This is a genomic window from Nonomuraea sp. MTCD27 (genome assembly GCF_041950495.1).
Taxonomy (GTDB): Bacteria; Actinomycetota; Actinomycetes; order Streptosporangiales; family Streptosporangiaceae; genus Nonomuraea.
This window is the reverse complement of record NZ_JBGNUW010000002.1, coordinates 55,280-503,908: the sequence shown is the minus strand read 5'-3', so window position 1 is coordinate 503,908 and position 448,629 is coordinate 55,280. Positions and strand designations below refer to the sequence as shown.

440 protein-coding genes, 1 tRNA gene, 1 pseudogene and 3 riboswitches (2 of these 445 only partly in view) are annotated in these 448,629 nt (G+C 71.9%); of the genes and pseudogenes, 180 read left to right on the top strand and 262 right to left on the bottom strand.

From position 1 onward, the window contains the following. Together ACBJ59_RS06855 and ACBJ59_RS06850 are read right to left on the bottom strand one after the other, a co-directional pair. Positions 1 to 99, bottom strand: partial view of an ABC transporter ATP-binding protein gene (locus ACBJ59_RS06855; RefSeq protein WP_375109298.1) — the 5' portion only. The gene continues 1,680 nt to the left of window position 1, outside the view; 99 of the gene's 1,779 nt are visible here — the first part of the coding sequence; it begins with the start codon at positions 97 to 99; its stop codon lies off the left edge, out of view. Then, complete coding sequence (locus ACBJ59_RS06850; RefSeq protein WP_375109525.1) at positions 96 to 1,880, bottom strand: ABC transporter ATP-binding protein; 1,785 nt, start codon at positions 1,878 to 1,880, stop codon at positions 96 to 98. Before ACBJ59_RS06850 ends, ACBJ59_RS06855 begins: the two co-directional genes overlap by 4 nt. Before the next feature lie 116 nt (positions 1,881 to 1,996). Between ACBJ59_RS06850 and ACBJ59_RS06845 the strand changes: the two genes are divergently transcribed. The 3 genes from ACBJ59_RS06845 (at position 1,997) to ACBJ59_RS06835 (ending at position 4,416) form a co-directional block, all read left to right on the top strand. Further along, positions 1,997 to 2,626, top strand: a complete 630-nt coding sequence (locus ACBJ59_RS06845) for a TIGR03085 family metal-binding protein (RefSeq protein WP_375109297.1) — start codon at positions 1,997 to 1,999, stop codon at positions 2,624 to 2,626. Positions 2,627 to 2,831: 205 nt separating this feature from the next. Next, on the top strand, positions 2,832 to 2,993 hold the full coding sequence (locus ACBJ59_RS06840) for a hypothetical protein (protein ID WP_168019289.1): 162 nt from the start codon (positions 2,832 to 2,834) through the stop codon (positions 2,991 to 2,993). Positions 2,994 to 3,054: 61 nt separating this feature from the next. Next, the gene (locus ACBJ59_RS06835; protein ID WP_375109296.1) at positions 3,055 to 4,416 is read left to right on the top strand and encodes a glutamine synthetase family protein; all 1,362 of its coding nucleotides are present in this window, start codon (positions 3,055 to 3,057) and stop codon (positions 4,414 to 4,416) included. A 4-nt stretch (positions 4,417 to 4,420) separates the two neighbouring features. On the opposite strand, the gene hisF is transcribed toward ACBJ59_RS06835, so the two are convergent. Genes hisF through hisD form a run of 9 tightly spaced genes read right to left on the bottom strand, consistent with a single transcriptional unit; the run spans position 4,421 to position 10,417 of the window. Next, entirely contained in the window at positions 4,421 to 5,182 is a 762-nt protein-coding gene (hisF, locus tag ACBJ59_RS06830) for an imidazole glycerol phosphate synthase subunit HisF (RefSeq protein WP_375109295.1), read from the bottom strand. Beyond that, complete coding sequence (locus ACBJ59_RS06825) at positions 5,179 to 5,589, bottom strand: Rid family hydrolase (protein WP_375109294.1); 411 nt, start codon at positions 5,587 to 5,589, stop codon at positions 5,179 to 5,181. The genes hisF and ACBJ59_RS06825 overlap by 4 nt, the downstream gene beginning before the upstream one ends. A 21-nt stretch (positions 5,590 to 5,610) precedes the next feature. Further along, positions 5,611 to 6,333 carry a bifunctional 1-(5-phosphoribosyl)-5-((5-phosphoribosylamino)methylideneamino)imidazole-4-carboxamide isomerase/phosphoribosylanthranilate isomerase PriA gene (gene priA / locus ACBJ59_RS06820; protein WP_375109293.1) on the bottom strand — a complete coding sequence of 241 codons (723 nt, stop codon included), beginning with the start codon at positions 6,331 to 6,333 and terminating at the stop codon, positions 5,611 to 5,613. Next, positions 6,334 to 6,663, bottom strand: a complete 330-nt coding sequence (locus tag ACBJ59_RS06815) for a hypothetical protein (protein WP_364118492.1) — start codon at positions 6,661 to 6,663, stop codon at positions 6,334 to 6,336. Further along, positions 6,660 to 7,298 carry an imidazole glycerol phosphate synthase subunit HisH gene (hisH, locus tag ACBJ59_RS06810; protein ID WP_364118490.1) on the bottom strand — a complete coding sequence of 213 codons (639 nt, stop codon included), beginning with the start codon at positions 7,296 to 7,298 and terminating at the stop codon, positions 6,660 to 6,662. The genes ACBJ59_RS06815 and hisH overlap by 4 nt, the downstream gene beginning before the upstream one ends. Continuing rightward, the gene (locus tag ACBJ59_RS06805; protein WP_364118488.1) at positions 7,292 to 7,447 is read right to left on the bottom strand and encodes a hypothetical protein; all 156 of its coding nucleotides are present in this window, start codon (positions 7,445 to 7,447) and stop codon (positions 7,292 to 7,294) included. The genes hisH and ACBJ59_RS06805 overlap by 7 nt, the downstream gene beginning before the upstream one ends. Continuing rightward, entirely contained in the window at positions 7,444 to 8,037 is a 594-nt protein-coding gene (hisB, locus tag ACBJ59_RS06800) for an imidazoleglycerol-phosphate dehydratase HisB (RefSeq protein ID WP_364118486.1), read from the bottom strand. The genes ACBJ59_RS06805 and hisB overlap by 4 nt, the downstream gene beginning before the upstream one ends. After that, positions 8,034 to 9,104: a histidinol-phosphate transaminase gene (locus tag ACBJ59_RS06795; protein ID WP_375109292.1), complete on the bottom strand. Its 1,071-nt coding sequence runs from the start codon at positions 9,102 to 9,104 to the stop codon at positions 8,034 to 8,036. Before ACBJ59_RS06795 ends, hisB begins: the two co-directional genes overlap by 4 nt. After that, on the bottom strand, positions 9,101 to 10,417 hold the full coding sequence (hisD, locus tag ACBJ59_RS06790; protein WP_375109291.1) for a histidinol dehydrogenase: 1,317 nt from the start codon (positions 10,415 to 10,417) through the stop codon (positions 9,101 to 9,103). Before hisD ends, ACBJ59_RS06795 begins: the two co-directional genes overlap by 4 nt. Positions 10,418 to 10,778: 361 nt before the next feature. Between hisD and ACBJ59_RS06785 the strand changes: the two genes are divergently transcribed. The 3 genes from ACBJ59_RS06785 (at position 10,779) to ACBJ59_RS06775 (ending at position 13,784) form a co-directional block, all read left to right on the top strand. After that, on the top strand, positions 10,779 to 10,973 hold the full coding sequence (locus ACBJ59_RS06785) for a hypothetical protein (protein WP_364118480.1): 195 nt from the start codon (positions 10,779 to 10,781) through the stop codon (positions 10,971 to 10,973). A gap of 48 nt (positions 10,974 to 11,021) precedes the next feature. Beyond that, complete coding sequence (gene ligD / locus ACBJ59_RS06780) at positions 11,022 to 12,032, top strand: non-homologous end-joining DNA ligase (RefSeq protein WP_375109290.1); 1,011 nt, start codon at positions 11,022 to 11,024, stop codon at positions 12,030 to 12,032. Between the two features lie 87 nt (positions 12,033 to 12,119). Then, positions 12,120 to 13,784, top strand: coding sequence for a trypsin-like peptidase domain-containing protein (locus ACBJ59_RS06775; protein ID WP_375109289.1), 1,665 nt, complete (start codon positions 12,120 to 12,122; stop codon positions 13,782 to 13,784). A gap of 3 nt (positions 13,785 to 13,787) precedes the next feature. Here the strand turns inward: ACBJ59_RS06775 and ACBJ59_RS06770 are convergent, their stop codons facing one another. Next, the gene (locus ACBJ59_RS06770) at positions 13,788 to 14,909 is read right to left on the bottom strand and encodes an MFS transporter (protein WP_375109288.1); all 1,122 of its coding nucleotides are present in this window, start codon (positions 14,907 to 14,909) and stop codon (positions 13,788 to 13,790) included. A gap of 54 nt (positions 14,910 to 14,963) precedes the next feature. Between ACBJ59_RS06770 and ACBJ59_RS06765 the strand changes: the two genes are divergently transcribed. Then, positions 14,964 to 15,719 carry a helix-turn-helix domain-containing protein gene (locus tag ACBJ59_RS06765; protein WP_375109287.1) on the top strand — a complete coding sequence of 252 codons (756 nt, stop codon included), beginning with the start codon at positions 14,964 to 14,966 and terminating at the stop codon, positions 15,717 to 15,719. A gap of 59 nt (positions 15,720 to 15,778) precedes the next feature. Beyond that, the gene (gene ybaK, locus ACBJ59_RS06760; RefSeq protein ID WP_375109524.1) at positions 15,779 to 16,234 is read left to right on the top strand and encodes a Cys-tRNA(Pro) deacylase; all 456 of its coding nucleotides are present in this window, start codon (positions 15,779 to 15,781) and stop codon (positions 16,232 to 16,234) included. Positions 16,235 to 16,254: 20 nt separating this feature from the next. Here the strand turns inward: ybaK and ACBJ59_RS06755 are convergent, their stop codons facing one another. Together ACBJ59_RS06755 and murA are read right to left on the bottom strand one after the other, a co-directional pair. Beyond that, complete coding sequence (locus tag ACBJ59_RS06755; protein WP_375109286.1) at positions 16,255 to 18,735, bottom strand: transglycosylase domain-containing protein; 2,481 nt, start codon at positions 18,733 to 18,735, stop codon at positions 16,255 to 16,257. 63 nt (positions 18,736 to 18,798) lie between these two features. Further along, the gene (murA, locus tag ACBJ59_RS06750; RefSeq protein WP_364118469.1) at positions 18,799 to 20,109 is read right to left on the bottom strand and encodes a UDP-N-acetylglucosamine 1-carboxyvinyltransferase; all 1,311 of its coding nucleotides are present in this window, start codon (positions 20,107 to 20,109) and stop codon (positions 18,799 to 18,801) included. A 120-nt stretch (positions 20,110 to 20,229) separates the two neighbouring features. On the opposite strand from murA, the gene ACBJ59_RS06745 reads away from it, so the two are divergent. Continuing rightward, positions 20,230 to 20,688: a hypothetical protein gene (locus tag ACBJ59_RS06745; RefSeq protein WP_375109285.1), complete on the top strand. Its 459-nt coding sequence runs from the start codon at positions 20,230 to 20,232 to the stop codon at positions 20,686 to 20,688. A gap of 3 nt (positions 20,689 to 20,691) precedes the next feature. Here the strand turns inward: ACBJ59_RS06745 and ACBJ59_RS06740 are convergent, their stop codons facing one another. Beyond that, complete coding sequence (locus tag ACBJ59_RS06740) at positions 20,692 to 22,074, bottom strand: amidase (protein WP_375109284.1); 1,383 nt, start codon at positions 22,072 to 22,074, stop codon at positions 20,692 to 20,694. A 38-nt stretch (positions 22,075 to 22,112) separates the two neighbouring features. Continuing rightward, complete coding sequence (gene dnaE / locus ACBJ59_RS06735; protein ID WP_375109283.1) at positions 22,113 to 25,640, bottom strand: DNA polymerase III subunit alpha; 3,528 nt, start codon at positions 25,638 to 25,640, stop codon at positions 22,113 to 22,115. 149 nt (positions 25,641 to 25,789) lie between these two features. Here dnaE and ACBJ59_RS06730 point away from each other — a divergent pair, with 149 nt between their 5' ends. Together ACBJ59_RS06730 and ACBJ59_RS06725 are read left to right on the top strand one after the other, a co-directional pair. Then, positions 25,790 to 27,145 carry an amino acid permease gene (locus ACBJ59_RS06730; protein WP_375109282.1) on the top strand — a complete coding sequence of 452 codons (1,356 nt, stop codon included), beginning with the start codon at positions 25,790 to 25,792 and terminating at the stop codon, positions 27,143 to 27,145. Between the two features lie 114 nt (positions 27,146 to 27,259). Then, complete coding sequence (locus ACBJ59_RS06725) at positions 27,260 to 28,288, top strand: SGNH/GDSL hydrolase family protein (RefSeq protein ID WP_375109281.1); 1,029 nt, start codon at positions 27,260 to 27,262, stop codon at positions 28,286 to 28,288. Between the two features lie 80 nt (positions 28,289 to 28,368). On the opposite strand, the gene ACBJ59_RS06720 is transcribed toward ACBJ59_RS06725, so the two are convergent. Next, positions 28,369 to 29,247 carry a chorismate mutase gene (locus ACBJ59_RS06720; protein ID WP_375109280.1) on the bottom strand — a complete coding sequence of 293 codons (879 nt, stop codon included), beginning with the start codon at positions 29,245 to 29,247 and terminating at the stop codon, positions 28,369 to 28,371. A gap of 285 nt (positions 29,248 to 29,532) precedes the next feature. Here ACBJ59_RS06720 and ACBJ59_RS06715 point away from each other — a divergent pair, with 285 nt between their 5' ends. Genes ACBJ59_RS06715 through ACBJ59_RS06690 form a run of 6 tightly spaced genes read left to right on the top strand, consistent with a single transcriptional unit; the run spans position 29,533 to position 36,232 of the window. Continuing rightward, positions 29,533 to 31,362 (top strand): protein kinase, encoded by a 1,830-nt coding sequence (locus ACBJ59_RS06715; protein ID WP_375109279.1) that lies wholly within the window; start codon positions 29,533 to 29,535, stop codon positions 31,360 to 31,362. Positions 31,363 to 31,372: 10 nt separating this feature from the next. Beyond that, positions 31,373 to 33,097, top strand: a complete 1,725-nt coding sequence (locus tag ACBJ59_RS06710; protein ID WP_375109278.1) for a protein kinase — start codon at positions 31,373 to 31,375, stop codon at positions 33,095 to 33,097. Beyond that, positions 33,094 to 33,936 carry an AraC family ligand binding domain-containing protein gene (locus ACBJ59_RS06705; protein ID WP_375109277.1) on the top strand — a complete coding sequence of 281 codons (843 nt, stop codon included), beginning with the start codon at positions 33,094 to 33,096 and terminating at the stop codon, positions 33,934 to 33,936. Before ACBJ59_RS06710 ends, ACBJ59_RS06705 begins: the two co-directional genes overlap by 4 nt. An 11-nt stretch (positions 33,937 to 33,947) precedes the next feature. Then, positions 33,948 to 34,610 carry an AzlC family ABC transporter permease gene (locus ACBJ59_RS06700; protein ID WP_375109276.1) on the top strand — a complete coding sequence of 221 codons (663 nt, stop codon included), beginning with the start codon at positions 33,948 to 33,950 and terminating at the stop codon, positions 34,608 to 34,610. After that, a complete protein-coding gene (locus ACBJ59_RS06695; protein WP_375109275.1) occupies positions 34,607 to 34,918 on the top strand; it encodes an AzlD domain-containing protein in 312 nt (103 codons plus the stop codon). The genes ACBJ59_RS06700 and ACBJ59_RS06695 overlap by 4 nt, the downstream gene beginning before the upstream one ends. A gap of 9 nt (positions 34,919 to 34,927) precedes the next feature. Continuing rightward, positions 34,928 to 36,232, top strand: a complete 1,305-nt coding sequence (locus tag ACBJ59_RS06690; RefSeq protein WP_375109274.1) for a serine/threonine-protein kinase — start codon at positions 34,928 to 34,930, stop codon at positions 36,230 to 36,232. A gap of 17 nt (positions 36,233 to 36,249) precedes the next feature. On the opposite strand, the gene ACBJ59_RS06685 is transcribed toward ACBJ59_RS06690, so the two are convergent. From ACBJ59_RS06685 to ACBJ59_RS06675, 3 genes are read right to left on the bottom strand one after another with little or no spacing between them, the layout of a single operon-like run. Next, positions 36,250 to 37,179, bottom strand: coding sequence for an RluA family pseudouridine synthase (locus ACBJ59_RS06685; RefSeq protein ID WP_375109273.1), 930 nt, complete (start codon positions 37,177 to 37,179; stop codon positions 36,250 to 36,252). Then, the gene (gene lspA, locus ACBJ59_RS06680) at positions 37,172 to 37,762 is read right to left on the bottom strand and encodes a signal peptidase II (RefSeq protein WP_375109272.1); all 591 of its coding nucleotides are present in this window, start codon (positions 37,760 to 37,762) and stop codon (positions 37,172 to 37,174) included. The genes ACBJ59_RS06685 and lspA overlap by 8 nt, the downstream gene beginning before the upstream one ends. Beyond that, entirely contained in the window at positions 37,726 to 38,115 is a 390-nt protein-coding gene (locus tag ACBJ59_RS06675) for a TraR/DksA family transcriptional regulator (RefSeq protein ID WP_375109271.1), read from the bottom strand. Before ACBJ59_RS06675 ends, lspA begins: the two co-directional genes overlap by 37 nt. Before the next feature lie 472 nt (positions 38,116 to 38,587). On the opposite strand from ACBJ59_RS06675, the gene ileS reads away from it, so the two are divergent. Continuing rightward, positions 38,588 to 41,734, top strand: coding sequence for an isoleucine--tRNA ligase (gene ileS / locus ACBJ59_RS06670; RefSeq protein WP_375109270.1), 3,147 nt, complete (start codon positions 38,588 to 38,590; stop codon positions 41,732 to 41,734). Positions 41,735 to 42,203: 469 nt separating this feature from the next. Here the strand turns inward: ileS and ACBJ59_RS06665 are convergent, their stop codons facing one another. The 18 genes from ACBJ59_RS06665 to mraZ all read right to left on the bottom strand — a co-directional run bounded on the left by ACBJ59_RS06665 (position 42,204) and on the right by mraZ (position 64,483). Continuing rightward, positions 42,204 to 42,686, bottom strand: coding sequence for a hypothetical protein (locus ACBJ59_RS06665; RefSeq protein WP_375109269.1), 483 nt, complete (start codon positions 42,684 to 42,686; stop codon positions 42,204 to 42,206). Between the two features lie 1,490 nt (positions 42,687 to 44,176). Next, a complete protein-coding gene (locus tag ACBJ59_RS06660; protein WP_364118442.1) occupies positions 44,177 to 45,052 on the bottom strand; it encodes a DivIVA domain-containing protein in 876 nt (291 codons plus the stop codon). Positions 45,053 to 45,157: 105 nt separating this feature from the next. Continuing rightward, positions 45,158 to 45,445 (bottom strand): YggT family protein, encoded by a 288-nt coding sequence (locus ACBJ59_RS06655; RefSeq protein WP_364118441.1) that lies wholly within the window; start codon positions 45,443 to 45,445, stop codon positions 45,158 to 45,160. Between the two features lie 80 nt (positions 45,446 to 45,525). Next, the gene (locus tag ACBJ59_RS06650; protein ID WP_364118439.1) at positions 45,526 to 46,026 is read right to left on the bottom strand and encodes a cell division protein SepF; all 501 of its coding nucleotides are present in this window, start codon (positions 46,024 to 46,026) and stop codon (positions 45,526 to 45,528) included. A gap of 138 nt (positions 46,027 to 46,164) precedes the next feature. Further along, positions 46,165 to 46,857, bottom strand: a complete 693-nt coding sequence (locus ACBJ59_RS06645; RefSeq protein WP_375109268.1) for a YggS family pyridoxal phosphate-dependent enzyme — start codon at positions 46,855 to 46,857, stop codon at positions 46,165 to 46,167. Between the two features lie 159 nt (positions 46,858 to 47,016). After that, positions 47,017 to 48,489: a cell division protein FtsZ gene (gene ftsZ / locus ACBJ59_RS06640; protein ID WP_375109267.1), complete on the bottom strand. Its 1,473-nt coding sequence runs from the start codon at positions 48,487 to 48,489 to the stop codon at positions 47,017 to 47,019. A gap of 335 nt (positions 48,490 to 48,824) precedes the next feature. Further along, entirely contained in the window at positions 48,825 to 49,493 is a 669-nt protein-coding gene (locus ACBJ59_RS06635; protein ID WP_375109266.1) for a cell division protein FtsQ/DivIB, read from the bottom strand. Between the two features lie 423 nt (positions 49,494 to 49,916). Next, complete coding sequence (gene murC, locus ACBJ59_RS06630) at positions 49,917 to 51,314, bottom strand: UDP-N-acetylmuramate--L-alanine ligase (protein ID WP_375109265.1); 1,398 nt, start codon at positions 51,312 to 51,314, stop codon at positions 49,917 to 49,919. Next, a complete protein-coding gene (gene murG, locus ACBJ59_RS06625) occupies positions 51,311 to 52,387 on the bottom strand; it encodes an undecaprenyldiphospho-muramoylpentapeptide beta-N-acetylglucosaminyltransferase (protein WP_364118429.1) in 1,077 nt (358 codons plus the stop codon). Before murG ends, murC begins: the two co-directional genes overlap by 4 nt. 12 nt (positions 52,388 to 52,399) lie before the next feature. Further along, the gene (gene ftsW, locus ACBJ59_RS06620) at positions 52,400 to 53,686 is read right to left on the bottom strand and encodes a putative lipid II flippase FtsW (protein WP_375109264.1); all 1,287 of its coding nucleotides are present in this window, start codon (positions 53,684 to 53,686) and stop codon (positions 52,400 to 52,402) included. Further along, the gene (gene murD / locus ACBJ59_RS06615) at positions 53,670 to 55,046 is read right to left on the bottom strand and encodes a UDP-N-acetylmuramoyl-L-alanine--D-glutamate ligase (protein WP_375109263.1); all 1,377 of its coding nucleotides are present in this window, start codon (positions 55,044 to 55,046) and stop codon (positions 53,670 to 53,672) included. The genes ftsW and murD overlap by 17 nt, the downstream gene beginning before the upstream one ends. Next, entirely contained in the window at positions 55,043 to 56,101 is a 1,059-nt protein-coding gene (gene mraY, locus ACBJ59_RS06610) for a phospho-N-acetylmuramoyl-pentapeptide-transferase (RefSeq protein ID WP_364118425.1), read from the bottom strand. Before mraY ends, murD begins: the two co-directional genes overlap by 4 nt. Then, positions 56,098 to 57,771: a UDP-N-acetylmuramoyl-tripeptide--D-alanyl-D-alanine ligase gene (murF, locus tag ACBJ59_RS06605; RefSeq protein WP_375109262.1), complete on the bottom strand. Its 1,674-nt coding sequence runs from the start codon at positions 57,769 to 57,771 to the stop codon at positions 56,098 to 56,100. The genes mraY and murF overlap by 4 nt, the downstream gene beginning before the upstream one ends. Beyond that, a complete protein-coding gene (locus ACBJ59_RS06600; RefSeq protein WP_375109261.1) occupies positions 57,771 to 59,300 on the bottom strand; it encodes a UDP-N-acetylmuramoyl-L-alanyl-D-glutamate--2,6-diaminopimelate ligase in 1,530 nt (509 codons plus the stop codon). Before ACBJ59_RS06600 ends, murF begins: the two co-directional genes overlap by 1 nt. Positions 59,301 to 59,340: 40 nt before the next feature. Next, a complete protein-coding gene (locus ACBJ59_RS06595; RefSeq protein WP_375109260.1) occupies positions 59,341 to 62,136 on the bottom strand; it encodes a penicillin-binding transpeptidase domain-containing protein in 2,796 nt (931 codons plus the stop codon). Then, positions 62,133 to 62,876 (bottom strand): hypothetical protein, encoded by a 744-nt coding sequence (locus ACBJ59_RS06590; protein WP_375109259.1) that lies wholly within the window; start codon positions 62,874 to 62,876, stop codon positions 62,133 to 62,135. Before ACBJ59_RS06590 ends, ACBJ59_RS06595 begins: the two co-directional genes overlap by 4 nt. Continuing rightward, the gene (gene rsmH / locus ACBJ59_RS06585) at positions 62,866 to 63,831 is read right to left on the bottom strand and encodes a 16S rRNA (cytosine(1402)-N(4))-methyltransferase RsmH (RefSeq protein ID WP_375109258.1); all 966 of its coding nucleotides are present in this window, start codon (positions 63,829 to 63,831) and stop codon (positions 62,866 to 62,868) included. The genes ACBJ59_RS06590 and rsmH overlap by 11 nt, the downstream gene beginning before the upstream one ends. A 220-nt stretch (positions 63,832 to 64,051) precedes the next feature. Next, positions 64,052 to 64,483, bottom strand: a complete 432-nt coding sequence (gene mraZ / locus ACBJ59_RS06580) for a division/cell wall cluster transcriptional repressor MraZ (RefSeq protein ID WP_138693897.1) — start codon at positions 64,481 to 64,483, stop codon at positions 64,052 to 64,054. A 396-nt stretch (positions 64,484 to 64,879) separates the two neighbouring features. On the opposite strand from mraZ, the gene ACBJ59_RS06575 reads away from it, so the two are divergent. The 3 genes from ACBJ59_RS06575 (at position 64,880) to ACBJ59_RS06565 (ending at position 69,700) form a co-directional block, all read left to right on the top strand. Next, the gene (locus ACBJ59_RS06575; protein ID WP_375109257.1) at positions 64,880 to 65,929 is read left to right on the top strand and encodes an AAA family ATPase; all 1,050 of its coding nucleotides are present in this window, start codon (positions 64,880 to 64,882) and stop codon (positions 65,927 to 65,929) included. Positions 65,930 to 66,017: 88 nt separating this feature from the next. Continuing rightward, on the top strand, positions 66,018 to 67,280 hold the full coding sequence (locus tag ACBJ59_RS06570) for a DUF58 domain-containing protein (RefSeq protein ID WP_375109256.1): 1,263 nt from the start codon (positions 66,018 to 66,020) through the stop codon (positions 67,278 to 67,280). After that, a complete protein-coding gene (locus ACBJ59_RS06565; RefSeq protein ID WP_375109255.1) occupies positions 67,277 to 69,700 on the top strand; it encodes a transglutaminaseTgpA domain-containing protein in 2,424 nt (807 codons plus the stop codon). Before ACBJ59_RS06570 ends, ACBJ59_RS06565 begins: the two co-directional genes overlap by 4 nt. A gap of 68 nt (positions 69,701 to 69,768) precedes the next feature. Here ACBJ59_RS06565 and ACBJ59_RS06560 read toward each other — a convergent pair whose 3' ends face one another. From ACBJ59_RS06560 to ACBJ59_RS06510, 11 genes are all read right to left on the bottom strand, one after another. Beyond that, positions 69,769 to 70,170, bottom strand: coding sequence for a DUF3040 domain-containing protein (locus tag ACBJ59_RS06560; protein WP_364118411.1), 402 nt, complete (start codon positions 70,168 to 70,170; stop codon positions 69,769 to 69,771). Positions 70,171 to 70,400: 230 nt separating this feature from the next. After that, positions 70,401 to 71,642, bottom strand: a complete 1,242-nt coding sequence (dinB, locus tag ACBJ59_RS06555; RefSeq protein WP_375109254.1) for a DNA polymerase IV — start codon at positions 71,640 to 71,642, stop codon at positions 70,401 to 70,403. A gap of 71 nt (positions 71,643 to 71,713) precedes the next feature. Next, entirely contained in the window at positions 71,714 to 72,433 is a 720-nt protein-coding gene (locus ACBJ59_RS06550) for a methyltransferase domain-containing protein (RefSeq protein WP_364118407.1), read from the bottom strand. Positions 72,434 to 72,534: 101 nt separating this feature from the next. After that, entirely contained in the window at positions 72,535 to 72,906 is a 372-nt protein-coding gene (locus tag ACBJ59_RS06545) for a hypothetical protein (protein WP_375109253.1), read from the bottom strand. Positions 72,907 to 73,076: 170 nt separating this feature from the next. After that, on the bottom strand, positions 73,077 to 73,487 hold the full coding sequence (nusB, locus tag ACBJ59_RS06540; protein WP_357728756.1) for a transcription antitermination factor NusB: 411 nt from the start codon (positions 73,485 to 73,487) through the stop codon (positions 73,077 to 73,079). 1 nt (position 73,488) lies between these two features. Then, positions 73,489 to 74,049 carry an elongation factor P gene (gene efp / locus ACBJ59_RS06535; protein ID WP_364118404.1) on the bottom strand — a complete coding sequence of 187 codons (561 nt, stop codon included), beginning with the start codon at positions 74,047 to 74,049 and terminating at the stop codon, positions 73,489 to 73,491. Positions 74,050 to 74,074: 25 nt separating this feature from the next. Then, entirely contained in the window at positions 74,075 to 75,112 is a 1,038-nt protein-coding gene (locus tag ACBJ59_RS06530) for a M24 family metallopeptidase (protein ID WP_375109252.1), read from the bottom strand. A 71-nt stretch (positions 75,113 to 75,183) separates the two neighbouring features. After that, on the bottom strand, positions 75,184 to 76,860 hold the full coding sequence (locus ACBJ59_RS06525; protein ID WP_375109251.1) for a serine/threonine-protein kinase: 1,677 nt from the start codon (positions 76,858 to 76,860) through the stop codon (positions 75,184 to 75,186). Positions 76,861 to 76,985: 125 nt separating this feature from the next. After that, positions 76,986 to 78,266: a dicarboxylate/amino acid:cation symporter gene (locus ACBJ59_RS06520; RefSeq protein WP_375109250.1), complete on the bottom strand. Its 1,281-nt coding sequence runs from the start codon at positions 78,264 to 78,266 to the stop codon at positions 76,986 to 76,988. A gap of 74 nt (positions 78,267 to 78,340) precedes the next feature. Next, on the bottom strand, positions 78,341 to 78,433 hold the full coding sequence (locus ACBJ59_RS06515; RefSeq protein ID WP_375109249.1) for a putative leader peptide: 93 nt from the start codon (positions 78,431 to 78,433) through the stop codon (positions 78,341 to 78,343). Between the two features lie 47 nt (positions 78,434 to 78,480). Further along, a complete protein-coding gene (locus ACBJ59_RS06510) occupies positions 78,481 to 79,524 on the bottom strand; it encodes an LLM class F420-dependent oxidoreductase (RefSeq protein WP_375109248.1) in 1,044 nt (347 codons plus the stop codon). Between the two features lie 92 nt (positions 79,525 to 79,616). Here ACBJ59_RS06510 and ACBJ59_RS06505 point away from each other — a divergent pair, with 92 nt between their 5' ends. Beyond that, positions 79,617 to 80,504 carry an endonuclease/exonuclease/phosphatase family protein gene (locus ACBJ59_RS06505; RefSeq protein ID WP_375109247.1) on the top strand — a complete coding sequence of 296 codons (888 nt, stop codon included), beginning with the start codon at positions 79,617 to 79,619 and terminating at the stop codon, positions 80,502 to 80,504. Here the strand turns inward: ACBJ59_RS06505 and ACBJ59_RS06500 are convergent. Genes ACBJ59_RS06500 through ACBJ59_RS06485 form a run of 4 tightly spaced genes read right to left on the bottom strand, consistent with a single transcriptional unit; the run spans position 80,490 to position 84,072 of the window. Next, entirely contained in the window at positions 80,490 to 81,056 is a 567-nt protein-coding gene (locus tag ACBJ59_RS06500; RefSeq protein ID WP_375109246.1) for an NTP transferase domain-containing protein, read from the bottom strand. The genes ACBJ59_RS06505 and ACBJ59_RS06500 overlap by 15 nt on opposite strands. Continuing rightward, positions 81,053 to 82,144 (bottom strand): XdhC family protein, encoded by a 1,092-nt coding sequence (locus tag ACBJ59_RS06495; protein WP_375109245.1) that lies wholly within the window; start codon positions 82,142 to 82,144, stop codon positions 81,053 to 81,055. Before ACBJ59_RS06495 ends, ACBJ59_RS06500 begins: the two co-directional genes overlap by 4 nt. Continuing rightward, entirely contained in the window at positions 82,137 to 83,213 is a 1,077-nt protein-coding gene (locus ACBJ59_RS06490) for a VWA domain-containing protein (protein ID WP_375109244.1), read from the bottom strand. Before ACBJ59_RS06490 ends, ACBJ59_RS06495 begins: the two co-directional genes overlap by 8 nt. After that, entirely contained in the window at positions 83,206 to 84,072 is an 867-nt protein-coding gene (locus ACBJ59_RS06485) for an AAA family ATPase (RefSeq protein ID WP_375109243.1), read from the bottom strand. The genes ACBJ59_RS06490 and ACBJ59_RS06485 overlap by 8 nt, the downstream gene beginning before the upstream one ends. A gap of 285 nt (positions 84,073 to 84,357) precedes the next feature. Between ACBJ59_RS06485 and ACBJ59_RS06480 the strand changes: the two genes are divergently transcribed. Then, the gene (locus tag ACBJ59_RS06480; protein WP_364118383.1) at positions 84,358 to 84,606 is read left to right on the top strand and encodes a hypothetical protein; all 249 of its coding nucleotides are present in this window, start codon (positions 84,358 to 84,360) and stop codon (positions 84,604 to 84,606) included. On the opposite strand, the gene ACBJ59_RS06475 is transcribed toward ACBJ59_RS06480, so the two are convergent. From ACBJ59_RS06475 to pyrR, 30 genes are all read right to left on the bottom strand, one after another. Next, on the bottom strand, positions 84,603 to 85,055 hold the full coding sequence (locus tag ACBJ59_RS06475; RefSeq protein WP_375109242.1) for a PH domain-containing protein: 453 nt from the start codon (positions 85,053 to 85,055) through the stop codon (positions 84,603 to 84,605). The two genes, ACBJ59_RS06480 and ACBJ59_RS06475, sit on opposite strands and share 4 nt — an antisense overlap. Positions 85,056 to 85,074: 19 nt before the next feature. Continuing rightward, positions 85,075 to 85,542: a 6,7-dimethyl-8-ribityllumazine synthase gene (ribH, locus tag ACBJ59_RS06470; protein ID WP_364134904.1), complete on the bottom strand. Its 468-nt coding sequence runs from the start codon at positions 85,540 to 85,542 to the stop codon at positions 85,075 to 85,077. Beyond that, entirely contained in the window at positions 85,539 to 86,756 is a 1,218-nt protein-coding gene (locus tag ACBJ59_RS06465) for a bifunctional 3,4-dihydroxy-2-butanone-4-phosphate synthase/GTP cyclohydrolase II (protein ID WP_375109241.1), read from the bottom strand. The genes ribH and ACBJ59_RS06465 overlap by 4 nt, the downstream gene beginning before the upstream one ends. Then, complete coding sequence (locus tag ACBJ59_RS06460; RefSeq protein WP_375109240.1) at positions 86,753 to 87,412, bottom strand: nicotinamide riboside transporter PnuC; 660 nt, start codon at positions 87,410 to 87,412, stop codon at positions 86,753 to 86,755. The genes ACBJ59_RS06465 and ACBJ59_RS06460 overlap by 4 nt, the downstream gene beginning before the upstream one ends. Then, entirely contained in the window at positions 87,409 to 87,999 is a 591-nt protein-coding gene (locus ACBJ59_RS06455) for a riboflavin synthase (RefSeq protein WP_375109239.1), read from the bottom strand. Before ACBJ59_RS06455 ends, ACBJ59_RS06460 begins: the two co-directional genes overlap by 4 nt. Next, positions 87,999 to 89,483: a bifunctional diaminohydroxyphosphoribosylaminopyrimidine deaminase/5-amino-6-(5-phosphoribosylamino)uracil reductase RibD gene (gene ribD / locus ACBJ59_RS06450; RefSeq protein WP_375109238.1), complete on the bottom strand. Its 1,485-nt coding sequence runs from the start codon at positions 89,481 to 89,483 to the stop codon at positions 87,999 to 88,001. The genes ACBJ59_RS06455 and ribD overlap by 1 nt, the downstream gene beginning before the upstream one ends. Positions 89,484 to 89,590: 107 nt before the next feature. Beyond that, a riboswitch (FMN riboswitch) is annotated at positions 89,591 to 89,721 on the bottom strand. A 77-nt stretch (positions 89,722 to 89,798) separates the two neighbouring features. Further along, the gene (locus ACBJ59_RS06445) at positions 89,799 to 90,560 is read right to left on the bottom strand and encodes an oxygenase MpaB family protein (protein ID WP_375109237.1); all 762 of its coding nucleotides are present in this window, start codon (positions 90,558 to 90,560) and stop codon (positions 89,799 to 89,801) included. Between the two features lie 83 nt (positions 90,561 to 90,643). Then, complete coding sequence (gene rpe, locus ACBJ59_RS06440; protein WP_375109236.1) at positions 90,644 to 91,306, bottom strand: ribulose-phosphate 3-epimerase; 663 nt, start codon at positions 91,304 to 91,306, stop codon at positions 90,644 to 90,646. 12 nt (positions 91,307 to 91,318) lie between these two features. Beyond that, positions 91,319 to 92,332, bottom strand: a complete 1,014-nt coding sequence (locus ACBJ59_RS06435) for a phosphatase PAP2 family protein (RefSeq protein WP_375109235.1) — start codon at positions 92,330 to 92,332, stop codon at positions 91,319 to 91,321. A gap of 186 nt (positions 92,333 to 92,518) precedes the next feature. Beyond that, positions 92,519 to 94,015, bottom strand: coding sequence for an RsmB/NOP family class I SAM-dependent RNA methyltransferase (locus ACBJ59_RS06430; RefSeq protein ID WP_375109234.1), 1,497 nt, complete (start codon positions 94,013 to 94,015; stop codon positions 92,519 to 92,521). A 16-nt stretch (positions 94,016 to 94,031) separates the two neighbouring features. Further along, positions 94,032 to 94,598 (bottom strand): PspA/IM30 family protein, encoded by a 567-nt coding sequence (locus ACBJ59_RS06425; RefSeq protein ID WP_375109233.1) that lies wholly within the window; start codon positions 94,596 to 94,598, stop codon positions 94,032 to 94,034. Beyond that, positions 94,595 to 95,521 carry a methionyl-tRNA formyltransferase gene (fmt, locus tag ACBJ59_RS06420; protein ID WP_375109232.1) on the bottom strand — a complete coding sequence of 309 codons (927 nt, stop codon included), beginning with the start codon at positions 95,519 to 95,521 and terminating at the stop codon, positions 94,595 to 94,597. Before fmt ends, ACBJ59_RS06425 begins: the two co-directional genes overlap by 4 nt. A gap of 4 nt (positions 95,522 to 95,525) precedes the next feature. Next, positions 95,526 to 96,074, bottom strand: a complete 549-nt coding sequence (gene def, locus ACBJ59_RS06415) for a peptide deformylase (protein WP_375109231.1) — start codon at positions 96,072 to 96,074, stop codon at positions 95,526 to 95,528. 69 nt (positions 96,075 to 96,143) lie between these two features. After that, on the bottom strand, positions 96,144 to 97,496 hold the full coding sequence (locus tag ACBJ59_RS06410) for a hypothetical protein (RefSeq protein ID WP_375109230.1): 1,353 nt from the start codon (positions 97,494 to 97,496) through the stop codon (positions 96,144 to 96,146). Between the two features lie 37 nt (positions 97,497 to 97,533). Beyond that, the gene (locus tag ACBJ59_RS06405; protein WP_375109229.1) at positions 97,534 to 99,003 is read right to left on the bottom strand and encodes a hypothetical protein; all 1,470 of its coding nucleotides are present in this window, start codon (positions 99,001 to 99,003) and stop codon (positions 97,534 to 97,536) included. A gap of 49 nt (positions 99,004 to 99,052) precedes the next feature. Then, positions 99,053 to 101,185: a primosomal protein N' gene (locus ACBJ59_RS06400; protein ID WP_375109228.1), complete on the bottom strand. Its 2,133-nt coding sequence runs from the start codon at positions 101,183 to 101,185 to the stop codon at positions 99,053 to 99,055. Between the two features lie 389 nt (positions 101,186 to 101,574). After that, entirely contained in the window at positions 101,575 to 102,768 is a 1,194-nt protein-coding gene (gene metK, locus ACBJ59_RS06395; protein ID WP_364134946.1) for a methionine adenosyltransferase, read from the bottom strand. Between the two features lie 128 nt (positions 102,769 to 102,896). After that, on the bottom strand, positions 102,897 to 103,259 hold the full coding sequence (locus ACBJ59_RS06390; RefSeq protein WP_375109227.1) for a hypothetical protein: 363 nt from the start codon (positions 103,257 to 103,259) through the stop codon (positions 102,897 to 102,899). A gap of 128 nt (positions 103,260 to 103,387) precedes the next feature. Continuing rightward, a complete protein-coding gene (coaBC, locus tag ACBJ59_RS06385) occupies positions 103,388 to 104,599 on the bottom strand; it encodes a bifunctional phosphopantothenoylcysteine decarboxylase/phosphopantothenate--cysteine ligase CoaBC (RefSeq protein ID WP_375109226.1) in 1,212 nt (403 codons plus the stop codon). A gap of 8 nt (positions 104,600 to 104,607) precedes the next feature. Continuing rightward, on the bottom strand, positions 104,608 to 104,877 hold the full coding sequence (gene rpoZ, locus ACBJ59_RS06380) for a DNA-directed RNA polymerase subunit omega (protein ID WP_043638590.1): 270 nt from the start codon (positions 104,875 to 104,877) through the stop codon (positions 104,608 to 104,610). Positions 104,878 to 104,882: 5 nt separating this feature from the next. Next, a complete protein-coding gene (gmk, locus tag ACBJ59_RS06375; protein WP_364134994.1) occupies positions 104,883 to 105,476 on the bottom strand; it encodes a guanylate kinase in 594 nt (197 codons plus the stop codon). Between the two features lie 115 nt (positions 105,477 to 105,591). Next, positions 105,592 to 105,915 (bottom strand): integration host factor, actinobacterial type, encoded by a 324-nt coding sequence (mihF, locus tag ACBJ59_RS06370; RefSeq protein ID WP_020541698.1) that lies wholly within the window; start codon positions 105,913 to 105,915, stop codon positions 105,592 to 105,594. Positions 105,916 to 106,442: 527 nt separating this feature from the next. Continuing rightward, complete coding sequence (pyrF, locus tag ACBJ59_RS06365; protein ID WP_375109225.1) at positions 106,443 to 107,135, bottom strand: orotidine-5'-phosphate decarboxylase; 693 nt, start codon at positions 107,133 to 107,135, stop codon at positions 106,443 to 106,445. A gap of 25 nt (positions 107,136 to 107,160) precedes the next feature. Further along, positions 107,161 to 108,138, bottom strand: a complete 978-nt coding sequence (locus ACBJ59_RS06360; RefSeq protein ID WP_364134958.1) for a dihydroorotate dehydrogenase — start codon at positions 108,136 to 108,138, stop codon at positions 107,161 to 107,163. Beyond that, complete coding sequence (locus ACBJ59_RS06355; RefSeq protein ID WP_375109523.1) at positions 108,128 to 108,994, bottom strand: dihydroorotate dehydrogenase electron transfer subunit; 867 nt, start codon at positions 108,992 to 108,994, stop codon at positions 108,128 to 108,130. The genes ACBJ59_RS06360 and ACBJ59_RS06355 overlap by 11 nt, the downstream gene beginning before the upstream one ends. 23 nt (positions 108,995 to 109,017) lie before the next feature. Next, on the bottom strand, positions 109,018 to 112,305 hold the full coding sequence (gene carB / locus ACBJ59_RS06350; RefSeq protein ID WP_364134963.1) for a carbamoyl-phosphate synthase large subunit: 3,288 nt from the start codon (positions 112,303 to 112,305) through the stop codon (positions 109,018 to 109,020). Continuing rightward, on the bottom strand, positions 112,292 to 113,398 hold the full coding sequence (gene carA / locus ACBJ59_RS06345; protein WP_375109224.1) for a glutamine-hydrolyzing carbamoyl-phosphate synthase small subunit: 1,107 nt from the start codon (positions 113,396 to 113,398) through the stop codon (positions 112,292 to 112,294). The genes carB and carA overlap by 14 nt, the downstream gene beginning before the upstream one ends. After that, positions 113,395 to 114,681 carry a dihydroorotase gene (locus tag ACBJ59_RS06340; protein ID WP_375109223.1) on the bottom strand — a complete coding sequence of 429 codons (1,287 nt, stop codon included), beginning with the start codon at positions 114,679 to 114,681 and terminating at the stop codon, positions 113,395 to 113,397. The genes carA and ACBJ59_RS06340 overlap by 4 nt, the downstream gene beginning before the upstream one ends. Beyond that, positions 114,678 to 115,595, bottom strand: coding sequence for an aspartate carbamoyltransferase catalytic subunit (locus ACBJ59_RS06335; RefSeq protein ID WP_375109222.1), 918 nt, complete (start codon positions 115,593 to 115,595; stop codon positions 114,678 to 114,680). Before ACBJ59_RS06335 ends, ACBJ59_RS06340 begins: the two co-directional genes overlap by 4 nt. Continuing rightward, positions 115,592 to 116,137 carry a bifunctional pyr operon transcriptional regulator/uracil phosphoribosyltransferase PyrR gene (pyrR, locus tag ACBJ59_RS06330; protein ID WP_364134974.1) on the bottom strand — a complete coding sequence of 182 codons (546 nt, stop codon included), beginning with the start codon at positions 116,135 to 116,137 and terminating at the stop codon, positions 115,592 to 115,594. The genes ACBJ59_RS06335 and pyrR overlap by 4 nt, the downstream gene beginning before the upstream one ends. Positions 116,138 to 116,411: 274 nt before the next feature. Between pyrR and ACBJ59_RS06325 the strand changes: the two genes are divergently transcribed. The 6 genes from ACBJ59_RS06325 (at position 116,412) to ACBJ59_RS06300 (ending at position 122,710) form a co-directional block, all read left to right on the top strand. Then, a complete protein-coding gene (locus ACBJ59_RS06325) occupies positions 116,412 to 117,656 on the top strand; it encodes an arginine deiminase (protein ID WP_375109221.1) in 1,245 nt (414 codons plus the stop codon). Between the two features lie 18 nt (positions 117,657 to 117,674). Beyond that, entirely contained in the window at positions 117,675 to 118,679 is a 1,005-nt protein-coding gene (argF, locus tag ACBJ59_RS06320; protein ID WP_375109522.1) for an ornithine carbamoyltransferase, read from the top strand. Further along, a complete protein-coding gene (gene arcC, locus ACBJ59_RS06315; RefSeq protein WP_375109220.1) occupies positions 118,680 to 119,615 on the top strand; it encodes a carbamate kinase in 936 nt (311 codons plus the stop codon). 10 nt (positions 119,616 to 119,625) lie between these two features. Further along, complete coding sequence (locus tag ACBJ59_RS06310) at positions 119,626 to 121,047, top strand: amino acid permease (protein WP_375109219.1); 1,422 nt, start codon at positions 119,626 to 119,628, stop codon at positions 121,045 to 121,047. Further along, positions 121,048 to 121,914 carry a universal stress protein gene (locus ACBJ59_RS06305; RefSeq protein WP_375109218.1) on the top strand — a complete coding sequence of 289 codons (867 nt, stop codon included), beginning with the start codon at positions 121,048 to 121,050 and terminating at the stop codon, positions 121,912 to 121,914. It begins immediately after the preceding gene. 301 nt (positions 121,915 to 122,215) lie between these two features. Further along, a complete protein-coding gene (locus ACBJ59_RS06300; RefSeq protein WP_026214021.1) occupies positions 122,216 to 122,710 on the top strand; it encodes a transcriptional regulator in 495 nt (164 codons plus the stop codon). Between the two features lie 563 nt (positions 122,711 to 123,273). On the opposite strand, the gene ACBJ59_RS06295 is transcribed toward ACBJ59_RS06300, so the two are convergent. From ACBJ59_RS06295 to ACBJ59_RS06285, 3 genes are all read right to left on the bottom strand, one after another. Continuing rightward, positions 123,274 to 123,720, bottom strand: coding sequence for an SAV_6107 family HEPN domain-containing protein (locus ACBJ59_RS06295; RefSeq protein WP_375109521.1), 447 nt, complete (start codon positions 123,718 to 123,720; stop codon positions 123,274 to 123,276). A 776-nt stretch (positions 123,721 to 124,496) separates the two neighbouring features. Continuing rightward, a complete protein-coding gene (locus ACBJ59_RS06290; RefSeq protein WP_364136727.1) occupies positions 124,497 to 124,688 on the bottom strand; it encodes a ferredoxin in 192 nt (63 codons plus the stop codon). A 6-nt stretch (positions 124,689 to 124,694) separates the two neighbouring features. Beyond that, positions 124,695 to 125,885, bottom strand: a complete 1,191-nt coding sequence (locus tag ACBJ59_RS06285; protein WP_375109217.1) for a cytochrome P450 — start codon at positions 125,883 to 125,885, stop codon at positions 124,695 to 124,697. A 96-nt stretch (positions 125,886 to 125,981) separates the two neighbouring features. On the opposite strand from ACBJ59_RS06285, the gene ACBJ59_RS06280 reads away from it, so the two are divergent. Beyond that, entirely contained in the window at positions 125,982 to 126,587 is a 606-nt protein-coding gene (locus ACBJ59_RS06280; protein WP_375109216.1) for a TetR/AcrR family transcriptional regulator, read from the top strand. A 111-nt stretch (positions 126,588 to 126,698) separates the two neighbouring features. After that, positions 126,699 to 127,232, top strand: coding sequence for a hypothetical protein (locus ACBJ59_RS06275; protein WP_375109215.1), 534 nt, complete (start codon positions 126,699 to 126,701; stop codon positions 127,230 to 127,232). Positions 127,233 to 127,243: 11 nt separating this feature from the next. On the opposite strand, the gene ACBJ59_RS06270 is transcribed toward ACBJ59_RS06275, so the two are convergent. Together ACBJ59_RS06270 and ACBJ59_RS06265 are read right to left on the bottom strand one after the other, a co-directional pair. Further along, the gene (locus ACBJ59_RS06270; RefSeq protein ID WP_375109214.1) at positions 127,244 to 128,917 is read right to left on the bottom strand and encodes a hypothetical protein; all 1,674 of its coding nucleotides are present in this window, start codon (positions 128,915 to 128,917) and stop codon (positions 127,244 to 127,246) included. Between the two features lie 88 nt (positions 128,918 to 129,005). Beyond that, complete coding sequence (locus ACBJ59_RS06265; RefSeq protein ID WP_375109213.1) at positions 129,006 to 129,836, bottom strand: L,D-transpeptidase family protein; 831 nt, start codon at positions 129,834 to 129,836, stop codon at positions 129,006 to 129,008. A gap of 98 nt (positions 129,837 to 129,934) precedes the next feature. Here ACBJ59_RS06265 and ACBJ59_RS06260 point away from each other — a divergent pair, with 98 nt between their 5' ends. Next, positions 129,935 to 130,411: a YbaK/EbsC family protein gene (locus ACBJ59_RS06260; RefSeq protein WP_375109212.1), complete on the top strand. Its 477-nt coding sequence runs from the start codon at positions 129,935 to 129,937 to the stop codon at positions 130,409 to 130,411. 10 nt (positions 130,412 to 130,421) lie between these two features. After that, positions 130,422 to 130,994 (top strand): GNAT family N-acetyltransferase, encoded by a 573-nt coding sequence (locus tag ACBJ59_RS06255; RefSeq protein WP_375109211.1) that lies wholly within the window; start codon positions 130,422 to 130,424, stop codon positions 130,992 to 130,994. Between the two features lie 152 nt (positions 130,995 to 131,146). Here the strand turns inward: ACBJ59_RS06255 and metF are convergent, their stop codons facing one another. Continuing rightward, a complete protein-coding gene (gene metF, locus ACBJ59_RS06250; protein WP_375109210.1) occupies positions 131,147 to 132,067 on the bottom strand; it encodes a methylenetetrahydrofolate reductase [NAD(P)H] in 921 nt (306 codons plus the stop codon). Between the two features lie 93 nt (positions 132,068 to 132,160). Between metF and ACBJ59_RS06245 the strand changes: the two genes are divergently transcribed. Beyond that, a complete protein-coding gene (locus tag ACBJ59_RS06245; RefSeq protein WP_375109208.1) occupies positions 132,161 to 133,228 on the top strand; it encodes a polyprenyl synthetase family protein in 1,068 nt (355 codons plus the stop codon). 570 nt (positions 133,229 to 133,798) lie between these two features. Here ACBJ59_RS06245 and thiE read toward each other — a convergent pair. The 3 genes from thiE to ACBJ59_RS06230 are packed head-to-tail and all read right to left on the bottom strand — an operon-like array spanning position 133,799 to position 135,983. Beyond that, positions 133,799 to 134,437, bottom strand: a complete 639-nt coding sequence (thiE, locus tag ACBJ59_RS06240; protein ID WP_375109207.1) for a thiamine phosphate synthase — start codon at positions 134,435 to 134,437, stop codon at positions 133,799 to 133,801. Continuing rightward, positions 134,415 to 134,789 (bottom strand): Rv2175c family DNA-binding protein, encoded by a 375-nt coding sequence (locus ACBJ59_RS06235; protein ID WP_364136707.1) that lies wholly within the window; start codon positions 134,787 to 134,789, stop codon positions 134,415 to 134,417. Before ACBJ59_RS06235 ends, thiE begins: the two co-directional genes overlap by 23 nt. Positions 134,790 to 134,819: 30 nt before the next feature. Continuing rightward, positions 134,820 to 135,983, bottom strand: a complete 1,164-nt coding sequence (locus ACBJ59_RS06230; RefSeq protein ID WP_375109206.1) for an NAD(P)/FAD-dependent oxidoreductase — start codon at positions 135,981 to 135,983, stop codon at positions 134,820 to 134,822. Between the two features lie 58 nt (positions 135,984 to 136,041). Continuing rightward, positions 136,042 to 136,158, top strand: a riboswitch (TPP riboswitch). On the opposite strand from ACBJ59_RS06230, the gene ACBJ59_RS06225 reads away from it, so the two are divergent. The 4 genes from ACBJ59_RS06225 to pknB all read left to right on the top strand — a co-directional run bounded on the left by ACBJ59_RS06225 (position 136,148) and on the right by pknB (position 140,338). Beyond that, the gene (locus ACBJ59_RS06225; protein ID WP_375109205.1) at positions 136,148 to 137,332 is read left to right on the top strand and encodes an FAD-dependent oxidoreductase; all 1,185 of its coding nucleotides are present in this window, start codon (positions 136,148 to 136,150) and stop codon (positions 137,330 to 137,332) included. It overlaps the preceding riboswitch by 11 nt. Continuing rightward, entirely contained in the window at positions 137,329 to 137,529 is a 201-nt protein-coding gene (gene thiS / locus ACBJ59_RS06220) for a sulfur carrier protein ThiS (RefSeq protein ID WP_375109204.1), read from the top strand. The genes ACBJ59_RS06225 and thiS overlap by 4 nt, the downstream gene beginning before the upstream one ends. Next, on the top strand, positions 137,522 to 138,277 hold the full coding sequence (locus ACBJ59_RS06215) for a thiazole synthase (protein WP_375109203.1): 756 nt from the start codon (positions 137,522 to 137,524) through the stop codon (positions 138,275 to 138,277). Before thiS ends, ACBJ59_RS06215 begins: the two co-directional genes overlap by 8 nt. 153 nt (positions 138,278 to 138,430) lie before the next feature. Continuing rightward, a complete protein-coding gene (pknB, locus tag ACBJ59_RS06210; protein WP_375109202.1) occupies positions 138,431 to 140,338 on the top strand; it encodes a Stk1 family PASTA domain-containing Ser/Thr kinase in 1,908 nt (635 codons plus the stop codon). Positions 140,339 to 140,377: 39 nt separating this feature from the next. Here the strand turns inward: pknB and alc are convergent, their stop codons facing one another. The 4 genes from alc to ACBJ59_RS06190 all read right to left on the bottom strand — a co-directional run bounded on the left by alc (position 140,378) and on the right by ACBJ59_RS06190 (position 145,208). Beyond that, complete coding sequence (alc, locus tag ACBJ59_RS06205; RefSeq protein WP_375109201.1) at positions 140,378 to 141,322, bottom strand: allantoicase; 945 nt, start codon at positions 141,320 to 141,322, stop codon at positions 140,378 to 140,380. Then, complete coding sequence (allB, locus tag ACBJ59_RS06200; RefSeq protein ID WP_375109200.1) at positions 141,323 to 142,645, bottom strand: allantoinase AllB; 1,323 nt, start codon at positions 142,643 to 142,645, stop codon at positions 141,323 to 141,325. It lies immediately after the preceding gene. Continuing rightward, complete coding sequence (locus ACBJ59_RS06195; protein WP_375109199.1) at positions 142,642 to 143,799, bottom strand: glycerate kinase; 1,158 nt, start codon at positions 143,797 to 143,799, stop codon at positions 142,642 to 142,644. The genes allB and ACBJ59_RS06195 overlap by 4 nt, the downstream gene beginning before the upstream one ends. A gap of 98 nt (positions 143,800 to 143,897) precedes the next feature. Further along, positions 143,898 to 145,208, bottom strand: coding sequence for a nucleobase:cation symporter-2 family protein (locus ACBJ59_RS06190; protein ID WP_375109198.1), 1,311 nt, complete (start codon positions 145,206 to 145,208; stop codon positions 143,898 to 143,900). Positions 145,209 to 145,361: 153 nt separating this feature from the next. Here ACBJ59_RS06190 and ACBJ59_RS06185 point away from each other — a divergent pair, with 153 nt between their 5' ends. Continuing rightward, a complete protein-coding gene (locus tag ACBJ59_RS06185; RefSeq protein WP_375109197.1) occupies positions 145,362 to 146,525 on the top strand; it encodes a winged helix DNA-binding domain-containing protein in 1,164 nt (387 codons plus the stop codon). On the opposite strand, the gene ACBJ59_RS06180 is transcribed toward ACBJ59_RS06185, so the two are convergent. From ACBJ59_RS06180 to ACBJ59_RS06145, 8 genes are all read right to left on the bottom strand, one after another. Continuing rightward, a complete protein-coding gene (locus ACBJ59_RS06180) occupies positions 146,520 to 146,732 on the bottom strand; it encodes an EF-hand domain-containing protein (RefSeq protein WP_364136688.1) in 213 nt (70 codons plus the stop codon). The genes ACBJ59_RS06185 and ACBJ59_RS06180 overlap by 6 nt on opposite strands. A 113-nt stretch (positions 146,733 to 146,845) precedes the next feature. Next, on the bottom strand, positions 146,846 to 148,249 hold the full coding sequence (locus ACBJ59_RS06175) for an 8-oxoguanine deaminase (RefSeq protein ID WP_375109196.1): 1,404 nt from the start codon (positions 148,247 to 148,249) through the stop codon (positions 146,846 to 146,848). Beyond that, positions 148,246 to 148,716 (bottom strand): (2Fe-2S)-binding protein, encoded by a 471-nt coding sequence (locus tag ACBJ59_RS06170; protein WP_375109195.1) that lies wholly within the window; start codon positions 148,714 to 148,716, stop codon positions 148,246 to 148,248. The genes ACBJ59_RS06175 and ACBJ59_RS06170 overlap by 4 nt, the downstream gene beginning before the upstream one ends. Beyond that, positions 148,716 to 149,576 carry an FAD binding domain-containing protein gene (locus ACBJ59_RS06165; protein WP_375109194.1) on the bottom strand — a complete coding sequence of 287 codons (861 nt, stop codon included), beginning with the start codon at positions 149,574 to 149,576 and terminating at the stop codon, positions 148,716 to 148,718. Before ACBJ59_RS06165 ends, ACBJ59_RS06170 begins: the two co-directional genes overlap by 1 nt. A gap of 4 nt (positions 149,577 to 149,580) precedes the next feature. Continuing rightward, positions 149,581 to 150,444 carry a factor-independent urate hydroxylase gene (pucL, locus tag ACBJ59_RS06160; protein ID WP_375109193.1) on the bottom strand — a complete coding sequence of 288 codons (864 nt, stop codon included), beginning with the start codon at positions 150,442 to 150,444 and terminating at the stop codon, positions 149,581 to 149,583. After that, on the bottom strand, positions 150,445 to 150,744 hold the full coding sequence (gene uraH / locus ACBJ59_RS06155; RefSeq protein ID WP_364136678.1) for a hydroxyisourate hydrolase: 300 nt from the start codon (positions 150,742 to 150,744) through the stop codon (positions 150,445 to 150,447). It lies immediately after the preceding gene. Next, positions 150,741 to 151,241: a 2-oxo-4-hydroxy-4-carboxy-5-ureidoimidazoline decarboxylase gene (gene uraD, locus ACBJ59_RS06150; protein ID WP_375109192.1), complete on the bottom strand. Its 501-nt coding sequence runs from the start codon at positions 151,239 to 151,241 to the stop codon at positions 150,741 to 150,743. The genes uraH and uraD overlap by 4 nt, the downstream gene beginning before the upstream one ends. A 95-nt stretch (positions 151,242 to 151,336) precedes the next feature. Continuing rightward, a complete protein-coding gene (locus tag ACBJ59_RS06145) occupies positions 151,337 to 152,281 on the bottom strand; it encodes an NADP-dependent oxidoreductase (RefSeq protein WP_375109191.1) in 945 nt (314 codons plus the stop codon). A gap of 183 nt (positions 152,282 to 152,464) precedes the next feature. Here ACBJ59_RS06145 and ACBJ59_RS06140 point away from each other — a divergent pair, with 183 nt between their 5' ends. Next, positions 152,465 to 153,304 (top strand): deoxyribonuclease IV, encoded by an 840-nt coding sequence (locus ACBJ59_RS06140; RefSeq protein WP_364136672.1) that lies wholly within the window; start codon positions 152,465 to 152,467, stop codon positions 153,302 to 153,304. 380 nt (positions 153,305 to 153,684) lie between these two features. On the opposite strand, the gene ACBJ59_RS06135 is transcribed toward ACBJ59_RS06140, so the two are convergent. The 5 genes from ACBJ59_RS06135 to ACBJ59_RS06115 all read right to left on the bottom strand — a co-directional run bounded on the left by ACBJ59_RS06135 (position 153,685) and on the right by ACBJ59_RS06115 (position 158,107). Next, a complete protein-coding gene (locus ACBJ59_RS06135; RefSeq protein ID WP_375109190.1) occupies positions 153,685 to 155,175 on the bottom strand; it encodes a cation acetate symporter in 1,491 nt (496 codons plus the stop codon). Beyond that, positions 155,172 to 155,465 carry a hypothetical protein gene (locus ACBJ59_RS06130; protein WP_375109189.1) on the bottom strand — a complete coding sequence of 98 codons (294 nt, stop codon included), beginning with the start codon at positions 155,463 to 155,465 and terminating at the stop codon, positions 155,172 to 155,174. The genes ACBJ59_RS06135 and ACBJ59_RS06130 overlap by 4 nt, the downstream gene beginning before the upstream one ends. A 13-nt stretch (positions 155,466 to 155,478) precedes the next feature. Next, entirely contained in the window at positions 155,479 to 156,219 is a 741-nt protein-coding gene (locus ACBJ59_RS06125) for a LytR/AlgR family response regulator transcription factor (RefSeq protein WP_375109188.1), read from the bottom strand. A gap of 66 nt (positions 156,220 to 156,285) precedes the next feature. Further along, entirely contained in the window at positions 156,286 to 157,458 is a 1,173-nt protein-coding gene (locus ACBJ59_RS06120; RefSeq protein WP_375109187.1) for a sensor histidine kinase, read from the bottom strand. A 52-nt stretch (positions 157,459 to 157,510) separates the two neighbouring features. Next, positions 157,511 to 158,107 carry a molybdopterin-dependent oxidoreductase gene (locus ACBJ59_RS06115; protein WP_375109186.1) on the bottom strand — a complete coding sequence of 199 codons (597 nt, stop codon included), beginning with the start codon at positions 158,105 to 158,107 and terminating at the stop codon, positions 157,511 to 157,513. 252 nt (positions 158,108 to 158,359) lie between these two features. On the opposite strand from ACBJ59_RS06115, the gene aroF reads away from it, so the two are divergent. Next, positions 158,360 to 159,391: a 3-deoxy-7-phosphoheptulonate synthase gene (gene aroF, locus ACBJ59_RS06110; RefSeq protein WP_375109185.1), complete on the top strand. Its 1,032-nt coding sequence runs from the start codon at positions 158,360 to 158,362 to the stop codon at positions 159,389 to 159,391. Between the two features lie 122 nt (positions 159,392 to 159,513). Further along, positions 159,514 to 159,801, top strand: coding sequence for a YiaA/YiaB family inner membrane protein (locus tag ACBJ59_RS06105; protein ID WP_375109184.1), 288 nt, complete (start codon positions 159,514 to 159,516; stop codon positions 159,799 to 159,801). Here the strand turns inward: ACBJ59_RS06105 and thiI are convergent. The 3 genes from thiI to macS form a co-directional block, all read right to left on the bottom strand. Continuing rightward, on the bottom strand, positions 159,798 to 160,994 hold the full coding sequence (gene thiI, locus ACBJ59_RS06100; protein WP_375109183.1) for a tRNA uracil 4-sulfurtransferase ThiI: 1,197 nt from the start codon (positions 160,992 to 160,994) through the stop codon (positions 159,798 to 159,800). The two genes, ACBJ59_RS06105 and thiI, sit on opposite strands and share 4 nt — an antisense overlap. 62 nt (positions 160,995 to 161,056) lie before the next feature. Then, positions 161,057 to 161,710: a response regulator gene (locus tag ACBJ59_RS06095; protein ID WP_375109182.1), complete on the bottom strand. Its 654-nt coding sequence runs from the start codon at positions 161,708 to 161,710 to the stop codon at positions 161,057 to 161,059. Between the two features lie 201 nt (positions 161,711 to 161,911). Continuing rightward, entirely contained in the window at positions 161,912 to 163,057 is a 1,146-nt protein-coding gene (macS, locus tag ACBJ59_RS06090) for a MacS family sensor histidine kinase (RefSeq protein ID WP_375109181.1), read from the bottom strand. 112 nt (positions 163,058 to 163,169) lie between these two features. Here macS and ACBJ59_RS06085 point away from each other — a divergent pair, with 112 nt between their 5' ends. After that, positions 163,170 to 164,021, top strand: a complete 852-nt coding sequence (locus ACBJ59_RS06085; protein WP_375109180.1) for an MHYT domain-containing protein — start codon at positions 163,170 to 163,172, stop codon at positions 164,019 to 164,021. Between the two features lie 120 nt (positions 164,022 to 164,141). Beyond that, positions 164,142 to 164,900: an MHYT domain-containing protein gene (locus ACBJ59_RS06080; protein ID WP_375109179.1), complete on the top strand. Its 759-nt coding sequence runs from the start codon at positions 164,142 to 164,144 to the stop codon at positions 164,898 to 164,900. Between the two features lie 136 nt (positions 164,901 to 165,036). Here the strand turns inward: ACBJ59_RS06080 and ACBJ59_RS06075 are convergent, their stop codons facing one another. Then, positions 165,037 to 166,062 (bottom strand): 6-phosphofructokinase, encoded by a 1,026-nt coding sequence (locus tag ACBJ59_RS06075; RefSeq protein ID WP_375109178.1) that lies wholly within the window; start codon positions 166,060 to 166,062, stop codon positions 165,037 to 165,039. A 130-nt stretch (positions 166,063 to 166,192) separates the two neighbouring features. Here ACBJ59_RS06075 and ACBJ59_RS06070 point away from each other — a divergent pair, with 130 nt between their 5' ends. After that, positions 166,193 to 167,662 (top strand): FGGY family carbohydrate kinase, encoded by a 1,470-nt coding sequence (locus tag ACBJ59_RS06070; protein WP_375109177.1) that lies wholly within the window; start codon positions 166,193 to 166,195, stop codon positions 167,660 to 167,662. On the opposite strand, the gene ACBJ59_RS06065 is transcribed toward ACBJ59_RS06070, so the two are convergent. Both ACBJ59_RS06065 and ACBJ59_RS06060 read right to left on the bottom strand, forming a co-directional pair. After that, positions 167,650 to 168,981, bottom strand: a complete 1,332-nt coding sequence (locus tag ACBJ59_RS06065) for a N,N-dimethylformamidase beta subunit family domain-containing protein (RefSeq protein WP_375109176.1) — start codon at positions 168,979 to 168,981, stop codon at positions 167,650 to 167,652. The two genes, ACBJ59_RS06070 and ACBJ59_RS06065, sit on opposite strands and share 13 nt — an antisense overlap. 52 nt (positions 168,982 to 169,033) lie before the next feature. Beyond that, entirely contained in the window at positions 169,034 to 169,936 is a 903-nt protein-coding gene (locus ACBJ59_RS06060; RefSeq protein ID WP_375109175.1) for a lactonase family protein, read from the bottom strand. A gap of 94 nt (positions 169,937 to 170,030) precedes the next feature. On the opposite strand from ACBJ59_RS06060, the gene ACBJ59_RS06055 reads away from it, so the two are divergent. Then, positions 170,031 to 170,879: a GNAT family N-acetyltransferase gene (locus tag ACBJ59_RS06055; protein WP_375109174.1), complete on the top strand. Its 849-nt coding sequence runs from the start codon at positions 170,031 to 170,033 to the stop codon at positions 170,877 to 170,879. A gap of 12 nt (positions 170,880 to 170,891) precedes the next feature. Here the strand turns inward: ACBJ59_RS06055 and ACBJ59_RS06050 are convergent, their stop codons facing one another. After that, positions 170,892 to 173,057, bottom strand: coding sequence for an MMPL family transporter (locus ACBJ59_RS06050; RefSeq protein ID WP_375109173.1), 2,166 nt, complete (start codon positions 173,055 to 173,057; stop codon positions 170,892 to 170,894). Between the two features lie 34 nt (positions 173,058 to 173,091). Further along, a complete protein-coding gene (locus tag ACBJ59_RS06045) occupies positions 173,092 to 173,898 on the bottom strand; it encodes an SDR family NAD(P)-dependent oxidoreductase (protein WP_375109172.1) in 807 nt (268 codons plus the stop codon). Between the two features lie 90 nt (positions 173,899 to 173,988). Here ACBJ59_RS06045 and ACBJ59_RS06040 point away from each other — a divergent pair, with 90 nt between their 5' ends. After that, positions 173,989 to 174,582 (top strand): TetR/AcrR family transcriptional regulator, encoded by a 594-nt coding sequence (locus ACBJ59_RS06040; protein ID WP_375109171.1) that lies wholly within the window; start codon positions 173,989 to 173,991, stop codon positions 174,580 to 174,582. A gap of 95 nt (positions 174,583 to 174,677) precedes the next feature. Here ACBJ59_RS06040 and ACBJ59_RS06035 read toward each other — a convergent pair whose 3' ends face one another. Further along, on the bottom strand, positions 174,678 to 175,700 hold the full coding sequence (locus ACBJ59_RS06035; RefSeq protein WP_375109170.1) for an alkaline phosphatase PhoX: 1,023 nt from the start codon (positions 175,698 to 175,700) through the stop codon (positions 174,678 to 174,680). Positions 175,701 to 176,098: 398 nt separating this feature from the next. Beyond that, positions 176,099 to 176,566 carry a Dps family protein gene (locus tag ACBJ59_RS06030; protein WP_375109169.1) on the bottom strand — a complete coding sequence of 156 codons (468 nt, stop codon included), beginning with the start codon at positions 176,564 to 176,566 and terminating at the stop codon, positions 176,099 to 176,101. 116 nt (positions 176,567 to 176,682) lie between these two features. Here ACBJ59_RS06030 and ACBJ59_RS06025 point away from each other — a divergent pair, with 116 nt between their 5' ends. Both ACBJ59_RS06025 and ACBJ59_RS06020 read left to right on the top strand, forming a co-directional pair. Further along, entirely contained in the window at positions 176,683 to 177,813 is a 1,131-nt protein-coding gene (locus ACBJ59_RS06025; protein ID WP_375109168.1) for a MerR family transcriptional regulator, read from the top strand. After that, positions 177,810 to 180,317, top strand: a complete 2,508-nt coding sequence (locus ACBJ59_RS06020) for a VIT domain-containing protein (protein ID WP_375109167.1) — start codon at positions 177,810 to 177,812, stop codon at positions 180,315 to 180,317. The genes ACBJ59_RS06025 and ACBJ59_RS06020 overlap by 4 nt, the downstream gene beginning before the upstream one ends. 73 nt (positions 180,318 to 180,390) lie before the next feature. Here the strand turns inward: ACBJ59_RS06020 and ACBJ59_RS06015 are convergent, their stop codons facing one another. Then, a complete protein-coding gene (locus ACBJ59_RS06015) occupies positions 180,391 to 180,654 on the bottom strand; it encodes a YciI family protein (protein WP_375109166.1) in 264 nt (87 codons plus the stop codon). Positions 180,655 to 180,726: 72 nt separating this feature from the next. Here ACBJ59_RS06015 and ACBJ59_RS06010 point away from each other — a divergent pair, with 72 nt between their 5' ends. The 3 genes from ACBJ59_RS06010 to mmuM all read left to right on the top strand — a co-directional run bounded on the left by ACBJ59_RS06010 (position 180,727) and on the right by mmuM (position 183,300). Continuing rightward, on the top strand, positions 180,727 to 181,497 hold the full coding sequence (locus ACBJ59_RS06010; RefSeq protein WP_375109165.1) for a Crp/Fnr family transcriptional regulator: 771 nt from the start codon (positions 180,727 to 180,729) through the stop codon (positions 181,495 to 181,497). A 109-nt stretch (positions 181,498 to 181,606) separates the two neighbouring features. Then, positions 181,607 to 182,437 carry a trehalose-phosphatase gene (otsB, locus tag ACBJ59_RS06005; RefSeq protein ID WP_375109164.1) on the top strand — a complete coding sequence of 277 codons (831 nt, stop codon included), beginning with the start codon at positions 181,607 to 181,609 and terminating at the stop codon, positions 182,435 to 182,437. Next, positions 182,434 to 183,300, top strand: coding sequence for a homocysteine S-methyltransferase (gene mmuM / locus ACBJ59_RS06000; protein WP_375109163.1), 867 nt, complete (start codon positions 182,434 to 182,436; stop codon positions 183,298 to 183,300). The genes otsB and mmuM overlap by 4 nt, the downstream gene beginning before the upstream one ends. A 111-nt stretch (positions 183,301 to 183,411) precedes the next feature. Here the strand turns inward: mmuM and ACBJ59_RS05995 are convergent, their stop codons facing one another. Further along, entirely contained in the window at positions 183,412 to 183,837 is a 426-nt protein-coding gene (locus tag ACBJ59_RS05995; RefSeq protein WP_375109162.1) for a DoxX family protein, read from the bottom strand. Between the two features lie 83 nt (positions 183,838 to 183,920). On the opposite strand from ACBJ59_RS05995, the gene ACBJ59_RS05990 reads away from it, so the two are divergent. After that, positions 183,921 to 184,382, top strand: a complete 462-nt coding sequence (locus tag ACBJ59_RS05990) for a MarR family winged helix-turn-helix transcriptional regulator (protein WP_375109161.1) — start codon at positions 183,921 to 183,923, stop codon at positions 184,380 to 184,382. Positions 184,383 to 184,425: 43 nt separating this feature from the next. Here ACBJ59_RS05990 and ACBJ59_RS05985 read toward each other — a convergent pair whose 3' ends face one another. Continuing rightward, positions 184,426 to 185,133 (bottom strand): lysophospholipid acyltransferase family protein, encoded by a 708-nt coding sequence (locus ACBJ59_RS05985; RefSeq protein ID WP_364135978.1) that lies wholly within the window; start codon positions 185,131 to 185,133, stop codon positions 184,426 to 184,428. 185 nt (positions 185,134 to 185,318) lie between these two features. On the opposite strand from ACBJ59_RS05985, the gene ACBJ59_RS05980 reads away from it, so the two are divergent. Together ACBJ59_RS05980 and ACBJ59_RS05975 are read left to right on the top strand one after the other, a co-directional pair. Beyond that, positions 185,319 to 186,077: an alpha/beta hydrolase gene (locus tag ACBJ59_RS05980; protein WP_375109160.1), complete on the top strand. Its 759-nt coding sequence runs from the start codon at positions 185,319 to 185,321 to the stop codon at positions 186,075 to 186,077. A gap of 46 nt (positions 186,078 to 186,123) precedes the next feature. After that, on the top strand, positions 186,124 to 186,603 hold the full coding sequence (locus ACBJ59_RS05975; protein ID WP_375109159.1) for a hypothetical protein: 480 nt from the start codon (positions 186,124 to 186,126) through the stop codon (positions 186,601 to 186,603). A 16-nt stretch (positions 186,604 to 186,619) separates the two neighbouring features. Here ACBJ59_RS05975 and ACBJ59_RS05970 read toward each other — a convergent pair whose 3' ends face one another. From ACBJ59_RS05970 to ACBJ59_RS05940, 7 genes are all read right to left on the bottom strand, one after another. Beyond that, positions 186,620 to 187,726: a hypothetical protein gene (locus ACBJ59_RS05970; RefSeq protein ID WP_375109158.1), complete on the bottom strand. Its 1,107-nt coding sequence runs from the start codon at positions 187,724 to 187,726 to the stop codon at positions 186,620 to 186,622. A 37-nt stretch (positions 187,727 to 187,763) separates the two neighbouring features. Further along, positions 187,764 to 188,459 carry an endonuclease/exonuclease/phosphatase family protein gene (locus ACBJ59_RS05965; RefSeq protein WP_375109157.1) on the bottom strand — a complete coding sequence of 232 codons (696 nt, stop codon included), beginning with the start codon at positions 188,457 to 188,459 and terminating at the stop codon, positions 187,764 to 187,766. Positions 188,460 to 188,474: 15 nt separating this feature from the next. Then, complete coding sequence (locus ACBJ59_RS05960) at positions 188,475 to 189,407, bottom strand: ROK family glucokinase (protein WP_375109156.1); 933 nt, start codon at positions 189,405 to 189,407, stop codon at positions 188,475 to 188,477. 14 nt (positions 189,408 to 189,421) lie between these two features. Further along, the gene (locus ACBJ59_RS05955) at positions 189,422 to 189,844 is read right to left on the bottom strand and encodes a DUF5304 family protein (RefSeq protein WP_375109155.1); all 423 of its coding nucleotides are present in this window, start codon (positions 189,842 to 189,844) and stop codon (positions 189,422 to 189,424) included. 43 nt (positions 189,845 to 189,887) lie between these two features. Then, positions 189,888 to 191,090: an ArsA family ATPase gene (locus ACBJ59_RS05950; RefSeq protein ID WP_375109154.1), complete on the bottom strand. Its 1,203-nt coding sequence runs from the start codon at positions 191,088 to 191,090 to the stop codon at positions 189,888 to 189,890. A gap of 1 nt (position 191,091) precedes the next feature. Then, complete coding sequence (locus ACBJ59_RS05945; protein ID WP_375109153.1) at positions 191,092 to 191,529, bottom strand: SRPBCC family protein; 438 nt, start codon at positions 191,527 to 191,529, stop codon at positions 191,092 to 191,094. A 146-nt stretch (positions 191,530 to 191,675) separates the two neighbouring features. Continuing rightward, positions 191,676 to 192,443, bottom strand: a complete 768-nt coding sequence (locus ACBJ59_RS05940) for a metallophosphoesterase (RefSeq protein WP_375109152.1) — start codon at positions 192,441 to 192,443, stop codon at positions 191,676 to 191,678. 126 nt (positions 192,444 to 192,569) lie between these two features. On the opposite strand from ACBJ59_RS05940, the gene ACBJ59_RS05935 reads away from it, so the two are divergent. After that, a complete protein-coding gene (locus ACBJ59_RS05935; protein WP_375109151.1) occupies positions 192,570 to 194,318 on the top strand; it encodes an AMP-dependent synthetase/ligase in 1,749 nt (582 codons plus the stop codon). On the opposite strand, the gene ACBJ59_RS05930 is transcribed toward ACBJ59_RS05935, so the two are convergent. Then, positions 194,303 to 196,141: an ABC transporter ATP-binding protein gene (locus ACBJ59_RS05930; protein WP_375109520.1), complete on the bottom strand. Its 1,839-nt coding sequence runs from the start codon at positions 196,139 to 196,141 to the stop codon at positions 194,303 to 194,305. The genes ACBJ59_RS05935 and ACBJ59_RS05930 overlap by 16 nt on opposite strands. Positions 196,142 to 196,213: 72 nt before the next feature. Continuing rightward, a pseudogene (locus ACBJ59_RS05925) lies at positions 196,214 to 196,693 on the bottom strand (DeoR/GlpR family DNA-binding transcription regulator); the annotation flags it as partial. Positions 196,694 to 196,944: 251 nt separating this feature from the next. Between ACBJ59_RS05925 and ACBJ59_RS05920 the strand changes: the two are divergent. Genes ACBJ59_RS05920 through ACBJ59_RS05910 form a run of 3 tightly spaced genes read left to right on the top strand, consistent with a single transcriptional unit; the run spans position 196,945 to position 200,014 of the window. Continuing rightward, the gene (locus ACBJ59_RS05920) at positions 196,945 to 198,228 is read left to right on the top strand and encodes an ABC transporter substrate-binding protein (protein ID WP_375109150.1); all 1,284 of its coding nucleotides are present in this window, start codon (positions 196,945 to 196,947) and stop codon (positions 198,226 to 198,228) included. Next, positions 198,228 to 199,100, top strand: coding sequence for a carbohydrate ABC transporter permease (locus ACBJ59_RS05915; RefSeq protein ID WP_375109149.1), 873 nt, complete (start codon positions 198,228 to 198,230; stop codon positions 199,098 to 199,100). The genes ACBJ59_RS05920 and ACBJ59_RS05915 overlap by 1 nt, the downstream gene beginning before the upstream one ends. Beyond that, positions 199,097 to 200,014, top strand: coding sequence for a carbohydrate ABC transporter permease (locus ACBJ59_RS05910; protein WP_375109148.1), 918 nt, complete (start codon positions 199,097 to 199,099; stop codon positions 200,012 to 200,014). The genes ACBJ59_RS05915 and ACBJ59_RS05910 overlap by 4 nt, the downstream gene beginning before the upstream one ends. Here the strand turns inward: ACBJ59_RS05910 and ACBJ59_RS05905 are convergent. From ACBJ59_RS05905 to ACBJ59_RS05880, 6 genes are all read right to left on the bottom strand, one after another. Then, complete coding sequence (locus ACBJ59_RS05905; protein ID WP_375109147.1) at positions 200,011 to 201,144, bottom strand: glycosyltransferase family 4 protein; 1,134 nt, start codon at positions 201,142 to 201,144, stop codon at positions 200,011 to 200,013. The two genes, ACBJ59_RS05910 and ACBJ59_RS05905, sit on opposite strands and share 4 nt — an antisense overlap. After that, the gene (locus tag ACBJ59_RS05900; RefSeq protein WP_375109146.1) at positions 201,111 to 202,745 is read right to left on the bottom strand and encodes a M48 family metallopeptidase; all 1,635 of its coding nucleotides are present in this window, start codon (positions 202,743 to 202,745) and stop codon (positions 201,111 to 201,113) included. Before ACBJ59_RS05900 ends, ACBJ59_RS05905 begins: the two co-directional genes overlap by 34 nt. Before the next feature lie 11 nt (positions 202,746 to 202,756). Further along, positions 202,757 to 203,620, bottom strand: coding sequence for a hypothetical protein (locus ACBJ59_RS05895; RefSeq protein ID WP_375109145.1), 864 nt, complete (start codon positions 203,618 to 203,620; stop codon positions 202,757 to 202,759). Positions 203,621 to 203,718: 98 nt separating this feature from the next. Next, positions 203,719 to 204,240, bottom strand: coding sequence for a C40 family peptidase (locus ACBJ59_RS05890; protein ID WP_375109144.1), 522 nt, complete (start codon positions 204,238 to 204,240; stop codon positions 203,719 to 203,721). A 73-nt stretch (positions 204,241 to 204,313) separates the two neighbouring features. Continuing rightward, positions 204,314 to 204,478: riboswitch (cyclic di-AMP (ydaO/yuaA leader) on the bottom strand. Between the two features lie 444 nt (positions 204,479 to 204,922). Beyond that, entirely contained in the window at positions 204,923 to 205,825 is a 903-nt protein-coding gene (locus tag ACBJ59_RS05885; protein WP_375109143.1) for an NlpC/P60 family protein, read from the bottom strand. Between the two features lie 157 nt (positions 205,826 to 205,982). Then, entirely contained in the window at positions 205,983 to 207,305 is a 1,323-nt protein-coding gene (locus ACBJ59_RS05880; RefSeq protein WP_375109142.1) for an NYN domain-containing protein, read from the bottom strand. A gap of 144 nt (positions 207,306 to 207,449) precedes the next feature. Here ACBJ59_RS05880 and ACBJ59_RS05875 point away from each other — a divergent pair, with 144 nt between their 5' ends. Continuing rightward, on the top strand, positions 207,450 to 208,526 hold the full coding sequence (locus ACBJ59_RS05875) for a phosphotransferase family protein (protein WP_375109141.1): 1,077 nt from the start codon (positions 207,450 to 207,452) through the stop codon (positions 208,524 to 208,526). Here ACBJ59_RS05875 and ACBJ59_RS05870 read toward each other — a convergent pair. Together ACBJ59_RS05870 and ACBJ59_RS05865 are read right to left on the bottom strand one after the other, a co-directional pair. Further along, positions 208,508 to 209,182 carry a response regulator gene (locus ACBJ59_RS05870; RefSeq protein WP_375109140.1) on the bottom strand — a complete coding sequence of 225 codons (675 nt, stop codon included), beginning with the start codon at positions 209,180 to 209,182 and terminating at the stop codon, positions 208,508 to 208,510. The genes ACBJ59_RS05875 and ACBJ59_RS05870 overlap by 19 nt on opposite strands. Beyond that, positions 209,179 to 210,423 (bottom strand): sensor histidine kinase, encoded by a 1,245-nt coding sequence (locus ACBJ59_RS05865; RefSeq protein ID WP_375109139.1) that lies wholly within the window; start codon positions 210,421 to 210,423, stop codon positions 209,179 to 209,181. The genes ACBJ59_RS05870 and ACBJ59_RS05865 overlap by 4 nt, the downstream gene beginning before the upstream one ends. Before the next feature lie 110 nt (positions 210,424 to 210,533). Between ACBJ59_RS05865 and ACBJ59_RS05860 the strand changes: the two genes are divergently transcribed. From ACBJ59_RS05860 to ACBJ59_RS05850, 3 genes are all read left to right on the top strand, one after another. Continuing rightward, positions 210,534 to 210,761 (top strand): hypothetical protein, encoded by a 228-nt coding sequence (locus ACBJ59_RS05860; RefSeq protein ID WP_375109138.1) that lies wholly within the window; start codon positions 210,534 to 210,536, stop codon positions 210,759 to 210,761. Then, complete coding sequence (locus ACBJ59_RS05855) at positions 210,758 to 211,249, top strand: PH domain-containing protein (protein WP_375109137.1); 492 nt, start codon at positions 210,758 to 210,760, stop codon at positions 211,247 to 211,249. The genes ACBJ59_RS05860 and ACBJ59_RS05855 overlap by 4 nt, the downstream gene beginning before the upstream one ends. A 191-nt stretch (positions 211,250 to 211,440) precedes the next feature. After that, positions 211,441 to 212,940 (top strand): PH domain-containing protein, encoded by a 1,500-nt coding sequence (locus tag ACBJ59_RS05850; RefSeq protein WP_375109136.1) that lies wholly within the window; start codon positions 211,441 to 211,443, stop codon positions 212,938 to 212,940. Between the two features lie 154 nt (positions 212,941 to 213,094). Here ACBJ59_RS05850 and ACBJ59_RS05845 read toward each other — a convergent pair whose 3' ends face one another. The 3 genes from ACBJ59_RS05845 to ACBJ59_RS05835 all read right to left on the bottom strand — a co-directional run bounded on the left by ACBJ59_RS05845 (position 213,095) and on the right by ACBJ59_RS05835 (position 217,702). Then, a complete protein-coding gene (locus tag ACBJ59_RS05845) occupies positions 213,095 to 214,663 on the bottom strand; it encodes a hypothetical protein (protein WP_375109135.1) in 1,569 nt (522 codons plus the stop codon). An 86-nt stretch (positions 214,664 to 214,749) separates the two neighbouring features. Next, positions 214,750 to 216,210 carry a serine/threonine-protein kinase gene (locus ACBJ59_RS05840; RefSeq protein WP_375109134.1) on the bottom strand — a complete coding sequence of 487 codons (1,461 nt, stop codon included), beginning with the start codon at positions 216,208 to 216,210 and terminating at the stop codon, positions 214,750 to 214,752. Continuing rightward, positions 216,200 to 217,702 (bottom strand): serine/threonine-protein kinase, encoded by a 1,503-nt coding sequence (locus ACBJ59_RS05835; RefSeq protein WP_375109133.1) that lies wholly within the window; start codon positions 217,700 to 217,702, stop codon positions 216,200 to 216,202. Before ACBJ59_RS05835 ends, ACBJ59_RS05840 begins: the two co-directional genes overlap by 11 nt. Positions 217,703 to 217,777: 75 nt before the next feature. On the opposite strand from ACBJ59_RS05835, the gene ACBJ59_RS05830 reads away from it, so the two are divergent. Continuing rightward, positions 217,778 to 219,502 (top strand): DEDD exonuclease domain-containing protein, encoded by a 1,725-nt coding sequence (locus ACBJ59_RS05830; protein ID WP_375109132.1) that lies wholly within the window; start codon positions 217,778 to 217,780, stop codon positions 219,500 to 219,502. A 17-nt stretch (positions 219,503 to 219,519) separates the two neighbouring features. Further along, entirely contained in the window at positions 219,520 to 219,807 is a 288-nt protein-coding gene (locus ACBJ59_RS05825) for an Lrp/AsnC ligand binding domain-containing protein (protein WP_364113453.1), read from the top strand. A gap of 264 nt (positions 219,808 to 220,071) precedes the next feature. Here ACBJ59_RS05825 and ACBJ59_RS05820 read toward each other — a convergent pair whose 3' ends face one another. The 4 genes from ACBJ59_RS05820 to ACBJ59_RS05805 are packed head-to-tail and all read right to left on the bottom strand — an operon-like array spanning position 220,072 to position 224,313. Continuing rightward, positions 220,072 to 221,730, bottom strand: coding sequence for a cytochrome bc complex cytochrome b subunit (locus ACBJ59_RS05820; protein ID WP_375109131.1), 1,659 nt, complete (start codon positions 221,728 to 221,730; stop codon positions 220,072 to 220,074). Then, positions 221,727 to 222,839, bottom strand: coding sequence for a Rieske 2Fe-2S domain-containing protein (locus ACBJ59_RS05815; RefSeq protein WP_375109130.1), 1,113 nt, complete (start codon positions 222,837 to 222,839; stop codon positions 221,727 to 221,729). The genes ACBJ59_RS05820 and ACBJ59_RS05815 overlap by 4 nt, the downstream gene beginning before the upstream one ends. After that, positions 222,836 to 223,645 carry a c-type cytochrome gene (locus ACBJ59_RS05810; RefSeq protein WP_375109129.1) on the bottom strand — a complete coding sequence of 270 codons (810 nt, stop codon included), beginning with the start codon at positions 223,643 to 223,645 and terminating at the stop codon, positions 222,836 to 222,838. The genes ACBJ59_RS05815 and ACBJ59_RS05810 overlap by 4 nt, the downstream gene beginning before the upstream one ends. 14 nt (positions 223,646 to 223,659) lie before the next feature. Further along, positions 223,660 to 224,313 carry a heme-copper oxidase subunit III gene (locus ACBJ59_RS05805; RefSeq protein ID WP_375109128.1) on the bottom strand — a complete coding sequence of 218 codons (654 nt, stop codon included), beginning with the start codon at positions 224,311 to 224,313 and terminating at the stop codon, positions 223,660 to 223,662. 179 nt (positions 224,314 to 224,492) lie between these two features. Between ACBJ59_RS05805 and ACBJ59_RS05800 the strand changes: the two genes are divergently transcribed. Together ACBJ59_RS05800 and trpD are read left to right on the top strand one after the other, a co-directional pair. Then, the gene (locus tag ACBJ59_RS05800) at positions 224,493 to 224,918 is read left to right on the top strand and encodes a hypothetical protein (RefSeq protein WP_375109127.1); all 426 of its coding nucleotides are present in this window, start codon (positions 224,493 to 224,495) and stop codon (positions 224,916 to 224,918) included. 6 nt (positions 224,919 to 224,924) lie between these two features. Further along, positions 224,925 to 225,971 (top strand): anthranilate phosphoribosyltransferase, encoded by a 1,047-nt coding sequence (trpD, locus tag ACBJ59_RS05795; protein WP_375109126.1) that lies wholly within the window; start codon positions 224,925 to 224,927, stop codon positions 225,969 to 225,971. Positions 225,972 to 226,321: 350 nt separating this feature from the next. On the opposite strand, the gene ACBJ59_RS05790 is transcribed toward trpD, so the two are convergent. The 4 genes from ACBJ59_RS05790 to ACBJ59_RS05775 form a co-directional block, all read right to left on the bottom strand. Next, a complete protein-coding gene (locus tag ACBJ59_RS05790; RefSeq protein WP_375109125.1) occupies positions 226,322 to 227,530 on the bottom strand; it encodes an Ig-like domain-containing protein in 1,209 nt (402 codons plus the stop codon). A gap of 142 nt (positions 227,531 to 227,672) precedes the next feature. Then, positions 227,673 to 228,086 carry a cytochrome c oxidase subunit 4 gene (locus ACBJ59_RS05785; RefSeq protein ID WP_364113469.1) on the bottom strand — a complete coding sequence of 138 codons (414 nt, stop codon included), beginning with the start codon at positions 228,084 to 228,086 and terminating at the stop codon, positions 227,673 to 227,675. Next, a complete protein-coding gene (gene ctaD, locus ACBJ59_RS05780; protein WP_364113471.1) occupies positions 228,086 to 229,750 on the bottom strand; it encodes a cytochrome c oxidase subunit I in 1,665 nt (554 codons plus the stop codon). Before ctaD ends, ACBJ59_RS05785 begins: the two co-directional genes overlap by 1 nt. Next, complete coding sequence (locus ACBJ59_RS05775) at positions 229,747 to 230,409, bottom strand: cytochrome c oxidase subunit II (RefSeq protein ID WP_375109124.1); 663 nt, start codon at positions 230,407 to 230,409, stop codon at positions 229,747 to 229,749. Before ACBJ59_RS05775 ends, ctaD begins: the two co-directional genes overlap by 4 nt. 322 nt (positions 230,410 to 230,731) lie before the next feature. Here ACBJ59_RS05775 and ACBJ59_RS05770 point away from each other — a divergent pair, with 322 nt between their 5' ends. The 3 genes from ACBJ59_RS05770 to ACBJ59_RS05760 all read left to right on the top strand — a co-directional run bounded on the left by ACBJ59_RS05770 (position 230,732) and on the right by ACBJ59_RS05760 (position 232,637). Further along, a complete protein-coding gene (locus ACBJ59_RS05770; protein WP_375109123.1) occupies positions 230,732 to 231,874 on the top strand; it encodes a cysteine desulfurase family protein in 1,143 nt (380 codons plus the stop codon). Next, entirely contained in the window at positions 231,871 to 232,116 is a 246-nt protein-coding gene (locus ACBJ59_RS05765) for a sulfurtransferase TusA family protein (protein WP_043638353.1), read from the top strand. The genes ACBJ59_RS05770 and ACBJ59_RS05765 overlap by 4 nt, the downstream gene beginning before the upstream one ends. Before the next feature lie 86 nt (positions 232,117 to 232,202). Then, positions 232,203 to 232,637 carry a CBS domain-containing protein gene (locus tag ACBJ59_RS05760; protein WP_375109122.1) on the top strand — a complete coding sequence of 145 codons (435 nt, stop codon included), beginning with the start codon at positions 232,203 to 232,205 and terminating at the stop codon, positions 232,635 to 232,637. Positions 232,638 to 232,661: 24 nt separating this feature from the next. On the opposite strand, the gene ACBJ59_RS05755 is transcribed toward ACBJ59_RS05760, so the two are convergent. Together ACBJ59_RS05755 and erpA are read right to left on the bottom strand one after the other, a co-directional pair. Continuing rightward, positions 232,662 to 233,648, bottom strand: coding sequence for a carbohydrate kinase family protein (locus tag ACBJ59_RS05755; RefSeq protein ID WP_375109121.1), 987 nt, complete (start codon positions 233,646 to 233,648; stop codon positions 232,662 to 232,664). Between the two features lie 107 nt (positions 233,649 to 233,755). Beyond that, positions 233,756 to 234,109 carry an iron-sulfur cluster insertion protein ErpA gene (erpA, locus tag ACBJ59_RS05750; protein ID WP_090930529.1) on the bottom strand — a complete coding sequence of 118 codons (354 nt, stop codon included), beginning with the start codon at positions 234,107 to 234,109 and terminating at the stop codon, positions 233,756 to 233,758. Between the two features lie 169 nt (positions 234,110 to 234,278). Between erpA and nadA the strand changes: the two genes are divergently transcribed. After that, on the top strand, positions 234,279 to 235,436 hold the full coding sequence (nadA, locus tag ACBJ59_RS05745) for a quinolinate synthase NadA (RefSeq protein WP_375109120.1): 1,158 nt from the start codon (positions 234,279 to 234,281) through the stop codon (positions 235,434 to 235,436). A 68-nt stretch (positions 235,437 to 235,504) separates the two neighbouring features. On the opposite strand, the gene ACBJ59_RS05740 is transcribed toward nadA, so the two are convergent. From ACBJ59_RS05740 to ACBJ59_RS05710, 7 genes are all read right to left on the bottom strand, one after another. Continuing rightward, positions 235,505 to 236,371: an alpha/beta fold hydrolase gene (locus ACBJ59_RS05740; RefSeq protein ID WP_375109119.1), complete on the bottom strand. Its 867-nt coding sequence runs from the start codon at positions 236,369 to 236,371 to the stop codon at positions 235,505 to 235,507. Between the two features lie 351 nt (positions 236,372 to 236,722). After that, positions 236,723 to 237,325, bottom strand: a complete 603-nt coding sequence (locus ACBJ59_RS05735) for an SIMPL domain-containing protein (protein ID WP_375109118.1) — start codon at positions 237,323 to 237,325, stop codon at positions 236,723 to 236,725. 179 nt (positions 237,326 to 237,504) lie between these two features. After that, entirely contained in the window at positions 237,505 to 238,968 is a 1,464-nt protein-coding gene (locus ACBJ59_RS05730; RefSeq protein WP_375109117.1) for an alpha/beta fold hydrolase, read from the bottom strand. Positions 238,969 to 239,015: 47 nt separating this feature from the next. Then, entirely contained in the window at positions 239,016 to 239,573 is a 558-nt protein-coding gene (locus ACBJ59_RS05725; RefSeq protein WP_364113491.1) for a hypothetical protein, read from the bottom strand. A gap of 2 nt (positions 239,574 to 239,575) precedes the next feature. Continuing rightward, positions 239,576 to 240,475, bottom strand: coding sequence for a zinc metalloprotease HtpX (gene htpX / locus ACBJ59_RS05720; protein WP_375109116.1), 900 nt, complete (start codon positions 240,473 to 240,475; stop codon positions 239,576 to 239,578). A gap of 4 nt (positions 240,476 to 240,479) precedes the next feature. Continuing rightward, positions 240,480 to 240,758, bottom strand: coding sequence for a hypothetical protein (locus ACBJ59_RS05715; protein ID WP_132519798.1), 279 nt, complete (start codon positions 240,756 to 240,758; stop codon positions 240,480 to 240,482). Next, a complete protein-coding gene (locus tag ACBJ59_RS05710) occupies positions 240,755 to 241,573 on the bottom strand; it encodes a PspA/IM30 family protein (protein ID WP_364113495.1) in 819 nt (272 codons plus the stop codon). Before ACBJ59_RS05710 ends, ACBJ59_RS05715 begins: the two co-directional genes overlap by 4 nt. A 153-nt stretch (positions 241,574 to 241,726) precedes the next feature. Here ACBJ59_RS05710 and ACBJ59_RS05705 point away from each other — a divergent pair, with 153 nt between their 5' ends. Continuing rightward, positions 241,727 to 242,311 carry a DUF3043 domain-containing protein gene (locus ACBJ59_RS05705; protein ID WP_364113497.1) on the top strand — a complete coding sequence of 195 codons (585 nt, stop codon included), beginning with the start codon at positions 241,727 to 241,729 and terminating at the stop codon, positions 242,309 to 242,311. Between the two features lie 31 nt (positions 242,312 to 242,342). On the opposite strand, the gene ACBJ59_RS05700 is transcribed toward ACBJ59_RS05705, so the two are convergent. Then, positions 242,343 to 243,350, bottom strand: a complete 1,008-nt coding sequence (locus tag ACBJ59_RS05700) for an SMI1/KNR4 family protein (protein WP_375109115.1) — start codon at positions 243,348 to 243,350, stop codon at positions 242,343 to 242,345. 57 nt (positions 243,351 to 243,407) lie between these two features. Here ACBJ59_RS05700 and ACBJ59_RS05695 point away from each other — a divergent pair, with 57 nt between their 5' ends. Next, complete coding sequence (locus tag ACBJ59_RS05695) at positions 243,408 to 244,406, top strand: aldo/keto reductase family protein (protein ID WP_375109114.1); 999 nt, start codon at positions 243,408 to 243,410, stop codon at positions 244,404 to 244,406. A gap of 66 nt (positions 244,407 to 244,472) precedes the next feature. On the opposite strand, the gene ACBJ59_RS05690 is transcribed toward ACBJ59_RS05695, so the two are convergent. Continuing rightward, positions 244,473 to 244,679: a hypothetical protein gene (locus ACBJ59_RS05690; protein ID WP_138693754.1), complete on the bottom strand. Its 207-nt coding sequence runs from the start codon at positions 244,677 to 244,679 to the stop codon at positions 244,473 to 244,475. 82 nt (positions 244,680 to 244,761) lie between these two features. Here ACBJ59_RS05690 and ACBJ59_RS05685 point away from each other — a divergent pair, with 82 nt between their 5' ends. Together ACBJ59_RS05685 and ACBJ59_RS05680 are read left to right on the top strand one after the other, a co-directional pair. Beyond that, complete coding sequence (locus tag ACBJ59_RS05685; protein ID WP_375109113.1) at positions 244,762 to 245,457, top strand: SCO2322 family protein; 696 nt, start codon at positions 244,762 to 244,764, stop codon at positions 245,455 to 245,457. Between the two features lie 445 nt (positions 245,458 to 245,902). Beyond that, positions 245,903 to 246,985 carry a bifunctional adenosylcobinamide kinase/adenosylcobinamide-phosphate guanylyltransferase gene (locus ACBJ59_RS05680; RefSeq protein ID WP_375109112.1) on the top strand — a complete coding sequence of 361 codons (1,083 nt, stop codon included), beginning with the start codon at positions 245,903 to 245,905 and terminating at the stop codon, positions 246,983 to 246,985. Between the two features lie 41 nt (positions 246,986 to 247,026). On the opposite strand, the gene ACBJ59_RS05675 is transcribed toward ACBJ59_RS05680, so the two are convergent. After that, positions 247,027 to 247,827: an ABC transporter ATP-binding protein gene (locus ACBJ59_RS05675; RefSeq protein WP_375109111.1), complete on the bottom strand. Its 801-nt coding sequence runs from the start codon at positions 247,825 to 247,827 to the stop codon at positions 247,027 to 247,029. 34 nt (positions 247,828 to 247,861) lie between these two features. On the opposite strand from ACBJ59_RS05675, the gene ACBJ59_RS05670 reads away from it, so the two are divergent. After that, a complete protein-coding gene (locus ACBJ59_RS05670; protein WP_375109110.1) occupies positions 247,862 to 248,800 on the top strand; it encodes an adenosylcobinamide-GDP ribazoletransferase in 939 nt (312 codons plus the stop codon). A gap of 45 nt (positions 248,801 to 248,845) precedes the next feature. Here the strand turns inward: ACBJ59_RS05670 and ACBJ59_RS05665 are convergent, their stop codons facing one another. From ACBJ59_RS05665 to ACBJ59_RS05655, 3 genes are read right to left on the bottom strand one after another with little or no spacing between them, the layout of a single operon-like run. Next, the gene (locus ACBJ59_RS05665) at positions 248,846 to 249,757 is read right to left on the bottom strand and encodes a lysostaphin resistance A-like protein (protein WP_375109109.1); all 912 of its coding nucleotides are present in this window, start codon (positions 249,755 to 249,757) and stop codon (positions 248,846 to 248,848) included. After that, complete coding sequence (locus ACBJ59_RS05660) at positions 249,754 to 250,722, bottom strand: hypothetical protein (protein WP_375109108.1); 969 nt, start codon at positions 250,720 to 250,722, stop codon at positions 249,754 to 249,756. The genes ACBJ59_RS05665 and ACBJ59_RS05660 overlap by 4 nt, the downstream gene beginning before the upstream one ends. Further along, on the bottom strand, positions 250,719 to 251,066 hold the full coding sequence (locus ACBJ59_RS05655) for a GntR family transcriptional regulator (protein WP_375109107.1): 348 nt from the start codon (positions 251,064 to 251,066) through the stop codon (positions 250,719 to 250,721). The genes ACBJ59_RS05660 and ACBJ59_RS05655 overlap by 4 nt, the downstream gene beginning before the upstream one ends. A 105-nt stretch (positions 251,067 to 251,171) precedes the next feature. On the opposite strand from ACBJ59_RS05655, the gene ACBJ59_RS05650 reads away from it, so the two are divergent. The 14 genes from ACBJ59_RS05650 to ACBJ59_RS05585 all read left to right on the top strand — a co-directional run bounded on the left by ACBJ59_RS05650 (position 251,172) and on the right by ACBJ59_RS05585 (position 266,482). Beyond that, positions 251,172 to 252,632 carry a leucyl aminopeptidase gene (locus tag ACBJ59_RS05650; protein WP_375109106.1) on the top strand — a complete coding sequence of 487 codons (1,461 nt, stop codon included), beginning with the start codon at positions 251,172 to 251,174 and terminating at the stop codon, positions 252,630 to 252,632. Between the two features lie 51 nt (positions 252,633 to 252,683). Further along, positions 252,684 to 254,048: a dihydrolipoyl dehydrogenase gene (gene lpdA, locus ACBJ59_RS05645; RefSeq protein ID WP_364113519.1), complete on the top strand. Its 1,365-nt coding sequence runs from the start codon at positions 252,684 to 252,686 to the stop codon at positions 254,046 to 254,048. 38 nt (positions 254,049 to 254,086) lie between these two features. Next, positions 254,087 to 255,568 (top strand): 2-oxoglutarate dehydrogenase, E2 component, dihydrolipoamide succinyltransferase, encoded by a 1,482-nt coding sequence (sucB, locus tag ACBJ59_RS05640; RefSeq protein ID WP_375109105.1) that lies wholly within the window; start codon positions 254,087 to 254,089, stop codon positions 255,566 to 255,568. Between the two features lie 87 nt (positions 255,569 to 255,655). Next, positions 255,656 to 256,549 carry a TIGR01777 family oxidoreductase gene (locus ACBJ59_RS05635; protein ID WP_375109104.1) on the top strand — a complete coding sequence of 298 codons (894 nt, stop codon included), beginning with the start codon at positions 255,656 to 255,658 and terminating at the stop codon, positions 256,547 to 256,549. 38 nt (positions 256,550 to 256,587) lie between these two features. Further along, a complete protein-coding gene (locus ACBJ59_RS05630; RefSeq protein ID WP_375109103.1) occupies positions 256,588 to 257,325 on the top strand; it encodes a Type 1 glutamine amidotransferase-like domain-containing protein in 738 nt (245 codons plus the stop codon). A 37-nt stretch (positions 257,326 to 257,362) separates the two neighbouring features. Continuing rightward, positions 257,363 to 258,070, top strand: a complete 708-nt coding sequence (gene lipB, locus ACBJ59_RS05625) for a lipoyl(octanoyl) transferase LipB (protein ID WP_375109102.1) — start codon at positions 257,363 to 257,365, stop codon at positions 258,068 to 258,070. Positions 258,071 to 258,188: 118 nt separating this feature from the next. Then, a complete protein-coding gene (locus tag ACBJ59_RS05620) occupies positions 258,189 to 259,172 on the top strand; it encodes a M48 family metallopeptidase (protein ID WP_375109101.1) in 984 nt (327 codons plus the stop codon). 42 nt (positions 259,173 to 259,214) lie between these two features. Beyond that, entirely contained in the window at positions 259,215 to 260,144 is a 930-nt protein-coding gene (gene lipA, locus ACBJ59_RS05615) for a lipoyl synthase (RefSeq protein WP_375109100.1), read from the top strand. A gap of 133 nt (positions 260,145 to 260,277) precedes the next feature. Continuing rightward, positions 260,278 to 261,240, top strand: a complete 963-nt coding sequence (locus ACBJ59_RS05610) for a helix-turn-helix domain-containing protein (RefSeq protein WP_375109099.1) — start codon at positions 260,278 to 260,280, stop codon at positions 261,238 to 261,240. 149 nt (positions 261,241 to 261,389) lie between these two features. Beyond that, positions 261,390 to 261,779, top strand: coding sequence for a VOC family protein (locus tag ACBJ59_RS05605; protein ID WP_375109098.1), 390 nt, complete (start codon positions 261,390 to 261,392; stop codon positions 261,777 to 261,779). Between the two features lie 20 nt (positions 261,780 to 261,799). Next, positions 261,800 to 262,579 carry an alpha/beta fold hydrolase gene (locus ACBJ59_RS05600; protein ID WP_375109097.1) on the top strand — a complete coding sequence of 260 codons (780 nt, stop codon included), beginning with the start codon at positions 261,800 to 261,802 and terminating at the stop codon, positions 262,577 to 262,579. Between the two features lie 66 nt (positions 262,580 to 262,645). Beyond that, positions 262,646 to 264,970: a glycoside hydrolase family 3 C-terminal domain-containing protein gene (locus tag ACBJ59_RS05595; RefSeq protein ID WP_375109096.1), complete on the top strand. Its 2,325-nt coding sequence runs from the start codon at positions 262,646 to 262,648 to the stop codon at positions 264,968 to 264,970. A 67-nt stretch (positions 264,971 to 265,037) separates the two neighbouring features. After that, the gene (locus tag ACBJ59_RS05590) at positions 265,038 to 265,718 is read left to right on the top strand and encodes a DUF4191 domain-containing protein (RefSeq protein WP_364113541.1); all 681 of its coding nucleotides are present in this window, start codon (positions 265,038 to 265,040) and stop codon (positions 265,716 to 265,718) included. After that, positions 265,718 to 266,482: a class I SAM-dependent methyltransferase gene (locus tag ACBJ59_RS05585; protein ID WP_364113543.1), complete on the top strand. Its 765-nt coding sequence runs from the start codon at positions 265,718 to 265,720 to the stop codon at positions 266,480 to 266,482. Before ACBJ59_RS05590 ends, ACBJ59_RS05585 begins: the two co-directional genes overlap by 1 nt. Here the strand turns inward: ACBJ59_RS05585 and ACBJ59_RS05580 are convergent. The 3 genes from ACBJ59_RS05580 to ACBJ59_RS05570 form a co-directional block, all read right to left on the bottom strand. Then, on the bottom strand, positions 266,463 to 267,401 hold the full coding sequence (locus ACBJ59_RS05580; protein ID WP_375109095.1) for a hypothetical protein: 939 nt from the start codon (positions 267,399 to 267,401) through the stop codon (positions 266,463 to 266,465). The genes ACBJ59_RS05585 and ACBJ59_RS05580 overlap by 20 nt on opposite strands. After that, positions 267,398 to 268,018: a TetR/AcrR family transcriptional regulator gene (locus ACBJ59_RS05575; RefSeq protein WP_375109094.1), complete on the bottom strand. Its 621-nt coding sequence runs from the start codon at positions 268,016 to 268,018 to the stop codon at positions 267,398 to 267,400. Before ACBJ59_RS05575 ends, ACBJ59_RS05580 begins: the two co-directional genes overlap by 4 nt. Positions 268,019 to 268,080: 62 nt before the next feature. After that, positions 268,081 to 268,542, bottom strand: a complete 462-nt coding sequence (locus ACBJ59_RS05570) for an RDD family protein (protein ID WP_364113549.1) — start codon at positions 268,540 to 268,542, stop codon at positions 268,081 to 268,083. A gap of 77 nt (positions 268,543 to 268,619) precedes the next feature. On the opposite strand from ACBJ59_RS05570, the gene ACBJ59_RS05565 reads away from it, so the two are divergent. Both ACBJ59_RS05565 and glnA read left to right on the top strand, forming a co-directional pair. After that, positions 268,620 to 269,690 (top strand): hypothetical protein, encoded by a 1,071-nt coding sequence (locus tag ACBJ59_RS05565; protein ID WP_375109093.1) that lies wholly within the window; start codon positions 268,620 to 268,622, stop codon positions 269,688 to 269,690. Positions 269,691 to 269,816: 126 nt separating this feature from the next. After that, positions 269,817 to 271,241: a type I glutamate--ammonia ligase gene (glnA, locus tag ACBJ59_RS05560; RefSeq protein WP_364113553.1), complete on the top strand. Its 1,425-nt coding sequence runs from the start codon at positions 269,817 to 269,819 to the stop codon at positions 271,239 to 271,241. Positions 271,242 to 271,346: 105 nt separating this feature from the next. On the opposite strand, the gene ACBJ59_RS05555 is transcribed toward glnA, so the two are convergent. Continuing rightward, positions 271,347 to 272,048, bottom strand: coding sequence for a B3/4 domain-containing protein (locus ACBJ59_RS05555; RefSeq protein WP_375109092.1), 702 nt, complete (start codon positions 272,046 to 272,048; stop codon positions 271,347 to 271,349). 5 nt (positions 272,049 to 272,053) lie between these two features. Next, the gene (locus ACBJ59_RS05550; RefSeq protein ID WP_375109091.1) at positions 272,054 to 273,355 is read right to left on the bottom strand and encodes an MFS transporter; all 1,302 of its coding nucleotides are present in this window, start codon (positions 273,353 to 273,355) and stop codon (positions 272,054 to 272,056) included. A gap of 109 nt (positions 273,356 to 273,464) precedes the next feature. Between ACBJ59_RS05550 and ACBJ59_RS05545 the strand changes: the two genes are divergently transcribed. Continuing rightward, positions 273,465 to 273,833, top strand: coding sequence for an Mth938-like domain-containing protein (locus tag ACBJ59_RS05545; RefSeq protein WP_375109090.1), 369 nt, complete (start codon positions 273,465 to 273,467; stop codon positions 273,831 to 273,833). Positions 273,834 to 273,884: 51 nt separating this feature from the next. After that, entirely contained in the window at positions 273,885 to 274,763 is an 879-nt protein-coding gene (locus ACBJ59_RS05540; protein ID WP_375109089.1) for a LysR family transcriptional regulator, read from the top strand. Positions 274,764 to 274,795: 32 nt separating this feature from the next. Here ACBJ59_RS05540 and ACBJ59_RS05535 read toward each other — a convergent pair whose 3' ends face one another. Both ACBJ59_RS05535 and ACBJ59_RS05530 read right to left on the bottom strand, forming a co-directional pair. Then, positions 274,796 to 275,323, bottom strand: a complete 528-nt coding sequence (locus ACBJ59_RS05535; protein ID WP_375109088.1) for a GNAT family N-acetyltransferase — start codon at positions 275,321 to 275,323, stop codon at positions 274,796 to 274,798. After that, complete coding sequence (locus tag ACBJ59_RS05530) at positions 275,323 to 275,748, bottom strand: nuclear transport factor 2 family protein (protein ID WP_375109087.1); 426 nt, start codon at positions 275,746 to 275,748, stop codon at positions 275,323 to 275,325. The genes ACBJ59_RS05535 and ACBJ59_RS05530 overlap by 1 nt, the downstream gene beginning before the upstream one ends. A gap of 85 nt (positions 275,749 to 275,833) precedes the next feature. On the opposite strand from ACBJ59_RS05530, the gene ACBJ59_RS05525 reads away from it, so the two are divergent. Next, on the top strand, positions 275,834 to 276,388 hold the full coding sequence (locus ACBJ59_RS05525) for a TetR/AcrR family transcriptional regulator (protein WP_375109086.1): 555 nt from the start codon (positions 275,834 to 275,836) through the stop codon (positions 276,386 to 276,388). A 29-nt stretch (positions 276,389 to 276,417) separates the two neighbouring features. On the opposite strand, the gene ACBJ59_RS05520 is transcribed toward ACBJ59_RS05525, so the two are convergent. Together ACBJ59_RS05520 and ACBJ59_RS05515 are read right to left on the bottom strand one after the other, a co-directional pair. Beyond that, positions 276,418 to 277,437 (bottom strand): hypothetical protein, encoded by a 1,020-nt coding sequence (locus ACBJ59_RS05520; RefSeq protein ID WP_375109085.1) that lies wholly within the window; start codon positions 277,435 to 277,437, stop codon positions 276,418 to 276,420. Positions 277,438 to 277,525: 88 nt separating this feature from the next. Further along, positions 277,526 to 280,447 (bottom strand): bifunctional [glutamine synthetase] adenylyltransferase/[glutamine synthetase]-adenylyl-L-tyrosine phosphorylase, encoded by a 2,922-nt coding sequence (locus ACBJ59_RS05515; RefSeq protein WP_375109084.1) that lies wholly within the window; start codon positions 280,445 to 280,447, stop codon positions 277,526 to 277,528. Between the two features lie 116 nt (positions 280,448 to 280,563). Here ACBJ59_RS05515 and ACBJ59_RS05510 point away from each other — a divergent pair, with 116 nt between their 5' ends. Then, positions 280,564 to 281,226: an HXXEE domain-containing protein gene (locus tag ACBJ59_RS05510; RefSeq protein WP_375109083.1), complete on the top strand. Its 663-nt coding sequence runs from the start codon at positions 280,564 to 280,566 to the stop codon at positions 281,224 to 281,226. On the opposite strand, the gene ACBJ59_RS05505 is transcribed toward ACBJ59_RS05510, so the two are convergent. Beyond that, positions 281,201 to 281,887, bottom strand: coding sequence for a type 1 glutamine amidotransferase (locus tag ACBJ59_RS05505; protein WP_375109082.1), 687 nt, complete (start codon positions 281,885 to 281,887; stop codon positions 281,201 to 281,203). The genes ACBJ59_RS05510 and ACBJ59_RS05505 overlap by 26 nt on opposite strands. Before the next feature lie 54 nt (positions 281,888 to 281,941). Between ACBJ59_RS05505 and ACBJ59_RS05500 the strand changes: the two genes are divergently transcribed. After that, positions 281,942 to 282,802, top strand: a complete 861-nt coding sequence (locus tag ACBJ59_RS05500; RefSeq protein WP_375109081.1) for an alpha/beta fold hydrolase — start codon at positions 281,942 to 281,944, stop codon at positions 282,800 to 282,802. Between the two features lie 57 nt (positions 282,803 to 282,859). On the opposite strand, the gene ACBJ59_RS05495 is transcribed toward ACBJ59_RS05500, so the two are convergent. Next, positions 282,860 to 283,573, bottom strand: coding sequence for a PaaI family thioesterase (locus ACBJ59_RS05495; RefSeq protein ID WP_375109080.1), 714 nt, complete (start codon positions 283,571 to 283,573; stop codon positions 282,860 to 282,862). A gap of 381 nt (positions 283,574 to 283,954) precedes the next feature. On the opposite strand from ACBJ59_RS05495, the gene ACBJ59_RS05490 reads away from it, so the two are divergent. The 3 genes from ACBJ59_RS05490 to ACBJ59_RS05480 all read left to right on the top strand — a co-directional run bounded on the left by ACBJ59_RS05490 (position 283,955) and on the right by ACBJ59_RS05480 (position 285,795). Further along, positions 283,955 to 284,680, top strand: coding sequence for a potassium channel family protein (locus tag ACBJ59_RS05490; protein WP_375109079.1), 726 nt, complete (start codon positions 283,955 to 283,957; stop codon positions 284,678 to 284,680). A 148-nt stretch (positions 284,681 to 284,828) separates the two neighbouring features. After that, the gene (locus ACBJ59_RS05485) at positions 284,829 to 285,428 is read left to right on the top strand and encodes an AAA family ATPase (RefSeq protein ID WP_375109078.1); all 600 of its coding nucleotides are present in this window, start codon (positions 284,829 to 284,831) and stop codon (positions 285,426 to 285,428) included. A 22-nt stretch (positions 285,429 to 285,450) separates the two neighbouring features. Then, the gene (locus tag ACBJ59_RS05480) at positions 285,451 to 285,795 is read left to right on the top strand and encodes a YciI family protein (RefSeq protein ID WP_375109077.1); all 345 of its coding nucleotides are present in this window, start codon (positions 285,451 to 285,453) and stop codon (positions 285,793 to 285,795) included. 51 nt (positions 285,796 to 285,846) lie between these two features. Here ACBJ59_RS05480 and ACBJ59_RS05475 read toward each other — a convergent pair whose 3' ends face one another. Continuing rightward, complete coding sequence (locus tag ACBJ59_RS05475; RefSeq protein WP_364113585.1) at positions 285,847 to 287,208, bottom strand: glutamine synthetase family protein; 1,362 nt, start codon at positions 287,206 to 287,208, stop codon at positions 285,847 to 285,849. Between the two features lie 154 nt (positions 287,209 to 287,362). Between ACBJ59_RS05475 and ACBJ59_RS05470 the strand changes: the two genes are divergently transcribed. Together ACBJ59_RS05470 and ACBJ59_RS05465 are read left to right on the top strand one after the other, a co-directional pair. Continuing rightward, a complete protein-coding gene (locus ACBJ59_RS05470; RefSeq protein ID WP_375109076.1) occupies positions 287,363 to 287,908 on the top strand; it encodes an EF-hand domain-containing protein in 546 nt (181 codons plus the stop codon). A 104-nt stretch (positions 287,909 to 288,012) separates the two neighbouring features. Continuing rightward, positions 288,013 to 288,987 (top strand): terpene synthase family protein, encoded by a 975-nt coding sequence (locus ACBJ59_RS05465; protein ID WP_375109075.1) that lies wholly within the window; start codon positions 288,013 to 288,015, stop codon positions 288,985 to 288,987. 39 nt (positions 288,988 to 289,026) lie between these two features. Here the strand turns inward: ACBJ59_RS05465 and ACBJ59_RS05460 are convergent, their stop codons facing one another. Continuing rightward, complete coding sequence (locus ACBJ59_RS05460) at positions 289,027 to 289,992, bottom strand: DUF5937 family protein (protein ID WP_375109074.1); 966 nt, start codon at positions 289,990 to 289,992, stop codon at positions 289,027 to 289,029. A gap of 58 nt (positions 289,993 to 290,050) precedes the next feature. Between ACBJ59_RS05460 and ACBJ59_RS05455 the strand changes: the two genes are divergently transcribed. The 4 genes from ACBJ59_RS05455 to ACBJ59_RS05440 all read left to right on the top strand — a co-directional run bounded on the left by ACBJ59_RS05455 (position 290,051) and on the right by ACBJ59_RS05440 (position 296,563). Continuing rightward, positions 290,051 to 291,283, top strand: a complete 1,233-nt coding sequence (locus tag ACBJ59_RS05455; RefSeq protein WP_375109073.1) for an MDR family MFS transporter — start codon at positions 290,051 to 290,053, stop codon at positions 291,281 to 291,283. Positions 291,284 to 291,376: 93 nt separating this feature from the next. Beyond that, positions 291,377 to 293,230, top strand: a complete 1,854-nt coding sequence (locus ACBJ59_RS05450; RefSeq protein ID WP_375109072.1) for an ATP-binding protein — start codon at positions 291,377 to 291,379, stop codon at positions 293,228 to 293,230. A 50-nt stretch (positions 293,231 to 293,280) separates the two neighbouring features. Next, positions 293,281 to 294,735, top strand: coding sequence for a BTAD domain-containing putative transcriptional regulator (locus ACBJ59_RS05445; protein ID WP_375109071.1), 1,455 nt, complete (start codon positions 293,281 to 293,283; stop codon positions 294,733 to 294,735). A 52-nt stretch (positions 294,736 to 294,787) separates the two neighbouring features. Then, on the top strand, positions 294,788 to 296,563 hold the full coding sequence (locus ACBJ59_RS05440) for an NAD+ synthase (protein ID WP_375109070.1): 1,776 nt from the start codon (positions 294,788 to 294,790) through the stop codon (positions 296,561 to 296,563). Between the two features lie 61 nt (positions 296,564 to 296,624). Here ACBJ59_RS05440 and ACBJ59_RS05435 read toward each other — a convergent pair whose 3' ends face one another. Then, a complete protein-coding gene (locus ACBJ59_RS05435) occupies positions 296,625 to 296,975 on the bottom strand; it encodes a DoxX family protein (protein ID WP_375109069.1) in 351 nt (116 codons plus the stop codon). 90 nt (positions 296,976 to 297,065) lie between these two features. Between ACBJ59_RS05435 and ACBJ59_RS05430 the strand changes: the two genes are divergently transcribed. The 5 genes from ACBJ59_RS05430 (at position 297,066) to ACBJ59_RS05410 (ending at position 301,287) form a co-directional block, all read left to right on the top strand. After that, a complete protein-coding gene (locus ACBJ59_RS05430; RefSeq protein WP_375109068.1) occupies positions 297,066 to 297,989 on the top strand; it encodes a LysR family transcriptional regulator in 924 nt (307 codons plus the stop codon). Positions 297,990 to 298,003: 14 nt separating this feature from the next. Next, positions 298,004 to 298,363: a metalloregulator ArsR/SmtB family transcription factor gene (locus tag ACBJ59_RS05425; protein ID WP_375109067.1), complete on the top strand. Its 360-nt coding sequence runs from the start codon at positions 298,004 to 298,006 to the stop codon at positions 298,361 to 298,363. Further along, the gene (locus tag ACBJ59_RS05420; protein ID WP_375109066.1) at positions 298,360 to 298,875 is read left to right on the top strand and encodes an SRPBCC family protein; all 516 of its coding nucleotides are present in this window, start codon (positions 298,360 to 298,362) and stop codon (positions 298,873 to 298,875) included. Before ACBJ59_RS05425 ends, ACBJ59_RS05420 begins: the two co-directional genes overlap by 4 nt. Positions 298,876 to 299,159: 284 nt before the next feature. Continuing rightward, positions 299,160 to 300,242: a DNA alkylation repair protein gene (locus ACBJ59_RS05415; protein WP_375109065.1), complete on the top strand. Its 1,083-nt coding sequence runs from the start codon at positions 299,160 to 299,162 to the stop codon at positions 300,240 to 300,242. 331 nt (positions 300,243 to 300,573) lie between these two features. Then, positions 300,574 to 301,287 (top strand): GNAT family N-acetyltransferase, encoded by a 714-nt coding sequence (locus ACBJ59_RS05410; RefSeq protein WP_375109064.1) that lies wholly within the window; start codon positions 300,574 to 300,576, stop codon positions 301,285 to 301,287. 179 nt (positions 301,288 to 301,466) lie between these two features. Here the strand turns inward: ACBJ59_RS05410 and ACBJ59_RS05405 are convergent, their stop codons facing one another. After that, on the bottom strand, positions 301,467 to 302,114 hold the full coding sequence (locus ACBJ59_RS05405) for an SDR family NAD(P)-dependent oxidoreductase (protein ID WP_375109063.1): 648 nt from the start codon (positions 302,112 to 302,114) through the stop codon (positions 301,467 to 301,469). Between the two features lie 74 nt (positions 302,115 to 302,188). Between ACBJ59_RS05405 and ACBJ59_RS05400 the strand changes: the two genes are divergently transcribed. Further along, entirely contained in the window at positions 302,189 to 302,551 is a 363-nt protein-coding gene (locus ACBJ59_RS05400; protein ID WP_375109062.1) for a MerR family transcriptional regulator, read from the top strand. A gap of 228 nt (positions 302,552 to 302,779) precedes the next feature. On the opposite strand, the gene ACBJ59_RS05395 is transcribed toward ACBJ59_RS05400, so the two are convergent. Both ACBJ59_RS05395 and ACBJ59_RS05390 read right to left on the bottom strand, forming a co-directional pair. After that, a complete protein-coding gene (locus ACBJ59_RS05395) occupies positions 302,780 to 303,586 on the bottom strand; it encodes a nuclear transport factor 2 family protein (protein ID WP_375109061.1) in 807 nt (268 codons plus the stop codon). 36 nt (positions 303,587 to 303,622) lie between these two features. After that, a complete protein-coding gene (locus ACBJ59_RS05390; RefSeq protein ID WP_375109060.1) occupies positions 303,623 to 304,669 on the bottom strand; it encodes a sigma-70 family RNA polymerase sigma factor in 1,047 nt (348 codons plus the stop codon). A gap of 203 nt (positions 304,670 to 304,872) precedes the next feature. Between ACBJ59_RS05390 and ACBJ59_RS05385 the strand changes: the two genes are divergently transcribed. Then, a complete protein-coding gene (locus ACBJ59_RS05385) occupies positions 304,873 to 305,817 on the top strand; it encodes a PP2C family protein-serine/threonine phosphatase (protein ID WP_375109059.1) in 945 nt (314 codons plus the stop codon). Positions 305,818 to 305,834: 17 nt separating this feature from the next. Here the strand turns inward: ACBJ59_RS05385 and ACBJ59_RS05380 are convergent, their stop codons facing one another. After that, complete coding sequence (locus tag ACBJ59_RS05380; protein ID WP_375109058.1) at positions 305,835 to 306,515, bottom strand: TetR/AcrR family transcriptional regulator; 681 nt, start codon at positions 306,513 to 306,515, stop codon at positions 305,835 to 305,837. 77 nt (positions 306,516 to 306,592) lie between these two features. Between ACBJ59_RS05380 and ACBJ59_RS05375 the strand changes: the two genes are divergently transcribed. Beyond that, positions 306,593 to 307,741: a hypothetical protein gene (locus tag ACBJ59_RS05375; protein ID WP_375109057.1), complete on the top strand. Its 1,149-nt coding sequence runs from the start codon at positions 306,593 to 306,595 to the stop codon at positions 307,739 to 307,741. On the opposite strand, the gene ACBJ59_RS05370 is transcribed toward ACBJ59_RS05375, so the two are convergent. Further along, a complete protein-coding gene (locus tag ACBJ59_RS05370; protein WP_375109056.1) occupies positions 307,715 to 308,482 on the bottom strand; it encodes a TetR/AcrR family transcriptional regulator in 768 nt (255 codons plus the stop codon). The two genes, ACBJ59_RS05375 and ACBJ59_RS05370, sit on opposite strands and share 27 nt — an antisense overlap. Before the next feature lie 53 nt (positions 308,483 to 308,535). Between ACBJ59_RS05370 and ACBJ59_RS05365 the strand changes: the two genes are divergently transcribed. Both ACBJ59_RS05365 and ACBJ59_RS05360 read left to right on the top strand, forming a co-directional pair. Beyond that, positions 308,536 to 309,486 carry an ATP-binding cassette domain-containing protein gene (locus ACBJ59_RS05365; RefSeq protein ID WP_375109055.1) on the top strand — a complete coding sequence of 317 codons (951 nt, stop codon included), beginning with the start codon at positions 308,536 to 308,538 and terminating at the stop codon, positions 309,484 to 309,486. Further along, complete coding sequence (locus ACBJ59_RS05360; protein WP_375109054.1) at positions 309,483 to 310,265, top strand: ABC transporter permease; 783 nt, start codon at positions 309,483 to 309,485, stop codon at positions 310,263 to 310,265. Before ACBJ59_RS05365 ends, ACBJ59_RS05360 begins: the two co-directional genes overlap by 4 nt. Positions 310,266 to 310,272: 7 nt before the next feature. On the opposite strand, the gene ACBJ59_RS05355 is transcribed toward ACBJ59_RS05360, so the two are convergent. The 6 genes from ACBJ59_RS05355 to ACBJ59_RS05330 form a co-directional block, all read right to left on the bottom strand. After that, positions 310,273 to 311,625, bottom strand: a complete 1,353-nt coding sequence (locus ACBJ59_RS05355; protein WP_375109053.1) for a hypothetical protein — start codon at positions 311,623 to 311,625, stop codon at positions 310,273 to 310,275. Then, positions 311,622 to 312,002, bottom strand: coding sequence for a hypothetical protein (locus ACBJ59_RS05350; RefSeq protein ID WP_375109052.1), 381 nt, complete (start codon positions 312,000 to 312,002; stop codon positions 311,622 to 311,624). The genes ACBJ59_RS05355 and ACBJ59_RS05350 overlap by 4 nt, the downstream gene beginning before the upstream one ends. Further along, positions 311,999 to 314,104 (bottom strand): right-handed parallel beta-helix repeat-containing protein, encoded by a 2,106-nt coding sequence (locus ACBJ59_RS05345; protein WP_375109051.1) that lies wholly within the window; start codon positions 314,102 to 314,104, stop codon positions 311,999 to 312,001. The genes ACBJ59_RS05350 and ACBJ59_RS05345 overlap by 4 nt, the downstream gene beginning before the upstream one ends. A 182-nt stretch (positions 314,105 to 314,286) precedes the next feature. Beyond that, positions 314,287 to 314,892 (bottom strand): TetR/AcrR family transcriptional regulator, encoded by a 606-nt coding sequence (locus tag ACBJ59_RS05340; RefSeq protein ID WP_375109050.1) that lies wholly within the window; start codon positions 314,890 to 314,892, stop codon positions 314,287 to 314,289. A 7-nt stretch (positions 314,893 to 314,899) separates the two neighbouring features. After that, a complete protein-coding gene (locus tag ACBJ59_RS05335; RefSeq protein ID WP_375109049.1) occupies positions 314,900 to 316,453 on the bottom strand; it encodes an MFS transporter in 1,554 nt (517 codons plus the stop codon). Positions 316,454 to 316,783: 330 nt separating this feature from the next. After that, positions 316,784 to 318,049 (bottom strand): MFS transporter, encoded by a 1,266-nt coding sequence (locus ACBJ59_RS05330; protein ID WP_375109048.1) that lies wholly within the window; start codon positions 318,047 to 318,049, stop codon positions 316,784 to 316,786. Between the two features lie 151 nt (positions 318,050 to 318,200). On the opposite strand from ACBJ59_RS05330, the gene panB reads away from it, so the two are divergent. After that, positions 318,201 to 319,031 (top strand): 3-methyl-2-oxobutanoate hydroxymethyltransferase, encoded by an 831-nt coding sequence (gene panB, locus ACBJ59_RS05325; RefSeq protein ID WP_375109047.1) that lies wholly within the window; start codon positions 318,201 to 318,203, stop codon positions 319,029 to 319,031. Between the two features lie 20 nt (positions 319,032 to 319,051). On the opposite strand, the gene ACBJ59_RS05320 is transcribed toward panB, so the two are convergent. Continuing rightward, complete coding sequence (locus ACBJ59_RS05320; RefSeq protein ID WP_375109519.1) at positions 319,052 to 319,978, bottom strand: threonine/serine dehydratase; 927 nt, start codon at positions 319,976 to 319,978, stop codon at positions 319,052 to 319,054. Positions 319,979 to 320,014: 36 nt separating this feature from the next. Continuing rightward, positions 320,015 to 321,208, bottom strand: coding sequence for a trans-sulfuration enzyme family protein (locus ACBJ59_RS05315; protein ID WP_375109046.1), 1,194 nt, complete (start codon positions 321,206 to 321,208; stop codon positions 320,015 to 320,017). Positions 321,209 to 321,268: 60 nt separating this feature from the next. Here ACBJ59_RS05315 and ACBJ59_RS05310 point away from each other — a divergent pair, with 60 nt between their 5' ends. Together ACBJ59_RS05310 and ACBJ59_RS05305 are read left to right on the top strand one after the other, a co-directional pair. Continuing rightward, entirely contained in the window at positions 321,269 to 322,690 is a 1,422-nt protein-coding gene (locus ACBJ59_RS05310) for a PLP-dependent aminotransferase family protein (RefSeq protein WP_375109045.1), read from the top strand. Between the two features lie 13 nt (positions 322,691 to 322,703). Continuing rightward, positions 322,704 to 323,390, top strand: a complete 687-nt coding sequence (locus ACBJ59_RS05305) for an alpha/beta hydrolase (RefSeq protein WP_375109044.1) — start codon at positions 322,704 to 322,706, stop codon at positions 323,388 to 323,390. A 103-nt stretch (positions 323,391 to 323,493) separates the two neighbouring features. On the opposite strand, the gene npdG is transcribed toward ACBJ59_RS05305, so the two are convergent. Then, positions 323,494 to 324,147 (bottom strand): NADPH-dependent F420 reductase, encoded by a 654-nt coding sequence (gene npdG, locus ACBJ59_RS05300; protein WP_375109043.1) that lies wholly within the window; start codon positions 324,145 to 324,147, stop codon positions 323,494 to 323,496. Positions 324,148 to 324,204: 57 nt separating this feature from the next. Then, complete coding sequence (locus tag ACBJ59_RS05295) at positions 324,205 to 325,347, bottom strand: lipase family protein (RefSeq protein ID WP_375109042.1); 1,143 nt, start codon at positions 325,345 to 325,347, stop codon at positions 324,205 to 324,207. Positions 325,348 to 325,516: 169 nt separating this feature from the next. Here ACBJ59_RS05295 and ACBJ59_RS05290 point away from each other — a divergent pair, with 169 nt between their 5' ends. Further along, positions 325,517 to 326,095 (top strand): hypothetical protein, encoded by a 579-nt coding sequence (locus ACBJ59_RS05290; RefSeq protein ID WP_375109041.1) that lies wholly within the window; start codon positions 325,517 to 325,519, stop codon positions 326,093 to 326,095. A gap of 19 nt (positions 326,096 to 326,114) precedes the next feature. Here the strand turns inward: ACBJ59_RS05290 and ACBJ59_RS05285 are convergent, their stop codons facing one another. Next, positions 326,115 to 327,062, bottom strand: a complete 948-nt coding sequence (locus tag ACBJ59_RS05285; protein WP_375109040.1) for a LysR family transcriptional regulator — start codon at positions 327,060 to 327,062, stop codon at positions 326,115 to 326,117. Positions 327,063 to 327,134: 72 nt separating this feature from the next. On the opposite strand from ACBJ59_RS05285, the gene ACBJ59_RS05280 reads away from it, so the two are divergent. Together ACBJ59_RS05280 and ACBJ59_RS05275 are read left to right on the top strand one after the other, a co-directional pair. Next, on the top strand, positions 327,135 to 327,389 hold the full coding sequence (locus tag ACBJ59_RS05280) for a hypothetical protein (RefSeq protein ID WP_375109039.1): 255 nt from the start codon (positions 327,135 to 327,137) through the stop codon (positions 327,387 to 327,389). Next, positions 327,386 to 328,033 (top strand): cyclase family protein, encoded by a 648-nt coding sequence (locus ACBJ59_RS05275; RefSeq protein WP_375109038.1) that lies wholly within the window; start codon positions 327,386 to 327,388, stop codon positions 328,031 to 328,033. The genes ACBJ59_RS05280 and ACBJ59_RS05275 overlap by 4 nt, the downstream gene beginning before the upstream one ends. A gap of 54 nt (positions 328,034 to 328,087) precedes the next feature. On the opposite strand, the gene ACBJ59_RS05270 is transcribed toward ACBJ59_RS05275, so the two are convergent. Beyond that, complete coding sequence (locus ACBJ59_RS05270) at positions 328,088 to 328,264, bottom strand: hypothetical protein (protein ID WP_364113667.1); 177 nt, start codon at positions 328,262 to 328,264, stop codon at positions 328,088 to 328,090. A 32-nt stretch (positions 328,265 to 328,296) separates the two neighbouring features. On the opposite strand from ACBJ59_RS05270, the gene map reads away from it, so the two are divergent. Beyond that, the gene (map, locus tag ACBJ59_RS05265) at positions 328,297 to 329,145 is read left to right on the top strand and encodes a type I methionyl aminopeptidase (protein ID WP_375109037.1); all 849 of its coding nucleotides are present in this window, start codon (positions 328,297 to 328,299) and stop codon (positions 329,143 to 329,145) included. A gap of 103 nt (positions 329,146 to 329,248) precedes the next feature. Here map and ACBJ59_RS05260 read toward each other — a convergent pair whose 3' ends face one another. From ACBJ59_RS05260 to ACBJ59_RS05245, 4 genes are all read right to left on the bottom strand, one after another. Next, positions 329,249 to 329,638: a sensor histidine kinase gene (locus ACBJ59_RS05260; protein ID WP_375109036.1), complete on the bottom strand. Its 390-nt coding sequence runs from the start codon at positions 329,636 to 329,638 to the stop codon at positions 329,249 to 329,251. A 210-nt stretch (positions 329,639 to 329,848) separates the two neighbouring features. Beyond that, entirely contained in the window at positions 329,849 to 331,825 is a 1,977-nt protein-coding gene (locus tag ACBJ59_RS05255) for a cytochrome c oxidase assembly protein (protein WP_375109035.1), read from the bottom strand. Next, positions 331,822 to 332,442 carry a copper resistance protein CopC gene (locus ACBJ59_RS05250; protein WP_375109034.1) on the bottom strand — a complete coding sequence of 207 codons (621 nt, stop codon included), beginning with the start codon at positions 332,440 to 332,442 and terminating at the stop codon, positions 331,822 to 331,824. Before ACBJ59_RS05250 ends, ACBJ59_RS05255 begins: the two co-directional genes overlap by 4 nt. 61 nt (positions 332,443 to 332,503) lie before the next feature. Continuing rightward, complete coding sequence (locus ACBJ59_RS05245; protein WP_375109033.1) at positions 332,504 to 333,787, bottom strand: helix-turn-helix domain-containing protein; 1,284 nt, start codon at positions 333,785 to 333,787, stop codon at positions 332,504 to 332,506. A 472-nt stretch (positions 333,788 to 334,259) separates the two neighbouring features. On the opposite strand from ACBJ59_RS05245, the gene ACBJ59_RS05240 reads away from it, so the two are divergent. Continuing rightward, on the top strand, positions 334,260 to 337,178 hold the full coding sequence (locus tag ACBJ59_RS05240) for a BTAD domain-containing putative transcriptional regulator (protein ID WP_375109032.1): 2,919 nt from the start codon (positions 334,260 to 334,262) through the stop codon (positions 337,176 to 337,178). Between the two features lie 3 nt (positions 337,179 to 337,181). Here the strand turns inward: ACBJ59_RS05240 and ACBJ59_RS05235 are convergent, their stop codons facing one another. After that, entirely contained in the window at positions 337,182 to 338,675 is a 1,494-nt protein-coding gene (locus ACBJ59_RS05235) for a helix-turn-helix domain-containing protein (RefSeq protein WP_375109031.1), read from the bottom strand. 95 nt (positions 338,676 to 338,770) lie between these two features. On the opposite strand from ACBJ59_RS05235, the gene ACBJ59_RS05230 reads away from it, so the two are divergent. Genes ACBJ59_RS05230 through ACBJ59_RS05220 form a run of 3 tightly spaced genes read left to right on the top strand, consistent with a single transcriptional unit; the run spans position 338,771 to position 342,625 of the window. Next, positions 338,771 to 340,942, top strand: a complete 2,172-nt coding sequence (locus ACBJ59_RS05230) for a molybdopterin cofactor-binding domain-containing protein (protein WP_375109030.1) — start codon at positions 338,771 to 338,773, stop codon at positions 340,940 to 340,942. Between the two features lie 9 nt (positions 340,943 to 340,951). Then, positions 340,952 to 341,206, top strand: coding sequence for an EF-hand domain-containing protein (locus tag ACBJ59_RS05225; RefSeq protein WP_375109029.1), 255 nt, complete (start codon positions 340,952 to 340,954; stop codon positions 341,204 to 341,206). A 39-nt stretch (positions 341,207 to 341,245) separates the two neighbouring features. After that, positions 341,246 to 342,625, top strand: a complete 1,380-nt coding sequence (locus ACBJ59_RS05220; protein ID WP_375109028.1) for an NCS2 family permease — start codon at positions 341,246 to 341,248, stop codon at positions 342,623 to 342,625. Here the strand turns inward: ACBJ59_RS05220 and ACBJ59_RS05215 are convergent. Next, positions 342,622 to 343,557, bottom strand: coding sequence for an excalibur calcium-binding domain-containing protein (locus tag ACBJ59_RS05215; protein WP_375109027.1), 936 nt, complete (start codon positions 343,555 to 343,557; stop codon positions 342,622 to 342,624). The two genes, ACBJ59_RS05220 and ACBJ59_RS05215, sit on opposite strands and share 4 nt — an antisense overlap. A 148-nt stretch (positions 343,558 to 343,705) precedes the next feature. On the opposite strand from ACBJ59_RS05215, the gene ald reads away from it, so the two are divergent. Then, entirely contained in the window at positions 343,706 to 344,821 is a 1,116-nt protein-coding gene (gene ald / locus ACBJ59_RS05210) for an alanine dehydrogenase (protein WP_364113691.1), read from the top strand. Between the two features lie 71 nt (positions 344,822 to 344,892). Then, entirely contained in the window at positions 344,893 to 345,408 is a 516-nt protein-coding gene (locus ACBJ59_RS05205) for an EF-hand domain-containing protein (protein ID WP_375109026.1), read from the top strand. A 79-nt stretch (positions 345,409 to 345,487) separates the two neighbouring features. On the opposite strand, the gene ACBJ59_RS05200 is transcribed toward ACBJ59_RS05205, so the two are convergent. Beyond that, entirely contained in the window at positions 345,488 to 346,198 is a 711-nt protein-coding gene (locus ACBJ59_RS05200; RefSeq protein WP_375109025.1) for a DUF3105 domain-containing protein, read from the bottom strand. A 133-nt stretch (positions 346,199 to 346,331) separates the two neighbouring features. Here ACBJ59_RS05200 and ACBJ59_RS05195 point away from each other — a divergent pair, with 133 nt between their 5' ends. Both ACBJ59_RS05195 and ACBJ59_RS05190 read left to right on the top strand, forming a co-directional pair. Continuing rightward, a complete protein-coding gene (locus tag ACBJ59_RS05195; RefSeq protein WP_375109024.1) occupies positions 346,332 to 346,970 on the top strand; it encodes a DUF305 domain-containing protein in 639 nt (212 codons plus the stop codon). A gap of 4 nt (positions 346,971 to 346,974) precedes the next feature. Further along, positions 346,975 to 348,384 (top strand): phytoene desaturase family protein, encoded by a 1,410-nt coding sequence (locus ACBJ59_RS05190; protein WP_375109023.1) that lies wholly within the window; start codon positions 346,975 to 346,977, stop codon positions 348,382 to 348,384. A 15-nt stretch (positions 348,385 to 348,399) separates the two neighbouring features. Here ACBJ59_RS05190 and ACBJ59_RS05185 read toward each other — a convergent pair whose 3' ends face one another. The 6 genes from ACBJ59_RS05185 to ACBJ59_RS05160 form a co-directional block, all read right to left on the bottom strand. Continuing rightward, on the bottom strand, positions 348,400 to 349,458 hold the full coding sequence (locus ACBJ59_RS05185; protein WP_375109022.1) for a threonine aldolase family protein: 1,059 nt from the start codon (positions 349,456 to 349,458) through the stop codon (positions 348,400 to 348,402). Beyond that, a complete protein-coding gene (locus ACBJ59_RS05180; RefSeq protein ID WP_375109021.1) occupies positions 349,455 to 350,084 on the bottom strand; it encodes an SDR family NAD(P)-dependent oxidoreductase in 630 nt (209 codons plus the stop codon). Before ACBJ59_RS05180 ends, ACBJ59_RS05185 begins: the two co-directional genes overlap by 4 nt. Continuing rightward, a complete protein-coding gene (locus ACBJ59_RS05175; RefSeq protein ID WP_375109020.1) occupies positions 350,081 to 352,165 on the bottom strand; it encodes a DUF6421 family protein in 2,085 nt (694 codons plus the stop codon). Before ACBJ59_RS05175 ends, ACBJ59_RS05180 begins: the two co-directional genes overlap by 4 nt. Before the next feature lie 89 nt (positions 352,166 to 352,254). Then, positions 352,255 to 352,908 (bottom strand): response regulator, encoded by a 654-nt coding sequence (locus ACBJ59_RS05170; protein WP_375109019.1) that lies wholly within the window; start codon positions 352,906 to 352,908, stop codon positions 352,255 to 352,257. Positions 352,909 to 352,989: 81 nt separating this feature from the next. Continuing rightward, positions 352,990 to 354,708 (bottom strand): serine/threonine protein kinase, encoded by a 1,719-nt coding sequence (locus tag ACBJ59_RS05165; protein ID WP_375109018.1) that lies wholly within the window; start codon positions 354,706 to 354,708, stop codon positions 352,990 to 352,992. Then, complete coding sequence (locus ACBJ59_RS05160) at positions 354,708 to 356,171, bottom strand: zinc ribbon domain-containing protein (protein WP_375109017.1); 1,464 nt, start codon at positions 356,169 to 356,171, stop codon at positions 354,708 to 354,710. The genes ACBJ59_RS05165 and ACBJ59_RS05160 overlap by 1 nt, the downstream gene beginning before the upstream one ends. A 103-nt stretch (positions 356,172 to 356,274) precedes the next feature. Here ACBJ59_RS05160 and ACBJ59_RS05155 point away from each other — a divergent pair, with 103 nt between their 5' ends. Further along, entirely contained in the window at positions 356,275 to 358,308 is a 2,034-nt protein-coding gene (locus ACBJ59_RS05155; protein WP_375109016.1) for a hydantoinase/oxoprolinase family protein, read from the top strand. Then, complete coding sequence (locus ACBJ59_RS05150) at positions 358,305 to 360,002, top strand: hydantoinase B/oxoprolinase family protein (protein WP_375109015.1); 1,698 nt, start codon at positions 358,305 to 358,307, stop codon at positions 360,000 to 360,002. Before ACBJ59_RS05155 ends, ACBJ59_RS05150 begins: the two co-directional genes overlap by 4 nt. On the opposite strand, the gene ACBJ59_RS05145 is transcribed toward ACBJ59_RS05150, so the two are convergent. The 10 genes from ACBJ59_RS05145 to ACBJ59_RS05100 all read right to left on the bottom strand — a co-directional run bounded on the left by ACBJ59_RS05145 (position 359,957) and on the right by ACBJ59_RS05100 (position 369,053). Then, entirely contained in the window at positions 359,957 to 360,541 is a 585-nt protein-coding gene (locus tag ACBJ59_RS05145; protein WP_375109014.1) for a Uma2 family endonuclease, read from the bottom strand. The two genes, ACBJ59_RS05150 and ACBJ59_RS05145, sit on opposite strands and share 46 nt — an antisense overlap. Positions 360,542 to 360,604: 63 nt before the next feature. Beyond that, on the bottom strand, positions 360,605 to 361,246 hold the full coding sequence (locus tag ACBJ59_RS05140) for an adenosylcobinamide amidohydrolase (RefSeq protein WP_375109013.1): 642 nt from the start codon (positions 361,244 to 361,246) through the stop codon (positions 360,605 to 360,607). After that, on the bottom strand, positions 361,243 to 362,016 hold the full coding sequence (locus ACBJ59_RS05135) for an ABC transporter ATP-binding protein (protein WP_375109012.1): 774 nt from the start codon (positions 362,014 to 362,016) through the stop codon (positions 361,243 to 361,245). The genes ACBJ59_RS05140 and ACBJ59_RS05135 overlap by 4 nt, the downstream gene beginning before the upstream one ends. Further along, entirely contained in the window at positions 362,013 to 363,047 is a 1,035-nt protein-coding gene (locus ACBJ59_RS05130) for a FecCD family ABC transporter permease (RefSeq protein ID WP_375109011.1), read from the bottom strand. Before ACBJ59_RS05130 ends, ACBJ59_RS05135 begins: the two co-directional genes overlap by 4 nt. A gap of 1 nt (position 363,048) precedes the next feature. Next, a complete protein-coding gene (locus tag ACBJ59_RS05125) occupies positions 363,049 to 363,993 on the bottom strand; it encodes an ABC transporter substrate-binding protein (protein ID WP_375109010.1) in 945 nt (314 codons plus the stop codon). A 230-nt stretch (positions 363,994 to 364,223) separates the two neighbouring features. Then, entirely contained in the window at positions 364,224 to 365,081 is an 858-nt protein-coding gene (locus ACBJ59_RS05120) for a Gfo/Idh/MocA family protein (protein ID WP_375109009.1), read from the bottom strand. A 249-nt stretch (positions 365,082 to 365,330) separates the two neighbouring features. Then, entirely contained in the window at positions 365,331 to 366,158 is an 828-nt protein-coding gene (locus ACBJ59_RS05115) for an SDR family NAD(P)-dependent oxidoreductase (protein WP_375109008.1), read from the bottom strand. After that, positions 366,155 to 367,348, bottom strand: a complete 1,194-nt coding sequence (locus ACBJ59_RS05110; protein ID WP_375109007.1) for a cytochrome P450 — start codon at positions 367,346 to 367,348, stop codon at positions 366,155 to 366,157. Before ACBJ59_RS05110 ends, ACBJ59_RS05115 begins: the two co-directional genes overlap by 4 nt. After that, positions 367,345 to 368,301, bottom strand: coding sequence for a phosphotriesterase (locus ACBJ59_RS05105; protein ID WP_375109006.1), 957 nt, complete (start codon positions 368,299 to 368,301; stop codon positions 367,345 to 367,347). The genes ACBJ59_RS05110 and ACBJ59_RS05105 overlap by 4 nt, the downstream gene beginning before the upstream one ends. Beyond that, positions 368,286 to 369,053, bottom strand: a complete 768-nt coding sequence (locus tag ACBJ59_RS05100; RefSeq protein ID WP_375109005.1) for a phytanoyl-CoA dioxygenase family protein — start codon at positions 369,051 to 369,053, stop codon at positions 368,286 to 368,288. The genes ACBJ59_RS05105 and ACBJ59_RS05100 overlap by 16 nt, the downstream gene beginning before the upstream one ends. Positions 369,054 to 369,153: 100 nt before the next feature. On the opposite strand from ACBJ59_RS05100, the gene ACBJ59_RS05095 reads away from it, so the two are divergent. From ACBJ59_RS05095 to ACBJ59_RS05085, 3 genes are read left to right on the top strand one after another with little or no spacing between them, the layout of a single operon-like run. Next, the gene (locus ACBJ59_RS05095) at positions 369,154 to 369,807 is read left to right on the top strand and encodes a hypothetical protein (RefSeq protein ID WP_375109004.1); all 654 of its coding nucleotides are present in this window, start codon (positions 369,154 to 369,156) and stop codon (positions 369,805 to 369,807) included. Between the two features lie 41 nt (positions 369,808 to 369,848). Then, entirely contained in the window at positions 369,849 to 370,757 is a 909-nt protein-coding gene (locus ACBJ59_RS05090; RefSeq protein WP_375109003.1) for a TIGR03621 family F420-dependent LLM class oxidoreductase, read from the top strand. Between the two features lie 38 nt (positions 370,758 to 370,795). Beyond that, positions 370,796 to 371,374 carry a histidine phosphatase family protein gene (locus ACBJ59_RS05085; RefSeq protein WP_375109002.1) on the top strand — a complete coding sequence of 193 codons (579 nt, stop codon included), beginning with the start codon at positions 370,796 to 370,798 and terminating at the stop codon, positions 371,372 to 371,374. A gap of 7 nt (positions 371,375 to 371,381) precedes the next feature. On the opposite strand, the gene ACBJ59_RS05080 is transcribed toward ACBJ59_RS05085, so the two are convergent. The 6 genes from ACBJ59_RS05080 to ACBJ59_RS05055 form a co-directional block, all read right to left on the bottom strand. Further along, the gene (locus ACBJ59_RS05080) at positions 371,382 to 371,657 is read right to left on the bottom strand and encodes a sigma factor (protein WP_375109001.1); all 276 of its coding nucleotides are present in this window, start codon (positions 371,655 to 371,657) and stop codon (positions 371,382 to 371,384) included. Continuing rightward, the gene (locus ACBJ59_RS05075) at positions 371,657 to 372,544 is read right to left on the bottom strand and encodes a maleylpyruvate isomerase family mycothiol-dependent enzyme (RefSeq protein WP_375109000.1); all 888 of its coding nucleotides are present in this window, start codon (positions 372,542 to 372,544) and stop codon (positions 371,657 to 371,659) included. Before ACBJ59_RS05075 ends, ACBJ59_RS05080 begins: the two co-directional genes overlap by 1 nt. Before the next feature lie 20 nt (positions 372,545 to 372,564). After that, a complete protein-coding gene (locus ACBJ59_RS05070; RefSeq protein ID WP_375108999.1) occupies positions 372,565 to 373,323 on the bottom strand; it encodes a hypothetical protein in 759 nt (252 codons plus the stop codon). 43 nt (positions 373,324 to 373,366) lie between these two features. Then, a complete protein-coding gene (locus ACBJ59_RS05065) occupies positions 373,367 to 373,624 on the bottom strand; it encodes a hypothetical protein (protein ID WP_138670670.1) in 258 nt (85 codons plus the stop codon). Positions 373,625 to 373,711: 87 nt separating this feature from the next. Next, positions 373,712 to 373,948 (bottom strand): DUF397 domain-containing protein, encoded by a 237-nt coding sequence (locus ACBJ59_RS05060; RefSeq protein WP_043632079.1) that lies wholly within the window; start codon positions 373,946 to 373,948, stop codon positions 373,712 to 373,714. Then, positions 373,949 to 374,770 carry a helix-turn-helix transcriptional regulator gene (locus ACBJ59_RS05055; protein WP_168010388.1) on the bottom strand — a complete coding sequence of 274 codons (822 nt, stop codon included), beginning with the start codon at positions 374,768 to 374,770 and terminating at the stop codon, positions 373,949 to 373,951. It lies immediately after the preceding gene. A 223-nt stretch (positions 374,771 to 374,993) separates the two neighbouring features. Here ACBJ59_RS05055 and ACBJ59_RS05050 point away from each other — a divergent pair, with 223 nt between their 5' ends. Together ACBJ59_RS05050 and ACBJ59_RS05045 are read left to right on the top strand one after the other, a co-directional pair. Then, entirely contained in the window at positions 374,994 to 375,497 is a 504-nt protein-coding gene (locus tag ACBJ59_RS05050; RefSeq protein ID WP_375108998.1) for an ATP-binding protein, read from the top strand. Positions 375,498 to 375,575: 78 nt separating this feature from the next. Further along, positions 375,576 to 377,996, top strand: coding sequence for a helicase-associated domain-containing protein (locus ACBJ59_RS05045; protein WP_375108997.1), 2,421 nt, complete (start codon positions 375,576 to 375,578; stop codon positions 377,994 to 377,996). A 9-nt stretch (positions 377,997 to 378,005) separates the two neighbouring features. On the opposite strand, the gene ACBJ59_RS05040 is transcribed toward ACBJ59_RS05045, so the two are convergent. Continuing rightward, on the bottom strand, positions 378,006 to 379,022 hold the full coding sequence (locus ACBJ59_RS05040) for an ABC transporter substrate-binding protein (protein ID WP_375108996.1): 1,017 nt from the start codon (positions 379,020 to 379,022) through the stop codon (positions 378,006 to 378,008). A gap of 104 nt (positions 379,023 to 379,126) precedes the next feature. Between ACBJ59_RS05040 and ACBJ59_RS05035 the strand changes: the two genes are divergently transcribed. From ACBJ59_RS05035 to ACBJ59_RS05025, 3 genes are read left to right on the top strand one after another with little or no spacing between them, the layout of a single operon-like run. Next, positions 379,127 to 380,188, top strand: a complete 1,062-nt coding sequence (locus ACBJ59_RS05035; protein ID WP_375109518.1) for a FecCD family ABC transporter permease — start codon at positions 379,127 to 379,129, stop codon at positions 380,186 to 380,188. Continuing rightward, complete coding sequence (locus ACBJ59_RS05030) at positions 380,185 to 381,192, top strand: FecCD family ABC transporter permease (protein WP_375108995.1); 1,008 nt, start codon at positions 380,185 to 380,187, stop codon at positions 381,190 to 381,192. The genes ACBJ59_RS05035 and ACBJ59_RS05030 overlap by 4 nt, the downstream gene beginning before the upstream one ends. Continuing rightward, complete coding sequence (locus ACBJ59_RS05025) at positions 381,192 to 381,998, top strand: ABC transporter ATP-binding protein (RefSeq protein ID WP_375108994.1); 807 nt, start codon at positions 381,192 to 381,194, stop codon at positions 381,996 to 381,998. Before ACBJ59_RS05030 ends, ACBJ59_RS05025 begins: the two co-directional genes overlap by 1 nt. Positions 381,999 to 382,013: 15 nt before the next feature. On the opposite strand, the gene ACBJ59_RS05020 is transcribed toward ACBJ59_RS05025, so the two are convergent. Further along, positions 382,014 to 382,622, bottom strand: a complete 609-nt coding sequence (locus ACBJ59_RS05020) for a TetR/AcrR family transcriptional regulator (RefSeq protein ID WP_375108993.1) — start codon at positions 382,620 to 382,622, stop codon at positions 382,014 to 382,016. Positions 382,623 to 382,746: 124 nt separating this feature from the next. Here ACBJ59_RS05020 and ACBJ59_RS05015 point away from each other — a divergent pair, with 124 nt between their 5' ends. Continuing rightward, positions 382,747 to 384,039, top strand: a complete 1,293-nt coding sequence (locus ACBJ59_RS05015) for an FAD-dependent oxidoreductase (RefSeq protein ID WP_375108992.1) — start codon at positions 382,747 to 382,749, stop codon at positions 384,037 to 384,039. On the opposite strand, the gene ACBJ59_RS05010 is transcribed toward ACBJ59_RS05015, so the two are convergent. Beyond that, positions 383,990 to 385,246: an ArgE/DapE family deacylase gene (locus ACBJ59_RS05010; RefSeq protein WP_375108991.1), complete on the bottom strand. Its 1,257-nt coding sequence runs from the start codon at positions 385,244 to 385,246 to the stop codon at positions 383,990 to 383,992. The two genes, ACBJ59_RS05015 and ACBJ59_RS05010, sit on opposite strands and share 50 nt — an antisense overlap. Before the next feature lie 63 nt (positions 385,247 to 385,309). Here ACBJ59_RS05010 and ACBJ59_RS05005 point away from each other — a divergent pair, with 63 nt between their 5' ends. Continuing rightward, positions 385,310 to 386,233: an endonuclease/exonuclease/phosphatase family protein gene (locus ACBJ59_RS05005; protein WP_375108990.1), complete on the top strand. Its 924-nt coding sequence runs from the start codon at positions 385,310 to 385,312 to the stop codon at positions 386,231 to 386,233. Here ACBJ59_RS05005 and ACBJ59_RS05000 read toward each other — a convergent pair. Further along, a complete protein-coding gene (locus ACBJ59_RS05000; RefSeq protein WP_375108989.1) occupies positions 386,220 to 386,834 on the bottom strand; it encodes a DUF1349 domain-containing protein in 615 nt (204 codons plus the stop codon). The genes ACBJ59_RS05005 and ACBJ59_RS05000 overlap by 14 nt on opposite strands. Before the next feature lie 85 nt (positions 386,835 to 386,919). Between ACBJ59_RS05000 and ACBJ59_RS04995 the strand changes: the two genes are divergently transcribed. After that, complete coding sequence (locus ACBJ59_RS04995) at positions 386,920 to 387,240, top strand: co-chaperone GroES (RefSeq protein ID WP_043632105.1); 321 nt, start codon at positions 386,920 to 386,922, stop codon at positions 387,238 to 387,240. Here the strand turns inward: ACBJ59_RS04995 and ACBJ59_RS04990 are convergent. Both ACBJ59_RS04990 and ACBJ59_RS04985 read right to left on the bottom strand, forming a co-directional pair. After that, complete coding sequence (locus tag ACBJ59_RS04990) at positions 387,235 to 388,182, bottom strand: hypothetical protein (RefSeq protein WP_375108988.1); 948 nt, start codon at positions 388,180 to 388,182, stop codon at positions 387,235 to 387,237. The genes ACBJ59_RS04995 and ACBJ59_RS04990 overlap by 6 nt on opposite strands. Before the next feature lie 76 nt (positions 388,183 to 388,258). Then, positions 388,259 to 388,714 carry a TIGR02611 family protein gene (locus tag ACBJ59_RS04985; protein WP_375108987.1) on the bottom strand — a complete coding sequence of 152 codons (456 nt, stop codon included), beginning with the start codon at positions 388,712 to 388,714 and terminating at the stop codon, positions 388,259 to 388,261. 149 nt (positions 388,715 to 388,863) lie between these two features. Between ACBJ59_RS04985 and ACBJ59_RS04980 the strand changes: the two genes are divergently transcribed. From ACBJ59_RS04980 to ACBJ59_RS04965, 4 genes are all read left to right on the top strand, one after another. Further along, the gene (locus ACBJ59_RS04980) at positions 388,864 to 389,772 is read left to right on the top strand and encodes an aryldialkylphosphatase (protein WP_375108986.1); all 909 of its coding nucleotides are present in this window, start codon (positions 388,864 to 388,866) and stop codon (positions 389,770 to 389,772) included. Between the two features lie 57 nt (positions 389,773 to 389,829). Continuing rightward, positions 389,830 to 390,219 carry a PPOX class F420-dependent oxidoreductase gene (locus tag ACBJ59_RS04975; RefSeq protein ID WP_375108985.1) on the top strand — a complete coding sequence of 130 codons (390 nt, stop codon included), beginning with the start codon at positions 389,830 to 389,832 and terminating at the stop codon, positions 390,217 to 390,219. Between the two features lie 44 nt (positions 390,220 to 390,263). Further along, positions 390,264 to 391,451, top strand: coding sequence for a sensor histidine kinase (locus ACBJ59_RS04970; RefSeq protein WP_375108984.1), 1,188 nt, complete (start codon positions 390,264 to 390,266; stop codon positions 391,449 to 391,451). Positions 391,452 to 391,579: 128 nt separating this feature from the next. Beyond that, positions 391,580 to 392,230 (top strand): response regulator, encoded by a 651-nt coding sequence (locus ACBJ59_RS04965; RefSeq protein WP_375109517.1) that lies wholly within the window; start codon positions 391,580 to 391,582, stop codon positions 392,228 to 392,230. Between the two features lie 13 nt (positions 392,231 to 392,243). Here the strand turns inward: ACBJ59_RS04965 and secY are convergent, their stop codons facing one another. Beyond that, positions 392,244 to 393,527, bottom strand: a complete 1,284-nt coding sequence (gene secY, locus ACBJ59_RS04960; protein WP_375108983.1) for a preprotein translocase subunit SecY — start codon at positions 393,525 to 393,527, stop codon at positions 392,244 to 392,246. A 100-nt stretch (positions 393,528 to 393,627) separates the two neighbouring features. On the opposite strand from secY, the gene ACBJ59_RS04955 reads away from it, so the two are divergent. Next, positions 393,628 to 394,227: an AAA family ATPase gene (locus tag ACBJ59_RS04955; protein WP_375108982.1), complete on the top strand. Its 600-nt coding sequence runs from the start codon at positions 393,628 to 393,630 to the stop codon at positions 394,225 to 394,227. Here the strand turns inward: ACBJ59_RS04955 and ACBJ59_RS04950 are convergent. After that, positions 394,169 to 394,780 carry a TetR/AcrR family transcriptional regulator gene (locus ACBJ59_RS04950; protein ID WP_375108981.1) on the bottom strand — a complete coding sequence of 204 codons (612 nt, stop codon included), beginning with the start codon at positions 394,778 to 394,780 and terminating at the stop codon, positions 394,169 to 394,171. The two genes, ACBJ59_RS04955 and ACBJ59_RS04950, sit on opposite strands and share 59 nt — an antisense overlap. A 51-nt stretch (positions 394,781 to 394,831) precedes the next feature. Between ACBJ59_RS04950 and ACBJ59_RS04945 the strand changes: the two genes are divergently transcribed. Next, entirely contained in the window at positions 394,832 to 397,051 is a 2,220-nt protein-coding gene (locus ACBJ59_RS04945) for an ATP-binding cassette domain-containing protein (RefSeq protein WP_375108980.1), read from the top strand. Here ACBJ59_RS04945 and ACBJ59_RS04940 read toward each other — a convergent pair. Continuing rightward, positions 397,014 to 397,793 (bottom strand): putative hydro-lyase, encoded by a 780-nt coding sequence (locus ACBJ59_RS04940; protein ID WP_375108979.1) that lies wholly within the window; start codon positions 397,791 to 397,793, stop codon positions 397,014 to 397,016. The two genes, ACBJ59_RS04945 and ACBJ59_RS04940, sit on opposite strands and share 38 nt — an antisense overlap. A gap of 58 nt (positions 397,794 to 397,851) precedes the next feature. On the opposite strand from ACBJ59_RS04940, the gene ACBJ59_RS04935 reads away from it, so the two are divergent. Further along, complete coding sequence (locus ACBJ59_RS04935; RefSeq protein WP_375108978.1) at positions 397,852 to 399,486, top strand: sodium:solute symporter family protein; 1,635 nt, start codon at positions 397,852 to 397,854, stop codon at positions 399,484 to 399,486. Beyond that, the gene (locus ACBJ59_RS04930) at positions 399,483 to 399,644 is read left to right on the top strand and encodes a hypothetical protein (protein WP_375108977.1); all 162 of its coding nucleotides are present in this window, start codon (positions 399,483 to 399,485) and stop codon (positions 399,642 to 399,644) included. The genes ACBJ59_RS04935 and ACBJ59_RS04930 overlap by 4 nt, the downstream gene beginning before the upstream one ends. A gap of 30 nt (positions 399,645 to 399,674) precedes the next feature. Here the strand turns inward: ACBJ59_RS04930 and ACBJ59_RS04925 are convergent, their stop codons facing one another. Further along, positions 399,675 to 400,085 (bottom strand): winged helix-turn-helix transcriptional regulator, encoded by a 411-nt coding sequence (locus ACBJ59_RS04925; protein WP_375108976.1) that lies wholly within the window; start codon positions 400,083 to 400,085, stop codon positions 399,675 to 399,677. A 58-nt stretch (positions 400,086 to 400,143) separates the two neighbouring features. Between ACBJ59_RS04925 and ACBJ59_RS04920 the strand changes: the two genes are divergently transcribed. The 4 genes from ACBJ59_RS04920 (at position 400,144) to ACBJ59_RS04905 (ending at position 404,441) form a co-directional block, all read left to right on the top strand. Beyond that, a complete protein-coding gene (locus ACBJ59_RS04920) occupies positions 400,144 to 401,097 on the top strand; it encodes an NADP-dependent oxidoreductase (protein WP_375108975.1) in 954 nt (317 codons plus the stop codon). A 67-nt stretch (positions 401,098 to 401,164) separates the two neighbouring features. After that, complete coding sequence (locus tag ACBJ59_RS04915) at positions 401,165 to 402,445, top strand: AAA family ATPase (protein WP_375108974.1); 1,281 nt, start codon at positions 401,165 to 401,167, stop codon at positions 402,443 to 402,445. After that, on the top strand, positions 402,442 to 403,599 hold the full coding sequence (locus ACBJ59_RS04910; RefSeq protein WP_375108973.1) for a VWA-like domain-containing protein: 1,158 nt from the start codon (positions 402,442 to 402,444) through the stop codon (positions 403,597 to 403,599). Before ACBJ59_RS04915 ends, ACBJ59_RS04910 begins: the two co-directional genes overlap by 4 nt. A gap of 131 nt (positions 403,600 to 403,730) precedes the next feature. Further along, on the top strand, positions 403,731 to 404,441 hold the full coding sequence (locus ACBJ59_RS04905; RefSeq protein ID WP_375108972.1) for a hypothetical protein: 711 nt from the start codon (positions 403,731 to 403,733) through the stop codon (positions 404,439 to 404,441). Positions 404,442 to 404,459: 18 nt separating this feature from the next. Here the strand turns inward: ACBJ59_RS04905 and ACBJ59_RS04900 are convergent, their stop codons facing one another. Continuing rightward, positions 404,460 to 404,696 carry a hypothetical protein gene (locus tag ACBJ59_RS04900; RefSeq protein WP_375108971.1) on the bottom strand — a complete coding sequence of 79 codons (237 nt, stop codon included), beginning with the start codon at positions 404,694 to 404,696 and terminating at the stop codon, positions 404,460 to 404,462. Continuing rightward, positions 404,693 to 404,920 (bottom strand): DUF6158 family protein, encoded by a 228-nt coding sequence (locus ACBJ59_RS04895; RefSeq protein WP_375108970.1) that lies wholly within the window; start codon positions 404,918 to 404,920, stop codon positions 404,693 to 404,695. Before ACBJ59_RS04895 ends, ACBJ59_RS04900 begins: the two co-directional genes overlap by 4 nt. Before the next feature lie 96 nt (positions 404,921 to 405,016). Between ACBJ59_RS04895 and ACBJ59_RS04890 the strand changes: the two genes are divergently transcribed. From ACBJ59_RS04890 to ACBJ59_RS04880, 3 genes are all read left to right on the top strand, one after another. Next, a complete protein-coding gene (locus ACBJ59_RS04890) occupies positions 405,017 to 405,949 on the top strand; it encodes a LysR family transcriptional regulator (RefSeq protein WP_375108969.1) in 933 nt (310 codons plus the stop codon). Positions 405,950 to 406,033: 84 nt separating this feature from the next. Further along, positions 406,034 to 407,476 carry a S1 family peptidase gene (locus tag ACBJ59_RS04885; RefSeq protein WP_375108968.1) on the top strand — a complete coding sequence of 481 codons (1,443 nt, stop codon included), beginning with the start codon at positions 406,034 to 406,036 and terminating at the stop codon, positions 407,474 to 407,476. A 636-nt stretch (positions 407,477 to 408,112) separates the two neighbouring features. Next, positions 408,113 to 408,186 (top strand) — tRNA-Ile (locus ACBJ59_RS04880). A gap of 442 nt (positions 408,187 to 408,628) precedes the next feature. Here the strand turns inward: ACBJ59_RS04880 and xerC are convergent. Both xerC and ACBJ59_RS04870 read right to left on the bottom strand, forming a co-directional pair. Then, complete coding sequence (gene xerC, locus ACBJ59_RS04875; protein ID WP_375108967.1) at positions 408,629 to 410,206, bottom strand: tyrosine recombinase XerC; 1,578 nt, start codon at positions 410,204 to 410,206, stop codon at positions 408,629 to 408,631. 1,586 nt (positions 410,207 to 411,792) lie between these two features. Next, positions 411,793 to 412,539, bottom strand: coding sequence for a hypothetical protein (locus ACBJ59_RS04870; RefSeq protein ID WP_375108966.1), 747 nt, complete (start codon positions 412,537 to 412,539; stop codon positions 411,793 to 411,795). 296 nt (positions 412,540 to 412,835) lie between these two features. On the opposite strand from ACBJ59_RS04870, the gene ACBJ59_RS04865 reads away from it, so the two are divergent. The 4 genes from ACBJ59_RS04865 (at position 412,836) to ACBJ59_RS04850 (ending at position 415,267) form a co-directional block, all read left to right on the top strand. After that, the gene (locus ACBJ59_RS04865; RefSeq protein ID WP_375108965.1) at positions 412,836 to 413,048 is read left to right on the top strand and encodes a hypothetical protein; all 213 of its coding nucleotides are present in this window, start codon (positions 412,836 to 412,838) and stop codon (positions 413,046 to 413,048) included. 411 nt (positions 413,049 to 413,459) lie between these two features. Continuing rightward, entirely contained in the window at positions 413,460 to 413,591 is a 132-nt protein-coding gene (locus ACBJ59_RS04860) for a thioredoxin family protein (protein WP_375108964.1), read from the top strand. 529 nt (positions 413,592 to 414,120) lie between these two features. Beyond that, positions 414,121 to 414,291: a hypothetical protein gene (locus ACBJ59_RS04855; RefSeq protein WP_375108963.1), complete on the top strand. Its 171-nt coding sequence runs from the start codon at positions 414,121 to 414,123 to the stop codon at positions 414,289 to 414,291. A 40-nt stretch (positions 414,292 to 414,331) separates the two neighbouring features. After that, positions 414,332 to 415,267, top strand: a complete 936-nt coding sequence (locus ACBJ59_RS04850) for an MBL fold metallo-hydrolase (protein ID WP_375108962.1) — start codon at positions 414,332 to 414,334, stop codon at positions 415,265 to 415,267. Between the two features lie 21 nt (positions 415,268 to 415,288). On the opposite strand, the gene ACBJ59_RS04845 is transcribed toward ACBJ59_RS04850, so the two are convergent. Continuing rightward, complete coding sequence (locus ACBJ59_RS04845; RefSeq protein ID WP_375108961.1) at positions 415,289 to 415,873, bottom strand: EF-hand domain-containing protein; 585 nt, start codon at positions 415,871 to 415,873, stop codon at positions 415,289 to 415,291. Positions 415,874 to 415,917: 44 nt separating this feature from the next. After that, positions 415,918 to 416,463 carry an EF-hand domain-containing protein gene (locus tag ACBJ59_RS04840; protein WP_375108960.1) on the bottom strand — a complete coding sequence of 182 codons (546 nt, stop codon included), beginning with the start codon at positions 416,461 to 416,463 and terminating at the stop codon, positions 415,918 to 415,920. A 173-nt stretch (positions 416,464 to 416,636) separates the two neighbouring features. Between ACBJ59_RS04840 and ACBJ59_RS04835 the strand changes: the two genes are divergently transcribed. The 4 genes from ACBJ59_RS04835 (at position 416,637) to ACBJ59_RS04820 (ending at position 422,007) form a co-directional block, all read left to right on the top strand. Then, entirely contained in the window at positions 416,637 to 417,293 is a 657-nt protein-coding gene (locus tag ACBJ59_RS04835; RefSeq protein WP_375108959.1) for a hypothetical protein, read from the top strand. A gap of 20 nt (positions 417,294 to 417,313) precedes the next feature. Beyond that, entirely contained in the window at positions 417,314 to 420,334 is a 3,021-nt protein-coding gene (locus ACBJ59_RS04830) for an amino acid adenylation domain-containing protein (protein ID WP_375108958.1), read from the top strand. A gap of 13 nt (positions 420,335 to 420,347) precedes the next feature. After that, the gene (locus ACBJ59_RS04825; protein WP_375108957.1) at positions 420,348 to 421,670 is read left to right on the top strand and encodes an FAD-dependent oxidoreductase; all 1,323 of its coding nucleotides are present in this window, start codon (positions 420,348 to 420,350) and stop codon (positions 421,668 to 421,670) included. Between the two features lie 136 nt (positions 421,671 to 421,806). Continuing rightward, complete coding sequence (locus tag ACBJ59_RS04820; RefSeq protein ID WP_375108956.1) at positions 421,807 to 422,007, top strand: CHAP domain-containing protein; 201 nt, start codon at positions 421,807 to 421,809, stop codon at positions 422,005 to 422,007. A 385-nt stretch (positions 422,008 to 422,392) separates the two neighbouring features. Here the strand turns inward: ACBJ59_RS04820 and ACBJ59_RS04815 are convergent, their stop codons facing one another. The 3 genes from ACBJ59_RS04815 to ACBJ59_RS04805 all read right to left on the bottom strand — a co-directional run bounded on the left by ACBJ59_RS04815 (position 422,393) and on the right by ACBJ59_RS04805 (position 426,084). Then, a complete protein-coding gene (locus ACBJ59_RS04815; protein ID WP_375108955.1) occupies positions 422,393 to 423,022 on the bottom strand; it encodes an ATP-binding protein in 630 nt (209 codons plus the stop codon). A 253-nt stretch (positions 423,023 to 423,275) separates the two neighbouring features. Then, entirely contained in the window at positions 423,276 to 424,463 is a 1,188-nt protein-coding gene (locus tag ACBJ59_RS04810) for a serine/threonine-protein kinase (protein WP_375108954.1), read from the bottom strand. Positions 424,464 to 424,698: 235 nt separating this feature from the next. Next, positions 424,699 to 426,084 carry a serine/threonine-protein kinase gene (locus tag ACBJ59_RS04805; protein ID WP_375108953.1) on the bottom strand — a complete coding sequence of 462 codons (1,386 nt, stop codon included), beginning with the start codon at positions 426,082 to 426,084 and terminating at the stop codon, positions 424,699 to 424,701. 267 nt (positions 426,085 to 426,351) lie between these two features. On the opposite strand from ACBJ59_RS04805, the gene ACBJ59_RS04800 reads away from it, so the two are divergent. Continuing rightward, positions 426,352 to 426,720: a DUF6401 family natural product biosynthesis protein gene (locus ACBJ59_RS04800; RefSeq protein ID WP_375108952.1), complete on the top strand. Its 369-nt coding sequence runs from the start codon at positions 426,352 to 426,354 to the stop codon at positions 426,718 to 426,720. Between the two features lie 259 nt (positions 426,721 to 426,979). Here ACBJ59_RS04800 and ACBJ59_RS04795 read toward each other — a convergent pair whose 3' ends face one another. From ACBJ59_RS04795 to ACBJ59_RS04765, 7 genes are all read right to left on the bottom strand, one after another. Continuing rightward, complete coding sequence (locus ACBJ59_RS04795) at positions 426,980 to 427,462, bottom strand: hypothetical protein (protein WP_375108951.1); 483 nt, start codon at positions 427,460 to 427,462, stop codon at positions 426,980 to 426,982. Positions 427,463 to 427,464: 2 nt separating this feature from the next. Further along, entirely contained in the window at positions 427,465 to 427,716 is a 252-nt protein-coding gene (locus tag ACBJ59_RS04790) for an NmrA family NAD(P)-binding protein (RefSeq protein WP_375108950.1), read from the bottom strand. A 202-nt stretch (positions 427,717 to 427,918) separates the two neighbouring features. Next, a complete protein-coding gene (locus ACBJ59_RS04785; RefSeq protein WP_375108949.1) occupies positions 427,919 to 428,566 on the bottom strand; it encodes a DUF4386 domain-containing protein in 648 nt (215 codons plus the stop codon). Further along, a complete protein-coding gene (locus tag ACBJ59_RS04780; RefSeq protein ID WP_375108948.1) occupies positions 428,563 to 429,300 on the bottom strand; it encodes a DUF4386 domain-containing protein in 738 nt (245 codons plus the stop codon). The genes ACBJ59_RS04785 and ACBJ59_RS04780 overlap by 4 nt, the downstream gene beginning before the upstream one ends. Positions 429,301 to 429,363: 63 nt before the next feature. Beyond that, positions 429,364 to 430,164 carry a DUF4386 domain-containing protein gene (locus tag ACBJ59_RS04775; RefSeq protein WP_375108947.1) on the bottom strand — a complete coding sequence of 267 codons (801 nt, stop codon included), beginning with the start codon at positions 430,162 to 430,164 and terminating at the stop codon, positions 429,364 to 429,366. A gap of 196 nt (positions 430,165 to 430,360) precedes the next feature. Next, the gene (locus tag ACBJ59_RS04770) at positions 430,361 to 430,702 is read right to left on the bottom strand and encodes an STAS domain-containing protein (RefSeq protein WP_375108946.1); all 342 of its coding nucleotides are present in this window, start codon (positions 430,700 to 430,702) and stop codon (positions 430,361 to 430,363) included. A gap of 125 nt (positions 430,703 to 430,827) precedes the next feature. Beyond that, on the bottom strand, positions 430,828 to 431,430 hold the full coding sequence (locus tag ACBJ59_RS04765) for a DUF5994 family protein (protein WP_375108945.1): 603 nt from the start codon (positions 431,428 to 431,430) through the stop codon (positions 430,828 to 430,830). 155 nt (positions 431,431 to 431,585) lie between these two features. On the opposite strand from ACBJ59_RS04765, the gene ACBJ59_RS04760 reads away from it, so the two are divergent. From ACBJ59_RS04760 to ACBJ59_RS04750, 3 genes are all read left to right on the top strand, one after another. Next, the gene (locus ACBJ59_RS04760) at positions 431,586 to 432,542 is read left to right on the top strand and encodes a tyrosine-type recombinase/integrase (RefSeq protein WP_375108944.1); all 957 of its coding nucleotides are present in this window, start codon (positions 431,586 to 431,588) and stop codon (positions 432,540 to 432,542) included. 305 nt (positions 432,543 to 432,847) lie between these two features. Next, positions 432,848 to 433,015, top strand: a complete 168-nt coding sequence (locus ACBJ59_RS04755; protein WP_375108943.1) for a hypothetical protein — start codon at positions 432,848 to 432,850, stop codon at positions 433,013 to 433,015. Positions 433,016 to 433,092: 77 nt separating this feature from the next. Further along, the gene (locus tag ACBJ59_RS04750) at positions 433,093 to 433,296 is read left to right on the top strand and encodes a hypothetical protein (protein WP_375108942.1); all 204 of its coding nucleotides are present in this window, start codon (positions 433,093 to 433,095) and stop codon (positions 433,294 to 433,296) included. Here ACBJ59_RS04750 and ACBJ59_RS04745 read toward each other — a convergent pair. Further along, on the bottom strand, positions 433,271 to 433,477 hold the full coding sequence (locus ACBJ59_RS04745) for a hypothetical protein (protein ID WP_375108941.1): 207 nt from the start codon (positions 433,475 to 433,477) through the stop codon (positions 433,271 to 433,273). The genes ACBJ59_RS04750 and ACBJ59_RS04745 overlap by 26 nt on opposite strands. Before the next feature lie 218 nt (positions 433,478 to 433,695). Here ACBJ59_RS04745 and ACBJ59_RS04740 point away from each other — a divergent pair, with 218 nt between their 5' ends. Further along, the gene (locus ACBJ59_RS04740) at positions 433,696 to 434,286 is read left to right on the top strand and encodes an ANTAR domain-containing protein (RefSeq protein ID WP_375108940.1); all 591 of its coding nucleotides are present in this window, start codon (positions 433,696 to 433,698) and stop codon (positions 434,284 to 434,286) included. Between the two features lie 31 nt (positions 434,287 to 434,317). Here the strand turns inward: ACBJ59_RS04740 and ACBJ59_RS04735 are convergent, their stop codons facing one another. Both ACBJ59_RS04735 and ACBJ59_RS04730 read right to left on the bottom strand, forming a co-directional pair. After that, positions 434,318 to 434,665 (bottom strand): hypothetical protein, encoded by a 348-nt coding sequence (locus tag ACBJ59_RS04735; RefSeq protein ID WP_375108939.1) that lies wholly within the window; start codon positions 434,663 to 434,665, stop codon positions 434,318 to 434,320. A 348-nt stretch (positions 434,666 to 435,013) separates the two neighbouring features. Further along, the gene (locus tag ACBJ59_RS04730) at positions 435,014 to 435,442 is read right to left on the bottom strand and encodes an STAS domain-containing protein (protein WP_375108938.1); all 429 of its coding nucleotides are present in this window, start codon (positions 435,440 to 435,442) and stop codon (positions 435,014 to 435,016) included. 733 nt (positions 435,443 to 436,175) lie between these two features. On the opposite strand from ACBJ59_RS04730, the gene ACBJ59_RS04725 reads away from it, so the two are divergent. Beyond that, positions 436,176 to 436,457, top strand: coding sequence for a MerR family transcriptional regulator (locus tag ACBJ59_RS04725; protein ID WP_375109516.1), 282 nt, complete (start codon positions 436,176 to 436,178; stop codon positions 436,455 to 436,457). A 117-nt stretch (positions 436,458 to 436,574) separates the two neighbouring features. Here the strand turns inward: ACBJ59_RS04725 and ACBJ59_RS04720 are convergent, their stop codons facing one another. Beyond that, entirely contained in the window at positions 436,575 to 436,994 is a 420-nt protein-coding gene (locus ACBJ59_RS04720) for an STAS domain-containing protein (RefSeq protein ID WP_375108937.1), read from the bottom strand. 327 nt (positions 436,995 to 437,321) lie between these two features. Here ACBJ59_RS04720 and ACBJ59_RS04715 point away from each other — a divergent pair, with 327 nt between their 5' ends. Next, complete coding sequence (locus ACBJ59_RS04715; protein WP_375108936.1) at positions 437,322 to 437,768, top strand: STAS domain-containing protein; 447 nt, start codon at positions 437,322 to 437,324, stop codon at positions 437,766 to 437,768. A 215-nt stretch (positions 437,769 to 437,983) separates the two neighbouring features. On the opposite strand, the gene ACBJ59_RS04710 is transcribed toward ACBJ59_RS04715, so the two are convergent. From ACBJ59_RS04710 to ACBJ59_RS04700, 3 genes are all read right to left on the bottom strand, one after another. Continuing rightward, positions 437,984 to 438,469 carry an STAS domain-containing protein gene (locus tag ACBJ59_RS04710; protein ID WP_375108935.1) on the bottom strand — a complete coding sequence of 162 codons (486 nt, stop codon included), beginning with the start codon at positions 438,467 to 438,469 and terminating at the stop codon, positions 437,984 to 437,986. A 1,033-nt stretch (positions 438,470 to 439,502) separates the two neighbouring features. Continuing rightward, positions 439,503 to 440,540 carry an integrase core domain-containing protein gene (locus ACBJ59_RS04705; RefSeq protein WP_375108934.1) on the bottom strand — a complete coding sequence of 346 codons (1,038 nt, stop codon included), beginning with the start codon at positions 440,538 to 440,540 and terminating at the stop codon, positions 439,503 to 439,505. 175 nt (positions 440,541 to 440,715) lie between these two features. Then, complete coding sequence (locus ACBJ59_RS04700) at positions 440,716 to 441,258, bottom strand: hypothetical protein (RefSeq protein WP_375108933.1); 543 nt, start codon at positions 441,256 to 441,258, stop codon at positions 440,716 to 440,718. A gap of 248 nt (positions 441,259 to 441,506) precedes the next feature. Between ACBJ59_RS04700 and ACBJ59_RS04695 the strand changes: the two genes are divergently transcribed. The 5 genes from ACBJ59_RS04695 (at position 441,507) to ACBJ59_RS04675 (ending at position 445,900) form a co-directional block, all read left to right on the top strand. Then, the gene (locus ACBJ59_RS04695) at positions 441,507 to 442,070 is read left to right on the top strand and encodes an STAS domain-containing protein (protein ID WP_375108932.1); all 564 of its coding nucleotides are present in this window, start codon (positions 441,507 to 441,509) and stop codon (positions 442,068 to 442,070) included. 967 nt (positions 442,071 to 443,037) lie between these two features. Further along, positions 443,038 to 444,012 carry an acyl-CoA desaturase gene (locus ACBJ59_RS04690; protein ID WP_375108931.1) on the top strand — a complete coding sequence of 325 codons (975 nt, stop codon included), beginning with the start codon at positions 443,038 to 443,040 and terminating at the stop codon, positions 444,010 to 444,012. Beyond that, positions 444,009 to 444,572, top strand: a complete 564-nt coding sequence (locus ACBJ59_RS04685; RefSeq protein WP_375108930.1) for a DUF5994 family protein — start codon at positions 444,009 to 444,011, stop codon at positions 444,570 to 444,572. Before ACBJ59_RS04690 ends, ACBJ59_RS04685 begins: the two co-directional genes overlap by 4 nt. 66 nt (positions 444,573 to 444,638) lie before the next feature. After that, positions 444,639 to 445,058 carry a hypothetical protein gene (locus ACBJ59_RS04680; protein WP_375108929.1) on the top strand — a complete coding sequence of 140 codons (420 nt, stop codon included), beginning with the start codon at positions 444,639 to 444,641 and terminating at the stop codon, positions 445,056 to 445,058. A gap of 461 nt (positions 445,059 to 445,519) precedes the next feature. Next, complete coding sequence (locus ACBJ59_RS04675) at positions 445,520 to 445,900, top strand: STAS domain-containing protein (protein ID WP_375108928.1); 381 nt, start codon at positions 445,520 to 445,522, stop codon at positions 445,898 to 445,900. A gap of 36 nt (positions 445,901 to 445,936) precedes the next feature. Here ACBJ59_RS04675 and ACBJ59_RS04670 read toward each other — a convergent pair whose 3' ends face one another. The 4 genes from ACBJ59_RS04670 to ACBJ59_RS04655 all read right to left on the bottom strand — a co-directional run bounded on the left by ACBJ59_RS04670 (position 445,937) and on the right by ACBJ59_RS04655 (position 448,393). Continuing rightward, complete coding sequence (locus tag ACBJ59_RS04670) at positions 445,937 to 446,161, bottom strand: hypothetical protein (protein ID WP_375108927.1); 225 nt, start codon at positions 446,159 to 446,161, stop codon at positions 445,937 to 445,939. An 81-nt stretch (positions 446,162 to 446,242) separates the two neighbouring features. Continuing rightward, positions 446,243 to 447,352, bottom strand: a complete 1,110-nt coding sequence (locus ACBJ59_RS04665) for an acyl-CoA desaturase (protein WP_375108926.1) — start codon at positions 447,350 to 447,352, stop codon at positions 446,243 to 446,245. After that, positions 447,349 to 447,672: an STAS domain-containing protein gene (locus ACBJ59_RS04660; protein ID WP_375108925.1), complete on the bottom strand. Its 324-nt coding sequence runs from the start codon at positions 447,670 to 447,672 to the stop codon at positions 447,349 to 447,351. Before ACBJ59_RS04660 ends, ACBJ59_RS04665 begins: the two co-directional genes overlap by 4 nt. A 190-nt stretch (positions 447,673 to 447,862) precedes the next feature. After that, positions 447,863 to 448,393 (bottom strand): DUF5994 family protein, encoded by a 531-nt coding sequence (locus ACBJ59_RS04655; protein ID WP_375108924.1) that lies wholly within the window; start codon positions 448,391 to 448,393, stop codon positions 447,863 to 447,865. Between the two features lie 233 nt (positions 448,394 to 448,626). Here ACBJ59_RS04655 and ACBJ59_RS04650 point away from each other — a divergent pair, with 233 nt between their 5' ends. Beyond that, on the top strand, positions 448,627 to 448,629 hold the 5' portion of the coding sequence (locus tag ACBJ59_RS04650) for a tyrosine-type recombinase/integrase (RefSeq protein WP_375108923.1). The gene runs 792 nt beyond the window's last position; 3 of the gene's 795 nt are visible here — the first part of the coding sequence; it begins with the start codon at positions 448,627 to 448,629; its stop codon lies off the right edge, out of view.

Sequence of the window (448,629 nt, the reverse complement as noted above, 5' to 3'; positions counted from 1 at the left end):
TGCCAGGCCCTTGCGGAACTCGGGAGTGAGCGAGAGCCCCTGGCGGATCGTGGCCATCGCGGAACGGTCCGAGTCGCGCCGGATGCTCTGCGCCGTCATGCGCTGACCTCTTCTTCCTCGATGGGGACGTCGATGGCGGCCCGCTCGGCCTCCTCGCGCTCGTAGGCGGTCACCAGGTTCCGGTAACCGGCGCAGCGCCGGATCAGCTCCTCGTGCGGCCCCCGGTCCACGACGCGGCCCCGGTCCAGGTAGACCACCTCGTCGGCCAGGGCGATCGTGGCCATCCGGTAGGCGACGACCACGACGGTGGACGCCTCGGCGGCGTCGCGCAGGCCGTACAGGATCTTGGCCTCGACCTGGGGGTCCACGCTGGAGGTGGCGTCGTCGAGGATGAGCAGGCGCGGGCGGCGCACGACCGCGCGGGCCAGGGCGATGCGCTGGCGCTGGCCGCCGGACAGGGAGGCGCCGCGCTCGCCGACGCGGGTGTCGATGCCGGAGGGAAGGCGGCCGACGAATCCGTCGGCCTGGGCCAGCCGCAGGGCCGCCCACACGTCCTCCTCGGCGGCGTCGGCGCCGAGCGCGACGTTGCCGCCCACGGTGTCGTCGAACAGGAACGTCTGCTGCGGCACCAGCGCCACCGACTCGGCCACCCCGCCGTAGGGCAGCTCCCGCAGGTCCACGCCGTCGAGCAGGACCCGGCCGGAGTCGGGGTCGACCAGGCGGACGAGGAGCTGGACGAGCGTGGACTTGCCGGAGCCGGTGGGCCCGACGAGGGCCACGGTGCGGCCGGCGGCCACCTCGAAGGTGACGTCGTGCAGGACCTCGGCCTCGCCGTAGGCGTAGGAGACGCCGGAGACCTCCAGCTTCGCGGGGCTGGTCGAGGTGAGGGCGGCGCTGCCGTACTCCATGGAGCCGGACGCCTCCAGCACGGCCTCGACCCGCTGCCACCCGACGACGCTGCGCGGCAGCTCGGCCAGCACCCAGCCCAGCGCCCTGATGGGGAAGGCCAGCAGAGTGAACAGGTAGGCGACCTGCACCAGGTCACCGGCGTCGATCGCGGTCGCCGTCAGGCGCACGGCGCCCACGGCCAGCACCGCGAGCACGCCGAGCGTGGGCAGCGCCTCCAGCATCGGGTCGAACAGCCCGCGCACCCGGCCGACGGCGATGTTGGCGTCGCGCAGCTCGTGGGCGCGGCGCCGGAACCGGTCGGTCTCCAGGTCCTCACGGCCGAGCGTCTTGACGACCAGCGCGCCGTCGAAGCTCTCGTGCGCGATCTCGCTGACCTCGGCGCGCAGTTGCTGCGCGCGGGTGGCGAGCGGGCTGAGCCTGCGCTGGTAGACGAGGTTGAGCACGGCGATGGCCGGGAAGATGAGGAAGCCCACCAGCGCGAGCACGAGGTCCGTGAACAGCATCGCGATCGCCGCGGTGAACAGCATGACGATCACGCCCACGGCCATCGGCAGCGGCGCGAGCGGCGCCCAGGCGGCCTCGGCGTCGGCGCTGGCGTTCGACAAGAGCTGCCCCGTCGGATGGCGGTGGTGCCACGACAGCGGCAGCCGGAGATACTGCTTGGTCACGTCCCGGCGCGACCTGGCCTGCATGCGGTACTGCATGACGCCGGCCAGGATGCGCCGCCCCGCCACGCCGAACGCCTTGAGCAGGGCCGTGCCGAGGATCAGCAGCACGCCCGTCCACATCGTGCCCGCCGTGACCTGTCCCGCGCCGAACGAGGTCAGCACCACGTTCTGCGTCGCCCAGCCCAGGGCCCAGGCTGAGGCGACGGTCATGCCGCCGTAGACGGCGCTGGCGAGAACGGCCAGCGCGAACACTGCCTTCTCCGTACGAATGGCCACCCCAAGGACACGAAGCCCTTGGCGCATCACGGCCGAGGTGACCTTGGTCGCCACTCGGTAGGTATCCTCTCAACTCTGACGTTTCTACGTATGTCACTATCACGCCTGATCATCCCGTTATTCCCACCGGTAGGGTTGAACACGTGACTCATGCTCGTGGCGAACGCGCCGCGCTCTGCGACCTGCTCGACCGGCTCGGCCCGGACGCGCCGACCCTGTGCACGGGCTGGACCACCTATGACCTGGCCGCCCACCTGGTCCTGCGCGAGCGCAGACCCGACGCGATGGGCGGCATCGCGCTCAAGCCCCTGGCCGGCTACACCGCCTCGGTGCAGAACGGCCTCAAGGCCCGCCACCCCTACCCCGAGCTGGTCGGCCTCGTCCGCAAGCCCGGCGGCGTCTACGGCCTGCTGCCCGCGCTCGACGAGGCCGTCAACACGCTGGAATACTTCGTGCACCACGAGGACGTCCGCCGCGCCCAGCCGTCGTGGGAGCCGCGCGAGCTGACCGACGACTTCGAGCGGCTCATCTGGAAGCGGGTCTCGGCCGGCGCCCGGCTCATGCTGCGCAGGTCGCCCGTGGGCGTGGTGCTGCACCGCCTGGGCGGGGGCGTGACGCTCGGCGGGCCCCGGGGCGGCTCGCGGGTGGAGGTCACCGGCAGGGCCGCCGAGCTGCTGATGTTCTGCTTCGGCCGGCAGCGGCACGCCAGGGTGGAGCTCACCGGCGAGCCGGAGGCCGTCAGCGCGTTGCGCGCGGCCACGCTCGGCGTCTAGCGGGACCCGCCCCCGCCATCCCCGCCGCCATCCGCGTGCGCGCCGGAAATCCCGGCGCGGCAGGCGCTCGCGAGCAATCTCATGCCCGTACCATGGCATGGGAAAGAAGCCCCCCGGTTAGGATCATGTACATCTTTCCCAAGATGCCTAGTGATCGCCCAGATCCGGGTATATACGGCTGGGAATGGACTGCAGGAGGCCCCCCATGCAGGTCAAGAAGGTGATCACCTACGTGGCTGTCGCGTTCGTGGTCTTCTACCTGTTCACCCGGCCGGCCCAAGCCGCCGCCGCGGTCAACGGTGTGTTCGACGGAATCCTTCAGGGAGCCAATCAGTTGGCCGTGTTCTTCTCAAGTGTTCTGACCTGACGGATGGTTCTGTCTGCGTCAGGTGCTTCCCCGCGCTGCCAGATCGTGTTACGCAGGCAGGATGAGAGATCGCCCCAGCGGCACCAAGATCAATCAGCTCGGTTCCGACGCGCGGCGCATCCTCGAGCGAGCTGAGCTCGAGGGCATCGAGCTGATCCGTTTTCTGTACGCCGACCACGGTGGCGTCATTCGTGGGAAGGCGGCGTCCCGGTCCCGGTTGGCCGAACGGCTCAGCACGGGCATCGGGCACACGGTGGCCATGATGGCGATGAACATGCTCGACCAGCTCCAGGACGTCGAGCACATGGGTCCGGTGGGCGAGGTACGCATCGTCCCCGACCCCGCCACGTACGTGCCGTTGCCCCACGCGCCCGGCGCGGCCGCGATGCTGTCGGACCTGTGCCGTCCCGACGGCACCCCGTGGGAGGCGTGCTCGCGGACGTTCCTCAAGAACGCGATCGCGGAGCTGAGGACCGAGGGTTACTCGGTGGTGGCCGCGTTCGAGCCGGAGTTCACGCTCGGCCGGCGGCTGCCCGACCCGTCCGGAGGGCCCGACCGGCTGGTGCCGCTCGACGACTCGCTCTGCTATGCCGGCACGGGCTTCGACACGGCCCACGACTACACGATCAAGCTGATCCGCGCCCTGGAGACGCAGGGCCTGCGCGTCGAGCACTACCACCCCGAGCTCGGCCCCGGCCAGCAGGAGCTGTCCGTGCGCCACGCGCCCGCCCTGCGCGCCGCCGACAACCACGTCATCTACCGCGAGACCGTGCGCGGCGTGGCCATGCGCATGCAGATGTGGGCCTCGCTGGCCCCCAAACCGCTGGCCGACCAGGCCGGCAACGGCGCCCACCTGCACCTGTCGCTGTGGAACGACACGCAGAACGTCTTCGCCGAGGAGAACGAGGTGCGCGACGGCTTCCTCGGCGGCCTGATCGCCCACCTGCCCGCCCTCACGGCATTGACCTGCGGCAGCGTCAACAGCTTCCGCCGCCTGGCACCCCGCACGTGGGCAAGCGCGTACGCGGTGTACGGCCCCGACAACCGCGAGGCCGCGATCCGCCTGTGCTCCCCGCTGGGCGAAAGCGGCGAGCCGAACCTGGAGCTGAAACCCTCCGACTCCTCGGCCAACCCCTACCTGTCGCTCGGCGCCGTCATCCACGCGGGCCTCGACGGGATCCGGCGCAAGCTCGACCCCGGCGAGGCCGTGGACGTCGACCCGGACACGCGGCCGGGCCGCTACCCCCGCCTGCCCGCCTCGCTGGACGAGGCGCTGGACGCGCTGGAGGCGGACGAGGTGCTTATGGAGGCGCTGGGGCCGCTGCGGCGCAGCGCGTACCTCGCCGTCAAGCGGTCCGAGGCGGCCGCGTTCGCCGCCAAGGACGTCCCCTACGAGCTCTTCCAGCACCTGCGGGTGTTCTGACGGGCTAGCGCACCGGGTGGCCCGCCATCCGGAGCGTGTCCTTGACCTCGGAGATCTTCAGCGTGCCGAAGTGGAACACGCTGGCCGCCAGGACGGCGTCGGCGCCCGCCGCCACCGCCGGAGGGAAGTCCTCCAGGCGGCCGGCACCGCCGCTGGCGATCACCGGCACGCGCACGGCCGCCCTGACCGCGCGCAGCATCTCCAGGTCGTAGCCGTCGAGCGTCCCGTCGCCGTCCATCGAGTTGAGCAGGATCTCGCCCACGCCGAGCTCCTCGCCCCGGGCCGCCCACTCCACCGCGTCGATCCCGGTGCCGCGCCGCCCGCCGTGGGTGGTCACCTCGAAGCCGCTCGGGGTGCCCGGTGCCCGCCGGGCGTCCACGGACAGCACGACGCACTGCGCGCCGAACCGCCTGGACGCCTCGGTGAGCAGCTCCGGCCGGGCGATGGCGGCCGTGTTGAGCGACACCTTGTCGGCTCCGGCGCGCAGCAGCCGGTCCACGTCCTCGACCGCGCGCACGCCACCGCCGACGGTGAGCGGGATGAACACCTGCTCGGCGGTCCTGCGCACCACGTCGAGCATGGTCTCCCGCTCGCCGGAGGACGCGGTGATGTCCAGGAAGGTCAGCTCGTCGGCGCCCTCCTCGTCATAGCGCCTGGCCAGCTCCACCGGGTCGCCCGCGTCGCGCAGGTTCTCGAAGTTGACGCCCTTGACCACACGCCCGGCGTCCACGTCGAGACAGGGGATCACTCTTACCGCTACGGTCATGCTCGCAGTGCCTCGATTTCGATCTCGACCAGCATTCTCGGGTCGACCAGCCCGGCCACCCGGACCCCGGTGCAGGCGGGGCGTACTTTGCAGAAGACCTCGTGGATGGCCCGCCCGACGGGGTCGAAGTGGCGCTGCTCCACCACGTAATAGCGGACCATGATGACGTCCTCCCTCGTCAGGCCGCCCATCAGGACGGCCTCGAGGGCGATGCCGATCGCGGTCAGGCTCTGCTGGTAGGCGTCGCCGACATGGCGCACCTCTCCGTCGACCGTGGCCGTGCAGCCGGACACGATCACGCGCTCGCCCGCCACCACGGCGCGGGCGTAGCCGTATTTCTCCTCCCAGATGCCGCCCGAAAACACCCTGTAGCCGGTGCTTTCCATACCGATGCTGCTGACGCTCATCTCGCCCCCTCCCGGCAAGAGCTACACGCGTACCGCGGCCAGCGCGTTTTCCAGTGTGAACGCGTGAGCGTACAGGGCCCTGCCCACGATGGCGCCTTCCAGTCCGTCCGGGACGAGGGAAGAGAGAGACAGCAGGTCATCGAGGCTGGAAACGCCGCCGCTGGCCACCACCGGCTTGTCGGTGCGGGCGCAGATCTGCCGGTAGAGGTCGAGGTTCGGGCCCTGCAGCATGCCGTCCTTGGTCACGTCGGTGACCACGTAGCGGGGGCAGCCGTCGGACTCGAGGCGGTCGAGGACCTCCCACAGGTCCCCGGAGTCCTGGGTCCAGCCGCGGGCGGCCAGCGTGGTGCCGCGCACGTCGAGCCCGACCGCGATCCGGTCACCGTGCTCGGCGATGATCTTCCGGCACCACTCGGGCCGCTCCAGCGCGGCGGTGCCGATGTTGACCCGGCGGCAGCCGGTGGCCAGGGCCGCGGCCAGGGAGTCGTCGTCGCGGATGCCGCCCGACAGCTCCACGTTGACGTCCAGCCGGCCGATCACGTCGGCGATCAGGTCGCGGTTGCCGCCCCGCCCGAACGCGGCGTCCAGATCGACGAGATGGATCCACTCGGCACCCGCCTCCTGCCAGGCCAGCGCGGCGGCCAGGGGCTCGCCGTAGCCGGTCTCGGTCCCGGCCTCGCCCTGCACCAGGCGTACGGCCTGACCGTCGGCGACATCCACGGCGGGCAGCAATACGAGCGACATTCAGATCCTCCGGTCGAAAGCGAGGGTCACGACAACGGGTGCGAGCAGCAGGGAGAAGACCAGGACGGCGAAGCTGAGCGGGAACGACCCCCAGATCAGCCAGACGATCACCTGGACGAGCAGGAAGCCGAGCGCCACCACGGCGTTCTGGGCGCGATGGCGGCGGGCGAGCAGGCCGCCCTGGCGGTAGAACCGCACCGGGCGCGGGACCACGCGGGCCACGACGGCGCGGCGGCGGGCCCGGCGGGCCTGCCGCTCCTCGTTGGCCCGGATCGCGCGCGCCCGCTCGGCCTCCCGCTCCGCCCTCCGGCGCGCGCGCTCCTTGCTCATAGGGTCTGAAGCCAGTTCTTCAGCAACGCGGCGCCGGCGTCGCCGGACTTCTCCGGGTGGAACTGGGTGGCCTTGAGCGGGCCGTTCTCCACGGCGGCCACGAACGGCACGCCGTGCTCGGCCCAGGTCACGATCGGCTCGGCGAACCCGTCACCGGTGCGCAGCTCCCACTCGCGCACCCCGTAGGAGTGCACGAAGTAGAAGCGGGTGGCCGCGTCGAGCCCGTCGAACAGCACGCTGCCCGCGGGTGCCTTGACCGTGTTCCACCCCATGTGGGGCAGCACCGGCGCGTCGAGCCGCTCGACCGTGCCCGGCCACTCGCCGCAGCCCTCGGTCTCCACGCCGTGCTCGACGCCCTTGGCGAAGAGGATCTGCATGCCGACGCAGATGCCCAGCACAGGGCGGCCGCCGGACAGGCGGCGGGCGACGATCCGGTCGCCCTGCACGGCCTTGAGGCCCTTCATGCACGCCTCGAACGCGCCCACGCCCGGCACGACCAGCCCGTCGCACTCCATCGCCGCGTCGAAGTCGGGCGTCACGGTCACCTCGGCGCCGGCCCTGGCCAGCGCGCGCTCGGCCGAACGCAGGTTTCCCGAGCCGTAGTCGAGCACCACGACGTTCTTCTTGCTCACCACCACAACACCCCCGCCGTGATCGCCATCGCCGCACCGAGCGCGCAGATGGCCGCACCGATCTTGATTCCCTGCCTGGCCAGGGAGAACACGCCGCCGATCAGGAACAGTCCGATGAACACCATCACGCCGGCGAGGAGGTTGTCGGTCATAGGACGCCCTTGGTGCTCGGCACGCCGGTGGCGCGCGGGTCGGGCTCCGACGCCTCGCGCAGGGCCCTGGCCAGCGCCTTGAACTGGGCCTCCACGATGTGGTGGGCGTTGCGGCCGTACGGGACGTGCACGTGCAGGCAGATCGCCGCCTGCGCGACGAACGACTCCAGGATGTGGCGGGTCATCGTCGTGTCGTATTCGGGGCCGATCATCGGCGCCATGCCCTCGGGCTCGTGGTGCACGAGGTAGGGGCGGCCGGACAGATCGACGGTGACCTGGGCGAGCGACTCGTCCAGCGGGCACGACGCGCTGCCGAACCTCCTGATGCCCGACTTGTCGCCCAGCGCCTCGCGGAACGCGGCGCCCAGCGCGAGCGCGGTGTCCTCGATCGTGTGGTGCGAGTCGATGTGCAGGTCGCCCTCGGTCTTGACCGTCAGGTCGAACAGCCCGTGCTTGCCGAGCTGGGCCAGCATGTGGTCGTAGAAGCCGACCCCGGTGGACACCTCCACCCGGCCGGTGCCGTCGAGGCCGACCTCCACCAGGACCGAGGTCTCCTTCGTGACACGCTCGACGCGACCTACGCGGCTCACAGGACTCCTTCCAGGGCGGCGCGGAAGGCCGCCATCTCCTCGCCGGTGCCGATCGACACACGCAGCCATTCTGGCGGGCCCACCTCGCGGATGAGCACCCCGCGCTCCAACATCCCCTCCCACACCTTGCGCCGGTCGGGGAACCGCCCGAACAGCACGAAGTTGGCGTCGGAGTCGGCCACCGCCAGGCCCTTGGCCCGCAGCCACGCCACCGTTTCGTCGCGCTCGCGCCGCAGCGCGTCGACCGAGCCGAGCAGCTCGGCGCGGTGCCGCAGCGCCACCCGCGCGGCCGTCTGGGTGATCGTGGACAGGTGGTACGGCAGCCGCACCAGCAGCAGCGCCTCCACCACGGCCGGGTGCGCGGCCAGGTAGCCCAGCCGGGTGCCCGCCATGGCGAACGCCTTGGACATCGTCCTGGAGACGATCAGCCTCGGGTGCGCGGGCAGCAGGGTCAGCGCCGACGGCGTGCCCTCGCGAGCGAACTCGGCGTAGGCCTCGTCCACCACGACCATGCCGGGCGCCGCGGCCAGGACCGCCTCGATGGTCGCCAGCGGCTGCGCGGTGCCGGTCGGGTTGTTCGGGGAGGTGATGAAGACGATGTCGGGGCGGTGCTCCTCGATCGCGGCGGTGACCTTGCCGGGGTCGAGCGAGAAGTCCTCCTCGCGGGCCGCCCTGACCCACTCCGTGCTGGTGCCGGTGGTGATGATCGGGTGCATGGAGTAGGACGGCTCGAACCCCATGGCGGTGCGGCCGTGGCCGCCGAACGCCTGCAGGATCTGCTGGAGCACCTCGTTGGAGCCGTTGGCGGCCCACACCTGGGCGGCCGACAGGCCGTGGCCGAGGTAGGCGGCCAGGTCGGCGCGCAGGTCGAGGGCGTCGCGGTCGGGGTAGCGGTTGAGCTCGCCGGCCCGCGCCCCGATCTCCCCGGCCAGGTCGGCGACCAGCTCGGGAGAGGGCGGGTAGGGGTTTTCGTTGGTGTTGAGCCGGACCGGGACGTCGATCTGGGGAGCGCCGTACGGCGTCTTGCCCCTCAGGTCGTCGCGGATGGGCAGGTCGTCCAGGTTCACTCGGTCTCCGTGGGCACTCGCCAGTCGAATCGGGCGCGGATCGCGGCACCGTGGGCGGGCAGGTCTTCGGCGTCGGCCAGGACCGACACGTGGGCCGCCGCGCCCGCGAGCGCCTCACGGGTGTAGTCGACGACGTGGATGCCGCGCAGGAACGACTGCACCGACAGGCCGCTGGAGTGGCAGGCGCACCCGCCCGTGGGCAGCACGTGGTTGGAGCCGGCGAGGTAGTCGCCGAGCGAGACCGGCGCGTAGGTGCCCACGAAGATCGCCCCGGCGTTGCGCACGCGCGCCGCGACGGCCGCCGCGTCGGCGGTGTGGATCTCCAGGTGCTCGGCGGCGTACGCGTCGACGACCTTGAGGCCGTCGTCGATCGAGCTCACCAGCACGATGCCCGACTGCCGGCCGCTCAGCGCCTCGGTGATGCGCTCGGAGTGCCGGGTGGCCGAGATCTGGCCGGGCAGCTCCTTCTCGACCGCGTCGGCCAGCTCGGCACTGGTGGTGACCAGCACCCCGGCGGCGATCGTGTCGTGCTCGGCCTGGCTGATCAGGTCGGCGGCGACGTGGACCGGGTCGGCCGTCTCGTCGGCCAGGATGGCGATCTCGGTCGGGCCCGCCTCGGAGTCGATGCCGATGCGGCCCTTGAGCAGCCGCTTGGCCGCCGCCACCCAGATGTTGCCGGGCCCGGTCACCATGGTGACCGGCGCGCACTCCTCGGTGCCGTAGGCGAACATGGCCACCGCCTGCGCACCGCCCACGGAGTAGACCTCCGCCACGCCGAGCAGCGCGCACGCGGCCAGGATCGTGGGGTGCGGCAGCCCGCCGAAGTCCTTCTGCGCCGGGCTGGCCACGGCCAGCGAGCCGACGCCGGCCTCCTGGGCCGGCACGACGTTCATCACCACGCTGGACGGGTAGACCGCGCGGCCGCCCGGGACGTAGAGGCCCACGCGATCGACCGGCACCCACCGCTCGGTCACGGTGCCGCCGGGCACCACCTGCGTGGTGACGTCGGCGCGGCGCTGGTCGCGGTGGACCAGCCTGGCCCGCCTGATCGACTCCTCCAGCGCGGCCCGGACCCTGGGGTCGAGCTCGCGCAGCGCCCGGTCCAGGGCCTCGGCGGGGACGCGGGCGGAGGCGATGTCGACACCGTCGAACCTGGCGGTCAGCTCCCGTACGGCTGCCGCCCCGCGATGGCGCACGTCGTCGCAGATGAGCCGCACCTTGTCCAGGGCGGCCTCGACGTCGAGCTCGGCGCGGGGCAGCACGTCGCGCAGGTCCTCGGGCAGGGAACCGCGCATGTCAATACGGGAAATCACCCTGACAGTCTACGGAGTCCGGGCCTCGAATCAGGTTCTGTCCATTATCCGGAACGAGTGACGGCCGCGGGGTGGCGCTCGCCGACGCGCACCCCGCGGCCGTCATCACCCCGGACCGGGCCTGCCGGGGCGGTGCCGTGGCCATCACGGGGGTACGGCCACGGCAGGGGAAAGCTTGGTTCTCTCCTCTGCCCGGGACCGGCTGCCGCTAACGCCCCCGGGTCAAGAAAAACTCGGGGTAACGCAAACCTAACGTTGAGTGGTTTTTGCCGTGGACACGTGTCGCCGGACGCCAAGCCCCGCCTGGGCGAGTGTTTTCGTATTACTTGTCCATTATGTCCGTTCCTTTTACCCTTACCGCATGGGACAGTGGCGCGGGCCCGACGGCATCCTGGTCGAGGCGATCATCCTGGACGATCGCCCGCTGCTGCGCGTCTCCCACCGGGTCAACGGCCGCACCTACCTGCGCGGCTACTGCGCCACCGTCGGCGAGCTCGGCGAACACGGCGTGGACCTGGCCCTGCTGGTGGAAGACAAGCCCCTTGACCATCTGTAGACCCCCTGCCGCCACTGTCGATCAGGCGGACGGGGTACGGCATGCACCATGGTGCGGCTGCCGGCCTATTCGCCGATGCTGGCCCAGCTGGGCACCCTGACCTCCGTCCAGGGTGCGGACTGGGCCGTGGAGATGAAATGGGACGGCGTGCGCGCCCTCGCCTACGTCGAGGACGGCGCCGTCCGCCTGATGTCGCGCAACGGCAAGGAGATCACCCCCGCCTACCCCGAGCTGCAGCTCATGGCCGGCGCCACCGGCGGGCACGCGGCCGTGCTCGACGGGGAGGTCGTGGCCTTCGACGAGGCCGGGCGGCCCAGCTTCGAGGCGCTGCAGCCCCGGATGCACCAGCGCAACCCGGCGGCCGTGGCGGAGCTGGTCAGGGCGGTGCCGGTGACGTTCATGGCCTTCGACCTCCTGCACCTCGACGGCGACAGCGTGATCTCGCGCCCCTACACCGAGCGCCGGGAGCTGCTGGAGGGCACGCTCACGCCCGGCTACCGGTGGGAGGTGCCCGTCTGGTTCGCCGACCACGCCTCGCGGGCGTTCGACTCCTCGCGACAGCTCGGGCTCGAAGGGGTCGTGTGCAAGCGCATGAGCTCGCCGTACCGGCCGGGCCGACGCAGCGGCGAGTGGACGAAGGTCAAGAACGTCAGGACCGTCGAGGTCGTGATCGGCGGGTGGAAACCGGGGGGCGGGCGCCGCTCGGGGATGATCGGCTCGCTGCTGCTCGGCGCGTACGACCCGCACGGCCGGCTGCGGTACGTCGGCCACGTCGGCACCGGGTTCACCGAGGCCATGCTGCGCGATCTGGGCGAGCGGCTGGCACCGCTGGAGCGGCGCGAGCCGGCCTTCGACGAGGAGGTGCCGCGCGAGCACTCCCGCGACGCGCACTGGGTGGAGCCCCGGGTGGTCGGCGAGGTGCAGTACGCCGAGGTCACCGGCGACGGGCGGCTGCGGCATCCCTCCTGGCGGGGGCTGCGGCCCGACCGCGATCCGGCCGAGGCCGGCACGGCGGAGATCCGGCCGCAGGAACACGAGGGCGACGCCGCGGCGGGCTGACCGCGACACGCCATCCCTGGCTACAGTTCGTAGACTTATGGTGACTTACAGTGACTGGGAGGTTTGTCGAGCTGCTCGGGGGATACTGTGCGGAAAACTCTGGCCACCACCCTCACCACGCTGGCGGGCGTCACGCTGGCGCTGCCCGCGGCGGCAGACCAGCCGCCGGCGGCCCCGGCCGCCCAGGCCGCTCCGGTGCCACCCGCCCAGGCCGCACCGGCCCCGTCCGTCCCGGCCGAGCAGCCCGCGCAGCCGATCAAGGCGCAGCAGCCCGCGCAACCGGCCCAACCGGCCCAACCGACCCAACCGGCGATCAGGGCGCACCAGCCCCAGCCCGCAAACCCGGTCAAGTCCGGCCGGCCCGCGCCCGTCGCCGCCGCCGTGCGGGGCCGTTCGACGTGGGGGGCCGAGGCGTCGCCGCTGATGCGCCCCGGGCGGGCCGTGCGCTACTGGACCGCGGGCAAGCAGGCCAAGGCCAAGGCCGCCGACCTGCCCCCGAGCCTGCCCGGCACGGCCGCGGCCGACGTCGTCCTGTCGGCCGAGCGGCGCAGCAGCGTGCCCTCGGCCAAGCGGATCACCCCCGGCGGGGACACCAACGGCTACGCCCGCATGCCCCGCCCGTACACGAGGGCGGCGCACAGCCGGATCAGCGGCCGCCTCTTCTTCGTCAACGCGGCCGGGCACGGCGACTCCTGCACCGCCTCCGTCGTACGCTCGGCGGCCAGGCTGCTCATCGTCACCGCCGCCCACTGCGTCTACGGCGTCCCCGAGGGCTCCACGACCGGCCGCTGGCACAGCAGCTTCGCGTTCGTCCCCGCCTACGACGGCCGGGCGGCCGGCGAGCGGCAGCGCGAGCCGTACGGGCGGTGGGGCGGCCGGCGCGCCTGGAAGCCCGACGGGTACACCGGGATGAACGGCGGCGACTGGAACTCGATCTACGACATCGCCCTCATCGAGGTCGGCCGGCGCAACCGCACCCTCCAGGAGGCCGTCGGCGCCTTCACCCCGGTCCTCAACCAGGGAGGCAAGCACACCATCGCCACCACGGGCTACCCGGGCCTGCTCGGCAGGAAGCCGTACGACGGAAGGGACCAGCTCTGGTGCCTGGGCAGGACCCGGCAGGCACAGGGGGTCACCGGCGACGAGACCATGCTCGCCGCCCGCGACGCCGACGCGGAGGCGACGGCGGGGCGGCTGGAGACGTACAACTGCCACCTGTACAAGGGCCACAGCGGCGGGCCGTGGGTCGTCAAGGGCACCGGAGACCTGGTCGGCGTGCTGTCGGCGGGCAAGGAGGACGGCGAGTCCGACGGCAACTCCGTCGCCAACGCGCTCAACCTCGAAGGCTACGGCGCGATCGTCAAGAAGGCCGACCCGCGCGGCGTGTACGACGCGCTGTCGGTCAAGCTGACGGGCCCGCGGCGCCCGGTCAGGCGCGGCGACCCCGCCACCGTCACGGCCACCGTCACCATGCGCGGCCTGATGGCCGCCGCCCAGGTGCCCGTCACGCTCACCCTGCCGTCCGGCGTGAACCTGGCCTCGGTCAGCGGCGCCACGTGCCGGAGCACCACCCGGGAGGCCGCCTGCACCATCGGCACCATCCACCCGGACCGGCCGGTCCGCATCACCGCCCGGGTGAACGTGACCAGGGACGCCGGCCACCCGCTGCCCATCGCCGCCCGCGTCGTCTCCACCCGCCTCGACCCGACCCAGCGCGACAACACCAGCACCCTGCGCCTCCCCGTCCGGTGACGCTCAGGCGGGCACCGGCGCCGGGTCCTTGATCGTGCGCGCCAGCAGCCAGGCCAGCACCGGGAACACGATCAGGCAGGCCAGCGCCGTCCGGAGCGAGGCGGCCTCCGCCACCGCGCCCACCAGTGGGCTGGCCAGGCCGCCCACGCTCACCGCCAGCCCCAGGGTCACGCCGCCGGCCGTGCCCACCCTGGTCGGCAGGAAGTCCTGGCCGAGCGTGACGTGCAGGGAGAAGGGCGCGTACAGGGCGATCGACGAGGCGGCGACGAACACGTACGCGGCGGGGCCGGGCACCAGCACCACGCCGGCGACCGCCGGGACGGCCAGCGCGTACGCCAGGCGCATCGTCGGCATCCGCCCCCGGCGCGCCGCCAGCCTGCCGCCCAGCACGGTGCCCACCGCCCCGCCCGCGAACAGCACGAACAGCGCCACGGCCCCGGCCGCCCCGCCGCCCATGTACAGGGCCACGAAGGCGCTCAGGCCGACGTACACCACGGAACGGAAGACGATCACCAGCGTCAGCCGGACGAACGACGGCCAGTCGTCCCGCCCGGAGACCGGCCCGGCGGCCCGCGCCGCCTGCCCGCCCCCGGCCAGGGCCCTGATCGCCGGCAGCGTCACCACCGCGCCCAGCACCGCCGGCAGCACCAGGAACGGCGAGGCACCCAGACCCCATCCCGCCAGCAGCGGCGTCACCAGCACGGGAGCCGTGGCGAAACCCAGCGTCCCGCCCAGGGAGAACCAGCTCATCCGCACGTGGCTGCCCTCGCTGGCGACCCTCGCCAGCCGGGCCGACTCCGGGTGGTACGCGGCCACGCCCAGCCCGGACAGGGCCACGGCCAGCCAGGTCAGCACGTACGAGTCCGCCACGCCACCGGCCGCCACCCCCACCCCGGCGACGACCATGCTCACCGGGATCAGCCACGGCATGCGCCACCTGTCGGTCAGCACGCCGAACAGCGGCTGCACGACCGACGACAGCAGCGTGGCGGCCAGCACGATGCCGGAGACGGCGACGTACCCGTAACCGCGCCCGGCCACCAGGAACGGCACGAGAGCGGGGACCGCGCCCTGGTAGAAGTCCACGGTGGCGTGACCGGCCGCGAGCATGGGGATCCTGTTCACGCTCCGATCATGTCCCGGCGACCGGCTGGCCCGCTTCCGATAAAATGCCAACTTATGACGGGAATCCGCCACCTGCCCGAAGCCCCGACCGGGCGGCGCTCCCTCGCCCCCGGCGCCGGCATCGACGCGCACCGGCACGACACCCACCAGATCGTGTACGCCTGCCGCGGCGTCCTGTCGGTCACCACGGACGCCGGCACCTGGGTGGCCCCCGCCAACCGGGCGATCTGGGTGCCGGCGGGGACCGTGCACGAGCACCGGGCCCACGGGGACACCGACGTGCGGCTGGTGGGGCTCACCGACAACCCGCTCGGGCTGGACCGGCCGGCGGTGCTCGCGGTCGGACCGCTCCTCCGCGAGCTGATCGTCGCCTACACCGGCACCCCTGCGAGCGGCGGCGGGAGACATTCCGACGGGGGCGAGCGGGGCCGGCTGCTGGGCGTGCTGCTCGACCAGCTGAAACGCGCCCCAGAGCAGCCGCTCCACCTGCCCACCGCCAGGGACCCGCGCCTGGCCGCCGTCTGCGCCGCCCTGCACCGCGACCCCGCCGACAACAGCACCCTGGCGCGGCTCGCCGCCCGGAGCGGGACCAGCGACCGCACGCTGGCCCGCCTGTTCCGGGCCGAGCTGGGCATGAGCTTCCCCCAGTGGCGCACCCAGCTCCGCCTCCACCACGCCCTCCTCCTGCTCGCCGACGACGTGCCGGTGACCGCCGTCGCGCACCGGTGCGGGTGGGCGTCGGCGAGCGCGTTCATCGACGTGTTCGGGAGGGCGTTCGGGTACACCCCCGGCCGGGCCTTTACATTGTAGATTCGCTACAATTGAGCCCCGTGAGCAAATCGAAAGGCAAGGGCGGCACTCCGGCCACCATGGCGCTGACCAACGCGAAGGCCGAGTTCACGCTCCACCCGTACGAGCACGACGCCTCCGCCCAGGCCTACGGCGAGGAGGCCGCGGACGCGCTCGGCGTGCCGTACGAACGGATCTTCAAGACGCTGGTCGCGGAGGTCGAGAGCGGGCTGGCGGTGGCGGTCGTGCCGGTCGCGGGCAAGCTCGACCTCAAGGCCCTGGCCAGTGCGCTCAACAGCAAGCGGGCCGCGATGGCCGACGCCGCGAAGGTGGAGCGGGTCACGGGCTACGTCGTCGGCGGCATCAGCCCGCTGGGCCAGCGCAAGCAGCTCCCGACCGTGGTCGACTCCTCGGCCCTCGACTTCGAGACGATCTACTTCTCGGCCGGGAAGCGCGGCCTGCAGATCGAGACCGCCCCCGACAACCTCATCACGCTCACCCGGGCGGTCACCGCCCCCATCGGCAAGGCCAGCTGACACCCGGCCGGCCGACGGGGTCAGTCAGGCCGCCCGAGCATGCCGGGGTAGTCGCGTCCCGGCCGGCCCGGACGCTCGCGCCCGGGCATCCCCGGAGGCTCCAGCCCACCGGGCCGCCCGTGGCCGGACATGCCGGGGTGACCCGGCCCGGGCACCCCGGGCCGTCCCTGGCCGGGCATGTCCGGCCGCCACTGGCCGAGCATGCCGGGATGCCCCGGCCCGTCGGCCGGCCCAGGCTCGGGACGCTCCTCCTCGGGACGGTCGTCCCGAGGCGCCCGCAGCAGCCGGTCGGCACGGCCCTCCTGCTGCCACTCGATCGACGGCGCCGTCGGGCTCTGCCCGAGCAGCCACTCGAAGAGCCGGCGGTGCCGCCGGAAGAACGGGTGGACGCCGCGCTTCTTGCGCTTCTCCTCGGCCAGGGCCTTCTCCAGCCCCGGCGTGTGACCGCCGCCGAAGCGCGACATGTCCGGCCCCGGGAACCCCTTCGGCTCCGTACGCCGCAACGCCGGCCCCATCGACTCCACCCAGATCGGCCCCGGCAGCGACGCCCCCTGCACCGACCCGTAGTACCGGTCCCCGATCTGCACCCCCTGCAGCGGGAACCGGTACGACCCCCGGATGTCCCCCACGCTGACCGCCGCCGCCAGGGCGGGCGTGTAGCCGGCGAACCAGGCCGAGGTGTAGCCGTTGTTGGTGCCCGTCTTGCCCGCCGCGGGCCGGCCGATGCCCTGCCCGTGCATGGTGCCCTTGTCGAAGACGCCCTTGAGCACGTGGTTGACCGCGTCCGCGACCGGCTTCTCGATGACCTGCTCGCACGCGGGCGGCACGTGCGTACGCCGCCCGTCCCTGCCCGTGATCTCCACGATGGCCAGCGGCCGGCAGTACAGTCCCCTGGCCGCGAACGCCGCGAACGAGGCGGCCACCGTCACCGGATCCATCTCGTTGACACCCAGCGTGAACGTCGGCACCTCCCGCAGCGGCGCCCCGTCCGCCCTGGTGACGCCGAGCGCCCTGGCCGTGCGCACCACGTTGCAGAGCCCGACCTTGCGCTCCAGCATCATGTAGAAGATGTTCACCGACTTCCAGGTGCCGGTCTCGATGCTGTGCGGCCCGCCCTCGCCCTCGCCGCTGGCGTTGAGCACCCGGGTGCCGGGGTCGTTGACGGACCGGCCCGCGCAGTTGCGGTAGCCCTGCGCGGGGCTCATCGCCCCCGGCGTCTGGAAGCCGTCGTTGAACCGCCAGCCCTGCTTCAGCGCGGTGGCCAGGGTGAACACCTTGAACGTCGAACCGGCCTGGAAGCCCTGCCCGCCCCCGTGGGCGACGTCGGCGGGCAGGTTGAAGGTGGTCTTGGGGCCGTTCTTGCGGTTGCCGGGGTTGCGGCCGAACCGCTTGCTGGCCGCCATCGCCTTGATCCGGCCGGTACGCGGCTCCACCATCGCCTCGGCGGCCACCTCGGTGTCCTCCGGCGAGACGTGCCGGCGGATGGCCCGGTCGGCGGCGCGCTGCGCGATGGGGTCGAGGCTCGTCCTGATCACCAGGCCGCCCCTGGCCATCCTGGCCCGCCGCTCGGCGGGGGTGTTGCCGAAGACGGGGTTCGACAGGAGCTCCTGCTTCACGTACAGGCAGTAGAACGGGTAGTCGCTCTGCTCGCACCCGCCGGGCTCCGGCCGGAGCCTGATGTTCAGCGGCGCCGCCTTGGCCTGCGCCGCCTCCTGCTGGGTGATCTGCTTGAGCCCGGCCATGCGGTCGAGCACGAGGTCGCGCCGGCCCTTCAGCCGCTCCCGGTGCGCCTGGCCGAGCGAGGGATCGGTCGAGTACGGCATCCGCACCGCCCCCGCCAGCGTGGCCGCCTGGGTCAGCGTCAGCCGGGAGGCCGAGGTGGAGAAGAAGCGCCTGGCCGCCGCCTCGACGCCGTGGGCCCCGGCGCCGAAGTAGGCGATGTTCAGGTAGCGCTCCAGGATCTCGTCCTTGCGGTACTTCTTCTCCAGCGCCAGCGCGAGCCGCAGCTCGCTGATCTTGCGGGCCAGGTTCGGGGCGCGGGCCCGGTCGCGCTCGGTGTCGCTGCGCGCGCTCTCCACCAGGATGTTCTTGACCAGCTGCTGGGTCAGCGACGAGCCGCCCTGCCGGATCCCGCCCGCCTGGGTGTTGGTGAGCAGCGCCCGGATCGTGCCCCTGACGTCGAGGCCGCCGTGCTCGTAGAAGCGGGCGTCCTCGATGGCCACGATGGCCCTGCGCATCACGGGCGCGACCGCGCCGAGCGGGACGGCCGTCCTGTTGGCCTCGTAGAACTGGGCGAACTGCCGGCCGTCCTTGTCCAGCAACCTGGTCACCTGCGCGAGCGGCTCCTCGCGCGGTGCGGGCGGCAGGTCGACGAAGGTGTTCGCGACACCCATGGCGGCGAGGCCGCCCCCGCTCACCAGGGGTGCGGCCAGTGCGGCCGCCAGCACCCCGCCGAGTGCCCCCGCCAATCCGAGCGCTCCGACGGATCTGAGTACGGTCACGTCAGATGGTGTGCGACGTCCAGGTCGACGGCAAACGCCCGTTTCCGACGTCTTTACCGATATTTACCGCTGCCTGCGGATGTTCAGACCCAGCGAGGCGAACTGCTCGAACGGCCGGTGGTAACCGCGTTCGATGTGGTGCACGCCGCGCAGCGTGGAGGGCCCGTCGGCCACCGCCGCCGCCAGCACGGCCGAGAACCCGGCCCGGATGTCGGGCAGCGTCACGTCGGCGCCCTTGAGCCTGGACACCCCGCGCACGACGGCCGAGTGGCGGGCGTTGGTGTCGTGGTAGCGGCAGGCGGGGCCGCCCAGGCACTGGTCGAACACCTCGATCTCGCAGCCCATCTTCTGCAGCGCGGGCACGTACACCAGGCGGTTCTCGAAGACCGTCTCGTGCAGCACCGACATGCCCTGGCTCTGCGTGAACAGCACCATCAGCGGCGTCTGCCAGTCCGTCATGAACCCGGGGTGCGTGTCGGTCTGCACGGCCGCCGCGCGCAGGCCCTCGGGGGGCGCGGTGGCGCACAGGTACTCGTCGTTGATGTCGAACTGGGCGCCCATCCTGGCCAGCGTGGTGATCGCGGTGACCAGGCGGTCCTGGGGGCAGCCGTGCACGCGTACCTCGCCCTGGGTGACCAGGCCCGCCGCCAGGTACGAGAACGCCTCGATGCGGTCGCCGGTCAGCCAGGTCTGGGCGCCGCGCAGCCGTTCGACGCCCTCGATGACGATCCTGCGGTCGGGCGAGAGCTCGATCCTGGCCCCCATCCGCTGCAGGAACAGCGCCAGCTCCACCACCTCGGGCTCCGTGGCCGCGTTCTTCAGCACGGTCTTGCCGTCGGCCAGCACCGCCGACATCAGCACCGTCTCCGTGGCGCCCACGCTCGGGTACGGCAGCTCGATCCGGGTGCCGTTGAGGCGTTTGGCCTTGGCGTAGATGCCGGCGTCGCCCACCTCCACCTCGGCGCCCATCGCGCGCAGGGCCTCCACGTGGAAGTTCACCGGCCGCCGCCCGATCGGGTCGCCGCCCACCAGCGGCACGAACGCCTCACCCGCCAGATGCAGCAGGGGGCCGAGCATGAGGATGGGGATGCGGTTCAGGCCGGTGAACGCGTCGGGGACCCGGGGCTCGATCTCCGGGCCCTGCTCGATCCTGATCTCCGTGCGGGAGATCTCGACGTTGATGCCGAGGGCCCGCAGCATGGCGGCGGTGATCTCGACCTCGCCCACCTCGGGGGCGTTGTGGATGCTGCTCTCGCCGTTGCCCAGCATGGCGGCGACCATGTGCTTGGACACGCCGTTCTTCGAGCCGCGCACTTCGACGTCGCCCCGGAGCGGACCGGAGGGTTCTATCTGCCAGACCTCTTCTGCAATCACGAAGCGAGCCTAACCGGGGGATACCATCGAGCTGATTCGGACGTACATGTGAGGGGGAGTGGCGTGACGAGGGAAGTACGCGCTTTTGCGGTATCTGTCCTCACTCTCGCCACTCTCGGAATGGCCGCCGGGCTGCTCTGGTCAGGGCTGACGCCGCGGGCGCCGTACCAGGTCACCGACCGGGGCACGGTGCTGGCCGACCCGACCACGCAGGCGCTGATCGCGGCCGACGGCTGGTTCGCGGTGATCACGGGCGGGCTGGGGCTGCTGTGCGGCGGCGTCGCCTGGTTCATCGGGCGGCGCTGGATGCTGCCGGTGCTGCTGGGGCTGTGCGCGGGCGGGATGCTGGCCTCGTTCCTGACGTTCTGGGTCGGGTCCACGTTCACCATCGGGGCGGTCACGGTGGAGGCGGCCGCCGTGCCGGGCGCGAAGATCGTCCCCGGCGCGCTGAAGCTGACCGCCTCCGGTGTGCTGGTGTCCTGGCCGCTGGTCGCCGTGGGGTTCTTCGGGCTGCTGGAAGGCATGCACGGCTACCGCGAGTCGCCGCTGCGGCAGCCGTACGGGATCGGACCCGAGTAGCCGCTAGAGCGGCGGCCTGCGCAGGCCGTGGCCGGTGGCCTCCTCGAACGCCCGCGCCACCCGCAGCACCCTCGCGTCCTCGAACGGCCTCCCGACGATCTGCACGCCCACCGGCAGGCCGTCGCCGGTGAACCCGGCCGGGACCGAGGCGGCGGGCGAGTGCAGGACGCTGATCCAGTAGGCCGAGCGCATCCAGGCCAGGTAGTCGGGCAGCCGCCGCCCGTTGATCTCGCTCACGTGAGGGTGCTCGACGGGGAACGGCGGCACCTGGCTGACCGGCGCGATCAGCACGTCGTAGGTGTCGAAGAAGGCGGCCATGCGCTGGTAGAGGCGGCTGCGCGCGACCTCGGCCCGGGCCAGGTCGGCGCCGGTGACCTTGCGGCCCTGCTCGACGTTCCAGGCGGTGTTGGGGCCGAGCCCGCTCTTGTCGCCGTGGGCGAGCAGGTAGTACCAGGCCCGGTAGGTCCTGAACGCGTCCTCGGCCCCGGTCAGGTCCAGCTCGACCTGCTCGACGCGGGCGCCGAGCCGCTCGAACACGGCCGGCGCGGTCGCCGTGACCGCCGCCGTCCTCGGGTCCACGGGCAGCCCGCCCAGGTCGGGGCTCCACGCCACGCGCAACCCCGCCACCCCCCGCTCGGGCTCCGGCGCGAAGACCTCCCTGATCGAGTACGGGGAGCGGCGGTCGAACCCGGCGATGGCCCCGAACATCAGCGTGACGTCCTCGACCGTCCTGGCCATGGGACCGGGGACGGCCAGGGTGAACCAGGCGGCGGTGTCGGAGGGGTCGGGGACGCGGCCGGGCGTGGGCCGCAGGCCGACGACGTTGCAGAAGGAGGCGGGGTTGCGCAGGGAGCCGCCCATGTCGGAGCCGTCGGCCAGCGGCACCATGCCGGTGGCCAGCGCGACGGCGGCGCCCCCGCTGCTGCCGCCGGCGGACTTGGACAGGTCGTAGGGGTTCCTGGTGGCGCCGAACACCTCGTTGACGGTGTGGGAGCCGGTGCCGAACTCCGGGGTGTTCGTCTTGCCCACGGTCACGGCGCCCGCCGCGCGCAGCCGCCGCACGATCAGGTCGTCCTCGTCGGGGACGTTGCCGGCGAAGAGCGGCGAGCCGTAGGTGGTGCGGATGCCGGCGGTGTCCACGAGGTCCTTGTGCGCGACCGGTACGCCGTGCAGCGGTCCGGCCCGCTCCCCGGACGACAGGGCCGCGTCGGCCGCCTTCGCCGCCTCGATCGCCCGCTCGGCGACGAGGGTGACGACCGCGTTGACGCGGGGATTGACCTCTTCGATGCGGTCGAGATGGGCCTGGAGGACCTCCACGGCGCTCACCTGCCGGGTCCTGATCAGCCGGGCCAGCTCGGTCGCGGTCAGGTAATGCAGTTCGCTCACGCTGCGATCCTGCCCCACGACCGCCGGGGAGGCGAGGGTCAGGCCCCCAGGCAGGCGGGGCCGAGGAGTTCTTTGAGGTCGCCCATGAGGGCCGGTGACGGTGTGACCCGCAGCCGGTCCCCCACGCGCAGCACAGTCGTCCTGGGCCCGTTGTGGACCTGCAGGTGCACCTCCGACGTGCCCGGGTGCGTGGCGAGGATCTCCTTCAGCCGGCCCACCACCGGCGGCGTGCAGCGGTTCAGCGGCAGGCTCACCAGCAGCGGCCCGCCGGACTCCTGGCTCAGGTCGGGCGCCGTGACCTCCATGGCGATGATCTTCGCCACGTCCTCGCGCTTGTCGATGCGCCCCTTGACGAACACGATCGCGTCCTCGGCCAGGATCGTCGAGCACAGCTGGTACGCCGACGGGAAGATCATCACCTCGATCGAGCCCTCGAGGTCCTCCAGCTGGGTCAGCACCCAGGTGTCGCCCTTCTTGGTGACCTTGCGCTGCACCCCGCTGAGGATGCCGCCCACGGTCACCACCTGCCCGTCGGCGCGGCTCTCGTCCTGCACCGCCGCGATCGAGCAGTCGGCCCCGGCCGCCAGGACGTGCTCGACGCCGAACAGCGGGTGGTCGGACACGTAGAGGCCGAGCATCTCGCGCTCGAACTGCAGCAGCGTGTTCTTGTCCCACTCGCCCACCGGGATCTGCACGTCGAAGGTCTGGTCCTCGCCGCCGTCGATCGCCCCGAACAGGGAGTCCTGGCCGATGGCCTCGTTCTTTTTGATGTCGATGATCGCGTCGACGGCCTGCTCGTGCACCATGACCAGGCCCTTGCGCACGTGGCCCAGCGAGTCGAACGCGCCCGCCTTGACCAGCGACTCGATCACGCGCTTGTTGCAGACGACGGCCGGCACCTTGCGCAGGAAGTCCTTGAAGTCGGTGAAGCGGCCCTTCTGCTTTCGCGCGGAGATGATGCCGCCGACGACGTTGCCGCCGACGTTGCGCACCGCCGACAGGCCGAAGCGGATGTCGGTGCCGCGCGGCGTGAAGTCGAAGTCGGAGTCGTTGACGTCCGGCGGGAACACCTTGATGCCCATGCGGCGGCACTCGTTGAGGTAGAGCGCGGACTTGTCCTTGTCGTCCTTCACCGAGGACAGCAGCGCGGCCATGTAGGCGGCCGGGTGGTTGGCCTTGAGGTAGGCGGTCCAGTAGGCGATGAGGCCGTAGGCGGCGGTGTGGGCCTTGTTGAAGGCGTAGTCGGAGAAGGGCAGCAGGATGTCCCACAGCGCCTTGACGGCGGCGTCGGGGTAGCCGTTGTCCTTCATGCCCTGCTCGAAGGAGGCGTACTGCTTGTCCAGCTCCGCCTTCTTCTTCTTGCCCATCGCGCGGCGCAAAAGGTCGGCGGCGCCCAGGGAGTAGCCGGCCACCCGCTGGGCGATGGCCATGACCTGCTCCTGGTAGATGATCAGGCCGTGGGTCGTCTCCAGGATGTCCTTGAGCGGCTCCTCCAGCGCGGGGTGGATCGGCGTGATCTCCTGCTGGCCGTTCTTGCGCAGCGCGTAGTTGGTGTGGGAGTTGGCGCCCATCGGGCCGGGGCGGTAGAGCGCGAGGGCGGCGGAGATGTCCTCGAAGTTGTCGGGGCGCATGAGGCGCAGCAGCGAGCGCATGCCGCCGCCGTCGAGCTGGAACACGCCCAGCGTGTCGCCCTTGGCCAGCAGCTCGTAGCTCTTGCGGTCGTCGAGCGGCAGCCCGAGCAGGTCGACCCGCTCACCCGTGGTCGCCTCGATCATCTTGAGGCAGTCGTCCATGATGGTGAGGTTGCGCAGGCCCAGGAAGTCCATCTTCAGCAGGCCGAGCGTCTCGCAGGTCGGATAGTCGAACTGCGTGATGATCGCGCCGTCGGAGTCGCGGCGCATGATCGGGACGTGGTCGGTCAGCACCTCGGCCGACATGATCACGCCCGCGGCGTGCACGCCGGTCTGCCGGATCAGGCCCTCCAGCCCCTTGCCGAGGTCCATCGTCGCCTTGACGTCGACGTCCTCCTCGTAGAGCCGGCGCAGCTCGCCGGCCTCGGCGTAGCGCGGGTGGTCCTTGTCGAAGATGCCCGCCAGCGGGATGTCCTTGCCCATGACGGCGGGCGGGAACGCCTTGGAGACCCGGTCGCCCAGCGCGTAGGGGTAGCCCAGGACGCGGCCCGCGTCCTTGATGGCGGCCTTCGCCTTGATCGTGCCGAACGTGGCGATCATGGCGACCTTGTCGGCGCCCCACTTCTCGGTCACGTAGCGGATCACGTCACCGCGCCTGCGCTCGTCGAAGTCGATGTCGACGTCGGGCATGGAGACGCGCTCGGGATTGAGGAACCGCTCGAAGATCAGGCCGTGCGCGATCGGGTCGAGGTCGGTGATGCCCATCGCGTACGCCACCAGCGACCCCGCCGCCGAGCCACGGCCGGGCCCGACCGGGATGCCGTTGGCCTTGGCCCACATGATGAAGTCGGCGACCACGAGGAAGTAGCTCGGGAAGCCCATCTGCTCGATGATCCCGATCTCGTACTCGGCCTGCTTGCGGTGCTGCTCGTCGTAGCCCTCCGGCCAGCGCCGGTCCATGCCCTCCCAGACCGTCCTGCGGAAGAACTCGCTCTCCGTCATGCCGTCGGGGATCGGGTAGGTCGGCATGAGGTTCTTGAACTCGAAGAACCCGGCCGGGTCGACCTTCTCGGCCACCAGCAGCGTGTTGCGGCAACCCTCGGCCCACAGGTCGGAGGAGTCGATCGCGCGCATCTCGTCGGCGGTCTTGATGTAGTAGCCGCTGCCGTCGAAGCGGAAGCGGTCGGGGTCGGACAACTGCTTGCCGGTCTGGATGCACAGCAGCGCGTCGTGGGAGGCGGCGTCGGACTCGTAGGTGTAGTGCGAGTCGTTGGTGACCAGCGGCGGGATGCCGAGCTCCCGGCTGATCCGGGTCAGCCCGTCGCGGACCCGGCGCTCGATGTCGAGGCCGTGATCCATGATCTCCAGGTAGAAGTTGTCCCTGCCGAAGATCTCCTGGTATTTCGCGGCGGCCTTGAGCGCCTCGTCGTACTGCCCGAGCCGCAGCCTCGTCTGCACCTCGCCCGACGGGCAGCCGGTGGTGGCCATGAGGCCGTCGGCGTGCTCGGCCAGGAGCTCGGCGTCCATGCGCGCCCACTTGCGCACGAAGCCCTCGGTGTAGGCGCGCGACGACAGCCGCATCAGGTTGTGCAGGCCCGTCTTGTCGCGCGCCCAGATCGTCATGTGGGTGTAGTAGCCACCCGCCGAGACGTCGTCCTTGCGCTGGTGCGGCTCGCCCCACAACACCGGCTTCTTGTTGTGGCGCAGCTCCGGCGCGACATAGGCCTCGATGCCGATGACCGGCTTGATGCCGGCGCCGGTGGCCTGCCTGAAGAAGTCGAAGGCGCCGTGCATGTTGCCGTGGTCTGTGATCGCGATGGCGGGCATGCCCAGCTCGCCGACCTGTTTGAACATCTGCCCGAGGCGCGCGGCCCCGTCGAGCATCGAGTATTCGGTGTGCACGTGCAGATGGACGAACGAGTCGCTGGACGACATTGAGCGGCGGCCTCCCGGTCCCAACGTGTGGTGCGATCCGACTTTAGTAGCCGCCACCGACAACCCGGGGCCGCCCGCGCGCCAGGAGCCGTCGCGATCACCGGCACCGATATCCTCGATGTCACCCAACGTCATCAAGGAGTCACTCGGTGCGCACGCAGACGGACGAGGGATACACGCACGCGCTGGGCAACCGGCAGGTCCAGATGATCGCCATCGGCGGGGCGATCGGCGTGGGCCTGTTCCTGGGCGCCGGGGGCCGGCTGGCCGCCGCCGGCCCCGCGCTCGTGCTCTCCTACGCCGCCGCCGGCGTGGCCGCCTTCTTCGTCATGCGGGCGCTCGGCGAGCTCGTGCTCTACCGTCCGGCCTCGGGCTCGTTCGTCGAGTACGCCGGGGAGTTCATCGGCCCGTGGGCCGCCTTCGCCAGCGGCTGGATGTACTGGATCAACTGGGCCTTCACCGGCATCGCCGAGCTGACGGCGATCGCCGCGTACATCACCTACTGGGCGCCCGCGTTCCCCGAGTGGCTCACCGCGCTGATCGCGCTCTGCTTCGTGATGACGGTCAACCTGCTGTCGGTGCGCCTGTTCGGCGAGCTGGAGTTCTGGTTCGCCATGCTCAAGGTCGTGGCGATCACCGTCTTCCTGGTCGTGGGGCTGGTGCTGGTGGTGTTCGCGGTCGGCGCCGCTGGCCCGCACAACCTGGTCTCCCACGGCGGGTTCTTCCCGACCGGGTTCCCGCTGGTGCTGATGAGCCTGCAGTCGGTGGTGTTCGCGTACGCGTCGATCGAGCTGGTCGGCATCACGGCGGGCGAGACGGCCCGGCCGCACGAGGTCATGCCGAAGGCCATCAACGGCGTGGTGTGGCGCATCGCGATCTTCTACGTCGGCTCGGTGGCGCTGCTGGCCATGGTCCTGCCCTGGACCGCCTACCGGGCGGACACCTCCCCGTTCGTGACGGTCTTCTCCGGGCTGGGCGTCCCGTGGGCGGCCGACGCCATGAACCTCGTCGTGATCACCGCCGCGCTCTCGTCCTGCAACTCGGGCCTGTACGCCACCGGCCGCATCCTGCGCTCGATGGCCATGAAGCAGGAGGCCCCCCGCTTCGCCGGCACCCTCAGCAGCCGGCACGTGCCGATCGGCGGCATCCTGTTCACCGCGATCATGTTCCTGGCGGGCGTCGCGCTGTTCTACTTCCTGCCCGAGCGGGCCTTCAACATCGCCACCGCCGTGGCCTCGCTCGGCGTGATCACCACCTGGGGCGTCCTGGTCTACTGCCAGACCCGCCTGCGCCGCACGGGCCACCGCTCGGCCTTCCCGATGCCCGGCTCCCCCTACACCAACTGGCTGACGCTCGCGTTCCTGGCGCTGGTGGTGCTGCTGATGCCGTTCGCCGACAAGGACCAGCGGGTGGCCTTCTACCTCATCCCGGCCCTGGTCGCCGGCATCGCCCTGGGCTGGCGGGTCATCGGCCGCCGGCGCGCCGCCGCCGGCGCGCAACCGTAGCGGCCCGGCCACGCCCGCGCCGATCATCGGCTGGGTAGTCTCGATGGCGCAGAAGGAGGAGCCGCCACCCGGGAGGTCACGCTGGACGAGGCTAGACGCAGGATCGTCCAGATCGTGGCGGCGGCCGTGGCCGGCGCCACGATCGCGGTGGCGGGCCTGCCCCTGGGCGTCTACCCCAAGCTGGCCTGCGCCGTGCTGGACGCGGGCTGCCCCACCGCCGGCGAGCCGTCCGGACGGCTGCCGCGGCCGGTCCGGCTGACGCCCGTGCAGGTGGCGCAGAGCGGCCGGTACGTCGCGCTGGGCGACTCCTACTCCTCGGGCGAGGGGGTCTACGAGCAGGACACCGCGCCGGTCAACGACGGGGCCGACCGCTGCCACCGGTCGACGGGCTCCTACGTGCCGCTGGTGGCGCGGGCCTACCGGTTCGGCGGCGGCACCGCCTTCTACGCCTGCAGCGGCGCCACCACGCGCGAGCTCCTGTCCGGCCAGCACGGCCAGCCGCCCCAGGTCACCCGCGTGGACTCCGCGGCGAGCCTGGTGACGCTGAGCATCGGGGGCAACGACGCCGGCTTCAGCAGGGTGCTGACGGGCTGCATCGTCAAGATCCCGTGGTCGTCGGCCTGCGTCGACCAGGACGCCGCCGTCGGCCGCCGCATCGAGGAGCTGAGCACGAGCATGCGCGAGGTCCTCAGGGAGCTGCGCGTGCGCGCCCCCGGCGCCCGCGTCATCGTGCTGGGCTACCCCCGGCCGTTCCCCGAGAACCCGGTGGGGAGCGTCGACAACCTGACCGTCGAGGACCAGCGCTGGCTCAACGGCGTGACGCGGCGGCTCAACGACACGGTGGGGTCGGTGGCGGCGGAGTTCGACCGGGGCCTGGCGGCGTTCGGCGCCCCGGGCAGCGTCGAGTACGTGGACGCCTACGAGGCGTTCGCGGGCCACGAGGTGGGGCGGCCGCAGCCGTTCCTGAACGGGCTGGCCATGGACATGGAGGAGCTGACGGTCAACGCGCGCAGCTATCACCCGACGGGCGACGGCTACCGCCGCTTCGCGGAGCTCATCACGAAGCAGATCGCCGCGGGCCCGGGCCGCCCGATGAACAACTTCCACCTGCCGGACGACCGGCCCCCCGCCGCGGGCCCCTGACGCCCACCGCCCCGCCCGGCTCACCGTCGCAGGCCCCTGACGCCTCCCGGACGCCCGGACTCCGGCCGCCGCCCTGACGCCTACCGCTCCGCCCGACTACCGCCCCGCCGCTCCTCGGCCAGGTGCAGGCCGGCCTCGATGACCGCGTTCATGATGGGCGAGAGCCTCGCCTCCCCCAGCGAGGGCGCCCGCACGGCCATCCTGGCGACGAGGGCGCGCTCCCTGGCCAGGTCGCGCCCGGCGAAGCCGCCCACCGGCTTGATCCGCTGCACGATGCCCGCCAGCACCGCCCGCCGCTCCAGCAGCGTGCCCAGGGCCGCGTCCACGCGGTCGATCGCCTGGCGGCACTCCGCCAGCGTGGTGGGCGCCTCGTTCCGGACGAGCGCGCCGACGAGGGTGACGGCCTCCTCGGCCACCCGCCGGTCGTCCGCCGGGACCGGCGTGCCCGCCGTGCCGATGATCAGGCCGTCGGCCCCGGCCGCGACGGCGGCGGCCGACAGCCCGAGGTCGCGCGAGACGTCCGCCAGCACCGGGCGCCCGGAGGCGGCCCTGGCCGCCCGCATGAGCCCCAGATCGGGCCGGTCCCCCTCGCACAGGATCACCCGCCCGTCCCCCTCGGCCGCGCAGTGGTCGGCCAGCCCCAGCCACTCCTCCATGGAGGCCGCGGCCCGCCGCTCCACCACCACCGGCAGCCCGAGCCCGGCCGCCGCCCGGACGAGGGGGATGTCGCGCGTCCACGACGCCCCCACCACCACGGCGTGCGCGTGCTCGGCGATCGCGGGCAGGTCGGCGGCCGAGGCCGGCTCCACGAGCGTGGCCCCCTCCCGCAGCGCCTCGAACGCGTCGGCCGGGCCGCGCCGCGCCCGCAGGCTCACCCGGCCGTCGATCAGCACGGCCGGCCCGTCGCCCACGAGCAGCTCGCCCACGGCCACCGCGCGCCGTTCCAAGGTCGATGACATCCCGACTCCCGTTCGGCCGGCTCCCGAGGCCGGCGGAAAACCAAAAAAGGCAGAGACGGGTGTCTCTGCCTCGTGCCGACTCCAGGTGGTCGCTATCCGACGACCGGCTCTCCCGGAGCCGGCTCGGTAAACGCGTAGCGACGACAAGTCATATCTGAACCCTACACCCCGGCTCCCACCTGCTGGGCTGCACTTCTCACATGCCGGACTGTCCTTCTGGCGAGTCGCCGTTGATCCCTCGCTATGGGAGTATTTCTTGGCCTAGAGGAGGGTTTGAGGCCGTTGATGTCGGATCGCAAGCAGGACGGACGCCGCATCGCCGGCCGCTACCAGCTGCAGGAACCCATCGGCAGGGGCGGAATGGGCATCGTCTGGCGAGCCCACGACGAGCTCCTTGACCGCACGGTCGCGGTCAAGGAGGTCAGATACGCCGCCGCCCTGGGCGAGGAAGTGCAGCTGCTGAACCGGCGGACGATGCGCGAGGCGAGGGCGGCGGCCAGGTTCGAGCATCCCAACGTGATCGTCGTGCACGACGTGATCGAGGAGGATGGCCGGCCCTGGATCGTCATGCAGCTCGTCCAGTCGCGCTCACTGGGGGCCGTGATCAAGCAGGACGGCCCGCTGCCGCCGAAGCGGGTGGCGGAGATCGGCCTGGCCGTGCTGGACGCGCTGCACCGCGCCCACGAGGCGGGCGTGCTGCACCGCGACGTCAAACCCGAGAACGTGCTGCTGGCCGACGACGGCCGGGTCGTGCTCACCGACTTCGGCATCGCCACGCTGGAGACCGAGACGCAGCTCACCGTGACGGGCCTGGCGGGCACGCCGGCGTTCATCGCGCCCGAGCGGCTCAAGGGCCTGCCCGCGCGGCGCGAGTCGGACCTGTGGTCGCTGGGCGCCACGCTCTACACGGCAGTGGAGGGCCGCTCGCCGCACGAGCGCGGGATGGCCCTGGCGACCATGCACGCCGTGCTCACCGACGAGCCCGACCCGGCGACGCACGCGGGGCCGCTCACCGACGTGATCAACGGGCTGCTGGTGAAGGAGCCGGTGCAGCGGCTGACGTACGAGGAGGCGCAGCGGATGCTGCGCAACGCCGTCGCGCAGACGAGCGCGCCACCGACGGCCCAGTTCCCCGCGGCCCAGTTCCCGGCGGCGCAGGAGCTGCACGTGCCCGCCCCGGCCAAGCCGAAGCGCCCGGAGGCCCAGCCGACGAAGCCCAAGCGCCCCGGTCCCGCCAAGGCCAGGCGCCCGTACGCCCCCGTCGAGGACGACACCCCGACCGATCCGAACCTCGCCCCGGCCGCGCCGGTGCCGGACATACCCGAGACCGGCGCGCGCGTCCCCCAGCCCTCGACCGTGGACCCGCGGCCTCCGACCGTGCCCACGGTGGAGGCCGGGCGGCCCGAGCAGCAGCGCCGGGCCGGGACGATCATCGCCGCGGCCGTCGCGGTCGTGCTGGTGGCGGGCGTGGGCGGCTACCTCGGCCTGCGCTCGGCCCCGGAGGAGAAGTCCTCGGACACGGACTCCCCGGGCACGGCGGCCGTCACCGCCACCCCGCCCTCCACGGCCCCCTCGACGGCCCCCTCGTCGACCACGTCGCCGAGCCCGAGCACGAGCGAGACCGCGAGTCCCAGCCCCAGCGCGACCCCCAAGGAGACGAAGGACCCGCTGCCGGCCGGGTGGAAGATGTACAAGGACAAGAAGCTCGGCTTCCAGATCGGGCTGCCCCCGAAGTGGGAGGTGTGGACGCGCAGCGGCCGGCAGGTCAGGTTCAAGGGACCGGGCGCGGCGTCCAACGCGTACGTCCTGATCGAGGAGGCGGCCAACCCGGGCACGGACCCGTACAAGGACTGGAAGAAGCAGGAGCCGTACCTCAAGAACAACTTCGGCGGCTACAAGAAGCTCGACATCAAGAAGGTCGACTACATGAAGGCCGCGGCGGACTGGGACTTCACCTGGAACACCAACACCGGGAAGACCCGCGTCCGCAACAGGGGTTTCGTCACCGACAACGGCCGGGCGTACGCGATCTACTGGCACACGCTCAACAGCCACTGGAAGGCCGACTACCACTTCTTCGAAGGCTTCTGCGCGACGTTCGTACCCGCCAAGTAGGCTGCGCTGCGTGCACGTCAGCAATCGTTATCGCCTCGTCGAGCCGCTCGGGCAGGGCGGCATGGGGGTGGTCTGGCGGGCCTACGACGAGCTGCTCGACCGTACGGTGGCGATCAAGGAGGTCCGCTACACCGGCGTCGGGGAGGCCCAGCGGGCCGAGCTCAACCGCCGGACCATCAGGGAGGCCCGGGCCGCGGGCCGCCTCGACCATCCCTCGGTGGTCGTCATCCACGACGTCGTGGAGGAGGACGGCCGCCCGTGGATCGTGATGCAGCTCGTCCGCTCGCGCTCGCTGGGGCAGGTGATCGGCGAGAGCGGGCCGCTGCGGGCCGGGCAGGTCGCGGTGATCGGCGGCCGGGTGCTGGACGCCCTGCGGGCCGCGCACGCCACGGGGGTGCTGCACCGTGACGTGAAGCCGGAGAACGTGCTGCTGGCCGACGACGGCCGGGTGGTGCTGACCGACTTCGGCATCGCCTCGCTGGAGGCCGAGGCGGGGCTCACGGCGTCCGGCAACCTGGTGGGCACGCCCGCGTACATGCCGCCCGAGCGCCTCAACGGCGAGCCCGCACGGCCGGAGTCGGACCTGTGGTCGCTGGGCGCGACGCTCTACGCGGCCGTCGAGGGCGAGCCGCCGTTCAAGCGCGACTCGTGGGCCGCGACGGTGGCGGCGGTGCTGCGCGACGAGCCGGAGCCGCCGGTGCGGGCCGGGGCGCTGGAGCCGGTCATCATGGGGCTGCTGCGCAGGAGCCCGGCCGCCCGGATGCCCGCCGAGGAGGCCGCGCGGCTGCTGTACGAGATCGCCTCCGCCCCACCGGCGGGCGGCCTGCCGTGGACGGGCGGCCCCAACCGGCCGCACCCCGGCCACGCGACCACCGGCCACCCGGCCACCGGCCACGCGACCACCGGCGGCGCGCTCGCAGGCGGCGGCGCATCCGGCGGCGCGCCCTCCCGCGGCGCGCTCTCCGGCGGCGCGTCCTCCGGCGGCGGGCCCTCCGGCGGAAGGCCGAGCCCGACGGTCCCCGGACGGCGGGGCGGGCGGCGGAAGGCGCTGTGGATCGGGCTGCCCGCGGCGGTGGCCGCCGTGGCGGTGCTGGGCACGGGCGGCGTGCTGCTGTCCGACCGGTGGACGGCCGCGCCCGCGACCCAGGGCCCCGAGACCCAGGGCCCCGAGACTAGGACCCCCGAGGCCCAGGACCCCGCGACCCCGACCCGGCAGGCCACGGCCGAGCCCGACGAGAGCCCGGCCCCGACACCCGGGCCCACCTCCACCGCCCGCCCCGTGCCCGCGGGCTGGCGGGCCTACCGAAGCTCCGCGGGCCGCTTCCAGATCGCCATGCCCGAGGGCTGGCAGGCCCGCAGGACCCCCGGCCGGGACAGCATCTCCATCAAGGCCCCCACCGGCCCGGGGGCGCTGATCGTGGAGTGGACGGTCCCCGACATCCCCTGGAAGGACCCGGTGCTGCACTGGATCGGGCTGGAGAAGGAGATCCGGGCGAAGGGCGAGTTCCAGGGGTACAAGCGCGTCGGCATCACCGCCACCGACTACCTCGGCCGCGACGCCGCCGACTGGGAGTTCGTCAGGATGCGCGGCGGCGTGCTGATCCACGTGGTCAACCGCGGCTTCCACACCGCCGACGGGCGCCCCTACGCCCTCTACTGGGAGACCACGCAGGCCCGGTGGCAGCGCGACCGGCACTACTTCGAGACGTTCGCCAAGACCTTCCGGCCGCTGTGAAGGAGCAGGCCCGGTTCTGGCGGCACCCGGCGGTGCCGGAGACGGACCTGCTCAAGGCCCGCTACGTCACCCACCGCTTCGCCAGGCACGCGCACGACGGCTACGCCATCGGGCTCATCGTCGAGGGCGTGGAGGAGTTCGACTACCGGGGCACGCTGCACCGGGCGGCGGCCGGCGAGATGGTGCTGGTCAACCCCGACTCCGCGCACACCGGGCAGGCGGGCGTGCCGGGCGGGTGGGCGTACCGCATGCTCTACCCGTCGGTCGACGCGCTGGCCGGGATCGCGGCCGAGCTCGGCGGGCCGTACGGCACGCCGCACTTCCCCGCGCAGGTGGTGCGCGACGAGCAGGTGGCGGCGCTGCTCGGGCGGGCGCACCGGGCGGCCGAGCGGGGCGACGCGCTGGCCGCCTCGACGCTGAGCCGCACGCTGTTCGCCCGGCTGCTGACCCGCCACGCCACGCCCAGGCCGGCCGCGATCGTGCCGGCCGAGGGCAGGCAGGCGGTACGCGAGGCGCTCGACCTGCTGCACGAGAGCCTCGTCGACCCGCCGACGCTGGACGGCCTGGCGGGCGCGGTGGGGGCCCGGCCGTTCGCGCTGCTGCGGGCGTTCAAGGCCGCGACGGGGATGCCGCCGCACGCGTACCTGACCTCGCTGCGGGTCCGCCAGGCGCGCCGCCTGCTGCGCTCCGGCGTGCCCCCGGCGCGGGTGGCGGCCGAGGTGGGCTTCACCGACCAGGCCCACCTGAACCGGCATTTCAAGCGCATCGTGGGCGTGCCACCGGCCGCCTACCAGCGGGCCGCAGGAACGTACAAGACGGGCGATTCCCCCGTCTCCTAACCTCGGGCGGCATGGAAGAGAAGACACACCGCTCCGCCGCCGTGCGGGACGGTCTCGGCGTCGGCCTGGCCGTGGGGCTGTCCGGGCTCGCCTTCGGCGCCGCGGCGATCACCGCGGGCCTGTCCGTGCCGCAGGCGTGCGTGCTGAGCCTGCTGGCGTTCACCGGCGCCTCGCAGTTCGCGCTGACCGGCGCGGTGGGCGCGGGCGGCGACCTGGCCGCCGCCGCCCTGGGAGGGCTGCTGCTCGGCGGCCGCAACACCCTGTACGGCCTGCGCCTGGCCGCCCTGCTCGAGGTACGCGGCCCCCGCAGGCTGCTGGCCGCCCACGGCGTCATCGACGAGACCACGGCCGTCGCGCTGGCCCAGCCCACCCCCCAGGCGGCCCGCACCGGCTTCGTGACCACGTTCGCCAGCCTCTACATCGCCTGGAACCTCACCACGCTGGCGGGCGCGTACGGCACCTCGTTCCTGGGCGACCCCGGCGTGCTGGGGCTGGACGTGGTGGGCCCGGTCGCGTTCCTGGCGATCCTGTGGCCCCGGCTGGCCGAGCGCGCCGAGCTGCGCCGGCTGGCCGCGATCGCGGCGGTGATCGCGCTGTGCGCCACCCCGTTCCTCCCGCCGGGCGTGCCGGTGCTGCTGTCGGCCGCGGCCGTCCTGGTGGTGCTGGCCCGATGACGCTGTGGTGGGCGGTCGCCGCCGTCTGCGCGGGCTGCTACGCGCTCAAGCTGGCCGGGCTCGCCGCGCCCCGGCGGGTGCTGGACCATCCGGTGGTGCGCAGGTTCGCGGAGCTGGTGCCGGTGGCGCTGCTGGCGGCGCTGGTCGCGGTGCAGCTGTTCACGGAGGACGGCGGGCTGCGCTTCGACCCGGCGCGTACGGCGGGCCTCGGGGCGGCGGTCGTGGCGCTGCTGCTGCGGGCACCGTTTCTGGTCGTTCTGGCCGCGGCGGCGGCCGTCACCGCGCTTGTCCGGATTCTTCTGGGGTAGTCGCCGTGCATGTCTGATTCAGCGGGGATTGTCGGTGGGCGATACCGGCTGCTCAAGACGATCGGCAAGGGCGGCATGGGCACCGTCTGGCACGCGCACGACGAGGTGCTCGGCCGGGACGTGGCCGTCAAGGAGATCCTGCCGCCTCCCGATTTGACGGGCGCCGAGCGCGAGGTGTTCGCCGTACGCACCTTCCGCGAGGCCAGGGCGGCGGGCCGGGTGGCGCACCCCGGCGTGGCCACCGTGTACGACGTCGTGGAGGAGCGCGGTCACCCCTGGATCGTCATGCAGCTCGTGCACTCCCGCACGCTGGGCGAGCAGATCCGCGACGACGGCCCCATGTCCCCCCTCGACGCGGCGAGCATCGGGCTGCAGCTCATGGAGGCGCTGCGCGCCGCGCACGCGGCCGGGGTGTTACACAGGGACGTCAAACCCGACAACGTGCTGCTCACCCCCGACGGCCGGGCGGTGCTCACCGACTTCGGCATCGCCACCACGGAGGACGAGGCGCCCGTCACGCGGACGGGCATCCTGGTCGGCACCCCCGCCTTCATGGCCCCCGAACGCGCGGCCGGCGGCCGGGCCAGGCCCGCCTCGGACCTGTGGTCGCTGGGCGTGACCCTCTACATGGCCGTCGAGGGCCACTCCCCCTTCCACCGCGACCACGCCCTGGCCACGCTGGGCGCGGTCATGCACGCCGAGCCGGAGCCGCTGGCGCGGGCGGGCGTGCTCGCGCCGGTGCTGCTGGGCCTGCTGCGCAAGAACCCGGCCGAGCGCATGTCGCTGGAGGAGGCCGAGCGGCGGCTGGCCGCGATCCTGGCCGGCGGCGCCCCCGAGCAGACGGGCCCGGTCACCGTGCCGGAGGTTACCCGGCGGCGCCGGCTGCCGGTGGCCGCGATAGCCGCGGGCGCGCTCGTCGTCGGGGTCGTCACGGGCGGGGCGGCCTGGTGGTCGCAGCGCGACCTGCCGCGCACCGCTCCGCCGAGCCGCGTGCCCGCCGTGGTGTCCACACCCGCGCCGGACACGCCCGCCCCCACCACCCCGCGGCCGACGTCCGAGGCCCCGGCGGTCCAGCCGGGCAGCACCCCGCCGCCCACCATGAGCGGGCCCAGGACACCGACGGCCGACCGGACCACCGGGAAGAAGAGCCCCACGCAGCAGCCCACACCCACCAAGACGCCGACCAAGACGCCGACCAAGAAGGACAAGAAGGAAGGGGACGGGACGCCCTCACGCTCCCCCGGCCAGGTCGAGGGGTCGGACAACGGCCGCGCGGCGGACGAGGGCAAGGAGAAGGCCGGCCGGCGGGGCTGAGGGAGCCGCCCGCCGTCTCAGGACTCCTCGCGCACGATGTCGAGTGCCTTCTGCAGGTCCTGGGGGTAGTCGGTGCTGAACGAGATCCACTCGCCGGTCGAGGGGTGCTCGAACCCGAGCGCCACCGCGTGCAGCCACTGCCGCGTGAGCCCCAGCCGGGCCGCCAGCGTGGGGTCGGCGCCGTACAGCAGGTCGCCGACGCAGGGGTGGCGCAGCGCGGACATGTGCACCCTGATCTGGTGCGTACGCCCGGTCTCCAGCTTGATGTCCAGCAGCGACGCCGCCCGGAACGCCTCCACCGTGTCGTAGTGCGTGACGGACGGCTTCCCGCCCGCGACCACGGCGAACCGGCCGTCCCCCGACGGGTGCCGGTCGATGGGCGCGTCCACCGTGCCCCGGAACGGGTCGGGATGCCCCTGCACCAGCGCGTGGTAGCGCTTGTCGACCGTGCGCTCCTTGAAGGCCCGCTTGAGCCACGAGTAGGCGTGCTCGCTCTTGGCCACGACCATCGCGCCCGTGGTGTTGGCGTCGAGCCGGTGCACGATGCCCTGCCGCTCGGCGGCGCCGCTGGTGGCGATGGTGTGGCCGGCCCCGAGCAGGCCGCCGATGACGGTCGGGCCGGTCCAGCCGACGGTCGGGTGCGCGGCCACGCCGATGGGCTTGTTGACCACGATGATGTCGTCGTCCTCGTACACGATGGTCATGCCCGGCACCGGCTCGGCCACCGGCATGGGCGTGGTGACCGGCGGCGGCATCGTCACGTCGAGCCACGCGCCGGCGTGCACCCGGTCGGACTTGGCCGGCTGGCGGCCGTCCACCAGCACCTCGCCCGCGACGATCAGCTCGGCCGCGCGCGTGCGGGAGAAGCCGAACAGCCGCGAGAGCGCGGCGTCGAGCCGCTCGCCCTCCAGCCCGTCGGGCACCGGCAGGCTGCGCTGCTCAGTCATTGTCGGCCACCTCCTTGGACCCGTCGATCTGCACGTTGCGCCAGGCCAGGATGACCGCCAGGATCCCGCCGCAGACGATCGCCGAGTCGGCGATGTTGAACACCGGGAAGTAGTCGATGACGGGGAAGTGCCCAGGGAGCACCTCGATGAAGTCCACGACGTGCCCCTGGAGCTGGGACGAGCGGCCGATCCCCGATGGGTAGCGCAGCAGCCTGTCGGTGAGGTTGCCCAGCGCCCCGCCCAGCAGCAGCCCGAGCGCGACCGCCCAGGAGCGGCTGCCGAGCTTGCGGGCCGTGCGCACGATGGCCACGACCACGCCGGCCGCGATGAACGTGAAGACGAACGTCATTCCGGTGCCGATGCTGAACGCGGCACCGGAATTGAAGATCACCCGGAACTGCAGGACGTCCGGGATGACGACCATCGGCGCCTCACCCTCCAGCGTGCGCAGCACCACCGTCTTGGTGACGAGGTCGGCCGCGTAGATCACGGCCGCCAGCACGACGAGGACGGCGAAGAGGCGCCGCCGAGGCTTGCCCCCCGAGCCTACCGGCGCTCCTCCTTCTGCTTGCAGGCCACGCACAGCGTCGCCCTCGGGAACGCCTGAAGGCGTTCCTTGCCGATCGGCTTGTGGCACGATTCGCACACTCCATAGGTCCCTGCGTCGATCCTGGCGATCGCACGTTCGTTCTGCGCGACCAGATCGCGCGCATTCAGGGTAAGCGCGATCTCGCGTTCGCGCTCGTACGTCTTGGCGCCGGCGTCCGCCTGGTCGTCGCCGGCTCCCTGGGTGACGTCTCCAGAGGCTATCTCCGACTCGTGGCGCATGATGTCCGCCTCGAGCTCGTCGATCTCCGTCTGGAGCCTGCCGCGTACCTCGGCCAGCTCCTCTTCCGACCACATCGACGGTGTAGCGGTCTGCGTGACTGCCGCCATGGCTGCCTCCATTGCTGATCAAGGCCGTAAAGGGTGCGGGCAGCTTAGGATCCTCATAACGGAACGGCAAACGACCCGCCGGACGGTTTACCTCCCCCGTACTATCCCGCCTCGCGCATTCAACTCCTCCCCAGCAGCGTCCATTCCCACAACTTTGCGCCGTTTACGTCTCGCGTACCGACAAGGCGTCGTGAGTACCCCGGACGCCACCGGGAAAACCTGGAAGCCTCGGGCCCCGCTCTGCGTTATGGTTTGAGACTGCAAGGCGTTGATGGGGCCCGACTGTGAGGGATATCACCCCGGAGCCGCCGGAAGAACGGCTCTCCCGAGCTCATTAGAACCGGCCGCAGACCAAATGGAGAGGGCCCCGCCCAGCGCGAGGCCAAGAAGGGTGGTACCGCGGAGCCGCCAGGCTTCGTCCCTTCACGCACACCAGCCAGCCGGCCGATCAAGCGTGGAGGTTCCGCCCGAAATGTCTTCCCCATCTTTCCGCTCTCTTCCCGCGCAGGTCGACCTGCCCGCGCTCGAGCGCGAGGTCCTCGACCGCTGGCGGGACGGGAAGATCTTCGAGCGGTCCGTGGAACAGAACTCCGGCAACCCGTCGTGGGTCTTCTACGAGGGCCCGCCGACCGCCAACGGCCTGCCGGGCGTCCACCACGTCGAGGCGCGCGTGTTCAAGGACCTGTTCCCCCGCTACAAGTCGATGCGCGGCTTCAGCGTGCCGCGCAAGGCGGGCTGGGACTGCCACGGCCTGCCCGTCGAGGTCGGCGTGGAGCGCGAGCTGGGCCTGTCCGGCAAGAAGGACATCGAGACGTACGGCATCGCCGAGTTCAACGCCAAGTGCCGTGAGTCGGTGCTGCGGCACGTGGACGCGTTCGAGCAGATGACCGAGCGGATGGGCTACTGGATCGACCTGTCCCAGGCCTACCGCACCATGGACCCGTCCTACATCGAGTCGGTGTGGTGGTCGCTCAAGGTCGTCTTCGACAAGGGGCTGCTGTTCCGCGACTTCCGGATCACCCCCTACTGCCCGCGCTGCGGCACCGGGCTGTCAGACCACGAGCTGGGCCAGCCGGGCGGCTACGAGACCGTCTCCAGCCCGTCGGTCTACGTCCGCATGCCCGCGACGACCGGCCCGCTCGCCGAGCTGGGCGCCGCGCTGCTGGTCTGGACGACCACGCCGTGGACGCTGGTCTCCAACACGGCCGTGGCCGTGCACCCGGACGTCACCTATGTCGCGGCCCGCACGGCCGACGGCGAGGTGCTGGTCGTGGCCGAGCCGCTGCTCTCGGTGCTCGGCGAGGACGTGACCGAGCTGGCCCGCTACACCGGCCGCGAGCTGGAGCACACCGCCTACACCCGGCCGTTCGACCTGGTCGACATCCCGGGCGCCCACTACGTGGTGCTCGGCGACTACGTCACCGTCGAGGACGGCACCGGCCTGGTCCACCAGGCGCCCGCCTTCGGCGCCGACGACCTGGCCGTCATCAAGAAGTACGACATGCCCGTCGTCAACCCGATCGGCCCCGACGGCCGCTTCCTCGACGACGTGCCCATGGTCGGCGGCCGGTTCTTCAAGGACGCCGACGAGGAGCTGACCGAGGACCTGCGGGCGCGCGGGCTGCTGTTCCGCGGCGGGCACCTCGAGCACAGCTACCCGCACTGCTGGCGCTGCCACACCGCGCTGCTCTACTACGCGCTCCCCTCCTGGTACATCCGCACCACCGCCGTCAAGGACCAGATGCTGGCCGAGAACGCCGGCACCAACTGGTACCCGGACACGATCAAGTGGGGCCGCTTCGGCGAGTGGCTGCGCAACAACGTCGACTGGTCGCTGTCGCGCTCGCGCTACTGGGGCACGCCGCTGCCGCTGTGGGTGTGCTCGGAGGACGAGTCCCACGTGACGTGCGTCGGGTCGCTGGAGGAGCTGGGCACCCTGGCGGGCCAGGACGTCTCGGCCCTCGACCCGCACCGCCCGTTCGTCGACGACGTCACCTTCGACTGCCCGACCTGCGGCGGCCAGGCCCGCCGCGTGCCCGACGTCATCGACGCCTGGTACGACTCGGGCTCCATGCCGTTCGCCCAGTGGGGAGAGCGCGGCAAGCCGGAGGGCGTCTACCCGGCGCAGTTCATCTGCGAGGCCACCGACCAGACGCGCGGCTGGTTCTACTCGCTGATGGCCGTCGGCACGCTCGTCTTCGGCCAGTCCTCCTACGAGAACGTGCTCTGCCTCGGCCTCATCCTGGCCGAGGACGGCCGCAAGATGAGCAAGCACCTGGGCAACATCCTCGAGCCGATCCCGCTGATGGACCAGCACGGCGCCGACGCGCTGCGCTGGTTCATGGCCTGCTCGGGCTCGCCGTGGGCGGCCCGCCGGGTGGGGCACAACACGCTCGAGGAGATCGTCCGCAAGGTCCTGCTGACGCTCTGGAACACCGCGTCGTTCTTCACCCTGTACGCCAACGCCGAGTCCTGGTCGCCGGCCAAGCTGTCCGAGGCCACCCCGCCCGGCCAGCGTGCGCTGATCGACCGCTGGGCGCTGGCCGAGCTGCACAGGACGGTCGCCGAGGTCACGGCGGCGCTCGACGAGTACGACACCCAGCGCGCCGGCCGCCGCCTGGCCGACTTCCTCGACGACCTGTCCAACTGGTACGTACGCCGCTCGCGCCGCCGCTTCTGGCAGGGCTCGGAGGACGCGTTCGCGACGCTGTACGAGTGCCTGGAGACCGTGATCCGGCTGATGGCGCCCATCACGCCGTTCCTCACCGACCACCTGTGGGACGTGCTGCGCGCGGCCGACGCGCCCTCCTCGGTGCACCTGGCCCCCTGGCCGGAGGTGCGCGAGGACCTGCTCAACCCGGCGCTGTCGGACCAGATGGCCCTGGTGCGCCGGCTGGTGGAGCTGGGCCGCTCGGCCCGGGCCTCGTCGGGCGTCAAGACCCGCCAGCCGCTGCGGCGCGCCCTGGTGGGGGCGCACGACTGGCCGTCGCTCCCCGGCGAGCTGCGCGGCCTGGTGGCGGAGGAGCTGAACGTCCATACCCTGGAGGACATGTCGGGTTTCAGCGCCGACCTCGTGTCCTACTCGGTCAAGCCCAACTTCCGGGCACTGGGCAAGCGGTTCGGCCCCCGTACCAAGCTGGTGGCGGCCGCGGTGGCCGCCGCCGACGCCACCCGCGTGGCCAGGGCCCTGCGCTCCGGCTCCACGGTCATGGTGGAGGCGGACGAGCTGGGCGAGATCATGCTCGGCCCCGACGAGGTGATCGTCAACGAGCAGCCCCGCTCCGGCTGGGCCGTGGAGACGGGCGCGATCGGCACGGGCACGGGCGAGACGGTGGCCCTGGACCTGGAGCTCACGGACGACCTGCGCCGCGCGGGCCTGCTCCGCGAGGTCATCCGGCTGGTCCAGGAGGCCCGCAAGTCGACCGGCCTGTCGATCACGGACCGCATCACCCTGTGGTGGACCAGCACGTCCCCCGACCTGGCCACGGCGCTCCGCTCGGAGGGTCGCGTGGTGTCGGAGGAGGTCCTGGCCACGACCCTCACGGAGGGCACGGCCGAGGACCTGCCGTCGCACACGGACGAGGACCTGGGCCTGACCTTCCAGCTCCGCCGCGCCTGACCCGGCCACGCCCGGGAGTTCACGAGGGCAACACGGCACACAAGGGGCGCGCCCGACCGGGCGCGCCCCCTTCGCCTGCCACCCCCCGCAGTCGCCCCCACCACATCACCCCCGCACCGCCCACCCGAACGCCGCACCCGCCAGCACCCCGCTCATCTCACAGCAGCGTTCACGGCACCACACAGCACCCCATCGACCGCAGCGCCACACAGCAGCGGATCCCGCGCCACACATCAGCAGGCCCAGCGCCACACGACAGCGGATCCCGCGCCACTACAACAGCGGGCCCAGCGTCGCACCGCAACGCGCTCCTTCGCGTCACCCAGCCAGCCCAGGCCCGCGCCCGCGCCCTCGGCCAGGCACCAAAACGGCCCCCAGCGTCACGCTGAAGGCCGTGTCAGGACAAACGGGACCGAGCCCCTGGATCCGGATCCGATGGGTGTCAGGAGCTCCTGCAGCCCCTCCTCAGTCAGCCGACCGTCTCGCGGTCGTGCTGGCACACCGAGCAACTGGTCAGCCCGGCCGCTTCCGCCGCGGCGAGCGTCATCGTCTCCACGCCGGTCTCACCGGCCCCCCGGATCAACGGGCAGGCGGTGCTGTGGTAGCGGCGAGTGCCGATGATGACCTTCACAGTCCCCGGCCGCTCACCCCTGCCGCCCCCGGCAGCCCCCTTGGCCCCGGCGGCGGACTCGTCACCGGTCTTACCCCCGGACGCCTCGGCCTTGGCCCCAGAGACCTGCCCCTTCCCGGACCCACCGGAAGCCGGCGGCCGGGACGCGCCCGAAGAGGGCCCGCCCTTGGACGACGAGCCGCTCCCCCCGGTTCCCGGCGCCTCGCCCTTGGCAGCCCCCGGCTTGGTGCCCGACGGTCTGGCCGGCGCCCCGGTGGGCAGCGGCCCCTTCGGCTTGGCCTCCGACTCGGCCGACGACGCGGGCCGCTCGTGCAGGATCACGGTCTCTCCCGCGGAGGACGACTCCTCACCCGGACGAGACGAACGCTCCGACGGCTTGGCAGCCGACCCCCCTGGCCGCCCAGGCGTCACGGACGCGGGCACCCGAGGCTGCGGCGCGGTAGCGGGCCCTGAGGAGTCATCGTCCTGCACAGCCGCGTCAGAGGACCGCCCGAGCGAGCCCCCACCCTGACCGGACCGATCACCGGACTGACCAGACCTGCCGCTGGAACCGGGCTTGTCCGGCCCGGCACCTGGCTGCCCCGGCTTGGCCGCAGGCTTGGCGCCACCGGGCTGCTCCGGCGTGGCGGCAGTCCGCCCGGGCTCGGCCCCAGGACGGCCGGACGTGCCGCTGCCCGGCTGACCCGGCTCGGCACCAGCCCGCCCAGCCCCGGAGCCGGGCCGCCCGGACGGCTCACGCTGCCCGGACTGCTCAGGCGCGCCACCGGACTGACCACCCGGCTGCGCGGCTTTCGTACCGGCTCGTCCGGGCTCGTCCGGTGTGTCACCGGAGGGCTGCGACGGCCGGGTCTCATCGGAAGAGGGCTCACCCGAGGAGGGCGCGCCCGACTCGGCCTTGCGCGCGAAGGGCGGCGGCCGGAAGTAAGAAGTCTGCTGATCCGCCTGCTCATCATCCGAATCAGATTCGGGGGCGGCGGAGGAGGATGCCCTGGCCTGGCTCGCGGGAGCGGCCGAGGGACCCGAGGGACGGCCGAACCACCCGGTGGCGCCTTCCTCGTGGGCGGCGGCAGGCTCCGGGCTGGGGGTGGAAGCCTTCGTGTCGGGCTTCGGCGGGGCGACCGGCGGACGTAGGTCGCGGGTCTCCGCGGAGTTTTCGGCTCGGCTCCCGACGGTGGGATCCGTGGCGAGAGCGGGGCCCGGGGCGACGACGGGATCGGGGTCGGCGGCAGGCGGCAGCTGCCGTCCGCCGAGCGCGGCGTCAGGCAGGCACGCCGTGCAGGGCGTGAAGCCCTCCTCGCGTGCCTCTTCGTACGTGAGCTCCTCGTGATCCCGGCCGATCAGCTGCCTGCACCCGGGGACGTGGTAACGCTTGCGTCCCGGGATCACCAGCACGATCGCATCCGGCGAGATGCCGCTCGCCGCCGGTCGGCGGGGGGCGGCGGCCGGGACGGTCGCCGTCCGCTGCGGAGGCTGCGGATGCGGCTGGGGTTGCACGTGCGGCTGCGGGTGCGGCTGGTGGGCCATGGGGCCGGTCTGGTTGTAAGGCGGAGCGGGCGGCATGAGCCCCTTCGGGGGGGTGGCCGGCGCAGCGGCCTGCCCACCTCCGGGAAAAAGCTCGTTCCGCCGCAGGAACGCCCCGATCACCAGGAACAGCGCGGACAGCACGCTGACCACGATGGACCACATGATCAGGAACGGCTTCGCCAGTACGAAGCCCGCGATCAGCAGAACCACTGCCGCGAGCACCAAACCAGCACTGATAAGGATCACAGGGGGCTCTTTCGAGTGACAGGTCCTAGTGACCCGCTACTTTACCGGCGGTCGTTGTGCGGACCGTCACCGCCGGGGAAGGCGCCCTGCGGAGCCTCGCCGCCGAACGGGTTGGGACCACCCGGAAGGGGCGGCTGGCCACCCTGCGGCACGGCGTGCGACATGGCGGGAGCCTGGCCCTGCGGACCGGACATCACCGGGAAGCCGCCGCTGCCCTCCGCGGAGACGTTGAGCTCGGCGAGCTGGTTCTCCAGGTAGAGCTTGAGCCTGCTGCGGTATTCGCGCTCGAAGCTGCGCAGCTCCTCGACCTTGCGCTCGAGCTCGTCGCGGGTCTGCACCAGCGAGCCCATCGCCTGGCGGTGGCGCTCCTGCGCGTCGCGCTCGAGCGTCTCAGCGCGGGCACGGGCGTCGCCGATGACCTGCTCGGCCTGGCGGCGGGCCTTGGTGAGGATCTCGTCGGCCTCGCGCCGGGCGCGGGTCACCGTCTCGTCCGCCTCCCGGCGGGCGTCGGCGATCGCCTGGTCGGCGGTCTGCTGGGCGAGGGCGAGCACGCGGGCCGCGGTGTCCATGTTGTCCTCGGCGGGAGGCATGCTCATGGCCACGGGGACCGGCTGCTGCTGCTGCATCGGCGGCGGCTCGGGGGCCCGCATGGGCTCCGGCTGCGGCGGCCCCATCATCTCGGGCTTGGGCTGCTCCTGGACCGGGGCGGAGGCCATGGGCATGTTCATGCCGCCCGGCACCTTCCCGCGCAGGCACTCGGCCAGCTTGGCGCGGAGCTCCTCGTTCTCTTGGATCAGGCGGTCGAGCTCAGCTTCCACCTCGTCGAGGAAGGCGTCGACCTCTTCCTCGTCGTAGCCCGGCCGCAGCCGGGTGGTACTGAACTGCTTGTTCCGCACATCAGCGGGCGTCAGCGGCATTTTTTGGTCTCCTTGGCGCGCTTGGAGTCTGTCCGGAGGACGGTAACCCGAATCACTTCAGCGCGGACACGAGTTGGATCACGACCGGCGCCACACCGGCCCGGCTCATCGCAGCGTTCCGGCGATCTGAATCAAGATCAGAACCACGATGAACAGGACAGTGAAGCTTAGGTCAAAGGCCACCGTACCCAACCGGAGCGGAGGAATGAAACGGCGGAGGAACTTGAGAGGTGGGTCAGTTGCGGTGTATGTGGCCTCGGCCACGACCAGCACGACGCCCGAAGGCCGCCACTGACGGGCGAAAGCCTGCACCGTCTCGAAGATCATCCTGCCGATGAGCAGCACCAGGTAGAGAGACAGGACAACGACCAAGATCCCACCGACGACGTCCACGGCCCGGCCGCGCCTCCACTTCTGATGTGCCCTCCCGGTCTCGGCGAGACCTGGTTGGGTCCGATAGGCATACAGAGACTCTAACTCTGGTTGAAGAATCCGCGTTCCGCGATTCGGGCCTTGTCCTCAGCGGTCACCTCGACATTGGCAGGGGACAACAGGAACACCTTGTTGGTAACACGTTCAATGCTGCCATGTAGGCCAAAGACCAGACCTGCCGCGAAATCGACGAGGCGCTTCGCGTCACTGTCAACCATCTCGGTCAGATTCATGATGACCGGGGTGCCGTCGCGGAAGTGCTCTCCGATCGTACGCGCCTCGTTGTACGTCCGGGGGTGGAGGGTCGTGATGCGGGCCAGATCGGTCGTGCGGCGTTCCAGGATCGTCGTGGTGGGCCTGGGCGCGGGGACCCCGGCTTCAGGCTCGTCGTCGCGGTCCTGGACCGCCACGGGCCGTTCCTCGCCGGTTCGCTGGACCTCGTCGTCGTAGGCGTACTCGTCCGTGTAGGTCTCGTACCTCTCGTAGCGGTCGTCCTCCACGAGACCGAGGTAGACCGCCATCTTGCGCATCGCGCCGGCCATCGCTAAGTCGTCCTCCTGCTCATGGTCGCACTCGCTCGGGCCCGTCGCCGTGTCCGAGGCGGTAGCCGTACCCCCCTGGAGCTCACCGCTGATCGACCTCTACTTGGTCATGGGCTTGAAGACCCACTTGAGGGGACATTACCTGACGAAGGGCTTGCGACGGCCGAGCAACGCCGTACCGACCCGCACGTGTGTCGCGCCGTAGGCGATGGCTTCCGTGAGGTCCTCGCTCATGCCCGCGGAGATCATCGTGGCACGTGGATGCTGCTCCTGGACGAGCCGCGCCAGATCCCGCAGCCGGGAGAAGGCCTTGGCCGGGTCCTCCCCCAGCGGCGCCACCGCCATGACGCCGCCCAGCCACACCCCGTCGGCCAGCGCCACCTCGTCCGCGAGCTCGAGCAGGTCGGCGGCGCGCGCGCCGCCCCTGGCGGGGTCGTCGTCGAGCGCGACCTGCAGCAGGCAGCCGACCCGGCGGCCCTGGCGGACCGCCTCCTTGCTGATGGCCTCCACCAGCCTGAGGCGGTCGACGGAGTGGACGACGTCGGCGTACCCGACGACGGAGCGGACCTTGTTGGTCTGCAGCTGACCGACGAAGTGCCAGGTCAGCGGCAGTCCGGCGAGCTCGTGGGCCTTGGGGGCGGCCTCCTGGTCGCGGTTCTCGCCGACGTCGCGCACGCCCAGCTCGGCCAGGATGCGCACGTCCTCGGCGGGCCGCGTCTTGGTGACGGCGATCAGCGTGACCTCGCCCCGGTCGCGCCCCACCGCGTGGCAGGCCTCGGCGATGCGCGCGTCGACCTCGGCGAGACCGGCCGCGATCTCGTCCCTTCTCACGTCCCTCTCCCCCTCACTACTGCCGATGTCCTCCATGCCCGCATACGACATGCTCACGTACGAAATGTCCGCATAAGACATGTCCCACGTACGACACTCCCGTCCGCACACGACGGCGCCGCTCCCGTTTCCCTGCGGGGAGCGGCGTCAGGCGAACTGCTACTTGAGGAAGTCGGGAACGTCGAGCTCCTCTTCCTGCTCCTCGAAGATCACCCGAGGACGTTTGGGCGGCTCCGACATGCGGGAGGTGATGGGCGTGGGCGGGTTGGCGGGCTCGGGCGCGGGCCGGGGGATCGAGACGGGGCCGGACGGCTCGTCGGCGGGCTCGCCGGCGTCCGTGCGGGAGTCGTGCACCGGCTCCACCGGGCGCACCGGCTCGGGCCGGGGCTCCGGACGCGACTCGGGACGGAACTCGGCGCGCGGCTCCGGACGCACCTCGGCCCGCGGCTCGGGGCGGGGCTCCGGACGCGGCTCGGGGCGGAAGTCGGCGCGCTGCTCGGACCTGAAGTCCGTACGGGGCTCCGGACGCACCTCAGGGCGCGGCTCAGGGCGCAACGTGGGCGGCTCGGACTTCACACTGGGGGACGCCATGCTCGGCCGTGGAGGCGACGCCGGAGGCGGCGCGGCGGCCTGGGCCGCGGCGGGCCGGCCCGCCGGACGGGTCACCGGCTTCTCCGTCGGCCCCGGCACGTCGTCGAAGCCCGCCGCGATCACCGTCACGCGCACCTCGTCGCCGAGCGCGTCGTCGATGACCGTACCGAAGATGATGTTGGCGTCGGGCGCGGCGGCCATGGACACGAGCTGGGCCGCCTCGTTGATCTCGAACAGGCCCAGGTCCGAGCCGCCCGCGATGGACAGCAGCACGCCGTGGGCGCCGTCGATGCTGGCCTCCAGCAGCGGGCTGGAGACCGCCATCTCGGCCGCCGCCACCGAGCGGTCGTCACCCCGGGCGTGGCCGATGCCCATGAGGGCGGAGCCGGCGCCCGACATGACCGACTTGACGTCGGCGAAGTCGAGGTTGATCAGACCGGGGGTGGTGATCAGGTCGGTGATGCCCTGGACACCGGAGAGCAGCACCTGGTCGGCCGCCTTGAACGCGTCGAGCACGCTCACCTGCCGGTCGGAGATCGACAGCAGCCGGTCGTTGGGGATCACGATCAGCGTGTCGACCTCGTCGCGCAGCGTCTCGATACCCGCCTCGGCCTGCGACGCCCTGCGTCGTCCCTCGAAGCTGAACGGCCTGGTCACAACACCTATCGTGAGCGCGCCGAGCGATCGGGCGATGTTCGCCACGACCGGCGCGCCGCCGGTGCCCGTGCCACCGCCCTCGCCCGCCGTGACGAAGACCATGTCGGCCCCCTTGAGGACCTCCTCGATCTCCTCACGGTGGTCCTCGGCCGCCTTCCGGCCGACATCGGGGTTGGCGCCCGCCCCCAGTCCGCGCGTGAGCTCGCGGCCCACGTCGAGTTTCACATCGGCGTCACTCATCAGCAGCGCCTGGGCGTCGGTGTTTATCGCGATGAACTCGACGCCCTTGAGTCCCTCCTCGATCATCCGGTTGACGGCGTTGACTCCGCCGCCGCCGATGCCGACGACCTTGATGACCGCGAGGTAGTTCTGCGGTGCTGCCACGACGAGGGGCCTTTCCGCTCGTTGACTTGCCATTTCGGTGCGGATTGTCTCCGCTTTTGTCAGTTCGGGTAACTCTCAACCTCAGGTTGAGATTTAGATTTATGTCAACCTGAGGATTGATACGGACAGTAGGAGTTACGCTCCAGGCGGGTCAACTAACCGCGCCGCAAGCACGTCCGGCGTGTCGCGGGCTGTCCGTTTCGCTCCGCAGTCACGCCTGGTCGCGGCCCTCCTCTGCCGAAAGTCCGGCTTACAGGCTCTCACGCCGCGAGCCCCGCCTCGCACAGGCTCGGCGATGCCCTTGCCCCTGAGTTGCCAGACCCTGACGATCACGATCACTTCAGCGTCACCACGTCGGGAGAACTGACGTCGTAGAGGGTGACCGCTCTTTCGCGTTTGAGCAGCGAGGTCAGGATGCGGCCTTTCTCCTCGGGCCGGTCGGTGCCGCCCCAGATGACGGTACGCCCGTCCGACAGAACGAGGGTGACGCCTTCGGCCGTCCCCGCGCGTACCTGCCTGACCCGGCCCGCCACCTCGCTCGGCAGCGCCTCGATGACCTTGAGCGCCGCCGTCATGGTGGGGTCGCCCGCGGCCGGACGGTCCACCTTGAGCAGCGGCAGCATCGGCGGCGCCGCGGACCTCACCTCGATCACCACGCCCTGCCCGTCGACGATCGCCATTTTGTCGCCCACCGGGACGGCGGCCACCGGCTCGCGCTCGACCACCTCGATCTTGAGCGTGCCCGGCCAGACCCGGTCCACCTTGGCGGTGGCGAGCTGCCGGATGCCCAGGACGCGGGTCTCGACGTCGGCGAGGTTCACGGTGGCCAGCGGGTGGAGGTCCGCCACGCCGGCCTGCTGCTTGATCCGCTCGCTCGGCACTGTGAGATTTCCCACGATCTCGATCGAGCGCACGCCCAGCACGGGCGAGAAGAACACCAGCCAGGCGGCCGTGCCCACCACTCCCGCCGTCAGCAGCACCAGGAACGCCGTGCGCGCCTTCATCACCCTCCCGCCCCGGCCGGCCCGCGGCCGATGTCGGCACCGAACCTACGCCGACGCGCGGCGTAACCCCGCGCGCCACGCCCAAACACCACCCCGCCGGGGTCGCCGGGAGAGCGGGCGGCCGCCCGCCGCCTCCCCGGCGCCGCACACCCCTCCGACCGCCCCGCCACCGACCCGGCGCCCCGCCGTCCCGTGCTCGCTCCGCCGCCGGGCGCCGGCGTCCCGTGCTCGCTCCGCCGCCCGGTGCCGGCGTCCATGATCGCTTCGCCACCCGGTGCTCGCCGTCGCCGACCGCCCCGGCGTCTCGCTCCGGCCGCACCGCCGTGTGCGTGCCCTGCCCCTCTCACTCCACGACCCCAGCCACGAACGGCGGGGCAGCCGCCGGGCAGCCATGCGGGTCGGGACGGCCAGGGCGGGGACGGTTCAGGCCAGGCGGGCGACGATCTGCGGCCCGAGCTCGGTGATGTCGCCCGCGCCCATCGTGAGCACGATGTCGCCGGGCCGCGCCCGCTCGGCCACCATGGCCGGCACCGCGGACCGGTCCGGCGCGTACGCCACCCGCTCCGCCGGCAACGGCACCTTCCCGGCCACCATCGCGCCGGACACCCCGGGCTCGGGATCCTCCCTGGCCCCGTAGACGTCGAGCACGATGGCCTCGTCGGCCAGCCCGAGCGCCGCCCCGAACTCGTCGGCGAAGAACCGGGTGCGCGAGTAGAGGTGCGGCTGGAAGATCGCGATGACCCGGCCGGTGCCGGAGTAGGAGGCCACCACGTCGCGGGCGGCCCGCAGGTCGGCGGTCAGCTCGGTCGGGTGGTGGGCGTAGCTGTCGAACACCGCGATGCCGCCGGCCTCGCCCTTGGCCTCGAAGCGCCGCTTGGCCCCGGTGAAGGCCCCCAGGCCCTCCCTGATCTCCTCGAACGGGAGCCCCAGCTCGTCGGCCACGGCGATCACCGCGGTGGCGTTGAGCGCGTTGTGAGCGCCGGGAACGGCCAGCCGCACCTCACCCCTGCCCTCGATGGAGAACACCGTGCCGAACCCGTCGGGCCTGACGTCGCCCACCCGGTAGTCCTCGCCCGTCAGGCCGTACGTCCTGACCCTGAGCCCCCGCTCCCTGGCCCGCCGCGCCACCTCCGCCGCGCCCGGGTCGTCGGCGCACGCGATGAGCAGCGAGCCGATCCGGTCGGCGAACCGGGCGAAGCTGTCGTGCACCGCCCGCGGGTCGCCGTAGTTGTCGAGGTGGTCGGCCTCGACGTTGGTCACCACGGCGATGTCGGGGGCGAGCATGAGGAAGGAGCCGTCGCTCTCGTCGGCCTCGGCCACGAAGACCCGCCCCTGCCCGTCGTCGGCGCCGAGCCCGGTGGTGACGAGCTGGCCGCCCACGCAGTAGGACGGGTCGGCGCCGCACTTCTGCAGCGCGACGGTGAGCATGGAGGTGGTCGTGGTCTTGCCGTGGGTGCCCGCGATGGCGACCGCGGTGCGCCCGGCCATGACGGAGGCCAGCGCGGCGGCCCGCGGGATGATCCGCAGCCCCTGCTTGAGCGCCTCGCCCAGCTCGGGGTTGGAGTCGCGGATGGCGGTCGAGACGACCACGGTGTCGACGTCTCTGATGTGCGAGGCGGCGTGGCCGATGTGCACGGTGGCGCCCAGCTCGCGCAGCTCGGTGATCTGGTCGGAGCTGCGCGCGTCGCTGCCCGAGACGCGTACGCCGCGCTTGAGCAGGATGCGGGCTATGCCCGACATGCCGGAGCCACCGATGCCGATGAAGTGCACCCGCCCCAACTCTTCCACGGTGACGGGGTCGACCAGCTTGACGAGACTCATCGGGCTATCTCCAACACTTTCCTGGCAAGCATGATATCGGCGTCCTTCCTCCCCAGTCTGGAGGCGGCCTCCGACATGACGGCGACCCGCTCTGGATCGCGGAGGATGGGCAGCACGTTGCGAATGATCCAATCAGGTGACAACTCGGCGTCGTCGACCACCAGGCCGCCGCCGCCGTGCACGATGCGCTCGGCGTTGATGCGCTGCTCGCCGTTGCCGTGCGGGAGCGGCACGTAGGCCCCGGGCAGGCCGACCGCGGTCAGCTCCGCGCAGGTCAGCGCGCCGCTGCGGCACAGGGCCAGGTCCGCGGCGGCGTAGGCGAGGTCCATGCGGTCGACGTAGGGCAGCAGGACGTATTGCGGGTCGCCCGGCGGCGGCTCGTGCTCGACCGTGTTCTTCGGGCCCAGCACGTGCAGCACCTGCACGCCGGCCCGGCGCAGCGCGGGCGCGGCGGCCAGCGCGGCCTGGTTGAGCGACCGGGCGCCCTGTGAGCCGCCGAACACCAGCAGCGTCGGCCGGTCGTTCTCCAGCCCGAACCAGGAGCGCGCCTTGTCGCCCATGGACAGCCGGTCGAGCGTGACGATCTCGCGGCGCAGCGGCGTGCCGATGAACTCCGCCTTGGGCAGCGCGCAATCGGGGAAGCCGCTGAACACGTGGTCGGTCAGCCGCGCGCCCAGCCGGTTGGCCAGCCCGGGGCGCGGATTGGCCTCGTGCACGACGATCGGCAGGCCGCGCCGCTTGGCCGCGAGGTAGGCGGGGGTCGCCACGTAGCCGCCGAAGCCGACCAGGATGTCGGCCTTGACCCGGTCGAGGATGCTCGCGGTCGCGTTGATCGCCCCGGCCAGCCGGCCCGGCACGGTCAGCAGGCTCGGAGTGATCGCCCTCGGCAGCGGCACGGCGGGCACCAGCTCCAGCTCGTAGCCCCTGGCGGGCACGAGCCGCGTCTCCAAGCCGCGCTCCGTGCCCACGCAGGTGATGCCGACGCTCCGGTCAAGATGACGCAGCGCGTCCGCAAGGGCGAGCGCGGGCTCGATGTGCCCGGCCGTCCCCCCACCGGCGAGGACCACCCTCATCTCGGTCACTCCCTAACGTGTCGCTCGGCCTCTGGTCATACCCCCCAGGCCAAGCCAGCTTAGGGCCCGGGCGGCCGGTCCGGGGCCACGAGCCGCCAAGGCCTCCCGCGCGCCGGGCTCGCGCTTGGCGAACGACAGCAGCATGCCGAGCGCGGCGAGCGTGGGCAGCAGCGAGGAGCCGCCGTACGAGACCAGGGGCAGCGGGATGCCGGTGATCGGCAGCACGCCGAGCACGGCCCCCATGTTGACGGTCGCCTGGCCCACGATCCACGCCACCATGGCGGCCGCGGCCAGCCTGATGAAGGGGTCGTTGACGCGTACGGCCACGCGCAGCCCCGCGTACCCCAGCAGCCCGAACAGCGCCACCACCATCAGCGTGCCCATCAGCCCGAGCTCCTCACCGAGGATGGCGAAGATGAAGTCGCTCTCCCCGTGCGGCAGCCAGCTCCACTTCTGCCGGCTGCTGCCCAGCCCGAGCCCGAACCAGCCGCCCGAGCCCATCGCGATCTGCCCCTGCACGGCCTGGTAGCCCGCCCCCTGCGCGTCGGCCCACGGGTCGAGGAAGGCGCCGATGCGCGCCATCCGGTACGGCTCCACCTTGATCATGATGACCGCCGCCAGCACCGCCAGCGACAGGATGCCGCCGAACAGCTTGACCGGCGCCCCCACCACCCACAGCAGCGCCAGGAAGATCATGAAGAGCACCAGCGTGGTGCCCAGGTCGCGGCCGAGCATGACCATGACGGCCAGGATCGCGGTGCCGGGCATGAGCGGGATCAGCATCTGCCGCCACTCGATGCGGCCCTGCCGCGCCCGCCTGGCCAGCAGGTCGGCCCCCCACAGCGCGAGCCCGAGCTTGGCCGGCTCGGACGGCTGGATGGTGAGCGGGCCGATGTAGATCCACCGCTGCGCGCCCAGCTCGGAGGAGCCGATGAACAGCACCATGACCAGCGCGATGATCGACAGCGCCATCATCGGGTAGCCGGCCCAGCGGAAGAACTTGACCGGCAGCCGGGAGCAGGCGTACATCACGGGCACGCCGATCGCGGCCGACAGCGACTGCTTGATGAACCAGGAGAACGGGCTGCCGGTCTTCTGCAACGCCTCGATGCTGGAGGCCGACAACACCATCATCAGCCCGAGCGCGAGCAGCAGCGCGCTGCACATGATGATCAGGTAGTAGGTGGTCAGCGGCTTGTCCAGCAGCTCCTTCAGCGTGCCGAGCTGCTCCCGCGCCCAGTGCGCCGGACTCTCCTGCGCGGCGGCCGGCCGCACCCGCTCCTCAGCGCTCGTGCTCACGTCGCGCCCTCAGCTCGCGTACGGCACGCGCGAAGGCCTCCCCCCGCGCCGGATAGTTGGCGAACATGTCCAGGGAGGCCCCCGCCGGGGAGAGCAGCACGGTGTCCCCTGGCGAGGCCAGCCGGGCGGCTTCGGTGACGACTCTTTCCATCGCACCAGTGTCCCGATCGGCGATGTCCACGAGCGGGACATTCGGCGCGTGTCGCGCAATGGCTTCGGCGATCCGCGCCCGGTCGGCGCCGAGCAGCACCGCGCCGCGCAATCTGGGGGCGGCCTGGCGCACCAGCTCGTCGACGTCGGCGCCCTTGAGCTGGCCGCCCGCCACCCACACCACCGACGGGTACGAGGCCAGCGCGGCGGCGGCCGCGTGGGGGTTGGTGGCCTTGGAGTCGTCGATGTAGTCGACCTCGCCGATCCGGTCCACGTGGGCCAGCCGGTGCGGGTCGGGCACGAAGTCGCGCAGCCCCTGGCGTACGGCCTCGGAGGGCACGCCGAGCGAGCGGGCCAGGGCGGCGGCGGCCAGCGCGTTGGCCACGTTGTGCGGGGCGAAGGGGCGCACGTCCTCCAGCGTCGCCAGTTCCTCGGCCGCCTCGACCGGGTCGGCCACGAAGGCGCGGTCCACCAGCAGGTCCTCCACCACGCCGATCTCGCCCCGCTTGGGCACGCGCAGCGTGAACCCGACCGCGCCGGGATAGGGCGCGGCCAGCCGGGTCGCCTCGGGGTCGTCGGCGTTGAAGATCACGGTTCCGGCGCGCTCGTAGATGTGGCCCTTGGCGGCGGCGTACTCCTCCATGGAGCCGTGCCAGTCGAGGTGGTCGGGCGCCAGGTTGAGGATCGCGGCGGCGTGCGGGGCCAGCGTGCCCGACCAGTGGAGCTGGAAGCTGGACAGCTCGACCGCCAGCACGTCGTACGGCTCCGCGACGGCCTGCACCACGGGCACGCCCACGTTCCCCACGGCCACGGCCTTGCGCCCGTCGGCCAGCAGGATCGAGGTGAGCATGCGCACGGCGGTGGTCTTGCCGTTGGTGCCGGTCAGCGCCAGCCACGGAGCCGCCTGCTCCGGCCGCAGCCGCCAGGCCAGCTCCACCTCGCCGACGACCTCGACCCCGGCCCGCAGCGCGGCGGCGATCAGCGGATGGTGCGGCGCCCACCCGGTGGTGACCAGCCGCGTCGCGCCCTCGGGCAGCACCATCTCCCCGAACCGGGTCTCGACGCCGACCCGGGCCAGCTCGGCCGCGGCGGCCAGCTGCCGCTCGCCCTCCACGGCCTCGACGACCACGACCCGCTCGCCGCGCCCGGCCAGCACCCGGGCCACGGCGGTGCCGGACACGCCGAGCCCGGCCACGCAGGTCGAACTCATCGGGGCATCCACTCGACGTAGAACAGCCCGAGCCCGAGCGCCGCGCACAACATCGCGATCAGCCAGAAGCGGACCACGATCGTGGTCTCCGCCCAGCCCTTGAGCTCGAAGTGGTGCTGCAGCGGCGCCATCCTGAAGACGCGTTTCCCGGTCATCTTGAAGGAGCCGACCTGGATGATGACCGACAGCGTGATGATCACGCACAGGCCGGCCAGGATGATCAGCAGGAGCTGCGTGCGCGTGGCGATCGCCAGCCCCGCCAGCACGCCGCCCAGGGCCAGCGAGCCGGTGTCGCCCATGAAGATCCGGGCGGGCGGGGCGTTCCACCACAGGAACCCGATCAGCGCCCCCAGCACGGCGGCGGCGACCACGGCCAGGTCGAGCGGATCACGCACCCAGTAGCAGTTGGGGCCGAGCTGGTCGATGCAGTTGTTGCGCAGCTGCCAGTTGCCGATCAGCACGTACGCGGCCAGCACGGTGCCGGTCGCGCCACTGGCCAGGCCGTCGAGGCCGTCGGTGAGGTTCACCGCGTTGGAGAACCCGACGATCATGATGAGCACCCAGATGGTGAACCCGACGATGCCGATCGAGGGGCCGAAGTCGCGCAGGAACGACACGCGGGTCTCGGCGGGGGTGATGCCGTACACGTTGGGCTGGCGGACCACCAGGACGGCGAAGACGGCGCCCACGATCAGCTGGCCGAGCGCCTTGGCGCCGCTGCGCAGGCCCAGGCTGCGCTGCTTGTAGATCTTGATGAAGTCGTCCAGGAACCCGACCGCGCCGAGCCCCGTCATCAGGAACAGCACCAGCATGCCCGACACGGTCGGCGGCGTGAGCATGGCCAGGTGGGAGGCGCCGTAGGCGAGCAGCGCGGCCAGCACGAACACGGTGCCGCCCATGGTGGGGGTGCCCCGCTTGGCGTGGTGGCCGCCCTGCTGCAGCTCCTCGCGGACCTCCTGGCCGTAACCGCGCCGCGAGAACAGCCGGATCGCCAGCGGGGTGCCCAGCATCGAGAGGATCAGGCCCACCGCGCCGGCGATGATGATGTTGGTCACTGGGGGGCACCTCCGAGCACCAGCTCGGCCGTCCGCTCCAGACCCATGGCCCTGGGCCCCTTGATCAGCACCGCGTCACCCGGCCGCAGCCACGCGGCCAGCTCGGCCGCCGCCGCCTCGGCATCGGGCACGTGCACGATACGGGTCGGCTGCCCGTAGTAGCCGCCGGGAGGCCCGCCCACGGGCGGCGCCGGCGGCCCCTGCCACCCCTGCCCGGGAACCGGCTGCGGCATGACGCCCGCGTCGGGCCCGTGCCACCCGGCGCCCTGCGGACCCGGCGCCGGGAGACCAGCAGTCTGGGGGCCAGCGGTCTGGGGGCCGGGGGCATGCGGGCCAGGCAACGGCTGCGCGGGCCCAGCGGGCGCCTGAGGCCCGGGAACCGGCGCTCCGGGCAGCGGGACCCCGCCCCCCTGCTGTACCCCGTGCTGGGCCCCCTGCTGGGCGGCCGCGTGGGCGCCCTCCAGCACCGGCCCGGCGTCCGGCCCGGCCACGATCAGCCCCGCCAGCCCCGCCCCGCCGGCCAGCCGGCCGAGCTCGGCGTTGAGCGCGGGACCGTCCTCGCCCAGCTCCCGCAGCGCCGCGATGACCGCGAAGCGCCGCCGCCCCTTCCCGAGCACCTCGAACGCCTCGAACGCCGCCCGCATGGAGTCGGGGTTGGCGTTGTAGGCGTCGTTGACCACCGTCACCCCGTCGGCCCGGTCCGTGACCTCCATCCGCCACCGGCTGCGCGGCGTGGCCTCCGACAGCTCCTCGGCGATGGTGGCCACCGGCAGGCCCAGCTCGTAACCGGCCGCCGCGGCGGCCAGCGCGTTCTCGACCGCGTGCGCGCCGTACAGCTGCAGCGACACGTGCGCGGCCCCGGACGGGGTGCGCAGCGTGAAGGAGGCGCGCCCGCGGGCGTCCACGACGACGCCCTCGGCCCGGATGGCGGCGGACTCGCCGCGCCCGAAGTAGGTGACCCGCGCGTCGGTGCGCGAGGCCATCCCCCGCACCAGCGGGTCGTCGGCGTTGAGCACGGCCACGCCGGAGCGCGGCAGCGCCTCCACCAGCTCGCCCTTGGCCTTGGCGATGGCCTCCTTGCCGCCGAACACGCCCAGGTGCGCGGTGCCGACGTTGAGCACCACGCCGATCTGCGGCGGCGCGATGCGGGTCAGGTCCTTGATGTGGCCGATGTTGCGCGCGGCCAGCTCCAGCACCATGAAGCGGGTGTCGAGGTCGGCCCGCAGCACGGTCAGCGGGTGGCCGAGCTCGTTGTTGAAGCTGCCGACGGGCGCGATGGTGGACCCGATCCGCCCGGTGAGCCGGGCCAGCAGGTCCTTGGTGCTGGTCTTGCCCGCGGAACCGGTCACGCCGATCACGGTGGCCTTGGACAGGGTGCGGGCCTGGGCGGCGGCCAGCTCAGCGAGCGCGGCCGCGGTGTCGGGAACGATCACCGCCGGCCCCTCGACCGGCCGGCTGGCCAGCACGGCGACGGCTCCGGCCCGGATGGCCTGCGCGGCGAAGTCGTGACCGTCGACCCGCGCGCCCCTGATGGCGACGAACAGGGATCCCGGTTCAACGGCCCGCGAGTCGATCACGACGGGTCCGCGCACCACCGCGCGGGGATCGGCCATGCCCGACAGGGCGCCCGAGGTTATCTCGGCGATCCTGGCCAGAGGCAACGGGATCATTAGTGCTTCCTGCTTTCCTTGCGTGCGTCGATCGCTCCGGCGACCACTTCGCGGTCGTCGAAGGGGATCACCTCGCCTGAAACGTACTGGCCCTGCTCGTGGCCTTTCCCGGCCACCACGACCACGTCGCCGCGCCCGGCCCGGGCGATCGCCAGGCCGATGGCGGCCGCGCGGTCGGGCTCAATGATCACATGAGCGCGGTCGTGCTGCGGAACGCGGAGCGCCCCCTCCATCATCGTCGCGAGGATGGCCAGCGGATCCTCCGAGCGCGGGTTGTCGCTCGTGAAGATCGCCACATCTGCCAGCTCAGCGGAGATTTCGCCCATAATAGGCCGTTTGCCCTTGTCGCGGTCGCCGCCGCAGCCGAGCACGATCGTCAGCGTCCCGGCCGTGACCGACCGCAGCGAGCGCAGCACCGACTCCACGGCGCCCGGCTTGTGCGAGTAGTCCACGACCGCCTGGAACTCGTCCTCGGCCGCCGTGACGCGCTGCATGCGCCCCGGCACGCCGGTCAGCGTGCCCACGCCGTGCACGGCCGTGTGCAGCGGCACCCCGGCCTCGACCAGCGTCACGATGGCACCGAGCGCGTTGGCGACGTTGAACGGGCCCGGCAGCGAGATCTGCGCGTCGGCCTCCACCCCGCCCGGCCCGACCACCCGGAACGCGCTGCCGTCGGCCCCGAGCCGGGCGTCCACCGCCCGCCACTCGGCCTCCGGGTCGCCCAGCGCCGAGAACGTGGTCATCGGCACCTTCGCCAGGCCGATCAGCTCGCGCCCGTAACGATCGTCGATGTTGGTCACGCCCTGGCGGCTCAGCTCCGGCTGGAACAGCTTCGCCTTGGTCGCGAAGTAGTCCTCGAAGTCCTTGTGGAAGTCGAGGTGGTCCTGGGAGAGGTTGGTGAACAGGGCGACGTCGTAGTAGACGCCGTCGATCCTGCCGAGCGCGAGCGCGTGGCTGGAGACCTCCATGGCGGCCGCGGTGACGCCCTCCTCGCGCATGAGCGCGAACAGGCCGTGCAGCTCCGAGGCCTCCGGCGTGGTGAGCGTCGGCTGGAAGCGCAGGTCTCCGGCGTGGATCTCGACACCGCCCACCAGGCCCGCCCGGTGCCCGGCGGCCCGCAGGCCCGCCTCGAGCATGAACGAGGTGGTGGACTTGCCGCTGGTGCCGGTGACGCCGAGGATCTGGATGTCGTGGGCCGGCTGGCCGTACACCCAGGAGGAGATCGGCCCGAGCAGGGCGCGCGGGTCGGGCACGATGAGCACGGGCAGGCCGGTGGCGACGGCCGCGTCGCGGCCGGCTCTGTCGGTGAGGACGGCCACGGCACCGCTCGCCATCGCGTCGGCGGCGAAGGTGGCGCCGTGGACCCGGTTGCCGGGCAGCGCGACGTACAGGTCTCCGCGCCTGACGTTACGGGAGTCGATGGTGACGCCGGTCAGGGCGGCGTGGGGCGACCGTGCCGTGCCTGAATCGGCGTCGAGCATGGTCGCGAGCCCGGTCAGCGGGCGAGGCGGGCTGGTCGTGGGACGCATAGACGACGGGGGACGCACGGCGAGAGCGTACCTTCCCTGGTCACTGTCCCGCGCGCACACGCACCGACGGCGCGGCGGAGCCTGTGGGAGGAATCTTCTTGCTCTTGATGGCGAACGTCATCACATCCTTGAACACGGGGGCCGCCAGTTGCCCGCCGAAGTGGCCGTTCTTCGGGTTCTGCAGCACCGAGAGCACCACCAGCCGCGGCTGGTCGGCCGGCGCGAACCCGACGAACGAGGCCGTGTAACCGTCGTAACGGCCGAGCTCGGCATCGTAGCGGTTGGCCGTGCCCGTCTTGCCCGCCACCCGGTATCCGTCGATGGCGGCGAGCTGGCCGGTGCCTTCCTCGCCCACCGCGCTCTCCAGCATCGTCGAGATCTCCCTGGCCGTCGTCTCACTCACCACTCTGGTCTGCTTACCTGCGGGAGCCGGAACGAACCTGCCGGTCGCGTCCGTCGTGCCCGCCACGATCTGCGGCTCTATCTTGACGCCGCCGTTGGCGATGGTCTGGTAGACGCTGGCCATCTGCAGCGCGGTCACCGAGACGCCCTGCCCGTAGGCGACCGTGCAGTTCTGGCTGCCGGACCACTTCCGGTAGTCGGGCAGCAGGCCGGCCTCGGCGCTGGGCACGCCGCCGCCCGGCGTGCTGCCGAAGCCGAACGCCTTCAGCATCCGGTGCAGCCGCTCGCTGCCGATCTCGCGCGCCGCCATGACCGTGGCCACGTTGCTGGACTGCGCCATGGCCTGCCGGAACGTCATCGACTCCACCTTGTGCGCGTGGGCGTCACGCAGCACCTGGTCGGCGCACCTGATCCGGTCGGGCACCTGGTAGACCGTGTCGGGCGTCACCGCGCGGGCCTCCAGCGCCGCGGCGGCGGTGATGACCTTGTTCGTGCTGCCGGGCTCGAAGACGTCGGCGGCGGCCTTGTTCACGTAGCTGGACTCCGGGGCCTTGCGCCAGTTGTTCAGGTCGAGCTCGGGGGCGTTGGCCATGGCCACGATCTGCGCCGTGCGCACGTCCATGACGATCACCGTGCCGCTGTCGGCCCCGGACTTCTGGACCTGCTCGCCGATCGACTTCTGGGCGGCCCACTGGATGTCGCGGTCGATCGTCAGGCGTACGTCCTGGCCGTCGACCGGCGCGGTGCGCTGGCTGCTGGTCATCGGGATGCGCTGGCCGTCGCGGCCGGTCTCGACGCGCTGCTCGCCGTCGCGGCCGGCCAGGAGCGAGTTCTTCGCCTGCTCCATGCCGCCCAGGCCCTTGCCCTCGTCGCCGACGAACCCGATGAGGCTGCCCGCCAGGTCGCCCGCCGGGTAGAGCCGGCGGTAGGTCTTCTTGGCCGACAGCGCGGGCACGCGGGCCTGCATGAGGCGGCTGGCCACGACGGGGTCCACGTCTCTGGCCAGCAGCTGGTAGTGGGTGCCCGTCCTGGCCAGCTTCGCGGCGATCTCCTGCTCGGTCTTGCCGAGCTGCTGGGCCAGGATCGCGGCCGCCTTCGCGCGTACGGAGGCGGGGACCTTGGTCGGGTCGATCGAGACCTCGCGGGCCTCCACGGTGACGGCCAGCTCGTGGCCGTTGGCGTCGGTGATCGAGCCGCGCTTGGCCGGGATCTCCTCGGTGTGCTGGCGCTGGTCGGCGGCCGCGGCCTCGTACACCTTGGAGTCGAGCCCCTGCATCTGGATCAGCCGTCCGGCGAAGATCGACAGGATGAAGGTCATGCCGATCAGGCCGATGTTGATGCGCCTGCGCGGGCTGCCCAGCCGCAGCACCAGCGGCGGCCTGGGCGGGCGCGGCGGCGTGGGGGGCCGGCGCGGCCCCCTGGGCGGCGGTACGTCCCCGCCGCGGCGCGCCGCCGTCCGCTCGCGGTCCCGCGCCGGCTCCTGCCGGGAGCCTCCCGCGGGCGGCCGGCCCGCAGGGGTACGGCGCGCGGGCCCCTCCTCCTGCCGGCTCCGCCGCCGGGGATCGTCGGCGCCGCCCCGTCCGCTGTCAGGGCGCTGCCTGCCGCCCCGCTCGGCCGCCTCGGCCCGATCGCGCGAACGCTCCTCACGCCCCTGCACGCGCCCTCTGAGCCGATCATCGTCCGCCCGCCCCTGGGAGCCCCGCCCCCTGAGCCGGTCGGCGTCGTCGCGCCCCTGGGACGCGCGCCCCCTCGGCCGCTCGTCCCCGTCACGCTCGGGATGGGCCCGGCCTCTCGGCCGGTCGCCCTCGTCACGCTCGGGGCGGGTGCGCCCGCGCAGGCGCTCGCTCTCGTCACGGGTACGCCGGCGGCCCCCGTCACCGTCCTCGCCGCGCGACCGCGCACCGGGCCGGTCGTCCCGCGAGCGGCCGCGAGCCCCGTCGTCGCGCGGCCGCGCCCGCGAACCGTCGTCCCGTGAGCGCCCGTCCTCGCGGGAGGCGTCGTCACGCGACCGGGAGCGCCCGTCGCCGCGGGTGCGCCCGCGCGGGCCCTCCCCGCTGTCACGCCCGCCGTCACGCCCGCTGTCACGCTCGCCGTCCCATGCCCGGTCGCCGTCGCCCTCCCGCTCGCCCCGGCGCGACCGCCCGCGGCCCTCGTCCCCGGGTTCCCGCGGGGGCCGGTCGCGCGAGTCGTCGCGCCCGAACGGCTCGTGCCCGAACGGCAGGTCGAGCGGATCGGGGGACGGGGGTCGCGGCCGGCGCGGCGGGTTCTCCGGCGACGCCGGGCGGCCCGCCCCCTCAGAACGGGCAGAGCCCCCTTGGCGCCCTGCCCGTCCCGGCCCGCCCGGCGTACGACGAGCGGCGCCTGGCCCTCCCTGAGAGCCGGCGCCGCCAGCGCCACGGCCGGGGCCCTGCCCCCTGCCGCCTGAGTCACTCACCGTTCCGTGTCCACCTGGCTGGCCTGGTCACCGGCACTGCTCCAGCTGTTGACGGTGTCCCAGTCGGTGTGCTGGCCCTGCTTCTCGGCCCGGTCGGCGATGACGCCCGGCTGCGTCTTGAGCTGATATTGCTGGTTGATCTTCTCGTTCTCCTGCTTCGCCACCGCGATCTCCTCGCGCAGCGTCGCGTCGGTGATGGCGTCCTGGGCGAGCATGGTGTTGAGCAGCAGCAGGCTGACCAGGCCGCCACAGAGCAGCCCGACGACGAGCAGCACGAACGGCGCCCGCTGCCGGCGCGCGGGACGGCGCCGCGACTCGGGACGGGCCGTCGTGGCCTCGGCCCGCGTACGCCCGCCGACCGGCCGCTTGCCCGGCGCCTCGGGACGCGTCCGCTCGACGACCGGCGCCTTGCCGGACGCGGCACGCGCCCGCTCGGCCACCGGCGCCTTGCCGCCGGCGGCGCGCACGCGCTCGGCGGCCGGCGCCCCGGCCTCACCCGCGCGCACGCGCTCGGTGGCGGGCGCCTTGGCGGCGGCGTCGGCGCGCACGCCGGCGGGCCGCCTGCCGGCGGCTTCGGCACGTTCCCGCTCGGCGGCCGATCGCTTGGCGTCGGCCTCGGGGCGCGCGTCAGGACGGGGACGCGGCTTGGGCTGGTGCGCCGTCGCCGACCGCCGCGTGCCCGTCTTGGGCACGGCGCGGCGAGCGGGCGTGCCCTTGCCGGTCTCCTGCTCAGTCGTCAACACGGATCCTCTCTGCCGCCCGTAGCCGGGCCGAGGCCGCCCGCGGGTTGCGGGCGAGCTCTTCATCGCTTGGGAGCTCTGCTCCCCTCGTCAGCAGGCGGAACCTCGGCTGGTGAGCCGGCAGCGGGACGGGCAGCCCGGGGGGGCTGGTGTCCCTGGTTCGCGCCGTGAGGGCCTGCTTGGTGAGCCGGTCCTCGAGTGAGTGGTAGGAGAGCACGACGACTCGCCCACCGAGCACCAGCGCGTCGAGTGCCGCGGGAAGAGCCGCCTCCAGGGCGGACAGCTCCGCGTTCACCTCGATGCGCAGGGCCTGAAAAGTCCTCTTGGCGGGGTTTCCCCCGGTGCGCCGGGTCGCGGCGGGGATCGCCTCGCGAACGATGTCCGCCAGCCGCTTAGTAGACGTTATTGGCTCTTTGGCCCGTTCTTTAGTGATCAGGCCCGCGACACGCGGGGCGAATCTCTCCTCGCCGTAATCCCGAAGGATGCGCGTCAGCTCCGCGGTGGGGTAGGTGTTGACCACCTGCTCCGCCGTCAGCTCCTGCGAGGTGTCCATGCGCATGTCGAGCGGCGCGTCATAGGAATAGGCGAACCCGCGCTCGGCCTCGTCGAGCTGCGGCGAGGACACCCCGAGGTCGAACAGCGCCCCGTCGATCGCGGTGTGCCCCGCGCGCTCGAGCACCTCCGCCAGATCGCCGGAGGAGGCGTGGACCAGCGTGGTCCGCTCCGCGTACGGGCTGAGCCTGCGGGTCGAGAAGTCGATCGCGAAAGGGTCGCGGTCGATCCCGATCAGGTGCAGCGCCGGATGGGCGGCGAGCAGGGCCTCCGAGTGACCGCCGAGGCCGAGGTTGGCGTCGACGACGACGGGAGCCGGCCCGGAGAGCGCGGGGCCGAGAAGCTCCAGAACGCGCTCGAGCATCACCGGAACGTGACCGCCCGTGCCATCGTTGTCCTGCATCTCCAACCCCCCTCTCGCGTCCTTGCTCGCGGATGACGCGTCATCGATCGATCGTCGGTCATTCCTGGGTCCCCACCCGGCGCCGCCCGGCCAGGTCCCCATCCGCACCCTCTTCGTGGACGCCCGCCATCTGACACCGGGGAAGGTGCATCAGCTGGCGGACAGTGGTTGCGGGTGGAGACCTCGCCGAACGACATCACCGACGGATCGACCGTGGTCACTACAAGATTCCTGGCAGCACCTCCTCCGACAGATCGGCGAACGCCTGCTCCTGTGCGCTGAGATAGGTGTCCCAGGCCTGTGCGTCCCAGATCTCCAGCCGGGTGTTGGCCCCGATGACGACGCAGTCACGTTCCAGACCCGCGTACTGACGAAGGGTCTGCGGGATCGTGATGCGTCCCTGCTTGTCTGGTTTCTCGTCGGACGCGCTGGCGAAGAAGACGCGGCTGTAGTCACGCACCGCCTTGGCGGTGACCGGGGCGGTGCTGAGAGCCTCGGTAATGCGCTGGAACTCCTCCACGGGAAAGACGTAGAGGCATCGCTCCTGGCCTTTGGTGATCACAAGACCCTCCGCCAGCTCCTCACGGTACTTAGCCGGCAGGAACAGCCGTCCCTTGTCGTCCAGACGCGGTTGATGGGTGCCGAGGAACATCGGCCCCACCTCCCGTGCCTCGTGAAGCGCTCAGCGCTGGTGCACCGGGCTCTCCACTGCGCACCACCATACTCCACTTCTCCCCACCGTCAACTGATTCGAACCGTCTTCATCATCGGTTTCCGTTGCGTTACCGCAGGTCAGAGCCATGGGGTGGGGTGGGGGGCGGTGAGCGGCCGGTCAACCCTCATGGGCGTGTCGAGGGTTCAAAAGGCCGCGGAAATAGGGGCGGCAGGGGTTGGGGTAGCCCGGCGTGGAGGAAAGTGGAGCGCTCGGCGCCCCCTCTGTCACCAGATTCGCACTGCTATGGGACAAGAACACCAACATCACCAGGGTTCCCTGGAATATCCACAAATGTCGCTGAAGAACCCGCAGCGTCGTAGGGTCGTACAGACAATGGAAAAGGAATGGCATGGCTCCCGCAATGGCACCGTACGGGACAGCCGTCGCACTTCTCATGGAGGCCTGGTGGCAGTAACCCATGACGTCCCTCCCCAGCTCGACGAGCTGGTCTCCACCGCCCACCGGATTCGGCAGGCCATCGAATCGGTGATCGAGGGCAAGAGCGACGCCGTCCGCCTCACTCTGACCGTCCTGCTCGCCGAAGGGCACCTCCTGATCGAGGACGTGCCCGGGGTCGGCAAGACGATGCTGGCCAAGGCACTCGCCCGCTCCATCGACTGCCCGGTCCGCCGGGTGCAGTTCACCCCCGACCTGTTGCCCAGCGACATCACCGGGGTGAGCGCGTACAACCAGCAGACCCGGGAATTCGAGTTCAAACCCGGACCGGTGTTCGCCAACATCGTGGTGGGTGACGAGATCAACCGTGCCTCCCCCAAGACGCAGTCCGCATTGCTGGAGTGCATGGAGGAGCATCAGGTGACCGTGGACGGGAGGACTTATCAGCTCGACGCCCCGTTCATGGTGATCGCCACCCAGAACCCCATCGAGATGGAGGGCACCTATCCGCTGCCGGAGGCGCAGCGCGACCGCTTCACCGCGCGGGTGGCGATGGGTTACCCGGAGCCGTCGGCCGAGCTGGAGATGCTCGACGTGCACGGGGGCACCTCCCCGCTCGACAAGCTGGAGCCGGTGGCGACGACGGCGGAGGTGCGCGCCCTGATCGAGGCCGTACGCGGCGTCTACGTCTCCCAGGCGGTCAAGAAGTACGCCATCGACCTGGTCGTGGCCACCCGCCACTCCCCCGACCTGCGGCTGGGCGCCTCCCCGAGGTCCACGCTGCAGCTCGTACGGGCCGCCAGGGCGCACGCGGCGCTGGCCGGTCGCGACTACGTCATCCCCGACGACCTGCAGGACCTGGCCATCCCCGTCCTGGCGCACCGGCTGCTGCCCAGCGTCGAGGCCCAGGGCCAGCGCCGCCTGCCCGAGCAGGTGGTGACCGATCTGGTCAGGCGCGTCCCGGTGCCGGAGACGCGGGGCCGTTGATGGATGCGCAGCGCAGCGAGGACCTCCGCCGACGGGGTGGGGTCGGGCAGGCACGGCCGGACGCGCGGCACATGTTGATCGAGGTGCGGTGAGGGCGGGGCTGCGGGCGCTGACCTCCAGGGGGAGGTCGTTCCTCGCGTCCGGGATCGCGGCGCTGCTGATGGCCCTCATCCTGGGCGAGAACGACCTGTTCAGGATCGGCGTCCTGGTGACGACGCTGCCGCTGCTGGCGGCCATGGTCGTGGCGCGGACCCGCTACCGGCTGAGCTGCGCCAGGCGGCTGGACCCGCCCAGGGCCGAGGTGGGCGGCGAGGCCACCGTGACCCTGCGGCTGGAGAACGTGACCAGGCTGCCCACCGGCCTGCTGCTCATCGAGGACACCGTGCCGTACGCGCTGGGCGTGCGGCCCAGGTTCGTGCTCGACCGGGTCGAGTCGCGCGGCGTGCGGGAGATCGACTACCGGGTGCGCTCGGACCTGCGCGGCCGCTACACCATCGGGCCGCTGTCCATCCGCATCGCCGACCCGTTCGGGCTGGTGGAGCTGACCCGCTCGTTCACGATCAGCGACACGCTGGTGGTGACGCCGCAGGTGGCGGCGCTGCCCCACGTACGGCTGTCGGGCGAGTGGACGGGCGGCGGCGACAGCCGTACCAGGAGCGTGGCCGCGGCCGGCGACGACGACGTGGCCCCGCGCGAATACCGGCAGGGCGACGACCTGCGGCGGGTTCACTGGCGTTCGACGGCCCGCCACGGCGAGCTGATGGTGCGCCGCGAGGAGCAGCAGTGGCAGAGCCGCGGCGCGCTCCTCCTCGACACCCGCAGGCACGCCCACCGCGGCGAGGGGCCGCGCTCGTCGTTCGAGGTGGCGGTCTCGGCCGCGGCCTCGATCGGGGTGCACCTCGCCCACGAGGGTCTCGGCCTGCGACTGGTGACCGACCAGGGCGCCGAGCATCTGACCGACACCGGCCTGAGCTACTCGCTGCTCGACACCCTCGCCGTGGTGCGGCACAGCCCGGCCCGCACCCTGGAGATGGGCGTGTCGGCGCTGCGCCAGGGCGGCGGTGACGGGCTGATCGTGGCGGTGCTCGGCGCGCTCGACGCGGAGGAGGCGAGGGAGCTGGCCCGGCTGCGGCACAGCGGCATCACCGGCGTGGCCGTCCTGCTCGACGTGAGCACGTGGGAGGGCGGCGACCGGGCGGCCGCGGAGGATCATCAGGCGGTGCAGACCGTCCTGGCCGGGTACGGCTGGCGCATCGTACGGCTGCCCGCGGGCACCTCGATCGCCTCGGTCTGGCAGGACGCCGCCAACCGCGGCAGGTACGCGGTCGGCCCCGCGGGAGGAGCGGCATGAGACTGACGATCGCCTCGGGAGTGGCCGCGTTCACCGCGGCCATCCTGCTCTACCCGCTCTTCCAGGGCGGGACCTGGTTCTGGACCTCGCTCGGCGCCGTGCTGGCCGTGGTCGCCGCGGGGCTGCTGAGTAGCCGGCTGACGCTGCCCGCGTGGGCGGCGCCGCTGCTGGGCGTGGCCGCGGCGTGGATCTACCTGACCGCGGCCTTCGCCGCCGACAAGGCGTGGGCGCTGCTGGTGCCGACGAAGGCGTCGGTGGTGGAGCTGGCCAGGCTGCTGGGCGTCGGCTGGGCCGACATCCAGCGGTTCGCGGCGCCCGTACCGGAGACGGAGGGCATCACGCTGCTGACCGCCGGCGGCGTGGCGCTCATCGCGATCGCCGTGGACCTGCTCGCCGCACGCGCGCGGCGGGCGGCGCTGGCCGGGCTGCCGCTGCTGGCACTGGCCACCGTCCCGGCGACGATCCTGGCCGACCCGATCAGCTGGCCGGCCTTCATCGTGGCCGCGCTCGGCTTCGTCGGCCTGCTGATCGCCGACGGGCGCGAGCGGGTGGGCCACTGGGGCCGGGCGGTGCTGGTGCGCCGCACCCGCGCGGCCACCTCCCCCGCGCCGGGCGGCTCGGCGGACACGCACGGCCTGCGGCTGTCGGGCAAGCGCATCGGGTTCGCCGCGATCGCGCTGGCCGTGCTGCTGCCGGCGGCGCTGCCCGCGATGGAGCCGGTGTCGTTCTTCACCTTCGGCGTGGGCGGCCGGGGCTCGGGGCCGGGCAACTCCATCAGCATCCCGAACCCGATCGCCAACCTGAAGGGCCAGCTGGAGCTGCCCGAGCGGCGGACGGTCCTGACCTACACCAACAACGACAACAAGCCCCGCTACCTGCGCATCTACGCGCTGGACACGTTCGACGGCCAGCAGTTCGGCATGACGCAGCCGAAGGGCGCGCCGCAGAACAGGACGGAGAACGGCCCGCTGCCCCCGCCGCCCGGCCTCGGCGCGGACGCGAAGGTCACCAACGTCGTCACGAACATCCAGATCAGCGACGAGATCGCGCGGCTGCGGTTCCTGCCGCTGCCGTACCCGCCCACGCAGATCCGGGTGGACGGCGACTGGCGGGCCGACGTGGACACGCTGATGGTCTTCTCCACCCGTGAGGAGGCCGCGGGCATCGAGTACCAGGTGGCCACGAGCGAGCCGGCGCCGACGGCGGACGACCTCGACTCCCTCGACTCCACGCAGGGGGCGCCGGACCAGCGCTTCCTCCAGGTGCCGGACAACCTGCCGCCCGACATCAGGGAGCTGGCGCTCAGGGAGACCGCGGACGCCACGACGACCTACGACGCGGCGCTGAAACTGCAGGAGTTCTTCACCCAGGACGGCCGCTTCACCTATGACCTGCGTACGCAGGGGCACAGCAACTCGGCGCTGCGGGACTTCCTGATCCGTGACCGGGTGGGCTACTGCGAGCAGTTCGCCGCGTCGATGGCGGTGCTGGCCAGGCTGGTGGGCATCCCGTCGCGGGTGGCGATCGGCTACACGGGCGGCACGCAGGTGGGCGACCGGTGGGAGGTCAGCACGAGCGACTCCCACTCCTGGCCGGAGCTGTACTTCGAGGGCGTGGGCTGGCTGCCGTTCGAGCCGACCCCGTCGGGGGCGGCCGGGCAGGGCAGCGCCCGGGTGCCGACGTACGCGCAGCCCAGGCCGGAGGCGACGCAGCGGGCCACGACGCCGACGCCCGGGGCGACCAGCAGCTCCTCCGCCGACGATCCGCAGGACCCGACGGCGCGCCGCAACCCGCGCGAGGTCGACCGCGAGGGCACGGTCGCGGCCGGCGGGCTGCCGCCGGACGACTCGATGCCGCTGATGGGCAAGCTCGGCATCGGGGCGGGGGCGCTGCTCCTCGTCCTGCTGATCCCCGCCGGGGTGCGGCTGGTCACCAGGAACCGGCGCGTACGCGGCCTCGGCTTCAAGGTGGCGCAGCCCTCCGACGAGCTGACGGCGAGAATGATGTCGAGCCGGGGCCACACTTCGGTGGCGGCCGCGTGGGCGGAGCTGGACGACGTGCTGTACGACTACGGCATGGCCCGGGAGCCGAGCGAGACCCCGCGGGCGCTGGCCGGGCGGCTGACCCAGCAGTACGAGTTCGACGCCGACTCGGCGGCGGCCATCGCGACCATCGCCTCGGCGGTCGAGCGGGTGCTGTTCGCCAGGGAGCCCGGGCGGATCGGGCCCATGAAAAAGGACCTGCGCAAGGTGCGGCAGGCCCTGGCGGCCACGGTGTCACGCGGAAGGCGGCTGCGCGCGGTGCTGCTGCCCCCGTCGACACTGCGGCGGCTGCGGGTCGTGGGCGAGCGGCTGCTCGACGGATTCGACCTGCTGGAGAACATCAGGTTGCGGCGGACGGCAGCCCAGAAGGGCTCCTGACCCCGACCGGCAGACCTGATCGTGCGGCCGTCCCCCCAGGGGGCGGCCGCACCTCTGTGTCTGCCGGGCTAGCGCTCGTCGTGACGACGGCGCCAGCGCTCTTCCATGCGTTCCATGAAACTGCCCCGGTTGCCCCGGCGGGCCTGCTTGCCCGGAGGAACGGCCGTGCCTGAGGCGGCGGTGGCGGCGTCACCGAACCCATTCATTTTTTTCCAGCTGGACAAGCCCCACAGACACGCGGCGAGCATGACCACGAAACCGCCGACGCCGAGCGGGATCAGACTCATGACCACGCCGACCATCATGATGACGACGCCGAGGGCAAAGCCGATGGAGGCCTTGACCAGGCGACGCTTGTAATGGCTGCGTGGGTCACTGATCCTTACGGTGTTGGCCCACTTCGGGTCCTCGGCGTAGAGGGCCTGCTCGATCTGGTCGAGCAAGCGCTGCTCGTGCTCAGAGAGCGGCACGGCGCCTCCCAAGGACGGCCCCAGGACGGGGAAGACGGCAACGGACGACACGGGGTGTCCGAACCTCGCGGTCGGTTATCCCCAGAATACGAGGCTGTAGACGTAGGCGAAAGCAAACGTCCAACGCAGACCAAACCGGAGGTGACGTCATGGCTCTATTGTGGCCCATCTCGCCCCCCTTCCCCCAAAATCCTGACACGGACGCCCCCACCAAGTATGGACATCGAACGTCATGTCTCTATTTCATCAAGCTTGCCACGTACGAGCGACGCCGGGAGCACCGCATCGGGCCCGAATCTCCGGATCGCCTTGTCCATGGCCTGCTCCGCCTCGCGCCACCCGGTCTCCCGCTCGCCGAGACTGAGCTGACGGGTGGCCTCGCCGGCCGGCCGCAGGTTCTCCATCCGCACCCCCACCAGGCGCAACCGCACCCGCTGGAGACCGGCCGCCTCGAACAGGTCGCAGGCGGTGGCGTAAATCACCTGGGCCACGTCGGTCGGCTCGCGCAGCGTGCGCGAGCGGTTGATCGTGGTGAAATCGGCTCGGCGTAGCTTCACACTTACAGTTCTTCCCACGTGACCGGCCTTACGCATCCGGGCGGCCACCCGCTCCGACAACCGCAGCAGCTCCCGCTTGATCGCCTCGGGATCGTCCACGTCCACCGCGAACGTCTCCTCGTTGCCGATGCTCTTGTCGGGCACGTGCGGGGTCACCGACCGCTCGTCGCGCCCCCAGGCCAGCCCCGCCAGATGGGCGCCCACGGCCTGCCCCAGCTCCCGCTGGAGCGTGCTGGGCGGCACTCTGGCGAGATCTCCCACCGTGCGGATGCCCAGGCGTACGAGGGATTCCTCGGTGCGCTCGCCGACGCCCCACAGGGCCGACACGGGCAGCGGGTGGAGGAACTCCACGACCTGGTCGGCGGGCACCACCAGCAGCCCGTCGGGCTTGCACTGCTTGGAGGCGAGTTTTGCGATGAATTTGCTGCTGGCCACGCCCACGGAGCAGGTGATGCCGTAGCGGTCGAGGACCTGCTCCCTGATCATGGCGGCCACGGCGGCGGGCGGGCCGAGCCGGCGTCTGGCCCCGCCGACGTCGAGGAAGGCCTCGTCGGAGGCGATGGGCTCCACGAGCGGGGTGATCGTGTGGAAGATCTCCATGACGCCCTTGGAGACCTCGGAGTATTTGCCGTGGCTGGGCGGGATGATCGTGGCCTGCGGGCAGAGCCTGCGGGCCCTGCTCATCGGCATCGCCGAGTGCACGCCCTGGGCCCTGGCCTCGTAGGTGGCGCTGAGCACGACGCCGCGCCCGGCGGGCGAGCCCACGATCACCGGACGGCCCCGCAGCTCGGGCCGCTCGAGCAGCTCGACGCTGGCGTAGAACGCGTCCATGTCGACATGGAGGATCGGGCAGCCGCTGTCATCGGCCCCGGTCCGCGGAGCGGGGCCGATGCCGGTGATCTGCTTGCGAGACACGCCGTCGATTCTATCCGAACAGACGTTCTATACCGAGGGGAGCGGTCATCGAATCTTCCCTTCCTGTGGCCTCAGGCCCGGTGTCCGAGCACGTGCAGCTGTGTCGCGATGTCGCGCAGCACCGGATGGGTCGCGGCGGCGTGCTCGAGGGCCACCAGCGCCTCCGCGGCGCCCGGCTCACCGTCCACGAGCCTGCTCGGCACCAGGTCGGCGAAGACCCGCACGCCGTGGATGGCGCCGACCGTGAACCCGGTCGCGGTCAGCAGCTCGACCAGCGTGTCGGCGGCGAACCGCCGGGGCGTGGGATCGCGGTCGCCCCAGCTCCCGCAGGGGTCGGCCAGCACGGCCCGGGCCTCGTCGAACTGCCCGGTCAGCGCCCGGTGGATGGCGCTGGCGACGGGGTTGGCGGCCAGCACGCTCACGGCGCCGCCTCTGCGCAGCAGGCCCGCGACCGCGGTCAGCGCGCTGATCGGGTCTTCCACGTATTCCAGCACGCTGTGGCACAGGACCAGGTCGGCGACGTCGCGGCTGAGCAGGTCGGCGAGGTCGGCGGCGTCGCCCTGGAGGCCGCGCACCCCCACGCCGCTCTCCTTGGCGCGCCGCTCCAGCGCGGCCAGCGAGTCGGGGCTCGGGTCGACGACGGTGACGGCGTGACCCAGCGCGGCCAGCGGCACGGCGAACCCGCCGGTGCCGCCACCGGCGTCGACGATGTCGAGTGACTCGCGGCCGGTGGCCGCAGTGCGCTCGGCCAGCATGGACCGCAACGCGTCCCAGACGACGGCGGTCCGCACCGCCGGGGTCCTCGTGACGCCTTCAGCACGCAACGTCGGCTCGCCTCCCTCTCCCTCGCGAACGCGCACCTCGCGAGCGGCTTTCCTGGACGGGGCCCAGCCTACGCCGTACGCGGGAGCTCCCGCTCCCCACCGGCGAGACCCGTTCCCCGCGCTCGGCCGTCGAAGCCGGCCGCCGGCCGCCCCGGCGCCCGTAACCGCCAGGCGCCGGCCGGCGGCTCGCCCATCTCCCCCGCGTCCGCCGCCCCGAACCGCACGAGCACGATGGCGTGGCCGTCGTGGCGGGGCGTGGTGCAGAACGCGGCCGGGCCGGCGGCGAGGAGCGCGTCCTTCTCCCCTTCAGTGGCCGGCGAGGGAGGCGACCGGCAGCACCAGCAGGTCGCCCTCCTGCCTGGCCCGGGGCGGGCGTGCCGTACATGGTCTTCTCGTGGCGGGGATACGGAAATGGCGCGTCGCGGCTGGTGACGCGCCATTTCCTCCGTACAGGCCGCGGGTGCGCGGCCACACGGTCAGGCCCCGCCGTAGCGGGTGATGTGACGCCTGACCGCGCGGCAGTACACGTCCCTCGCCTCGCGAGCCGTGCAGGCCGGCGTGGTTGGAACGTACCCCGAACGGGCGGGCCCGGCCCGCCGAAAAGGGGTGTCTAAAGGGTGAGGCTTGGCTTGAGTTGCTTGAAGCGGGCCAGCAGGCCGTTGACGAACTGGGGCGACTCGTCGGTCGAGAGCTCCCCCGCCAGGTGCACCCACTCGCTGATGACCACGCCCTCGGGCACGCCGGGCATCCACAGCAGCTCGTACGTGCCGCCGCGCAGCAGGTTGCGGTCGACCGCGGGCATCCGGTCGAGCGTCCAGCCCTCGGCGTAGGTGGTGATCAGCTCGTCGATGCGCGCGTGGTGCCTGGCGACGCCCTCGACGATGGTCGAGGTGTATTCGTTCACCGGCGGCTCCTGACGCTCCACGCGCTCAGCGAGGATCTTCAGCGGATCCTCGCTGCGCAGTTCGGCCTCGAAGAGAATGTCGAGCGCTCTCCTGCGTGCTTTGCCGCGTGCCGACACCTCAGGCCCGGCCGAGGTATTCGCCGCTGCGGGTGTCGACCTTGACCTTTTCGCCGGTGGTGATGAAGAGCGGGACCTTGATCTCGGCGCCGGTCTCCAGCGTGGCGGGCTTGGTGCCGCCGGTGGAGCGGTCGCCCTGCAGGCCGGGCTCGGTGTTGGAGATGGTCAGCTCGACGGCGGCGGGCAGGTCGACGTAGAGTGCGGAGCCCTCGTTGAACGCGACCGTGGCGAGGGTGTTCTCCAGCATGTAGCTGGCGGCGGTGCCGACGGTGCCGCTGGGCACGTTGACCATGTCGTAGGTCTCGGTGTCCATGAACACGAAGTCGTCGCCGTCCTTGTACGAATACTGCATCTCCCGCTTGTCGACGTTGGCCACCTCGACCTTGACGCCGGCGTTGAAGGTCTTGTCGACGACCTTTCCGGAGAGCACGTTCTTGAGTTTGGTGCGCACGAACGCGCCGCCCTTGCCCGGCTTGACGTGCTGGAACTCCACAACGGCCCACAGCTCCCCGCCGTCGAGCTTCAGCACCATGCCGTTCTTGAGGTCGTTGGTCGTCGCCACTCGTTCTCTCCCGCGTGTGGCCGCTCTAAAGGACGAGCAGCTCCTTGGTCGTCTTGGTGAAAAGTTCCGGCCCGCCCTCACGTGTCACGAGGGTGTCCTCGATGCGAACCCCACCCCGGCCCGGGAGGTAGACCCCGGGCTCGACGGTGATCGGAACTCGATCCTCTAGTCTACCGGTCCTGGCGGGGCCGAGGAACGGCTCCTCATGGATCTCCAGGCCGACACCGTGGCCCAGGCCGTGCCTGAAGTGACCGCCGTGGCCGGCGTTCTCGATGACGGAACGGGCCGCCGCGTCCACCTCTCCCGCCCCGGCCCCGGGGGTGAGCGCGTGCCGGCCGGCCCGCTGCGCCTCGGCGACGAGGTCGTACAGCTCGCGTTGCCAGGTTGCGGGCGGGCCGATACTGACCGTTCTGGTCATGTCGGCGTGGTAGCCCCGGTAGCGCGCGCCGAAGTCCATGGTCACCAGGTCGCCGGCGCGCAGCTCCCGCTCGGTGGGCACGTGGTGCGGGACGGCGCCGTTCTCGCCGGCGGCCACGATCGTGTCGAACGCGGGCCTGTCGGCGCCGAGCTCGGTCATGCGGTCCTCCAGGAGGCGGGCGAGGCCGCGCTCGGTGAGCCCAGGGGCGATCCGCGCGGAGACGTCGGCGAACGCCTGGTCGGTGATGGCGCAGGCGGTACGGATCCGCTCCAGCTCCCCGTCGTCCTTGACCGCCCGCAGCAGCTCGACCACCGGCCCCAGCGGGACGAGCCCCTCCCCCAGCTGGTGGTAGGTCGCCACGCTCATGCTCCCCGCCTCGATCCCGACGCCCGGCGCCGCCAGCCGGCCCGCCACGTCCGGCGCCTCGACGCACGGCACGTCCAGAGTGCGCGCCGCCTCGATGTAGCGGTTGTCGGTGGCCAGCAGCGCCGTCCCGTCGGCCCTGACCAGGACGGCCGCGTTCGAGCTGACCAGCCCGGTCAGGTACCGGACGTTGACGGTGGAGGTGACGAGCAGGGCGTGGACCTCCCGGCCGGGCAGCAGCCCGGCGAGCCGCGCCCGGCGGGCCGGGTAGTCGAAGGTCATTGGGACAATGTACGCGTCATGACCCATGCGTCACTATTGCCCGCCTCGTCCCATCGGGTCCCCGGCGGCCGCTACCCCTGCGGGAGCCGCCAGTCCCTGAGGAAGTCCGAGGCCGGCCCGGTCGGCTCCATCTCGCCCTTCTCCTGAGCCCTCAGCAGGTCGTCGTAGATACCGGCGATGTGGTTCAGCGTGGAGTCGACGTGGCCCTCCTGAAGCTTCCTGGCCGCCTTCCTGAGCTTCTCGCGGGCCTTGCCGGCCACTTCGGGGCTGATGCCGTTCATGCTCTGCTGGGCCATCAGCGCCTGGTCGAACTCCGCCAGCCACTTGCCGTACCCGCCGGCCGGGATCTCCCGGCCCAGCGTGGCCTTGGGCGGCGCCGTCCCGCGCAGGGAGGTCGGGTCCTCGCCCCCGAGCGTGGTCACGATGCCCGGGGAGGGCTCGCCGGTGGGGGTGGGGGTACTGGCGGGCGGGGTGCTGGCGGGCGGGGACGTGGTGGTGGGGACGGCGACGGGGGTGGGCAGCGCGACCGGCGGCTCCTCCCGCGCCCCCGCCCACAGCACCATGCCCACGGTCACGGCCGCGATGGCGGCGACGGCCGCGCCGAGCTGGATGACGAGCTTGCGGTTCGGGGCCGGGTCACGGCCGGGTTCGAGGTCGCCGGCCTGGTAGACCGCGGTGTCACCGGCCCGCGGCGGCCGGCCGGGGCCTCCGGCCGCGCCGACGTGGAAGACCTCGGTGGCCCCGTGCCCGCCGCCGGCACCTCCGGCACCCGCCCCCGTGAGCCCGGCGCCCGCGCCTGACGGCAGGGCGCTCTCGCGCAGGGAGACGCCGGTCACGGGCGGGCCCGCCGGACCGGCCGGACCGGCCGGACCGGCCGGACCGGCCGGACCGGCCGGGGCGGCCGGGGCGACCGGGGCGACCGGGGCGACCGGGGCGACCGGGGCGACCGGGGCGGCCTTCGGGCGGGCGATGGCGGCCAGGGCGCGCCGGATCGACTCCCCGCTGGCCGGCCGCTTCGCGGGATCCGCGGCGATCATGGCCAGCACCAGCCGATCCAGCTCGGCGGGCACCTCGGCCCTGATTGTGCTGGGCGGCGCGACGGGCTGTCCCGCGCGAGCCGGCTCGTCCTCGAGCTGCTGTGCGGGCGGCCGCCCGCACAGCAGCTCGTAGCAGACGCACCCGAGCGCGTACACGTCCCCGGGGGCCTGCGCCGCCTCCCCGGCGGCCCGCTCGGGCGCCTGGTACCGGCCGTTCCCCTGGGCCCGCTCGTCCATCCCGAACCCGACCACCTTGAGCACGCCGCTCGCGGCCAGCCGGAAGCTGTCCGGATCGACCTGGCCGTGCACGATCCCGGCCCGGTGGGCGGCGTCGAGCCCGGCCGCCGCCTGCCCGACCAGGTCGCACACTTCCACGATCTTCATGGGCCCGCGCGCGGCCAGCTCCTCGCCGAGGCTGAGCCCGGTGAGGTACTCCATCACCAGGAAAGGGGCGCCGTCGTGGTCGCCGACGTCCAGCACCATGGCCACGTTCGGATGGATGACCCTGGCCACGGCCTGGGCGTGCTGCCTGAGCACCTCCCGCGTGGCGGCACCGGCGGCCTTGGCGCCGAGCACCTTCACGGCCACGACCCAGTCGGCCCGCGTGTCGTACCCCCGCCACACCTCGCCCATCGGCCCGCTGCCGATGCGCTCGTCAAGCCGGTACCGGTCGGCGACCAAGGACGGCGTGCGCTCCGTAGCGTCGGACATATCCCCGCCAATTACTCGAACATCAGGATTTCCGACCCACCATAGGCCCCCACGGCACCTGACGCCCCACGATCGCCGGCGCACGGATGAGGGGGGCGGTCGGCCCGCCCCCCTCGCACGTCGGATCAGGCCGCCGCGGCCGCGGGCACGCGCGGGGCGGACGCCTCGTCGAGCGGCTGCGACGGCGCGTTGAAGACCGCCGTGTCCAGGCGGCCCTCCGAGCGCGCCACCAGCACCGGCACCACCATCTGGCCGGTCACGTTGGTCGCGGTGCGGATCATGTCGAGGATCGGGTCGATCGCCAGCAGCAGGCCGACGCCCTCAAGCGGCAGCCCCAGCGTGCTGAGCGTGAGCGTCAGCATGACCGTGGCGCCGGTCAGGCCCGCCGTGGCGGCCGAGCCGACCACCGAGACGAACGCGATCAGCAGGTAGTCACCCAGCCCGAGCGGCACCCCGAACACCTGGGCCACGAAGATCGCGGCCAGCGCCGGGTACACCGAGGCGCAGCCGTCCATCTTGGTCGTGGCCCCGAACGGCACGGCGAACGAGGCGTAGTCGCGGTCCACGCCGTTGCGCTCGATCGTGACCCGCTGCGTCAGCGGCAGCGTGCCGACCGACGAGCGCGAGACGAAGGCCAGCTCGATCGCGGGCCAGGCGTTGCGGAAGAACCGGACGGGGCTGACCTTGCCCCACACCGCCAGCACCGTCGGGTAGACGACCAGCAGCACCACGAAGCAGGCGGCGTAGACCCCGGCGCTGAACTTGGCCAGCGGCGCCAGCAGGTCCCACCCGTACGTGGACACCGCCTTGCCGATCAGCCCCGCCGTGCCGATGGGGGCCAGCCGGATGACCCACCACAGCGCCTTCTGCACCAGCTCCAGCACGGAACGGGCGAGGCTCAGGAACGGCTCGGCCTTCTCGCCGGCCGCCAGGGCCGCGGCGCCGAGCACGACTCCCAGGAAGACGATCTGGAGGACGTTCACCTCGGTGAAGGCGGTGACGACGTTGGTGGGCAGGATGCCGGTGACGAAGTCGAGCCAGGTGCCGGCGTTCTCGGGGGCCTTGGCGGCGCCGGTGTCGAGGGTGACGCCCCGGCCGGGGTCGATGAGCAGGCCGAGCCCGATCGCCAGGGACACCGAGACGAACGCGGTGACCAGGAACCACAGGAGCGTCTTGGTGGCCAGCCGGGCCGCGCCGTTGACGTTGCGCAGGTTGGCCACGCTGACCAGCACGGCGGTGAAGACCAGCGGCGGCACGGCGAGCTTGAGGAGCTGCACGAAGATCTGGCCGACCCGGGTCAGCGTCTCGGCCAGCCAGGTCACGTCCCAGACCTTGGCCACGAATCCGAGCGCCACGCCGATCGCCAGGCCCAGCAGCAACTGCAGGGAAAAGGAGAATCTCTTCACGGAGAGGGAAGCCTTCGAAACGAGGGCATGCCGGAGGCAGCCCGTGAGGGTATGGATGAACGCGGGCGGAGCGGTCAGCGACAGATCGATCCGTGCAACCGGCACAGATCGATGTGCAGCCGCTCGACGAGCCACACGAACACCAGGGAGAACCTCACGAGCTGCATCAACGGCCGTGAAAAGCGCGGCATTCCCCTATGAGGGGTGATTCACCTCACTGTCCGGCGATCTCCTTGATCGTCTCGATCAGCCGCACCCGCTCCTCGTGCGTCCTGCCCAGCGGCGTCACGTTGAGGGTGGTCACCCCCGACTCCTTCATGGCCTGGACGCGGTCGCGGACGAAGCCCTCGCTGCCGACCAGCGACATCTTCTCCAGCAGCTCGGCCGGGACCAGCGCGGCGGCCTCGTCCTTCTTGCCCTCGAGGTAGAGGTCCTGGATCCGCTCGGCCTCCTTCTCGTAGCCGTAGCGCCTGGCCAGGTCGTTGTAGAAGTTTCTGCCCTTGGCGCCCATGCCGCCGATGTAGAGGGCCGCCATCGGGCGGCCGAACTCCAGCAGCCCCGCCACGTCGTCGCCGATCGCCAGCGTCGCCTGGGCGATGACGTCCAGCTCGCCCAGCTCGGGGTCCCGCTTGGCCTTCCCGGCGGCCAGCGAGGCGCCCCAGACGTCGGCGGCCTTCTCGGGGACGTAGAAGATCGGCTCCCAGCCCTCGGCCAGCTCGGCGGTCAGCTCGACGTTCTTGGGGCCGATGGCGGCCACCACGACGGGGATGCGGGAGCGTACGGGACGGTTGATGATCTTCAGCGGCTTGCCCAGGCCGGTGCCCTGGCCGGGCGCGAGCGGCACCGTGTAGTGCCGGCCGTCGTACTGCACGCGCTCGCGCCGCCACACCTGGCGGCAGATCTCGATGATCTCCCTGGTACGCCCGAGCGGCGCGGTGAACGGCACCCCGTGGAAGCCCTCGATCACCTGCGGCCCCGAGGAGCCCAGCCCGAGCGTGAAGCGCCCGTCGGAGACGTAGTCGAGACCCGCGGCGGTCATGGCCAGCAGCGTCGGCGTGCGCGAGTAGATCGGCAGGATGCCCGAGGCGATCTCCAGCCGCTCGGTCTTGGCCGCGATGTAACCCATCTGGCTGACGGCGTCGAACGAGTACGCCTCGGCCACGAACACGATGTCGAGTCCGGCCTTCTCGTAGTCGGCCAGCTCGGCCACCGACTCCTTGAAGCCGCCCGAGTAGTTGAGTGCCATACCGATACGCATGCCGGGCTCCCATGAAACCGAATGATGTTCTGTCGCGACGGGAACATGTTATCGCGCCGGGCCGCCGGGCCCGAGCCGCTAGCCTGGCTCGGGTGCTGAGTCGCGTCGTCATCGTCGTGTCCGCCTTGGTGGCCGTGGCCCTGGCGGGGCACCGGCTGATCCCCGCGTTCGGCGGGTTCACGCCCGTCCTGGAGAGCCTGCTGCCCTGGATGGGCCTGGCCGTGCCGCTGCTGCTGGCCGCCGCCGCGCTGGCACGCTCCACGACGGCGGCCGCCGCGGCGCTGGCGCCGGGAGTGGTGTGGGCCGTGATGTTCGGCTCCACGCTGCTGCGCACGCCGCCGGGCGGCCCCAGCGACCTGGCCGTCGGCACGGTCAACGTGGGCGTGCGCAACAGCGCCTCCGGCGAGGCCGTGCGCGTGATCGCCAAGGACCTCGACGTCCTGGCGGCCCAGGAGCTGACCAGCGGCGGGCCCGCGGCCAAGCAGCTCAACAAGATGTTCAAATACCACTATCCGGTCAGCACGGTCGGCCTGTGGAGCCGCTACCCGATCAGCGAGACCAAGCCGCTCGACGTCGGCCTTGGCTGGCCGCGCGCCCTGCGCGCCGTGGTCAGCACCCCCAAGGGCAAGGTGACCGTCTACGTCATGCACCTGGCCTCGGCCAGGCCCGGCCAGACCAGCTCGCGCGACGCCTCGCTGGCCCACGCGCGCAGGCTCATCGACGCCGACCGCAGCAAGCGCATCCTGCTGCTCGGCGACCTCAACACCGCAACCACCGACCGCGGCATGCTTGGGCTGACCCCGCCGCTGACCGACGCCCAGAGCGCGGCCGGCGAGGGGTTCGGCTTCACCTGGCCCGCCGAGTTCCCGATCACCAGGCCCGACCACATCCTGTTCAGGGGCATGACGGCGACCAAGGCGGGGGTGGCCCCGGCGACCGGCAGCGACCACCGGGCCGCGATCGCTTCACTCCGGCTGTAGCCGGACCAGGTCCTCGGGCGTGTCGATGTCGGCGGGGTCGCCGTGCCCGTCGCACGGCACCTCGGTGACCAGCTCGGGATGCGCCTTCATGAACGGCCGCGCCCCGACGTCGCCTTCGGCCAGCCGGGCCACCGCGGCGAAGTGCTCACGGGCGATCAGCACGGGGTTCCTGCGCCGGCCGCCGTACGTCGCGACCGCCAGGCCGGCGCCCGAGCCGATCAGCTCGCGTACCGCGCCGGGGCGGATCAGCGGCTGGTCGACCAGCGCGACCACGACGGACTCCGCCTCCTGCGGCAACGCGGCCAGCCCGACGCGCAGGGAGGAGCCCATGCCGGCGGCCCAGTCCGGATTGCGTACGGTCACCGCCCCCCGCACCTGAACCGTGGCCGCGCCGAGCACGACCACCACCGGGTGGCAGCCGCCGTCCTCCAGCAGCCGCACGCCGCGGTCCACCAGCCGCTCGCCCTCGTACTCGACCAGCGCCTTCGGCCGGCCCAGCCGGGACCCCTGCCCCGCGGCCAGCAGCAGCCCGGCCACCTTGGAGGCCCTCACGGCGCCTCGTGGTGGATGCGGCCCTCCGTCGTGGACAGCGGGCGGCCGGAGCCGCCCCAGCGCAGCTGGATGAGCTCGGCGGCGATCGACACGGCCGTCTCCTCCGGGGTGCGCGCGCCGAGGTCGAGGCCGATGGGCGACCTGAGCCGGGCCAGCTCGTCCTCGGTGAGGCCGGACTCGCGCAGCCGCTCCAGACGGTCCTCGTGCGTACGGCGCGAGCCCATGGCGCCCACGTACCCGGCTCCGGTGCGCAGCGCCACCTCCAGCAGCGGCACGTCGAACTTGGGGTCGTGGGTCAGCACGCAGATCACCGTACGCTCGTCCACCGGCACGGAGGCCAGGTAGTCGTGGGGCCACTTGACCACGACCTCGTCGGCGTCGGGGAAGCGCTTGGCGGTGGCGAAGATCGGCCGCGCGTCGCACACCGTGACGTGGTAGCCGAGGAACTTGCCCACCCGGGCCACCGCCGCGGCGAAGTCGATCGCCCCGAACACCAGCATCCGCGGCGGCGGCGCGAACGAGTGCACGAACACCGCCAGGTCGTCCAGCCGCCGCTCCCCCTGGCCGCCGTAGCGCCTGATGCCGGTCAGTCCCTGGGCCAGCATGCCGCGGGCGTCGTCGTCCACGGCCTCGTCGAGGCGGTCGACGCCGAGGGTGCCCGTGGAGCGGTCCGGCCAGATGACGCGGCGGGCGCCGACCTGGCCGGGGCCGGAGATGACGGTGGCCACGGTGACCGGCTCGTGCGCGTCGATGGACGCCGCGACGTCTCCGAGCTCGGGGAAGGTCTCGATCGAGACGGGCTCGACGAGGATGTCGATGATGCCGCCGCAGGTGAGCCCGACGGCGAAGGCGTCGTCGTCGCTCACGCCGTACCGCTGCAGGACGGGCGCGTCGATGTCGGCGGCGAGCTCGAACACCGCGCCCTCGACGCACCCGCCGGACACGCTGCCGACCACCTCGTCGCCGCGCACCGCCATGGCCGCGCCCGGCGGCCTGGGGGCGCTGCTCCACGTGCCCACCACCGTGGCCAGCCCGAACCTGAGCCCGGAACGCCACCACTTCATGATCTCCGGCAGCACGTCACGCATGCGCGAGCCTTTCGCTGAGTTGCTCGTAGGCGGCCAGGCTGTGCCCGGCCACCAGGTCGTCGAGGTACGGCAGGGCGGCCCGCATACCGCCGGTGAGCGGCTGGTAGTCCTCGTATCCCTTGTGCGGGTTGACCCAGATCACTCGGTACGCCTGCCGGGCCAGCCTGGCCATCTGCGTGCCCAGCAGCTCCGGGTCACCACGTTCCCAACCGTCCGAGGCGATCACCGCGATCGCCCCCCTGGCGCTGTAACGGGCCAGGAACTCCTTCAGTTCCTCCCCCAGCCGGGTCCCGCCGCTCCAGTCGGGGATGGTTTTGGACGCCTCGTTCAGCGCGGTGCCGGGGTCGCGGTGGCGCAGCTCGGCGGTGATCGGGGTGAGCCTGGTGCCGACGGAGTAGACCTTGGTGGCCCGGGGCTCGCTCCTGACCAGGGCGTGGGCGAAGCGCAGCAGCGTCTCGGCATAAGGAGCCATCGACCCGCTGACGTCCACGAACAGCACGACCGGGCGCGGCCGGGTGGTGTGCCTGCGGTGGCGGAGCCGGGCCACCTCGCCCTTCCTGAGCGCGTCGCGGATGGTGCGCCGCTGGTCCAGGACGCCGCGGTGGGCGGATTCGTACCGGCGCGAGCGCCGCCGCGCCCGGCCGGCCCTGAGCATGGCCAGCATCCGGTGCACCTCGGCCCGCTCGGCCTCGCTCAGCCGGGCGACGTCCCGGTGCCGCAGCACCTCGATCCGGCTCGCGGTGGCCGGCGCCGTCGTGCCGTCGTCGTCCCCGGCCTCGCCGCCGGTGTCCTGCTCGGCCAGGTGGCGGGTGACGCTCGTGGTCGCCGCACGCGCCGGGGTCGCCCGCCGGCCGGCGAAGTAGGCGGCGAAGCACCGGTCGTACCGGGGCAGGTCGTCGGGCGTGGCGCACAGCGTCAGCCGCCCGGCCCAGTAGACCTCGCCGGAGTCGGTCACGTCGAGATGGTCGAGCGCCCTGAGCAGGTTCTGCGTCCGCTCGTGGTCGGCGGCGACACCCGCCGCGCGCAGCGTCCTGGCGAACCCGGTCATGGTGGCGGCCAACTCATCCATGGGTGAGCAGCCCGTTGCCGACCACGGCCGCGACGTCCTCGCGATATTTCAGCGCCGCGCCGAGCGTGGCGGCGGCCAGGCCGGGGTCGAGCTCCTTGGCCCCCAGCGTCAGCAGCGCCTCCGTCCAGTCCAGCGTCTCGGCCACGCCGGGCGGCTTGACCAGGTCGGCCTGCCGCAGCCGCTCGGCCGCCCGCGCCACCTGCATGGCCAGCGTCTCGGTGCACTCGGGCAGGCGCCGCAGCAGGATCGCGACCTCGCGGTCGAAGCCCGGGTGCTCCAGCCAGTGGTAGAGGCAGCGCCGCTTGAGCGCGTCGTGCACCTCGCGCGTGCGGTTGGAGGTCACCACGACCACCGGCGGCGTCCTGGCCTTGATGGTGCCCAGCTCGGGGATGGAGATCGTGAAGTCGGAGAGCACCTCGAGGAGGAACGCCTCGAACTCGTCGTCGGCCCGGTCGATCTCGTCCACCAGCAGCACGCTGGGCTGCGTCTCGATCGCCTTCAGCAGCGGCCTGGCGATCAGGAACCGCCGGTCGTAGATCTCCCCCTCCAGCCTGCTCACGTCGGTGACCCCGGCGGCCTCGGCGGCCTTGAGGTGGAGGAGCTGGCGGGCGAAGTCCCAGTCGTACAGGGCCTGGGCCGCGTCCAGCCCCTCGTAGCACTGCAGCCTGATGAGCGGCGCCTTCAGCAGCGCGGCCAGGGTCTTGGCCAGCTCGGTCTTCCCGACCCCGGCCTCCCCTTCGAGAAACAGCGGCCGCCCCATCCGCAACGCCAGGAAGGCGGCCGTGGCCAGCCCTTCGTCGGCCAGGTAGGCGTGCCGGTCGAGCAGCTCGATGAGCCGGTCCGGCGAGTCGATGTCCATTGCCCTGATTGTCCGCCGCAGCACGCCTTCAGGCTACGTCCACACCTCGCCTCCGCGATATTCACCCGGAGCGGCCGTCACGAACTGTAAGCTTACGCTCACCGAACGAGAGGACGAACAAGGCATGCCCCCACGCCTTGCCCGAGAAGAAGCTGATGCCCCGCCTCTTCTCCCACGGCTTCCTTCGCACACAGCTCCATGACCACGTCCGCCACCACCTGGAGGAATGATGACCGTGTACGCCGCCACGGCCACCACGACGGCCGAAGTCCTCGGCGAGAACTGATGTCCGCGCAGTTCAGCACGCCGGAGCCCTGGGACCGCTATCCCGTGTCCCCGGAAGCCCGGCAGCAGAGCAAGATCACCGCAGCGCGCCGGGCGATCGACGTCGCCCTGCAGTCACGCTTCCTCTGGATCAGCCGCGAGCAGCGCGAAGCCATCTCCGCCTGCGAGGACCTCGACATCCTGCAGGCATGGCTGATCCGCATCCTCACGGTCGACACGGTGGACGAGCTCTTCCCCGAGCCCGGCTAACCCTCGCGCGCCTCCCCGCGCTCCCGGATCAGGGCCCGCAGTTCGGCCGTGGCCCGGCGGGCGCGGGCCTTCTCCGAGCCCTGGATCCCCATGGCCCCGACGGTGTGCCCGTCGGAGAAGTCGATCCGCGGCCACGGGTCGCCCACCAGCAGCGTGACGTCCAGGATCTCCGGCCACGAGTAGCGGTGGGTGCGGACGGCGTTGACGACCGTGAGGCCCTTCTCGTCGGCCTCCACCCGCACCCGGCCCAGCAGATGCAGCACCCACGCCACCCCGCCCCCGAAGGCCACGATCGCCACCCGGTCGGCCAGCTGGAACGGCTGGGCGATGAAGATCGCCATCACCACCGCCCCCAGCACGATCAGCACGGCGAAGCCGTAGGCGACGAACCGTCCCCGGCGAGGGCGCCAGGTGACGGGCAGGGGCGGAGGGGACACGGGCTCTGACACGAGGGAAACCTACCGTAGGTCAGCCGAGGTCTCTCAGGAGGAGTGCGGTCTCGAGCGCGGCGATGGCCGACTCGTAACCCTTGTCCTCCTTGCTCCCTGGCAGACCCGAGCGGTCGAGTGCCTGGTCCATGGTCTCGCACGTGAGCACGCCGTTGCCGACCGGCGTCTCCTCGTCCAGCGAGATCCGGGTCAGGCCCGACGTCACCGAGTCGCAGACGTAGTCGAAATGCGCGGTGTCGCCGCGGATGACCGCGCCCAGGGCCACCACCGCGTCACAGCGGCGGGCCAGCGCCTGGGCGACCACCGGGATCTCCAGCGAGCCCGGCACCCGCACCACCGTCGCCGTGGCGCCGCTGTCGTCGCACGCCTGCACGGCCCGCGACACCAGCTGGTCGGTGATCTTGGCGTGCCAGCTGGCCGCCACGACCCCCACCGTCAGCCCCGACGCGTCCGGCGCCGCGACGCCCGGCCGTCCTTCCCCACTCATGACGCCTCCGAGATGTCGTGGCCCAGGCGATCGCGCTTGGCCTTGAGGTAACGCTCGTTGTACGGGTTCATGGCCACGGGCATCGCCTCGCGGCCGAGGACCTTGATGCCGTAGCCGTCCATGCCCTTGAGCTTGGCCGGGTTGTTGGTGAGCAGCCGCACCGACTTGACGCCGAGGTCGGCCAGGATCTGCCCCGCGTTGGAGAACTCCCGCGCGTCCACCGGCAGCCCCAGCTCCACGTTGGCGTCCACGGTGTCGCTGCCGTTGTCCTGCAGGCTGTACGCCTTCAGCTTGGCCAGCAGCCCGATCCCCCGGCCCTCGTGGCCGCGCAGGTAGACGATCACGCCGCGGCCCTCCTGCGCGACGGCCGCCATGGCGTGGTCGAGCTGCACCCCGCAGTCGCAGCGCAGCGAGCCGAACACGTCGCCGGTCAGACATTCGGAGTGGGCTCTGACCAGGATGTTCTCGCCTCCGGCCAGGTCGCCGAGGACCAGCGCGACGTGCTCGCCGCCGTCGAGCGCGCTGGCGTAGCCGTACGCCCGCCACATCCCGTACGCGTTCGGCAGCCGCGTCTCGGCGACCCTGGTGACCATGCTCTCGGCCCGCCGGCGGTAGTCGACGAGCTGCTCGATGGAGACCAGGGCCAGGTCGTGCTCGTCGGCGAAGCGGCGCAGCTCGGGCAGCCTGGCCATGGTGCCGTCGTCGTTGACCACCTCGGCCAGCGCGCCGGCCGCCGACAGCCCGGCCAGCCTGGCCAGGTCCACGGCCGCCTCGGTGTGGCCGCGCCGGGCCAGCACGCCGCCCTCGTGGTAGCGCAGCGGGAAGATGTGCCCCGGGCGGACGAGCTCGTTGGGCTCGGTGGCCGAGTCGGCCAGCGTGCGGATCGTCCTGGCCCGGTCGGCCGCCGAGATGCCCGTCGTAACGCCGTCGCGGGCGTCCACGGTGATCGTGTACGCCGTGCGCATGCGCTCCTTGTTGTGGAAGACCATGAGCGGCAGGCCGAGCCGGTCGAGCTCCTTGCCCTCCATCGCCACGCAGATCATGCCGCTGGTGTGCCGGATCGTGAACGTGCACAGCTCCGGCGTGGCCTTGGCCGCGGCGAAGATGAGGTCGCCCTCGTTCTCCCGGTTCTCGTCGTCGACCACCACCACGGGCTTGCCGGCGCGCATGTCCTCGATGGCGCGCTCGATCGGGTCGAGCTTGATGTCGCTCATTGCGCCACCGCCAGGCCGAGGGAGGAGGTGCGGTATTCGCGCAGCCACTTCACGAACCCGATGATGACCAGGACGAAGAAGATGCCGTAGACGTAGCCGGAGACCACCAGGCCCGAGCTGAACGCCAGCGGCACCCCGACCAGGTCCACGGCCACCCACACCATCCAGAAGTCCACCAGCGCCCTGCCCTGCGCCCACGTGGCCACCGCGCTGCCGACGAAGATGTAGGCGTCGGCGGCCACCAGGAACGCGCCCTTCGGCAGCGGCTCGTGAGCGCCCCACGACAGGCCGGTGACGTAGAACAGCACCCCGACCACGGCCGTGCCCACCAGCATGACGCCGATCAGCAGCGACCGCTCCCGCCACTGGGCGGGGCGCACGGCCAGCTGCTTGCCGTCCTGGGTGCCGCGCCGCCACGCCCACCACCCGTACACCGCCAGGGCCGCGAACAGCGCCTGCTTGAGCGCGTTCCCGGTGATGTGGGCGTTGATCGAGGCGACGAACAGCAGCACCGAGCCGGCGAGCTGCACCGGCCACGTCCACATCGACTTGCGCATGGCCAGCAGGACCGTCGACAGGGCGGCGATGTTGCCCACCAGGTCGGTCCAGAGCACGTGCGTGCCGAATATCTCAAATCCGGCGTTGGCCCAGTTCACTGCCTGACCACCAGCCTTTCAACGTACTTCGCGATCACGTCGACCTCGATGTTCACCACGTCGCCCACCTGGCGTTCGCCCATGGTGGTGAGCTTCAGCGTGGTCGGGATGAGACTCACGCCGAAGCTGTCGTCGTCAACCGTCGTGACCGTCAGGCTGATTCCGTCGATCGCGATCGAGCCCTTCTCCGCGACGTAGCGGCTCAGCGCCTCGGACAGCGAGAACCGCAGGTCGTCCCAGTTCTCGCCGGGGTCGCGCGACAGCAGGACGGCGGTGCCGTCCACGTGGCCCTGCACGATGTGACCGCCGAGGCGCTGGTCGGCGCGTACGGCCCGCTCCAGGTTCACCGCCGAGCCCTCGGAGAGGTCGCCCAGGGAGCTGCGGTCGAGCGACTCCCTGATCACATCGACCGTGAAGACGTCGCCCTTGACCTCCACGACCGTGAGGCACACGCCGTTGACCGCGATCGAGTCACCATGCTTGGCGTCGGAGGTGACGACCGGGCCGCGCACCGACAGCAGAGCGCCACCGCCCGCCTGGTCGATGGCCACCACTTCGCCCTTCTCCTCAATGATTCCGGTGAACATCACTTCTCCCTGCCTGGTTGTGTGGTGGGCCGGGCAATCAGCCGTACATCCGGCCCGATGGGGGAAATCTCGTCAAATTTCAGGTGATGGAGCTCGCCGATCGTCCGCACCCCGGCCGCGCCGAGCGCGGCCCGCCCGGACCCCAGCAACGCCGGCGCCAGGTACGCCACCACGCGATCGACCAGCCCCTGCTCGACGAACGCGCCCGCCAGCGTCGGGCCGCCCTCCAGGAACACGCTCACGACCCCTCGCGCCGCCAGCTCGCGGAGCAGGGCGTGCAGGTCGAGACCGCCGCCGTCGTGGCGGGGCAGGCGCAGGAGGTCGGCCTTGAGGTCGGTGTCGACGTCGTCGGCCACGGCGACGAGGGTGGGGGCTTGGTCGTCGAGGACCCGGGCGTCCTGGGGCGTCCTGGCGGACGGATCGACCACGACCCGCAGCGGCCCCCGCACCACCGCCCCCGGCGAACCGGAACTGCCACCGGTCACGCCGAACCCGGCGTCCGAGACCAAGCTGCCGCCCCCGGCACCCCAACGCCCCACCCCGGCGCCCTCGCGCCCCGCGCCGTCAAGCCGTGCGCCGTCAAGCCGAGCGCCGTCAAGCCGAGCGCCGTCAGGCCGAGCGCCGTCAGGCCCTGCGCCATCGGGTCCTGTGCCCGGGACGTCGCGCACTCCAGGCACGTCACCACGCGCAACCGCTACCGGGGCTTCGTCACCCGCTCCCGCTTCAAGAACGTGGCCGCCCGCACCCGTACTGCCGCGCACTCCGGGTGTGTCGCGGCCAGGAGCCGTGGGGCGGGCGTCGTACTCGGCGGCCGAACGGGCCACGAGGCCGGGGTTGTACGCAGAGCCCGGGCGGGCCGTGAGGTGGGGGTCGTCTGCCAGCACCGTGCCGATGCCGGCCACGATCGCGTCGGAGGCCGCCCGGAGCCGGTGCACGTCGGCCCTGGCCTCCGGCGAGGTGATCCACTTGCTGGTGCCGTCCTCGGCCGCCGACCTGCCGTCCAGCGTCGCGGCGAACTTCCAGGTCACGTGGGGTCGCCCGAGCCGCGCGTACGTCAGCCACTCCTCGTTGACCCGCTCCGCGGCCTCGGTGAGGACCCCGGACGTGACGGCGACGCCGTGGGCCCGCAGCCGCGCCGCACCGCCCGCCGCCTTCGGGTTGGGGTCGGGCACCGCGATCACCACGCGCGCCACCCCGGCCTCCAGCAGGGCACGGCTGCACGGCCCCGTCCGGCCGGTGTGGTCGCAGGGCTCGAGCGTCACGTAGGCGGTGCCGCCCCTGGCCCGCTCGCCGGCCTGCGCGAGCGCGACCACCTCGGCGTGCGGCCCGCCCGCGTACGCGTGGAAGCCCTCGCCCGCGACCCGCCCGTCGGCGTCGAGCACGACGCAGCCGACCACGGGGTTGGGGCTGGTGGTGCCATGTCCGTGTCCGGCCAGCTCGACGGCGCGCGCCATGTGGGCGGCGTCCTGCGCGGGTATCTCCACCCCGGGTCTCCTACTCGCCAGTAGCTCTAAGCCACGGCGGGCCCCGGGGGATTCGCCATGATGCACAGATGCACCACGGCAGGCGCCCGGCTGGGACACCGGACACCTCGCGCGCTTCCTCCCATCCGGACTTTAACCGTCGGTCCCGGAATTTCACCGAGTCAACCGGCCGATGGCATCGGCCGGGTCGCGGACTGTCACCGCCGGTTCGGACTTTCACCGACCCCGGAGCACGCTAGCTCTCTTTCGCTACCAGTTTGCCATGCCCCGAACCGAGCATGCGACCGCCCCTCCCAACTTGACCAAGCGCTCGCTTCAGGCGGCCATCAGCCGGTGCGCGCGACGGGCCGCCGGGCTGTAGCGGACATGCCCCGGGACCAGGCCGATCCCGGTGTGCAGGGTGCGCAGCGTCGCCGTGGCCCACAGGTCGCCGACCGGCGTGGCGGGCAGCCCGTACAGCCGTCTCGCCCAGCGCGGCAGCGTGGCGAACGCGAGAAGCGTCAGCGCCGGCATCGCGGGCTTGAGCGGGGTCAGCAGGCGCGGGAGCGGGGCGTTGAGCGACATGCGCAGCGGGTGGGCGGCCTCGGGGACGAAGCGCAGCCCCGGGCGTTCGGCGTCGATGTAGTCGCGCAGCTCGGCGACCGAGCCGGGCACATCATCGGGAGCCAGCCCGACCACCTCGGCCGCCCGCTGCCACTCCGCCACGAACGTGTCCGCCTCGTCGTCCGTCAGCCGCACTCCGGCGCGGCGGGCGACCGACAGGTACGAGTCCACCTCCCCCACGTGCACCCAGCGCAGCGCGTCGGGGTCGTCGAGGTGGAAGGTGACGCCGGTGTCGGGGTCGTGGGCGGTCAGCTTGGCGTGGATCTTGCGTACGCGGCGGCCGGCGCGCTCGACCTCGGCGTGCGTTCCGTAGGTGCGTACGCGTACGAACTCGGTGGTCCGGACGAACCGCGACCACGCCTCCTGCGGATCCATGAGCGCGGAGTTCTGCAGCACGCCGCGCATCGCCCTCGGATGCAGCCCCTGCATCAGCAACGCGCGGATGCCGCCCACCAGCAGGATCGGCTCGCCCATCACCCGCCACGTCACCGAACGGGGCCCAAAGATCCCATGGTCACCCATAAGTGAATAGTTACCCAGGTGATGGGGGGTTCATGTCAGGAAATGGCGTGATTGGCGGCGGCTCTGAGGGCGTCGATGGCGGCCACCGGATCGGAGGCCCCGTAGACGGCGCTGCCCGCCACGAACACGTCGGCCCCCGCCTCGGCGCAGCGCTCGATGGTGCCCGCGTCGACTCCCCCGTCGACCTGCAGCCAGATCCGCCCGCCGTGCCGCCCGATGAGCTCACGCGCCCGCCGGACCTTCGGCAGCACGACGTCGAGGAACTTCTGCCCGCCGAACCCCGGCTCCACGGTCATCAGCAGCAGCATGTCGACCTCGCCGAGCAGGTCTTCGTACGGCTCCACGGCCGTGGCGGGGTTGAGCGCGAGGCCGGCCCTGGCGCCGAGGGAGCGGATCTCCCGCAGCGTACGGATCGGCGCCTTGGCCGCCTCCGCGTGAATGGTGACGCTGCCCGCCCCGGCCTCCGCGTACTGCGGCGCCCAGCGGTCGGGGTCGGCGATCATGAGATGGCAGTCGAGCGGGGTGTCGGTCGCCTTGCGCAGCGCCTCCACCACGGGCAGCCCAAGGGTCAGGTTGGGCACGAAGTGGTAGTCCATGACGTCGACGTGCAGCCAGTCGGCGTTGGGCACGGCGGCGGCCTCGTCGGCGAGCCTGGCGAAGTCGGCGGCGAGGATGCTGGGCGAGATCTGTACGGCCATGATTCCCCAAGTCTAGTGATGATCCCGCCGCCGCATCGCCCGGGACGATTCGTGAACGGGCTGCGGCTGCTTCGCCCGGTCCATCAGCCCGAGCCGGATGAACAGCACGGGCGCGCCCACCTGCACCCAGAGTGCCAGCAGCGCGTACCCCGCGTACGTCGCCGCCGCCGTCTGGGGCAGCGCTTCGCGCTCGGCGTACCAGATGAGCACCGCCACCACCGTGCCGAGCGCCCAGCGGGCGGCACGCACGCCGAGCGGCCCGCCAGCGTCGAACCAGCCCAGCCGGTACATGACCGACGTCCCGGCCAGCGTGCCGAGCAGCACGCCCGACATGGTGACGATCGTGTCCAGGCTCTCCGGATCGATCGCGCCCGCCGAGCTCCAGCTCTGCGGCGGGGCCCAGCCGGCGTACGGTGCGTTGGCCAGCGCGGCGACCCCGAGCAGCGCGCCGGACAGCGCCACGGAGGCGGCGAGCTGCGCCCACAGGGCCTGCCGCCGCCACCAGGCCAGTGCGGGCCGCTCCAGCCTGCTCACCAGCCACAGCACGGCCACCCCGAGCAACACACCGGCCACCACGTCGGAGATGAAGTGCACCCCCAGGTACACCCGGCTCAGGCACACCAGCCCGACGAGCACCCCCGCCACCCACCACGCCCACGGCCTGCCCACCGCCACCGCCAGCCGCCCCAGGGCGGCGGTGCCGATCTGGGCATGCCCGGACGGGAGCCCGAAGGCTCCCTCGATGGAGAACGGGTGGATCCTCGCGTCGATCCAGTACGGCCTGGGCTGGTGGGCGGCGAACTTGCCGATCGCGTTCGTGGCGGCGGCCAGCAGGACGACGAAACCGAGACGCAGGCCGAGCGCCGGATTGACGCACCAGTAGAGGAGGGGCAGGCAGAGCAGGAAGAACGTGTCCGTGCCGAACACCGACACCAGCTCCAGCACGGGACGGACGGCATCGGGCCACCCCTGGAGCCAGACGATCGGCTCCAGCTCCGCCAGGTGAAGGTCATCCAGAAAGTCCACGCCGTCGATCGGACCACATGCACCGCCCCAAGTGCGACCCCGACCCAGACCAGACGCAGAACCAGAATCAGACCCAGAACCACGATCACGCCCAAGAGCACCGTCAGGCGGCCAGGCCCGCAATTCAAGCCAGGACCGCAGACCGCGATCAGGCCCCGCAGGCTCCCACGCCCCGCCGGCCCAGCGTCAGGGGCGTTTGCGGAGCAAGGCCAGGAACATGGCGTCGGTGCCGTGCCGGTGCGGCCAGAACTGGGCGTGCGGCCCGTCGCCGAGCTCGTCCACCTCGGGCAGGTAGTCGCGGGCATCGAGTTGCTCGAGGTCGTTCCTGCGCGCCATCAGATCGCCGACCACCACCCGCGTCTCGGCCAGGTGCGGAGAGCACGTGACGTAGGCCACGACGCCGCCGGGGCGCACGGCGTCCAGCGCCGTGTCGAGCAGGCGCCGCTGCAGCTTGCCCAGCTCGGCGATCCCGGCCGGATCGCGCCGCCAGCGCGCCTCGGGCCGCCGCCGCAGCGCGCCGAGCCCGGTGCAGGGCGCGTCGAGCATGACCCGGTCGAACACGCCCGGCCGCCAGGCAGGCTCGGTCCCGTCCACGGTGACCACCGACGCGTCCCTGGTGGTCTCCCAGACCAGCCGCGCCCGGTGATACTGAACGTCGGCGGCCACCAACCGCGCCCCACCCGGAAAAGCGTCGACAGCGGAAGCCCTCGCCGCTCCTTCCGGCGGTGCGGGCTCGGCGGTGCGGCGGCCGGCTTCGTGGTCAAGCGCGGCCAGGTCACCATGGACGGCGATGGCGTCCAGGAGCCCCGCCTTGCCGCCGGGCCCCGCGCACATGTCCAGCCACAGCTCGTCACCGTCCCCGTCGACCGGCACGCGGGTCAGGGCGAGCGCCACCAGCTGGCTGGCCTCGTCCTGAACGGCGGCACGTGTCTCGGCCACCGCCTCGATCTGCCCGGGATCGCCTTCGCGCAGGTATGCCGCGTACGGCGAGTAGCGGCCCGGCATGGCCCCCGAGTCCTCGAGCTCCTCCACCGAGCTGCGTCCCGGCCGCGCGACCAGCGTGACCAGCGGGCGGGCGTTGTCGGCGTCGAGCAGGTCGGCCAGCTCGCCCGGCCCGCCCAGGGCGTCGCGGAAGGCGGAGACGATCCACCGGGGGTGACCGTAGGCGACGGCGAGGTGCCCGACGGGGTCGTCGGCCGGGTCGGGCGCGACGATGGGCACCCATTCCTCGAGCGTCCTGGAGCCGATCTTGCGCAGCACCGCGTTGACGAACTTGGCGGCACCGGCACCGATGCGCAGGCGTACGAGATCGACGGTGGTGCCGACGGCCGCGTGCGGGGGCACGCGCATGCGCAGAAGCTGGTGGGCGCCGAGCCGCAGGGCGTCGCGCACGTCCGGGTCGGGCGCGCGGTCGCTGCACATCTCGATGATGGCGTCGTAGGTCCCGAGCCCGCGCAGCGTCCCGTACGCGAGCTCGGTCGCGAGCGCGGCATCGCGCCCCTTGATGCCACGCTCACGAAGGAGGCGCGGCAGAAGCAGGTTGGCGTACGCGTCGCGCTCGTCCACCGCCCGCACGACGTCGAAGGCCGCGTTGCGCGCGGGATCCCGCGCCGGTTTCCGCGGCCTCGGAGCACGGCCCTCGCCGCCTCTGCCGTTGGCCCCCTGGTGCCCCCTGGTCTTCATCCCCTCAAACTTTCACTCACGCCTTGGGTGGCAACCTGTCGAGCACATGACCGAGGAGCGCCTTGACGTCGACCATGCCGGTCTTGAGCTCGCTGACATCCGACTTCAGCTCCCTGACATCGGTCTTGAGCTCGCTGACATCTGTCTTGAGCACCGCGACGTCCGTCTTGAGCACCGCGACGTCCGTCTTGAGCACCGCGACGTCCGTCTTGAGCACCGCGACGTCCGTCTTGAGCTCGGCCACGTCGCCTTCGAGGACCGCGACCCGGCTGTCCAGGCCGTCGAATCGGCCGCTCAGGCCGTCGAACTTCTGACCGAGCTGCACGGTGAGCCCGAGAGCCTTGTCGGCCTTCTGCTCGATCCGGTCGACCTTGCCCTCCACCTTCGCCAGGCGGCGATCCATCCGCCGCACGTCGCCCTTGATGCCGCGACACTCGTCGCGCACATCGCAGAGCGTCAGCATGTAGGCGTCCTGGTCCTGGCGGAGGCTGTCCATCCGCTTCGAAAGAGCGAGCGCTTCGCTACTGGTGAGAGTCATGGCGTCGATATTACTGTCCGAAACAAGATCAACACGCTCAGTCACTTGAAGACCTCTTTACCCTCTGGGCGAACCCCGCGAGCCCACTCCCCGGCCCCCATCAACCGCTTGCCCTGCGGCTGCACCTCGCCCAGCTCCACCGCGTCGGTGGCCGTCCCGACCAGCACCGTCGTCTTCGTGGTGGCGATCTCCCCGGGTGCCAGGCGCTCACCCGGGACCATCCGCACCGGCCCCACCTTCACCCGCTGCCCCCGGAAGTCGGTCCAGGCCCCGGGGCCGGGCGTGCAGGCCCGGATCAGCCGGTCGACGTGCAGGGCGGGCTTGGTCCAGTCGACGCGGGCGTCCGCGACGGAGATCTTGGGGGCGATGGTGATGCCGTCGGCCGGTTGCGGCCGGGCCTCCAGGGTGCCGTCCTCGACACCGTCGAGGGTGGCGGCCAGCAGCCCGGCCCCCGAGATCGACAGCCGCTCCAGCAGCGATCCGCTCGTGTCGGAGGTGTGGATCTCCTCCGTCACCACGCCGTAGACGGGCCCGGCGTCCAACTCCTTGACGATCTGGAACGTCGTCGCCCCGCCGATCTCGTCGCCGTGCAGGATCGCATGCTGGACGGGGGCGGCCCCGCGCCAGGCGGGCAGGATGGAGAAGTGCAGGTTGATCCAGCCGTGCCGAGGCACGTCGAGGGCCGACTGCGGCAGCAGCGCACCGTAGGCCACCACCGGGCAGCAGTCGGGCTCCAGGGCGCGCAGCCGGTCGAGGAACTCCGGTTCGCCGGCCTTCTGCGGGCGCAGCACCTCGATGCCCGCCTCCTCCGCGAGCGCGGCCACCGGCGACGGGTGGACCTTGCGGCCCCGGCCGGACTGGGCGTCGGGACGGGTGACGACCGCCACGACGTCGTGCCGGGGGGAGTCGATCAGGGTGCGCAGCGACGGCAGAGCCGTCTCGGGTGTGCCCGCGAAGACCAGACGCATGCTCTCAGAGTGCCTTTCCACCGGTGGCGTGGGGCGAGACCTTGAACACGGGGGCGGCCAGGCCGCTCCACTCCGCCTCGCGCACGGCCTTCATGGCCAGCTTGCGCTGCTTGGGGTCCATCCGGTCGATGAACAGGACGCCGTCGAGGTGGTCGGTCTCGTGCTGGAAGCACCGGGCCATGAGGTCGGTGCCCTCCAGCGTGACCGGCTCGCCGTACATGTCGAAGCCCTTGGCCACGGCGCGGACGGCGCGCGGCGTCGGGAAGGACAGGCCGGGGAAGGACAGGCAGCCCTCCTCGCCCTCCTCGTCTAGCTCCGGCGAGAGGTCGAGGTCGGGGTTGATCAGGTGGCCGAGCTGGTCGTCCACGTAGTAGGTGAACACCCGCAGCCCGACGCCGATCTGCGGGGCCGCCAGGCCCGCGCCCGGGGCGTCCATCATCGTGTCGGTGAGGTCTTTGACCAGTTTGCGGAGCTCCTTGTCGAAGTCGACGACCGGGGCCGCCGGGGTGCGCAGCACCGGGTCTCCGAACAGCCGGATCGACTGGATCGCCAAGGGGGTCACTCCGTTTCTCAAGCGTGGATCAGCCAAGTTTAGTGTAGGTAGGGACCCCCCATCGGCCCGTCAGCGGCCGCGGCCCGCCGTGTGCGGCCGCGCGTGCTCCAGCGAGCGGGCCTTCATCGCGGCCTTGCGCGCCGCCTTGACCACGGCCTGGTCGTCGTGGGCGGTGGCGAGCATGTCGAGCACGGCGATCGTGTCGGGGTGGCCGACCGCGGGCATCTCCCCGACCAGCTTGATCAGGTCTTCGCCCGGCTCCGGCGTGTCGAGCCGGCCGGCGGCGGCGCCCGACAGGTGCATGAGCGCGGCCAGGGAGTCGACCGCGATCCAGGTGTGGTCCTCGGGGCTGAGCGTCGGGGCCTGGAGGTCGCGGATGTGCAGCCAGGAGGCGGCGTAGCGGCGCATGAGCGGGTCGTCGAGGGCCTGCCTGACGGGGGCCTCGGCCTCCGGGCCCAGCTCCTCCAGGATCGCGCCCACCGCGCCGCGCTGGCCGGCCGTGCCGGACGCGGCGATCTCGATCAGGTCGCGGGCGGCCGACTCGGGCGAGCGGCGCTCCAGCCACCCGGCCACGGCGCTCTGCGTGGCGGCGCCCTTGACCAGCGCCTCCACCAGCTCGGCCGCGGACAGGTCGGCGAACACCTCCACCTCCGCGGTGGTCGGCGCGTCGTGGCCCTCGCGCAGCAGGTCGCGGCGGACGGCCCAGACGCCGAGCGGGGTGAGCGCGGTGCGACCCGCGGCGGTCTGCTCGACCAGGCCGCAGTAGGTCAGCAGCGACAGCGCCTCGAGGAGCTCGGCGGGCAGCGCGGCGGCGATCTTGCGCATCTCGACGGGGCCGGGGGCGCAGGCGACCTCGTGGGACTGGAGGATGCCGCGGGCGAGGTTGGCGGTGGCGACGCCCGAACGTACGGAATAGATCGTGGCCAGCATCTCGGCCAGGTGGCCGTCCACCACGGCCGAGCCGGTCAGCCCCTCGTCGGCGCGGTCGAGCACGTCCATGACCACGCCGTCCCAGAACTCCAGCGTGGCCTCGACCGTGAGCCGCATCGACAGCGGCCCCCGGGAGGCCCGGCCGCCGAGGATCTGCAACAGCCCGGTGTTGACGGCGACGATCCAGATCAGGCGGAGCCGGGCGGCGGGCAGGCCGAGCTCCTCGGCCGCCGCCGCGGCGTCGGCGTCCGCCAGGTGTCCCTGAGGGGTCACCTGGCGGTTGCCCGTCCAGGTGCTGAGCCTGATGGCGTCGGCCACGAGAGGCACGGCGGGCACCGCCCTGGCGAGCTCCGCGTCGGGCGCCAGCAGGACCGGTGGGAACGTCAGCGCCTCATGCTCCACGGGAGTCTCCTCAGGGGGCCGTGGCGGCACGGCGGCCTGCTCATCGATCAGCTTGCGCAGCTCGGCGAGGTCGAAGACATTGTTTGCCACCCACGAAACTTACTGCACAGCGGTCACAGGAGCGTACTCAACGGATGGCTCGGGACCGGGCTTTGAACGCGGCCTTGCGCGCCGCCTTGGCGACCGTGCCGTCGGTGATGGAGCGTCCGAGCAGTTCGAGAACCTCTACCACGTCGGGGTGGTCGACCCGCCACATCTCCTCGATCATGTGGGCGGTCGGACCGGAGGCGGCCATGTTCTCGGCGAAGATCTCGGGGTCCTCCTCGGCCGCGGGCATGGCCAGGGCCAGCATGTCGACGCTGACCCAGAGCAGCTCGTCCTGGGTGAGCGGCGGCGCGGGCAGCCTCCTGGCGGCCAGCCAGTGGATGGCGTGCGGCCGCAGCTCGTCGTCCTCGAGGTAGGCGCGCACCTCGGGCTCGGCCTCGGCGCCGAGCCGGTCGACGATGGTGATGGCGATGCCACGGGCCACGGCGGGCGCGCCGGAGGCGGCGGCCAGCAGCTCGGCGGCGGCCTCGCCGGGCCCCCGGCCGGCCAGCCAACGGCTGATGTCGTCCTCGGCGAGCTCGGTCGGCACGCCTTCGAGCAGCCCCTCGATGAGCCCGCGCGCGTCGCCCTCGGCCAGGTCGGGGGCCTGGGGGGCGTCGACGCCCAGGGAGAGGTAGTGCTCGCGCAGCGCCCAGACGGCGGGCGGCGTGAGCTCCGCGGTGTCGCCGGTGACCCGGATCATGCCGCACCACTCCAGCCGCCCGAGCACGTCGACCAGGTCGATCTCGCCGTCGCCGGCGATCTCGCCGAGGTATTCGGCGATCACGGTGACGGGCACCCGCACCTGGAGGCGGTAGAGCATGTCGAACAGGTCGTAGAGGCCCTCGTCGAGCTCCGCGGAGCCGGTGATCGTGCCGCCGGTGTCCTCCTCGATCACGTGGGTTACGCGTGCCGCCCAGGCGGCCAGCGGGTCCTCCTCGCCGGGCAGCGGCTGCTCGGCCAGCATCGGCACGCTCTTCAGCGCGGCGCGCAGGTCGTCGGGCGCGGCCAGCCGTACGGCGGGCAGCGGGGTGCACCCGGGACAGTCGCAGGGCGCCTCGCCCAGGTCGGGCAGCTCGCCGGAGGGGATGGCGATCGACTGCTCGAGCGACTCGGGGCCGATGGAGCTGAACAGGCTCTTGGCCATGCCGAAGTTCGCCGGGTCGGCTAGGGCCTCGGGCATGCGGACCGCGATGTCGTCGAGCCGCTCGCGCATCCGCGTCACCGTGCCCTGGCTCACCCGGCCCGCCTCGCTGAGGTAGTCGACGAACGTGCGGGCGGCGGCGACGGTCTCCGGCGCGCTCTCCGGAGGGGCGATGACCTTGCGCGGGTAGATGGACAGCAGCAGCTCGTCGAAGGTCTCCGGAGTGAAATCACCCAGTTCGTTGACGTTGAGGTAGTCGCTGGCGTAGTCGCAGAGCAGGCGGACCTCGTCCGCGTCCACCTCGACTTCCCGCGCGCGGCCCCAAGCACGCAGGTCGTCGATGGCCCGGTTCACCCATTCGATCGACACAGGGGCACGCTAACGGCTGGCCCACGGATGAGCGAATCGGGGAAACGGTCTAAATCAGGTCGAGAGGGTCGACACTCACCCTCACGACATCTGGCGTCTTACGCGCCGCACGCACCCCACTGGCACCTTTGAGCGCGGCGGCCAGCGCCGCGCCGCCGGCCCGGCGTACCCGGATCATGGCGCGTTCCTGACCCGACTCGTCCACCGGTACGGGGCCGAGCACCTGGGCGTCGGGCGGGAGGCGTACCTCGTCGAGCATCTGCCTGACCGCGCTCGCGGCGCCGGTCAGCGTCGCCATCCGCACCGCGGGCGGGAACCCCAGCTCGGCGCGGTCGCCGAGCTCGCGCTCCGCGTGGGTGACCGGGTCCCACCTGAGCAGGGCCTGTACGGGGGGCAGCGCGGCGTCACCGAGCACCACCAGCTCGGCGGCGGGGCGGAGAAGGGCGGCGGCGTTCATCCACCGGCGTACCGTCTCCTCGGCCGCCCGCAGGTCCGCCCGGCCGAGCAGGGCCCACCCGTCCAGCAGCACGGCCGCCGCGTAGCCGCCCTCCGCCACCGGCTCGGCGCCCGGCGTGGCGACGACCAGCGCGCGGGTGGCGGGCACGGTGGCCAGGACGCCGTCGCGGCCGGAGGTGCGCACATGGGTGGCGGGGAAGGCGCGGCCGAGCTCCTCCGCCGTACGCCTGGCGCCGGTGACCACCGCGCGCAGCCGGGGGCTGCCGCAGGACGGGCACCGCCAGCCGGCGTCCACCCGGCCGCACCAGCGGCAGTAGGGGGCCGCGTGGCCGCCCCTGAGCGCGAGCGGCCCGTGGCACAGCAGCCGGCTCTCGTCCTGGCCGCTCAGCTGGGCCTCGGCCTGACCGCTCAGCTGGACCTCGGCCTGGCCGTCCGCCTCCGGGACCCGGGGGGCCGTCCGGGTGGGCGGCAGGACACAGCGGGCGGGGGTGCGGCAGTGCCCGCAGGCCAGGGCGGGCAGGTAGCCGCGCCTGGGCACCTGCACCAGCACCGGGCCGCTCTCCAGCCCGTGGCGCAGGGCCCGCCAGGCGATGCTGGGCAGGCGGGCCTGCCGGGCGGCCTGGTCCTTGGCCAGCTCGGCGTCCTCGCCGGCGGGGTGTACGCGGGGGGCCAGGCTCCTGATCGTCGTGCGGGCGGCCACGATGGGCCTGGCCCACCGGGTGGCGACGAGCTGGGTGGCCTCGGCGGTACGCGCGTAGCCGCCGATCAGCATCCCCGCGCCGGTCCGGTGGGCCCGCAGCCCCAGCACCTCGCGGGCGTGCGGGTAGGGGGCCAGGCGCTCGGCGTGCAGGTCGTCTCCGTCGTCCCAGATGGCCACCAGGCCGAGCCCGGAGACGGGGGCGAACATGGCGGCCCTGGTGCCGACAACGGCGCGCACCTGGCCTCTCAGCACCTTCAGCCACCGTCTGTACCGCTCCGCCGGGCCCAGGTCCGCCGTGAGCGCCACGTGCCTGCCGGGGCCGAGCAGCCGCCCGAACGCGGCGTCGGCCAGCGCGACGTCCTTGCCGTCGGGGACCACGACCACCGCTCCCCTGCCGCCGTCCAGCGTGGCGCGCACCGCCTCGGCCATGGCGTCCGCCCAACCGCCGCCGCCGGGCAGCGCCGACCACACGGCCCGGGGCGCGCGGCCGGCGCGCAGGGCGTCGAGGAAGGAAGGGCCGGTCGGGTACGCCGCCCAGGCGCTCGTGGCCGGTTCGGCAGGTTCGCCCGGCGGGTCCTCCTTGGGCGGCTCCGCCTCGGCCTTGGCGTGGCGGGGCGGGACGGCGAGGCGCAGCACGTCGGCCAGGGTGCCGGCGTAGCGGTCGGCGACCGCCCTGGCCAGGCCCACGATCTCCGGGGTCAGCACCTGCTCGGGCGACACCACGCGTTCGAGCGGGGTGAGCTTGCCCTCGTGGTCGCTCCCGGCCGCCCGCTCCAGCAGGAACCCGTCGACGAGCTTGCCCGCGAAGCGCACCCGCACGCGCACGCCCGGCTCGGCCGTCTCGTGCAGGGCGGCCGGGACCAGGTAGTCGAAGAGGCGGTCGAGGTGCGGCAGCGGGCTGTCCACGGCCACCCGCGCCACCGGATTGTCGGGGGCGGGGACGACGGCGCCCTTGGTGTCCTTCGACGACGTCGCGGGCCGCACGGCTTCGAGCGGCAGGAGGGCGTCGTCGGAGGAGTCGGTCACGCATAACGTCTACCAGACCCCCACGCCCGGCCACGCCCGCTGCCCGAGAGCCGCGCACCCGGCCTCCGGGCACCACACCCTCGGATCCGGAGTGCGGGCGTCACGGGACGGCACGCCTCCCGGCCGGCCCCGCTTTCCGCACGTCACCACGCCCGCCCCGCTGAGGTCCGTGGAGAGGGGCGGCCCGTGGGAGGGGACGGCGAGGTGGCGGGAGCGGCGGTGCACCGACCGGGCGCCGCCACGGCTTTCCAGCAGGGCGTCACCGCGGACACCCGCGAAGGCCATCCCCGGGGAACGCCGAAGCCGGCGCCGCCGCTCAGGTGGAGCATGGCGGCACCGGGCAGGTGAGCTCCCGGACCGGCCAGGTCGGGCCGGTCCGGGGGGAGCCGTCAGAGGCCGGCGGCGGTCCTGAGGGCCTCGGCGCGGTCGGTGGACTCCCAGGAGAAGCCCTCGCGGCCGAAGTGCCCGTAGGCGGCGGTCTCCGAGTAGATCGGGCGCAGCAGGTCGAGGTCGCGGATGATCGCGGCCGGGCGCAGGTCGAACACCTGCAGCACGGCGTCCTGGATCTTCTCCACCGCCAGCTTCTCGGTGCCGAAGCACTCCACGAACAGGCCGACCGGCTGGGCCTTGCCGATCGCGTACGCCACCTGGACCTCGCACCGGTCGGCGAGCCCGGCGGCGACGACGTTCTTGGCGACCCAGCGCATCGCGTAGGCGGCCGAGCGGTCGACCTTGGACGGGTCCTTGCCGGAGAAGGCGCCGCCACCGTGGCGGGCCATGCCGCCGTAGGTGTCGATGATGATCTTGCGGCCGGTGAGGCCGGCATCGCCCATCGGGCCGCCGATCTCGAAGCGGCCGGTCGGGTTGACCAGCAGGCGGTAGCCCTCGGTGTCGAGGTCGGGGTCGAGCTCCGCGAGCACGGGGTCGACCACGTGCTCCTTGATGTCGGGCGCCAGCATCTCCTTGAGGTCGATCTCGGCCGCGTGCTGCGTGGAGACGACCACGGTGTCGAGGCGGACGGGCGTGTCGCCGTCGTATTCGATCGTGACCTGCGTCTTGCCGTCGGGGCGGAGGTAGGGGACCTTGCCGGTCTTGCGCACCTCGGCCAGGCGCTGGGCCAGGCGGTGGGCCAGCGTGATCGGCAGCGGCATCAGCTCGGGGGTCTCGCGGCAGGCGTAGCCGAACATGAGGCCCTGGTCGCCGGCGCCCTGGCGGTCGAGCTCGTCGGCGTCGCCGCCGATGCGGTGCTCGTAGGCGTCGTCGACACCCTGGGCGATGTCGGGCGACTGCGCGCCGATGGACACCGACACGCCGCAGGAGGCGCCGTCGAAGCCCTTGTGGGAGGCGTCGTAGCCGATCTCCAGGATCTTCTCCCGGATGACGCCGGGGATGTCGACGTAGGTCTCGGTCGTGACCTCGCCTGCGACGTGGACCTGGCCGGTAGTGATCAGCGTCTCGACGGCGACCCGGCTCTTGGGGTCGTCCTTGAGCATGGCGTCGAGAATCGCGTCACTGATCTGGTCGGCGATCTTGTCCGGGTGGCCCTCGGTGACCGACTCGGAGGTGAACAGGCGACGTGACAACTCAGTGGCTCCTCATGCAGCGGCTGCTGACGTATGTAAGGCCCGGGGCAGATGGGCATGCCTGGGCCTCGCCGAAGTCTAGCCCTACCCGGTGCCCGGTCGCGAAACCGTCCACCATCTGGCTCCCATCACAGATCGGGCAGGGGGTCGGGTGGCAGCGTCTCCGGCGCGAAGATCTCCGCGTCGGCGGCCGACACCACCGCGGCGTACTCCTCATCGAACTCGAACACCATCGAGCCGAGCTCGAGTACGTGTCCAGTCAGGATGGGGCCGAGCCTGGTGTCGCGCGGGAACTCGGCGAACACCGACACCGGCCGATCGATCCTGAGCGTCCTGGTGGCCAGCACGGAAATGGCCGAGTCGGTGACGACGATCAGGAAGTTCCCCGTACCGGCCGGCCCCGCGGAGAACGCGGGGAAGACGTACTGGATCTCCCCTTGGTCGCCGAGCAATGTTCTACAACGATCCCTGACAGCAGAACCCACCGGCATTCCATCCCCCTTTGCCCCAAGTATCCGCAGGCGTCCGGGGGTGTTGCAACAGGTGATCGAGTAATTGGCTCTGCACGCTTTGTACGCGATACGGGTAGCGCGTCCCCTAAATGACCGTTTCGGGGGAATCAGTGGAGACGGGCGGCCACCAGGTCCCACACGGCGTCGGCCAGGTCCTCCTTGGGCCCGAACGGCACCTCCACCGGCTCGCCGCCCGCCACCAGCACGGTGGCCGCGTTGCCGGGGGTGCCGAACGCCAGCCCCTCCCCCACCTGGTTGACGACCAGCAGGTCGCAGCCCTTGCGCGCGAGCTTGGCCTGCCCGTTGGCGAGCACGTCGTGCGTCTCGGCCGCGAACCCGACGATCACCTGGGCCCGCGCCCCGCCGACGGCGCCGGCCGATCCGGCACGACGGCGCTCGCCCAGCTCGGCGAGGATGTCGGGGTTCTTGGTCAGCCGGATGGCCTCGGGCTCGCCATCCGTCTTCTTGATCTTGGCGTCATGGCGTGTCGCGGGCCGGAAGTCGGCCACCGCCGCGGCCATGACCACCACGTCGGCGCCGGCCGAGGCGGCCAGCACGGCCTCGCGCAGCTCGGCTGTGGACTCCACCCGCACCACCGTGGAACCGGCGGGGTCGGGGAGGGTGACGTTGGCGGCGAGCACCGTCACCTCGGCGCCGCGGGCGGCGGCCGTGCGGGCCAGGGCGTAGCCCTGCAGCCCGGAGGAGCGGTTGCCGATGTAGCGGACGGGGTCGATGGCCTCGCGGGTGCCCCCGGCGGAGACCACGACCTTGCGCCCGGCCAGGTCGCGGGGCCGGCCGCGCGACACGCGCAGGCAGACCTGGAAGATCTCGGCGGGGTCGGGCAGCCGCCCGGGGCCGGTGTCGGCGCCGGTGAGCCGGCCCACCGCCGGGTCGATCACGACGGCTCCCCGCTCGCGCAGCGTCGCGACGTTGGCGCGGGTGGCGGGGTGCTGCCACATCTCGGTGTGCATCGCGGGCGCGAACACGACCGGGCACGTGGCCGTCAGCAGCGTGTTGGTGAGCAGATCGCCCGCCATGCCGTGCGCCGCCCTGGCGAGCACGTCGGCGGTCGCCGGTGCCACCACGACGAGGTCGGCGCTCTTGCCGATCCGTACGTGGGGCACCTCGTGAACGTCGTCCCACACCTCCGCCGACACGGGGTTGCCCGACAGGGCGGCCCAGGTGGGCGCGCCCACGAACTTCAGGGCCTCGCGGGTCGGGGCGACCCGCACCTCGTGGCCGGACTCGGTGAAAAGGCGCAACAGCTCACACGCCTTGTACGCGGCGATGCCGCCGCTGACGCCCAGGACGACCTTCATCGAAGGGGTCAGACCGCGCCTTCGATGGGCTCGGCGTTGAGCAGGCCCTCGGAGACCTCGCGCAGCGCGATGGACAGTGGCTTCTCCTGAGCATGCGTCTCGACCAGTGGCCCGACGTATTCCAGCAGGCCCTCGCCGAGCTGGGAGTAGTAGGCGTTGATCTGGCGGGCGCGCTTGGCACCCATGATCACCAGGGAGTATTTGCTGTCGACGATGTCGAGCAGCGCGTCGATCGGCGGGTTGGTGATGCCCTCCGCGGCCGGGGTGGTGCCTGCCACGATTGTCAGACCTCTCGGTTGGTGGTTGTCGTGACCCCCTGAGGGTCAGTCATCAAGGCTATCAGCCGATGGCACACGTCTTGGACGCTCGTGTTCACCAGGGTGAGGTCGAACTCGCCCTCGGCGGCCATCTCGATCCGTCCGGCCTCCAGCCGGCGCGCGATGACCTCCTCCGGCTCGGTGCCGCGCCCGCGCAGCCGCTTCTCCAGCTCCTCCCACGTGGGCGGGGCCAGGAAGATCAGCAGCGCCTCCGGCATGCTCCGGCGTACCTGCCTGGCTCCCTCGAGGTCGATCTCGAGCAGGGTCGGCACGCCGTCGGCGAGCTTCTTCAGCACCGGCTCGCGCGGCGTGCCGTAGCGGTTGCCCGCGAACTCCGCCCACTCGAGCAGCTCGCCCGCCTCCACGAGGCGGTCGAACTCCTCTCCGTCGACGAAGAAGTAGTGGACCCCGTTGACCTCACCGGGCCGGGGCCTCCTGGTTGTCACCGAGACCGACAGCCACACCTCTGGGTGTGCCCGCCGGAGCTCGGCGACGACCGTGGACTTTCCGACGCCCGACGGCCCTGAAAGGACCGTCAGCCGCCTTTCGCTCAAGGGCAGGAAGCCGACCTCCGCTACCGATCCGACCGCCTCGTGGGCACTGACATCGCCGGACCAGGACCTGTCGGTCACTTCCTACCCCCCGTTGAACCTGCGATTTCGTGTGGAACAGAGATTAGCTCTCGTTGCCACCGAACTCGCGCTCGAGGGAGGCCCTCTGGTTCGCACCGAGACCCCGCACGCGGCGGGACTCGGCAATGGCAAGCCGCTCCATGAGCTGCTTGGCGCGGACCTTGCCCACGCCAGGGAGCGATTCCAACAAAGCCGACACCTTCATCTTGCCGATGACGTCGTCGGTCTGCCCATCCTTGAGCACCTCAGCCAGAGAAACCGCGCCATGCTTGAGCCGGTTCTTGACCTCGGCACGCTCTTTACGGGCCTTGGCAGCCTTCTCCAGGGCTGCGGCGCGCTGCTCAGGGGTCAGGGGAGGAAGAGCCACGCCGGGTCACCTCGAATTTCTGTCGATGTACTCGGACGGGAAGGGAAACTAGCTGGTCATCGCCCCCTAAGCAACGTCAAGAGCGGTTTCTCTCGCCACAAAATCCACTTCATCACTCTGCGTATTCGTAAAATCACATTCCGCTGATCAAATCGCCCTCACATCCGTCTTCGCGCGTCGGCTCGCGCCGATGTCGCGAAACGCAACGATGATCGCATTCCCGTCATCGGCCGATGTCCGAAACCCGCCCCGCACCAGGGCCGAAACCCGATGCGGCGATGGTGCGCGACCTCCCGCACGGATGCATTACGATCTTGTGAGCGGGGGTCTTCCGGGCGTGTCCTGCGCGTCCACTTCCGAGGGTCCGTCCTGTCACCGGGTGACCGTCTGGTGGGCGGGGCGACCGGAGGGGTTCGTGCGGCGGCGGTGACGTACGGCCACGGCCGGGTCCGCGCGGGCGCGGCAGTCCGGGCGGGCAGGTAAGCCGGGCGGGCGCGGACCGGAGGCGGCCGAGGTTCCCGAGGGCGTTACGAGGCGCGGCGGAGTGAGGCGGCGATGGCGGCGGCGGTCGCCCCCGGGTCCGGCGAGCCCGTGATGGGCCGCCCGATGACCAGCAGGTCCGCCCCGTCGGCCAGCGCCTGCTCCGGCGTGGCCACGCGCACCTGGTCCTGCGTGGCGGCTCCGGTGGGCCGCACACCGGGCGTGATGAGGGTGATCCCCTCCCCCACCTCGGCCCGCACGGCCGACACCTCGTTGGGCGAGCACACGAGCGCCGTGGCGCCCGCCTCGACCGACAGCGCCGCCAGGCGGCGTACAGCGTCCTCGGCGGGCCCGGCGAGCCCGATGCGGTCAAGGTCGGCCTCGGTCAGGGAGGTCAGGACGGTCACGGCGGCGATCTGGGTGTGCGGCGCGGCCTCCACGGCGGCCCTGATCATGGCTCGCCCGCCGGCGGCGTGCACGGTGAGGATCGAGGGCCGCAGCCGCGACACCGCGCGCGCCGCGCCGGCGACGGTGTTGGGGATGTCGTGCAGCTTGAGGTCGAGGAACACGCGCACGCCGCTGGCCCCCCGCACGGAGGCGATCACGTCGGGGCCGTAGCGCAGGTAGAGCTCCAGGCCGACCTTGACCGTGCTGACATGGGGCGTGACCAGGGCGGCCCACCGGGCGGCGGTCTCCAGGTCCGGGGCGTCGAGAGCGACGGCTATGGGCGCGGGGGTCAAGACGGGCTCTCCTGGGATTCGGGAGTCAAGGCGTGCTCTCCTCGGTATCGACCAACAGGTGCCGGGGGGCACTCCCCGGCGGGCGGTGCGCGAGGCCGACGGCGTCGGCCAGCCGCTGGAAGCCACGGGCCCTCAGGAGGTCCTCGAGCTCGCGTTCGATGCGCAGGCAGGCGTAGGGGTCGTGGAACAGCGCCGTGCCCACTCCGACCGCGCAGGCGCCCGCCAGGACGAGCTGGAAGGCGTCCCGGCCGGTCATCACGCCGCCGATGCCGATCAGGGGCACCCCGGGCAGCGCCGCGTGGACCTGCCAGACGCACCGTACGGCCAGCGGCAGGATGGCCGGCCCCGACAGCCCGCCGGTGACGGCGGCGAGCGAGGGCCGCAGCGCCTCGGTGTCGATGGCCATGCCGAGCGGATTGTTGATCATGGACAGCGCGTCGGCCCCGGCGTCCACGCAGGCCCGCGCGACGGAGACGATGTCGGCCACGTCGGGCGCAAGCTTGGCGACGACCGGCACGTCGTAGCGCATGATGGAGCGTACGGAGGCGATCACCTCGGCCGCCGCGCTGCCCTCGCGGGCGAAGACGCGGCCCCGGTCCTCCATGTTCGGGCAGGAGAGGTTGACCTCCAGCGCGGTCACCCCGGGCGCGTCGGCGAGCCTGCGGGCCAGCTCCGAATACTCGGCGACGGTGCCCCCGCCGATCGAGACGATGGTCTTGATGCCCCGCTGGGCCAGCCAGGGCAGCTCGCGCTCCAGGAACGCCTCGATGCCCGGCCCCTGCAGCCCGACGGCGTTGAGCATGCCGGAGGGCGTCTCCGCCATGCGCGGCGTGGGCCGGCCGGCGCGCGGCGCCATGGTGATCGAGCGGGTGGTCAGCGCGCCGAGGCGGTGGAGGTCGAAGAACTGGGCCAGCTCCCGTCCCGAGGCGGCGCAGCCGGCGGCGGTGGTGATGGGGTTGGCCAGTTCCACGTGCGCCAGGAACGTACGCATATCAACTGACATGTCGTGCACCGCCTCCGGGGGCGCCGAGCGCGTCGAACGGGATCGTTCCCACGTCCTCGAAGCGCACCCGCTCCCCCCGGAACACCGGCCCCTCCGCACACGCCCTGACCATCCTGGTCGCCCCGTCGTCCCCGATCACGGGCAGCACGCACGTCATGCACACGCCGATCCCGCAGGCCATCGACTCCTCGACCGCCACCTGCACCGGGATGTCGAACTCCATCGCCACCGCCGTCACCGCCCGCAGCGTCTCCATGGGCGCGCACGCGTAGACGGCGTCGGCGCGCGTGTCGGCGATCACCGAGGGCAGCGCGTCGGTGACCTTGCCGCGCAGCCCGAGCGAGCCGTCCTCGGTGGTCAGCGTGGTCGTCTGGGCCATCCTGCGGGCCCGCATCGCCCCGAACACCCGCTCCGCCCCGGTGCCGCCGAGCACGAAGTCGACCCGGCAGCCACGCGCCAGCAGCGCGTCGGCCAGCGGGAAGAGCACGGCGGAGCCGTAGTCGGAGCCGACCAGCACGCAGTTGACGGGGTCGCGCGGCAGCGGGAAGGGGCGCCCGAGCGGTCCGACCAGGTCGAGCGTGTCACGGGCGCGCCGGTCGGCCAGCCACGCGGTGCCCGGGCCGCGCACGGTGAAGACGAGCTCCACCGTGCCGCCGTAGTCGGACTTCACGTCGTGGATGGACAGCGCGCGGCGCGTCACCATCGACGTGTGCGCCCCGCCGACCGCCACGGAGACGAAGTGACCGGGGCGGTAACGCTCGGCGATGCCGGGCGCCACCACCGTCAGCGCATGATAGGCGTCGACCCGGCGCGTCGTGAGCACCGTGCCCGTCACCTGCACCGGTGTGCCGGCCAGTCGTCTTCACCTCCCGTGCGGGGTCAGCCCCGGAGTGCCTGTGCGTGCTCCTGGAGGGACCGCACGCCGACGTCGCCGCGTACGATCGCCTGGATGCCCGCGGCCGCCGCGGCGAGCCCGGCGACCGTGGTGATGCACGGGATGCCGCGCAGCACGGCGGCCGTGCGGATGTCGTAGCCGTCGAGCCGCGGCCCCGACTGCCCGGGGCTGCCGAAGGGCGTGTTGACGATCAGGTCGACCTCGCCGTCGAGAATGGCCTGCACGCTCGTGGGCTCACCTCCGGGACCCGTTCCCTCGCTGTGCTTTCGCACGATCTTGGCATGGACGCCGTTGCGGCGCAGCACCTCGGCGGTCCCCTCGGTGGCCAGGATCTCGAATCCGAGATCCGCCAGCGCCTTCACAGGAAAGATCATCGCACGCTTGTCCCTGTTGGCCACGGATACGAACGCGCGTCCCTTGGTCGGCAATTCGCCGTAGGCGCCCGCCTGGGACTTGGCGAAGGCGATCCCGAAGAACTCGTCAATGCCCATGACCTCGCCCGTGGAGCGCATCTCGGGCCCCAGGACGGTGTCCACGCCGCGGAAGCGGTTGAACGGCAGCACCGCCTCCTTGACCGCGATGGACGCGTCGAGGGGCAGCGTCCCGCCATCGCCGGTGGCGGGCAGCATGCCCTCCTCGCGCAGCGAGGCGATCGACGCGCCGAGCATCACCCTGGCCGCCGCCTTGGCCAGCGGCACCGCCGTGGCCTTGGACACGAACGGCACGGTACGGCTGGCGCGCGGGTTGGCCTCCAGGACGTACAGGACGCCGGCGGACATGGCGTACTGGACGTTCAGCAGCCCGCGCACGCCCACCCCGGCGGCGATGGCCTCCGTGGCGGCGCGGATGCGCTTGATGTCGTGGCTGCCGAGCGTGATGGGCGGCAGGGCGCACGCCGAGTCGCCGGAGTGGATCCCGGCCTCCTCGATGTGCTCCATGACGCCGCCCAGGTACAGCTCCTCGCCGTCGTAGAGGGCGTCCACGTCGATCTCGATGGCCTCGTCGAGGAACTTGTCCACCAGCACCGGGTGGCCGCCCTCCTGGGCCGCCATGTACGTGGTGAGCGTCTCGTCGTCGTACACGATGGCCATGCCGGCCCCGCCGAGCACGTACGAGGGGCGTACGAGGACGGGGTAGCCGATCTCCTCGGCGATCTCCAGCGCCTCGGACACGGTCAGCGCCGTGCCGTGCTTGGGCGCGGGCAGGCCCGCCTCGGCCAGCACCCGCCCGAACGCGCCGCGCTCCTCGGCCAGGTGGATGGACTCGGGCGAGGTGCCGACCACGGGCACGCCGGCGTCCTTGAGCGCCTGCGCCAGCCCGAGCGGCGTCTGCCCGCCGAGCTGCACGATCACGCCCGCCACCGGGCCGGTCTGCTGCTCGGCGTGGACGACCTCCAGGACGTCCTCCAGCGTGAGCGGCTCGAAGTAGAGCCGGTCGGAGGTGTCGTAGTCGGTCGAGACGGTCTCGGGGTTGCAGTTGACCATGACGGTCTCGAACCCGGCCCTGGACAGCTCGAACGAGGCGTGCACGCACGCGTAGTCGAACTCGATGCCCTGGCCGATGCGGTTGGGGCCGGAGCCGAGGATGATGACCTTCTGCCGCTCCCCGGTGGGGACCTCGTTCTCCTCGTCGTACGTCGAGTAGAGGTAGGGCGTCTTGGCGGCGAACTCGGCGGCGCAGGTGTCGACGGTGTTGTAGACCGGCCGCAGCCCGAGCGCGTGCCGCAGGTCGCGCACCCTGGCCTCGTCGATGCCGCGGATCTCGCCGATCTGCACGTCGCTGAACCCGAGGTGCTTGGCCCGCTCGAGCACCTCGGCGGTCAGCTCGGCCGCCTCGGCGACCGCGCCGGCCTCCTCGTGCAGCAGGAAGAGCTGGTCGATGAACCACGGGTCCACGTTCGTGGCCGCGAACAGCTCCTCGGGCGTGGCGCCGGCCCTGATGGCCTGCTGCATCGTGCGCAGCCGGCCGTCGTGCGGCGTGCGGCACGCCTCCAGCAGCTCGTCCTTGGGCCGGACGTCGCCCGCCCAGGTGAAGGACGAGTCCTTCTTCTCCATCGACCTCAGGGCCTTCTGCAGCGCCTCGGGGAAGGAGCGGCCGATGGCCATGGCCTCGCCCACCGACTTCATGTGCGTGGTGAGCGTCTGGTCGGCGCCCCGGAACTTCTCGAACGCGAAGCGCGGCACCTTCACCACGATGTAGTCGAGCGTCGGCTCGAAGGAGGCCGGGGTCTCCTTGGTGATGTCGTTGGGGATCTCGTCGAGCGTGTAGCCGATGGCCAGCTTGGCCGCGATCTTCGCAATCGGGAAGCCGGTGGCCTTGGACGCCAGGGCGGAGGACCTGGACACGCGCGGGTTCATCTCGATGACGATCATGCGCCCGGTGCTCGGGTCCACCGCGAACTGGATGTTGCAGCCGCCGGTGTCGACGCCGACCTCGCGGATGACCGCGATGGCGACGTCGCGCATGTTCTGGTATTCGCGGTCGGTCAGGGTCAGCGCGGGCGCGACGGTGACGCTGTCGCCGGTGTGGACGCCCATCGGGTCGATGTTCTCGATGGAGCAGACGATGACGACGTTGTCGGCCTTGTCGCGCATGACCTCCAGCTCGTACTCCTTCCAGCCGAGGATGGACTCCTCCAGGAGCACCTCGGTGGTCGGGGAGGCGTCGAGCCCGGCGCCGGCGATGCGCCGCAGGTCCTCCTCGTCGTAGGCGAAGCCGGAGCCGGCCCCGCCCATGGTGAACGAGGGCCGCACGACCACCGGGTAGCCCAGCTCGCCCGCGGCGGCCAGGCACTCCTCCATCGTGTGGCAGATGAGCGACCTGGCCGACTCGGCGTTGAGGCCGCGCTCGCGGGCGACCTTGGCGACGATCTCCTTGAACCGCTCGCGGTTCTCGCCGGCCTGGATGGCGTCGAAGTCGGCACCGATGAGCTCGACCTCGTACTTGTCCAGCACGCCCGACTCGTGCAGCGCGACCGCGGTGTTGAGCGCGGTCTGGCCGCCCAGCGTCGGTAGCAGCGCGTCGGGGCGCTCCTTGGCGATGATCTTCTCGACGAACTCGGGGGTGATCGGCTCGACGTAGGTGGCGTCGGCGAACTCCGGGTCCGTCATGATCGTCGCCGGGTTGCTGTTGACCAGGATCACCCGGAAGCCCTCGGCCCGCAGCACGCGGCACGCCTGGGTGCCCGAGTAGTCGAACTCGCACGCCTGTCCGATCACGATCGGCCCCGAGCCGATCACCAGGACGGACCTGATGTCATCACGCTTGGGCACGGCTCATGACCTCGCAAAACTCGTCGAAAAGGTAGGCGGCGTCGTGGGGGCCCGCGGCGGCCTCCGGGTGGTACTGGACGCTGAAGGCCCGCCCGTCGAGCAGGCGCAGGCCCTCCACGCAGCGGTCGTTGAGGTTGACGTGGCTGACCTCGGCCGGCCCGTACGGGGTCTCGAACGGCCCGTCGAGCGGCGCCTCCACGGCGAACCCGTGGTTGTGCGCCGAGATCTCCACCTTCCCGGTGCGCACGTCCTGGACCGGCTGGTTGACCCCCCGGTGCCCGTAACGCAGCTTGTACGTGGACAGCCCCAGGGCCCGCCCGAAGATCTGGTTGCCGAAGCAGATCCCGAAGAACGGGACCCTGGCCTCCAGGACCTTCCGCAGGGCGGTGACGTCCACGGTGGCCGGGTCGCCGGGCCCGTTGGACAGGAACACCCCGTCCGGCTCGACCGCCATGATCTGCTCGAACGTGGCGTCGGCGGGCAGCACGTGCACCTCGCAGCCGCGTTCGGCCATGCGGTGCGGCGTCATGCCCTTGATGCCCAGATCCACGGCCGCGACCGTGAAGCGCCTGGCGCCGACCGCGGGGACGACGTACGGCTCGGCCGTGCTGACCTCCGGCGCGAGGGCGGCGCCCTCCATGCGGGGCGCGTGGCGTACGCGCTCGACCAGCTCCTCGACCGGCTCGGCCGGGGCGCTGAAGATGCCGGCCCGCATGGCGCCGCGCTCGCGCAGGTGGCGGGTGAGCGCGCGGGTGCCGGGGATGGCGATGCCGACGACGCCCTGTTCCTTGAGGTAGTCGTCGAGCGAGCGGTTGGCCCGCCAGTTCGAGACCACCCTGGAGGGCTCGCGCACGACGTATCCGGCCACCCAGACGCGCCGCGACTCGGGGTCCTCGTCGTTGACGCCGGTGTTGCCGATGTGCGGCGCCGTCATGGCGACGATCTGCCGGTGGTAGGAGGGGTCCGTCAGGGTCTCCTGGTAGCCGGTCATGCCGGTGTTGAAGACCATCTCGCCGAACGTCTCACCTTCGGCGCCGTATGGAATCCCGTGGAAGACGCGGCCGTCTTCCAGGACGAGCACCGCTGTGTTCAAACCAGCTTCCCTTCGAGAACGGTCGGCCTGCCGCGCAGGAACGTGGCCACTACCCGGCCAGGCAGCGTCATCCCCTCGTAGGGGGTGTTCCTGCTCTTCGACGCGAAGGCGGCGGGGTCCACCTTGGTGCGTACGGACGGGTCGTAGAGCGTGATGTTGGCCGGAGCCCCCGCCTCCAGCGGCCGGCCGTGGCCGCCGAGGCGGCCGATGCGGGCGGGCACGACGGACATGCGCTGGGCGATGCCGGCCCAGTCGAGCAGGCCCGTCTCGACCATGGCCTCCTGGACCACGCTGAGCGCCGTCTCCAGGCCGACCATGCCCATGGCCGCGGCCGACCACTCGGTCTCCTTGTCCTCGACCGGGTGGGGCGCGTGGTCGGTGGCCACGATGTCGATCGTGCCGTCGGCCAGCGCGGCGCGCAGCGCCTCGACGTCGGCGCGGGTGCGCAGCGGCGGGTTGACCTTGTAGATCGGGTTGTACGCGCCGACCGGCGACTCCTCGACGAGGTCGTCGGTGAGCAGCAGGTGGTGCGGGGTGACCTCGGCGGTGATGTTCCAGCCCTTGGACTTGGCCCAGCGGATGATCTCGACCGAGCCGGCCGTGGAGACGTGGCAGACGTGCAGCCGGGAGCCGACGTGGGCGGCCAGGAGGCAGTCGCGGGCGATGATCGCCTCCTCCGCGACGGCCGGCCAGCCGGTCAGGCCGAGGCGGCCGGAGACCACGCCCTCGTTCATCTGGGCGCCGGAGGTGAGCCTGGGCTCCTGGGCGTGCTGGGCGATGACGCCGTCGAACGCCTTGACGTATTCCAGGGCGCGGCGCATGAGGACCGCGTCGTCCACGCACTTGCCGTCGTCGGAGAAGACGCGCACGCGGGCGGCCGAGTCGGCCATCGCGCCCAGCTCGGCGAGCTGCCTGCCCTCGAGCCCGACGGTGACCGCGCCGACCGGGTGGACGTCGCAGTGCGCGAACTCGCGCCCGAGCCGCCACACCTGCTCGACCACGCCGGCCGTGTCGGCGACGGGCGAGGTGTTGGCCATGGCGTGCACGGCGGTGTAGCCGCCGCGGGCGGCCGACTGGGTGCCGGTCTGCACGGTCTCGGCGTCCTCGCGGCCGGGCTCGCGCAGGTGGGTGTGCAGGTCGACGAGGCCGGGCAGCGCGATCGCGCCCGCGCCGTCGACGACCTCGGGCCCGTCGAGCCCGGGGCCGATCTCCGCGATCACCCCGTCGGCGATCCGGATGTCGGCCGGCTCCCCGCCCAGGATCCTGACATTTTTAATGATCATGCGATCTCTCCCCCGAGGAGCAGATACAGGACGGCCATGCGGATGGTCACCCCGTTGGCGACCTGTTCGACGATCGTGGACCGGGCCGAGTCGGCCACCTCGGCGGCGATCTCCATGCCCCGGTTCATCGGCCCGGGGTGCATGACGATCGCGTCGTCGGGCATCTTGGCGAACCGGTCGCGGTCGAGGCCGTACCGGCGGGAGTATTCGCGCTCGCTCGGGAAGTACGCGGCGTTCATCCGCTCCTTCTGCACCCGCAGCATCATCACCACGTCGGACTTGGGCAGCACGGCGTCGAGATCGTACGACACCTCGCACGGCCAGCTCCCGACGGAGACGGGCAGCAGCGTGGGCGGCGCGACCAGCGTGACCTCCGCCCCCAGCGTGTGCAGCAGCAGCACGTTGGAGCGGGCGACCCGGCTGTGCAGCACGTCGCCGACGATGGTGACCCGGCGCCCCTCCAGGCCGCCCAGGCGGCGGCGCATGGAGAAGGCGTCGAGCAGCGCCTGCGTGGGGTGCTCGTGGGTGCCGTCGCCGGCGTTGACGACGCTGCCGTGCACCCAGTTGGCCAGGCGGTGCGGCGCGCCGGAGGCGCTGTGGCGGATGACGACCGCGTCGGCGCCCATGGCCTCCAGGGTGAGCGCGGTGTCCTTGAGCGACTCGCCCTTGGACACGCTCGACCCCTTGGCGGAGAAGTTGATCACGTCGGCGGACAGCCGCTTGGCCGCCGCCTCGAACGAGATCCGCGTCCGGGTGGAGTCCTCGAAGAACAGGTTGACCACCGTGCGCCCGCGCAGCGTGGGCAGCTTCTTGATGGAACGTTCCGAGACCCTCGCCAGCTCCTCGGCGGTGTCGAGGATGAGCAGCGCGTCGTCCTTGGTCAGGTCTCCGGCGGAGATCAGGTGCCGGTTCACTTGGCGCCCCCCTTCATGAGCAGGACGGCGTCGCGGCCGTCGATCTCCTGCAGGTAGACCTTGACCTTCTCGCTCTTGGCGGTCGGCAGGTTCTTGCCGACGTAGTCGGCGCGGATGGGCAGCTCGCGGTGACCGCGGTCGACCAGCGTGGCGAGCTGTACGGCGGTGGGGCGGCCCAGGTCGTTGAGCGCGTCGAGCGCGGCCCGCACGGTGCGGCCGGAGTAGAGGACGTCGTCGACGAGCACCACGACCCTGCCGTCGATGCCGTCGGACGGCAGCTCGGTGCGGCCGAGCGGGCGGACGGGCCCGCGCCGCAGGTCGTCGCGGTACATCGTGATGTCGATCGAGCCGACGGGGATCTTGACGCCCTCGAACTGCTCGATGCGGTCGCCGAGCCGGCGGGCCAGCGTCGCGCCGCGGGTCGGGATGCCGAGGAGGACGACGTCGTCGGCGCCTTTGGTGCGCTCGAGGATCTCGTGCGCGATCCGGGTCAGCGCCCGATGGATGTCCGGGCCCTCTAGGACGGCCCTGGAATCGGACATGGCGAATCTCACCACCTTTCCCGCCTCACGGGACGGGTCTTAAAAGGGTGTTGGTCGGGACACACAGTACCAGGGGCTACCAGCTACAACGTGAGAGCCCCCGGTGAGGCCCGTACGCGGAGCAACGGTCCGGTAGCGGATTCAGCCGACGTCCTCGATCAGGTAATTTCCCGGGCCGCCGCCGTGTCAGCGCCCCGCGGCCGGGGCACGTCACCGGCGCGCGGGGGCGGTCGGGGCGCGTGACTTCCGCTCCCTGGAGGGGGATACAGCAGAGATGACTTTCCATGTCGATTCCGAGGTCGGGCGCCTGCGGCAGGTGCTGCTGCACAAGCCCGACCTGGCGCTGAAACGGCTGACCCCGACCAGCAAGGACGCGTTCCTGTTCGACGACGTGCTGTGGGTCCAGCGCGCGATCGAGGAGCACGAGGAGTTCCAGCAGGTGCTCACCGCCCGGGGCATCCGCGTCCACCTCCTGGCCGACCTGCTCAGGGAGACGATCGACATCCCCGAGGCCCGCAAGCACATCCTCGACGCGGTCATCGACGAGCGCTGGCTCGGCCCGGTCGCCCTCGACGACATCCGCAACACCCTCGACGGGATGGACTCCGCGACGCTGCAGGTCTACCTGACCGGCGGCATCACCAAGCGGGAGCTGATCGCGCTGGGCTGCGACCCCAAGGCGGTGACCTTCCACGCCACGGCCGACGACGACTTCATCCTGCCGCCGCTGCCCAACCACCTGTTCACGCGCGACACGTCGTGCTGGATCTACGACGGCGTGTCGATCAACGCCATGAAGAAGAAGGCCCGCATGCGGGAGACGGTCAACATGGAGGCCGTCTACATGTATCACCCGACCTTCGCCGGCGGCTTCAACCGGCCGGGGCAGGGCGGCTACCACTGCTGGATGCCCGGTCAGTCGGTGGCCCCGGCGACCATGGAGGGCGGCGACGTCCTGGTCATCGGCCGGGGCGCGGTGCTGGTCGGGATGAGCGAGCGCACCCAGCCGCAGGCGGTCGAGATGCTGGCGCAGCGGCTGTTCAGGGCCGGCTCCGCGCGGCGGATCGTGGCGCTCGACATGCCGAAGGCGCGGGCGTTCATGCATCTCGACACCGTGATGACGATGCTGGACGTCGGGGTGTTCACCAAGTACGCGGGCCTGGGCATGCTGCCGGCGTACACCATCGAGCCCGGCGCGACCTCCAAGGAGCTCGAGGTCACCGACCACCCGCCACAGGACATGCACAAGGCCATCGCGCACGCCCTCGACCTGCCGGACATCACGGTCCTGACACCCACCCAGGACGTGTACGCCGCCGAGCGGGAGCAGTGGGACGACGGCTGCAACGGGCTGGCGCTGGAGCCCGGCGTGGTCGTGGCCTACGAGCGCAACGCCACCACCAACAACCACCTGCGCGACAACGGCATCGAGGTGATCACGATCAGGGGCAGCGAGCTCGGCCGCGGGCGCGGCGGGCCGCGGTGCATGAGCTGCCCGCTCGAGCGTGACGCCGTCTAGGGGGACCGCTTTTCCATGATGGCCTTCAACCTGCGCAACCGCAGCTTCCTCAAGGAGCTCGACTTCACTCCGGGGGAGCTGGGCTTCCTGCTGCGGCTGTCGGCCGAGCTGAAAGCCGCCAAGTACGCCGGGACCGAGCGACAGCGGCTCCGGGGCAGGAACATCGCGCTGATCTTCGAGAAGACCTCCACGCGCACCCGCTGCGCCTTCGAGGTGGCCGCCCACGACCAGGGCGCGCACACGACGTACCTCGACCCGCTCGGCTCGCAGATCGGGCACAAGGAGTCGGTCGGCGACACCGCGCGGGTGCTGGGCCGGATGTTCGACGGCATCGAGTACCGCGGCAGCGAACAGGCCCACGTCGAGGAGCTGGCCGCGCTGTCGGGGGTGCCGGTGTGGAACGGCCTGACCGACGAGTGGCACCCCACGCAGATGCTGGCCGACATGCTGACCATGCGCGAGCACAGCGACCGGCCGCTGCGCGAGGTGTCCTACGCCTATCTCGGCGACGCGCGCAACAACATGGGCCACTCGCTGCTGGTGACGGGGGCCATGTTCGGCATGGACGTACGGCTCGTCGCGCCCAGGGCGCTGTGGCCGGACCCCGCCCGGGTGGTCGGGCCCGCCGAGGAGCTGGCCGCGGCCACCGGCGCCCGGATCACCGTCACCGACGACTTGAACAGGGGCGTGCGCGGGGTCGACTTCCTCTACACCGACGTGTGGGTGTCGATGGGCGAGCCCGCCGAGGTGTGGGACGAGCGGATCAAGCTGCTGCTGCCGTACCAGGTGAACGACGCCGTGGTGAGGGCCACCGGCAACCCGGCGGTGCGGTTCATGCACTGCCTGCCCGCCTTCCACGACCGGGAGACGGCGGTCGGGCGCGACATCTACGACAAGACCGGGCTCGACGCGCTGGAGGTGACCGAGAGCGTCTTCGAGTCGCCGCGCTCGATCGTCTTCGACCAGGCCGAGAACCGGCTGCACACGATCAAGGCCATCATGGTCGCGACCTTGGGGGACTGAATGCGGGTCATCGTGGCACTGGGCGGCAACGCGGTGCTCAGGCGCGGGCAGCGGCCGGACGCGGACGTCCAGCTGGCCAACGTGCGCACGGCCGTCAAGACGCTCGCCCGGCTCGCCGGCGAGCACGAGCTGGTCATCACCCACGGCAACGGCCCCCAGGTCGGCATGCTGGCCATGGAGAGCGCGGCCGACCCCAACCTGACCAGGCCGTACCCGTTCGACGCGCTCGGCGCGCAGACGCAGGGCCTGATCGGCTACTGGATGCAGCAGGCCCTGCAGAACGCGCTGCCCGGCAGGCAGGTGCTGACCATGGTGACGCAGACGCTGGTGTCGGCGGTCGACCCGGCCTTCGAGCACCCTGCCAAGTTCGTCGGCCAGGTCTACGAGCAGGAGGAGGCCGAGAAGCTGGCCGCCGAGCGCGGCTGGACGGTCGGGCAGGACGGCCGCCACTGGCGGCGTGTCGTCCCCTCCCCCGCGCCGCAGCGCGTGGTCGAGACCCGGCTGATCCGCCGGATGATGGGCGAGGGAGTGATCGTGGTGTGCGCGGGCGGCGGCGGCATCCCCGTCGTACGCGACGAGCGCGGCCGCCTCACCGGCGTGGAGGCCGTGATCGACAAGGACCTCACCACCTCGATGCTGGCCGAGGCCCTGGAGTGCGACGCGTTCCTGAGCCTGACCGACGTGCCGCGCGTCATGCGGGACTTCGGCACGCCGCAGCAGAGCGAGATCGGTCACACCACGCCGCACGAGCTGCGGGCCCTCGACTTCCCGGCGGGCTCGATGGGGCCGAAGGTGGAGGCGGCCTGCCGGTTCGTGGAGACGACCGGCGACATGGCGGCCATCGGGAAGCTGGACGAGGCCGAGCGCATACTCGGCGGCTCAGCGGGAACGATCGTCACGCCCAACGGCAGGTGGCCGCTGACGAGCACGCTTTAGGGGGTGCCGGATGACCATGGCCACTCGGCTCCTGCGTACCAAGCCGACCGAGCGCATCGTGGCGGAGGGCGGGCACGGCGAGGGCGGCGAGCTGCGGCGCACGATGTCGCTGTGGCAGCTCACGCTGTTCAGCGTCGGCGCCACGCTGGGCACGGGGATCTTCGTCATCCTCGGGCAGGCGGTGCCCAAGGCGGGGCCGGCCGTGGTGCTGGCGTTCGTGCTGGCGGCGATCACGGCGCTGTTCTCGGCGCTGTCGTACGCCGAGCTGGCCGGGACGATCCCGGTGTCCGGGTCGTCCTACTCCTACGCGTACGCGACGCTGGGCGAGCTCGTGGCCTGGATCTGCGGCTGGTGCCTCATGCTGGAGTACGCCGTGTCCGTGGCGGCGGTGGCCGTGGGCTGGGGCGAATACCTCAACTCGTTCCTGCGCTCCCTGTTCGGCTTCACGCTGCCCGAGGCGATCACCCGCTCCCCCGGCCAGGACGGCGGCGTCGTCAACGTCACCGCGATCGTCATCGTGGCGCTGGCCACGTGGCTGCTGCTGTACGGCGCCTCCGAGAGCGCCACCGCGAACGCGTTCTTCGTGCTCATCAAGATCGCGGTGCTGCTGTTCTTCTGCGTGGTGACGTTCACCGCCTTCCAGTCGGGCAACCTCGCGCCCTTCGCCCCCATGGGGGTGGCCGGCATCACGGCTGCGGCCTCGCAGGTCTTCTTCTCCTACATCGGCTTCGACGCCGCCTCCACGGCCGGTGAGGAGGCCAAGAACCCCAAGCGCGACCTGCCGCTGGCGATCATGCTGTCCCTGGCCATCGTGACGGCCGTCTACGTGCTGGTGGCCCTGGCCGCGGTCGGGGCCATGCCGTGGACATCGTTCGACCCGGGCCGCACCGAGGCCAGCCTGTCGTACATCGCCGACCTGGCCGTGGGCGCCACCTGGCCCGGCCTGATCGTCTCGTTCGGCGCGGTCATCGCGATCGCCAGCGTCGTGCTCACCGTCATCTACGGGCAGACCCGCATCCTGTTCGCGATGTCCCGCGACGGGCTCATCCCCCGCGTCTTCCAGAAGGTCAACCCCCGCCGCCAGGTGCCCGTGGCCAACACCCTCATCGTGGCCGCGTTCATCTCCGTGCTGGCCGGGCTGGTGCCGCTCGGGCAGCTCGCCGAGGCGACCAGCATCGGCACGCTGTTCGCCTTCGCCATCGTCAACGTCGGCGTGCTCGTCCTGCGCTACCGCAGCCCCGAGCTGCCGCGCAGCTTCCGCACGCCGCTGTTCCCGGCCACGCCGGTGCTCGGCGCGATCATGTGCGTGGTGGTCATGGCGGGGCTGGCCGGGGTGACCTGGCTGGCGTTCGGGCTGTGGATGCTCGTGGGCCTGATCTGCTACTTCCTGTACGGCTATGGCCATTCGCGGCTGAATGCCGAGGTGGGGTGAATGAAGCTCGACAACGTACTGGCCGGATACGTCCAGGGGAGCCGGGGCAGGGACGGGCTGGCGCTGGCCCTGCTGCTCAGGGACCAGGCGCACGCCCGCCTGACGGTGGCGACCGTCCAGCCGCCCGCCGCGTCCACGCCCGGGCCCGCCCGGGCCGAGGAGAGCGCGTGGCGCGCCTACCTGCGCGAGCAGTCCGAGGCGACGCTCGCGCAGGCCCGCGAGCTGGCCGGCGACGACGCCGAATACCTGACGCACACGCACCGGGGCAGCGGGCGCGGGCTGGTGGAGCTGGCGCGCAAGCGGGCCGCCGACGTCGTGGTGATCGGCTCGGCCCCGGGCGGCGGCAAGGGCCGCATCTCGGTGGGCAGCACGGCCGACCAGCTCCTGCACTCCTCCTCCGTCCCCGTCCTGCTCGCGCCGCGCGGCTACGCCGACGAACCGCCCGCGACGCTCGACCGCCTCACCGTCGCCTACCGCCGCGGGCCCGGCTGCGACGCCGCGGTCAAGGACGCGGCCCGGACGGCCGCGGCGCTCGACGTACCGCTGCGGCTCGTCACGCTGGTGATCAGCACGGGCCGGCGCGCGCGGATCGAGGAGGAGATGCTCGTACGCCTGCGCGACCAGGCCGCGGCCGACCTGCGTGCCGCGGCACGGGGTCAGCGCCGGCGCGCGCCCGTGGAGGTCGAGGTGCTGGAGGGCCGCAACGTGGCCCAGGCGCTCGGAACGACCTCGTGGCTGCCCGGCGAGATGATCATATGCGCTTCCAGCGACACCGGGCCACTCCGGCGGGTCTTCCTCGGGGACACCTCGATCAAGATCGTAAGGGCCTCGACCAGCCCTGTCATGATTCTCACCCGCCAGCCCTGACTCGCCGCGGTCCCTCGTCAAACTATGACGAAGTAGGGTTACCACTGGGACATGGGGGGCGTTTGTGGCGATCCCTACCGGACCGGATTCGGCATCTTTTTTCCAATCAGCTTGACCTTAGGCGTCCACCCCTTTACCGTCACTGTGCGTAACCACACCGCGCGGCGTTCTGGGGTAAACCCAGGGCCATGGCTACCGATGGTGCCGAGCCTGGCACCAGACCCCCCGGTGGCCCGGGCATACGCCGCAAGGGAGCACAATCTACTGAGAGCGATACATACGAGAGCCGGGGGGCCACACGATGCCGTCTGAGTACGCAAAGTCGCTGGGTGCACGACTCCGCGCCATCCGCACCCAGCAGGGGCTGTCCCTGCATGGAGTCGAAGAGAAGTCGCGTGGCAGGTGGAAAGCCGTAGTCGTGGGCTCTTATGAGCGCGGCGACCGAGCGGTGACCGTGCAGAAGCTTGCCGAGCTTGCCGACTTCTACGGGGTGCCCGTATCCGAGCTGCTGCCGGGCGGCGCCGCCCCCAGCCCGCTCGGGCCGACACCCAAGCTTGTGATCGACCTGGAGCGCCTGGCCACACTGCCGAAGGAGAAGGCGGGCGCCCTCGCCCGTTACGCCGCGACGATCCAGAGCCAGCGCGGCGACTACAACGGCAAGGTGCTGTCGATCCGCCAGGAGGACCTGCGCTCCCTGGCCGTGATCTACGACAAGTCGCCGAGCGAGCTGACCGAGGAGCTCATCAGCTGGGGCGTCCTCGACGCCGAGGCCCGCCGGGCCGTGGAGTCCTTCTGAGGCCTGTCCCCAGGCCGCACCACCGGCCTCGGTCCGCCCCTCCGGCGGGCCTGAGGTCGTCAGTTTGAGGTCGCCCGCTCGAACCGAGGGCCCGCCGCACACCGGCGGGCCCCTTGGCATTGAGGCCCCTTCCCGGCCGGGCCGCACGTGAGCAGGCGGGGCTCAACCGGACACGCGTGAGCAAGGCGACCTGCCGCCAGGCAGCACCCGACCGAGCAACCCTCGACCGTGGACGTGACCTGCGGCCGACCGGTCAAGCAGGGCCCGGCCACGCGGCGTGCGAGCACGCGGCCACGCACCGGACGACACCCGAGGCGGCGCGAACAGGCGGCATGCGGCCCAAGGCTCCGGAGCAAACGGCACGCGATCGAACGCGCGCGACCAGGCGCCTGCTGCCCAGCTGTCGTCCGCGACCAAGCGGTGCTCGACCTCGCAGCGCGCGAGCAGGCCGGTCCCGGCACGGCCGGCCCGTGAACTCAGGCGCGCCGCTGTGGGCCCGCGACCGAAGCGGCCTCCCATCCAGCGGCCTGCGAGCCAAGTGGGCGCGGGGCGGGGAGCCGTGGTCAGCCGGCCAGCGGCACGTCCACCGGGAGTTGGGGTTGGGACGGGACACCCAGGAGGGCCTCGACCGTCGAGACGAACGTCTCCGCCTCGGCCAGGATCTCGTCGGCGTCGGCCGCCGAGATCCGGCGCACCATGCCGGCCTCCGCGGCGGCGCGCTTGTCGGCGGTCTGAGCGAAGTAGGCGGCCCACTCCTCCAGGTGCGGCTCCGCCTCCGGCAGCAGCTCCCAGGCGCTGCGCAGCCGGCGTCGGCGCCCCTCCGTGGGACGGGGATGGGCGGCCAGGATCGCCGCCGCCGCTCGGAGAGCTGCCAGGTGAGCGGCCACATATCGGGATGCCGGGGTGCGAGCGCCGGTCGCCTCCGCCAGGCAGGAACGTGAGTCGGTCAGGTGTGCCCGAACCGCAGGCGACAGCCGGGGCCCGGGCGTGTCTCTAGGCCGTGGTGCCATCTTGCGCGCCTCCTTGGAGTCGTGGGCGGCGGCCGGCGTCTCCACCGGTGAAGCCAACAATCGCAGACGCCACCGACATTTCCGCCGGGCAGGCCGGACGAGGAGCTTCCCCTCTCCCCGTCCGGCCAGGACACGCCCACTCGTCTCCGCCGACGACGAGGACGCACCCTTCGCCCGTGGGCCTGGCCGCGGGGTATCGCTTGGGGAAGCGAACGGCCCGCGACCAGGTCCTGGTGACGTTGAGCCGCGAGCCTCACCGTCACTAGGTCGAACATAATTTCGATCACGCTCGGTGTCAACTGGTTCCACGAACATAGGTTCGATGACCATGGACGGAAAGGACCGACACGCGGCAAGGGACGCCCTGTTCGCAGGAGCGAGAGCCCACTCCTCCCGTTTGCAGGGGTGCAAGGTCCTGTGTGTCGCACCGCCTTGCGAATCGCAGGGGTCGGGGTCGGGGCATTGCGGGATGCAGGGACCGGGATCGGAAGCCTGGGGCCTCATAGGAGCCCGCCGAGTATCGCAGGAGCCCGCCAGGTGTCACAGAAGCCAGGTGGGTGTCACAGGGGCCCGCCGGTGACAGGGCCGGGTGGGTTCGCCGGAGAGACGTGTCGTGGGCCGCAGGGGGCGAGCGTCTCGCGGGTTCGCGGGATCGCGCGACGAACCGGCCGCCGCCCCACTTCGCCGGAGGCGGCGGATGAAAGGGCCGCCGCCGCGCGATCGGCGCGGCGGCGGCCGGGTGTCGTGTCAGGGGGGTGTCAAGGCAAAGGAGGGCGTCACGAGACCGAGATGGCCCCGGACGGGCAGAGGGTCACGGCGCGGCGGACGGCGTCCTCCAACTCCTGCGGCGGCACGTCCTGCAGGAGCACGACCGTGCCCTCGTCCTCGCTCTGGTCGAACACCTTCGGCACTGTCAGCGCGCACATGCCCGCGCCGATGCACACCGTTGTATCTGCCTTGATTTCCATGGCGACCTACCAAGTGACAGGGAGGCGGTGCACTCCATAGATGCTCATGTCCGAGCGCATCGGCACCTCCTCGGGCGTTACCGCCAAGCGTAGGCCAGGCAGGCGCCGCAGCAGCGCAGGGTAGGCGATGCGCATTTCGGCGCGGGCGAGCTGCTGGCCGAGGCACTGGTGGATGCCGTGGCCGAAGGTGAGGTGCCCGGTGACGGGTCGGGCGACGTCGAGCCGCTCGCCGTCGGCGAAGCGGGACTCGTCGCGGTTGGCGGCGGGCAGGTGGATGGTGACCGTCTCGCCGGCCTTGATCGTGGTGCCCTCGATCTCGACGTCCTCGACCGCCGTACGCAGCGGGCCGAGGTGGATGATCGTGAGGTAGCGCAGCAGCTCCTCGACGCCGTTGTCCACCACCGAGGGGTCGTCGCGCATGGCGGCGAGCTGGTCGGGGTTCGTGAGCAGCGCGTACGTCCCCAGCCCCAGCATGTTGGCCGTCGTCTCGTGCCCCGCGATCAGCAGCAGCATCGCGACCCCGGTGAGGTCCTGGTCGTCCAGTTCCCCGCTCTCGACGAGCCCGCTGAGCAGGTCGTCGGCCGGCTCCTCGCGCTTGCGCTCGATCAGCCCCGCCAGGTACGCCCAGATCCGCCCCATCGCGTCCAGCGCGTCGTCGGCCTTGGTCTCGAGGTTGACCAGGATCCTGGAGTCCTCCTGGAAGCGCGCACGATCCTCGTACGGCACCCCGAGCAGCTCGCAGATCACCAGCGAGGGGATCGGCAGCGCGAACGCCTCGACGAGGTCCACAGGGCCGCCCGCGGCCTCCATGGCGTCCAGGCAGGCGTTGGCGATCTCCTCGATCCTGGGTTCGAGCATCTTCATCCGGCGCACCGTGAACTGCCCGGTCAGCAGTTTGCGGAAGCGCGTGTGCTCGGGCGCGTCCATGCGCAGGAAGAACCCGGGCGGAACCTTGAACCGCCCCTTCTCGACCAGCTCCATCCTGGACGGGAGCGGCGGGTGCATCGTCTCCGGCCGGTTGCTGAAGTGCGGGCTCGCCAGCACCGCGCGGGCGGCCGCGTAGCCGGTCACGAGCCAGCCCAGGTGGCCGTCCGCGTACGTCATGCGGTGCATCGCGCCCTGTTGTCGCAGTCGCGTCACCTCCTCCGGCGGGTCGAACGGGCGCTGGCGGGCGGTGGGCAGGGTCAGTTCGGACATGTTCCGGCTCCTTTCCGAGCTCCTCCCCCAGAAAACCTCAATGGATGCAAAACTTCAATGGGTGAAAATCCTAAGCGCGTGCAGTATAGTTCCGGCATGGTGGGACTACGGGAGCGCAAGAAGCAGCGCACGCGCCAGGCGCTGATCGAGGCGGCGCTCCGGCTGTTCGAGGAGAAGGGCTTCGAGGAGACCACGCTCGCGGAGATCGCGGCGCGCGCCGAGGTGTCGACGCGCACGTTCTTCAGCTACTTCGTCAGCAAGGAGGACGTGGTCTTCTACGACTCCCAGTCCCGGCTGGACCTGGCCGTGGCGGCCCTGGCGGCGCGGAAGCCCGACGAGTCGGTGACCGACCTGCTGCTCAGGATCATCGACGTGAGCTTCGACCACGTGCTCGTGGCCCAGGACCTCACGTTCGAGGACGCGGCGCTGCGGGCGCGGCTCGTGCTGACCGAGCCGGCGCTGCAGGCGCGGGCGCTGCACCTGCTGTTCGACAGCCAGCTCAAGCTGGCCAGGGCGCTGCACGAGGCGTTCCCCGAGCGGCTGACGCTGGTGGAGTCGGCGGCGGCGGTGGGGGCGCTGATCGGGGCGGTCAAGGTGGCGGTCATCGCCAATCTGGAGCAGGACCACTCCCTGGAGGAGATCATCGGCACCGCGCGCCGCGCGGCCGACGTGGCGCTCGCCGGCCTGCGTTCCCTCGGGTAGGGCTCCCGCGCCCCCTCGGGTGGGTCGGGGGCGGGACGCGCGGCCGGCTCGCCCCGGATGGCGCATTTTTGAGAAGCTGTCCCCCGGAACGCGGAGCGGAGAGGAGCGCGGATGTCGGGGAGCGGTCGCGGACGGCCGGTCGATGTCGTCCTGCTGGCCCTGGGGCCGGTCCTGGTCGCCGCGTACGCGGGCACCGGTCACCTGGCCGTCCGTACGGCGGTGCGCGCGCAGATCGCGGGCCCCGAGTGGGAGGGCGGCTCGATCGACTCCTCCGGGATGACCTCGCTCGGCATCGACACCTGGCGGGTGACCTGGTGGACCGCGCTGGTCGTGGGCCTGGTGGCGGTGGCCTACACGGCCATCGGGACGCTGCTGCGGCGGGCGGGCCGGGGCCGCGCGCTCCTCCTGGTCGTCTCGGGCGTCCTCATCGTCCCCTACGCCCTGGGGGTCTTCGTCGCGATGAACAACCCCGTCAAGCTCCTGGCCCAGCTGTACGACTCCCCCGACTTCGCCGCCGGCCTGCCCCCGTGGCAGCCGTACATCTTCCTCCTCCTGCTCGCCGCCGGGCTGATCCAGGCCGTCGGGCTGCCGATGGCCTCCGCGAAGGGCAGGCGCGCCACCGTCGGCGAGCCGGCCCCCTCCTGAAGCGGCGGCGGTCACCGGCAGAGCGGGTTCGACCAGGTCGTCCAGCCCTGCCTGACGCCGCCCGCGCCGGTGGCGGCCCAGCCCAGCGGCGGCGGCCCGGCGTCCGGCGGGACGACGGCCGTGCACACGCCCCGGGGAGGCACCCCGTCGAAGCGTTCGATCTCGGTCCACCACACCCGGTACGACAGCGGCACCCACACGTTCCACTTCACCCCGGCCGCCACCGCCACCCGGCCGGGCGGCGGCGCGGGCAGCCAGTCCGGGCCCGGCGCGGGCGGGGCCGCGGGCGCCAGATGCGCGATGAACGCGACGTGGATCAGTGCCAGCACCCCCGTGACCAGCGGCCGGGCCCGGCGGGCGGTGAGCAGGGCCGCGCCCGCCAGGCAGGCCAGCAGGACGAGCGCGGCCAGGGAGGCGGCGACCAGGTCGAGCGAGTCGCGCGTCCCCGTGAGGAAGATCACCTCGGGGAAGTCGAACGCGATGAACGCGTGGCGCCGCAGCCGGTCCCCCGCGTACCAGGCGGCCACGCCGCCGGACACGGCCAGCAGCCCCGCCGCGGCGGGCGCGCTCCGCGCCACCGCGAGCCGCCCGCCGCGCAGCAGCACGAGCATGCCGGCCAGCGTCCAGGCCACGGCGACGCAGGCCAGGTAGCGGCCGTAGGCGTGGTTGCCGACGCGGTGCTCGTCCGGCAGGGCGGCCGAGGAGGCGTACGCGATGCCGAGGGTCACCAGCAGCAGCGCGCCCGCCAGGACGCGGTGCGGGAGGGGCGCGGCCCGCCGGGCCAGCAGGGCCGCCGCCCCCGCCAGCCCGACGCCCGCCAGGCCCCACGTGCCGGCGACGAGGTACCAGAGCTGCCCGGCCGCTCCCGACAGCGCCCACGCCTGCCCTTCCAGGCTCGTGAGCCTGGCCAGCAGCAGTCCCGACAGGTCACGGGGCCCGCCGGGGTACAGCGCGGCCTCCAGCGCCCCGTTGAGCGCCTGGCCCACCACCGCGCCGGCGACCGCCGAGGCCGACACCGCGATCGCCGCCCCGCGCGGCAGCCGCCGCAGCACCACGGCCACGACCACCAGGCACACCGCCAGGATCACCGTCCCCCGCAGGTGCACCGCCATCGCGTACGCCGCCAGCCCGCCCGCCGCGATCCCCGCCCCGGCCGAGCCGTACGCGACCAGGTCATGCACCGCCACCAGCCAGGCCAGCACGAGCACCGGCAGGATCGCGTCGGCCAGCGCGTACCCGGAGAAGACCAGCAGCCCGGGCGACAACCCGGCCGCGAAGGCCAGGACCAGCGCCGCCCGCCGGCCCAGGCGGAGCCGCCGCAGCAGCAGGTACGCCACCGGGTACGCGCCCGCCGCCGCCACCGCCCCGATCCCGGTCACCAGCCGGTACGCCGTCTCCGGGTCGGAGGTCAGCCAGAAGACCGGGACGAGCGGCAGCGCGTAGCCGGCCTGGTAGAACGTCGAGCCGGACAGGTCGGCCCCGGCACCGCCGGCCAGCCACCGGGCGGCGAGGAGGTAGCCGGTCTCGTCCGGGTTGGCCACGGGCCCGGCGTGATAGCGGTGCAACCACAGCCGCAGCGCCACCTGCGCGACCCATCCGGCGGCCAGCGGCCACCACACCCAGGACCGGCCACCGCTCCGGCGCACGGCCGGAGCGGGCGTCCCCACCATGAACGCGGTTGTCATGAGCTCCCTCCAAAGTCAGGAGGAAGCCCACCAGAACGGCGATAACCCGCCCGTCACCGAATCCGGTTATGCGGACGTTACGCCGGGCTCAGGGGCGCTTGAACTTGCCCCGCACGTGCACCGGCACGCCCTTGCCGAGCATCCCGGGCAGCACCTCGGCCACGTTCATCGGCATGCGCACGCACCCGTGGGAGGCCGGGTGGAGCGGCACGGACAGCGCCCCGTGGAACGCGATGCCGCCGTTGAAGAAGATCGGGTTGTAGAGCTCGCCCAGGTACGACTTGTGCCAGCCGCTCGTGCGCCACGTCGTCCGGTAGTTGCCGGTCGGGGTGCTGGCCGAGCCGCAGAACTGCTGCTCCTTGCCCTGCCAGGTGGTGGTCTCGCAGTAGGGGACGCCGCTGCCGGAGGAGATGTGGGTGATCAGCTCGACCTCACCGTCCACGTACATCACCATGACCTGCTTGGTCAGGTTGACCTCGGCGCGGGTCGGCTTGCCGTTCCTGACCAGGACCTTGGGCGCCTTCGGCGCCTCCAGGGCCTCCCAGGTCCGCTTCGCGACGGTGCTGCTCGGCCTGATGCCGTTGACCTTCTGGAACGCCCACACGGCCGCCAGCGTCGTGCCGCCGTACCGGCCGTCGACCTTGCCGGGCCGGTAGCCGAGCTCGATCAGCCGCTTCTGCAGCCAGGTGACGGACTTGCCCTTGGCGCCCAGTTTGAGGGTCTTGCGAGGGGCGGTGACCGCCGGCTCGGTGGTGGAGGGTGTGGCGGACGGGCCGCTCCGGCCGGCCGCCGAGGAGGTGGCGGCCGTGGCGCCGGGCGAGGCGTCGGTACGCCGCTCCGCCTGCGTGCCGCAACCCGAGACGACGACCGCGCAGGCCGTCAGGAGAGCAGCCACCCCGGGCAGCCGTCGAGCCACCACGCATACCACCTCTCACCGACTTAAAGAACAGATCAGAGGACCCTACACCACTCACCATGAATAGGTAATCAAGCCGTCAACCTGTTTAGAGTGTCTTCATGTCTGAGAAGTTGCCGGCGAATGCCGTCGTCGTTGAATCCGCGCTGCGCGAACTCGGGGCGAGCGGCGAGATCGTGGTCCTGCCGGAGAAGGCTCCGACGGCGGCCACCGCGGCGGCCCAGCTCGGGTGCGAGGTCGGCGCCATCGCCAACAGCCTGATCTTCGACGCGGACGGGGCCCCGCTGCTCGTACTGACCAGCGGCGCGCACCGCGTGGACGTGGAGCTCGTCGCACGTACGGCGGGCGTCCGGCGGGTACGCCGGGCGACGCCGGAGTTCGTCAGGGAGGCCACCGGCCAGCCCATCGGCGGCGTGGCCCCGGTCGGGCACCCCGCGCCCGTGCGCACCCTGGTGGACAACTGGCTGAGCAAGCACGAGGTGGTGTGGGCGGCGGGCGGGCATCCGCTGACGGTGTTCCCGACGACGTTCGACGAGCTCGTGCGGATCACCGGGGGCACCCCGGTGGACGTCGAGTAGTGTGCGACGGGTGATCGAGTTTCGCGGGGCCGGTCCGGCCGAGTTCACCGAGCGGCTGGAGACGGTGATCGAGATTTACACGGCGGCGATGGACCCACCCGTGGACCAGATCACCGGCCGCAAGACCATCATGCGAAATCATGGGACATATCCCCATTTTCAGTGTTATTTCGCTGAATTGCGTGATTCATCCCCCGAGTTGCCCGCCCCCGAACCCAGAGTCGTCGGTTTCGCGTACGGTTTCCGGGGCGCGCCCGGGCAATGGTGGCACGACGTCGTCCTCAGGGGCCTGGAGGATCAGCTCGGCCAGGAGGCCGCCAACGCCTGGCTCGGGTTCGCGTTCGAGCTGGCCGAGATCCACGTGCACCCCGACTACCAGGGCAAGGGCATCGGCCGCGCGATGATCAGGACGCTGTGCGCCGGCCGCCGCGAGCGGTCGGCCGTCCTGTCCACCCACGACCGGCCCACCGCCGCCCGCCACCTCTACGCCAGCATGGGCTTCACGGACCTGCTGACGAGGTTCGTCTTCCCGGGCGGCCACGAGGAATACGCCATCGCGGGCCGCCCCCTGCCGCTGACCTGAGTGTCACGCCTGATGAACCTGTGACCTGAGGGTTTGCCGTGGCATGACGCCGGGCAGACCTTAATCACGGAAAGTAACCGACCCTTTACCGATCCGGCCGCCGTCCGACACCCGCCCGGTCCCCCTGCGGGCGGGTGGCCGGACTGCCCGGCTCAGGCGGTCAGCGGGATGCGGTCGAGCCGCTGGAACACCTCGCGGGACGCGCTCGACCGGTTGAACGTGATGAAGTGGATGCCCGGCGCGCCCTCGTCGAGCAGCCGCTGGCACAGCTCGGCCCCGTGCTCGATGCCCAGCCGCCGCACCGCCGCCGGATCGTCCTTGACCGCCTCGAACCTGGCCGCCACGTCCGGCGGGAACGGCGCCCCCGACAGCTGCTCGGAGCGCGCGATCGTGCTCATCTGGGTGACCGGCATGATGCACGGGATGATCGGCGTCTCGCAGTCCCTGGCCGCCACCCGGTCACGCAGCCGCAGGTAGTCCTCCGCCTGGAAGAACATCTGGGTGATCGCGTAGTCGGCGCCCGCCTCGCACTTGCGGACGAAGTATTCGGTGTCGGACTCGATGGACGGCGAGCGGGGGTGCTTGTAGGGGAAGGCGGCCACGCCCACGCAGAAGTCGCCCGACTGCCTGATCAGGCGCACCAGCTCCTCGGCGTAGAGCACGCCCTCCGGGTGCTGCACCCACTCGGCCGTCGGGTCGCCCGGAGGGTCGCCGCGGACGGCCAGGATGTTGCGCACGCCGGCGTCGGCGAAGCGCCCCACGAGGTGGCGCAGCTCGCGGACGGAGTGGTTGACCGCGGTGAAATGCGCCACAGGCGTGAGCGTGGTGTCGTGGGCGATCCGCTCCACGATGTCGACCGTGCGGTCACGCGTGGAGCCGCCCGCGCCGTACGTCACCGAGACGAACGTCGGCCGCAGCGACTCCAGCTCCCTGATCGCCCGCCAGAGCTGCCGCTCGCCCTCGTCGGTCTTCGGGGGGAAGAACTCGAACGAGAACGACCGGCCACCCGCGGCGAGCATGTCGCGGACGGTGGGAACACGATCGGGCCGGATGGAGGGTCGACCAAGCGCCATGGCCCCAAGGCTACCGCTACATCTTCCGAGCCACCGGGCCAGACGGGACACCTGGCAATCCGATCGCGTACATCCGGCCACTAGTCTCATGACATGACCACTGACGCCGCCGGCATGGACACCTTGCGCACGCAGGTGGAGCGTGCCCTCGGAGAGTTCGTCGAACGGCAGCTGCCCCCCGGCGGCGACCCCGAGTTCGCCCCGCTGCGCACGGCGGCCGACGAGCTGCTGTCCGGCGGCAAGCGGCTGCGTCCGGCGTTCTGTTACTGGGGCTGGCGCGGCGCGGGCGGCACGGACGAGCCCGGCGTCTTCCGCGCCGCCGCCTCTCTTGAGCTGCTCCAGGCCAGCGCGCTGGTGCACGACGACGTGATGGACAAGAGCGACCTGCGCAGGGGCATGCCGTCCGCGCACCGCCGCTTCCAGGCGATGCACGAGAAGTCCGGCTGGTACGGCTCGGCGCAGCAGTTCGGCGAGGGCGCCGCGATCCTGCTGGGCAACCTGCTGCTGATCTGGTCGGGCGAGATGTGGCGGGCCAGCGGCCTGCCGCGCGAGTCGCTGGAGGCCGCCCAGCCGGTCCACGACCACATGCGCACCGAGCTGATGTGCGGGCAATACCTCGACCTGCTGGAGCAGGCGCACGGGGAGAACACGTTCGACTCGGCGCTGCGGGTGGCGCTGTACAAGAGCGGCAAATACTCGGTGGAGCAGCCGCTCAGGCTCGGCCTGGTGCTCGCCGCCCGGGAGCTCGCGCCGTGGATGGACGACCTGTGCACCGGCTACGGCAGGCGGGTCGGGATCGCGTTCCAGCTCCGCGACGACATCCTGGGGGTGTTCGGCGACCCGGCCCAGACGGGCAAGCCCGCGGGGGACGACCTGCGGGAGGGCAAGCGCACGATGCTGGTGGCCCGCACGCTCGCGGCCGCCTCCCCGGCGCAGGCCGCCACGGTGCGGCGGCTGCTGGGGGATCCGGCGCTGGACGAGCGCGGGGTGGCGTCACTGCGGCGGATCATCGACGACACGGGTGCGCTGCAGGAATGCGAGGACCTGATCGGCGACTACCTGGGGGAGGCGCTGGCGGCGCTCGACGCGGCCCCGGTCACCCCCGACTCCCGCGCCGCCCTCACCGACCTCGCCATCGCCGCCACCTCCCGCAAAACCTGACCACCCCGCTCCGCTGGCCACCGGGCCTGGACCCAACGCGCCGTAACGGGCCGACGGCCTCGCACCCCGAACACACCTCACGTACGCAGCGCACGGAGACGGCGCACAGGCCCGGGCACAGGCGGCGACCGGACAGGCCACGCTCGAAGGAGGCACGGCACCGCAGCGCGAAGGACGGGCGCGGGAAAGCGGCGCGCGAACACCGGCCGAGGCCCCGAGCCCGCCACCACATCTCCCGGACGTGACGCCCGGAAGGCGGCGCCCGAAGAACGGGCATGGAAGCAACGGGCACGGAAGCTAGGCGCGGCGGTGGGCGCGGAAGCCGGGCGCGGAAGCCGGGCGCGGAAGCCGGGCGCGGAAGCCGGGCGCGGCGGCGGCGCGTGAAAGCGCGCGGGCAAACGGCGATCGGGCAGGCCAGGACCGCGGAGCCGGGGCCGCCAGGACCGCGGAGCCGGGCCCGCGGAGCCGGAGCCGCCGGGACCGCGGAGCCGGGCCCGCGGAGCCGGAGCCGCCGGGACCGCGGAGCCGGGGCCGTTGGAGGCGCCCGCTGTCAGGGCGGGCGCCTCGGGGTCAGCGGGCCGACAGCCGCTTGGCGAACTCCGCCGCCGCGGCCCCGGGGTCGTCGGCGTCGGTGATCGCCCGGACCACCACCGCCCGGCGCACGCCGTACGACATCACCTCGTCGAGGTTGGCGAGGTCGATGCCGCCGATCCCGAACCACGGCCGCGACGTCCCCAGCGACGCCACATGCCTGAGCAGCGGCGGGCCGGGGGCCGGGCGGCCCGGCTTGGTGGGCGTGGGCCAGACGGGGCCGCAGCAGAAGTAGTCGACGCCCTCCTCCACGGCCGCGGCGGAAGCCTCGGCGGCGGAGTGGGTGGACCGTCCGATGACGATGTCGTCGCCGAGTATCTCTCGCGCGACCGTCACGGGAAGGTCGTCCTGCCCCAGGTGGAGCACGTCGGGCCGGGCGGCGTAGGCGATGTCCGCCCGGTCGTTGACGGCCAGCAGCTTGCCGTGCCGGTCGCAGGCGTCGCGGAAGATCTCGAGGAGCGCGAGTTCTTCGCGAGCCTCCAGGCCCTTCTCCCGCAGCTGGATGATGTCCACGCCCCCGGCCAGCACCGAATCGAGGAACTCTGCCAGGTCGCCGCGGTCGCGGCGGCCGTCTGTGCAGAGATAGAGGCGGGCCTCAGAAAGCGAGGGCTTGGGCACGCCGCTTGACCTCGGTATGACGGCCGGCCTTGATCGCCTCTATGGGCGATCCGGGCAGCGACTCGTCTGGGGTGAAGAGCCAGCGCAGCGACTCGACATCGTCGTAGCCGGCGTCCTGCAACACGGTCAGCGTGCCGGGCAGGCCCTTCATCACGTCCTTCCCATCGAGGAACACCGCGGGCACCTGTGGCCCGCCGCTCCCGCGGCGCACGCCGAGGAGCTTGTGGTCCTTGAGGAGCTGCTTGGCCCGCCCGATCGAAAGGTCAAGGCGCGAGGCCACTTCGGGGAGCGTGAGCCACTCGTCGACGAGCTGCTCGGTCTCCCGGTCGATCTGTGCAACAGAAAGCGTCACGAAACCACAACTACCACATGCCGTCCTTGCTCAAACAACACAATCCCGTAGGGGGACTTGTGGATCTACCAGGCGTTCCGCGTCGAGGCGGTGGCCCGCCTCGATGATCCGCCGCCCCTGTACGAGATCGCGCGGCCGGTCCACGGCGAGCACCGCGGCGAGGGTGTCGCCGGCGGTGAGCCAGACGGCCGACCACTTGCCCTCGGGCTCTCCTCGATAGACCAGCCGTTCCCCCGCGGGGTGGTGGCCGGAGTATTGCACCATGTGCCCGAACTGCTCGGACCAGAAGTATGGCACCGGATCGTACACGGCTTCCTCCCCCAGCAGTGTCGCGGCGGCGACCTCGGGGGCGTTGAGCGCGGTGTCCCAGTGTTCCACCCTGAGCCTGACCTGCCAGCGGCGCGACCACCAGGCGGCGCAGTCGCCCACGGCGACCGTGTTCGGGAGCGAGGCGCGCAGGTGCTCGTCGGTGACGACGCCGTTGTGGAGGTCGATGTCGGCGCCGGCCAGCCATTCGACCGCCGGGCGCACGCCGATGCCGGTGACGACCGCGTGGGCCTCGACGAACTCGCCGCCCACCAGCCGCACGCCACCCTCGTCCACGGAGTCGACCATGGTGCCGAGCCGCAGGTCGATGCCGTCGTACCAGCGCTCGGTGCGGGCCCCGATCTCGGTGCCGACGGCGGTCGCGAGCGGGGTCTCGGCGGACTCGATCACCGTCACCTCGCAGCCGGCGCGGCGGGCCGCCGTGGCCACCTCCGCGCCGATCCAGCCGGCGCCGACGATGGCGAGGCGGGCGCCGGGGACGAGCATGGCCCTGAGCTCGTGGGCGTCGTCGATGGTGCGCAGCACGTGCTGGGGGCCGTCGCCGGGCAGCCTGATCGGCTCGGCGCCGGTGGCGATGACCAGGCTGTCGTAGCCGATCTCGCCCTCGGTGGTCTCCACGACGCCCTCGCGCAGCGACTTGGCGCTGACGCCGGGCCAGAAGTCGACGCCCATGGACTCGAGGTCGGTCTCGACGTAGCTGGAGTCGGCGTCGCCGGCCAGGACGGCCTTGGACAGGGGCGGGCGGTCGTAGGGGCGGTGGCGCTCCTGGCCCACCAGGGTGATCCGGCCGTCGAACCCGCGCCCGCGCAGTGCCTCGACCGTACGCACTCCGGCCAGGCCCGCTCCCACCACCACGACATGCTTCACGTTGATGACCATAACGGGGGCGGTGCGTGGACGTCGCACCGAGGCCGTAGGCTGTGGACGTAAGACGCGCGGGAGTCCGGCCGTAACCGGGCTGAGAGGAAGGCTGCACCGGGCCTTCGACCGCAAGACACCTGATCCGGATCATGCCGGCGAAGGGAGCGCATGTGGACGTGATCGTGGGTGGCGGGGTCGTCGGGCTTTCCGTCGCCTGGCGGATGGCCCGTGAGGGGCGGCAGGTCACCGTGGTCGACCCGGCTCCGGGCACGGGTGCCTCGCACGCGGCGGCGGGGATGCTGGCCCCGGTCAGCGAGGTGACCTACACCGAGGCGCCGCTGCTGCGGCTGGGGATGGCCTCGCTGCGCCGCTGGCCCGCCTTCGCCGCCGAGCTCTCCGCCGACGCCGGCCTGGACGAAGCCGCCGGACCGGGCGCGGAGCAGGGGCCGAACCGGCCGGACGCGGGGCAGGGGCCGAACCGGCCCGGCGCGGGGCGAGGGCTGGATCTCCGGTCGGACGGGACGCTCGACGTGGCGTTCGGGGCCGACGACCTGGCGGCGCTGGACGAGCTGGCGGCGTTCATGGACAAGCTGGGCCTGCCGGTCGAGCGGCTGACCGGGCGGGAGTGCCGTCGGCTGGAGCCGATGCTGGCACCCTCCGTGCGCGGCGGGCTGCTGGCGGCCGGTGACGCCTGGGTCGACCCGCGCCGCGTGACGGCGGCGCTGCTGGCCGCCCTGGAACGGAGGGGCGTGCCGCTGGTCAGGGCCCGCGCGACGGGGCTGCTGCGCGAGGGCGGGCGCGAAGGTGGGGCGGTCACGGGCGTGCGCCTGGACGGCGACCCCGCCGAGCTGCGGGCCGAGCGGGTCGTCGTGGCGGCCGGGGCCTGGAGCGCCGAGCTGGCCGAGGTGCCGGTGCGGCCGGTCAAGGGGCAGATCATGCGGTTGCGCTCGCCGCAGCCGCTGCTCGGCCGGTGCGTACGCGGAACCGTGCACGGCTCGTACGTCTACCTGGTCCCCCGGGGCGACGGCGAGCTGGTGGTCGGGGCCACGCAGGAGGAGCTGGGATTCGACACCCGGGTGACCGCCGGCGGGCTCTACGAGCTGCTGCGGGACGCCAGGGAGCTGGTGCCGGGCGTCACCGAGCTGGAGGTCGCCGACGTGGTGGCGGGGCTGCGGCCGGGGACACCGGACAACCTGCCGGTCATCGGGCCGAGCGGGACACCGGGGCTGGCGTTCGCGACCGGGCACCACCGGGGCGGCGTGCTGCTGGCCCCGCTCACGACGGCCATCCTGCTGGGCGAGGAGAGCGAGCTGGCGGCCCTGTGCACGCCGGAGAGATTTCGGGAAATTTCATGATTGTTACCATCAACGGGGCCGCGCACAAGGTGGTCGACGGCATCACCGTGGCGCAGGCCGTACGCATATTGACCGCGGTCACCACCGGAGTGGCCGTGGCCGTGAACGACGAGGTGGTCACGCGCGGCGCCTGGGACTCGACGGCGCTGCGCGACCGTGACCGCGTGGAGGTTCTGACGGCGGTGCAAGGTGGATGATCTGATCATCGCCGGGGAGAAGTTCTCCTCCCGGCTCATCATGGGGACCGGCGGCGCGCCCTCGCTGGAGGTGCTCGACCAGGCGCTGGCGGCGTCGGGGACCGAGCTGACCACGGTGGCGATGCGGCGGCTCGACCCCGGCTCACGGGGCTCCGTGCTGGACGTGCTGCACAGGCGCGACATCAAGGTGCTGCCCAACACGGCCGGCTGCTTCACCGCGGGCGAGGCCGTGCTGACGGCCCGGATGGCCAGGGAGGCCCTGGGCACGAACTGGGTCAAGCTGGAGGTCATCGCCGACGAGCGGACGCTGCTGCCGGACCCGATCGAGACGTTCGACGCGGCCGAGCGGCTGGTGGCGGACGGGTTCGTGGTGCTGCCGTACATCGGGGACGACCCGGCGCTGGCCCGGCGGCTGGAGCAGGCCGGCTGCGCCGCCGTGATGCCCCTGGGGGCGCCGATCGGCTCGGGGCTGGGCATCCGCAACCCGCACAACATCGAGCTCATCGTGGAGGCCGCCGGCGTGCCGGTGATCCTCGACGCGGGCATCGGCACGGCGAGCGACGCCGCGCTGGCGATGGAGCTGGGCTGCGACGCCGTGCTGCTGGCCACGGCCGTCACCAGGGCGCAGCGGCCCGACCTCATGGCGGCGGCCATGAAGGGCGCCGTGGTCGCCGGGCGGCTGGCGCGGCAGGCGGGCCGCATCCCGCGCCGCCGCTACGCCGAGGCGTCCTCCCCGATGACGCCGTGACCCCGGAGGCGCCCGTGACCCCGGTGGCCGTCGTGACCTGGGAGGGGTCGTGTCCGCTTCGCCGGAAGCTGGGACGTTCCAACGGGAACGTCTCCGCATCGGTTTCGGGCGCCCGGGCCCTGCCAGTGGCAAAACGCCCGTAAACTCAGCGGGGTGGATACGACGACTGCGGACCCCCTGGTCGGGCGGCTCCTCGATGGGCGCTACCGCATCGAGAGCCGGATCGCCCGGGGCGGTATGGCGACCGTCTACCTCGCGCTGGACATCCGGCTCGACCGGACGGTGGCGCTGAAGGTCATGCACCGCTCGCTCGCCGAGGACCCGGCCTTCGTCAGGCGGTTCATCGGCGAGGCCAAGTCGGTGGCCAGCCTCTCCCATCCCAACGTGGTGCACGTCTTCGACCAGGGCACCGACAACGACGTCGTCTACCTGTCGATGGAATACGTCCCGGGCCGCACCCTGCGCGACATCCTGCGCGAGCGGGGCAGGCTGCCGGCCCGTGAGGCGCTCGAGATCATGATCCCGGTGCTCGCCGCCCTCGGCGCGGCCCACCAGGCCGGGTTGGTGCACCGCGACGTCAAGCCCGAAAACGTCCTGATGACCGACGACGGCCGGGTCAAGGTCGTCGACTTCGGCCTGGCCAGGGCGATCGAGGCGACCAACCAGACCCGTACCGGCGTGATGATCGGCACGATCGGCTACATGGCGCCGGAGCAGGTCACCACCGGCGCCGCCGACGTGCGCAGCGACGTCTACGCCGCGGGCATCATGCTGTTCGAGCTGGTGACCGGGCAGCAGCCGTACGACGGTGAGACGCCGATGTCGGTGGCCTACCGGCACGTCCACGACACCGTGCCGGCGCCGTCGTCGGTGGTGCCCGACGTGCCGCCGCTGATCGACACGCTGGTGGCGCACGCGACCGCCCGCGAGCCGCACGACCGGCCCGCCGACGCGACCGCGATGCTCGTGGCGGCGGTCGAGGCGCACCGGTTGCTGCCGCGCACGACCACACCGCCGGGCACGGGGCCGGTCTACGCGCACTCCCAGCCGCCGAGGGCCGGGAGCGCGTCGGCCGCCCGGTCGGTGCCGCTGGCCGCCCCCGCCCACACGCTGGTCCAGCCGCGGGCCGAGGTTCCGCGGCGGCGCGGGTTCCGGCCCAACTGGTTCCTGGTGGTGCTCGCCGCCGTGATGGTGGTGGCGGTCGGGCTGACGGGCTGGTATTTCGCGCAGCCCGAATACGTCACCGTGCCCAACCTGGTCGGCAAGAACCTGGCGGTGGCCCAGAAGAACCTCGCCGCGCTCGGCCTGAAGATGCGCGAGGCCGACGGCCATTATGACGAGAAGCTGGCCGAGGGCCTGATCCTGCGGTCCGACCCGGCGGCCGAATCCCAGCTGGAGAAGGGCTCCACGATCACGCTGGTGCCCTCGCTGGGCCCCGAGCGCATCGTGGTGCCCGACGTGTCGGCCATGACCGGCAACGAGGCCCGCGCCGCGATCGCCAAGGCGGGCCTGACGGTCGGCTCCGTCAAGCGCCTGGCCAACCAGGAGGTCGAGCGCGACAAGGTGATCCGCACCTCGCCGCAGGTGGGCGAGAAGGTCAAGAAGAACGCCTCGATCGACATCTACGTCAGCGCCGGGCTCGTCATGCCCGACGTCGGCGGCATGCCGAAGGACGAGGCCGCCGGCTACCTCGGGCAGCAGGGCTTCCAGGTGCAGGTCAACGAGGTCGATGACGACGCCGAGCCGTGCACGGTCATCGCCCAGTCCCCCAAGGCCAAGTCCGAGGTGGACAAGGGCGCGCCGGTCATGATCACGGTGGCGCGCTGCCAGACGGACTTCTGGCAGTGGTTCCGCGGCGACAACGAGGGCCGCGACGACCAGCAGTTCAGCCTGGTGCCCGGGGTGATCGGGAAGAACATCAACGACGCCAAGGCGGAGCTGGAGGCGCTGGGGTTCAAGGTCCGGGTGCAGCGGCTGGGCAACCGGGGCGTGGTGCAGTACCAGCGGCCGCTCCCGAACAGCGAGCGGCCGCCCGGCACCACGGTCTACCTCTGGCAGTGAGCCGGCGAGCGCCCCGGGGCTCCGGGGCGCTCGATGCCGTCAGGCGAGGTGGCCGTGCAGGCGGACGCGGGCCAGGCCGCCGTCCGGGTGGATGTCCACCCGCACGTGCGTCACCGGCTCCGCGTGGCCGAGGCGGAAGCGGTGCGGCGTGTCGGGCTGCAGGCGGGTCCTGGGCAGGAGCTCCACCTCGCGCTCCCCGTCCAGCCCCGTCAGCGACACCGCGCCGGGCGCGTTGAACAGCAGGTTCGTGGTGTCGATCTCGGCCAGCCGGACGATCCCGCGCCCGGCCAGCCGGATGACGAGCCAGTCGTTGCCCTCGCCCCGCCGCCGGGCCGTCTCCCAGCCCTCCGCCTGGTGCCGGGCCAGTCCCGGCGCGATGACGTTGTTGGGCGCGGAGTAGAACTCGTCGGAGCAGGCGGTGACCAGACCGCCGTTGGCGAGGGCGGCCAGGTCGAGGCCGAGGCCCTCGTAGAGGGACAGGTCGGGGCGCACCTCGCCGTGCACCCGCAGGCGGGCGACGCCGCCGTCGGGGTGGATGCTGAGCCGTACGTGCGTGTACCGGGACTCGTCGGCGACCTCGAAGTGGTGCTCGGCGTCCCCCTTGAGGTCGGACCTCGGCACGATCTCCGTCCACGGCGCCGCCAGCAGCTCGGCCGGTGACGGGTAGCCCGCCACGCAGGTGGCCGCCACGGACGCGTGGGGCGGGTAGTTGCCCTTGAACCAGGCGGTGTCGATCACCACGCCGCGGATCACCCCGGGCAGGCCGAGCCGTACGAGTGCCCAGTCGTGGCCGGCTTCGCGGCGGCGGCGGGTCTCCCACCCGTCGTACACCTGCCCCTTGTTGCCGAACGTCGCGGGCGAGAACTCCGGCCGGCCCGGCCGGATCAGGCTCTCCTTCTCGGCGAACGACTCGTCGCTGGCCGCCACGACGGACCCGCCGAGGGTGCGCAGGGCGAGGTCGGGCAGGGTCGTGAAGCGGATCATCTACTGCGCTCCCGGCAGGAATCGTCCGTGCGGCGTGCCGTCCACCGGGTGGCCGCGCAGCCAGGTGGTCAGGACGGCGCCCTTGAGGGTGCGGCCGTGGTAGGGGGTAACGGGGTTCTTGTGGTGGAGGCGGGCGGCGTCGATCAGGTTGTCGGCGCCGGGATCGAAGGCCACCAGATCGGCGTCGTTTCCGACCTTTATCCCGCCTTTTCCGGAGATGCCGGCCAGGGCGGCGGGGTTGGCCGACATCCAGCGGACCACGTCCCCCAGCCGGTGCCCCCGGCGCGCGGCCTCCGTCCAGACGGCTGGCAACCCGAGCTGGAGCGAGGCGATGCCACCCCACGCGGCGGCGAAGTCGGGCACCTTGAGCTCGGCCGTGGACGGCGAGTGGTCGGACACCACACAGCTCAGCACCCCCCGCGCGAGCCCGTCCCACAGCAGGTCGCGGTTGGCCTCGGAGCGGATCGGCGGGCAGCACTTGTACGCGGTCCCGCCCTCGGGCACCTGCTCGGCCGCCAGCGTCAGGTAGTGCGGGCAGGTCTCGGCCGAGACCGCCACGCCCCGGGCCTGGGCGGCCTCCAGGACGTCCAGGCAGGCGGCGCTGGAGACGTGCAGGACGTGCACCCGGCAGCCGGTCTCGGCGGCCAGCCGGACGACCCGCTCGACGGCGCTGCGCTCGGACTCCCCCGGCCGGGAGTCGAGGAACTCCCGGTAGGTCGGCCCGCCGGGCTCGGCCAGCAGCGCCGGGTCCTCGGCGTGCACGACCATCATCCCGCCGAACCCGGCGATCTCCTCCAGAGCCTCCCGCAGCTCGTCGTCGGCCAGCGGCGGGAACTCGTCCACGCCCGAGGGCGACATGAAGCACTTGAACCCGTAGACGCCGCGCTCGTGCAGGGGCGCGAGGTCCTTGACGTTGCCGGGCACCGCGCCGCCCCAGAAGCCGACGTCCACGTGGCACTGCCCCTCGGCGGCCCGCTGTTTGACCTCGAGCGCCCCGGCGGAGACGGTGGGCGGCAGGGAGTTGAGCGGCATGTCCAGGATCGTGGTGACGCCTCCCGCGGCGGCGGCCCGGGTTGCGGAGTCGAAGCCCTCCCAGTGGGTGCGGCCCGGCTCGTTGACGTGGACGTGCGTGTCGACCAGGCCCGGCAGGAGGGCCACGTCACGCAGGTCGATGTCCTCGGTGGCGGGGACCGGGGCGGCGTAGTCGTACAGGGCGGCGATCACCTCGCCCCGTACGGCCACGGCGACGGCCCGCTCGCCCTCCGGCGTGACGGTCCTGCGCGATCTGACGACGGTGTCGAACTCGGTGTCGAATCCGGTCATCCGGTCCCCTCCAGGAGGCGGTCGGCGGCGAGCCGGGAGGCCAGGCGTTCGAGCAGCGGGCCGGCCTCGGCCATGCAGCGGGCCGGGTCGGGCTCCAGGTCCGTCAGGGCGTAGGCGGCCTCGATGCCCGCGGCCTTCAGGTCGGCGTCGCTGAGCGTACGGCGCCCGCAGACGGCCACCACCGGCACGCCCGCCCTGGCGGCGGCCTGCGCCACGCCGACGGGCGCCTTGCCGCGCAGCGACTGCTCGTCCAGCGACCCCTCACCCGTGATCACCAGGCGCGCGCCCTGGACCAGCTCGCCGAACCCGAGCAGGTCGAGCAGGTAGTCGATGCCGGGCCGCAGCTCGGCGTGCAGGAACGCCAGCGCCGCGAACCCGACCCCGCCGGCCGCCCCCGCCCCCGGCGCTCCCGCCACGCCCATGGCACGCGGGACGTCGTCGTGCTCGACCGCCCCCATCAGCCCGTGCGTGGCCGTGGCCACGGCGGCCAGGCGGGACAGCGCGGCCTCCAGCGTCTTGACGTCGTCGGGTGTGGCGCCCTTCTGGGGCCCGTAGACGGCGGCGGCGCCGTGCGGGCCGAGCAGGGGGTTGTCCACGTCGCTGGCCACCACGAACTCGACGCCCGAGACGTCCAGGAAGCCCGACATGTCGATACGGGCCAGCGCCTGCAGCGCCGCCCCGCCCCGGGACAGCTCGGCGCCGCCGGCGTCCAGCAGGCGGGCGCCCAGGGCCTGCGCCATGCCCGCTCCCCCATCGGTGCACGCGCTGCCGCCCAGGCCCAGGACCACCCGCTCGGCGCCCCGGCGCACGGCGTCGGCGACCAGCTCGCCGGTGCCGTAACTGGTGGCGGTCAGGGGCTCGCGCCCGCCGGGCAGCCGGCGCAGCCCGGACGCCTCCGACAGCTCGACCACGGCGGTGCCGTTGGGGTGCCAGGCGTAGGAGGCGGGGATCCGCTCGCCGGTGGGGCCGGTGACCTCGATCGTGATCCGGCCGAATCCGGCCGCCACCGCCGCGTCGACGGTGCCGTCGCCCCCGTCGGCGACGGGCAGCTCGACCGTGGGCACGCCGAGCCCTGCCGACACCCGGGATGCCACCTCGGCCGCCGTCAGCGTCCCCTTGAACTTGTCGGGGGCGACCAGTACGTGCTGAACCACTACGAACTCCCACCTGATGATGAACAATGTCCTGACACGCCTTCCTGCCCGGTGCGAGCGGGCAGGAAGGCGTGACTCATCATCACATCCCGGCCCGCTCAGCTCGCGCGCTGGGCGGGGCGCAGGTGGTTGAAGACGAGGTTCAGGAGGATCACCAGCAGGCTGCCCGTGCTGATGCCGCTGTTGAGGATGGTCTGGGCCCAGTCGGGGAACTTGTCGTAGAAGTCCGGCACGCCGACCGGGATGGCGGCCACGCCGAGGGAGACCGCCACGATGACCAGGTTGTGGTTGCCCTCGAAGCTCACCTTCGCCAGCGTGCGGATGCCGGAGGCGGCCACGGTGCCGAACATGGCGATGCCCGCGCCGCCGAGCACCGGCTGCGGGATGGCCGCGATCACCGCGCCGAGCACGGGGATCAGGCCGAGCAGCACGAGGATGCCGCCGGCGGTGGCGACGACCCAGCGGCTGCGTACGCCGGTCAGCCCGACGAGCCCGACGTTCTGGGCGTAGGCGGTGTAGGGGAAGGTGTTGAACACGCCGCCCAGCGCGGTGGAGAACCCGTCGGCCCGCAACCCGTCGGCCAGCCGCCGCGGGGTGAGCTCCGAGCCGGTCATCTCGGCCACCGCCACGAAGTCGCCGGTCGTCTCGGTCATGGAGACGAGCATGACCACGCACATCGAGATGATCGCCGTGACCTGGAACGTGGGCATCCCGAACGCGAACGGCGTGCTGATCCCGAACAGGTCGGCCGAGCCGACGTTCGAGAAGTCCGTGAACCCGAGCGGGATCGCCACGAGCGTGCCCGCCACGATGCCGGCCAGCACGGCCACCCGGCCCAGGAATCCCTTGGACAGCCGGTAGATCGCGAGGATGAACAGCAGCACGGCCGCGGCCATGGCGATGTTGCGCGGTTCCCCGTACGACGGGCTGCCCGCGCCCCCGGCGGCCCAGCGGGCGGCGACCGGCAGCAGCGAGATCCCGATGATGGTGATGATGGTGCCGGTGACCAGCGGCGGGAAGAACCTGACGATCCGGGCGAAGTAGGGGGCGACGGCCACGACGAGCAGCCCCGACACGATGACCGCGCCGTAGATGGCCGGCAGGCCGCCCTGGGTGGTGCCGATCAGCACCATCGGGGTGACGGCCGCGAACGTGCAGCCCTGCATGATCGGCAGCCGGACCCCGAACCGCCACACCCCGACGCACTGGATGAGCGTGGCGATGCCGCTGATCAGCAGGTCGGCGTTGATCAGGTACGCGAGCTGGTCGGGAGGCAGGTCGAGCGCACCGCCCACGATGAGCGGCACCGCGACGGCGCCCGCGTACATCGCCAGCACGTGCTGCAGCCCGAGCGTGCCGAGCTGCGCGGCCGGCAGGCGGGCGTCGACCGGATGCACCTCACTCTTCATGAGTCACTCCAGGTTCAGGGGGTGACCTCAAGTGAAACAAGCGATCTCCCCGCGAACCTATGCACAAGCCCATCAACCGCTGCCCGCCGCACCTGTCGTCAGGTGTGTGATCCTCCAACTAGGCTCACTGCGGGAAAGGGGGCCTTTGTGCGGATGACGACGAGACAGCGGCAGGTGCGGCTGGCCCTGCGGCACCGGCTGGCGCGCAAGGCCGCCACGCCGGAGGAGGCGGCGGAGTCCGTGGTGGCGCTGCACGGCACCGACCCGGCGACGGTGTTCCTGTCGGCGGGCGCGCGCCTGGCGGCCCCCGGCCCGGAGCCGGTCGAGCGGGCCCTGTACGCCGACCGCACGCTGGTGCGGATGACCGGCATGCGGCGCACGGTCTTCGTGGTCCCGGCGGAGCTGGTGCCGGTCGTGCACCACTCCTCGATGCCGGCGATCGCCCGCAGGGAGCGCGCGTCCGTGCTGAAGGTGATCGCGTCGGGTGGCTGGGACGAGACCCGGCTCAAGGACGTCGAGGCGTCGGTGCTGCGGCTGCTGGCCGAGTCGGGCGACGCCACGGCGGCCGAGCTGGGGGCGCTGGAGCCGCGGCTGCGCGAGCGGTTCACGGTGGCGGTGGGCAAGCCGTACGAGGGCGTGGTGAGCCTGGGCTCGCGCCTGCTCGCCCTGATGGCGATGGACGGCCTCCTGGTACGGCGGGCCCGCGTGTCCGGCACGTGGGTCAGCGGCACGCACTACTGGGGCCTGGCCCCGGAGATGGCCGAGCTGGCCGCGCACGAGGCGCAGGCGGCGCTGGTGGCCCGGTGGCTGGCGGCGTTCGGCCCGGGCACGGAGGCGGACCTCAAGTGGTGGACCGGCTGGACGCTCAAGGACGTGCGCCGGGCCCTGGCCGCCACCGGCGCGGTGGCGGTGGAGCTGGACGAGGGCACGGGCTACGTGCTGCCGGACGACCTGCCTGACGAGCGGGAAGAGGTCGTGGCGCCCGAGCCGTGGGCGGCGCTGCTGCCCGCGCTCGACCCGACGCCGATGGGCTGGCAGGCCCGCGACTGGTACCTACCGCCGGAGCACCGGGCCGAGCTGTTCGACCGCAGCGGGAACGTGGGCCCCACCGTCTGGTGGGACGGCCGGGTGGTGGGCGGCTGGGCACAGCGGCCCGGCGGCGAGATCGTGTGGCGCGCCCTGCCGGGCGCGGACGTGGGTGCGGACGCGCGGGCCGCGATCGAGGCCGAGGTGGCCGGGCTGGCCTCCTGGCTGGGCGGGATCACGGTGACCCCCCGCTTCCGCACCCCGCTGGAACGCGCGCTGTCGGCCCTATGAGAGCGTCCGGATGAACTCCTCCAGCGAGTAGCGGCCGTCCTGGTCGGAGTCGGCCTCCTGGCTCATCGCCCCGAGCGCCTCCGCCGGGAGGTCGGGGAAGTGCCGCTTCAGCTCGGCCTCGCTGATGTAGCCGTCGCCGTCGGTGTCGATCGACGCGAAAGTGTTCCTGAGCTGCGCCAGCCGCTCGTCTGGGAGTTCCGCCGACACGGGACCGCCTTTCCTGCTCGTTTCGGACATTTACACCTTAGTGGCCCGGACACGATGGGTCCCATGACGAGTGACAGCAAGCCCGAGAGCGCCAGCGTGCGGCAGGGGTCCCGTCAGGTTCCGGCGTCGCCCTGATCCTGGTGGACCTCCTTGGCGGCGGTGATCCCGCGTTCCTCCGCGAGCCGCATCAGCCGCCGGTGCGCCGCGGCGCCCGCCCGCCCGGCCGCGTCCTGGGCGACGGTCCTTAACTCGCCGTCGGCCACCACCGTACGCCCCCCGACCAGCACCCTGGCCAGCGGCGGCACGGGCCCGAAGACGAGCGCGCACACCGGGTCGGCGACGGCGGCGGTGTACGGCCCGTCGACCCGCCACAGGGCGACGTCGGCCAGCTTGCCGGGCTCCAGCGACCCGAGCTCGCCCTCCCGGCCGAGGTTGCGGGCGCCGCCCAGCGTGGCCAGCTCCAGGGCCTGCCTGGCGGTGAGCGCCTCGGGGCCGTACCTGGCGCGCTGGAACAGCAGGGCCTGCCGCATCTCCCCGGCCAGCGCGGTCAGCTCGGAGGAGGCGTTGCCGTCCACGCCGAGCCCCACGTTCGCGCCGCGACGCAGCAGCTCCGACACGCGGGCGATCCCCGCGCCGAGGCGCCCGTTCGAGGAGGGGCAGTGCGCGGAGCCGGTGCCGGTGGCGGCCAGCTTGCCGATGTCGGCGTCGCTCAGGTGCACGGCGTGCGCGAACCACACGTCCGGGCCCAGCCAGCCCAGCTTCTCCATGTAGTCGACCGGGCGCAGCCCGAACTCCCGCAGGCAGTGCTCGTCCTCGTCGAGGGTCTCGGCGAGGTGGGTGTGCAGGCGTACGCCCTTGGCCCGGGCCAGGGCGGCGGACTCGGTCATCAGCTCGGCGCTGGCCGAGAACGGCGAGCACGGCGCGACCACCACGCGCAGCATGGAGGAGAACGAGGGGTCGTGATAGGCGTCCACGGCCTCGGCCGTGGCGGCCAGGATGTCGTCCAGCTCCTCGACCACGACGTCCGGCGGCAGCCCGCCCTTCGACTCCCCCCGGTCCATGGAGCCGCGCGCGGGGTGGAACCTGAGGCCCACCTCGCGGGCGGCCTCGATCTCGGCCGCGAGGAGGTCGCCCCGGCCCTTGGGGAAGACGTAGTGGTGGTCGCTGGAGGTGGTGCAGCCCGACAGCGCCAGCCAGCTCAGCCCGGCCTGGGCCGCGCCCTTGACCACCTCGGCGTCCATGGCCGCCCACACCCGGTAGAGCGCCACCAGCCACTCGAACAGCGTCGCGTCCTGCGCCAGCCCCTGCGAGGCCCACTGGTACAGGTGGTGGTGGGTGTTGACCAGGCCGGGGGTGGCCAGGCAGCCGGTGCCGTCGATGCGCGAGGCGCCGGGGACGGCGGGCGCGGGCCCGGCGCCGAGCTCGGCGATCCGGTCCCCATCGATCCTGATATATCCGGATTCGATCTCGGGGCCGGCGACAGGGGCGATGTACACGTTCTCGATGAGGACGCTCATCCGGCCGCCTTCCGGGAGGCGGCCAGGCGCACCGCGTCGAGGATCTTCTCGTAGCCGGTGCACCGGCACAGGTTGCCCGCCAGCGCCTCCCTGATCTCGGCGTCCGACGGCCGGGGCACGCGTTCGAGCAGGTGGTGGGCCTGCACCAGCAGCCCCGGCGTGCAGAAGCCGCACTGCACGGCCCCGCACTCGACGAACGCCTCCTGCACCGGGTCGAGCCGGTCGCCGTCGGCCAGCCCCTCCACGGTACGCACCCGCCGCCCCTCGGCCTGCCCGGCGGCCACCAGGCAGGCGCAGACCGGCAGGCCGTCGAGGTAGACCGTGCACGAGCCGCACTCGCCCTGCTCGCACGCGTTCTTGGAGCCGGGCAGGCCGAGGCGCTCGCGCAGCACGTACAGGAGGCTCTCGCCCTCCCAGACGTTCTCGGCGATCTCCTCGCGGCCGTTGACGGTGAAGGTGACGCGCATCAGGCGGCCCTCTTTTCCAGGTGGTCGTTCCAGGCCCAGGTGAGCGTGCGGCGGGCCATCACGCCGATGGCGTGCACGCGGTAGGCGGCGGTGCCGCGCACGTCGTCGATCGGCGCGGCGGCCCGCGCGCACAGCTCGCCGAAGCGCCGCAGCAGCGCGGGGTCGAGCGGCGCGTCCCAGTCGAGCTCGCGGGCCAGCAGGTCCTCGGCCTCCAGCGCCCGGCGCGGGGTGGGCGCGGCCGAGCCGATGCCGGTGCCGACCCGCCGCCCCCGGGGGTGCAGCGCGACCGCGAACGAGCACACCGCGATCACCATCGCGTTGCGCGTGCCGACCTTGGAGAAGTACTGGGGCCCGGTGGCGGGCGGCACGTGCACGGCCCTGATCAGCTCGTCCGGCTCCAGCGCGCTGCGCTTGACCCCGAGGTAGAACTCCGTGGCCGGGATCATCCGGACCCCGCGCTCGCGCGACTCCACCTCGACCACCGCTCCCGCCGCCAGCAGCGGCGGGTGGCTGTCGCCCGCGGGCGAGGCCGCGCCCAGGTTCCCGCCGACGGATCCGCGGTTGCGGATCTGCGGCGAGCCGACCGTGCGCGAGGCCTGGGCGAGCCCCGGCAGCGGCCCGCCGAGCTCCGCGACGACCGTCGCGTACGACACCCCGGCCCCGACCCGGCACAGGCCGCCCGCCATCGACCAGTCCCGCAGCTCGGCCACCCGGTTGAGGTCGAGCAGCGCCGGCGGCCTGCGCACGTCGAAGTTCAGCTCCACCATCACGTCGGTGCCGCCCTGGATGGGCACCGCCTCCGGCTGGTCCGCCTTGGCGGCCAGCGCCTCTTCCCACGTCGTGGGCCGCAAGAAGTCCATCTGCCTACTCCCAGGCGAATCCGGCGTCGGGCGCGTCCTCGCGCAGCACGCCGCCCTCGATGAGTCCGTAGGGGCGGTCGGCGGCGTGGAAGACCTCGTTGTCGTTGTCCAGGCCGAACGGGGTCAGGTCGACCGCGAAGTGGTGCTTGTTCGGCATGACCATCCTGACCTCGCAGATCTCGGGGCAGGTGGTGAGGGCGCGCTCGCCCATGGCGTACAGGGTCTGCTGGAGGGAGAGGCTGTGCGTGCCGGCGAACGCGTCGATCAGGGCCCGCCGGACCTCCTCGTACGACTTGGCGTAGGAGGAGGTGCCGTCGCCGGCGTGCCGCCAGCGGGCGGTGACGGCGGTGGCCAGGACGCGGTCGGTGGTGGGCGGGAGGGTGGTGTACTCGTCCACGATGTAGCCGTGGAACTCCGAGCCCGTCGAGTTCAGCACCACCAGGTCCTTGAGCCCGGACACGACCGTGTCGCGGCCGTCGCGGTCGTGGTGGACCACGCACGTGCGCACCTCGCCGCCGTCGCGCACGAACGAGTGCGGCCCGGCGCGGTTCCAGCCGTACTCCTCGATCTCCACCCTGGCGTGGTGGACGGTGGGCTGCGACTCGACGAAGTGCCTGGCCAGCCGGAGGGCGAACTCCTCGATCTGGCCCACGCCGTGCTTCCTGGCGAAGGCGTACACGGTGTTCTTCTGCGAGTCGGTCGGCAGCACGGCGGCGTTGTCGCCGGTCAGGTGGACGGCCTCCATGTCGCCGGACAGGGAGGTGCTGACGCTGACGTCCTTGACGTGGTGCACGGGGCCGTCCCTGACCACGTGGACGAGCCTGGTCTCCGCCTTGCCGTAGCGGTTGGCGCCGAGCCTGACGGTCATCTAGCTCCCTCGGTAGGTCGAGTAGGCGTACGGGCTGAGCAGCAGCGGCACGTGGTGGTGCTGCTCGGGGTCCGTCACGGTGAAGGTGACGACGACCTCGGGGTAGAAGGTCTCCGCCAGGTACGACCCGGTGTCGAAGACGACGCGGTGGACCCCGGCCCCCGGGTTCCAGCCCTTGATCCGGCCGTCGCCGTCGGTGTGCCCCTCGGCCACCACGCGGCCGTCGTGCTCGAGGCGTACGCGCAGGCCGGCGGCGGGGCGGCCGGTGACCGCGTCCAGCACGTGGGTGGAGAAGCTCATGTCCCCTCCTTCATGAGCTTGCCCAGCCGTAGCTTCGTGATGGCGGCCAGCTCGCCGCGGACGACCGCGCGCTCGCGCTCCTCGTCGTTGCCCAGCCGCTCCCGCAGCCGGGCCAGCATCTGGGCGCCGGTCAGCCCGGTGGCGCAGACGAGGTAGACGTGCCCGAACCGCTCCTCGTAGGCCCGGTTGCCCTCGGCCAGCTCCGCGCGCAGCCCGTCCTCCACCCCGGCCTGCTCCTGCCGGGACCAGGACGCCTCCCGGCCGTCCCCGCCGGGCCGCTCCCCGATCCTGGGGTGCGCCGCCAGCGCCTCCAGCACGTCGTCCCAGCCCAGCTCCAGCACGGCCGCACCGGCGGCGGCGAGGAGCCGGTCGAGGTCGCCGTACGGCCGCCCCGAGGCCATCTTCCCGGCGAAGGCGCGAGAGGCGCAGCAGGCGAGCAGTCCGGCCTCGGCCTCGGCCGGGGACCGGGCGTTGAAGGCGTCGAGCGTGTCGGGCATGTCAGAAGTACACACATGCGCTAGGTGCCCGGTCCATCCGCGAGAACTCCCAACTCGCGGCCCGGATGCCCGGAACTTTTCGTGTCATGCTCCAATCACATGGTGATGACGGTCTTGCCCCGGGCGTGCCCGGTGGCCAGGCCGGCCAGCGCGGCGGGCGTCCGCTCCAGCGGCACCTGGGCCTGCACGCGCACCCGCAGCCGCCCCGCGTCGATGAGGTCGGCCAGGTCCGAGAGCACCTGGGGGGTGAGCCGGTTGATCACGTTCACGCCGCGCAGCTCCCGGGCGGCCAGGGCGTCGGGGTCGAGCGCGTGCAGGACGCTGCAGATCACGCCGCCCGGGCGCAGCAGCTCCTCCAGGGGCCGGGTGGCGCCGGCCGGCGAGACGAGGTCCAGCACCGCGTCGATCCCCTCGGGGTGGGCCGCGCGCACCTGGTCGGCGACCGGTCCGGCGGTGTGGTCCACGGTCTCCGCCGCCCCGAGGGCGCGGACGAGGTCCTCGGCCCCGGGCGAGCTGGTGGCGATGACGCGGGCCCCGCGCAGGGCCGCGAGCTGGATCGCCGACTGGCCGACGCCGCCCGTCGCCCCGACGATCAGGACCGTCTGCCCCTCGTCCAGCCGGGCCGCCTCGACCAGGTCCCTGGCCGTCCCGGTGGCGGTGGGCACGGCGGCGGCCTGCTCGGGGATCATGCCCTTGGGCATGCGGGCCACCGGCCCGTCCTGGGCGACCACGCCGTACTCGGCGTAGCTGCCCAGGCCGCGCGGGGGGTCGGTGAAGCGGCCGTACACCTCGTCGCCGGGGCGGAAGCCGCTCACCTCCCGCCCCACCGCCGTCACGACCCCGGCACCGTCCTGGCCCATGATGAACGGGAACCTGGGCGACACCCGGTCCTTCATGGCCCCGCTGGCGATCTTGTGGTCGACCGGGTTGTAGGCGGCCGCGCGCAGGCGTACGAGCAGCTCGCCGGGCCGCGGCTCGGGCTCGGGCGCCTGGATGAGCTCGGGGTCGGCCCCGAAGTCGGAAATGGCGATGGCACGCATGGGCTCTCCCCCGTCTGGCCGAGCGTCTGGCCGCGCTTCCGGTCGCGCGTCTGCGGACGCGGTAGGGCGTTCCCCGCCCGCGTCCCCGCCAAGGCTCGCGGCCCGGCGTCTTGGAACAAGCTTTGTGCGCGCCGCGCGGGTCAGCGGGAAGTGTCCGCCGCTGCGCCTACACTGAGAGTCATCATGACCCTGAAATCCCTGATCGGCGGACACGTGTCCGTCACGGGCGGCCTGGCGACGGGCGGCCTGAAATACATGGCCGAGATCGGCGCCGAGATGATCCAGGTGTTCGTCACCAACCCGCGGGGCTGGGCGCTCACCGAGGGCAAACCCGACCAGGACGCCAAGCTGGCCGAGTCGGGCGTGGAGGCGTTCATCCACGTGCCCTATCTCGTCAACTTCGGCTCGCCCAGCCCGGAGACGCTGGCCAACTCCATCGCGATCGTGCGCCACACGCTGCGGCGCGGGGTGGAGACGGGCGCCAAGGGAGTCGTGGTCCACACCGGCTCGGCGGTGACGCAGTCGCGCGACGACGCGCTGCGGCAGGTGCGCGACAACCTGCTCCCCCTGCTGGAGGAGATCCCCGAGGGCGGCCCCGACCTGCTGCTGGAGCCGATGGCGGGCCAGGGCGCCATGTTGTGCGCCACCGTCCAGGACCTCGAGCCCTACCTGGCCGCGCTCGACTGGCACCCGCGGGCCTGCGTCTGCCTCGACACCTGTCACGCCTTCGCCGCCGGTCACGACCTGGCCGCCGAGGGCGGGGTGAAGGAGACGTTCGACGCCCTGCACGCGATCGCGCCCGGGCGGCTCAAGCTGATCCACGCCAACGACTCCAAGGACGTCTGCGGCGCGAAGAAGGACCGCCACGAGAACATCGGGGCCGGTCACATCGGCGCCCAGCCGTTCGCCGACCTCATGCGGCACCCGGCGGTGGCCGGGGTGCCGATCTGCATCGAGACGCCGGGCAAGGCGCCCAAGCACGCCGAGGACATCACCCTGCTGAAGAAGCTCCGCGACGGCTGACCCGGTGCCTGGCCGGCACCGCCCAGCCGGATAAAACCCCCACCATCGTTGACATCGTGATAGGGGCGCCTGCTCGCGCGATCCGGCCGCCCCCGAAGGCCGGATCGCGGGGCCTGGTCCAGCGGCCTCGCAGGCGCCCCTTCACGGATCCGGCGTGGCGGGCCCCACCCCCCGGTCAAGGGCCCGACAAGCCGCGGCGACCTGCGCGTCGCCGGTGAAGCCGGCGCATCAGACCTGTTGTGAGCCTTGCGGCTCGTCCCCCCCGATGCGCCGGAATGGCTTCCGATGCCGAAACACTACGGTTGCGATCTTGTGGGCGAAACCCTGTTTACGGACAGCTCGTCGAACGGTCAGTAGTCATCGTTATACGGAGAGTATGATCACGACCAGCGGTCGCCGTGCGTCGACGAACGGTAGGTCAGGGGGCCCGCAAGATGCTCGGGCAGATGCATCCTGACCATCATCCGGCCCACTTCCCGCGGGATGCGACCCGGTGTGACCAGGGAAATCACTACCATCGCGGCAAAGGCGACCGGCACGGCGACCAGGACGGGGCAGGAAGTCAGCGCGCCCATGTTCACGCCTGCCTGTCCACCGGCCACAAGCACGGCCGTCACGCCCCCACCGAGCGCGAACCCGGCCGCCACCCCCGCGTCCGTCAGCCGCCACCACCAGATCCCGAGCACGAGCAGCGGGCAGAACGTGGCGGCCGAGAGGCTGAAGCCGAGCAGCACCAGCGCCACCGTCGTCCCCGGGGCGGTGGCCGCCGTCAGGACGAACGCGCCCAGCAGCACCACCACCACGGCGACCCGGAACGCGCCCACCCCGGCCCGGCTCACGAACGTCGACACCGCGCCGCCCACGGCCACCAGCACGCCCCCGGCGGTGGCCAGGAAGGCCGCGAACGCCCCCGCGGCCAGCAGCCCCGTGAGCACGTCTCCCACGGCCCCAGGATGCATCCTGGCGGGCAGCAGGAGCACGATCTCGTCCGCCGCCGCGTCGCGGGCGTGCGCGTGCCCCATGACCCCGTAGAGCGGCGGCACGACGCAGAAGACGGCCAGCATGATCTGCGTGGCCACGATCGACCTCCGGGCCCCGCTCCCGTCCCTGTTGGTGTAGACCCGCACGATCACGTGCGGCAGCCCCATCGTGCCCAGCGCGCACGCCAGCAGCACGGCCAGCACCCCCGGCAGCGACGGGTCGCCCACCCCCGCCAGCCCCGCGCCCGCGTCCCGGTAGGCGCCCTCGAACCGGTCGAGGGGCCACGTCCCGGCCATCCAGCAGCACGCCACGCCGACCCCGAGGAACACGACCAGTTTCAGCAGGAACTGTGAGGCCTGCACGCTCGTCGCGCTCCCCTGCCCGCCGGCGAACGCCACCGCCAGCGCCGCCGCCGCGACGCCCGTCCACCCCAGCCACGGCGGCAGGCCGGTCAGCAGCCGCACCACCACCCCGGCGGCGTGGAGTTGGGCGACCAGGAAGGCCAGCCCGATGACGAGCGCGAAGCAGGTGGCGAAGCGGCGCAGCGGCGCCGAGCGCAGCCGCCATTCGGCGAAGTCGGGCAGCGTGTACGTCCCCGAGCGCCGCAGCGGCGCGACCACCAGGGCCAGGATGACGACGAACCCGGCGGCGGCCCCCGCCGGATACCACAACATCGGCGAGCCCCGGGTGGCGATGAGCCCGGCCGTGCCCAGGCAGGCGGCGGCCGAGGTGAACTCGGAGGAGATCGCGGCGCCGTTCCACCAGGGGTGAACCGCCCTGGCCGCCACGTAGAAGTCGGAGACGCCGCCGGCGCGGCGTGGTCGCGCGGCGCCCACCATGACGCCCAGAACCAGCACGAAGGCGATCCCGGTCAGCACCGCGACGGTCATCTCTCCAGCCGCTCCGCCCGTCTGAGCTGCAGCACGGCCAGACCCACCCACGCCCCCTGGACGGCCAGCGACAGCAACACCCAGGCCCAGGGGGCGGGCACCCACACCGCGATCACCGGAGCGCCCAGCAGCAGGGCGACGACGGCGGCCACGGTGCGCAGCGCCTGCCGTAACTGCAGGCCCACGATGGCGGGCACGTCGGTCACGCCCTCGTCGGGACCCGGCCGGCCGCGGTCCCGCCCGAGCGCGGCGGGCCGTCTCGACACGACGACGCGCCGCTCCGCCTTCACCGCTCCCCACCCCTCACGAGATCGCGCCCCGGTGCTGGCGTACGAGCTGCTCCCGCACCTGCCGGCTGTGCCGCCTGCTGACCTGCAGCGTCTCGGTGCCGACGGAGAGCGTGACCCGCCCGCCCTCGAACCTGAGCTCGCTGACGTGCCGGCCCGACACCAGCGTGCTGCGGTGGATGCGGATGAACCCGGCATCCGACCAGCGCCGCTCCAGCGCGGCCAGCGACATGCGCACGAGGTAGCTGCCGTCCACGGTGTGCAGGCGCACGTAGTCGCCCTTGGCCTCGGCGTACCAGACGGCCTGCTGCGGCACGAAGCGGGTGCGCCCGCCCAGCTCCACCGGGATCACGTCGTCCTGGCCGGGCTCGGGAGCGGGGCCGGTGGCCGCCTCCAGCCGGCGCACCGCCTCGGACAGCCGCTCGGCCCTGACGGGTTTGAGCAGGTAGTCGACCGCCTCCAGCTCGAACGCCTGCACCGCGCACTCCTCGTGCGCCGTGACGAAGACCAGCCTGGGCGGGCTGGGGAAGCCGCCGACCAGCCTGGCGAGGTCGAGACCGTCGAGCCCGGGCATCCGGATGTCGAGGAAGACGCCGTCGAGCCGCTCGCCCCCGCCGATCATCTGGACCATGTCCTGCAGGGCCGTGACCCCGTCGGCAGCGGTCGTGACGTGTTCGATTCGGTCGTCCTGGCGCAACAAGTAGGCGAGCTCTTCCAGAGCAGGCACTTCGTCGTCGACGGCCAGCACTCTCAGCATGTCCACCACGCTGTCGTATGAAAGCAGAGGTCACAAGAGACACGCCAGCATAGCGTAAGTATTTGACTACAACGAGCTAAGTTGTGTCTTGGGAACGCGCAGCCGCACCTTCGTGCCCGCGCCCAGCGCCGTCTCCACGACTAGCCCGTAGCCGTCGCCGTAGATCTGGCGCATGCGCAGGTCGACGTTCGCCAGCCCGATGCCGCTGCCCTCGCGGGCCGGGTCGTCGTCCAGCATGCGCCGGGCGCACTCGGGGTCCATGCCGGCGCCGTCGTCCTCGACCGTGATGTGCGCCTCCGGGCCCGCGTCGCGCACCACGACCCGCACCTCGCCGCCGCCGCCGCGACCGCGCATGCCGTGCTTGATGGCGTTCTCGACGAGCGGCTGCAGGCACAGGAACGGCACCGGCACCGGCAGCACCTCCGGGGCCACCTGCATGCTGAAGCGCAGCTTGTCGCCGAAGCGGGCGCGTTCGAGCAGCAGGTACCGGTCGACGCAGGTGAGCTCGTCGGCCAGGGTGGTGAAGTCGTGCGCGCGGCGCAGCGCGTACCGGGAGAAGTCGGCGAAGTCGAGCAGCAGCTCGCGGGCGCGCCTGGGGTTGGTCCGGACGAACGAGGCGATCGTGGTGAGCGCGTTGTAGACGAAGTGCGGCGAAATCTGCGCGCGCAGGGCGCGCATCTCGGCCTCCAGGGCGCGCCGCCGGGAGGCGTCGAGCTCGGCCAGCTCCAGCTGCCCGGAGACCCAGCGGCCGACCTCGGTGACGGTACGCACGAGCGCGGCGCTCACCTCGGCGTCGAAGGCCGCCAGCGTGCCCACGACCGTGCCGTCCACGGTCAGCGGCACCACGACCGCCCCGGAGGCCGGGCCCTGCGGCTTGCCCGGGTACACCTGCGCCCGCCCGGCGGCCAGCGTGGCCCGGGCGTAGGTGAGCACGTCGTCGGTGCACGGACCCTCCCAGGCCAGCGCGGCGTCCATCGAGGTGATCGCGACGGCGTCGGTGCCGAGCAGGGTGCGCAGATGCCGTACGGCCTTGCGCGCGGAGTCGCGGTCGAGCCCCGCGCGCAGGGCCGGGGCGGCCATCGCGGCGATGTGCAGCGCGGTGAACGTGGCGTCGTCCGCCCTGCCCTTCTCCGAGCCCCTCTCCGGCGATGCGGGACGGCGCCACGGAGCCCGGGCGACCCCGTAGCCCAGGAGGAGGAAAGTCAGAGAGGACAGCGCCACGCACGCGGTGGTCAGCATGCGGAAACCGTAGCCAAAACGGAGCGTGTCCGGGGGAAAACCCGGAGTGAATCTAGGGTGGCCCCTCGCCGGGTTCTTCCTGGTAGGAGTAGCGCTGCTCGCGCCAGGGGTCGGCCACGTTGTGGTAGCCGCGCTCCTCCCAGAAGCCCCGCCGGTCCTCCAGGAGATATTCGATGCCGCGCACCCACTTCACGCTCTTCCACGCGTAGAGGTGGGGCACCACGATCCGCAGCGGGAAGCCGCGGTCGGGGCTGAGCGGCTTCTCGTCGAGCTCCATGGCGAACAGCGTGCCGGCCGCCGCGAAGTCGGACATGCGCAGGTTGGCGCTGTAGCCGTATTCGGCCCAGATCATCACGTGCCGCACACCCGGGTCGGGCGGGGCGACCTCCATGATCGTGGCCGGGGTGACACCGCGCCACTCGTTGGCCATGAGCGAGAACTTGGTGACGCAGTGGAAGTCGGCCAGCCGGGTGGCGCGCGGCAGCCGCTCGAACTCGTTCCAGGAGAAACGGTGCTCCTCGCCCGAGGCGGTGGCGCCGAAGACACGGAAGTCCCAGCTCTCCGGCTTGAACGCGGGCACCCTTCCGTAGTGGATCACGGGCCGGCCGCGCGGGACGTACTGGCCTGGAGGCAGGCGCGACTCCTCCACGATCACTCCCCTCACCGGTCTCGCGTCTTGGGCCATCCTGCCATCGGATCGTCCGTGCCTCGGCAGCGGGTGTGGTGCGCTACGATTGGTGGCTATGCGCACCGCGTGGCTGTTTTGGTATGGCGACGGACCCGAGTCCGTTCGCCATCTGACGCTGCGCTAGCAGTCAGGCGAACGAAGGCCCCGGGTCCGAAAGGACCCGGGGCCTTCTCGCGTTTCCGGCGGGTTTTCGTAAGGAAGAGGAGACAGCACATGGTGATCGTGATGGGGCCCGAGGCCACCGCGGACGACCTCGCGTCGATCGTGTCCGTCGTCCAGGCGGCCGGGGTCGAGGCTTTCGTGAGCAAGGGCGTGCGGCGCACGATCGTCGGCCTGGTGGGCGACGTGACGCAGCTCGACGCGGCCGGCCTGCGCGGCATGCGCGGGGTGCGCGACGTCATGCGCGTGTCCACGCCGTACAAGCTGGTCAGCCGGGAGAACCATCCGGAACGTTCCACGGTCCACGTGGGCGGCGTGCCGATCGGTCCCGACACCGTGACGCTGATCGCGGGGCCGTGCGCGGTCGAGACGCACCAGCAGACGCTGGGCGCGGCCAGGATGGCCCAGGCGGCCGGGGCGGTGCTGCTGCGGGGCGGGGCCTACAAGCCGCGTACGTCCCCGTACGCGTTCCAGGGGCTGGGCGAGAAGGGGCTGCGCATCCTGGCCGACGTGCGCGAGGAGACGGGCCTGCCGATCGTGACGGAGGTCGTCGACGCGCAGGACGTGGAGCTGGTGGCCTCCTACGCCGACATGCTGCAGGTCGGCACGCGCAACATGCAGAACTTCGCGCTCCTGCAGGCGGTCGGCGCGGCCGGGCGGCCGGTGATGCTCAAGCGCGGCATGACCGCCACGATCGAGGAGTGGCTCATGGCCGCCGAGTACATCGCCCAGCGCGGCAACCTCGACATCGTGCTGTGCGAGCGGGGCGTCCGGACGTTCGAGACGGCGACCCGCAACACGCTCGACGTCTCGGCCGTGCCGGTGGCGCAGCGGCTGTCGCACCTGCCGGTGATCGTCGACCCGTCGCACTCGGGCGGGCGGCGCGACCTGGTGCTGCCGCTGACCCGCGCGGCCATCGCGGTGGGCGCCGACGGCGTGATCATCGACGTGCACCCGCAGCCCGAGCAGGCGCTCTGCGACGGCCCGCAGGCGCTGGTGGACGCGGATCTGGGCGAGCTGGCGCAGGTCATGACGGACTTCCCGGCGCTGCTCGGCAAGGCATCCGCCGCCACCGTGGCCGCCTGACCGTCACGCTGTCGCACCGTTCGCGGCCGGCCGCGCCACAAGCCACCCGCCGGCCGTACTCACGAGTAACTTGAGTACGAGACCCCATGTGCCGGGCCTCGCATCGGCAGCACGATGGCCACATGACGAAGCCCATCCAACCCACCCAGACCACCGCGTTCTACGTACAGGCGATCCTGTCGTTCGCCATCTCGCTGACCTCCGTGGTGCTCGCCCTGATCTACCTCCCCACCGAGGGGTGGATCAGGGCGTTCCTCGGGCTCGGCCTGCTGTACGTCGTCACCTCCACGGTCACCCTGTGCAAGGTCGTCCGCGACCGGCAGGAGCTCTCGGAGGTCAGCACCCGCGTCGACCAGGCCAGGCTGGACAAGCTGCTGGCCGAGCACGACCCCTTCAAGGTCGACGCCTAGAGGGTGTACTCCTGGATCGAGTCGGCGAGCTGCACACACAGCTCCTCCGCGTCGAGCCGCTTCTCGATCTGCTTCAGGTCCTCGATCTTGGCCCGGGTCTCGGCACGCTTGGGAGCCAGCAGCGAGCAGCAGTCCTCGTCGGGCAGCTCCGAGATCTCCAGCGTGCCGATGCGCCGGGCCTCGGCCATGATCTCGGTCTTGTCCCAGCCCACCAGGGGCCGCAGGATCGGCAGCTCGACGGCGTTGTCCTGGGCGGTGATGTTGGCCAGCGTCTGCGAGGACACCTGGCCGAGCGCGTCACCGGTGATCAGCGCCGAGGAGCGGATGCGGTGGGCGACCTCCTCGGCCGTCTTGAGCATGAGCCGCCGCTGCGCGATCACGGCCAGCCGGTCCTGCCCCGAGGTGCGGATCGACTGCTGCGCCTTGCCGAACGGCACCACCCACAGCCGCGACCGGCCCTGGAACCTGTCGAGCTTCCTGACCAGCGCGTACGCCTTGTAGATCGACTCGGACGTGGTGAACGGGATGCCGGAGAAGTGCAGGAAGTCGACGTGCAGCCCGCGCCGCATCATCCGGTATGCCGCCACCGGCGAGTCGATGCCGCCCGACATGAGCACCAGCGCCCGGCCGCTGCTGCCGACCGGCAGGCCGCCCTGGCCGGGGATGCCGCCGGTGAAGACGAACACCTCGTCCCTGTCGACCTCGATGAACACCGTCAGCTCGGGGTTCTTCAGATCGACCGGCAGGCCGTACTCGTCGTTGATCGCGCCGCCCACGAGCCGGTCGAGCTCGTTGGAGCGCAGGGGGAAGCGCTTGTCGCGGCGGCGGGAGCGGACCGCGAAGCGGGCGCCCCGCTTGGCCTCCTCACTCTCGCCGACCAGCTCCAGCCCGGCCTTCAGCACGGCGTCGGGGTCCTTGGCGACCCGCCACGCCCGGTGGATCCAGACCAGCCCCGGCACGTCGGCGACCCGCTGTGCCACGGCGTCGGCCTGCTCGGCGGTGCCGCCCTGGGGCAGGAAGATCGCGATCACGCCGTGCCGCTTGCGCACGTCGACCTTGATGTCGAGGCTCTGGAGCGCGTCGCGGATGTTGCTGATCAGGCGGCGTTCGAACAGCTCGCGGTTCTTGCCCTTGAGGACGATCTCGCCCAGCTTGAGCAGAACGCACGGCTCGCCCAGGGCGGACATCGTCATGGTGGAACCTCCGGGATGATGGGGAAAGGCGGCGTTGTTGGAAACGTCGCGACCCATCGAGTTTAGTCCGCGTCGAGCCCCCGCTCGATCGCATATCGCACCAGCTCCACCCGGTTGTGCAACTGGAGCTTGCCGAGCGTGTTCTGAACGTGGTTCTGCACCGTGCGGTGGGAGAGCACCAGCCGCTCGGCGATCTGCTTGTACGACAGCCCCTTGGCGACCAGCCTGAGCACCTCGGTCTCGCGCTCGGTCAGCCGCGGCCCCCGCTCTCCCGGCCCGCCGGGCTCCGGCTGCGCGGCCAGCCTGCGGTATTCGCCGAGCACCAGCCCGGCCAGGCCCGGGGTGAACACGGCGTCGCCGTCGGCGGTGCGGCGGACCGCGTCGAGGAACTCCTCCCGGCCGGCCGACTTCACCAGGTAGCCGGACGCGCCCGCCTTGACGGCCTGGAGCACGTCGTCCTGCTCGGCGCTGGCCGACAGCACCAGCACCCGGGGCGGCGGCTCCATCCCCGCCAGCCGGGCGGCGACCTCGGGGCCGGATATGTCAGGCAGCCGCAGATCCAGCACGACGACGTCCGGCAGCACCGCCGCGGCCACCCGCACCGCCTGCCGCCCTTCGCCCACGGCGGCGACGACCTCGTAACCGGCCTCCGCGAGGTCCCGGGCGACCCCGTCGCGCCACATGGGATGGTCGTCCACCACCATGACCCGCACCATGCCGCAACTCTAACGCCGCCCCGGCCCCCTGACCCGTGGTGCGCGTCCCCGATCAGACCAGGGCGGAGCCGCCCTACGCGCCCGCGTTCGGGCGAACGCGAGCAGGAGGCGACCGGGCCGCCGGCGCGGACAGCCGTGGGCCGGTCAGGCAAGCACCCGGCCACCCGAGGTAGCGGCGCCGGCGAACAGGGGGACGGCGGGTCAGGCGGGCAGGGTGATCTCGACCTCGGTGCCCTGGCCGGGGGTGCTCACGATGGATACCGTGCCGCCCAGCTCGCTCACCCGGCCGCGGATCGAGCGGGTCACCCCCATGCGCCCGGCCGCGGCCGCGGCCTCCAGGCGGCCCGGTGGGATGCCGGGGCCGTCGTCCCGGACGGTGACCGTCACCGTGCCGTCGGCCGACTCCGCCAGGACCCAGGCCCGTGCCCCCGCCCCGCAGTGGGCGCGCACGTTGTCCAGGGCCGCCCCCACCGCGGCCGCCGCGCCCTGGGCCGTCTCCGTGGGCAGGACGAGCGGCGTGGCCGGGGTCGCGACCGTCACCTCCCGGGAGCCGTCCGGGGAAGCGTACGGGGAGCCGTAGCGGGTGAGGAGGGTGCGCAGGTCGGTGGTGCCCCGGGGCGGCGGCGGACCGGCCGCGACGAGGTCGCGCAGCGCGGCCTCCTGCTCCCCCGCCAGGCGCCCCAGCTCGGCCGCCTCGCCGCCGATCTGCCGCCCGCGCCGCTGGACCAGCGCCAGAACCTGCAGGACCGAGTCGTGGAGGTCACGGGCCAGGCGCTCCCGCTCGCGCTGGGCGGCCTCCATCTCGGCGGCGCGCTGCTCCCTCTCGGCCGCGCGCTGCATGCGCTCCTCGGCCCGCCGGGCCAGCTGCGCCACGTGGCCGACCACGACTCCTGACAGGAACAGCAACACCGCGCCGTTGACGAGGATCGGCACCTCATCGGTACGCAGCCGCAACCACAGGTCCCCGGCCGCCACGACGGCCGCCGCCAGGGCCCCGGCGCGCCGCCCCCCGTGCACGGCCCAGGCGAGCACGGGCCCGGCCACCCAGGTCGCGGGCACGGGCATGGTGCCGGCCGCGCCCTGCTGGGCGCCCTCCACGTACGGGCTGGCCAGCAGGCAGGCCATCGTCACGAGCAGGTCGAGCGCCAGCAGCGGCCACCGGCGCAGCGCCTCGGCGGAGTAGGCGAACGTCGCCCCCGCCGTCCACAGCGCCATCACCCCGATGACCAGCCAGCCCAGCACCGGCTGCTCGTAGCCGCCGTGCTGGGCCATGAGCACGGCCGCGTACAGCAGCGACGCGGCGCGGAAGACCGCGATCGCGCGCCAGAACGGCCCCTCGATAGCCATGAGACCTTCTCATGTTTCCGACATGACACGTTGACAGATAGTTGCGATATCCATGCGAAAGGGACAACCGGGATGGCACAATCCGACAACCCCTAATGCAAGGAACCGATAGATGACCTCCGCCGTGAATCATTTCACCTACGGATTGCTCACGCCGTTGCTCGCATACGTGATGTCCTGCATCGGCTCGATGCTCGGGCTGCGGCTCACCGCGCAGGCGCACGCCTCGCGCGGCGGCGCCCGCGTGCGCTGGTTGCTGGGCGCGGCCATCTCGATCGGCGGCACGGGCATCTGGGTCATGCACTTCATCGCGATGATGGGCTTCGAGGTGGAGGGGACCCAGATCAAGTACGACGTCTGGCTCACCGTGGCCTCCGCGGTGGTGGCCATCGTGGTGGTCGGCACCGGCCTGTTCCTGGTCTCGTACGGCGGCGGCCGGGCCCTGTCGCTGCTCGGCGGCGGCCTGCTCACCGGGCTCGGCGTGGCCTCCATGCACTACCTCGGCATGTACGCGATGAACATGTCGGCCCACGTCTCCTACGACCGCGTCACCGTGGCGCTCTCCGTGGGCATCGCCGTGGTGGCCGCGACGGTGGCGCTGTGGTTCACGCTGCGGGTCAAGCGGCCCATCTGGATCACCGGCGCCGCCCTGGTCATGGGCGTGGCCGTGGCCGGCATGCACTACACCGGCATGTACGCCATGCACGTCACGGTCGACGCCGAGTCCGGCGTGGTCGCCGGCGCCGACGCGCTCGACTTCCTCGTCCCCCTCATGACCGTGATCAGCCTCATCACCCTGACCATGCTCCTGATGGTCATCCTGTCCCCCTCGGAGGAGGAACTCCACGAGGACGCGGAACTCGTGGCCAAGCTCGAACTGCGCCGTCGCACCACCCAGCAGCAACAACTCCGGTACCCCACGCCAATTCCGCGCCAACAGCCGATGCAGGCTCGCCGAAGGTAGTTGCGAAGGTTACGACTCCCTGTTCATACTCCCTTATCGGTGCGTAAGGGATGTGGGTGGGGCATGTCGCCGATCGATCATTTTTCTTTTGGGCTCTTGACGCCGTTATTCGCGTACATCATGTCCAGCGTGGGGTCCATGCTCGGGCTGCTGCTGACGTCGCGAGCACGGCTCATGGGCGGCCGTGAGGCCAAGTTCTGGCTCGTCGGCGCGGCTTTCGCGATCGGCGGCACGGGCATCTGGACGATGCACTTCATCGCCATGCTCGGCTTCTCCGTGTCGGGCTCGGTGATCCGGTACGACGTGCCGCTCACCGTGGCCTCGGCGCTCATCGCGGTCGCCGTGGTGGGGATGGGGCTGTTCCTCGCCGCGTACGGCGGTGAACGGCTGGGATACCTGCTCGGCGGCGGCGTCCTGACCGGCTGCGGCGTGGCGAGCATGCACTATCTCGGCATGGCCGCGATGAACATGTCCGGCCACGTCTCCTACGACCCGGTGGTCGTCACGCTGTCCGTGCTGATCGCGGTCGCGGCGGCCACGGTGGCGCTCTGGTTCACGCTGCGGGTCAGCGGCGCGCTCAGGATCGGCGGCGCGGCGCTGCTGATGGGCGTGGCGGTCTCGGGGATGCACTACACCGGGATGTACTCGATGTCGGTCGCGACGCACTCCGAGGCGGTGCCGGTGCCCGGCGCCAAGGCCATCGACTTCCTGCTGCCCCTCATCGTCGGCATCAGCTTGATCACGGTGGGGCTGCTGCTCACCGTCATCCTGTCGCCGTCGGAGAAGGAGCTGCGCAGCGAGGCGGAGTTCAGGGAGCGGCTGCGCGACCGCGACGAGGGCGCGCCGGAGGTGGATCTCTTCGGCACGCCCCGCGGTTGAGCTATGTACCAGGGGTACGGCTTGCGACGCGTAGTGGGCCGCCGACTCGCTGCGGCGCAAGCCGTACCCTGAGGGGGTTGTAGCGGTAACCCCGCTGCCCAGAAAGTACGGCCGCCCGCTTGCAAGCCGCTTTCAGTCAGCCGAAGAACACCTCGGCCTCGGAGTAACGCGACTCCGGCACGGTCTTCAGCTCGGCCGTGGCCTCGTCGAGCCCCACGCGCACGATGTCGGTGCCGCGCAGCGCGACCATCTTGCCGTAGTCGCCCTCGTGGATCGCGTCGATGGCCTGGAGCCCGAACCTGGTGGCCAGCACCCGGTCGTAGGAGGTCGGGGTGCCGCCGCGCTGGATGTGGCCGAGCACCGTGGTGCGGGCCTCCTTGCCGGTGCGCTTCTCGATCTCCTTGGCCAGCACCTCGCCGATGCCGCCCAGCCGTACGTGGCCGAACGCGTCGAGCTCGCCGGCCTGCAGCTCCATCTGGCCCTCGATCGGGTGCGCGCCCTCGGCGACCACGATGATCGGCGAGTAGCGCGTGCGGAAGCGCGACTCGACGTATTCGCAGACCCGGTCGATGTCGAACGGCTTCTCCGGGATGAGGATGACGTTGGCGCCGCCCGCCATGCCCGCGTGCAGGGCGATCCAGCCCGCGTGCCGGCCCATGACCTCGCAGATGAGCGCCCGGTGGTGGGACTCGGCGGTGGTGTGCAGGCGGTCGATGGCCTCGGTCGCGATGTTGACCGCGGTGTCGAAGCCGAAGGTGTAGTCGGTGCCCGACAGGTCGTTGTCAATGGTCTTGGGCACGCCCACGACGTTGACGCTGCGGTCGTAGAGCTGCTTGGCGACGCCCAGTGTGTCCTCACCGCCGATGGCGATCAGGGCGTCCACGCCGGTCGCCGACAGGTTCTCCCTGATCCGGTCGACCCCGCCCTCGATCTTGATGGGGTTGGTGCGGGACGAGCCCAGGATGGTCCCGCCGCGCGGCAGGATGCCCCGCACGGCCTGGATGTCGAGCGGCATCGTGTCGCCTTCGAGGGGGCCGCGCCAACCATCACGGAAGCCGACGAACTCATGACCGTAGACGCTCACCCCCTTACGCACCACTGCCCTGATCACGGCGTTGAGTCCGGGGCAATCGCCGCCGCCGGTCAGCACTCCAATACGCATGGCGGGTTCCTCCCGATGGGGGTCACGAACCAGTCCTTGATGACAGACTCGCATTGTGCCCGCCCTCACAGGCAGTGGTCTAGACCAAACGCCAGGCTTCGAAACTAAACCCTTACAGGGAGGAAATTTCGTGACTGTGTTGGCCATCGATGCCGGGACAACTGGGGTGACGGCGCTCGTTGTCTCGGAAAACGGGCAGATCGCGTCGAAGGGATACGAGGAATTCGCCCAGCACTTTCCCGAGCCGGGCCGGGTCGAGCACAATCCCGAGGACATCTGGCAGGCCACGCTGTCGGCCTGCGCCTCCGCCCTGCGCGGCACGGACACCACACCCACCTGCGTGGGCATCACCAACCAGCGCGAGACGGCGGTGCTGTGGGACCGGCGCACGCTGGCCGCGCCGCGCCGCGCCATCGTCTGGCAGGACCGCCGCACCGCCGCCATCTGCGGGCGGCTGCGCGAGGCGGGGCACGAGCCGCGCGTGTCGGAGCTGACCGGGCTGCGCCTCGACCCCTACTTCACCGCCACCAAGCTCACCTGGCTGGCCGAGCACGACCCGGGGACGTGGGCGGGCGTCGAGTCCGGAAATGTGGCCGTGGGGACGGTGGACTCGTACCTGATCGCCAGGCTGACGGCGGGCGCGCGGTACGTGACCGACCCGTCCAACGCCTCCCGCACGCTTCTGTACGGCCTGTCGTCCGGCGCCTGGGAGCCGGAGCTGTGCGAGCTGTTCGGGGTGCCCGAGGAGGCGCTGCCGGAGATCGTGCCCAACTACGGCCCGCTGGGGCGTACCGACCCGGCGGCCTTCCTCGGGCTGGAGCTGCCGATCACCGGAGTGGCGGGCGACCAGCAGGCGGCGCTGTTCGGGCAGACGTGCTTCGACGTGGGCGACGTGAAGTGCACCTACGGCACGGGCTCGTTCGTGCTGGCCAACCTCGGCGGGGAGATCGTCCGGTCGGACTCCGGGCTGCTGACCACCGTGGCCTGGCAGACGCCGTCCGGCGAGCGCACGTTCGCGCTGGAGGGGTCGATCTTCGTGACCGGGGCGGCGGTGCAGTGGCTGCGCGACGGGCTGGGGCTGATCGGCACGGCGCCGGAGTCGGAGGCCGTGGCGCGTACGGTGCCCGACAGCGGCGGGGTGGTGTTCGTGCCCGCGCTGACCGGGCTGGGGGCGCCGCACTGGGATCCCCGGGCGCGCGGGCTGATCACCGGCCTCACGCGCGGCACGACGCGGGCGCACCTGGTCAGGGCCACGCTGGAGGCGATCGCGTTCGAGGTGCGCGACGTGGTGGAGTCGATGACCGGCGGGTCGGTGCCGATGCTCAAGGCCGACGGCGGGGCCAGCGCCAACGACCTGCTCATGCAGTTCCAGGCCGACCAACTCGGCGCGGCGGTGGAGCGGCCGGCGATCCAGGAGACGACGGCGCTGGGCGCGGCGTTCCTGGCCGGGCTGGGCGCGGGCGTGTGGGCGTCGCGGGCCGAGCTGCGCAAGACGTGGCAGCTCGGCCGGCGCTTCGAGCCGGGCGAGCGCGACGACGCGGCGTACGAGCGCTGGCGGGCGGCCGTCCGGCTGGCCGTCGAGGGCGCTCACGGCTCCTGAACCGGCCCCTTCGCGAACCGGGTGAGCAGGTTGATCGTGGCGCGGCGGGTGAAGGCGGCGGCGGGCTCGGTGACCCCGTGGCCGCACCGCCTGCCGCGCAGCGCGCACACCCAGCGCATGGTGCCGGAGGCGAACACCCCGGCCCCGCTCGGCGCGACGTAATAGGTGCTGTGGGCGACGCTCGACCGGCCGCCGCACGAGAACGGCGACTCGGCCAGCACCTTGACGTTGTCCGGCGAGCCGCGCGACACGCGGTCGGTCTCCACGCCGACCATCCCGGGGAAGCGCCGCCCCTCGGTCCCGGCGAAGATCCAGTGGCCCGGCCGGCTCACCCGGTAGACGCCCTCCGCCGGGAAGCAGTCGTACATCTGACCCACCAGCGTGCTCTCCGGCTCCGACTCGCGCCACAGGTCGCAGACGCGCTCCTTGTCGCAGACGACCTTCCTGCCGTTCATGGCGATGCGCCAGTAGACGGCGTTGGCGCCGAGGAAGGCGAGGTTGGTGCCGTGGTCCCTGGCCTGGGTGACGACCTTGCGCATGCCGGGCGACCAGTACTCGTCGTGGCCGAGCGACACCACCGCCCGGGCGCCGTCCAGCGCGCCGGGCCGCAGGTCGAGGTTGGTCAGGTAGGCCAGCGGGACGCCGCTCTGCTCGGCCACCGCCAGGGCCTCCTTCTCGAAGTCGAGGAAGAGGCGGGCGCCGGTCCCGTCGTACGGGCGATCGAAGGTGACCGCGCGGGAGCGGCCGGCGAACCCGCCGGGGCCCTGGTAGAGGCTGCGGCCGCCCCACAGGTTGTACGCCTGCCAGGTGGTGACCGCGTTCACGATCACCACGCGGCCGGCGGTGGAGGCCGAGCGCACGGTGATCGGGACGTAGCGCTGGGCCCCGGTCGAGGCGTCGAGCCTGACGAGGTACGCGCCCTCGGGCCAGCCGGCCGTGTCCACGGTCAGCGACGGGGTCCAGTGGGCGGCGGTGACCGTGCCGTCCTGGACCCTCATCGGCGCCTGCCGCACCCCCTGGACCTGCGCGGACTCCCACACCCTGGCCGGGTTCGCGCCCATGCGGAAGGCGCGCGCGGAGAAGCGCGGGGCGGTCGTCGAGACGTGCAGCCGGAACCGCTCGCCCGGCAGGACGCTCACCCGGTCGGCGTAGCCCTCGATCTCGTGCTCGGCGCCCTGCCGGGTGATCCGCCAGGACTCCTGCACGTCCGCCTCGGGTGCGTGGGCCCGCGCGACGGGTGCGGTCACCGGGGGCGTGACGGGAGGCGGTCCGCCGCAGGCGGAGGCCAGCAGGACGAGAACGAGAAGGATCTTGCGCACGTGCCCATGGTCATGACCGGACTGCCCTGTGGGCCGTGACTTGGCGAACTCCTTACATGATCAGCACACAGGCCGGACTCTCCACCTCGTACGCCTCGCCGGCCGGCTCGGGGGCGCCGTCGCGCAGCGCGAGGACGGTCACGTCGTTCGAGTGCTGGTTGGCCACGTACATGCGCTCGCCGTCGACGGCGAAGTGCCTGGGCCAGTGGCCGCCGGAGGGCACCTCGGCCACCGGCGACAGGTCGGCGGCGCGCAGCACCGAGATCGTGTCGGGGCCGCGGTTGGCGACGTAGACGAAGTCGCCCTCGACCTGAAGGTGGGAGGGGTCGTTCGGGCCCTCGTGGCCGGAGGCGGGGACGACCGTGCGGCGCTCGCCCTCGATCAGGGTGACGGTGCCGTCGAGCTCGCCCGCCACGTAGAGGCGGCCGCCGGAGAAGGCGAAGTGGCGCGGGCCGGTGCCCGGGCTCATCCGGATCGGCTCCAGCGGGGTGCCGTCGAGGCGGTAGCGGCGGATCTCGTCGGTGCCGAGGTCGGAGACGTGCAGCAGGCCGTCGTGGAAGACGGCCTGGTGGGCGTGCGGGCCCTCCTGGCGCTCGGCGTTCGGGCCCGAGCCCTCGTGGCGCAGCACGATCGGCTCGCCAGCGAACGCGCCCCGCTCGTCGATCCGCTGGAGGAGGGCCGTGCCGTCGCCGTAGTTGGCCGCCGCGAGCAGGGTGCCCCCGGGGTCGACGGCGACGTGGCAGGGGCTGTGGCCCTCGCTGGGCCGCTCGTCCAGCGGGGCCAGCTCCGCCCCCACCTCGTACGCGGTGAGCCAGCCGCGTTCGAGCTCGCCCGCCGCGTACAGCACCGGGAGGGTGGGGTGGGCGGCCAGGAACGAGGGCGCCGCCACCCTGGTGAGGCCGCCGCCGATCGTGACGATGCCGGGGCCGTATCCGCCTATGCGCACGTGCTTCACAGCGGGGATCCTCCTATGGTTGACTATGGCAATGAGTTCGTTGACAGAAGCAAGGGTTTCTGAGGTCCGAGCCTTCAACCGGTTCTATACGAAGGTGATCGGCGCGCTCCAGGCGGGGATGCTCGATTCGCCGTACTCGCTGACCGAGGTGAGGGTGCTGTTCGAGCTGGCGCAGGCCGAGCGGATGGAGACCGGCGAGCTGCGCGGGCTGCTCGACCTGGACGCGGGCTACCTCAGCCGGATCCTGGCGCGCTTCGAGGGCGACGGGCTGATCGGCCGCGAGCGCTCCGCCTCCGACGCGCGCAAGCAGCTGGTGCGGCTCACCCCGGAGGGGGCCGAGGTCTTCGCCGGGCTCGACCGGCGCTCCGCCGAGGAGATCGGGCGGCTGCTGTCCGGGCTGCCGGAGGCGGACCAGGAGCGGCTGGTCACCGGCATGGCGACGATCAGGGCGCTGCTCGGCCCGGCGCGGGAGCGCGAGCCGTACGTGATCAGGCCCCCGCGCACGGGTGACCTGGGCTGGGTCGTCTACCGGCACGGCGTGCTCTACAGCGAGGAGTACGGCTGGGGCACGGAGTTCGAGCAGCTCGTCTCCAGGATCGTCGGCGAGCTGGACTTCTCGCGCGACGCCGGGTGGATCGCCGAGGTCGGCGGGGAGCGGGCCGGCTGCGTGTTCTGCGTGCGGCAGGACGACACCACGGCCAAGCTGCGGATGCTGCTGGTCGAGCCGTCCGCCCGGGGCCTGGGCATCGGGCGGCGGCTCGTGGACGAGTGCCTGCGGCACGCGCGCGCCGAGGGCTACAAGCGGATCACGCTGTGGACCCGCGACAGCCTGGTGAGCGCGCGGCGCATCTACCAGGCGGCCGAGTTCGAGCTGGAGTCGGAGGAGACGGGGACGGAGAACGGCGTCGAGGTCAAGGAGCAGGTGTGGTCGCGCGACCTCTGAGCCCGCCGCCGGTCACCGGCCCCTGGGCCACCAGTTGAGCGGGCCCGCCAGGCGCATCAGGCTCGGCACCAGCACCGCCCTGATCACCGTCGCGTCCACCAGCACGGCCACCGCCATGCCGATGCCCAGCATCTGCACGAACGCCACCTGCGCCGTGGCGTAGGCGGCGAACGTGAGCGCCAGGATCCCCCCGGCCGCGGTGATCAGCGGCGCCCCCCGCTGCAGCCCCGTGGCCACGGCCTGCTCCGTGTCGCCGGTCCGGTCGTACTCCTCCTTGATGCGGGAGAGCAGGAAGACCTCGTAGTCCATCGACAGGCCGTAGGCGACGCAGAGCATCAGGATCGGGATGCTCGGGTCGAGCGTGCCCGTGGGAGTGAAGCCGAGCAGGCCCGACAGGTTGCCGTCCTGGAAGATCCAGACGATGGCGCCGAACATGACGCCGAGGCTGAGGACGTTCAGGAGGGTCGCCTTGATCGGGATGATCAGGCTCCTGGTCATGAGGAACAGGACCACGAACGTCACCCCGAGCATGAGCGCCAGCACCAGCGGCAGCCGGTCCACGACGGAGGAGCGGTAGTCGGACAGCTCGGCCGGGTAGCCGCCGACCAGGACCTCGAAGGGGGGCTCGACCGCGCGTACGGCCTCGACCAGGCGTACGGGGTCGTCCGCCAGGGCCGCGGCCGACGGGACCACGGACAGCCAGGTGCCCTCGCCCCGGAACCTGCCGGTGTCCCCGTCGCCGACGCGGGCGCCCCCGGCGTACGAGCCGGCCGGCGAGTCCACCTGGGCGACGCCGGGCAGGCGGGACAGGGCCGTGGCGTACTGCCGGACGTCTCCCCCCGCCCCCGTGGAGACGAGCTGGATGGCGTCCGTCTCCTCGGCCGGGAAGGTCTGGCGGATGACCTCCTGGGTCTGCCGGGACGACGCCTCCGGGGGCAGGATGCGGTCGTCGGCCACGCCGAAGCGCAGGCCGAGGAAGGGCGAGGCGAGCACCAGCAGCAGGGCGGTGGCCAGCCCGCCGTACACCAGCGGGCGGCGCATCACCCGGGTGGCCAGGCCGTGCCAGAACCCGTCGGCGCGCTCGGGCCCGGCCCGCTTCGGCAGCCCCTTCGGCAACATTGTGCCGCCGATCGTGGCGAGCACGGCCGGCAGCACGATGACCGCCGCGACCAGGCCGCCCGCGACGACCGCGATGCCGGCGTAGGCGAACGAGCGCAGGAAGTCGAACGGCAGCACGAACAGCACCGCCAGGGACGAGGCCACGGTCAGGCCGCTGAACAGCACGGTCCTGCCCGCGTGCTCGACCGCCCCGGCGACCGCCGCCGCCCTGTCGGCGCCGTCGCGCGTCTCCTCGCGGAAGCGCTGGACGACGAACAGGCAGTAGTCGATGCCGAGGCCGAGGCCCATGGCCAGGGTCAGGTTGAGGGCGAAGGTGGAGATGTCGGCGAACGGCAGGACGCCGCTGAGCAGCGCGAGACCGACCACCATGGCGTACACCCCGGCCAGGATCGGCACCAGGGCCGCCATGGCGCGCCGCTGGTAGAGCCAGAGCAGCGCGAACGCCAGCGGGAAGATGACCAGCTCGGCCCGGACGAAGTCCTGCCGGGCCAGCGGGACGGTCTCGCGGAACACCTCCTCCCCTCCTCCGGCCCGCACCTGGAGCAGGTCCGTGCCCTTGGTGATCTCGGGGACGAGCCTGGGGAGCACCCGGGCGCGCACGTGGTCGGCGTCGCCCGGGATGCGCACCACGACGAGGGCGTGCCTGCCGTCCTCGCTGCGCAGGGTGGCGGGCTTGCCGCGGGTCCAGTAGGAGGCCGACTCGGCCACGCCCTCCTCGCGGCCGACGCGCGCGGTCAGGTCCCTGCCCGCCGCCTCCACCGCGGGGTCGTCCACGGTGCCGCTCCTGGCCGTCACCAGGAAGATCATGTCGGGGCTGCCCGTGTCGAACCGCTCGATCAGCTCGGCCTGCGCCCGGTCGGACTCCGAGCCCGGCGCCTCGAACCTGGCCAGCGACAGCCCCGACACCGCCCCCGCGGCCAGCACCCCGGTGCCGATCAGCAGGGCCAGGGCCAGGGAGAGGACGAGCCTGCGGCGGCGTACGAGGAGGAATCCGAGCCTGCGCAGCGGCGGCCCGCCGGTGGCCGCGCGGGCCGGGCGGGGACGCGTGTTCACCGCCATGCCGGCACCGCCCTCGCGCGCGCCGTCCCGGCGGTCATCGTTCGAGCCCCAGGGTCTCGCCGACCAGGCGCTCGAAGTCCTCCTGGGACGTCCGGCGGTGCAGGTCGTACAGGAACTCGGCGTCCTTGCCCACCAGCCGGTGGTAGGCCGCCTCGGGGGCCTCGACGGCCGCGGCGACGGCGTCGGCCACCTCCTGCGGGTCGCCCCGGCCGGCCAGGGAGCGGTCGAACGCCGACCAGAACCGGTCGTGGGCCGCGCGGTCGCGGTGGTCCTCGGTGAACGCCTCGGCCCAGCGGGCGCGGGCGCGGATGGAGGTGCCGTAGTTGCCGGGGGCGATCACGACGACGTGCAGCCCGTACGGGGCGAGCTCGAAGCGGAGCGCGGCCGACAGCGACTCCAGGGCGGCCTTGGCCGCCGAGTAGGCGCCCTCGAAGGGCACGCCGACCGAGCCGGCGATGGACGAGACGTTGACGATCACGCCGCCCGGCCTCATGCGGGGCGCGAGGGCGCGGATCAGGCGGACGGGGCCGAGGACGTTCACCTCGAACTGTGCGCGCAGCTCCTCGTCGGACAGGGTGACGACGGGGCCGCGCAGGATGTATCCGGCGTTGTTGACCAGCGCGTCGAGCTCGACAGGGGCGCCTGCGAAGGGTTCTGTGACGTCCAGCCGCCGCACCTCGAGGGGCAGGCCCTCGTCCGCGGCGGAGCGGCGCAGGCGCTCGGCGCCCTCCGACCGGGGGTCGCGGACGGTGGCGAGCACGCGGTCGCCCCTCCTGGCCAGCGTGAGCGCCGTCAGCAGGCCGAACCCGCTGCCGCACCCCGTTACGAGCACGGTTCTCATGGGGTCTCCCGGAAAGTCGGTAAACTACTCGTGTTTGCTTCCGGAACCAGAAATACAAGTAAATGCTCGTATTTGTCAACGAGGAGACCCATGGCTGAACGCACGGTCCGTCGGCAGGCGCGCGGCCTGAAGCGCATGGCCGAGATCCTCGACGCCGCCGAGCTGGTGATCGCCGAGGTCGGCTACCCGGACCTGACCACGAACCAGGTCGCCGCGCGGGCGGGGGTGTCGCCGGGGTCGCTGTACCAGTTCTTCAGGAACAAGGAGGAGATCCTGGACGGGCTCGTGGCCCGCTACACCGTCGACCGGCAGGAGTTCTGGGCCGCCCGGCTGGCCGCGGTCACGCCGGAGATCCCGCTGGAGGCGCTGGTGGGGCAGCTCGTGGACGAGAGCGTCAAGTTCAAGAGCGAGTCGCCGGCGTACTGGTCGCTGCTGTACGGGACGGCGACCGGCGACCAGTTCGCCGCGGCCTCGCAGCGGCTGCACGAGGACATCGCGCGGCAGCTCGCGGCCATGCTGCGGCGCCGCGCCCCCGAGCTGCCGGAGGAGCGCGCCCAGCTCATGGGGACCATGGGGCTGGCCATGGTGAAGGCGGTGATGCCGATGATCACCTCATCGCCGCCGGAGCGGTCGGCCGAGCTGGTGGACGAGCTCAAGCACATGCTGGTCCGCTACCTGGCCTGAGCCGCGGGGTCAGGCGTTCACGCGGGCCAGGTAGGTGCGTTCGCGCCGGTCAGGTAGGTGCGTTCACGCGAGCCAGGTAGGTGCGTTCACGTGGGTCAGGTGCGGAAGGGGCCCGCCACCTCGAACGTGTGGCCCTCCGTGCGGCCGCGCCGGGCCGAGAAGTAGAGGCGCCGGCCGTCCGGCGAGAACGCCAGCCCGGTCAGCTCGGCCCCGTCGTGGCCCTCGAGCCGCAGGAACGGGGTCACCGCCCGGTCCGGCGCGATGACGTCGATCTCCGGGCGCTCCCTGGCGACGTAGAGGTCGCCGGAGGGGGCGGCGGTGATGGCGCGCACGCCCTCGCAGAGGCGGTCGAGCGTCGAGGTCTGCGCGTCGTACGCCCACAGGCCGGTGTCGCCCTTGGTCGTGAAGTAGCACACCCCGCCGGCGTAGTGGCAGCCGTCGCCGCCGTCGAAGTGGCGGGCGCCCTCGACCTGGTGGCGGGCCTCCTTGAGCAGGGCGGCCGGCGAGGGCACCGCCTGCCAGTGGCCCGAGGCGCACAGCACCTCCAGCGTGCCCTCCGTCAGGTCGCCCCAGTCGCCCGGCCGGAATCGGTAGAAGCAGCCGTCGGGCTCGTCCTCGGTCATGTAGATCACCCGCCGCTCCGGGTCGCACGCGGCGGCCTCGTGCTTGAAGCGGCCCATGGACAGGCGGGGGCGCGCGGCGCGCGCGCCGTAGGGGTCGCACTCGAAGACGCGGCCCCGGTGGCCGAGCTCGCACGACAGCCAGGTGTGCCACGGCGTGGCCCCGCCCGCGCAGTTGAGGTCGGTGCCCGACAGGATGCGATAGGCGTCGCCGATGCTGCCGTCGGCCCGGAAGCGCAGCGCCGAGGCCCCGCCGAGCAGCGGGAGCTCGGAGTTGGACACGTAGATCCAGCCGGCGCCGTCGGGGAAGCAGGCGCCGCCGTCGGGCGCCGCGTGCCAGGTCAGGCCGGCCACCTTGTGGCCGGAACGGGCCACCACCCTGCCGGTGAACCCGTGGGGCAGCGCCAGCCCGCCCGGCCCGGGCAGGGCGAGCGGTCCATACGGGCTTACCCCGCCAGGCAAGAGCGGGCCCGTGCGGAGGAGAGTCTTGTGGGACATCGTGGGGCCTCCCTCTAGGTGCCACGCTAGTCGACCGCACCGACATGAATGGCAGGGACTCGCGACATCAAACTCTGCGCAAACCCCGGCGCCGCTCCGCCCGACCCTCCGCGGGCGGTGACGTTCCGTACGCCTGGCGGACGCACGCCAAGCGGCGACCGCCCACCCCGTGACGTTGCGTGACGGCGAAACCGCTTTCCCGGGCGGCGAGGAGACGTCCGGGACCGGGACATCTGCCTGCGGAACCGGGTCCCGGTGACAGCACCGTGGCGGAGCCGGGCACGTCCGGTCCGGCTGCGGGTGCCTGCCGCGGCACGCCGGATCCACAAGCGATGATCACCTCTTGCCTCGGCGCATGCGAAAGCCCGGGCCGTACGCCCGGGCTCTCCGCAGATCTGTCAGCGCTGGGCCTGGAACATCCAGTGCTGCTTGTCGATGTCCTGCGCCACCGCGATCAGCAGGTCCTGGCTGACGGGGTCGGGCTCGTCGGTGGCCTGGATGCGCTCGTACATGCGCTTGCTGATGCCGCCCAGGATGTCGGTGAAGGTCGCCACGACCTTGCCGTCCTCGATCCAGCCGCCCTCCGGCTGCGGGAGCTTGGTGGAGCGGGAGATCGTCGCGGAGCGGCCGTCCGGGTTGATCCCGAGGGCGACGGCGCGCTCGGCGATGGTGTCCATGTGCGTTCTGGCCAGCTCGGTCACCTCGTCGAGCTGGAGGTGGATCGGGCGGAAGTGGGAGCCGATGAGGTTCCAGTGGGCCTGCTTGGCGACCAGTGAGAGATCTATGAGGTCGACCAGGGCGCCCTGGAGAGCTTCAGCGACGGTGTTCCTGGCTTCGCCTGAGATGGGACCGGTGATCGTAGCCATGTCGTCATTCCTCCCCGACGGTCGGACTTTACACATTTAGAACGAAATCGGGCGCGTAGTTCTTCCGATCACCGGCGTCGTTGACAGTGTAATAGTGACAGTGTCATTGTGAGGGTATGAGCGAGACCTGGACGATCGGCGAGCTGGCCGAGCACGCGGGGCGCCTGCTGCGCGACGGCGCGCCGCCCCCTGCCAACGGCCGGGTCCGGGACGTGCCCGGGGAGCGGCTGATCCGGTGGTACACGACCATCGGGCTGGTGGACCCGCCGCTGACCCGGCGCGGCCGGATCGCGCGGTACGGGCGGCGGCACCTGCTGCAGCTGGTGGCCGTGAAGCGGTTGCAGGCGGCCGGCCGGTCGATCGCCGAGATCCAGGCGATGCTGGCCGGGGCGACGGACCGGATGCTGGAGACGGCGGCCCGGGTGGAGGGCACGCCGGTGCCGGACGCGGGCCAGGCGGGCGGTGCTGCCGGTGGACGTGCCGGTGGCGGTGGGCCGGGGTCGCGGGCGGGCTCGTTCGACGGGGAGACGGCGCGCGGGCGGTTCTGGGCCGAGCGGCCGGGTGCCGAGACCGCGCGCGCCCACGGAGCGGCACCGGACAACGTCCCGCCGAAGCCTGGAGCGGGCCGTGCTGAGGACGCCGGCGTGGCGCCCGGCCATCCGGCGGCTGCGGGCAACGGCAACACCCCCGGACCGGGGCCCGCAGCCGGTCGCCCGCAAGGCACACCCGCTGGACCGGAGCCCGCGGCGGACCACGCGCGAAACACACCCGCTGAGCCGCAGCCTCTGGCGGGAGATCCGAGAGGCGCAACCGCTGGGGCGCCGCCCGCGGCGGGCCACGGGAGGGGCGTGACCGCGCTGCCCGGCCGTCCGGCCGGACCCGGGGGCGCGTCCGACGAGAGTGCCGGGGCGGGCCCGCGCGGCGCGCATGCCGTGCGCGGTCGGCCGGCCGACGCGGGGCTCGGCACGGGTGTCGCGCCTGCCCGAGCGGGGGGCGGCGACACCGGTGGAGCCGGCGGGCCGACTCATTCCGGGGAAGCCGGCCGTGTAGCTGCCACTTCCGCGAAGTCGGGGGCCGGACATGGCGGTGTGGCGTCGCGGGCGAGCGTGGTCAGCGGGGTCAGGCTGGGAGACGGGGTGCGGCTGGTGCTGGACGCGGGCCGGGTTCCGTCCGAGGAGGACGTACAGGCGGTGCTGGCGGCGGCGGGGCCGTTGCTCGCGGTGCTCGAAGAGAGGGAGCTGACATGAAGATCACTTCGCTGGAGCCCGCACGGTGCCTGCCGGTGCCGGACGCCGGGATCGGCGCGCTGCTGACCGAACGCGGCAACCTGCCGCTGGAGAGCGTGGACGTGACCGCGGACATCTCCGGGCTCGTCGCCGGGGTCGAGGTCACGCAGGGGTTCAGGAACCCGTTCGACGTCACGCTGGAGGCCACGTACGTCTTCCCGCTGCCCGACCGGGCGGCCGTGACGGGGTTCCGGATGGAGGCCGACGACCGGGTGATCGAAGGCGTGCTGAAGGAGCGCGGGCAGGCCAGGGCGGACTACGACCAGGCGCTGCGCGAGGGCAGGCGGGCGGCGATCGCCGAGGAGGACCGGCCGGACGTGTTCACGATCAGGGTGGGGAACATCCTGCCCGGCGAGCGCGTCTCGGTCCGGCTGACCATGAGCCAGCCGCTGCCGTACGAGGACGGCGCGGCCACGTTCAGGTTCCCGCTGGTCGTGGCCCCGCGCTACATCCCCGGCAGCCCGGTCGACGGGCGGCCGGCCGGTGACGGCACGGCGCCCGACACCGACGCCGTCCCCGACGCCTCCCGGATCAGCCCGCCCGTCCTGCTGCCGGGCTTCCCCAACCCGGTGCGGCTCTCGCTGGCCGCCACCGTGGACGCCGCCGGTCTGGAGTTGCGCGAGCTGGCCTCCAGCCTGCACGTGGTGGAAGACGGTCATGAGGGACCCCCCAACGGACAGGCCCGCACCGTACGCCTGCGCCCCGGCGAGCGCCTCGACCGGGACTTCGTGCTGCGGCTGTCGTTCGACGCCTCCACGTCGTTGCAGCTCGACGGCCGGGGGACGTTCGCGCTCACCGTGCTGCCTCCGCCGCTGCAGGCCACCCGGGCTCCGCGCGACCTGGTGCTGCTGCTCGATCGTTCCGGCAGCATGAGCGGCTGGAAGATGGTCTGCGCCCGGCGGGCGGCGGCGCGCATCGTGGACACGCTGACGCCGCAGGACCGGTTCGCGGTGCTGGCCTTCGACTCGGTGGTGGAGCAGGCGTTCGAGGGGCTGGTGGAGGCCTCCGACCGCAACCGCTACCGGGCGGTCGAGCACCTGGCCCGGGTGGACGCCCGGGGCGGCACCGAGCTGCTCGAACCGCTGCGCCAGGCCATCGCCCTGCTGGGCGGCCAGGCCGGGCGGGAACGCGTCGTGGTGCTGGTCACCGACGGCCAGGTGGGCAACGAGGACCAGATCCTGGAGCAGGCGGGCGGCGCGCTGTCGGCCATGCGCGTGCACACGGTGGGCATCGACCGGGCCGTGAACGCCGGGTTCCTCGGCCGCCTGGCCGGGCTCGGCGCGGGCCGGTGCGAGCTGGTGGAGTCGGAGGACCGGCTCGACGCGGCCATGGAGCACATCCACCGCAGGATCGGCGCTCCCCTGGTCACCGACCTGTCGATCAAGGGTCTCGAGGTCGAGCCGGGCACGGTCACCCACCTCGGCTCGATCTTCCCGGGCGTGCCGCTGCGCGCGTACGGACGGCACCGCGAGGGCACCTCGGCCACCGTACGCGGGCTGGCGGAGGGGGCGCCGTGGGAGGAGCGGGTCGCCGGCGTGACGGTGGACAACCCGGCCATCCGCGCCGTCTGGGCCCGGGCCCACCTGCGGGAGCTGGAGGACCGGTACGCCATGGGCGAGCACGACCTGGAGACCCGGATCGTGCGTACGTCGCTCGAATACGGCGTGCTGTGCCGCTTCACCGCGTACGTGGCCATCGACACCAGGCAGGTCGCCGGCGAAGGGCCGGAGCACCGGGTCATCCAGCCGGTCGAGCCGCCGAGCGGCTGGGAGATGCCGCGGGCGGCGCCGATGGTGGGCGGCTTCGCGGCCAACGCGATGCTGGCCGCCGCCCCCATGAGCGTTTCCCGGATGTCCGGGCCCGGCCTCGACGTGGCGGACATGGAGCAGGGGTTCGTGGCCGGCGGGCCGCAGGCCGGCGGGTTCGGCGGGCCGGCGGGCCGGGGGCCGGGCGGGCCGGAGGCGGCCATGCCGAAGGGGCCGAAGCGTGCTCCGGCGGCGCCCGGTCGTGGGCGGTCCGGCATGTACGCGGGGCGGCCCACGCAGCGGCCGGAGTCGGTACGGCCGCAGCTGGTGGCCGAGCTCGACCGGCTGAGGGCTCTTCCGGTGCCGGATCCGGCGTACCTGGCGGATCTGGGCACGCGGCTGGCGGCGCTGGCGGCGTACCTCGGGGGGAACGAGGAGTTGGAGGCGCTGGCCCGGGAGCTGGAGGCGGCCGAGCGGCCGGGCGCGGCCGACGCCCGGGCGCTGCACGACCGCGCCGTCGAGGTGCTGACCGCGTTGGTCGGCGGCGGCTCACCGCCCCCGGGATCGGGATCGGGACCAATGCCGGGACCGGGGGCCGGGTCGGGACCGGGGGCGTTGCCGGGCTCCGGCGGCCCAGGGCCGATGCCGGGAGCGGGCTCCGGGCCGGGGGCCGGGACTTCCGGTGAGGGCCGGCGCGGCCCCTTCTGGAAGCGCGCCTGACCGGCTGGATCCCGCGTGCCGTTGCCGCGCGGGCGCGCCGCCTCCCCGGGGCGGCGCGCCCGCTCCGGGGAGGTCACATGATGGGCGTCCATTCCCGGAGCAGCACGATCTCGTAGCCGTTCACGGCCGTGTACGGGTCCTCCCGGAGGATCTGCCGGAGTTCGGCCTCGTCCGCCACCTCGTAGACGTGCAGCGCGCCGCTGTCGTCCGCCCAGGGCCCGGCGGTCACCAGGCGCCCCCGCTCCTGGAGCCGCCGCAGGTGTTCCCGGTGCGCGGGGCGGGCCGCGAGCCGCCGGGGGTCGCCGTCGAAGGCCAGTTGCAACACGTATCTCGCCATGCCCGCACGCTAGGGCCCGGCGGTCCCGGTGCTCAGCATCGCGGGGCACGGGGGTGGTGTATCAACGGATACATGGCGTACACACTGGCGGACCTGCCCATGTTCGAGGAGCTCGGGGAGGAGCGGCTGCGCGGGGCGGCGGCGGTGGCCCGGCTGCGGCGCTACGCGGCCGGGCAGGTGCTGTGCACCGAGGGGGATCCGGCCGATCACCTGATCGTGCTGCTGGCCGGGCGGGTGAAGGCGGGGAGGGTGAGCGCCGAGGGCAGGGAGGTGGTGCTCGCGGTGGAGGCCGCGCCGGTGGCGTTCGACAAGACGGCCCTCCTGGTGGACGGGCCGCACCGGGCCACGCGCACGGCCCTGACGGAGGTGGAGGTGGCCTACCTGCCGCGGGCCGCCGTGCTGGAGCTCGTGGACGCCGAGCCGTCGGTGGCGGCGCGGCTGCTGCGCACGCTGGCCGCCACGGTGCGGGACCTGGACGAGCGGCTGCTGGACGCGGCTGTGCGCGACGTGCCGTCGCGGGTGGCCGCCTGGCTGGTACGCCGCTGCGCCGCCGCCCGCGTACCGGACACGCCGCCGGACGGGCAGGTGGACGGGCCGCCGGGCGGGCACGCGGACGCCGGGCCGGTACCGCTGCACGGCGGGCACGCGGACGCCGGGCGGGTGCCGCTGCACGGCGGGCAGGCGGGGCTGGGGGCCGAGATCGGGGCGAGCAGGGTGAGCGTCAACCGTGCCCTTCGCCGGTTCGAGCGACGGGGGTTGATCGCGATCGGCTCCGGGGAGGTGGTGGTGCTGGACCGCCCGGCCCTCGCCCGCCTCGCCGCCGTTCCCGCGCCCTCCGCGTAGGCCCCATGCTCCCGTGATCGCCCAGCCCTCACGGGGTGCGCCGGGAGGCCGGTGCAATTACGTGCGGGTGTCTATCCGAGCCGGTCAGGCTGTTCTATCGTCACTGAGCATGGCGACCTCTCGCGCCCCTCTCCGCTTCGTCGAGGCGGTGTCCGCCACCGTCTCGGAGCACCGGAGGTCAGGTTTCTTCTTCGACTTCGACGGCACGATCGCCCCGATCATGCGAGATCCGGCCGCCGTGTTCCCGGTGGCCGGCGCGGTGGAGCGGTTGCGGGTGCTGGCGGGGCTCGTGAGCAGGGTCGCCGTCGTCTCGGCCCGGCCGGCCGCGTTCCTGTCCGACCGGTTCGCGGGCGCCCCCGAGGTGCGCGTGTTCGGCCTGTACGGCATGCAGACCGTCGTCGACGGCCGCGTACGCACCGACGCCGGCGCCCAGCCCTGGGCCCCCGTCATGGCCCGCCTGGTCGCCGACGCCGCCCGCGAGCTGCCCGGCGAGGTGCTGGTGGAGGACAAGGCGCTGCTGGTGGCGCTGCACTACCGGGCGGTCCCCGCGCTGCGCGGCGCGGTGGAGCGCTGGGCCTCCGACAAGGCGGCCGAGCTGGGACTGCGCGAGCAGTACGGGCGCATGGTCGTCGAGCTCAGGCCCCCGGTCGAGCTGGACAAGGGCACGGTCATCGAGCGCGAGACCGAGACGCTCACCCGCGCCTGGTACTTCGGCGACGACCTGTCCGACGGCCGGGCGTTCGACGCGCTGCGCGGCCGGGAGGAGCGGGACCCGGCGTTCCTGGGCGTCAGGGTAGCGGTGGCGAACGGGGAGACCGGCGACGAGCTGGCGCGCCGGGCGGACTTCACGGTCGAGTCCCCCGAGGACACGCCTGACCTGCTCGACCACGTCATCGGCGCGTTCCCGGGGCATCCGTCGGCTCGTACCCTGGATAAGTGACGACACTTGTCCTGGACGGAGGGCTGGCCACCCAGCTCGAGCGGCTCGGCGCCGATCTGCGCGACGACCTGTGGTCGGCGCGGCTGCTGCTGGCGGAGCCCGAGCTGATCCGCGCCGCCCACGCCGCCTTCTTCGCGGCGGGGGCCGACGTGGCCACCACCGCCAGCTATCAGGCCACGATCCCCGGCTTCGCGCGCCGCGGGCTGGACGTGGCCGAGGCCGAGCGGCTGATCCGGCTGTCGGTGGAGCTGGCCGGGCAGGCCCGGGACGAGGCCGGGCACGGGCTGGTGGCGGCCTCGGTGGGCCCGTACGGCGCCTACCTGGCCAACGGCGCCGAATACACCGGCGACTACGACCTCGACGAGGACGGCCTGTACGCCTGGCACCTGCCGCGCTGGGAGATCCTCGCCGCGGCCGGGGCCGACCTGCTGGCCTGCGAGACCCTCCCGTCCTACCCTGAGGCGCGGGCGCTGGCCCGGCTGCTGGCCGGCACGACCGGCGTGAAGGCGTGGGTGAGCTTCTCCTGCCGCGACGGCGAGCGGCTCAACGACGGCACGCCGATCCGCGAGGCCGCCGCCCTGTTCGCGGGGAACCCGAAGGTGGTGGCCGTCGGCGCGAACTGCACCGCGCCCCGCCACATCCCCGGGCTGATCTCGTGCCTGTCCGGCGGCCTGCCCGTGGTCGTCTACCCGAACTCGGGCGAGACGTGGGACGCCGCCGGCCGCCGCTGGCTGGGGCTGACCGATCCGGTGGAATACGGTCAGGCCGCCACGGAATGGCAGCGGGCGGGGGCGTCGCTGATCGGCGGCTGCTGCCGTACGACGCCCGAGCACATCAGGCAGATCCGCGCGCACCTGTCCTGAGCCACCGGCAGACCGGCAGGCGAACGGCCCCGCCGTGAGCACGGCGAGGCCGTTCGCAGAGGACCGCCGCGGGGTCCTCGATCGTCTGGACCGGCGGAACCGGGCGGCCGGTCAGGCGGTCGCGGGAACCGTGCCGCGCCGGCGGCCCAGCACGCGGTCGAGCGCGAGCGCGCCGCCGCCGGTGAACCCGACGGCCAGGCTGGCCGCGGCCAGCGCCAGGACGAACTCGTAGCCGCCCTCGCCGCTGAGGCCGTTGGCGCCGTGCACGAAGGCGATCGCGCCCAGCATGTCGAGGGCCAGCAGCGTGCCCACGATCGGCAGCGCCGCGCCCACGATCAGCGCCAGGCCGCCCACCACCTCAAGCGTGGCCACGGCCGGCGCGGCCACGCCGGCCAGCGGGATGCCGGCGGATTCGAAGAACTTGGTCGTGCCCGCGATCCCCATGGTCGCGAACTTCTGGTAGCCGTGCACCAGGAAGATCACCCCGATGGCGATCCTGGCGAGCAGCAGGACGACGGGACGCGCCTGGTCCACCATGCGGCCTCCTTGATTGTTGTTCAGATTTGAACGACAACTCTAGCAGTGAATGTTCAAATCTGAACGAGCCGTACACTGAGGCGGTGACGGACCCCCGATGGCTTGACGCGACGGAGATGGCGGCGTGGCGCGCCTTCCTGTCCACCTCCCACCTGCTCGAGCGGCGCATCGAGGAGCAGCTCAAGGCCGAGGCCGGGCTCACCCACCCGCAGTACGAGATCCTGGTGCGGCTCGCCGACACCCCGGGCCGCCAGATGCGCATGACCGAGCTGGCCAGGGGCGTGGTGGTGTCGAAGAGCGCGCTGACGTATCAGGTCGGCCAGCTCGAGAAGGCCGGCCTGGTGGAGCGCACGACGTGCCCGTCCGACGATCGCGGCGTGCTGGCGGTGCTCACGGAGGCGGGCCGGCGCTGCCTGGAGCGGGTGGCGCCGGGTCACCTGGAGGTCGTGCGGGCCTACCTGATCGACCGGCTCAGCCGCGAGGAGCTGCACGCGATGACGAGCGCCATGCGGAAGACGGAAGAGGCCTTACGGTCCTCCGTGTGAGCCGTCTCCGGCGGACGCACGGAGGTCACCCCCCAGGCCGCGGCTATCCCTTGGCCGCGGTGGCGCGTGCCGCGCGCTCCATCTCCACCCGGGCGCTGGCGGCGTATTTGTCGACGTATTCCTGCCCGGACAGCTCCATCAGCGCGTACATGATCTCGTCGGTCACCGCGCGCAGCACCAGCCGGTCGTCCTCCATCCCGTAGTAGCGGGAGAAGTCGAGCGGCTTGCCGAACTTCACGCCCGGCCGGATGCCGACCTTGGGCAGCGGGCGTCCCGGCGGCATCATCTCGTACGTGTTGACCATCGCCCACGGGATCACCGGCACCCGGGACTCCAGGGCGAGCCGGGCCACGCCGGTCTTGCCCTTGTAGAGGCGGCCGTCGGGCGAGCGGGTGCCCTCGGGGTAGATGCCCAGGATGTTGCCCTCGCGCAGGATGCGCAGCCCGGTGCGCAGGGCCGCCTCGCTCGCCTTGCCGCCCGAGCGGTCGATCGGCACGGTGCCGACCCCGCTGAAGAACAGCCGGGTGAAGAAGCCCTTGATGCCGCGCCCGGTGAAGTAGTCGGCCTTGCCCAGCGAGATCACCTTGCGGCGGATCTGCAGCGGGCCGAAGAAGTGATCGGCGAAGGACAGGTGGTTGCCGGCCAGGATCGCGGGGCCCTGCCTGGGCACGTTTTCCGCGCCCTCGGTCCACGGCCTGAACACGAGGTGGAGGAACGGCCCCAAGATGGCCTTGACCACCCAGTAGAACACCCTGGCACCTCTTCCCTGCGCCGCTTCGTCGGCGAGCATTGGCGAGCAACGTTGGCGAGCAGAGTCATCTTCCCATCTCGAAGGCCATGCTCCTACATCAGCTCTCGCACAAACACCCCGGAACATGCGACGATCGGGCCGTTCTGGAGGAAATCGCCGGAATGAAACAGCACAGAGGAGCTGTTATGCCGCTCATGCCAGGCGCGGATCCTTACCACCACGAAGCAGGCCAGGTCGGCGTGCTGCTGTGCCACGGGTTCACCGGCACGCCGCAATCGTTGCGACCGTGGGGTGAGTATCTGGCCGGGCACGGGATCAGCGTCTCGCTGCCCCGCCAGCCCGGACACGGCACCAGATGGCAGGAGATGAACAGGACGCGCTGGGAGGACTGGTACGCCGAGGTGGAGAAGGCGTTCGCCGACCTCCAGGGCCGCTGCGCGGAGGTGTTCGTGGCGGGGCTGTCGCTGGGCGGCTGCCTGGCGCTGCGGCTCGCCGAGGTGCACGGCACGGCCATCCGCGGCGTGGTGGTGGTCAACCCGTCGATCGCGAACGACGTTCCCCTGCTGAAGCTGGCTCCGTTGCTCAAATGGTTCGTGCCGTCGGTGCCCGGCGTCGCCAACGACGTCAAGAAACCCGGCGTGACCGAGCTGGCCTACACCCGCACCCCGGTGAAGGCCGCGGCCTCGCTGCCGGGGCTGTGGTCGCTGGTGCAGGCCGACCTGGCGAAGGTGACACAGCCGCTGCTGGTCTTCCACAGCGCGGAGGACCACGTGGTGAAGCCGACGAGTGTCGCGATCATCCGTGAGAAGGTCTCCCAGGCCACGATCGAGGAGCTTACCGATAGCTACCATGTTGCGACACTGGACAACGATGCCGACAGGATCTTTGCCGGGAGCCTCGACTTCATCCGGACACATGCCTCGGTACCCTTGCAGAGGGACTGATCGCACCCAGGGGGAAGTCGCGATCGCTGCGGAGAGGCCCATCTAGGTGACGCCCCAGAGTGACGAGGACGAGGTCTGGCGGCAGATCGTCGCGTCCTTCAACGACACAGCCGAGCACGACTCGGCCGACCAGCCCTGGCCGGACAGCGAGAACGTCCCCGCCGAGCCCACCCGCCGGGTCGTCAAACCTCCGGAGGAGGAACCCGGGGACCCCGGGGATCCCCGGGACCCTGGGGAGGACGACGACGAGCCGCGGGACGAGGGCGACGACGAGGAAGAGGGGCACTTCACGCCCCCGCCGCCGCCTCCCCTGCCCAAGCTGGACCTGACGACCAAGCTCGCGTGGGTGGCGCTGTTCGGCGGCCCCGCCTATCTGCTGGTCGCGGCGATGGCGAGCTGGCACATGGAGGGGTGGGCGCTGTTCACGGCCGTGGCGGCGTTCATCGGCGGGTTCGTGGCGCTGGTGGTGCGCATGGGCGACGGCCCGCCCAACGACTCCGGCTGGGACGACGGCGCCGTCCTGTAGGACGCGCCCGGCACTCCTACGACTTCTGCGTGGTCGTCCGGGGCGCGAACGACTCCACGACGTCGGTGTAGCGGTCGGCGGTGTCGACCGCGTGCCCGACCGCCCAGACCGTGCCCTTGCCCGCGAGATAGGTCACCGCCTGCAGGCGTACGCTGCTCCTGCCCTGCTTGACGGCGCCCCGGATGATCTCGCAGTCGCTCTTCTCGCAGCGCATCATGAACGGCTCCGCCGCCCGCGCGGGGTCGTAGCCGGTCATCCAGTAGCGGCCCTTGCCGTCGCCGGTCACGCCGTAGAGCCTGGCCTCGGAGCCGGGCAGCGACAGCTCGCGCCAGCGCTTGCCGTTCCAGGCCAGCGCCAGCGGGGTGATGTCGCCCGGCCCGCGGTAGACGCCGCCCACCGCCACCGCCCGCTTCGAGCTGTCCACCTGCACGTCGCGCAGGTAGCCGCCGGGGATGGCGGGCAGCGGCATGGACTTCCACGAGCCGCCGGAGCTGTGCACGATCAGCGGCTCGGTGCCGGTGTCGCCGACGGCGAACCCGCCCGCCACCGCGTAGAGCGCGCCCTTCTCCTTGGTCTCCTGCACGGTCCAGGAGTTGCCCTGGCCGGTGAGGATGAGCCCGTTCTTCTCGCGGCTGCCGACCGCCACGACCCGGCCGGACTTCGCGTCGACGCCGCCGAGCCAGTCTCCGGCCCGCAGCCCCTGCGGTCTGACCCGGTCGAACCCGGCCGCGTCGCCGTGCACGATGTACGGCAGCCCGTCGTGCCCGTCGCCGACCGCCCACACGTCGGAGGAGGAGGCGGCGGCCAGCCCGCGCAGATTGCCCGCGGCCGTGCCGTCGCGCACGCCCACCTCGGCCCACCTGCGGCCGTCCCAGTGGCGGATGGTGCCGCGGTTCTTCCAGACGTCCCAGATCTCCTGCTGACCCACCGCCCACACGTCGCTCGGGGAAACGGCGAGCACGTCGGAGAGCGAGCCGTCGGCCTGGAGGCGCACGCTGGTCGACTGCTGCCACGCCTCGGCGGCGGGCCGTGGATCGGCATGCGCGGCGGGCGTGACCTGCGTCAAGGCCACGGACGTCGCCAAGAACAAGGAGAGCGCACGCCGCTGAGAGCGACGGGTCATGAGGAAATGCTACGGGCTGGAGAGCCGGTCTTGCCCGTTAGTGCCCAACTCGCAACTCGGCGACAACGGGCAGGTGGTCGCTGGCCCCGGCCAGATCGGCGATCGGGGCGTCCACTCCCCCGCACGACACGACACGCGCCTCGCGCGCGGCGAACACCCCGTCGATGCGTACGGAGGGCCCGGCGGTCGGGAAGGTCGGCCCGTCGCCCTTGGGAGCCACCGCGTAGCAGTCGGCCAGCCGCCCGGCGAGATAGCGCCAGGCCGGCTGGTGCGCCTGCTCGTTGAGGTCGCCGGCGAGCACGATCGCCGCGCCGTACGCCGCCGCCACGCGCTCCATCAGCGCCACCGCCTCGGCGGCGTGGTGCACCCTGGCCGGGTCGTTGAGGTCGAGGTGGAGCGAGCCGACGGCCAGCCGCGCCCCCTCGGCCTGCACCACGGCGACGGCCAGCCCCCGCCGCTCCAGCCCGAGGAAGGCCCGCAGCCGGTGGCTCTCGGCGTGCAGCACGCGGGCCCGCCGGCCGGTGAGCACGGCCACGCCCCCGACCCGGCCGGGGGTGGCCACCGTCAGCCCGACGGCGGCGGCCAGGGCACGCCGCCTGGCCCGCCACCGGCCGAACCTGGGCGCCTCCTGCACGCACAGCACGTCGGCGCGCGCGGCACCGATGACCCTGGTCAGCGCGGGAACGCTGTCGCGCAGCCCGTGCAGGTTGTAGGTCGCGACCCTGATCGTCACGTGCGGGCGGCGGCTCTAGCGCTGCCTGGCCAGGTCCGCGGCGCCCACCACCCCGGCGGAGGCGCCCAGCTCCGCCAGCTTGATCTCGGCGAGCGGCCGGTGCCCGCGCCCGGTGATGCGCTCGGCGAAGGACTCTCTGGCCCGGTCGATGAACAGGTCGGCGGCCCGGGAGACGCCACCGCCGACGATGAAGCACCCGGGGTCGAGGATGGCGGCCAGGTCCGCCATGCCCTGGCCCAGCCAGTCGGCCAGGCTGCGGAAGGCGGCCAGCGAGGCGTCGTCGCCCAGCCGGGCGGCCTCGGTCACCTCCTCGCCCTCGATCGTGCCGCCGGCCAGCCCGAGCAGGATGCCCGCCCGCTCCGGCTCGGCCGCGGCGATCTCCCTGGCGTCCTTGACGAGGGCCTGGCCGCTGGCGTACTGCTCCCAGCAGCCGATGTTGCCGCACCCGCACTGCCGGCCTCCGGGCAGGACCTGCATGTGGCCCAGCTCGGCGCCCATGCCCCAGCGGCCCCGGTAGAGGGCGCCGTCGAAGACCAGGCCGCCGCCGATGCCGGTGCCGAGCGTCAGGCAGACCACGTGGGACTGGCCCCGGCCGGCCCCGAACCGGGTCTCGCCCCACGCCATGGCGTTGGCGTCGTTCTCGATCACGACCGGGAGGCCGACGAGGCCGCTGATCTTCTTCTGCAGCGGCTCCTCGCGCCAGGCGAGGTTGGGGGCGAAGCGCACCATCGACCGGGTCTCGTCCACGAACCCGGCCGCGCCGACCCCGACGGCCTCGATCTCTCTACCGTGCGACAGCTCGCGAACGACGTCGGCCACCGTCTCGGCCACCACCTCCGGGCGGTCGGCGGCGGTGGGCCTCAGTGTGTGTTCGACGATCTCGCCATTGTCGTCGACCACACCGGCGGCCACTTTCGTCCCGCCAATGTCGACACCGATCGTGAGCATTTGCGCCGTTCTCCCTATCCGAGATCTATGTGTTCCACATTGTCGCGGCGGCCGTCGTCGGTGTCGCGATCGCGGTCGTCGCGCGGCCTGCGGGGGGCGGCGGGCCTGCCCAACGCGTCGAGCGCGCCGCGGAACGCGGCGAACAGCTCACCGCCGGCGGCCACCAGGTGCCCGGTGACATCACCGCCGGACTCGCGCTGCGCCGCGATCGCCCGGCAGACCGGGCAGGCACGGCAGATGTACTCGTCGTGGGATTCGGACACGGCCTCTTCCCACACGTCCCGCTCCCTGCGGCCGCCGCCGGTGAAGGAGTTGAACATGGTCTTGCCGACCTGGCGGGTGGCCCGCCCCTGGATCGACTCGAACAGCTTGCGCGCCTCGTCGGCTACGGTGCCGATCGGGTCCCTGGCGGGATCCCTGTCATTGCTCTCGGTCATCTTGGCCCTCCCTGCGTTTGGGGTCGCTCATCCATTCAACTCATCAGGTCGCGGATTCGCTCCCCGAGTCGGACGGTAGCGCGGGCGGAACGCCGGCGGCACCGTCCGGGGACCACGTGACGCGGAGCACCCCGTCGCGCAGCACCGCCCCGCTGATCCTCCTGCGGGCCAGCGCCGCGGGCAGCGCCAGGATCCTCCGGTACGGGCCGGCGGTGACGATCAGCTCGTCGCCCTTGCGGGCCAGGTCGATGTCGTCGCGGTCGGCGCCGGGCAGGGCGAGCGCCACCTCGTCGGCGCTCATCCGCAGCGGCGGCTCGACGGAGTGGGCGGCGAACGGGTCGGACTCGCCGTACATCGCGGCACCCACCTCGGCCAGCGCGTCCTTGCCGACGGGCTCGGCGGGCAGGTAGGGGACGACGTGTATGGGCAGCGGCGCGAACGACTGCTCCGCCTCGGACAGCAGCCGCGACTGCGCCGCCACCCACTGGGCGCGCCACTCGTCGGCGCCCTCGGCCGGGAAGACCCGGTTGGCGATGACGGCGTCGACGCGGTAGCCGTACAGGTTGAGCGAGGTCAGGGTGCGCCTGGCCTCGGCGAGCACCACGGACTCGGGCGTGAGCACGAGCCGCACGGACGCGTGGTCGCCGGTGAGCAGCTCGCGCACCTCCATGAGGCCGCGGTGGAAGCGCTCCGCCGCGCTCATGACGTCCTCGCCGGGCGCGCTCACGTGGGCCACGCTGCGCACGAACGGGGAGACCAGCCGCACGATCTTGCGGCCGACCGGCATGAGCCGGGTGACGTGCCAGTCGAGCGCCTCGGGCAGGGCCAGCAGCCGCAGCGTCTCGGCGGTGGGGGCGCAGTCGACCACGATCACGTCCCAGCGGTCCTCGCGGGCGTGCTCGCGCAGCTCCAGCAGGGCGATGACCTCCTCGGCGCCCGGCAGGACGGTGATCTCCTCGGAGGTGATCTCGTCGAGGCCCAGATCGACCAGCACCCCCCGGGCGTAGCTCTGCAGCTCGCCCCAGTGGCGCTCCAGCGTCTTCTGCGTGTCCACCTGGTGCAGGTGCAGGCCCGGCGCGATCTCCCCGGGCTCGGCCCCGAGGGCGTCGGCCAGCGAGTGGGCCGTGTCGGTGGAGACGATGAGCGTCTTGAGGCCGCGACCGGCGGCCAGCGTGGCGGTCGCGGCGGCGGCCGTGGTCTTGCCGACGCCGCCCTTGCCGGTGAAGAGCAGGACCCGCGGGCTCAACTCAGCGGCCTTCGACGCGCTTCTTGAGGCCCTTGAGCGCGGTGTCCACGATCACCTTCTCGGCCTTGCGCTTGATCAGGCCGATCATGGGCACGCTGAGATCGACCGTGAGCTCGTACGTCACGTCGGTGCCACTGCCCGCGTCGGTGAGCCGGTAACTCCCCCGGAGGTCGGAGACCATCTTCCCCGGCTCGACCACCTGCCAGCTCACGCCGCCGTCGCCCTGCCAGGTGTAGCCGAGGGTGTAGGAGTCGCTGATCGGGCCGGCGTCCAGCACGAACCGCACCGTCCGCGCCCTGCCGTCCTCGTCGCTGGTGAGGACCTCGGCGCTCTTGACCTGCCCGGCCCACTCGGGGTAGCTCGGGAAGTCCGCGATGACCGCCATGACCTCGGCGCGCCCGGCGCCGATGGTGGTGCTCGAAGTGGTGCGATCAGCCATGCGACCACCGTAGTGCACAATCCGCTACTTGCGGCGGACCCCTGAACGGGGCCCACCGTAGTGCACAAACCGCTACTTGCGGCGGACCCCTGAACGGGGCCCACCGTAGTGCACAATCCGCTACTTGCGGCGGACCCCGGATGGCGTCACCACTCCAGGACGTAGGGGACGCCCCGGCCCCGGAAGTGGCCCACGTTCACGCACTCGGTACGCCCCACGCGGGCGCGGGCGTGCAGCGGGTTGTGGACGTGCCCGAACAGGGCGTACCGCGGCTGCGTACGCCTGATCGCCTCCAGCGTGGCCTGGCTGCCGCGCTCGAACCGCCGGGCCACCACGTCGTAGAGCAGCTGGGGCAGGGCGGGCGGGATGTGGCAGCACAGCACGTCCACCTCCCCGACGGCCTCGACCTTGGCGGCGTACTCCTCGTCGGTGAGCTCGTGCGGGGTGCGGTAGGGGGTCTTGAGCCCGCCGCCCACGAAGCCGAACCGCAGGCCGCCGATCTCCGCCACCTGCCCGTCCAGGACCTGGTGGCCGGGCCCGAGATAGTCGCTCCACAGCCGCGGGATGTCCACGTTGCCGTAGGTGAGGTAGGCCGGGGCCGGCATGGCGGCGAACAGGGCCGCGTACTGGGCGCGTACGTTCCGCTCGATGTGCTCGCGCGGATCGCCCTCGAGCGTCGCCCACAGCCGCGCCGACATGGCCCTGGCCTCGTCGAAGCGCTTGGCCGTGCGCAGCGCGATGAACTCCCTGGCGTTCTCGGCGCCGAACAGGTCGGCGAAGATGCCCTGCGCGTGGTCGTCGTAGTCGACGAACAGGATCAGGTCGCCCAGGCAGATCAGCGCGTCCGCCCCGTCGCCCGCCCGCGCCAGGGCGTCGGCTCTGCCGTGGACGTCGCTGACGACATGGACCCTCATGGGGAAAACTCTACGGGCGGCGGCTGCTAGCGTGAGGAATGCCCTTCATAACGCCTCAATGACGGAGCTACCGGCGCGTAACTTAAGGCGGTAACGTCCAGGCGGTCCCCGAAGAGGAGTTGATCCGTGCGCGAGTACAGCGTCCCCGTCCTGGTCGATGTGCCGGCTTCGGCCTGCCTGTCCGACACCGTCTTCCGGCGGGCCGAGCAGGAGCCCGGCGCGATCGTGATGCGCCGCAAGGTCGGCTCCGGCTGGCCCGTGGTCACCGCGGCCGAGTTCCGCGACCAGGTGGTGGAGGTGGCCAAGGGACTGATCGCGGCGGGCGTCGAACACGGTGACCGGGTCGCGCTCATGTCGCGCACCCGCTACGAGTGGACACTGGCCGACTACGCCATCTGGTCCGTCGGCGCGGTGACCGTGCCGATCTACGAGACGTCCTCGGTCGAGCAGGTCAGGTGGATCCTGCACGACAGCGACGCGAAGGCGGCGTTCGTCGAGCTGGACGCGCACGAGGAGACCGTCCGGGAGGCGGTGCCCGAGCTGAAGCCGATCTGGCGGCTGGAGGGCACGCTGGAGACGGGAGCGGTCTCCGCCTCCGACGTCGACGAGCGCAGGAAGCTCGTCTCCGCCTCCGACCTGGCCACGATCGTCTATACCTCCGGCACCACGGGCCGCCCCAAGGGCTGCCGGATCACCCACGACAACCTGCTGTTCACCGCGCTCAACGTGCTGCGGGGGCCGCTGGAGCCGCTGTTCGCCCGCAAGGACCCGGCCGCGCTGCTGTTCCTGCCGCTGGCGCACATCTTCGCGCGGATGATCCAGGTCGTGCTGATCGAGGCGGGCGCCGTCATGGCGCACACCCCCAACATGAAGAACGTCGCCCCCGACCTGCAGGACTTCAAGCCGACGTTCCTGCTGGGCGTGCCCCGGGTGTTCGAGAAGGTCTACAACGGCGCCGAGCAGAAGGCCATCGCCGGCGGCAAGGGCAAGATCTTCGCCCGCGCGGTGGACGTGGCGGTGGCCTGGAGCAAGGCCGAGAGCTCGGGGGGCGCGCCGCTCGGGCTGCGGCTGCAGCGGGCGGTGTTCGACAAGCTGGTCTACTCCAAGCTGCGCGCGGCAACCGGCGGCCGGCTCTCGGCGGCGGTGTGCGGCGGGTCGGCGCTGGGCGACCGGCTGGGCCACTTCTTCCGCGGCGTCGGCATCGAGGTCTTCGAGGGGTACGGGCTGACCGAGACCTCCGCCCCGTGCTCGGTCAACATGCCGGGCGCCAACAAGATCGGCACGGTCGGCAAGCCACTGCCCGGCGTCACGCTGCGCATCGGCGACGACGGCGAGATCCTGGCCAGGGGCAGGAACGTCTTCCCCGGCTACTGGCACAACGACTCCGCCACGGACGAGGTGATCGACTCCGAGGGCTGGTTCCACACGGGCGACGTCGGTGAGCTCGACGCGGACGGCTACCTGCGGATCACCGGGCGCAAGAAGGAGATCCTGGTGACGGCGGCGGGCAAGAACGTGGCGCCCGGCCCGCTGGAGGACGCGCTGCGGGCCCATCCGCTGATCTCCCAGGCCATGATCGTGGGCGACGGGCGGCCGTTCGTCGCGGCCCTGATCACGCTCGACCCGGAGGCCATGCCCGCCGGCTCGACCGTCGCGGACCTGCGCTCCGACCCGAAGGTGCGCGACGAGATCCAGGCGGCGGTGGACCGGGCGAACCTCTCGGTGTCCAAGGCCGAGCAGATCAAGAAGTTCGCCATCCTGGACGTGGACATCACCGAGGAGAGCGGGCACCTCACGCCCACGCTCAAGGTCAAGCGCAATCTCGTGATGCGGGACTTCGCCAAGGACATCGACGACCTCTACAGCGGCCACTGACCCGGCCGGGGGGTACGGGGCCCCTCCTGGTAGCCGCCGGCCTGGACGCGGAACAGTCGCGCGTACCGGCCGTCCGCTGCCATGAGCTGCTCGTGGCTGCCCAGCTCCGCGATCACGCCGTCCTCGAGGACCGCTATCACGTCCGCGTCCCGCACCGCGTCGAGCCGGTGGGAGATCAGCAGGCTGGTGCGGTCGGAGCGGTAGCGGCGCATGCGCAGTTGCACGTCATGCTCGGCCTCCGGGTCCAGGCCCGAGCTGGGCTCGTCGAGGATCATGAGGTCGGCGTGCTCGCGCAGGAACGCCCTGGCCAGCGCCACCCGCTGCCACTGCCCGCCCGAGAGCGTGACGCCGGTGCGCACCTTCTTGCCGGGCTTGAGCGTCAGGGCGAACAACCTGGTCAGCGCGGTGTCGTAGCCGTCCGGCAGGTCGCTGATCGCCTCGTCCACGCCCGCTTTGACGGCGGCGGCGCGGATGCGGTCGAGGTCGCCGATCGCGGTCAGGTCGCCCACGGCGATGTTGTCGCGGGCGCTGAAGTCGTAGGTCATGTGGTCCTGGAACACGGCGCCGAGCCTGGCGCGCAGCTCGGCCGGGTCCAGGTCGCGCAGGTCCACGCCGTCCCAGTGGATCGACCCGCGCACCGGGTCGTGGAAGCGGCACAGCAGCTTCGCGAGGGTGCTCTTGCCCGCGCCGTTAGGCCCCACCACCGCGACGGCCTGCCCGTACGGGATCGTCAGGGTGACCCCGCGCAGCACCCAGGGCAGGTCGTCGGCGTAGCGGAACCACACGTCGCGCAGCTCGACGCCGGTGGCGAGCGGGCGCGACGGGGCGGGTTCGGCGGCCACGGGGAGGTCGGGCTCGCTGTGCGCGATCTCCGCGTGGTGGCCGAACAGCAGGAGCCACTGATGCACGCCCGCGATGCCGTTCACCAGCGACGACAGCCCGGCCTGCAGCCCCGCCACCGCGGCGATGAACATCGACACGTCGCCGATCGTGAGCCCGCCGCTCCGGGCGGCGACGACCGCCCACACCAGGCCGCCCCCGGCGATGAGGACGCCGAGCAGTTCCAGGCCGACCTGGATGAACAGCTCGCCGCGGTCCATGTCCCGTTCGGCGGCGTTGGCGGTGGCGCGCTCGTCCAGCATGCGGCGGCGCATGAACGCCCCCAGGCCGAAGAGCCGGACTTCTTTGGCCGCCTCGACGCTGCTGAGGAGGTGGGAGTAGAAGAACTCGCGGCGCCGCACCGGCGTCATGTCCAGCATCACCCGCGCCCGCCGCCGGGCCAGGGCCAGCTGCGCGAGCAGCGCGGGGACCCCGGCGACCAGCACGATGCCGGCCATCATCGGGGAGATCACGATGACCGAGGTGATGAAGCCGCCGATCGTCAGGACCGTCCGCATCAGGTCGAAGGCGCTGCTGATCAAATGCCTGGCCATCTGGCCGCCGGTCGCGGCCAGGCGGAGCCGGTCGAGGAACGCCGGGCTCTCGTACGGGCCGAGGCCGACGAAGCGCTCCAGTGCGACGAACAGCCGGTCGAGGGCGCGCATCGAGACCTGCCTGCCCATCTCCGCCCCGAGGTACATCCCGAGTCGCGGCAGCGCGGCCATGGCCACGCCGACGAGCACCAGGGGCGGGAGCAGGACCGCCAGCTCGCTCAGCGGAGCCCCGCGGACCAGGTCGTCGATGACCAGCTTGGTGAACCAGGCGACCGCGACGGGGAGGGCGGCCTGGATCAGGGTGACGCTCGCGTAGCACACCGCCCGTACCGGGCCGGCGTGCCAGACTAAACCCGCTGCCTCGGCGACACTGCGCCGTATCGACCCCATGTCGCCACGGTAGGTCGCGTGGGAGCCTGCCGCGGGTGGGTCAGGGTGGGGCCGGGGTGGCGGTTTCCGGGGGTCGGCGATGAGGAGCTCGCCGACGTGACCGGCCAGCGCGTCCCTGACCGGCGGTGGCAGGCCGGCGTCGGAGACGAGTACGTCGGCCTCGGACAGCTCGGCGATGGTGCTGATGCCGACCGTGCCCCACTTGGTGTGGTCGGCGGGCACGACCAGGCGGGTGGCCGCCTCCACCAGGGCCCGGTCCGTATCGGCCTCCATCAGGTTGGGCACGGTGAAGCCGGCCCTGACGGTCATGCCGTGCACCCCGAGGAACAGCACGTCGACGTTGAGCCGGCGGATCGAGGCCACCGCCATCGGGCCGACCAGGGCGTCGGAGGGCGTGCGTACGCCGCCGGTCAGCACGACCGTCTGGTCGGGGCGGCCCGCGTGCCGGAAGACGTCGGCGACGCGCACCGGGTTCGTGACCACGGTGAGGCCGGGGACGGTGGTCAGGTGGTGGGCGAGGGTCCAGGTGGTGGTGCCGGCCGACAGGCCCACCCGCCGCGTACCTCGGCCAGCAGCCCGCGTTCGGGCGCTGCGGGGCGAGCATCGGCATCACCAGATCCCAACAGGTTCCGACACGTCCGCGTTCGCATCATGACATGACTCCGGCGCCACGGCTTCCGGCAAATCATCACGAAACCGGGCGTTGACAGTCCGAAATGTTGGCCCTTCGATGAAGGAAGGTGTGTGAACTCGGGGGAATCTGAAGGGTCCGGCTCGGAAGGGTCCGGCAAGGAGGAACCACGATGGACCGACGATCGCCGATCTCCCGCCGTAATCTCCTGCTCGGAAGCGCCGCCGCGTTCGGCGTTCCGGCCGTCCTGGCCGCGTGCGGCTCCGACTCCCCAGCGCCCGGGCAGCCGACCGGCGGCGGCCTGGGCACCGTCACGATCGGCTCGAACGCCTCCGACGAGATCCCGAAGAAGTCCCTGGACACCGTGGTGAAGGGCTTCACGCAGGCCACGACCCGGATCAACACGGTGGACCACAACACGTTCCAGGAGAACATCAACCGCTATCTCAGGGGCACGCCCGAGGACGTCTTCACCTGGTTCGCGGGCTACCGGATGCAGTTCTTCGCCGAGCAGGGGCTGGCCATCGACATCTCGGACGTGTGGCGGGAGATCGGCGCCGACTACACGCAGGCGTTCAAGGACCAGTCGACCGGCATCGACGGCAAGCAGTACTTCGTGCCGTTCACGTACTACCCGTGGGCGGTCTTCTACCGCAAGAGCGTCTGGCAGGAGAAGGGGTACGAGCCACCGGCCACGCTGGACGAGTTCACCGCGCTGGCCAGGAAGATGAAGACCGACGGGCTCATCCCGATCGCCTTCGCCGACAAGGACGGCTGGCCGGCGATGGGCACGTTCGACATCCTCAACATGCGGATGAACGGCTACGACTTCCACATCGCGCTCATGGGCGGCAAGGAGTCGTGGACGGATCCCCGGGTCAAGCAGGTCTTCGACACCTGGCGGGGGCTGATGGAGTTCCACCAGCCGGCCGCGCTGGGCCGTACGTGGCAGGAGGCCGGGCAGTCGCTGGCGCAGAAGAAGACCGGGATGTACCTGCTCGGGATGTTCGTCGCCCAGCAGTTCCCCGAGGCCGACCGCGACGACCTCGACTTCTTCACCTTCCCGGAGATCAACCCGACCTACGGCACCGACTCGATCGACGCCCCCATCGACGGGTACATGATCTCCGCCAAGGCCAAGAACGTGGAGGGCGCCAAGGCCCTGCTCAAGCACTTCGGCCAGGCCTCCTCGCAGAACATCGCCACCAGGCTGGACCCCGGCACGCTGGCCGCCAGCTCCAAGGCCGACACCTCCGGCTACAGCGCCCTGCAGAAGCGCGGCGCGGAGCTGGTGTCGAAGGCCACGCACATCGCCCAGTTCCTCGACCGTGACACGCGGCCGGACTTCGCCTCCACGGTGATGATCCCGTCGCTGCAGTCGTTCGTGAGCAAGCCCGACGAGATCGACTCGCTGCTGACGAGCATCGAGAAGCAGAAGGCCAACATCTTCCGCTGATGGCAGTCAAGACCCGCCGCTACTCCGCCCGGGACGTGACCGTCCTGGTCATCGGGCTGGGGATGGCCATCGCCGTCAACGTGAGCTTCATCTGGGGGCCCACGCTGGCCTCCATCGGGCTGTCCGGCACCGACTGGGGCGGCATCGGGCCCATCGACTGGGTGGGCGGGCAGAACTACCACGACCTGTCGGCCGAGTACCCGCCGTTCTGGTCGGCGGTCCGCAACAACGTGTTGTGGCTGGCCTTCCTCGGGCTGGTCGCGACGCCGTTCGGGCTGTTCTGCGCGGTGCTGCTGGACCGGCGGCTGCGGCTGTCGCGGGTCTACCAGAGCGCCCTGTACATGCCGGTCGTGCTGTCGCTGGCGGTGGTCGGCTTCATCGCGCAGCTCGTCTACTCCACCGACTACGGCGTGCTGAACGCGGTGACCGGGCTGAGCGTGGACTGGCTGGGCGACAGCTCGGTCAACATCTGGGTGGTCATGGTCGCGGCGGGCTGGCGGCACGTCGGCTACGTCATGATCATCTATCTGGCGGGGCTCAAGGCGGTCGATCCGGCGCTGAAGGAGGCGGCGGCCATCGACGGGGCCAGCGAGCGGCAGGCGTTCTTCCGGGTAGTGTTCCCGACGCTGCGGCCGGTCAACGTGATCGTGCTGGTCATCACGGTGATCGAGGCGCTGCGGGCGTTCGACATCGTCTATGCCATCAACAAGGGCAGGAACGGGCTGGAGCTGCTGTCGGTGCTGGTCACCGAGAACATCGTGGGCGAGGCCAGCAGGATCGGGTTCGGCTCGGCGATCGCGGTGATCCTGCTGGTGATCTCGATGGGGTTCATCATCACGTACCTGTCGCAGCTGTTCAGGGAGGAGCGATGACCCTCACCGCCCCGGCCCCCGCTCCCCCGGCCCAGGAGCGGCGCGCCCCCTCGCGGCGCCCGGTCCGGCCGCTGCGCGTCCTGCTGCACGCCTTCCTCGTGCTGGTGGGGCTGGGCTGGCTGCTGCCGCTGGTGCTGGCGGTGTACGCGTCGCTGCGGCCGTACGACGAGACCGCCCGCCTGGGGTACTTCTCGCTGCCGGAGAACCTCACGCTCGACTACTACGGAAAGGCGTGGAGCCAGGCCGAAATACCTCACTACTATCTGAACACGTTGATCATCGTCGTTCCCGGCGTGCTGATCACGTTGGCGCTGGCCTCGTTCACGGCCTTCGCGATCGCGCGGCTGCGCATCCCCGGGCGCAAGACGCTGCTCATCGTGTTCACCGCGGGCAACCTGCTGCCGCCGCAGGTCCTCATCACGCCGCTCTACACGCTCTACACGCTCGTCCCGCTGCCCGCCTGGCTGTCGGACTCGCAGTCGCTCTACGACTCCTACCTGGGGCTGATCCTCATCCACGTGGCGTTCCAGTTCGGCTTCTGCGTGTTCGTGATGGCGAACTTCATGCGCACGATCCCCGTGGAGATCACCGAGGCGGCGCTGGTGGACGGGGCCGGGGTGTGGACGCGTTACTGGCGGCTGACGCTGCCGCTGTGCCGTCCGGTGCTGGCGGCGCTGGCCACGCTGCAGTTCACCTGGATGTACAACGACTTCCTGTGGGCCCTGGTGCTGATGTCGTCGGGCGACAAGCTGCCCGTCACCTCGGCGCTGAACAACCTGCGCGGCCAGTTCTTCACCGACTACAACCTGCTGGCCGCCGGCTCGGTGCTGGTGGCGCTGCCGACGCTGATCGTCTTCCAGATGTTGCACAAGCAGTTCGTCGCCGGGCTCACGCTGGGGTCCACGAAGGGTTAGAGCAGCGCACGGAATCGGGCGGCCACCTGGTCCCACGCCCATTCGCGGGCGACCCAGTCGCGGCCGCCCGCGCCCATCTTGCGCGCCTTGTCGGGGTCGGTCAGCAGCTCGACGATGGCCTGCGCCACCTCGTCCGCGTCCTCCCCGTTCACCACCAGCCCCGTCTCGTCGGCCCGCACCGCGTCGGGCGCGCCGCCGGACGCGCCCGCCACCACCGGCAGCCCGGTCGCGGACGCCTCCAGGAACACGATCCCGAGCCCCTCCACGTCCACCCCTCCGAACCGGGTACGGCACGGCATCGCGAACACGTCCGCCGCCGCGTAGTAGCCGGGCAGGTCGGCCGCCGGCACCGTGCCGGTGAACCTGATCGACTCCCGCCCGGCCGCCAGCCGCTCCAGCCGCCCTCGGTACGGGCCGCCGCCCACCAGCAGCAGCACCGCCTCCGGCACCGCGCGCAGCACCTGGGGCCAGGCCCTGATGAGCTGGTCCTGGCCCTTGCGCGGCACCAGGCGCGACACGCACGCGACGACCGGCCGGCCCGGCAGTCCCAGCTCGGCCTTGGGCGCGCCGGGGTGGAACTGCCCGACGTCCACGCCGGGCGCGAGCCGTACGAGCTTGTCCGCGGGGATGGCGGCGGCCAGCCGCTGGCGCGTGTACTCCCCCAGGTACGTCACCACGTCGGCGTGCCGGCCGATCCTGCGCAGCACCGAGCGGAAGCCCGGCGCGCTCGCCCACGACGCCTCGTGGCCGTGGGTGAGCATCACCACCCTGCGCGCGCCCGCCCGGCGCAGGCGCGGCGCGAGCAGGCCGAGCGGCGCCGCCGCGCCGAACACCACGGTGTCCGCGCCGTGCTCGGCCACCAGCCCGGCCGCCGTCCGCGCGACGGCCGGGGTGGGCAGCATGAGCCGCGTCGGGTGCCGCACGATCCGGTACGGCTGGCGCCGGTCGAACTCCGCGCACCCCGGCCAGGCGGGGGCGTAGACGGCCACGCCGGGCGTGCGCAGCGCGAGCCCGTGCACGAACGACTGGATGCCGCCCGGTCGGGGCGGGAAGTCGTTCGTCACGAAGACCACTCTGGGCCCGGCCGCGGGGTCGGTCACGGTACGGGTACGCCGTTCAGCTCGGCCCATGAGCGGGCCATGGCGATGCGCTCGGGGCTGGAGGGATGGGAGGCATAGAGCACATATTCCACCGCATTAGGCGACAAGTCGGAAATATTGGTCACTGCCAGGCGTTTCTGCATGGCGATGAACGTGGCGGGATCCTTCGTCAGGTCGAGCGCGTGGACGTCGGCCCGGGCCTCGATGTGCCGGCTGACCACGTTCTGGAACGGGCCGACGAGCAGCGAGCCGACGGTTGCGAGCCCCACCAGCGCGCAGACCGCCCGCGGATCGGTGATCGAGGTGACACCGGTGCGCCGCCGGACCGGGGTGAAGACGAGGAACAGCGCGATCGCGCCCAGCCCGGCGCCCAGGCCGCCGATGAGCGTGCCGTGGAGCACGTCGTCGTACTTGGCGTGGCCCAGCTCGTGCGCCACGACCAGCTCGACCTCCGGCTGCGGGGCCCGGAGCAGCGTGTCGTAGACGACGATGCGGCGCGTGGCGCCGAAGCCGGACACGTACGCGTTGAGCGCCGTCGTCCTGCGCGAGGCGTCGGCCACCAGCACGTCCTCGACCGGCACGCCGTCCCGCTCGGCCATGTCGAGCAGCTTCGTCCGCAGCGCGCCCTGCGGCATGGAGGTGAAGTCGTTGAACATCGGCTCGAACACCACCGGGTACACGAACGACGCCACCACCGTCAGCGCGAACGCCCCCACCGCGGCGGGGATCCACCACCGCCGCACCTTGCGGGCCAGCGCCACCAGGGCCGTCAGCATCACGCAGAGCAGGAACACCTCCACGCCCAGGTTCTTCAGCCGGTCGCCCGCCCAGCCGGCCCAGTCCTGGGTGGACAGGCCGTAGTCGCGCATGATCGTCTCGAACCAGACGCCCAGCGGCCACCTGACCAGCTCGACGATCGCGGTGATGACCACGACGCCGAGGATCACCCGCAGCCACCAGGGGCCCTTGAGCCACCCCACCGCCCTGGCCCCGAGCGGGGTGGCGAGCAGGAGCCCGGCGAAGACGATCGTGAGCGCGAGCGACAGGTAGCTCGGCAGGCTCGTGGCCGCGTCGAACGCCTCCGCCCTGGCGATCTGGGCGGCGGTGAAGTCGCGGGCCGGATCGGGCGGCCCGCCGGTCAGCACGTGCCACGGAGTGGTGAAGGCGGTCACCGCCAGGATCACGACGCCGAGGAGCACCAGCGCGACGGCGGCCTGCCGCCTCAGCCCGCTCTCCCCGGCGGGCGGCCCTCCGTTCACGGGCGTCTCCCCACCGTCTCGTGTCCACGCTCGGGCTCCGGCTCGGGTCCGGGCCCCAGGCTCGCCCGGCACCGCCTCTCCGGCACCCTGGAGGACCGTCTCAGGAGCCGCCCCACGAGCCGCCCCACGAGCCGCCCCACGAGCCGCCCCACTGGCCGCCTCACCCGCCGCCTCACTGGCCAGTTCCCCGGCGGCCGCCCCGCCGCCGTGTCCGGCCGTCCCCGCCGCCGTGGCCGCACCCTCCGGCGGCCCGGCGCCCGGCTGCCCGGCGCCCGGCTGCCCGGCGGCCACGGCGGCCATCGCGCCGTCCGGTGCGCCGTCCGGGGGCTCGTCCTGCCGTGCCGCGTCGTCCTCGTCCTGCCGTTCGCTCATCTGCCTCCCCTTCACACGAGCTGATCCCGCACGTATTCGCGCCACCGTGCCGTCAGCGTGGCGACGGAGAGCCCCAGTGAGGCGAGTGCCCGGTCGAGGCCGGCCGCCTGAGCTTCACGGTAGAGCCTCACCAGGGTCCCTTCACCGAACCGGTCAGCCAGGAAGCGACACGCCAGCCAGGCCTCCTGGTAAGCCCGCGCCAGCCGGTCGGGGGCCCGCCCGTCGGCCGCGAAAGCCGCAGGTGCCGGCAAAGCGTTCGGCAGGCGCCCGGCGCGGACCTCGGCGGCCAGCTCGGCGGCGGCCGTCGCCACGGGGAGCCCGGCGTCGCGGTAGCCGACGTAGTCGGCGAAGCCCTCGTAGAGCCAGACGGGGAGGTGGTCGGTGCCGGCGGCGACGTGGGTGAGCTCGTGGGCGAGCACCACGTCCCTGCCGGTGGGATTGAGGGTGGCGAAGAGCTCGGGTACGACGATCACCCGCCCGCGGTCGGCCACCGCGGCCAGGCCGTCCAGCCGCTCCACGCCGGCCAGCCGGGCGGCCTCGCGGGCGGAGTCAGGGACGACGACCAGGGGGCGTACCGGCCTGCCGAGCACGGCCGAGACCCGCAGCCCGGCCCGATCGGCGAGCCGCGCCATCTCGTCGAGCGAGCCCGCGCCCTGACCGCCCTGGCCGACCCGACCCTGACCGACCTGACCGACATAGCTGACATGACCAACATGGGCGACGACAACGGACCGGCCGCCGCGCCGGACGACCGTGCGGCCGCCGGGCCACAGGTCGAGGATCCCCGAGGGGAGGACCGGGGGTTCGGGGCCACCGGCGAGGGCGAGGAGCAGCAGGCCGGCCACCGCGGCTCGTCGGCTCACCTGCTCGGACACGATGCCCGATCGTAGCCCCACCACATGAGTGCTCCCGCGGACGCGCGAGAGCCCCGCCCGAATCCAGGAAGGTCTCCAGGAATCCGGACGGGGCTTCTTCACATGCCGGGACGGACCGCGCCGACGAATGACGACTTACGCCATCCGCCCAGCTTGTCGATGCGCACCCGTTCGCCTGTCCGTGGCGAGTGGATCATCTTGCCCTTGCCGACGTACATGCCCACGTGGCCGAGCCCGCTGAAGAACATCAGGTCACCCGGCTGGAGGTTCCGCCAGGAGATCCTGCTCTTGATGCGGGCGAACTGGCTGCTCGCCACGCGCGGGAGCGTCACCCCGGCCCTCTTCCAGGCGAACTGGACGAGTCCGGAGCAGTCAAACGAACCAGGTCCTGTGCCACCGTAACGGTACGGGTCACCGATCTGATCCTTGGCCACGGCGACGGCCTTGCGGGCCTTCGCTTTCTGCCGAGCGATCCTGGCCGCCCGTCGCTGGGCTGCCGTGGCCGACGTCGACGTCTTGGCGGTGGTCTCCGCCTTCGCCGTCTCAGCGGCCGATTCGCTCGTCGTCGCCGCCTGAGCCGTTGGGGCAGGGAGGATCAGACCTCCGGCCGTCACGGTCATCGTGAGCGCTACGCCGCTCAGGGCAAGGCGGGACAGGCGGGGGTTCTGCAGGGAGGTAGACAGGATTTCTCCTTGTGTCTTCCACGAACGCCTACCGGGTTAGCTGACGGATTCGGGCCTGGAAGTCGCCCTACGGCGCGATGACGCGCCGATTCACCCCTGATCCCTGGGGAAACGTGGGATCGCTGGGTCCCCGGCTCCGTGCCTCCTGGCTGCACGGACTCGGCAGGTCGTCACCCCGATTGATTGCGATATGCAGATATCTGGGGATATCGGGGACGACCGGCGGATTCTTTTCTGTCTCGCATCGGGAGGGACCGATGCGGGTTCGCGGTGTCATGGCTTGTTCACCGCGACGACGCCAGAAGCTACGCCGAAAGGTCAAGGATCGGCAAAGCGGGAGTCAGGTTGTAAAGATCAGACAGCAGGGCCAGTAAGGAAGGAAACCCCTGCTGGAACACCAGGTTCCGTTATCCAAATGTGACCCTGCTCACACTTCTGACAGCCCGCGCTTGTCAGGCGTCGTTTGTCGCGTTTGTCACATTTTTCGCAGGAATTGACGGCCGTTTCGCGCCGTGGGAACGCTCCCGCCCCGGATCGCACGCCGGCAGACGCCACCTACTATGTGGCATCGTAGAAGCGGATGTGAGGCCGAAATCCGGTCGGGCGGGAGCCGAAAATGTTACGGGCGGACCGCGCCGACCAGGGAGCGGCCGTACGCGGAGAGCGCGACGACCTTCACGACGTCGCCCGTCTGCGGCGCGTGGACGATCTGCCCGTTGCCCGCGTAAATGCTGACGTGGCCCAGGCCCTCGCTGAAGATGAGGTCACCGGGCTGCAGGGAGTCGAGGTCCACCTTGCGGCTCGCGCCCCACGCCCACTGCTGCCACGTCGTACGCGGCAGCGTGACGCCGGCCGCCGCCCAGGCCGCCTGGGTCAGGCCCGAGCAGTCGTACCCGCGCGGCCCCGTCCCGCCGTAGATGTACGGCTTGCCCACCTGCGCGTACGCGAACCGCAGCACCGCCGCCGCGCTCCCCGAGGCCGGGCCCGTGTACTTGATGCCCGTGCTGTTCGGGTTGCCGGGGTTGTAGGCACCCAGCTTGTCCAGCAGCTTCTTCTGGTCGACGATCAGCTTGCGGATCTCCGAGCGCTCCTTCTCGACCGCGTCGCGCTCCTTGTCCGCCTCCTCGAGGGCCTCCTGCGCCTTGTCGCGCTCGACCTTCAGCCCGCGGTTCTCCCGGTCGAACGCCGCCAGCTTCTCCGCGCGCTCCTGCGCGAGCTGACCCGCGACGGCCAGCCCCGACAGCGTGCTCTGGGGGTCGTCCGAGGTCATGATCCCGGGCCAGGAGGTGACGTCCTCACCGAGCTGGTAGCTGTCGACGGCCATGCCGATCACCTGCGCGCGCAGGTCCGCGACCGTCTCCAGCTTGCGCTTGTAGCTGTCGTTCAGCTTGGTGAAGGTGCTCTTGGCCTTCTTGTAGCGCTCGTTCGCCGTGTTGAACCGGTCGACGACCTTGTCAGCCTTGTCGTTGAGCTTCTCGAGCTTGGCCTTGGCCTGGCCGAGAGTGGGTTTGGGATCAGCCATCGCCGCTCCCATCGGGCACATCACCAGCCCGAACGCGAGACCCGCGGCCACCGGCACCCGGCCAAACCTCACAGTGTCGCCTCCCAGGGATTACATCTGGGGCGAAATAGTACAGAAGTGGCGGGTGGGGTCTGCCCCAAACGCACCAATTCGTAATCTAGGCGCGGCCCAGTCTGCGCAGCAGCAGACCTGACGGAACCGGTCTGGCACCCATGCGCCTGACCGACTCGGCGACCTCGCGGTCCGACGACACCACGGCGATGGCCCGGCCGGGCGGCTCGGCGCGTACGAGCTGGCGGATGAGGTCGTCGGCGATCTCCCCCGGCGCGCTGAACAGCACCCGCACCCCGCGCGGCGCGACCACCTGCACGGGGACGTTGAGCTCCGCCCCGTCGAACACCACGGTGACCTCGACCCTGGTCTGCGCCACCAGCCCGCCCAGCGCGGTCATGAGCCGGTTGCGCTGGTCGGCGAGGGTGAGGGTGCCGTAGCCGGTCTTGGTGACGTTGTAGCCGTCGATGATCAGGTGCACCTGCGGCAGCGCCAGGAGCTGGTCGAGGAGCTGCGGGTCGTCGTCGGCCAGCGCACGCGCGGGCACCCCGCGCACGCCGGGACGCTCGCCGGTGACGGCCGCGACCGAGTCGGCGGGCCGGCTGATCGTGGTCGGCAGGGCCAGCTCGCGGCGCAGCCCGGCCGAGGCGTCCTGCAGCGCGTCGAGCAGCACCCGGACGCGCGCGTCCTCGATGCTCCGGCCCTCGCGGGCGGCCCGGCGCGAGGCCTCCAGCTGCTTCTCCACGTCGGCCAGCCGCTCGCGCAGCCGCCGCAGCTCGGACTCCCCGGCGCTGCCGGCGGCCGAGGCGGCCGTCTTGGCCTCCTCCGCCGCGTGCTCCATCTCCTCGGCCCGCCGCACCGCGGCCTTGGCCCGCTCGCGGGCTTCGTGCAGCTTGCGGCGCAGGTCGGAGTTCTCCGCGCGGGCCGCCTTGATCTGCTCGCGCAGCCGGTCGGCCTCCTCCTTGGCGGCGCTCTTCTGCGCGGCGAGCTGCTCGCGCAGCCGGGTGACCGCCTCCTCGCGCTCCGAGCCCTCGGCCGCCACCGCCGACTGCTCCAGGTCGGTGCGGGCGGCTTCGATCATCTCCGCCCAGCCCGGCGGCCGGGTGAGGTAGGCCGCCGCGGCCACGAGCACCGGGTCGGCGGCGGGCGGCACGTTGCCCTCGGCCAGCGAGGTGACGAGCTCCGGCCAGCCCGCCGCCACCGACTCGGCGACCAGCTCGCGGAACTTCTTGTCGTTCTCCAGCTGCGCCGCGATCGGCGCGCTGCCCAGCTTGGCGCGCTTGCGGGGGTCGAACTTGGCGATGCCGCGCAAGGGCGGCGGTATGGAGGTGGAGGGCATCGTCCCGAGGACTTGAGAGGCCAGATCGACCACATTGAGCCGCACCTGCTCGGGAAGCGGGCGAGACAGGCCTTCACCCGCTGAACTCATCCCACTTGTCCCTTCGTGACATGCCCTTTCAGACAAGGGTACGGCTGTTGCGTACCTGACCGTAACGGCCACTCCTGTATGGACAAGCGCTTGCTAGGCGGTATACGACTGTCGAAGGGCAGATGTCCAGGCGGGAGACCCACGGTGACCGAGCAGATGCGCACCTCCACACGTGACCTGGAAGAACTGCGTCGACGCGCCACCGCCTGGCTGCGCGGCCGGGTCGGCGGAGACGCCACGGTGTCTGAGATGTCCAGGCCCTCGGGCAACGGCCTGTCGAGCGAGACCCTCTTCTTCACCGCTACGTGGAGTGGGAGCTCCTCGCGCTGCGTGGCCAGGCTCGCACCTGCGCCGGAGGCCGTTCCGGTCTTCCCTTCCTACGATCTGCGGGCCCAGTTCGAGATGATGCGGCTGGCCAGGGAAAAAGCTGGGATCCCAGCGCCCCTGGCCCTCTGGTTCGAGCCTGACCCCGAGCCGCTGGGCACCCCGTTCTTCGTCATGGAGCAGGCGGAGGGCGAGGTGCCGCCGGACGTGATGCCGTACACGTTCGGGGGCTGGCTGCACGACGCCTCCCCCGAGGACCAGCGCGGGCTGCAGGACGCGAGCGTGGGGATCCTGGCGGCGCTGCACGAAAGCGCGTTCACGCCGCGGGAGCTGGCCCCGTTCGGGCCCGCCGGGCTGCGCGCGCACGTCGACGCGCAGCGCGCCTACTACGAATGGGCGCACGGCGCGCACCGCATCCCGGTGCTGGAGCGCGCGTTCGGCTGGCTGGAGGAGCACTGGCCGGAGAATCCCGGGCCCGACGTGCTCACCTGGGGTGACTCCCGGATCGGCAACATCATGTACCAGAAGTTCCGCCCGGTCGCGGTGCTCGACTGGGAGATGGCCGCCGTGGGGCCGCGCGAGCTGGACCTGTCCTGGATGATCTTCCTGCACCGGTTCTTCCAGGACCTCACGGTCGGTGCGGGCCTGCCCGGTATGCCCGGCTTCATGCGCCGCGAGGACGTCTGCCGCACCTACCGGGAGCTGACCGGCTACGAGCCGCGCGACCTGGACTTCTACGAGATGTACGCCGCCCTCCGCCACGGCGTCATCATGGCCAGGGTCTGGCAGCGCCGGATCCATTTCGGCGAGCAGCCCATGCCGGACGACCCCGACGACCTGGTGCTGCACCGGGCCACCATCGAGCAGCTGCTGGCCGGCTACGAGCCGGCGTCGTAGACGAGCAGCGCCACCTGGACGCGGTTGTTGAGGTGGAGCTTGGTGAGGATGCGTGAGACGTGCGCCTTGACCGTGGGCACGCTCATGTAGAGCTCGCGCCCGATCTCGGCGTTCGACTTGCCCTGCCCCACGGCGGTGGCCACCTCCCGCTCGCGCTCGCTGAGCCGCCGGAGCAGCTTCCTGGCCCGTTCGGTACGCTCCCCCGCCCCGCCGTCGGACACGTGCGTGATGAGCTGCCGCGTCACCGCCGGCGACAGGATCGGCTCCCCGGCGGCCACCTTCCTGATCGCCTGCACCAGGTCACCCGGCGCGATGTCCTTCAGCAGGAACCCGGCCGCCCCCGCCCGCAGCGCCCGCAGCACCTGGGCGTCGGCGTGGAACGTGGTCAGCACCACCACCTCGGGCGGCGCGGCCGTGCGGCGCAGCGTCTCGGTGGCGGTGAGCCCGTCGATGCCGGGCATGCGGATGTCCATCAACACCACGTCGGGCCGGTACCGGGTCACCAGGGGCGGCACCTCGGCCCCGTCGCCGGCCTCCGCGACGATCTCGATGTCGCCCGTGCCGCCGAGGATCATCGACAGCCCGGCCCGCACCATCGCGTCGTCGTCCACGATCAGCACCCTGATCGGGCCGCCCTCGGCCGTGGGAATGGTCACTGGTCTTCCTCCCGGGTGGTCTCCACCGGCCACGGCAGCCACGCGCGCACCACGAACTCGCCCTCCGGTGTCGCGCCGTGCTCCAGCCGGCCGCCCGCCAGCTCCGCCCGCTCCGTCAGGCCGATGAGCCCGGCGCCGGCCCCCGGGATGCGCGCGCCGTGGCGTGCCCACAGGCGGTTGCGCACCTCCACCGACAGCCCCCCGCCGCGCGTTCCCTCGACGGTGACGGTCACCGGCACCCCGCCCGCGTGCTTGCGCGCGTTGGTGAGCGCCTCCTGGACGATGCGGTAGAGGTTGCGGCCCGGCCCCTCCGGCGCCTCACCGGCCCGCAGGTCGAGCCGTACGTCCATGCCCGCCTGCCGGCACTCCTCGACCAGCGCCGGCAGGTTCGCCAGCGTGGGCTGCGGCCGGTCGGGCACCATGCCGCCCCCGTCGTCGTCCCCGTCGGAGGTCGAGTGGCGCAGCACGCCGATCACCTCGCGCAGGTCCTGCAGCGCCAGGTGGGCGTTGGTCCTGATGGCGCCGGCCGCCCTGGCGATCTCCGCGGGCGGCGCGTCCGGCCGGAACTCCAGCGCCCCCGCGTGCAGGCTGAGCATCGAGATGCGGTGCGCCAGCACGTCGTGCATCTCCCTGGCGATGCGCTCGCGTTCGAGCCGCTTGGCCTCCTCCGCGGCGGTGTCGGCGCGCTCGCGCAGCGACCAGACGAGCTGCCGCCTGGCCCTGATCACGATGCCCCACGCGAACACGGTCAGCACGATCGCCACGCCCAGCGCGGCCGCCCAGCCCCTGTCCAGGTCGCTCTGGGGCCGCAGGATCACGTAGGGGGCCAGCGTGATGAGGCTGAGCAGCGTGATCGGCCCGGAGACCTTGAACGGCCGGTGCACCGCCACCGTGAACAGCGCCACCACCGAGGCCCCGCCGACCAGCTCCAGGTAGGAGGACAGGACGGTCAGCACCACCGCGAGCCCGACCGGCCACCTGCGCCGCAGCCACACCGACGCGCACGCCAGCGCCCCCGTCACCTGCTCGACGGTGAGCAGCGGCTCGGGCTGTTGCTGCGTCTCGAGCTCGATCAGGGACAGGAACGTCAGGCCGCAGGCCATCAGGAACATGACGGTGTCGACGATCCAGTCGCGCGTCGAGCGCCGCACGCGCCGGCCCTCGCGGGCGTCACCGAGCAGCACGGACGGCAGCGCCCACCGGTATTCGTGGGCGGGACCGTCTCCCCGCAGTTCCGTCACGTTCATCGAGGTTAGGCCCTGCCGGCGGTACGGCGACAGCGACCAAAGTCGGTGTCGGCCGAGACCTACGGCCGACGCGGGCGGCCCGCGCGAGCGGCGAGGCTGATGGCATGCAAGCGGTGTTGACGGTGTTCGGCTGGCTGCTGCTCCTCCAGGGTGTGGGCGGCCTGGTGAACACCCTGCTCGGATGGTGGCGGTGGGCGCACGACCTGCTCGTGGTCAACCTCCTGCCGTTCTTGAAGGGATATGAGGTGTTCGCGGCCATCGTGATCGGCGTGCTCGGCTTCGTGCTGCTCGCCGTCGCCGAGTCGGTGAAGAGCACGGAGGGCGGGGAATGAGCGGGACCACGTTGCGCCCGCCGCGCAACCAGGCCGATCCGCGGGCGGTCCCGTGGTGGACGGTGCAGTGGCTGATCCTCATGGTGCCGGTGGCGGGGGCGGCGGTGGCGGCGTACTGGATCTTCACGGACCGGGCCGTCTGGCTGGGCGCCGTCGTGGCGGTGTTCGCGGCCGGGTGCCTGGTGCTGGCCGTGGTGGCGCCGCGGGCCTCGTACCGGGTGGAGCGCTGGGAGGTCACCGACCAGGCGGTCTACACGCGCAAGGGGTGGCTGACGCACACCTGGCGGGTGGCGCCGATGTCGCGGATCCAGCGGGTCGACACCGCGCGGGGGCCGGTGCAGCGGCTGTTCGGGCTGGCAGACGTCACGGTGACCACCGCCTCCTCGGCCGGGGCGATCAAGATCGAGGCCCTGGACCACGAGGTGGCGGCCGAGCTGGCCGAGCGCCTGACCGCGATCACCCAGGCCACGCCGGGGGACGCGACGTGAAGGCGGAGCGGGACACACCGGACGGCACGGTGACAGAGCACAGGACAGGGGCCGGGGCAGGAGCAGGGGCAGGAGCAGGGACAGGGGCTGAGACCGGGACATGGACAGGGGCTGAGGCAGGGGCCGGGACGGCGGGCGGGAGGCCGGCTGGGGGTGGGGCGGTGGCCGGGACGGCGGGCGGAGGTGCGGCCGTGACCGCGGGTGATGGGTGGCGGCGGCTGTCGGGGCGGAGCCTGTGGGCCTCGGCGGTCAAGTCGCTGGCGCTCGTGGCGGGCGCGACAGCGGGCCTGGTGCGCTTCCTGACCGGCCGCGACTGGCCGGTCGGCGGCGTGGTGGCGGTCTGCGCGGGTGCGGCGGTGCTGATCGTCGCCGCCGTGGTGGCGTACGACGTGCTCCGGCTGCGCGCCACCCGCTGGCGGCTCACCCCCGATCGCCTCGAACTGCGCTCGGGCATCACCACCCGCCAGCACCGCTCGTTCCCGCGCGACCGGGTGCGCAGCGTCGATCTGCGCGCCGATCCGGTGAACCGGGTGTTCGGCCTGACCGTGGTCAAGGTCGGCACGGGAGAGCACGCCGCCGACGGGTCCGAGCTCGCGCTGGACCCGCTGGACCGGCACGAGGCCGAGGCCCTGCGGCGGACCCTGCTGCGCCAGGAGACCGCCGAGGAGACCGGGGACGGGCCGCCGCTGGCGGAGCTGCGCTGGTCGTGGATCAGGTACGCGCCGCTGTCGGTGTGGACGTTCACGGGCGCGGCGGTGCTGCTCGGCGCGCTGTTCAAGGCGCTCGGCTCGTTCGGGGTCAAGAGCTTCGCCACCCGCCTGGCGACCGGCCTGTGGGAGTGGGTGGTGGCGCAGCCGCTGCTGGCGGTCCCGCTGCTGCTGGCGGCGAACCTGGCCGTCGGCGTCCTGGGCTCGGTCCTGCTGTTCGCCGAGGCGTGGGGCCGCTACCGCCTCGACCGCGAGCCCGGCCGGCTCCGGCTGCGCCGCGGCCTGCTGACCACCCGGTCCCTGACGCTGGAGGAGCGCCGGCTGCGCGGCGTGGAGCTCGGCGAACCCCTGCTGCTGCGGCTCGGCGGCGCGGCCAGGGTCACGACCATCGCCACCGGGCTGGGCAGGAAGCCCGACGACGAGACCGAGGACGCGGCCGCGCTCACCCCGCCGGTCCCCCGCGCCCTGGCCCTCCGGATCGCCGCCCGGGTCTCCGGCGCCGGGTTGCCCCCGCTGGTGCCGCACCCGCCGGCGGCCCGGCGCAGGCGGGTCGTCAGGGCCGTCGTGGCGGCGGCGGTGGCCGTCGCGGCGGCCGCGTGGCCGTGGCCCTGGGTGTGGGTGGGGAACTGGGTGTGGGTGGGGCCAGTGGTCGTGGCGGCGTACGGGCTGTGGCTCGCGGTGGCGAGCGCCGCGAGCCTCGGTCACGCGCTGGGGGCCCGCCACCTCGTCACCCGCAGGGGCGCCGTGGTCCGGCGGACGATCGCGCTCGACCGCCGGGGCATCGCGGGCTGGACGGTCACCGAATCGTTCTTCCAGCGGCGCTCCGGCCTGCTGACCGTCACCGCGACCACGGGCGCCGGAAGGGGTCACTACGAGGTGGTCGACGTGGGCCGCGGCGAGGGCCTGGAGCTGGCCGCGCGGGCCGTCCCCGGCCTGCTCGAACCGTTCCTGGCCCGGGAGAGGCAGCTCCGGGAAAAGCAATGAGCCGCGTGATCCCCCATGCGTTTGCCCATGCCCCTGTACTGGACAAACCTGATCGCGCGGCTCAGATTGCTTGCCTACTTAAAGGTATTTGTCCGACTTGCAGCCGGGTTGCAACCCCATTAACCGCCGTCAGTGCTCGCCAGTCAGGTACGCCCTAGCTCCCGGCGGGCTGCTTCGCCAGCGCCTCCAGGTACGCCCTGGACAGGGTGAGCGCGCCCGCCATCGCTTCCTTCTCGGACATGAGCTCGACCTTGGGCGAGTTGGTCTGCTCGTCCGCCGGCCGCTGGTGGCCGGAGTAGTCGACCCGGACGACCACCGAGCCCTTGCGCATGAGCACCGTGCCGCTGGAGGCCGAGACCGCGCCCTGCCTGGTCTGCACGAACTGCCGGTAGGCCTGGTCGCCCAGCCCCTTGACGTCGGCCAGCTTGCCCCAGGTGATGCCGCCCATGGAGGAGTCGGCGGTGAACTTGTCGCCGCCCTGTTCGCTCACGTAGTAGGCCTTGGCCGCGGGCTCGTCCACCGCGCCCGCCCGGTTGGTGAACCGGTGCACGGTGATCATCGCGCTGCGGATCTTCGTGACGCCCTCGCCGCCGGAGAGGTCCAGGTTGAGCCAGCGGCACTCGGTCTGCCGGTCGCTGCCGGCCTCGGTGCCGCGCGCCCGGGTGGTGGGCTCGGGCACCAGCCGCGTGGCCGTCGCGGTGACGGCCGCGCAGTCGGCGGGGAAGGAGGCCAGCACGGTGGGCGAGGGCGTCGGGCGGGCGCTCGGCGAGAGTGTCGGCGACGGCGACGGCGACTTCTCGGCCTTGGCCAGCACGTTCGGGTGCTGCGCCTGCCAGGCGGCCACGCCCTTGGCGAAGTGCGCGACCAGGCCGCTGACCTCGCGGATGGCGTTGGCCTCGGTGACCGCCTGCGTGGTCTCGTTGCTCAGGATCTGGGCGTCCTTGCGCTGCTGGCCCGCCTGGTATTTGACCTCGATCGTCATGTCGCCGACGCGGGCGTGGGCGGTGCCGTAGGCGTACCAGAGCAGCTTGCCGTCGCGGCGCCAGGTGTATTGGGCGAACGCGCCGTCGCCGACGCCCGGGATGTCCTTGATCGGGGAGATGTACTGCTTCTCGTCGGGGTCGAGGGACGGCTTGGCGGTCTCGCCGTATTTGCCGCCGCGGTATTCGACCTCGTACGAGTTCTGTGCCATCGCCCGCCCGGTCTTGGCCCCTTCGCCCTTGTGCTGCTCGACCCTGACGTCGATCTCCCGGCTGCGCCAGAACTCGCCGAACGAGATGCGCTGGTTCATCCAGTTGCAGGTGAAGTTGACCGTGTAGTCGCTGTCCCTGGACGACCTGGCCACGGTCGCGTCCGGCACCAGCCGGTCGGCCTCGTCCTTGGGCAGCATGGCGCACACGTCGGGGGCCGTCGCGGCGGCCTGGGGCTGCCGGGACGGCGACGTCTGGACCTGCGGGGGCGAGGTGACGCCGGAGATCTTGCCGTACAGGAAGTAGGCCCCCACGCCGCCCGCCGCGACCAGCACGACGAGGGCGGCGGCCAGCGTGGGCAGCACCCAGGCGGGCCGCCCCGGCCTCGGGGGCGGCGGCATGGGAGGGCCGGGGAGCGGGCCCATCGGAGGCCCCATGAAAGGCCCGGTGGACGGCATGCCCGGCGGCTGGAACTGCCTGCCTGGCACCTGGTGAGGGGTGGTGGGCGGCTCGTACTGGCTTCCGGGGTTCACTGGCGGGACTCCTGGGGTTGCCCTGACATGCGGGGAGACATGCTAGTCACGCCCCTTGCAAGGGGCTTGCAGCACCGTCCACGGCCTCATCGCGACAGCGCCGCCGAGACCAGGCGGGCCGCGGCGACGGCCGCCTCCTTGTCCGCCGGGGCGGTGGCCGCCGCGTCCTCACGGTGCCAGATCACCTCGCCCAGCAGATTACTCGTGCGGAAGAGCAGCGTGCTGTACGCGGTGCCGCTGTCGGTGGAGGTCAGGTAGTACTTGAAGGTGTTCTGGACGATCGCCGCCTCCCCCACCCCCGTGACGTCGGCGACCGCGCCGCGCTTCCAGCGCCGGTCACTGCCCTCCGCGGCGGCGCGGGTGGTCTTCTCGCTGGCGAAACGGCGCTGCGCCACCTCGGGGCCGCCGAGGTCGCCGGTGGGGCGATCCACCCAGGCCCGCACGACGAGCCGGCGGGCCGAGACGGTGCCCTCGCGGATGAGCCACTGGCACTCGCCGGGCCGGGTGAGGCTGCGCTCGGGGGCGCCCTTCATGAGCCGGGCGGCCTCGGCGCCGCTGAGCAGGGAGCAGGGGTCGGGCGCCGTGGCGTAGGCGCCGGTCTCCTGGTCGGGCCCGCCGAGGGCGGAGGCGGCGTACCAGCCGCCCCCGCCCAGCGCCACCACGGCGGCGAGCGCGGCGGGCAGCAGCCACCAGCGGCGGCGGGCGGCGGGGCGGTGGGGGCGGGGAGCCGTGTCGGGGTCGGTCAGCGGGATCAGCGCCTGGCGGATCTGCGCCGCGGTGGGGCGGGTCGCGGGGTCCTTGGCGAGCATGGCCATCAGCAGGCCGCCCAGGTCACGGCCGGCCCTGGCCGGGAACGGCGCCTGGTGCAGCAGCACCGCGGCCGCGACCGCGGCGGGCAGCTCCCGCTCGAAGGGCGCGCGGCCCTCCACCGCGGTGTACAGGCTGGCGCCCAGCGACCACAGGTCGGAGGCGGGGCCGGAGGGCTCCTCGTTGAGCCGCTCGGGGGCCATGTAGCCGGGCGAGCCCGCGCTGCCGTACCGGTCGCCCCGCCCGCCCATCGGCGCGGCGATGCCGAAGTCGGTGAGCATGGCCGAGCCGTCGCCGTCGAGCAGGATGTTGGCCGGCTTGACGTCCTGGTGCAGCATGCCGTGCGCGTGCGCCACCTCCAGTGCCGACAGCACGCGCAGCCCGATCGCGGCCACGGACGAGGGGGGCAGCGGCCCCCGCTCCTTGATCACCTTGTCCAGGGAGCGGCCGGTGACCAGGTCCATGATGATCCACGGCTGGTCGCCCTCGAGGACGACGTCGTGCACCAGCACGATGGCCGGGTCGCGCAGCCGGCCCGCCGACCTGGCCTCGTGGATGGCCCGGTCGGCGAACTCCGCCCGCTCGTACGGGCTCATCCCCTGCGGCACCCGCACCTGCTTGACGGCGACCTGCCGGTCGAGCGTCTCGTCGATCGCGCGCCACACCGTGCCCGCGCCGCCCTGCCCGAGCCGCTCGATCAGCCGGTAACGCCCGGCCAGCAGGTAGAGGTCACCGGGCATTGCGCAACGCCTGCTCGCTCGCCTGGGCGGCTCTCAGGGCCGCCTGCCTGACGTCCTCGTCGGTCGGCTTGTCGGCGAGCGTGGCGTATTCGACGCTCACCACCAGGTTGGCCAGCCGGTAGAAGACGTGGGCGGAGTGCACCCGGCCCGTGGATCCCTTCAGCTCGAAGCCGAACGCCTCCTCGCCGAGGCCGGTGATCTGGTGCACGGGGGTGCGCTTTGCCTTCCTGGAGGTCTTCACGCCGATCTCGGGCCAGGTCCAGTCGATGTCCTCGTATTTGGACCAGTAGCGCTTCTGGTTCTGGAAGAGCGCGCGGGCCGAGACGTCGGTCATGGACCACGGGTCGACGGTGTCGGAGTCCTTCTGCAACTGCAGGCCCACGCCGGTGCCCGGGACCGGCCAGCCGCACTTGGGGCCCACCTCGTCGGAGTCGGGCTGGGCCTTGGGCGGGCTCTGCGTGCGCAGCAGCCTGCCGACCTCCTGCTGCGGGATCAGCGTGCACACGTCCATCGGCACGGTGAACGCCGCCTGCGCCGCGCCGTCCTGCCGGTTCAGCAGCAGGAAGGCGGCCGCGCCCGCCGCGACGACCACGACCGTGCCGGCGGCGATCCAGAGCGCGGCCCGGCCGCGCCGCGTGACCGTGCCGGGCACGGTCACGTCGTGGCTGGCGGGCAGCCGGGGCGCGGGCCCGCCCGCGGCGACCTGCCTGAGCGCCTGGACGGCCACGGCCGGATCGGGACGGGCGGCGGGGTGCTGCGCCATCATGGCGGCCAGCAGCGGCCCGAGCGGGCCCGGCGCGACGGGCACCGGCTCCATCAGCGTGGCGCGCACCCGCTGGGCCACCGACCCCGCGTAGGCCGGCGCGCCCGTCACGGCGACGTAGAGGGTGGCGCCGAGCGACCACAGGTCGCTGGCCGGGCCGCCGGGCTGGCCGTCGAGCCGCTCGGGCGCGATGAAACCGGGCGAGCCGATCATCATCCCGTGCTCGGTGAGCGAGGCCTGCCCCTCCTGCCTGGCGATGCCGAAGTCGGTGAGCACCACCCGGCCGCTCTCGGTCAGGAAGACGTTGCCCGGCTTGACGTCGCGGTGCTGCAGCCCCTGGGCGTGGGCGACGCCCAGCGCCTCCAGGACGTCGGCGCCGATCCGCGCGGCGTGAGCGGGCGGCATGGGGCCGAACTCGCGTACGGTCTCGGCCAGCGTGCGGCCCCGCAGCAGCTCCATGACCAGCCACGGCCGGTCCTGCTCCACGACGACGTCGTGCAGCGCCACGATGCCGGGGTGGCGCAGCCGCGCGGTGGCCTGCGCCTCGCGCACGGCCCTGGTCACCGAGTCGGAGCGCTCTTTGGGCGACATGCCTTCGGGCAGCGTGAGCTCCTTGACCGCGACATCGCGATCAAGCATCTCGTCCCTGGCCAGCCACACCGTCCCCATGCCGCCCGCGCCCAGGGGGCGCAGCAGGGAGTAGCGGCCGGCAAGTCTTCCCGCGGACATAAAGGGAAGGGTAACTAAAGACCAAGAGGGGTGGTGACTCGTTCCTGTCGGTCCCCCTCTCTATGGTCTTGGTTCGTGGATCCGGTTCAAGGCACTCTCGACGAGCTCGGCACCCCGCTGAGCGACGTCACGTTCGTCGTGTTCGACCTCGAGACGACCGGCGGCGCGCCTGCCGAGGACGCCATCACCGAGATCGGCGCGGTCAAGGTGCGGGCGGGCGAGGTGCTCGGCGAGTTCTCCACGCTGGTCGATCCGGGAGGGCCGATACCGCCGTTCATCTCCGTGCTGACCGGCATCACCGACGCCATGGTCATGGCCGCGCCGAAGATCGAGTCGGTGCTGCCGAGCTTCCTCGAGTTCATCCGCGGGGCCACGCTGGTGGCCCACAACGCCGGCTTCGACACCCGCTTCGTCAAGGCCGCCTGCGCCGCGCTCGGCTATCCCCCGCCGGCCAACCCGGTCGTCGACACCGTCGACCTGGCCAGGCGCGTGCTGACCCGCGACGAGACGCCCAACGCCAAGCTGGCCACGCTGGCCAGGTTCTTCCGCAGCCCGGTCGAGCCGTGCCACCGCGCCCTGCAGGACGCCAGGGCCACCGTGGACGTGCTGCACGGGCTGATCGAGCGGGCCGGGTCCTTCCAGGTCCACACGCTGGAGGAGCTCAAGTCATTCGTCCGGGCCCCCACGCCGGAGCAGCAGCGCAAGCGCCATCTGGCCGAGTCCGTGCCCCACGCGCCCGGCGTCTACCTCTTCGAGGACGAGCGCGGAGAGGTCCTCTACATCGGCAAGAGCACCAACCTGCGCAACCGGGTGCGCTCCTACTTCACGGCCGGCGAGACCCGTCCGCGCATCCGGGAGATGATCGGCATCGCCGAGCGGGTGCGCCACATCGTCTGCTCGACCGCGCTGGAGGCGGAGGTGCGGGAGCTGCGCCTGATCGGCGGCGCCAAGCCGCGCTACAACCGCCGCTCCCGCTTCCCGGAGAAGATGGTGTGGCTCAAGCTCACCTCCGAGGTGTTCCCGCGCCTGTCGATCGTGCGCGAGCTCAAGGACGACGGCGCCACCTACCTGGGTCCCTTCAGCAGCGCCCGCCTGGCCGACGACGCCCGCATCGCCCTGCACGAGGCGGTCCCGCTGCGCCAGTGCACCCAGCCGGTCACGCTGCGCACCCGGCGGGCAGCCTGCGTGCTGCACGAGATGGGCCGCTGCGGCGCCCCGTGCGAGGGCCGGGAGAGCCCGGAGGAATACGCGCTGCACGTCGAGAGCGCGCGCCGCGCCATGACGCTCGACGCCTCGCCCGTCTTCACCGCCGTGTCGGCCCGCATGGAGCGGCTCTCGGTCGAGCAGCGCTACGAGGAGGCGTCCGTCGACCGTGACCGGCTGGCCGCGTTCGTCCGCACGGCGGCCCGCATGCAGCGCCTCAGCGCCATCACCCGCATCCCGCAGCTCGTCGCCGCCAGCCCGGCGTTCGGCGGCGGCTGGGACATCCACGTCGTCCGCTACGGGCGGCTGGCCGGGGCCGGGGTCATGCCGAAAGGCACCCATCCCACCGCTTTCGTGGCCTCGCTGACGGCCACCGCCGAGGTGGTGCTCCCCGGGCCCGGCCCGGTCCACGCCGCCAGCGCCGAGGAGACCGAGTGCATCCTGCGCTGGCTGGAGTCACCCGGGGTGCGGCTGGTGGAGGTGGACGGGGAGTGGAGCCTGCCCGCGCGGGGCGCAGCCCGCCACAAGGCGCGCATCGACCTCGCCTACCGCCATCTCGACCAGCGCCGCAATCGGGAGGGGCGACCTTTGGGGTGAAACGATAGAGTTGATGCATGGTCACGGCTATCGTCCACATCAATGCAGAGGTAGACCGGATCCCGGAGGTCGCCCAGACGATCGCCGAGATCGAGGGGGTCAGCGAGGTCTACTCCATCACCGGCGAATACGACCTGCTGGCCATGGTCAGGGTCGCCGCGTACGAGGAGATCGCCGAGGTCGTCCCGGGGCGGATCAACAAGGTGGCCGGGGTGCTCCACACCGAGACGCACATCGCCTTCCGCGCCTACTCCAGGCACGACCTGGACGCGGCCTTCTCGATCGGCTTCCCCGAGGCCGACTGACCGCCGCCACGAGGACCGGCCCTCCAGGGGGTCCGCTGCCGCATGCCCACGAACCGGGGCCTGCGCGGTGCGGCCTCGACACCCCGGCCCAGGCGGCACGCCTCGGGGCGCCCGCACCACCCGCGCCCCCATGCGAACAGGTCCCGTTGCGCCACCCCGTTCTCCGCCGCGCCGGACCGGCGGCGCCGTCCCACCACCCGGAACGCCGGACGGGCCCGGACGAGGAGATCCTCGTCCGGGCCCGTCCGGTTCGTGGCGTCAGGGTCAGTGACTGATGCTGCGGTCGTCGCCACCGGAGCCGATGGCGGCGTGCTCCTCCTCGTGCCCGTGCCCATGCCCGTCGTCCAGCGGGATCTTCTCCCCGCCGTACGCCTTCGACATGCGCCCGCGCAGCTTGCCGAGCGGGCCGCGCATGCCCTTCGGCGGGATGCCCGAGGTGTCCTCGTCCACCGGCAGCATCGGCACCGGCGTCTTGCCGCGCATGTGGGCCTCGATGTCCTCCGACGGAGGCGTGTGGACCTCGATGAACTCACCGTGCGGCAGCCGCTTGATCACGCCCGACTCCACGCCGTGCGAGATGACGGCCTGGTCGGACCGCTGCAGGCCGAGGCACATGCGGTAGGTGATCAGGTAGGCCAGCGCCGGGGCGACGAAGATCAGCACTCGACCGGCGTAGGTCGTGTGGTTGAGGCTGACGTGGAAGTTCGCCGCGATCTCGTCGTTGGCGCCGAGCAGCCACAGCACACCGTAGAACGTGATCGCCGACATGCCGATCGAGGTGCGGTGCGGGTTGTTGCGCGGACGGTCGGCGACGTGGTGCTCGCGGTTGTCGCCGGTCACCCAGCGTTCCAGGAACGGGTAGAGCGCCAGGCCCGTCATGATGATGCCCATCGGCACCAGCGCCGGGATGATGACGCTCAGCGGCAGCGTGCCCGCGTGGGACGTGCCGAAGAGGTTGATCTCCCACGGCGGCATGATGCGCAGCGCGCCTTCGAGGAAGCCCATGTAGAAGTCGGGCTGCGAACCGGCCGACACGTCCGCGGGCGTGTAGGGGCCGAACAGCCAGATCGGGTTGATCTGGGTGAACGTCGCCAGACCGCTGATCACGGCCAGCGTGAACAGGAAGTACGCGCCCGCCTTGGCCATGAAGGCCGGGTAGAACGGCGCGCCCACCACGTTCTTGTTGTCGCGGCCCTTGCCCGGCATCTGCGTGTGCTTCTGCACCCACATGAGCACCATGTGCGCCGAGATCAGCGCCAGCAGGATGCCCGGGATGAGCAGGATGTGCAGCGAGTAGAACCGGGAGATGACATCCTCACCCGGATATTCCCCGCCGAACAGGAAGAACGTGATGTACGTCCCCACCAGCGGCAGCGAGATCGCCACACCCTCGGTGATCCGCAGACCGGCGCCGGAGAGCAGGTCGTCGGGGAGGGAGTAGCCGGTCAGACCCTCGGCCAGCGCCAGCGTCAGCAGCAGCACGCCGATGATCCAGTTGAGCTCGCGCGGCTTGCGGTAGGCGCCGGTGAAGAACACGCGCAGCGCGTGCACCATCATGCCGGCAACGAAGAGCAGGGCCGCCCAGTGGTGCATCTGCCGCATGAGCAGACCACCACGGACGTCGAAGCTGAGCTCCAGCGACGATGCGTAGGCCTCGGACATCAGGACGCCCTTGAGCGGCGCGTACGAGCCGTCGTAGGCGATCTCCATCATGCTGGGCTTGAACCAGAGCGTCAGGAACGTACCGGTCAGCAGCAGGATGATGAAGGAGTAGAGCGCGATCTCGCCCAGCAGGAACGACCAGTGGTCCGGGAAGATCTTGCGCATGTTGCGCTTGAGGAAGTTGGCCCCGCCGAGGCGCTCGTCGAGGAAGTTCGACGGCCCGGCGATGGCCTTCGGCGTCGTCTTCAGCTCGTCACTCATGCCTGGCCTCCCTTCGACCTGGCCTCGGCCTCGGCGTCACCGCGTTCCCAGTAGCTGGGGCCGACCGGCACGTCGAAGTCACCCTGGGCGATGAGGTAACCCTCGGCGTCGACGGTGATCGGCAGCTGCGGCAGCGGCCGCGCGGCCGGGCCGAAGATGACCTTCGCACCGTCGGCGGCGTCGAACGTCGACTGGTGACACGGGCAGAGGATGTGGTGGGTGTTCTGCTCGTACAGGGCCGCGGGGCAGCCCACGTGGGTGCAGATCTTGGAGTACGCCACGATGCCGTCGTGCGTCCAGTTCTGCCGGACGCCGCTCTTGATCTCCTCCGGACGGAACTTGATCAGGATGAGCGTGGCCTTGGCCAGAGCGGTCAGGTCGTGCTGGTAGCCCTCGGGGACGACCGACAGGATGCCGCCGGGCGAGTTGAAGTCGGCCGCCCTGATGGGCTGGCCGGTGCCCTCGACGACGAGCCTGAGCGGCTTGCCCTCCTTGGTCTTCTCACCCCAGACCGTGTGCCGCAGCGTCTTGTTGAACTTGGCGCCGGGCATCTTGCTGTTGTCGAGGTCGCGCAGCAGCACCAGCGGCACCAGGCCGAGCGGCGCGGCCGCGAGCAGCAGCGTGCGGCGCAGCAGCTTGCGCTTGACGAAGCCGCTCTCGTTGGCGCCCTGGATGAACGTCTCCGACACGACCTCGCGGTCGTCCTCGTCGGAGGCCATCGCGTGGCGCTCCTGGACCAGGGAGTATTTCGGCATGATCTGGCGGACCCAGATCACGATGCCGACCGCCAGGCCGAGGATCGCCACCGTGAGCGAGCCGCCCAGCGCCAGGTTGGACGTGCCCGTCGCCTCGGGGCTGCCGACCTGGAACACGACGTAGGAGATGATGAACGCGATGGCGGCCAGGAAGGTGATCGTGAAGCAGAGCGCCACGATCTTCTCGGCCTTGCGGGCCTTGGTCTCGTCCTGGAGCGTGACGCCCGGGACGTCCTCTTCGGCTTCGGCCGCCTCGGCGGTGCCGAGCATCGAGGTGCCCGGCGCGGGGGTGCCGATGACGCGCTTGGGGACGCGGTCGTCCGGCTGCTCGATCTCGTGCTCGTTGTCTGTCATGACTTCTGTCGCTTCTTCGCGGTGATCCAGATGGCGGCGAGTGCGAGGGCCGCGATGCCCACCACCCACGCTACGAGACCTTCGGTGACCGGGCCAATGCGGCCGAGGCCGAAACCACCGGGGTCCTTCTGCTCACGGACCTGGGTGATGTAAGCGATCATGCTGCGCTTCTCTTCGGGCGTGATCGTCGAGTCGTTGAAGACCGGCATCGCCTGCGGCCCGGTGACCATCGCCTCGTAGATCTGCGTCGGCGTCGCCTCGTTGAGGTTGGGGGCGTACTTGCCCTGCGTGAGGGCGCCACCCGCGCCGACCCAGTTGTGGCACTGGATGCAGTTGGCGCGGAACAGCTCGCCGCCCTTGCCGGCGTCACCGAGCTTCGGGTCCACCTGCTCGTGGCCCGGCACCTGCGGGCCGCCGCCGAGCGACTGCACGTAGGCCGAGATCTGCCGCGTCGTCGTCTCGTTGACCCAGGGGGCCAGGGGCTTGCGCGGAGCCTGCGGCCCCGGCGCGCCGGCCGGCATGCGCCCGGTGCTCATCTGGAAGTCGACGGCCGCGGCGCCGACGCCGATGAGCGTGGGCGCCGTGGTGGTGCCCTGCGCGCTCATGCCATGGCAGCTCGAACAGTGCTGGACGAACAGGCTCTTGCCCTCGGCCACGTCATCGACCTTGCCCGCCGCCAATGCCGCGTCGGCGGGCTTACCCACCTGGACAAAGGCGGTGTATGCCATCCCGACCAGCGCCAACGCGAAAATCAGGACGGCGTATCTCGCGAGGGGATGCCGCCGCCAAGCGGTGATCCTAGTCACAGAGATCCCGTTCCTTAACGAATGATGTAGATGGTCGCGAAAAGACCGATCCAGACGACGTCTACGAAGTGCCAGTAGTAGGACACGACGATCGCGCTGGTGGCCTGCTCATGCGTGAAGCGCTTCGCGGCGTACGTGCGTCCCAGCATGAACAGGAACGCGATCAGGCCACCGGTCACGTGCAGGCCGTGGAAGCCCGTCGTCAGGTAGAACACCGAGGTGTAGGCGTTAGCGGACAAGGTCGCGCCCTCTGACGCCAGCTCCATGTACTCGTACAGCTGCCCGGCGACGAAGACCGCGCCCATGAGGAAGCTGACGATGTACCAGAAGCGGAGCTTGCCGACCTGCCCCTTCTCCGCGGCCCACACGCCCAGCTGGCACGTCACACTCGACAGGACCAGGATGATCGTGTTGACCGTCGCGAACGGGATGTTCAGGTGAGCGCCCTCGGCGAGCTCGAGGCCCGCCTTGTGCAGCGCGGGGCCCCATACGAGGCCCTGGCCCTCGCTCACCGACCGGATGGTGAAGTACATCGCGAACAGCGCCGCGAAGAACATGAGCTCAGAGGACAGCCAGACGATCGTGCCCACGCTGACCAAGTTGGGTCTGCGGTACGACTGTGCTGTCGTCGTCGAAGTTATTGCGGATGCTGTCGCCACGGGCAGCATTATTGCGGCTCCGGTGGTCGGTCCGGCGCACGACCCCCCGTTAGGAGGTACAAACCGGGAGCCAACCTGGGATAATCGACACAAAACACCCACCAGGCATGGTGGCCTGGGTCTGCACCCCGACGCACCGGTACGATCCCAGGTGACCATACCGTTTCGACTGATAGTGAGCGCGACCGATGTCCACTGGGAGCACCGACGAGAAGATGAAGGTCCTCGTCTACAGCGATGACGCCTCCACCAGGGCCGAGGTGAGCCAGGCCATCGGCAGGCGCCCCGCGGCCGACGTACCCCTCGTGGAGATCGTCGAGTGCGCCACCGAGCCCAAGGTCCACCAGTGGCTCGGCTCGGGCGAGATCGACGTGGCGGTCCTCGACGGCGAGACGCAGCCCGCGGGCGGCATGGGCGTCGCGCGCCAGGCCAAGGACGAGGTCTACGACTGCCCGCCCATCTGCCTGATCATCGCCAGGCGCGACGACCGCTGGCTGGCCGACTGGTCCAAGGCCGACGCCGTGGTGCCGCAGCCCCTGGAGCCCATGGTCCTGGCCGACACGGTGGCCGACCTGATGCGCCGTCGCTCCTCCACCCGCCTCAACGCTAAGTAGGTGCCCATGGACTCCCGGACGACCTGGCCCACCCTGCTTTCCGCTCTCCTGTCCGGAGAGCACCTCACATCCGACGAGTCGGCCTGGGCGATGCGGGAGATCATGTCCGGCGCCGCGACGCCCTCCCAGATCGCCGGCTTCGTGATCGCGCTGCGCGCCAAGGGCGAGACGGTGGCCGAGGTGGTGGGCCTGGCCCGCACCATGCTCGACCTGGCCACGCCGCTGAGCGTGGAGGGCCCCGTGGTCGACGTCGTCGGCACGGGCGGCGACCGGGCGCACACCGTCAACGTCTCCACGATGGCCGCCATCGTGGCCGCCGCCGCGGGCGCGCGCGTCGTCAAGCACGGCAACCGCGCCGCCTCGTCCTCCTGCGGCGCCGCCGACGTCCTCGAGCACCTGGGCATCCGGCTCGACCTCACGCCCGAGCAGACCGCGCAGGTGGCGCGCGAGGCGGGCATCGCCTTCTGCTTCGCGCCGGTCTACCACCCCGCGCTGCGCTTCGCCGGCCCCACGCGCAAGGAGATCGGGGTGCCCACGGTCTTCAACTTCCTGGGCCCGCTCACCAACCCGGCCCGCCCGGCCGCCCAGGCCATCGGCGTCTACGACGCCGCCATGCTGCCGGTGCTCGCGGGCGTCTTCGCCGAGCGCGGGGTCTCCGCCCTGGTCTTCCGCGGCGACGACGGCCTCGACGAGCTCACCATCGCCGCCACCTCGACCGTCTGGGTCGTCAAGGACGGCACGGCGACGCAGACCACCTTCGACCCGGCCGTGCTCGGCATCCCGCGCGCCGACGTGGGCGCGCTGCGGGGCGGGGACGTGGCGTTCAACGCCCAGGCGGTCCATGACCTGGTGCGGGGGAAGACGGGGCCGGTCCGCGACGCGGTGCTCCTCAACGCCGCCGCGGCCCTGGTGGCGCTCGACGGGCCGGGGGACGATCTGGACTCGGCCATGATCGACGGCTACGCCCGCGCGGTCCAGGCCGTCGACTCCGGCGCCGCCGCCGCGGTCCTGGACCGCTGGGTCGAAGCCAGCAGCTCCTTCCGCCCCGCCTGACCCCCACCCCACCCCGGACTCCCCGGGCCCACGCGGCCAACCCGCTGGGCCCGCCCGACCCACCCCGGGCCACGCACCACCCACCCGGGCCTGCCCGGCCATGGCCAAAGCGCCACGTCCCCGGGCCACCGCCTCGCCCGCCCCGTAACCCGTCGGTGCTCCCTCGTGGGCAGGGCACCTCAGCAGGCGGGCGCGCCTTGCCACGGGCCACGCGTCAGGGGCGCTCTTCCGGGCGTCGTCCCTCAGACAGACATCCGGGACGTTTCAGGCGTCCGCGTGGCGTGACCCCGCCGACGCGCCACCGAGCAACCGCCCACCACGGCCGGCGCAGGAGGCGAAGCCCCCGCCGGTCAGGGCAGGGTCGTGGTCGGGCCGGCCTTGAGCGCGCTCCACTTGAGCCACTGCTTCCAGGTCTCCTGCCAGTGCCCCCACCCGTTCGTGGGCTCCAGCTTCCGGGGCGACCCCGTGATGATGATCGGATCCCCGATCAACGTGTGCTTGATGAACCACGCCGCGTTGGCCGGGCTGATGTTCACGCACCCATGGCTGACGTTCGAGTTCCCCTGCGACCCCACCGACCACGGCGCGCTGTGCACGTACTCGCCGCTGTTGGAGATCCGCACGGTGTTGTACACGGTCAGCTGGTAGTACCCGGGCGAGCCCGGTCCGATGCCCGGCGAGGTCATCACCGTGACGGGCTCGCGCGACATGGCCAGATGGATGCCGGAGGTCGTGTAGTACTTCCACTGCCCGCCCTGCCCCGCGCTCATCGGCATGGTGCGGATCTTCTTCCCGTCCCGCCGGACCACCAGCACGTGCTCGTTGGTGCTGCCCTTGGTGATCTGCGAGCGGCCGATCTTGAAGTCGAGCCGTACGTCCCGCTTGCCGTACATGCCCGGCCCCCCGCGCACCCCCGCCAGCTTGGCCTCCACGCGCACCTTCGTGTGCGCCGGCCAGTACTTCTGCGGCCGGAAGTCCACGTGCTGGCTGTCGAACCAGTGCCAGGCCCCCTCCACCGGCTTGGAGCTGTGGATGCTGAGGTTGCGCTCGACGGCGACCCGGTCGGTCACCGGCTTGTCGAAGGCGATCATGACGGGCATGCCGACCCCGACGGTGAGGCCGGTGTCGTCCTTGTTCGGGGTGATGGTCTTGATGTCGAACGTCTGCTTGCCCTTGACCGTCCTGAACGTGCTGCGCGTCTCATTCTGCTTGCCCGCGGCGTCCACGGACACGGCGGTCACGGTGTAGTCGGTGCTCGGCCGGGCGGTGCCGACGCTGCGCCAGCGGGTGCCGTCGGAGCTCAGGACGCCTTTGAGCGGCCCCGACTTGCCGCCTTCCACCTGTACGCTCCTCAGCTTGCCCCCATGGGCCGAAACCACCACGGGCTGGTCCGTGGGCACGTTCGAGGTCTTGTCCGCCGGAGAGACCCCCACAGGGGCGCTGCGTGCCCCGCCCGCCATCGCGACCCCCTCGGGCTCCTCGGCCGGGCCGGCCGCCGAGCACGCCGTCAGCAGCGCCAAGGCCAGCAGGCCGGCCGATCCATACGCTCCGCGCCCCACGAGTACTCCCTCGCCCAAGATCCAACCACTTCTGCCTCCTTTATTACCCTGAGTGATCGAATCACCACATCCGCGCCCTGGTAAAGAACACCAAAAAGCGGGCGTCTCCCGTGAGGGAGAGCGCCCGCTCCAGGTGTGGGGCTCAGTGCGAGAAGTGACCCCGGTAGTACTGGAACACGAACCCGATCATGGCCATGATGATCAGGAACACACCGATCAGGAACATCCAGAAGCCGATCACGAACCCGGCGAAGGCGAAGGCCGCCGCCAGGCACAGGAACAGCGGCCACCAGCTGCTCGGGCTGAAGAACCCGATCTCGCCCGCGCCGTCGCTGATCTCGGCCTGCTTGTTGTCCTCCGGCTGCGCGCCGATGCGCCGCGCCGTGAACATCAGGTAGTAGCCCACCATGAACGCGAACCCGACCGAGATGGCCATGGCCGTGGTGCCGACCGGCTCACCCTGACCCGTCGCCGCCTTGGTCCAGAACCAGTAGGCGATGTCGACGCCGGCGAAGAACACGCCGCACAGCAGGAACAGCCAACCCTGGACCTTCATCAGGCCTCAACCTCCTGGGCGGACTTGGCGGAGACATGCGGATAGTGCAGGTCGAACGCGGGACGCTCCGACCGGATCCGCGGCAGCGAGGTGAAGTTGTGCCGCGGCGGCGGGCAGGAGGTCGCCCATTCGAGCGAGCCGCCGTAACCCCACGGGTCGTCCACGGTGACCTTGGGCGCGCTGCGCCAGGTCTTCCAGACGTTGTAGAAGAACGGCAGCGTCGAGGCGCCCAGGATGAACGCGCCCACCGACGAGAGCAGGTTGAGGTCGGTGAAGCCGTCGGCCGCGCTGTAGTCGGCGTAACGGCGCGGGAAGCCCGCCATGCCGAGCCAGTGCTGCACGAGGAACGTGGTGTGGAAGCCGATGAACAGCAGCCAGAAGTGCAGCTTGCCCAGCTTGTCGTCGAGCATCTTGCCGGTGAACTTGGGCCACCAGAAGTAGAAGCCCGCGAACATGGCGAACACGACGGTGCCGAAGACCACGTAGTGGAAGTGGGCCACGACGAAGTAGGTGTCGCTGATGTGGAAGTCGAGCGGCGGCGAGGCCAGGATGACACCCGTCAGACCGCCCAGCAGGAACGTGATCAGGAAGCCGACCGAGAACAACATCGGCGACTCGAAGCTCAGGTGCCCGCGCCACATCGTGCCGATCCAGTTGAAGAACTTCACGCCCGTCGGCACCGCGATGAGGAACGTCATGAACGAGAAGAACGGCAGCAGCACCTGCCCGGTCGGGAACATGTGGTGCGCCCAGACCGTGATGGACAGACCGGCGATCGAGATCGTGGCGCCGATGAGGCTGATGTAACCGAAGATCGGCTTGCGGCTGAAGACCGGGATGATCTCGGTGATGATCCCGAAGAACGGCAGCGCGATGATGTAGACCTCTGGATGGCCGAAGAACCAGAACAGGTGCTGCCAGAGCAGCGCGCCGCCGTTCTCGGAGGCGAAGATCTGGGTGCCCAGCTTGCGGTCGGCCTCCAGGGCCAGCAGCGCGGCGGCCAGCACGGGGAAGGCCATCAGCACGAGCATGCTGGTCAGCAGGATGTTCCAGGTGAACATCGGCATGCGGAACATGGTCATGCCCGGAGCGCGCATGCAGATGATCGTGGTGATGAAGTTGACCGCGCCGAGGATCGTACCGAGGCCCGACAGCGCCAGACCCATGATCCACAGGTCGCCGCCGATGCCCGGCGAGTTGATCGCGTTGGACAGCGGCGTGTACGCGAACCAGCCGAACGAGGCCGCGCCGCCCGGGGTGAAGAAGCCCGACACGGCGATGATGCTGCCGAACAGGTAGAGCCAGTAGCTGACCATGTTCAGGCGGGGGAAGGCCACGTCGGGGGCGCCGATCTGCAGCGGCATCAGCTCGTTGGCGAAGCCGGCGAACAGCGGCGTCGCGAACATCAGCAGCATGATCGTGCCGTGCATGGTGAACAGCTGGTTGAACTGCTCGTTGCTGGTGAACTGCAGCCCCGGCTGCGCCAGCTCGGCCCGCATGATCAGCGCCATGATGCCGCCGATCAGGAAGAAGGCGAACGACGTGATCAGGTACATGTGCCCGATGATCTTGTGATCAGTCGAGGACAACCACTTGGCGATGATCTGGCCCTTGGTGACGGGCCGGACCGTCGTGGTCCTGAGTGGCTCTTGGATGGCGGTCACTGGGCACTCCCCGCCTGGTGCGTCGCGATGTACTGGTCGAACTCTTGCTGTGAAACGAGCTTCACGGAGAACAGCATCCGGCTGTGGTCGACACCGCACAGCTCGGCGCAGCGGCCGGCGTAGGTGCCCGGCTTGTTCAGCGTGGTGATCTGGAACTTGCGGCCCGGGTTGCCCTCGGGGATGCCGGGGATGACGTCACGCTTGAACAGGAACTCCGGCACCCAGAACGAGTGGATGACGTCGTCGGTCGACAGATCGAACTCGACCTTCTTGTTCACCGGCAGGACCAGCTGGGGGCCCTGCTTGTAGTCGCTCACCGGAGTGCCGGCGACGGGCTGCAGCGTCTTCCCGTCGGTGGTCGTGGTGAAGCGCCAGCTCCACTGGAACGCCTCGACCTTGACCTTGACGGTCGCGTCGCCGTCCACCTTGGAGAGCACCTCGCTGTCACGGGCGGTGAAGTAGAAGAACACCGACACCATGACGAGCGGGATCAAGGTGTAGAGCATCTCGATCGGCAGGTTGTAGCGCACCTGCGGCGGGAGCTCGGCCTTGGCCCTGCGCTTGCGGTGGAACACGGCCGCCCACAGGATCAGGGCGATGACGACAGCGCCCGTGGCGAGTGCGGCGATCCAGGCCCCGTTCCACAGACTCTGGACCACGCCACCCTGCTCGGTGATGTGGTCGGGAAGAAGGCCGCGAGACCAGTCGGCCTCGGGGACGTCATTAGCACACGCCGTAGCAGTGGCCAGCAGCAACGCCAAAGCGGCGGCGCGCGGCACCCTGCGCCGGGCCAACGAACGCCGCGTCGTACGGCGAGTCGGACTCACGGATCGCCTACCCCACAGATGAAGCCCAAGAGTCTCTCCCTTGGGCGCTCGTATTTCTGTTTTCTGTATCAAGCACAGACTGACAAGCAGACACATTAGCGTGCAGGGGCCTCGCCCTACCGCGCGACCCCTCGATGGCGCCGGAAGTGGGACGATGAGTCTCGTGGCGTATTTCGACGCGGCTTCGAGCGAGCCGCTCCACCCCCAGGCACGCGAGGCGCTGCTGGCGGCGGTCGACGCCGGCTGGGCCGATCCCGCGAGACTCTACGGCCAGGCCCGCCGCGCGCACCTGCTGCTGGAACAGGCCCGCACGGAGGTGGCCGAGGCGCTCGGCGCGCGCCCCGACGAGGTGTCGTTCACCTCTTCGGGCACGCAGGCCGTGCATCTCGGCGTGCTCGGCACCCTACACGGCAGACGCAGGGCCGGACGCCACCTGGTGACCAGCGCGGTCGAGCACTCCAGCGTGCTGCACGCGGGCGCCGTCCACGAGCGCGAGGGCGGCACGGTCGAGACGGTGGGCGTGGGCCTGACCGGGCGCGTGGATCCCGATCGGTTCGCCGAGGCGGTCGCGCGGCCCGGCACGGCGCTGGCGTGCCTGCAGACGGCCAACCACGAGGTCGGCACGCTGCAGCCGGTCGCGGAGGCCGCCGCGGCCTGCCGGGCGCACGGCGTTCCGCTGCTGGTGGACGCGGCGCAGACGGCCGGCCGGATGCCGGTGCCGCCCGGCTGGTCGGTGCTGACGGCCAGCGCCCACAAATGGGGCGGACCGGCCGGTGTGGGCGTGCTGGTGGTGCGCAAGGGCACCCGGTTCCGCTCCTACCTGCCGGAGGACGAGCGGGAGCGGGGGCGGGTGCCGGGCTTCGAGAACGTGCCGGGCGTCGTCGCGGCGGCCGCGGCCCTGCGCGCGATGGCCGCGGAGGCCGAGCGGGAGCAGGCGAGGCTTTCCGGGCTCGTCGCCAGGATCAGGGAGACGGTCCCGAAGCTCGTCCCCGACGTGGAGGTCATCGGCGACCCCGTTGACCGGGCGCCGCACATCGTGACGTTTTCGTGCCTGTACGTTGACGGCGAGGCGCTGCTGACCGAGCTCGACAAGGCGGGATTCGCCGTATCGTCCGGAAGTTCGTGCACCGCTAGTACGCTTCGTCCATCGCACGTCCTGGAAGCGATGGGCGTGCTGACGCATGGGAATGTCAGGGTGTCGCTGCCCATGGGCGCCGCGGCGGACGAGGTCGACAGGTTCCTCGCCGTGCTGCCCGATCTGGTCCGCCGCATCCGTCAGGACGCAGGAGTCGCATGACCGAGGTTACTCAGCCGGCTTTGACGATCGACGCGCTCGGGAAGAAGTGCCCGATCCCGATCATCATGCTCGCCGAGCAGATCAACTACGTCCCTCTGAACGCCGTCGTGGCCGTGCTGGCCGACGATCCGGCGGCCTATACGGACGTGCCGGCGTGGTGCAGGCTGAAGTCTCATCGCCACGTCGGGTCGTACGAGCTGCCCGAGGGCGGCTGGGCGATCCACGTCAGGCGCAACTACTGATTTTCCGGCCCGTCCAAAATTCCCGATTCAGCTCCGCACACCGGGTAGGGGCTTTCCGTACGAGTCATCGACCTCAGGGGAAAGCCATGATCAGCGGACATCCGCACGAAACCGCCCGCGATGTCATGAGCGCGGGGGCGGAGTGCATCAGCGCGCACGAGACCCTCGACCGGGCGGCGCAGATGATGCGCAGGAGCAACGTGGGAGCGCTGCCCGTGTGCGGGCCCGACGACCGCGTGACCGGCATCATCACCGACCGCGACATCGTGATCAAGTGTGTCGCGGCCGGCCACGACCCGGCGCAGGTGACGGCCGGGGATCTGGCGATCGGGCTGGTATGGGTGCCGTCGGACGCCACCGTGGAGGACGCCCTGGCGCGCATGGAGGAGCACCAGATCAAGCGGCTTCCGGTGATGGACGAGGGCCGCATCGTCGGCATGATCAGCGAGGCCGACCTGGCCAGGCACCTGCCCGACGACCAGCTCGCCGAGTTCGTCCACCGCGTCTACGCCATGCGCTGACCTCCGGACGCGGCGTTTCAGGGCTCAGGGGTGGTAGCAGCGGACGTGCTCGGCGATCTCGGCGGCCGCCTCGGCGCCGTACGCGGCACTGAACCGCTCGAGGAAGGACGTCTGGCCGAGCTCGTACTCCTGGCCGCCCACGCGCTCGAGCACGTGCGTGGCGGTGAGGTTGCCGATCTGCCCGCACCGCTCCAGGGGCAGGCCCCAGGCCACACCGGACAGGAAGCCGGCGCGGAAGGCGTCACCGACGCCGGTGGGGTCGGCCTTGCCCCGCTCGGGCGCCGGGGCGACCTGGATGGACGGCTCGCCCTGGCGGTCGATGACGGCGCCCTTGGGGCCGAGCGTGGTGATCCGGACGCCGACCCGGCCGAGGATCTCCTCGTGGGACCAGCCGGTCTTCTGCTCGATCAGGCCCTTCTCGTAGTCGTTCGAGAACAGGTAGGCGGCGCCGTCGACGAGCTGGCGGATCTGCTCGTCCTCCATGCGGGCGAGCTGCTGGGAGATGTCCGCGGCGAACGGGATGCCGCGCTGGCGGCACTCGTCGGAGTGGCGCAGCATCGCGTCGGGGTCGTTGGGGCTGATCAGCACCAGGTCGAGCCCGCCCACACGGTCGGCGACGGGCTGCAGCTCGATGAGCCGCGCCTCGGCCATGGCGCCGGTGTAGAACGAGGCGATCTGGTTGTGGTGCTCGTCGGTGGTGCACAGGAAGCGGGCGGTGTGCTGGGTCTCCGAGATGTGCACGGAGCCGCAGTCGACGCCGTGGCGCTCCAGCCACGAGCGATAGTCGGCGAAGTCGTTGCCGACCGCGCCCACGAGTATCGGCTTGAGGCCGAGGCAGCCCATCCCGAAGGCGATGTTCGCGGCGCAGCCGCCGCGACGGATCTGGAGGTCATCGACCAGGAACGACAGTGACACCCGGTCGAGCTGCTCGGCGATGAGCTGATCGCCGAAGCTTCCAGGGAAGGTCATCAGGTGGTCTGTCGCGATGGAGCCGGTTACGGCGATGCGCACGGGGTTCTTCTTCCTCGTTGTCAGCAGGCCAATGGGCCCCACGAGGATACGCGAAGGTCCCGCACGCACAAAGGCGAGCGGGACCTGGCGACCACCGGCGACCCGGACTAGTTGAACGAGTCACCACAGGCGCACGAGCCCGTGGCGTTGGGGTTGTCGATGGTGAAGCCCTGCTTCTCGATCGTGTCGACGAAGTCGATCGAGGCACCCATGAGGTAAGGGGCGCTCATCCGGTCGGTGACCACACTCACGCCGCCGAAGTCCGACACGACGTCGCCGTCCATCGACCGGTCATCGAAGAAGAGCTGATAGCGCAGGCCGGAGCAACCTCCCGGCTGCACGGCGACCCGCAGCTGCAGACCCTCCTCGCCCTGCTGCTCCAGCAGGCTCTTGACCTTCGCGGCGGCCGCGTCAGTCAGGATCAGGCCCTGCGTCGTGGTCTCGCTGCTCTCAACCGTCATCTGCTGACTCCCTAACCCGGCTGTCTGTTTCCGACGTCCTACTAATGACGCTACCAACACCAGCGCGATGCCACACATTCCCGGGGTCCCCTCCTCTGGAACAACCCCCGGAATAACCACGTACGCCCATGTGTCATGATGAGTATCGTCACAACGACGATAAGGGGGTATGGCCATGGCCACCCAGACTGGGCTGCCGCTCTTCGTCCTCGGCCGGAACGCCGATCCGCACAGCGAGAAGGGGGTCGACTGCCCCGGCGAGCTGCCGCCGGCCTCCGACCCCGGCCTGGTGGAACGTGCCCGCAAGGCCAAGGAGGCGCTCGGCGACCGCCTGTTCGTGCTCGGTCATCACTACCAGCGCGACGAGGTCATCCAGTTCGCCGACGTGACGGGCGACTCGTTCAAGCTCGCCCAGCAGGCGGCCGCGCGGCCCGGGGCGGAGTTCATCGTCTTCTGCGGCGTGCACTTCATGGCCGAGTCGGCGGACATCCTGACCGGCGACGCCCAGAAGGTCGTCCTTCCCGACCTGGCGGCCGGGTGTTCGATGGCGGACATGGCCACGTTCGACCAGGTCGAGGAGTGCTGGGAGGCCCTGGAGGACGCCGGGCTGGCCGATCAGGTGATCCCGGTCACGTACATGAACTCCAGCGCCGACATCAAGGCGTTCTGCGGCCGGAACGGCGGCGCCGTGTGCACCTCCTCCAACGCCCGCCGCGCCCTGGACTGGGCGTTCGAGCAGGGCCAGAAGGTGCTCTTCCTGCCCGACCAGCACCTGGGCCGCAACACGGCGGTGCTGGAGATGGGCATGTCGCTGGAGGACTGCGTGGTGTGGAACCCGCACCGCCCCAACGGCGGCCTGACCCAGGAGGAGCTGGAGCGCGCCAGGATGATCCTGTGGCGCGGCCACTGCTCGGTGCACGGCCGCTTCACCGCCGAGTCCGTGGACGACGTACGCGAGCGCATCCCGGGCGTGAACGTCCTCGTGCACCCGGAGTGCCGCCACGAGGTCGTGCTCAAGGCCGACCACGTGGGCTCCACGGAGCACATCATCAAGACCCTGCAAGCGGCCCCCGCGGGTTCGAGCTGGGCGATCGGCACGGAGCTGAACCTGGTCAAGCGCCTGGCGCAGACCTTCCCGGACAAGAACATCTCGTTCCTCGACCGTACGGTCTGCTACTGCTCGACGATGAACCGGATCGACCTGCCGCACCTGGTGTGGGCGCTGGAGTCGCTGGTGCTGGGCGAGGTCGTCAACCAGATCACGGTGGACGAGGACACCACCCACTGGGCCAAGGTCGCCCTGGACCGCATGCTGGCCCTGCCTTAAGCCCTGCCCTGAGCTCTGCCTGAGCTCTGCCTGAGCTCTGCCTGAGCCCTGCCCTGAGCCCTGGCCGGTCAGCCCCGCGGTGCTTGTGTCGCGGGGCTGACCTGCGCCAGGAACGCGCTGACGGCCTCACGGAAGCCGTCCGGGTCCTCGGTCCAGGGCAGGTGCCCGGCGCCCGCCAGGACCACCCTGGTCACGCGCGGCAGGGCCCGCTCCAGCGAGTCGACCGCCCAGCGGGGCCGGATGTCGCGGTCGCCGTCCACGATCAGCACGGGCACCTCCAGCGTCGCGCACCGCGCCCGCAGCTCGGGGGAGCCCCATTCGCGGGCGTTCTCAGCGTTGATCGCGGCGTTGCACGCGAAGTTGACGCCCAGCCACGGGGTGGCCATGCGCTCGGCCTGTTCCAGCGCCCGGTCGCCGGTGAAGTCCGCCGACCACTGCAGCACGGAGAGCTCCCGGTCCTCGGCGGGCGTGCGCTCGCGGTTCTTGAGCTCCGCCCACCGCTCCAGGTGATCGCCCAGCCTGGCGCGCAGGTCACGAGAGTAGTCGTCGTGCCAGGGGGCGTCCGGGTCGATGCCGGTGCCGGCGACGTACACCAGGCCGCGTACGCGCCGGGGGTGGTCGAGCGCGTAGCGCAGGGCGAGCTGGGCGCCCCAGGAGTGGCCGAGCAGCACCATGCCGTCCAGCCCGAAATGACGCCGCACCGCGTCGAGGTCGGCGACCGACCGGCCCACCGAGTACGGCCCGCACCGCTGCGACCGCCCGCACCCCCGCTGGTCCCACCGATGCACGGCGGCGCCTCCGGCCAGCAGCGCGGCCACGTCATCCAGCGTGTCCCACAGCCCCGGTCCTCCGTGACAGAACACCACAGGGACACCCTGACCGGCCCGGCACGCCCACAACCGCACGCCGTCCTCGGTCACCACCGTCTCATCCACGCAGACCAGTCTGTCCCCCGCTGATCACCGAAGCCAAGCCCTCCCGCCGCGGTCGCACCACGCGCCTCTTGCCGTCTGCCCCACCCGGCCCCGGGCGCACCCGGGGCGCCCGCGACCGCTTCCCCGCGCCCGAGCGCGCCCCGCAGCCCCCCAGCGCCGCGAACCAGCGACCGCCCCTCACTTCGGCGGGGGTCCTTTGGGGAGGAAAGGACGCCGCGAGGGTCGCGTGGCAGGCTCGGGCGCACGGCGGGGAGGACGTGCGGGCAAAACGGCGGGGTGCGGACGTACCGGCGGGACGGCGAGAAGGGGACGTGCGGGCGGGACGACGGGGAGGGGGCGTGCGGGGCCGGGCTAGGCGAAGTCGTAGCCCAGGCGCACCCGGACCGTGAGCGCCTGCCGACCGGGCTGGACCGAGTTCCCGGACTCGGCGGCCATCAGGCTCGCGCGCATCGGCACCGGCGGCCCGAACCCGTGCTCCTCGGTCACCGACACCACCCGCCCCAGCGGCCGCCCGGCCAGCTCGGCGTACTGGGCCGCCTTGGCCGCGGCGTCCCTGAACGCCCTGACCCTGGCCTCGGCCTGGGCCGCCGCCTGGTCCGACAGCTCGAAGGCCACGCCGTTGAGCCTGGCCTCCTCCCCCACCCCGGCCACGGCGTCGATGACGCGGTCGGCCTGGCTCACGTCGCGGACCACGACCTCGACCCCCTGCGCCGCGCGGTAGGCGGCCACCTTGGGATAGGCCTCGTACTCGGGCCCCAGGGACAGCTCCACCGTGGTCACGTCCCGCGGCTCGATCCCCGCCTGGCCGAGCACCTGGGAGAGCCGGGCCGCGGCGGCACGTACGGCGGCGAACGACTCCGCGGCGGAGGCCCGGCGGACCTCGACGCCCGCGTGCAGCCGCAGGGTGTCGGGCTCGGCCAGGACGACGCCCTCGCCGGTCACGGTGATGTCCATGGCGCGTCCCCTCCGGTGGGTTCCCCTTGATCCTAGAACGTGCCGCCCGCGCCGCAAGGACCTACGGGGAGGCCCCGCCGAAGCGGAAGCCCATCCGGTCGAACTCGGCCTTCCCTGGCGCGGTCGCCGGCACCCTGCTGACCTGCCCGGCCAGGTCGACCACGACGGTGCCGCACGCGTTACGCCAAGGCCGACACCGCGTCGGCGACGGCCTGCGGGGCCCGGAGCGGGATCTGGCGCCCGGACCCCGGCAGGCGTACGTGCTCGGCGCCGAGCTCGTCCGCCAGCCGCTCCAGGCAGCCGTCCCCCCGCTCACCGGTCCGGCCCGCGCTGATCACGGTGACCGGCACGTCCGGGAACGGCTTCTCGGCCCGCAGCCGGTGCAGGTCGGCGGCCATGTCGCGGCGGGCCAGCCACTCCCCGGCCATCGCGGCGGGCACCTTGCCCATGCTGTAGACACCCGACGGGTCCGGCAGCCCGGTGAGCAGCCGGTGCGCGGCCGGCCCGGTCAGGCGGGCCAGGAAGGTCGCCCCCCACGTGCCGCCCAGCGCGGGCAGCCACCTGCCGGCGGCACCGGCGAACGGCAGCGGCCGACGCCCGCCCGCGCAGGCCGGGTCCACGAGGACGAGCCTGGCCAGGCACAGCGGGTGCAGCCGGGCGAACGCCTCCGCGTGCCAGCAGGCCACGCCGTGGGCGACGACGGTGACCTGCTCGGGGTGGGAGGGGGACAGCGCGGCCAGGCGGGCGACCTCGGCGTACAGGGTGGGCGGGGCGGGCGAGCGCGGGCTGAGGCCGAGCCCGGGGCGGTCGAAGCGGATGACCCGGCGGCTCCCGGCGAGCCGGTCGGCCACCGCGTCCCAGTGGAACCAGGCGCCCCCGTGCCCGGCCGTGATCAGCACCGCCGGCCCGTCGCCGGCCACGACGACGTGCGGTTTCCCGTAGCCGGCCGTCTGGTCGGCCGTCCCGGGCAGGACCCTGGCGCCGCCCACGCCGCCCATCCGGCCGGGCGCGACCCTCGGCTCCGCCTCGGCGTCCGGGTCGTCCCAGTCGGAGACGAGCAGGTGGAGCGCCACGTACACCAGCCAGACGGCGACCATCGTGAGCTGGGCGCGATGAGCCAGGCCCACCCCGTGCCCGGCGGCCAGCGCGACGGCGGTGAGCAGCGTGGCCGCCAGGCCGAGCCAGGTGAACAGCCACGACACCCACGACCGCCAGCGGGCGCTGAGCAGCACCATGGCGGCCAGCACGGCCACCGCGCCGAGCACCCCCGCCAGCGCGTGGACCAGGTGCCCGGACGACGTCTCCCGCCGCGCGCAGAGCGGATCGCTGAGCGCGGCGCAGTCCAGGGGGAACACCGCGGCCACGAAGGTCAGCAGCCCGAACGCGGCCAGCGCCAGCCAGCCCGGCCACTCGCGCGCCACCCTCGGCACGAGCGCCACGCCGAGCGCGCACGCCAGCCCAGACAGCGCGTCGCTGACCCGGAACAGGCGCGTCCACGGCTGGTCACGGGCGGCCAGCTCGCTGACGTAGCCGTCGGTCCTGTCCACCGCCGGCGTGGTGAACTGGCCGGTGATCCAGGCGCTGCCCAGAACCGCCGCCACGATGAACGCGCAAGCGGCGAGCACGAACAACCTTCGCTCCACGTGATCATTAGATCACTAGGGGCGATCATCGCCTATGAGCGCCCCGGTCAGAGCCCGGGAGCCCCCCAGACGGGGAACCAGCGGCTGAGATCCTTCTCCAGCGGCAGCTCGCCCTCCAGGGCGCCCCGGGCCTGCAGCTCGAGCGCGTTGTCGCGCCTCTGTCCTGGCATGGGGGCGAACGGGTAGAAGGTGCCGCGTTTGTACAGGTAGACCACGGCCAGCCGTCCTTCGTTCGGCCCCGTGAAGGACACCAGCGAGCACAGCAGCGAGGGCCCGAACCCGGCTCCCTCCAGCGAGGAGTTGACCGCGTGCAGCTCGGTGACCAGGTCGCTGAGCGCGTCGGGCGAGCGGCGCACCAGGAGCCAGGTGTAGCCGTAGCCGTCGTCGGACTCCTCGACGCGCTCGCCGAGCAGCGCTTTGACGTCGCGTTCGAGCGTGGCGAAGGCGCCGCCCTCGGCGGCCCTGAACGCCACGGAGCCGAGACCGGTGGGGACGAGCCCGGTCGCGGCCTGCAGCGTCACGGCCGCCGACGGCAGCGCGAACAACGCGTCGAGGTTGGGCTGCACCGGCTTCGACCTGCCGAGCAGCGCGTCGAGCCAGCCCATCGTCAGCCCCTTCCGAGTTGCCGCGAGATGTTCGCCAGCTGCTCCAGCCGCCGATCCAGCGACGGATGGGTGGAGAACAGGTTCGCCAGCGACTGCCCCCCGGCCAGCGCCGGGGCGAAGTAGAAGGCGTTGAACGGCTCCGCCTCGCGCAGGTCGCGGGTCGGGATCCTGGCCATGTCGCCGGTCACCTTGGTCAGCGCGCTGGCCAGGGCCGAGGGGCGCTGCGTGAGCAGGGCACCCGCCCGGTCGGCGGCCAGCTCCCGGTAGCGCGACAGGGCGCGGGTGAGCAGGAAGCTGACGGCGTACACGAGGACGGAGACCAGCAGGACGATCGCGCCGATCGGCACGCCGCCCTGGCCGCCGTTGCGGCGGCCGCCCAGCCCCGAGTAGAGCGCGAACCTGGTCATCAGCCCCGCCACGATCCCCAGGAACGAGGCGATCGTCATGACGGCCACGTCGCGGTGGGCGACGTGGGAGAGCTCGTGGGCGATCACGCCCTCGAGCTCCTGTGGCTCCAGGCGGCGCAGGATGCCGGTCGTCACGCAGACGACGGCCCGCTTCTGGTTGCGGCCGGTGGCGAACGCGTTGGGGACGTCGGAATCCGCGATCGCCACCCGTGGCTTGGGCATGTCGGCCATGGCGCACAACCGGTCGATCAGGCCGTGCAGCTCAGGGGCCTCCTGTGGGGAGACCTCCCGCCCGTGCATCGCGAACAGCGCGATGCGGTCGGACAGGAAGTACTGCACCAGCAGCAGGCCGCCTGCCAGCACCAGCACGGTCAGCGCCCGAACGCCCAGGGCGATCAGGACGCCGACGAACACCACGTAGAGGAGGCCGAGCAGGAACATCGTCACGACCATGCGGCTGGTCAGGCCGCGGTCGGACGCGAACCGCGTGCTCACGGGCTCAGCCCGGGATGAGGCCTTGGTCGCCCAGCATCTCCCGGACCTCCTCGATCGAGGCGTCCGCGGGGGGAAGGATCAGCTCTGACGGCTCAAGGCTGTCGTCGGGGAGCGCCTTGCCCACGTGGCGCACCTTGTCGAGCAACGCGTGCAGCTTGACGCGGAACGACTTTTCGTCGCCCGCGTCGATGGCCGCCTCGAGCTCGGTGTCCAGCTCGTTGAGGACCGAGATGTCGTCGGCGGAGATCTCCACCTGACCCTCGCCCATGATCCTGACAATCATGCGCCCTCCCCTGGCTGGCGCAGCTGCTGGGTGCCCCCCTGCTGCTGCGGCTGAGCCTGCGGCTGGGCCTGCTGCTGCGGCTGGCCCTGCTCGATGGCGCCCTTCGGCGCCGGACCCTGGCCCAGCTCGGCCTTCATCCTGGCCAGCTCCAGCTCGACGTCCATGCCGCCGCCCATGCGGTCGAGCTCGGCCTGGATGTCGTCGCCGCGGGTGCCGCTGTAGTCGTCGAGCGCGCCGCTGGCCAGCAGCTCGTCGATGGCGCCGGCACGGGCCTGCATCTGCGCCGTCTTGTCCTCGGCGCGCTGGATCGCCAGGCCGACGTCGCCCATCTCCTCGGAGATGCCGGAGAACGCCTCGTTGATGCGCGTCTGCGCCTCGGCGGCGGTGTAGGTCGCCTTGATGGTCTCCTTCTTCGTGCGGAAGGAGTCGACCTTGGCCTGCAGCCGCTGGGAAGCCGTGGTCAGCTTCTCCTCCTCGGCCTGCAGGTTGTCGTGCTGGACCTTGAGGTCGGCCATCTGCGTCTGCAGGTTCGAGCGGCGCTGGAGCGCCTCACGGGCCAGATCCTCACGTCCCACGGACAGCGCCTTGCGGCCCTGCTCCTCATAGCGCCGGGCCTGGTTCTCCAAGCCGGTTATCTGGAGCTCCACCCTCTTGCGAGAGGTGGCGACGTCGGCCACCCCCCTGCGCACCTTCTGCAGCAGCTCGAGCTGCCGCTGATAGGAGTAGTCAAGGGTCTCGCGCGGATCCTCCATCTTGTCCAGGGCCTTGTTGGCCTTGGACTTGAAGATCATCGAAAGTCTCTTCATCACGCTCATGCGCGTCGGCCGTCCCCTTCTAGGTCGTGCTGGTGTCAATCCCAATGCAGCGCAGCCGCCTTGGGATTACCCTACGCATAACGCACGGGGGCGTCACTAAGTTGCAGTCCAGGTAGGGTTGACGTCGTGTTGCGACGCCGTTCCCAGACCTCCGTGGACGACACCCCCGTCCCCGTTGACGATCCTAAGCCCCAGGGTAAAGGTCGTCCCACACCCAAGCGCCGGGATGCCGAAGGCAAACGACGCCAGTACGTCTCCGCGCCGAAGGACCGTAAAGAGGCCTATCGGCAGATGCGGGCGAAGCAGAACGCCGAGCGCCAGCGTGCCCGCGAGGGCATGCTCGCAGGTGACGAGCGGTATTTTCCCGTTCGTGACAAGGGCCCCGCGCGCAAGTTCGCGCGTGACTGGGTCGACTCGCGGCGGCTGCCGAGCCAGTATTTCCTGCCGTTCTCGCTACTGATCCTGCTGGCCACGTGGATTCCCTGGCCGATGGCGATCCGGGCCCAGGTGCTCGGCTACGTCGTCACGATCGGCTGGCCGATCATGATGATCGGCGTGGTCGTCACCTCGGTCTACGTGGCCTGGAAGGTGAAGAAGCTGGTGGCCGAGAAGCTGCCCGGCGAGAGCGTCAAGGGCGTGGGCTTCTACGCGGCGATGCGGGCGCTGCAGATCCGCAAGCTCCGCTTCCCGCCGCCCGCGGTCCTGCCCGGCGGAAAGCCGGTGCCGCCCAAGCGGTGACCTCCCCGGCCGGCGCGGCTCGCCACCGCTCTCACGACCGCTCCCAGCGCAGCACCCCGCGCTCCACCACGGGCCGCCGGCCCTCGACCGGGGTGCCGTGCTCCAGCGCGTCGGCCACGGCCCGCATGAGCGCGTAGTAGGACGGCATCCGGGGTGCCATGCCGCTGGACGAGTCGTCCCAGCCCACGGCACCTCCCACGGAGTCGACCACGGCGTAGGCCATGACGTCCGCACTGCGCCCCGGGTAGTACAGGAACGGGATCATCCGCCCGTTCCAGTACTCGACGGTCGGGTCGGGGCCGCGGTCGGTGCGTCCCCAGGAGCACAGCGCGCGCCAGGAGTCCCTGATCCGGCGCGTGCTGAGATTGACCGCGCCGTCGGGCCAGGAACCGAACCCGAACGCCCGCTTCCCGCTCGCACCGTTGTGGCGCAGCAGGGAGGCCCGCAGGTCGTCGGGGAAGTCCACACCCATCTGCGACTCGGCGACGGCGATCGTGCGCGCCTTGCCGGGCCCTCCCAGCGTCCGGTACGTGCGGGGCGCGTTCGCCTTCAGCCACCGCTCGACGCGCCTCCACTGCCGGTCCACGGCCCGCTTCACCCGCGGGTCGATCGGCCGCACGGTCACCGGGCGCGGCGCGGGCGAGCAACTCGGGTCGGGGATCTCGCTCGGCGCCGGGGTCGGCTCGGGAGTCGGCACCGGAGACGTCACGGGGGACGTCACAAGGGACGGCACGGGGGACGGCGCCGCGGGTGGGGCGCCGTGCTCGACCGCCGCCAGGGCCTCCGGCCGCAGTTCGCCGGCCTGCCGGTCCGCCCCGGCGGCCCGCTCGTGGGCGGGCACCAGCGCGGCCACCAGGGTGAGCGCCACGAGCACCGCGATCAACACCCAGGCTGCGACCATCCTCATGGACCGGGCCGGACGGGGGCCCGGCGCCGGGGGCGCGGGCTGCCTGGCGGGCATGCGGGCGCGACGGCGCAGCCTGACCGCGATCGCGGTCAGGATGGCCGCCGTCAGCGCCAGCCGTACGAGCTTCAGCACGTCGCGCACCCTATCCCGAAACGGATCACCCCATGCGTCGGGATTAAGGTCGGATGCATGGAATTCCGACACCTCGGTCGTAGCGGTCTCATCGTCAGTGAGATCAGCTACGGCAACTGGCTCACCCACGGCTCCCAGGTCGAGGAGGACGCCGCCAAGCAGTGTGTGCAGGCGGCACTCGACGAGGGCATCACCACGTTCGACACCGCTGACGTCTATGCGGGCACGAAGGCCGAGGAGGTGCTCGGCCGGGCGCTGAAGGGCGTGCGCAGGGAGTCGCTGGAGATCTTCACCAAGGTCTACTGGCCGACCGGTCCCGGCAAGAACGACCGCGGTCTGTCGCGCAAGCACATCACCGAGTCGATCAACGCCTCGCTGCGCCGCCTGCAGACCGACTATGTGGACCTCTACCAGGCGCACCGCTTCGACAACGAGACCCCGCTCGAGGAGACCCTCAAGACCTTCGACGACCTCGTACGCCAGGGCAAGGTCCTCTACGTCGGCGTCAGCGAGTGGAACGCCGACCAGATCGCCCGCGCTCTGAAGATCGCCGACGAGATGGGCTTCGACCGGATCGTGTCGAACCAGCCTCAGTACTCGATGTTGTGGCGCGTGATCGAGTCCGAGGTCGTCCCGTTGAGCGAGAAGGAGGGCGTGGGCCAGATCGTCTGGTCGCCCATCGGCCAGGGGGTGCTGACCGGCAAGTACGTGCCCGGCCAGCAGCCGCCGGAGGGCTCGCGGGCGACCGACAAGAGCGGCAGCGCCATGATCGCCCGGTTCATGAACGACGACGTGCTCGCCCGCGTACAGGAGCTCAAGCCGATCGCCGCCGACCTCGGGCTCAGCATGGCGCAGCTGGCGATCGCCTGGGTGCTGCAGAACCCGAACGTCTCCAGCGCCATCGTCGGGGCCACCCGGCCCGAGCAGGTCCGCGACAACGTGAAGGCGGCGGGCGTCAAGCTCGATGCCGACGTGATGAAGCGGATCGACGACGTGCTCGGGTCCGTCGTGGAGCGCGACCCGTCCAAGACCATGAGCCCGAGCACCCGCCCATAACCCCATCAACAACAAAAACCCCTTGAGCCGCAGCAGCGCTCAAGGGGTTTTTCAGTTATCCGGCACTCACTCCGGACGCAATGACAATCCCGCGTATTCCACGCGGTCCTCATCTAGCAAAGCGACCTGCTCAACACCGGATTCCAGCAGGTCACGCCAGTTTTCCCCGAGCCAGGACTCCGCGTCGGCCTGGCTCGGAAAAACCTCTCGCGGCAAAGGGCGATCTGTTACCTCACCACCATTTGCATTTTCATAACGCCACCGCCATGTCATGCCATACGCTCCTTTTCCGCGGGTTCGCCGGCGCACCCTCCGCAGGCACTGGAACCCTACTCCCGAGCTTGGAGGTCAATCGATGCTGCGCGCATGTCGTGTTGCGGCCGGGGTCGCCCTCGGGGCGGCCGCCTTCCTCTCTCTCCCCCATTCCGCCCTCGCCTCACCCTCCATCGCACCCGGCGAACCGGCGCCCGGGGCGGCCGATCCGCACGCCCCGCGGTCGTGGAGCGCGTGGCGCAGCGACGGGACGGCGTGGCTGTCCACCGCGCCGGGCGACACCCCGGAGGGCGGCTCGGTCATCGGCTGGCGCTTCTCGGTGGCGCCGGACGGCGCGGCGGGCGAGTCGCCGGGCGGGGACCTGCCGTCGTTCGAGGCGGTGTGCGGCAAGGAGACCGCGGCCGCCGGGCACAAGCGGGTGGTGGTGGCGGTGGACTTCGGCGACGGGGACGCCGACCCGTACCCCGGGGAGCAGCCGCCCGCTCAGGGGGTGCTGAAGTGCGTGGCGGGCGCCGAGGACGCCACCACGGCCCAGCTCCTCGCGTCGGCCGCCAGCGTACGCGTGGACGCCCAGGGCGGCGTGGTGTCCGTGGACGGCTACCCGGCCCGGCCGCAGACCGGCACGGACCTCCCGGCCCCGGCCGTAACCCCGGACGGCGGGGGCGGGCCGCCGATCATGCTGCTCGCGGGCGGGGCCGGCGCCCTGGCCCTGCTCGGCGCCGGCGCCGTCCTCGCCACCCGCCGCCGCACCCGCCCCACCACCCCAGCCAACCGCTGACCCCCGCCCCCGCGCACCACGACCCACCGCGCCGGCCTGGCACGTGGGCGGTGAGGCGGCGAGCGTGCCGCCCGTTGGCCACCGCCCGGCCCGGCCTGACGCACGGCCTCGTCCGTCAGCGGCCCGCCCGGCTGACGCCCCATGGGACCCGCGCGGGGGACGGCCCAAGGGCTCACCCGTCCGCACGGCTGACGTCTCACTGGGAATCGCCAGTCCGCCCCGCCCAACGCACGGCCGGAAGCCGCTCGCGCAAGACGACGCAGGACACCCTCGGCCAGGCTGCCGGCGCCTGGGGACGGCCGGGCGTCGCGGAGGCCGTGGAGGGGCTCTGCTGTGCGTGGGACCGGCGCAGGGCCGTGAGGGCCTCCTGCGCGTCCGGGCGGGCCTGAGGGGCGGTGGAGGGCCGGGTGGGGTGGGTCGCCGCCGAGTTTGTACGCTCGGCGCGGTGAAGGTCCTTCTCACCGGCACCGGGGGCGGCGCGGGCTGGCCGGAGCCCGGCTGCCGGTGCGCCTCGTGCGCCGGCCTGCCGCCCGGCCATCGCCGCCCGTTCGGCCTCGTCGTGGACGGCGTGGTCCCGTTCCCCTTCGTGAGCCTGCCGCGCGGGTACCGTGCCTGCGCCGACGGCCTGGGGCTGGTTTGCCCGGACGGCTCGCGGCTTCTCTGCCTGCCCCAGGGGCGGCCCGTGCCGCCGGACGGGCCCGCCAGGTACGACGTGGTGCTCATCGACCTGCTCGACCGGCCGGAGCGTCTCGGGGAGCTGCGGCGGGCGGGGCTGGCGGACGGCGCGACCCTGGTGGTGGCCGTGGGGCTGGATCACCGGATCCGGTCGGAGGAGGAGCTGGCCAGGCGGCTGCGGCTCTGGGGAGCGCTCGCCGTCCCCGACGGCACCGAGCTGGAGACCGGCACTGAGCGGACCCCGCAGGTTCCGCGGGAGAGCGCGACGCAGCTCCCGCAGGAGAAGGCGAAGCAGCCTTCGCAGGAGGGCGCGACGCGGGTTCCGCCGGCGCAGCGTGGCGGACGGGTGCTGCTGCTGGGCGGGTCCAGATCCGGGAAGTCGGCCGAGGCGGAGTTGCGGCTGGCGGCGGAGCCGCACGTGACCTACGTGGCCACCGGGCCCGGCGGCGCGGGCGACGGCGAGTGGGCGGCGCGGGTGCGGGCGCACCGGGAGCGGCGGCCCGCGCACTGGGTCACCGCCGAGACGACCGACCTGGCCGGGACGATCCGCACGGCCACCACGCCGCTGCTGATCGACGGGCTGGGGACCTGGCTGGCGGCGGTGTTCGACGAGCACGGCGCCTGGGAGGGCGATCGCGCGCCCGTCACGGCACGCTGCGACGAGCTGGTGGCAGTGTGGCGGCAGGCGTCACAGCCGATCGTGGCGGTGTCCGACGAGGTGGGGATGGGCGTGGTGCCCGCCACGGCGAGCGGGCGGGCGTTCAGGGACGCGCTCGGGCGGCTCAACGAACGGCTGGCCGCCGAGTCGGAGTATGTGGCGCTGGTGGTCGCCGGGCGCCTGCTGGAGCTGTGACCAGGGAGTCACCGGGCGCCTGCTGGAGCTGTGACCGGAGGTTACCGGCGGGCCGCTCTGGCGTACCAGCGGCCTTCCACGCGGTCCACGTTCAGGGAGCGGCCGAAGCAGTCGCTCAGGCGGGCCGAGGTGAGCACGTCCGCCACCGGGCCGGCGGCCAGCACCCTGGCGTCGCGCATGAGCATGGCGTGCGTGGTCGTGGCGGGCACCTCCTCCACGTGGTGCGTCACCGTCACGGTCGTGAGCACGGGCCTGGTGGTGGCGAGGTCCTCGACGGCGGTGATGAGGTCCTCGCGCGCGGGCAGGTCGAGCCCCGCGAACGGCTCGTCGAGCAGCAGCACCGCCGGGTCCGCCATGAGCGCCCTGGCCACCCGGATCCGGGCCCGCTCCCCCTGCGAGCAGACGCGGAACTTCCGGTCCGCCAGGTCCTTGCAGCCCAGGTCGGCCAGCAGCCGGTGGGCCCGCTCGCGCTCGGCGTCGCCGTACTTGTCCCACAGCGGAGCGCTCGTCCCCGTGTGCCCGGTCAGCACCACGGTGTGCGCGGTCGCGCCCTCCTCCTCCATCAGCTCCTCGTCGATCAGGTGCTGGCTGTCGGCGACCAGGCCGATGTGGCGGCGCAGCTCCCGCACGTCGACCCGGCCGAGCCGGTGGCCGAGCACCCTGACCGCTCCTTCGCTGGGGTGCCGTACGGCGGCCGCCAGCGACAGCAGGGTCGTCTTGCCCGCGCCGTTGGGCCCGAGGATCACCCAGTGGTCGCCGTAGTCCACCTGCCAATCGACGCCGTCCAGCAGCGATTTGCCGACAACCCGGACACCTACGCCTTCCAGTTCAACCACGTGCATCCCGCCACACTAGTGGGCCCTAGGATCGTCCGTTATGCGACTGATGGACGGGCTGAGGTTCGCTGTGGGCACGCTCTGCGCCTTCCCCGTTCGCGTCGAACGAGTGGATCGGCAGGTGGCGGGGCAGGCGATGGTGCTGGCCCCGGCCGTCGGGCTGGCGCTCGGCCTGGTCGCCGCGCTGCCGCTGCTGCTGCCCGCGCCGCCCCTGCTGGGAGCGGTGCTGGCGCTCGGGCTGCTGGCCCTGCTGACCCGCGGGCTGCATCTCGACGGGCTGGCCGATCTCGCGGACGGCCTGGGCAGCGGCAAGCCGCCGCCCCAGGCGCTCGACATCATGAAAAAGTCGGACATCGGGCCGTTCGGCGTGATGACGCTGGCGCTCACGCTGATCGTGCAGGTCGTGGCGCTCGCCGACGCGGGGTTCTGGGCGCTCGTGACGGCCTGCGTGGCGGGGCGGCTGGCGCTGACGTGGGCCTGCCGGTCCGGCGTGCCCGCCGCCCGCCCCGACGGGCTGGGCGCGATGGTCGCGGGCACGGTACGCCGTCCCGCCGCCTGGCTCGCCACCCTGGCCGCGCTGCTCGCCACAGCCGTGATCGGCCTGCTCCCCGCCCCCGGCACGGACCTGTGGGCCTGGGGCGGCGACGACTCCGCCGGCTGGGGCCGCGAGCTGTCCGTCACCTACGCCGAGCCCTTTCTCGCCGGCGCGTGCCCGCAGGCGGACGAGCCCGGCCTGCGCTACTACGACATGGATTCCGAGTACCCGATGGGCATGCTGTCGGCGAGCGTCGAGTGCGAAGCGGCGGCGTTCACGGGCCTGCTGGTGGCGCCGGTCGCGCTGCTGGCCGGGCTCGGCGCCGCGCTGCTGCTGCTCCGGCACGCCAGGCGCCGCCTCGGCGGGATCACCGGGGACGTGCTCGGCGCGCTCGTGGAGACCGCCGCGGCCGCCACGCTGGTGGTGTACGCGATCCTCTGCTGAGCCTCGCGGACGCGGCGGCCGGGGGCGCGGGCTCCGGCCGGGCGATCAGGCCACCGGTTCGGCGGACTCGGCCGGTCGGGGCTGCTGCGGGCGTACCGGGTAGAAGCGGAGCACGACCGCGCCCAGCACCGCCAGCAGCAGCCACCCCACCACGCCGGTGATCCCGGCCAGGAGCTCGTTCGGCGGGTCGGAGGCGTCGCCGAGCAGCAGCGCGACCGAGGCGATGGCGTTCAGCGAGGCGTGCGCCACCACCGCGGGCCACACGCTGCCCGTACGCAGCCGCAGCCACCCCAGCAGCACGCCGGCCAGTACGCAGAAGCCGATGAAGGCCAGCGCCGCCCAGGAGCCGAGCCTCGGGTAGTTGTAGCCGAGCAAGGTGAGCGGGGCGTGCCAGAGGCCCCAGACGAAGCCGGAGATGAGCAGCCCGGCGAGCACACCGTTGGTGGCCACGAGCCGCGGCACCAGCCACCCCCGCCAGCCCCACTCCTCCCCCAGCGCCGGGATGCCGTTCAGCACGGGTCCCGCCGCGACGCCGATCACGATCTGAAGCAGGGCGACCGTGCCGAGGTCAGCGGGCGCCTGCACGCCGCGGGCCTCCATCGCCTCCCGGTAGATGCTGAGCCCGTCGAGGTCCAGCGAGACCAGCCCCAGGGCGGCGCTGATCCCCATGGCCACGAACACCAGCAGCGGCACGCCGAGCCAGGCGGTCAGGACGAGCAGGCCGGTGCGCCCCTTGCGCTCCCCGAGCGTGAGGCCGGTCTCCCTGGCCCACTCGCGGAACGGCGTGCGCGAGACGGCCCACACACCGAGCACGCCGACGGCCGGCGTGAACATCAACAGCGTGCCCAGCGCCTGTGTCAGCGGCGAGCTCAGCCCGCCGCCGAGCCACAGGGGCAGCGCCGCCGCCCAGGACAGCCCGAAGGCCAGGACGATGAAGACGAGCAGGGGTCTTTTCATGACTGGACACGCTCCGCGATGAGGGCGTTGATGAGGGATGCGCCGCGCTCGGCGTCGTCGACGCTGATCGCCAGCTGACCGCCCGTACGGTAGCCGAGGACCAGGCATTCGCCGCCGCGCAGCATGATGGTGGCGCTCCCGGGCACGCCGCGGAAGCCCCAACCTCCGACGTCGCCCGGCACGCGCTCCTCCCGCCAGGCCGCGGCGATCCTGGACAGCGGGATCCTGCGTCTCGGCCGGCCGAGCGGGCCGAAGCCGATCGTGACCGCGTCGTCGCCGACCATGACGGTGGCGGACGCGGTCGCCAGCCCGGCCACGAGCACGATGACGGACGCGGACAGGGCGGCGGCCGGCACGCCCGAGGGGAGCAGCCCCGAGAGGGCGAGCACGGCCAGCACCGCGGTGGCGGCCAGTGCGGCGAAGGCGATGGCCGCCAGCCACCGGTTGACGACGCGGCTGACCCAGACCGCCCGCTGCCCCGGCCTGAGCCTGAACACGGGCGGCGCCTGGCTCCCGGCGGACGGCTGGTCGGGCGCGCCCCTGACCGCGTACGCGGCCAGGGCCCCGGTGGCGGCCATGGCGGCGAGCACCGCCGGGATGTGCCAGCCCGGCAGCAGGGCCTCCCGCCAGCTGGAGGCGTCGAGGTTGACGGCCAGCGTCGAGGCGGTCGTGCCGAGCAGCAGCACGCCCAGCCCGACCAGGCAGCCCCAGCACGTCATCCGCTGCGCCCGCCGCCCCTGCGCGCGCAGGCCGAGCACGAAGAAGACCAGCCACAGCACGGCCCAGAGAACCTCGGTGGCGAGCACGTGTCCCGTCAGGGAGTTCGACCCGTCGGGCACGGCGCCCGACGTCCCCCAGTGGGTGGCGAGGGGGTCGGGCAGCCGGTCGCGCAGCATCGAGGGGGCCAGGGCGAGCGCACCGGCCACGATCAGCCACCACGCGACGGCGACCACACGGGCTCTCATGTCAGTTCCTCCAGGATGGCGATGAGGTCGTCACGGCTGTAGCCGTGCTTCTTGGCCTCCTCCAGCAGCTCGCGCGCCCGCTGGGCGAGCAGGGCGCGGCCGTCGGCGCGGCCGGCCACGCTGACGCCGCGGCCGCGCCTGAACTCCAGCAGCCCCTCCTCGCGCAGGTCACGCAGCGCGCGCAGCACGGTGTTGGGGTTGATGCCCAGCGCCTCGGCCAGGTCGCGGGCCGGCGGCAGGCGGTCGCCCGGCCGGTACGCACCCTCTCCGATGGCACGGCGGATCGCGCCCGCCACCTGCTCGTGCAGGGGCCTGGCGTCGTTGAGATCGAGCGTCAGCAACATGGTGCTAATGACACTAGCACCATTCATCGCAGAACACTGACCGATGATTGGTAGGATGAACCCCTGTTTGTGAGTACGCAGAAACCGTGGATAGCATCGGTTTACGTGACCACTGTGCGGCTGAACTCAGCAGATCCAGTCTCCATCGACACCGACGCGTTGATTGTCGGCTTCGGGCCGGGCAACACCCCCGCGTCGGGCGCCGAGTCCCTGGAAGCCGCCTTCGGCGGCAGGCTCGCCGGCTCGCTCGACGCCGTCGGGTTCTCCGGCAAGGCCGGGGAGCTGGTGAAGCTGCCGACGTTCGGCGCGATCGCGGCCCCGCTGCTGGTCGCCGTGGGCCTGGGCGACTCCCCCGACCTCGAGGGCCTGCGCCGCGCCGCCGGCGCCGCCGTGCGTTCCCTGGCCGGCACCTCCCGCGCCGCGCTCGCCCTGCCCGCGGACACCGCCGAGCAGGCCGAGGCCGTCGCGCTCGGCGGGCTGCTCGGGGCGTACGCCTTCTCCCGTTACCGCACGAACGGCGAGCAGAAGGCGCCGGTCGCCGAGCTCACGGTGGTCTCCGGCGAGTCCGGGCCCGCGGCCGAGCGGGCGAGCGTGCTGGCCGAGTCGGTCGCCCTGGTCCGCGACCTCGTCAACACGCCTCCCTCCGACCTGTGGCCGGCCAAGTTCGCCGAGCTGGCCGAGCAGGCGGGCGGCAAGGCCGGGCTGAGCGTCGAGGTGCTGGACGACAAGCAGCTCAAGGACGGCGGCTACGGCGGCATCGTCGGCGTCGGCCAGGGCTCGGCCAACCCGCCGCGCCTGGTCCGCCTGGCCTACAGCCACCCGGAGGCCGGCAAGACGCTCGCGTTCGTGGGCAAGGGCATCACGTTCGACTCGGGCGGCCTGTCGCTCAAGCCGGCGGCGTCCATGGACTGGATGAAGTCCGACATGGGCGGCGCGGCCGCCGTGCTCGGCGCGATGATCGGCATCGCCCGGCTCGGCCTTCCGGTCAACGCCGTCGGCTACCTCTGCCTGGCCGAGAACCTGCCGAGCGGCACCGCCCAGCGCCCCTCCGACGTCATCCACAGCTACAGCGGCAAGACCGTCGAGGTGCTCGACACCGACGCCGAGGGCCGCCTGGTGCTCATGGACGGCATCGCGCGCGCGGCCGAGGACGGCCCCGACGTGATCGTCGACGTCGCCACCCTCACGGGCGCCCAGATCGTCGCGCTCGGCTGGCGCACCGCCGGCATCATGGCCAACGACGACGCCGTCAGGGAGCTGGTGGTCGAGGCCGCCGCCGCCGCCGGCGAGAGCGCGTGGGGCATGCCGCTTCCGGAGGAGCTGCGCAAGGGTCTCGACTCGCCGATCGCCGACATCGCCAACCTCCACCCCGAGCGCTGGGGCGGCATGCTGGCGGCGGGAATCTTCCTGAAGGAGTTCGTGCCCGACGGGGTGCGCTGGGCCCACATCGACATGGCCGGGCCCGCCTTCAACAAGGGCGAGCCGTACGGTTACACCCCGAAGGGCGGCACCGGCGCCATCACCCGGACCCTGATCGGACTCGCAGAGCGGCACGCGAGCATCTGAAACAAATGAAAAGATGACGGCATCACGAACACCCCGACAAGGAGCACTCCTGTGGCCTATGACATCGTCGTCCTAGGGGGCGGCAGCGGCGGTTACGCCTGCGCGCTTCGGGCGGCTGAGCTGGGCAAGTCGGTCGCCCTGATCGAAAAGGACAAGATCGGCGGCACCTGCCTCCACAGGGGATGCATCCCCACGAAGGCCCTGCTGCACTCCGCCGAGGTCGCCGACGAGACCCGCGAGAGCGAGTCCTTCGGCGTCAAGGCGCGTTTCGAGGGCATCGACGTCCAGGGCGTCCACGCCTTCAAGGACAAGATCGTCACTCGCGCCTGGAAGGGCGTGCAGGGCCTGCTGAAGGGCGCGGGCGTGACGATCGTCGAGGGCGAGGGCCGCCTCGTCGGCGCCAACCGGATCCAGGTCGGCTCCGAGGTCTACGAGGGCCGCAACATCGTCCTGGCCACGGGCTCGGCCCCCAAGTCGCTGCCCGGCCTGGAGATCGACGGCGAGCGCGTCATCACCAGCGAGCACACGCTCAGGATGGACCGCGTGCCCACCTCCGTGATCGTGCTCGGCGGCGGCGTGATCGGCGTCGAGCTGGCCAGCGTCTACCGCTCGTTCGGGGCGGAGGTCACGATCGTCGAGGCGCTGCCGCACCTGCTGCCGACCGAGGAGGAGTCCAGCTCCAAGCTGCTGGAGCGGGCCTTCCGCCGCCGCGGCATCAAATACGAGCTCGGCGTCTTCTTCGACAGCGCCAAGACCACCGAGACGGGTGTGGTCGTCACGCTGGCCAACGGCAAGACCCTCGACGCCGAGCTGCTGCTCGTCGCGGTCGGCCGCGGCGCGGTGTCGGCGGGCATGGGCTTCGAGGAGCAGGGCATCGCCATCGAGCGCGGCGCGGTCGTGGTCGACGAGCACTGCCGCACGTCCGTGCCCGGCGTCTACGCCATCGGCGACCTGATCCCCACCCTGCAGCTGGCGCACGCCGGGTTCGCGGAGGGCATCATGGTGGCCGAGCACATCGCCGGTCTCAACCCGCCGCCCATCGACTACGCCGGCGTGCCGCGCATCACCTACTCCGACCCCGAGGTGGCCTCGGTCGGGATCACCTCGGCGCAGGCGGCCGAGCGCGGCATCGAGGTCGTCGAGCAGGTCTACGACCTCGCGGGCAACCCCAAGAGCCAGATCCTCGGCACCTCGGGCGCCGTGAAGGTCATCGCCCAGAAGGACGGCCCCGTCGTCGGTGTCCACATGGTGGGCAGGCGCATCGGGGAGCTCGTCACCGAAGGCCAGCTGATCTACAACTGGGAGGCGCTGCCCGCAGAGGTCGCCCAGCTCATCCACGCACACCCGACGCAGTCCGAGGCAGTCGGTGAGGCGATGCTGGCCCTGGCCGGCAAGCCGCTGCACGTACACAACTAGTCCAGCCCTCGAGATCAGAACGCGAGAGAAGAATAACGATGCCGGTCTCCGTACAGATGCCCCAGCTCGGCGAGAGCGTGACCGAGGGCACGGTAACCCGTTGGCTGAAGAAGGAGGGCGAGCGCGTCGAGGCCGACGAGCCGCTCCTCGAGGTGTCGACCGACAAGGTCGACACCGAGATCCCGTCGCCGTCCGCGGGTGTCCTCACCAAGATCGTCGTGGCCGAGGACGAGACGGTCGAGGTCGGGGCCGAGCTCGCCATCATCGACGAGAACGCCCAGCCGGGCGCCGCCGCTCCGGCACCGGAGGCGGCCCCCGCGCCGGCTCCCGAGCCCGAGCCGGAGCCCGAGCCCGCCCCCGCGCCGGCTCCCCCGGCCTCCTCCATCCCGCAGCCCGCTCCGGCGCAGCCCGCCCCGGCTCCCGCTCCGGCCCCCGCGCCTGCCCCGGCCCCCGCGCCGCAGGCCGCTCCCCCGGCGCAGCCGTCGCCGATCGCCACCACCCCGGCCGCCGAGCCCACGCCGCTGCCGTCCTCGGGTGACAGCCCCTACGTGACGCCGCTGGTGCGCAAGCTCGCCAACGAGCACGGCGTCGACCTCGACAGCATCAACGGCACCGGCGTGGGCGGCCGGATCCGCAAGCAGGACGTCCTCGAGGCCGCCAAGGCGCAGCGCGAGAAGGCCGTCGCGGCCCAGCCCGCGGCCCCGGCTCCCGCCGCCGCCCCGGCCGCCGCTCCGGCTCCCGCCGCGCAGGCCGCCCCGGTCGCCGCGGCTCCCGAGCCGGTGGAGGTCGACACGACGCTGCGCGGCCGTACGGAGAAGATGACGCGCCTGCGCCAGACGATCGCCAAGCGCATGGTCGAGTCGCTGCAGACGGCGGCGCAGCTCACCTCGGTCGTCGAGGTCGACGTGACGAGGATCGCGCAGCTGCGGGCGCGGGCGAAGGACGACTTCCTGCGCCGCGAGGGCGTGAAGCTGACCTTCACCCCGTTCTTCGCGATGGCCACGGTCGAGGCGCTCAAGCAGCACCCGAAGCTGAACGCCACGATCAACAACGAGACCAACGAGGTCACGTACTTCGACGTGGAGAACCTCGGCATGGCGGTCGACACCGAGCGCGGCCTGCTCGCGGCGGTCGTCAAGAACGCCGGCGACCTCAACCTGGCCGGTCTCGCCCGCAAGATCACCGACCTCGCCGAGCGCACCCGCAACAACCAGGTGACGCCCGACGAGATCACCGGCGGCACGTTCACGCTGACCAACACGGGCAGCCGGGGCGCGCTGTTCGACACGCCGATCCTCAACCAGCCGCAGGTCGGCATGCTCGGCACGGGCGCCGTCGTGAAGCGGCCGGTGGTGATCGACACGCCTGAGGGCGAGGTCATCGCGGTGCGGTCGATGGTCTACCTGGCGCTGACCTACGACCACCGGCTGGTCGACGGGGCCGACGCGGCGCGCTTCCTGACGACGATCAAGCGTCGTCTGGAGGAGGGCCGGTTCGAGGCCCAGCTCGGTCTCGCGTAAGGCGGATCGCTGATCGGCCGGGCGGCTCCTCGACGGGGCCGCCCGGCCCTTCGCCTGTTCGGGGGCGGGGCGGCGTAGTGTGAGTACATGGCGATCATCGTGACGGGTGCGTCGGGGTTGCTCGGGACGGCGCTGGTGGCGGCGCTGCGGGGCGAGGGGCGGGAGGTCGTCCGGCTCGTCCGCCGCCCGCCGCGCGGGGACGACGAGGCGTTCTGGCAGCCCGAGGAGCAGGTCGTGGACCTGGCCCCGCTGGAGGGCGCCGAGGCGGTCGTGCACCTGGCCGGGGCGTCGATCGCGGACCGGCGCTGGACCCCGGCCTACAAGCGCGAGCTCGTCACCAGCCGGGTCCAGGGCACGCGGGTGCTGGTCGACGCCCTGCGGGGGCTCTCCAAGCCGCCCGAGGTGTTCCTGTCGGCCTCGGGGGTGGACTTCTACGGCGACACCGGCGACCGGGTGATCGACGAGAGCCAGGGCAAGGGCAGCGGTTTCCTGGCCGACATGTGCGAGCAGTGGGAAGGCGAGGCGGAGCGGGCCGGGGAGGCGGGCATCAGGACCGTGCGGTCGCGTACGGGGCTGGTGCTGACCCGGAGCGGCGGGGCGCTCGGCCGGATGTTGCCGATCTTCCGGATCGGGCTGGGGGCGCCGCTCGGGTCGGGGAAGCAGTACTGGTCGTGGATCAGCGTGGACGACTGGGTGGGCGCCGCCCTACATGTGTTGAAAAATCGGGACATCGTGGGGGCGGTCAATTTCACCTCCCCTACGCCCGTCACCAACGCCGAGTTCACCAGGACGCTCGGAAAGGCCCTGCGCAGGGGCACGATGCCGATCCCCGTGCCGGCGTTCGCGCTGGCCGCCGGGCTCGGCGAGATGGCCCGCGAGACGCTGCTGCCGGGCCACCGCATCATGCCCGCCAAGCTGACCGCCGGCGGCTATCGCTTCTCCCATACGAGTCTCGACGAGGCGCTGCGCGCCGTACTGTAGGGTGCCGTCCGTTCTTCAGCAGGTGGGAGAATCTTGACATGAGCCGGTCAGGACAGTCACACATCCTCGCCATCGGAGGCGGATCGTTCCGCCCCAGCAGGCGCCACAACAGCATCGAGGCCAGCCTCCTGTTGCGCTACGGGCTCGACCTCACCGGACAGGACCGGCCGAAGCTGGGGCTGGTGGCCACGGCGCTGGGCGACTCGTCCGACTGGGTGCTGAAGATGTACGGCGCCTTCGCGGGCTGGGACGTCGAGGTGAGCCATCTGACGGTCTTCCCGATGCCCAACGTCGCCGATCCGCGGGCCTGGATGCTCGAGCAGGACATGATCTACGTCAGCGGCGGCAGCGTGGCCAACCTGATGGCGTTGTGGCGGCTGCACGGGCTCGACGAGGCGTTCGAGGAGGCGTGGCGGTCCGGGGTGGTGCTGTCCGGGCAGAGCGCGGGCGCGCTGTGCTGGCACGTCGGGGGCAACACCGACTCCTTCGGGCCCGACCTGCGGGTGTGGGCCGAGGGGATGGCGCTGCTGCCCTACTCGTGCGGGGTGCACTACAACTCCGAGCCGCAGCGCCGGCCGCTGCTGCAGGAGTCGGTGGCCGCCGGCGAGCTGCCCGGCGGTTACGCCGCCGACGAGGGCGTCGGGCTGCACTACGTGGGCACCGAGTTCATCCAGGCGGTGAGCGTCGAGCCGGGCGCGCACGCCTACCGGCTGGAGAGCGAGGGTGCGGGAAGGGTAAAGGAGTTCAGGATCGAGCCACGTCTCCTGACCCCCTGATTACCCTTCAAGGGTGAGGGAACGGCACAATAGGCTCATGCGCCCCATCCACGGGGACGATCCCCACGCACTCGCCATCGTCCGCCTTGGTGTCGACGTTCCCTACGAGCAGGCCTGGTCGCTGCAGCGCTGGGTGCACGGCAAGCGGGCCGCCGGAGAGCTCACCGACACCGTCCTCGTCCTCGAGCACGCGCCCGTCTACACGGCGGGCAAGCGCACGGCCCCGCACGAGCGGCCGTCCGACGGCACCCCGGTCATCGACGTCGACCGGGGCGGGCGCCTGACCTGGCACGGCCCCGGGCAGCTCGTCGCCTATCCGATCGTGGCCGTCACCGACGTGGTGGCGTACGCCTGCCGCCTCGAGGAGACGATGATCCAGGTGTGCGCCGACTTCGGTGTCACGGCCCGGCGGGTGTCCGGCCGCGGCGGCGTGTGGGCCGCCGGCGACCCGGCGCTCGGCCTGCCCGACCGCCAGCTCGGCGCGGTCGGCCTGCGCGTCTCGCGCGGCGTGACCATGCACGGCTTCGCGCTCAACTGCGCCAACGACCCGCGCTGGTACAACCGCATCGCCCCGTGCGGCTTCCCCGACGTGGGCGTCTCGTCGCTGTCGGCGGAGACGGGCCGCCGCATCGTGGTCGAGGAGGTCATGCCGATCGCGGAGAAGCGGCTGGCGGAGGCGCTCGGCAAGGAGGCGTTCGAGCTCCACGAGGAGGACCTGCTCCGCGACAGCCCGCGCGGCCGTTGACGCGGGTGTCGACGCGGCCATTGACGGGGCCATTGACGGGGCCATTGACGGGGCCGGTAATCGAATCGGCATCCAACGGCAGCGGAATCGCGGAGATCCCGGGCTTACGATCGCCCGTGTGAAGCGCCTTTCCGCTCTCGTGCTCGCGCTCGTGGTCCACCTGCTGACGCTGGCCTTCGTGGTGCTGGGCGGGTGGATCATCATCCGGGCCCCCGGCTCGATCCTGTCGTGGCTCCTCGGCGCCGTGAGCCTGGCCATCGGCTGGGCGCTGCGGCCCAGCCTGGGCCGGTTGCCCGCCGACGCCGAGGTGCTCGACCGCGCCTCCGCCCCCGAGCTGTACGGGGCCGCGGACCGGGTGGCCGACCGAGTCGGCGTCAAGCGGCCCAGGAAGGTCGCGGTCGGCGACCTGGACCCGCACACCCGCTACGACCGGGTCGGCCTGGCGCGCACCCCCGTCCTGGTCGTCGGCCTGCCGCTGTGGCTGGCGCTGCCCCCCAAGCAGCGGGTGGCGGTGCTGGCCACGGCGTACGCGCGGCTGCCGACCGGCTCCGAGCGGGTGGTGAGCGAGGCCCTGGCCACGCTGGAGTCCTGGCGGGACGCCCTGCTGGGAGCGGCGGCGCCGCTGAAGGTCAGGGAGGAGGCGCAGACAACAATCGCGGCCTCGTCCCTGGGGGCGATGGACCACCCGGGCACCACGTACGAGGTGGCGGGCGCCTTCGGCCGCCTGGTCGGGCGGGTGCTGGGCGGCCCGGTGCTGCTGCTGCGCTACGTGCTGACCCGGCTGGCCCGGGCCGGTGAGAGCCGTACCCTGGCCAGGCAGCGGGCGCTGGCGGAGCGGGTGGCCACGGCGGAGGAGCTGGCCGAGCTGGAGGAGCTGGCGGCGGGCGGCTACCTGGCGCCGATGCAGGCGGCGGCGCTGCGCGGCGAGAGCGTGTCGTCGATCAGGCGCGACGCGCTGGCCAGATTCCAGCTCACCGACGACGGCGTGCTCCCCTCGCCCCCGCACTCCGAGCTGCTCGGCACCCGCGAGTCGGAGCGGATCGACGAGGAGTTGCAGGCCCACTACACCCGGGCGATCCGGGGTTTCGGGCTCATCTCCTGACCCTGGAACAGGCCGCTTCCCCAGGAGACGTAAGCTGAGAACGTGACCGTTGCTCCTGAAGGCCGCAAGCTCCTCCGCCTGGAGGTGCGTAACGCCGAAACCCCTATCGAGCGCAAGCCCCCGTGGATCAAGACCAAGCTGAGGACGGGCCCCGAATACACCGAGCTGAAATCGCTCGTGCGCCGGGAGGGCCTGCACACGGTCTGTGAAGAGGCGGGCTGTCCCAATATCTACGAGTGCTGGGAAGACCGCGAGGCGACCTTCCTCATCGGCGGCGACCAGTGCACGCGCCGCTGCGACTTCTGCCAGATCGACACCGGCAAGCCCAAGGAATACGACCGCGACGAGCCGCGCCGGGTGGCCGAGTCCGTCCAGCAGATGGGCCTGAAATACGCCACCGTGACCGGCGTGGCCCGCGACGACCTGCCCGACGGCGGCGCCTGGCTCTACGCCGAGACCGCGCGCCAGATCCACGCGCTGCTGCCCGACTGCGGCGTCGAGCTGCTGGTGCCCGACTTCAACGGCAACCGCGAGCAGCTGGAGGAGGTCTTCTCCAGCAAGCCCGAGGTGTTCGCGCACAACGTCGAGACGGTGCCGCGGATCTTCAAGCGCATCCGCCCGGCGTTCCGCTACGAGCGCTCGCTCGGCGTGATCACGATGGCCCGCGAGGCCGGGCTGGTCACCAAGTCCAACCTGATCCTGGGCATGGGCGAGACCCGCGAGGAGATCGTCGAGGCCATGCGCGACCTGCACGCGGCCGGCACCGACCTGCTGACGATCACCCAATACCTGCGGCCGACGCCGCGCCACCACCCGGTGGAGCGGTGGGTGAAGCCGGAGGAGTTCGTCGAGCTGCAGGCCGAGGCCGAGGCCATCGGGTTCGCCGGCGTGCTGTCCGGGCCGCTGGTGCGCTCGTCCTACCGGGCGGGCAAGCTCTACAAGCAGGCCATCGAGGCCCGCCAGACCGCCTGACCGGCAGATTTCAGCCCCGGGACGCCCGTCGTCCCGGGGCTGCTCCGTGCCGGGCCACTGCTTTGCCCGGTGCGCGGGGCCGGGCGGCGTGGCTACCATGGCAGCCCTGTCGACGAGGGGGAGCGACTCCGGCATGGCCGTTCTGATCCGCACCAGCGACTTACCCGCGAAGCGTCGCCACGAGGCGTGGCGCAGCATCGTGTGCGACACGCTCGGCCCCCTCGACCTGCGCATCGACCCCGACGCGCCGTTACGCGGCGAGATCGAGTTCGGCAAGCTCGGCGACGTGGGCGTCGGCCGGATCGACACCTCCACCCCCCACAGCGTGCACCGCACCTCGGGCCTGATCCGCCGCGAGAATCCCGGCCTCTACCGGGTGGTGCTCGCCCTGTCGGGCAGCCCCCGCCTGGCCCAGGACGGCCGCCAGACGCAGCTCAGCCGGGGCGAGTTCGCGATCTACGACTTCACCCGGCCCTACGAGCTGGCCTACGACTCGGCGGTGCGGCTCGCGGTGTTCAGCCTCCCGCACGACCAGCTCAGCGTGCCGATCGACGCGGTGGCGACGCTCGCCGCGCTGCCCATCGGGGCCGAGACGGGCGCCGCCGCGCTGGCCGTGCCGCTGCTGCGCCGGGTGGCCCTCGACCACGAGACCTACCGCCCCGGCAGCGCCGCGAGGTTGTCGACCGTGGTTACCGACCTGGTCAGCGCGGCCGTCGCCGAGCGCCTGGAGCTGACGCGGTCGCTGCCCGGCGACGCGCGGCAACGTACGCTGCTGCTGCAGGTGCACGCCTTCATCGAGCAGCACCTGGGCGAGCTCGACCTCGACCCCGCGACCATCGCGGCGGCGCACCACATCTCCGTGCGTTACCTGCACCGGCTGTTCGAGTCGGAGAACACGACGGTGGCCGCCTGGATCAGGCAGCGGCGGCTCGAACGGTGCCGCACGGACCTGCTGGCGGGCGGCACCGAGTCCGTCAGCGTCGTCGGGGCCCGCTGGGGGCTGCCCGACTCGGCGCATTTCAGCAGGTTGTTCCGGCGCGCGTACGGGATGCCGCCCGCCGAGTACCGCCGCGCCAACACGGTGCTGACACGGTGAGCTGACGCTGTGAACTGACACTGTGAACTGACACTGTGAACTGACACTGTGCGCTGAACGTCAATCCGCCTGGCGTCCAGATCCAAGACCGGCGGGCCCTTTCTCAGCAGACTGATGGTTGTCAGCGAATGAGAGAAGGGATCAGGAAAATGCAGCTCTTCGTCAACCTTCCGGTCAAGGACATCGAGCGGTCGAAGCAGTTCTTCACCGACCTCGGCTTCACCCTGTTCGGCATGGCCGACAACATGGCGTCGGTGGTCATCAGCGAGCAGACGCAGGTCATGCTGCTGGCCGAGGACGCGTTCGCCTCGTACATCACCAAGGAGATCGGCGACGCCGGCAAGAGCACCGAGGCGATCCTGGTGCTGGGGCTGGAGAACCCGGCGCAGGTGGACGAGCTGGTGGACAAGGCTCTGGCGGCCGGGGCCACGCCGGCGGGCGTCAAGCAGGAGGACGGCGGGTTCCGCTACCAGCGCGGCTTCGCCGACCTCGACGGGCACCACTGGGAGGCGCTGTGCCTGGTGCAGCCGGCCCAATGAGCTCGTGCCCGGAGGAGTCCGTGAAGTCGGCCGACGGCACCGTCATCGCCTTCGACCGGCGCGGTGAGGGTCCGGCGGTCGTGCTGGTCCAGGGAGCGTTCGCGGAGCGGCGGCAGCCCATGATGACCGCCATCGCGAGCGCCCTGGCCCGGTGGTTCACGGTGTTCAGCTACGACCGCAGGGGCCGGGGCGGCAGCGGGGACACGCCTCCGTACGCGGTGGAGCGGGAGATCGAGGACCTGGCCGCCGTCGTGGCGGCGGCGGGCGGGTCGGCGATGGTGTTCGGCGGCTCGTCGGGGGCGGCGCTGGCCCTGGAGGCGGCCGCCGTCCTCCCGGCGATCTCGAAGCTGGCCGTGTGGGAGCCGCCGTACCACGTGGACGAGAGCGCGCCCGCGCTCTCCCCGGGCTTCACGGCCGAGCTCGGCGCGCTGGTCGCGGCGGGCCGGCGGGCGGAGGTGGTGGAGCGGTTCATGGCGGCGGCCGGGGTGCCGCCGGAGGCCGTGGCCATGATGCGGGCCCAGCCGACCTGGGAACAGGCCGAGGCCGTCGCGCACACGCTGGTCTACGAGGCGGCCGTGCTGCGGGCCGGTGAGGAGCTGCCCGCGGCGCGGCTGGCCGCCATCGGGCAGCCGACGCTGGTGCTCAACGGGGCCGACAGCCCGGCGTGGATGGCGAAGGCGGGCGTGGCGGTGGCCGCGGCGGTGCCCGGGGCGGTGCTGCGGGTGCTGGAGGACCAGGCGCACAACGTGGCGCCGGAGGCGCTGGCGCCCGAGCTGCTGGAGTTCTTCGTGGCGGGGTGACGCTTTTCATTACGCAAAGGTCACAAACCTATCGAGCGCTCGGTTTCCTGGTGAACACTGTGGGGCGTGGACCTCGACGAACTGATCTCCCGGCTCGACCTCCCCACCAAGATCCGCCTGCTCACGGGGGCCGACATGTGGTCGCTGCCGCCGCTGCCCGAGATCGGGCTCGACGCGCTCGTGATGAGCGACGGGCCCATCGGCGTACGCGGCGGCCAGTGGCGCCCGGGCGACCCCTCGATCGCCCTGCCGAGCCCGACGGCGCTGGCCGCCACCTGGGACGTGGACCTGGTCAGGCGGGCCGGGCGGCTGCTGGCCCAGGAGGCGCGGCGCAAGGGCGTGCACGTCCTGCTCGCGCCCACGCTCAACCTGCACCGCTCGCCGCTCGGCGGCCGGCACTTCGAGTGCTTCTCCGAGGACCCGTTCCTCACGGGCGAGATCGGCGCCGCCTACGTCGAGGGCGTGCAGGAGGGCGGGGTCGCCACCACGCCCAAGCACTTCGTGGCCAACGACTCCGAGACCGACCGGTTCACCGTGGACGTCCTGGTGGCGGAGAAGACGCTGCGCGAGCTGTACCTGCGGCCGTTCGAGCGGGTGGTGGCGGCCGGGGCGTGGGGCCTCATGACCGCCTACAACGGCGTGAACGGCACCACCATGACCGAGCACGCGGACCTGGTGCACGGGGTGCTGAAGGGCGAGTGGGGGTTCGACGGGTGCGTCGTGTCCGACTGGACGGCGGTGCGCTCGACCGAGGCGGCCGCCCTCGGCGGCACGGACGTGGCCATGCCGGGGCCGAAGGGGCCCTGGGGAGGCCGGCTGGAGGCGGCCGTACGGGAGGGGCGAGTGCCGGAGTCGGCCGTGGACGATCGCGTACGCCGCGTCCTGCGCCTGGCCGAGCGGGTCGGCGCCCTGCGCGGCGCGCGGGAACGGCCCGTGGAGACGGCGGCCGTCGACGGGGTGGCGCTGGCCCGCGAGGTCGCCACCCGCGGCTCCACCCTGCTCACCAACGACGGCGTCCTGCCGCTCCGGGCCGATGCCACGATCGCGCTCATCGGGGCGGCCGCCCGGGAGGCGCGCGTCATGGGCGGCGGCAGCGCGCAGGTCTACCCCGGGCGCGTCGTCTCGCCGCTCGACGGGCTGGCCGGCCGGGCCGAGGTCCGGTACGCCGTGGGCACCGACCCGCGCATCCGCCTGGCACCGCTGCCCGGCCCCGTCACGGCGCTGTTCCTGGACGAGGCGGGCGAGGTGCTGTCCGAGCAGGCGCTGGCCGACGGCGAGGCGCGCTGGATGGGGCAGTTGCCGCCCGGCGTGGACGGCGAGCGGCTCAGGGCGGTCCGGCTGCGGGTGGCGTACCGGCCGGAGGTCTCCGGCGCGCACGAGCTGTCGGTGGCCGGCGTGGGCGCCTTCGACCTGACCGTGAACGGCGAGAGCGTCCTCGACGAGAGCATCGGCCTGGACGTCGGCGACCCGGCCGCGGCGTTCCTGGCGCCGCCCGAGCGCCGGGTGCGCGTGGCGATGGCGGCGGGCGGGACGTACGAGCTGGCCCTGACCCATCCGGCGAGCACGTTCGCCGGCATGACCTTCGTGTCCTTCACCCTCGGCCACGCCGACCCCGGCCCGGGCGAGGACGAGCTGATGGCCGAGGCCGTGCGCGTGGCCGGCGAGTGCGACGTGGCGGTGGTCGTGGCCGCCACCACGCCTGAGGTGGAGAGCGAGGGGTTCGACCGCGCGGACCTCGTCCTGCCGGGCCGGCAGGACGAGCTGATCCGGGCGGTGGCCACCGCCAACCCGCGGACGGTGGTCGTGGTCAACGCGGGCTCGCCGGTCGAGATGCCCTGGCTGGAGGAGGTGGCGGCGGTGCTGGTCACCTGGTTCCCGGGGCAGGAGGCGGGGGCGGCGCTGGCCGACGTCCTGTTCGGCGACGCCGAGCCGGGCGGGCGGCTGCCCACGACCTGGCACCGGCGGCTGGCGGACGCGCCGGTGACGTGCGTGACGCCGGTGGACGGGAAGCTGGCCTACGACGAGGGCGTCCGCATCGGATATCCGGCGTGCGAGGGGTTGTCGCCCGCGTTCTGGTTCGGGCACGGGCTGGGGTACACGACGTGGTCCTACGACTCGATCGCGGCCGAGGGCACCAGCGTGTCCGTGGCCGTCACCAACACCGGGACGCGCCCGGGGCGGGAGGTCGTGCAGATCTACGTCGAGGGCCGGCTGGCCGGGTTCGACGTGGTCGAGGCCGATCCGGGGCAGACCGTGATCACCACCGTGTTCCTCCCGGAGCGGGCCTTCCAGGTCTGGGAGAACGGCTGGCGTACGGTCGAGGGCGTGCACACGGTGCGGGCGGGCCGCAACGCGAGCGATCTTCCGCTGTCGGCAACGGTGAAGATGTAGTCACAACGGGAAAAACGACCGGGCCGCGTTTTCCATACTGCACCAGTTGGTTTGTATCCTTCTGAGCATGGCAAAGTCCGAGGATCCAGAGAAGCCGGGGCGCATCAAGCAGCTCCGCATGATCGCGCAGATCATCAAGCAGGCCAACCCCAAGGGAATGCCGATCGTCTTCCTCTCGGCGGTGGGCACGCTGGCTGTGGTCGTCGTGATCGGCCTGGTCACGGACTACCTGTGGTATTCGGTGTTCATCGGCGTGCTGGCCGCGTTCACCGTCGGGCTGGTGGTGTTCGGGCAGCTCGCGCAGCGGGCCCAATACTCGATCCTGCACGGCCAGACCGGCGCGGCGGCGGCCGTGCTGCAGGGCATGCGGGGCAACTGGCAGGTCACCCCGGCCATCGCGGTCAACCGTGACCAGGACCTGATCCACCTCGTGGTCGGCTACCCGGGCGTCGTGCTGGTGTCCGAGGGGCCGGGCAACCGGGTGGCGAAGATGCTGACGGCCGAGAAGAAGCGGATCGCGCGGGTGGTGCTGGGCGTCGAGATCTACGACGTGCAGTGCGGCGACGGCGAGGGGCAGGTGCCGCTCGGCAAGCTGCAGCGGCACATCATGAAGCTGCCGCGCAACCTGAAGAAGCCCTCGGTCAACGAGGTCAAGGACCGCCTGCGCTCGCTGCCGCGGAACATGCCGATGCCCAAGGGCCCGATGCCCAAGGGCGCCCGCATCCCGCGCGGCCCCAAGATGCGCTAGTGCTGTCGGCTTCGTCGCGGGCCAACCGCGGCTGGTGGGACGGCAACGCCGACGACTACCAGGTCGAGCACGGCGGGTTCCTGCGCGACAGCGGGTTCGTCTGGGGGCCCGAGGGCGTGGACGAGTCCGAGGCGCGCCTGCTCGGCGAGGTGGACGGCCGGCGGGTGCTGGAGATCGGCTGCGGTGCCGCCCAGTGCGCGCGGTGGCTGGTGACGCGGGGTGCGGAGGTGGTGGCGTTCGACATCTCGCACCGCCAGCTCCGCCACTCCCAGCGCATCGACCTGGAGACCGGCCTGCGCGTTCCCGTGGTGCAGGCCGACGCCGAGGTGCTGCCGTTCGCCGGCGGCTCCTTCGACGTGGCCTGCTCCGCGTACGGGGCGCTGCCGTTCGTGGCCGACCCCCTGGCCGTCTTCCGCGAGGTGCGCAGGGTGCTGCGGCCGGGCGGGCGGTTCGTGTTCTCGGTGAGCCATCCGATCCGGTGGGCGTTCCCCGACGATCCGGGGCCGCGGGGGCTGACCTCCGACCGGTCCTACTTCGACCGGTCCCCGTACGAGGAGCGCGACGAGCGGGGCGAGCTCACGTACGTCGAGCACCACCACACGATGGCCGACTGGGTGAACCTGCTGGCGGCCTCCGGCCTGACGATCACCGGGCTGCTGGAGCCCGAGTGGCCCGAGGGGCACGAGCGGGCGTGGGGCGGCTGGAGCCCGCTGCGCGGCCGCCACCTCCCCGGCACGGCCATCTTCAGCTGCGCGAATATCTAGCCGCCATGGCGTGGAAGACCTCCTTGGGCTCCCACGCCCTCTCGTCGAGCATCCTGACCACGCCGTACGCCCCGAGGTCGGCCCCGCCCGGCCGGTTGTAGGCCGCCCAGGTGAACCACAGCGCCGTCTCGACGCCCTCCCGCTCGAAGAGGTCGACCAGCTCTTCGAGGTAGCGGACCTGCTCACCCTCGTCACGCACCGCGCCGTCCGGCACGGACCAGGCCATGCCGCCCAGCTCGCCCGCCCCCGTGTACGCGCAGGTGCCGAACTCGGTGACCGCGACCGGCTTGCCGTGCTTGAAGTGGGCGCGCAGCTCCTCGGTGAAGGTGTCCTTGTTGTACGCCGCCCGGTAGGCGTCCGTGCCGACCAGGTCGAACGGGGCCCAGTCGACGTCCTCCCACGGCCCCGAGGCGTAGGTGATCCGGCCGCCGAACCGGGCCCTGGCCACCTCCGCCGCCTCGCCCAGGAAGTCGTTGAAGCGCCGCATCACGGGCCCCAGCGAGGTCCACCAGTCCAGGTCGGCCGTGCCCATCCGCGTCAGCCGGTCCATGTAGCCGTCGCCGGGGATGTAACCGGGGCAGAAGGCGCTGGTCTCGCAGCCGGTGACGAGGACGACCTCGGCGCCGGTCCGGCGGACGGCCTCGGCCCGTTCGGCGCAGTCGGCGTACAGGGAGAGGGTCTCCTCGGCCGGGACGTCCACCGGGAACGGCGCGAACCAGACCTCCAGGCCCGCCGCGGCGGCGTGCTCGGCGGCCACGCTCAGCCGCTCGGGGTCCCCGCCCGAGACCCGGACGACCCGGCAGTGCAGCTCGTCGGCGATGACCCGCATCTCGCGGGCGACGGTGCCGGCGTCGAACACCTTGCGCGACCTCTCATCGCCCGGCAGGAATCCCGTGTCGTAGTTGATGCCCTTTTTCACGATTTTTCCCCTTTTATCAATGAGAAGCCGTGTTCCAGGAGGTCGAAGGCCAGCTCGACCTCCTCCCCCAGCAGCCGTCCCGCCTCCTCCAGCGGCACCCCCGTGGAGAGCCGGTGGAAGAACGCCTCCTGCAGGGTCGTGACGGCGGCGGTGATCTGCGCGGCCATGATCTGGGGCGCGAGGCCGTGGCCCGGCATGGCCTCGGCGAGCGCGGTGGCCAGCTCGTAGCGCTGACCCATGTTCGTCTGGTGGACGCCCGCGAGCAGGGCCGGGCTGGCCGAGATCACCCGGACCCTGGTGATCATGCCCTCGACGTCCACCTCGCCCGTGTCCTGCCGGGCCATCCCCCGGTAGTGCTCGCGCAGGGCGTCGAGCGGCGACTGACCGGCCTCGCGCCCGGCCACGATCGCGGCCGTGTCGTCCTTGACGGCGTCGAGGACCAGGCACTCCTTGGACGGGAAGTAGTTGAACAGCGTGACCTTGGCGACCCCGGCCGCCTCGGCCACCTCGTTGACGGTCACGGCGTCGTAGCCGCGCTCGTCGAACAGCCGCAGCGCCACCTCGGAGATCCGCCGCCGGGTCTGCTCCTTCTTGCGCTCCCTGAGCCCCGCCATCATGCGGACAGCATAAACCGTACCGGGTACATTTTTGAACCCGGTACGGCTTTTTACCCGCTCAGCTACATCCGGACGACCATCGTGTTGGAGGCGCGGTCGTGCACCCCGCGATGGTCGCGGTCCCAGATCAGGGCGGGCACGGCCAGGGCGAGCAGCGCCGTACGCACCAGGACGGGCAGCAGCCGCGGGTCACCGCCGTCCATCGCGGCGACCCGGACGCCCATCAGCCGGTGCCCGAACGTCTGGCCCATGAACCCGACCAGGAGCAGGTACTGCAGCGCGAACACGACCACCGGCGCCCACGGCGACTCCGCCGGGTTCATCCGGAGCAGCAGCTGCACGACGACCCACGTGCAGATCATCCAGTCGATGACGAGCGCGCCGATCCGGCGCCCCCACCCGGCGATCGAACCGCTGCCCTCCTCGGGCAGCCCCAGGCGCTCTCCCGGGTATCCGAGATCGACCCCGGCGGATCTCACCCCACCCAGCCAGGTCTGCGTCCATCGAGGCTCGTTCCTGCTCATACCCTCAAAGGTAGCCGCTGCCAGGGCCGGTCCCGATTGTGACCCAACCGCGTCACAAGACGGACATCATGTACGCCATGCCACACGGGGATGACCTTGACCAGCGCTTCAACGAGCTGGTCGCGCAGATAGACGCCGACCAGCAGCGCAAGATGCGCGCGGCGGCGAAGAAGGGGGCCAGGCAGGCCCCGGAAGCCGTGTCCCGCCCCCCGCGCGAGACCCGTCCCGCCCGGACGCCGCGCCGGATCGGGCGGGCCTGGCTCGCCATGGCCGGGATCTCCTCGGTGATCGCGGCCGCCGGGGTCGTCATCACCCTCCGCCCCGACCTGCTCGCCGCCGCCGGCCCGGTGCCCGAGGAGACCATACCGGTGGCCGCGGCCCCCCTTCCGCCGGAGACCTCGGCCGCCACGGGTCCCGTGCCCGAGGAGACGCAGCCGGTGGCGACGGTGCCCGACGCCGCCAGGCCGTTCGAGGGCTCCAAGGCGGAGGGCTGGGCCGAGGGCGCCGCCGGTTTCGACATGCCCGAGGCCAAGGCGGTCGGCGGGCTGTCGAAGAAGGACGTGGCCAAGGGGATCGAGCGGACGCGCGAGCTGCTGACGGCGGCCCTGCTCGACCGCAAGACGATCCTGGGCGGCAAGCCGGCGGCGTTCATGGAGCTGCTCCACCCCGAGGAGCGCGCCTGGTTCCGCAAGGGCCTGACCCGCAAGGGCGACAAGACCACCCGCGGATGGGTGACGAGCTTCGCCCCCAAGACGGCCGAGCTGGTCAGCGACGTGATCAAGGTGCACGGCAGGACGAAGCTGTCGTCGTTCAAGAAGGACGGGCGCACCGGCGCGAAGCTGGAGACCAACTACATCGTCGTCTACGCGATCCAGCGGCCCGGCCAGGCGGAGACGCTGACGCGGCTCGTCAAGCACCAGCGCGGCTCGGCGCTGGTGTACCGCGAGGCGGGCGAGACGGTCGTCTGGATCCAGAAGTGGGGCGGCAGCACGACCCCGGCCCGGTGTGACGTGAATGACGGGTACATCCACCCCTTCTACGACGACTCCGTGCCCGACAAGGTGGGTGCGGAAGGAACGCCGACAGACCCGTACGAGCTGGATGAACCCGAGCTCAAGGGTGACTGCGCCGCCTCGAAGGGAACGTGAACAACGTTCGACACACCGCTGCGTCGGACTGACGCTGCGTAACACGTGCGAAACAATCGAGACACCATACGGAAACGGCCAAGCCCTAGCGTCGGCATGATGGCCAGTCCCCAGGGAGGTTCGAGAGTGTTCAACTCCGCCGACGACGTCCTGAAGTTCATCAGTGACGAAGGGGTGCAGTTCGTCGATGTCAGGTTCACCGACCTGCCGGGGACGACGCACCACTTCACCTTCCCGGTTGAGAACTTCAGCGCGAGCGTCTTCACCGACGGACTCATGTTCGACGGCTCGTCGATCCGCGGATTCCAAGCGATCCACGAGTCCGACATGCTCCTGCTGCCCGACCCGACCAGCGCCGTGGTGGACCCGTTCCGCCAGCACAAGACGCTCAATCTGAACTTCTTCGTGCACGACCCGCTGACCGGCGAGGCCTACAGCCGCGACCCGCGCAACGTGGCTCGCAAGGCAGAGGAATTCCTCAAGGGCACGGGCATCGCCGACACGGTCTACTTCGGCCCCGAGGCCGAGTTCTACATCTTCGACGACGTGCGCTTCGAGACGAAGCAGAACGCCGGCTACTACTACATCGACTCCATCGAGGGCGCCTGGAACACCGGCAAGGCGACCGAGGGCGGCAACCTGGGCTACAAGCCGCGCTACAAGGGCGGCTACTTCCCGGTCCCGCCGATGGACCACTTCACCGACCTGCGCTCGGAGATGGTGCGCAACCTCATCGAGTGCGGCGTCGAGGTCGAGATGCAGCACCACGAGGTCGGCACGGCCGGTCAGGCGGAGATCGACTTCAAGTTCGGCACGCTGCTCAAGACCGCCGACAACCTGATGCTGTACAAGTACATCATCAAGAGCACGGCCATGGAGTACGGCCACACGGTCACGTTCATGCCCAAGCCGATCTTCGGTGACAACGGCTCCGGCATGCACTGCCACCAGTCGCTGTGGAAGGACGGCTCGCCGCTCTTCTACGACGAGGTCGGCTACGCGGGCCTGTCCGACACGGCCCGCTACTACATCGGCGGCCTGCTCAAGCACGCGCCGTCGCTGCTGGCCTTCACCAACCCGACGGTCAACTCCTACCACCGCCTGGTGCCCGGCTACGAAGCCCCGGTCAACCTGGTCTACTCGCAGCGCAACCGCTCGGCCTGCGTGCGCATCCCGATCACGGGTTCCAACCCGAAGGCCAAGCGCATCGAGTTCCGCGTCCCGGACCCGTCGTGCAACCCGTACTTCGCGTTCGCGGCGATGCTGATGGCCGGCATCGACGGCATCCGCAACAAGATCGAGCCGCCGGAGCCGGTCGACAAGGACCTCTACGAGCTGCCGCCGGAGGAGGCCCGCCAGGTGCCGCAGGTGCCGGGCTCGCTGACCGACGTGCTCAACGCGCTGGAGGCGGACCACGACTACCTGCTCGAGGGCGGCGTGTTCACGCCTGACCTGATCGAGACGTGGATCGCGTACAAGCGGGAGAACGAGGTCGACCCGATCCGGCTGCGGCCGCACCCGCACGAGTTCGAGCTGTACTACGACTGTTAGGCCGCACGCGTGACGGCCCGGGATCCGGCTCTGCCGGTCCCGGGCCGTTTCCGTGTCCGCCCGATCGTCCGCCCCAACGTCCGCCCGATCATGCCCCGTGCGGGCTCACTCCCCCGTGAACTCGAAGCTCGGGGAGGACCGGGTCAGGATCGCGTGTTTCGGGGTGACCGGCCACAGGGCGTTCAGCTCGGCGGCGAGCGCGGACGTGAGGGACTCGATGTCCTTCCCGGCCGTGTCGTGCAGCGCCTCCGCGACGATCAGGACGTTCGCCGTCGTGTCGCGTACGGCCGAGAGGCCGCTCTGGCGGTTGGTCCAGCGGCGGGCGTGCGCCTGGCCCGCCGCGTCGGCGAAGATCACCTCCTTGGCGGGCGGGTGCTCCGTCTCGCCGGAGAAGGTGAGGTACGTCTCCTCGCCCGTGGCGTAGCCGACCTCCACGTAGCCCTCGATGCGGGAGACGTCGAAGACCGCGATCGGGACGGCGTAGGCGATGGAGACGGCGTTGCACAGGTCGATCAGGGGGTGGAGCCGGGGCAGCGCCCCCTCCTTCCTGAAGCGGCGCAGCAGGGACTCCGACGCGCATCTGTACTGGGTCGGCTTGAGGCCCATCCGGGAGAAGGCGCGGCGCCACGCCTGGATCTCCGGGAGCTCGCCCTCGGAGGCGGCCGCGAGGCGGGCGGCGGCGACCTCGCCGTAGGCGGCGATCCGGGCGTCCGGGACGGCGTCCGCCGTGATGCCCTCGGCGTGGAGCGCCGCCGGGACGAGCTCGGGGAAGTCTCTCCAGATGTCGTCCGAGTGCTGGAAACGCATGGCTCTCACTCCGCGAGGCGGCTTACGGATCTTCTCTGGAAGCCTATAGCGCCGTAGGCGGCGCAGGTCACCGCCGTGAGGACGGACGCGGTCAGGAGCGGGTCGGCGTGGGTGAGGCCGCCGAGGACGGCCACGCCCAGGGTCGCGCCGACCTGGCGGGAGGCGTTCAGTACGCCGCCGGCCGTCCCGGCGGTGCCGGGAGGCGCCCCCGCGATCATGCCCGCCATCAGGGCGGGGAAGCAGAACGACAGGCCGAGGCCCATCACGGCCAGCCACACCGGGAGGCCGCCGGCGAGTGCCGCCCCGGCCAGGCCCGCCGCGAGCAGGGCCAGGCCGGCCAGGATCGGGGGGCGGGCGCCGTGGCGGGCGACGATCCGGCCGGTGAGCACGGGGTTGACGACCATGGGCAGGGTGAGCGGGAGGAAGGCCAGGCCGGTCGCCATCGGGGAGAGGTGGCGGGTGTCCTGGAGGAGGAGGGTCAGGACGAACAGGGCGCCGGAGAAGGCGAAGTTCGCGACGGCGCCGGCGAGGAGCTCGGGCCAGGTGGCGGAGAGGAGGCCCGGGGGGATGGCCGCGCCGCGGTGGGGTTCGGCGGGCGGCTTCGAGCGGGCCGGCGTGGCGGTGCGGCGTTCGATGGTGATCAGGGACGCCAGGGCGATCAGGGACAGGGCCGCGGCCGGGAGGGAGGCGTCCGTCAGGGCCTCGGCCAGCAGGCCCAGGAAGGCGCACATCAGGCCCTGCGCGTACCAGTCGATCCGGCGTGTCCCGCGCGGCGAGCGGATCCGCGCCACGGCCAGCAGGCTGACGAGGGCGACGGGCGGGTTGATCAGGAAGACGGCGCGCCAGCCGTACAGGTCCACCAGCAGGCCGCCCAGCAGCGGGCCCGCCGCCAGGGCCGTGCCGGTGACGGAGGCCCACACGCCCGTCGCGCGGGCCCGGGCGGCCGGGGACGGGTACAGCTCGGCGATCAGCCCGAGCGAGCCGCCCAGGCACAGCGCGCCCGCCACGCCGAGCAGGGCGCGCAGCGCGACCAGCACCCCGAGGTGCGGGGCCGCCGCGCTCAGCAGCGAGAGCACCCCGAACGCCGCCACCCCGGCCTTGAACACCCTGGCCGCCCCGTACCGGTCGGCCACCGCTCCCCCGGTCAGCAGGGAGGCGGCGAAGGCGACGGTGTAGGCGTTCACGGCCCACTGCTGGCCGGCCACGGAGCCGCCGAGCGAGGCGCGCAGGTCCGGCAGGGCGATCGTGAGCACGGTCGTGTCCAGGAGCACGAGGAAGTAGGCGAGGGAGAAACCGGCAAGCTTCATGGGGTTCAGCCTGCGCAAACGCGATATGTCCACTCAACAGGCGCATCCGCACGGGGCATTCGGGAAAACCGTCGGCACCCGCGCCCGCGTCGCGACGTAGTCTCGCGCCATGGAGCATGAATCCCCGCTGATCACGCACGTCTCCTGGGGCCGGATGGTGGTCGAGGGCCTCGGCGAGGGCAAGGACTTCAAGCTCTACCCGGGCGGCGGGCGGCCCTGGGACTGGAACGAGACCGGCACCAGGCACAGGCCCGGCATCCAGCCCGCGGACGTGCGGGAGCTGCTCGACCACGGCAGCCAGGCGATCGTCCTGTCCCGGGGCATGGAGCTGGTCCTGGAGACGTGCCCCGAGACGCTGGAGCTGCTGAAGGGGAAGGGCGTGGAGGTGTACGTGGAGGAGACGACCGCCGCCGTCCAGCGGTACAACTCGCTCGCCGGGACCGTCCCGGTCGGCGGTCTGTTCCACTCCACCTGCTGACCGGGGGCACGCGCGGACGGCGCATCGTGGCGGAACCGTATGCTGGCGGGCGTGGAGCTGCGTCATGTGCGGGTGTTCGTGGCGGTCGCGCGGGCCGGGACCGTGGTGGGGGCCGCCAACGCCCTCGGGCTCGCCCCGGCGTCGGTCTCCGAGCAGGTGCGGCGGCTGGAAAGCGGTCTCGGGGTCGCGCTGTTCGAGCGGACCCCTCAGGGGATGGTGCTGACCGGCCACGGGCGCGCGCTGCTGGAGCGGGCGCAGGGGCTGCTGGACCACGCGGAGGACGTACGCAGGGCCGTCACCGGGCAGCGGCGGCGGGTCACGGTCGGCGCCCTCGAGACGCTGGCCGCCACCCGGCTGCCGGGCGTGGTGCGCCGCCTGGCGGAGCGCCGGCCCGACCTGGACGTGGACGTGCGCACGCTGGGCAGGAAGGAGCTGCTGGCCGAGGTCGCCGGCGGCGGGCTGGACGCGGCGCTGCTGCTCGACTCCGGGATGCGGGTCGGCACGCTCGGCTTCGCGGCCCCGCCGGGGCTGGACTTCCTCGACGTGGGCGAGGTCGCGCTGCGGCTGGTCGCGGCCCCCGGCGTCGCCGCCCCCGGCATGGGCCCGCGCCGGAACGGGAGGCCTGGAGCCGATGCCGGCACGCTGCTGGTGTCGCCGCCGGAGTGCTCGATCCGGATGGCGGTGGAGCGGATGTTCGGGGCAGAGGTGCCGCGGCGGGAGCTGACCAGCATCGCGACCGCCCGGGAGTGGGCCAGGCAGGGGCTCGGGAGGTCGCTGCTGCCGGACTTCGCGGTGGACGGCGACCTGGCGTCTGGGACGCTGGTGGCGCTCGACGACGGCTCCCCCGCGCCGACGCTGGCCCTCCGCCTGGTCTGGCTGCGCGGACGGGAGCCCGGCCTGCGCGATGTCCTGTACGCGATGAGCGCCTGACCCGGGAACCCCTTCCGGCGCTTGAGGCGGGCTTACGGGCGCTTGAGGCGGTAGACCACATGGCGCAGGATCGGGCTGTCGCGCGCCACCCACGGATGGTCGAAGTCCTCGGCCGCGTCGTGCGTCATCCCGAGCCGCTCCATCACCGCCCGGGACCGCGTGTTGCCGACGGCCGTCATGGAGATGATCTCGTCGAGGCCCGCCTCCTCGAACCCGTGGGTGAGGGCCCGCCGGGCCGCCTCCGTCGCGTACCCCTGGCCCCAGGCCGAGCGCGCCAGCCGCCACCCGATCTCCACCGCGGGCAGGAACGGCGCGTCGAACGTCTGCAGCACCAGCCCCGTGAACCCGATGAACCGGCCGCTCGCCCGCTCCTCCAGCGCCCACAGCCCGTAGCCGAACACCCCGAAGTCCCGCTCGATCCGGTCCACCATGGCGTCGCTCTGCCCGCGGGTGAGCCGGTTGGGGAAGTGGCGCATCACCTCCGGATCGGCGTTCAGCTCGGCGAAGGGGGCCCGGTCGGTGTCGCGCCACCGGCGCATGATCAGCCGCTCTGTCTCCATCAGGCCCACGATAGTGCGGCGACGAGATCGGGGAGGCGGCCGGTAGCGGCGGCCAGGGCAAGCGGGTCCTGGTATTCCCGCCAGTGCGCGATCTGGCCGCCGCGGACCCTGAGCACGCCGGCGAACGGGGCTGACACGCGCTGCCCGGTGCCGGGGAGGGTGGCGCCCAGCTCGTACTCGACAATGATCACGTCGGGGTCGGCGGTGTCGTGGACGACCAGTCCGTGCATCTCCAGCCGGAACGGCAGCGCGGCCCGCCCGGCGCGGGCGTACTCGAGGAACGCCTGCCGCCCCTCGAAGCGGCGCGGCGCGCCGGGCGGCGCGAACGGCGTCTCCACGACGACGTCCTCCGCCCACAGCTCCTCCGCCACCGGGTCGCCGGTCAGCTCCTGTCGCAGCCGGCCGAACACCTCGCGTGCGCTCATCGCTGACTCCCTTCTAAGATGAGTCTCCACTCACGATTGGAAACATAATGAGTCGCCACTCATCTTGTCAACGGGAGCCTCGCCGATGACCCAGCTGCGCGCCGACGCCCGGCGCAACCGCGAGCGCATCCTGGCCGCCGCCGAGGCCGTCTTCGCCGAGCGGGGCGCCTCCGCCTCGACGGAGGAGGTCGCCGCGCGGGCGGGGGTGGCGATCGGGACCGTGTTCCGGCACTTCCCCACCAAGAACGACCTGCTCGGCGCGATCGTCAAGGCGCTGCTCCACCGGCTGACCGAGGAGGCCGAGAGACAGGCCGGGGCGGGCGCCCCGGAAACGGCGCTGTTCTCCTTCTTCACGCACGTGGTGGAGGAGGCGGCGGCCCGCAGGACCGTGGCCGCGCTGCTGTCGGGCGGCGGGGTGGACGTACGCGTGGACAAGCCGCTATCGCAGCTCGAGGAGCCGGTCGGCACGCTGCTGCGCCGCGCCCAGGAGGCCGGCGCGGTCCGCGCGGACGTGCGGCCGGACGAGGTGATGGCCCTGCTCGCCGCCGCCTCCCAGGCCGCCCTGCTCGGCGGCTGGACCCCGGACCTGCGGGACCGCACGCTGCGGATCGTCTTCGAGGGGCTCGGAGCACGCGGCTGAGGAACGCCTTCGTACGCGGGCCGCCCGGGTCAGCGCCTCGGCCTGATCCCGGTGATGCGCCGGAACACGTCCCACCAGAACGGCGCCCCGAACAGCAGCGCCACGTACGTCAGCAGGAAGCCCGGCCAGTGGCTCGGCGTGCTGATCCGATACCACCACGTGCCGCCGTTCCAGTGGACGCTCGGGTCGCCCTGCTCCGGGATCGACACGCTGACCAGCGCCTGGTCCATCATCTTGACCAGGGCGGGCTGGCTGAGCACCTCCGTGACGCACGGCACCGGATCGCCGCCGGTGCAGCGCGCCTTGAGCTCGTCGTACGCGTCCGGCCCCGCCCCCGCCACGGCCGTCACCGAGGCGCGGAAGGCGTTGTCGCGCAGCAGCGTCTTGGCGTACTCCAGCCCGTCCATGGTGAACAGCAGCGTCACCCCGAGGCCGAGCACGGCGACGACCCACTTGACGTAGCGCCTGTAGAGCATGGACAGCCGCTGCATCTCCCCGTCGAACCAGGTCTCCACGCCCTGCCGGAACCGGTCGAGGTCGCGCTGCGCGGTCTCCCACACGCCCTTGAGGTGGCCGTACAGCGGGCTGTCGATCTTCTGCAGCTTGGCCAGGAACTGCTCGACGTCGCCGCCCTGCGCCGCCGCCAGCTCCATCACCGCCATCGCGAACCGCGCCGGCGGGATGTTCGCGATGCTCGTCTTTCCCCTCTTGGCGTGGTCGATCTCCCGGACCCGCTCGTAGAGCAGTTTGATCATGGAGTCGCCGGACTGCGTCTCGGGCTCCGGCATCCTGCCGGGCTCGGAGGGCGCGGGCAGGTCGTTGTGCCGGGGACGGGGGTCGCGCAGGAACGGCAGCACCCGGAACACGTCGAGCACCCCGGCCGGCAACCAGGAGCCGGTCTTCTTGTCGGCGCCGTCCATGGTGTCCCTGAGATAGGCCCACAGGAACTTGCTGCGGATGGCCAGCACGCGTACGAAAGCCTCGTTGAGCCCGCTCACCAGCAGCGACAGCAGCAGGAACGCCACCACCAGGCCGAGGGCCAGATCCACATAAACGGATAACACCGCGCATTGATACACCCACGGCGTGTGGCAGCGCAATGACGCACAGATCAGGCCCCTTGATCAGAGCCGTTGATCAGGCGCCGTAGAAGACGCGGTCCACCACCTTCCGGGCCCGGCGCGTCACCCGCCGGTAGTCGTCGAGGAAGTCCTCGGAGCCGTCCGGCGGGTAGCCGAGCGTCTGGGCGATCAGCTTGCGCTCGCCCGAGTCGCGCGGCACGTTGTCGCCCGGCCGCCCCTTCACCAGCATGAGCGCGTCCCGGATGCGCGAGGCGAAGCGCCACGCCTCGGCCAGCACCGCCTCGTCGGCCGGGGCGAGCAGCCCCTCGGCCACGGCCGCGCGCAGCGCGTCCAGCGTGCGGGTGGTGCGCAGGGACGGCAGCGTGCCGGCGAAGCGGAGCTGCAGGAGCTGCGCCACCCATTCCACGTCGGACAGCCCGCCCGGGCCGAGCTTGGTGTGCAGGGCGGGGTCGGCGCCGCGCGGCAGCCGTTCGGCCTCCATGCGGGCCTTGATCCGCCTGATCTCCCTGACCGCTTCGTCGCGCAGCCCGCCCGCCGGGTAGCGCAGCTCGTCGACCATGGACGTGAACTCCGCCCCCAGCGCCGCGTCCCCGGCCGAGAACCTGGCCCGCAGCAGCGCCTGGGCCTCCCACGGCGACGACCAGCGAGAGTAGTAGGCGCGGTAGGAGGCCAGCGTGCGCACCAGGGGCCCCTGGCGGCCTTCGGGCCGCAGGTCGGGGTCGATGATCAGGGGCGGGTCGGGGGCGGGCAGGGACAGCAGCCGGCGCAGCTCGTTGGCCACGGCGAAGGCCGCGTCGGTGGCCTCGCGCTCCGCCACCCCGGGCAGGGGCGAGTGGACGAACACGACGTCGGCGTCGCTGGCGTAGGAGCACTCCATGCCGCCGAGCCGGCCCATGGCGATGACCGCGAAGGAGGTGGTGCCGGCGGCCCTGCTGAGCGCGGCGTCGAGGGCCGCCTGCAGCGTCACGTCCGTGAGCTGCGACAGCGCGCTCCCGACGCCCTCGATGTCGATGAGCCCGGACAGGTCGGCCACCGCCGTGCGGAACAGCTCCTTGCGCCGCAGCGCCCGCACCGCCGCGACGGCGGTCTCGGGATCGCCGGCGTGCCGGGACACCGCGGCGGACGCCTCGCCGAGCAGCGACTCCGGGGAGCGTACGGCCAGCTCGGCGTCGGAGCCCAGCATGGCGACCGCGTCGGGGGCGTGCATGAGCAGGCCGGTGGCGTAGCGGCTGGTGCCCAGCACGCGGGCCATCCTGGCGGCCACGGCGGTCTCGTCGCGCAGCAGCCGCAGGTACCACGGCGTGCTGCCCAGCTTGTCGCTGACCTGCCGGAACCCGAGCAGCGCCGCGTCCGGGTCGGGCGTGTCGGCGAACCAGCCGAGCATCACCGGCAGCAGCGTGCGCTGGATGGCGGCCCGCCTGGACACCCCGGTGGCGAGGTTGGCGATGTGGCGGAGCGCGCCGGTGGGGTCGACGTAGCCGAGCGCTTCGAGCCGGTGGGCCGCGGCCGTGGTCGACAGCCGCGCCTCCGACTCGGGCAGCCGGGCCACGGCCTGCAGCAGCGGCCGGTAGAACAGCTTCTCGTGCAGCCGCCGCGCCTCCATCGCGTGCCGCCGCCACCGGGCCGTGAACTCCCCCACCGGGTCGGCCTGCATGCCCAGCGCCCGGCCCAGCCTGCGCAGGTCGGCCTCGTCGGTGGGCACGATGTGGGTGCGCCGCATCCGGTGCAGCTGCAGCAGGTGCTCGACCTGCCGCAGGAACGAGTACGCCTCCGCCAGCCCCCGCGAGTCGTCGCGCCCCACGTAGCCGCCCCGCGACAGCGCGGCCAGCGCCGGGAGCGTGGCCCGGCGGCGCAGCAGCGGATCGAGCCGGCCGTGCACGAGCTGCAGCAGTTGCACCGCGAACTCGATGTCGCGCAGCCCGCCGGGCCCCAGCTTGAGCTGCCGCTCGCCCTCGGCGCGCACGTGCGCCTCGACCCGGCGGCGCATGGCCTGCACGTCCTCGACGAAGTCGGGGCGGGTGGCCGCCGTCCAGACCATCTCGTTGACGGCCTCGACGTACGCGGCTCCCAGCTCCAGGTCGCCCGCCACGGGCCTGGCCTTGAGCAGCGCCTGGAACTCCCACGTCTTGGCCCAGCGCCGGTAGTAGGTGAGGTGGCTGGCCAGCGTACGCACCAGCGGCCCGGACCGGCCCTCGGGCCGCAGCCCGGCGTCCACCTCCCACAGCGAGCCCTCGGGGGTGGTGGCGGTGCAGGCCCGCATCATGGCCTGGGCCAGCCGGGTGGCCGCGCGCAGCGCCTTGGCCTCGTCGGCGCCCTCCCGCGGCTCGGCCACGAAGATCACGTCGACGTCGCTGATGTAGTTGAGCTCCCTGGCGCCGCACTTGCCCATGCCGATGACCGCGAGGCGGACCTCCTCGGCCTCGACCTCGGTGCGGGCGACGGCGAGCGCGGCCTCCAGCGCGGCGCCGGCCAGGTCGGACAGCTCGGCCGTGACCTCCTGCAGGGTGGCCTGGCCGGTGAGGTCGCGGGCGGCGAGGTGGGTCAGGCGGCCCCGGTAGGCCACGCGCAGCGCCACCAGGGCGTCGGGGGCCGTGGCGAGCGGCTCGCTCTCGTCCGGCTCGGCGCCGACGGCGCGCAGCAGCTCGGCCCTGGCCCCGCCGAGGCGCGGCTGGGCCAGGAGCGCGACCTGGCCGGGGTGGCGTACGAGGTGCTCGCCGAGGGCGGCGCTGACGCCCAGCACGGCCAGCAGCCCGCTCCTCAGGTGCTCGTCGGCGCGCAGGGCGTCGAGCACGGCGGGCTCGCGCTCGATCAGCCGGGTGAGGGAGGCCAGTGCCTGGTCGGGATCGGCCACGTCCACCAGTGATTCCAGGACGTCGTCGAGGTCGGCCTCCGACTGGCGGACGAGCTGGGCGGCCCGGGCGCCGTCGGCGAAGCCGAGCTTGGCGAGCCGCGCGGCGGTGGATTCGATCCTGGGCACCCCTCCATCTTGACAGCTCTCGCCCGCTTCGCCGTAGCATGAAACGCAACGTTGCGTTGCATTTTGCGGAGTGCTGTCCGGGGGTTCTTCGGGACGCACCTGCCGGGAGGGTGGGGATGATGGCGCGCACGCGTGGGGTGGCGGCGGCGTTGGCGGTTGTGCGCGGGGCGGTGAACTCCCGTCGAGCAGCGGGCTCCAGCGCGGTGGCGGGCGCGGGCGGGACGGCGGGGCCCGGGCGGGTGCCGACCGCCGTGGCGTGGGGGTTGCTGGGGGCGTGGGCGGTGCATGACGCCGAGGAGCTGGTGACCATGGCACGGTGGACCCGGGCGGCCCGGCCCCGGCTGGCGGAGCGCTTCCCGGGTGTGCCGTGGGAGCGGCTGGAGGTGTCGCAGGCGCACGTGAACGTGGCCATCGGGCTGATGGGCGGGGTCGTCGCGGTGGCGGCCGCGGCGGGGGCGCGTACGGGCGGGCGCAGTCCGGTGTTCCAGGCGGCGCTGGCCGGGTTCGGGGCGCACGGCGTGGTGCATCTGGCGCAGGCGGCGCTGGTGCGCGGCTACACGCCGGGCGTGGTGACCGCGCCCGTCGTGGTGATCCCGTACGCGGTGTGGGCGTGGCGGCGGCTGCGGCGGGCGGGGGTGCCGGTGCACACCGGGCGTTCAGGGCCGGTGGCGCTCCCCCTGGTCCTGGCGGGCGTGCACGCACTGGCACACGCCCTCGTCAGGAGGCGCCCGACCACGTCACCGCACGCCCTCGTCAGGAGGCGCGGGCAACGCTCCTGACCACGTCGGCGAACGCCTCCGCCACCGGGCGCCAGGTCGCGACCAGATCCCGTTCGGCGGCCTTGACCTCGGCGTTGAGCTCCTCGGCCGCGTCGAGGTCCGAGTCCGCCGTCCACGAGGCGAAGATCTCCGGCGTGGCCTCGGGGTGGAACTGCACCGCCCAGGCGGCCTCGCCGAGCCGGTAGGCCTGGTTGGCGTACTGGGAGCCGGTCATCAGCGGCACGGCGCCCTCGGGCAGACGCGTCATGGCGTCCTGGTGGTACTGGACGGCCACGGCCCGCCCGACGCCCGACAGCAGCCGGTCGGTGGCGGCGGCGGGCAGCGCGGTCACCTCGCGGGCGCCCACCTCCAGGCCGTTCGCGCCGCGCTCCACCGTGCCGCCGCAGGCCATGGTGAGCAGCTGCGCCCCCAGGCAGACGGCCAGCGTGGGGGTGGCGTCATCGACGGCCCGGCGCAGCAGGTCGCGGGTGGCGGGCTGCCAGGGGCTGCGCTCGTCCTCCCACGCGGCCGCCGCCCCACCCAGCACGATCAGCCCGTCCGCGGCCCGTACGGGGATCTCCTCCCCCACGTACGGCCGCACGACCTCGCAGGTCAGCCCGAGCCAGCCGGCGAGGTAGCCGAGCCCGGCCTCGGCCTCATGTTCGATGACGGTAATGCGCATATACGCAATTATCAGGCCTGTTCCCCACATTTCGGATACACCTAAGCTCCCTCCATGGATGTCGAATTCGATGAGGTCGGCGGGCAGCGGATCGTCACGTTCGGGACCGGGCCGCGCAAGATCATCGCAGTGCACGGGATCACGGCCTCGCTGATGGCCTGGGGCGCGGTGGGGCGGCGGCTGCCGGAGGGATGGTCGCTGGTCGCGATGGACCTGCGCGGGCGCGGGCACAGCGCGTCCCTGCCCGGTCCGTACGGGCTGCCGCGGCACGCCGAGGACGTGCTGCGCGTGGCCGAGCACGTCGGGGCGGGGCCGGACGCGGTGCTGACCGGGCACTCGATGGGCGCGTACGTGGCGGCTCTGGTGGGCGCGCGGCGCGGCTTCGCCCGGGTCGTGCTGGTGGACGGCGGGCTCCCGCTGCCCCCGCTGCCCGAGGGCATGGACGCGGACGCGGCGACGGAGGCCACGCTGGGGCCGGCGCTGGCGCGGTTGCGACAGACGTACCCCTCGGCCGAGGCCTACGTCGAGTTCTTCCAGGCCCATCCGGCCTTCGCCGGCCGCTGGAACGCCGACGTGGAGGCGTACGTGCGCTACGACCTGACCGGCCCCGAGGGCGCGCTGCGGTCGCGGGCCGTCGGGGAGGCGGTGCTGGAGGACGGGCGGTGGCTGCGCCTGGAATCGGCGCGGATCGCGGCCGCGCTGGAGGCGATCACCTCGCCGCTGCTCCTGCTCAGGGCGCCGCGCGGGCTGCTCGACCAGGAGACCGGCCTGCTGCCCGACGACCTGGCCCGGCCCTGGGCCGCCCGGCTGCCCGGGCTGCGGGACGAGGTGGTGCCGGACTGCAACCACTACACGATCCTGTTCGACGAGCGCTGCGTGGCCACCGTGGTGGACCGCCTCACCTCACCGGGCTGACCGGCGGGCGGAAAGACGAAGGCCCCCGAGGGTCTCGGGGGCCTCGCGTGACCGGTTCTAGCGTGGAGCGATCCAGGTGGCGCGGGCGGCGGCCACGAGCGTGCCGTCCGCCTCGTAGATGGCGCTCTGGCCGTACATCTTGCGGCCGTCGCGGCCGGTCGGGCGGGCCACCACGGAGTAGCGTCCGCCGGGGACGACGGTGCCGTGGATCTGCACGGCCAGCCGGCCGAGCAGGGCGCTCTCGCCCGGGCCGAAGTGGGCCCAGCCGGTGATGCAGTCGAGCACCGCGCCCACGATCGAGGCGGGCACGCCGTCCTCGCCGGCCACGGTGAACGGCACCCGCCAGCCCGCGGCCACGAGGTCCGTGCCCTCCACCGGGCCCGGGAAGATGCGCAGGCCGTCACCGGGCTCGCGCAGGCCGCACGCGAAGCACTCGGCGAACGGGTGGGCCTTCAGGCCGGCGAACCCGGCCTCGGCGCGGGCCGCGTCGTTGAACGGCACGAACCCCGGCCCCTCCAGGTCCTCGGCCACCGGGATGGCCTCGACCAGCAGCCGGTCGCCGTGGAAGAGGGACACGGAGTTGGCCACGTGCTCCAGCCGCAGCTCGGTCTCCAGAGGCGAAGGGGCGTGCAGCGTGACCTCGACGGCTGATCGACCACCGTTCAGAGCCTCCGCCATGGTCCCTGCGATCCAGCCGCCGTTGGCGACACCCACGGGCCCCCGGAAACGCTCGGGAACGGTCAACACGGTCTGCAGGGCAGCCGTCGTCATGCCACACCCTCCTATATCGCCACACAAGGCGAGAAGTCCGGAAATATCATAAAGAGAAGGCCGATTTTACTGGACTCCCGGTTTACCAAGATGCTGGGGGTCCTGTGGCGGCCACTCCGTACCACTCCACAACGCCTCGAAGGTGCCCGGAACTTCCCCACCCCGGGTACGACGACGCTACGCATCGGACATCGCACGGATGTGACTCGGGGGTCAGAAGCAACGAAAATCGGCCTCACTCCGAACCGCTCCGGGAGTGAGGCCGATCAAGGCGCTGCCTGTACCTTAACGGGGTTCTCCCGCTCCTCGCGACCAATCGCCTGATTCCGAACGTGACGGGGGGCACTCCGGACGTCGGGGCCCGTGCCGCACACTGTCCGCATGGACCGGCTGACCTCCTGGGAGCGGCGCACCAGCCTCGCGCTCCTCCTCATCGGCTGTGGCTTCTTACTCGGCTGGGCAGTCCCGGTGCTCGTCCCCGGCCTGTCCGCCCCCGCCCGCGAAGCGTTCTGGTACCTCCAGGTCGTCACGTGGGCCCTGTTCACCGCCGACTACCTCATCCGCGTCGCCCTGGCCCCGCGCCGCCTGCGCTTCGTCATCAGGAACATCCCCGCCCTCCTGGTCGTGCTCCTCCCGCTCCTGCGCCCGCTCTGGCTGCTGCGGGCGCTGCTCCTGCTGCACGTCATCGCCGAGCGCGTGCAGCTCCCGCTGCGCCTGCGCGCCGTGGTGTACGTCAGCGGCACCGCCCTCTTCCTCTCCGTCGTCGGCAGCATCGCCGTCCTCGACGTGGAACGCGGCAATCCGGACGGGAACATCAAGACGATCGGCGACGCCATGTGGTGGTCGCTCACCACGATGACGACGGTCGGGTACGGCGACCGCTTCCCCGTCACCTCGGAGGGGCGGCTGGTGGCCGCGGGGCTGATGCTCGCCGGGATCGCCCTGCTGGGCGTCATCACGGCGGCCATCGCCTCCTGGTTCGTCGAGCGGTTCGAGCGAACGGCGGCCCTGGAGCGCCGTACGGAGGCCGAGCTGTCCGAGATCGTCGCCGAGCTCGCCGCGCTGCGCAAGGCCGTGGGAGAGCTGACGGCACGGCTGGCCCCCTGAGCGGCCGGCCCCTCAGGGATGCGCTTTCCGTCCGGGGGTGCGCATCTTGGCCCGGCCTCGGAGAGGCTGGTAAGAGCGCGGCCTATGCTTGCGCAAGCAGGGACAAGACGGTGGATCATGCGGGGGTGGGCCTGTGCAGGGTGCGAGGTTGCGTTATCCGCCGGGGTCCCTGGTCATCCTGACCGGGCTCCCGGGCGCGGGCAAGACCACCCTGCTCGAACGCCTGTACGGCCTGCACGGCGCGGAGAGCCTGCCCGTCGTCGCGGGCACGGCGGTGGTGATCGACTCGTCGCAGTCCAGGCGGCACTGGCAGGGCAGGCTGACCTGGGCCCCGTACCCGGTGCGCCGCGCCGTGGTGTTCGTCACCCACGTGACCCGCATCCGGCAGGCCCTGACCCAGGGGCATGCGGTCGTGGCGCACAACCGGGGCTGCGCCCCGTACGTGCTGCGCGGCTTCGCCTGGCTGGCGCGCTGGCACAACGCGAGCTTCCACCTGCTCCTGCTGGACGCGCCGGCGGACGCGGCGCTGGCCGGGCAGGTGGCCAGGGGCCGGGTGGTGGCGCCCAGGACGTTCGCGCGCCACCAGCGCAGGTGGGAGAGCCTCCTGACGCGGGTCAAGGGCGGCGACCCGGCTCCGGCGACGGGCGCGCGCATCGTGGACCGCGCCGAGGCGGGCCTGCTCGAAGCCATCGTTTTCGATCCCGCCCGGGGTGTCGATCCGGGCCCGCGCCGTTCGTTCAGGAGGTGAGAGACTCACGGAAGGAGGGCTCATGAAGCAGTACGTGCTCACCATTTTCCAGCCCGACGGCCCGCCGCCTGGCCCGGAGATCCTGGACCCCGTCATGCGGGACCTGTACGCCCTCGAGGAGGAGATGAAGGCGGCCGGCGCGTGGGTCTTCTCCGGCGCGCTGCGACCGGTGGAGGAGGCCGCCGTGGTGCGGCTGCGCGAGGGCGAGGTGCTGGCCACCGACGGCCCGTACACCGAGGGCAAGGAGCACATCGGCGGCTTCACCGTCATCCAGGCGCCCGACCTGGACGCCGCGCTCGAATGGGCCCGCAAGATGGCCAGGGCGGTGGCCCTGCTCCCGATCGAGGTCCGCGAGTTCCACGGCTGACGGCACAGGGGGCCCCGCCGCGCGGCGGGGCCCCCTGGCAGCCGGAACGGCTCAGAGCACGGGCAGGTAGCGGCCGAGCTCGAACTCGGTGACGTGGCGGCGGTACTCGCGCCACTCGGACCGCTTGTTGCGCAGGAAGAAGTCGAAGACGTGCTCGCCCAGCGTCTCGGCCACCAGCTCGCTGCGCTCCATGACCTCGATGGCGTCGTTGAGCGAGCCGGGCAGCGGCTGGATGCCGAGGGCGCGCCGCTCGGCGCTGGTCAGCGTCCAGACGTTGTCCTCGGCCGCGGCGGGCAGCTCGTAGCTCTCCTCGATGCCCTTCAGCCCGGCCGCCAGGATCAGCGCGAAGGCCAGGTAGGGGTTGCACGCCGAGTCGAGCGAGCGGAACTCGATGCGCGTGGAGCCGCCCTTGTGCGGTTTGTACATCGGCACCCGGACCAGCGCGGAGCGGTTGTTGTGGCCCCAGCACACGTAGGAGGGCGCCTCGCCGCCCTGGCCGGCGATGGCCTCGGCGCCGCCCCAGAGCCGCTTGTAGGAGTTGACCCACTGGTTGGTGATGGCGGTGATCTCGGCGGCGTGCTTGAGCAGCCCGGCGATGAACGAGCGCCCGATCTTGGACAGCCGGTAGTCGGAGCCGGCCTCGTAGAAGGCGTTGCGGTCGCCCTCGAACAGCGACATGTGCGTGTGCATGCCGGAGCCCGGGTGCTCGGTGAACGGCTTGGGCATGAACGAGGCCCAGATGCCCTGCTCCAGCGCGACCTCCTTCATGACCAGGCGGAAGGTCATGATGTTGTCGGCCGTGGTGAGCGCGTCGGCGTAGCGCAGGTCGATCTCCTGCTGGCCGGGCGCGCCCTCGTGGTGGCTGAACTCGACCGAGATGCCCATCGACTCCAGCATCATGATCGCCTGGCGGCGGAAGTCGTGGCCGGAGCTGTGCGGGGTGTGGTCGAAGTAGCCGCCGGAGTCGATCGGCTCGGGCCGCTCGCCGGGCTCGGGCCGGTTCTTCAGCAGGAAGAACTCGATCTCCGGGTGGGTGTAGAACGTGAAGCCCATGTCGGCGCACTTGGCGAGCGTGCGCTTGAGCACCCAGCGCGGGTCGGCGTGGGACGGCGACCCGTCGGGCATGAGGATGTCGCAGAAGATGCGCGCCGCGCCCGGCGTCTCGCTGCGCCAGGGCAGAATCTGGAACGAGGCCGGGTCGGGCTTGGCGAGCATGTCCGACTCGTAGACGCGGGCGAAGCCCTCGATCGCCGAACCGTCGAACCCGATGCCTTCGGCGAAGGCCCCTTCGAGCTCTGCGGGCGCGATGGCCACGGACTTGAGGAAGCCGAGCACGTCAGTGAACCACAGCCGGATGAACCGGATGTCGCGTTCCTCGAGCGTGCGGAGCACGAACTCCTGCTGGCGGTCCACAGCATCCCCTCGTTAGACAGACAGTACAGGCTATATACCAGCATGCCGTGTCCGTGTTTCGCACACGTTACGGGGGGTGCCGGTGCGAGCCTCGCTGACAAAGGGCCCGCCCCGACTTACTGTGATCACGCAGTCAGTCTCGGGGGAGGCATTGGTGGCTATCGACCTGCTCAATCACAAGCTCGATCGGGCGTTCGACCACATCGACGCGAGCGGCAACGGCGTCGTCGAGCGTGAGGACCTGCTGGGGCTGGGCGCCCGCATCCTGGTGGGCTTCGGGGAGTCCCCCACCTCGGTCACCGGAGCGAGTCTCGTGGACAGCTTCGACGGCATCTGGTCCACCCTGTCGGAGGCGCTCGAACGCGACGGCGACTCCGGCATCGCGCGCCCGGACTTCCGGAGGGGGATGACGGAGGCGTTCGTCAAGGGCGACCGGTACGACCCGGTGTTCCGGCCGGCCACGGTGGCGGTGGCGGAGCTGTGCGACGGCGACGACGACGGGGAGATCGGGCCGGGCGAGTTCCGGACGATGTTGTGCGCGTTCGGGGTGGCCTACGACGACGTGGACGAGGCGTTCGACCGGCTGGACCGGGCGGGCAGGGGCGCGCTGACCGTGGACGAGCTGGTCCTGGCCGCCGCCGACTTCTACCGCAGCGACGACCCCAACGCCGCGGGCAACTGGCTTTTCGGACCCCTGTGAAGGTCCCAGTGAAGATGCCGGTGAAGACCCCAGTGAAGAGCTCGACGAAGAGCCCAGCGAAAAGCCCGGTGAAAAGCCCAGTGAGCAGCCCAGCAAGCAGCCCAGTGAGCACCACCGTGCTGGCCACGGTGCGCACCGCCCTGCGCTCGGCCCTGACGTCCCTGCTGCCGCTGCCGCGCAGGGGCGGCTCGGCCGCCCTGGCGCTGCTGCCGCTCACCGAGACGGTGCCCGCGATGGCGGCGCCGTGCCGGATGCACCCGGCCGTCTACGCGATCGAGGCCGCGGTCATCGACTGGGCCAGGAGGACCGGCCTGCGGGCCGATCCCGGCGTCGGCTACCACCGCATGGCGGGCCGGGCGTTCGCCGAGTTCGACGCGGCCGCGGCGGCGCTGTTCGCGCAGTGGCTGACCTGGCTGTTCCACCTGGACGACGAGCTGGACGAGCGGTCGGGCCCGCTGGACATCTTCCACGGCATGCTCAAGGGCTCGGCGCGTCACCCGCTGGAGGCGGCCTTCGCCGACCTGTGGCGGGTGACGAGCGTGCGGATGAGCGACCGGTGGCGGGCGAGGTTCGCGGTCGGGCTGCAGAGCCAGTACGACGCCTGCCGCACCGAGGCCGACAACCGGGCGGCGGGGCGGATGCCGACGCTGGAGGAGTACCCGGCGCTGCGCAGGGGCACGGTGGGGCCCTACCTGTACGACCTGGTCGAGCCGTGCCTGCGGGTGGAGGTGCCGGCCTGGGTGCACGAGTCGGAGCCCTGGCAGCTGCTGGTGAACGCCTGCAGCGACGTGACCGCCTGGTGCAACGACGTGGCCTCGCGGCCCAAGGAGCGCGGCGACGTGCACAACTTCGTGGTGCTGGCGATGCGCCAGCTCGGGCTGAGCGAGCGCGAGGCGACGGCCTGGGTGCTGGAGCGGATCGCCGGGCGCTGCCAGGACATGCGCAAGGCCGCCAGGCGGCTGCCGCTGGACGACCTGGAGCCGAAGACGGCCCGGGACGTCAGCAAGGTCGCCTGCGCGTACCTGGCGGCGCCGCGCGCCCACCTGGACTGGCTGCTGGAGTCGAAGCGCTACGCCTGAGACGTGGGCCCGAGACGCGACGGCCCGGAGCCGCGGGCGCTACGCCTGAGCGCCCGCGAGCATGTCCCCGGCGGGGGTGCGGCGGTAGACGACCTGCTTGCCGACCCGCATCCCCACCGCGAGCCCGCCGCCGCTGAGCACGCCGAGGTGCTGGCTGACCGCGCCGGGCGTGAGCGCCATGCGGGTGGCCAGCGCCGAGGTGGTGGCGGGCTCGGCGAGCGCGAGCAGGATCTGCGCCCGGCTCCTGCCGATCAGCGCGGCGAGCGCGCCGGGGGCGGGCGGCGGGCCCTGCTCCCACAGCGTGCCGACGCCCCGCACGGGGTAGACGAGCATCGACTGGTACGGCGCCGACATCACGGCCACGGCCGGCCAGTAGAACGCGCTCGGCACGAGCACGAGCCCGTCGCCGTGCAGCCCGCCCGTCGCGCACCAGGGCCGGTCGATGAGCAGCCGCTCCCCGGTCCACACCACGGCGGGGTCGAGGGCGGCGAACAGCTCGCGCGCCCCGCCCTGGGCGAGCTGCCGCGACCGGAGCAGCACGTCCCGTTCGAGCAGCGCGTACACGCGGGGCCAGAACTCGGCGAAGCACTCCCGCCAGTACGCCTCCAGCGCGTCCGCGACCCTGGCCACGCCGGCCGCCGGGTCGGCCATGAACCGCTCGATCACCGCCGGGTCCGTGCCCCGCACCAGCGCGGCCTCCTCCCGTGCCCGCCCGGGGTCGGTGCCCCTGACCCGGTCGAGCTCGGCGGCGAAGTCGGGCAGGGGCGTGTCGGGCGGCGGGGTGATGAAGTCGGCCAGGTAGCCGGCCGGCGGCACGAGCGCGAACACCTCGGCCAGGTCGAGCCCGGCCAGCCGGGGGCGTACGGCCTTGATCCAGGGCAGGTGGATCGACTGCCTGGCCGGCTGCTGGAGGGTGCGCAGGCTGGCCACCAGCTCCCACATCGGCGAGAACGCGAACCGGATGCGCGCCACGTCCTCCGGCCTCAGCACCCACGTGACGGACATGCTTTTAGTGTCGGCTAAATCGTTCGCGCCGGCAAAACGGAGATCTCACGCTTGTCGCGTGTCGAGCGCAACTGTCGAGAAGTCACCCTTCCTGCCGCCCTTCCTGAAGTCGAAGGTCGGCGGGCTGCCCCGCCCGTTCTGGGCGCTGTGGGGCGGCACCCTGGTGAACCGCCTGGGCACCATGGTCATGCCGTTCACCGGCGTCTACCTGACCCAGACCCGCGGCCTGTCGGTCAGCACCGCGGGCCTGGTGATGGGCGCGTTCGGGGCGGGCTCGCTGCTGTCGCAGTTCATCGCGGGCGTGCTCACGGACCGGATCGGGCGGCGGGCCACGCTGTCCGGGGGCATGCTGGCCACGGCCGCGGCCATGCTGGCGCTGGGCTACAGCACCTCGCTGCCGGCGATCCTGGCCTCGATGTTCGTGCTCGGCCTGGTGATCGACGTCTACCGGCCGGCCTCGAACGCGCTGGTCGCCGACCTGGTCTCGCCGGAGGAGCGGCCCCGGGCGTACGGGCTGCTGTTCTGGGGGATCAACCTCGGCTACGCGGTCGGCATGACGGCCGGCGGGTGGCTGGCCGGGCTCGGGTTCGTCTGGCTGTTCTGGATCGACGCGCTGTCGAGCGTGGTCTTCGCCGTGCTGGTGTGGCGGGCGGTGCCCGAGACCAGGCCGGCGGGCCGGCAGTCCGCGGGCGGTTTCGGGATGGTGCTGCGCGACCGGGTCATGGTCGGGTTCACGCTGGTCGCGCTGGGCAACGCGCTGGTCTACTCGCAGACGATGACCATGCTGCCGGTGGCGATGACCGGGGTGGTGAAGCTGTCGCCCGGGGAGTACGGGCTGGCCATGGCGCTGAACGGGGTGCTGATCGTCGTCGTGCAGCCGCTCGTGTCGGGCTGGCTGGGGCGCAGGGACCCGGCCCGTACGTTCGCGCTGGGGCTGGCCGTGATGGGGGCCGGATTCGCGATGACCGCGTTCGTCACGAACACGCTCGGGCTGACGGCCACGATCGCGGTGTGGACGGTGGGCGAGATCATCACGGCGGGCATCCCCGGCGCCGTCGTGGCCGCGCTGGCCCCGGCCGAGCTGCGGGGGCGCTACTCGGGGCTGTTCGGGTTCGCGTGGTCGCTGGCGGCGGTGCTGGCGCCGCTGATCGGCGGGCCGCTGCTGGAGCTGGGCACGCGGCCGCTGTGGTTCACGATCGGCGCGGTCGGGGCGGCCTCGGCGATCGGCATGCTGCTGCTCGGTCCCGCCATCAGACGCCGCGATGCGGAGCCGGCGCTCCAACCCTCCTGAGCAGGCATGACGCCGCGTTGAGAAAATTTTGATCGGACGGCGACAGGCGCCCGATAATTTCCACCCAGCCATGGGGTGGGAAGGACGGGTGGGATGCGCCGCGCAGGTCTGGCGCGAGGCGTGGCGATCGGCATGGCCACGCTCGCCGTCGTGTTCGAGCTCACCGACATCTGGGTGACGGCCCAGCTGCCGCAACCCTCGTGGACGCCGCTGCCCTTCGCGCCGGAGGACATGGCGGGCACCGCGTTCCCGGTCTTCGGCGCGATCCTCGTCCACAGCAGGCCGCGGCTGGTGATCGGCTGGCTGCTGTGCGCGGGCGGGCTGAGCGCCGCGGCCAACATCCTGTCCGCGAACCTGTTCCACCTCGTGTACGGCCACCCCGCCGCCGGCTGGCCGGTCGTCAACCTCTCGTGGCACGTCCTGCAGCTCACGCTCGGCGTGCTGCTCCCGCTCCTCTACCCGGTCGGCCGGCTGCTGTCCAGGCGCTGGCGCGGGGTGATCGTGCTGGCCGTCCTGGGCATGGCGCTCGACTGGGGCGCCGTGCTGAGCGGGCAGAAAACGTTTCGGGAGCCGGCCCACCTGATGGTGTCGGCGGCCATGGCGCTGGCGTTCGTCTCGCTCGTGGTGCGGTTCCGGCGCGGGGACGCGGTCGAGCGGCGGCAGCTGCTGTGGTTGCTGGTGACGCTGCCCGGGCTGCTGATCCCGTGGATGCTGGGCGACCCGGTCTGGTGGGTGGCGACGCTGTTCATCCCGCTGATCCCGGCGGCGATCGCGGTGGCGGTGCTGCGCTACCGGCTCTTCGGCATCGACACGCTGATCACCAGGGCGCTGATCGGCACCGGGCTGGCGATCGTGACCACCGGCGTGTACGTGGCGGTGAGCGCCGCCTCCAGCCTGTTCCTGGCCGAGGTGGACCGGGTCGCGGGGATCGCGGCGGCGGTGTTCGCGGGGGCGGCCTTCCAGCCGATGCGGCGCGGCATGCAGCGCGGCGTGGACCGGCTCCTGTACGGCAGCACCGGCGTCCCCGCCGCGCTGGCCGGCCGGCTGCGGCACCGGCTGCAGCACGCCGACCCCGTGCACGGCCTGCTGGCGACGCTGGACGTGCTGCGCGAGGGCCTGTCGGTGACCGGCGTGGCGGTCGAGCTGGACGGCACCACGACCACCTCGGGCTCCCTGGACGCGCCGGCCAGGGTGATCCCGCTCGTGTGGCACGGGGAGCCGGTCGGGCTGCTGCTGGTCGGGCCGACGGACCGGCGCAGGTTCGCGGCGGCGCACGACGAGCGGGTGATCGCGACGCTCACGCCGTACATCGCCGACGCGGCGCACGCCGTGCGCCTGACGGCCGCGCTCCAGCGCTCCCGCGAGCGGATCCTGACCGCGCGCGAGGAGGAGCGGCGGCGGCTGCGCCGCGACCTGCACGACGGGCTCGGCCAGTCGCTGACCGGCATGGCCATGTCGATCAACACGGCGCGGCTGGCCATGCGCAACGCGCCGGAGCGCGCCGAGCGGCTGCTGGCCGACCTGCGGGCCGGCATGGACGCGGTGAGCGGCGACATCAGGCAGCTCGTGTACGGCCTGCGCCCGCCCGCCCTCGACGAGCTGGGCCTGGCGGGGGCGGTGGAGGAGCTGGCCGGCACGCCGGTCGAGGTCTCCGGCGACCTCGGCGGGCTGCCCGCGGCGGTCGAGGTCGCCGCGTACCGGATCGTCCAGGAGGCGCTCACGAACGCCCGCAAGCACTCCGGCGCCGCCCGGATCGCGATCGCGCTGCGGCGCGAGACCTGCCTGCGGGTGACCGTCACCGACGACGGCGCCGGGATCCCCCCGGACGCGCGGGCGGGCGTCGGGCTGGCCTCGATGCGCGAGCGCGCCGCCGAGCTGGGCGGCACCTGCGTGGTAGGGGAGGCCGAAGGAGGGGGCACCGTTGTCGAGGCGGAGCTGCCGCTGTGAAATTTCGCCATATACCCGAGCTGCTTCTTCCCTCTACAGTTACGCCTGACATGCTGACCTTCACCGCGCTCGGACCGTTCCAAGCCTGGGCCGACGGCGCCCCACTCGACCTCGGCGGCCAGCGGCAGCGGGCGGTGCTCGCGCGCCTGCTCGTCGCCGGCGGCCGCGCCGTGCCCGTGAACACGCTCATCGACGAGCTCTGGCCGGGCAGCCCGCCCGCCCAGGCCCTGTCCACGATCCAGGGCTACGTCTCCCGCCTGCGCCGCGCGCTCGAACCCGGCCGCGCGCCCCGCGAGGAGGCCGGCGTGCTGGTCTCCGCGCCGCCGGGATACGCCCTGCGGGCCCGCACCGATCAGGTCGACGCCTGGCACTTCGAGAGCCTGGTGAAGTCCGACGGCGCGCCGGCGCAGGTGTGGGCGGCCATGGAGACCGCCCTCGGGCTGTGGCGGGGGCCGGCGCTGGCCGAGTTCGAGGAGCTGAGCTGGGCCGCGACCGAGGCGGGCCGGCTGGAGGAGCTGCGGCTGATCGCCGTCGAGCGGCGCGCCGACGCCGGGCTCGCGCTGGGCCGGGCGACGTCGCTGGTGGCGGACCTGGAGGCGCACGCGACGGCGTACCCGCTGCGGGAGGAGGCATGGCGGCTGCTGGCGCTCGCGCTCTACCGGATGGGCCGCCAGGGCGACGCGCTGGCGGCGCTGCGCAGGGCGCGCGCCGTGTGGCGCGACGAGCTGGGACTGGACCTGTCGGCCGGGCTCAGGCGCCTGGAGGGCGACATGCTGGCCCAGCGCCTGGAGGAGCCCCCGCCCCCGCCCCCGCTCATGCCCGGGCCTGGGCCCGGGGCCGCCGACCCGGGCGTGCTGCGCGTGCTGGTGGCCGATGACCAGGCCCTCGTGCGCGCCGGGCTGCGGGCCATGCTGGCGAGCGAGGACGGGGTGGCCCTGGCGGGCGAGGCGGCCAACGGCGAGGAGGCGATCGCGGGCGTCCGCGACACCCGGCCGGACGTGGTGCTGCTCGACATCCAGATGCCGCGCCTGGACGGGCTGGCCGCCGCCCGCCGGATCCTGGCCGGCGAACGGCCGCCGAAGGTCGTGATGATGACCACGTTCGGCAGCGACGAGAACCTGTACGCGGCGCTGCGGGCCGGGGTCAGCGGGTTCGTGCTGAAGACGTCGCCCCCCGAGCAGTTCCTGGCCGCGATCAGGGCCGCGGCGGCCGGGGACGCGCTCATCGACCCCGCGGTCACCACGCGGCTGATCTCGGCGTTCGCCGGGCGTACCGACCCCGACTCGCCCCCGGCGCTGGCCGGGCTCTCCGACGAGCGGCTGGACGTGCTCAAGCTCGTCGCGCGCGGCCTGACCAACCGCCAGATCGGGCAGACGCTGTCGCTGCCCGAGGAGGAGGTGAGCCTCATGGTCAAGTCGCTGCTGGAGCACCTCGGGCTGTTCGACCGGGCGCAGCTGGTGATGGCCGCGTACGAGTCGGGGCTGGTCACTCCCGGCGGGAAATGATCTGCTTTTCGTCGCTTTGACGATAAAAATCGTCCCGTACTAGGCTGTTCGCGTGGCACAACTGCGCATTGCCCTGGCCCAGACGAACCCGACCGTAGGCGACCTGAGCGCCAACGCGGACCGGCTGGTCGCGTGGACCCGCGACGCCGCCGAGCGCGACGCTCACCTGGTCGTCTTCACCGAGATGTTCCTCACCGGCTACCCGGTCGAGGACCTGGTGCTGCGGACGTCCTTCGTGGACGCCAGCATCAGGACTTTGGCGGAAGTCGCGCGCAGGCTGTCCCGGGAGGGCCTGGGCGACCTGCCGGTGGTGGTCGGCTACGTCGACCGCGCCGGGCTGGCGCCGCGGGTCGGGCAGCCGAAGGGCGCCCCGCTGGACGCCGCCGCGCTGCTCTACCGGGGCGAGGTGGTCACCCGCACGGCCAAGCACCACCTGCCGAACTACGGGGTGTTCGACGAATACCGCTATTTCGTCCGCGGTGACCGGCTGCCGGTCTTCCGGCTGCACGGGGTGGACGTGGCGATCGCGGTGTGCGAGGACCTCTGGCAGGAGGGCGGCCCCGTGTCCGTCGTGGGGCAGGCGGGGGCCGGGCTGCTGGTGGTGCCGAACGCCTCCCCGTACGAGAAGGAGAAGGACGACGTACGGCTGGAGCTGTGCGCGCGGCGCGCCCGGGAGGCCGGGTGCGCCCTCGTCTACGTCAACCAGGTCGGCGGGCAGGACGAGCTGGTCTTCGACGGCGACTCGATCGTGGTGGACGGCACGGGCGAGCTGGTGGCGCGGGCCGGCCAGTTCAAGGAGGAGCTCCTGGTCGTGGACCTGGACGGCCTGCCGGTCGCGGACTCGGAGCCGGGCACGTACCCGTACGACGCGGGCGACGGCTCCACGATCACGGTCGAGCGCCTGGTGCTGTCGGACGACCCGGTCGCGCCCTACCCGCCCGTGCCCGCCCCGATCGCGGAGCGGCTGGACCTGCACGGGGAGGTCTACTCGGCGCTGGTGCTCGCGGTGCGCGACTACGTGGCCAAGAACGGCTTCCAGTCGGTCATCCTCGGCCTTTCCGGCGGGATCGACTCGGCCCTGACCGCCACGATCGCCTCCGACGCCATCGGCCCCTCGCGCGTCAACGTGGTGCTCATGCCCTCCCGCTACTCCTCCGACCACTCGCTGGCCGACGCCGAGGAGCTGGTGCGGCGGCAGGGCGTCTCGTCGCGGGTGGCGCCGATCGCCGACATCGTCGACGCGTACGAGAAGGAGATCGAGCTGTCGGGCCTGGCCGCCGAGAACCTCCAGGCCAGGGTGCGCGGCATGATCCTCATGGGGCTGTCCAACGAGCACGGCCACCTGGTGCTGACGACCGGCAACAAGAGCGAGCTGGCCACGGGCTACTCCACCCTCTACGGCGACTCGGCGGGCGGCTTCGCCCCGATCAAGGACGTGCCGAAGACGATGGTGTGGGAGCTGTCCCGGTGGCGCAACGCCCACTCGGACCCCGGGTTCCTGCTCCAGGCCGAGCGGCCGATCCCGGAGAACTCGATCGTGAAGGAGCCGAGCGCCGAGCTGCGGCCGGACCAGCGCGACACCGACTCGCTGCCGCCGTACGAGGTGCTGGACCGGCTGCTGGACGACTACGTGGAGAAGGACATGGGCTCGCAGGAGCTCATCGCGGCCGGCCACGACCCGGCGCTGGTGACGCGGGTGATCCGCCTGGTGGACCTGGCCGAGTACAAGCGGCGCCAGTATCCCCCGGGTCCCAAGATCACCCCGAAGAACTTCGGCCGCGACCGCCGCCTGCCCATCACCAACCGCTGGCGCGAGACCACCACCTGACCCGCCCCGTCCCCGCTCCGTCCCCGCTCCGTCCCGTCCCCGCCCCGGCGGCCCCGGGCGGTCAGTGTGCGGCGGCGAGGGCGAGCGAGGCGCCCGCCAGCGCCAGGAATCCTCCGGGGAAGACGATGTTGCCGAACACCCGGGCGCGGACGTGCACGGCGACCGCGCCCAGGAAGAACAGCACGAGCCCCGTCGCCGCCGCGAGCCCCAGGATCCGGACGCCCAGGAGACCGAGCACGAGCCCGGCCGCCCCGGCGGCCTTCAGCGCGCCCAGCCACGGGACCCAGGACGGCGCGACGCCCACCTGATCCGCGTTGGCGAGAACGGCCTTCGCGCCCGCGAAGTCGGCGATCGCCGCCGCTGTGTTGGCCACGATCGTGACGGCGGTGACCACCACATATGCGGTGAACATACGAACGACCTCCGTTCGATCCGGCGTTCGCTCACCAGCTTTACCGAGTGGCACCCTGGCGTCCAATACCTGCATCTATAACCTGATGGCATGGATGTGGACACGCGGTTGCTGCGCTACTTCATCGCCGTGGCGGAGGAAGGCGGGCTCACCCGCGCCGCCCAGCGGCTTTACGTGTCGCAACCGGCTCTCACCAAGCAGATCAAGCAGCTGGAGGCCCAGCTCGGGGTGCTGCTCTTCACCCGGTCTCGGACCGGGATGGCCCTCACCGAGCCGGGCCGGGCGCTGGCCGAGCGGGCCCCCGAGCTGCTGGCCGCCTGGAACCGGGCGCTGCGCGAGACCCGGCACGCGGCCGACCGCGCGGCCCGCGTGCTGCGGGTCGGCTTCCTGGCCAGCGCCGCCAACGAGGCCACCCAGGAGATCGTGGCCGCCTTCGCGCTCCGCCGGCCGGGCTGGCGGGCCGACATGCGCCAGGCGTCGTGGTCGAACCCCACCGCCGGGCTCGCCGACGGGAGCGTGGACGTCGCGCTGCTCCGCGTACCGTTCCCCGGGCAGGACGGCCTGCGGGTGGAGGTGCTGTTCAGCGAGCCCCGCTGGATCGCCCTGCCCTCGTCGCACCCGCTCGCCACGCGGGACCTGATCCCCTTCAGCGAGCTGTGGGACGAGCCGTTCGTCGCGGCTCCGGAGGAGACGGGCCCGTGGCGGGACTTCTGGGTGGGCGCGGACGAGCGCGACGGCCGTCCTGTGCGCATCGGGGCCGTGGCCGACCAGCCGGACGAATGGCTCAGCGCGATAGCCAACGGCTACGGCGTCGCCCTGGCGCCCGAGTCCGCCGCCCGCTTCTACGCGCGGCCCGGCGTCACGTACCGGCCGGTGAGCGGCATCAGCCCGACCCGGGTGGGCGTCGCCTGGGACCCGGCCGACGACGCCGACCCGATCGTCCAGGACTTCGTCCGCTGCTGCCTCGACAGCCGTGTCTCCGCCGACCCCTCTGGCGAAACGCGTAACCAGTAGGTTACGCTTTCCGGGTGGACGAGGTGGCGGGTGCGATCGCGGATCCGGTGCGGCGGCACATTTTGGTGCTGCTCAGGGACGGGCGGCTGTCCGCCGGCGAGGTCGCCGAGCGCTTCGCGATCAGCCGGCCCGCCGTGAGCCGTCACCTGCGGGTGCTCAGGCAGAGCGGGCTGGTGCGCGCGGAGCTCGTCGGCAGGCAGCGCTTCTACACGCTCGACCCGGGGCCGTTCACCGAGCTCATCGCGTGGCTCACCCCGTTCGTCCGGCCCTCCGGGTGGGAGCACCATCTTGACGCGCTGGAAACAGAGGTCTACCGGACCCGCCGCGAGCGCCGTGACGCCGCCGCGGACAGCAGGAAGGAAGGCACCGCATGAGTCTCATCCCCACAGGCAGGTTGTTCCGTACGGACGGGGGCAGCGACCTCGTCCTCACCCGGACCTTCCGCGCACCCGCCGAGGACGTGTGGGCCAGCCTCACCGAGCCCGAGCGCACGGCCCGCTGGTTCGGGCCCTGGGAGGGCGACGCGGGGCCCGGGCGCACGATCAAGGTGCAGATGCTCTTCGAGGAGCAGACGCCCTGGTACGACATGCGCATCGACGCCTGCGACCCGCCGCGCCGGCTGGCGGTGTCGTCGCTGGACGAGCACGGGGCCTGGCACCTCGAGCTGCTGCTGTCGGAGGCTGGCGGCACGACGGAGCTGCGCTTCGTCCAGCACCTCGAGACCGAGGACGGCCTCGGCGAGATCGGCCCCGGCTGGGAGTACTACCTGGACCTGCTCGTGGCCTCCCGCGACGGCTCCCCCACGCCGGACTTCGACGACTACTACCCCTCGATGAAGGCGTACTTCACCGGCCTGACCGCCCAGGACGGCCCCGACAAGGCGTGACGAAGGGGGCGGCACGGATGCGACGAACGCACCCATGCCCCTCCCCCACCGGCACCCGTGCCCCACTCCCGCCGACACCCGTGCTCCACTCCCGCCTGCACCCGCGCCCCTCCCCCGCCGGCACCCGTGCTCTACTCCCGCCGCCACCCGCTCCGCGACGCAGGCGAGCGTCACGACCGGGCGGGCACCGCAGCCGGCGGGCGTCCCGACCGGTGGCGTTTCGACCGGCGGGCATCCAGACCAGCGGGCGGAAGATTGTCGGTGGCGGCTGGCACAGTTGGCGCGTGGCCCAACCCCTGAAAGAAATGATCAACGCCCGGTCCGTGTCGGTGCTGGCCGACGGGCTGGCCGCCGCCTGGGCGCCGTTCCCGCGGGACCGCTTCACCGCGCAGGCCCTGGGCGGGCTCGACGGGCTCGAGCTGAAGGCCCGGGTCGCCCACGTCGCCGCGGCCCTGCACGACGCGCTGCCCCTGCCCTACCCGCAGGCGGCCGAGCTGGTGCGCGAGTGCGCCTCGCGGGCGGCGCTGGACATGTGGAGCGGCTGGCCGGCCACCGAGCACACGGCCGTGCACGGGCTCGACCACCTGCACGCGGCGATGGACACGCTGGCCGTGCTCACGCCGTACGCGACGGGCGAGTTCGCCGTGCGCCCCTTCCTGGAGCACCACCGCGACGACGCCCTCAAGATCATGTACGGCTGGGCGGAGTCACCCGACGAGCACCTGCGCCGGCTGGCCTCCGAGGGTTCGCGCCCCCGGCTGCCGTGGGCCGGACGGGTGGGCTGGCTGATGGCCCCGGGCCCGACGCTGCCCCTGCTCGACCGGCTGCGCGACGACCCGAGCGAATACGTCCGCCGCTCGGTCGCCAACCACGTCAACGACCTGGCCAAAGACCATCCCGAGGTCGTGGTCGAGCTGCTGGCGCGGTGGCGCTCCGCCGGCGGCTCATACGTGGAGAAGGTGCTGCGCCACGCCGTGCGCGGGCTGCTGCGCTCCGGCCATCCGGAGGCGCTGACGCTGGTGGGCGCCACACCGGGCAGCGGCTCGGTCGACGCGCTGGCCCTGGAGGGCGACGTCGTGGCGGTGGGCGGAAAGCTGGCCTTCACGGTCACGGTGACGGCGGGGGCGGCGGGGCCGGTGCTGCTGAAATACGCGATCCGGCGGGCGGGCTCGCGCCGCGTGTTCCACCTGGGCCAGCGGGAGGCGGGCGGGGTCGGGGAGACGTTCACCGTACGCAAGAGCCATTCCTTCCGCCCGGTCACGACCCGCGACGAGCCGCCTGGCGCAAGGGAGCTCGACGTGATCGTCAACGGCAGAGTGGCCGCGAGCGTCCCGTTCACCCTGGTGCCCGAGGGGGCCGATTCGTGACGGCGAGATGACCCCGTGGCTGGAGGCGACGCCGTACGGCCGGGGGCGACTTCGTGACCCAGAAGGCCCCGTGCCTAGGGGCCCGCGACCCAGGAGGCCCCGCAACCCGGGGAGGGCCCGCGACCCAGGGGGCACGTGACCAGGGGGCCCCGCGGCCTAGGAGGCCCCATGGACCCGGGAGGCTCGTGACCCGGGACGGGCCCGCAACCCCAGGCGGCGACGCCGTGAGTCCTCACGGGAGGCGATGGCCGTGATCCTGGAAGCGGAAGCGTGATGGCAGGCGGGAGGCAACGTCATCAGTCCTGACGAAGGCGGAGACGGAGGTGGAGGCGTGACGGAGGCAGCCCGGGAGCCTCGGGACATCGACCTTCTCCGGGTAGAGCTGGGCGTCATCTGGCGCCTCGACGACCGTGGCCGACTGCCCGGGCCGGAGGACGTGGTGATCGGCGTGGCGGCCGACGGCCTGATCGTGGCCGTGGCCGACTCCGTGTCCGACACCCTCGCCGGGCGGCTGCTCGACCTCACCGCGGGAGGCACCCCGTCCCCCTTCGGCACGCCGCCGGACGTGCTCGAGGGCTGCCGGGCACTCCTGGGCGGTGAACGGGTGGCGGTGTCCGGCGGGCCGAGCTACCTGGTGAGGCCACCGGTGCGGTTCGACGTACCGGTGCGGGTGCTCAGGTCGGACGAGCCCGCGCACGTCCGGCTCGTACGCCCCTTACGGCCCGGCAACTGGGCCCCCGAGGAGTGGGAGTCGCTCTGCGACGGCGGCGAAGGCGCACCCTGGGCGATGATCGTCGAGGACGGGCAGGTGGCCGCGATCTGCCATACGGCCCGCTTGACCCCGGCCGGCGCAGAGGCGGGCACCTGGACGTCTCCCCGCTACCGAGGCCGCGGATACGCCGCCGCGACCACCGCCACCTGGGCCGACCTCCTGCCGGGCCTCCAGCTGTTCTACAGCACCAGCGCGGACAACCGCTCCTCACGGCGGGTTGCCGAGCGGCTCGGGCTGCGCGCACTCGGCTGGCTCTGGAAGCTCACCACCTGAACACCCGACCGCGCCCACACCGACGACGCTCAGCTTCCTCGCGCGGCTGTCCCTGACGGCCACACGCCCCCGTGCGTCCGGAGGACGCCTCAGGGGCCGGTGAGCTCACGGACCCGACCGACCACGCACGGGGCGGACCGACCACGCACAGGGCAGACCGACGCACGGGCCCGATCGGCTCAGGGGGCGGGGGCGGGGGCGGTGCCTGCGTGGAGGATCTCCTGCTCCCATCGTTCGCGTGGCTGGGTGTGCAGCCGCCAGTAGTGCCCGGCGATGTCGTCCGGGTCGAAGTCCGTGCCCGGCGCGACCGGCCCGGCGACGGTGACGCTGGCCACGTGGACGCCGGACGGCCCGTACTCCTCGTCCAGCATCGTCACCAGCGTCCGCACGCCCGCCTTGCCGAGGGAGAGGCTGACGTAACATGCCTTGGGTTCGGGCATGCCGCCGGTGACGATGAACGTACCGCTGCCGCGCCGCGCCATCGCGGGCGCCACGTGCGCGGCGGCGACGAGCGCGCCCACCACGTTGACCGCCCACGCGTCGAGCTGCGCCCGCGCACTCACCTCCCCCGGCGTGTCCGGGCGGATGATCGCGGCGTTGTAGACCACGACGTCCGGTGTGCCCAGCTCGCCCGCCGCCGCGTCGAGCGCGGCGCGCAGCTCGCCCTCGTCGGCGCAGTCGGCCCGGTACGAGAGCACCCCCTCCAGGCCGAGGTCGTTGCCGGTACGCGAGACGAGGGCCACCGCCAGGCCCTCCTTCGCGAACCGGCGGGCGACGGACCGGCCGATCCCCGGACCCGCCCCGATAATCACCGCTCCCGGCATCATCAGCTCCTTTCACGTTGTTGCGAGTGACAGTCGGACGGTAGGGCGTCACATCGATGTGAAGGTCAAGGGAGCGCATGAGAATCGGTGATCTGGCCCACGAGACCGGGGTGAGCAGGCGGCTGCTGCGCTACTACGAGGAGCAGGGGTTGCTGCGGCCCCGGCGGCTGCCCAACGGATATCGCGAGTACGATGACGCGGACGTGGCCGCCGTGCGCCACATCCGTACGATGCTCGCCGCCGGCCTGCCCACCGCCGTCATCGCGCGGCTGCTGCACTGCGTGCACGACGACGGCGAGCGCATGGTGCCGGCCGCCTGCCCCGGCATGGTCAGCAACCTGCGGCGGGAACGCCGGCGCATCGCCGAGACGATCGAGCAGCTCCAGGTCTCGCAGCAGGCCCTCGACACGATGCTCGCCACCGTCCTGGAACAGCGCTGACACCCGGCCCGGCGCGCGCCACCGGCGAACGTCCCCACGCGTCCACCTGGAGCTCCGGCAGACGTCCCCACGCGTCCACCGGGAGCTCCGGCGGGCGCCCCCACACGGCCATCGGAACCTCTGGCGGACTGTCCCCGCATGTCCACCCACCCGGAGGACGGCCTCGCGCCGCCCCGGGAGGACAGGGCCAAGCGCCGCCGGGTAAGCGCCCCGAAGATCAGCCCGGGGTCAGGGCCGTAGGTCGGTTCTCGCCTGGCCGGTGGCCGGGTCCTGCGGGACGGACCGGTGCTGGTGGATCATCAGCCACGCGCCGTCCCGCCGCTGGAACACCCTCGTCGCGCGCGACCAGCTCTCCTCCGACCCGTCGACGCGCACCAGGTCCAGCCCCCACGCCACCGCCATATCCTCCCGGACCATGACCTTCAGCTCGGGAACGTCCAGGGTGACGCCGGCGTCGCCGCCCGCGTCGAGGCCGCGGGCGCAGAACTCGCGCACCGCGTCCACGCCCACGTACTGGAGGGGCACCTCCTGCTCGTACGACACCACGTCGCCGGCGATGGTCGCCATCATGCCGTCGAGGTCGTGGGCGGCGGTGCACTCGTACCACCGCTGGTACACCTGCCGCACCTCCTGCTCGGCCGCCCCCGCGTCCGTGATCGGGAAGGAGTGGTGCTCGTGGGCCACGACCCACTGCCCGCCCTCCTTGCGCAGGCCGAACGTCAGCCGCAACCGTCGTGAAAGGTCATCAGCGGTGATGCCGCAGCGCAGCAGCGCGTACGCGAAGGCGACGTCGGCCCCCGCCGTGACCTCCAGCGACTCGATCTCGAACAACGCCCCCTGCGCCTGCCACCGCAAGAACGGCGGCCAGGTCTTCCGGTACGCCTCGATGCCCCGGACCCCCTCCTGGGGCGGCGGCACGTCGTACATGACGATGTCGTCGGCGTGCCCGGCGACGACCCCGGCCAGGTCGCACGCGTGCACGGCCTCGGCCCAGCGCTCGATCAGGGTGCGGATCTGCTGCTCATCGGTGTTCATGGTGGGTTCCCTCCGGATCGGATCATCCCGTCGGAACTACAACCCGCCCCGATCCGGAAACTCATCGCGCCCCAGCAGAATCGGCAGCCCGAACTCCGCGAAGTCCGCCGTCAGGAACGAGACCACCTCGGCGATCTCCGTACCGCGCAGGACGATCAGGTCCAGGCCGGTCGGCACGTAGCCGTCCCGTTCCTCGTCCCACATGTACGTCCCGAACGCCAGCTGCCCGTTCGCCCGCGCCGGCAGGAACCGCCACCGGTGCTTCAGCGGCGCCGCCAGCAGGAAGCCCCGGATGCCGGCGCGGCCCCGGTACCAGGCGGTCAGCGGCGGCATGGAGTATTTCGCGTCCTCGGCCAGCATGGCCACGATGGCGTCGACGTCCCCGGCCTCCCAGGCGGACATGTAGCGCCGGGCGAGCTCCCGCTGGGCCGCCTCGCCGAGCGCGCGCAGGGTCTGCTGCTGGGTGGCCTCGGGAAGCAGCCCCGCCACCTCCTTGCGGGCGCGCTGCAGGGCGCTGTTGACCGCCGCGACCGTGGTGTCGAGCAGGTCGGCGACCTCGCGGGCGGCGTACCCGAGGACGTCGCGCAGCAGCAGCACGGCGCGCTGCACGGCCGACAGGTGCTGCAGCGCCGCCACGAACGCCAGCTCCACGCTCTCCCGCGCCAGCACCCGCGCCTCCGGCTCGAGCCCGGCCGTCCAGCCCATCAGCCGATCGGGGTACGGCTCCAGCCAGGCCACCTCGGTGGCCGGCGCGCCACCGGGGCTGAGATCGGTGGGCAGCTCGCGGCGTCCCCGGCGCTCGATGAGGGTCAGCGACCGGTTCGTCGCGATCTTGTAGAGCCACGCCCGGATCGACCCCCGGTCCTCGAACCGCGCCAGACCCCGCCACGCCCGGTCCAGGGTCTCCTGCACGGCGTCCTCGGCATCGTGAACGGAGCCCAGCATCCGGTAGCAGTGGGCCCGCAGCTCGTCCCGCAACGGCCCGACCAGCCGCCCGAACGCCTCCTCGTCCCCGCCCCGCGCCGCGGCCAGCAACTCCGCCAGCCCCGCGCCGTCATCCTCCTCGGCCCAGGCCCGCCCCATCACCCACCCCATCCGTGTCGCGTGCCAAGCTACCGCGCCACCCACAACCCAGGCAGCGCCGCCCGGACGAGCAACACGCCGTCCCCAGTGACAGCCGAGGCGGGGGACGGCGACCAGCGGCCTCGGGGCTTCTGAGGCGTATAGCTGAGACTTCGTCCCGCTCGACGGAGAGACGGTGCCGGATCTGAGACGATCGTGGTGCCATGACGGAGATGACACATTGCGTCTCGTGCGGCGGCGGCGCCGTGGCCCCCGACGGCCGCTGCTGGGACTGCGGTCACGCGCAACCCGCCTTCCGCGCCCATCTGGAGCTGACAGTGGACGGTGGCGCCGCGGGGGTGAGCGATCGCGGCCTGCGCCGCGCGGTCAACGCGGACGCGATGGCGCTGACCAGGATGGGCGCATGGACGGTCGGCGTGGTCTGCGACGGTGTCTCCATGTCCCCCCGCTCTGAGCGCGCCGCCCAGGTGGCCGCCGAGGCGGGCGCGGCCGCGACGGCCGCGCGCCTGCGTGCGGGCGCGCTGCCGGAGACGGCTCTGACGGAGGGCGCACTCATGGCGGGCCGAGCGGTCGCCGCCCTGGCCGGGATCCGCACGGCCCACCCACCAACCGCCCCGGCCGCACCCGGGACGAGCAACGCGACCCTCCCCACTGGCCCGGCCACACGCCGGCCGACCAGCGCGGTCGCGCCCGCCGAAGCGATCACCTCGCTCGCGGCGGCGGAGCTCGGGGCGCCCGCCTGTACGTACGTTGCGGGCGTCGCCGGTCCGGAAGGCGTCTGGAGCTGCTGGGTGGGCGACAGCCGCGCGTACTGGCTGCCGGACGAGGGCACCGGCATGGCGTTGACCGAGGATGACACCGGCGAGCACGAGGCGCTGTCCGCCTGGCTGGGCGCCGACGCCGGCGCACCGGAGCCGCGCGTCCGCAGCTACCGTCCCTCAGCCCCGGGCCGCCTGCTGCTGTGCACCGACGGCCTCTGGCGCCACCTCCCCGACCCGGGCTCTCTGCGCGCCCACGCCGCCCCGGCGGGCGACCTCCTGAAGGCGGCGCGCGCACTCGTCGAGCACGCCATCGCCGCGGGCGGCCAGGACAACATCACCGCCCTGCTGATCCCCTTCCGGCCGACGGACGTGCCGCGGCGGCCCTGACCCGATCCCGACACGGGTCAGGCCGGTTCAGGTGGCAGGCGGGCTGCGATGCCGTCGAGGATGAGGTCGAGGCCGAGCAGGAACTGGCTGTCGAAGTCGCCGTTGTCCACCTGCGAGTGCCGGGCGAGCTCGGCCTCCCGCTCGTTCAGATGGCCCGCGACCCGGGCCCGGATCTCGGCGTCGGCCGCAGGGGTGCGGACGGTGGCCCACCAGGTGTTCTCGGAGGCGACGAAGCCGTTGACGTAGGAGGACAGGGTCCCTACGGCGGCGGTGAGCTCGGGGCCGGTCAGGCCGGCGCGGGCGAGGGCGGAGTAGAACAGGCGGGAGCGGGCCAGCGCGTTCGGGCCGAGCAGGGGCCGGGTGGCGGTGACTGCGGGGACCCAGGGGTGGCGGCGCATGACGGCCCGGCTCTGGGTGAGCTGCCCGACCAGGGTGCCGCGCCACGGGCCCGGCTCGCGCGGCTCCTCGATCTCGCCGATCACCTCGTCCAGCGCGAGGTCCAGGACGTCTTCCTTGCTCCGTACGTACTCGTACAGCGACATCGTGCCGGCCCGCAGGCGTGCGGCGAGGGCCCGCATGGAGAACCCGGGCACGCCCTCGGCGTCGAGGAGGCCGACGGCGGCCTCGACGATGCGCTCACGGGACAGCCGCGGCCGGCGCGGACGCCCGTCCTCGCGTAACCAGATCGACTCCGGCATCCCCGACGTCCTTCCGTGCACTGTACGGAAAACCGTACGGCTAGCTTAGGCGGCCCCGAAGGAACGGAGGAACTGTCATGGACTGGGAGCGGGACCACGCGATGCTGGCCCTGCGGATCGACCGCCTGGCGACCGGCGGCCTGTCCGGCACGATGCTCATCTACCGGGGCCCGGCGGAGTGGAGCGACCGGGTCGCGGCCGAGCCGCCCGCCGAGCCCGCCGCGCTGGCGGAGGAGGCCGAGCGGCTCATGGAGTGCGCCCCGGACCCCTACCTGGCCGCCCACGTACGGGCGATGCGCGCCGTGGCCGGCCATCTGGCCGGCGAGCGGCTGCCGCTCGCCGAGTACGGCAGGGAGTGCCTGGGCCTGGAGCCGCGGTGGGTGCCGGAGGAGGTGTTCGAGCAGGCGCACGCCGAATTGGACCGGGCCCTGCCGAGGACGCCCGGTTCGCTGGCCGAGCGGTTGCGGGCCTGGCAGGCGGCCCACACGCTGGAGCCGATCGAGCGGCTGCCCGAGCTGGTGGACAGGGCGGTCGCCGAGACGCGGCGCAGGACGAACGCGATCATCCCACTGCCGCCCGGCGAGGTGGTGGAGTGCCGGCTGGTGGAGGGCGTGGGGTTCCACGGGGCGGGCGCCTACGAGGGCGGGCTGAAGTCCACGATCCACATCAACAAGGAGATCCCGTTCAACCTGGCCGACCTGCTGTATCTCGTCGCCCACGAGGGACATCCGGGGCACATCGCCGAGTCGATGCTGAAGGAGGCACACCTCGGGGAGCGGCAGCGGGTGCGGTTCATGCTCTCGCCGTCGTTCGTGCTCAGCGAGGGGCTCGGGCTGCTCGCCGAGGAGCTGCTGTTCCCCGGGGACGAGGCACAGGTCTGGCTGAACGCGAACGTCCTGCCCGAGGCCGGGATCCGGCCGGACGGGAGCGACTTCGCGGCCGTTCATCATGCCAAGAACGTGCTGTGGGGCGTGTGGGGCAACGCGGCGTTCCTGGCGGCGGAGGGGCGCGGGGAGGCGGAGCTCGCCGCGTATCTCGGGAAGTGGTCGCTCTACGGTGACGGCGAGATCGCGGGCGCGCTCGGGCTGTTCAGGCCGTCGGCGATGCGCCCGTACATATTCGGTTATTTCCATGGATGGGAGCTGCTGCGGCCCTGGGTGACCGGCCCGGACCGGGTCCGCCGCCTGCTCATCGAGCAGCTACTCCCCGCCGACGTGACTCCCTGACGCGCGCCGCGCGATCAGCTGCTCGACGCCGTCGAGCAGCAGGTCGAGGCCGAAGCGGAAGTCCGCGTCGTCCGCCCAGGAGTCGGCACCGTGCATGACGCCCCCGCGCACGGCCGCCGAGAGGGCGGGGTAGGTCTCGGGGTCGAGCACCTCGGCCAGCACCTCGCCGTAGTCGAAGGGGCTGTCGATCCCGCTCTCGTCGAACTCGGCGAACCCCGTGCCCATGGTCTGGACGAGCGCCGCGTCGGTCAGCGCGTAGCCGGTCAGCGCGCTGGCCACGTTGATCTTCTCGCCGTCGTCGAGCCCCGTGCCGTCGAGCGCGGCCAGCGCGCGGTCCAGCCAGAGCAACCGCCGCGGCCCCAGGGGCGGGGCGAACCGGGTGATCACCAGCAGCCACGGGTGCCCGAGCACGAGGTCGCGCTGGGCCCGGGTCCACCGGCCGAGGTAGTCACGCCAGGGCAGGCCGCCCGGGTCCGGCGGGTGGGGCGCCACGTAGTCGGCCATCGAGGTCAGCAGGTCCTCCTTGCTGCCGACGTACCGGTACAGCGCCGTCGCCGCGACCCCCACCCGCGTGGCCACGCTGCCCATCGACACCCCGGCCAGCCCCTCGGAGTCGGCGATCTCGATGGCGGCGGCGGTGATCGTGGCCAGGTCGAGCCGCGGCCGCGGCCCCCTGCGCGACGCCGGCTCGCGCCCCCACATCCGTTGCAGCATGGGGGGAAGCCGCCGTTTCTGCGCCATCCACATCCTCCTCGGCTTGACTCGCTCCTAGGATTCTGCATTACCTTGAAACTATGAACGTCATACACAGTAGGCCATTCACAGATGCCATTGTCGCCCGGGGACTCACCAAGTCCTTCGGCGACACGCGGGTGCTGACCGGGATCGACCTGACCGTGCCCACCGGGTCGCTGCTGGCCGTACTCGGCCCGAACGGCTCGGGCAAGACCACGACCGTACGGATCCTGACCACGCTGCTCGCCCCCGACGGCGGCACCGCCATGGTGGCCGGGCACGACGTGACCCGGGAAGGCGTGGCGGTCCGCCGCGCCATCGGGCTGGCCGCGCAGCAGGCCACCGTGGACGCCCTGCTGACCGGGCGGGAGAATCTGGAGCTGTTCGCCGGCCTCTACCACCTGGGCCGCCGCCCCGCCCGGAAGCGGGCCGACGAACTGCTGGAGCGCTTCGACCTGGCCGCCGCCGCGAACCGGCGGGCCGGCACGTACTCGGGCGGCATGCGGCGCCGCCTGGACCTGGCGGCCAGCATGGTGTCGGCGCCGCCGATCCTGTTCCTCGACGAGCCCACGACCGGGCTCGACCCGCGCAGCCGGGCCGAGCTGTGGTCGGTGATCCGCGAGCTGCTCGGGTCCGGCACCACCATCCTGCTCACCACGCAGTACCTGGAGGAGGCCGACCACCTCGCCGACCGCGTCGTGGTCATCAACGGCGGCCGGGTCGTCGCCGACGACTCCCCCGCGGCGCTGAAGCGCCAGGTCGGCTCGGAACGCCTGGCGCTGCGCCTGGCACAGGCCGCCGACCTGCCCCGCGCGGGCGCCGCCCTGACCGGCTTCGGCGCGCACCTCGACGCCGAAGCAGGGGAGGTCACGCTGGCCGTCCAGGACCCCGACCACCTGCGCCGCACGCTGGAGGTGCTGCACGGGGCGGGCATCGCCGTCGAGCACGTGGAGCTGCGCACGCCCACCCTCGACGACGTCTTCTTCGAGCTCACGGCGGCCGCGGCATGAGCACCCCCATCACCGCCGCGGGCGACCTGAGCCGCCTGGTCGTCCGCGACCTGCGCCGCGAGCTGCGCGTCCTGGACGGCCTGATCGTGAACACGGCCCTGCCCGTGATGATCATGGTCCTCTTCGTGTACGTGTTCGGCGGCGCGATCACGACCGGCTCCAGCGGCCTCGACTACATCGACTTCGTCGTGCCCGCCGTGCTGCTCATGTCCGGCGGGTACGGCGCCGCGCTGACCGCCGTGACCATCTCCGACGACATGACCGGAGGCATGATCGACCGCTTCCGCACCCTGCCCATCAGCGGCTGGGTGGTCCCGGCGGGGCACGTCGTGGCCTCGGTGATCCGCAACGTGGCGTCCTCCGCCATCGCGCTGGCCGCCGCGCTCCTGCTGGGCTTCCGCCCCGACGCCACGCTCGCCGACTGGGCGCTGGTGCTGGCCCTGGTGATCGGGTACGTGCTGGCCATGTCCGCGCTGGCGGCGGTCTGGGGCCTGCTGGTCAGGTCGTCCCAGGCGGCCGGGGCGTTCAGCTTCTTCGTGCTCTTCCTGCCGTACGTGTCGGACGGCATCGTGCCCGCCGAGACCATGCCGGGCGTGCTGCGGGCGTTCGCCACCCACCAGCCGCTCACGCCGATCATCGAGACGATGCGGGGGCTGCTGCTGGACCTGCCCATGGGCTCGTCGGGGGCGGTGGCCACGGCGTGGCTGGCGGGCACGGTCGTGCTCGCCCTGCCGGTGGCGGCGGTGCTGTTCCGCCGCAGGACCGCGTCAGGCGGCTAGCGGGGCGTCAGGCGGCCAGGAGGAGGGTCAGGCCGCCGACCGTGTAGCAGACCATCAGCACGAACAGCGGGATCTGCCCGGCGACCGCGCGGGCGGGCGGCAGCAGGCGCACCGAGCGGTCGTGGGCGGCCACCACGCCGGCGACGTGGCCGAGCACGATGGCCAGCACCTGCACGGTGGCGATCGTCGCCGGCGCGACGGCGTTCAGGTCCGGCTCGGCGTCCAGGCCGAGCGCCAGGGCGACGGCGTGCCGGCCCTCGACGACCAGCAGCGAGAAGTAGTGCGCGATCAGGTAGCCGACGGCGATGGGCAGCAGCGAGTGGGCGAAGCGGGCGGCCAGCCCTCTCGTGCCGCCGATCAGCCCGGCCGCGCCGAGGCAGGCGGCGTACAGGACGGCCACGCCGGCCACGGCCGCCAGCAGGCCGAGCGTGCCCAGGCCGGTGCGGCCGAGCGGCCCGGACTGCAGGGCGTCCACCCAGACGGGGGCCGAGGAGAAGCCGTCGTAGCCGGTGCTGCCGAGCAGCACGCAGACCGTGGCGACCAGGCCGGGGGCGGGCTCGACGGCGTCGAGGCCGTCGAACGGGTTGCGCAGCACCCGCCTGCCGTCGGCGCGCCGGCCGAGCGGTGACAGGTGGCCGATCAGGGTCGAGTACACCTCGAACGGGTCGCCCCGCTCCAGCCAGGCGTGGCCGTAGACGAGGGTGCCGGCCAGCTGCGCGGCGCCGTACAGGGTGAGGAAGGTCAGCAGGGTGAGGGGCGCGGCGGGCTCGGGGGCGGCCAGCTCCATCCACGTGAACGCGAGCAGGCCCGCGGCCGCGGGCCAGTAGCCGAGCCCCGGCGGGTACGGGCGGCGCGGCCGGTCCGGCAGCAGCCGGAACGGGTTCAGCGCCCGCCCCACCGGCCCGAGCAGCAGCGACGCCGGCACGAGGCCGACCCAGAAGAGCACGTACACCAGGTACGGCCCCGCGTTCTCCGTGTCCGGGCCGACCGCGAGCCAGCCGAGGGTGTGGACGGCGGCCAGCAGGGTCAGGACGCGGGCGGGGCGCGCGGGCAGGCGTACGGGGATCACCCGGCCGGCCAGGTCGCCGCGGAAGCGCGAGTCGGCCCAGAGCAGGCCGAGGGCCAGGAACGACACGACGAGCGCCGCGAACGCGCCCGCGTAGGCGTAGAAGAGCGGGATCGGCAGGTCGGCGCGTTCGCCGACACCGTGCGCGAGCACGCCCACCGGCCCGGGACCGCCGCCGGGTGCGAGCACGCCCACCGGCCCGGGGCCGCCGCCGGGTGCGAGCACGCCCACCGGCTCGGTGTCGCCCGGTACGAGCACGCCCGCCACCGGCGAGCCGACCGGGTCCGCCGTCATCGGACGGCCAGTTGTGTCAGGACCAGCCTGCTCCCGTGGGTCTCCACCTGGAACACCCCGGTCAGGTCCGCCGTGAACCGCACGGTCGCGGGCACGCCGGGCCGCAGCTCGGCCGTGATGTCGTACCCGTGGACGTGCACCTCGTCGGCCACGTCGCTGGTGACGGTGATGCCGACCTGGCGTCCCTTGCCCACCTCCAGCCAGCCGGGAGCCGGGCTGACCCGGCCGCGCGCGATGGTGATCTCCGCGTCCGCCCGCCCGCTCGGCGCGCCCGTCGCCACCTCGTGGCTGTTGCCGGGGTCGCGGTGGCCCTGTGCCAGCGGCCCGCACCCCGCCACCAGCACGCACGCCAGCACGGGGACCAGGCCGCCTCTCACGCGGAGACCTCGGCCCCGGCGGGCCGCTCCTCCGCCGCGGCCCGGCCGCGCCCGGGCGCCAGCACCACGACGGCGCACAGCACCCAGAACCCGGTGACCAGCCCCCGGATCCACCCCGGCCCCAGCGGGATGACCGGAATCAGGTACACCAGCCGGTCGAACGCGTCCGCGCAGGCCAGCACGCCCACCACGATCGTGGACCAGCCGAACACCGGCCGCCCGGCCCGCAGCGCCGCCCCCAGGCACAACCACCACGCCCCCATGAGCAGCAACGCCACCCCCGCCTGCGCCGAGCTGCCCAGGGCCGCGGCCACGACGTCGAGCGCCAGCCCGACCGCCCCCGCCGCGGTCCCGGCCACGACGAGCCGGTGCCGGCGCAGGCCGATCGCCGCCGGCCCGGCCGCCACCCCGCTCCCCGGCGACGTTTCCCCACCGCCGCCGTACTGCCGGGCGATCCGCCGCGATCGCCACCAGAACAGCCCCGCCAGCAGCCCCAGCACCACCGACCCGCCCAGGGCGAGCTGGGCCTCCACCTTGCCCAGCCCCGAAGCGCCGAACCAGTCGCACCCGGCGGGCAGCCGCGCCTCGGAGGCGCTGAAGTCGGCGCACAGATACAGCTTCACCAGCTTGACCGGCTCGGCCAGCAGCCGGTTCGACCCGCCCGACAGCGCGGGCGCCGCCGCCGCGCAGACCGGCAGCACGGCGGGCGAGGACGCGCCCACGTCCCCCTGCCAGCAGTTGCCCGTGCCCTGCCCGTCCCACCACACGTCCAGCCCGTTCGGCCGCCGCTCCCCCGCCGGGCCCACGCCGAACACGTTGCCCTCGTAGCGGTTGTGGTCCGACGTGTCGGCCTGCTTGGCCAGGTCGTTCTCGCCCCTGATGAACGCCGGCACGCCGAAGAGCTGGAACGCCGCCCGCCGATGCCCCCAGACCTGGTTGCCGGCGAAGACGTTGTAGTTGCCGCCCGCCACGATCACGCCCGTCCCCGGCGGCACGCCCACCTGCGAGCACACCACGCCCCGCTCGTATCCGCGCTCGGCGGGGGGCTTGGCGCAGGTGCCGTCCCGGGTGTGCCGGTAGTAGTCGCGGTTGTTGTCGTAGATCTTGTTGTTCTCGAACCTGGCGTGGTTCTGCGGCAGGCCGGGGTGGGAGGGCCAGAGGCTGTCCATCGTGGCGCCGACCATGTTGTCGTAGAACTCGTTGTCGTGCACCCAGAGCGAGTCGCCGGCGGTGCCCGAATAGCCGAGCGCGTTGTCGTGGCTCTTGCACCGGCGGATCTCGATGGCGTAGCGGGGGACGTCGTGGCCCCGGCCCTCGTTCAGGTTGGAGGAGCTGCCGGGGTAGAGGCCGCCGTCGCCGTTGCCGTACGCCTCGCAGTCGGTGTACAGGCCGTGGTCGCTGGCGAAGGTGAGGAAGCCGTACTCGTCGTTCCACCGGGTCAGTACGCGGTCGATGACGAAGCCGTCGGTCTCCAGGACGTACAGGGAGTTGAACGTCGTACGCTGGGCGGTCAGGTTCCGGAAGTAGACGCCGTCGGCGCGGTCGGCGCGGATGGCGTTGAGCTTGCGGTATTCGGCGTCGACGACCACGTCCAGCGGGCCGGCGCCGGCGCCCTCGATCTGGAGGTCGCGCTTGCCGAGGATGGCGACCAGGTTCTGGTTGTGCGGGCACTGGAGTTGCTGCTCGTAGCTGAGGATCTGGTAGCCCCAGTCCGACCGGCGGGCGGGGAGGTTGGCGCAGTCGCCGGTGGGGGCGGACTGGCTGGGTTCCTCCCGGTAGAGGCCGGGGAGGAGGGCGATGGTCATTCCGGGCCGGTCGACCTGGTCGACGGCCTCTTGCAGGTGCCGGACCCCTTTTTCCTGACATTTCGCGAAAAGGTCAAGGTTGCGGGCTTTGAGGTCCGCCGGAAAATTCGCGATCCGACGCTCGAAGTCTGCTTTGTCGGACTTGCAGACCAGCAGGTCCGGCTCGCCCGTCCGCAACACCGGCACCGTACCCGTGCCGTCGGGGAACGTGACCGGGCGCTCCTCGTGGGCCAGGGCGGCGCCGCCGGGTAACAGCAGGCCCGACGCGAGCACGACGATCAACGCGAATTTTCGCATGGGGGGCATGGTCGCGAGAGTAGAACAAGGCTCATGTTCTGCCTAGGCCGGAACGACCGGCCGGAACGCCGGAACGCCTCACGAAGGCACCGTCAGGTGCGCCTTCGTGAGGCGTTCCGGAAGAACCGCGCGTCAGACGTTCCGCAGGGATCGCCCGCGAGACTTTCCAGGAGGACCGTCCGTCAGGAGGCGGTCATCCCGCGAAGGACCGCGTCCACGACCCGTTCGGCCAGATCGGGCGCGAGCCCGCCGGCGGGACCCCACTTGGTGTGCCACAGCATGGTCCCGGAGATCATGGCCATGCCCATCTCGACGTCCAGGTCGGCCCTGAGCTCGCCGGTGGCGATGCCGAGCTCGATCACGGCGCGCATCGCCTCCCTGCGTGGCTCGACGGCGCGCTTGAGGAAGCGCTCCATCAGCTGGGGATAGCGGTCGGCCTCGCTCATCGCGATGTTCATCACGCACCGGCTGCGGAGGTCGCCCGACTCCTGGCGCATCGCGTCGACCAGGCTGATCAGGTCGTCGCGTACGGACGTGCCGGACAGCACCGGCAGCGGCGCCTTGAGCGTGGAGAGGGCGTCGACGATCAGGTCCTCCTTGTTGGACCAGCGCCGGTAGATCGTCGTCTTGCCGACGCCCGCCTTCGACGCGATGGCCTCGATGGTCAGCTCGGACACCCCCATGCCCTCGCCGATCAGATCGAGCGTCGCGTCGATGATCGCCTTCTCGGCCTTCTCGCTGCGCGGACGACCCGCCGGGCGGGCAGTCCCTGAATCCTGGATCGTCATCGCGGCCTCACACTACCGCTGGTTCCTTCTGTTCCGCCGCATGCTTGGCGGGGCGTGCCTTGCCGGGCATCCACCGTGCCACCACGGCGATGCCGAGCAGCCCGATCACCGCCGACACGAGCGCCGTGACGTGCATGCCGTCGAGGAAGGCGTTGAACGCCGGCTGCACCAGCGCCTGCCCCCTGTCTCCGAGCGACTGCACGACCCCCATCGTCGCCATGATCGACTCACCGGCCGCGTGCTGCGCGTCGGCCGGCAGCCCGGCCAGCGCGGGCGCGATCTCGCCGCGGTAGCTGGACGACAGCACCGAGCCGAGCACGGCCACGCCGAGCGCGCCGGCCACCTGGCGGACGGTGTTGCTCATGGCCGAGCCGACACCGGCCTTCTCCCTGGGCAGCGCCTCCATGATGGCGGTGGTCGCGGGCGGCATGATGTTGGCCATCGCGGCGCCCTGGAGGAAGAAGACGACCTCGATCAGCACGATCGGCGTGTTCTGGTCCATGAGCGCGTAGCTGGCCAGCGCCAGCGTCACCACGATCATGCTGACCGTCGCCGACAGCTTGCCGCCGAACCGCTCGTTCACCCGCTGGCTGAGCGGCGCGAAGATGAGCTGGGCCGCGGCGAACGGGATCATCAGCGCGCCCGCCTGGATCGGCGTGAATCCCAGGACGATCTGCAGGTAGAACGTCAGGAAGAACATCCCGCCCATCATCGCGAAGAACACGATGCCCATCATGCCGATGGCCGAGCTGAAGCGGACGTTGGAGAAGTTGCGCACGTCGAAGACCGGGTGGTCGATGCGCCGCTCCCACCACACGAACACGCCCAGCACCGCCACGCCGAACAGCGTCGGCACGAGCACCTCGGCGCTGGCCACGGTGGCCAGCTCGCCGCCGCGGATGATGCCGTACACGATGGCCACCAGACCGATGATCGACAGCACCACGCCGACCGGGTCCAGCCTGGACGGCTTGGGGTCACGCGACTCGGGCACGATGGTGGCGATGAGGATCATGCCGATGATCACGATCGGCACGTTGATCAGGAAGACCGAGCCCCACCAGAAGTGCTCGATCAGCAGGCCGCCCGTGATCGGGCCGATCGCCACCGCGAGCCCCACACCACCGGCCCACACGCCGATCGCCTTGCCACGCTCACCGGGCGGGAAGACATTGGAGATGATCGCCAGCGTGGCCGGCATGATGGCCGCGCCGCCGATGCCCATCGCCGCCCTGGCCAGGATCAGTTGCATCGGATCCTGGGCGTAGGCACTGGCGAGCGAGGCCAGGCCGAACAGCGCCATGCCGATGAACAACATGCGCTTTCGCCCTGTTCGGTCACCGATCACGCCGAAGGTGAACAGCAACCCGGCGAACACCAGCGTGTAGGAGTTGATCGCCCATTCCAGCTCGCTCTGAGTGGCGCCCAATCCGACGGTCTCGTCGGCGATGGTCTTCATCGCCACGTTCAGGATCGTGTTGTCGAGCACGACCGCCAGCAGGCTGAACACCAGCACGCCGAGGATCCCCCACCGGCGTGGATGCCCTGAGTTCGGGTCCATGGAAACATCCCTAATTTCGATACGTCTGAGTTTCGCAACGTCACCGTATCGCAAGCTATTCCGATACGCAACGGTCCCGTTTCGTAAATCCTCGGTTAACTCTCCCCCACCGCAGCCCGACTTCCACTGTCAGCCCAGCTCAGCGCCCGGAGGCACGACGGCTCGCCCGCCTGGCCTCACCGCTCACAGGCCCGCACGGCACAGCCCTGTGGGGGCACGACGGCCCACCCGCAAACGCCCGTACGAGCGCACCGCGCACCCACCGCAAGCCCGCTGGGCGTGCCACTGCCGCGGGAAACCCGCCCCGCACGCACCGGGAGAAGCCCCCGCCTACTCCCGGGGCGACGGGGTCACGGCAGGCTCCACGACCTCGACCGACGGCTCGGGCACCACCGGCGCCACCGGAGCCGGCGCCACCGAGGCCGCGGGGACCGCCGGACGGCGGCGCCAGAACGGCAGGGCGACCACCACCATGGCGACGCCCACCAGCCCCGCCACCGCGAACGCCCACTCCGGCCCGTGCCCGTCGATGACGGCACCGGCGATGGGGGCCGAGGCGGCGCCGCCGATCAGCAGCGCGGTGCCGTGGAAGCCCATGGCCTCGCCTCTCGCCCCGCTGGGCACCCACCGGCTGAGCACGTCGACCGTGGCCGACAGCGAGGGCGCGCAGAGCAGGCCCGCGGGCAGGAGGGCGAGGATCAGCCAGTGCCAGCCGCCCTCGACCAGCGCCACCGGGACGGTCAGCAGGCCCATGGAGGCGATCAGGACCAGGGGCGACAGGCCCCGCGACAGCCCGCCGTACACGAAGCCGCCGACGAGCGAGAACACGCACCAGATGGCCACGGCCAGGCCGACCCACGCGGTCTGATTCGCGTCGGTCATGGTGGCGACCAGCGACAGCTCGGTGGCGGTGAGCACGAACGTGGCCGCCGCCGTGGTGCCGAGCAGCGCCACGAACGCCGGCGTGATCCACTGCCGCCTGGGCACCTTCACCGCCCGCTCCACGAGCTCCGCGGCCGAGCGGGTGGGCGGGTTGAGCACGATCAGCCCCACGCCCGCCATCGACATGCCGGCTCCGATGACCGTCATGGTCACGCCGCTGCCGAGCGTCGTGATGCCCGCCACGGCGAGCGCGGGCCCCATCATGTACGACAACTCGACCAGCATCGAGTCGAGCGCGAACCCGGTGCGCCGCTGCGGAACCGGCACCATGGCGGCCAGGCACTGCCTGGTCACGCTGAACACCGGCAGCGCCAGCAGCCCCGCCAGCGCCGCCGCCGCGACCAGCGCCGGGAACGGCAGCGCCCACGCGCACGCCCAGAACGCCGCCTGCGCCACGGTGGTGACGGTGAGCACGGGACGCAGGCCGTGCTTGTCGACGAACCTGCCCGACAGCGGGGAGCCGATCGCCATGCCGATGGTGCTGGCCATGGCGACCACCCCCGCGGGGGCGTAATCGAGGCCCATCACCTCGGCCACGTGCAGCGTCAGCGCCATGCCGGTCGCCGTGGACGGCACCCGGGCGAGCAGCCCCACCAGGAGCAACGTGGGAACGCCAGGCAGCTTGAGCAGTTGCCGGTAAGGATCCAGAGCCATTTTTGTTCGTTACCTCCGCGTTGATTGTGGCAAGAGGCACCGACAGTTTGGCCACAGGTTTTCTTGGGCCCGGCGAATCACGCATGACATCATCAAAGGGAGTCCGGGGACGCCGCTGGGGCGCCTCGAGACGTTTCTGGAGGGTTAACCCATGTCCTCTTCAACCACGTTGTACGGCGGCGTGTCAGGACGCCGTGTCACCGTACGCGATCTCACCGCCGCCAAGGAGCGCGGAGAGCGGTGGCCGATGCTCACCGCCTACGACGCGATGACGGCCCGGGTCTTCGACGCGGCGGGCATCCCGGTCCTGCTGGTGGGCGACTCGGCGGCCATGGTCGTCTACGGCTACGACTCCACCCTGCCCGTCACGGTCGACGACCTCCTGCCCCTCACGGCGGCCGTCGTACGCGGCTCGTCGCGCGCGCTCGTGGTCGCCGACCTGCCGTTCGGCTCCTACCAGTCCTCGCCCCAGCAGGCGCTGGAGTCGGCGGCCCGCTTCATGAAGGAGGCGGGCGCCCACGCGGTCAAGCTGGAGGGCGGCCGCCGGGTCCTGCCGCAGGTCGAGGCGCTGGTCTCGGCGGGCATCCCGGTCATGGCCCACCTCGGGCTGACCCCCCAGTCGGTCAACGTGCTGGGCGGCTACCGCGTCCAGGGGCGGGGGCAGTCGGGCGACGAGCTCATGTCGGACGCCAAGGACCTGGAGCGGGCCGGGGCGTTCTCGGTGGTGCTGGAGTGCGTCCCGGCCGATCTGGCGCAGCGGGTGACGACGTCGCTGGCGATCCCGACGATCGGCATCGGGGCCGGGGCGTCGACGGACGCGCAGGTGCTGGTGTGGCAGGACCTGATGGGGCTCACGCCGCGCCCGGCCCGGTTCGTCAAGCGGTACGCGGACCTGGCCGGGGACATGGACCGCGCCGTCCGCGCCTTCGCCGGCGACGTGACCTCCGGTGCGTTCCCCGCACCGGAGCACACCTACAGCTGACCGGCCAGCCGGTCAGCCCGTCAGCCGGTGACCAGTGTGGCGGGGTCGGTGTTGGAGCCGCACACCACCACGGCCACCCGCTCTCCCGGCGCGGGCGCGTAGACGCCCGACAACAGCGCCGCGTAGGCGGCCGAGCCCGCGTGCTCGGCCGCCACCCGGTGCCGCTCCCAGAGCGTACGCCGGGCCGCCACGATCGCCTCGTCCGTCACGAGCACGCTCTCCACCCGAGGCCCGGACAGGACCTCGAAGGCCAGCTCACCCAGCTTGGTGGCGCCCAGGGCGTCGGCCGCCACGCCGCCGACCTGCACCGGCACCGGCCGGCCCGCGCGGAGCGCCTCATGAAGGGTCGGGATCCGCTCGGGCTCGACGGCCACGATCCGCGGCCCGGCATCGCCGGAAGCGCCGGACGTGCCCAGCGTGATCCCGGCCCCGAAGCCGCCACCGCCGACCGCCACCAGCACCGTGTCCACCCCGCCGGTCTGCTCCATGAGCTCCAGCCCGGTCGTCCCCTGCCCGGCCACCACCTCGACCTGGTCATAGGCGTGCACGGAAAGCGCCCCGGTCTCGGCGGCCCGCTTGGCGGCGGCCTCGGCCGCCTCGGAGTAGATGGCGCCGACCTGCGTGATGTGCGCGCCCAGCGCCTGGAGCCCGGCCACCTTCACCGGGCTGGTCACCTCGGGCACGAAGATCTCCGCCCGCACCCCGAGCGCCCGGGCGGCGAACGCCACCGCCAGCCCGTGGTTGCCGCCGCTGGCCGCGATCACCCCGGTGACCGGCAGCGCTCCGGCGGACAGGATGCGGTTGAACGCCCCGCGTACCTTGAAGGACCCCGAGTGCTGCAGCAGCTCCAGCTTGAACCAGAGCCCGGGAGAGACCTCGAGGACGGGCGTGCGCAGCACGCGCCCGTCGATCCGTCCGGCCGCCGCCAGCACGTCGGCGTGGGTCACTGTGGTCAACGTTCCCCCTCAGTCGTCCCGACCAGGCTATGCCAGTGCCTGGGTCACGTCGGCCCACAGGTCCTCGGGATGCTCGATCCCGACGGCGATGCGCACCGTGCCCTCCCCGATGCCGCTGCGCCGCAGCTCGTCGGGGCTGAGCGCGCGGTGCGAGGTGCTGGCCGGGTGCAGGACGAGCGTCTCGACACCGCCGAGTGAGGGGGCCAGCAGCGCGACGCGTACGGAACTCATGAACTTCTCCCCCGCCGCCCGCCCGCCGGCCAGGTCGAACGAGAACACCCCGCCGAACCCCGACAGCAGCTTGCCCGCCAGCTCGTACGAGGGATGCGAGGCCAGCCCCGGCCAGTGCACGGCGGTGACGGCGGGGTGCTCGGCGAGCCGGGTGGCCAGGAGGTGGGCGTTGGAGCAGTGGCGTTCCATGCGCAGCGCGAGCGTCTGCAGCCCGCGCACGGTCAGCCAGGCCGCGAACGGGTCGGCCGAGGCCCCCAGCTCGATCGCGAAGTGCCACACCTTGTCGTGGAGCGCGGCCTCGGCGAAGACCGCGATCCCGCCCACGACGTCGGTGTGCCCGGACAGGTACTTGGTGGTGGAGTGGAGGACGATGTCCGCCCCGTGCTCGATCGGCCGGCACAGCAGCGGCGTGGCGAAGGTGTTGTCCACCACGGACAGGATCCCCAGCTCGCGGGCCGCCGCGCACATCCCGGGCAGGTCGGCCACCAGCGTCATCGGGTTGCTGATCGTCTCCAGGTAGACGAGCCTGGTCTCCGGCCGGACGGCGGCGCGCAGGGCGGCGGGGTCGTGCTCGGGCACGTACGTGACGCTGATCCCGAACCTGCCCACCAGGTCGTTGATCATGGCGGCGGTCCCCCCGTAGAGGGAGCGCTGGGCCACGAGGTGGTCGCCAGGCTTGAGCAGGCCGAGTAGCACGGTGTTGATCGCGCCCATGCCCGAGCCCGTGGCGATGGCGCCCGCGCCGCCCTCCAGCCCGGACACCGCCAGCTCCAGCGAGCGCACCGTCGGGTTGGAGTAGCGCCCGTACACGAACGCCCCGTCCGGCCGCCCCATCGCCTCGGCCATCACGGCGGGGTCGTCGAAGGTGAACCCCGAGGTCTGGTAGATGGGCACGGTGATCGGGCTGCTGCCCTCGATGGTGGGCCGCGGCACGTGCACGGTCTTCGTCTCAGGACGCAACTCTGGGTGGGAGGGGTGGAAGTCGCTCATACCACCAAGGATCACTCGCCAAGGGATCCAACGTCAGAGCCAATACGCCAGAATTGGTCCATGAATGGGGCCAATCTCGATGATCTCGTCGATCTGCTGGGCCGGTGGGCGTCGGGGCGCGGGCCGCTGTACCTGCTGCTCGCCGCCCGCTTGCGGGCGCTGATCGACGACGGGGTGCTGCCCCCGGGCCAGCCGCTGCCGCCCGACCGGGTGCTGGCCAGGCGGCTGGCGGTGGGCCGGGGCACGGTGGTGGCCGCGTACGACCTGCTCCAGCAGGAGAGCCGCGTGGTGCGCCGGCAGGGCAGCGGCACCAGGGTGGCCGAGCTCCACCTGCCCGCCACGAGGACGGCCGACGGCGTGCCGGCCAACCCGCTGCTGCAGCACATCCTGCACCCGCCGGACGACGTGGCCCTGCTGACCTGCGCCGCCCCGCAGGACCCGCCGCCCGCGATGTTCGAGGCGTACGCCGAGGCCGGGGAACGCCTGGCCAGGGTGCGCGACCTGGGCTACCAGCCGGCGGGGAACCCGGCGCTGCGGGCGGCGCTGGCCGCGTACTACACGGGGCGGGGGGTGCCGACGGCGCCGGAGGAGATCGTCGTGACGACGGGCGCCCAGGGGGCGCTGACCCTGCTCGCCGGGCTGCTGGTGTCGCCGGGCGACACGGTGATGACGCAGACGCCGACGTACCCGGGCTCGCTGGAGGTGTTCCGGCACGCGGCGGCGGTCGTCCGATCCGCGGCGAGCATCGAGAACCTGCGCGAACGTCCCGCGCTGGCCTACTTCGTCCCGACGGCCCGCAACCCGGACGGCGCCGTCATGGACCACCCCTCCCGCAGGCGGCTGGCCGAGCTGGCGGTCAGGCACGACGTGCCGCTGATCGACGACGAGGTGTGCGCCGAGCTGTGCTTCTCGGGCGAGACGCCGCCGCCGCTGGCCGCGTTCGCGCGGGGCGAGCAGGTGATCACGGTCGGCTCGCTGAGCAAGCTGGTCTGGGGCGGGCTGCGGGTCGGCTGGATCCGCGCGGCGGCGCCGCTGGCCTCGCGCCTGGCCCGGCTGCGCGCGGTGCACGACCTCGGCGGCGAGATCTTCAGCCAGTACGCGGCCGTCGCGCTGCTGCGCCGCCTGGACGAGGTACGCGCCTGGCGGGTCGGCAAGCTGCGCGCCCGGCACGACCACCTCTGCGCCGAGCTACGGGCCCGACTGCCGTCCTGGACGTTCGAGCCCGCGCTCGGCGGGCAGACCATCTGGGTGCGCATCCCGCGCGGCGACGTCGACTCCTTCGCCCAGGTGGCGCTCAGGCACGGGGTCGCGGTGCCGCCCGGCAGGTCGTTCGATCCGGTGGGCGGGCACGCCGACCACATGCGGCTGCACTTCCTGTTCCCGGAGGAGGAGCTTTCGCGAGCGGTGAACAACCTGGCCGTGGCCTGGGCTTCCTTCGACGGGGCGGGGCGCACGGTCTCCCGTCACACCTTGGTCGTCTGAAAGGGTGGGTCACATGCAGACGACGTTCGTACTCGTGCACAGCCCCTCCGTCGGGCCCTCGACGTGGGGTCCCGTGGCCGAGTCGCTTGAGCGCCGGGGACACGCGGCGGTGGTGCCCGACCTGACCGGGGTCGCGACGGGCGGGGCGCCCTACTGGCCGCGGATCGTGGAGACGGTGCGCGCCGCCACCCCCGACACCCCGGTCGTGCTGGCCGCGCACAGCAACGCCGGGTTCTTCCTGCCCGCGATCAAGGAGGGGCTGGGCGAGCGGGTGGTGGCCTGCGTGTTCGCCGACGCGCACATCCCGCCGCGCGAGGGCCTGGTCAGGACGGCCGAGGAGGGGTTCCTGCCGTTCCTGCACGACCTGGCCGGCCCCGACGGGGTGTTGCCCCGCTGGACCGACTGGTGGGACGAGGAGGACGTGGTGGCCATGCTGCCCGATCCCGCCGTGCGCATCCGGGTGGCGGCCGAGCAGCCGCGGCTGCCGCTCGACTACTACACGCAGGCGATCCCCGTGCCGGCCGGGTGGGACGACGTCAGGTGCTCGTGCCTGTGGTTCGGCCCGCCGTACGACGGGGTCGCCGAGGAGGCCGCCCGCCGGGGCTGGCCGGTCACCCGGGTGCCCGGCATGCACCTGCACCAGATCGTCGATCCCGAGGCCGTCACGGACGCGCTGCTGAAACTCTCCCGGAAGTCCTGAACACCGCACCGGCCCGGCCCGCGGAGACCCGGCCGCGGAGACCGCCCCGCCTTCACCCGGCCCCCGGCCCGGTACGCGACCACCCGACCGAGGCGATCGCGGATCAGATGTCGGTGATGCGCAGCCCGGCGTGCGCCTTGTAGCGGCGGTTCACCGAGATGATGTTGGCGGTCAGCGCCTCGATCTGGTGGGCGTTGCGCAACCGCCCGCCGTAGACCCCGCGCACCCCCGGGATGACCTCGGCCAGCGCCTGCACCGTGTCGGTGGCCTCGCGGTCGTCGCCCAGCACCAGCACGTCCAGGTCGACCTTGTCCACCGCCGGATCCATCAGCACCACGGCCGACACGTGGTGGAAGGCCGCCACCACCCGGCTGTCCGGCAGCACGGCCGCGGCCTGCTGCGCGGCGCTGCCCTCCTCGACCGGCAGCGCGTACGCCCCCTGCTTGTCGAAGCCGAGCGGGTTGACGCAGTCGACCACGATCTTCCCGGCCAGCTCGCCCCGCAGGGACTCCAGCAACGCCTTGTGCCCTTCGTACGGCACCGCGACGATCACGATGTCGGCCCGCGCCGCCACGGCGGCGTTCTCGTCACCGGACGCGCCCGCCCCGATGGAGTCGGCCGCCTCCTGGGCACGCTGGGCGCTGCGCGACCCGATGAGCACCGGATGCCCGGCCAGCGCGAACCGCCGCGCCAGCCCCTTCCCCTGGTCGCCGGTGCCGCCGAGGATGCCGATGGAAAGCCCGTTCACCTCTGTCATAGCCAGATCATGTCAGGCCCGCCCGGTCCGGCGACCGGGCGGGCCCGGTGTTCCCCTCTAACAGTTACCGAAGGCGGGCAGCCCCAGGATCCGCAGCGCCAGCCACTCGATGGCCAGCGGGCCGCCCTCGATGGCGCCCGTGACGTGGTCCGGCGCGGGCAGCGCGGCCCAGCGCACGTTCACGCCGGCCCGGCAGTACTCCGAGCGCAGCGTGGACCCGACCGCGAGCGGGATGATCTGGTCGCCCCGCGCGTGGTACAGGAACATCGGCACCCGCGGCGCCGTGGCCCCCAGCCGGTTCTCGGCCAGGCGCACCAGCCACTTGGGCTGGTTGAGCAGGTCGATCGGGCTCAGGTCGGCGAAGCGGAGCCCGGCGAGCTTGCCGAGGTCGCCCACGCAGTCGTCGGCGGCGTCGGCGAGCAGCGCCCGGCCCCGGTCGTTGAGGTCGGCCTCGAGGTCGAGCTCGGGGTAGGCGGCGTCGAGCCCCACCCCGGCCGCCGCGCCCAGGCCGAAGTCGGGGCTGCCGTCCAGGTGGATCGCGACCGCGTGCAGGTCGGCCGGCACCCCGCCGGCCGCCACGCCGCGCAGCCGGAGCTCGGGTGCGTACGACGGCTGGAGCTGCGCGGCCCACCCGGCGGACGCGCCGCCCTGCGAGTACCCCATGACGCCGACGGGCGCCCGGCCGGACAGGCCGGCCCCGGACACGCGGGTGGCGGCCCTGATCGCGTCGAGCACGGCGTGCCCCTGCGAGATCCCGGCCATGTACGTGTGCTGACCGGGCGTGCCGAGCCCCTCGTAGTCGGTCATCGCGACCGCGAACCCCTTGAGCAGGAACAGGCTCACCAGCGCCAGCTCGGCCTCCCTGCCCTGGCTCATGCTGACCGAGGGGGCGCACTGGTCGCCGAGTCCGTGGGTGCCGAACGCGTACCCGATGATCGGGCGCGCGCCGAGCGGGTAGCCGGACTTCGGCACGAGCAGGGTGCCGGAGACCGTGTTGGGCGAGCCGGTGGCGGAGGTGGAGGTGTAGCGGAGGTGCCAGGCGTTGACCGGGACCTCGAGCAGCTTGCCCGGCAGCAGGTAGACGGTGGTGGGCTGGGCGGAGACGACGTCTCCGGGGGCCGCGGCGCGGGCCGGCGCCGCGGTGAGCGACATGATCGATAACAGGATCATGGACATGCTGACGCGCACACGTAAGGTCATGTGCCGCCCCTCTCCGTGAGGACCACTTTGGGACGGCGGCGCCGCGAGCCGATCGTTACCCGAGGGTAACTCAATGTCAAGGCCCGAAATGACCGGTGAACACACCTCGTGTCAATACATCACTCGCGAATCAACCACCCCCCGGATGCCCGTCGGGCACCATGGAGCCATGGACTCAGGATCGGTGGCCCTCCTGCGCGAACTCCTGGCCGAGACCGGCTGGCTCGAACGCGCCCGTGAGCTGGGCCTGGCCCTGCGCGCCACCCGCTCGCCCGGCGGCCTGCTGGTGGTGGGCAGCCCCGACGACGAGCCCTGGCACGTGACCGCACACCTGAGCGACGAGGCAAGGCTCTCCGGCCTGCCCCAGCTCACCCCCACCCTGGTGCGCTGGGCACCGCCCGCCGGCGCGCCCGCCCACCTGGCGGTCGGGCTCGACCGCCTGGAGCGGGCGGCCCGCGGGGAGACGCTGTTCGTGCTGACGGAGCAGCAGGCACCGGTCCCGCTGCTCGAACGCGTCGACGACGCGCGGCGCACGGGGGCGACCATCCTGGCGATCGAGGGCGGCGACCCGGAGCTGGCCGGGCTGGCGCACGACGCGATCGCGGTGCCGCGCGCCGGGCCGGTGACGTTCGACGGGGCACAACACCTGGTGAGCGCGGCGGCCGGCGAGGTGGAGCAGCGCCCGGGCCTGCGCGAGCGCCTGGCCCGCCTCCTGGAGAAGGTCAGCGGCCCCAGGATCACCGACTAGAGCCCCGCCCGGCGGCGGTTCAGGGAACCGGCTCTCCGAGACGTCCGCGCAGCGACGCCTCCAGCGCCGCGGTCGCCTCCTCGATCGCCCCGATCACGACGGCCTGCACGGGGTCCGGCTCCCCCGACCGCGTACGGCTGACCCTGGTGACGGCGTCCAGCCGGCGCGCCCCCACGTCACGTACGTCGCTCACCCGCACCTCCCCCTCCGGCACGTCCAGCAGCGCCAGCGCCGGCACGATCGCCACCCCGTGCCCGGCCGCCACCAGCGCCAGCGTCGGCCCGAACTCGGTGATGACGTGCACCTTGCGCGGCTCGAACCCGTGCAGCCCCGCCAGCCGCTCCAGCGCCTGCCCGCACGCCTGGCTCGGCTCGCTCGCCACCCAGGGCCGCCGCATGAGGTCGGCGACCGTGGACGGCGGGTCGGGCCAGCCCGGGGGCACCACGATGCGGTATTCGTCCACGTAGAGCAGCCGGGTGTTCAGCGACGGCTGCGACAGGACGGGCAGGCTCATGTCCTGCTCGGTGATGAGCACGTCCACCGCCCCCAGCCGTAACTCCTGCAGCGCCGGCTGCCCGTAGATCTCGTGGATGACCGGCGTGATCTTGGGATGGCGTACGGCCAGCTCGCGCATCGCGGGCACCAGCACGTGCTTGATCACGGTGGGGAAGGCGGCGATGCGCACGGGCCCGGCCAGCCGCTCGGTGAACCGGGTGAGCTCCCGCTTGGCCTCGATCAACTCCTCCTCCACCCGCTCGGCGTACCCCGCCAGCACCCGCCCCGCCGGGGTGAGCGAGACGCTGCGCTGGGAGCGGTCGATGAGCGCGAGCCCGACCTCGCGTTCGAGCTGGGCGAGCTGCTGGGAGACGGCGGAGGGCGTCAGGAAGAGCGCCTCGGCGGCCCGCATCACACCACCGCGCCGGGCGACCTCGTGCAGGACGCGCAGCCGCCGAGGGTCGATGTCCATGCAGGTCAGCTTACGCTGGACTTCAGATTTCGTTATTTGTGCTAATCGCCGCGGCTCCCGACAATATCGGCCATGGATCTCCTGCTCGCCGCCGTCGGCTGGATCGGCGCCGCCCTGCTGCTGGCCGGCTACGCCCTCGTCTCGTCATCCCGCCTGTCGGGGGACGGGGTGGCGTACCAGCTCGTCAACCTCACCGGCTCGCTCGGTCTCATGATCAACAGCGCCTACAGCGCCGCCTGGCCGTCAGCCGGGCTCAACCTGGTGTGGGCCGCCATCGGCGTCGTCGCCCTGGTCAAGCTCGCGCGGATGGGGGTGGCGGCCAAGTGATCGTCGAGCTCAGCCACCGCATCACCGACGGCATGATCACCTACCCCGGCATTCCGGGACCCCGGCTGGGGGTGCACCTGAGCAGGGAGGACTCCCGCGAGGTGTACGCGCCGGGCACGGAGTTCCACATCGGCACGATCTTCCTGGCCGCCAACACCGGCACCTACCTGGACACGCCCCACCACCGCTACGCCGACGGCCCGGACCTGTCACAGGTGCCGCTGTCGAAGCTCGCCGACCTGCCCGGCCTGGTCGTGCGCGCCCAAGGGCAGGGCCGCGCGGTGCACGTGGACCGGGGGCTGGACGTACGGGGACGGGCCGTGCTGATCCACACCGGCTGGGACCGCCACTTCGGCACGGACGCGTACTTCCACGACCACCCCTACCTCGCCCCCGAATCGGCCGCCTGGCTGGCGGAGCAGGGCGCGGCGCTGGTCGGGATCGACTCCCTGAACATCGACGACACCCCGCCGCACGGCGAACGCCCCGCGCACACGATCCTGCTCGCGGCGGGGATCCCCCTGGTGGAGCACATGACCGGCCTGGCGGCGCTGCCCGGCGAGGGCTTCCGTTTCCACGCCGCGCCACCGATGGTCGCCGGCATGGGCACGTTCCCCGTCAGGGCGTACGCCGTCGTGCCCTGACCGTCGGGCCCTACCGCGTCGCACCCCAGCCGTCATCCAGCCGTCACTCGGCCGTCACTCGTCGTCCTGGTCGGCCTCGTCCCATGCCTTGTTGCGGTCGGCGGCGCGCTGCAGCGCCCCGGCAGCCTCCTGCTCCGACGCGTAGGGACCCATCCGATCCTTGTTGGGGCAGCCCTGGTCGGGCTCGACCCGCATGTGCTTGAGACAGAACCACCATTGGCCTTCGCTCACGAGGTCAATTCTGCCCCGTAGACTCGTGTTTCATGACGACACTGCTCCAGCCAGGGCGAGTCTCGCCCATGCGAAAGGTCCCCGCGCACATCGAGCGGCCGGAGTACGTCGGCAAGAAGCGCCCCAAGACCGGCGAGTCCGACGTGAAGAACCCCGAGACGATCGAGCGCATGCGGGTCGCGGGCCGGATCGCCGCCCAGGCCCTCGAGGAGGTCGGCAAGCACGTCCGGCCGGGCGTCACGACCGACGAGCTCGACCGGATCGGCCACGAGTTCCTCATCGACCACAACGCCTACCCGAGCACGCTGGGCTACAAGAGCTATCCGAAGTCGCTGTGCACCTCGATCAACGAGGTCATCTGCCACGGCATCCCCGACGACACCGTGCTGCGCGACGGCGACATCGTCAACGTCGACATCACCGCCTTCATCGGCGGCGTCCACGGCGACACCGACGCCACCTACCTGGTGGGCGAGGTGGACGAGGAGTCGCGGCTGCTGGTGGAGCGCACGCGCGAGGCGATGATGCGCGCCATCAGGGCGGTCGCGCCCGGCCGCCAGCTCAACGTGGTGGGCCGCGTCATCGAGGCGTACGCCAAGCGCTTCGGCTACGGCGTGGTGCGCGACTTCACCGGCCACGGGATCGGCACGAGCTTCCACTCCGGCCTCATGGTGCCCCACTACGACGACCCGTCGTTGCGGGTGGAGCTGGTGCCCGGGATGACGTTCACGATCGAGCCCATGCTGACGCTGGGCACGATCGAGTACGAGATCTGGCCGGACAAGTGGACGGCGGTGACCAAGGACCGCAAGCGCACGGCCCAGTTCGAGCACACGATCGTGGTCACGGACAGCGGCAGCGAAATCCTCACCCTCCCCTGACCACCCAGCGCACGGCCCGAGGTGCGGCACCACGCGCCGGCCGCCCCTCGCCACACCCGTCCGGCCAGGCCAGGCATGCGAGGCCGGCAGGACGGTGAGGCGGTCACTTGTGCCGGGGCACCACCCCGGTCACCGTGGTGCCCTCGCCATGCACGCTGTTCACCGAAAGGCTCCCGCCGATCTCCGCGAAAGCCGCCCGCATCCGGGCGATCCCCCGCCCGGCCCCCGTCGCGGGAAACCCCTGACCGTTGTCGCTGACGGTCATGCGCAGCCCGCTCCTGCCCGCCGTCACGGCGATGGACACGGTCCGGGCCCTGCTGTGCAGCTCCACGTTGGACAGCGCCTCCCGCATGACCGCCATGACGCCTTCCGAGACGCGCGAGGGCACGTCGGTCGTGGGCAGCGCCCACGTCTCGACCGCGATTCCGGTGCGCTCCGACCACTCGGCGAGATAGCTCTCGAGCGCCTCGGCCAGACTCTGCCCCCCGCGCATCCGCGTCTCTTCCGACAATTGGTTCTCGCCTTCCTTGGCACCCCGGGCCCACGCCGGTCCCCACTCCGGCGCTCCCAACCTCGCGGTGCGCATCCCCCCTCAAGGCCTGCGCACGCTAGCTGATGGGGTTATGCCCGTCTCCCCTGAAAGAAAGGCTACCTGGCGGTCCTGAGACTTGTTGTCGGAAGGTAGCAGGCCATGGCCGAACGGCTACTCGCCCTTGTCAGCACGGTTGAGACGGGCGAGATAGGCGTTGTAGGAGTCGAGTTCGGGGTCCCCTGCGCCGGCCCGGTCGACCCGGCGGTCAGTGCGCCGGGCCTGCCTGTCATCGTCCTTGTACCACTGCACGGCGATGGCCAGCAGCACGATGAGCGTCGGGATCTCGCCGAACCCCCACGCGATGGCCCCGCCGTCCTGCTGCGTCTGCAGCAGGCTGTCGCCCCACGTCCGCCCGAGCTGCTCGTACCAGCCCGAGGCGATCACCGAGCCCATCATCATCAGCGCGATGCCGAAGAAGGCGTGGAACGGCATCGTGACGAAGAGCATCAGCAGCCGCCACACGTACGGGAGCTTGTTGGGCCCGGGATCGACCCCGATGATCATCCAGAAGAACAGGCTCCCGCTGATCAGGAAGTGCAGGGTCATCCAGATGTGCCCGAGGTGCTCGTTCATGGCCGACTCGAACAGCGGCGTGAAGTAGAGCGCGTACGTCGAGGCGATGAAGATCGACGTGGCCACCACCGGATGCGTGATGACCTTGGTGAACCGGCTGTGCAGGATCGTGGTGACCCACTCCCGCGGCCCCCGGTCGCCCCTCCTGGCCGCCGGCTTGAGCGCGCGCAGGGCCAGCGTGACGGGGCCGCCGAGGACGAGGAAGATCGGCACGATCATGGACAGCGTCATGTGCTCGATCATGTGCACGTCGAACATGACCTTGGCGTAGCGCGCCAGGCCGCTCTGCGTGGCGATCACGAGCAGGGCCACGCCCACGTACCAGGAGGCGGTGCGGCCCCATGACCAGCTGTCACCGCGCCGGAGCAGCCGCAGCACGCCGGCCCCGTAGAGCCCGGCCAGCATGCCCGCCACCACGGCGAAGAACAGGTCGAACCACCACAGGGAGGCGAGGTTGCCCAGGGTGAGCTCGGGCGGGAGCGGGAAACCGAGCAGCTCGAAGGCCCGGTCGGCGGGGACGCTGTATTCGGGCGGCGGCGTGCGCGACAGCGCCACGGCCACGCCGACGGTGGCGAACATCAACAGCATCTCGCCGCCGGCCAGCCGGGTGAACGCCCGCGGCTTCCCGGCCTGGAGGTCCACGAGCGTGCGCTGGCGGTGCCAGTAGCCCACGTAGCCGAGCAGCACGAACGCCACGATCTTGACCACGGCGAGCAGGCCGTACTCGGAGGTCCACAGGTCGGAGACCGCGCCCAGCCGGGCCACCAGGCTGAACACGCCGGACAGCCCCACCCCGGCGTAGCACCACAGCGCCATCCGGGAGAACCGCGCCGCGGCCACGTCGAGCTGCGGCTGCTTGCGCAGCGCGTGCAGCGCCAGGACGCCGAGCCCGCCCACCCACAGGGCGAGCGCGAGCAGGTGGAGCGACACCGACGAGGTGGCCAGGTCGTGGTTGGGCGAGGAGGAGGTGTGCCCGGTGAGCGGCGCGGGCAGCAGCGTCACCAGCGCGAACACCAGCAGCCCGGCGGCGGCCCCGGCGGTGATGGCGCCGCGCGAGAACAGCGCGATCGCCACCCCGAACAGCACCACGAGCGTCAGCGCGACGCCCTGCGTGGTCTGGGTGGCGTAGCTGGTCAGGATGGTGCGCTCGAGGATCTGGGGCACGGTCCTGCCGATGGACTCGGCGGCGCCGAACACGATGGCGAAGAACGCCGACCCGGCCCACACCAGCGCCGCCCACGACGCGGCCTTGACGTAGTCGAGCGCGCTCTTGCCGAGCACGCCCTTGTCGTTGGGCAGCAGCGCGGCGGCCATGAGCAGCAGGCCGACGGTGACCACGCCGGCCGCGTCCATGAGCAGCTTGGACAGCGGCAGGCCCCACCTGACGACCGCGCCGGAGTCGGGCAGCCCGGGAATGATCCTGGGGAACGCCCTGCCTCCGGCGATCATGCCGATGACCAGGGCGACGATCGCGGCCGCCGTGGCCGCGAGCGCGAGGCGCGCCGCCCGGCTCATGGCTTCTTTCTCCGGCCGCTGAGCAGGAAGCCGATGCCGATGCCGACCAGGGCGCCGATCACGATGATCAGCCAGACCGGGAAGGAGACGTCCTGGGCGGCGGAGGCCTGCTCGGCCGCCGCGGCGGAACTCCCGGCCGGGCTCCCGGCGGGGGACGGCGGGCTCGCGCTCGGGGCCGTCTCGGCGGCCGGAGCGCTGCTCTGCGCCTCAGGAGCGGTGGCAGAGGCGCTGGGGCTGGGGGACGGTGGCTCCGCCCCCTCCACCCGGAACGGGATCTCCCCCTCGATCGGGTGCCCGTCGGAGGACACGACCCGGTAGGCGATCGTGTATTTCCCGTCGGGCAGCGGCCCGTCGACGGCCTGTGTCACCACCGCGCCGTCCAGCTCGGGCTTGCCGCGCTGGTGCTCGGCGTCACCGTCGCCGCGCACGATGACGAACGGCATGCGCACCTTGGCGGTGAACTCGAGCCTGACCTCCTCCAGCGACTTGACCTTGGCGCCCTTGGCCGGGGAGCTGCTCTTGAGCGCGTCGTGGGCCAGCGCGGGCGCGGCGGAGCCGAACACGAGCAGGGCGGCGGCGAGAATCGCGGTGAGGGCCGCGAGTGGGGTTCTCTTCATGGCATCCCCAAGGCTACCGACGCCGCCGCCCGGTCCGGACTTCGCTCCGCGAACCGGTGCCCTACAGCCCGGCGCAGGCCAGTGCCCGCTGGTATGCCTCCACGGCCCCGTCGGAGTCGCCGAGCTGCTCCATGGTCTCGGCCGTGGCGTACCACATGGCGGCGGGACGGCGGGAGTGCGGCAGCGGGGTGAGCCAGTCGCGCACCGACGCCACGTGCCCGGACGCCTCGCCCTCGCGGCCGACGGCGCCGTAGATCCGGCCCAGCAGGAGGTTGGCCTCGGCGCCGAGCACGTGACCGAACTCGGGCACCAGGCTCCTGCCGGTCACGGCGTGCTCGACGGCCTTGTCGTAGTTGCCGGCCATGTATTCGGCGAAGGCCAGCTCGACGTGGCAGCGGGCCCGGTCGGTCCGGCTGGTCGAGGTCTGCTCGTGCTCGACGACCGCCGCGCGCAGCCCGTCGCGTACGGACTCCACCTCGGCCGGGCGGGCCCTGAGCCGGCGCTGCAGGAGCGTGATCCGCAGCCTCGCGATGCTGCGCGGCTGGCCGGTCTCCACCTGGACCGCCATGGCGCGCTCGGCGAAGGAGAGCGCCTCCTCGTTGTGGCCGGTGGCGTAGGCGACGGTCGAGGCGTTCCAGTTGGCCGCCACGATCGAGCGCGGGGTGCCGAGCGCGTCGGCCGCGTTGAGCAGCTCGGCCGCGAACTGGCGGGCCCGCAGCAGGTCGCCGCGCAGCACGTAGGCCGCCAGGAGGGTGGCGGCCAGCTCGACGAGCTGGTCGGTCCAGGGCTGGCGGGTGTTGCCGGCCAGCATCTGCTCGCCCACCTCGACGGCCTCGGTCATCCGCTCGCTCTCCTTGTAGCAGCGGCAGAGCACCATGGCGATCTCGATGCGACGCTCGGGCGACTGGTCCTCCTCGCGCAGCCTGAGCAGGATGGAGATCGCCTCGTCGAGCTCGCCGCAGGCCTCGGTGGCCAGGGCCAGCCCGAACTCCGTTTCTTGACGAAGGCCGGTGAGCCCTGTCAGGTTATTGTTCGCCAGCAGCTCGGCGAAGCGGGTGCGGGCCTCCTGGACCTCGCCGTTCTCGAGCGCCAGCCGCGCATAGCCGAGGGCCAGCTCTATGTCCTCCATCTGCTCCGCGGTCACGCCGTTGATCAGATAGGACAGCGAGCAGTCCAGTTTCTGGGCCAGCAGCTCCAGAACCGCAGGGGTCGGGGTACGCTTGCCACTCTCGATCAACGAGACGTAACTGTCCGACAACTCGGGGTGCGCCAGCTGCGCCTGTGACAGGCCGCGTTGTCGCCGAACCGTCTTAATACGGAGTCCGACCAGGTCAGATGTGGTCACAGTCGTCGCTCCCTGAGAAAATAATGTCCGAGCAACCCCACACAGGCGAGGGAGAAGAACCCCATGCGAATGCGTCTTGCCCTGTCCGCTCTAGTCGCCGCGCTAGCGGTCGCGGTGACCGTTGGAGGTAATGCTACGGCCGCGAGCGCCGCTACGTCTTCCCTCTACGGGAGCATGGACGACAGCACCTGCTGCTGACGTGAGGTCCGGGTGAGGGGGGATGCGTCCGCCTGCCGTCGGCCGACACCGCACCGTGCCCCGGCAGGCCGGGCCTCCCCATACGGAAGACCGGCACCGCACCGCGATGCATCCCCTCTTCCCCGCGAGATCTTCTCCCCGTCCCCAAACGCTGCCGCCAGTCTAACGCGGGGGCTCTACATTCGATCTACATCACATCGTTGCCTGGACGACCGCGGGAGAGCGATTACGCTGCCTGCTTGACAACGGGTTCGGACCGGCAGCGGAGGGCGGCGTGAGCGAGGAGATCTTCATCCGCGTCCTGGGCGCGGTGACGGCCACCCGCGGCTCCCTGTCCCTCGACATCGGCCCGCCCCGTCAGCAGACCGTCCTGGCCGTCCTCGCCACATCGGCGGCCCGGCCCGTCCCGATGGACCGCCTGGTCGCCGGGATCTGGGGCGACGGGGCCCCGCGCAACGCCGAGCAGAGCGTCTACACCTACATCGCGGGCCTGCGCCGCGCCTTCGAGCCCGACCGCGGCCACCGCGAGCCGTCACGGGTGCTGGCCGGCACCACGGCCGGTTACGTCTTACGCCTGGAGCCCGCGCAGGTGGACGCGCTGCTCTTCGCCGACCTGGTCAGGCGGTCCCGGCTGGCGCAGGGCGAGGGCGACGACCGTCAGGCGGTGCGGCAGCTCGACGAGGCCCTGGCGATGTGGCGCGGCACCGCGCTGAGCGGCCTGTCGGGTCCCTTCTCCGAGACCGAGCGGGCCCGCCTGGACGACCTGCGGCTGGCCGCCCTCGAGCGCCGCGCCGAGAGCCTGTTACGGCTGGGCCGCCACCAGGAGGTCACCGACGACCTGCGGGACCTGACCCGGCGCCATCCCCTGCGCGAGCGGGTGCGCGAGCTGCTCATGACGGCCCTGTTCCACTCGGGCCTGCGGGCGGAGGCGCTGGAGGTCTACGAGCGGGGCCGGGTGCTGCTCGCCGAGGAGCTGGGCCTGTCACCGGGCGAGGGGCTGCGCCGCTGCCACGAGATGGTGCTGCGCGCCGACACCGTCTCCCCCGCCACACCAAAGGCGACCCACGAGACGGCGACCGGAGCGACGACCGCGGGGACCCGAGCGACAACGTCCGGTGAGACGTCCGCCGGCTCCGCCACGGAAACGCCGGCCGGAACCTCTGGAGTGCCGCACCAGCTCCCCCGCCCGCTCACCGAGTTCGTGGGCAGGACACGCGAGTGCGTACGGCTCAAGGTGCGCCTGGCCCCCTGGGACGCCGCCCCGCCGGGACCCCTGGTGATCGTCTCCGGGCCCCCGGGCGTCGGCAAGTCGGCGCTGGCCGCGCAGGTCGCCCATCAGGTCAAGGACTACTTCCCCGACGGCCAGCTGTACGTCAACTGCCACGGCGCCACCCCGGAGCTGTCCGCCCTGACCGCGCTCGACGTGCTCGGCCGCTTCCTGCGGGGCCTCGGTGTGCCGGCCGAGGCGGTGCCCGCCGACCTCGACGAGGCCGCGGCCATGTGGCGCACCCGGCTGCACGGCCGGCGGGTGCTGGCGCTCCTCGACGACGCCGCTGACCTGGCGCAGATCCGGCCGCTGCTGTCGGTGCCGTCCGGCAGCACCCTGCTGGTGACCAGCCGCGAGAGCATGATATGGGGCGAGGACGCCGTCGAGGTGGAGCTGCGCAGGATGTCCGACGCCGAGTCGGCGACGATGCTGGCCAAGCTCGCCGGCGCGGGCCGGGTCGCGGCCGACCAGGCGGAGACGGCCAGGCTCGTACGCCTGTGCGACGGCCTCCCGCTGGCCCTGCGCATCGCCGGGGCCCGCCTGGCCAGCCGCCCGGACTGGAGCGTGTCGGCGCTGGCGAGGCGGCTGAGCGACGAGCGGCGGCGCCTGCACGAGCTCTCGGTGGGCGACCTGGCCGTCCGCTCCAGCCTGGCGGCCAGCCTCAACGCGTTGGAGCGCGGCTCGCGCCCGGTGGACCGGCTGGCCGCGCGCACCCTGGCGCTGCTGGGCGTCCTGCACGTGCCCGAGGTGACCGCCGAGCCGGCGGCGGCGCTGCTCGGGGCCCCGGTGCCGGAGGCCGAGGCGGCCCTGGAGCGGCTGGTGGACGCCCATCTGCTCGAACGCGGCGCCCCGGGCCGCTACCGGCTGCACGACCTCGTCCGGCTCTTCGCCGTCGAGCTGCGCCCGGACGACGCCCGGGAGCCGCTGATCCGCGCGCTGTCCTACTACGCCGCCTCGACCCGCCTGGCCAGTCACGTCAGCGAGCCGCACCGCACGAAGATGTCGGCCCCGGTCGACGCGGTGCCGCACGCGGTGGCCGACCGCGAGGAGGCGGTCGCGTGGCTGTTCGAGGAGGAGACCGTCCTGTTCGCCGCGGCCTCACAGGCGCTGAGGTCCCCCGACGACGCGGTCGCCGCGCTCGGCGCCAACATCGCTCTCGGCCTGCACTGGCACCTGGAGCGGGCCTACCACATGACCGAGGCGCTGGAGCTGGACACCCAGCTGCTGCGGGTCGCCCTGCGGCTCGAGGACCACGCGAGCGTGCTGCTCGCGCACGACAACCTCGCCAACTCCCTGCGCATGCTGAGACGCATCGACGAGGCCGTCGAGCATCTCCACGCCGAGCTGGAGCTGGCCAGGCGGCTCGGCGACGCCTTCAGCGAGATGCGCACGCTCGGCAACCTGGCCACCACCTACAACACGGCCGAGCGCCACGCGGAGGCGCTGCCCTGGGCCGAGCGCCAGCTCCCGCTGGCCAGGAGCATCGGGGCCCGCGTGGGCGTGCGGTACGCGATGATGGCCATGGGCAACGCCCTGCGGGGGGCGGGCCGCGCCGGGGAGGCGCTCAGGCCGCTGTACGAAGGGCTGGCCGACGCCGACGACGTGGGCGACGCCGGGCACAAGGGGCAGATCCAGCTGGCGATCGGCGAGTGCCACCTCGACCTGGACGACCCCGAGCAAGCCCTGCCCCATCTGCTGGACGCCCATGAGCTGCTCAAGCTCACGGGCTACCGGATCGCGCTCGTCCGCTGCCTGATCAGGCTGTCGCGGGCGTACCGGACCCTGGGTGACCTGGCCCAGGCGCAGTCGTGGCTGTCCGAGGCCGCCTTCGGCGGCGGGGGGCACGGTCACGTCCGCTGGGAGCAGGAGCTCAGGGAGGAGCAGGCGGCCGTGCGGGCGGCCCGCGAGCGCGCGGCCAGGGCGTGACGGCTAGCGGGGCGTCCCGGTGTCCCTCAGGGCCAGGAAGAAGTCGACCCGGTCGGCCATCGTGGCCAGGTTCCTGCCGGTCAGCTCCTCGATCCGGCGGATGCGGTAGCGCACGGTGTTGACGTGCACGTGGAGCTGCTCGGCGCAGGCGTTCCACGAGCCGGCGCAGTCGAGGAAGATGCCGAGCGTGCGCACCAGGTCGGACTGGTGCCGGCGGTCGTAGTCGAGCAGCGGCGACAGCAGCCGGGCGGCGAACGAGCGGCGCACGTCGCCCGGCACCGTGGCCAGCAGCAGCGCGTGGGTGTAGATCTCGTCGCTGGTCACCACCCCGCCGCCGCGGGCCTCGGCCAGCCGGCGGGCGTGCCCGGCCTCCTCCACGCCGCCCTTGACGGCGGCGGCGCCGGTCAGCGCGCCGCTCAGGCCGACGCAGAGGCGGGTGTCGGGCAGCGCGGCGAGCACCCCGGCGCCGGCGCGCAGGAGGCCGGCCAGCTCGGCGGTGGTGCGCTCGCGCAGCGGCACCACGGCCACCGCGCCGTCGGCGCCGGCCGCCGCCACGACCTCGCGGCCGAGCAGCTCCTCCACGACCTGGCCGCCCAGCGTGGCGGGGTCGGGCCCGCGGGTGGCGCCCGGCCTGGGGGCGGTGACGTTCACGATCGCGTACGGCTCCGCCGCGTCGATCCCGCACGTGCGCAGCCGGGCGTTGAGCTCGGCGGCGCCGGCCTCGGCCAGCGCGCCCATGATGAGCTGCTCGGTCAGGCGGCGCTCGACCCGGCGTCCCTCCTCCATGCGGCTGCGTTCGAGACCCACGCAGGCGGCCAGCTCGTAGCCGAGGTCGGCGCGGCCCATCAGGTCGCCGTCGCAGGCCAGCGCCCAGCCGGCGGCGCGGTGCCCGCGCCCGACCGCGAAGATCGTGTGCTCGCCGACCAGGACCGGCAGCCGCGGGGCCGTCAGGTACGCCTTCGCCAGGCGTACCGGATCCTCGGCCGCGCCGACCACCACCTCGCCCGACGCGGACAGGACGGCGCCGGTGACGCCCAGCTCGGCGGCGGTCAGCTCGAACAGCTCGTGCAGATCGACGCCCTCGGCGATGGCCGCGACCAGCCTGCGGTGGCGGCCGAGCGCGTCGCGCACGTCGCCGGCCAGCCGGGGCAGGACCAGCTCCGCCACCGTGCGGAACGACACCTCGACCGGCACCTCCACCAGCGGCAGGTCGGCGGCCCGGCACGCGTCCACCAGGTCGGGGGGCACGTGGCCGAGCCACGCCTGCCCGGCGCCCAGCGCGGCGACCCCGGCCTCGGCCAGCGCGGCCACGAAGCGCGCGGAGTCCTCCGGCCCGTGCCACCACATCAGCCCGGTCAGCACCAGCTCGCCACCGCCCAGGTAGCGGCCCGGCTCGGGCAGGTCGGTGATGTGCACCGTGCCGAACTCGCGCGTGGGATCGCCGGTGAGCAGCGTCAGGCGCAGATCGTCGATGGCCAGCAGGTCAGATATGCGCACTTGGAGGAATATACAAGCCCGATATGACAACCGCTGACCTGGATTTCACGTCGGGCGCATAGGAGCGGCCGGGGTCGCGGTGCTCTACTCGGAAGATGACGGAGACGGCTGACGCGACCCGGTACGGGGTCGGAGAGAGCGCCCGGCGGCCCGACGCCACGCTGAAGGTCACCGGCGAGTTCGCCTATTCCTCCGACCTGTGGCTGGACGGCATGGTGTGGGGCGTGACGCTGCGCAGCCCGCACCCGTCGGCGTGGATCCGCTCGATCGACGTGGGCCCGGCGCTGCGGATGCCGGGCGTGCTGACCGTGCTGACGCACGAGGACGTGCCGGGCGCGAAGTTCTACGGCCTGGAGCACAAGGACCAGCCGGTGCTGGCCATCGACCAGGTCCGCCACCAGGGCGAGCCGGTGGCGCTGGTGGCGGCCGACCATCCGGAGACGGCCCGCAGGGCGGCCGCGGCCATCGTGGTCGAGTACGAGCCCCGCGAGGCCATCACCGACCCCCGCCTGTCGCAACACTTCGTCCGCCACCAGCCGGTGCGGCGCGGGGACACGTTCGAGGCCGAGGTCGTCGTCACCGGCGAGTACGAGGTCGGCATGCAGGACCAGGCCTTCCTCGGCCCGGAGTCCGGCCTGGCGGTGCCCGCCGAGGACGGCGGCGTCGACCTGTACATCGCCACCCAGTGGCTGCACGTGGACCGCGACCAGCTCGCGCCCTGCCTGGGCCTGCCGGAGGACAAGGTACGCCTGACGCTGTCGGGCGTCGGCGGCGCGTTCGGCGCCCGCGAGGACCTGTCGATGCAGATCCACGCCTGCATGCTGGCCCTGCGGCTGGACCGCCCGGTCAAGATCGTGTACGGCCGGGAGGAGTCGTTCTTCGGGCACGTGCACCGCCACCCGGCCCGGATGCGCTACGAGCACGGCGCCACCCGCGACGGCAAGCTGGTCTACGTCAAGGCCGACATCCTGCTGGACGGCGGCGCGTACTGCTCCTCCTCCCCCGCCGTCGTGGGCAACGCGGCGTCACTGGGCGTGGGCCCGTACGAGGTGCCGAACGTGCGGGTGGACGCCACCGGCGTCTACACCAACAACCCGCCGTGCGGGGCGATGCGCGGCTTCGGCGCGGTGCAGGCGTGTTACGCCTACGAGTCGCAGATGGACCGCCTGGCCGAGGCGTGCGGGCTGTCGCCGGTCGAGATCCGCGTGCGCAACGCCGTCTCCCAGGGCTCCCACCTGATCACCGGCCAGGTGATCGACTCGCCGGCCCCGCTCGCCGGCATGCTGCGCGAGCTGGAGGCGATGCCGATGCCTCCGGGGCGGGCCGGGCGGGACCTGCGGGCGCTGCCCGGCGGCGTCTCGCAGACCACGCACGGCGAGTCCGTGCGCCGGGGCGTCGGCTACGGCGTGGGGATCAAGAACATCTGCTTCTCCGAGGGCTTCGACGACTACTCCACGGCCCGGGTGCGGGCCGAGCTGGTCGGCGGGGAGCCGCACGTCACCGTGCACACGGCGGCGGCCGAGGTGGGCCAGGGCCTGGTGACGATCCAGGCCCAGATCGCCCGCACCGAGCTGGGCGTCGAGCACGTCACCGTGGCCACCGCCGACACCTCGGTCGGCTCGGCGGGCTCCTCGTCCGCCTCCCGCCAGTCGTACGTCACCGGCGGCGCGGTCAAGGCCGCCTGCGAGGCCGTGCGGGAGCGGTTCAAGGGGCTGCCCGCCAGGGACGCGCTGGCACGGTTCGGGCCGATCGAGGAGACGCGCGAGTTCCGGCACCGGCCCACGTACCCGCTGGACCCGCACACCGGCCAGGGCGACTCGCACACGCAGCTCGCCCTGTGCGTGCACCGGGCCGTCGTGGACGTGGACGTGGAGCTGGGCCTGGTGAAGGTGGTCGAGCTGGCGGCGGTGCAGGACGTCGGGCGGATCCTGAACCCGCAGGCGCTGGAGGGCCAGATCCACGGCGGGTCCGCCCAGGGCCTCGGCCTGGCGCTGATGGAGGAGGTCCAGGTCCGCGACGGCCAGGTGCTGAACCCGTCGTTCACGGACTACCTCATCCCCACCATCCTCGACATGCCGCCCATGACGCTGAAGATCCTGGAAAATCCGGACCCGGCGGCCCCGTACGGGCTGCGCGGCGCCGGCGAGCCGCCGACGCTCTCCTCCACCCCCGCCATCGCCGCCGCCGTCAGAGCGGCTACCGGACTTCGGTTGACTCGCGTTCCGATTAGGCCGGAAGATATCGCCTTGTTCGACAGGCTCGACTAGGGGGCATTCATGGCAACCGCGCGTGAGGCGGCTGAGGCGGAGTTCAGGCGCTTCGACACGGACGGCGACGGCCTGCTGACGGCCGACGAGATCAGGCAGGCCAACGACGCGCTGGGCGGGCAGGGCGCGTCGGAGAGCGAGATCGAGGCGTTCATCAAGGCCGCCGACAGCGACGGCGACGGCAGCCGTCAAGCTGGAGGAGTTCGTCGCCCTGGTGGGCCACGGCCGCCACGAGAAGGCTTGATCCCCTCGGCGACGGGGTAGGCACCCGGCACTCCCCCTGATCAAGAGGGGGGATTGCCGGTGCTCGACAGATTCTTCGAGCTGACCGGGCGGGGGAGCACCGTCGGCCGCGAGGTGCGTGGCGGGCTGACCACGTTCGTGGCGATGGCCTACATCATCCTGCTCAACCCGATCATCCTGGCCGGCGCCAAGGACGTCACCGGCGCCCGGCTCTCGATCGCCGAGCTGACCACCTCCACCGCGCTGGCCGCCGCGATCTCGACGCTGCTCATGGCCGTCGTCGGCAACGCCCCCTTCGGGCTGGCCGCCGGGCTCGGCCTGAACGCGGTGGTCGCCTACCAGGCCGCCCCGCACATGACGTGGGCCCAGGCGATGGGCCTGGTGGTGCTCGAAGGTCTGGTCATCATCGTGCTGGCCGTGACCGGCCTGCGCACGCTGATCATGAACGCGATCCCGCTGGCGCTCAAACACGCGATCAGCGTGGGGATCGGCCTGTTCATCGCGCTGATCGGGCTGGTGGACGCCGGCTTCGTCGCGGCCGGCTCGGGGACGCCGGTGCAGCTCGGCGCCACCGGGCACCTCACGGGCTGGCCGGTCGCGGTGTTCTGCTTCGGCCTGCTCCTGATGATCCTCCTGTACGTGCGCAGGATCCCGGCCGCCATCCTCATCAGCATCGCCGCGACCGCGGTCCTGGCCATCCTGGTGAACTCGCTGGCCACGGTCGCTCCCGGTAGCTGGGGAGTGGTCACGCCGCGCGTGCCCGAGTCGCTGGTCTCCGCGCCGCACTTCGGGCTGGTGGGCGAGTTCGACCTGTTCGGCGGGTTCGCCAGGGCGGGGGCGCTGACGGCGACCGTGGTGCTGTTCACGCTGGTGCTGTCGGGGTTCTTCGACGCGATGGGCACGATCATCGGCGTGAGCGACGAGGCCGGGCTGGTGGACCAGCAGGGCCGGGTGCCCCGGCTGGGCCGGGTCCTGACCGTGGACGGCGTGGCCGGGGTGGTGGGCGGCTCGGTGAGCTCCTCGGCCAACACCGTGTTCGTGGAGTCGGCCGCGGGTGTCGGTGAGGGCGCGCGTACCGGGCTGGCCAGCGTGGTGACCGGGGCGCTGCTGGGGCTGACGCTGCTGTTCACGCCGCTGGCCGCCGTGGTGCCGGCCGCCGCGGCGGCGCCCGCGCTGGTGCTGGTCGGGGCGCTGATGATGATGCAGTGCAAGAACGTGCCGTGGGACGACCTGGAGCTGGCCGTCCCGGCGTTCCTGACGATCGCGCTGATGCCGTTCACGTACTCGATCACGAACGGGGTGGGCGCCGGCGTGATCGTCTACACGCTGATCAAGGCGGTCAGGGGGCGGTTCTCGGAGATCCCCTGGCTGCTCTGGATCGTCTCGCTGATCTTCCTGGCGTACTTCGCCATCGACTGGCTGGAGGAACTGTTCGGCTAGCGCAGGTCGCCGCTGTTGCAGGCCACGCCGTTGCCGTCGACGTCGACGTACCAGGTGTATTCCTCGTGGGTGCCCTTGGAGTAGGGCCCGTCGCCGGCGGCCACGGCCTCCTTGCAGCTCGCGTAGCGCTTGTCGACGGGGCGCTGGGCGCCGCCCGTGCTGCCCGTGGTGCCGCCCGTCGTGGTGCCGGGGTTGACCGGCTGCGGGTTGGTCTGGCCCGTGGTCTGCTGGCCGGCGGGGGGCGTGGCCGGGCCCGTTTGGGTGCCGGTCGGTGCTCCCGTCTGTGCTCCCGTCTGTGCTCCCGTCGGGGCTCCGGTCGGGGGTGTCGTGCCTCCCGTGGTGCTGCCCACCAGGCGGGCCACCAGCGCGTCGGCGTCCTCCTTGGTGAAGCCGGCGATGCTCATGCTGTCGCCGTCCATCGGCTGGGTGACGATGGGCGCGGCCAGCACGACCTTGGGCTGGTCGGGCTGCTCGGGGGCCAGCACGATGGCGACCGCACGCTGGTCGGGCACCAGCTCGTCGATGAGGTCGACCAGCCGCTGCTTGAACGCCGGCGCGATCGCGATGCGCACGGAGTATTGCCCGTCGTTCTCGCGCAGCGGCTCGACCTCCTGCACGGAGGCGACCGTGACGCCGTCCTCCAGCAGGTAGCAGGTGGTCTGCTGCTCGTCGAGCACGGCCTGGTCACCGGGGCAGGGCGCCTGCTTGGTCTCCCTGACCGGGGCGAAGTGGATCGGCACGGCCAGGCGCTGCGGGGGTGTGCCGCCTAACAGCGGCGTGTCCGGGCTCCTGGTCATGAGGACGGCGACCGTGCCGAGCACGCCTGCGACGAGCACGACGAGGACGAGCGAGACGAGCAACACGATGGTGGTGAGTCTGCTGGCCTTCGGCTCCCCGGGGTCCGCGGGTGGCGGCTCTTCCGGCTTGTCCATCGATGACGATCCCATCCTGACGTTCGGACTGCCGGTGAGCCTATCGAGGAGAAGCCGCACCGGGGTAATCAGCGCGGCAATCCACACTCAACCGTGAGACGAGAGGAAGAATGGAGGCAGGATCGCAGATAGCCGAGAAGAGTTGACCATGAAGGTCGGTGTACCCCGAGAGGTCAAGAACAGCGAATATCGAGTGGCGCTGACCCCGGCGGGGGTGCACGAGCTGGTGCGCCACGGCCATCGGGTCTTCGTCGAGCGCGATGCCGGCGCGGGCTCCTCGATTCCCGACGACGACTTCGCGGCCGCCGGCGCCGTGCTGGTGCCCGAGGCCGACGAGGTCTGGGGCGTGGCGGACCTGGTGATGAAGGTCAAGGAGCCGGTGGCGGAGGAATATCACCGCCCGCGCAAGGGGCAGGTGCTGTTCACCTACCTGCACCTGGCCGCCTCGCCCGCCTGCACGCGGGCCCTGCTGGCGTCGGGCTGCACCGCGGTCGCCTACGAGACCGTCCAGACCCCGGGCGGCGCGCTGCCGCTGCTCGCGCCCATGTCGGAGGTGGCGGGCCGGCTGGCGCCGCAGGTGGGCGCCTACCACCTGATGCGCTCGGCGGGCGGCAGGGGCGTGCTGATGGGCGGCGTGTCCGGCGTACGGGCGGCGCACGTCGTGGTGATCGGGGCCGGGGTGTCGGGCATGAACGCCGCCGCGATCGCCCTGGGCATGCAGGCCGAGGTGGTCCTGCTCGACAAGAACATCGACAAGCTGCGCCAGGCCGACATGATCTACCAGGGCCACTGCCAGACGGTCGCCTCGAACACGCTGGAGATCGAGCGCGCGGTGGTCGAGGCGGACCTGGTCATCGGCGCCGTCCTGGTGCCCGGCGCCAAGGCTCCCGAGCTGGTGAGCAACGACCTGGTCAGCCGGATGAAGCCGGGCTCGGTGCTGGTGGACATCTCCATCGACCAGGGCGGCTGCTTCGAGGACTCCCACCCGACCACGCACGAGGAGCCCACCTACCGGGTGCACGACTCGATCTTCTACTGCGTGGCCAACATGCCCGGCGCCGTGCCGCACACCTCGACGTTCGCCCTGACGAACGTCACGCTGCCGTACGCGCTGGCCATCGCCGACCTGGGCTGGCGGCGCGCCATGCGCGAGGACCCGGCCCTGGCGCTCGGCCTGAACACCCACGAGGGCCACCTGACCAGCCGGCCGGTGGCCCAGGCGCACGGGCTGGAGTGGACCGCTCCGGAGGGCCTGCTCGGCTGAACCGGGTTTCGTGAGCCTGCTGTCCATCACCGCCCCGAACAGTTACGCTAAGTCGCGATCAACTACTTACCGTGACGATCGGAGTGGTGATGTCCCAGCCGAGCTTCCGCGAGAGCGCCGAGCGCAACTTCAACGACCTGGACGCCGACGGCGACGGCTTCCTGACCAGGTACGACTACCTGGCCCTGGCCCAGCGGCGGCTGGAGCAGACCGGCGTGCGCGCCGACACCCCCGAGGGCGGGGCCGTCGTCGACGCCTTCCTGAACGCCTGGGACACCCACGCCCGCGCCCTCGACACCGACCGCGACGGGCGGATCAGCAGGCAGGAGTACGTGCGCTCCTTCGAGACGCTGGTGCGCACCGGCGCGCTCGAAGCGGTGCTGGCGCCGATCTCGCGGGCCACGTTCACCGTGGCCGACCGCGACGGCGACGGCTGGATCGACGCCGAGGAGTTCGGCTCCCTGTGGAACCGCCCGGGCACCGACCTCAAGGCGGTCTTCGCCAGGGCGGACGCCGACGGCGACGGGCGCATCTCCTTCGAGGAGTACGCCCGGGCCCGGCACGGCCTGCTCACCGGCGAGGCCTGACAAGGACACGGTCGCAGAGCCCTGCGACAAAGGGCACGGTCGCAGGGCCCTGCGGGGGCGGGGCCCTGCGCGGACGCCCCTACTGCTGGGACTGCGTGGGCGACGGCGCGATCGTCTCCGTCGGCGTCTGCTGCTGGTTCGTCGGCTCCGGCGGGAGCGGCGCCTGGTCGGCCGTGGTGGTGATCGCGTCGGCACCGCCGCAGGTGGCGCCCGGCTCAGGCGTGTCGGCGCCGTTCTGGTAGCGCTTGATGAACGCCCCGAGCTTCGGGTCGGCCGCGTCGGTCAGCTGCAGCTGGTGGCCCCAGGAGGAGACCACGATCGGCGACGGCAGGTTGGGGAAGGGACTCATCAGCATGTAGTCCTGCTGCCCCGTCGAGCCCGCGACCTCCTTCAGCTTGTCGACCTGCGCCTTGGCCAGGTCGGGCCGATAGGTGATCCAGACCGCGCCGTGCTCCAGCGAGTGCACGGCGTGCTCGCTGTGGATCGGCTTGTCGTAGATCGCGCACTGCTGCCAGTAGTTGTTGTGCTCGCCGCCGACCGGGGGCGTCTCCTTGTACGTCACCGTGTTCCAGACGTGCTGGCCGGCTTCGTACTTGACGCTCTTCACGGCGTCGAGCGAGGTCTGCTGCGCCTGATTGATCAGGTAGAAGCCGACCACGCCGACGAGCACCACGATGATGAGCCCGCCCGTGCCCCACATGAGCAGTGCGGCGCGGCGTTGTTTGCGCTGCTGCTCGGCCCGCATCTTCTGCAGATGCTCGCGCCGCGCCTGCGCCTTCTCCTTCGGCATCGTTCCTCCATCGGCGTACCAACTCCGGGTCACCCTATGCCCTCCGGCCGTATGTGGAGAATAAGCGCCCCATAAGCGTCCGATCACGAGCCCGCCCGCAGGTGGGTACGCTGGACTGGCCATGGAAAAGCCCGTGAGAAAACCCGTTCTGGTCATCTGCGGCGTGCTGGTGCTCGCCGTGGCCGCGTTCGTGTTGTTCGGCCGTGACGGCACGCCGTCCGACACCTCGGCCGAGGCCGGGTTCGCCCGCGACATGGCCACCCATCACGCGCAGGCCGTGGACATGGCCTTCACGATCAGGGACAAGGGCCCCGCCAGGGAGATCAGGAGCCTGGCCTTCGACATCATCAACACCCAGGCCAACCAGCGCGGCATGTTCCAGGGCTGGCTGCAGCAGTGGGGGCTCAGCCAGGCGACCGACCAGCGGCCGATGGCCTGGATGGCCGGCCACGGGCACGGCGCCGCCACGGCCGCGCCGGCCGCCACGACCGCGTCGGGCGCGATGCCGGGCATGGCCACGCCGCAGGAGCTGACCAGGCTCAAGGAGGCTCGGGGCACGCAGGCCGAGGTGCTGTTCCTGCAGCTCATGATCCGCCACCACGAGGGCGGCGTGCAGATGGCCGAGGGGCTGCTCCGGCTGTCCACCCGCGGCGAGGTCGTCAGCATGGCCCAGAAGATCGTCGACGGGCAGAGCGGGGAGATCAAGCTCATGACGCAGTTGCTCGCCCAGCGGGGGGCGCAGCCTCTTCCCTCGATCCTCAAGACCTCATAGGCCGATGAGCGCCGACGCGGTCGTCGTGGGGTCGGGGCCCAACGGGCTGGTCGCCGCCGTCACGCTGGCCCGTGCGGGACGCCGGGTGCTGCTGCTGGAGGCGGCCGAGACGTTCGGGGGCGGGCTGCGGTCCGGCGAGCTGACGCTGCCGGGCCGGATCCACGACCTGGGCGCGACCGTGATGGCGATGACGCTGGCCTCCCCGGCCTTCCGCGAGCTGCGCGAGCAGGGGCTCAAGGGGGTCGAGTTCGCCCACCCGCCCGTGGCGGCGGCCCATCCGCTCGACGGCCGTCCCGCCGTGCTGGTGCACCGCGACGCGCGGCGCACCGCCGAGGGGCTCGGGCGTGACGGGCGCGCGTGGCTGGCGAGCGCGGGGGCGGCGGCCCGGGCCGGGTTCCCGCTGATGGAGCTGCTGCTCAAGCCGCTGGGGCCGTGGCCGGTGGCGCCCCTGACGTTCGCGCGGGCGGCCAGGTTCGGGCTGGCGGCGGCGCTGCCGGCCACGACGTTCGCCCGGCGGGCGTTCCGGACCGCCGAGGGGCGGGCGCTGATCGCGGGCATGGCCGCGCACTCGATGCTCGACCTGCGCTCCCCCATCACCGCCGGCTACGGGCTGACGCTGGCGGCCCTGGCCCACCTCGTGGGCTGGCCGGTGGTGCGGGGCGGGTCGCAGGTGCTGGCCGACGCGCTGGTGGCCGAGCTGCGGTCGCTGGGCGGGGAGGCGGTGGCCGGGCACCGGGTGCGCCGGCTGGCGGACCTCGCGGCGCCGATCGTGGTGCTCGACGTGACGCCCCGGCAGTTGCTCGCGATGGCCGACCTGCCGGCCGGCTACCGGCGCCGGCTGGAGCGCTACCGCTACGGGCCCGGGGTGTTCAAGATGGACTGGGCGCTGGACGGGCCGGTGCCGTGGCGGGATCCGGCGGTGGCCGGGGCGGGCACGGTGCACCTGGGCGGGACGCTGGAGGAGATCGCGCTCAGCGAGGCGGAGACGGCCGCCGGGCGGCACTCGCCCCGCCCGTACGTGCTGCTCGTCCAGCCGTACGCGGCCGACCCGTCGCGCGGCGGGCACACGCTGTGGGCCTACTGCCACGTCCCCAACGGCTCGCCCGTGGACATGACGGACGCCATCGAGGCCCAGATCGAACGGTACGCCCCGGGCTTCCGCGACCGCGTGCTGGCCCGGCACGCGGTGGGTCCGGCCGGGCTGGAGGCGGCCAACCCCAACCTGGTGGGCGGCGACATCGGGGGCGGGCTGACGAGCCTGGGGCAGTTCCTGCGCCGCCCGGTCTGGTCGCCGGCCCCGTGGCGCACGCCGCTGCCGGGGGTGTTCCTCTGCTCGTCCTCGACGCCGCCCGGGCCGGGGGCGCACGGGATGGGCGGCTGGCAGGCCGCCCGCCTCGCCCTGCGCACCCCCTGACGGCCCGGTGAGGCGTCAGTGGCCCGCGGCGGCCATCTCCTCGGCCAGGGCGGCGGCGAAGGCGTCCACGTCCTCCTCGGTCGTGTCGAACGCGCACATCCACCGCACCTCCCCGGTGGCCTCGTTCCAGGTGTAGAACCTGAACCGCTTGCGCAGCCGCTCGGCGACGTCCTTCGGCAGGACGGCGAACACGGCGTTGGCCTCGACCGTCCGGGCCAGCTCGACCCCGGGGATGCCGCCGACCGCCTCGGCCAGCCGCTGTCCCATGGTGTTGGCCCGCCGGGCGTTGCGCAGCCACAGGTCGCCCGACAGCAGCGCCTCGAACTGCACCGACACGAACCGCATCTTCGACGACAGCTGCATGAACGTCTTGCGCAGGTAGTCGACGCCGGTGGCCGTCTCGGGGTTGAGCACGACGACGGCCTCGCCGTACAGCAGGCCGATCTTCGTGCCGCCGAAGGAGAGCACGTCCACGCCCGCGTCGGTGGTCAGCGCGCGCATCGGCACGTCCAGCGCGGCGGCGGCGTTGGTCAGGCGGGAGCCGTCGAGGTGGACGAGCAGGCCCAGGTCGTGGGCGTGCGCGCAGATCTCGGCGATCTCGGCGGGCGTGTAGAGGGTGCCCCACTCGGTGGTGTTCGAGATCGACACCACCTTCGGCTGGGCCCGGTGCACGTCGCCGAAGCCCCACGCCTGCCGGTCGATCAGCTCGGGGGTGAGCTTGCCGTCCGGGGTGGGCACGGTCAGCAGCTTGATGCCGCCGGCCACCTCGGGCGCGCCGCCCTCGTCGGTGTTGATGTGGGCGCTCTCCGCGCAGATGACCGCCTCCCACTGCGCGGTCATGGCGCGCAGGGAGACGACGTTGGCGGCGGTGCCGTTGAACACCGGCCACGCCTGGGCGCGCTCGCCGAAGTGCCGCTTGAAGACGTCCTGAAGGGCGTCGGTGTAGACGTCGTCGCCGTAGGAGATCTGGTGTCCGCCGTTGGCCGAGGCGATGGCCTCGAGGATCTCGGGGTGTACCCCGGCGTAGTTGTCGCTGGCGAAGGACTTGAGCCGGGGGTCGTGCCGGGGGATCAAGAAGTGAGGTCCAATCTGGTGCCGTTGATCTCTGCGGCCGGGCGGTCGTAGAGGCCGCCGATGGCCGCCGCCAGGTCGTTGACGTCGGTGAAGCCGGAGAACTTCGCGCCGGGGCTGGCGGCCCGCATGGCGTCGTTCACCAGGGCCTTGACGACGAGGATGGTCGCCGCGCTGTGGGTGCCCCTCAGCGCGTCGGCCAGCGCGAGCGTCCACGCCTCCGCCGCCGCCTTGGCCGCCGCGTAGACGGCGCCACCGGCGCTCGGGCGCTCGGCCGCCTTGGCCGAGACGATCACGAAGCGGCCGTCGTCGCTGCGGCGCAGCAGCGGCTCGAAGGCCAGCGACACGTTCTGCAGGGTGCGGATCAGCAGGTCGTGCAGGAGGTCCCAGTCGTCGAGGCTGGTCTCGGCGAACGAGGAGGACGCGCGCCAGCCGCCGACCAGGTGCACCACGCCGTCCACGCGGCCGTGCTCGCCCTCGACGCCGTCGGCGAGAGCTTGTACGGCGGCGCGGTCGAGCAGGTCCACGTGCTGCTTGCCGACCTCGATCACAGTATGACCATTTTTCCGGAAATATCCGGAAACAGCCTCACCCGTGGGCCCTCCGGCCCCGGTAACCACAATGATCATGCTCGGAGTCCCTTAGTCGATTCGACCACATCGGCCAGCTTACGGCGCAGCGCCTCGTAGAACATGCTCAGGGGGAACTCGTCCGGCAGCACCGCGTCCACCTTGGCCTTCTGCTCCTCCGGCAGCGCCTGGATCCCCTTGGCCCAGGTCGAGGCCGGATGCGGCGCCACGTACGCGCTCACCAGCTCGTACGCCGCCAGCCAGTGCGCCAGCTTGGACCGGTCGATGCTGTCGCGATACAGCTTCTCGACCTCCCCCCGCAGGTCCGCCACCCCGTCGGCCACCCGCTCCCAGTCGATCGCGAGCCGGTTGTCCGTCCACCGCACGATGTCGTTGCGGTGCAGGTAGGCGAACAGCAGCTGCCCGCCGAGCCCGTCGTAGTTCCGCACCCGCTCCCCGGTGATCGGGAACCTGAACAGCCGGTCGAACAGGATCGCGTGCTGGACGTAGCGGGCGTGCGGCACTCCCCGCTCCGCCAGCTTCACGGCCTCACCGAACGCGGTCAGGTCGCAGCGCAGCTCCTCCAGCGAGTACAGCCAGTACGGCATCCGCTGCTTGATCATGAACGGGTCGAACGGCAGGTCGCCGTGGCTGTGCGTGCGGTCGTGCACCAGGTCCCACAGCACGAACGTGTCCTGCGCGAGCTGCTGCGACTCCAGCAGCCGGTCGGCGTCGGGCGGCAGGTCAAGCTTGAGCGTCTCGGTGGCGGCCCTGGAGACCCGCCTGAACCGGGCGGCCTCTCGGTCGGCGAAGATCCCGCCCCAGGTGAACCGCGCGGGCGCCTGCCGCACGGCGACCGTCTCGGGGAACAGCACGGCCGAGTGCGTGTCGTAGCCGGAGGTGAAGTCCTCGAACGCGATCGGCACGAACATCGGGTTGTCGTAGCCGCCCGCCTCCAGCTCCGCCAGCCAGTCCGGCCAGATCGTCCGGATCCAGACCGCTTCGAGGTTGCGGTTCGGGTTGCCGTTCTGCGTGTACATGGGGAACACCACGACGTGCTCCAGGCCGTCCTGGCGCTGGGTGTCGGGGTGGAAGCGGTCGAGCGAGCCGAGGAAGTCGGGCACGCCGAGGTCCTGCTCGGCCCACGTGGCGAGGTCGTCGCGGACGGCCTGGAGGTAGGCGGCGTCATGCGGGAAGTACGGCGCGATCTCGGCCACGCGGGCCCCGATCTCCGCCACCAGCTCCTTGCCCCGCTCCTTGCCCTCCGGCACCGAGCCGTCCTTGACCTGGAGCGGCCTGAGCTCCTCCACGGCCGCCTTGAGCCGGGCGAACAGCCTCGCCTTCGCCTCGTCGCGGGCCGCGCCGGCCCGCTCGTCGCCGGGGACGCGGGCGGCCCAGGTGATCACGTTCTCCCAGAGCCGGCGGTGGTCGTGGTCCTCGATGGAGTCGTCGCCGAACAGGTCGGAGTCGGCGAACACCACCACGCGCCCGCGGCCGTGCCGGACCGCCAGGGCCAGCGGCGCGCCCGCCGGGTCGGCCGCCGCCGAGGTGCTGAACAGCACGCTCGCCCCTTCGGCGGCCCCCTCGGCGGCCCCCTCGGCAGTCAGGGTGCCGGCTCGGTAGAAGCAGGCCGTCCGGACCCCGGCCAGCAGCCCGGAGTTCGTGGCACGTTCCCCCAGCACCCAGGTGGCCACGCCCCGGTGGGCGTGCTTCGGGTCGCGTACGGTGCCGTGCACGACGCGCACCCCGAACCGGGCGAGCAGCTCGTCGAGGTTGTTGCCGTACTTGTCCTGCTCCTCCTCGGCCAGCACCACCAGCCCGCCGCCGGAGGCCACGAAGGACTCGATGGCGTCCAGCTCGGCGGCGGTGAAGACGGGGCTGCCCTGCCCGGTGGTCCGCTCCCAGCGCTCCCCCGACGGGTGCGCGATCACCAGCACGTCCCGCTCCGCCAGGGCGGCGGCGTCGAGCGCGCCGGCCGTGTGGGCGGTGACCGTGTGCCCCAGGTGCCGCAGCAGCCCGGCCGCGCGGGCGTAGCTGTTGTCGTCGGGGTGGGCGGGGTTGATGGCCTCGGCCACCTCACGCCGGACGGTCCACGACTCGCTGTGGGCCTCGTCGAACAGCACTCGGGGAAACGCTCGCATGAAATATCTCCTGTATCTACCGCCTTATGCCGAAAAATATACACACAGGCCAGGCATGCATCGCCAATCCCTCCCGAATGGCGAGACGGTCAGGCGCCGGGCCGCACGACCCCGCTCTCGTACGCGAACACCACGGCCTGCGCCCGGTCGCGCAGCGACAGCTTCATCAGCACCCGGGCCACGTGCGTCTTGACCGTGGCCTCGCCCACGTACAGATCCCTGGCGATCTCCGCGTTGGTGAGGCCGCGCGCCAGCAGCCGCAGCACCTCCAGCTCGCGCGGCGTCAGCTCGGCCAGCGCGGGCGCCGGCCGCGGCTCGGCCCGCCCGGCGAACGTGGCTATCACGCGGCTCGTCACGGCCGGGTCGAGCAGCGCGTCGCCGGCGTGCACGACCCTGATCGCCTCGATGAGCTGCTCCGGCGGCGACACCTTCAGCAGGAACCCGCTGGTGCCGGCGCGCAGGGCGGCGTAGAGGTTCTCGTCGGTGTCGAACGTGGTCAGCGTGATGACCTTGGGCGGCGACGGGCTGTCGAGCAGCTCCCTGGCCGCCGCCAGCCCGTCGAGCCGGGGCATCGAGATGTCCATGAGGACGATGTCCGGCCGGGTGCGCCGGGCCACGGCGACGGCCTCGCGCCCGTCGGCCGCCTCGCCGACGACCTCCATGCCCGGGTCGCTCTCGACGACCATGCGCAACCCGGCCCTGACCATCGCCTGATCGTCCGCGATGACTATACGAATGCCCACACGCCGGAGGGTAGACGCCGGGTGCCCGCCTTGAACACCGCCCGTCCCCCGTGGCCAAGCCGGACACAAGTGAGTTCCAAGTCAGGACAGGCGGACGCTCTGCCTGATCCTCGCCTGGGTGGCGTCGTCGCAGGTGGCCTTGGCGCAGAAGTACATGATCAGCATGGTCTTGGGCTCGCGGTCGATGACGTAGCTCACGAAGGCGAGCCGGGTGCCGCTGGCGGGGTCGTGCAGGGTGCCGTCGAAGCGGGTGGCGGGGCTGTTGCCCGCCTGGTCCTGCACGGGTTTGCCGAGATCCACCTGGCCTGGCAGCAGGGCCTCCATCTTGGGCTTCATCAGCTCGGAGGTGCCGCTGGCGTCGAGGGTGTCGGAGACCTGGACGTACACGCCGGCGACGCTGTCGGGGTCGCCGTCGGTGACCTCCTTGATCTTCGACCAGTCGGCACCCGGGCCGGCCACGAACAGCTCCTCGAACTCGGCGGCGTGCGGCGAGGCCACCGCGAAGAGGTCCTGGTGGGTGCGTACCGTCCAGTCGCCCGGATACTCGAACGTGAGCGGCGCGGCGGCGCTGGTCTTGTAGTCGGTCCAGGTCTCGCCGCGGTTGTTCATGATGACGAACGCGACCAGCGCGAGCGCCGCGACGGCGGCCACCAGCGTGACGGCCACGATCGGGACCCGGCCCGGCCGCCCCTTGCCCACGGACGCCCGCGTCGGCTGCCCGGACACCCCGGCGGCGGCCGGAGGCCGCCCGAACGGGGAGGCGACCTGCGGGGGCGGCTGGGGCAGGGAGTGGGGACCGGAGCCCGGCCCCGGCAGGGAGTGCGGCCCTGAACCCGGGCCGGAGGAGGGCACGGCACGGGGGCCAGAACGCTGGACGGGGTAGGGCCCGGAGTGCGGGCTCTGGCTCGGACGGGGCACCAGGTGCGGACCCGAGCCGGGCCCGGCGTACGGGTCGTGCTGCGGGGCGCTGATCGCGTCGCGCAGCGCGGTCACGAACTCGGTGCACGTCGCGTAGCGCTGGTCGGGCGACTTGGCCAGCGCCCGCATCATCACGGCGTCGATCTCGGCCGGCAGCTCGGGCCGCAGCTGCGACAGCGGCGTGGGCTGCTCGGCCAGGTGGGCCCAGAGCAGCGCGATGTCGTTCTCGCGCTGGAACGGCAGCCGCGCCGACAGCGCCTCGTAGACGACGCAGGCCAGCGCGTACTGGTCGCAGCGGCCGTCGATGTGCTCCTTGTTGATCTGCTCGGGCGACATGTACCGGGGCGTGCCGATGAACTGGTCGGTCTGCGTCAGCCCCGAGATGGACGAGCGGTGCTTGGTGATGCCGAAGTCGGTCAGGTAGACGTGGTCCCCGGCCAGCAGGATGTTGGCCGGCTTGACGTCGCGGTGGATCAGGTCGTGCGCGTGGGCGGCGTCGAGCGCGGCGGCCACCTGGGCGAAGATCTGGTTCGCCTGGCCGAGCGGCAGCGGGCCGCGGTCGTAGATGAGCCGGCGCAGGTCGAGGCCGTCGACGTAGCGCATGGCGATGTACAGGACGCCGTCGGCGTCGGCGTTCGCCTCGTAGATCGGGATGATGTTGGGGTGCTCGATGCTGGCGACCGTCCTGGACTCCAGGATGAACCGCTGCCTGAACCGGTCGTCGACGCTGAGCACCGGGTTGAGGATCTTCAGCGCCACCCGGCGGCTCAACCTCGGGTCGAGTGCCAGGTAGACGACGGCCATGCCGCCCTTGCCGACGATGTCCTCGATGTAGTACCCGGCCACCTCCTGGCCGATGAGCGATCTTTCGTTCAATGGCATCACGTCTCGATGGGGTGGCCGCAGTAGCCGCAGAAGCGGTGCGCCGGTCCGAGCCTCATCCCGCACGAGGTGCAGTATTTGACTCCCGGGTCCGGCGCGGTCATCACCTGCTGCTGCTGCGGGACCACTTGGAACGGCTGGGACCGGCGTACGGCGACGGTCTGGTTGGCCCCGTCGTCGAACGATGGACCCGCCGCCAGCGGTTGCGGCAGTTCTGTCGGTTTCTCAGGAGTGCGGCGACGCCACAACAAATACGCTCCACCCGCGGCGGCTATGAAAAGTATCCCGGCCGCCAGGATGAACGGCCACAGCGGCGTGGACCCCGCCGGCCGGCTCGCCGCCTTCCTGGTGCCCTGGTCCTCCGGGCCGCCCCGCTTGGCCAGCGAGGTCTTCAGCAGCGCGGCGGCCACCACGTTGCCCGGGTAGAGCTCCAGCACGCGCTGGAAGCCGGGTGCGGCCTCGGTGTAGTACTTGGTGTGATAGCGGGTCAGCGCGGCCTCGAAAGCCGTGTCGATCGCGCCCCTGCGCGGCACCACCTTGGCGGCGGCCAGGATGCCGGTGATCTCCCTGACCCCGATCATCTTGCCGTCCTTGCCGCCTCCGACCAGCAGGCCGATCACGTGGCCGTCCTTGTCGCCGATCACCGGCGCGCCGACCAGGCCCTTGTCCGCCAGGCCGCCCAGCTTGACCGGCTCGTCCACCTTCTTCTCGGGGTCGGCGAACGGCCTGCCGCTCTCGCCCGCGGCGCCGCCCTTGGACAGGTGGGCGATCGCGACCGTGTGCGCGACGGTCGGGCCCGGCCGGCCCAGGAAGCCCGCCACGTTGGTGGGCGCGCCCTCCTGGTCGGGCACCTTGTCGGCGAGCGGTGCGGTCGGCATGCCGACGCCGCCCGCGACGGGGGTCACCGGCACCAGCACCGCCGGGCTGTCGGGGTCGGGACCGGCCTTGATGCACTTGACCTTGAAGCCCTCCGCGCTGGCCGGTGACACGTTGGGGAAGGCCGTGATCTCGGTGGTGACCTCGATGATGCAGGTGGCGGTGGCCGACTTGGGCGGGTAGCACGCCTGCAGGTGGCGGTTGAGCACGTCGTCGGAGAGCTTGTGCTTCTCGTAGTCGGCCGGGATCTTGACGTCGTGGTGCTCGGCGAAGATCTTGTTGGCCGCGTAGACGGCCACGTCGTCGGGGTTCACCGCCAGGCGCCTGAGCGCGACGATCGTGCCGTCGGGGCTGACGACGGTCCCGGTGCCCTGGCCGAACGGGATGTCGTAGGACCGCTCCACATGCTGGAGCTCGCCGACGTGGTCGAGCAGGGTGATCTCCACGTGGGACACGGCTTCCACGCGCACCAGGGCCGGGCTCACCAGGTCGGTGATCCCGCTCGGGTGCTCGTGCGCCGCGACCGGCATCGCGGCGAGCGCCAGTGCCACCGCGACGCCACCGGCAAGAGCTATGAGGCGCGCCATCTCCGCTCCAAACGCAGGACTAGGACCAGCGTCCCAATCACCTGCCGTAAGTCAATAGACCACTTCGTAGACAAGCGCTTGCTCGGGGACATAACGTACCTGAATGGGTTACACGATCGGCGTCGATGTCGGCGGTACCTTCACCGACGTGGTCGTTCGGGGCACGTCGGGCGCGCTGTCCGTAGCCAAATGTCTGAGCACCCACTACGACCCCATCGCGGGGATCGTCACCGGCGTTACGCGCGCGCTCGGCGACCGCGACCCGTCGCAGGTCACGCGGGTGGTGCACGCCACGACGCTGGCCACCAACGCGGTGCTCGAACGCAAAGGCGTACGTGTCGCCTATGTCACGACACAGGGCTTTCGCGCCGCCCTCCCGCTGGGCCGCTACGCCCGCGTCGAAGAGGACCGCTACGACCTCCGCTTCACCCCGCCCCCTCCCCCGGTCGCCCCGGGTGACTGCTTCGAGGTGGTGGAGCGGATCTCGGCCCGCGGCGACGTGCTGACCCCGCTGGACCCCGGTTCGGTACGCCGCGCCGCCGCCGAGATCGCCGCCCGCGGCATCGAGTCGGCGGCGGTCTGCCTCCTGCACTCCTACGCCAACCCCGCCCACGAACGGCAGGCGGCGGCGATACTGCGCGCGTCGATCCCCAACGTGGTGGTCTCGTCGGAGATCTGGCCGGAGATCCGCGAGTACGAGCGCGCCACCACCACGATCATCTCCGCCTACGTCGGCCCCTTGATGGCCTCCTACCTCACGCGGCTGCGGGAGCGGCTGGCCGAGCTCGGGATCCGCGCGCCCATCCACGTCATGGAGTCCAGCGGCGGGGTGATCTCCGCCGAGCTGGCCGCCCGGCGGGCGGTGGCCACGATCGAGTCGGGCCCGGCCGCGGGGGTGCTGGCGGCGGCCGGGGCCGGGTTCGCGGAGGCGATCTCGTTCGACATGGGCGGAACCACGGCCAAGACGTGCGTGGTGCGCGGCGGCCGGCCCGAGATCACGCACGAGTTCCACGTCGGCGGCAAGGGCAGCTTCGGCGGGCGGCGGGCGGGCACCGGCGTGCCGATCAAGACCCCGGCCATCGACCTGGCGGAGGTGGGCGCGGGCGGGGGCAGCGTGGCCTGGCTCGACCCGGCGGGCGCGCTGCGCGTCGGCCCGCACTCGGCCGGCTCCTCCCCCGGGCCCGCGTGCTACGGCCTGGGCGGCTCCGAGCCGACCGTCACGGACGCGAACCTCGTGCTCGGCTACCTGTCCTCGGCGTCGATCCCGCTGTCGCCCGCGCTGGCGGACAAGGCGCTGGACCGGCTGGCGGGGCCGCTCGGGGTGTCCAGGGAGGAGGCCGCGTACGCCGTGCACGAGATCGTCAGCGCCTCCATGGCCTCGGCGGTGCACGTGGTGACGGTGCAGCGCGGGATCGACCCGCGCGGCTTCGCCCTGGTGGCCTTCGGCGGCGCCGGGCCAATGCACGCGGCGCGGGTGGCGGAGCGGTTCGGGATCGGGACGGTGGTGGTCCCGGCGTACTGCGGGGTGGCCTCGGCGGCCGGGCTGCTGGCGGGGGCGCTGTCGACGGACCGCGTCCTGTCGCGCCTGGACGAGCCGGACCCCCCGGCCGTCTTCGACTCCCTGGCCGCGGAGGCGGCCGCCGACCTGGGCGTCTCGCTCACGTCGCCCGGCGTGCGGGTGCTGCGCTCCGTGGACGTGCGGTTCAAGGGGCAGTCCCACGATCTGACCGTGGACTGGGCCGGCGACCGGGACACGCTGGAGTCCCGCTTCTTCCGCAGGTACGCGGAGGTCTACGGGATCACCCAGCGAGGGGAGGTCGAGCTCGTGAGCTACCGCGTCCGCGTGACCACCCCCGCTGAGGAGGGCCCAGCCGAGGAGGGCCCGGCCGAGGAGAACGCGCCACCCGCCACCGGACCGCCTCCACACCGGCGGGGGGAGCCCGGGGCGCGGACGGCGTACTTCCCGGAGTGCGGGGGCCACACCGAGGTGCCCGTCCACACCAGGGACACCCTGCGCGGGGAGCTCCGGGGGCCGGCCGTCGTCGAGGACGACGAGTCCACGATCGTGGTGCCGCCCGGCTGGAGCGCCGCCCTGGCCGCCACCCGCGCCGTGCACCTCACCAGGAGCGGGGCATGACCGATCCGCTGACCGCCGAGGTGCTCAGGAACGCGCTGGTCGTGGCGGCGGAGGAGGCCAGCATCGTGGTGGTGCGCTCGGCGTACTCGACGTTCATCGTCGAGGGCTCCGACGCCTCGGCCGCCGTGCTCGACGCGCGGGGGCGCCTGATCGCCCACTCCATGGCCACCACGCTCATGAACAGCATGGCGCTCAAGATCGCCCTTCCCGAGCTGCTCGAGGACCATCCCCCGGACACGATGCGCCCCGGCGACGTGTACGCGCTCAACGACGCCTACCGCGGCGGCGTGCACACCAACGACCTGCTCGTCTACCGCCCCGTCTTCGTCGGCGGGAGCCCGGCGTACTTCACCGCCACCATGATCCACGTCTCCGACCTGGGCGGCCTCTCGGCCGGCGGCATGGCGCCGCTGGCCACGGACATCTTCCTGGAGGGCCTCCAGCTCCCCCCGGTGCGCCTGGCCACGAGCCAGGGCCTCGACCCGGCCGTCGAGGCGATCCTGAAGGCCAACAGCCGCACCCCGGACAAGGTCATGGGCGACGTGCGGGCGCTCGTGGCCGGGACGGCGGTGGCCGCCGCCCGGCTGGAGTCGCTGATCGCCGAGTACGGCGAGCGCGGCCTGGCCGAGGGCGTCGACGACTACCTGGACCACACGGAGGCCAGGACCCGCGCGGCCCTGGAGGAGCTGCCGCGGGGCCGGTTCGAGGCGGCGTACCCGATCGACGACGACGGCATCAACCCCGAAAAATCCCACTACATCCGGGTGGCCGTCACGCTCGGCGACCGGGCCGAGCTCGACTTCGCGGGCACCGACCCGCAGGTCCCGGCGGCCGTCAACGCCTCGGCCTCGCAGTCCCTGGCCGCCGCCGTCTTCGCGATCCGCTGCTTCCTCGACCCCACCATCCCCATGAACGACGGCTGCCTGCGGGCCATCGACGTGCACCTGCCCGAGGGCTCCCTGCTGAACGCCCGCTCCCCCTACCCGTGCGGCGGCCGGTACGTCCCCATCTACGCCGCCATGGAGGCCGTCTTCCAGGCCATGTCGGACGCGGTGCCCGAACGGGCCATCGCGGCCAGCGGGATCCTGCAGCCGTTCTCGATCGCGGCGGTCGGGGCGCCGTACTGGATCCACCTGTCGTACGACTTCGGCGGCGTGGGCGCGCGCCGGGGCCTGGACGGGCCGGACGCGACGGGCGTGCACTTCGGGATCGGCCGCAACTCGGTGCCGCAGGTAGAGCCGGTGGAGAGCCGCTGCCCGATGGTCGTGGAGTCCATCGAGACGATCCCGGACTCGGGCGGGCCGGGACGGCACCGGGGCGGGCTGGGCTCGCGGACGGTGTACCGGTTCCTGGCGGACTGCCACGTCACCACCCGGGGCGACCGGCTCCGGCTGGCCCCTCCGGGACGGGAGGGCGGGCTGCCGGGACGGCTCGGCGGGTTCTACCGGCGGCGGCTGGACGGGACGGTGGAGCGGCTGGCGTCCAAGGTGAACAACGTGCGGTTCGCGGCCGGGGAGGCGTTCATCGTCGAGACGACGGGAGGGGGCGGGCTGGGTCCGCCGGAGGAACGGGACCGGGAGGCGGTCGCCGCCGACCTGGACGCCGGGCGCGTGACGGCGCGAGGCGCGGCGGACGACTACGGTGTGGTTCAGTCGAGGTCGATCAGCTCGGCGGGATCGAAGCTGACGGGGTAGGGCTCCGACAGGGTGGCCGTGGTTCCGGACCTGTAGGCGGTGGGTTCCGTATAGGCATCGCCGTCGAGCTCGTAGACGTAGAGCGTCGGACCCTGGTCGGGCTCGACGCGCCAGTAGGCGGGGATGCCCGCCGCCGCGTAGGCCTCGCTCTTCAGCTTTCTGTCGGTGGCCTTGGTGCTCGGACTGACGACCTCCACGGCCAGCAGCACGTCATCCGGCCGGAACATGAGTTTCGCGGACCTCGCCGCAACTTTCGGGACGACCACGAGGTCGGGGATGTAGAAGTCGTTGTCGCTCGCACGCACGTTGACTGTGGACAGCACCTTCAGGTGCGGGGGCTTCGCTTCGTGCAGGATCATCTGCAGAGCGAAGATCACGTCCTGGTGCAGGGGGGTGGGGGCAGGGCTCACTACTAGGCTCCCGTTGAAGAGCTCGTAACGGAACCCGTCATCCGGGATCTCGAGCAGGTCATCGACGTTGAACGGCGCACTGCGCTCTCTGGCGTAGGCGGCGTGCCCTGTCGGTTCGATCGTCGCCATTGCGGTCACCTGCTCAGTATCGGGAGTCTCGCCCTCGCCCACATGCTACTTCCCCGAATTCCCTCACTTTGAGTGACGAGGCCGCCACGCCTCGGCCCCGCGGCGTACCGCGGCGTGGACGGCCCGTGCCATCCGGGCGCCCCACTCCGACCGGGGCCCGCCGAACACCTCCTGCGGCCCGTTGGCCGGGACCGCCACGCACACCGCGTCCGACGCCGTGCCCGTGCCCGCGAACCCCGTCTCCATCAGCGCCTGCGACTTCGCCTCCGTGACCGTCATCACCGTGTTCACCAGCGCCGCGTCCGTCATCGCGACGGGGGAAACCACCACGATGTTGATCGTCCCCACCCGTATCGGGGCCAGCTCCGGGTCCTGGTGCCCCTCGGGGGCGGCCGCCCAGGTGGGCACCCGCAGCCCCACGGTCGCGTACGCCTCCACGCCCCCGTCCGCGGCCCGGACGTACCGGTCGACGGACGCGGCGGTCATCATCCCGACCCCGTCCCCCGTGGCGGGCCCGAGCGAGGCGAGGTGATCGATCGGGTCCATCCGCGAGTAGCCCGCCACCACCTGGGCGTTCAGCACCCACTCCCGGGGGCCGATCCCCCCGCCCAGCATCGCCGAGGAGATCATCCGCCACCCCGGCCCGAACTCCCACAGCAGCGCCCCGAGCCGGGCCCCCTCCTCCACCCGATACGTGAGCTTCACGACCCTCCCCTGACCAGGTGCACGACGGGCCGCCCGTCGGGCCCGGGCTCGATCTTCACATGCGCGTCGAAGTGCCGTCCCACGAGTTCCTCGGTCAGCACCTGCGCGGGCTCGCCCGCGGCGGCGGCGCGGCCCTCGGCCAGGAGCAGGAGGGCGTCGGCGTACAGGCCCGCGACGGTCAGGTCGTGCAGGGTGGTGACGACGGTCAGGCCGTCGGCCCGGCGGAGCCGGTCCACCAGTTCCAGCACCTGCTGCTGGTGCCCGAGGTCCAGCGCGGTCGTGGGCTCGTCGAGCAGCAGCACGGGGGCCTCCTGGGCGAGCGCCCTGGCGAGCACGACGCGCTGCCGCTCCCCGCCGGACAGCTCCCCGACGCGGCGCGCGGATAGCGCCGTCAGGTCCAGCCGGTCCAGCACGCTCTCCGTCACCGCCCGGTCGTGCCTGCTCTCCCGCCCCAGATACGGGATGTACGGCGTCCGCCCCAGCAGCGCGTAGTCGAAGACCGTCATATCGGGCGGCAGGGCGGGCGTCTGCGGCGCGTACGCCACCAGCCGGGCCCGCTCGCGCGGCTTCAGCGCGCCGGCCGGCCGGGAGCCGAGCACGACCTCCCCCCGGTGCGCGACCAGCCCCATGACGGCCTTGAGCAGGGTGGACTTGCCGGCCCCGTTGGGCCCGATGACGGCCACCCACTCGCCGCGCCGCGCCTCCAGGTCCACGCCGGTCAGGACCTCGCGCTCCCCGAGCTGTACGGACAGGCCGCGTGCGCTGATCACGTGGCCGTCCGCCTGGTCATGCGCAGGACGCCGACGAAGAACGGCGCCCCCACGAACATCGTCACCACGCCGATCGGCAGCTCGGCCGGCGCCAGCACGGTACGGGCGACGAGGTCGGCCAGCACCAGGAACGCCGCCCCGCCGATCAGCGAGAGCGGCAGCACGATCCGGTACGACCCGCCCGCCAGCCGCCGCACGACATGCGGGATGACGATGCCCACGAACCCGATCAGCCCGCTCACCGCCACGGCCGCCGCGGTGGCCAGCGAGGCCGCCAGCAGCACGGTGAAGCGTACCCGGCCCGCCCGCACGCCCAGGCTCGTGGCCTCCTCGTCGCCCACGGACAGCACGTCCAGCATCCGCCCGTGCAGCAGGAGCACGACGGTGGAGACGACGGCGTACGGCAGGACCAGCCAGAGCTGGTCCCACCCGCCGCCGACGTCGCCGAGGATCCACGAGTAGATGCGCTGCAGCTCCTCGACGTTGAACTGCTGGATGAACGTCTGGATCGCGGTCAGGAACGACGTGACCGCCACCCCCGCCAGCACCAGCGTGGCCGTGCCGCCGGCCCGCCCGGCCGTGTTGCCCAGCGTGTACGCCAGGAACACCCCGCCCACGGCCCCCACGAAGGCCGCCACCGGGATGCTCCCGGCCACGGAGGGCAGCAGCACGATCGCCGCGGTCGTCGCCAGGCCGGCGCCCGCCGCCGCGCCGAGCAGGTACGGATCGGCGAGCGGGTTGCGGAACACGCCCTGGTAGCCGGCCCCCGCCATGGCCAGCAGCCCGCCCACCACGGCGGCGAGGAGCACCCTCGGCAGCCGCAGCTCGAACAGCAGCCCCTGCTCGACCGGCGCCAGCCCGGAGTCCACCCGCGCGACCGGCAGCCAGTCCACCACCTGCAGCACGACCTGCCACGGCGAGATGTCGGCCGCCCCGTCGAGCAGCCCGGCGATCATGGAGACGGCCAGCATGCCCAGGGCTCCCGCCACCCACAGGGGTCTCGCCCTGGCCGGGCCGGCCTGCGTCACCATCTCAGCTCGCGCCGGCCTTGGCCACGGCGGCGCCGATCGTCTCGGCGAGCTCCACGACGCGCGGGCCCCAGCGGGAGGCGATGTCGTCGTCGAGCTGGATCACCCGGTCGTTCTTGATGGCGGACAGGTTCTTCCAGCCCGGCCGCTCGGCCAGGGTCTCCTTGCTCTGCCGGCAGCACTTGACGTCCGCCAGGAAGATCAGGTCGGGGTCGGCCTGGGCCACGAACTCGGCCGACAGCTTCGGGTAGCCGCCCGCCGCCTCGGGCGCCTTGTCGGCGACGTTGGTCAGGCCGAACATCGCGTAGATCTGGCCGATGAACGTCTGGGACGTGGCGGCGTACGGCGTCTGGTCGAGCTCGTGGTAGTACGTGAGCTTGCCGGCCTTGGGCGCCTCGGCGGCCAGCTTGTCCATGGCCGCCTTCATGCCGGCGACGACCTCGTCCGCCTTGGCCTTGTTGCCGGTGGCGGCGCCCAGCTCGGCGATCTCCTCGTACGCCTCGTCGAGCTTGGTGGCGGACGGCTGGTGCAGGACGGGCACGTTCACCTTGCCCAGCTCCTTGACCACCTGGTCGAGGTCGTCGGAGACGATGACCAGGTCGGGCTTCTGGGCGACGATGGCCTCGACGTTCGGCTTGAAGCCGGACAGGTCCGTCTTGGGGGCCTCGGGCGGGTGGTTCGACGCGGCGTCCACCGCGATGACCTGGGGGCCCGCGCCGATGGCGAACAGCGTCTCGGTGTGGGTGGCCGACAGCGAGACGATCCGCTTCGGCCTCTTGGCGATGGTGACCTGGCCGTTGCCCGCCTCGATGGTGACGGGGAAGTCGCCGGGGGCGGCGGAGGTAGGGGCTGTTGCCGACGGGGATGCTGTGGTGCCGGTCTGACCGCAACCGGCCAGGACGAGCGTTCCCAGCAGCGCGCCCGCGAAGGCCGTGCGTACGGGCCTCACGAGTAGTCCTTTCACACTGTTCGGAACCGAGAGACCCGCGTTGAGCGACGGATCACCCTTTTCCACGAGGGTTGATGACGTCAGCGCGGAGGCAGGCGACCTGGCTATGACAGTTGCGGGACAGCGCCGGAATCGCACCGGACTTCGCTGCGCTCTGCGCGTGAGTAAAGGGAAGGCTATCAATCGCCCAAGTGCCGGCGACGTCAAGGGGCCTGCTGGGCCGGTCGGGCCTAGCGGGTCAGCTGGTGCTCCGCCTCGGCGATGATCTCCTGCAGCCTGAGCCCGTGGGCGGCGTCGAGGGGGTGCCCGCCGCCGGCGCGCACGGTCCTGGCGAACTCCTCGGCGACCGTCTCCAGAGGGTCGTCGTCGAAGTGCGGCAGCACGGCGCTGCCGGTGCGGCCGTACACGGCGAACATGGGCGGGGGCGGGTCACCGGCGGTGGCCATGCACAGGGACGCCTCGCTGACGGCGCCGCCCTCGTGGTCGAGCAGCAGGCCGGTCCAGCCGAGCGGGTCACCGTGCGCGCGCACGCCGGTGACCGGGCCCAGGGCGGCGGCCAGCAGGTCGATCACGTGCGGGCCGACGTCGAGCAGCGCGCCGCGCTCGAGCCGCCAGGGGGTGGCGAAGGGGTGGTCGCCGAGGAGGGCGCCGGAGACGTTCGCGGCGTGGCCGCCGAACGGCTCGATCTCGGCGCAGCGGGCCAGGAACGCGCGGGTCTGGGGGGCGTACCGCAGGGTGAGCACGATCTGGGAGGCCACGCCCGCCTCGGCCACGGCATCGGCCAGCCGCCGTGCGCCGTCGAGGGAGTCGGCCAGGGGCTTCTCCAGCAGCAGCGCCTTGCCGGCGCGGGCGGCCAGGACGGCGTACTGGGCCTGCACGGCGGGCGGGACGCAGAACGCGACGGCCTCGCAGTGGTCGAACAGCTCCTCCACCCTGGTGAAGACGGGGGCGCCCAGCCGGGCGGCCTGCTCGGGGCGCCGGGCCCACACGCCGGCCAGCCGCGTGTGCGGCCCCCGGGCCAGCATCGGCCCGTGCGCCATCCGCGCCCACGGCCCCGCCCCGACCAGCCCGACCGCCACCGGCTCCATACGCCCCCCTCACCTCAAAACCACACCATAGGGGACATTCGCTCAAAGATCACCTCCCACCGCCCGCCCCGCTACGCGGGCTGGGACCCGAACAGGGGGATGGCACATGGGACGGCGCACGCTGGAGAGACGGAACGGCGCACGCCGGAGAGGCCGGACGGCGCCACGGCCGGACGGCGCCAGGGGCGGGCGGCGGGAACCGTGGGGCGGCGGCGACGCGAACCGGTGGCGATCCAGGCGGGGCCGGGGTCAGAGGGGGTGGCGGGACTGGTGGACGGCGTGCTGGGGGCGGTGGGCGAGGGTGCCGGAGTCGAGGACGAGGGTCTGACCGGTGAGGCAGCGGGACTCGTCGGAGCACAGGAAGGACACCAGGGCGGCCACGTCCTCCACCGTGCACGCCCACGGCAGCAGCCGCTCCGCCGCCTTGTCGGCCAGCTGGGCAGGCGTCAGGGCGCGTTGCGCGTTCGGGGTGAGGACGAGGGCGGGGGCCACCGCGTTGCAGCGGACGCCGCGCGAGCCGTACATGGTGGCCACGTAGCGGGTGAAGCCGATCAGGGCGGCCTTCGAGGCGCCGTACGCCGCGTGCACCGTGTCACCCACCAGGGCGGACACCGAGGACGTGATGACGATGGCGCCCCCGTCGGGCATCGCGGGCACCGTGTGCTTGACCGCGAGCATGGCCCCGCGCAGGTTGACCTCCATGGTGCGGTCCCACACGGCCACGTCGAGGGAGTCCAGCTCGCGGTCCCGGCCGTACACGTCGGCGTCGAGAACGGCGGCGTTGGAGTGCAGCACGTCCACCCGCCCGAACGACGCCACCAGCGTCGCCACCGCCTCCTCCACCTGCTTCTCGTCGGACACGTCGCAGGTCAGCGCCATCGCGGTGCCGCCGCGGGAGCGGATGCCGGCGGCGGTGGCGCGCGCGGCGGCCGTACGGAGGTCGAGCACCCCGACGCAGGCGCCCTCGGCGGCCAGGCGGGCGGCGCAGCCGGCGCCGATGCCGGACCCGGCGCCGGTCACGAGCGCGACGCGCCCGTCGAAGCGCCCGTCCGAGCGCCCGTCCGAGCGCCCGTTCACCACTCGACCGGCAGGGACGGCAGGCCGCGGCCCACGATCGACCTGCGGTAGGAGATCTCCTGGCCGGGTACGAGCCGCAGCCGCGGCAACCGGTGCCCGAGCACCTCCAGCGCGGTGCGCAGTTGCAGCCGGCCGAACGCGGCCCCGACGCAGAAGTGGATGCCGTACCCGAAGACCATGTGGTCGGCGGCGTTCGGCCGGTCGACGCGGAACCGGTCGGGGTCGGGGAAGACGCTCTCGTCGTGGGCGGCGGAGTCGGTGGACAGCAGGACGAGGGCCCCGGCCGGGATCGTCACGCCGTGCAGGGAGATGTCGGTCACCGCGTACCGGAAGGAGCCCAGCGAGGCCCCGTCGATCCGCATGCACTCCTCGGAGGCGTTGGCGACCAGCGGCGGCGGCACCGGCCAGGCGTCCTCCCGCAGCAGCCGCAGGACGGTGTTGCCGAGCTGGTTCGGGACGGTGTCGTTGCCCCCGAGCAGGATCGTGGAGATCAGCTCCACCACCTCGCGATGCGTCAGCTCGTCGCCGATGAGCGAGGTCATCAGGGAGGTGAAGTCGTCCTTCGGGTCCTTGGCGCGGGCGGCCACCAGCCGGTCCACGTAGTCGAGGTAGGTCAGGAAGCTGCCGGCCAGCTCCAGCTGGCGGGCGGGCGGCTGGAGCGACAGGAAGAGCTGGAACCAGTCCTTGACGTGCGACTGCACGAACGCCTCGTCCGCCTCGGGGACCCCGATGAAGCGGGCGGTCAGCTTGATCGACGGCTCGTGGCCGATCTCGGTGACGAAGTCGGCCCGGCCGCGCGGGACGAGCCGGTCCAGGAGGTCCTCGTTGAGCCGCCGGAACTGCTGCTCCATGGCGGCGACCGCGCGCGGCGTGAACGCCCGGGACACCGACCGGCGCAGCCGCGTGTGGTCGGGCGGGTCGACGTTGGCCACGAAGCTGGACAGGAACGAGCCGTGCTCGCCCAGCTTCTCCCTCGTCTCGCGGGTCAGGCTGCGCGAGATCGTCAGCGAGCCCTTGGAGGAGAAGCGCCGGGGATCGCCGTACGCGGCGCGCACGTCGGCGTAGCGGGTCAGCACGTACGCCCCGAGGTGCTCGCTCCTGAACACCGGCGACTCCCGGCGGAGCCTGGCCAGGAACTCGTAGGGGGCGGCGACGTGCCAGTCCGAGGTGACGTCGAAGTCCTCGATCATGCGAAGATCCTCCGCGGGTTGCCGACGAGCATCTGGTCGATCTGGTCGTCCGTGACGCCCCGCTTGCGCAGCTCGGGCAGCACGTCGCGGGAGATGTGCAGCAGGTGGTAGTTGGGGTGCCGGCGGCGTACGACGTCGGCGTCGAACCGGTCGTTGAAGCAGTACGAGTCGTGCCCCAGCACCATCCGCCCGGCGTGCCCGCGCCCGCACATCTCGGCCACGATCGCCACCCGGTCCTCGAACGAGCTGATCGTCTCGATGCCGAAGCGGTCCATGCCCAGGTAGGACCCGTTCGCGATCAGTTCCTCCAGGTAGGCCACGTCGGTCGAGTCACCGGCGTGCCCGATGACCACCCGGCCCAGGTCCACGCCGAGCGAGGCGAGCAGCTCCTGCTGCGCCAGCCCGCCCCTGGAGGCGCTGTGGGAGTGGGTGGTGATCGGCGCGCCGGTCTCCAGGTGGGCCTCGGCGACCGCCCGGAACACCCGCTCGCACCCCTTGGTCATCCCCAGGTGGTCGGAGGCGCACTTCAGCATGGCCGCCTTGACGCCGGTGCGCCCGATGCCCTCGGTGATGTCCCGTACGAAGAACTCGGCCAGCCGGTCCGGTCCCCCGAACAACGATCCGGGCCCCCGGTTGGCGAAGTACGGCGGGAGGGCGTCGTAGGTGTAGAGGCCGGTGGCGGCCACGATGTTCACGCTGGTCAGCTCGGCCACCCGGCGCACGGCGGGGACGTACCTGCCGAGCCCGACCACGGTGAGGTCCACGATCGTGTCGACGCCCTCCGCCTTGAGCGCGTCCAGCTTGCCCGCCGCCTCCCGGGCCCGCGCCTCCAGGTCCCACTCCTCGGGGATGTCCGGCCAGTTCCAGAGGATCTCCGGGCTGAGCCCGAAGACGTGCTCGTGCATGAGCGTCGCCCCGAGGTCGGCGACCGGGCCCCTCACGGTCTCAGGCACGGGAACCTCTCGTGCTCGAAGGGCCGGTTCACCTCGAGGCCGAGCCCGTCGGTCTGCCTGTACGGCAGGCCGGTGTAGAGGGCGTCGGCGTCGAAGTAGGTGGCGGTGAAGGACAGGCGCGGGCTGTCGCGGCGGTTGGCGGGGGCGCCGTGCACGGTCAGGGCGTGGTGCACGGTCGCGTCGCCGGCCTCGAGGTCCAGGGGCGGTGACAGCTCCAGCTCCTTCAGCCACGGGTGCTGGCTGAGCTGGTCGTCGCCCGGGCGGGTGAAGCTGCGCCCGAGCAGGCCGTACCGGTGGGAGCCGTCGTAGAAGCGCAGCGACCCCATTTCGGCGGGCACGTCGGCCAGGGCCAGCCAGACGGTCAGCATGGCCGAGCGATCCATGGGCATCCAGGGGAAGTCCTGGTGGAACTCGGTGGCGCCGTGCTCCCCGGCCTCCTTGACGAGCAGGTTGGTGACCTGCACGCGCACGGCCCGCACGCCGCGCAGCAGCCGTACGGCGTTGCGGCCCATCGCGGGGCTCATGGTCAGGGCGCCGAACAGCTCGTCGCTCGCCGCGATGTCCCTGGACTGGCCGAACGCCTGGTCGACCAGCGTCTCGTGGCTCCTGGAGCGCGCGCGGAGGAAACCCGTGGCGCGCTCGCGCAGCTCTGCGGTGGTGTCCGGGTCGATCAGCCGGCCGAGCCGCACCCAGCCGTGCTCGGTGAAGAACGCCGCCTCGTCGTCTGTCGCCTGGCGTACGGGGATCTCCATGTCCCCCAGTCTCGCACCTAAAGCAAGCGCTTGGTAAGCCCCGCGGATTGAGTAGCCCCTACTCATGCGCCCCCGCCCGCCGGGTCCGAAGCTCGGGGACATGACCGCAGTTCACCCACGCACCGCCACGGCCGGGTTCACCCGCACCGCGATGATCGCCTGCGCGGTGGCCTCGCCTCTCCTCATCGCCCTGTCGCTGCTGCTCGCCCCGTATCCGGCCACGCTGGAAGGCGAGCCGTACATCCGGGCCTTCACCGCCCACCTCGACGGCTACGCCCTGCTGAGCTGGCTCGGCGTGCTGAGCTTCGCCACCCTCGTCCCCGGCCTCCTCGCGGTGAGCAGGGTGGCCAGGGACGGGCGGCCCGTGCTAGGCCTGGTGGGCATGATTCTCGCCTTCATCCTGACCCTCCCGGCGACCGACACCGACGAGGTCATCTACGCCGCCGCCCGTGCCGGACTCGACGTGCCCACGACCCACCGGCTGGTCACCGAGGTGAGCGAGGGGCTGCCGACCTCGGCGCTCGGGTTCACGTTCTTCCTGGCGCTGCTGGGGCTGGTGCTGCTGGGCGTCGCGGCGCTGAGCAGCGCGGCGCCGAAGTGGGCGGCGATCGCCCTGATCGTGGCGCCGCTGCTCATCCCGGTGGCCTGGCTGGCGCAGCTGTCGAACGTGGCGGCGGGCGCGGCCTGGCTCATCCTCACCGCCGCCATGGGCGGCGTCGCCCTCGCGCTGCCCCAGCCGCGCGAGAAGGCGTGAGGCGGCTACAATCCCAACCAAGCACTTGGTAGGAGGCGGCCGTGCGGCGGTTCAGGTTCGGAGCGGTGGTACGGGAGGCCGGGTCCGGGAAGGCGTGGGCCGAGAAGGCCAGGCGCCTGGAGGGGGCCGGGTTCGACGTGCTGCTGGTGCCTGATCACCTCGTCGGGCCCAGGTTCGCGCCCGTCGCCGCCCTCACCGCGGCCGCCTGCGCCACCACCAGGCTGCGCGTCGGCACCCTCGTGTTCGCCAACGACTTCCGGCACCCGGCCGTGCTGGCCAAGGAGGCGGCCACGCTCGACCTGCTGTCCGGCGGGCGGCTGGAGGTCGGCATCGGCACGGGGTGGCTGGCGGGCGACTACGCCGGCGCCGGGCTCGCGCTGGAGCCCCCGGGGGTGCGCGTCGAGCGGTTGCGCGAGGCGCTCGCCGTGCTCAAGGGGCTCTGGGGCGACGGGCCCTTCGACTTCGAGGGACGGCACTACCGGATCTCCGGCCTCGACCAGCAGCCCAAACCCGTGCAGCGGCCCCGTCCCCCGCTGGTGATCGGCGCGGGCGGGGCCCGGATGTTGCGGCTGGCGGCCGAGGAGGCCGACGTCGTGAACATCGGGATGCGGGTGAAGGCCGACGGGAGCGGGCCCGACGTGCGGGACGGGGGGCTGCCCGCGCTCCTGGGCAAGCTCGCCACCCTGCGCGCGGCGGCCGGCGACCGTTACCCGGAGCTGGAGCTCGGCACCAGCGTGGTGCAGGTGGGCGAGCGGAAGGCGGAGGAGGCGTGGAGCGCGGCCGACAGCTCCGCGCTGGACGAGACACCCCAGGTCCTGCTGGGTACGCGGCACGACATCGCCGACAGGCTCCGCTACTGGCGGGACGAGCACGATATCTCGTACTTCGTGCTGCATCACGAGCGTGACCTGCCCGCCTTCGAGCCCGTCGTCGAGGACCTGGCCACCTGACCGCGGCCGGGAGAAGGCCGTGCCGGATGATGGGACCCATGAACGAGATGCTGCTGCTCCGGCACGGAGAGACCGAATGGAGCAAGGCGGGCAAGCACACCGGACGTACCGACCTGCCTTTGACGGAGCACGGCGAGGAGCAGGCCAGGGCGCTGGCGCCGCTGGTGAAGGAGCCGTTCGACCTGGTGCTGGTCTCCCCCGCCCAGCGCGCCGGGCGGACGGCGGAGCTGGCCGGGCTGTCCGGTTACGAGGTGGACGCCGATCTGTGGGAGTGGGACTACGGCGGCTACGAGGGGATCACCACGCCGGAGATCCGCAGGACTCACCCCGGCTGGTACCTGTGGCGCGACGGCGTGATCCCCGGCGACGCCGAGCACCCGGGCGAGAGCGCCTCCGAGGTGGCGGTGCGCGCCGACCGGGTGATCGAGCGGGCCCGCCGGGTCGAGGGCCGGGTGGCGCTGGTGGCGCACGGGCACTTCCTGCGCGTGCTGGCCGCCCGCTGGCTGGGCCTGGCGCCCGAGGAGGGCCGGCTGCTGAAGCTCGACACGGGCACCTACTCGCGGCTCGGCTACGAGCACGCCGAACCGGTGCTCCTGACCTGGAACGCCCCGGTGTAGAACGCGTCTATAACGGCCCCTGGCCGACCTTCGTGCGCAGGGCCGCCTCGTGCATGGCCCTGCTCACCAGCCAGCCGCGTAACGACCCGAGACTGGGGTCGTAGGCCAGAGGCTGCTCCCAGAGCGCGACGAACACGTTCTGGGTGACCTCCTCCGCGAACGCCTGGCTCTTGGTGACCTTGACCGCGACCCCGTAGACGTACGAGCCGTGCTGGTCGTAGGCGTCGGCCAGCGCGTCGAGGTCACCGGCCGTCAGCCGTGCGCACAGGTCCATGTCGCTCATCAGTCGCATCCCAGCGTGGCGGCGGCGCGGATCAGGTCGCGGGCGAGCGCGGGGTCGCCCTCGGCGGCGTACGGGAAGGAGTCGGCCGGCCACCGGTTGCCCAGCAGCCGGCAGAAGTCCACCGCCTCGGCCGAGATGAGCACGGCGACGTGGCCGGAGGTGGGCGAGAGCGGGATCGTCCACGTGCCGCCGCCAGGGCCGGTCAGCACCACGGTGGCCGAGACGTCGCGGCGCGGCCCCTTGAGCGCGCGGGGCAGCAGGGCCAGGCCGAACTCGGCGATCATGTGCACGTGCTCGGGGCGCGGCGCGGCCTTGGACCGGTCGGTGGCGACCCTGATGTCGTCGGCGTGCGTCCACGTCTCGAACGTGCGCTGGATCATGGCCTGGCGCAGCGGCGCGCGGGCCGGGCGGGCCCCCGCGAGCGCCACCTCGACGCCCAGCAGCACCTCGCTGCTGCACGAGACCCGCTCCAGCACGGAGCCGGCCTGCTCGCGCCAGCGCCGGTGCAACGGCGCGGCGGCCGCGCCGGCGCCCGGGACCCCCATGAACGTGGCCACGGTCGAGTCGTTGGCCATGAGGTGCTCGACCAGCCCCCTGACCGTGCCGTGCTTGGCGATCGGGAGCTCCCACTGCGGCTCGCTCAGCTCGGCCAGCAGCTCGTCCATGATCGCGACCTGCTCGGCGTACGGCGCCGCCACGGTGGTCACGGCCATCACGGCCGGGGTGCGGCGGCGGCGCGCCATGGACAGCACGGCCTCACGCAGCGTGGGCGGCGGCGCGACCGCCGTCTCGGGTTGGTCGAGCAGCGCGATCGCCGCGGTGCAGTCAGGGCACGATGCGACGTGTTCGTCTGGGCTCTGCCCGTTGTAGAGGTATGAGTCCGTCATGGCCACCTCCGCAGCCGACGCTAACCCGTCGGACCCCCTTGCGCCAGGCGGCAACCGGGGAACGGTGCGAGAAGCGTCTCACGCCAGGGGCCTTCCAGGTAGTCGCGCGCCCGTTTTCCCCAGTCCAGCAGCCGGGAGTCGGGGGTCGCCTCGTCGTCGAGACCCAGGGCCGCGTCGCGGGCGCGCTGGGTGGCCAGGTGGTCGTCGAGGGAGACGGCCCAGAGGGTGACCGCCTCGGTGTCGCAGAACAGCACCTCGTACAGGCCGACGAGGGTGTGGCCGTGCTCGGCGAGCAGGGGGGCGCGCTCGGTGCGTACGGCGTGCAGGTAGTCGAGTGCGGCGCCGGGGCGTACGCGGGCGCTCTCGAAGAGGTAGAGCTCGGCGGCGGGGGCCTCGGCGAGCGGCGGGCAGCCCGGCGCGGCGCCGAGCGGCCGGGAGAACGCCGAGAAGCGCAGGTCGTCGATGTCGGACAGGAACAGGCGCTCGTCCACGCCCTGGTAGATCTCCATCATCTGCCGCCAGCCGCCGTCCCAGCCGCCGTGGCAGTCCCACAGCGTGACGGCCTTGAACTGGGGATGGCCGGTGATGCCGACCGCGTAGAAGGCGCCCACGAGGTCGATCTCGCGGGACCTGATGGACATGCCGGAGGTGAGCGAGGGCGCCGTGCGGGTCTCGTCCTCGCGCTTGTAGCGGGTCAGCCAGGTGAGGTACTCCAGGGGACGCCTGGAGTTCATCGGCCGGAAGTCGACCTCCTCGATCAGGTGGATCGCGCGCCGCACCACGCCTCCTCTACCAAGCGGTTGCTTGGCCCGAGGATAGCGATCAGGCCAGCGCTTGGGAAGGCTGGGGCCCCCGTCCCGTGAGCCACTCCAGGACCCTGCGGTGCCCGGAGGTGGCGTCCTCGAAGTGGCCCCAGTGCCAGTACCGCGGCTGGTCGCGGATGCCGGTCACCCAGGTCCGGTAGGAGACGGAGGCTCCCGTGGTGGCGGGTGCCACGCCGTAAGTGCGGATCACGACCTTGCCGCCCGGTGCGAACAGCACGTCGTCGGCGATCGGATACAGGGTCATCTGGTCGAGCATGGACTGATCCTGACCGTGGCACGAGGCCGGACGGTTACGCCTCCGGCGCGCCCCCGTTAAGCGGGCGCGCCGGAGGTAAACACGCTGTTAAACGAGCAGGCCGTCGAACTCTCCGTCCTTCACCCCGAGCACCAGGGCCCGGATCTCGTCGCGGGTATAGATGAGGGCAGGGCCGTCGGGGAAACGCGAGTTGCGCACCGCGATGCCCCCGTCGGGAAGCTCCGCGAGCTCGACGCAGTTGCCCTGCGAGTTGCTGTAGCGGCTCTTGCGCCAGGCGACCTGCGTCAGGTCCGCCGCGGGCATGCCGTTGTAGGTCTGGTTCATCTACATCTTTCTGAGAAGACCGCCGATGAGCTCGACGGTGCCCCCTGGCGTGGTGCTCTCCACGCACAACTGCTCCATCGCCGTGAGGTACGGATCGATGTCCTCACGTTTGTCCAGGTACAGGGCACCCCAGAGCTGCTCGACGTAGACAACGTCCGACAAATCGGACTCGGGAAACCGCAAGATGCTGAAAGCGCCCCCTTCGGCGGCGTGCTTGCCGAACCTGAAGGGCATCACCTGGATGGTGATGTTGGGAAGAGCGGCGACTTCCAGCAGATGCTGGAGCTGCTCGGACATGACCTCCCGCCCGCCGATGGTCCGCTTGAGCGCCGCCTCGTCGATGACGGCCCACAGCCGGGGTCCATCCTTCTGGGTGAAGCGCTCCTGACGCTGCATGCGCATATGCACGCGGCGCTCGATTCTCTCCGGACTCGCATCGGGGTTGCCAAGCTGAAAGACCGAACGCGCATACGAGGCCGTCTGCAGCAGGCCGGGCACGAACTGCACCTCGTAGGTCCTGATCACGCTGGCGGCCTCCTCCAGGCCGATGTACGTGGTGAACCAAGACGGCAGTTCGGCCGAGTATTTGTGCCACCACCCGGGGGTGTTGGCCTCGCGAACCATCTCCAGCAGGGCACGGCGCTCGGCATCGTCGACGACGCCGTACAGGGTGAGCAGGTCTTCCACGTCACGTGTCTTGAAGCCGACGCGGCCGAGCTCCATGCGGCTGATCTTGGACTCGGACGCCCGGATGTGAAATCCGGCCTGTGCCCGGTCGAGGCCGCTGGCCTCGCGGAGGCGCCTGAGGCTCGCCCCCAGCATGATGCGCCGAACGGTCGAACCGGAACCGGGCGGATCAATGGACACGTGCTTGCTCCTTGGTCGTTTCCTTGCCACACAGTCTGTCACTTCACGGCCGAAAGATCATGGGCCGCGGACAAGATCCCCTTTCCCCCATATTGACCATTTGAGGGCAACCGTAGCGCTTGCACGAGTTGTCTGCACGTGCATTCGCTCTTGCAACTGCACGAGAGTTTCCCGCAGAATGATCTACGTGCAATCCACCACGGCACACGGCCAGTGGACCACGTTCGATTGGTGGCCCCCAGTCGGCTGGTGGCCGGAGGCGGCCGGTGATCTGCTGGTCCCCGGCCCGTCCGCGAGCGCCACGTTCGTGCTCCCACCCGCCGCGTCCTCCGTCCATTCGGCCCGCAGCTTCACCGCCGGCGCCCTGTCGGGCTGGGGCCTCGGCGAGCTGACCGAGAACATGGAGCTGGTGGTCTCCGAGCTGGCCACCAACGCCCTGCGCCACGGCCTGTGCCTGGACGACCCGCGCCGCGAGCGCGCGGTCCACATGTCCCTCGTCCGGCGGGGACCACTGGTCACCAGCGCCTTCACCGATCCCGGCTCCTCGGTGCCGGTGCTGCGATACCCTGGCCCCCTCGACACCGGCGGCCTCGGACTCCACATCGTCGAATCGCTCAGCCTCCGCTGGGGATGGTCCGCACTCGCACCCCACGGAAAGATCGTCTGGGCAGTCCTCTCCTGACCGGGGGTGATCTGCATTACCGTGGATGGTCATGGCTCACGGTGAGTCCCGCGCGCGACCCCATGAGAGTGCTGACAGATGGAAGATCACCTGCTCGGCTGGCTGCGAACACTAGACGAGGACCGGCTCGGCCGCATCCTGGCCAACCGGCCCGACGCCATCGCCGCGCCCTGGCCCAGGCGGCTGGACACTCTGGCCCAGCGGCTCGGCAACGGCTTCGCCGTGATGGAGACGCTGCGCGGCCTGCCGCTGCCCTGCCTGCAGCTCGCCGAGACCACCCTGGCCATGACCCGCCCCACCGCCGAGACGCTGGCGCGCTTCGTCAGCATGGAGCCGGAAGACGTCACCCCCTGGCTGGAGCACCTCTACGACCACGCGCTGGCCTGGCCGGACGACGACGGAGTGATCCACCTCGCCGAGGGCGTCACGCGCTGGTGGGCCGCGCCGCTCGGCCTGGGCGAGCCGCTGGAGCACTACCTCAACTCCTGGTCCATCAGCAACGACGCGCTGCACTCGCTCGCCCGCGCCCTGGGGCTGCCCGCGCACGGCAACAAGCGCCGGACGATCGCCCGCGTCATCGAGTCGCTCAGCGACCTCGAGCGGATCAGGGCGCTGATGCGCAACGCCCCTGACGGCACCGTGCCGCTGCTCGACCGGTTCGCGTGGGAGGGCCCCGCTCTCGACGTCGACGGCGGGAGGTTCGTCAGCCCGGGCACGCCGGAGAAGTGGTGCGCCGACCACGGCCTGCTCTTCCGGCCGAGCTGGCACGTCGCGGAGATCCCCCGCGAGGTGGCGATCTGCCTGCGCGGCCCCGGCTACCACCCGGCCTACCGCCCGGTGGCGCCCGAGGTGGCCGCGATCCCGGTCGACCCCGAGGAGGTCGACCACCTGATGACGCTGGCCGCGCCGCACGTGGTCGAGCGCTGCGCGGCCCTGCTCGACAACGCCTCCAAGACCCCGCTGCCGCTGCTCAAGACCGGCGGCGTGGGCGTGCGCGAGGTCCGCAGGGTGGCCAAGGAGACCGGCTGCGACGAGGACGAGACGCGGCTGCTGCTCGAGGTGTGCACGGTGGCCCGGCTGCTGGCCTGGGACGAGCCGTCCGGCGGCATGATCCCCACCGAGCGGTTCGACCGCTGGCGGCTCGACGAGGGCTCGGCCCGGCTGCGGGTGCTACTGGCGGCGTGGTGGCGGATGGAGCGCTCCTCGCTGCGCAAGGTCGACGGCAAATACGGCACCGTGCTCGGCGACGACCCGGCCGGCAGCGCGATCGCCCAGGTGCGCAGGGCCGTCATCTCCGCACTGGCCCACCTGCCGTCCGGCACGGCCTTCGCCGACCGCGACAGCCTGATGAACAACGTCCACTGGCACGCGCCGCTGATCGACCAGCCACTGCTGCGCGAGTGCGCGCCCGCGGTGCTCGACGAGGCCAGGCTGCTGGGGCTGCTGGCCAACAACGCGCTCACCGACCTCGGCCGGGCGCTGGCCGGGCTGACCGCCAAGGCGGGAGACGAGAACGACGACGCCGTCCCCATGGTCGAGCACGACCCGGTGCTGGCCGAGGCGGCCACCCGGGCGCTGGCCAGCGTGCGCAGGAGCGCGCTGTTCGGGCCCGACCTGACCGCGGTCGTCACGGGGCCGCCGTCGGCGGAGCTGGCGGCGCTGCTCGACCGGACCGCCGAGCGCGAGTCGCGGGGCGCGGCCTCGGTGTGGCGTTTCACCACCGAGAGCGTGCGGCGGGCGCTCGACCACGGCTACGAGGCCGATGACCTGCTCGACGAGCTGGCCGGGGTGGGCACCATCCCGCAGCCGCTCGAATACCTGGTCCGCGACACCGCCCGCAGGCACGGCGAGGTGACGGTCACCACGGTGGGGTGCGTCGTGCAGGCCGCCGACCCGGCCCTGCTGGCCGAGATCGCCGCCCACCGGCGGCTGGGCCGGCTGGGCCTGCGGCTGCTGGCCCCCACGGTGCTGGTGAGCACGGCCCCGGCCGATCGCACGCTGGCCGCGCTGCGCGACGTCGGCTACTCCCCCGTGCCGGTCGCCGACACCGGCGAGATCACCATCCACCGGGCCAGGCCCGAGGAGCCCGCCAACGGCAAGCTCATCCTGCTGCCGGGCGGGCAGGTGGCCGAGCTGTCGGAGTTCCCCGGCATCGAGGAGCTGGAGGCGGCCCCCTACATGTTCGCCGAACCGGCCCCCGACCCCTACGAGCACGCCCGCCGCCTGCTGTCCGCCGGCCGGCCGGACGACGAGAAGAGCGGCCGCACGTGGGCGATCATCGGCAGGATGGCGACCCGGCTGCCGACCGCGCAGCAGTCGCTGCTCGGGTTCGTCGTCGACCGGGGCGTGCGGGCCGGCATCACGCTGACCGACGGGCTGACCGCCACGATCAGCCACGGCGAGCTCAAGGGCGGCGCGCTGGACGCCTGGTGCGAGGAGGCAGGCGACTACCTGGAGTTCCCCCTCGCCGAGATCGTCGAGGTGCGCGGGGCCTACTGAAAGGGCCCCTTACGTGAGCGGCTGGGCCTTCTTCAGGTTGGCCACCAGGCCCTCGAGGAAGCCGGCGTAACCCTGATAGCTGTAGGGCGCCTCGGCGTTCCACGGGTAGAGCTGGCCGGCCTTGACCGCGGGGAGCTTGGCGAAGGTGGGCTTCTTCATCATCTCCTCGGGCTTGAGCGCCTGGGTGCGGGTGTCGTAGAGGATCACGTCGGCGTCGTACTCGTCGGCGTTCTCCCAGCTCAGCGTCTGGAAGAAGCCGCCCTCGTCGACCTTGGCGGGCGTGACGACGTCGAGACCGGCGTCCTTGAGGTGCACGATGTCCGGATACTCCGGCGGGTTGACCACCCAGAGCGCGTCCGCGCCGCCCGACACCATGAGGATCTTGAGGTCCTTGTACTGGGCGAGCTCCTTGGTGGCCGCCTCCATGCGGGCCTTGGCCTCGGGCACGCCCTCCATGCTCGCGCCGAGGGACTTGGCCAGCTCCTCGTACCTGCCGATCACCTGCGTGGCGCTCTTGCCGGTGAGCATGACGCCCACGGTGGGGGCGACCTGCTCGATGGTGTCCTTGGACTTCTCGGGCACGTACCAGAGGGTGCCCTTGATGTACATGCTGCTGACCAGGAGGTCGGGCTGGAGCGCGATGTACTGCTCGACGTTGAACTCGTCCCACACGTTGCCCAGGCCCGTGACCTTGGTGATGTCCACGTTGCCGACCTGCGGGTCCTTGCTGCCGTCCTTGAGCTTGTGCGGGCCGAACACGCCGATCGGGCGCACGCCGAAGTCCCACAGGGCGGCCGCCGCGCCCACCTGGGCGACGACCCGGGAGGGCACCTTGGGCTGCTCGAGCTTCTTGTCGCGGTCATCGGTGAACGTCCAGCTCTGCGCGGCCGGGGCCGCCGCCGAGCCCGAGCCGGCGGGGGCGGCGCCCGTGCCGCCGTCGCCGCCGCACGCCGCCAGTGTCAGGGCCGCCGCGAGTCCTGCCGCGCCCGCCAGGAAGCCCCTGCGAGCCAGTACCGGTCCCGACATGCACATCTCCTAAGGTTAGGCTTGCCTTCTTGCAAGACCATTAGATTAGCCTTGCCTAAGTTTGACTTGCTACGAGAGGGGGTCGGGTGCGCCCGGCTGAGGAGATGGCGGTGACCGCCACCGGTCCGGGGGCCACGCCCGGGGAGGGCGGTGAGCGCAAGGCGAAGGGGCGCCCGTCCGTGCTGGTCGCCGGCCTGGTCGTCACGCTCGGGGTGCTCGGGCTCGTCGCGATGGCCAGCGTGGCGCTCGGCGCGCGCTCGGTGTCGTTCTCCACGGTGATCGACGCCTTCCTGGCCCCGAACGGCTCCAACGACCACACGGTCATCCGTGAGCTGCGGGTCCCGCGTACGCTGCTCGGCCTCGGCGTGGGCGCCACGCTGGGGCTGGCCGGCGCGCTCATGCAGAGCCTGACCCGCAACCCGCTGGCCGACCCCGGGCTGCTGGGCATCAACGAGGGCGCCGCACTGGGCGTCACGCTCGCGCTCGGCGTGTTCGGGCTCACCGACCCCACGGTGTACGTGTGGTTCGCCTTCGGCGGGGCCGCGCTGGCCTCCGCCGCCGTCTACGCGCTGGCCTCCGCCGGCCGCTCGGGCTCCAGCCCCGTACGCCTGGCGCTGGCCGGGGTGGCGTTCGGCATGGTGTGCACCGCGGTGGCCTCGGCCATCCTGCGCATGGACACCCAGACCTTCGACCGGATGCGGTTCTGGCTGACCGGATCGCTGGCCGGGCAGACGGAGGACACGGTGGTGCGGCTGGCGCCGTTCATGGTGGCCGGGCTGGTGCTCGGCCTGCTGCTGGCCAGGCCGCTCAACATGCTCGCGCTCGGCGACGACGCGGGCAAGGCGCTGGGCGTGGCGGTGAACCGGACCAGGATCCTGACCGGCGTGGCCGTCACGCTGCTGTGCGGCGCGGCCACGGCCGCCGCCGGGCCGCTGTGGTTCGTCGGGCTGATCGTGCCGCACGCCGTGCGCGCGCTGGTGGGGCCCGACCAGCGGTGGGTGCTGCCGTACTCGGCGCTGGCCGCGCCGGTGCTGCTGCTGGGGGCCGACGTGGTGGGCCGGCTCATCGCCCGGCCGGGCGAGGTTCAGGTGGGAATCGTGTGGGCGGTGGTCGGCGCGCCGATCTTCATCATGCTGGCCCGGCGGAAGCGGGTGGCGGCGCTGTGAACGTCCGCGTCGGAACCTGGTCCGTACGGCTCGCGCCCCGCGCCCTGCTCGTCACCGCGATCCTGCTCGTGGTCGGGTTCGGGGTCACCGTGGCGGCGCTGTCCACGGGCGAGTTCACCGTCCCCGTGCCCGACATCATCGCCGCGCTCTTCGGCCAGGGCACCCCGGTCGCCGAGCTCATCGTCGCCAAGCTCCGCGCCCCCCGGGTGGTGACGGGGCTGCTGGTCGGGGCCGCGTTCGGGGTGAGCGGCGCCATCTTCCAGAGCCTCACCAGGAATCCCCTGGGCAGCCCCGACTTCATCGGCTTCACCGCCGGCGCCTCCACGGGCGGCATCCTCGCCGTCGTCGCGGGCGGCTCCGCCGCGATGGTCGCCGGCGGCGCGCTGGCCGGGTGCGTGGTGACGGCCGCGCTGGTCTACGCGCTGGCCTACCGGGGCGGCGTGCAGGGCTACCGGATGGTCCTGGTCGGCATCGGGGCCAACGCGCTGCTGCTGGCGCTCAACTCGTACATCCTGACCCGGGCCAACATCAACGACGCGGCCACCGCCGGGGCCTGGCTCACCGGCAGCCTGAGCGGGCGCGGGTGGGACCACGCGATGCCCGTCGCGCTGGCGCTGGTCGTGCTGCTGCCGCTGTGCGCGTACATCACCCGGCCGATGCGCATGATCGAGATGGGCGACGACTCGGCCAAGGCCATGGGCATCAGGGTCGAGGTCGTGCGCGCGATGGCCATCACGGCCGGCGTGCTGCTGTCCGGAGTGGCCACCGCCGCCGCCGGGCCCGTCGTCTTCGTCGCGCTGGCCTCGCCGCAGCTCGCCCGGCGGCTCACCCGCTCCCCCGGGGTCACTCTGGGCGCCTCCGCGCTCATGGGCGCCGTGCTGCTGACCGCCGCCGACCTGGCCGCGCAGCGGATCCTCGCCCCCACCCAGCTTCCCGTCGGAGTGCTGACCGCCGCCATCGGCGGCACGTACCTCGTCCTGCTCCTGCGAAAGGACCGCCACTGATGGCCTCCTCCCGCCTCTCCGGCACCGAGCTCACCCTCGCCTACGACCAGCGGGTCGTGGCCACCGACCTGAGCGTGGCGATCCCGGACGAGTCCTTCACCGTGATCATCGGTCCGAACGCCTGCGGGAAGTCGACCCTGCTGCGGGCGCTGGCCAGGATGCTCAAGCCGAGGACGGGCGCCGTGCACCTGGACGGCAGCGTGATCACGTCGCTGCCGTCGAAGGAGGTCGCGCGGCGGCTGGGGCTGCTGCCGCAGAGCTCGATCGTGCCCGACGGGATCACCGTGGCCGACCTGGTGGCCCGTGGCCGCTACCCGCACCAGCGGCTCATGCGGCAGTGGTCGAAGGCCGACGAGGCGGCGGTGTCCGAGGCCATGCGCGCCACCGACGTCTCGGAGCTGGCCGACCGGATCGTGGACGAGCTGTCGGGCGGGCAGCGGCAGCGGGTGTGGCTGGCCATGGCGCTGGCGCAGGAGACGCCGATCCTGCTGCTGGACGAGCCGACCACGTTCCTGGACATCTCCCACCAGATCGAGGTGCTCGACCTCTGCGCCGACCTGCACGAGGCCGGGCGGACCATGGTGGCCGTGCTGCACGACCTCAACCAGGCCTGCCGGTACGCCACGCACCTGATCGTGATGCGGGGCGGCGAGATCGTGGCCGAGGGCGACCCGACCGAGGTCGTCACGCCCGAGCTGGTCCACCAGGTTTTCGACCTGCGGTGCGAGATCATCCAGGACCCGCAGTCGGGCACCCCGCTCATCGTCCCCGAGGCGCGGCGCCGGGTGCCCGCCACCTCCTCCTGACCCTTCCGGAAGAGCTCAAGAGGTCAGGGCGGTGGCCACCGTGAGGACGGCCCGGATCGCGCGGTCCGGGCCGTAGTCGTCCTTGAGCATCGCCGCGACCTCCGCGCCCATGGCGGCCAGCAGCACGTGGGACAGCAGGTCGGCGTCGCTCCCGGGCCCCGCCGGCCGGGCCTCGGCCAGCAGGATCGCCGCGTGCCGGTGCCAGAACCAGTAGGCCCCGATGCGGTAGCGCGCCCCCGGGCTGGCCGTCTCCGACATGCGCACCAGGTCGAGGTGGGCGAACAGGTAGTCCAGGTACGCGGCCACGAACGCGGCCAGCCGCTCCCGCGCGGGAGCCCCGGGGCCGAGGGGCGGCGGGCCGGACAGGATGCGCTGCTGCAGGTCGCGCTCGCGGGAGTCCAGCAGCGCCACCGCCAGCCCCGACTTGTCGCCGAACCGCCGGAAGAGCGTCCCCTTGCCCACGCCGGCCTCCGCCGCGACGGCGTCCATCGAGACCGCGTCCACGCCCTTCTCCGCGAACAGGCGGGCGGCCGCGGCCAGCACCTTCTCCCTGTTGCGCGCCGCGTCCGCGCGCTCCTGGACGGGGCGGCTCATGAGCAGTTCCAGCGACGTTTCCCGCACCATCCGGACTCTAGTCAATGCGCAGTGCCGAAGACGCTACGGGAACGTGCCAAAGGACGTGGAGGCCCGGCCGTCCACGGGAGACCCTCTGCCGAATGCTCAGAACACCTTTTCAGGGGGAATCGAAATGGACCATGCCGTCGTCATCGGCGCGAGCATGTCGGGGTTGCTGTCCGCGGCGGCGTTGCACCGCCTGTTCGCCAGGGTCACGGTGCTCGACCGCGACGCGCTCCCGGCGGTGGACTCGCACCGCCGGGGCGTCGGGCAGAGCCGTCACGCGCACGGCCTGCTCGCCAAGGGCCGCGAGGTCATGGACGAGCTGCTGCCCGGCATCACGGCCGAACTCGTCGCGCAGGGAGCGCTCAAGGGGGACCTGCAGGAGCAGGCCCGCCACATCCACGCCGGGCACCGGCTGGCCAGGGGACAGAGCGGCCTGACCGGGCTGCTGGTGAGCCGGCCGCTGCTCGAAGGCCAGGTACGGCGCAGGGTGGGCGGGCTGCCGGGGGTGCGGATCCTGTCCGAGCGCGTCGTCACCGGCCTGCTGTCCCAGGAGGGCCGGGTCACGGGGGTGCGGCTCGCCGACGGCGAGCTGATCCCGGCCGATCTCGTCGTGGACGCCGCCGGGCGCGGCTCGCGCACGCCCGCATGGCTGGCCGAGCTGGGCTACCGGCCGCCGCAGGAGGAGCACGTGCCGATCGACGTGCGCTACGGGACGTACGAGTTCCGCCGCCGCCACGACCACCTCAACGGGGACCTGGTGGTCATCGTCGGCCCCACGCCCGGCGCGCCGCGGGCCGGGGTGGCGCTGGCGCTGGAGGACGACCGCTGGATCGTGACCCTGGTCGGGTACGGCGAGGGCCCGCCGCTCACCCTGGACGGCTTCGCCGCCTACGCCGCCACCCTGCCGGCCCCCGACCTGCACCACCTGGTCAACCTGGCCGAGCCGATCGGGGAGCCGCGCGCGTACCGCACCCCGGCCGCGCTCCGGCGCCGCTACGAGCGGCTGACCCGCTTCCCCGACGGCCTGCTGGTCACCGGGGACGCGGTCTGCGCGTTCAACCCCCTGTACGGCCAGGGCATGACGGTCGCCGCCATGGAGGCCAGGGCGCTGCTCGACCCGGACCTGAACCCCCTGCCGTTCTTCCGGCGGATCGCCGGGATCGTGGACACGCCCTGGGAGATCACGGTCGGCGGCGACCTGCGGATGCCCGGGGTGGAAGGCAACCTGACGCCGAAGATGCGGATGGTGGGCGCCTACCTCGACCGTTTCCACGCGGCCGCCGCGCGCGACCCCGAGCTGACGCGGCGCTTCCTGCGGGTGACGAACCTGTACGACCCGCCGCCGGCGCTGATGGCCCCCGCCGCGCTGATCAGAGTGCTGCGCAGCGGCGCACAGCGAGCAGTGCCAGTGCCCGCGTGACCGCGCGCAGCTCGCTCAGCTCGACCTGCTCCCTGGGGGCGTGCGCGAACCGCACGTCCCCGGGGCCGTAGTGCAGCGTCGGGATCCCGCCCGCCGCGTACAGCCGCAGGTCGCTCCCGTACGGCGCCGCCGCCTCGGCCGGCCGCGCGCCCGTCGTGTCCTCGACCGCCCGGCCGACCTGCTCCAGCAGCTCGTGCCCCGCGGGCAGCCGGCCGCTGGCGAACTGCCCGCCCGGCCACGTCACCACCGGCGGGTTGCCGCGCAGCCACGGGTGCGCCACCTCCATGACCGCCTCCTCGAACGCCGCCCGCGCCGCCGCCGGGTCCTCGTCCAGCCGCACCCCGAGCCGCCCCTCGGCGACCAGCAGGTCGGGCACGGTGCTGGCCCAGTCGCCCGCGCGCACGGTCCCGACCTCGATCGGGTACGGCATCGCGTTGCCACCGAACAGCCCGTGGACGTCGCGGTTGCGCTCGGCCTCCAGGCGCCTGATCGCCTCGAACACCGGCCAGAACACCTCGATCGCGTTGACCCCCTCGTACCGGGTGGCGCCGTGCGCGGCCCGCCCGGCGATCTCCAGCCGGAAGGTCAGCGCCCCCGCGTTGGCGGTGATGACCGCGCCGCTGGTGGGCTCGCTGATGACCGCGGCCTCGGCCGTGTGGCCCCTGGCCAGGGTGGCGAACGCGCCGAGCCCGCCGTCCTCCTCGCTGATCACGCAGTGCACGGCCAGCGGCCTGGCCAGCCTGATGCCCGCCTTGTGGACGGCCCGGGCCACGGCCAGGTTCGCGACCAGACCGGCCTTCATGTCGCACGCGCCCCTTCCGTGCAGCACGTCGCCGGTGATCCGAGCGGCGAACGGGTCGCTCCCCTCCCACTTGGCCAGGTCCCCGGTCGGCACGACGTCCACGTGGCCCTGCAGCGCGAGCGCGGGCGGGCCCTCGCCGCCGGGGGTGACGGCCGCGACGCCGTACCCCTCGGTCCTGGGGGCCTCGGTGCCGGGGAATCCGGGGCGGGCGGTCAGTGCGGGGAGGTCGAGCTTCCAGACGTCCACGTCCATGCCGGCCTCGGTGAGCAGGCGGGCGAGGCGGTGCTGGAGGTCGGACTCGGCGTCGGTGCCGGTGACGCTGGGGACCCGGACGGTCTCGGCCAGCAGGTTCACGGTCTCGGGTTCGTCGATGGCGGTCAGGACCCGGGCTTCCACGTCGTGCATGGTGCACACCTTCTCATGAACTCGAATCGGGACTTGTGGCGATACAGGGGCGTGCGTACATGGATGAGCTGGATCGTGGTGGTGCCCTTCGCCCTGTGGGCGGTGGTGCGGCTGAGCGGGTTCGAGCCGGACTGGCCGTGGGTGCCGTTGGTGGCGTACACGCCGTACGCGGTGTGCGCGGCCGGGCTCGGGCTGGTGCTGGCCTGCGCGCTGCGGCGGTGGGCGGCGGGCACGGTCGCGCTGGTGTCGGTGCTGGCGATGGTGCCGGCCGTGCTGCCCCGCGCGCTCACCGACGGCAACCCCGACGCGAAGGGGCCGGAGCTGCGGGTGCTCGCGGCCAACCTGATGGTCGGCCAGGCGGACACCGACCAGCTGATGGCGCTGGTCACCAGGCTGAAGCCGGACGTGCTGACGCTGCAGGAGTTCACCCCGGGCTCCATGCGGCGGCTGGAGGAGGCGGGGCTGCGCCGCGCGCTGGCCCACGCCGTGACCCGGCCGGTGCCCGGCGTGGGCGGGTCCGCCGTGTACGCGCGGCACCCGCTCAAGGACGGCGGGCTGATCAAGCTGGGCTCCTTCGGGCAGGCCAGGGCCTGGCTGACGCATCCGGACGGGGCCCGGATCGAGATCGTGTCGGTGCATCCGTGCGCGCCCAAGCGCACCGGGCGGCAACCGTGCTGGCAGGGCGGGCTGGACGCGCTGCCCCGTGCCGGCGGTGACGCGCTGCGGGTGCTGGCGGGCGACTTCAACGCCACGCTCGACCACCTGCCGATGCGGGACCTGCTGGACTCCGGCTACCGGGACGCGGCCGACGTGATGGGGCTCGGGTTCCGGGCGACCTGGCCGCAGGGGTCGTCGTGGACGCACTCGCCCGGCGTGACGATCGACCACGTGCTGGCTGACTCGCGGATGGCGGTGCTCGGCTTCGAGGTGGCGGCGCTGGCGCGCACCGACCACCGCCCGGTCTTCGCCCGGCTCAGGCTCCCCTGACCAGCTTCGCCCGGCTCAGGATTCCCTGGGCGCCTCGCTGATCTGTATGTCGCTGAAGCGGACGGCGAACCCCCTTGCCGACGGGCGCGGCCGCCATGGCGCCGGCCAGCGCGGGCCGCCCCGGCGGGAAGTAGGCCAGGCGGAGCATGGTCTCGGGCGGGTCGTCGTCGAGGCCGTAGCGCACGGTCACCGCGTCGCCCGCCCGCTCCAGGCCGAAGGTCACCCGCCGCGCCGAGCGGCCCAGCGGGAGCACCGACCAGTCCGAGAACCCCCTGGTCACGACCGTGCTGAGGTGGAAGCCGCCGTCGACGTACTCGACCCCGGCCTTGATCCAGTCGTCCTGGCCGATCCTCAGCACGGCGCCCGCCTGGTCGTACTGCTCGGCGTAGTCGCCGGAGAAGGTGACCGTCAGGCGCGCGTCGCCGGGGACCGTGCGGCCGAACAGGTGGGCCGTGTCGTAGGAGTAGCCGTAGTGGGTCTCGCGCCACAGATCCGTGCCGGGGTCGCAGAACAGGCTCAGGCCGTCGTCGGCGGCCCATTCGCGCGGTACGTTCAGCCATTCCCAGCCGGTCTCGCCGAAGGCCATGATCATGACGGCCATCCTGCCACGATCGCGCGACAGGTGTAAGCGGCCCGCGTCGCCGTCCTGGAGACCTGCGCGTTCGCCTGCTCGTAAACTTGGGCCTGTGGTAGAGCCCAAGTTCGAGATTCAGATGCTGCACGACCGGGTCATGATCAGGTTGGAGCAGGAGGCCGAGGAGCGGCGCAGCGGCTCCGGGATCGTCATCCCCGCGACGGTCAAGATGGCCAACCGGCTCGCCTGGGGCGAGGTCTGCGGCGTCGGCACGAACGTGCGCTCGGTCAAGGTGGGCGACAAGGTGCTGTTCAACCCCGAGGACCAGTTCGAGGTGGAGGTGCACGCCAAGGTCTATCTGGTGATGCGCGAGCGCGACCTGCACGCGGTGGCCACCCAGGAGACCGACCACGGCACCGGCCTCTACCTATGACGGCGTCACCCGGCTGAAGGAGAGCCACAGGTCCTTGGCCCACGTTCCGGCGGGCAGGTCGGCGAGCACGCGCGTGACCTTGCCCCGCAGGTCGAGGACCGACAGGCGGTAGGCGCCCCGGTGGGCCGTGACGGCGACCAGGTGGCTGTCGTCCCACCAGCCGAACAACGCCTCCGGCCGCGCGCTCACCCGCTGGACGATCCTGCCCGTGGCGTGGTCGACCAGGCAGAGCTGCTCCTTGAAGCGCGACGGGCACCAGGTGGCCAGCCATTTGCCCGACGGGGAGAAGGGGTCTTCCGGGCCCGTCGGCAGGCCGGCGCCCGCGTACGTGCGCACGACCGCGCCGTCGGAGGGCCGGTGGACGCGCAGGCCGGTGCCGTACCTGGTGACGAGGTTGCCGTCGGGGCTCCACCAGAAACCCGCGTCCGCGCTCAGGCCGGAGACCCGCACCGTGCGGGCGGTCTTGGCGGCCACGTCCACGACCGTGAAGCCGAGCACCCGCCACCTGCCGCCCACCTTGCGCTCGACGGTGAGCGCGACGCGCTTGGCGTCGCGTGACCACGAGGCGTAGGAGGCGGTCATCGGCCTCTTCACCGTGCGGACGGCGGAGGTGCGGCCGGTGGTGCGGTCGGTGACGAGCAGGGTGTCGTAGCCGGACCGGTACGCGGCGGGCACGCCTGCCGTCAGGCGGTTGCCCGGCGAGACGGACACCTCGGACAGGGTTTTCTCCCAGGCGAAGGCGTTGCCGGTGGCGGCTCTGAGGTAGGTGCGCTTGGTGCCGAGTCCATAGGAGGCGAGGCGTACCGGATCGCCCGCTTTTTCGCGATATTTCACGCCACCAGTGCCCGGCAGCACCAGATCCGCCCCTACGGGGAGGGGCGCTTGCGCGGGAAGGGGCGCGGCGACGGTCAGGGACAGCGCGACGGCGAGTTGAGCGATCACGCCCGCAGGATAGGCGGGCGGTCCCCGAGATTCCGGGCGCGATAACGACCGGGTCTGGATGGGACCGGAAGGGCCGTCAGACGAAGCGCTGCGCGATCTCGATCACGTCGATGCCGAGCGTGCGCAGGCCGAAGTAGACGATCACGCCGGCGACGGCCACCGTCACGACGAGCACGATGATGCGGACGGTCCAGCCCTGCCGCTTGTACCACTCCGTCCAGGCGTGCAGCGTCTGCTTGCCGAACTCCAGCGCCTTGTGCGCCCAGTGGAACTCCGTGGCCAGCACCGCCAGCCCGGCGAACACGACCAGCCACCCCGGCCCCGGGAACGGCACCATGACCAGCCCGCCCGCCACCATGACGGTCCCGATGACGCCGATCACGATCTTCAGCGTGAGCGCACCGGTGCGGGTGGACCGGATCCCGTCCAGCCAGCCCTGGATGCCGGTGCGGCGCTCGGGCATGCCGGAGTGCCCGGCGGCCTCGTCCTTGATCACGTCGGCATCGCCGGTGTCGGAGTTCTGAATCGCCACAATTCCCCCCGGCAGTCGGTGTGCCACCCAGGATACGGCTCCCGCCGCTGTGCCCACTTGCAGCCGGGTAGCAAATCACCAAACGCCATATTGAGTAAAATTTCCTGTCTGATCAGGACCTTTCCGGCAAACGTCGGTTAATGTCTGGTATGCCCGAGGTTTTGCTCCGCACCGTCACCGGCCCTGTACGCGCGGCCGCCGTCGAGGGTGCCGTCCTTCCCCATGAGCACCTGCGCACCGACATGCGCTGGGCGGTCGGCATCGACTCCGACCCCTACCGCTGGCTCGACGAGGAGACCACCGTCACCGGCGAGCTCCGGGAGCTGCGCCAGTCCGGCGGGCTCGGCCTGGTGGTCGACCTGACGTGCATGGGCACGGGACGTGACGCCGCCGCCCTGGCCCGGATCGCGGCCGGCAGCCGCGTACCGGTGATCGCCTCGACCGGCCTGTTCGCCGAGCCGTTCACGGACGTCGGCGACGAGGGCGTGGACGCGCTCACCTCCCGGCTGATGGAGGAGATCGTCAGCGGCGTGGACGGCACGGGGGTGTTCCCCGGCGTGATCGGCGAGGTCGGGAGCTGGGGCGCCGAGCCCACGGCGCGCGAGGAGCGCTGCCTGGTCGCCGCCGCGCGCGCCTCCCTGCGCTCGCGCCTGCCCGTCGCCACGCACGGCAGGAACGCCCTGGCGCTGCTGGAGATCCTGCTCGGCCAGAACCTGCCGGCCTCCCGCGTGGCCGTCGGCTACGCGGGCACCGACCTGGGCGCGGCCAGGAAGATCGCCGAGGCGGGCGCGTACGTGAGCCTGGGCCTGCTCGGCCTCGGCCCGGACCTGGTGGCCAGGATCGCACTCGGCCTCATCGAGGACGGCCACGCCGACCGCCTGCTGATCAGCACGGGACTGAGCCGGGTGGCGCAGGTGCGCAGGTACGGGGGGCCGGGGTACGCCCACCTGTTCGACGAGCTGCTGCCGCGCCTGAGCGAGGCGGGCGCCGGCGAGGACGTGATCCGCCTGGTCACGCACGACAACCCGCTGCGCTGGCTGACCGAGGGACTCGCCTGACCCGGATCCCGTCCGCGGCTTGACCTCAACCGATGTCAAGGTTGCAGACTGACCGGCATGGTCTTTTCACCAGCGGAAATCGAATATCTGGCCGGACAGCGGCTCGCCCGCCTGGCCACGGTCACGCCCGACGGGCAGGTGCAGAACAACCCCGTGGGCTTCTTCCTGGACGCGGAGGGCGGCACGATCGTCATCGGCGGGCACGCCCTCGGCAAGTCCAAGAAGTTCAGGAACGTCCAGAAGGGCAGCACGGTCGCGCTCGTCGTGGACGACCTCGCCTCGGTCGACCCGTGGGTGGCGCGGGGCATCGAGATCCGGGGCACGGCGCAGGCGCTGACGGACGCGGAGCCGCCCCTGCCGTACTTCTCCCGGGAGATCATCCGGATCAGCCCGAACAAGATCATCTCGTGGGGTCTGGACGGGCCTCGGCAGAGCCGGACGGTGTGAAAGCTCGCTAGGATCGGGGCTACACGAGCCTGGGCGGGTGGGGGATGGCGACCGAGGAGACGCGGAAGGACGGGCGTCCGCGCAGGCCGCTCACCGCGCTGTCGCGGTTGAGCCGGCTGGGCGACGTGCCGGTCGTGTTGATGCTGGCCTGGGCCGGATGGCTGGCCGTTCCGTGGTCCTTCAGCGGCCTCGCCCAGGCCCGCGCGGCCGCCGCGGCGGCCGCCGCCGACACCGAGCCGCCGCACCTCCACTCCCCCGCCGCCGCCACCCGCGACCACCCTCCGGGGGAGGTCGCGCAGGCCGTCCGCGAGGGGTCGTCCGCGCGTCAGGGCGCGGCGAAGACCGCCCGCCACGGGGCCGCCCGGCAGGGCACGGTGGCCGGGGTGGCGCACGGGAGGGCGGCTTGGCGGATCCCCTCGGTCCGGCCCGTCCAGGTCAAGACACCGTGGCCCACGCACGACAACGGCCCGCCCGCCGCCCCGCCCGCCGCCCCCGGCAGCGCAGCTCCACCCGCCACAGCGCCGGTGGCGACCGGGCCGGTTGCCGCCGGGCCGGATGGGCTGGTCGGTGGGGCGCAGCGGGGCGGTGGTGCGCTCTCGCACGCCGTGGACGCGGTCGCGGCGGAGCGGGCCAGGATCGCCGGGGTGGTGCATGACGCGGCCGGGCACGGGCTGGCCGCCATCGCCATGCAGGCCGGGATCGCGCTCGTCACGCTCGACGACGACCCCGAGCAGGCGCGGGCCTCGTTGCAGGCGATCAGGGAGACCAGCACGACGGCGCTCGAGCAGTTGCGGGCCGCGCTCGACGGGATCGACCCGCCGGGTGGCGACCTGGCCGGGCTCATCGACGGTGTCCGGGCGGCGGGCCTGCCGGTGGACGTCGAGCCCGCGAACCTGGTGGTGCCCGCTCACCTTCAGGGTGCCGTCTACCGGGTGGTGCGCGAGTCGCTCACCAACGTGCTGCGGCACGCGGGCCCGACCAGGGCGCTCGTGCGGGCGGTCGCGGATCCGCGGGAGTTCGTGCTGGAGGTGTCCGACCAGGGCGCCGCCCGGACGCACCCCGAGCCGGCCGGCACCGGGCCGACCGGTCCCGGGTGGGCGGGTGTGGTCGAAGGGCGCGGGCTGGCCGGGATGCGGGCCGGAGTGACCGAGGCGGGCGGCCACTTCGCCGCCGGGCCCCGCGAAGGGGGCGGCTTCCGGGTGGTGGCCAGGTTCCCGCAGGTCCAAGCGTGAACGGCCCCAGCAGCGGACCGGCAGACGACGTGCGCGACGCCGCGAGCGGACCGCCGGAGGGCGTACGCGACTCCGCGAGCCGACCAGCGGAAGGCGTTCGCGACGCCGCGAGCCGACCCGGGGAGAGCGTGATCAGGGTGGCCATCGCCGACGATCAGGCCGTCGTCCGGATGGGGTTGCGGGCGTTGCTGGAGCGGGAGCCCGGGATGGAGTGCACCGGGGAGGCGGGTGACGGGCAGGCGGCGCTGGCGCTGATCCGCCGGACCAGACCCGACGTCCTGCTGCTCGACATCCGCATGCCGGGCATGGACGGCCTGGCCACGCTGCGGGCCATCGCCGGGGACCCCGGGTTGCGCGGCACCCGGATCGTCGTGGTGACGACGTTCGCCGTGGACGAGTACGTCTTCGCCGCCCTCCAGGCCGGGGCCAGCGGTTTCGTGCTCAAGGACAGCGCCCCCGACGAGCTGGTCAACGCCGTGCGCGTGGTCGCCGCCGGGGAGGCGCTGCTGTCGCCCGCCATCACCAGGAAGGTGATCGGGCTGTTCGGCCGGCACGGCGCCGAGCCGGTCGAGGGCATCGAAACGCTCACGCCCCGCGAGCGGGAGATGGTGGCGTGGGTGGCCACCGGGCGATCGAACGAGGAGATCGCCGGGGAGCTGACGATCAGTCCCGACACCGTGCGCACCCACGTCAGCCGCGCCATGGTGAAGCTGCACGCCAGGGACCGGGCCCAGCTCGTGGTGTTCGCCATGCGGGCGGGGCTCGCCCTCCCCGCCTGAACCAGGCGCGCGGCTACTTGAGGAAACCCTCGTAGTTGCGCTGCTGGAGCTGGGCCTCGACCTGCTTCACGGTGTCCAGCCCGACCCCCACCATGATCAGCACGCTGGTCCCCCCGAACGGGAAGTTCTGCTGCGTCCCCGGGTCCTTCAGGATCGCGAACGCCATCAGCGGCAGCAGCGCCAGCACCGCCAGGTACGCCGCCCCGGGAGCGGTCAGCCGGGACAGCACGTACGCCAGGTACTGCGCCGTCGGCCGCCCGGGCCGGATCCCCGGCACGAACCCCCCGAACCGGCGCACGCCGTCGGCCACCTCCACGGGATTGAAGGTGATCGACACGTAGAAGTAGGCGAACCCCGCGATGAGCAGCACGTACACGAGCATGTAGACCGGATGCGTCCCCGAGGTGAGGTTGAGCTCCACCCACGCCCGCGCCTCGGCCCCCAGCAGCGGCGCCGCCAGCGTCGGCAGGTACAGCAGCGAGCTGGTGAAGATGACCGGCACGATCCCGGCCTGGTTCACCTTCATCGGGATGTAGGTGCTCTGTCCCCCGTGCATGCGCCGCCCCACCATCCGCTTGGCGAACTGCACCGGCACCCGCCGCTGCGCCTGCTCCACGAACACCACGGCCGCCACCAGGAACAGCCCCGACACGATCATCACCACGAAGCTCACCGGGCTCAGCACGAAGATCTTCGACATGTACGCCGGGAAGACCGCCACGACCTGGGTGAACATCAGCAGCGACATCCCGTTGCCGATCCCCCGCTCGGTGATCAGCTCGCCCAGCCACATGACCGCGCAGGCCCCCGCCACCATGGTCAACACGATCACCGTCACGGCGAGCAGGCCCTCGTCGCGCAGCAGCGGCCGGGAGCACCCGGGCAGCAGCTGGCCGGCGCGGGCCAGCGCGACGACCGTGCCGGCGTTCAGGACGGCGAGGGCGACGGTCAGGTAGCGGGTGTACTCCGTGATCTTGGCCTGCTTGCCCTCCTTCCTGAGGGTGTCCAGGCGGGGCACCACCACGGACAGGAGCTGCATGACGATGCTGGCGGTGATGTAGGGCATCACGCCGAGCGCGAACACCGAGAGCTGCAGCATCGCGCCCCCGCTGAGCATCTGCACCATGTCGAACACGCCACCGGTGGCGGATCCGACGCACTCGCGCACGGCCACCACGTCCACCCCCGGCGCGGGCATGACCTGCCCCAGCCGGAACAGGCCGATGAGCCCGAGGGTGAACAGGATTTTCCGGCGCAGCTCCGGGGTTCGGAACGCCCGCGTCAAGACGGTCAGCATGGGCAAGGAGTCTGGCCGAGGGCCGGGGCGGGGTCGTCCGCTCAGACGAGGCACCCGTGTACGCGAATCCGCGTATCCCGGCACACCGTAGGTTGATCGTATGAGCGCTGCCGTCTGGGTGATCAGCGGGCCACCGGGGGCCGGGAAGTCGACGGTGGCGGCCGAGCTGCTCGGCCGCCTGTCCCCCGTGCCCGCCCTGCTCGACAAGGACACCGTCTACGGCGGCATCGTGGCGGAGGTGCTGCGCGCCCACGGCCGCCCGGACGGCGAGCGCGAGGGCCCCTGGTACGACGAGCACGTCAAGCGGCACGAGTACGCCGGCCTGACCGCGATCGCCCGGCAGGTCCGCGAGCACGGCTGCCCGGTCGTGCTGGACGGCCCGTTCACCACGCAGGTGCACGACGCGGCCCGGTGGGCGGAGTGGGTGGCGGAGCTGGGCGGGCCGCCGGTGCGCCTGCTGTGGGTCCGCTCCGACGGGCCGACGCTGCGCGAGCGGCTGCTGGCCAGGGGGCTGGCCAGGGACGCGGGCAAGCTGGCGGCGTTCGGCGACTACCTGCGGAACATCCGGGTGGACGAGCCGCCGGCCGTACCGTATCTGGAGGTCGACAACCGGCGGGGCGCGGCGCCGGTCGGGCGGCAGCTCACGGCGGCGGGTATACCGCCGCGAACACGGCCGGCAGCCGGGGAACGAGCCGGGTGAAGCGCCCCTCCTCGTAGGTGGCGTCGGGCTCGTTGGCGAGCTGCTGGGAGATCGGCCCGGCGATCAGGCTCGCGGCCAGCGCCAGGCCCTCCTCGCCGGCGGCGTCCGGATGCAGCTCGCCGCGCTCGACGGCGTCCCTGATCAGCGTGGCGAAGTGCTCGTGGATGGCCAGGGCGGGCGCGTACGACTCCGGCGACGGGGTGAATCCGGGCACCGGCCGCCAGAACAGGAGCTGCGCCAGCACCTGGTTGTCCATGATCCACCGGGCGCCGGCCTCCAGCGAGGCCCCCATCCCGCGCAGCCCCGGCTCCCCCGGCCCGCGTACGGCGGCCAGATAGCCCTCCTGCCCGAGCTTGAACAGCGCGTCGTAGACCGCGTGCCGGGACGGGAAGTACTTGTACAGCGAGGGCGGCCGCACCCCCAGCCGCCTGGCCACGGTCGCCAGGCTCAGCCCCGCGACCCCCTCCTCCGCCATCACGTCGAGCGCGATGCGCAAGATCTCGGCCTGCGTCTCGGCTCTCCGCCGGGCCCGGCGGTCGGGAATGTCTGCCATGCCGGATAGCTTAAGCTAATAGTAGTAGCCAAAGCTATGGGAGGTAGGCACGTGTCGCGCGACATCGAGCTGACCGGACTGCGGCAGAACAACCTCAAGGACGTCTCGCTGCGCCTGCCCAAGGAGCGGCTCACGGTGTTCACCGGCGTGTCGGGCTCCGGCAAGTCGTCGATCGTGTTCGGCACGATCGCCGTCGAGTCGCAGCGACAGCTCAACGAGACCTTCAGCGCGTTCGTCCGGAACCGGCTGCCCAAGCACGAGCGGCCCCGGGCCGAGCGCATGTCGAACCTGACGGCGGCCGTCGTCGTGGACCAGAAGCCGGTCGGCGGCGGGGCCCGCTCGACGGTGGGTACGATGACCGAGGTCCAGGCGCTGCTGCGGGTGCTGTTCTCGCGGCGCGGCGAGCCGTCGGCGGGCCCGGCCACGGCCTACAGCTTCAACGACCCGCAGGGCATGTGCCCGGGCTGCGACGGCCTGGGCCGGACGGTCGAGCTGGACCTCGACCGGCTGATCGACCCCGAGCTGTCGCTCAACCAGGGCGCGCTGGCCCTGCACCCGGTGGGCACGGCGCCGTGGCAGATCTACGCCACCTCGGGGCTGTTCGACCCGGACAAGCCGCTGCGCGAGTTCACCGATCGGGAGCGGGAGCTGCTGCTGCACGGGAGCGGGTTCAAGGTCAGGCGGGGCGAGTACATGAGCACCTACGAGGGCGTGGTGGTCCGCTTCGACCGGCTCTACCTCAAGCGGGCCCGCGAGCAGGTGGACGCCGAGGCCCGGCCGTACGTACGCGAGCGCACCTGCGGGACCTGCGGCGGCGCCCGGCTCGACGCCGCCGCCCTGGCCTCCCGGATCGGCGGCCGCAATCTGGCCGACTACGCCGCGATGGAGGTCAGCGACCTCATCGAGGTGCTCGAACGCCTCGGCGACCCGGTCGCGGAGGCGGCCGTGGAGTCGTTGCGCCGGATCGACGCCATCGGGCTGGGCTACCTCAGCCTCGACCGCGAGACGCCGACGCTGTCGGGCGGCGAGGCGCAGCGGCTCAAGACCGTGCGCAACCTGGGCAGCAGCCTGACCGGCATGACCTACATCTTCGACGAGCCCAGCGTCGGCCTGCACCCGCGCGACGTGCACCGCCTCGGCGACCTGCTGGTGGAGCTGCGCGACAAGGGCAACACGGTGCTGGTGGTCGAGCACGACCGCGACCTGATCACGCTCGCCGACCACGTCGTCGACCTGGGGCCGGGCGCGGGCGCCGACGGCGGGCGCGTGGTGTTCGAGGGCACGGTGGCCGGGCTGACCTCGGGCGGCACGCTGACCGGCCGCATGTTGCGGCGCACGACCGGGCTCAAGGAGCGCGTGCGCGAGCCGTCCGGGTGGCTGACCGTGGCGGGCGCGAGCGCCCACAACCTCAAGGACGTCACCGTACGCGTGCCGCTCGGCGTGCTCACCGCCGTGACCGGGGTGGCCGGGTCGGGCAAGAGCACGCTGATGCGGCAGGAGCTGGTGGCTCGGCACCCGGGGACCGTCCTGATCGACCAGTCGGCCATCGCCGCCTCCGCCCGCTCGACCCCCGCCACCTACCTGAACGCGATGGACCCGCTGCGCAGGATGTTCTCCGAGGCCAACGGGGTGGCGCCGGGGATGTTCAGCTTCAACTCGGCCGGGGCGTGCCCGGTGTGCAAGGGGCGCGGCGAGATCAGGACCGACCTGGCGTTCATGGACCCGGTGACGCGGGTGTGCGACCTGTGCGGGGGCAGCCGGTACAACGCGGAGGCGCTGTCGTACACGGTGGGCGGGCGGACGATCGCGGACGTGCTGGCGATGACGGCGGACGAGGCGGCGGCGGCGTTCGACCTGCCGGGCGTGGCCCGGCTGGGCGAGCTGGGGCTCGGCTACCTGACGCTCGGGCAGCCGCTGAGCACGTTGTCGGGCGGGGAGCGGCAGCGGCTGAAGCTGGCGCACCGGCTGCGCGAGCACGGTCAGGTGTACGTCTTCGACGAGCCGACCACGGGCCTGCACATGGCCGACGTCGACACGTTGCTGGCGCTGCTCGACCGGCTGGTGGGCGAGGGCAACACGGTGATCGTGGTGGAGCACGACCTCGACGTGGTCAAGCACGCCGACTGGGTGATCGACCTCGGTCCGGAGGCCGGGCAGCACGGGGGCAGGGTGGTGTTCGAGGGCACCCCGGCCCAGCTGACCGAAGCATCCACCTACACGGCGAAATATCTCGTCAAGTCACTAGATAGTGGTCGTCGCGGACGTCCATGATCGCCATATGGCCCGGCAGGTGGCCGATCGCGTACTCGACGCCGCTGGCCAGCACCGCCGCCTGCGGCGTCACCCCGCAGGCCCAGAAGAGCGGCACCTCCCCCGCCCGCACCTCCACGGGGTCGCCGTAGTCGGGCCGCGCCAGGTCGGCGATCCCGATCCCGGCCGGGTCGCCGGTGTGCACAGGCGCGCCGTGCACCATCGGGTAGCGGCCGCTCACCTCGACGGCGGTCTTCACCAGCTCGCCGGGCACCGGCCGCATCGAGACGACGAGCGGGCCCGACAGGCGGCCGGTGGCCTCGCAGGGCACGTCGGTGACGTACATCGGCACGTTCGTGCCCGCCTCCAGGTGCCGCACCGGCACCCCGGCGGCCAGCAGCGCCCGCTCGAAGGTGAAGCTGCAGCCGATGAGGAACGGCACCAGGTCCGCGCGCCACTCCGCCACCACGTCCCCGACGTCGGCGACCGCCGCGCCGTCGCGGTAGAGGCGGTAGCCGGGCAGGTCCGTACGGAGATCGCCGGTGAACAGCGTGGTGGACCAGGCGCCGGGCTCCCCCACGTCGAGCACCGGGCACGCCTGGGGGTTGCGGTGGGCGAACAGCAGCAGCTCGTACCGCAGCTCGCTGGGCACGGCGATGAGATTGGCCTGGGCCCAGCCCCGGCACCAGCCGGCGGTGGGCCTGCGCTCGCCGGCGCGGAAGCGCTCCCGCGCCTGGGCGGGACTCAGATCGGCGACATCCACCCTCTGACAGTAAAGTGAGCGGCGTTCACCGGTCCACCTTCGGGGTAGCGGGGTGGCCGTGCGACTCGACGTGAACCTCCTCGACTACGTCCTCATCGCGATCTACTTCGCCACCGTGCTCGCCATCGGGTTCGCCGCACGAAAACGGATCAGCTCCAGCCTGGACTTCTTCCTGGCCGGGCGCGGGCTGCCGGCGTGGATCACCGGCCTGGCGTTCGTGTCGGCGAACCTGGGCGCGATCGAGATCCTCGGCATGGCGGCCCAGGGCGTGCAGTACGGCGCGATGACGCTGCACTACTACTGGATCGGCGCGGTGCCGGCGATGGTGTTCCTCGGCATCGTGATGATGCCGTTCTACTACCGCTCGAAGGTGCGCAGCGTCCCCGAGTTCCTGCGCAGGCGCTTCAACGGGGCCACCCAGCTGCTGAACGCGATCACGTTCGCGGTCGCGCAGGTCCTCATCGCCGGGGTCAACCTCTACGCGCTGGCGCTGGTCATCGAGTTACTGCTGGGCTGGCCGCTGGTGGTCTCGGTGGTGGTGTCGGCGGTGATCGTGCTGACCTACATCACGCTCGGCGGGCTCTCCGGGGCGATCTACAACGAGGTCCTGCAGTTCTTCGTGATCCTCGCCGGCCTGATCCCGCTCACCGTGCTCGGGCTGATCAAGGTGGGCGGCTTCTCCGGCCTGTTCGAGAAGGTACGCCAGAGCACCCTCGGCGAGGGCGGCCTGCACACCTGGGCGAACACGGCGACCGGTGACAACCCGATGCAGGCGCACTGGATCGGGATCGTGTTCGGGCTGGGGTTCGTGCTGTCGTTCGGCTACTGGACGACGAACTTCGCCGAGGTGCAGCGGGCCCTGTCGGCCAGGAACACGAACGCGGCCCGGCTGACGCCGATCGTCGCCGCGTTCCCGAAGATCCTCATCCCGCTGGTGACGGTGCTGCCCGGCCTGATCGCGCTCGTGCTGTTCAGCGGGTGGGGGCAGCAGCGGGAGTACAACTACGCGATCCCGGTGCTCATGGGCGACCTGCTGCCGAACGGGGTGCTGGGGATCGCCGTGACCGGGCTGCTGGCCTCGTTCATGGCGGGGATGGCGGCCAACATCAGCGGGTTCAACACGGTGTTCACCAACGACATCTGGCAGGCGCACCTCGCGCGGGACCGCGACGACAGCCACTACGTGCGCGTGGGCCGGATCGCGACCGTGGCGGGCGTGGCGCTGGGGGTGGGCACGGCGTTCATCGCCGCCGGCTACTCCAACATCATGAACTACCTGCAGACGCTGTTCTCGTTCTTCAACGCGCCGCTGTTCGCGACGTTCATCGTGGGGCTGCTCTGGCGGCGGATGACGCCGTGGGCGGGGTTCTGGGGGCTGCTCGCCGGCACGGTGGCCGCCTTCGCCTCGTACCTGTCGTACAAGGCGGGGCTGGTGGACTTCGGCACCGAGCTGAACGCCAGCTTCTGGGGCGCGGGCCTGGCCTTCTTCGTGGACGTGGTGGTGTCGGTGGTGGTCACGCTGTTCACCACGCCGAAGCCGGCCGAGGAGCTGCGCGGGCTGGTGTACGGGCTCAGCGCCGTGGACCTGGAGGACGACGCGCTGGCCGGGGACGCGCGGTGGTACCGCTCGCCCGTGCTGCTCGGCACCGGCGCGGTCGTCCTGGCGGCCTTGATGTACGGGGTGATCCTGTGAGCGACCTCCGGATGATGATCGGCGGGCTGTTCCTGCTGTACGGCGTGATCCTGATCGTGGTGGGCGCCCTGGGCAGCGCGATCAACCTGTGGACGGGCCTGGCCATGGCCGTGTTCGGCGGCGCCTTCGTGGCGTGGGCCCGGTTCAGACGGCTCTGACCGGCTCCTCGGCCCGCTCGTCGTGGGCGTTCAGACGGCTCTGACCGGCTCCTTGGCCCGCTCGTCGTACGCCTGCCGGGCGGCGTGCACCTGGTCGGCGTGCTCGCCCGCCCAGGCGCCGATGGCCTGGAGGACGCCGATCGCGCTGCGGCCGAGGTCGGTGAGCTCGTAGTCGACCCTGGGCGGGATCGTCGGGTAGACGGTGCGGGTGACCAGGCCGTCGCGCTCCAGGGTGCGCAGGGTCTGCGACAACATCTTCTGGGTGATGCCGTCGAGCATCCTGCGCAGCTCGTTGAACCGCCTGGACCCGTCGAGCAGCGCTCCCATGACGAGCCCGGTCCACTTGTTGGTGAAGATGTCGAGCACGGTGCGGGGCTTGCACTCCTGGAGGAAGGCGTCGGCGCCGCCGAAGCTCCGGAGATCGGGAAAGGTGGTATCCATCAGGTACCTGAATACCAAACAGGTGCCTTCTTCACAACAGGTACCTCGGGTGACCAGCATGGATCCCGTGACAGAGAACATGCGTGCGATCGTTTACCGTTCGTTCGGCGAGCCCGAGGTGCTGGAACTGACCGAAGTGCCGCGGCCGGAGCCGCAGGCGCACGAGGTGCTGGTGCGGGTGAAGGCCGCCGGGGTCAACCCGCCTGACTGGAAGCTGCGGCGGACCCCGTACCCGCCGGACTACACCACGCCCCCGCTGACCCCCGGCTGGGACGTGTCGGGCGTCGTCGAGCAGGTCGGGGCCTACGTCGGCCGGTTCAAGCCGGGCGACGAGGTGTTCGGCATGCTCAACTTCCCGCTCTACGCCGGGGCCTACGCCGAGTACGTGGTGGCCCGGCCGCGGCAGTTCGCGCTCAAGCCCGCCGGGATCGACCACGTGCGGGCGGCGGCGCTGCCCATGCCGGGGCTGACGGTGTGGCAGGCGTTCTCCGACATCGCCGACGTCTCGCCGGGGCAGCGGGTGCTGGTGCACGCCGCCGGGGGCGGGGTGGGGCACCTGGCCGTGCAGCTGGCGAAGCTGCGCGGGGCGTACGTGATCGGCACGGCCCGTGGGGCCAAGCACGAGTTCGTCCGGGGGCTCGGGGCGGACGAGGTGATCGACTACACCGGCGTGGACTTCGCGTCGGCGGTGTCCGAGGTGGATCTCGTGGTGGACATCGTGGGCCGGGACTATCCGGCCAGGTCGCTGCCGCTGATCCGGCCCGGGGGCGCGTTCATCGGCGTGTCGGGGATGACGCCCGAGGACGTGGCCGCGTACACGGAGGCCGGGCTGCGGCACAGCGTGCTCGTCGTGGAGCCCGACCACGCGGGGCTGGCCGCGCTGGCCGAGCTGGTGGCCGACGGCAGGCTGGCCGTGCACGTGGACCAGGTCTTCCCGCTGGCCGAGGCCGCCAAGGCGCAGGCGCTGATGGAAAGCGGCGACTTCGTCGGCAAGCTCGTGCTGGAGATTTGACATTCCACCTCGCGTCAACCTACGTTGACTCTAGCTTGGTCAATCAAAGTTGACGGGGGTGTGCTTCGTGGACGCGTTGTCCCTCGCGGTGGCGGCGAACCTGCCGGTGATCCTCTGGGGCTCGCCCGGGACCGGGAAGACCTCGGCCGTGCTGGCGCTCGGGGAGCGGCTCGGACTGCCGGTGGAGGTCGTGGTGGGCTCGATCAGGGAGCCGAGCGACTTCGCCGGGTTGCCGGTGCTGCGCGACGGGCGGACCTGGTTCGCGCCGCCGCGGTGGGCGGAACGGCTGGCGTCGGCGGGGTCGGGGATCCTCTTCCTGGACGAGCTGACCACCGCGCCGCCCGCCGTCCAGGCCGCGATGCTGCGGGTGGTGCTGGAGCGGACGGTCGGGGACCTGACGCTGCCGCCCTCCGTGCGGATCGTGGCGGCGGCCAACCCGCCGGAGCAGGCCGCCGACGGGTGGGACCTGTCGGCGCCGCTGGCCAACCGGCTGATCCATCTGGACTGGAAGGTGAGCGCCGCCTCGGTGGCCGAGGGGTTCACCGGCGGGTTCGCCGCGCCGTCGGCGCCCGATCTCGTGCTGGGGGCCGGGGAGATCGGGCGGGCTCGGGCGCTGGTGGGGGCCTTTCTGCGGGTACGGCCTGAGCTGGTGCTCGCCGTACCGGAGGGGGCGGGGCGGGCGTGGCCGAGTCCCCGTACGTGGGAGCTGGCCGCCACCGCCCTGGCCTGCACCTCCCCCACCGCCCTGGCCTCCACCTCCGCCACCGCCCTGGCCTGCACCTCCGCCACCGTCTTGCGCACCGGCCCCGCTCACGCTTCCGCGCCCAGCCCCGCCTCCGGCGCCTCCGAGACGGACACCCCCTTCGGGGCGACCCCGGCCCGCACCTCGCGGACGAGCGCCCTCTCCGGCTCGGCCCACGCCTCGGGGACCGGTGTCGCCGAGGGCGGGGGCTTCGGGGTGGGGCCGGCCGAGGCGGAGCGGGTGCGGGCCGAGCTGGTGGTCGGTGCCGTCGGGGAGGCGGCCGGGTTCGAGCTGCTGTCCTGGCTCCGAGACCTGGACCTGCCCGACCCCGAGACCCTGCTCGCCGATCCCACCGCCCCGCTGCCCGACCGCGTGGACCGGGTGCACGCCGTGCTCGGGTCGGTGGTGGCGCACGTGACCGCCGACGGAGGCGCGGACTCGTGGCAGCGGGCGTGGACGCTCATCGCGCGGGTGGCCAGGCGCACCCCGGACGTGGCCGCCAGCGCCGCCCGCTCCCTCGCCGCCCGCCGCCCGCACGGCGCGACCCTGCCGTCCACCGTCCTGGACCTCGCCCCGATCCTCCGCTCCGCCGGGCTGATGCCATGAACCGCCCGGAAGACCACGAACGGGCGGCGGGCGAGCGGTTCGCCGGGGCGCGGTTGTGGGCGGCCGCGCGGGCGCCGTACCTGGCCTCGGCGCTCTTCGCCCTGACCCCCCTCGTCCACGACGCCGCCCCGCCCCGCCTCCCCGCCGACGAGCACTGGAACGTGCACGTGAACCCCGCGGCCACCGCCGCCACCCCCGTGCCCGAGCTCGGCTGGTGGCTGCTCCACCAGGTGGGCCACCTGCTCAGGGACCACCACGCCAGAGCAGAGCCGTACCGGGAGCCGGAGCCGCGCCTGCGCTGGGCCCGGGCCGCCGACGCCGAGATCAACGACGACCTCGCGGGCGACCTGGAAGACACCCCCGGTGACGCCATCTCCCCCGAGGCGCTGGGCCTGCCGGACGGCCTGCTCGCCGAACGCTACGCCGAGCTCCTCGATCTCATAGACGTCCCGCCCCACCTGGCCGCGTGCGCCCGGCCCCCGTTCACCGGCCCGAGCGCGATGACGGCCCTGGAGCGCGAGCTCCTGGCCAGAGCCGTGGCCGCCGAGATCGAGGCGCGGGGCACGGCCCCCGCCGGCTGGCGGCGCTGGGCCGAGGCGACGCTGCGCCCCGAGGTGGACTGGCGGGCCAGGCTTGCCCGGCTCGTCAGGAGGGGCCTGACGCTGGCGGCGGGCCGGGTGGACTACAGCTACACCCGGCCGTCCAGGCGGGCGGCGTCCGTGCCGTCGATCGTCCTGCCCGCGCTGGTACGCCCGCTCCCCCGGATCGCCGTCCTGGTCGACACCTCGGGCAGCGTCACCCGTACCGAGCTGGCGCAGGCCCTCGGCGAGCTGGACGGCGTGCTGCGGGCGGCCGGGAACCGCCAGGTCGACGTGATCTGCTGCGACACCGAGGCCCGCCCGGCCCAGCGCGTACGTGCCGCGGCCCGGATCGAGCTGGCCGGAGGTGGCGGCACGGACCTCAGGCCGGGATTCGCCGCGGCCGCCGCCACCGGAGCCGACCTGCTGATCGTGCTGACCGACGGCGACACGCCGTGGCCGGACCGGCGCCCCCGTCCCCACGTCGTGCTCTGCCTGTTCGGCGACCGCCACGCGGCACCGCCCTGGGCGAACACGGTCCGCCTCCCGCCCCACCCCGCGGACGCCGCCGCATGACGGAACACCCCTGCCCGCGGAAGCCGCCGCATGACGGAACACCCCGCCGCACGGGACCGGACGACCTCAGACGCGGCGGCACGCCGGCCGGATACCCGCAACGGGCAGGGTAGATAGGGAAGGAGCTCGGTGTGGCACGGTGGGACGGTTCGGAGGAGGGCTTCACCCAGGGAGAGGTGCGGCGGTGGCGGGCGGCCGGGTTCGGGCCCGAGGAGGCGGCGGCCTGGCGCGCGGCCGGTGTGACCGCGCCCGCCGACGCCCGGCTCTGGCGTACCGCCGCCGCCACCCCCGACACGGTCATCGCCTGGCAGCGGGCCGGCATGACGCCGGTGGAGGCGGTGCGCTGGCACGAGCTGGGCGTCGCCCCGCATGACGCGGCCCGCAGGCACCTGGCCGGCGAGCGACCGCGCCGGGTCCCCTTGCTGGCCCGGCTGGCCCGGCTGGCCGCTCCGGAGCCGGCCGCCGAGCCCGACCCCGCGCTCGCGGAGGCGTTGCGGCGGTTGCTGCGCGCCGGCGTGCCCGCGGACGTGGCCCGTGCCTACGCCGACGCGGGCTGGCCCGGCGCCGAGGCCGAGGAATGGGCGCGGCGCCGGGTGGACCAGGGGGACGCGAGGGTGTTCAGGGCACTCGGGTTCACGGCCGCGGAGGCGGCGCGGACCGGTCTGCCCGCGGTGGAGGTGCTGGCCGCCTGGTGGGGCGCCGTCCCCTTGGCGGAGGTGGCGACCTGGTGCGCGGCCGGGTTCACGCCGGAGGAGGCGGCCGGGCAGCGGGCGGCAGGCGTCACGGCGGACCGGGCACGCGTGCTCCGCGCGCTGTCGGCCTTCGGCCCCGACCCGGCCTGACCCGCGTACGGCCAAGCCTCAGTATTCGACCTCGAACGTGTGCGGCCCCAGCCCGTACCCGTCGCCCTTCGGCACCACGTACCCGTGCTCGACCAGCGTGGCCAGGCTCGCCCGCACCTCCTCCTCGGTCAGCCCGGAAGATCGCACCAGGCCCGCCAGCCCGGCGCCGCCGGACTCGACCACCTTGGACGCCACGGCCTCGTACACGTGGATGTCCACGTCCGACAGGGCCTGGACATCGTGCCCCTCGGTCATGAGCGTTGCCTCGCTCCCTCCCTCAACCGGAGGGGATCGACCTCGCGATCCGGGTTGCGGCGGAGATATTCCGCCTCCAGCTCGCTGGTTCGGGCGGTGTGCATGGACAGCGCGTCGTCCGACCCGTGGAAAAAGGTATCGCTGCGGGTGAGGTGCAACTGGCGCAGCTCGCGTACGAGATCATCGTCGCTGAGCTGGGCAGCATCTATTCCCATCGTCGTCATGGGCTCCCCCTACCCCAGGAACCCTCAAACAATATCTGTCACATTTCCTGACATTTAGCCATTGTTTGTAAGAGATCGCCGCCTTACCTTCCCGTTATGGACCTCGAGCTCAGGCACCTCAGGATCGTCCGCGCGGTCGCGGACGCGGGAAGTGTGAGCAAGGCCGCGTCCCTGCTCGGGCTGGCACAACCAGCCCTGACCGCACAGCTCAAGCGTATCGAGAGGGTGCTCGGCGGCGCCCTCTTCGAGCGTGACCGTCACGGCGCCAGGCCCACCCGCCTCGGCGAACTCGTGCTCGCCCGGGCACGGGTGCTTCTCCCCGCAGCCAAAGAGCTGCAGGACGAAGCCGTACGTTTCGCTCACGCCCCCTCCCCCGGCTTCCGCATCGGCGCCACCAACGGGCCGATACTCGGCGGCCTGGTCGACCGGCTCGCCGCGGAGCGGACGGTCAGCACGTACACGTCCTGGTCGACGCACGAGCTGAACAGCATGGTCGAGCTCGGCCGCCTCGACTACGTGCTGACCGGCGCCTGCGGCGACTCCGGCACCCCCACCGGCACGCTCCTGTGGGAGACGATCAGCAACGACCCCGTCTTCTGCCTGGTCGCGGAGGATCATCCCGTCGCCAAGGAGAAGGAGGTGGCCCTGGCCGACCTGGCCGGGGAGCAGTGGGCGGTGACGCCGGGCGACGGCTGCTTCGCGGACTGCTTCGCGATGGCGTGCGCGCGGGCGGGTTTCACGCCTGGCACGATCTACGAGACCGACGTACCGACCTGTGCCCATCTCGCGCAGGTCGGCCGGGCCGTCGTGCTCTGCCAGGCCACCCACCAGGCCGCCCAGGGCTTGACCATGGTGCCGCTGGTCGGCGCGCCGCTGCGCTGGCGGCAGCTCCTCGGCCGGCATCCCACCGCCCCCGAGGCCTCCTGGGTGGTGGCGCAGGCGAAGCAGGCCCACATGGACGCGGTACGCCGCAGTCCCGTCTATTACGACTGGCTGGTACGTAACCCGGGTTACGGCACCGCTCCATAACACGGTGATAGGGGCAAAGTAGTACTCCTCCGTTTCCTGGCTCGCCGTTACCGTGACGGCACCCCCAGCAGCGAGGAGACAATCATGCTCCGGACCCCGGCGCTGATCGCGATCGCGATCGGCGCGTTAGTCATGACGGCAACCCCTGCCGTCGCCACCGCGAAACCGCCGTCCGGCGTGGTCGACGCCGTGCAGCGCGACCTCGGCATCACGAAGGAGCAGGCGCTCAACCGCCTGGCGAACGAGGCCCGCGGCAACGCCGCCGCGCCCGGCCTGAGCAAGAGGCTCGGCGACCGCTATGCCGGAATCTGGTATGAGGGCGCCGAGAGCGCGCTGGTCGTGGCCAGCGTCGACGCCGCGGACACGGCCGAGATCACCCGCGCCGGCGCCCGGGCCGCCATCGTACCTCGCTCGTTCGCCCAGCTCAGCGCGGTCAAGGAGGGTCTGGACCGGACGGCGCCACCGGGCACCGTACACAGCTGGGCCGTCTCACCCCGGGACAACTCCGTCGTCGTCCTGACCAGCGACGAGCAGGCCGCCCGATCCTGGGTGGCCGCCAGCGGCATGGACGCCGCCGCCGTGAAGTTCGAGCAGTCGGCCGAACGCCCGCGGTTGTTCTACGACATCCGGGGCGGGGACGCGTACTACACCTCTGAGGGCTACCGCTGCTCGGTCGGCTTCGCGGCCAGGCGCGGCACCCAGCTCGGCTTCACCACCGCCGGCCACTGCGGCTCCAACGGCGTCACCACGACCGGCTTCAACCGGGTGGCGCAGGGCACGTTCCAGATCTCGTCCTTCCCCGGGAACGACTACGCCTGGGTGGCCACGAACTCCAACTGGACCGCCCCCGGCGTGGTGAACGGCTACAGCGCCGGCATCCTCCCCGTCCGCGGCTCGGCCGTCACCCAGCCCCAGGGCTCGATCTGCCGCTCGGGCTCCACCACCCAGTGGCACTGCGGCACGGTCACCGCGCTCAACTCCACCGTCAACTACCCGGAGGGCACGGTGTCGGGCCTGACGCGTACCACGGTGTGCGCCGAAGGCGGGGACTCGGGCGGCTCGTTCATCTCGGGCGACCAGGCCCAGGGCATGACGTCGGGCGGCTCGGGCAACTGTTCGGTGGGCGGCACCACGTACTTCCAGCCCATCGGCGAGATCCTCTCGACGGGCGGCCTGACGCTGGTCACGGCCGGCGGCACCGACCCGCCGCCGCCGGGATGCCAGGGGTACGAGGAGACGTACAGTGGGTCGCTGAGCTCGAACCAGAGCGCGTACCAGCCGAACGGCTCCTACTACCAGGCGACGGTCTCGGGCACCCACGCGGCCTGCCTCGACGGGCCGAGCGGTGTGGACTTCGACGTCTACCTGCAGAAGTGGAACGGCTCGACCTGGTCCGTGGTGGCCAGGGGCGACAGCCCGAACCCTGACGAGACGATCAGCTACAGCGGTACGTCCGGGTATTACCGGTATCGCGTGCACGCTTACAGCGGCTCCGGCTCGTACACGCTGGGCCTGAACCGTCCATAACCCGCCTCAGCTCGGCCCAATTCGGCTCGGCCCGGCTCAATGCGGCCCGGCTCAATGCGGCCCGGCTCGATGCGGCCCGGCTCGATGCGGCTCGACTCGATGCGGCTCGACTCGATACGGCTCGACTCGATACGGCTCGGCTCGATACGGCTCGACTCGATACGGCTCGGCTCGATACGGCTCGGCTTGGGAGGCGGGCGCGAAACGCCCGCCTCCCCTTCCTCGCCGGTCGGGCTCTGGAGGCGGCACGGATATGGGACCGCGAACCGGCACTCGGTGCTCTACCACTGAGCTACACAGCCGAAGCCGCGGCGGGACTCGAACCCGCGACCACCCCATGGGAAGATGGATAACCGACCCGCTTCGACCCGTGCCGCCACCAACCCCGACCAACCCCCCGAACCCTAACCGGACCCTTCCCCCACCACACCCCATTTTCCTGCCGACTCCCGGCACCCTCGAGATTAAGATCGACTTGGGCTCCACTCACGGGGCTTGGCATGGAATGATGTCGGCGGAGACCTGTCTCCCGTTCAGCCGGGCACCACGACCGGATCCGATGCTCTAGCCTTAGCTTGCACGGAGCCTCGACAAGATCCTCTCGTCGTCTTGCCGTGCGCCGTACAACTCAATCCAGGGGCGGTAGCTCAGCCGGTCAGAGCATCGGACTCATAATCCGTGGGTCGTGGGTTCAAGTCCCACCCGCCCTACTCTCTAAAACCGCGTTCGACCTGGGGTTTCTCGGTTTCCGCCGGCCTCGAATCGCGCTGTTGATCATGGTTGGTTGCTCGGCGGTTGCTCTTGTGTACGGATCGTGTACGGCGGTAGATCATTTAGGCCGCCATCGTCAGTTCAGACCCCGGTGACGACCATCAGAAGATCAAGCCAGAAGGCCTGCACGGCCTCGCCGGTCAACAGTGGCCTCATGTGAGATCAAGCCTTGTCCAAGCCGGCTCGTCTTGCTCACCAGGTCTTTCTGACCAGAAGATTAAAGATCCGCTGCTTCTCGCAGCGAGCCGCTTGGCCGTGTATCGCGCAGGTGCGGGATCGCTCGGCCTTGCGTCACCTGTGTGACAGCCGCTGAGGGCATAAGGCAGGCCCGCCGAAGGGTCGGCGGGCCTGGCTGGGCTTGGTGGTTTAGGTGGTGGTGTCTCAGGTGTGGGTCGGCAGGGTGATCAGCCGGGCGGTCTGGGCGCCTGCGGCTGCGGTGTTGACGAGGGCGGCGGTGGATTCGGCGGCGGCGCGGGCCACCTCCGGGTAGACGCTGGTGTAGGTGTCGCGGGTGAAGGTGGAGGAGACGTGGCCGAGGGTTTCTTGCACCACCTTCAGATCGACCCCGGCGGCCAGCATCAGCGAGGCCGCACCATGGCGGAGATCATGGAGCCGTACCGGCGGTAGCCCCACCCGGAAGGCCAGTTGGTAGAAGTGGTCGCTGACCTGCTGCGGGTGCAGCGGCCGGCCGATCTCGTCGGTGAAGACGAACCCGCTGTCGGTCCAGGTCTCGCCCGCGGCCAGCCGTTCGGCGGCTTGACGCTTGCGGTGCGCGCGCAGCGCGGTGACGGTGTCCTCATCCAGGGCGATGGTGCGGTCGCTGGCCTCGGTCTTCGGCCTGCCCTGCACCGGCTCCCAGCCCAGCTGAGTGATCTGCCAATGCACCCCCGCCGTCCCGGCGGTCAGGTCGACATCCTTCCAGCGCAGCCCGACCGCCTCGCCCCGGCGCAACCCGCGCAGAGCTATCAGCCGATACAGCGCGAACAGCCGGTGGGTGGCCGCCTGGGCGAGGAAGGTGTAGGTGTGCGAGGGCGTCCAGACCATCACCGGCGATGGCCTGGGCACGGACGCGTACACATTGATCATGCTGGCGCGGCTGAGCCGGGCCCCGCGCCGCCGCTCCTCCGCTCTGAGCCGATGCTGCAGGTCACGATTCCAGTCGGCCACCCGCTCATCGGTCCACACCAGCGCCTTCGGGCGTTCGGCGTCGGGGAGCTCGACTACCGCGGCGGGGTTGAAGTCGATCAGCCGGTCCTGCTTGATCGCAATATTGAGGGCGTGCCGCAGGGTGGCGCGGATGCGGTGCATGGTGGCCGGGCCGACCGGCCGACGATACCGCACCTTGGCTCGCTGCTCGGAGTCGCCGCTAGCGCGGGTGGTGGTGATGACGTCGTTGAACTCCTCGATCGCATCGAACATGCCCGCCACATCCGATACCCGGAGCCGGTCCAGCCGGATGTCGCCGAGGTAGGGGGTGAAGTAGAGACGGATGTGCGCCTCATAGGAGCGGCGGGTGGTGACGTCGATCTTCCGCTTGCGCCGCAGGAACTCCTGCATCCATTCGGCGACCGTGACGGTGGGGTTGAGGTCCTGGCGGGTGCGGACCTTGCGCCGCACCTCTTCTACCGGCGGCAGCGTCTTGGTGTCCTTGAGCATGGACAGCATCAGCTCGGTGATCTTCCGCTGGATGTGCGGGTCCTCATCCAGCGCCAGCAGCGCCCGGGCATGCTCCAGCTCGGCCTCGACCTCCTCCAGCGTGGCAAAGCCGCGCCGCCGCAGCGGGTTACGCCGCCGCCCGTCGGCGTGCGCGGGCAGCTCGAGCTGGTAGGCCCAGCGCCCGTGGGTGCTGCTCCACCGCTCCCCGCCGCCCGGGCGGCGCAGTTTCGGGCAGGCCTTGCCCAGTTTCTTGCCGGTCGCCTCGTCCCGGCAGGAACATGTTTTGAAGGTGGTTCCGTTCATCGTCGCTGTCGCGCCTTTCCCTTGTTCGCTGACCTCGCGTCGCCGACCGCTCGGCGTCGCGCTTCCTGCGGCGCTCCCCCATCCCCGCCCCCCACCGAGCGCCGTCGGTGCGGTGAGCCGGTCCATGACGCCACCGGCGGCATCGCGTACCCGGCCCATCACCGCGCCGGTCGCCGTCGGGCGGCCCGGAGTGGGGATTGCCGTGCCCCGGCCGGAGGGCGGTCCCGGTCGGCCCGCACAGGCCCGTTATGGGCGCTGCAGCGGGGACGTTCGGGGCCGCCGACTGGTCCGGGGCGGTCGGTATCGACGCCCACCTTCACCACCCATGTCAAGCGATATCCGCTGGTCACACGCCCCGGCGCACGTTTCGGCCGGGCCCGGGGCGTCCGGTTGCATGCCTCGGCCAGAGAACGCCGGCCTCTGCAGAAGGCCCCGCGCTGAGCGCGGGGCGGCGGCCTCAGCTGGCAGGGAAGGCGCAACATCGAGATTCGGCGAAATGGCTGAACTGTACGGTCACCATCAGACGCTCCGATCTGGCGGGGCGAACCATCCCTGTCACTTATTGAAATACCGGCCAGAAAGGCCGAGTTAGGACAGCGCGACAGGTCAATCTTCAGTCAAACCACATCGGCACCTGCACCGAGCAACCAACGGCGGCACACGGTTTCAAATCTATGACATTCACGGACAAATCGCCCGCCAGCGCTTCATGAACAAATGTCCAGATTCGATGCATTTGCGCTGGAACTTCTGAACCCCGCGCGGCAGAACACGGCACGCTCTGGCATGTGGAAACAAAACTCCGGACTTTAATCCGTAGGTTCCGGGTTCGAGCCCCGGGCGCCCTACCACTCCACACCCAATATGACCTGCGCTTTCTCGGTTTTCAGGGCCTCCGGCGAGGCAGAGACACGCCGTTGGTTGCTCGCTGGTTGCTCTTCGGCACGGGTCCGGCACATGGCCGGGCCCTCCGTGCCCCGGTTAGGCCGATCCACCCAAGCCAGCCTTGCAAGAAGATCAAGGGAATACCAAGCCGGAAGACCTGGCGGGCACTCCGGAGCGGGTTACGCCTGCCGCCAGTCAAAGAGCTGATCAAGCCGCTCGCTGCGCAGGTGCCGCCGTTTCAGGGTTTCCGCAGTAGAGTCCGCTGCCTTAAACGAGCCTGCTTGCGTTGCCTTCATGTTCGCCGAGCATTCCAAGCGCCGGCTGTGGCCGCCCATCAAGGCAAACCATAAGGATGATCTGAAGGGTAAGGAAAAGAGATCCGACGGGAATCCCAGCTAATGGTGCGTTTTGCACCCAGGCAAGTTGTGATCACGCCAGCCTCACCGAAGTGGGTGGCCGCGCTGTGGCGCAGCTGGTGCAGATCGAGGCCGGCGTACTTGTCCAGCAGATGGCCGCCCGCTACCTGGGCAAGGATGACCGTGCTGGCCGCGCACTTCGCCCAGCATGCGGCCTCCCGGCAGATCGGCGACCCGGCCGCGAGTAGCTGACCCCATAGCCCGGCACGTGAGCAGGTGGCGCGAGACGCACGCGGTTCAGGCGGCCGACAAGATGAATCATCATCTCCCGGGTTCGTGAGGAGGTCAGGCGAGGCGGCGGGCCATTTCCTGGATCGCGTCCCGGCTGGCCCGTGCGACGTGGCCCTCCATAGCCTGCAGCATGCGCCCTGTCAGATGCGGATCCTTGGCCAAGATCTGGTCGGCGAGTCGTTGGATGGCCTCCCTACTGGTCGTGGCGATGCGACCCTCCATTTCCTGGAGCATTCTGCCCACTAGTAGGGGGTCGTTGGTCACGATGTGGTCAGCGAGTTCGATGACCCGTTGGCGGGCCACCTGCGCGACAGATCCCTCCATCTGCTGCAGAATCGCCATGGCGACCATGCCGGACGTCGGCGTGACCGAGCCGGCCGCGCCGGACCCCTCCGGTGCCGCGGCCGCAGGCCTATGGTTGAGCTCGTCGCGCAGCGCGGCCAGTTCGGCCGCCTGAGCCGCCATCGTCTGCTGCATCTGTGCGATAGTCGCGCGCAGCTCTGTTATCTCGCTGGGCCGGGGACTGGCGGCGCGGCTCTCGGCCATGGCCACCCTTTCCCAGGCCAGCTCCCACTGCGCGAGCTCGGCGGCGCTGACGCCGTACTTCCTGACCAGGGCGAGGGTGAAGTCCTTGTTCGGCAGTCCTTCACCACGAAGCGCCCGGGAGATGCTGCTGCGCCGCAGGGGCGGCTTGTCGTGCCGTGACTCCTCCTCCAAGCGCCGGTGAGCTGGGCGGCCGGCACGGATCCACAACAACTTCAATGCGGCGGCCATATCCACCAGAGTGGCGATCGCCGCCACGTCAAGGAGGACGGGAGCTTGCGCGGCACCCGTGGCGCCGTCGGATAACGGTGACATGGCCGTCCTTCAAATAGTTCAATCGGGTCGGACCGCTCATCCTAGAGCCGCTGGCCCAGATTGGCCCATGGGCTCGGGACAGCCGTGTGGGAGTGTCTCAGCTTGGGCGGCGAGGGCTCGCGATCGGCTCATGGTCGGCGCAAAGCCTGGCTGGACAGGGCGGAAGTCGGCTGTGCTGGAGGCGTCACTGCAGATGCCGTGAGAACGGGCAGCGTGCTCACTGGATGCGAAGGAACCCCATGCAGATCCTCGACCTCTTCACTGGCCTGATTCAGTTGGCCGCAGCGGGCATCGGCCTGTACGCCGGCGTCATGCTCCGGCGGCGGGCGCGGGATCACCGTCAACGGGCCGATCTGCCGGCCGCCATCCGGAGTGAGCACCACGTCGAGCCAGCCGTGCCGGAAGCGCACGTGTGTGAGACGGGTGATCGTGGGCCTGATGAGCCAGCGTGAGGCCAGTGTCCCTTCCGGATGTGGCTGACGGAAGGAGCTGGCGCTGACCTGCGACACGACATCTTGGTCCGGACGGTTTCATCTGGAGTTGTTCAGGTTTTCCTGTCGGTCAGTGGGCACTCCAGCGTTCCCAGGAAGTTGAAGCTTGACCGCCTGCTCCACCACCGGGCTCAGTGAGATCAGCGGCATTTCCACCTGGACGTTCACCGACCTTTGAGCGGTCCCCACTTCTGGCGGCCGTTGGCCGACCGGTCTTCTCTGCTCCTGTACCAATGGGCTCGACCGGCGAGAGCCGAGCACATTCGACCGCAATCTACTTTTGGACAGGCCTCAAGAGATCGAGGACGTTGACAAGGTCGTATCAGATGAAATGCTCGAATAGTCAATGTCCCGACTGAAGTGGAGATGTCAATGGCGAAGATGGATGAACTTACCGACGCTACGTTCTCCAATACCGTCCTGAAGGCGTCCGGGCCAGTGCTAGTGGTCTTCCGCGCCGAATGGTCGGCGGTGTGCCGGGCGCTGGATCCGATCCTGGAGTAGGTCGCCGCCGAGCGGGACGGCAAGGTGATCGTGGGCAGGCACGACATCGACCAGAATCCGGTCACGCCTCCCGGTACAAGGTCGACTACATTACCACGTTGCACCTGTTCAAGGGGGGCGCGATCCTCGCAACCAGGATCGGCCCCGCGACGAAGAGCAACGTGCTGGCCCTCATCGACCCGCACCTCCGATCCTCATCCGTACCCGGCGACCATGTCCGGCCGGGACTGGTGACGGCCCTCGGCCGCAGGGTCGCCGCGCAGGGGCAGCGCATATATACGTCGCGCTTTCGGCTTCCCTGCCGAATTTACGGCCTCACCGACCGTGCCTGGATTATTCCGCATCGCCGCATGCGGAATTCGCAGCGAGGCGGCTTCGCGGGCCGCTCCTTCCGCGCCCTCGTTCAACGTCTCGCTTCTTTTCTTTGCGTCGGCACGGTGCCGCCTCCTGCGCATTCTCGCATTCCTTCATGGGAGAAAGAAGAGGAAAGCCGACCATGTCATAGCCCGCCACCGACCTCACCCGCACCTTGAATGCCGACGTCACCGTTCCGCCGCAGGATCGCGACGTCGAGTTCGCCCACGCCAGCCGCGGACTCATCAAGGCGATGCCGCCGGACTACACGGTGGACTCCGCCGCCCCCAAGGTCCCGGCCTGGAGCCTGCCCCTACTCGACCTTCCTGACCGGCTCCGCGCCTGAGACAGTCGACCCGAGCCTGTGGCGCGATGCCCTGCTCAACATGCACTGCGGCCTGTACGAAGTCGTCCCTGACAGCATCTACCAGGTCCGCGGCGGCGACATGGCCAACGTCACCTTCCTCGAAGACCCCACCCAGGCCAGCCGCGACATCGTCGTGGTGGATCCGCTGCAGAACACCGAGACCGCCGTCTCCGCGCTGGAGATGTACCTGGCCGAGCGCGGCCCGCGCACCATCGTCGCGGTCATCTACGCCCACTCCCACGCCGACCACTACGGCGGCGCCCGCGCCCTGTTCACCGCCACCGACGGCGTACCCGACCTCTCCGTGAAGATCTACGCGCCGGACGAGTTCCTGGAACACGCCGTCAGCGAGAACGTCTACGCCGGCAACGCCATGACCCGCCGCGCGCTGTTCATGTACGGCAGCATCCTGCACCGGGGACAGCAGGGCCAGGTTGACGCGGGACTGGGCAAGACCATGGCCACCGGCACCGTCGGCCTGCTGCCCCCCGACCGACATCGTCCGCGTCGACCACGCCACCCGCATCGGCCCGAGCCGCATCGAGTTCCAGCTCACTCCTGGCACCGAGGCGCCGGCCGAGATGAACTTCTACCTGCCCGACTCCGCGGCGCTGTGCATGGCCGAGAACGCCACCCCGACCCTGCACAACCTCTACAGCCCGCGCGGCGCCCAGGTCCGCGACGCCAAGAACTGGTCCAACTACCTCAACGCCGCCGCCGAGCAGTTCGGCCCCGAGGCCGAGGTGCTGTTCGCCAGCCACTTCTGGCCCCGCTGGCGCGAACCACGCAAGCCCGGCACCCAGATCGTCGACTTTCCTCACCAGCCAGGCCGACCTGTACCGCTTCCTGCACGACCAGAGCCTGCGCCTGGCCAACCACGGCCGCACCATGCTCGAGATCGCCGAAGACCTCGACCGGCAACTGCCGGCACCCGTGTAGCGCTCATGCGGCGTGAACGAGGGAGAAGACGCGTGGCCTATGTCGGCTCAGCACTGTAGCGACCGAACAGCAGGTTGGCGGGGTCCGCTGGGGAATCGCTCAGGTAGAAGGCATGGTTGGCGGCGATGATCTCCTCGCTGGTGAGCTGACCGTCGCCGTTGACGTCGAGCGCCTTGAATGACTGGCCGGCCTCTTCGGCGGACACGCCGAAAGTCTCGAAGAGCTTGGTGAACTCGGGCAGCGAGAGTGTCTGGGTGCCATCGGAGTCGGCGAGCTCCAGGACGGCCTGGGCGACGGGCTTGATGGCGCGGTCGAAACCGCCGCTGCGGTTGACCAGGCCGGAGATAACCGCGTTGACGAACTCCTCCTGGGTCACCTTCCCGTCCCCGTCGGCGTCGCTGGAGTAGGCGAGGGCCCGCCACAGCTTCAGGTAGGACTGGCGGAGCCGGTCGGCGGCGGGTGTGCCCTGCTGTGCCGGGTAGGCGTCCAGGAGTCGCTGGATGAGGTTCTCGTAGTCGGCGCGGGTGATGTGGCCGTCCTGGTCGACGTCCATGAGCTGGAAGCGCTTGACGGCCTTGTGCCTTTGCAGGGTGTGGCCGGTTTCCTGGGAGTCGATCGTCATGGGGACGTTCTCCTGTCACTGGCGGGGATCGGGGGCGCGCGAGTTCAGAGGACGGGGCCGTAGGTGCGGCTGTCCAGGTCGTTGTCGAGGGTGAAGTATTCGGTCCAGGCGGTGGCGTACTCGGCGGTGGTGATGGTGCCGTCTCCGTTGCGGTCCATGCCGGCGGCGACCGATTGGGCGATGTCGAGCGGTACGCCGCAGGTGGTGTAGAGGTGGACGAGGTCCTCGACACGGAAGACGCCGTCGTCGTCGGTGTCCACGGCGACGTGGACCGCGGCCGCGGCTCGATACAGGGCGTCTCGCATGCCCGCGGCGTGCAGGCCGCCGAGCGCCTGGCGGAACTCCTCGCGCGAGAGACGGCCGTCGCCATCCTTGTCGACGGCTTCGACGAGCGCCCGCCAGAGCACGTCGTACTCGTGGTTGAACGTCTGCGCCTTGGCCGACTCCGGGGGCACGGAGCCGGCCTTGAGGACGTTGGCCTTCAGCAGGTCGATGTCCTGCCGCTCGATGTAGCCGTTGCCGTTGACGTCGAACACGGCGAAGAACTTGTCGCACTTGGCGTTGATGACGTCGCTGTCTGCACCGCTCACCGTCATGTTGTTCCTCCGCTCCCTTGCTTCGCGCATGAATCTTGACTCACCGTTACCATAGAACTACTTTACGTTACATCGATCAAGGCTTAGCTTACGGAGAGTCACAAGTTCGACGTTGCACGGTACGGAGGTCGTCGGTGCGGCATGACCTGGTGCGAAGCGCTTGTGGCGTGACCGTGGACGAGATCGTCTCGTCACTGCGCGGTCGCGCGGCAGAGCAGGCCGCACCACGCAATCCCTTGGCGTCCCTGGCCGCCTCTGGCCATCTCGGAATCGGTCATGTCCGGCGACTCCTGGCCGGGGAACGCGCCGTCCAGGACAACGAGATCGCCGCGTTCGCCACCCTGGTGGGACGATTCCCGCGCGACCCGGCCGTCGGCTTCTTCCTGAGCCTGGCTTCGGTGGTGAACGCCACCCGTCCGGCGTTGCTGCGGGCCGAGCGCGCTTTGGGGGAGTCCGGCCACGTGCCGGAGACCGACGTGCACGCGGCCGGCGCGCACGCCTTCAGCGGCTACCTGTGCTGGCTGGCGATGCGGGCGTCACTGTCGGGTGCGGCGCTCGCGCTCTACACCAACCTCCTGGCCTGGTGCGGTTCCTGTGGCCGACTGGCCGCCGCGCTGCGGAACCTGCCCGACGTCCCGCCGGAAGTCACCTCCTACCTCGCCTCCTACGAGGTGGCTCCGCCGGACCTGCTCGACACCGCCCTCGCGGTCGCCCGGCAGGGTGCCGCCGAGGGGGAATGCCCGCAGCGTGCGGAGCGGGAGGCCGGTTTGGTCCTCGGTTATCTGGACCTGTTCTGGCAGTCGGCGTCCGTGCACTCCTCATGATCAAAGAGGTTCCTGCCGTGTTGTCCTGGAACGTAACGCGCCGCCCGTACCCCGTGCAGTCGATCCCCGCCCTCTTCCTGCGGCAGGCCCGCGAACGGCCCGCGGCAGTGGCGATCCGCTCGGATCGCCACACCTGGACCTACCAGGAGTTGTCCGAACGTGCCGCCGGGATCGCGCAGGCGCTGCGCGCCGGCCGGGTCGGTCCGGGCGACCTGGTGGCGATCGTCATGGAGCGGTCGGCCGAGACGGTCGCCGCCGTGTTCGGCGTGCTGCTGACCGGCGCCGCCTACGTCCCGCTCGACCCCGACTATCCCGATGCCCGGCTGCACACGGTGCTGGAGCAGGCGGACGTGCGGCCGGTGCTGACCCGGCGGCATGTGCTTCCGCGTATCGGTGACCGCTGGGGCCTGGCGGCGGAGGACATACCGGCCGGCACCGTCCCGGTTCCGGAGCCGCCGGTGGGGCCCGGCGATCGGGCCTGCGTGCTCTACACCTCTGGCACGACCGGCACGCCCAAGGGGGTGGCCCTTGCGCACCGAGGTCCGATCCGTGTCGTCTGCGGCACCGACTACCTGCAGATCGTCCCCGATGACGTGGTGCTGGCCACCGCCAATCCGACCTTCGACATGTCCTACTGGGAGACCTTCGGCGCGCTGCTCAACGGCGCCCGGCTCGTGCTGCCCGCCAAGGAGACCCTGCTGTCGGCCCCCGACCTGGAGCGCCTCATCGTGGATGAGGGCGCGACGGTGATGTGGCTGACCGCAGGGCTGTTCCACCAGCACGTGAGTACTCACCCGCACCTGTTCGCGTCCCTGCGCTGCCTGGTGGCCGGCGGCGACGTGCTGCATCCGGCCGCGGTTCGCGCCATGCTCGACCGCGGCCGGCCGGGGTTGTTCATCAACGCCTACGGGCCGACCGAGAACTCGATGATCTCCACCGCGCACCCCGTGGAGCACCTGGCCCCTGACGCGCGGAGCGTGCCCATCGGCCGCCCGATCGCCAACTCCACCGCGTACGTGCTGCGCGCCGATCTCAGCCTCGCCGACCCCGGCGAGGAAGGGGAACTGTACGTCGGCGGCGACGGCGTGGCACTCGGCTACCACGGCGATCCAGAGCTCACCAGCGCCCGTTTCGTCCCCGACCCATTCTCCGATGACGCCGCAGCCCGGCTCTACCGCACCGGCGACATGGCGCGCCGGCGGCCGGACGGGGTCCTGGAGTTTCTCGGCCGCCGCGACCGCCAGGTCAAGCTGCGGGGATACCGGGTCGAGCTACGCGAGATCGAGGCCGCCATCGCCGCTCACCCGCTGGTCCGGGACGTGGCCGTCGCGCTCGACGAGCCCCGCCCCGGCGAGCGGAGTCTGGCCGCCTGGGTCATCGCCGAGCACCAGGACGGCCGCCGCGAATTGCCCGGGCTGCTGCGCCGGCACCTGGGCGACCACCTGCCGTTCTTCATGATCCCCGCCAGGATCGGCGTGGTGGACCGGTTCCCGCTCAACGCCAGCGGCAAGATCGACCACAACGCTCTGCCCACCCCCGCGGCGACCCCGGCAGGCCGGCCCCCGCGCGGAGCGGTCGAACGCACCGTAGCGGCCGTCTGGAGCGACATCCTGGGCGTGGACGCCATCGGCCGCGACGACGACTTCTTCGCCATCGGCGGCCAGTCCCTGCAGGCCACTCAGGTGGCCGCCGCCCTGCTGCGACGCCTGAACCTCGACCCTCGCCACGGCCGCCGGCTCATCGCCGGCCTGCTGTCCAACCCGACCCTGGCGAACTTCGCCCGCACCGCAGCGGGCCTGCCCGGCAGCGAGGACGGCCCCGCGCGCCCCCGCTTCACGGCCGACGCGCGGCTGGGCCCGCTGGACCTGACGCCGCGAGCCGCCGGCCGTCCGCCGCGCGAGGTCCTGCTGACCGGAGGCAGCGGTTTCCTGGGCGTCTTCCTCGTCGACCGGCTGGTCCGCGTCGGCGTCAAGCGGGTCCACTGCCTGGTGCGCGCCGCCGACGCAGGTGCGGCCACCCGCCGGCTGCGGGCCAGGATGAGCCGGTACGGCCTGGACTGGCAGGCGGTGGCGGGCCGGGTCCGCCCGATCCCCGGTGATCTGGCGCGCCCGCGGCTGGGCCTGGGCAAGGAGTTCGACCGGCTCGCCGAGGACGTGGACACGATCGTGCACAACGGCAGCCACGTCAACTTCGCCTACCCCTACCAGGCCCTGCGCGCCGCCAACGTCGAAGGCACCCGCGAGGTGATCGCGCTGGCCGTCACCGGCAGGCTAAAGACCCTCCACTACGTCTCCTCGATGGCGGTCATCGCCGGCTTCGGCACCGCCGGCGTGCGTCACGTCACCGAGGACACCCCGCTGGCTCACGTCGAACGCCTCTCCCTCGGCTACCCCGAGACCAAATGGGTCGCCGAGCAACTGGTCCGGCAGGCCGGCGAGCAGGGTCTGCCGGTGGCCGTGCACCGCCCGTACGAGATCACCGGCACCCGCGACACCGGCCTGTGGAACACCGACACCCTGATGTGCGCCCTGTTCCGCACCATCGCCCACACCGGCCTGGCCCCCGACATCGGCTGGCCGCTGGACTTCGTGCCGGTCGACTTCACCGCCGACGCCCTCACCCACATCGTCCTGCGCGGCAGCGCCGACGGCCGCGTCCACCACATCACCAACCCGCGCCCCGCCCTGCTGCCCCTGCTGGCCGAACGGCTGCGCGCCCGCGGCTACGCCATCACCGAACTCCCCTACGACCGGTGGGTCCACCGGATGTCCGAACTCACCTGCGCCGATCCCGGCGAGCCGATTGCCCCCTACCTGCCGCTGTTCGTCGAAGCAGCCACCGCCACCGACATCTCGGTCAAGGAGATGTACTTCGCCGACACCTTCCCCACCTTCGACCGCACCAACTTCGAGGCCGCCATCGCCGGCGCAGGACTGCACTGCCCACCCGTCAACGACGACCTCATCGACCTCTACCTCGACGCCTTCACCCGTACCGGATTCCTGCGACCTCCCGCGCCCCTGACAACCGCGCGGCACTGACCCCGGGAGCATCATGCACATCGCCGTCGTCGGAGCGGGCATGGCCGGGCTCAGCACCGCCTGGCTCCTCGACCCCGACCACCGGATCACCCTCTTCGAAACCGAACCCCGCCTCGGCGGCAACATCCACACCGTCACCCTCCCCACCGACGACGGCCCGGTCACAGTGGACCTCGGCGCCCAGCACCTCGCGCTCGGCGGCTACCCCCTGCTCACCCGCCTGTTGGAGATCCTGGACCTCAGCCCCAGGCGGACGGTCCCGGTACCGCTGTCCACCACGATCACGTCCGCCGCCCGGCAGACGCCGTCGCTGGTCACCCCGCACTCTCCCGAGCCCGGCTGGCCGCGCACCGCCGTGCTCGGTGACGCATGGGAATCGGTGGGCACCCTCGTCGCCCGCGCCGCCGAATGGCAGGACCAGGACATCTCCTGGGAACAACCCCTGGCGGAACTCGTCGAGCCGCTGCCGGTCCCCCGCTCGCACAAGGACGAACTCCTCTATCCCTGGCTCGCCTCGTTCGTCGGCTGCGACACCGCACAGGTCCGGGAGATGTCCGCGCGTGCGGCGGTCGCCTTCCTCCTGCTGGTGCCGCCGGACGGCCCGGAGCACGCCCCGGTCTGGCACAACCTCAGACACGGGCTGAACGAAGTCTGCGACGCGCTCGCCCGGGACCTGCGTCACACCGCCGTACGCCTGGGTATCGGCATCCGCACGATCCACAAGGACGACGACGGACGACTGCGGCTCACCGACACCCGTGGCGAGACCCACCACGCCGACCAGGTCGTCCTGGCCACGCCGCCCGACCTCGCCGCCGCCATCCTCGCGCCCGTCAACGGCCTCGACACCGTACGCACCGCCCTGCGCGCCTTCGACTACATGGGCGTCACCATCGCCGTCCATGCCGACCCGGCCTACATGCCGGCCGAACGCCACCACTGGTCCACCAACACCATCACCGTCCACGACCACTGGGCCGAGACAAGCACCTGGTACGGCCCCATCCACGGCACTGACCTGTTCAAAAGCTGGATCACCCACCGCGAGCCACCCCTCCGCATCCTGGCCCAGCACGCCTTCCGGCAACTCCGCCTCACCCCGGCAGCCGTACGAGCCCGCCGCACCCTCACCCAAGCCCACGGAACCGCCGGAATCTACTTCGCCGGCCACTACCTCACCGGCGTCGAAAGCCAGGAAGCCGCACTGACCAGCGCAGCCAGCACCTGCTCCACGCTGGCCCCCGACAGCCCACGCCTCCAAAGGCTCCTCGGGCCCGCCCAAGTAACCGCGCAGATGAACTCCACGCGTGGCATGGCCCACCCTTTGGCGAGGTGAAACCGCTTCACTGCGGCAACCCCGGGCGGGCTATTGACCACGTAACCCCACCCACCGAGGAGGCCGGCGTGCGCTCCAAGACCGGCACAGAGGCTTGGACGGCCGACTGCGCCAACTCCTACACCGCCAGGGGAAAGTGGGGCACCGAGCCCAAGGTCGGGCCCTGGTCTTCTACGACTGGTCGGGCGGCAAGAGCCGCTCCGGCATCGATCACGTCGGCATCGTCGAGAAGGTCAACGCCAACGGCACGATCGTGACCATCGAGGGCAACCACGGCAACAAGGTGGCCCGCGTTCCCCGGTCGAGCAGCATCGTCGGCTACGGCTACTGGGCCTGACCCGCCGTGGCCCTCAGAAGCGAGGTCCCATGGAGAACAACGAGCTGCGCATGAAACCCGCACCGACCCCTTACCGGCGGATGGGCTGGTGGCTGTATATCCCGCCCTCACAGTAGAGGGTCTGTCCACCGTCATTGGAATTGAAGTGCCCGCCCCAGGTCATGCACCCCTGGATGGTGACATCCGCTTAAGCAGGTGAGGCGATGCCGATGGCGAGGAATGCTGCTCCGGCGGCAGTGGCGGCGCCACGGGGGAACGGTCGTGCCAAACGGCGGGCATGCTCACACTGGCCGCCGGCCGGGACGGCTCCCTTCTCGAACCCGTCGAAGTGGGCGTCGGCGCGTTCACCGTCGTGCGATGGTAGCCGTGCGATGTACGGCTGGCGTCAAGGAAGGACCTTGCCGCAGGGCGCACCAGAGAGATCCGTTCCCGTCGCGTCGGCAGGGCCGCGGTCGCCGTGCCGTCCCCGGTACTGCATGCGCAGGTGCAACCGGGTCGTGCCGTCACCGTCGTCGAGACTGATTTGATCGCACAGCCGGCGCATCAGCCAGAGCCCGACACCGCGCCAGGTGATCGGGTCCGGGGCTGCGTTGAGGTGACGCGTGGTCAACACGCCGACGGCATCCACCACCTCCAGGCTCACCCCCTCGGCGTCGCACCACGCGATCAGCGTGCTGCCACCGCCTTCCCCGCCGTACTGCAGCACATGGGTGGCGGCCTCGCTGGCGGCGACCACCAGATCGGCCAGCCGCTCGTCGGTCAGGCGCGTAGCCGTGCCGAAGGCTCGCACGCACTCACGCAGCGAGGCGAGATCCTCAGTGATCAGCCATTCGAGCCGCAAACCCGAGCCCACGCCGATCGCCACCTTCCGCGAAAGCCAAGCAGCCCAAAGGGGAACAAACCCGGCCCTGTACTGCCCTGCCGGCCCTTCGACACACCTATCGGGCCAGGGACGTGCGGCAAGCCGACGAAACGACGTGACCAGCGCCAGAGCCGGCGGCACCAGGATTTCCATGCCGCTCTCAGGCCCCCGAAACCCTCCCGCGAACCGCACCCGCACCCTGATCACTAACGCCCTTTACCGCCGCCCTTGCCCGGCGAGCGAAGCTTGTGCCCGTGTTTGGCCTTGCCCTTCTCGCTGGTGATCTTCTTGGTTTGGCCCGGCGGCACGGATTCCGCCGCGGCGGTGCGGGCGGGTGGTCCGGCTTGGTGCCGGCTGGCCGGCGTGCCGCGGCTGATGGCCGCGGGTCGCGCCTGCAAGAGGGCGGTCAATGGCGGCGGGGCCGTAGTGGTGGGGGTGGGCGTGGGTGTGGGGGGGGGGTGGGGATGGCGGCGGGCGCGCCGGCAGGCTGGCTGTGCCAGGAGGTGGCCACCAGCATGGCGGCGGCCAAGACGGTCACCGCCGCTGCCGGCCGCAGGCGCGTGGTCCACCGCCGACGCCCGGCCGGAACAGCGGCCAGCCGCCTCCGGGAGTGAGCCTCGCGGCCGGGAGACGACGTGAGGTTCCCCGCGGGATTGAAGCCGACGGGGTGGCATGGCGACGGTGACCGGGCGGGCCCGGCCGCCACCGGCGCGGGCGCCGCCGCCATGGCGCCGGTGACCGGCATCTGATCGAGGGACCGGGTGCTGATGCGGTGCAGGTGCCGGCGAGCGTCGTCGATGCTGGTGCGGCGGTCGGGGTCCTTGTCCAGCAGGCCGGTGAGGAGGGGCGCCAGCGGGCCGGCGAGGTGGAACGGGGCCGGTTCGGCGGTGAGGACGGCGCTGAGGGTGGCCAGGGGACTGCCTTGCTCGAAGGGGCAGTGGCCCTCGATCGCGGTGTACAGCGTGACGCCCAGCGACCACAGGTCGCCGGGCGGGCTCGGCGCCGCGCCGCGGGCGCGTTCGGGGGAAATGTAGGCGGGAGTGCCGACCACGATGCCCGTCTGGGTGAGGCCCGTCTGAGTGAGGCCCGGTTGCTGCAGGCTGGTGGCCAGGCCGAAATCGGTCAGTACCGCATGGTCGCCGTCCAGCAGGATGTTGGCGGGCTTGACGTCGCGGTGCACGATGCCGGCGGCGTGCGCCTCCTGCAGCGCCTCCAGCACCTGCAGGCCGATCTTGGCCACCGCGGCGGGCGGCAGCGGTCCCCGCTCGGCCAGCACGTCGGCCAGGGTGGGGGCACGAACCAGCTGCAGCACGATCCATGGCCGTTCGTCGGCCACGACCACGTCGTAGACGGTGGCGATGTGCGGATGGGACAGCTGGGCGGCCAGGCGGGCCTCGCTCAGCGTGCGGCGCAGCAGCGCCTCGCGTTCGGGCTGCGGCCGCTGGTCCAAGGTGACCTCCTTGACCGCGACCGGCCGATCCAGCAGCTCATCGTGGCCGCGCCAGACCCTGCCCATGCCGCCCCGGCCAAGCTCGGCCTGCAGTCGATAGCGGCCGGTCAGCAACCAACCCCGATATCCCTCCGCATCGGACATAGCGCGCGCCCTACCCGATCAACGCCTGCCCATGCGCCCCCGCGCGGGGCCAATCGGCCACAGCGGCCGCCACGACCCCGAGGATAGAGCGAGCGGCCGCGGCACTCGGCGCTGTCTTCAGCAGGTGGCCGGCCAGGTCGCGGTAACGGTCGCGGTGACGGTCGAGCGGTCTGTCACGGACGTCGTGCCGACCGGAGCACGAGCCCCTGCCGTCGGAGCAAGCGCCCCCTGCCGTTCAGCGGTGCGCGCGTCCGTGGGCCTTGCCCCGCGCGGCCGGCCCAGGGCCGACGCCTCTGCCCCGGCCTGGCTTGGCGGTGGTCCTCCCGGTCTGCTTGCCCGGTTGATCTGCCTGCTCGGGGCCGGAAGCGGGCGGCAGAGCTGGGCTGCCGGCCGGGGAGGGGCGGCCGCCGGAGGCACGCTCGTGCGTGACCGGATAGGTGTGCATCAGTGCGGTAGAGCCGGGCGTCGGCAGGACGGGGGTGAGATCGGTCTGAGGACGATGCGCCCGGGGACCGGCGAGGTCGCCACCGCCGTCGGGCCAGGAAGTCGTGCCCAGCACACTGACGATCAAAGCCGCCAGGGCGGCCGCCTGCCGCCAGCGCGGAATCATGATCGGCCCCCGATTCGGCCCGGCACCTGGTACCGGCGCCAAGACCGCCCGGCGGCCGGGCGGGCGCAGCGCACCGGTGGTGCCGGAAGCGGCGGGCAGGCGATCATCGGTGCGGGCCAGGCCGGCGAGCGCGAGAGCGGCCTGTCGCGGCCGCCGCTCGTGCAACACGAGGACGCGCGCCAGCTGCCGGCGGGCGGTCTTGGCGCCGGTACGACGTGCCGGGTCCTTCTGCAGCAGCCCGGTGAGGACCGCAGCCAGCGGCCCGGCCCGCTGGTAGGGGGCCGGGTCGGCGGTGAGCACCGCGGCCAGGGCGGCCAGCGCGCTGCTGTGCGGGAAGGGGTCACGGCCCTCGACCGCCGTGTACAAGGTGGCGCCCAGCGACCACAGATCCGCCCGCGCGGTGGCCGGGTCGCCGCGCAGGCGCTCGGGGGCGATGTAGGCGGGCGTGCCGACCACCATGCCGCTCTGGGTCAGGTGTGCCTGCCCATCCAAGGTGGTGGCCAGCCCGAAGTCGGTCAGCAGGGCGTGCGGGCGGCCGGGGTGTGGCTCCTGGCCGGTGCGCAGGATCAGGATGTTGGCGGGCTTGACGTCGCGGTGCACGATGCCGTCGGCGTGCGCGGCGCACAACGCCTGCAGCACCTGCAGCCCGATGCGGGCGGCCTCGGGCGCGGGCAGCGGCCCCTGCTCGGCGATCACCTCGGCCAGGCTGCGAGCGGGCACCAGCTGCAGCACAATCCACGGCCGCTCGTCGGCCACCACCACGTCATGGACGGCGGCGATGTGCGGGTGACTCAGCCGGGCGGCCAGCCGCGCCTCGCGCATCGTGCGCCTGAGCAGGTCCTCGCGCTCAGGCCCCAGCCGCGGGGGCAGGGCGATCTCCTTGACCGCGACCCGACGGTCCAGCAGCTCATCGTGCGCCCGCCAGACCCGTCCCGTGCCGCCCCGGCCAAGCTCGGCCAGCAACCGGTAACGTCCGGCCAGTAACCATCCCTCGCAGCGCGCAACCGACATGCCGCCAGGCTTACCCGATCACCTTTCGGGCATGCCACGCCACGACACCGGCTTGGTAACGACGAGCCTCACACGCGTGTCAAACCCTGGAACGCCAGCGGCGCGTTGACTGGCGGCTTGACCCGCACCCTTTACACGGCGTGCTTGCCATGCTCCGCACGGTGCGCGCATCATGCAGGGATGAGCAAAATAGGATCTTGGCTACGAAAGTGGTGGCGAGGCGGCGACGGGTCTTCACGGAACGAAACGTCGCACGGGCCGCTGGAGATGTTCGCCGTGCAGGTGCTGTACCAGCAGTACGGGCAGGACATCTACGCGCGCGCGGCAGTCGATGCGGCCTTCAGTACGGCGGTCACCGACCTCGCCGCGGAGATACGGGAGGACCTGAAGAACGCGGGGCCGCGGATGGCCAAGCTGCTCACCGACAAGACGGCCCTAACCTACTACCTGCTGGGCCACTCCCACGCCGTCCTGGCCGGCCTGCTCGAGGCCGCAGTCCGGCCAGACGCTTCGACGCCCGCCGCGGTCGACCCCGACTTCGCGGCCGTACGCCTAGGCGCCATGTTCCACCTGGCCTTCGACGGCGGCCTGCTGCAGCTGCCCGCCCAGGGAGACGCTCCCCGCTCGGCGAGGTGATGGACATGATCGATCCCAGCCGCCGACCGCACCAGCAGCCCATCACAGGTTGGTGGCGACGCCTGCGTTCAGGGCTGGGGAGGGCGGTCCGGGAGCATATAGGTGGGCATGGGCGTGATGGCGATTCCCGGCCCGTTGAACCGCTCCGCCCCCATGTCGACGTCGCCCTGGGCCTCATCATCGGGATCCGGGTCGCCGGCGGCGGCCTGCGCCTACCGCTCCGCCGCTAGCCTGGGCGGCGTGGTGTGAAAGGGATCAATCACGGCCCCGGGGTGGCGGAGGCGTGGGCGAGTGCTGAGAGGGTCTGGCGGCCGACGATCGCCGGTGCCTGATGGACGAGTTCGTCGTTGTGGATGGCCTCGACCATGAACAAGGCGAAGTCGATGCGGCGGGTGCGGTTGCTCTGGAGGGTGGGGTCGCCGACGTGCCGGCTCCATACGGGCAGGCCCTGGCTGTCGCCTTCCTCCAGATCACTGCCGCGAACGACGGTCCATCGTGTGCCGCTGGCGAACACCCGCCGGCAGGCTTCCACCTGGTCGTCGAGGTCGGCGAAGCGAACCAGCCGCGCGAGCGGGCCGGCGACTCTGACCAGTGCCTTGATCTTCCACGAGTACACATCCCGGCCGTCGAGCGTGATGTGCCAGCCGCAGGAGAACACCAGACGTGCCCCGTGCTGGGCGTGGTCGAGCACCGCCTGGGCGGTTCCCGCCGCGTACCCGTGGACCCCGCGCGGGACCAGCACGGTTAGCACGGCATCGCAGCCGTCGACGGCTCTTTGATGACGTCGCGATCGTCGGTCGCGCCGGGGTGGAGGGTGATGCGTCCCTGGAACCGGTCGAGTTTGGGCACGCTTGTCTCCCGGCAGACGCCGGCCACCTCGTAACCGCGGTCCAGTGCGTGCTGCACCATGTACTGCCCGAGCTTCCCCGAAGCCCCGACGATGCAGACCTTCTGCCGGGCAGGGCCACTGGCGCCTTGGTCTTGTCCTGTTTCCATGTCTTTGCTTCCCGTCTTGTCTCGTGAATCGCCGCGGCCGGCAGCCGGGGCGGTGGCGTTGCGGCAGGCGTTGAGGGTTTCGGCGAGCGTCTCGTCGAGGGAGCTGCCTTCACCCCGAATCTGGCTGTGGCCTTGCCGGTCTCGCTGCGCCGCGTGGGTTCGCCGTTGATCGCCATGTCGGTGGCATTTCGTGGTCGGCTCGTCAGGCCGACGGACCTGTTCTTGAAGGGGTCTGCTCTCCTCGGATGGCGTTGGCCCGCGCCGGTTGAGACGGCTGAGGCAGGGTGAAGCCCTTGGCGAACAGCCAGATGGGCAGGACCAGGACTTCGAACAACCCGCCCGGCGCCAGCAGGAGCATGCCGGCTCCCGCGTCCATGTCCAGGACGCCGAGCAGGTCCAGCGGCACTCCCAGCAGCAGCAGGGCGTAGCCGATGAGCCCGAGGGCCGCGATCGGCTGCGGGACGATGCGGGAGGCGAACAGCAGGTAGGTGAACACCAGGCCGCCGATGGCCGTGGGGATGTACACCCACAACATCGTGTTGGGGACGGCATGCAGCTGCGTGAGCAGGTAGATGCTGCAGGTGACGGAGACCGCGAACTCGATGACCCGCATGACGGGATACCACAGGGCCAGTTTCTGGTTGAAGCCCTTCAGGATTCGGTACATGAGCAGGCCGATGGCCACCACGGCCAGGCCTGAGCAGATCATGAGCGCGACGCCGGTCGTCAGCGCTGTTTTGTCGGGGTTGCCGTCGATGAAGGCCTGGGTGAGGGTGGTGCCGATCATGGCGGAGACCATCTGGAAGATGAACAGGGCTCCTACCGTGACCGCGATTGTCCGGGGTGTCATGACTGGGCCGTCCTTTCTAGGGGAAGTTCGGCATGCTCGCCCACCTCTGGCCTCGTGGTCAGCCGGCGGCCGCTGATGAACAGCCAGAAGATCAGCACTACTTCACCGGCGAAGGTGAACAGCGCGATGTCGAGCGAATAGCCCGGGACCAGCACCAGGCCGAGCCCGTCGGAGAGGTATCCGAGCCCGGCGATCACCAGCAGGATGCCGATCACACGCGGCATGAATCCGGACCGATACGCCAGATGGCCGATCAGCAGCAGGTGGACGGAGAAGAAGACGAGGCCGATATGCCAGATCGTGGTGAACGCTTCCGTCGCGCGGAGGACCTGTGCGGGGTCGTCGAGCAGATCGAGCGCGATCACGAGCTGGGCGGCCGCCGCCAGCAGAACGGCCGCGTAGGCGATTCTGAACCACGCGGCCATCGCCGAAAGGCTTCGATGCACGGGCTCGAACAGGGTGAGCAGCGCGCCGGCCACGACGACGTCGAGGACGGCCACCAGGACGAAGGCGGCGACGCCCCAGCGGAACAGCGTTTCGGATCCGGTGATGTCTCGGGCCGTCTGGGCCGCGTCCCCCGGCGTGATGAGAGCGTCGATGGCGACGAAGTTGGCGAAGACGGCCAGGACGGTCATCAGCAGCAGGGCGATGCCCGCGATCAGGCTGGCCGTGCGCATCGACCAGCCGGTGTGGCTCACGCCCGGCGCGGATGTGGGGTGAAAGATGGTCTTCACGGCTCTCCCTGCTCGTCAGGATCTTGGAGCACAACCTCGGGCGAGGCGGTCAAGGGGTCTCGGCTATCCGGACGGCCCGTCCCAGCGCATGCCGGGGCGTCGTCCTGGCGGTGGTTTGCGGGTCAGCGCGCCTGGTGTGACCGTTGCGGCGGTGAGGGGGGAGGGCTTGAATCCCTTGACGACCAGCCAGAGGCCGAGCGATCCTTCCCACAGGAATATCGGAACGGCCGACATGGCGGACAGCACCGAGACCTGGGGGTAGAGGCCGAACAGCACGGCGGTCGCGGACAGGAGGAGCAGGGGCGCTCCGATGAGGCCCAGCGCGGGAATGACCCGTGGCACGAGCCGGGTCCGGTACAGCAGGTAGCCCAGCAACAAGGCGTTCACGGCCGGGATGAAGCCGGGCCCGAGCAGGAACGTCCAGTTGTGGATCGCGACGAGCGCGTTGCCGGTGGTGACGAGCGAGTCCGGGTCGGCTCCGGCGGTGGCGGCCTGCCGGAGGGTGACGATGGCCAGGAGGCTGATGATGCCGGCGACGATGATGGCGGCTTCCAGGACGCGAGCGGCGACGAAGCCGAGCGCGGCGGCCTCGTTGTGCCGTTTGACCACCGGATACAGCACGACTGCGGTGCCGATGCAGGCGAAGGCGCAGATCATTTCCAGGAAGCCGCCCCAGAGCACGCCGGTGTCCGGGCCGGGCCCGACGATGTAGTTCGGGTCGTTCAGCACCGGGCTGTAGAGGACGAGCGCGGGGATCGAGGTGACGATGGTGACCAGGTAGAGCGCTCCCGCGACGAGCGCGGTCTTCCTCATCGCGTCCATCGGGCCTCGTTCGGTCGCCAAGATGTGCATCTTGATCGCCATGTCGATGTCCCTTTCGTGGCCGGCCGGTCAGCCAGACGGCCGACCGGGAATCGAGGCGTTCTTGTGGCGGGTTCAGCACGTCCGGAGGCGGTGACGGCAGCCAGGCGATTTTGCTCACCCCGCGGGGCAGCGACCCGGGCATGGGACCGGCCGCTGGGGGACCCGCCGGCGTCGCCGGACTTGCTGACCTGCTGGATCACACCACCATCGAGAAACGGCGGTCCAGGCCGGTGAGGTGCAGCAGCCGGGCCACGCGCGGCGGAAGGCCGGTCAGGGCCAGCGTGATGCCCCGTGCCCGGGCACGGCCTTGCATGCCGATCAGCACGCCCAGCCCGCCGACATCGCAGAAGGTGACCTGAGACAGGTCCAGGACGAGTAGGCCGGTGCTGTGGCCGAGAGTGTTGATCAGGCGTTGCCGCAGCCGCGCTGTGGTGAAGATGTCGATGTCCCCGGACAGGTGCACGAGAGTCGGTGCCGAGGCCAAGGCCGAGGTCGAGGCCGTCGCTTCGCCGAGCGGGGCGGCGTCGAGGACGGTCATGGACGGTTCCCTCACTGGAGAAGCTGAAATGCGGTGAGATGCCTGCCGGCCGGAGATCGGCCCGCCGCCAGAACGGGCGGTACCTGAACCGCTCGATCCGCCCGGCAGGCGGCACGTGGGTGATTTCACGCCGGTGCTGAGGTTGGGTTGCCTGAGGCGGCCGCCTCCTGCGCGACGACCGATCCGCCCTCGTTCTCCCAGCAGGCCGGGCTGTCGGCGGGCCCCGCACAGAAGGTGGGGCGAAATGCCGGATCGGGTGGCAGGCTCGCCAGGGTGAGGATGCCGGCGGTGGTCAGGCCGGCGGTGTCCTGGGCGGTGAGCTTGAGCGTGGCCTCGGCCGCCTCGGCCGCGGTGCCGGGCGGGATGACCAGCAAGACGATCGGTTCGCCGGCGGCGAAGATGAAGGTGATCACGCGCGGGTCGGCGTGGCGGAACCAGCCGACGCGGACCTGCCGGCCACGTGCCGGGATGCGGCGTGGGATGCGCTGCCAGGCGTCCTGGTGCACGCCTATCCGCAGCGTGGTACGGCCCAGCCGCTGGTCGACGGCGGCGATGAGAGAGGGCAGCTCGGCGGCCGCGTCACGGGAGCGGGGCCACCAGGCCCCGTCCACCACGGCCCGGCGATCCAGCACCGGGTGGAGCGTGAGCCGTAGCACGAAATCAACCGGGGGGATCGCGGTTGAGACCGGGCTGAGCGGTGCGGGCTGGGTAAGAAGTGTCGGCGTCATGCTCGCCTGACCGATCCGGGCACCTTGCGAAGGGGGCCGGTGGTGGTTCGCCGGGGGCGACGCAGACCTGAATGCCGACGCTCGAAAAGTCCTCGGTATTTCCACACTACCCCACGACTTCCGGAATTGGGCAATTCCGGAAGTACACTGCAGGAGTGACTTCCGGAAACACCAGCCGGTCGCGAACCGTCGCGCTCCCCGGCCCGTACGCGGCGATCCTCACCGACTACGCCAGCGCATTGGAGCGCTCGCCGCTGGCCGACTCCAGCAAGACCAAGTACCGCTCCAGGCTGCGCGGCTACCTGGCCTGGCTCGCCAACCAGGCCGACGCCGGCGCAACGGACGGCGACCCGCTCGCCGACCCCATCGCCGCCACCGGCGCGGTACGCGACTTCCGCCGCCACCTGAAAAACGGCCGCCGCGCCCCCAACACCATCGACACCTACCTGTCGGCCATCGACGACTTCTACGCCCGCCGCGGCCTCGGCAAACCCCAGGCCCGGCGTGAACGCGACGCCCGCCGCACCGCACCCCGCGCCCTCGGCGAGCGGCGGACCCGCCGCTACATCCGCCACGTCCAGCTCACCGCCGGCCCCCGCGACAAGGCTCTGGCCCTGCTGCCCTACTACGCCGGCCTGTGCATCTCCGAAGTCGTCGGCCTCGACCTGGCCGACGTCCGCCTCTCAGCCGGCAAGGGCGAACTGCGCATCCACGGCAAAGGCCGCTACGGCGGCAAGATCCGCCTGCTACCCATCCACGCAGACCTGCGCCAAGCCCTCACCGACTGGCTGCAGGCCCGCGCCGACTGGAAGGGCGCCGACAGCACCGCGGTGTTCCTCAACCACCGCGGCGGCCGCCTCAGCGACCGCGCCGCCCGCGACATCATCACCGGCCTCGGCGACGCCATCGGCCTCAATGACGACCCCACCGAACCCTTCAGCCCACACGTCCTGCGCCACACCTTCGCCACCCAGCTCATCCGCGACGGCAAAGACCCCATCCTGGTCGCCGAACTCCTCGGCCACGGCTCGCTGGACACCACTCGCCGCTACGCCCTGCCCACCGAAGCCGACAAGGCCGCCGCGCTGGACGCCCTCATCACCGACCATTGACCACCCCAGGCTCCTGTGCGTTGGAACGGAATTCGGCGTTTATCACGTCCGGGCCGCGCTGCACTCCGGCGACACGCTGAAGTTCTGGAAGTCCGACCGGTGGGGCCGCTCAGCCACACACGTGCTGATGTGAAATAACCCCAGAGTTCGTTGAGCAGTTCAGCATGGCAGCCATTGCCGCAGGACCTGCGGCTTACCTTCTGGGATCCCTGATCCTTTCGAGATTGATGAGACTTCAGAGATTCTGAAGGTCTATCGTCCTCGTTGTTCGTCTTGCACAGATGGCGAAGACGAGGAGGCCGGACTTGGCGCTGGCTGTGGTGAAGGATCTTCGCGTGGCCCCGGCCAGCGTCGAGGACCTGGAGGCGCTGGAGACCGATGTGCTGGCCGGGTTCGTGCTGGCCCGGGCGGCGGCGGGGCTGCCGAAACTCGTCGACACGCCCCGCCCCGGATCTCGGGCGGTGTCGAAGTGATCGGCATTCGGTGTCGTGCGGCACGGGCACAGCCAGCCAGGTCCCTCGCCGCCGCATGGGACGACAGCGTCTTCACCGTGACCAAGTTCGACCGGTTCGCCCGCAACATAGCCGAGGCCGACGAGATCCTCACCAGCCTGCCCAGCGCTCCGTCCTCCGGGCATATCAGCCGCTACCGACACCTTGTCTGGCGTCGCCCCACACCGATCGACAAGACCATCGAGATCGAACCCTTCCAGCCCGCAAGGCGGAGTGCTACGCCGCCTCGGCCAGGGTGGTGAAGTCGATCTCGGGCAGGTCGGGGTCGAAGTCGTCGGGGCGCAGTCGCAGCACGTCGGTGGCGTACAGGCCGAACCGGCTGATGTGCGCGGTCAGGGAGGGCGACAGCTGCGCGCCGAGCGCCAGACTGAGGGTCCCTGGAAGCCGGCAGGCGGCCGCCGGGTAACAGGCGTAGCCCGACATCAGGTGTGCTTCGAGCCACAGGCAGGCGGTCCGGTCGAATGGTCGACGAGGGAATGCTGCCGGTCTGGGCGCTCATCGTAGAAGCCGCCCGGCGACGGCACGCACCCATGGCGGCCCAGGACGTGTGTACAGCGTGCGCGATCTCGGTCCGGGTGGGCGGCGTGGGTCTGTCGGTGCTCCTCGGTAATCTCGGTCGCTGACTCGAGCCCCTGTGCGCGATGGGTGAACTGGCCCAACAGCTGCTGGAGGCCGAATTGACCAGCGGCGATGGGCCGTGCACCGAGGCGGCCGGGACACGCCTGCCGGTGCTGACGGCTGATCTGCGGCAGGCGGATCAGCAGGCGCGCTGGCCGTTGCTGACCGCGATGCCCCACGTGGCCCGGGTGCGGGCAGTCTTCGCCTTCCCGATGCTGACCGGCTCGCTGGTGGCCGGTTCGCTGGTGGCCGGTTCGCCGGCCGACTCGGTTGCCGTCGGGGTGCTGGTGTTATGCCCAGTCGGTCCGCGAACCTTGGGCCCGGCCGAACAGCGGCGGGCGCAGCTGTTTACGGATGCAGCTCTTACGCTGCTGCTCGGTCTCTTGACCTACGACGGCTACGGCGACGGCGCTGTGCTGCCGTTCGACGCGCTGACGCTGACCGCGCACATCCACCAGGCCAGCGGCGTCGTCGCCGTTCAACTCGGCTGCTCACCTGATCAAGCACTGCTGCGGCTGCGCGCCTACGCCTTCGCCGGCAACGAGCCACTATCGCAGGTCGCCGGCCAGGTACTGGCTCACACCCTGCGATTCTCCCGCGACCGACCGGCATGACAGGTCGGGTTCCCGGGAGGGGATACGGCTGTCAGTTTGAGCCGGCGTCCGCCGACCCGACGCTACGCGGCGGCCTGGGCACCGCGCACGGCCGCGCGGCGATCGTGCTGAGGAAGCCGAACCCGTCCACCTCGATCACGCCGTCCGGGCCCTGCAGGCTCCACTCCCCGTCCTCCCGCCACAGGCGCAGGTCACTGTCGTCCCAGTCCCGCCCCGCGGGCCCCAGGACAGCCAGGCCGTCCAGGACGTCTTGCCGGATGTCCTGGACGTCTGCGGGGACGTCCTCGCCGTCCTGGGTGCCGGCCGCGCGGTCGCGGGCGGCCTGCAGGAGGTGGGCGCCGCGGCGCTGGGCGGCGCGGCGATCGCCGACCCGCAGCACGGGTGCCAGCGCCTCCCAGATGACGCCGGCGTAGCGAGCGGCGGCGATCAGGTCAGGCTCGACGTCGGTCAGCCAGTCACGCAGATCGGCCAGCAGGGTCAGCGCGGCCAGGGCCTCATCGCCGGAGGGCCGGGGACTGGGGGCAGAGCAGTACGGGCTGGTCAGTTGTGGACATTGGTGATCTTCCTGCGTCGTGCGTGGCGTTCCCGGAGGGCACGAAGTGCGTGTTCGGACTCTCTTCGCTCAGGGAGTGGCGGGCGTCGTACGGGGCGGTCAGGTCGTAGGCGGGCCGCATGCCACGTCCCCTTCAGGTTCGCCGGGTGCGTCATCGAGATGACGACGCATCTGTCATCGCCACGATGACAGATGCCGCCGCTCGGGAGCCGTACCGATGCTGTCCGCCAGCCGGGGTTGCAGGGCGGTGCATGCCTCGGCCCGGGTGGCGGCGTGGTCGAAGCGCTCCAGCAGCCGGGTGCGGCGCAGGATGCGCTGCAGCCGGCCGGTGACGCCGACCAGGACGATCGTGGCGTCCAGGCAGGTGGAGCGGCGGTGCAGCGCGTGCGCGAACACCGCGACCGCGTGGTAGTCGCACCGGCGGACCTGGCCGAGGTCGAGGATCAGGCGTGGTCCGGGTGTCCTGGTCCACACCGCGTCGACGTAGGCGGTCATCACCGGGGTGCTGACCCGATCGAGTGTGCCGGAGACGGTCAGGGCCGTGCAGTGGCCGTGGTCGCTGATCGTGAGGTTCAGGTTGTAGCCGTGCTCGGTGTCGTTCACCGCGTCTCACCTCTCCCGCCCTCGCGTGACCTGCCCTTTCCCCCGTATCGCGGCGCTCATGCCCTGTCGCGCGTCTGCGCAGGTGGGGCGCGGGCCGGAAGGCTGCCGCGCCCGGAGCTGAAAATGTGTATTGGCGATGGTAGACATTCGCGAGTGTGGGCAGTATGGTTTCTGACATCGCAAGAAACGGATCCTCCGGGCAGCGAAAGTAGTTCCTGGCATCACGACGAACTGCCCGCAGCAAGATGAAGTCAGAGGTTGACGGCAGAAGGTCGGACGTGACGGGCCAGCGCAGTAGTTAGGGGTCCTGATCGTGGACGCGCTGCCGAAGGTGAAGTTGGCAAGTGGTCCGGAAGAGAAAGATGAAGGGAGTGTTGACGCCATCGGGATCGCCCGTTGCCGGCTGAAGTTTCGCCGCTCGGGTACCGCAGTTCCACAGATAGGAAGGTGGTCTACGGTCACGCATCCGCGATCCGCGCATCATCGCCGTTCCGTACGGCGGATGCGGTAAACAGTAAGCCGGCCAGGTGGCCGGTAGATGGTGTTGAACTCTTCGGGGCCCCGGCGCAACAGGCGCCGGGGCCCCCTGTACGCGTTGACGGGAAAGGAATGTATGGATCAACGTCGCTCGGCTGCCGAGGGTGACACGCTCGCCCACGACAGGATTACGGAAACAACGGCCGGACCCACGGCCGATGACCGGTTCGACGATGAGGACTACCCCGCCTACAGCATGGGCGCGGCCGCCGAGATGCTCGGTGTGACCCCGACGTTCCTGCGGGCTCTGGGCGCCGCCCATCTGATCGAGCCGAAACGCTCCGGCGGCGGGCATCGCCGCTACTCCCGCTACCAGCTGCGCCTGGCCGCACGTGCCCGGGAACTCGTCGATCAGGGCACCCCGGTGGAAGCCGCCTGCCGGATCATCATCCTGGAAGACCAGCTCGCCGAGGCGCTGCGCATCAACGCCCAATACGAGCAGCGCGAGCGCGGGCGCGAGCGCCCGACCGGAAGCTAGCGGCCGGCCTCGTATCCTGCGGCCTGGTCTCCGACCGCGCTGACCAGGCCACACCGCATCCCGCCAACAGCTGTTCCGCCCGCCACCCGACCGCGGAGCGGCCCAGGGGGCGGGTTCCTACGGCACCTCAGCTTCGCCGGTTGTCTGCGGCGGGGCTGCTGAGCGGGGCGATGCCTGCAGGACCTGGATGGCCTCCTGCACCGACGACTCCACCTGGAACAGGGCCCGCAGGCCGGTGATCGTCAAGATGCGCTCCAACCGGGCCTGGATGCGCGACAACACCAGGCTGCTGCGCTGGTCCCGGCCTTGGCGCAGCAGCAGCATCAGCACGCCGACGCTGGCGGAGCCGCAGAACGTCACCCCGCTGAGATCCACCACCAGCCCGGCCACCGGTGTCGTCTCCCAGATGTCTTTCACCTGCCGGTGCAGCACAGCGGCGGAGGCATCATCGAGTTCACCGGCCGCGCGCGACGATGACGTCGCCGTTCGGCCCGATCGACGCGGTGAACCGCTCGGCGGCACCGTCGTCATCGACATTCATAGACGATCATCCCTGAGGTCCTCACCCAGCAGCGGGCACCTCCAAGCTGCCCTGATAGCTGGCCGAAACACCGCGATCACGGCAATACTGGCGCCGACATTGACGGAGCTTCACTGCACGTGAGACCTCGCCCGGGCCCGTCGGGCGGCCAGACGGTGGCTCAACGTTCGGGGGGACCTGACCATCAGGAGGCTCTTGGCGGAAGTTCTGAACGGGTCCGGTGCCTCAGAGTTGTTCCGTCGCGCATTGCTCGTCTCCAGGCCCCCGTGCACAGGCGGTCGTCCGTCGTCCGGTATAACCGACCAAGAAGCCTCATCTGGAAAATGACCATCCACTCCGTTTCACGGCGGCGACGACCTCTGGAGAGCAGCACCGTGGAGAGGCCCGAGAGCTTCCCCGATTACCGGCGAAGCTGGGCGGTGATCACCTTCAAGGGCGCGCTGGACCCGGCGACGGTGACCGACTTGCAGCACGAAGTGCACCAGGTGCTGCAGGAGGAGGGGCCGCGGCTGATCCTGGAAGTGAGCCGGCTGGACGGCCTTGATCCCGCAGGCGTCAGCGTTCTGGCCGACCTGTCACGCCGGATCCGGGCTCGCGGGGGCCGGATGGCGTTGGCCTGCACGCAAGAGCCCGTCCGGCACGTCCTTGGCCAGGACGAGGCGGCCGGCCTGATTCCGGTGTATCCCTCGGTGGCCGACGCCGTGCTCGGCCTTGACCGCCTGGACCAGAACGAGGCTGACGAAGGGCCAGAGAACGATCTTGATGGCTGACCACCAGCCGCGGTTGAGCTGGTCCACCTCCTGCTCGCCTGCGACCAAGCGCTCCGCCCACGCTCCTGCGCCGCCCGGCGGCGTTGCCGGGCGACGTCATCACGCGGCCGGGCGGCCCGATCACGCCCCCCGCCCCACGATCATGTCGCGGGCGTGCCGTCGCAGCGTTGCGCGACTCCTGCCTGAGGAACTGTCAGGTTCTCCTTCGTCAGCACTCACTCCTCAGCAGGCGGATGGTGGCGGTGGCGAGTGCTGCCGGTGGAGGAGACCGCGGAGGCACCGTCCGCGCTGCCGGCCGCGTGCCGGGTGCGGACTTCCGGCCGGTGGCCGGGCCTGGGCGCCGGCGTGGTGCCGAGGAGTGACAGTGCCGCGGCCACGCTGGCATGCAGGGGCACGGTGGGTTCACCACGTTCGGCCGTCCGCGCGATCAGCCGCCGAAGGGCGGGCGGGGCCGCGGCGATGGCCAGGTGGCCGCCCGCGGCCTGCAAGGCGCGGTAGGTGGAAGTGAGCTGGTCGAGTCCGCTGGGGTCGCACAGGCGCAGGTCCTGCGCCGCGATGATGACCTGTCTCACCGCGCTCTGGGGCAGAGGATCGAGGAGGGCGGCCAGCGTGGGAGTGGTCGTCGCATCCAGTTCGCCGGTCAGGATGATCACCAGCGTGGTGTCCCCGACGGGGACCAGACGTATCGCGAGTTGCATCATCGTGGGCTCCCCACGCCGGTGAGAGCGCAGGCCGGCGCGGCGCGACGAAGGAGCGGACAGCCGCCGGCGAGCGGCGCTGAGAGCACCTGTTCGGGCGGGACCGGCACGGCACGCACGGCGGACGTGGCAGAGGCCGACTGGCGATGACCTAACATGGGAACACACATTCCCCGGGGACAGGAGCTGCCCCCGTCTCTGTGGCGGCTGGCGCTGTCACTCATGTCCGGCAACCGGACCGCTCAGCCCACAGGCGGGGTGTTCTCGAACGGTCAGCGGGAGGCGCACCTCGTTACGTGCCCGCTTGCCGAAACGGCGGCACCTAATTGCCGCTGCCCGAGCCAGATCAACAAACACGTGATTCACGTACGGCTTATCCCTCACCGTAGCCCTGGCCGGAAGCAGCGGAAAGGGGGAACATCCCAACGGCTCGCATGCCGACCGGCGGGGCACCGCGCTGACCTGTCCTGCCGCGCTTCAGGAAAGCCTTCTTCCGTGAAGTAATCTGGCCGCATGCCGTCCTCCACCCCCAGCTCGGCCCCGCCCGGCCCAGGCCCGGATCGCGGCGAAATCACTTCACGAAAGGTGGTCGGGCTTCCTGACCACCTCGATCCGGCCGACGACAGCCTGTCGGCGTGGAGGGAGCGCTACCTCGATCTGGCCGTGCGCGGGGTCTGCTCGGCGGAGGTTACCGCCAAGATCTCCCGGCATGTGCAGCGCTTCGGCGCGCCTGGATCACCGGCGGCCTCGGGCACGACCGGCTCTCGGCCATCACCCCGCGCGAAGTCGCCGCCTGGCGCGACCACCTGGCCGCCGCCGGCAACATCGGACGCGACGGCGCACCGGCGCCGATGGCGCCGACGACCGTCAACAATCACCTCGCGCACGTCTCGGCGCTGTTCACCTGGATCACCGCACACACCCCCGATGGGCTGCTGCACCACGGCGACCCGACCAAGAAGGTCGCACCGCTGCCGCTGCCCGCCCCGCAGCCGCGCGCCCTGGCCTGCGCCTGCCGAAAATTCCATCCATGCGGTCAAGCGGCATGTGAGTACTCGTGGAGAACTCCGCCGAGCCGGTCACTTCGGCGTATGTTCAGGTCGATGATTCGCCCGGGGCCTGTGATCGGGTCCGGGGCAGGGCGCCGCGGGGCTGCTTGGTTCAGGGCTTGATGGGCTCGGTGCTGGTTGTAGAAGTGTCCGTACTCGCGAAGGGCGTGCCGCAGGTGGCGTTCGTTCCATCGGAGGCAGCGGTCGAGGAGTTCGTGGCGACATGACTGCACCCAACGTTTCATGATGGAGTTCATGCGCGGCATCCGGATGCCGGTGAGTACGGTCTTGATGCCGGCTTCGGCGAGGATCTCGTCTATGAGGGCGGGGAGCTTCCCATCTCTGTCGCGGATCAGATAGCGCGCCCGGCAGCCCGCATCGTCCAGGTCCATCACGAGATTCCTGATTGCCTGGATGACCCAGTCGGCGGTCGGGTGAGCGGTGGTGCCGAGCACGCGGATGCGCCTGGTGGCGTGCTCGATGACGGCCAGGATGTACTGGCGTTGCCCGTTCAAGGTGATGGTCTCGATGAAATCGCAGGCCAGCAGGGCGTCGGCTTGCGAGCGCAGGAAGTCAGCCCACGTGCTGGATGCCCGTTCGGGTGCTGGATCGAGGCCTTCCTGTTGGAGGATCTCCCAGACCGTAGACGGTGCGATCTCGATGCCGAGTGTGGTGAGCTCTCCGTGGACCCGCCGATAGCCCCAGCTGGGGTTCTCTCGAACCAGGCGCAGGACGAGAGCGCGGATGGAGCGGACCGTGGGTGGGCGCCCACGCCGCTTCGGACGGCAGGTACGAGCGTGACGCTGTCTCATCAGATCGCGGTGCCAGCGCAGGACAGTGTCCGGCCGGACGAGGAGCCGCAACCGGCACAGAACCTCGCGTGGCAACGATGCCAGGAGGGCGCTGAGGAAGGCCCTGTCCTCCAGGGCGAATCTCAGCTTGGTGTCGGCGCCGAGTTGCCGTTCAAGAACCTTGATCTGATGACGCAGGGCCAGTATCTCGACGTCCTTGTCCCGATCGCTCATCGGGAGCAACCGCAGTGCGGCGAAAGTGTTCGTGACGGTCAGGTAGGCCAGGCGAAGGAGTACAGCCGGTCATCATGCCGCACCCGCCTCCTCTCCTGATGGTCGGAACTCGCGCATGCCACGCGAAGCCCTCACAGGGGCATGACCTGGGCGGATGTATTTATCGGCAGGCGCACTACTCATCGGCTTGGGCCGCTGCCCGCTGCCGGTGCACCGCCCCCTCCCAGTGCTCGCGCAACACCGTGCGATCCTTGCGGCCGTGCTCGCGGGCATCGCGCCATTCCTGCCGCTCCGCGGCGCTGTCCCGGCCGTCGCCCGGCTCGCCGGCGTGATCACGCTGATCGACGGCGTGATCACGCTGTTCGGCCTCCCACAGCACGTCGTGGAAGGCCCGGTCGGCCGCGTCGGCCGCCTCCTGACCCCGATGCGTCTCACGGGCCCGTTCGGCGGCGGCGCCATCGCGCTGCTCGGCCGCCTCATCGCGCCGGTGAGCGGCGTCGTCGCGCTGCTCGGCCGCCTGGTCCCGGCCGCTCGCTCGGTCCTGGCGGGCCTCGGCGTATTCGCCAGGCGTCACACCACTGCAGCCGACACCGGCCAGGCGCTCGTGCAGCGCCTCGGCCATCCGCCGCGCATCGGCGCTCAGCCGGTCATCGCCGACCCGGACGGCCAGCTCCTGCAGCAGCGCGGCGAGCGCCGCCGCCTCCCGCTCGTCCAGCATCTTCGGACCTCCCATCAAGGGAGAAAACGCCGCCTACTGAATTGACGCCCACACTAGACCCCGGCTGGTTCTGCTCATGAGAGTTGACCGCAGTTGCTCGCCGGGGTGTGCCGGCCACATCCCGGCGCACGACTGAATAGGGGATATCGGCCAGGGGACGTCAGCGCCTTCCTCGCCCAGAGGCCGGGAACGGAGGAGGATGGGCTGCCGGACCTCCGTCAGGTGGCGGCGGTCTCGAAGGAGCGGAGGTGCGTCAGCCCATGATGCAGCTCGCGATACAGCTCGTTCCCGTCGGGGACACCACCTTGGTGATCGTCCTGACCGGAGAGCTCGACATCAACACCCGGCCCATGCTGGCCGCTCTCCTTGATCCGATCCCTCAGTCCCCGGTCACCTACGTGGTCGTGGCCGCCGCGGATCTGTGGTTCTGCGACCTGGGCGGGCTCCACCAGCTCGCCCTGACGCACCGGGCCCTGCAGGCCAAGGGCGGTCACCTGGCCGTCGTGGAAGCCCGGCCGCCGCTGTGCCGGTTGATCGCCCTGTGGTCCGCGTACGCTCCCGCGCCTGCCTTTGTCGCATACGCCAGCATGGCCCCGGCCCTGTCGGCCACGGACGTGCAGGCCTGCCAAATCGGCGGCCCGCCCGCCCCACTGCCCCGGCACCTACCCCGCGTACGCCAGCTGGGCGGCGGCCGTGTCCTGCCTGTCCCCGGCAGGGCGACCGTGAGCAGCACCTTCTCCAGGACGTGCGTGCGGCCATGGTCCTCGCAACATCGGCCTCCGCCCTCTCGGCGTCCCGCACCGCCGCTTTGACGGCATAGACAGCGCATGAGTGACGTGTGAAGCATCGCCGAACGGGACGGTGCGCCTGGAATCCCCGGCGGGCGGGCCGGGCTCGGTGGGCGTCGCCCCGGCCAGCAGCTGGGTGTTCACCGGCGGTCATCTACCGGGAGCTGGGGCGCGCCCGGGACTGCAGCGCGCCCACGAAAAGGGTGTCAGCAGTTGGTGGTAGGTGACCAGCCCGGCGGCCTTGGCGGCGGCGATGGTGTCGGGGCGGTGCACCGCGGTCACGTTCCCGCAGAAGTCGCTGAAGGCGTCGATGTCGGTCTGCGACAGGGGTGAAGCGCGGTCGCGGCTTCGGGGAAGAACCCATCCGGCGCCACACCGTACGCTCGGCCACCCCCAGAGCCGCCGCCGTCGCGGTGATCTCAGCGCTGAGCGGGGCGCCCTGCTCGGCCAGCCGCCGGAGCCGATGCAGCGCCGCCGCCCACTGTTCCCGGGTTGGCCGGCCCATGAGCACCATCCTCCTCTCCCGGCGGGGGACGGGAGGGACAACGGGTAAAGTCCATCGCGGATTGGCTGATGCTGGCCCCCGGCGACGGGGGAAGAAGGGCCCCGCTCGGGTTGCTGCGGCAGGACGCGAGGTAGCGCTCTTTAGTGGTCGGCGTGACCGTAGGCGAGGCGGCATCGGCCGGCGCGGCAGTCTTGCAGGCTTTGTGCGGCGGCGTGCCGGGCCTTGGTCAGCTCGGTGATCTTGGCGTCGATCCGGTCCACCACCGCCTCCAGCCGCCAGCGTTCGCCGTCGCAGGTGGCACCGCCCTGGTCTGGGAGGTCAGGACGTAAGACCTCCCGCCTTCGCGGGGCGGGTGGCCCCCGCGAGCGTGCCCCACATGAGCGAGCTGATCGCGGTGGTGTGTAGCCGCGGCAAGCGTGGGAAGGCGAATTGACTTCTGGCAACGCGTGACTGCGCGCCGCGACGGGACAGGGAGGCAATGCTGGCATGGCTTCAACGGGCACAGGTGTCGTTGATCGTGAGCGGGTCGGCGTGGCGCCGATCATCGATGGGCGTAAACCGGTCGCGGCGGTGGCCGCGTTGTGGGTGTTCGTGCTGGTTCCGTTCGCGGCGCTGGCCGCCGCGGTGCCGGTGGCCTGGGGGTGGGGGCTGAGCTGGACCGACGTGGCGATCGCCGCCACGGCTTACGTCCTGACCGGGCTCGGCGTCACAGTGGGTTTCCACCGCTATCTCACGCACGGCGCGTTCAAAGCGAGCCGGTGGCTGCGGATCGGCCTGGCCGTAGCTGGGACGCTGGCGGTGCAGGGCTCGGTCATCCAGTGGGTGGCCGACCACCGCCGCCATCATGCCTTCGCCGATCGTGACGGTGACCCGCACTCGCCCTGGCGCTACGGCCGCAGCGTACGCGGCCTGGCCAAGGGACTGGTCTTCGCGCATGTCGGCTGGATGTTCGGGCGTGATGTCACCAACCGGGAGCGGTTCGCCAAGGACCTGCTCGCCGACGCCGACATGGGCCGGGTGGACCGGTTGTTCGGGCCGCTGGTGGCGGCCTCGCTGCTGCTGCCGCCCGCCGTCGGCCTGCTGGCCACCGGCACCTGGCGCGGCGCGCTGACCGCGTTCTTCTGGGGAGCCCTGGTACGGATCGCGCTGCTGCACCACGTCACCTGGTCGATCAACTCCATCTGCCATGTCTTCGGCGAGCGGCCGCTGAAAACCCGCAACGGGGACCGGGCCGCGAACTTCTGGCCGCTGGCGATCCTGTCGTTCGGCGAGAGCTGGCACAATGGCCACCACGCCGACCCCACCTGCGCCCGCCACGGGGTGCTGCCTGGCCAGATCGATATCTCCGCCCGGTTGATCAGGTGGCTGGAGCGGTTCGGCTGGGCCCGTGACGTACGCTGGCCGACCCCGGCACGCCTGACCGCACGCCTGGCCGCACAACGCCGCGAGCCTTCCTCATGACCGGCCCTGAGAAGGTGCGGCTCAGCCTGGATCCCGACCTCGCACGCCGGGGCGCGGTGGACGGGGCGTGGTGGCCCGCCAGCTACGACGCCGGCGCGGAACTGCCCGCCCTGATCGCCGCCATCGACCAGCGGCTGGAGCGGCGGGTTCTGCGCGTGGGCCTGCATGTGGACACCTGGGACAATATCCCGCGCCGCATCGCCGCCCCCGGCCGCCAGATCAGAGTGGGCTGGTTCCGCACCATCGATCCTCACCTGGTCAATTTGATCATCCCGGGGATCGAGCACCTCAACCTGCTGGTCATCCCGCCCGGCACCGTGCCTGCCGCCGCCGACAAGGCGCTCGGCCTGGCCACCGGGTGCCGGGGCCGTACCCGCCCCGGCGACATCCTCACCGCCGCAGATCCAGACAACCCCACCACCTCCGCCCCTGCCGGCCTCGACACTGCCGGCCTCGACACTGCCGGCCTCGACACTGCCGCGAACGCGCTCGGCCTGGCCGGTTGGGATAACGAAGGCGGACAGCCTCGACAGCCTGCCCGCCGCCGTCCCGCGCCCTGACCGGCCGTTCCAGAGGAGGAGAGCCGACACGCGGGCCCCACACCACGTGACAGGGAGGATCACACTGTGCACTGGCTGCGCGACATCGACAGGCCCCTCTATCGGGCGGTGCCCGTCACGGCAACGGGCACCTGCTTCATCGCCGGAGCGCTGTGCGAGATCGACAGCGACGGCGAGGTCCTACGCGAATGGCGGCTGGATCTGTCCTGCGGCCCCCAGGTACCTGAGCGCGAACGCCGGCAGGCCCATCGCCTCTGGCAGCAGGGCGGTGTCCACACCACTCCTGACAACCACCGCCTCCTGCTCCCTCAGCAGACCCTCGACCTCGACCTCGCACACCACGCCGTGCAACGCTGGTACGCACGCCGCATCGACGCCACCCCACGCCCCTTGAGCTTCCAGTTCATGAACCCTGCCGGCGAGACAACGCTCAGCCGAACAGGTGACAGTCCGGCACCGGCCACCCCCAACAGGCCGCGCCTGTAGAACGGATCGCCTGCTTACCCGGGTGCGGGACATGGCCGACGCCGGGCCGCCACGCGATGTCGCCCCTCGTAACAGCGCCAGCCGACGTCGGATCCGTCGGTCGACTCTTCCACGCCTCGGTGACCCGGCCGGTCGGCGATGCTCGCTGTCTCGCTCCAGCGCCTGCTGGTAGGTATCTGGGCCGATTGCCCCCTGCGGCACTCCCCGGTTACGGTTAAGCCCGCGCCGCCGGCACAGCGCCACGCCGCCCTGCCGGAGGCCGGACGAGGGCGGCCTGACCACCGCCTCCACTGAGTGACGTGAACATCACCCGAGTCCGCGCCACGAGATCAGGCCTGCCACGAAGATTCGGCGGGTACAAGTTGCTTACCTGACGGCCGCGCGGGCAAGGCCACGACATCACGGGGTAGGGGCACCCACGATGTCCGATATCGCCGTTCTGCGCTGCGGGGGCGGGCAGGATGACATCCACCGACAATCGACGGCCGATCATGACAGAACTTGCCATCACCGTACGCCAACGCCCCGGCTTCCACCTGGTCCAGCTGGAAGGCGAACTTGACAGCACCACACAACTGCCCTTGAGTCAGACCTTCAACGAGCTGCTCACCGAGGCCCCACCGAAGATCGTCGTGGATGCCGCACGGCTGGCCTTCTGCGATTCCTCCGGGCTGTGGACTCTGATCACCGGCCAGCGCGAGGCCGAAGACCGCGGCGGCGGGCTGCGCTTGATCGGGGTGCACGGGCCGCTGGCGCGGCTGCTGTCCGTCACCCGGCTCGTGGACATGTTCCCGTCCTATGCCAGCCTCGACCAGGCTGCCCACTGGCCCGGACCGCGCTGACCGGCCACCGTCCCCGGCAGCCGGTCCCCTCGTCGGTCACTGCGTGCGGGCCGCCGGTTTGTCCAGCACCTGGTCGGCCGCGGCGCTGAGCAATCGTGCGGCGGCGGCTACCTCAACGAGCTGAGCAGGCGTCATCGCCTCCAGACACGCGGCGAGCCGCTGCCGGTCGCCGTGGCAGGCCATGCTCATCGCGTTCTGAAGGGCGAGAGTTCGCGAGGCTGTGCTGACCGCCTTCAAGACGCCGGCCAGGGCCTGGTCCACGCCACTGCCAGGACCTGGTCGCTGCGGAGGTCGGGCGTTGGCCATCACTCACCTGCCGTCCTTAGCTCTGGGTAGGGACGTTCAGTCAGGAATCGTCCCTGACGGCCGGGCCTCGGAGCCGGGGCGGCGTCCATCAGCCAGGCGTGCGCCGCGGTGGCCGCCGGCGGTGAAGGCGCCGCCGAGGTGGTGCATGGTGGTGCGCAGTGTGTGTTTGCCGGCCACCATGCGACGGTGTTGGAGGCCGTCGGCGGGGTGCCAGCGCACGTTGGTGGCCCAGCCGAGCCGTTCCAGCAGCCGGATCAGCCGGGCTGAGGGGTCGATCTGGCGAGGGCCGCGGCCGTGCCGGGCGCAGCCAGGCTGGCTGTGGTGGCCGTTGTGCCAGCTTTCGCCGAAGGACAGCAGGGCCAGCGGCCACAGGTCGGTGGAGCGGTCATGGCGGCGAGTCTTGTGCGGCCGGTCACCGATCATGTGGCACAGGGAGTTGACGCTCCAGGTGACGTGCTGCAGCAGGGCGATGCGGACCAGGCCGGCCCAGATGAACGCGGTCAGCCCGCCGTACAGGCTGCCGCTGATCGCCCAGCCCCCCGCGAACGGCAGGAGCAGGGAGGCGGCGCACCAGGCGGGGAAGGCGCGCGAGATGCGCAGCATGGCCGGATCGTTGCGCAGCAGGTCGGGGGCATACCGTGTGGCCGAGGTGGGCTCGCTGGAAAACAGCCAGCCCAGGTGGGCGTGGGCCAGACCGCGCAGTTGCCCGCCGAGGCCGGTGCCGTAGCGGTAGGGGGAGTGCGGGTCGCCGGGCCGGTCGGTGAAGGCGTGGTGGCGGCGATGGACGGCCACCCAGTCGATCAGGTTGCCCTGAAAGCTCATCGACCCGGCCACGGCCAGGACGACGCGCAGCCACGGGCGGGCGGTGAAGGAGCGGTGCGTCAGCAGCCGGTGGAAGCCGACCGTCACCCCCAGCCCGGTCACCACGTAGAAGACGGCGGCCAGCAGCAGGCCGGTGAGGCTTACCCCGCTTCCCCACGCCAACCAGATGCCGGCGCCCAGCGCGATGAACGGCGCGACCACGATCGCGGCTGTCAGCGTCACCGGGACGACGCCGGCCCGCGCGGGCGTTGCGGACCGGGGAAACGGCGAGCTGCCGTCATAACCCACCGCGGCGGTGTTGCGGGTGGTGGGCGTGCCGGTCATGCCATGATCGGGAAGCGGTGGTCCAGGCCGGCGCTGCGCAGCAGCCGGGCCATGAACGGCGGAAGACCGGTCAGGGCCAGCGTGATGCCCCTGGCACGGGCACGGCCTTGCACACCGACCAGCACACCCAGCCCGCCGGCCCCGCAGAAGGTGACCCGGGACAGGTCCAGGACGAGCAGGCCGCTGCTGTGGGTGAGAGTGTTGATCAGTCGCTGGCGCAGCCGAGCCGTGCTGAAGATGCCGATGTTCCCGGACAGATGCACGAGGGTCGGTACCGAGGCGGTCGCGCCGCCGAGTGGGGCGGTGTCGATGACGGTCATGGAAGTTTCCTCACTGAAGAAGCTGAAAGGGGACGGGATGCCTGCCGGCCGGAGATCGGGCCGCCGCCAGTAGGGCGGTGCCTGGACCGCTCGATCCGGCCGGCAGGCGGCACGTGGGTCACGTCGGTGCTGACGGCCGGTTGGTTGAGGTGGTCGTCTCCTGGCCGCTGATCGACCCGACCTCGTTGTCTCAGTTGGCCGAGCTGCCGGCGATCGCCGCACGGCGGGTCGGGCGCGCCGCGGGGTGGGATGGCAGATTCGCCAGGGTGAGGATGTCGTCGGGCATCAGGCCGGCGGTGTCCTGGGCGGTGAGTTTGAGCGTGGCCTCGGCGGCGCCGGCGGCGGCGCCCGAGGGGATGATCAGCAAGATCACTGGCTCTCCGGTGGCGAATCTGAGAGTGATCACGCGCGGATCGGTGTGGCGGGACCAGCTGATGCGGATCTGCCGGCCGCGGGCCGAGATGCGGCGTGGGAGGCTCTGCCACGTATCGCCATGGACGCTGACGCGGAGCGTGACTCGATCAAGCAGCCGGTCGACGGCGGCGATGAGGCCGGGCAGTTCGGCGGCCGCATTGCGGGAGTAGGGCCACCAGGCCCCGTCCACCATGGCTCGCCGATTCGGCACCGGATGGAGGCTGAGCCGTAGCGCTGAATCGGCGCAGGGGATCGCCGATGAAGCGGAGATGAGTGGTGCGCGCTGAGAAAGAAGTGTCAGCGTCATGTCGCCTAACCTGTCCAGGCCCCAAGAGGCCGGTGGTGGTTCGCCGCGGGTGACGCAGACCTGAATGCCAACGCTCGAAAAGTCCTCGGTACCTCTATTCTACCTCGTAACTTCCGGAATTGCCCAATTCCGGAAGTTAGACTATAGGCGTGACTTCCGGAAACGCAACCCCAGCGATCGAGCAACCCTCTGGAACGACTTCCGGAAACACCAGCCGGTCGCGAACCGTCGCGTTG

Coding starts and splice junctions, on each gene's coding strand:
- arcC (WP_375109220.1), top strand. CDS start 118,680: ATGCGGGTCATCGTGGCACTGGGCGGCAACGCGGTGCTCAGGCGCGGG.
- ACBJ59_RS04865 (WP_375108965.1), top strand. CDS start 412,836: ATGCAGATCCTCGACCTCTTCACTGGCCTGATTCAGTTGGCCGCAGCG.
- ACBJ59_RS05295 (WP_375109042.1), bottom strand. CDS start 325,347: ATGACCTTACGTGTGCGCGTCAGCATGTCCATGATCCTGTTATCGATC.
- ACBJ59_RS05260 (WP_375109036.1), bottom strand. CDS start 329,638: ATGCGCGGGGGGCAGAGTCTGGCCGAGGCGCTCGAGAGCTATCTCGCC.
- ACBJ59_RS06280 (WP_375109216.1), top strand. CDS start 125,982: ATGGTGGGACTACGGGAGCGCAAGAAGCAGCGCACGCGCCAGGCGCTG.
- ACBJ59_RS05010 (WP_375108991.1), bottom strand. CDS start 385,246: ATGCACGACGTGGAAGCCCGGGTCCTGACCGCCATCGACGAACCCGAG.
- ACBJ59_RS06805 (WP_364118488.1), bottom strand. CDS start 7,447: ATGACCGACAACCTCCTCGCCGGCGTGATGGTGTTCATCGGACTGTTC.
- ACBJ59_RS06030 (WP_375109169.1), bottom strand. CDS start 176,566: ATGGCTACGATCACCGGTCCCATCTCAGGCGAAGCCAGGAACACCGTC.
- ACBJ59_RS05165 (WP_375109018.1), bottom strand. CDS start 354,708: ATGCCATTGAACGAAAGATCGCTCATCGGCCAGGAGGTGGCCGGGTAC.
- ACBJ59_RS05760 (WP_375109122.1), top strand. CDS start 232,203: ATGATCAGCGGACATCCGCACGAAACCGCCCGCGATGTCATGAGCGCG.
- ACBJ59_RS06825 (WP_375109294.1), bottom strand. CDS start 5,589: ATGAGCGTCAGCAGCATCGGTATGGAAAGCACCGGCTACAGGGTGTTT.
- ACBJ59_RS05635 (WP_375109104.1), top strand. CDS start 255,656: ATGGCGATCATCGTGACGGGTGCGTCGGGGTTGCTCGGGACGGCGCTG.
- ACBJ59_RS05530 (WP_375109087.1), bottom strand. CDS start 275,748: ATGAGCGCACGCGAGGTGTTCGGCCGGCTGCGACAGGAGCTGACCGGC.
- ACBJ59_RS04845 (WP_375108961.1), bottom strand. CDS start 415,873: ATGACGATCGACTCCCAGGAAACCGGCCACACCCTGCAAAGGCACAAG.
- ACBJ59_RS05150 (WP_375109015.1), top strand. CDS start 358,305: ATGACCGATCCGCTGACCGCCGAGGTGCTCAGGAACGCGCTGGTCGTG.
- ACBJ59_RS05450 (WP_375109072.1), top strand. CDS start 291,377: ATGCGCCGCGCAGGTCTGGCGCGAGGCGTGGCGATCGGCATGGCCACG.
- ribH (WP_364134904.1), bottom strand. CDS start 85,542: ATGAGTGGGGAAGGACGGCCGGGCGTCGCGGCGCCGGACGCGTCGGGG.
- ACBJ59_RS05840 (WP_375109134.1), bottom strand. CDS start 216,210: ATGCCCGGTGACCTCTACCTGCTGGCCGGGCGTTACCGGCTGATCGAG.
- ACBJ59_RS06525 (WP_375109251.1), bottom strand. CDS start 76,860: ATGTCCGACGCTACGGAGCGCACGCCGTCCTTGGTCGCCGACCGGTAC.
- ACBJ59_RS06785 (WP_364118480.1), top strand. CDS start 10,779: ATGGGACAGTGGCGCGGGCCCGACGGCATCCTGGTCGAGGCGATCATC.
- ACBJ59_RS06600 (WP_375109261.1), bottom strand. CDS start 59,300: ATGCGTCCCACGACCAGCCCGCCTCGCCCGCTGACCGGGCTCGCGACC.
- mraZ (WP_138693897.1), bottom strand. CDS start 64,483: ATGTTCCTCGGCACCCATCAACCGCGTCTGGACGACAAGGGACGGCTG.
- ACBJ59_RS06485 (WP_375109243.1), bottom strand. CDS start 84,072: ATGGACATCGACTCGCCGGACCGGCTCATCGAGCTGCTCGACCGGCAC.
- ACBJ59_RS04685 (WP_375108930.1), top strand. CDS start 444,009: ATGACCGGCCCTGAGAAGGTGCGGCTCAGCCTGGATCCCGACCTCGCA.
- ACBJ59_RS06085 (WP_375109180.1), top strand. CDS start 163,170: ATGACCTCCGCCGTGAATCATTTCACCTACGGATTGCTCACGCCGTTG.
- sucB (WP_375109105.1), top strand. CDS start 254,087: ATGCCGGTCTCCGTACAGATGCCCCAGCTCGGCGAGAGCGTGACCGAG.
- ACBJ59_RS05085 (WP_375109002.1), top strand. CDS start 370,796: ATGAACGAGATGCTGCTGCTCCGGCACGGAGAGACCGAATGGAGCAAG.
- ACBJ59_RS05155 (WP_375109016.1), top strand. CDS start 356,275: ATGGGTTACACGATCGGCGTCGATGTCGGCGGTACCTTCACCGACGTG.
- ACBJ59_RS06010 (WP_375109165.1), top strand. CDS start 180,727: ATGGCGTACACACTGGCGGACCTGCCCATGTTCGAGGAGCTCGGGGAG.
- ACBJ59_RS06305 (WP_375109218.1), top strand. CDS start 121,048: ATGAAGCTCGACAACGTACTGGCCGGATACGTCCAGGGGAGCCGGGGC.
- ACBJ59_RS06245 (WP_375109208.1), top strand. CDS start 132,161: ATGACCACTGACGCCGCCGGCATGGACACCTTGCGCACGCAGGTGGAG.
- ACBJ59_RS05380 (WP_375109058.1), bottom strand. CDS start 306,515: ATGCCGGAGTCGATCTGGTTACGCGAGGACGGGCGTCCGCGCCGGCCG.
- ACBJ59_RS05435 (WP_375109069.1), bottom strand. CDS start 296,975: ATGTTCACCGCATATGTGGTGGTCACCGCCGTCACGATCGTGGCCAAC.
- ACBJ59_RS05725 (WP_364113491.1), bottom strand. CDS start 239,573: ATGGGCTGGCTCGACGCGCTGCTCGGCAGGTCGAAGCCGGTGCAGCCC.
- ACBJ59_RS06465 (WP_375109241.1), bottom strand. CDS start 86,756: ATGAGCGACATCAAGCTCGACCCGATCGAGCGCGCCATCGAGGACATG.
- ACBJ59_RS04725 (WP_375109516.1), top strand. CDS start 436,176: ATGGGCGCGGCCGCCGAGATGCTCGGTGTGACCCCGACGTTCCTGCGG.
- ACBJ59_RS05370 (WP_375109056.1), bottom strand. CDS start 308,482: ATGGCGCAGAAACGGCGGCTTCCCCCCATGCTGCAACGGATGTGGGGG.
- coaBC (WP_375109226.1), bottom strand. CDS start 104,599: ATGAAGGTCGTCCTGGGCGTCAGCGGCGGCATCGCCGCGTACAAGGCG.
- ACBJ59_RS05855 (WP_375109137.1), top strand. CDS start 210,758: ATGAGCGGGACCACGTTGCGCCCGCCGCGCAACCAGGCCGATCCGCGG.
- ACBJ59_RS05510 (WP_375109083.1), top strand. CDS start 280,564: ATGATGGCGCGCACGCGTGGGGTGGCGGCGGCGTTGGCGGTTGTGCGC.
- ACBJ59_RS06275 (WP_375109215.1), top strand. CDS start 126,699: ATGTCGGGGAGCGGTCGCGGACGGCCGGTCGATGTCGTCCTGCTGGCC.
- ACBJ59_RS06545 (WP_375109253.1), bottom strand. CDS start 72,906: ATGGCGCGTCACCAGCCGCGACGCGCCATTTCCGTATCCCCGCCACGA.
- ACBJ59_RS05825 (WP_364113453.1), top strand. CDS start 219,520: ATGGTCACGGCTATCGTCCACATCAATGCAGAGGTAGACCGGATCCCG.
- ACBJ59_RS06575 (WP_375109257.1), top strand. CDS start 64,880: ATGGAAAAGGAATGGCATGGCTCCCGCAATGGCACCGTACGGGACAGC.
- ACBJ59_RS05610 (WP_375109099.1), top strand. CDS start 260,278: ATGGCCGTTCTGATCCGCACCAGCGACTTACCCGCGAAGCGTCGCCAC.
- thiS (WP_375109204.1), top strand. CDS start 137,329: ATGATTGTTACCATCAACGGGGCCGCGCACAAGGTGGTCGACGGCATC.
- ACBJ59_RS04895 (WP_375108970.1), bottom strand. CDS start 404,920: ATGACGACGATGGGAATAGATGCTGCCCAGCTCAGCGACGATGATCTC.
- ACBJ59_RS05130 (WP_375109011.1), bottom strand. CDS start 363,047: ATGGTGACGCAGGCCGGCCCGGCCAGGGCGAGACCCCTGTGGGTGGCG.
- ACBJ59_RS06190 (WP_375109198.1), bottom strand. CDS start 145,208: ATGAAGAGTGAGGTGCATCCGGTCGACGCCCGCCTGCCGGCCGCGCAG.
- murC (WP_375109265.1), bottom strand. CDS start 51,314: ATGAGTCTCGTCAAGCTGGTCGACCCCGTCACCGTGGAAGAGTTGGGG.
- ACBJ59_RS05945 (WP_375109153.1), bottom strand. CDS start 191,529: ATGGCTGATCGCACCACTTCGAGCACCACCATCGGCGCCGGGCGCGCC.
- alc (WP_375109201.1), bottom strand. CDS start 141,322: ATGATCCGCTTCACGACCCTGCCCGACCTCGCCCTGCGCACCCTCGGC.
- ACBJ59_RS06660 (WP_364118442.1), bottom strand. CDS start 45,052: ATGCCGCTGACGCCCGCTGATGTGCGGAACAAGCAGTTCAGTACCACC.
- ACBJ59_RS05250 (WP_375109034.1), bottom strand. CDS start 332,442: ATGAAGAGAACCCCACTCGCGGCCCTCACCGCGATTCTCGCCGCCGCC.
- ACBJ59_RS05960 (WP_375109156.1), bottom strand. CDS start 189,407: ATGCTCACGATCGGTGTCGACATTGGCGGGACGAAAGTGGCCGCCGGT.
- ACBJ59_RS05665 (WP_375109109.1), bottom strand. CDS start 249,757: ATGAAAAGACCCCTGCTCGTCTTCATCGTCCTGGCCTTCGGGCTGTCC.
- ACBJ59_RS05020 (WP_375108993.1), bottom strand. CDS start 382,622: ATGGTGCGGGAAACGTCGCTGGAACTGCTCATGAGCCGCCCCGTCCAG.
- ACBJ59_RS05535 (WP_375109088.1), bottom strand. CDS start 275,323: ATGGAGACAGAGCGGCTGATCATGCGCCGGTGGCGCGACACCGACCGG.
- ACBJ59_RS05695 (WP_375109114.1), top strand. CDS start 243,408: ATGGAATTCCGACACCTCGGTCGTAGCGGTCTCATCGTCAGTGAGATC.
- ACBJ59_RS05405 (WP_375109063.1), bottom strand. CDS start 302,114: ATGATGCCGGGAGCGGTGATTATCGGGGCGGGTCCGGGGATCGGCCGG.
- ACBJ59_RS05175 (WP_375109020.1), bottom strand. CDS start 352,165: ATGCGAGCGTTTCCCCGAGTGCTGTTCGACGAGGCCCACAGCGAGTCG.
- ACBJ59_RS05835 (WP_375109133.1), bottom strand. CDS start 217,702: ATGTCCGCGGGAAGACTTGCCGGCCGCTACTCCCTGCTGCGCCCCCTG.
- ACBJ59_RS05060 (WP_043632079.1), bottom strand. CDS start 373,948: ATGAACCAGACCTACAACGGCATGCCCGCGGCGGACCTGACGCAGGTC.
- ACBJ59_RS06695 (WP_375109275.1), top strand. CDS start 34,607: ATGACGCTGTGGTGGGCGGTCGCCGCCGTCTGCGCGGGCTGCTACGCG.
- otsB (WP_375109164.1), top strand. CDS start 181,607: ATGGCGACCTCTCGCGCCCCTCTCCGCTTCGTCGAGGCGGTGTCCGCC.
- ACBJ59_RS05355 (WP_375109053.1), bottom strand. CDS start 311,625: ATGACGGCGGACCCGGTCGGCTCGCCGGTGGCGGGCGTGCTCGTACCG.
- npdG (WP_375109043.1), bottom strand. CDS start 324,147: ATGACAGAGGTGAACGGGCTTTCCATCGGCATCCTCGGCGGCACCGGC.
- lipB (WP_375109102.1), top strand. CDS start 257,363: ATGCGCCCCATCCACGGGGACGATCCCCACGCACTCGCCATCGTCCGC.
- ACBJ59_RS05590 (WP_364113541.1), top strand. CDS start 265,038: ATGGCAAAGTCCGAGGATCCAGAGAAGCCGGGGCGCATCAAGCAGCTC.
- ACBJ59_RS06635 (WP_375109266.1), bottom strand. CDS start 49,493: ATGAAGGCGCGCACGGCGTTCCTGGTGCTGCTGACGGCGGGAGTGGTG.
- ACBJ59_RS05785 (WP_364113469.1), bottom strand. CDS start 228,086: ATGAAGGTCCAGGGTTGGCTGTTCCTGCTGTGCGGCGTGTTCTTCGCC.
- ACBJ59_RS06015 (WP_375109166.1), bottom strand. CDS start 180,654: ATGGCGAGATACGTGTTGCAACTGGCCTTCGACGGCGACCCCCGGCGG.
- ACBJ59_RS04655 (WP_375108924.1), bottom strand. CDS start 448,393: ATGACGCTGACACTTCTTTCTCAGCGCGCACCACTCATCTCCGCTTCA.
- uraH (WP_364136678.1), bottom strand. CDS start 150,744: ATGAGCTTCTCCACCCACGTGCTGGACGCGGTCACCGGCCGCCCCGCC.
- ACBJ59_RS06650 (WP_364118439.1), bottom strand. CDS start 46,026: ATGGCCGGCGCGATGCGCAAGATGGCGGTCTACCTCGGTCTCGTGGAG.
- ACBJ59_RS06745 (WP_375109285.1), top strand. CDS start 20,230: ATGGCCGCCGGGCTGCTCTGGTCAGGGCTGACGCCGCGGGCGCCGTAC.
- ACBJ59_RS05715 (WP_132519798.1), bottom strand. CDS start 240,758: ATGATTGTCAGGATCATGGGCGAGGGTCAGGTGGAGATCTCCGCCGAC.
- ACBJ59_RS04790 (WP_375108950.1), bottom strand. CDS start 427,716: ATGGAAACAGGACAAGACCAAGGCGCCAGTGGCCCTGCCCGGCAGAAG.
- ACBJ59_RS06765 (WP_375109287.1), top strand. CDS start 14,964: ATGACGGGAATCCGCCACCTGCCCGAAGCCCCGACCGGGCGGCGCTCC.
- ACBJ59_RS04665 (WP_375108926.1), bottom strand. CDS start 447,352: ATGACCGGCACGCCCACCACCCGCAACACCGCCGCGGTGGGTTATGAC.
- ACBJ59_RS05685 (WP_375109113.1), top strand. CDS start 244,762: ATGCTGCGCGCATGTCGTGTTGCGGCCGGGGTCGCCCTCGGGGCGGCC.
- ACBJ59_RS05390 (WP_375109060.1), bottom strand. CDS start 304,669: ATGGGGCGGGCCTGGGCCGAGGAGGATGACGGCGCGGGGCTGGCGGAG.
- ACBJ59_RS05805 (WP_375109128.1), bottom strand. CDS start 224,313: ATGCTGCCCGTGGCGACAGCATCCGCAATAACTTCGACGACGACAGCA.
- ACBJ59_RS04740 (WP_375108940.1), top strand. CDS start 433,696: ATGGGTGAACTGGCCCAACAGCTGCTGGAGGCCGAATTGACCAGCGGC.
- nadA (WP_375109120.1), top strand. CDS start 234,279: ATGGCCATGGCCACCCAGACTGGGCTGCCGCTCTTCGTCCTCGGCCGG.
- ACBJ59_RS06045 (WP_375109172.1), bottom strand. CDS start 173,898: ATGAGAACCGTGCTCGTAACGGGGTGCGGCAGCGGGTTCGGCCTGCTG.
- ACBJ59_RS05555 (WP_375109092.1), bottom strand. CDS start 272,048: ATGCGTTTCCAGCACTCGGACGACATCTGGAGAGACTTCCCCGAGCTC.
- ACBJ59_RS05460 (WP_375109074.1), bottom strand. CDS start 289,992: ATGTCCGTCACGTGGGTGCTGAGGCCGGAGGACGTGGCGCGCATCCGG.
- ACBJ59_RS06445 (WP_375109237.1), bottom strand. CDS start 90,560: ATGGGCGAGCCGATCCTGCTGGTGGGCGGCATCCGCGCGTTGCTGATG.
- ACBJ59_RS05675 (WP_375109111.1), bottom strand. CDS start 247,827: ATGCACGTGGTTGAACTGGAAGGCGTAGGTGTCCGGGTTGTCGGCAAA.
- ACBJ59_RS05110 (WP_375109007.1), bottom strand. CDS start 367,348: ATGATCGAGGACTTCGACGTCACCTCGGACTGGCACGTCGCCGCCCCC.
- ACBJ59_RS05345 (WP_375109051.1), bottom strand. CDS start 314,104: ATGCGAAAATTCGCGTTGATCGTCGTGCTCGCGTCGGGCCTGCTGTTA.
- ACBJ59_RS06300 (WP_026214021.1), top strand. CDS start 122,216: ATGCCGTCTGAGTACGCAAAGTCGCTGGGTGCACGACTCCGCGCCATC.
- ACBJ59_RS05900 (WP_375109146.1), bottom strand. CDS start 202,745: ATGAGCGAACGGCAGGACGAGGACGACGCGGCACGGCAGGACGAGCCC.
- ACBJ59_RS04720 (WP_375108937.1), bottom strand. CDS start 436,994: ATGTCGATGACGACGGTGCCGCCGAGCGGTTCACCGCGTCGATCGGGC.
- ACBJ59_RS06675 (WP_375109271.1), bottom strand. CDS start 38,115: ATGGCGGCAGTCACGCAGACCGCTACACCGTCGATGTGGTCGGAAGAG.
- ACBJ59_RS05905 (WP_375109147.1), bottom strand. CDS start 201,144: ATGGGCCGAGCTGAACGGCGTACCCGTACCGTGACCGACCCCGCGGCC.
- ACBJ59_RS05310 (WP_375109045.1), top strand. CDS start 321,269: ATGAATGGGGCCAATCTCGATGATCTCGTCGATCTGCTGGGCCGGTGG.
- ACBJ59_RS05340 (WP_375109050.1), bottom strand. CDS start 314,892: ATGACGATCCAGGATTCAGGGACTGCCCGCCCGGCGGGTCGTCCGCGC.
- ACBJ59_RS05315 (WP_375109046.1), bottom strand. CDS start 321,208: ATGAGCGACTTCCACCCCTCCCACCCAGAGTTGCGTCCTGAGACGAAG.
- ACBJ59_RS04660 (WP_375108925.1), bottom strand. CDS start 447,672: ATGACCGTCATCGACACCGCCCCACTCGGCGGCGCGACCGCCTCGGTA.
- ACBJ59_RS05500 (WP_375109081.1), top strand. CDS start 281,942: ATGGATGTCGAATTCGATGAGGTCGGCGGGCAGCGGATCGTCACGTTC.
- ACBJ59_RS06025 (WP_375109168.1), top strand. CDS start 176,683: ATGAGCGAGACCTGGACGATCGGCGAGCTGGCCGAGCACGCGGGGCGC.
- ACBJ59_RS04975 (WP_375108985.1), top strand. CDS start 389,830: ATGGTCTTTTCACCAGCGGAAATCGAATATCTGGCCGGACAGCGGCTC.
- ACBJ59_RS06105 (WP_375109184.1), top strand. CDS start 159,514: ATGACGAAGCCCATCCAACCCACCCAGACCACCGCGTTCTACGTACAG.
- ACBJ59_RS06530 (WP_375109252.1), bottom strand. CDS start 75,112: ATGACCTTCGACTACCCGGCCCGCCGGGCGCGGCTCGCCGGGCTGCTG.
- ACBJ59_RS05080 (WP_375109001.1), bottom strand. CDS start 371,657: ATGAGCGACATGGACCTGTGCGCACGGCTGACGGCCGGTGACCTCGAC.
- ACBJ59_RS05230 (WP_375109030.1), top strand. CDS start 338,771: ATGACGGAGACGGCTGACGCGACCCGGTACGGGGTCGGAGAGAGCGCC.
- ACBJ59_RS04775 (WP_375108947.1), bottom strand. CDS start 430,164: ATGGCGATCAAGATGCACATCTTGGCGACCGAACGAGGCCCGATGGAC.
- rsmH (WP_375109258.1), bottom strand. CDS start 63,831: ATGCAGGACAACGATGGCACGGGCGGTCACGTTCCGGTGATGCTCGAG.
- erpA (WP_090930529.1), bottom strand. CDS start 234,109: ATGACGGTTGAGAGCAGCGAGACCACGACGCAGGGCCTGATCCTGACT.
- ACBJ59_RS04900 (WP_375108971.1), bottom strand. CDS start 404,696: ATGACCGAGGGGCACGATGTCCAGGCCCTGTCGGACGTGGACATCCAC.
- ACBJ59_RS06850 (WP_375109525.1), bottom strand. CDS start 1,880: ATGCGCCAAGGGCTTCGTGTCCTTGGGGTGGCCATTCGTACGGAGAAG.
- ACBJ59_RS06040 (WP_375109171.1), top strand. CDS start 173,989: ATGGCTGAACGCACGGTCCGTCGGCAGGCGCGCGGCCTGAAGCGCATG.
- ACBJ59_RS04815 (WP_375108955.1), bottom strand. CDS start 423,022: ATGGAAATCCTGGTGCCGCCGGCTCTGGCGCTGGTCACGTCGTTTCGT.
- hisF (WP_375109295.1), bottom strand. CDS start 5,182: ATGACCGTAGCGGTAAGAGTGATCCCCTGTCTCGACGTGGACGCCGGG.
- ACBJ59_RS05075 (WP_375109000.1), bottom strand. CDS start 372,544: ATGACGGACTCATACCTCTACAACGGGCAGAGCCCAGACGAACACGTC.
- ACBJ59_RS06325 (WP_375109221.1), top strand. CDS start 116,412: ATGACTTTCCATGTCGATTCCGAGGTCGGGCGCCTGCGGCAGGTGCTG.
- ACBJ59_RS05655 (WP_375109107.1), bottom strand. CDS start 251,066: ATGTTGCTGACGCTCGATCTCAACGACGCCAGGCCCCTGCACGAGCAG.
- murD (WP_375109263.1), bottom strand. CDS start 55,046: ATGAGTTCGACCTGCGTGGCCGGGCTCGGCGTGTCCGGCACCGCCGTG.
- ACBJ59_RS06565 (WP_375109255.1), top strand. CDS start 67,277: ATGAGACTGACGATCGCCTCGGGAGTGGCCGCGTTCACCGCGGCCATC.
- ACBJ59_RS06145 (WP_375109191.1), bottom strand. CDS start 152,281: ATGCGTGCCATCGCCATTTCCGACTTCGGGGCCGACCCCGAGCTCATC.
- ACBJ59_RS06390 (WP_375109227.1), bottom strand. CDS start 103,259: ATGCCGGTGGGTTCTGCTGTCAGGGATCGTTGTAGAACATTGCTCGGC.
- ACBJ59_RS05225 (WP_375109029.1), top strand. CDS start 340,952: ATGGCAACCGCGCGTGAGGCGGCTGAGGCGGAGTTCAGGCGCTTCGAC.
- ACBJ59_RS05765 (WP_043638353.1), top strand. CDS start 231,871: ATGACCGAGGTTACTCAGCCGGCTTTGACGATCGACGCGCTCGGGAAG.
- ACBJ59_RS04745 (WP_375108941.1), bottom strand. CDS start 433,477: ATGTCGGGCTACGCCTGTTACCCGGCGGCCGCCTGCCGGCTTCCAGGG.
- ald (WP_364113691.1), top strand. CDS start 343,706: ATGAAGGTCGGTGTACCCCGAGAGGTCAAGAACAGCGAATATCGAGTG.
- ACBJ59_RS06260 (WP_375109212.1), top strand. CDS start 129,935: ATGTCTGAGAAGTTGCCGGCGAATGCCGTCGTCGTTGAATCCGCGCTG.
- ACBJ59_RS05445 (WP_375109071.1), top strand. CDS start 293,281: ATGCTGACCTTCACCGCGCTCGGACCGTTCCAAGCCTGGGCCGACGGC.
- ACBJ59_RS04810 (WP_375108954.1), bottom strand. CDS start 424,463: ATGTCCGATGCGGAGGGATATCGGGGTTGGTTGCTGACCGGCCGCTAT.
- murG (WP_364118429.1), bottom strand. CDS start 52,387: ATGAGGGTGGTCCTCGCCGGTGGGGGGACGGCCGGGCACATCGAGCCC.
- ACBJ59_RS04955 (WP_375108982.1), top strand. CDS start 393,628: ATGAGCGCTGCCGTCTGGGTGATCAGCGGGCCACCGGGGGCCGGGAAG.
- ACBJ59_RS05480 (WP_375109077.1), top strand. CDS start 285,451: ATGAAGCAGTACGTGCTCACCATTTTCCAGCCCGACGGCCCGCCGCCT.
- ACBJ59_RS05575 (WP_375109094.1), bottom strand. CDS start 268,018: ATGATGGCGGGGCTCAGGGAGCGCAAGAAGGAGCAGACCCGGCGGCGG.
- ACBJ59_RS05335 (WP_375109049.1), bottom strand. CDS start 316,453: ATGGACCCGAACTCAGGGCATCCACGCCGGTGGGGGATCCTCGGCGTG.
- ACBJ59_RS05280 (WP_375109039.1), top strand. CDS start 327,135: ATGGATCTCCTGCTCGCCGCCGTCGGCTGGATCGGCGCCGCCCTGCTG.
- ACBJ59_RS05630 (WP_375109103.1), top strand. CDS start 256,588: ATGAGCCGGTCAGGACAGTCACACATCCTCGCCATCGGAGGCGGATCG.
- ACBJ59_RS05015 (WP_375108992.1), top strand. CDS start 382,747: ATGGACCATGCCGTCGTCATCGGCGCGAGCATGTCGGGGTTGCTGTCC.
- ACBJ59_RS04785 (WP_375108949.1), bottom strand. CDS start 428,566: ATGACACCCCGGACAATCGCGGTCACGGTAGGAGCCCTGTTCATCTTC.
- ACBJ59_RS05420 (WP_375109066.1), top strand. CDS start 298,360: ATGAGTCTCATCCCCACAGGCAGGTTGTTCCGTACGGACGGGGGCAGC.
- ACBJ59_RS05005 (WP_375108990.1), top strand. CDS start 385,310: ATGAGCTGGATCGTGGTGGTGCCCTTCGCCCTGTGGGCGGTGGTGCGG.
- ligD (WP_375109290.1), top strand. CDS start 11,022: ATGGTGCGGCTGCCGGCCTATTCGCCGATGCTGGCCCAGCTGGGCACC.
- ACBJ59_RS05255 (WP_375109035.1), bottom strand. CDS start 331,825: ATGAGCCGGGCGGCGCGCCTCGCGCTCGCGGCCACGGCGGCCGCGATC.
- ACBJ59_RS04800 (WP_375108952.1), top strand. CDS start 426,352: ATGTTCGCCGTGCAGGTGCTGTACCAGCAGTACGGGCAGGACATCTAC.
- murF (WP_375109262.1), bottom strand. CDS start 57,771: ATGATCCCGTTGCCTCTGGCCAGGATCGCCGAGATAACCTCGGGCGCC.
- ACBJ59_RS05040 (WP_375108996.1), bottom strand. CDS start 379,022: ATGTCGGGACCGGTACTGGCTCGCAGGGGCTTCCTGGCGGGCGCGGCA.
- ACBJ59_RS05815 (WP_375109130.1), bottom strand. CDS start 222,839: ATGACAGACAACGAGCACGAGATCGAGCAGCCGGACGACCGCGTCCCC.
- ACBJ59_RS06700 (WP_375109276.1), top strand. CDS start 33,948: ATGGAAGAGAAGACACACCGCTCCGCCGCCGTGCGGGACGGTCTCGGC.
- panB (WP_375109047.1), top strand. CDS start 318,201: ATGTCCTCTTCAACCACGTTGTACGGCGGCGTGTCAGGACGCCGTGTC.
- aroF (WP_375109185.1), top strand. CDS start 158,360: ATGGTGATCGTGATGGGGCCCGAGGCCACCGCGGACGACCTCGCGTCG.
- ACBJ59_RS06270 (WP_375109214.1), bottom strand. CDS start 128,917: ATGACAACCGCGTTCATGGTGGGGACGCCCGCTCCGGCCGTGCGCCGG.
- ACBJ59_RS06455 (WP_375109239.1), bottom strand. CDS start 87,999: ATGTTCACCGGAATCATTGAGGAGAAGGGCGAAGTGGTGGCCATCGAC.
- ACBJ59_RS05430 (WP_375109068.1), top strand. CDS start 297,066: ATGGATGTGGACACGCGGTTGCTGCGCTACTTCATCGCCGTGGCGGAG.
- ACBJ59_RS05940 (WP_375109152.1), bottom strand. CDS start 192,443: ATGAGGGTCCATGTCGTCAGCGACGTCCACGGCAGAGCCGACGCCCTG.
- ACBJ59_RS06020 (WP_375109167.1), top strand. CDS start 177,810: ATGAAGATCACTTCGCTGGAGCCCGCACGGTGCCTGCCGGTGCCGGAC.
- ACBJ59_RS05100 (WP_375109005.1), bottom strand. CDS start 369,053: ATGGAGATCCCCGTACGCCAGGCGACAGACGACGAGGCGGCGTTCTTC.
- ACBJ59_RS05885 (WP_375109143.1), bottom strand. CDS start 205,825: ATGGCTGATCCCAAACCCACTCTCGGCCAGGCCAAGGCCAAGCTCGAG.
- ACBJ59_RS04770 (WP_375108946.1), bottom strand. CDS start 430,702: ATGACCGTCCTCGACGCCGCCCCGCTCGGCGAAGCGACGGCCTCGACC.
- ACBJ59_RS04825 (WP_375108957.1), top strand. CDS start 420,348: ATGCACATCGCCGTCGTCGGAGCGGGCATGGCCGGGCTCAGCACCGCC.
- argF (WP_375109522.1), top strand. CDS start 117,675: ATGGCCTTCAACCTGCGCAACCGCAGCTTCCTCAAGGAGCTCGACTTC.
- ACBJ59_RS05820 (WP_375109131.1), bottom strand. CDS start 221,730: ATGAGTGACGAGCTGAAGACGACGCCGAAGGCCATCGCCGGGCCGTCG.
- ACBJ59_RS05660 (WP_375109108.1), bottom strand. CDS start 250,722: ATGAGAGCCCGTGTGGTCGCCGTCGCGTGGTGGCTGATCGTGGCCGGT.
- ACBJ59_RS06430 (WP_375109234.1), bottom strand. CDS start 94,015: ATGAAGACCAGGGGGCACCAGGGGGCCAACGGCAGAGGCGGCGAGGGC.
- ACBJ59_RS05605 (WP_375109098.1), top strand. CDS start 261,390: ATGCAGCTCTTCGTCAACCTTCCGGTCAAGGACATCGAGCGGTCGAAG.
- ACBJ59_RS04920 (WP_375108975.1), top strand. CDS start 400,144: ATGGATCCCGTGACAGAGAACATGCGTGCGATCGTTTACCGTTCGTTC.
- ACBJ59_RS05735 (WP_375109118.1), bottom strand. CDS start 237,325: ATGGACATCACCGTGACCGGCGAGGGCGTCGTCCTGGCCGAGCCCGAC.
- ACBJ59_RS05910 (WP_375109148.1), top strand. CDS start 199,097: ATGACCCTCACCGCCCCGGCCCCCGCTCCCCCGGCCCAGGAGCGGCGC.
- ACBJ59_RS04910 (WP_375108973.1), top strand. CDS start 402,442: ATGAACCGCCCGGAAGACCACGAACGGGCGGCGGGCGAGCGGTTCGCC.
- ACBJ59_RS04805 (WP_375108953.1), bottom strand. CDS start 426,084: ATGTCGGTTGCGCGCTGCGAGGGATGGTTACTGGCCGGACGTTACCGG.
- ACBJ59_RS06480 (WP_364118383.1), top strand. CDS start 84,358: ATGTCCGCGCAGTTCAGCACGCCGGAGCCCTGGGACCGCTATCCCGTG.
- rpe (WP_375109236.1), bottom strand. CDS start 91,306: ATGGCCGTACAGATCTCGCCCAGCATCCTCGCCGCCGACTTCGCCAGG.
- ACBJ59_RS05980 (WP_375109160.1), top strand. CDS start 185,319: ATGCCGCTCATGCCAGGCGCGGATCCTTACCACCACGAAGCAGGCCAG.
- ACBJ59_RS06495 (WP_375109245.1), bottom strand. CDS start 82,144: ATGCGTGACGTGCTGCCGGAGATCATGAAGTGGTGGCGTTCCGGGCTC.
- ACBJ59_RS05385 (WP_375109059.1), top strand. CDS start 304,873: ATGACGGAGATGACACATTGCGTCTCGTGCGGCGGCGGCGCCGTGGCC.
- ACBJ59_RS06840 (WP_168019289.1), top strand. CDS start 2,832: ATGCAGGTCAAGAAGGTGATCACCTACGTGGCTGTCGCGTTCGTGGTC.
- ACBJ59_RS05200 (WP_375109025.1), bottom strand. CDS start 346,198: ATGCCGAAGGAGAAGGCGCAGGCGCGGCGCGAGCATCTGCAGAAGATG.
- ACBJ59_RS04715 (WP_375108936.1), top strand. CDS start 437,322: ATGACCATCCACTCCGTTTCACGGCGGCGACGACCTCTGGAGAGCAGC.
- ACBJ59_RS05690 (WP_138693754.1), bottom strand. CDS start 244,679: ATGACATGGCGGTGGCGTTATGAAAATGCAAATGGTGGTGAGGTAACA.
- ACBJ59_RS06175 (WP_375109196.1), bottom strand. CDS start 148,249: ATGAGCGTCCTCATCGAGAACGTGTACATCGCCCCTGTCGCCGGCCCC.
- ACBJ59_RS05890 (WP_375109144.1), bottom strand. CDS start 204,240: ATGACCGTGACGGCCGGAGGTCTGATCCTCCCTGCCCCAACGGCTCAG.
- ACBJ59_RS05215 (WP_375109027.1), bottom strand. CDS start 343,557: ATGGACAAGCCGGAAGAGCCGCCACCCGCGGACCCCGGGGAGCCGAAG.
- ACBJ59_RS04890 (WP_375108969.1), top strand. CDS start 405,017: ATGGACCTCGAGCTCAGGCACCTCAGGATCGTCCGCGCGGTCGCGGAC.
- ACBJ59_RS05525 (WP_375109086.1), top strand. CDS start 275,834: ATGACCCAGCTGCGCGCCGACGCCCGGCGCAACCGCGAGCGCATCCTG.
- ACBJ59_RS04860 (WP_375108964.1), top strand. CDS start 413,460: ATGGCGAAGATGGATGAACTTACCGACGCTACGTTCTCCAATACCGTC.
- ACBJ59_RS05395 (WP_375109061.1), bottom strand. CDS start 303,586: ATGAACACCGATGAGCAGCAGATCCGCACCCTGATCGAGCGCTGGGCC.
- ACBJ59_RS05050 (WP_375108998.1), top strand. CDS start 374,994: ATGATCTACGTGCAATCCACCACGGCACACGGCCAGTGGACCACGTTC.
- ACBJ59_RS04980 (WP_375108986.1), top strand. CDS start 388,864: ATGCCCGAGGTTTTGCTCCGCACCGTCACCGGCCCTGTACGCGCGGCC.
- ACBJ59_RS05330 (WP_375109048.1), bottom strand. CDS start 318,049: ATGGCTCTGGATCCTTACCGGCAACTGCTCAAGCTGCCTGGCGTTCCC.
- ACBJ59_RS06125 (WP_375109188.1), bottom strand. CDS start 156,219: ATGCTGAGAGTGCTGGCCGTCGACGACGAAGTGCCTGCTCTGGAAGAG.
- secY (WP_375108983.1), bottom strand. CDS start 393,527: ATGCTGACCGTCTTGACGCGGGCGTTCCGAACCCCGGAGCTGCGCCGG.
- fmt (WP_375109232.1), bottom strand. CDS start 95,521: ATGCGTCTGGTCTTCGCGGGCACACCCGAGACGGCTCTGCCGTCGCTG.
- ACBJ59_RS05290 (WP_375109041.1), top strand. CDS start 325,517: ATGGACTCAGGATCGGTGGCCCTCCTGCGCGAACTCCTGGCCGAGACC.
- ACBJ59_RS06035 (WP_375109170.1), bottom strand. CDS start 175,700: ATGTCCCACAAGACTCTCCTCCGCACGGGCCCGCTCTTGCCTGGCGGG.
- ACBJ59_RS05565 (WP_375109093.1), top strand. CDS start 268,620: ATGCCACACGGGGATGACCTTGACCAGCGCTTCAACGAGCTGGTCGCG.
- ACBJ59_RS05305 (WP_375109044.1), top strand. CDS start 322,704: ATGCAGACGACGTTCGTACTCGTGCACAGCCCCTCCGTCGGGCCCTCG.
- priA (WP_375109293.1), bottom strand. CDS start 6,333: ATGTCGCTCGTATTGCTGCCCGCCGTGGATGTCGCCGACGGTCAGGCC.
- ACBJ59_RS05160 (WP_375109017.1), bottom strand. CDS start 356,171: ATGGCGCGCCTCATAGCTCTTGCCGGTGGCGTCGCGGTGGCACTGGCG.
- ACBJ59_RS05145 (WP_375109014.1), bottom strand. CDS start 360,541: ATGGCGACGATCGAACCGACAGGGCACGCCGCCTACGCCAGAGAGCGC.
- ACBJ59_RS04675 (WP_375108928.1), top strand. CDS start 445,520: ATGACATCCACCGACAATCGACGGCCGATCATGACAGAACTTGCCATC.
- ACBJ59_RS06715 (WP_375109279.1), top strand. CDS start 29,533: ATGTCGGATCGCAAGCAGGACGGACGCCGCATCGCCGGCCGCTACCAG.
- ACBJ59_RS06690 (WP_375109274.1), top strand. CDS start 34,928: ATGTCTGATTCAGCGGGGATTGTCGGTGGGCGATACCGGCTGCTCAAG.
- ACBJ59_RS06135 (WP_375109190.1), bottom strand. CDS start 155,175: ATGACCGTCGCGGTGCTGACCGGGATCGCCTTCGTGCTGGTTCTGGGC.
- ybaK (WP_375109524.1), top strand. CDS start 15,779: ATGGCGCTGACCAACGCGAAGGCCGAGTTCACGCTCCACCCGTACGAG.
- ACBJ59_RS05400 (WP_375109062.1), top strand. CDS start 302,189: ATGAGAATCGGTGATCTGGCCCACGAGACCGGGGTGAGCAGGCGGCTG.
- ACBJ59_RS05190 (WP_375109023.1), top strand. CDS start 346,975: ATGAGCGCCGACGCGGTCGTCGTGGGGTCGGGGCCCAACGGGCTGGTC.
- ACBJ59_RS05955 (WP_375109155.1), bottom strand. CDS start 189,844: ATGACCGAGAGCAATGACAGGGATCCCGCCAGGGACCCGATCGGCACC.
- ACBJ59_RS05375 (WP_375109057.1), top strand. CDS start 306,593: ATGGACTGGGAGCGGGACCACGCGATGCTGGCCCTGCGGATCGACCGC.
- pyrR (WP_364134974.1), bottom strand. CDS start 116,137: ATGTCCGATTCCAGGGCCGTCCTAGAGGGCCCGGACATCCATCGGGCG.
- ACBJ59_RS05365 (WP_375109055.1), top strand. CDS start 308,536: ATGAACGTCATACACAGTAGGCCATTCACAGATGCCATTGTCGCCCGG.
- metF (WP_375109210.1), bottom strand. CDS start 132,067: ATGGCGCTTGGTCGACCCTCCATCCGGCCCGATCGTGTTCCCACCGTC.
- ACBJ59_RS04710 (WP_375108935.1), bottom strand. CDS start 438,469: ATGATGCAACTCGCGATACGTCTGGTCCCCGTCGGGGACACCACGCTG.
- ACBJ59_RS04850 (WP_375108962.1), top strand. CDS start 414,332: ATGCACTGCGGCCTGTACGAAGTCGTCCCTGACAGCATCTACCAGGTC.
- ACBJ59_RS05495 (WP_375109080.1), bottom strand. CDS start 283,573: ATGACGACGGCTGCCCTGCAGACCGTGTTGACCGTTCCCGAGCGTTTC.
- ACBJ59_RS05670 (WP_375109110.1), top strand. CDS start 247,862: ATGCGACTGATGGACGGGCTGAGGTTCGCTGTGGGCACGCTCTGCGCC.
- ACBJ59_RS05065 (WP_138670670.1), bottom strand. CDS start 373,624: ATGCTCGACCAGATGACCCTGTATCCGATCGCCGACGACGTGCTGTTC.
- ACBJ59_RS06685 (WP_375109273.1), bottom strand. CDS start 37,179: ATGACTGAGCAGCGCAGCCTGCCGGTGCCCGACGGGCTGGAGGGCGAG.
- ACBJ59_RS05000 (WP_375108989.1), bottom strand. CDS start 386,834: ATGGCCGTCATGATCATGGCCTTCGGCGAGACCGGCTGGGAATGGCTG.
- ACBJ59_RS06310 (WP_375109219.1), top strand. CDS start 119,626: ATGACCATGGCCACTCGGCTCCTGCGTACCAAGCCGACCGAGCGCATC.
- ACBJ59_RS05360 (WP_375109054.1), top strand. CDS start 309,483: ATGAGCACCCCCATCACCGCCGCGGGCGACCTGAGCCGCCTGGTCGTC.
- ACBJ59_RS06285 (WP_375109217.1), bottom strand. CDS start 125,885: ATGTCCGAACTGACCCTGCCCACCGCCCGCCAGCGCCCGTTCGACCCG.
- trpD (WP_375109126.1), top strand. CDS start 224,925: ATGGACTCCCGGACGACCTGGCCCACCCTGCTTTCCGCTCTCCTGTCC.
- ACBJ59_RS05550 (WP_375109091.1), bottom strand. CDS start 273,355: ATGAAGCTTGCCGGTTTCTCCCTCGCCTACTTCCTCGTGCTCCTGGAC.
- ACBJ59_RS06360 (WP_364134958.1), bottom strand. CDS start 108,138: ATGTCAGTTGATATGCGTACGTTCCTGGCGCACGTGGAACTGGCCAAC.
- ACBJ59_RS05055 (WP_168010388.1), bottom strand. CDS start 374,770: ATGCTGGGGGCGAGCCTCAGGCGCCTCCGCGAGGCCAGCGGCCTCGAC.
- ACBJ59_RS06050 (WP_375109173.1), bottom strand. CDS start 173,057: ATGGCGGTGAACACGCGTCCCCGCCCGGCCCGCGCGGCCACCGGCGGG.
- map (WP_375109037.1), top strand. CDS start 328,297: ATGACGACACTGCTCCAGCCAGGGCGAGTCTCGCCCATGCGAAAGGTC.
- macS (WP_375109181.1), bottom strand. CDS start 163,057: ATGGCTATCGAGGGGCCGTTCTGGCGCGCGATCGCGGTCTTCCGCGCC.
- ACBJ59_RS04950 (WP_375108981.1), bottom strand. CDS start 394,780: ATGGCAGACATTCCCGACCGCCGGGCCCGGCGGAGAGCCGAGACGCAG.
- ACBJ59_RS06185 (WP_375109197.1), top strand. CDS start 145,362: ATGACGACGAGACAGCGGCAGGTGCGGCTGGCCCTGCGGCACCGGCTG.
- ACBJ59_RS05930 (WP_375109520.1), bottom strand. CDS start 196,141: ATGGGGTCGATACGGCGCAGTGTCGCCGAGGCAGCGGGTTTAGTCTGG.
- ACBJ59_RS05800 (WP_375109127.1), top strand. CDS start 224,493: ATGTCCACTGGGAGCACCGACGAGAAGATGAAGGTCCTCGTCTACAGC.
- ACBJ59_RS05505 (WP_375109082.1), bottom strand. CDS start 281,887: ATGCGCATTACCGTCATCGAACATGAGGCCGAGGCCGGGCTCGGCTAC.
- ACBJ59_RS06165 (WP_375109194.1), bottom strand. CDS start 149,576: ATGGACTTCTTGCGGCCCACGACGTGGGAAGAGGCGCTGGCCGCCAAG.
- ACBJ59_RS06075 (WP_375109178.1), bottom strand. CDS start 166,062: ATGCGTATTGGAGTGCTGACCGGCGGCGGCGATTGCCCCGGACTCAAC.
- ACBJ59_RS04700 (WP_375108933.1), bottom strand. CDS start 441,258: ATGCTGGACGAGCGGGAGGCGGCGGCGCTCGCCGCGCTGCTGCAGGAG.
- ACBJ59_RS05490 (WP_375109079.1), top strand. CDS start 283,955: ATGGACCGGCTGACCTCCTGGGAGCGGCGCACCAGCCTCGCGCTCCTC.
- ACBJ59_RS06080 (WP_375109179.1), top strand. CDS start 164,142: ATGTCCAGCGTGGGGTCCATGCTCGGGCTGCTGCTGACGTCGCGAGCA.
- ACBJ59_RS06170 (WP_375109195.1), bottom strand. CDS start 148,716: ATGCGCGTCACCTTCACCGTCAACGGCCGCGAGGAGATCGCCGAGAAC.
- ACBJ59_RS05095 (WP_375109004.1), top strand. CDS start 369,154: ATGACCGCAGTTCACCCACGCACCGCCACGGCCGGGTTCACCCGCACC.
- ACBJ59_RS05180 (WP_375109021.1), bottom strand. CDS start 350,084: ATGATCATTGTGGTTACCGGGGCCGGAGGGCCCACGGGTGAGGCTGTT.
- pucL (WP_375109193.1), bottom strand. CDS start 150,444: ATGACCGTCAGGCTCGGCGCCAACCGCTACGGCAAGGCGGAGACCAGG.
- ACBJ59_RS06510 (WP_375109248.1), bottom strand. CDS start 79,524: ATGCGTATCGGTATGGCACTCAACTACTCGGGCGGCTTCAAGGAGTCG.
- ACBJ59_RS05120 (WP_375109009.1), bottom strand. CDS start 365,081: ATGGAGCCGGTGGCGGTCGGGCTGGTCGGGGCGGGGCCGTGGGCGCGG.
- ACBJ59_RS05770 (WP_375109123.1), top strand. CDS start 230,732: ATGAGTCTCGTGGCGTATTTCGACGCGGCTTCGAGCGAGCCGCTCCAC.
- ACBJ59_RS04925 (WP_375108976.1), bottom strand. CDS start 400,085: ATGGATACCACCTTTCCCGATCTCCGGAGCTTCGGCGGCGCCGACGCC.
- ACBJ59_RS04970 (WP_375108984.1), top strand. CDS start 390,264: ATGGCGACCGAGGAGACGCGGAAGGACGGGCGTCCGCGCAGGCCGCTC.
- allB (WP_375109200.1), bottom strand. CDS start 142,645: ATGACCGGATTCGACACCGAGTTCGACACCGTCGTCAGATCGCGCAGG.
- ACBJ59_RS04885 (WP_375108968.1), top strand. CDS start 406,034: ATGCTCCGGACCCCGGCGCTGATCGCGATCGCGATCGGCGCGTTAGTC.
- ACBJ59_RS05045 (WP_375108997.1), top strand. CDS start 375,576: ATGGAAGATCACCTGCTCGGCTGGCTGCGAACACTAGACGAGGACCGG.
- ACBJ59_RS06340 (WP_375109223.1), bottom strand. CDS start 114,681: ATGATCATTAAAAATGTCAGGATCCTGGGCGGGGAGCCGGCCGACATC.
- ACBJ59_RS05545 (WP_375109090.1), top strand. CDS start 273,465: ATGGAGCATGAATCCCCGCTGATCACGCACGTCTCCTGGGGCCGGATG.
- ACBJ59_RS06835 (WP_375109296.1), top strand. CDS start 3,055: ATGAGAGATCGCCCCAGCGGCACCAAGATCAATCAGCTCGGTTCCGAC.
- ACBJ59_RS05285 (WP_375109040.1), bottom strand. CDS start 327,062: ATGGACATCGACCCTCGGCGGCTGCGCGTCCTGCACGAGGTCGCCCGG.
- ACBJ59_RS06720 (WP_375109280.1), bottom strand. CDS start 29,247: ATGTCATCGACCTTGGAACGGCGCGCGGTGGCCGTGGGCGAGCTGCTC.
- ACBJ59_RS06120 (WP_375109187.1), bottom strand. CDS start 157,458: ATGCTGACCACCGCGTGCGTGGCGCTGTCCTCTCTGACTTTCCTCCTC.
- ACBJ59_RS04690 (WP_375108931.1), top strand. CDS start 443,038: ATGGCTTCAACGGGCACAGGTGTCGTTGATCGTGAGCGGGTCGGCGTG.
- uraD (WP_375109192.1), bottom strand. CDS start 151,241: ATGCCCGACACGCTCGACGCCTTCAACGCCCGGTCCCCGGCCGAGGCC.
- ACBJ59_RS05995 (WP_375109162.1), bottom strand. CDS start 183,837: ATGGTGGACCAGGCGCGTCCCGTCGTCCTGCTGCTCGCCAGGATCGCC.
- thiI (WP_375109183.1), bottom strand. CDS start 160,994: ATGACGATGTCCGCCCTGGGCGAGCCGTGCGTTCTGCTCAAGCTGGGC.
- ACBJ59_RS05035 (WP_375109518.1), top strand. CDS start 379,127: ATGGCGGTGACCGCCACCGGTCCGGGGGCCACGCCCGGGGAGGGCGGT.
- ACBJ59_RS05920 (WP_375109150.1), top strand. CDS start 196,945: ATGGACCGACGATCGCCGATCTCCCGCCGTAATCTCCTGCTCGGAAGC.
- ACBJ59_RS06095 (WP_375109182.1), bottom strand. CDS start 161,710: ATGGTGCGGGTCATGGTGGTGGACGACCATCCCATGTGGCGCGACGGG.
- xerC (WP_375108967.1), bottom strand. CDS start 410,206: ATGAACGGAACCACCTTCAAAACATGTTCCTGCCGGGACGAGGCGACC.
- ileS (WP_375109270.1), top strand. CDS start 38,588: ATGTCTTCCCCATCTTTCCGCTCTCTTCCCGCGCAGGTCGACCTGCCC.
- ACBJ59_RS06295 (WP_375109521.1), bottom strand. CDS start 123,720: ATGGCACCACGGCCTAGAGACACGCCCGGGCCCCGGCTGTCGCCTGCG.
- ACBJ59_RS04705 (WP_375108934.1), bottom strand. CDS start 440,540: ATGAGCGATCGGGACAAGGACGTCGAGATACTGGCCCTGCGTCATCAG.
- ACBJ59_RS06290 (WP_364136727.1), bottom strand. CDS start 124,688: ATGGAAATCAAGGCAGATACAACGGTGTGCATCGGCGCGGGCATGTGC.
- ACBJ59_RS05025 (WP_375108994.1), top strand. CDS start 381,192: ATGGCCTCCTCCCGCCTCTCCGGCACCGAGCTCACCCTCGCCTACGAC.
- ACBJ59_RS05570 (WP_364113549.1), bottom strand. CDS start 268,542: ATGAGCAGGAACGAGCCTCGATGGACGCAGACCTGGCTGGGTGGGGTG.
- ACBJ59_RS05860 (WP_375109138.1), top strand. CDS start 210,534: ATGCAAGCGGTGTTGACGGTGTTCGGCTGGCTGCTGCTCCTCCAGGGT.
- ACBJ59_RS05915 (WP_375109149.1), top strand. CDS start 198,228: ATGGCAGTCAAGACCCGCCGCTACTCCGCCCGGGACGTGACCGTCCTG.
- ACBJ59_RS05970 (WP_375109158.1), bottom strand. CDS start 187,726: ATGACCCGTCGCTCTCAGCGGCGTGCGCTCTCCTTGTTCTTGGCGACG.
- ACBJ59_RS06815 (WP_364118492.1), bottom strand. CDS start 6,663: ATGAGCAAGGAGCGCGCGCGCCGGAGGGCGGAGCGGGAGGCCGAGCGG.
- ACBJ59_RS05880 (WP_375109142.1), bottom strand. CDS start 207,305: ATGAGTTCAGCGGGTGAAGGCCTGTCTCGCCCGCTTCCCGAGCAGGTG.
- ACBJ59_RS04765 (WP_375108945.1), bottom strand. CDS start 431,430: ATGACGCCGACACTTCTTACCCAGCCCGCACCGCTCAGCCCGGTCTCA.
- ACBJ59_RS06490 (WP_375109244.1), bottom strand. CDS start 83,213: ATGGATGAGTTGGCCGCCACCATGACCGGGTTCGCCAGGACGCTGCGC.
- dnaE (WP_375109283.1), bottom strand. CDS start 25,640: ATGTCGTCCAGCGACTCGTTCGTCCATCTGCACGTGCACACCGAATAC.
- ACBJ59_RS05710 (WP_364113495.1), bottom strand. CDS start 241,573: ATGAGCGTGATGAAGAGACTTTCGATGATCTTCAAGTCCAAGGCCAAC.
- ACBJ59_RS06140 (WP_364136672.1), top strand. CDS start 152,465: ATGACCCTGAAATCCCTGATCGGCGGACACGTGTCCGTCACGGGCGGC.
- ACBJ59_RS06515 (WP_375109249.1), bottom strand. CDS start 78,433: ATGCAGCTCGTGAGGTTCTCCCTGGTGTTCGTGTGGCTCGTCGAGCGG.